Annotated in this window: 427 protein-coding genes, 18 tRNA genes, 3 rRNA genes, 1 other RNA gene, 6 riboswitches and 2 other annotated features (2 of these 457 running past the window's edge); of the genes, 96 read left to right on the top strand and 353 right to left on the bottom strand. The window is 36.4% G+C overall.

Going from position 1 to position 461,373, the window contains the following annotated elements:
* From ACZ41W_RS03360 to ACZ41W_RS03330, 7 genes are all read left to right on the top strand, one after another.
* Positions 1-149: the final stretch of a Ppx/GppA phosphatase family protein gene (locus ACZ41W_RS03360; protein ID WP_464313471.1), read on the top strand. 1,312 nt of this gene lie to the left of the window's left edge; the window shows 149 of its 1,461 coding nt (coding positions 1,313-1,461); its start codon lies beyond the left edge, outside the window; it ends in the stop codon at positions 147-149.
* Positions 150-158: 9 nt separating this feature from the next.
* Positions 159-2,222, top strand: a complete 2,064-nt coding sequence (gene ppk1 / locus ACZ41W_RS03355) for a polyphosphate kinase 1 (protein ID WP_464313470.1) — start codon at positions 159-161, stop codon at positions 2,220-2,222.
* Positions 2,188-3,756 (top strand): Ppx/GppA phosphatase family protein, encoded by a 1,569-nt coding sequence (locus tag ACZ41W_RS03350; RefSeq protein ID WP_464313469.1) that lies wholly within the window; start codon positions 2,188-2,190, stop codon positions 3,754-3,756. Before ppk1 ends, ACZ41W_RS03350 begins: the two co-directional genes overlap by 35 nt.
* Positions 3,757-3,889: 133 nt before the next feature.
* A complete protein-coding gene (helD, locus tag ACZ41W_RS03345; RefSeq protein WP_464313468.1) occupies positions 3,890-6,163 on the top strand; it encodes an RNA polymerase recycling motor HelD in 2,274 nt (757 codons plus the stop codon).
* Positions 6,164-6,391: 228 nt separating this feature from the next.
* Positions 6,392-7,105, top strand: coding sequence for a hypothetical protein (locus ACZ41W_RS03340; RefSeq protein ID WP_464313467.1), 714 nt, complete (start codon positions 6,392-6,394; stop codon positions 7,103-7,105).
* A 33-nt stretch (positions 7,106-7,138) separates the two neighbouring features.
* Complete coding sequence (locus ACZ41W_RS03335; protein ID WP_464313466.1) at positions 7,139-8,221, top strand: HD-GYP domain-containing protein; 1,083 nt, start codon at positions 7,139-7,141, stop codon at positions 8,219-8,221.
* A gap of 55 nt (positions 8,222-8,276) precedes the next feature.
* Positions 8,277-9,077, top strand: a complete 801-nt coding sequence (locus tag ACZ41W_RS03330; protein WP_464313465.1) for a class I SAM-dependent methyltransferase — start codon at positions 8,277-8,279, stop codon at positions 9,075-9,077.
* Positions 9,078-9,088: 11 nt separating this feature from the next.
* On the opposite strand, the gene pdxR is transcribed toward ACZ41W_RS03330, so the two are convergent.
* Positions 9,089-10,483: a MocR-like pyridoxine biosynthesis transcription factor PdxR gene (gene pdxR, locus ACZ41W_RS03325; protein ID WP_464313464.1), complete on the bottom strand. Its 1,395-nt coding sequence runs from the start codon at positions 10,481-10,483 to the stop codon at positions 9,089-9,091.
* A 154-nt stretch (positions 10,484-10,637) separates the two neighbouring features.
* Between pdxR and pdxS the strand changes: the two genes are divergently transcribed.
* Together pdxS and pdxT are read left to right on the top strand one after the other, a co-directional pair.
* Complete coding sequence (pdxS, locus tag ACZ41W_RS03320; RefSeq protein WP_464313463.1) at positions 10,638-11,510, top strand: pyridoxal 5'-phosphate synthase lyase subunit PdxS; 873 nt, start codon at positions 10,638-10,640, stop codon at positions 11,508-11,510.
* Positions 11,510-12,082 carry a pyridoxal 5'-phosphate synthase glutaminase subunit PdxT gene (gene pdxT / locus ACZ41W_RS03315; RefSeq protein ID WP_464313462.1) on the top strand — a complete coding sequence of 191 codons (573 nt, stop codon included), beginning with the start codon at positions 11,510-11,512 and terminating at the stop codon, positions 12,080-12,082. The genes pdxS and pdxT overlap by 1 nt, the downstream gene beginning before the upstream one ends.
* A gap of 107 nt (positions 12,083-12,189) precedes the next feature.
* Here the strand turns inward: pdxT and ACZ41W_RS03310 are convergent, their stop codons facing one another.
* The 3 genes from ACZ41W_RS03310 to ACZ41W_RS03300 form a co-directional block, all read right to left on the bottom strand.
* Complete coding sequence (locus ACZ41W_RS03310) at positions 12,190-14,037, bottom strand: sensor domain-containing diguanylate cyclase (protein ID WP_464313461.1); 1,848 nt, start codon at positions 14,035-14,037, stop codon at positions 12,190-12,192.
* A gap of 10 nt (positions 14,038-14,047) precedes the next feature.
* Positions 14,048-14,683, bottom strand: coding sequence for a hypothetical protein (locus ACZ41W_RS03305; protein ID WP_464313460.1), 636 nt, complete (start codon positions 14,681-14,683; stop codon positions 14,048-14,050).
* Positions 14,684-14,924: 241 nt separating this feature from the next.
* Entirely contained in the window at positions 14,925-16,541 is a 1,617-nt protein-coding gene (locus tag ACZ41W_RS03300; protein WP_464313459.1) for a Na/Pi cotransporter family protein, read from the bottom strand.
* A 300-nt stretch (positions 16,542-16,841) separates the two neighbouring features.
* Between ACZ41W_RS03300 and ACZ41W_RS03295 the strand changes: the two genes are divergently transcribed.
* From ACZ41W_RS03295 to ACZ41W_RS03145, 31 genes are all read left to right on the top strand, one after another.
* Complete coding sequence (locus ACZ41W_RS03295; RefSeq protein ID WP_464313458.1) at positions 16,842-17,471, top strand: methyltransferase family protein; 630 nt, start codon at positions 16,842-16,844, stop codon at positions 17,469-17,471.
* A gap of 26 nt (positions 17,472-17,497) precedes the next feature.
* The gene (locus ACZ41W_RS03290) at positions 17,498-18,979 is read left to right on the top strand and encodes a methyl-accepting chemotaxis protein (protein ID WP_464313457.1); all 1,482 of its coding nucleotides are present in this window, start codon (positions 17,498-17,500) and stop codon (positions 18,977-18,979) included.
* A gap of 98 nt (positions 18,980-19,077) precedes the next feature.
* Positions 19,078-19,953 (top strand): ABC transporter ATP-binding protein, encoded by an 876-nt coding sequence (locus ACZ41W_RS03285; protein WP_464313456.1) that lies wholly within the window; start codon positions 19,078-19,080, stop codon positions 19,951-19,953.
* Positions 19,954-19,965: 12 nt separating this feature from the next.
* Positions 19,966-20,772 (top strand): ABC transporter permease subunit, encoded by an 807-nt coding sequence (locus ACZ41W_RS03280; RefSeq protein WP_464313455.1) that lies wholly within the window; start codon positions 19,966-19,968, stop codon positions 20,770-20,772.
* 9 nt (positions 20,773-20,781) lie between these two features.
* Complete coding sequence (locus ACZ41W_RS03275) at positions 20,782-21,579, top strand: ABC transporter permease subunit (protein ID WP_464313454.1); 798 nt, start codon at positions 20,782-20,784, stop codon at positions 21,577-21,579.
* 18 nt (positions 21,580-21,597) lie between these two features.
* Positions 21,598-22,530, top strand: coding sequence for a hypothetical protein (locus ACZ41W_RS03270; protein ID WP_464313453.1), 933 nt, complete (start codon positions 21,598-21,600; stop codon positions 22,528-22,530).
* Positions 22,527-23,462, top strand: a complete 936-nt coding sequence (locus ACZ41W_RS03265; protein WP_464313452.1) for a DUF2156 domain-containing protein — start codon at positions 22,527-22,529, stop codon at positions 23,460-23,462. The genes ACZ41W_RS03270 and ACZ41W_RS03265 overlap by 4 nt, the downstream gene beginning before the upstream one ends.
* 70 nt (positions 23,463-23,532) lie before the next feature.
* Positions 23,533-23,636, top strand: a riboswitch (TPP riboswitch).
* Positions 23,637-23,681: 45 nt separating this feature from the next.
* Complete coding sequence (locus tag ACZ41W_RS03260; protein ID WP_464313451.1) at positions 23,682-24,620, top strand: hydroxyethylthiazole kinase; 939 nt, start codon at positions 23,682-23,684, stop codon at positions 24,618-24,620.
* A gap of 45 nt (positions 24,621-24,665) precedes the next feature.
* A complete protein-coding gene (gene thiD / locus ACZ41W_RS03255; RefSeq protein ID WP_464313450.1) occupies positions 24,666-26,129 on the top strand; it encodes a bifunctional hydroxymethylpyrimidine kinase/phosphomethylpyrimidine kinase in 1,464 nt (487 codons plus the stop codon).
* A 32-nt stretch (positions 26,130-26,161) separates the two neighbouring features.
* Positions 26,162-27,892 carry a glycerophosphodiester phosphodiesterase family protein gene (locus tag ACZ41W_RS03250; protein WP_464313449.1) on the top strand — a complete coding sequence of 577 codons (1,731 nt, stop codon included), beginning with the start codon at positions 26,162-26,164 and terminating at the stop codon, positions 27,890-27,892.
* Positions 27,893-28,052: 160 nt separating this feature from the next.
* A riboswitch (cobalamin riboswitch) is annotated at positions 28,053-28,236 on the top strand.
* Positions 28,237-28,381: 145 nt separating this feature from the next.
* Positions 28,382-28,747 (top strand): sirohydrochlorin chelatase, encoded by a 366-nt coding sequence (locus ACZ41W_RS03245; RefSeq protein ID WP_464313448.1) that lies wholly within the window; start codon positions 28,382-28,384, stop codon positions 28,745-28,747.
* On the top strand, positions 28,744-29,376 hold the full coding sequence (locus tag ACZ41W_RS03240; protein WP_464313447.1) for a precorrin-8X methylmutase: 633 nt from the start codon (positions 28,744-28,746) through the stop codon (positions 29,374-29,376). Before ACZ41W_RS03245 ends, ACZ41W_RS03240 begins: the two co-directional genes overlap by 4 nt.
* A 51-nt stretch (positions 29,377-29,427) precedes the next feature.
* Positions 29,428-30,597: a cobalt-precorrin-5B (C(1))-methyltransferase CbiD gene (cbiD, locus tag ACZ41W_RS03235; RefSeq protein WP_464313446.1), complete on the top strand. Its 1,170-nt coding sequence runs from the start codon at positions 29,428-29,430 to the stop codon at positions 30,595-30,597.
* Complete coding sequence (gene cbiE / locus ACZ41W_RS03230; RefSeq protein WP_464313445.1) at positions 30,594-31,211, top strand: precorrin-6y C5,15-methyltransferase (decarboxylating) subunit CbiE; 618 nt, start codon at positions 30,594-30,596, stop codon at positions 31,209-31,211. The genes cbiD and cbiE overlap by 4 nt, the downstream gene beginning before the upstream one ends.
* A 25-nt stretch (positions 31,212-31,236) precedes the next feature.
* On the top strand, positions 31,237-31,782 hold the full coding sequence (cbiT, locus tag ACZ41W_RS03225) for a precorrin-6Y C5,15-methyltransferase (decarboxylating) subunit CbiT (RefSeq protein WP_464313444.1): 546 nt from the start codon (positions 31,237-31,239) through the stop codon (positions 31,780-31,782).
* Positions 31,775-32,491 (top strand): precorrin-2 C(20)-methyltransferase, encoded by a 717-nt coding sequence (cobI, locus tag ACZ41W_RS03220; RefSeq protein ID WP_464313443.1) that lies wholly within the window; start codon positions 31,775-31,777, stop codon positions 32,489-32,491. The genes cbiT and cobI overlap by 8 nt, the downstream gene beginning before the upstream one ends.
* Positions 32,473-33,222, top strand: coding sequence for a precorrin-4 C(11)-methyltransferase (cobM, locus tag ACZ41W_RS03215; RefSeq protein WP_464313442.1), 750 nt, complete (start codon positions 32,473-32,475; stop codon positions 33,220-33,222). The genes cobI and cobM overlap by 19 nt, the downstream gene beginning before the upstream one ends.
* A 1-nt stretch (position 33,223) precedes the next feature.
* Positions 33,224-34,321, top strand: a complete 1,098-nt coding sequence (locus ACZ41W_RS03210; protein ID WP_464313441.1) for a cobalt-precorrin 5A hydrolase — start codon at positions 33,224-33,226, stop codon at positions 34,319-34,321.
* A complete protein-coding gene (gene cobJ / locus ACZ41W_RS03205; protein WP_464313440.1) occupies positions 34,318-35,034 on the top strand; it encodes a precorrin-3B C(17)-methyltransferase in 717 nt (238 codons plus the stop codon). The genes ACZ41W_RS03210 and cobJ overlap by 4 nt, the downstream gene beginning before the upstream one ends.
* Positions 35,031-35,822 carry a precorrin-6A/cobalt-precorrin-6A reductase gene (locus ACZ41W_RS03200; protein ID WP_464313439.1) on the top strand — a complete coding sequence of 264 codons (792 nt, stop codon included), beginning with the start codon at positions 35,031-35,033 and terminating at the stop codon, positions 35,820-35,822. The genes cobJ and ACZ41W_RS03200 overlap by 4 nt, the downstream gene beginning before the upstream one ends.
* Positions 35,819-36,511, top strand: coding sequence for an energy-coupling factor ABC transporter permease (locus tag ACZ41W_RS03195; RefSeq protein ID WP_464313438.1), 693 nt, complete (start codon positions 35,819-35,821; stop codon positions 36,509-36,511). The genes ACZ41W_RS03200 and ACZ41W_RS03195 overlap by 4 nt, the downstream gene beginning before the upstream one ends.
* On the top strand, positions 36,511-36,780 hold the full coding sequence (locus tag ACZ41W_RS03190; RefSeq protein WP_464313437.1) for an energy-coupling factor ABC transporter substrate-binding protein: 270 nt from the start codon (positions 36,511-36,513) through the stop codon (positions 36,778-36,780). Before ACZ41W_RS03195 ends, ACZ41W_RS03190 begins: the two co-directional genes overlap by 1 nt.
* Positions 36,777-37,451 carry an energy-coupling factor transporter transmembrane component T family protein gene (locus ACZ41W_RS03185; RefSeq protein ID WP_464313436.1) on the top strand — a complete coding sequence of 225 codons (675 nt, stop codon included), beginning with the start codon at positions 36,777-36,779 and terminating at the stop codon, positions 37,449-37,451. Before ACZ41W_RS03190 ends, ACZ41W_RS03185 begins: the two co-directional genes overlap by 4 nt.
* 19 nt (positions 37,452-37,470) lie before the next feature.
* Positions 37,471-38,265, top strand: coding sequence for an energy-coupling factor ABC transporter ATP-binding protein (locus tag ACZ41W_RS03180; protein WP_464313435.1), 795 nt, complete (start codon positions 37,471-37,473; stop codon positions 38,263-38,265).
* 49 nt (positions 38,266-38,314) lie between these two features.
* Complete coding sequence (gene hemA, locus ACZ41W_RS03175; protein WP_464313434.1) at positions 38,315-39,571, top strand: glutamyl-tRNA reductase; 1,257 nt, start codon at positions 38,315-38,317, stop codon at positions 39,569-39,571.
* Positions 39,564-40,058, top strand: a complete 495-nt coding sequence (locus ACZ41W_RS03170) for an NAD(P)-dependent oxidoreductase (RefSeq protein ID WP_464313433.1) — start codon at positions 39,564-39,566, stop codon at positions 40,056-40,058. Before hemA ends, ACZ41W_RS03170 begins: the two co-directional genes overlap by 8 nt.
* Before the next feature lie 4 nt (positions 40,059-40,062).
* Positions 40,063-42,456 carry a hydroxymethylbilane synthase gene (hemC, locus tag ACZ41W_RS03165; protein WP_464313432.1) on the top strand — a complete coding sequence of 798 codons (2,394 nt, stop codon included), beginning with the start codon at positions 40,063-40,065 and terminating at the stop codon, positions 42,454-42,456.
* A gap of 14 nt (positions 42,457-42,470) precedes the next feature.
* Entirely contained in the window at positions 42,471-43,466 is a 996-nt protein-coding gene (gene hemB / locus ACZ41W_RS03160; protein ID WP_464313431.1) for a porphobilinogen synthase, read from the top strand.
* The gene (gene hemL, locus ACZ41W_RS03155) at positions 43,450-44,802 is read left to right on the top strand and encodes a glutamate-1-semialdehyde 2,1-aminomutase (RefSeq protein ID WP_464313430.1); all 1,353 of its coding nucleotides are present in this window, start codon (positions 43,450-43,452) and stop codon (positions 44,800-44,802) included. Before hemB ends, hemL begins: the two co-directional genes overlap by 17 nt.
* Positions 44,803-44,853: 51 nt before the next feature.
* Positions 44,854-45,186: RNase P RNA component class A (gene rnpB, locus ACZ41W_RS03150), an RNA gene on the top strand.
* 145 nt (positions 45,187-45,331) lie between these two features.
* Entirely contained in the window at positions 45,332-45,748 is a 417-nt protein-coding gene (locus ACZ41W_RS03145) for a VOC family protein (protein WP_464313429.1), read from the top strand.
* Between the two features lie 178 nt (positions 45,749-45,926).
* Here the strand turns inward: ACZ41W_RS03145 and ACZ41W_RS03140 are convergent, their stop codons facing one another.
* Positions 45,927-46,283 (bottom strand): cupin domain-containing protein, encoded by a 357-nt coding sequence (locus ACZ41W_RS03140; RefSeq protein WP_464313428.1) that lies wholly within the window; start codon positions 46,281-46,283, stop codon positions 45,927-45,929.
* 266 nt (positions 46,284-46,549) lie between these two features.
* On the opposite strand from ACZ41W_RS03140, the gene ACZ41W_RS03135 reads away from it, so the two are divergent.
* From ACZ41W_RS03135 to ACZ41W_RS03085, 11 genes are all read left to right on the top strand, one after another.
* Complete coding sequence (locus ACZ41W_RS03135) at positions 46,550-46,888, top strand: arsenate reductase family protein (RefSeq protein ID WP_464313427.1); 339 nt, start codon at positions 46,550-46,552, stop codon at positions 46,886-46,888.
* Positions 46,889-46,917: 29 nt separating this feature from the next.
* On the top strand, positions 46,918-47,946 hold the full coding sequence (locus ACZ41W_RS03130) for a GNAT family N-acetyltransferase (protein WP_464313426.1): 1,029 nt from the start codon (positions 46,918-46,920) through the stop codon (positions 47,944-47,946).
* Positions 47,947-48,016: 70 nt separating this feature from the next.
* The gene (locus ACZ41W_RS03125) at positions 48,017-48,445 is read left to right on the top strand and encodes a hypothetical protein (protein ID WP_464313425.1); all 429 of its coding nucleotides are present in this window, start codon (positions 48,017-48,019) and stop codon (positions 48,443-48,445) included.
* 142 nt (positions 48,446-48,587) lie between these two features.
* A complete protein-coding gene (locus ACZ41W_RS03120; protein WP_464313424.1) occupies positions 48,588-49,844 on the top strand; it encodes a DNA polymerase Y family protein in 1,257 nt (418 codons plus the stop codon).
* Positions 49,845-49,942: 98 nt separating this feature from the next.
* On the top strand, positions 49,943-50,206 hold the full coding sequence (locus ACZ41W_RS03115; RefSeq protein ID WP_464313423.1) for a hypothetical protein: 264 nt from the start codon (positions 49,943-49,945) through the stop codon (positions 50,204-50,206).
* Positions 50,207-50,340: 134 nt separating this feature from the next.
* A complete protein-coding gene (locus ACZ41W_RS03110; protein WP_464313422.1) occupies positions 50,341-51,585 on the top strand; it encodes an HlyC/CorC family transporter in 1,245 nt (414 codons plus the stop codon).
* A gap of 61 nt (positions 51,586-51,646) precedes the next feature.
* Complete coding sequence (locus ACZ41W_RS03105) at positions 51,647-52,441, top strand: tRNA threonylcarbamoyladenosine dehydratase (RefSeq protein ID WP_464313421.1); 795 nt, start codon at positions 51,647-51,649, stop codon at positions 52,439-52,441.
* A gap of 111 nt (positions 52,442-52,552) precedes the next feature.
* Positions 52,553-53,545 (top strand): ABC transporter permease, encoded by a 993-nt coding sequence (locus ACZ41W_RS03100; RefSeq protein WP_464313420.1) that lies wholly within the window; start codon positions 52,553-52,555, stop codon positions 53,543-53,545.
* 11 nt (positions 53,546-53,556) lie between these two features.
* Positions 53,557-54,492, top strand: coding sequence for an ABC transporter permease (locus tag ACZ41W_RS03095; protein WP_464313419.1), 936 nt, complete (start codon positions 53,557-53,559; stop codon positions 54,490-54,492).
* Between the two features lie 134 nt (positions 54,493-54,626).
* Complete coding sequence (locus ACZ41W_RS03090) at positions 54,627-55,199, top strand: hypothetical protein (protein WP_464313418.1); 573 nt, start codon at positions 54,627-54,629, stop codon at positions 55,197-55,199.
* A gap of 53 nt (positions 55,200-55,252) precedes the next feature.
* Positions 55,253-56,026 (top strand): MBL fold metallo-hydrolase, encoded by a 774-nt coding sequence (locus ACZ41W_RS03085; RefSeq protein ID WP_464313417.1) that lies wholly within the window; start codon positions 55,253-55,255, stop codon positions 56,024-56,026.
* A gap of 192 nt (positions 56,027-56,218) precedes the next feature.
* On the opposite strand, the gene ACZ41W_RS03080 is transcribed toward ACZ41W_RS03085, so the two are convergent.
* Complete coding sequence (locus ACZ41W_RS03080) at positions 56,219-56,668, bottom strand: Lrp/AsnC family transcriptional regulator (protein ID WP_464313416.1); 450 nt, start codon at positions 56,666-56,668, stop codon at positions 56,219-56,221.
* 145 nt (positions 56,669-56,813) lie between these two features.
* On the opposite strand from ACZ41W_RS03080, the gene ACZ41W_RS03075 reads away from it, so the two are divergent.
* From ACZ41W_RS03075 to ACZ41W_RS02995, 17 genes are all read left to right on the top strand, one after another.
* Positions 56,814-58,211 (top strand): oxaloacetate decarboxylase subunit alpha, encoded by a 1,398-nt coding sequence (locus ACZ41W_RS03075; RefSeq protein ID WP_464313415.1) that lies wholly within the window; start codon positions 56,814-56,816, stop codon positions 58,209-58,211.
* A gap of 19 nt (positions 58,212-58,230) precedes the next feature.
* Positions 58,231-58,593 (top strand): hypothetical protein, encoded by a 363-nt coding sequence (locus ACZ41W_RS03070; RefSeq protein ID WP_464313414.1) that lies wholly within the window; start codon positions 58,231-58,233, stop codon positions 58,591-58,593.
* 221 nt (positions 58,594-58,814) lie between these two features.
* Positions 58,815-59,597, top strand: coding sequence for a hypothetical protein (locus ACZ41W_RS03065; protein WP_464313413.1), 783 nt, complete (start codon positions 58,815-58,817; stop codon positions 59,595-59,597).
* A 2-nt stretch (positions 59,598-59,599) separates the two neighbouring features.
* Positions 59,600-60,772 (top strand): CpaF family protein, encoded by a 1,173-nt coding sequence (locus tag ACZ41W_RS03060; RefSeq protein ID WP_464313412.1) that lies wholly within the window; start codon positions 59,600-59,602, stop codon positions 60,770-60,772.
* A complete protein-coding gene (locus ACZ41W_RS03055; protein ID WP_464313411.1) occupies positions 60,769-61,539 on the top strand; it encodes a type II secretion system F family protein in 771 nt (256 codons plus the stop codon). Before ACZ41W_RS03060 ends, ACZ41W_RS03055 begins: the two co-directional genes overlap by 4 nt.
* 14 nt (positions 61,540-61,553) lie before the next feature.
* The gene (locus ACZ41W_RS03050; protein ID WP_464313410.1) at positions 61,554-62,042 is read left to right on the top strand and encodes a type II secretion system F family protein; all 489 of its coding nucleotides are present in this window, start codon (positions 61,554-61,556) and stop codon (positions 62,040-62,042) included.
* 33 nt (positions 62,043-62,075) lie between these two features.
* Positions 62,076-62,285, top strand: a complete 210-nt coding sequence (locus ACZ41W_RS03045; RefSeq protein WP_464313409.1) for a Flp1 family type IVb pilin — start codon at positions 62,076-62,078, stop codon at positions 62,283-62,285.
* A 12-nt stretch (positions 62,286-62,297) separates the two neighbouring features.
* A complete protein-coding gene (locus ACZ41W_RS03040) occupies positions 62,298-63,230 on the top strand; it encodes an FHA domain-containing protein (RefSeq protein ID WP_464313408.1) in 933 nt (310 codons plus the stop codon).
* 48 nt (positions 63,231-63,278) lie between these two features.
* Entirely contained in the window at positions 63,279-63,818 is a 540-nt protein-coding gene (gene hpt / locus ACZ41W_RS03035; RefSeq protein ID WP_464313407.1) for a hypoxanthine phosphoribosyltransferase, read from the top strand.
* Positions 63,819-63,948: 130 nt separating this feature from the next.
* Positions 63,949-64,617: a deoxyribose-phosphate aldolase gene (deoC, locus tag ACZ41W_RS03030; protein WP_464313406.1), complete on the top strand. Its 669-nt coding sequence runs from the start codon at positions 63,949-63,951 to the stop codon at positions 64,615-64,617.
* A 221-nt stretch (positions 64,618-64,838) separates the two neighbouring features.
* Positions 64,839-65,990, top strand: coding sequence for an AI-2E family transporter (locus ACZ41W_RS03025; RefSeq protein ID WP_464313405.1), 1,152 nt, complete (start codon positions 64,839-64,841; stop codon positions 65,988-65,990).
* 28 nt (positions 65,991-66,018) lie between these two features.
* Positions 66,019-66,834 carry a response regulator gene (locus ACZ41W_RS03020; RefSeq protein ID WP_464313404.1) on the top strand — a complete coding sequence of 272 codons (816 nt, stop codon included), beginning with the start codon at positions 66,019-66,021 and terminating at the stop codon, positions 66,832-66,834.
* A gap of 184 nt (positions 66,835-67,018) precedes the next feature.
* Positions 67,019-71,245, top strand: coding sequence for an acyl-CoA dehydratase activase-related protein (locus tag ACZ41W_RS03015; RefSeq protein WP_464313403.1), 4,227 nt, complete (start codon positions 67,019-67,021; stop codon positions 71,243-71,245).
* A 155-nt stretch (positions 71,246-71,400) separates the two neighbouring features.
* Positions 71,401-72,108: a purine-nucleoside phosphorylase gene (gene deoD, locus ACZ41W_RS03010; protein ID WP_464313402.1), complete on the top strand. Its 708-nt coding sequence runs from the start codon at positions 71,401-71,403 to the stop codon at positions 72,106-72,108.
* Between the two features lie 89 nt (positions 72,109-72,197).
* On the top strand, positions 72,198-73,847 hold the full coding sequence (locus tag ACZ41W_RS03005) for a putative manganese-dependent inorganic diphosphatase (protein ID WP_464313401.1): 1,650 nt from the start codon (positions 72,198-72,200) through the stop codon (positions 73,845-73,847).
* 30 nt (positions 73,848-73,877) lie between these two features.
* Positions 73,878-75,170, top strand: coding sequence for a methionine gamma-lyase family protein (locus ACZ41W_RS03000; protein ID WP_464313400.1), 1,293 nt, complete (start codon positions 73,878-73,880; stop codon positions 75,168-75,170).
* Positions 75,171-75,190: 20 nt separating this feature from the next.
* Entirely contained in the window at positions 75,191-76,366 is a 1,176-nt protein-coding gene (locus ACZ41W_RS02995; protein ID WP_464313399.1) for an NAD(P)-dependent malic enzyme, read from the top strand.
* A 159-nt stretch (positions 76,367-76,525) separates the two neighbouring features.
* On the opposite strand, the gene lexA is transcribed toward ACZ41W_RS02995, so the two are convergent.
* The gene (gene lexA / locus ACZ41W_RS02990; protein ID WP_464313398.1) at positions 76,526-77,155 is read right to left on the bottom strand and encodes a transcriptional repressor LexA; all 630 of its coding nucleotides are present in this window, start codon (positions 77,153-77,155) and stop codon (positions 76,526-76,528) included.
* Between the two features lie 179 nt (positions 77,156-77,334).
* Between lexA and ACZ41W_RS02985 the strand changes: the two genes are divergently transcribed.
* Positions 77,335-77,700, top strand: coding sequence for a LysM peptidoglycan-binding domain-containing protein (locus ACZ41W_RS02985; RefSeq protein WP_464313397.1), 366 nt, complete (start codon positions 77,335-77,337; stop codon positions 77,698-77,700).
* A 16-nt stretch (positions 77,701-77,716) separates the two neighbouring features.
* On the opposite strand, the gene ACZ41W_RS02980 is transcribed toward ACZ41W_RS02985, so the two are convergent.
* The 96 genes from ACZ41W_RS02980 to ACZ41W_RS02505 all read right to left on the bottom strand — a co-directional run bounded on the left by ACZ41W_RS02980 (position 77,717) and on the right by ACZ41W_RS02505 (position 176,351).
* Positions 77,717-78,883 (bottom strand): tyrosine-type recombinase/integrase, encoded by a 1,167-nt coding sequence (locus tag ACZ41W_RS02980; RefSeq protein ID WP_464313396.1) that lies wholly within the window; start codon positions 78,881-78,883, stop codon positions 77,717-77,719.
* Positions 78,884-79,249: 366 nt separating this feature from the next.
* Positions 79,250-79,747: a QueT transporter family protein gene (locus ACZ41W_RS02975; protein ID WP_464313395.1), complete on the bottom strand. Its 498-nt coding sequence runs from the start codon at positions 79,745-79,747 to the stop codon at positions 79,250-79,252.
* Positions 79,748-80,261: 514 nt separating this feature from the next.
* Positions 80,262-81,026, bottom strand: a complete 765-nt coding sequence (locus ACZ41W_RS02970; RefSeq protein WP_464313394.1) for a hypothetical protein — start codon at positions 81,024-81,026, stop codon at positions 80,262-80,264.
* 141 nt (positions 81,027-81,167) lie between these two features.
* The gene (gene purB / locus ACZ41W_RS02965) at positions 81,168-82,598 is read right to left on the bottom strand and encodes an adenylosuccinate lyase (RefSeq protein ID WP_464313393.1); all 1,431 of its coding nucleotides are present in this window, start codon (positions 82,596-82,598) and stop codon (positions 81,168-81,170) included.
* 314 nt (positions 82,599-82,912) lie between these two features.
* On the bottom strand, positions 82,913-83,173 hold the full coding sequence (locus ACZ41W_RS02960) for a stage V sporulation protein S (protein WP_464313392.1): 261 nt from the start codon (positions 83,171-83,173) through the stop codon (positions 82,913-82,915).
* Between the two features lie 20 nt (positions 83,174-83,193).
* Positions 83,194-83,454 (bottom strand): stage V sporulation protein S, encoded by a 261-nt coding sequence (locus ACZ41W_RS02955; RefSeq protein ID WP_464313391.1) that lies wholly within the window; start codon positions 83,452-83,454, stop codon positions 83,194-83,196.
* 310 nt (positions 83,455-83,764) lie between these two features.
* Complete coding sequence (rny, locus tag ACZ41W_RS02950; protein WP_464313390.1) at positions 83,765-85,306, bottom strand: ribonuclease Y; 1,542 nt, start codon at positions 85,304-85,306, stop codon at positions 83,765-83,767.
* A gap of 277 nt (positions 85,307-85,583) precedes the next feature.
* Entirely contained in the window at positions 85,584-86,594 is a 1,011-nt protein-coding gene (recA, locus tag ACZ41W_RS02945) for a recombinase RecA (protein ID WP_464313389.1), read from the bottom strand.
* A 215-nt stretch (positions 86,595-86,809) separates the two neighbouring features.
* Entirely contained in the window at positions 86,810-88,045 is a 1,236-nt protein-coding gene (locus ACZ41W_RS02940) for a competence/damage-inducible protein A (protein WP_464313388.1), read from the bottom strand.
* Between the two features lie 73 nt (positions 88,046-88,118).
* Entirely contained in the window at positions 88,119-88,646 is a 528-nt protein-coding gene (gene pgsA, locus ACZ41W_RS02935) for a CDP-diacylglycerol--glycerol-3-phosphate 3-phosphatidyltransferase (protein WP_464314265.1), read from the bottom strand.
* A 5-nt stretch (positions 88,647-88,651) separates the two neighbouring features.
* Positions 88,652-89,986, bottom strand: a complete 1,335-nt coding sequence (rimO, locus tag ACZ41W_RS02930) for a 30S ribosomal protein S12 methylthiotransferase RimO (protein ID WP_464313387.1) — start codon at positions 89,984-89,986, stop codon at positions 88,652-88,654.
* A gap of 26 nt (positions 89,987-90,012) precedes the next feature.
* Positions 90,013-92,832, bottom strand: coding sequence for an FtsK/SpoIIIE family DNA translocase (locus tag ACZ41W_RS02925; RefSeq protein WP_464313386.1), 2,820 nt, complete (start codon positions 92,830-92,832; stop codon positions 90,013-90,015).
* Positions 92,833-92,842: 10 nt separating this feature from the next.
* Positions 92,843-93,274, bottom strand: coding sequence for a dUTP diphosphatase (gene dut, locus ACZ41W_RS02920; RefSeq protein ID WP_464313385.1), 432 nt, complete (start codon positions 93,272-93,274; stop codon positions 92,843-92,845).
* Positions 93,275-93,311: 37 nt separating this feature from the next.
* Positions 93,312-94,592 carry a M16 family metallopeptidase gene (locus ACZ41W_RS02915; RefSeq protein ID WP_464313384.1) on the bottom strand — a complete coding sequence of 427 codons (1,281 nt, stop codon included), beginning with the start codon at positions 94,590-94,592 and terminating at the stop codon, positions 93,312-93,314.
* Between the two features lie 95 nt (positions 94,593-94,687).
* Positions 94,688-96,817, bottom strand: coding sequence for a polyribonucleotide nucleotidyltransferase (locus ACZ41W_RS02910; RefSeq protein WP_464313383.1), 2,130 nt, complete (start codon positions 96,815-96,817; stop codon positions 94,688-94,690).
* A 307-nt stretch (positions 96,818-97,124) separates the two neighbouring features.
* Positions 97,125-97,391 (bottom strand): 30S ribosomal protein S15, encoded by a 267-nt coding sequence (gene rpsO / locus ACZ41W_RS02905; protein WP_464313382.1) that lies wholly within the window; start codon positions 97,389-97,391, stop codon positions 97,125-97,127.
* 125 nt (positions 97,392-97,516) lie between these two features.
* Positions 97,517-98,443 (bottom strand): bifunctional riboflavin kinase/FAD synthetase, encoded by a 927-nt coding sequence (locus ACZ41W_RS02900; protein WP_464313381.1) that lies wholly within the window; start codon positions 98,441-98,443, stop codon positions 97,517-97,519.
* 11 nt (positions 98,444-98,454) lie between these two features.
* Positions 98,455-100,335: a tRNA pseudouridine(55) synthase TruB gene (truB, locus tag ACZ41W_RS02895; RefSeq protein ID WP_464313380.1), complete on the bottom strand. Its 1,881-nt coding sequence runs from the start codon at positions 100,333-100,335 to the stop codon at positions 98,455-98,457.
* A 65-nt stretch (positions 100,336-100,400) separates the two neighbouring features.
* A complete protein-coding gene (gene rbfA, locus ACZ41W_RS02890) occupies positions 100,401-100,850 on the bottom strand; it encodes a 30S ribosome-binding factor RbfA (RefSeq protein ID WP_464313379.1) in 450 nt (149 codons plus the stop codon).
* A 98-nt stretch (positions 100,851-100,948) separates the two neighbouring features.
* Positions 100,949-104,128 carry a translation initiation factor IF-2 gene (gene infB / locus ACZ41W_RS02885; RefSeq protein ID WP_464313378.1) on the bottom strand — a complete coding sequence of 1,060 codons (3,180 nt, stop codon included), beginning with the start codon at positions 104,126-104,128 and terminating at the stop codon, positions 100,949-100,951.
* Positions 104,101-104,445 (bottom strand): L7Ae/L30e/S12e/Gadd45 family ribosomal protein, encoded by a 345-nt coding sequence (locus tag ACZ41W_RS02880; RefSeq protein WP_464313377.1) that lies wholly within the window; start codon positions 104,443-104,445, stop codon positions 104,101-104,103. Before ACZ41W_RS02880 ends, infB begins: the two co-directional genes overlap by 28 nt.
* Entirely contained in the window at positions 104,438-104,707 is a 270-nt protein-coding gene (gene rnpM / locus ACZ41W_RS02875; RefSeq protein ID WP_464314264.1) for an RNase P modulator RnpM, read from the bottom strand. Before rnpM ends, ACZ41W_RS02880 begins: the two co-directional genes overlap by 8 nt.
* Positions 104,704-105,789: a transcription termination factor NusA gene (nusA, locus tag ACZ41W_RS02870; RefSeq protein ID WP_464313376.1), complete on the bottom strand. Its 1,086-nt coding sequence runs from the start codon at positions 105,787-105,789 to the stop codon at positions 104,704-104,706. The genes rnpM and nusA overlap by 4 nt, the downstream gene beginning before the upstream one ends.
* Positions 105,790-105,800: 11 nt before the next feature.
* Positions 105,801-106,268 (bottom strand): ribosome maturation factor RimP, encoded by a 468-nt coding sequence (locus ACZ41W_RS02865; protein WP_464313375.1) that lies wholly within the window; start codon positions 106,266-106,268, stop codon positions 105,801-105,803.
* A gap of 149 nt (positions 106,269-106,417) precedes the next feature.
* Positions 106,418-111,034 (bottom strand): PolC-type DNA polymerase III, encoded by a 4,617-nt coding sequence (locus tag ACZ41W_RS02860; RefSeq protein WP_464313374.1) that lies wholly within the window; start codon positions 111,032-111,034, stop codon positions 106,418-106,420.
* Positions 111,035-111,047: 13 nt separating this feature from the next.
* Positions 111,048-112,091, bottom strand: coding sequence for a flavodoxin-dependent (E)-4-hydroxy-3-methylbut-2-enyl-diphosphate synthase (ispG, locus tag ACZ41W_RS02855; RefSeq protein ID WP_464313373.1), 1,044 nt, complete (start codon positions 112,089-112,091; stop codon positions 111,048-111,050).
* A gap of 9 nt (positions 112,092-112,100) precedes the next feature.
* Entirely contained in the window at positions 112,101-113,096 is a 996-nt protein-coding gene (gene rseP / locus ACZ41W_RS02850) for an RIP metalloprotease RseP (protein ID WP_464313372.1), read from the bottom strand.
* Positions 113,090-114,277, bottom strand: a complete 1,188-nt coding sequence (locus tag ACZ41W_RS02845) for a 1-deoxy-D-xylulose-5-phosphate reductoisomerase (RefSeq protein ID WP_464313371.1) — start codon at positions 114,275-114,277, stop codon at positions 113,090-113,092. Before ACZ41W_RS02845 ends, rseP begins: the two co-directional genes overlap by 7 nt.
* Positions 114,278-114,345: 68 nt before the next feature.
* Positions 114,346-115,140 carry a phosphatidate cytidylyltransferase gene (locus ACZ41W_RS02840; protein WP_464313370.1) on the bottom strand — a complete coding sequence of 265 codons (795 nt, stop codon included), beginning with the start codon at positions 115,138-115,140 and terminating at the stop codon, positions 114,346-114,348.
* A 9-nt stretch (positions 115,141-115,149) separates the two neighbouring features.
* Positions 115,150-115,884, bottom strand: coding sequence for an isoprenyl transferase (locus ACZ41W_RS02835; RefSeq protein ID WP_464313369.1), 735 nt, complete (start codon positions 115,882-115,884; stop codon positions 115,150-115,152).
* Positions 115,885-115,964: 80 nt separating this feature from the next.
* The gene (frr, locus tag ACZ41W_RS02830) at positions 115,965-116,522 is read right to left on the bottom strand and encodes a ribosome recycling factor (protein ID WP_464313368.1); all 558 of its coding nucleotides are present in this window, start codon (positions 116,520-116,522) and stop codon (positions 115,965-115,967) included.
* Between the two features lie 65 nt (positions 116,523-116,587).
* On the bottom strand, positions 116,588-117,298 hold the full coding sequence (gene pyrH, locus ACZ41W_RS02825) for a UMP kinase (protein WP_464313367.1): 711 nt from the start codon (positions 117,296-117,298) through the stop codon (positions 116,588-116,590).
* A gap of 109 nt (positions 117,299-117,407) precedes the next feature.
* Positions 117,408-118,055, bottom strand: a complete 648-nt coding sequence (tsf, locus tag ACZ41W_RS02820) for a translation elongation factor Ts (RefSeq protein WP_464313366.1) — start codon at positions 118,053-118,055, stop codon at positions 117,408-117,410.
* 81 nt (positions 118,056-118,136) lie between these two features.
* Complete coding sequence (rpsB, locus tag ACZ41W_RS02815) at positions 118,137-118,859, bottom strand: 30S ribosomal protein S2 (RefSeq protein ID WP_464313365.1); 723 nt, start codon at positions 118,857-118,859, stop codon at positions 118,137-118,139.
* Positions 118,860-119,000: 141 nt separating this feature from the next.
* The gene (locus tag ACZ41W_RS02810; protein ID WP_464313364.1) at positions 119,001-119,516 is read right to left on the bottom strand and encodes a DUF6115 domain-containing protein; all 516 of its coding nucleotides are present in this window, start codon (positions 119,514-119,516) and stop codon (positions 119,001-119,003) included.
* A 98-nt stretch (positions 119,517-119,614) separates the two neighbouring features.
* Entirely contained in the window at positions 119,615-119,980 is a 366-nt protein-coding gene (locus ACZ41W_RS02805) for a hypothetical protein (protein ID WP_464313363.1), read from the bottom strand.
* Positions 119,981-119,997: 17 nt separating this feature from the next.
* Entirely contained in the window at positions 119,998-121,377 is a 1,380-nt protein-coding gene (locus tag ACZ41W_RS02800; RefSeq protein ID WP_464313362.1) for a DUF342 domain-containing protein, read from the bottom strand.
* Positions 121,378-121,525: 148 nt separating this feature from the next.
* Complete coding sequence (locus ACZ41W_RS02795) at positions 121,526-122,260, bottom strand: sigma-70 family RNA polymerase sigma factor (RefSeq protein WP_464313361.1); 735 nt, start codon at positions 122,258-122,260, stop codon at positions 121,526-121,528.
* A 16-nt stretch (positions 122,261-122,276) separates the two neighbouring features.
* Entirely contained in the window at positions 122,277-122,762 is a 486-nt protein-coding gene (locus tag ACZ41W_RS02790; protein ID WP_464313360.1) for a chemotaxis protein CheD, read from the bottom strand.
* A complete protein-coding gene (locus ACZ41W_RS02785; RefSeq protein ID WP_464313359.1) occupies positions 122,759-123,379 on the bottom strand; it encodes a chemotaxis protein CheC in 621 nt (206 codons plus the stop codon). Before ACZ41W_RS02785 ends, ACZ41W_RS02790 begins: the two co-directional genes overlap by 4 nt.
* A gap of 9 nt (positions 123,380-123,388) precedes the next feature.
* Complete coding sequence (locus ACZ41W_RS02780) at positions 123,389-123,826, bottom strand: chemotaxis protein CheW (protein ID WP_464313358.1); 438 nt, start codon at positions 123,824-123,826, stop codon at positions 123,389-123,391.
* 15 nt (positions 123,827-123,841) lie between these two features.
* Positions 123,842-125,944: a chemotaxis protein CheW gene (locus ACZ41W_RS02775; protein WP_464313357.1), complete on the bottom strand. Its 2,103-nt coding sequence runs from the start codon at positions 125,942-125,944 to the stop codon at positions 123,842-123,844.
* Positions 125,945-125,949: 5 nt separating this feature from the next.
* Complete coding sequence (locus ACZ41W_RS02770) at positions 125,950-127,017, bottom strand: protein-glutamate methylesterase/protein-glutamine glutaminase (protein ID WP_464313356.1); 1,068 nt, start codon at positions 127,015-127,017, stop codon at positions 125,950-125,952.
* The gene (locus tag ACZ41W_RS02765; protein ID WP_464313355.1) at positions 127,018-127,752 is read right to left on the bottom strand and encodes a flagellar brake protein; all 735 of its coding nucleotides are present in this window, start codon (positions 127,750-127,752) and stop codon (positions 127,018-127,020) included.
* 40 nt (positions 127,753-127,792) lie between these two features.
* Positions 127,793-128,662 (bottom strand): MinD/ParA family protein, encoded by an 870-nt coding sequence (locus tag ACZ41W_RS02760; protein WP_464313354.1) that lies wholly within the window; start codon positions 128,660-128,662, stop codon positions 127,793-127,795.
* Positions 128,663-128,673: 11 nt separating this feature from the next.
* Positions 128,674-129,960 carry a flagellar biosynthesis protein FlhF gene (gene flhF, locus ACZ41W_RS02755; RefSeq protein ID WP_464313353.1) on the bottom strand — a complete coding sequence of 429 codons (1,287 nt, stop codon included), beginning with the start codon at positions 129,958-129,960 and terminating at the stop codon, positions 128,674-128,676.
* Entirely contained in the window at positions 129,960-131,996 is a 2,037-nt protein-coding gene (gene flhA / locus ACZ41W_RS02750; protein ID WP_464313352.1) for a flagellar biosynthesis protein FlhA, read from the bottom strand. The genes flhF and flhA overlap by 1 nt, the downstream gene beginning before the upstream one ends.
* An 11-nt stretch (positions 131,997-132,007) precedes the next feature.
* Positions 132,008-133,093 carry a flagellar biosynthesis protein FlhB gene (gene flhB / locus ACZ41W_RS02745; RefSeq protein ID WP_464313351.1) on the bottom strand — a complete coding sequence of 362 codons (1,086 nt, stop codon included), beginning with the start codon at positions 133,091-133,093 and terminating at the stop codon, positions 132,008-132,010.
* A gap of 96 nt (positions 133,094-133,189) precedes the next feature.
* Complete coding sequence (gene fliR, locus ACZ41W_RS02740) at positions 133,190-133,954, bottom strand: flagellar biosynthetic protein FliR (RefSeq protein WP_464313350.1); 765 nt, start codon at positions 133,952-133,954, stop codon at positions 133,190-133,192.
* Between the two features lie 7 nt (positions 133,955-133,961).
* A complete protein-coding gene (gene fliQ, locus ACZ41W_RS02735) occupies positions 133,962-134,231 on the bottom strand; it encodes a flagellar biosynthesis protein FliQ (protein WP_464313349.1) in 270 nt (89 codons plus the stop codon).
* Positions 134,232-134,240: 9 nt separating this feature from the next.
* Positions 134,241-135,014 carry a flagellar type III secretion system pore protein FliP gene (fliP, locus tag ACZ41W_RS02730; RefSeq protein ID WP_464313348.1) on the bottom strand — a complete coding sequence of 258 codons (774 nt, stop codon included), beginning with the start codon at positions 135,012-135,014 and terminating at the stop codon, positions 134,241-134,243.
* A complete protein-coding gene (locus ACZ41W_RS02725) occupies positions 135,007-135,345 on the bottom strand; it encodes a flagellar biosynthetic protein FliO (RefSeq protein ID WP_464313347.1) in 339 nt (112 codons plus the stop codon). The genes fliP and ACZ41W_RS02725 overlap by 8 nt, the downstream gene beginning before the upstream one ends.
* A gap of 104 nt (positions 135,346-135,449) precedes the next feature.
* Positions 135,450-135,812: a response regulator gene (locus tag ACZ41W_RS02720; RefSeq protein WP_464313346.1), complete on the bottom strand. Its 363-nt coding sequence runs from the start codon at positions 135,810-135,812 to the stop codon at positions 135,450-135,452.
* A 17-nt stretch (positions 135,813-135,829) separates the two neighbouring features.
* Positions 135,830-136,963, bottom strand: coding sequence for a flagellar motor switch phosphatase FliY (gene fliY / locus ACZ41W_RS02715; protein ID WP_464313345.1), 1,134 nt, complete (start codon positions 136,961-136,963; stop codon positions 135,830-135,832).
* Positions 136,947-137,954 (bottom strand): flagellar motor switch protein FliM, encoded by a 1,008-nt coding sequence (fliM, locus tag ACZ41W_RS02710; protein ID WP_464313344.1) that lies wholly within the window; start codon positions 137,952-137,954, stop codon positions 136,947-136,949. The genes fliY and fliM overlap by 17 nt, the downstream gene beginning before the upstream one ends.
* Before the next feature lie 80 nt (positions 137,955-138,034).
* Positions 138,035-138,454 carry a flagellar basal body-associated FliL family protein gene (locus tag ACZ41W_RS02705; protein ID WP_464313343.1) on the bottom strand — a complete coding sequence of 140 codons (420 nt, stop codon included), beginning with the start codon at positions 138,452-138,454 and terminating at the stop codon, positions 138,035-138,037.
* A gap of 1 nt (position 138,455) precedes the next feature.
* On the bottom strand, positions 138,456-139,244 hold the full coding sequence (locus ACZ41W_RS02700; protein WP_464313342.1) for an OmpA/MotB family protein: 789 nt from the start codon (positions 139,242-139,244) through the stop codon (positions 138,456-138,458).
* Positions 139,237-140,016 carry a motility protein A gene (locus ACZ41W_RS02695; RefSeq protein WP_464314263.1) on the bottom strand — a complete coding sequence of 260 codons (780 nt, stop codon included), beginning with the start codon at positions 140,014-140,016 and terminating at the stop codon, positions 139,237-139,239. Before ACZ41W_RS02695 ends, ACZ41W_RS02700 begins: the two co-directional genes overlap by 8 nt.
* A gap of 52 nt (positions 140,017-140,068) precedes the next feature.
* Positions 140,069-140,269, bottom strand: a complete 201-nt coding sequence (locus tag ACZ41W_RS02690) for a flagellar FlbD family protein (protein ID WP_464313341.1) — start codon at positions 140,267-140,269, stop codon at positions 140,069-140,071.
* Positions 140,270-140,336: 67 nt separating this feature from the next.
* On the bottom strand, positions 140,337-141,689 hold the full coding sequence (locus ACZ41W_RS02685; protein WP_464313340.1) for a flagellar hook protein FlgE: 1,353 nt from the start codon (positions 141,687-141,689) through the stop codon (positions 140,337-140,339).
* 70 nt (positions 141,690-141,759) lie between these two features.
* Positions 141,760-142,155 (bottom strand): TIGR02530 family flagellar biosynthesis protein, encoded by a 396-nt coding sequence (locus ACZ41W_RS02680; RefSeq protein ID WP_464313339.1) that lies wholly within the window; start codon positions 142,153-142,155, stop codon positions 141,760-141,762.
* A 15-nt stretch (positions 142,156-142,170) separates the two neighbouring features.
* Complete coding sequence (locus ACZ41W_RS02675) at positions 142,171-142,665, bottom strand: flagellar hook capping FlgD N-terminal domain-containing protein (protein WP_464313338.1); 495 nt, start codon at positions 142,663-142,665, stop codon at positions 142,171-142,173.
* Between the two features lie 11 nt (positions 142,666-142,676).
* Positions 142,677-144,320: a flagellar hook-length control protein FliK gene (locus tag ACZ41W_RS02670; RefSeq protein WP_464313337.1), complete on the bottom strand. Its 1,644-nt coding sequence runs from the start codon at positions 144,318-144,320 to the stop codon at positions 142,677-142,679.
* Positions 144,321-144,332: 12 nt separating this feature from the next.
* Entirely contained in the window at positions 144,333-145,601 is a 1,269-nt protein-coding gene (locus ACZ41W_RS02665) for a hypothetical protein (protein ID WP_464313336.1), read from the bottom strand.
* A gap of 2 nt (positions 145,602-145,603) precedes the next feature.
* Positions 145,604-146,053, bottom strand: coding sequence for a flagellar export protein FliJ (gene fliJ / locus ACZ41W_RS02660; protein WP_464313335.1), 450 nt, complete (start codon positions 146,051-146,053; stop codon positions 145,604-145,606).
* Entirely contained in the window at positions 146,050-147,351 is a 1,302-nt protein-coding gene (gene fliI / locus ACZ41W_RS02655; RefSeq protein ID WP_464313334.1) for a flagellar protein export ATPase FliI, read from the bottom strand. The genes fliJ and fliI overlap by 4 nt, the downstream gene beginning before the upstream one ends.
* Position 147,352: 1 nt before the next feature.
* Positions 147,353-148,132 carry a FliH/SctL family protein gene (locus ACZ41W_RS02650; protein WP_464313333.1) on the bottom strand — a complete coding sequence of 260 codons (780 nt, stop codon included), beginning with the start codon at positions 148,130-148,132 and terminating at the stop codon, positions 147,353-147,355.
* Entirely contained in the window at positions 148,125-149,138 is a 1,014-nt protein-coding gene (gene fliG / locus ACZ41W_RS02645; RefSeq protein ID WP_464313332.1) for a flagellar motor switch protein FliG, read from the bottom strand. The genes ACZ41W_RS02650 and fliG overlap by 8 nt, the downstream gene beginning before the upstream one ends.
* Positions 149,139-149,146: 8 nt before the next feature.
* Positions 149,147-150,697 (bottom strand): flagellar basal-body MS-ring/collar protein FliF, encoded by a 1,551-nt coding sequence (fliF, locus tag ACZ41W_RS02640; RefSeq protein WP_464313331.1) that lies wholly within the window; start codon positions 150,695-150,697, stop codon positions 149,147-149,149.
* 36 nt (positions 150,698-150,733) lie between these two features.
* The gene (gene fliE, locus ACZ41W_RS02635) at positions 150,734-151,036 is read right to left on the bottom strand and encodes a flagellar hook-basal body complex protein FliE (protein WP_464313330.1); all 303 of its coding nucleotides are present in this window, start codon (positions 151,034-151,036) and stop codon (positions 150,734-150,736) included.
* A gap of 113 nt (positions 151,037-151,149) precedes the next feature.
* A complete protein-coding gene (flgC, locus tag ACZ41W_RS02630; RefSeq protein ID WP_464313329.1) occupies positions 151,150-151,593 on the bottom strand; it encodes a flagellar basal body rod protein FlgC in 444 nt (147 codons plus the stop codon).
* A 16-nt stretch (positions 151,594-151,609) separates the two neighbouring features.
* Positions 151,610-152,008, bottom strand: a complete 399-nt coding sequence (flgB, locus tag ACZ41W_RS02625) for a flagellar basal body rod protein FlgB (protein WP_464313328.1) — start codon at positions 152,006-152,008, stop codon at positions 151,610-151,612.
* A gap of 397 nt (positions 152,009-152,405) precedes the next feature.
* The gene (gene codY, locus ACZ41W_RS02620; RefSeq protein WP_464314262.1) at positions 152,406-153,158 is read right to left on the bottom strand and encodes a GTP-sensing pleiotropic transcriptional regulator CodY; all 753 of its coding nucleotides are present in this window, start codon (positions 153,156-153,158) and stop codon (positions 152,406-152,408) included.
* Between the two features lie 33 nt (positions 153,159-153,191).
* A complete protein-coding gene (gene topA, locus ACZ41W_RS02615) occupies positions 153,192-155,252 on the bottom strand; it encodes a type I DNA topoisomerase (protein ID WP_464313327.1) in 2,061 nt (686 codons plus the stop codon).
* Between the two features lie 83 nt (positions 155,253-155,335).
* Entirely contained in the window at positions 155,336-156,430 is a 1,095-nt protein-coding gene (gene dprA / locus ACZ41W_RS02610) for a DNA-processing protein DprA (RefSeq protein WP_464313326.1), read from the bottom strand.
* A gap of 10 nt (positions 156,431-156,440) precedes the next feature.
* On the bottom strand, positions 156,441-158,006 hold the full coding sequence (locus tag ACZ41W_RS02605; protein WP_464313325.1) for a YifB family Mg chelatase-like AAA ATPase: 1,566 nt from the start codon (positions 158,004-158,006) through the stop codon (positions 156,441-156,443).
* Between the two features lie 71 nt (positions 158,007-158,077).
* Positions 158,078-158,485: a YraN family protein gene (locus ACZ41W_RS02600; protein WP_464313324.1), complete on the bottom strand. Its 408-nt coding sequence runs from the start codon at positions 158,483-158,485 to the stop codon at positions 158,078-158,080.
* A gap of 20 nt (positions 158,486-158,505) precedes the next feature.
* Complete coding sequence (locus ACZ41W_RS02595) at positions 158,506-158,838, bottom strand: EscU/YscU/HrcU family type III secretion system export apparatus switch protein (RefSeq protein ID WP_464313323.1); 333 nt, start codon at positions 158,836-158,838, stop codon at positions 158,506-158,508.
* 28 nt (positions 158,839-158,866) lie between these two features.
* Positions 158,867-160,474, bottom strand: a complete 1,608-nt coding sequence (locus ACZ41W_RS02590) for a hypothetical protein (protein ID WP_464313322.1) — start codon at positions 160,472-160,474, stop codon at positions 158,867-158,869.
* Between the two features lie 87 nt (positions 160,475-160,561).
* Positions 160,562-161,431 (bottom strand): ribonuclease HII, encoded by an 870-nt coding sequence (locus ACZ41W_RS02585; RefSeq protein WP_464313321.1) that lies wholly within the window; start codon positions 161,429-161,431, stop codon positions 160,562-160,564.
* A complete protein-coding gene (ylqF, locus tag ACZ41W_RS02580; protein WP_464313320.1) occupies positions 161,431-162,462 on the bottom strand; it encodes a ribosome biogenesis GTPase YlqF in 1,032 nt (343 codons plus the stop codon). Before ylqF ends, ACZ41W_RS02585 begins: the two co-directional genes overlap by 1 nt.
* Positions 162,463-162,589: 127 nt before the next feature.
* On the bottom strand, positions 162,590-162,943 hold the full coding sequence (gene rplS, locus ACZ41W_RS02575) for a 50S ribosomal protein L19 (RefSeq protein ID WP_464313319.1): 354 nt from the start codon (positions 162,941-162,943) through the stop codon (positions 162,590-162,592).
* Positions 162,944-163,038: 95 nt separating this feature from the next.
* Positions 163,039-163,767, bottom strand: a complete 729-nt coding sequence (gene trmD / locus ACZ41W_RS02570; protein WP_464313318.1) for a tRNA (guanosine(37)-N1)-methyltransferase TrmD — start codon at positions 163,765-163,767, stop codon at positions 163,039-163,041.
* The gene (gene rimM / locus ACZ41W_RS02565; RefSeq protein WP_464313317.1) at positions 163,764-164,270 is read right to left on the bottom strand and encodes a ribosome maturation factor RimM; all 507 of its coding nucleotides are present in this window, start codon (positions 164,268-164,270) and stop codon (positions 163,764-163,766) included. Before rimM ends, trmD begins: the two co-directional genes overlap by 4 nt.
* A gap of 72 nt (positions 164,271-164,342) precedes the next feature.
* The gene (locus ACZ41W_RS02560) at positions 164,343-164,573 is read right to left on the bottom strand and encodes a KH domain-containing protein (protein WP_464313316.1); all 231 of its coding nucleotides are present in this window, start codon (positions 164,571-164,573) and stop codon (positions 164,343-164,345) included.
* Positions 164,574-164,592: 19 nt separating this feature from the next.
* A complete protein-coding gene (gene rpsP / locus ACZ41W_RS02555) occupies positions 164,593-164,844 on the bottom strand; it encodes a 30S ribosomal protein S16 (protein ID WP_464313315.1) in 252 nt (83 codons plus the stop codon).
* Between the two features lie 57 nt (positions 164,845-164,901).
* A complete protein-coding gene (gene ffh / locus ACZ41W_RS02550) occupies positions 164,902-166,242 on the bottom strand; it encodes a signal recognition particle protein (protein WP_464313314.1) in 1,341 nt (446 codons plus the stop codon).
* 28 nt (positions 166,243-166,270) lie between these two features.
* Positions 166,271-166,621 carry a YlxM family DNA-binding protein gene (ylxM, locus tag ACZ41W_RS02545; RefSeq protein ID WP_464313313.1) on the bottom strand — a complete coding sequence of 117 codons (351 nt, stop codon included), beginning with the start codon at positions 166,619-166,621 and terminating at the stop codon, positions 166,271-166,273.
* A 65-nt stretch (positions 166,622-166,686) separates the two neighbouring features.
* Positions 166,687-167,604: a signal recognition particle-docking protein FtsY gene (gene ftsY, locus ACZ41W_RS02540; protein WP_464313312.1), complete on the bottom strand. Its 918-nt coding sequence runs from the start codon at positions 167,602-167,604 to the stop codon at positions 166,687-166,689.
* An 89-nt stretch (positions 167,605-167,693) separates the two neighbouring features.
* Positions 167,694-171,251: a chromosome segregation protein SMC gene (gene smc / locus ACZ41W_RS02535; RefSeq protein WP_464313311.1), complete on the bottom strand. Its 3,558-nt coding sequence runs from the start codon at positions 171,249-171,251 to the stop codon at positions 167,694-167,696.
* A gap of 2 nt (positions 171,252-171,253) precedes the next feature.
* Positions 171,254-172,333 (bottom strand): elongator complex protein 3, encoded by a 1,080-nt coding sequence (locus tag ACZ41W_RS02530; RefSeq protein WP_464313310.1) that lies wholly within the window; start codon positions 172,331-172,333, stop codon positions 171,254-171,256.
* A complete protein-coding gene (gene rnc, locus ACZ41W_RS02525) occupies positions 172,320-173,021 on the bottom strand; it encodes a ribonuclease III (RefSeq protein WP_464313309.1) in 702 nt (233 codons plus the stop codon). Before rnc ends, ACZ41W_RS02530 begins: the two co-directional genes overlap by 14 nt.
* Before the next feature lie 189 nt (positions 173,022-173,210).
* A complete protein-coding gene (gene plsX / locus ACZ41W_RS02520) occupies positions 173,211-174,248 on the bottom strand; it encodes a phosphate acyltransferase PlsX (RefSeq protein ID WP_464313308.1) in 1,038 nt (345 codons plus the stop codon).
* 157 nt (positions 174,249-174,405) lie between these two features.
* Positions 174,406-174,576 (bottom strand): 50S ribosomal protein L32, encoded by a 171-nt coding sequence (rpmF, locus tag ACZ41W_RS02515; RefSeq protein ID WP_464313307.1) that lies wholly within the window; start codon positions 174,574-174,576, stop codon positions 174,406-174,408.
* A 19-nt stretch (positions 174,577-174,595) separates the two neighbouring features.
* Positions 174,596-175,093: a YceD family protein gene (locus ACZ41W_RS02510; protein ID WP_464313306.1), complete on the bottom strand. Its 498-nt coding sequence runs from the start codon at positions 175,091-175,093 to the stop codon at positions 174,596-174,598.
* Between the two features lie 64 nt (positions 175,094-175,157).
* The gene (locus tag ACZ41W_RS02505; protein ID WP_464313305.1) at positions 175,158-176,351 is read right to left on the bottom strand and encodes an acetate/propionate family kinase; all 1,194 of its coding nucleotides are present in this window, start codon (positions 176,349-176,351) and stop codon (positions 175,158-175,160) included.
* 114 nt (positions 176,352-176,465) lie between these two features.
* On the opposite strand from ACZ41W_RS02505, the gene ACZ41W_RS02500 reads away from it, so the two are divergent.
* On the top strand, positions 176,466-177,683 hold the full coding sequence (locus ACZ41W_RS02500) for a nucleotidyltransferase (RefSeq protein WP_464313304.1): 1,218 nt from the start codon (positions 176,466-176,468) through the stop codon (positions 177,681-177,683).
* 169 nt (positions 177,684-177,852) lie between these two features.
* Here ACZ41W_RS02500 and ACZ41W_RS02495 read toward each other — a convergent pair whose 3' ends face one another.
* The 6 genes from ACZ41W_RS02495 to ACZ41W_RS02470 all read right to left on the bottom strand — a co-directional run bounded on the left by ACZ41W_RS02495 (position 177,853) and on the right by ACZ41W_RS02470 (position 183,723).
* Positions 177,853-178,395, bottom strand: coding sequence for a hypothetical protein (locus tag ACZ41W_RS02495; protein WP_464313303.1), 543 nt, complete (start codon positions 178,393-178,395; stop codon positions 177,853-177,855).
* A complete protein-coding gene (gene coaD / locus ACZ41W_RS02490; protein ID WP_464313302.1) occupies positions 178,388-178,876 on the bottom strand; it encodes a pantetheine-phosphate adenylyltransferase in 489 nt (162 codons plus the stop codon). Before coaD ends, ACZ41W_RS02495 begins: the two co-directional genes overlap by 8 nt.
* On the bottom strand, positions 178,873-179,424 hold the full coding sequence (rsmD, locus tag ACZ41W_RS02485; protein WP_464313301.1) for a 16S rRNA (guanine(966)-N(2))-methyltransferase RsmD: 552 nt from the start codon (positions 179,422-179,424) through the stop codon (positions 178,873-178,875). The genes coaD and rsmD overlap by 4 nt, the downstream gene beginning before the upstream one ends.
* Before the next feature lie 22 nt (positions 179,425-179,446).
* Positions 179,447-181,471 carry an ATP-dependent DNA helicase RecG gene (recG, locus tag ACZ41W_RS02480; protein ID WP_464313300.1) on the bottom strand — a complete coding sequence of 675 codons (2,025 nt, stop codon included), beginning with the start codon at positions 181,469-181,471 and terminating at the stop codon, positions 179,447-179,449.
* A gap of 210 nt (positions 181,472-181,681) precedes the next feature.
* A complete protein-coding gene (locus tag ACZ41W_RS02475; protein ID WP_464313299.1) occupies positions 181,682-183,343 on the bottom strand; it encodes a DAK2 domain-containing protein in 1,662 nt (553 codons plus the stop codon).
* Between the two features lie 17 nt (positions 183,344-183,360).
* Positions 183,361-183,723: an Asp23/Gls24 family envelope stress response protein gene (locus tag ACZ41W_RS02470; protein WP_464313298.1), complete on the bottom strand. Its 363-nt coding sequence runs from the start codon at positions 183,721-183,723 to the stop codon at positions 183,361-183,363.
* A 203-nt stretch (positions 183,724-183,926) separates the two neighbouring features.
* Between ACZ41W_RS02470 and rpmB the strand changes: the two genes are divergently transcribed.
* Positions 183,927-184,118, top strand: a complete 192-nt coding sequence (rpmB, locus tag ACZ41W_RS02465; RefSeq protein ID WP_464313297.1) for a 50S ribosomal protein L28 — start codon at positions 183,927-183,929, stop codon at positions 184,116-184,118.
* A 100-nt stretch (positions 184,119-184,218) separates the two neighbouring features.
* Here rpmB and ACZ41W_RS02460 read toward each other — a convergent pair whose 3' ends face one another.
* The 15 genes from ACZ41W_RS02460 to ACZ41W_RS02390 all read right to left on the bottom strand — a co-directional run bounded on the left by ACZ41W_RS02460 (position 184,219) and on the right by ACZ41W_RS02390 (position 200,390).
* Positions 184,219-186,153: an ATP-binding protein gene (locus tag ACZ41W_RS02460; RefSeq protein ID WP_464313296.1), complete on the bottom strand. Its 1,935-nt coding sequence runs from the start codon at positions 186,151-186,153 to the stop codon at positions 184,219-184,221.
* Between the two features lie 111 nt (positions 186,154-186,264).
* Complete coding sequence (locus ACZ41W_RS02455) at positions 186,265-186,951, bottom strand: thiamine diphosphokinase (RefSeq protein WP_464313295.1); 687 nt, start codon at positions 186,949-186,951, stop codon at positions 186,265-186,267.
* The gene (gene rpe, locus ACZ41W_RS02450) at positions 186,948-187,598 is read right to left on the bottom strand and encodes a ribulose-phosphate 3-epimerase (protein ID WP_464313294.1); all 651 of its coding nucleotides are present in this window, start codon (positions 187,596-187,598) and stop codon (positions 186,948-186,950) included. Before rpe ends, ACZ41W_RS02455 begins: the two co-directional genes overlap by 4 nt.
* Positions 187,592-188,479 (bottom strand): ribosome small subunit-dependent GTPase A, encoded by an 888-nt coding sequence (gene rsgA / locus ACZ41W_RS02445; protein ID WP_464313293.1) that lies wholly within the window; start codon positions 188,477-188,479, stop codon positions 187,592-187,594. The genes rpe and rsgA overlap by 7 nt, the downstream gene beginning before the upstream one ends.
* 12 nt (positions 188,480-188,491) lie before the next feature.
* Entirely contained in the window at positions 188,492-190,492 is a 2,001-nt protein-coding gene (gene pknB, locus ACZ41W_RS02440) for a Stk1 family PASTA domain-containing Ser/Thr kinase (protein ID WP_464313292.1), read from the bottom strand.
* 10 nt (positions 190,493-190,502) lie between these two features.
* Positions 190,503-191,207 (bottom strand): Stp1/IreP family PP2C-type Ser/Thr phosphatase, encoded by a 705-nt coding sequence (locus ACZ41W_RS02435; RefSeq protein ID WP_464313291.1) that lies wholly within the window; start codon positions 191,205-191,207, stop codon positions 190,503-190,505.
* Positions 191,208-191,218: 11 nt separating this feature from the next.
* Complete coding sequence (gene rsmB / locus ACZ41W_RS02430; protein ID WP_464313290.1) at positions 191,219-192,535, bottom strand: 16S rRNA (cytosine(967)-C(5))-methyltransferase RsmB; 1,317 nt, start codon at positions 192,533-192,535, stop codon at positions 191,219-191,221.
* Positions 192,536-192,719: 184 nt separating this feature from the next.
* Positions 192,720-193,394 carry a zinc metallopeptidase gene (locus ACZ41W_RS02425; protein ID WP_464313289.1) on the bottom strand — a complete coding sequence of 225 codons (675 nt, stop codon included), beginning with the start codon at positions 193,392-193,394 and terminating at the stop codon, positions 192,720-192,722.
* 13 nt (positions 193,395-193,407) lie between these two features.
* On the bottom strand, positions 193,408-194,358 hold the full coding sequence (gene fmt, locus ACZ41W_RS02420; protein ID WP_464313288.1) for a methionyl-tRNA formyltransferase: 951 nt from the start codon (positions 194,356-194,358) through the stop codon (positions 193,408-193,410).
* 69 nt (positions 194,359-194,427) lie between these two features.
* Positions 194,428-194,892: a peptide deformylase gene (def, locus tag ACZ41W_RS02415; RefSeq protein WP_464313287.1), complete on the bottom strand. Its 465-nt coding sequence runs from the start codon at positions 194,890-194,892 to the stop codon at positions 194,428-194,430.
* Between the two features lie 34 nt (positions 194,893-194,926).
* The gene (gene priA / locus ACZ41W_RS02410; RefSeq protein WP_464313286.1) at positions 194,927-197,368 is read right to left on the bottom strand and encodes a replication restart helicase PriA; all 2,442 of its coding nucleotides are present in this window, start codon (positions 197,366-197,368) and stop codon (positions 194,927-194,929) included.
* 61 nt (positions 197,369-197,429) lie between these two features.
* The gene (gene coaBC, locus ACZ41W_RS02405; protein ID WP_464313285.1) at positions 197,430-198,632 is read right to left on the bottom strand and encodes a bifunctional phosphopantothenoylcysteine decarboxylase/phosphopantothenate--cysteine ligase CoaBC; all 1,203 of its coding nucleotides are present in this window, start codon (positions 198,630-198,632) and stop codon (positions 197,430-197,432) included.
* A 34-nt stretch (positions 198,633-198,666) separates the two neighbouring features.
* Positions 198,667-198,879 carry a DNA-directed RNA polymerase subunit omega gene (gene rpoZ / locus ACZ41W_RS02400; RefSeq protein WP_464313284.1) on the bottom strand — a complete coding sequence of 71 codons (213 nt, stop codon included), beginning with the start codon at positions 198,877-198,879 and terminating at the stop codon, positions 198,667-198,669.
* On the bottom strand, positions 198,880-199,494 hold the full coding sequence (gmk, locus tag ACZ41W_RS02395; protein ID WP_464313283.1) for a guanylate kinase: 615 nt from the start codon (positions 199,492-199,494) through the stop codon (positions 198,880-198,882).
* A gap of 11 nt (positions 199,495-199,505) precedes the next feature.
* Positions 199,506-200,390 carry a YicC/YloC family endoribonuclease gene (locus ACZ41W_RS02390; protein ID WP_464313282.1) on the bottom strand — a complete coding sequence of 295 codons (885 nt, stop codon included), beginning with the start codon at positions 200,388-200,390 and terminating at the stop codon, positions 199,506-199,508.
* A gap of 132 nt (positions 200,391-200,522) precedes the next feature.
* On the opposite strand from ACZ41W_RS02390, the gene ACZ41W_RS02385 reads away from it, so the two are divergent.
* From ACZ41W_RS02385 to ACZ41W_RS02375, 3 genes are all read left to right on the top strand, one after another.
* Positions 200,523-202,262, top strand: a complete 1,740-nt coding sequence (locus tag ACZ41W_RS02385) for an Rqc2 family fibronectin-binding protein (RefSeq protein ID WP_464313281.1) — start codon at positions 200,523-200,525, stop codon at positions 202,260-202,262.
* Between the two features lie 12 nt (positions 202,263-202,274).
* The gene (locus ACZ41W_RS02380) at positions 202,275-203,066 is read left to right on the top strand and encodes a hypothetical protein (protein ID WP_464313280.1); all 792 of its coding nucleotides are present in this window, start codon (positions 202,275-202,277) and stop codon (positions 203,064-203,066) included.
* 109 nt (positions 203,067-203,175) lie between these two features.
* A complete protein-coding gene (locus tag ACZ41W_RS02375) occupies positions 203,176-203,805 on the top strand; it encodes a DUF308 domain-containing protein (RefSeq protein WP_464313279.1) in 630 nt (209 codons plus the stop codon).
* A 75-nt stretch (positions 203,806-203,880) separates the two neighbouring features.
* Here the strand turns inward: ACZ41W_RS02375 and pyrR are convergent, their stop codons facing one another.
* On the bottom strand, positions 203,881-204,417 hold the full coding sequence (gene pyrR, locus ACZ41W_RS02370; protein WP_464313278.1) for a bifunctional pyr operon transcriptional regulator/uracil phosphoribosyltransferase PyrR: 537 nt from the start codon (positions 204,415-204,417) through the stop codon (positions 203,881-203,883).
* Between the two features lie 9 nt (positions 204,418-204,426).
* A complete protein-coding gene (locus ACZ41W_RS02365) occupies positions 204,427-205,359 on the bottom strand; it encodes an RluA family pseudouridine synthase (protein ID WP_464313277.1) in 933 nt (310 codons plus the stop codon).
* Positions 205,360-205,648: 289 nt separating this feature from the next.
* On the opposite strand from ACZ41W_RS02365, the gene ACZ41W_RS02360 reads away from it, so the two are divergent.
* Both ACZ41W_RS02360 and ACZ41W_RS02355 read left to right on the top strand, forming a co-directional pair.
* Positions 205,649-206,425, top strand: a complete 777-nt coding sequence (locus ACZ41W_RS02360; protein WP_464313276.1) for a threonine/serine exporter family protein — start codon at positions 205,649-205,651, stop codon at positions 206,423-206,425.
* 20 nt (positions 206,426-206,445) lie between these two features.
* The gene (locus ACZ41W_RS02355) at positions 206,446-206,892 is read left to right on the top strand and encodes a threonine/serine exporter family protein (protein ID WP_464313275.1); all 447 of its coding nucleotides are present in this window, start codon (positions 206,446-206,448) and stop codon (positions 206,890-206,892) included.
* A 127-nt stretch (positions 206,893-207,019) separates the two neighbouring features.
* On the opposite strand, the gene ACZ41W_RS02350 is transcribed toward ACZ41W_RS02355, so the two are convergent.
* The gene (locus ACZ41W_RS02350; RefSeq protein ID WP_464313274.1) at positions 207,020-207,433 is read right to left on the bottom strand and encodes a MaoC family dehydratase; all 414 of its coding nucleotides are present in this window, start codon (positions 207,431-207,433) and stop codon (positions 207,020-207,022) included.
* Between the two features lie 9 nt (positions 207,434-207,442).
* A complete protein-coding gene (locus ACZ41W_RS02345; RefSeq protein ID WP_464313273.1) occupies positions 207,443-208,165 on the bottom strand; it encodes a beta-ketoacyl-ACP reductase in 723 nt (240 codons plus the stop codon).
* 158 nt (positions 208,166-208,323) lie between these two features.
* Between ACZ41W_RS02345 and ACZ41W_RS02340 the strand changes: the two genes are divergently transcribed.
* Positions 208,324-208,656, top strand: coding sequence for a hypothetical protein (locus tag ACZ41W_RS02340; protein ID WP_464313272.1), 333 nt, complete (start codon positions 208,324-208,326; stop codon positions 208,654-208,656).
* Between the two features lie 111 nt (positions 208,657-208,767).
* Here the strand turns inward: ACZ41W_RS02340 and ACZ41W_RS02335 are convergent, their stop codons facing one another.
* From ACZ41W_RS02335 to yfmF, 30 genes are all read right to left on the bottom strand, one after another.
* On the bottom strand, positions 208,768-210,111 hold the full coding sequence (locus tag ACZ41W_RS02335) for a Sapep family Mn(2+)-dependent dipeptidase (protein WP_464313271.1): 1,344 nt from the start codon (positions 210,109-210,111) through the stop codon (positions 208,768-208,770).
* 140 nt (positions 210,112-210,251) lie between these two features.
* The gene (gene ileS / locus ACZ41W_RS02330; RefSeq protein ID WP_464313270.1) at positions 210,252-213,347 is read right to left on the bottom strand and encodes an isoleucine--tRNA ligase; all 3,096 of its coding nucleotides are present in this window, start codon (positions 213,345-213,347) and stop codon (positions 210,252-210,254) included.
* Between the two features lie 52 nt (positions 213,348-213,399).
* Positions 213,400-213,616, bottom strand: a binding site (T-box leader).
* A 77-nt stretch (positions 213,617-213,693) separates the two neighbouring features.
* Positions 213,694-214,143: a DivIVA domain-containing protein gene (locus ACZ41W_RS02325; RefSeq protein WP_464313269.1), complete on the bottom strand. Its 450-nt coding sequence runs from the start codon at positions 214,141-214,143 to the stop codon at positions 213,694-213,696.
* A gap of 10 nt (positions 214,144-214,153) precedes the next feature.
* Positions 214,154-214,945, bottom strand: coding sequence for a YlmH family RNA-binding protein (locus ACZ41W_RS02320; RefSeq protein WP_464313268.1), 792 nt, complete (start codon positions 214,943-214,945; stop codon positions 214,154-214,156).
* Positions 214,946-215,212, bottom strand: coding sequence for a YggT family protein (locus ACZ41W_RS02315; RefSeq protein WP_464313267.1), 267 nt, complete (start codon positions 215,210-215,212; stop codon positions 214,946-214,948).
* Positions 215,213-215,275: 63 nt separating this feature from the next.
* Positions 215,276-215,782, bottom strand: a complete 507-nt coding sequence (locus tag ACZ41W_RS02310) for a cell division protein SepF (protein WP_464313266.1) — start codon at positions 215,780-215,782, stop codon at positions 215,276-215,278.
* A gap of 23 nt (positions 215,783-215,805) precedes the next feature.
* On the bottom strand, positions 215,806-216,501 hold the full coding sequence (locus tag ACZ41W_RS02305) for a YggS family pyridoxal phosphate-dependent enzyme (RefSeq protein WP_464313265.1): 696 nt from the start codon (positions 216,499-216,501) through the stop codon (positions 215,806-215,808).
* A gap of 14 nt (positions 216,502-216,515) precedes the next feature.
* Complete coding sequence (locus ACZ41W_RS02300; RefSeq protein ID WP_464313264.1) at positions 216,516-217,748, bottom strand: biotin/lipoyl attachment domain-containing protein; 1,233 nt, start codon at positions 217,746-217,748, stop codon at positions 216,516-216,518.
* Positions 217,749-217,819: 71 nt separating this feature from the next.
* Positions 217,820-218,848 (bottom strand): NAD(P)H-dependent glycerol-3-phosphate dehydrogenase, encoded by a 1,029-nt coding sequence (locus tag ACZ41W_RS02295; protein WP_464313263.1) that lies wholly within the window; start codon positions 218,846-218,848, stop codon positions 217,820-217,822.
* Positions 218,849-218,925: 77 nt separating this feature from the next.
* The gene (locus tag ACZ41W_RS02290) at positions 218,926-219,180 is read right to left on the bottom strand and encodes a hypothetical protein (RefSeq protein ID WP_464313262.1); all 255 of its coding nucleotides are present in this window, start codon (positions 219,178-219,180) and stop codon (positions 218,926-218,928) included.
* Between the two features lie 18 nt (positions 219,181-219,198).
* Positions 219,199-220,518, bottom strand: coding sequence for a ribosome biogenesis GTPase Der (der, locus tag ACZ41W_RS02285; protein ID WP_464313261.1), 1,320 nt, complete (start codon positions 220,516-220,518; stop codon positions 219,199-219,201).
* Positions 220,518-221,843: a DUF512 domain-containing protein gene (locus ACZ41W_RS02280; RefSeq protein ID WP_464314261.1), complete on the bottom strand. Its 1,326-nt coding sequence runs from the start codon at positions 221,841-221,843 to the stop codon at positions 220,518-220,520. Before ACZ41W_RS02280 ends, der begins: the two co-directional genes overlap by 1 nt.
* Positions 221,844-221,958: 115 nt before the next feature.
* A complete protein-coding gene (pgeF, locus tag ACZ41W_RS02275; protein WP_464313260.1) occupies positions 221,959-222,765 on the bottom strand; it encodes a peptidoglycan editing factor PgeF in 807 nt (268 codons plus the stop codon).
* 46 nt (positions 222,766-222,811) lie between these two features.
* Complete coding sequence (gene nrdR / locus ACZ41W_RS02270) at positions 222,812-223,276, bottom strand: transcriptional regulator NrdR (RefSeq protein WP_464313259.1); 465 nt, start codon at positions 223,274-223,276, stop codon at positions 222,812-222,814.
* 68 nt (positions 223,277-223,344) lie between these two features.
* On the bottom strand, positions 223,345-224,433 hold the full coding sequence (gene ftsZ / locus ACZ41W_RS02265) for a cell division protein FtsZ (protein WP_464313258.1): 1,089 nt from the start codon (positions 224,431-224,433) through the stop codon (positions 223,345-223,347).
* A gap of 272 nt (positions 224,434-224,705) precedes the next feature.
* A complete protein-coding gene (locus tag ACZ41W_RS02260; RefSeq protein ID WP_464314260.1) occupies positions 224,706-225,044 on the bottom strand; it encodes a small basic family protein in 339 nt (112 codons plus the stop codon).
* 59 nt (positions 225,045-225,103) lie between these two features.
* Positions 225,104-225,814 carry a DUF881 domain-containing protein gene (locus tag ACZ41W_RS02255; RefSeq protein WP_464313257.1) on the bottom strand — a complete coding sequence of 237 codons (711 nt, stop codon included), beginning with the start codon at positions 225,812-225,814 and terminating at the stop codon, positions 225,104-225,106.
* Complete coding sequence (locus ACZ41W_RS02250; RefSeq protein WP_464313256.1) at positions 225,815-226,525, bottom strand: DUF881 domain-containing protein; 711 nt, start codon at positions 226,523-226,525, stop codon at positions 225,815-225,817.
* A gap of 7 nt (positions 226,526-226,532) precedes the next feature.
* Entirely contained in the window at positions 226,533-227,252 is a 720-nt protein-coding gene (locus tag ACZ41W_RS02245) for a cell division protein FtsQ/DivIB (RefSeq protein WP_464313255.1), read from the bottom strand.
* Between the two features lie 13 nt (positions 227,253-227,265).
* Entirely contained in the window at positions 227,266-228,369 is a 1,104-nt protein-coding gene (gene murG / locus ACZ41W_RS02240) for an undecaprenyldiphospho-muramoylpentapeptide beta-N-acetylglucosaminyltransferase (protein WP_464313254.1), read from the bottom strand.
* Positions 228,366-229,484: a putative lipid II flippase FtsW gene (gene ftsW, locus ACZ41W_RS02235; RefSeq protein WP_464313253.1), complete on the bottom strand. Its 1,119-nt coding sequence runs from the start codon at positions 229,482-229,484 to the stop codon at positions 228,366-228,368. The genes murG and ftsW overlap by 4 nt, the downstream gene beginning before the upstream one ends.
* 25 nt (positions 229,485-229,509) lie before the next feature.
* A complete protein-coding gene (murD, locus tag ACZ41W_RS02230; protein ID WP_464313252.1) occupies positions 229,510-230,880 on the bottom strand; it encodes a UDP-N-acetylmuramoyl-L-alanine--D-glutamate ligase in 1,371 nt (456 codons plus the stop codon).
* 31 nt (positions 230,881-230,911) lie between these two features.
* A complete protein-coding gene (gene mraY, locus ACZ41W_RS02225; protein ID WP_464313251.1) occupies positions 230,912-231,883 on the bottom strand; it encodes a phospho-N-acetylmuramoyl-pentapeptide-transferase in 972 nt (323 codons plus the stop codon).
* Between the two features lie 100 nt (positions 231,884-231,983).
* Entirely contained in the window at positions 231,984-233,924 is a 1,941-nt protein-coding gene (locus ACZ41W_RS02220; RefSeq protein WP_464313250.1) for a peptidoglycan D,D-transpeptidase FtsI family protein, read from the bottom strand.
* Positions 233,925-234,072: 148 nt separating this feature from the next.
* Positions 234,073-234,579, bottom strand: a complete 507-nt coding sequence (locus ACZ41W_RS02215; protein ID WP_464313249.1) for a hypothetical protein — start codon at positions 234,577-234,579, stop codon at positions 234,073-234,075.
* A gap of 13 nt (positions 234,580-234,592) precedes the next feature.
* On the bottom strand, positions 234,593-235,525 hold the full coding sequence (rsmH, locus tag ACZ41W_RS02210) for a 16S rRNA (cytosine(1402)-N(4))-methyltransferase RsmH (protein ID WP_464313248.1): 933 nt from the start codon (positions 235,523-235,525) through the stop codon (positions 234,593-234,595).
* A gap of 11 nt (positions 235,526-235,536) precedes the next feature.
* A complete protein-coding gene (mraZ, locus tag ACZ41W_RS02205) occupies positions 235,537-235,974 on the bottom strand; it encodes a division/cell wall cluster transcriptional repressor MraZ (protein WP_464313247.1) in 438 nt (145 codons plus the stop codon).
* A 190-nt stretch (positions 235,975-236,164) separates the two neighbouring features.
* Positions 236,165-236,944, bottom strand: coding sequence for a prolipoprotein diacylglyceryl transferase (gene lgt / locus ACZ41W_RS02200; protein WP_464313246.1), 780 nt, complete (start codon positions 236,942-236,944; stop codon positions 236,165-236,167).
* Between the two features lie 67 nt (positions 236,945-237,011).
* Positions 237,012-238,304 carry an EF-P 5-aminopentanol modification-associated protein YfmH gene (gene yfmH, locus ACZ41W_RS02195; protein WP_464313245.1) on the bottom strand — a complete coding sequence of 431 codons (1,293 nt, stop codon included), beginning with the start codon at positions 238,302-238,304 and terminating at the stop codon, positions 237,012-237,014.
* Positions 238,301-239,575 carry an EF-P 5-aminopentanol modification-associated protein YfmF gene (gene yfmF / locus ACZ41W_RS02190; protein ID WP_464313244.1) on the bottom strand — a complete coding sequence of 425 codons (1,275 nt, stop codon included), beginning with the start codon at positions 239,573-239,575 and terminating at the stop codon, positions 238,301-238,303. Before yfmF ends, yfmH begins: the two co-directional genes overlap by 4 nt.
* Positions 239,576-239,713: 138 nt before the next feature.
* Here yfmF and ychF point away from each other — a divergent pair, with 138 nt between their 5' ends.
* A complete protein-coding gene (ychF, locus tag ACZ41W_RS02185; RefSeq protein ID WP_464313243.1) occupies positions 239,714-240,805 on the top strand; it encodes a redox-regulated ATPase YchF in 1,092 nt (363 codons plus the stop codon).
* A gap of 124 nt (positions 240,806-240,929) precedes the next feature.
* On the opposite strand, the gene ACZ41W_RS02180 is transcribed toward ychF, so the two are convergent.
* The 6 genes from ACZ41W_RS02180 to ACZ41W_RS02155 all read right to left on the bottom strand — a co-directional run bounded on the left by ACZ41W_RS02180 (position 240,930) and on the right by ACZ41W_RS02155 (position 248,361).
* A complete protein-coding gene (locus tag ACZ41W_RS02180; protein ID WP_464313242.1) occupies positions 240,930-241,790 on the bottom strand; it encodes a DMT family transporter in 861 nt (286 codons plus the stop codon).
* Between the two features lie 62 nt (positions 241,791-241,852).
* Complete coding sequence (locus tag ACZ41W_RS02175) at positions 241,853-243,112, bottom strand: ABC transporter permease subunit (protein ID WP_464313241.1); 1,260 nt, start codon at positions 243,110-243,112, stop codon at positions 241,853-241,855.
* Positions 243,112-244,152, bottom strand: coding sequence for an ABC transporter permease subunit (locus tag ACZ41W_RS02170; protein ID WP_464313240.1), 1,041 nt, complete (start codon positions 244,150-244,152; stop codon positions 243,112-243,114). The genes ACZ41W_RS02175 and ACZ41W_RS02170 overlap by 1 nt, the downstream gene beginning before the upstream one ends.
* The gene (locus ACZ41W_RS02165; protein WP_464313239.1) at positions 244,152-245,747 is read right to left on the bottom strand and encodes a sugar ABC transporter ATP-binding protein; all 1,596 of its coding nucleotides are present in this window, start codon (positions 245,745-245,747) and stop codon (positions 244,152-244,154) included. The genes ACZ41W_RS02170 and ACZ41W_RS02165 overlap by 1 nt, the downstream gene beginning before the upstream one ends.
* A gap of 90 nt (positions 245,748-245,837) precedes the next feature.
* The gene (locus ACZ41W_RS02160; RefSeq protein WP_464313238.1) at positions 245,838-246,974 is read right to left on the bottom strand and encodes a DUF3798 domain-containing protein; all 1,137 of its coding nucleotides are present in this window, start codon (positions 246,972-246,974) and stop codon (positions 245,838-245,840) included.
* A 421-nt stretch (positions 246,975-247,395) separates the two neighbouring features.
* The gene (locus ACZ41W_RS02155) at positions 247,396-248,361 is read right to left on the bottom strand and encodes a DUF4003 family protein (RefSeq protein WP_464313237.1); all 966 of its coding nucleotides are present in this window, start codon (positions 248,359-248,361) and stop codon (positions 247,396-247,398) included.
* 326 nt (positions 248,362-248,687) lie between these two features.
* On the opposite strand from ACZ41W_RS02155, the gene ACZ41W_RS02150 reads away from it, so the two are divergent.
* Together ACZ41W_RS02150 and ACZ41W_RS02145 are read left to right on the top strand one after the other, a co-directional pair.
* Positions 248,688-248,954: a hypothetical protein gene (locus ACZ41W_RS02150; RefSeq protein WP_464313236.1), complete on the top strand. Its 267-nt coding sequence runs from the start codon at positions 248,688-248,690 to the stop codon at positions 248,952-248,954.
* A complete protein-coding gene (locus tag ACZ41W_RS02145) occupies positions 248,951-250,570 on the top strand; it encodes a M23 family metallopeptidase (protein ID WP_464313235.1) in 1,620 nt (539 codons plus the stop codon). The genes ACZ41W_RS02150 and ACZ41W_RS02145 overlap by 4 nt, the downstream gene beginning before the upstream one ends.
* A 180-nt stretch (positions 250,571-250,750) precedes the next feature.
* Here ACZ41W_RS02145 and ACZ41W_RS02140 read toward each other — a convergent pair whose 3' ends face one another.
* Together ACZ41W_RS02140 and mnmA are read right to left on the bottom strand one after the other, a co-directional pair.
* Positions 250,751-251,458 (bottom strand): deoxynucleoside kinase, encoded by a 708-nt coding sequence (locus ACZ41W_RS02140; RefSeq protein ID WP_464313234.1) that lies wholly within the window; start codon positions 251,456-251,458, stop codon positions 250,751-250,753.
* 97 nt (positions 251,459-251,555) lie between these two features.
* A complete protein-coding gene (gene mnmA / locus ACZ41W_RS02135) occupies positions 251,556-252,626 on the bottom strand; it encodes a tRNA 2-thiouridine(34) synthase MnmA (RefSeq protein ID WP_464313233.1) in 1,071 nt (356 codons plus the stop codon).
* Between the two features lie 461 nt (positions 252,627-253,087).
* Here mnmA and ACZ41W_RS02130 point away from each other — a divergent pair, with 461 nt between their 5' ends.
* Together ACZ41W_RS02130 and ACZ41W_RS02125 are read left to right on the top strand one after the other, a co-directional pair.
* Positions 253,088-254,248, top strand: a complete 1,161-nt coding sequence (locus tag ACZ41W_RS02130) for a hypothetical protein (RefSeq protein WP_464313232.1) — start codon at positions 253,088-253,090, stop codon at positions 254,246-254,248.
* A 175-nt stretch (positions 254,249-254,423) separates the two neighbouring features.
* Positions 254,424-254,726 carry a hypothetical protein gene (locus tag ACZ41W_RS02125; protein WP_464313231.1) on the top strand — a complete coding sequence of 101 codons (303 nt, stop codon included), beginning with the start codon at positions 254,424-254,426 and terminating at the stop codon, positions 254,724-254,726.
* A 162-nt stretch (positions 254,727-254,888) separates the two neighbouring features.
* Here the strand turns inward: ACZ41W_RS02125 and ACZ41W_RS02120 are convergent, their stop codons facing one another.
* On the bottom strand, positions 254,889-255,767 hold the full coding sequence (locus ACZ41W_RS02120) for a YitT family protein (protein WP_464313230.1): 879 nt from the start codon (positions 255,765-255,767) through the stop codon (positions 254,889-254,891).
* A 260-nt stretch (positions 255,768-256,027) separates the two neighbouring features.
* Here ACZ41W_RS02120 and ACZ41W_RS02115 point away from each other — a divergent pair, with 260 nt between their 5' ends.
* Positions 256,028-256,900 (top strand): LCP family protein, encoded by an 873-nt coding sequence (locus ACZ41W_RS02115; RefSeq protein ID WP_464313229.1) that lies wholly within the window; start codon positions 256,028-256,030, stop codon positions 256,898-256,900.
* A gap of 22 nt (positions 256,901-256,922) precedes the next feature.
* Here the strand turns inward: ACZ41W_RS02115 and ACZ41W_RS02110 are convergent, their stop codons facing one another.
* Positions 256,923-257,372, bottom strand: a complete 450-nt coding sequence (locus tag ACZ41W_RS02110; protein WP_464313228.1) for a DUF6557 family protein — start codon at positions 257,370-257,372, stop codon at positions 256,923-256,925.
* Positions 257,373-257,505: 133 nt separating this feature from the next.
* Here ACZ41W_RS02110 and proC point away from each other — a divergent pair, with 133 nt between their 5' ends.
* On the top strand, positions 257,506-258,312 hold the full coding sequence (gene proC, locus ACZ41W_RS02105; protein ID WP_464313227.1) for a pyrroline-5-carboxylate reductase: 807 nt from the start codon (positions 257,506-257,508) through the stop codon (positions 258,310-258,312).
* On the opposite strand, the gene ACZ41W_RS02100 is transcribed toward proC, so the two are convergent.
* The 21 genes from ACZ41W_RS02100 to ACZ41W_RS02000 all read right to left on the bottom strand — a co-directional run bounded on the left by ACZ41W_RS02100 (position 258,313) and on the right by ACZ41W_RS02000 (position 286,398).
* Positions 258,313-259,005 carry a YkgJ family cysteine cluster protein gene (locus ACZ41W_RS02100; protein ID WP_464313226.1) on the bottom strand — a complete coding sequence of 231 codons (693 nt, stop codon included), beginning with the start codon at positions 259,003-259,005 and terminating at the stop codon, positions 258,313-258,315.
* Positions 259,006-259,022: 17 nt separating this feature from the next.
* Positions 259,023-259,883 (bottom strand): phosphatase PAP2 family protein, encoded by an 861-nt coding sequence (locus ACZ41W_RS02095; protein WP_464313225.1) that lies wholly within the window; start codon positions 259,881-259,883, stop codon positions 259,023-259,025.
* A gap of 147 nt (positions 259,884-260,030) precedes the next feature.
* Positions 260,031-260,270, bottom strand: a complete 240-nt coding sequence (locus ACZ41W_RS02090) for a TIGR03905 family TSCPD domain-containing protein (RefSeq protein ID WP_464313224.1) — start codon at positions 260,268-260,270, stop codon at positions 260,031-260,033.
* A 69-nt stretch (positions 260,271-260,339) separates the two neighbouring features.
* The gene (locus ACZ41W_RS02085; RefSeq protein ID WP_464313223.1) at positions 260,340-262,448 is read right to left on the bottom strand and encodes a sensor domain-containing diguanylate cyclase; all 2,109 of its coding nucleotides are present in this window, start codon (positions 262,446-262,448) and stop codon (positions 260,340-260,342) included.
* Between the two features lie 82 nt (positions 262,449-262,530).
* Positions 262,531-263,304, bottom strand: a complete 774-nt coding sequence (locus ACZ41W_RS02080; protein ID WP_464313222.1) for a hypothetical protein — start codon at positions 263,302-263,304, stop codon at positions 262,531-262,533.
* Complete coding sequence (locus ACZ41W_RS02075) at positions 263,288-263,998, bottom strand: ABC transporter ATP-binding protein (RefSeq protein WP_464313221.1); 711 nt, start codon at positions 263,996-263,998, stop codon at positions 263,288-263,290. Before ACZ41W_RS02075 ends, ACZ41W_RS02080 begins: the two co-directional genes overlap by 17 nt.
* Entirely contained in the window at positions 263,995-264,357 is a 363-nt protein-coding gene (locus ACZ41W_RS02070; RefSeq protein WP_464313220.1) for a GntR family transcriptional regulator, read from the bottom strand. Before ACZ41W_RS02070 ends, ACZ41W_RS02075 begins: the two co-directional genes overlap by 4 nt.
* A gap of 107 nt (positions 264,358-264,464) precedes the next feature.
* On the bottom strand, positions 264,465-265,169 hold the full coding sequence (locus tag ACZ41W_RS02065; protein ID WP_464313219.1) for a 4Fe-4S cluster-binding domain-containing protein: 705 nt from the start codon (positions 265,167-265,169) through the stop codon (positions 264,465-264,467).
* The gene (gene pflB, locus ACZ41W_RS02060; RefSeq protein ID WP_464313218.1) at positions 265,170-267,551 is read right to left on the bottom strand and encodes a formate C-acetyltransferase; all 2,382 of its coding nucleotides are present in this window, start codon (positions 267,549-267,551) and stop codon (positions 265,170-265,172) included. It lies immediately after the preceding gene.
* A 67-nt stretch (positions 267,552-267,618) separates the two neighbouring features.
* Positions 267,619-267,703, bottom strand: a riboswitch (ZMP/ZTP riboswitch).
* Between the two features lie 127 nt (positions 267,704-267,830).
* Positions 267,831-269,792, bottom strand: a complete 1,962-nt coding sequence (tkt, locus tag ACZ41W_RS02055) for a transketolase (protein ID WP_464313217.1) — start codon at positions 269,790-269,792, stop codon at positions 267,831-267,833.
* 193 nt (positions 269,793-269,985) lie between these two features.
* Positions 269,986-270,207 carry an RNA chaperone Hfq gene (hfq, locus tag ACZ41W_RS02050; RefSeq protein ID WP_464313216.1) on the bottom strand — a complete coding sequence of 74 codons (222 nt, stop codon included), beginning with the start codon at positions 270,205-270,207 and terminating at the stop codon, positions 269,986-269,988.
* Positions 270,208-270,245: 38 nt separating this feature from the next.
* On the bottom strand, positions 270,246-271,166 hold the full coding sequence (gene miaA, locus ACZ41W_RS02045) for a tRNA (adenosine(37)-N6)-dimethylallyltransferase MiaA (protein ID WP_464313215.1): 921 nt from the start codon (positions 271,164-271,166) through the stop codon (positions 270,246-270,248).
* Between the two features lie 133 nt (positions 271,167-271,299).
* On the bottom strand, positions 271,300-273,264 hold the full coding sequence (gene mutL / locus ACZ41W_RS02040; RefSeq protein WP_464313214.1) for a DNA mismatch repair endonuclease MutL: 1,965 nt from the start codon (positions 273,262-273,264) through the stop codon (positions 271,300-271,302).
* Positions 273,261-275,942, bottom strand: a complete 2,682-nt coding sequence (mutS, locus tag ACZ41W_RS02035; protein WP_464314259.1) for a DNA mismatch repair protein MutS — start codon at positions 275,940-275,942, stop codon at positions 273,261-273,263. The genes mutL and mutS overlap by 4 nt, the downstream gene beginning before the upstream one ends.
* A 54-nt stretch (positions 275,943-275,996) precedes the next feature.
* On the bottom strand, positions 275,997-277,340 hold the full coding sequence (gene miaB / locus ACZ41W_RS02030; RefSeq protein ID WP_464314258.1) for a tRNA (N6-isopentenyl adenosine(37)-C2)-methylthiotransferase MiaB: 1,344 nt from the start codon (positions 277,338-277,340) through the stop codon (positions 275,997-275,999).
* A 284-nt stretch (positions 277,341-277,624) separates the two neighbouring features.
* A complete protein-coding gene (locus ACZ41W_RS02025) occupies positions 277,625-278,815 on the bottom strand; it encodes a pyridoxal phosphate-dependent aminotransferase (RefSeq protein ID WP_464313213.1) in 1,191 nt (396 codons plus the stop codon).
* 158 nt (positions 278,816-278,973) lie between these two features.
* Positions 278,974-279,576 carry a histidine phosphatase family protein gene (locus ACZ41W_RS02020; protein ID WP_464313212.1) on the bottom strand — a complete coding sequence of 201 codons (603 nt, stop codon included), beginning with the start codon at positions 279,574-279,576 and terminating at the stop codon, positions 278,974-278,976.
* Between the two features lie 133 nt (positions 279,577-279,709).
* Positions 279,710-280,795: an HD-GYP domain-containing protein gene (locus ACZ41W_RS02015; RefSeq protein WP_464313211.1), complete on the bottom strand. Its 1,086-nt coding sequence runs from the start codon at positions 280,793-280,795 to the stop codon at positions 279,710-279,712.
* Positions 280,796-280,928: 133 nt separating this feature from the next.
* Entirely contained in the window at positions 280,929-282,392 is a 1,464-nt protein-coding gene (locus ACZ41W_RS02010; RefSeq protein WP_464313210.1) for a helicase HerA-like domain-containing protein, read from the bottom strand.
* A 250-nt stretch (positions 282,393-282,642) separates the two neighbouring features.
* A complete protein-coding gene (locus tag ACZ41W_RS02005; protein ID WP_464313209.1) occupies positions 282,643-285,009 on the bottom strand; it encodes an Ig-like domain-containing protein in 2,367 nt (788 codons plus the stop codon).
* Between the two features lie 201 nt (positions 285,010-285,210).
* On the bottom strand, positions 285,211-286,398 hold the full coding sequence (locus ACZ41W_RS02000) for an MFS transporter (RefSeq protein WP_464313208.1): 1,188 nt from the start codon (positions 286,396-286,398) through the stop codon (positions 285,211-285,213).
* Between the two features lie 228 nt (positions 286,399-286,626).
* Between ACZ41W_RS02000 and pepF the strand changes: the two genes are divergently transcribed.
* Entirely contained in the window at positions 286,627-288,429 is a 1,803-nt protein-coding gene (gene pepF / locus ACZ41W_RS01995; RefSeq protein WP_464313207.1) for an oligoendopeptidase F, read from the top strand.
* A gap of 162 nt (positions 288,430-288,591) precedes the next feature.
* On the opposite strand, the gene ACZ41W_RS01990 is transcribed toward pepF, so the two are convergent.
* The 50 genes from ACZ41W_RS01990 to ACZ41W_RS01745 all read right to left on the bottom strand — a co-directional run bounded on the left by ACZ41W_RS01990 (position 288,592) and on the right by ACZ41W_RS01745 (position 332,815).
* A complete protein-coding gene (locus tag ACZ41W_RS01990; RefSeq protein ID WP_464313206.1) occupies positions 288,592-289,362 on the bottom strand; it encodes a CheR family methyltransferase in 771 nt (256 codons plus the stop codon).
* An 88-nt stretch (positions 289,363-289,450) separates the two neighbouring features.
* Entirely contained in the window at positions 289,451-290,566 is a 1,116-nt protein-coding gene (gene rpsA, locus ACZ41W_RS01985) for a 30S ribosomal protein S1 (RefSeq protein WP_464313205.1), read from the bottom strand.
* Positions 290,566-291,417: a 4-hydroxy-3-methylbut-2-enyl diphosphate reductase gene (ispH, locus tag ACZ41W_RS01980; protein WP_464313204.1), complete on the bottom strand. Its 852-nt coding sequence runs from the start codon at positions 291,415-291,417 to the stop codon at positions 290,566-290,568. The genes rpsA and ispH overlap by 1 nt, the downstream gene beginning before the upstream one ends.
* A 66-nt stretch (positions 291,418-291,483) precedes the next feature.
* Entirely contained in the window at positions 291,484-292,038 is a 555-nt protein-coding gene (locus ACZ41W_RS01975) for a lysophospholipid acyltransferase family protein (RefSeq protein ID WP_464313203.1), read from the bottom strand.
* A gap of 52 nt (positions 292,039-292,090) precedes the next feature.
* Positions 292,091-292,747, bottom strand: a complete 657-nt coding sequence (cmk, locus tag ACZ41W_RS01970) for a (d)CMP kinase (protein ID WP_464313202.1) — start codon at positions 292,745-292,747, stop codon at positions 292,091-292,093.
* Between the two features lie 93 nt (positions 292,748-292,840).
* Complete coding sequence (locus ACZ41W_RS01965; RefSeq protein WP_464313201.1) at positions 292,841-293,692, bottom strand: MurR/RpiR family transcriptional regulator; 852 nt, start codon at positions 293,690-293,692, stop codon at positions 292,841-292,843.
* 45 nt (positions 293,693-293,737) lie between these two features.
* Positions 293,738-294,277, bottom strand: a complete 540-nt coding sequence (locus tag ACZ41W_RS01960; RefSeq protein WP_464313200.1) for a 2-oxoacid:acceptor oxidoreductase family protein — start codon at positions 294,275-294,277, stop codon at positions 293,738-293,740.
* A gap of 18 nt (positions 294,278-294,295) precedes the next feature.
* Positions 294,296-295,111 (bottom strand): 2-oxoacid:ferredoxin oxidoreductase subunit beta, encoded by an 816-nt coding sequence (locus ACZ41W_RS01955; protein ID WP_464313199.1) that lies wholly within the window; start codon positions 295,109-295,111, stop codon positions 294,296-294,298.
* Complete coding sequence (locus tag ACZ41W_RS01950) at positions 295,111-296,244, bottom strand: 2-oxoacid:acceptor oxidoreductase subunit alpha (RefSeq protein WP_464313198.1); 1,134 nt, start codon at positions 296,242-296,244, stop codon at positions 295,111-295,113. The genes ACZ41W_RS01955 and ACZ41W_RS01950 overlap by 1 nt, the downstream gene beginning before the upstream one ends.
* Positions 296,244-296,453, bottom strand: coding sequence for a 4Fe-4S dicluster domain-containing protein (locus ACZ41W_RS01945; RefSeq protein ID WP_464313197.1), 210 nt, complete (start codon positions 296,451-296,453; stop codon positions 296,244-296,246). The genes ACZ41W_RS01950 and ACZ41W_RS01945 overlap by 1 nt, the downstream gene beginning before the upstream one ends.
* A gap of 143 nt (positions 296,454-296,596) precedes the next feature.
* Positions 296,597-297,070 (bottom strand): GNAT family N-acetyltransferase, encoded by a 474-nt coding sequence (locus tag ACZ41W_RS01940; protein ID WP_464313196.1) that lies wholly within the window; start codon positions 297,068-297,070, stop codon positions 296,597-296,599.
* The gene (gene scpB, locus ACZ41W_RS01935; RefSeq protein ID WP_464313195.1) at positions 297,057-297,782 is read right to left on the bottom strand and encodes an SMC-Scp complex subunit ScpB; all 726 of its coding nucleotides are present in this window, start codon (positions 297,780-297,782) and stop codon (positions 297,057-297,059) included. The genes ACZ41W_RS01940 and scpB overlap by 14 nt, the downstream gene beginning before the upstream one ends.
* Before the next feature lie 54 nt (positions 297,783-297,836).
* Entirely contained in the window at positions 297,837-298,643 is an 807-nt protein-coding gene (locus ACZ41W_RS01930; RefSeq protein WP_464313194.1) for a segregation and condensation protein A, read from the bottom strand.
* Positions 298,627-300,072, bottom strand: a complete 1,446-nt coding sequence (locus ACZ41W_RS01925) for a tRNA nucleotidyltransferase/poly(A) polymerase family protein (protein ID WP_464313193.1) — start codon at positions 300,070-300,072, stop codon at positions 298,627-298,629. Before ACZ41W_RS01925 ends, ACZ41W_RS01930 begins: the two co-directional genes overlap by 17 nt.
* A gap of 164 nt (positions 300,073-300,236) precedes the next feature.
* A complete protein-coding gene (locus ACZ41W_RS01920; RefSeq protein ID WP_464313192.1) occupies positions 300,237-301,538 on the bottom strand; it encodes a pyrimidine-nucleoside phosphorylase in 1,302 nt (433 codons plus the stop codon).
* Positions 301,539-301,556: 18 nt separating this feature from the next.
* Entirely contained in the window at positions 301,557-302,378 is an 822-nt protein-coding gene (locus ACZ41W_RS01915; protein ID WP_464313191.1) for a purine-nucleoside phosphorylase, read from the bottom strand.
* A 24-nt stretch (positions 302,379-302,402) separates the two neighbouring features.
* Entirely contained in the window at positions 302,403-303,578 is a 1,176-nt protein-coding gene (locus ACZ41W_RS01910) for a phosphopentomutase (protein WP_464313190.1), read from the bottom strand.
* Between the two features lie 50 nt (positions 303,579-303,628).
* Positions 303,629-304,519, bottom strand: coding sequence for a site-specific tyrosine recombinase XerD (xerD, locus tag ACZ41W_RS01905; protein ID WP_464313189.1), 891 nt, complete (start codon positions 304,517-304,519; stop codon positions 303,629-303,631).
* A 65-nt stretch (positions 304,520-304,584) separates the two neighbouring features.
* Positions 304,585-305,781 (bottom strand): GGDEF domain-containing protein, encoded by a 1,197-nt coding sequence (locus tag ACZ41W_RS01900; protein ID WP_464313188.1) that lies wholly within the window; start codon positions 305,779-305,781, stop codon positions 304,585-304,587.
* Between the two features lie 14 nt (positions 305,782-305,795).
* Complete coding sequence (recN, locus tag ACZ41W_RS01895) at positions 305,796-307,472, bottom strand: DNA repair protein RecN (protein ID WP_464313187.1); 1,677 nt, start codon at positions 307,470-307,472, stop codon at positions 305,796-305,798.
* Between the two features lie 54 nt (positions 307,473-307,526).
* Positions 307,527-307,976, bottom strand: coding sequence for an arginine repressor (locus ACZ41W_RS01890; RefSeq protein WP_464313186.1), 450 nt, complete (start codon positions 307,974-307,976; stop codon positions 307,527-307,529).
* Positions 307,977-308,036: 60 nt separating this feature from the next.
* Positions 308,037-308,588 (bottom strand): chromate transporter, encoded by a 552-nt coding sequence (locus ACZ41W_RS01885; protein ID WP_464313185.1) that lies wholly within the window; start codon positions 308,586-308,588, stop codon positions 308,037-308,039.
* The gene (locus tag ACZ41W_RS01880; RefSeq protein ID WP_464313184.1) at positions 308,585-309,133 is read right to left on the bottom strand and encodes a chromate transporter; all 549 of its coding nucleotides are present in this window, start codon (positions 309,131-309,133) and stop codon (positions 308,585-308,587) included. The genes ACZ41W_RS01885 and ACZ41W_RS01880 overlap by 4 nt, the downstream gene beginning before the upstream one ends.
* 14 nt (positions 309,134-309,147) lie before the next feature.
* The gene (locus ACZ41W_RS01875) at positions 309,148-310,026 is read right to left on the bottom strand and encodes a TlyA family RNA methyltransferase (protein ID WP_464313183.1); all 879 of its coding nucleotides are present in this window, start codon (positions 310,024-310,026) and stop codon (positions 309,148-309,150) included.
* On the bottom strand, positions 310,007-311,869 hold the full coding sequence (gene dxs, locus ACZ41W_RS01870) for a 1-deoxy-D-xylulose-5-phosphate synthase (RefSeq protein ID WP_464313182.1): 1,863 nt from the start codon (positions 311,867-311,869) through the stop codon (positions 310,007-310,009). Before dxs ends, ACZ41W_RS01875 begins: the two co-directional genes overlap by 20 nt.
* Before the next feature lie 42 nt (positions 311,870-311,911).
* Positions 311,912-312,838, bottom strand: a complete 927-nt coding sequence (locus tag ACZ41W_RS01865; protein ID WP_464313181.1) for a polyprenyl synthetase family protein — start codon at positions 312,836-312,838, stop codon at positions 311,912-311,914.
* The gene (gene xseB / locus ACZ41W_RS01860; protein ID WP_464313180.1) at positions 312,825-313,037 is read right to left on the bottom strand and encodes an exodeoxyribonuclease VII small subunit; all 213 of its coding nucleotides are present in this window, start codon (positions 313,035-313,037) and stop codon (positions 312,825-312,827) included. The genes ACZ41W_RS01865 and xseB overlap by 14 nt, the downstream gene beginning before the upstream one ends.
* Before the next feature lie 60 nt (positions 313,038-313,097).
* Entirely contained in the window at positions 313,098-314,306 is a 1,209-nt protein-coding gene (gene xseA, locus ACZ41W_RS01855) for an exodeoxyribonuclease VII large subunit (protein ID WP_464313179.1), read from the bottom strand.
* Positions 314,299-315,243 (bottom strand): Kae1-like domain-containing protein, encoded by a 945-nt coding sequence (locus tag ACZ41W_RS01850; RefSeq protein ID WP_464313178.1) that lies wholly within the window; start codon positions 315,241-315,243, stop codon positions 314,299-314,301. The genes xseA and ACZ41W_RS01850 overlap by 8 nt, the downstream gene beginning before the upstream one ends.
* Positions 315,244-315,245: 2 nt before the next feature.
* Positions 315,246-315,632 (bottom strand): transcription antitermination factor NusB, encoded by a 387-nt coding sequence (nusB, locus tag ACZ41W_RS01845; RefSeq protein ID WP_464313177.1) that lies wholly within the window; start codon positions 315,630-315,632, stop codon positions 315,246-315,248.
* A 66-nt stretch (positions 315,633-315,698) separates the two neighbouring features.
* Positions 315,699-316,067 carry an Asp23/Gls24 family envelope stress response protein gene (locus tag ACZ41W_RS01840; protein WP_464313176.1) on the bottom strand — a complete coding sequence of 123 codons (369 nt, stop codon included), beginning with the start codon at positions 316,065-316,067 and terminating at the stop codon, positions 315,699-315,701.
* A gap of 149 nt (positions 316,068-316,216) precedes the next feature.
* Positions 316,217-316,675, bottom strand: a complete 459-nt coding sequence (locus ACZ41W_RS01835; protein WP_464313175.1) for a CD1247 N-terminal domain-containing protein — start codon at positions 316,673-316,675, stop codon at positions 316,217-316,219.
* A 55-nt stretch (positions 316,676-316,730) separates the two neighbouring features.
* A complete protein-coding gene (gene efp / locus ACZ41W_RS01830) occupies positions 316,731-317,288 on the bottom strand; it encodes an elongation factor P (RefSeq protein ID WP_464313174.1) in 558 nt (185 codons plus the stop codon).
* 139 nt (positions 317,289-317,427) lie between these two features.
* Complete coding sequence (locus ACZ41W_RS01825; RefSeq protein ID WP_464313173.1) at positions 317,428-317,928, bottom strand: shikimate kinase; 501 nt, start codon at positions 317,926-317,928, stop codon at positions 317,428-317,430.
* Between the two features lie 14 nt (positions 317,929-317,942).
* A complete protein-coding gene (locus ACZ41W_RS01820; RefSeq protein ID WP_464313172.1) occupies positions 317,943-318,998 on the bottom strand; it encodes a type IV pilus twitching motility protein PilT in 1,056 nt (351 codons plus the stop codon).
* A 26-nt stretch (positions 318,999-319,024) separates the two neighbouring features.
* Positions 319,025-319,489, bottom strand: coding sequence for a methylglyoxal synthase (locus ACZ41W_RS01815; RefSeq protein ID WP_464313171.1), 465 nt, complete (start codon positions 319,487-319,489; stop codon positions 319,025-319,027).
* A gap of 73 nt (positions 319,490-319,562) precedes the next feature.
* Positions 319,563-320,189, bottom strand: a complete 627-nt coding sequence (gene udk / locus ACZ41W_RS01810; protein WP_464313170.1) for a uridine kinase — start codon at positions 320,187-320,189, stop codon at positions 319,563-319,565.
* Positions 320,190-320,217: 28 nt separating this feature from the next.
* The gene (locus tag ACZ41W_RS01805) at positions 320,218-321,456 is read right to left on the bottom strand and encodes a peptidase U32 family protein (RefSeq protein WP_464313169.1); all 1,239 of its coding nucleotides are present in this window, start codon (positions 321,454-321,456) and stop codon (positions 320,218-320,220) included.
* Positions 321,453-322,118, bottom strand: a complete 666-nt coding sequence (locus ACZ41W_RS01800; protein ID WP_464313168.1) for an O-methyltransferase — start codon at positions 322,116-322,118, stop codon at positions 321,453-321,455. Before ACZ41W_RS01800 ends, ACZ41W_RS01805 begins: the two co-directional genes overlap by 4 nt.
* 1 nt (position 322,119) lies before the next feature.
* Positions 322,120-323,130, bottom strand: coding sequence for an endolytic transglycosylase MltG (mltG, locus tag ACZ41W_RS01795; protein WP_464313167.1), 1,011 nt, complete (start codon positions 323,128-323,130; stop codon positions 322,120-322,122).
* Between the two features lie 27 nt (positions 323,131-323,157).
* Positions 323,158-324,987 carry a ribonuclease J gene (locus ACZ41W_RS01790; RefSeq protein ID WP_464314257.1) on the bottom strand — a complete coding sequence of 610 codons (1,830 nt, stop codon included), beginning with the start codon at positions 324,985-324,987 and terminating at the stop codon, positions 323,158-323,160.
* A 163-nt stretch (positions 324,988-325,150) separates the two neighbouring features.
* Positions 325,151-325,594, bottom strand: coding sequence for a Fur family transcriptional regulator (locus ACZ41W_RS01785; protein WP_464313166.1), 444 nt, complete (start codon positions 325,592-325,594; stop codon positions 325,151-325,153).
* 56 nt (positions 325,595-325,650) lie between these two features.
* Positions 325,651-325,953 carry a DUF1292 domain-containing protein gene (locus ACZ41W_RS01780; RefSeq protein WP_464313165.1) on the bottom strand — a complete coding sequence of 101 codons (303 nt, stop codon included), beginning with the start codon at positions 325,951-325,953 and terminating at the stop codon, positions 325,651-325,653.
* Positions 325,954-325,979: 26 nt separating this feature from the next.
* Positions 325,980-326,420, bottom strand: coding sequence for a Holliday junction resolvase RuvX (ruvX, locus tag ACZ41W_RS01775; RefSeq protein ID WP_464313164.1), 441 nt, complete (start codon positions 326,418-326,420; stop codon positions 325,980-325,982).
* A gap of 47 nt (positions 326,421-326,467) precedes the next feature.
* Positions 326,468-327,418, bottom strand: a complete 951-nt coding sequence (locus ACZ41W_RS01770) for an aldo/keto reductase (RefSeq protein ID WP_464313163.1) — start codon at positions 327,416-327,418, stop codon at positions 326,468-326,470.
* A complete protein-coding gene (locus tag ACZ41W_RS01765; protein WP_464313162.1) occupies positions 327,415-327,669 on the bottom strand; it encodes an IreB family regulatory phosphoprotein in 255 nt (84 codons plus the stop codon). The genes ACZ41W_RS01770 and ACZ41W_RS01765 overlap by 4 nt, the downstream gene beginning before the upstream one ends.
* 51 nt (positions 327,670-327,720) lie before the next feature.
* Positions 327,721-330,345, bottom strand: coding sequence for an alanine--tRNA ligase (gene alaS / locus ACZ41W_RS01760; RefSeq protein ID WP_464313161.1), 2,625 nt, complete (start codon positions 330,343-330,345; stop codon positions 327,721-327,723).
* 47 nt (positions 330,346-330,392) lie between these two features.
* Positions 330,393-330,595 (bottom strand) — a binding site (T-box leader).
* 61 nt (positions 330,596-330,656) lie between these two features.
* Complete coding sequence (gene nifU / locus ACZ41W_RS01755; protein WP_464313160.1) at positions 330,657-331,100, bottom strand: Fe-S cluster assembly scaffold protein NifU; 444 nt, start codon at positions 331,098-331,100, stop codon at positions 330,657-330,659.
* On the bottom strand, positions 331,100-332,278 hold the full coding sequence (gene nifS / locus ACZ41W_RS01750) for a cysteine desulfurase NifS (protein ID WP_464313159.1): 1,179 nt from the start codon (positions 332,276-332,278) through the stop codon (positions 331,100-331,102). The genes nifU and nifS overlap by 1 nt, the downstream gene beginning before the upstream one ends.
* Positions 332,279-332,353: 75 nt before the next feature.
* Positions 332,354-332,815 carry an RrF2 family transcriptional regulator gene (locus ACZ41W_RS01745; RefSeq protein WP_464313158.1) on the bottom strand — a complete coding sequence of 154 codons (462 nt, stop codon included), beginning with the start codon at positions 332,813-332,815 and terminating at the stop codon, positions 332,354-332,356.
* A 171-nt stretch (positions 332,816-332,986) separates the two neighbouring features.
* On the opposite strand from ACZ41W_RS01745, the gene ACZ41W_RS01740 reads away from it, so the two are divergent.
* Positions 332,987-333,841 (top strand): hypothetical protein, encoded by an 855-nt coding sequence (locus ACZ41W_RS01740; protein ID WP_464313157.1) that lies wholly within the window; start codon positions 332,987-332,989, stop codon positions 333,839-333,841.
* Positions 333,842-333,932: 91 nt separating this feature from the next.
* Here ACZ41W_RS01740 and ACZ41W_RS01735 read toward each other — a convergent pair whose 3' ends face one another.
* Entirely contained in the window at positions 333,933-336,617 is a 2,685-nt protein-coding gene (locus ACZ41W_RS01735) for an FAD-dependent oxidoreductase (protein ID WP_464313156.1), read from the bottom strand.
* Positions 336,618-336,656: 39 nt separating this feature from the next.
* A complete protein-coding gene (locus ACZ41W_RS01730) occupies positions 336,657-337,484 on the bottom strand; it encodes a hypothetical protein (protein ID WP_464313155.1) in 828 nt (275 codons plus the stop codon).
* Between the two features lie 229 nt (positions 337,485-337,713).
* Between ACZ41W_RS01730 and ACZ41W_RS01725 the strand changes: the two genes are divergently transcribed.
* Positions 337,714-338,676, top strand: a complete 963-nt coding sequence (locus tag ACZ41W_RS01725; RefSeq protein WP_464313154.1) for a helix-turn-helix transcriptional regulator — start codon at positions 337,714-337,716, stop codon at positions 338,674-338,676.
* Between the two features lie 78 nt (positions 338,677-338,754).
* On the opposite strand, the gene ACZ41W_RS01720 is transcribed toward ACZ41W_RS01725, so the two are convergent.
* From ACZ41W_RS01720 to ACZ41W_RS01470, 51 genes are all read right to left on the bottom strand, one after another.
* On the bottom strand, positions 338,755-339,309 hold the full coding sequence (locus ACZ41W_RS01720) for a DJ-1 family glyoxalase III (protein ID WP_464313153.1): 555 nt from the start codon (positions 339,307-339,309) through the stop codon (positions 338,755-338,757).
* A 9-nt stretch (positions 339,310-339,318) separates the two neighbouring features.
* Positions 339,319-340,119 carry a transglutaminase-like domain-containing protein gene (locus ACZ41W_RS01715; RefSeq protein ID WP_464313152.1) on the bottom strand — a complete coding sequence of 267 codons (801 nt, stop codon included), beginning with the start codon at positions 340,117-340,119 and terminating at the stop codon, positions 339,319-339,321.
* 13 nt (positions 340,120-340,132) lie between these two features.
* Entirely contained in the window at positions 340,133-341,197 is a 1,065-nt protein-coding gene (locus ACZ41W_RS01710; protein ID WP_464313151.1) for a type IV pilus twitching motility protein PilT, read from the bottom strand.
* Complete coding sequence (locus tag ACZ41W_RS01705; protein ID WP_464313150.1) at positions 341,198-341,785, bottom strand: hypothetical protein; 588 nt, start codon at positions 341,783-341,785, stop codon at positions 341,198-341,200.
* Positions 341,757-342,209, bottom strand: a complete 453-nt coding sequence (locus ACZ41W_RS01700) for a type IV pilus modification PilV family protein (RefSeq protein WP_464313149.1) — start codon at positions 342,207-342,209, stop codon at positions 341,757-341,759. The genes ACZ41W_RS01705 and ACZ41W_RS01700 overlap by 29 nt, the downstream gene beginning before the upstream one ends.
* Positions 342,210-342,229: 20 nt before the next feature.
* Entirely contained in the window at positions 342,230-342,736 is a 507-nt protein-coding gene (locus ACZ41W_RS01695; protein WP_464313148.1) for a DUF4860 domain-containing protein, read from the bottom strand.
* A 7-nt stretch (positions 342,737-342,743) separates the two neighbouring features.
* A complete protein-coding gene (locus tag ACZ41W_RS01690; protein WP_464313147.1) occupies positions 342,744-343,046 on the bottom strand; it encodes a hypothetical protein in 303 nt (100 codons plus the stop codon).
* 36 nt (positions 343,047-343,082) lie between these two features.
* Positions 343,083-344,138, bottom strand: a complete 1,056-nt coding sequence (locus ACZ41W_RS01685; protein ID WP_464313146.1) for a type II secretion system F family protein — start codon at positions 344,136-344,138, stop codon at positions 343,083-343,085.
* 88 nt (positions 344,139-344,226) lie between these two features.
* A complete protein-coding gene (locus ACZ41W_RS01680) occupies positions 344,227-345,558 on the bottom strand; it encodes a replication-associated recombination protein A (protein ID WP_464313145.1) in 1,332 nt (443 codons plus the stop codon).
* 10 nt (positions 345,559-345,568) lie between these two features.
* Complete coding sequence (locus ACZ41W_RS01675) at positions 345,569-346,195, bottom strand: FadR/GntR family transcriptional regulator (protein ID WP_464313144.1); 627 nt, start codon at positions 346,193-346,195, stop codon at positions 345,569-345,571.
* A gap of 88 nt (positions 346,196-346,283) precedes the next feature.
* Entirely contained in the window at positions 346,284-347,387 is a 1,104-nt protein-coding gene (locus tag ACZ41W_RS01670) for a response regulator (RefSeq protein ID WP_464313143.1), read from the bottom strand.
* A 10-nt stretch (positions 347,388-347,397) separates the two neighbouring features.
* Positions 347,398-348,558 carry an HDOD domain-containing protein gene (locus ACZ41W_RS01665; RefSeq protein ID WP_464313142.1) on the bottom strand — a complete coding sequence of 387 codons (1,161 nt, stop codon included), beginning with the start codon at positions 348,556-348,558 and terminating at the stop codon, positions 347,398-347,400.
* A 169-nt stretch (positions 348,559-348,727) separates the two neighbouring features.
* Positions 348,728-349,786, bottom strand: a complete 1,059-nt coding sequence (gene orr / locus ACZ41W_RS01660; protein ID WP_464313141.1) for an ornithine racemase Orr — start codon at positions 349,784-349,786, stop codon at positions 348,728-348,730.
* A gap of 9 nt (positions 349,787-349,795) precedes the next feature.
* Positions 349,796-351,169, bottom strand: coding sequence for a GlmL-related ornithine degradation protein (locus tag ACZ41W_RS01655; RefSeq protein ID WP_464313140.1), 1,374 nt, complete (start codon positions 351,167-351,169; stop codon positions 349,796-349,798).
* A gap of 91 nt (positions 351,170-351,260) precedes the next feature.
* Complete coding sequence (oraE, locus tag ACZ41W_RS01650) at positions 351,261-353,483, bottom strand: D-ornithine 4,5-aminomutase subunit OraE (RefSeq protein ID WP_464313139.1); 2,223 nt, start codon at positions 353,481-353,483, stop codon at positions 351,261-351,263.
* Positions 353,483-353,860: an ornithine aminomutase subunit alpha gene (locus ACZ41W_RS01645; RefSeq protein ID WP_464313138.1), complete on the bottom strand. Its 378-nt coding sequence runs from the start codon at positions 353,858-353,860 to the stop codon at positions 353,483-353,485. Before ACZ41W_RS01645 ends, oraE begins: the two co-directional genes overlap by 1 nt.
* Positions 353,861-353,973: 113 nt before the next feature.
* Positions 353,974-355,389, bottom strand: coding sequence for a 2-amino-4-oxopentanoate thiolase subunit OrtB (gene ortB / locus ACZ41W_RS01640; RefSeq protein ID WP_464313137.1), 1,416 nt, complete (start codon positions 355,387-355,389; stop codon positions 353,974-353,976).
* Positions 355,379-355,690: a 2-amino-4-oxopentanoate thiolase subunit OrtA gene (gene ortA, locus ACZ41W_RS01635; protein WP_464313136.1), complete on the bottom strand. Its 312-nt coding sequence runs from the start codon at positions 355,688-355,690 to the stop codon at positions 355,379-355,381. Before ortA ends, ortB begins: the two co-directional genes overlap by 11 nt.
* A 19-nt stretch (positions 355,691-355,709) precedes the next feature.
* Complete coding sequence (ord, locus tag ACZ41W_RS01630; RefSeq protein ID WP_464313135.1) at positions 355,710-356,759, bottom strand: 2,4-diaminopentanoate dehydrogenase; 1,050 nt, start codon at positions 356,757-356,759, stop codon at positions 355,710-355,712.
* 345 nt (positions 356,760-357,104) lie between these two features.
* Entirely contained in the window at positions 357,105-358,502 is a 1,398-nt protein-coding gene (locus ACZ41W_RS01625) for a sigma-54 interaction domain-containing protein (protein ID WP_464313134.1), read from the bottom strand.
* A 43-nt stretch (positions 358,503-358,545) separates the two neighbouring features.
* On the bottom strand, positions 358,546-358,983 hold the full coding sequence (locus tag ACZ41W_RS01620; RefSeq protein ID WP_464313133.1) for a SoxR reducing system RseC family protein: 438 nt from the start codon (positions 358,981-358,983) through the stop codon (positions 358,546-358,548).
* A gap of 63 nt (positions 358,984-359,046) precedes the next feature.
* Positions 359,047-360,831 (bottom strand): aspartate--tRNA ligase, encoded by a 1,785-nt coding sequence (gene aspS, locus ACZ41W_RS01615; protein ID WP_464313132.1) that lies wholly within the window; start codon positions 360,829-360,831, stop codon positions 359,047-359,049.
* Positions 360,832-360,982: 151 nt separating this feature from the next.
* On the bottom strand, positions 360,983-362,425 hold the full coding sequence (gene hemZ, locus ACZ41W_RS01610; protein ID WP_464313131.1) for a coproporphyrinogen dehydrogenase HemZ: 1,443 nt from the start codon (positions 362,423-362,425) through the stop codon (positions 360,983-360,985).
* Between the two features lie 4 nt (positions 362,426-362,429).
* Positions 362,430-363,059 (bottom strand): MBL fold metallo-hydrolase, encoded by a 630-nt coding sequence (locus ACZ41W_RS01605; protein ID WP_464313130.1) that lies wholly within the window; start codon positions 363,057-363,059, stop codon positions 362,430-362,432.
* Between the two features lie 139 nt (positions 363,060-363,198).
* A complete protein-coding gene (gene dtd / locus ACZ41W_RS01600) occupies positions 363,199-363,648 on the bottom strand; it encodes a D-aminoacyl-tRNA deacylase (RefSeq protein ID WP_464313129.1) in 450 nt (149 codons plus the stop codon).
* Positions 363,649-363,742: 94 nt separating this feature from the next.
* Positions 363,743-365,917, bottom strand: coding sequence for a RelA/SpoT family protein (locus ACZ41W_RS01595; RefSeq protein ID WP_464313128.1), 2,175 nt, complete (start codon positions 365,915-365,917; stop codon positions 363,743-363,745).
* Positions 365,918-366,048: 131 nt separating this feature from the next.
* Positions 366,049-366,567 (bottom strand): adenine phosphoribosyltransferase, encoded by a 519-nt coding sequence (locus ACZ41W_RS01590; protein WP_464313127.1) that lies wholly within the window; start codon positions 366,565-366,567, stop codon positions 366,049-366,051.
* A gap of 124 nt (positions 366,568-366,691) precedes the next feature.
* Positions 366,692-369,004: a single-stranded-DNA-specific exonuclease RecJ gene (gene recJ / locus ACZ41W_RS01585; protein WP_464313126.1), complete on the bottom strand. Its 2,313-nt coding sequence runs from the start codon at positions 369,002-369,004 to the stop codon at positions 366,692-366,694.
* A 43-nt stretch (positions 369,005-369,047) separates the two neighbouring features.
* A complete protein-coding gene (locus ACZ41W_RS01580; RefSeq protein ID WP_464313125.1) occupies positions 369,048-369,404 on the bottom strand; it encodes a LapA family protein in 357 nt (118 codons plus the stop codon).
* 388 nt (positions 369,405-369,792) lie between these two features.
* Positions 369,793-370,689: a protein translocase subunit SecF gene (secF, locus tag ACZ41W_RS01575; protein ID WP_464313124.1), complete on the bottom strand. Its 897-nt coding sequence runs from the start codon at positions 370,687-370,689 to the stop codon at positions 369,793-369,795.
* A 5-nt stretch (positions 370,690-370,694) separates the two neighbouring features.
* Positions 370,695-371,990 (bottom strand): protein translocase subunit SecD, encoded by a 1,296-nt coding sequence (secD, locus tag ACZ41W_RS01570; RefSeq protein ID WP_464313123.1) that lies wholly within the window; start codon positions 371,988-371,990, stop codon positions 370,695-370,697.
* 12 nt (positions 371,991-372,002) lie between these two features.
* Complete coding sequence (locus ACZ41W_RS01565; protein ID WP_464313122.1) at positions 372,003-372,509, bottom strand: gamma carbonic anhydrase family protein; 507 nt, start codon at positions 372,507-372,509, stop codon at positions 372,003-372,005.
* 8 nt (positions 372,510-372,517) lie between these two features.
* Positions 372,518-373,876 carry a thioether cross-link-forming SCIFF peptide maturase gene (gene scfB, locus ACZ41W_RS01560; protein ID WP_464313121.1) on the bottom strand — a complete coding sequence of 453 codons (1,359 nt, stop codon included), beginning with the start codon at positions 373,874-373,876 and terminating at the stop codon, positions 372,518-372,520.
* A gap of 86 nt (positions 373,877-373,962) precedes the next feature.
* Positions 373,963-374,109 (bottom strand): six-cysteine ranthipeptide SCIFF, encoded by a 147-nt coding sequence (gene scfA / locus ACZ41W_RS01555; RefSeq protein WP_464313120.1) that lies wholly within the window; start codon positions 374,107-374,109, stop codon positions 373,963-373,965.
* 130 nt (positions 374,110-374,239) lie between these two features.
* Positions 374,240-374,557, bottom strand: a complete 318-nt coding sequence (gene yajC / locus ACZ41W_RS01550) for a preprotein translocase subunit YajC (protein WP_464313119.1) — start codon at positions 374,555-374,557, stop codon at positions 374,240-374,242.
* A gap of 80 nt (positions 374,558-374,637) precedes the next feature.
* Positions 374,638-375,753, bottom strand: coding sequence for a tRNA guanosine(34) transglycosylase Tgt (tgt, locus tag ACZ41W_RS01545; RefSeq protein WP_464313118.1), 1,116 nt, complete (start codon positions 375,751-375,753; stop codon positions 374,638-374,640).
* A 13-nt stretch (positions 375,754-375,766) separates the two neighbouring features.
* Positions 375,767-376,789, bottom strand: a complete 1,023-nt coding sequence (queA, locus tag ACZ41W_RS01540) for a tRNA preQ1(34) S-adenosylmethionine ribosyltransferase-isomerase QueA (RefSeq protein WP_464313117.1) — start codon at positions 376,787-376,789, stop codon at positions 375,767-375,769.
* A gap of 57 nt (positions 376,790-376,846) precedes the next feature.
* Positions 376,847-378,613 (bottom strand): SpoIID/LytB domain-containing protein, encoded by a 1,767-nt coding sequence (locus ACZ41W_RS01535; protein WP_464313116.1) that lies wholly within the window; start codon positions 378,611-378,613, stop codon positions 376,847-376,849.
* A 4-nt stretch (positions 378,614-378,617) separates the two neighbouring features.
* On the bottom strand, positions 378,618-379,661 hold the full coding sequence (gene ruvB, locus ACZ41W_RS01530; RefSeq protein ID WP_464313115.1) for a Holliday junction branch migration DNA helicase RuvB: 1,044 nt from the start codon (positions 379,659-379,661) through the stop codon (positions 378,618-378,620).
* 137 nt (positions 379,662-379,798) lie between these two features.
* Complete coding sequence (ruvA, locus tag ACZ41W_RS01525; protein ID WP_464313114.1) at positions 379,799-380,389, bottom strand: Holliday junction branch migration protein RuvA; 591 nt, start codon at positions 380,387-380,389, stop codon at positions 379,799-379,801.
* Positions 380,390-380,455: 66 nt separating this feature from the next.
* Positions 380,456-381,835 carry an MATE family efflux transporter gene (locus ACZ41W_RS01520; protein WP_464313113.1) on the bottom strand — a complete coding sequence of 460 codons (1,380 nt, stop codon included), beginning with the start codon at positions 381,833-381,835 and terminating at the stop codon, positions 380,456-380,458.
* A gap of 120 nt (positions 381,836-381,955) precedes the next feature.
* Positions 381,956-382,207 carry a PspC domain-containing protein gene (locus tag ACZ41W_RS01515; RefSeq protein ID WP_464313112.1) on the bottom strand — a complete coding sequence of 84 codons (252 nt, stop codon included), beginning with the start codon at positions 382,205-382,207 and terminating at the stop codon, positions 381,956-381,958.
* A 132-nt stretch (positions 382,208-382,339) separates the two neighbouring features.
* Positions 382,340-384,811, bottom strand: coding sequence for a homocysteine S-methyltransferase family protein (locus ACZ41W_RS01510; protein ID WP_464313111.1), 2,472 nt, complete (start codon positions 384,809-384,811; stop codon positions 382,340-382,342).
* A complete protein-coding gene (locus tag ACZ41W_RS01505; RefSeq protein ID WP_464313110.1) occupies positions 384,804-385,535 on the bottom strand; it encodes a hypothetical protein in 732 nt (243 codons plus the stop codon). Before ACZ41W_RS01505 ends, ACZ41W_RS01510 begins: the two co-directional genes overlap by 8 nt.
* 19 nt (positions 385,536-385,554) lie before the next feature.
* The gene (metF, locus tag ACZ41W_RS01500) at positions 385,555-386,457 is read right to left on the bottom strand and encodes a methylenetetrahydrofolate reductase [NAD(P)H] (RefSeq protein WP_464313109.1); all 903 of its coding nucleotides are present in this window, start codon (positions 386,455-386,457) and stop codon (positions 385,555-385,557) included.
* A gap of 98 nt (positions 386,458-386,555) precedes the next feature.
* Positions 386,556-386,664, bottom strand: a riboswitch (SAM riboswitch).
* A gap of 91 nt (positions 386,665-386,755) precedes the next feature.
* The gene (locus ACZ41W_RS01495) at positions 386,756-388,615 is read right to left on the bottom strand and encodes an ABC transporter ATP-binding protein (protein ID WP_464313108.1); all 1,860 of its coding nucleotides are present in this window, start codon (positions 388,613-388,615) and stop codon (positions 386,756-386,758) included.
* Positions 388,616-388,657: 42 nt separating this feature from the next.
* Positions 388,658-390,400, bottom strand: coding sequence for an ABC transporter ATP-binding protein (locus ACZ41W_RS01490; RefSeq protein ID WP_464313107.1), 1,743 nt, complete (start codon positions 390,398-390,400; stop codon positions 388,658-388,660).
* Between the two features lie 425 nt (positions 390,401-390,825).
* Positions 390,826-391,479 carry a class II aldolase/adducin family protein gene (locus ACZ41W_RS01485; RefSeq protein WP_464313106.1) on the bottom strand — a complete coding sequence of 218 codons (654 nt, stop codon included), beginning with the start codon at positions 391,477-391,479 and terminating at the stop codon, positions 390,826-390,828.
* Between the two features lie 41 nt (positions 391,480-391,520).
* Positions 391,521-392,309, bottom strand: coding sequence for an S-methyl-5'-thioinosine phosphorylase (locus tag ACZ41W_RS01480; protein ID WP_464313105.1), 789 nt, complete (start codon positions 392,307-392,309; stop codon positions 391,521-391,523).
* Positions 392,310-392,365: 56 nt separating this feature from the next.
* Entirely contained in the window at positions 392,366-393,397 is a 1,032-nt protein-coding gene (mtnA, locus tag ACZ41W_RS01475; protein WP_464313104.1) for an S-methyl-5-thioribose-1-phosphate isomerase, read from the bottom strand.
* 40 nt (positions 393,398-393,437) lie between these two features.
* Positions 393,438-394,736 (bottom strand): amidohydrolase, encoded by a 1,299-nt coding sequence (locus ACZ41W_RS01470; RefSeq protein ID WP_464313103.1) that lies wholly within the window; start codon positions 394,734-394,736, stop codon positions 393,438-393,440.
* Positions 394,737-394,937: 201 nt separating this feature from the next.
* On the opposite strand from ACZ41W_RS01470, the gene ACZ41W_RS01465 reads away from it, so the two are divergent.
* Genes ACZ41W_RS01465 through ACZ41W_RS01455 form a run of 3 tightly spaced genes read left to right on the top strand, consistent with a single transcriptional unit; the run spans position 394,938 to position 396,324 of the window.
* Positions 394,938-395,129: a DUF1858 domain-containing protein gene (locus tag ACZ41W_RS01465; RefSeq protein ID WP_464313102.1), complete on the top strand. Its 192-nt coding sequence runs from the start codon at positions 394,938-394,940 to the stop codon at positions 395,127-395,129.
* A gap of 11 nt (positions 395,130-395,140) precedes the next feature.
* The gene (locus tag ACZ41W_RS01460) at positions 395,141-395,770 is read left to right on the top strand and encodes a hypothetical protein (RefSeq protein ID WP_464313101.1); all 630 of its coding nucleotides are present in this window, start codon (positions 395,141-395,143) and stop codon (positions 395,768-395,770) included.
* Positions 395,767-396,324 (top strand): hemerythrin domain-containing protein, encoded by a 558-nt coding sequence (locus tag ACZ41W_RS01455; protein ID WP_464313100.1) that lies wholly within the window; start codon positions 395,767-395,769, stop codon positions 396,322-396,324. Before ACZ41W_RS01460 ends, ACZ41W_RS01455 begins: the two co-directional genes overlap by 4 nt.
* Here ACZ41W_RS01455 and ACZ41W_RS01450 read toward each other — a convergent pair.
* From ACZ41W_RS01450 to ACZ41W_RS01435, 4 genes are all read right to left on the bottom strand, one after another.
* Entirely contained in the window at positions 396,299-397,009 is a 711-nt protein-coding gene (locus ACZ41W_RS01450) for a lysophospholipid acyltransferase family protein (protein WP_464313099.1), read from the bottom strand. The genes ACZ41W_RS01455 and ACZ41W_RS01450 overlap by 26 nt on opposite strands.
* A gap of 12 nt (positions 397,010-397,021) precedes the next feature.
* On the bottom strand, positions 397,022-398,308 hold the full coding sequence (locus ACZ41W_RS01445; protein WP_464313098.1) for an ATP-binding protein: 1,287 nt from the start codon (positions 398,306-398,308) through the stop codon (positions 397,022-397,024).
* 74 nt (positions 398,309-398,382) lie between these two features.
* A complete protein-coding gene (gene fliB, locus ACZ41W_RS01440) occupies positions 398,383-399,498 on the bottom strand; it encodes a flagellin lysine-N-methylase (RefSeq protein WP_464313097.1) in 1,116 nt (371 codons plus the stop codon).
* Between the two features lie 39 nt (positions 399,499-399,537).
* Positions 399,538-400,455: a polysaccharide deacetylase family protein gene (locus ACZ41W_RS01435; RefSeq protein ID WP_464313096.1), complete on the bottom strand. Its 918-nt coding sequence runs from the start codon at positions 400,453-400,455 to the stop codon at positions 399,538-399,540.
* 123 nt (positions 400,456-400,578) lie between these two features.
* Between ACZ41W_RS01435 and ACZ41W_RS01430 the strand changes: the two genes are divergently transcribed.
* Positions 400,579-401,280, top strand: a complete 702-nt coding sequence (locus ACZ41W_RS01430) for a stalk domain-containing protein (protein WP_464313095.1) — start codon at positions 400,579-400,581, stop codon at positions 401,278-401,280.
* 66 nt (positions 401,281-401,346) lie between these two features.
* On the opposite strand, the gene ACZ41W_RS01425 is transcribed toward ACZ41W_RS01430, so the two are convergent.
* The 4 genes from ACZ41W_RS01425 to hflX all read right to left on the bottom strand — a co-directional run bounded on the left by ACZ41W_RS01425 (position 401,347) and on the right by hflX (position 404,895).
* Positions 401,347-402,063 (bottom strand): YebC/PmpR family DNA-binding transcriptional regulator, encoded by a 717-nt coding sequence (locus ACZ41W_RS01425; protein WP_464313094.1) that lies wholly within the window; start codon positions 402,061-402,063, stop codon positions 401,347-401,349.
* Between the two features lie 67 nt (positions 402,064-402,130).
* A complete protein-coding gene (gene nadE / locus ACZ41W_RS01420; protein WP_464313093.1) occupies positions 402,131-402,874 on the bottom strand; it encodes an NAD(+) synthase in 744 nt (247 codons plus the stop codon).
* 42 nt (positions 402,875-402,916) lie between these two features.
* Entirely contained in the window at positions 402,917-403,606 is a 690-nt protein-coding gene (locus ACZ41W_RS01415; protein WP_464313092.1) for a YigZ family protein, read from the bottom strand.
* Positions 403,603-404,895, bottom strand: coding sequence for a GTPase HflX (gene hflX, locus ACZ41W_RS01410; RefSeq protein ID WP_464313091.1), 1,293 nt, complete (start codon positions 404,893-404,895; stop codon positions 403,603-403,605). Before hflX ends, ACZ41W_RS01415 begins: the two co-directional genes overlap by 4 nt.
* Positions 404,896-405,113: 218 nt before the next feature.
* Here hflX and ACZ41W_RS01405 point away from each other — a divergent pair, with 218 nt between their 5' ends.
* A complete protein-coding gene (locus ACZ41W_RS01405) occupies positions 405,114-408,497 on the top strand; it encodes a transglycosylase domain-containing protein (protein ID WP_464313090.1) in 3,384 nt (1,127 codons plus the stop codon).
* A gap of 89 nt (positions 408,498-408,586) precedes the next feature.
* On the opposite strand, the gene thiI is transcribed toward ACZ41W_RS01405, so the two are convergent.
* Both thiI and ACZ41W_RS01395 read right to left on the bottom strand, forming a co-directional pair.
* Positions 408,587-409,771: a tRNA uracil 4-sulfurtransferase ThiI gene (gene thiI, locus ACZ41W_RS01400; RefSeq protein ID WP_464313089.1), complete on the bottom strand. Its 1,185-nt coding sequence runs from the start codon at positions 409,769-409,771 to the stop codon at positions 408,587-408,589.
* A 33-nt stretch (positions 409,772-409,804) separates the two neighbouring features.
* Positions 409,805-411,064 carry a cysteine desulfurase family protein gene (locus ACZ41W_RS01395; RefSeq protein WP_464313088.1) on the bottom strand — a complete coding sequence of 420 codons (1,260 nt, stop codon included), beginning with the start codon at positions 411,062-411,064 and terminating at the stop codon, positions 409,805-409,807.
* Positions 411,065-411,180: 116 nt separating this feature from the next.
* Here ACZ41W_RS01395 and ACZ41W_RS01390 point away from each other — a divergent pair, with 116 nt between their 5' ends.
* Positions 411,181-412,173: an asparaginase gene (locus ACZ41W_RS01390; protein ID WP_464313087.1), complete on the top strand. Its 993-nt coding sequence runs from the start codon at positions 411,181-411,183 to the stop codon at positions 412,171-412,173.
* A 157-nt stretch (positions 412,174-412,330) separates the two neighbouring features.
* On the opposite strand, the gene ACZ41W_RS01385 is transcribed toward ACZ41W_RS01390, so the two are convergent.
* The 3 genes from ACZ41W_RS01385 to ACZ41W_RS01375 form a co-directional block, all read right to left on the bottom strand.
* Positions 412,331-413,401 (bottom strand): HD-GYP domain-containing protein, encoded by a 1,071-nt coding sequence (locus ACZ41W_RS01385; protein WP_464313086.1) that lies wholly within the window; start codon positions 413,399-413,401, stop codon positions 412,331-412,333.
* Between the two features lie 220 nt (positions 413,402-413,621).
* Positions 413,622-414,071, bottom strand: coding sequence for a nucleoside recognition domain-containing protein (locus ACZ41W_RS01380; RefSeq protein ID WP_464313085.1), 450 nt, complete (start codon positions 414,069-414,071; stop codon positions 413,622-413,624).
* Between the two features lie 10 nt (positions 414,072-414,081).
* Positions 414,082-414,501 (bottom strand): nucleoside recognition domain-containing protein, encoded by a 420-nt coding sequence (locus ACZ41W_RS01375; protein ID WP_464313084.1) that lies wholly within the window; start codon positions 414,499-414,501, stop codon positions 414,082-414,084.
* 349 nt (positions 414,502-414,850) lie between these two features.
* On the opposite strand from ACZ41W_RS01375, the gene ACZ41W_RS01370 reads away from it, so the two are divergent.
* Entirely contained in the window at positions 414,851-415,813 is a 963-nt protein-coding gene (locus ACZ41W_RS01370) for a ribonuclease H-like domain-containing protein (protein ID WP_464313083.1), read from the top strand.
* A 180-nt stretch (positions 415,814-415,993) separates the two neighbouring features.
* On the opposite strand, the gene ACZ41W_RS01365 is transcribed toward ACZ41W_RS01370, so the two are convergent.
* The 26 genes from ACZ41W_RS01365 to ACZ41W_RS01240 all read right to left on the bottom strand — a co-directional run bounded on the left by ACZ41W_RS01365 (position 415,994) and on the right by ACZ41W_RS01240 (position 430,256).
* Positions 415,994-416,069: transfer RNA gene (locus ACZ41W_RS01365), tRNA-Phe, on the bottom strand.
* A 28-nt stretch (positions 416,070-416,097) separates the two neighbouring features.
* A tRNA-Ile gene (locus tag ACZ41W_RS01360) sits at positions 416,098-416,174 on the bottom strand.
* Positions 416,175-416,183: 9 nt separating this feature from the next.
* Positions 416,184-416,260, bottom strand: a tRNA-Pro gene (locus tag ACZ41W_RS01355).
* Positions 416,261-416,286: 26 nt separating this feature from the next.
* Positions 416,287-416,362: transfer RNA gene (locus ACZ41W_RS01350), tRNA-Trp, on the bottom strand.
* Positions 416,363-416,369: 7 nt separating this feature from the next.
* Positions 416,370-416,446: transfer RNA gene (locus tag ACZ41W_RS01345), tRNA-Ile, on the bottom strand.
* Between the two features lie 14 nt (positions 416,447-416,460).
* Positions 416,461-416,552: transfer RNA gene (locus ACZ41W_RS01340), tRNA-Ser, on the bottom strand.
* 10 nt (positions 416,553-416,562) lie between these two features.
* A tRNA-Ser gene (locus tag ACZ41W_RS01335) sits at positions 416,563-416,651 on the bottom strand.
* A 17-nt stretch (positions 416,652-416,668) separates the two neighbouring features.
* Positions 416,669-416,744: transfer RNA gene (locus ACZ41W_RS01330), tRNA-Lys, on the bottom strand.
* Positions 416,745-416,752: 8 nt separating this feature from the next.
* A tRNA-Gln gene (locus tag ACZ41W_RS01325) sits at positions 416,753-416,827 on the bottom strand.
* A gap of 8 nt (positions 416,828-416,835) precedes the next feature.
* Positions 416,836-416,909, bottom strand: a tRNA-Gly gene (locus ACZ41W_RS01320).
* Positions 416,910-417,034: 125 nt separating this feature from the next.
* Positions 417,035-417,119: transfer RNA gene (locus ACZ41W_RS01315), tRNA-Tyr, on the bottom strand.
* Positions 417,120-417,129: 10 nt separating this feature from the next.
* Positions 417,130-417,205, bottom strand: a tRNA-Thr gene (locus ACZ41W_RS01310).
* Positions 417,206-417,210: 5 nt separating this feature from the next.
* Positions 417,211-417,287 (bottom strand) — tRNA-Asp (locus tag ACZ41W_RS01305).
* A gap of 95 nt (positions 417,288-417,382) precedes the next feature.
* Positions 417,383-417,458, bottom strand: a tRNA-Val gene (locus ACZ41W_RS01300).
* Positions 417,459-417,576: 118 nt separating this feature from the next.
* Positions 417,577-417,651: transfer RNA gene (locus ACZ41W_RS01295), tRNA-Glu, on the bottom strand.
* Positions 417,652-417,664: 13 nt separating this feature from the next.
* Positions 417,665-417,739: transfer RNA gene (locus ACZ41W_RS01290), tRNA-Met, on the bottom strand.
* Positions 417,740-417,755: 16 nt separating this feature from the next.
* A tRNA-Leu gene (locus ACZ41W_RS01285) sits at positions 417,756-417,842 on the bottom strand.
* Positions 417,843-417,852: 10 nt separating this feature from the next.
* A tRNA-Asn gene (locus ACZ41W_RS01280) sits at positions 417,853-417,927 on the bottom strand.
* Positions 417,928-418,043: 116 nt separating this feature from the next.
* Positions 418,044-418,160 (bottom strand): 5S ribosomal RNA (rrf, locus tag ACZ41W_RS01275).
* Between the two features lie 183 nt (positions 418,161-418,343).
* Positions 418,344-421,259, bottom strand: a 23S ribosomal RNA gene (locus ACZ41W_RS01270).
* Between the two features lie 347 nt (positions 421,260-421,606).
* A 16S ribosomal RNA gene (locus ACZ41W_RS01265) occupies positions 421,607-423,141 on the bottom strand.
* Together the 16S, 23S and 5S rRNA genes with 18 tRNA genes alongside form the textbook arrangement of a ribosomal RNA operon.
* A 652-nt stretch (positions 423,142-423,793) precedes the next feature.
* Positions 423,794-424,201, bottom strand: coding sequence for a hypothetical protein (locus ACZ41W_RS01260; RefSeq protein WP_464313082.1), 408 nt, complete (start codon positions 424,199-424,201; stop codon positions 423,794-423,796).
* A gap of 100 nt (positions 424,202-424,301) precedes the next feature.
* Positions 424,302-426,494 carry a DNA gyrase subunit A gene (locus tag ACZ41W_RS01255; RefSeq protein WP_464313081.1) on the bottom strand — a complete coding sequence of 731 codons (2,193 nt, stop codon included), beginning with the start codon at positions 426,492-426,494 and terminating at the stop codon, positions 424,302-424,304.
* 27 nt (positions 426,495-426,521) lie between these two features.
* A complete protein-coding gene (locus tag ACZ41W_RS01250; protein ID WP_464313080.1) occupies positions 426,522-428,498 on the bottom strand; it encodes a DNA gyrase/topoisomerase IV subunit B in 1,977 nt (658 codons plus the stop codon).
* Between the two features lie 159 nt (positions 428,499-428,657).
* Positions 428,658-429,716 carry an HD-GYP domain-containing protein gene (locus ACZ41W_RS01245; protein WP_464313079.1) on the bottom strand — a complete coding sequence of 353 codons (1,059 nt, stop codon included), beginning with the start codon at positions 429,714-429,716 and terminating at the stop codon, positions 428,658-428,660.
* Positions 429,717-429,875: 159 nt separating this feature from the next.
* Entirely contained in the window at positions 429,876-430,256 is a 381-nt protein-coding gene (locus ACZ41W_RS01240; RefSeq protein ID WP_464313078.1) for a single-stranded DNA-binding protein, read from the bottom strand.
* A gap of 286 nt (positions 430,257-430,542) precedes the next feature.
* Between ACZ41W_RS01240 and ACZ41W_RS01235 the strand changes: the two genes are divergently transcribed.
* The gene (locus ACZ41W_RS01235; protein ID WP_464313077.1) at positions 430,543-431,895 is read left to right on the top strand and encodes an MFS transporter; all 1,353 of its coding nucleotides are present in this window, start codon (positions 430,543-430,545) and stop codon (positions 431,893-431,895) included.
* A gap of 48 nt (positions 431,896-431,943) precedes the next feature.
* On the opposite strand, the gene ACZ41W_RS01230 is transcribed toward ACZ41W_RS01235, so the two are convergent.
* The 17 genes from ACZ41W_RS01230 to ACZ41W_RS01150 form a co-directional block, all read right to left on the bottom strand.
* The gene (locus ACZ41W_RS01230) at positions 431,944-434,763 is read right to left on the bottom strand and encodes a PAS domain S-box protein (protein ID WP_464313076.1); all 2,820 of its coding nucleotides are present in this window, start codon (positions 434,761-434,763) and stop codon (positions 431,944-431,946) included.
* Positions 434,764-434,770: 7 nt separating this feature from the next.
* Positions 434,771-435,835 carry an HD-GYP domain-containing protein gene (locus ACZ41W_RS01225; RefSeq protein WP_464313075.1) on the bottom strand — a complete coding sequence of 355 codons (1,065 nt, stop codon included), beginning with the start codon at positions 435,833-435,835 and terminating at the stop codon, positions 434,771-434,773.
* A 42-nt stretch (positions 435,836-435,877) separates the two neighbouring features.
* Positions 435,878-436,531 carry a prepilin peptidase gene (locus ACZ41W_RS01220; RefSeq protein ID WP_464313074.1) on the bottom strand — a complete coding sequence of 218 codons (654 nt, stop codon included), beginning with the start codon at positions 436,529-436,531 and terminating at the stop codon, positions 435,878-435,880.
* Positions 436,532-436,592: 61 nt separating this feature from the next.
* The gene (locus tag ACZ41W_RS01215) at positions 436,593-438,116 is read right to left on the bottom strand and encodes an S-layer homology domain-containing protein (RefSeq protein WP_464313073.1); all 1,524 of its coding nucleotides are present in this window, start codon (positions 438,114-438,116) and stop codon (positions 436,593-436,595) included.
* 9 nt (positions 438,117-438,125) lie between these two features.
* Positions 438,126-439,367, bottom strand: a complete 1,242-nt coding sequence (locus ACZ41W_RS01210) for a hypothetical protein (protein ID WP_464313072.1) — start codon at positions 439,365-439,367, stop codon at positions 438,126-438,128.
* Positions 439,357-439,917 carry a PilN domain-containing protein gene (locus ACZ41W_RS01205; RefSeq protein WP_464313071.1) on the bottom strand — a complete coding sequence of 187 codons (561 nt, stop codon included), beginning with the start codon at positions 439,915-439,917 and terminating at the stop codon, positions 439,357-439,359. The genes ACZ41W_RS01210 and ACZ41W_RS01205 overlap by 11 nt, the downstream gene beginning before the upstream one ends.
* Before the next feature lie 11 nt (positions 439,918-439,928).
* Positions 439,929-441,005 carry a type IV pilus assembly protein PilM gene (gene pilM / locus ACZ41W_RS01200; RefSeq protein WP_464313070.1) on the bottom strand — a complete coding sequence of 359 codons (1,077 nt, stop codon included), beginning with the start codon at positions 441,003-441,005 and terminating at the stop codon, positions 439,929-439,931.
* Positions 441,006-441,016: 11 nt separating this feature from the next.
* Positions 441,017-442,069, bottom strand: coding sequence for a type IV pilus twitching motility protein PilT (locus ACZ41W_RS01195; RefSeq protein WP_464313069.1), 1,053 nt, complete (start codon positions 442,067-442,069; stop codon positions 441,017-441,019).
* 140 nt (positions 442,070-442,209) lie between these two features.
* Positions 442,210-444,786, bottom strand: a complete 2,577-nt coding sequence (locus ACZ41W_RS01190; protein ID WP_464313068.1) for an Ig-like domain-containing protein — start codon at positions 444,784-444,786, stop codon at positions 442,210-442,212.
* A gap of 12 nt (positions 444,787-444,798) precedes the next feature.
* Positions 444,799-446,460, bottom strand: a complete 1,662-nt coding sequence (locus ACZ41W_RS01185) for a prepilin-type N-terminal cleavage/methylation domain-containing protein (RefSeq protein WP_464313067.1) — start codon at positions 446,458-446,460, stop codon at positions 444,799-444,801.
* Between the two features lie 11 nt (positions 446,461-446,471).
* Positions 446,472-446,942, bottom strand: a complete 471-nt coding sequence (locus ACZ41W_RS01180; RefSeq protein WP_464313066.1) for a hypothetical protein — start codon at positions 446,940-446,942, stop codon at positions 446,472-446,474.
* A 184-nt stretch (positions 446,943-447,126) separates the two neighbouring features.
* Positions 447,127-447,209, bottom strand: a riboswitch (cyclic di-GMP riboswitch).
* A 124-nt stretch (positions 447,210-447,333) separates the two neighbouring features.
* Positions 447,334-449,133, bottom strand: coding sequence for an O-antigen ligase family protein (locus ACZ41W_RS01175; protein WP_464313065.1), 1,800 nt, complete (start codon positions 449,131-449,133; stop codon positions 447,334-447,336).
* Positions 449,134-449,241: 108 nt separating this feature from the next.
* Positions 449,242-449,604, bottom strand: a complete 363-nt coding sequence (locus tag ACZ41W_RS01170) for a type II secretion system protein (RefSeq protein ID WP_464313064.1) — start codon at positions 449,602-449,604, stop codon at positions 449,242-449,244.
* 69 nt (positions 449,605-449,673) lie between these two features.
* Positions 449,674-450,891, bottom strand: a complete 1,218-nt coding sequence (locus ACZ41W_RS01165) for a type II secretion system F family protein (protein ID WP_464313063.1) — start codon at positions 450,889-450,891, stop codon at positions 449,674-449,676.
* A gap of 14 nt (positions 450,892-450,905) precedes the next feature.
* A complete protein-coding gene (locus tag ACZ41W_RS01160; RefSeq protein ID WP_464313062.1) occupies positions 450,906-451,964 on the bottom strand; it encodes a type IV pilus twitching motility protein PilT in 1,059 nt (352 codons plus the stop codon).
* A 92-nt stretch (positions 451,965-452,056) separates the two neighbouring features.
* The gene (locus tag ACZ41W_RS01155) at positions 452,057-453,742 is read right to left on the bottom strand and encodes a GspE/PulE family protein (protein WP_464313061.1); all 1,686 of its coding nucleotides are present in this window, start codon (positions 453,740-453,742) and stop codon (positions 452,057-452,059) included.
* Positions 453,743-453,885: 143 nt separating this feature from the next.
* A riboswitch (cyclic di-GMP riboswitch) is annotated at positions 453,886-453,969 on the bottom strand.
* 62 nt (positions 453,970-454,031) lie between these two features.
* A complete protein-coding gene (locus ACZ41W_RS01150) occupies positions 454,032-454,817 on the bottom strand; it encodes a prepilin peptidase (RefSeq protein ID WP_464313060.1) in 786 nt (261 codons plus the stop codon).
* 407 nt (positions 454,818-455,224) lie between these two features.
* On the opposite strand from ACZ41W_RS01150, the gene ACZ41W_RS01145 reads away from it, so the two are divergent.
* Complete coding sequence (locus tag ACZ41W_RS01145) at positions 455,225-456,151, top strand: hypothetical protein (protein ID WP_464313059.1); 927 nt, start codon at positions 455,225-455,227, stop codon at positions 456,149-456,151.
* An 81-nt stretch (positions 456,152-456,232) separates the two neighbouring features.
* Here the strand turns inward: ACZ41W_RS01145 and ACZ41W_RS01140 are convergent, their stop codons facing one another.
* The 5 genes from ACZ41W_RS01140 to lpdA all read right to left on the bottom strand — a co-directional run.
* Positions 456,233-457,243: an aromatic acid exporter family protein gene (locus ACZ41W_RS01140; RefSeq protein ID WP_464313058.1), complete on the bottom strand. Its 1,011-nt coding sequence runs from the start codon at positions 457,241-457,243 to the stop codon at positions 456,233-456,235.
* Positions 457,243-458,463: an aldo/keto reductase gene (locus tag ACZ41W_RS01135; RefSeq protein ID WP_464313057.1), complete on the bottom strand. Its 1,221-nt coding sequence runs from the start codon at positions 458,461-458,463 to the stop codon at positions 457,243-457,245. Before ACZ41W_RS01135 ends, ACZ41W_RS01140 begins: the two co-directional genes overlap by 1 nt.
* 253 nt (positions 458,464-458,716) lie before the next feature.
* Positions 458,717-459,640: a PH domain-containing protein gene (locus ACZ41W_RS01130; protein WP_464313056.1), complete on the bottom strand. Its 924-nt coding sequence runs from the start codon at positions 459,638-459,640 to the stop codon at positions 458,717-458,719.
* 246 nt (positions 459,641-459,886) lie between these two features.
* Positions 459,887-461,122, bottom strand: coding sequence for a serine hydroxymethyltransferase (gene glyA / locus ACZ41W_RS01125; RefSeq protein WP_464313055.1), 1,236 nt, complete (start codon positions 461,120-461,122; stop codon positions 459,887-459,889).
* A 199-nt stretch (positions 461,123-461,321) separates the two neighbouring features.
* On the bottom strand, positions 461,322-461,373 hold the 3' portion of the coding sequence (gene lpdA, locus ACZ41W_RS01120; protein WP_464313054.1) for a dihydrolipoyl dehydrogenase. It continues 1,355 nt past the right edge of the window; the window shows 52 of its 1,407 coding nt (coding positions 1,356-1,407); the start codon falls outside the window, past its right edge; its stop codon occupies positions 461,322-461,324.

Here is a 461,373-nt window from a genome sequence, read left to right as displayed (position 1 = left end):
ATATCGTGGATGTAGATGTCACTGATGAAAGTTTAGTAATCACCATTCAAACAAAAGAAGATATTATACTAGAAGAATGGCAATTTGAATTGAATCAAAATCAATTTTCAAATACATTCGGAATCATCCCACTACTTAAAATAGAATAGGAGCATTTCATGTTACTTAATCGAGAACTTAGCTGGTTAGAATTTAATAAACGCGTACTGATGGAAATGGTTGATGAAACCGTGCCACTCATGGAAAAATTAAAATTTAGCTCAATCTTTTCATCCAATCTAGATGAATTTTTTATGATTCGTGTTGCCGCAATAAAAAATCAACTCAGTTCTGGGTATGATGCTCTTGATCCTTCAGGTTTATCCGTAACAGAAAAATATCGTCTAATCAACTTAAAAGTTAGTGAACTCGTCAAATTGCAATATGATTTGACAGAGAAAACGTTGTTACAATTAAAGCGTGAAGGGATTGTGATATTGGATAAAACCGAGTTACAACCCTCGCATATCAAGCTCCTCGCAACAAAATTCAGTTCTGAGATTTATCCGGTTTTAACACCAATGGCTGTAGATTTTACACGCCGTTTTCCATTAATTGCAAATAAACAAATTTACATTGCAGTTAAATTACTAATTGGGACAGAATCTAAACTTGCAATAGTACAAGTGCCGAGTGTTTTGGACCGACTAATTTGTGTTGAATCTACACCTGAAAAAACTAAATATGTTTTATTGGAAGATATCATAGAACTTTTTATCGACAAGCTTTTTGTTGGACATGAAATATTATCCACTTGTCAATTTCGAGCAACTCGAAACGGTGACTTAACCATTATAGAAGACGAGGCAGAGGATCTGCTTTCAGTCATAGAAGAAGCTGTCAAACAACGAAAATGGGGGGCAACTGTTCGTTTGGAAATTTCAGCATCTGTTGATCAATGGCTTTTAAAAATCCTACAAGATGCACTCAATCTTTCAACGGATGAGATGAACTTTATCGAAGGTAAGATGGATTTAACATTTTTATCGCGCATCAAGACGCCTAAAGATGCTAGTAAACTCTCTCGAACTTCCTATAAACCAAAGCGTTTTCCAATGATTGATAAGAAAAATATATTTAAAACCATTCGAGAGGGCGATGTTTTTTTACATCATCCGTATGAGTCGTTTGATACTGTAATAGAATTTATCAAACAAGCGAGTAAAGATCCACATGTCCTTGCTATCAAGCAGACACTCTATCGTGTCAGTGGCGATTCACAGATCATTAAAGCACTTTCAGATGCAGCCGATAAGGGAAAACAAGTCACAGTACTTGTTGAATTGAAAGCCCGATTCGATGAAGAGAATAACATTCAATGGGCAAAAAAACTCGAACAAAGAGGCGTTCATGTCATCTATGGAATGGCTGGATTGAAGACGCATTCAAAAATCACACTCGTTGTAAGAAAGGAAAAGAACAAAATTAAGCGATATATTCACTTAAGCACTGGAAATTATAACGATCAGACGTCTAAACTCTATACAGATATGGGACTTCTCACTTGTAAAGAACATTTCGGATCAGACGCTTCCATATTTTTTAACATGGTTTCTGGATATGCAACTTCTGTAAATACGAATATCATGAGTATTGCGCCTTTTAAACTCAGAAAAAAATTTATCGAATTAATTGATCGTGAAATCGCACATGTTAAAGCCGGTCATGAAGGACTTATTATAGCTAAAATGAATGCTTTAGTGGATGTAGATATCGTCAATAAGCTCTATGAAGCATCACAAGCCGGTGTTCAAATCCATTTGATTATTCGCGGCATTTGCGTACTTGTTCCTGGAGTAAAAGGGTTAAGCGAAACAATCAAAGTCACAAGTGTGATTGGCGAATTTTTGGAGCATAGTCGTATTTTTTACTTTGAAAATCATCGCAAATCCGAAGTTTATCTTTCAAGTGCAGATTGGATGACGCGTAATCTCAACAGAAGAGTAGAACTCTTATTTCCAGTTGAAGATCCAGTGATAGCGGAACGCATTCGTCTTATTCTAAAACTCTACTCATTAGATAATGAAAAATCATGGCAGCTAAACTGCGATGGTTCATATGAAAAAACGAAAAGGGAACCGAAATCTAAAAAAATTCGTGCTCAAGATACATTGAAAGAACTTGAGTACACTTCAAATAAAGAGTTTAATGACAAACTCAGACCAATCGTGGAAGGTAAGTGATAGAATGGATGTCTTTAAAAAAGCAAAAAAATCTATAGCCATTATTGATTTAGGCTCAAACTCCATCCGTATGAATATTTTCAAAGTCAATGCACGCGGTGGCTACAGTGTAATCGAACAGGCAAGTGAAATGGTTCGATTAAGTGAAGGGATGAATGATGGTTTAACTTTAAAAGAAAAACCGATTGAGCGCACTATACAAGCTCTGCATTACTTTAACAAGCTCATGCAAGTCAATGAAGTCAATACAACCTATGCACTTGCAACAGCTGCGGTCAGGATGTCTACAAATCAAAAGAGCTTTTTAAAAAGAGTTAAAGATGAAACTTTCATTGATTTCAGAGTTTTAACAGGCCAAGAAGAAGCGTATTATGATTTTCTTGGAGTGGTCAATTCAATGCCTCATGAAAATGCACTTCTCATGGATATTGGGGGTGGCAGCACAGAACTCATCTTAATGCAAAATAGAACCTTTGCATATGCCATCAGCTTACCGATTGGCTCGGTTACGCTAACTGAAAAGTTTAGCTCTATTAAATCCAAACAAAAGCGCATTGATGAGGCTTCAAAATCAATTCAGTCGCTTTTTGATCATATCCCATGGCTGGATAAAGCCAAAGGACTACCGATTATTGGGCTTGGTGGTGTGATCCGGACACTAGGTAAAATCGATCGCGCACTCAATGGCTATCCACTTGAAAATATGCATCATTATAGAATGCATGAACAAGAAGTTGAACGCATCTGCAAAATGATTCTGAATTCTGACGAGAAAGATCTTGATAAAATCCCTGGACTCAGTAAAAAAAGACTCGATATTATTACACTTGGCATCTTGCCGTTTAAATGTCTATTTGACCGTATTCAATCCGAGCAAATTTTTATCAGTGGAAACGGCTTAAGAGAAGGTTATTTTTACGAAGCATTGTTTCAAGATTCCCAGTTGCCTTCAATTGTGGAAGATGTTTTAGAACACAGTGTTGAGAACATGCTCAAGAGATTCAATGTCAATATTCCACACGCTCAACATGTTGAAAGACTCACGCTTAAGTTGTTTGATGCGTTAAAAAAAACGGGGAACTTCACAGAAAATGATCGTAAACTCATTCATACTGCTGCATTGTTACACGACATAGGAATGCACATTGAATATTATGATCATCATATTCACGGATTTTATCTCATTTTATACGGTCGTATCAACGGTCTTTCCAATCAAGAGCGAATGGCTGTTGCATATCTAGTTGGCAGTCATAGGGAAGAGAGCATTAAAAGCCGTATGGATCATTACGAATCTTTGTTATCAAAGTCAGAGATGCAGCGTCTAGGTCGTCTAGTCGTACTACTCAATATTGCGGAACAATTAGATCGCTCAGAAAATGCATCTATTCTCGATTTGCAAGTTAAAATTACCGATCAAAAGGTTGAAATTGAAACGATTACCACCGAAAATGTCAGCCTAGAAATCGCTTCTGCTCAAAAATTTATGGAACGGTTTGAGAAACAGTTTAGCCTTACTTTATCCATTTCCTAAATCAAGGTGCTCATGTATTTTTTAACCTGATTGTAACTTGAATCCTCCATCATAATTTGATATTATGAGTAAGTTCCTTTTTTCTCAGAGGATAGTTGAAAATGCTATCCTTTTTTTATTTGTGGAGGTACTGATGAGACAACCAGATTATGAAATTGAATCCAAACGACTCGACGAGACGAAAACACACATTGAACACACCATTCGTGCCGTAGAGAATTATCGTAAAAAATTCAGTTCTAACATTAAAGAAGCCATGAGTAACTTAGATACACAAGAAAGTTCATCCAATTATATCGATGCAATGATCAACACACAATTTGTCGAAATCGCAGAAAAAAATTATGATCAGATGGTGAGAGCCCATAAAAAACCCTATTTTGCGCGAATTGATTTTAGACAAAAAGACAAAGACGAAATTGAGAAACTCTATATCGGTAAGACTTCAATATTACGTGATGGCGAATTTACACCACTTGTGATTGACTGGCGTGCCCCCATAGCGACACTCTATTATGAGGGTCGATTAGGAGAGAATACATATGAATCCGAAGGGGATTTTTATGAAGGCGAACTGAGTTTAAAAAGGCAAATTAACATTGAAGACGGTAAATTAATCGATTATATTGATGTAGATATCACTACAACTGATGCGTTTTTACAAGCTTCACTTGAAGCAAGTGCGGATGAACGCTTAAAGGACATCGCATCCACGATTCAAGCGGAACAAAATCGAGTTATTCGAGCGAGCATGAGAAAGCCGCTCATTGTTCAAGGTGTTGCGGGAAGTGGTAAGACGACAATCGCACTTCACAGAATTGCCTATTTTATCTACACCTACGAAAAAAGCTTTAAGCCTGAAAATTTTATGATTTTGGCACCCAATCGACTCTTTATTAATTATATTTCTTCTGTACTACCAGAACTCGGAGTAGAGCGCGTTAAACAGACGACATATATCGACTTTATAGAAGAACTCTTAGGTAAGAAAATTAAACTCATGGATAAAAATAAAAAACTCATTGATATTTTATCCAATCCTTCTGAAGATACAAAAAAATCCATCATCTGGCATGCAAAATTCAAAGGTTCAATGAACTATGCACTTGGTATAGAGCAGCATCTTAAAACAATTGAAAAGCACTTTACGCCAAACGAACATTTTACTTTTGATGATGAAATCTTAGCAAAACGTGGGGAAATTCGATCTCTATTTTTAGAGAACTATCATTATTTGCCCTATCAAAAACGCGTCAATGAAATCAAAAAAATATTAACGCATCGTTTAAAAATCACCTATAAGGCAAAACTGGAGCAGACGACAGAACGTTATAACGCAAAAATCGATTCCATTCTTGCGCGTGAAGAAGCAGGGGATGAGCGCAGGACAAAAGTCGTCACTTTAATGGACGAACGCGATGCGCGACTTGTAAAACTCAAACACGAACAACTTCATGCGGTAAAAAATTATATGAGTCTCTTTCCAAAATACCATTTTGAAACGATTTATCAAGAACTCATTCGTTCACAAGAATTGATTTCAAAGTACTGGCAAGAACACCTATCAGCATCTCAAATAAGCTATTTTTTATCACATGCGAACACGATTGTTCATACAGGACAATACGAACTTGAGGATTTAGCAGCGCTATTATATATCAAATACAAAGTGCACGGATTTGATGAAGCCCCTGAAGTATCTACATTAGTAATCGACGAAGCTCAAGACTTCAGTCCATTTCAATTCTACGTGCTTAAGCAAGTCCTTAAAACGACGCGATTTACCATACTTGGTGATACGTCTCAAGGAATTCACGCATACAGAGGTATCGATCATTGGAATGAAGTGCTAGAGGGTGTATTTGAAGGGGACGAACCCCAATATATGAACCTCGTACAAAGCTATCGAACAACAGTGGAAATTATGAATCAAGCCAACGCTGTCCTTGAGCGATTAGGCGATCCAAATACGGTACTAGCAAAACCTGTTATAAGACATGGTGAATTGCCACAAAATACATGGTTTGAACATGAAGAAGAGCTATTTAATACACTGCATAAGCGCATAGAAACATTAAAAGGCAAAGGGTATAAATCCATTGCCATCATCGGTAAAACACTCCAAGAATGCAAAAAAATCAAAAAGATACTGGATATCAAATATCAACAACACGCTAAAATTCTTGATGATAAAGAAGATCATTATGAAGCAGGTCTTATCATCGTACCCTCATATTTTGCAAAAGGACTTGAATTTGATGCCGTTCTCATTGTCACAATTGATGAAGATTATCACGAACATCCACTGGACATTAAACTTTTATATGTTGCAATGACACGTGCACTTCATCATTTAGACTCCTTGACACTATCCCCAAGACTTCAGATTCTCAAAGATACACTGTAATTCAATTAGCCCCATTTAAAGCCTCATTCATGAGGCTTTTTTTTGTTTAGACTTTCATCAAAACACCCACATTTTCAACTACAGGACTATTTTCAAAATATTCTGATTGAAAATTGTGAGCTTTTAGTGGTAAAATAGAAAAGTCAACTGGCTCAATTCGTTGAAAAAGCAAGTATTCACATTTTTTTATTAGATTAAAAATAATTTTTATATAATTTAGGGGATTGTATGAAACGAACACTTTGGAAAAAAATCGGACTCATTTTAATACTTTTGATCGTCGTGCTCTTTCTAATTGCACGGTTTTATCCAGTTTCACATTTTGATACCGTTATTGAGGGGTGGCAACCGATTCAAGACGATGCATTAGCGATAAAATATCAGCCTCAGATTTACGCTGATGAAGCATATGGTTTACCAACTGAAATTCGTTATAGAGCAGCCAAAGATAACGATGGAAACGTACATATTGCCTATCACATCTTCTGGGATAGTGAACAAAATCCTAATGATGGTTTCTACCCGTGGTTGAATCGGATGATTTATACCGGTGGATTAAGTTTACAAAAGATGATGTTTGGTAAAGGGGATATTGAAGTCATTGAAATCGCGATTAATCCTAATGGAACTGTCATTCAGTGCCAATATGAAACGGCTAAGTCATATGATGAGACGGCCTTTAGTGTTTCACATGAATGGGTTCGTGCGGATCATCACATCAATATGGGATTTGAAGTCATTTCGTGGAACCATTTATTTAACATGAGTCCTCAAACTGACCTCGATCAAAATCATTCGCTTATCAAGACGAATCTTAAAATTTCTTATTTTGATGATGAAACATGGAAAGCTTTTGAAATGTTTAAAGAAACTAATACATTTTTAAAGAAAAATAGAGCTCATTTTGAATATGAACGGGTGAGTGCAGAGCAAGAACAATAATATTGCTCTAGATTGTTATACCAAGGAGGATGTATGAAGCGCTATTCCATAGATGAACTAAAGCCCGGCATGATCATCAATCAACCGATTTACGATCAGCATTACACACTTCTTGTCAATAAGGGGACGCCACTCAATTTAAAATTAATAGAGTCAATTCAATTTTATGGTTACAAATCCGTCTATATCCATGATCAAGCACAGCTTGAAACGGTTGAGTATGCCATACCACTAGAAACTATGCACGCACTCATTAAACTCATAAAAAAAACACAAAAGGAGTTTGAAATTTATATAAAACACAGTAAAAACTCTAATTTTATCGCGAACTATAAAAAATTCATTGTGTACCGAGATACGATGCTCTTTCAACTTAATCGAATTGCTGATGACATCATCATTCACCTAATAAAAAACAAAGTTTCAACTTATAAACTGCTCGAATCAAAGTCGATGCATTTATATCCCATTCAACATGCCATCCAAACTTCGATGTTATCTGTTTTAATGGGGATAAAGCGGGGACTCGCGATGAATGAGTTAAGAGCTTTATTCATTGCAGGTATTATGATTGAATTAAGCAATGTCATTGTACCAAAAGAAATCTTGAATAAAAATGGCCCGCTTACATCCGAAGAATTTGATATTCTGAAAGAACATACTCAATTCTGTCATCAATATTTTTCAGACTGTCAACACTTAAACGTAATGGTAAAAGTCATTACTCAGCAGCATCATGAAAAATATGATGGGGCCGGCTATCCGAAAAGATTAAAAGGGAAACAAATTCACCCGTTGGCACAATTACTTTCAGTAGCAGATGCATTTGATGCATTAATTAGTGATAGAAGTCAGCGAGATGCCTATCAACTTTCAGAAGCTTATCATATTTTAAAAGCTCAGACAGATGAATCCTATCCAGTTGAATGGTTACAATTACTTGAAAAAATAATCATTCCTTACGAGATTGGTGAAACCCTCGCATTAAATGTAGGCCCTGGAATCGTATCTGGTTATGACGAGTCTTTTAATCCTATCGTTGAATTATTACTCATCAACAAACACATCGTTTTATCTGAAAACAGTCAAATTCGCATCTTAAATCCAAATGGTTGATGCGTTGACAATTTCTTAGAGTTTCTGTATAATGCTTGTTGACATGGAGGTACAGATGCAATCAGAATTACATCGAAACGAACCGAATAACGCTAACGAAAAGGCCTGGAATACCAATGCATATGAAGCATGGATCAATCGCTTTGGCACGCCTGAAATCGCCGCAAAACGCGTCAAAGAATTTCCGGAGAAATCCGTTTCGCATATCTATCAATATATGGGCTGCGTCAAAAACAAAAAGATCCTCAACTTAATGGGATCAAACGGCATGAAAGCAGCTGCATTAGCAGTTTTAGGTGCAGATGTCACCGTAGTAGATTTTTCAGAGGATAATCAAAGATATGCATTAGAATTGGCTCAATCGCTGAATGTATCCATTCGTTACTATTTACAAGATGTTATGCAGCTAAAATTAGATGAAACTTATGACATTATATTTGCTGAAATGGGCATTTTACATTATTTTACGGACTTAAGACCTTTTTTCAATATGATCTATCGCCACTTATCACCAGGAGGCATCGTCATTATACGGGATTTTCATCCAATCTCCACAAAACTCATTAGTTCGCGTGGCAGTACCGCCAACGTGCGTAAACATAAAGTTACAGGGGACTATTTTTCTAAAGAACTAGTCGAAAAAGACGTCGCATATTCTAAATATACTGAGAATGGAACTGAAAAAGAAGCGTCGCAAAAAGTCTATTTACGTTTATGGACTTTAGGTGAAATCATCACACAGATGGCCTCTGAAGGTTTATATATAAACGTTTTAGACGAAGAACCCAACCTTTCGTCAGATCAATATGACAAAGGTATTCCTAAAACGTTTACAATCGTCGCACAAACTAAATAATTAATGATTCATTATTTTATTAGATTCCAACTTTTCGCCAGCTGGTTGATTCCAGTTGGAATCTGATTGATTTCAACGGATGCATAACCGAGTAGCACGATTGGGCGACTCGGTTTTTTTTCATCAAAATAAAATCTCGAAATTCCTTGTATTTCAACACCAGCACTCATTGCCCTAGAAATCAGTTCAGTTTCATCGAACTCGGTATCAACCTCAACCAAAATATGTAGACCCGCATCAGCTCCTAAGATGCGCATCCATTCTCTAAAAGGCGATAAACTCCGAATGAGTACATCAAGTTTGGCTTTGTACAATCGCCTCATTCGATTCAAATGTCGTTCAAATCCACCTATATGTATAAATCTCGCCAAGACTTTTTGTTCTAGAACTGGCACTGGACACTTTATATACGATAGCTGCTTTTCAAATCGATTCATAAGGTGGAGTGGTAAAATCATGTAACTTACTCGAAGTGCAGGGGAGAGTGATTTCGAAAATGACCCCATATAAATGACTTTCTCACTATTTCCCATTCCTTTTAACGCAGGTAAATATGAACCTGTATATCTAAACTCACCATCATAGTCATCTTCAATTAAGTATCTTTCATCATTCTCAAGTGCCCAATTCAGCAATTGCTCACGCCTTTTTAATCCCATTACAGCACCTGTAGGAAACTGATGTGCAGGTGTCACGCAGACAATACTCACATTCTGATTTTTAACGGATTCTAATACAACGCCTTCATCGTCAACATCTAAATAACTGTATCTACAGGAATTGTTTTTTAATACTTCATTTAATTTTTCAAACCCCGGATTTTCTATACCATAATGCGCATGACTTCCCAAAAGCTGAATGAGAATTTGCATAAGATACTCAGTCCCAGCACTTACAACAATTTGATCTGGCGTGCATTTAACGCCTCGTGAAGCATATATATAATGCGCAATACTTTCTCTTAATTCCATATTGCCTTTATACTCACCGGGTAATAACAAAGAAATATCATATTCATCGAGTGCATCTTGGTAAAGTTTTCGCCATTGCTTAAAAGGAAAAGAACCGACATCGACACCTTGATAGGTGAAACGATAAAGGATGCGCTCATGAATCGTACTCTGATTTTCTTTTGAAACATGAATTTTGATTATATTTTGAGTATCTGCAACAAAAAAACCCTTTCTTTCAGCAGATTCAATATATCCCTCGCACTCGAGTTGTGCATATGCATTTTGAACAGTATTGACACTCAAACCACAATAATCGGCCAATCCACGCTTTGATGGAAGTTTTGTACCCACCGAGATATTTCCACTGAGTATTTCATGCTTCAAATACTCATATAACTGCAAATAGATTGCTTGATCCACTTGATTGTTTGGAGAAAATGCGCAAAAATTCATCGATCTACCTCTTTCATTTCAATCTGGTACCATTGTTTTGTCATAAACTGATTCTTTTAATCGGGACAGTTCTCTTTTATAGTAACGATAGACAAAGCACCTGTACATGGTCAGTACGAGGTTATTTTTAGACAAAACAGACTAGGAGATGAATATGAGCAAACAATATGGATTAAATAAAAACTTAGCACAAATGTTAAAAGGCGGCGTAATCATGGATGTAACCACGCCAGAACAAGCCAGAATTGCAGAGAAGGCAGGTGCATGTGCAGTCATGGCACTCGAACGTATTCCCGCTGATATTCGCACAGCAGGTGGAGTATCCAGAATGAGCGATCCAAAAATGATTAAAAGTATTCAAGACGCCGTGTCAATTCCGGTAATGGCTAAAGTCCGAATAGGTCATTTTGCAGAAGCTCAAATACTTGAAGCAATCGAAATTGACTTTATTGATGAAAGTGAAGTTTTATCTCCTGCGGATGATACATACCACATTCATAAACGCGATTTTAAAGTTCCATTTGTCTGTGGTGCAAAGGATTTAGGGGAAGCACTTAGAAGAATTGAGGAAGGCGCTTCAATGATTCGGACAAAAGGAGAGCCGGGTACAGGTGATGTCGTTCAAGCAGTTCGACATATGCGAATGATTCAGCAGCAAATTAGGCATATTCAATCATTGAGAATTGATGAACTTTATCATGCAGCAAAAGAGCTCAGAGTCAGTTATGAACTGGTACAGTTTGTTCATCTCAATGGCAAATTACCGGTTGTCAATTTTGCAGCAGGCGGAATTGCGACACCAGCAGATGCTGCTCTAATGATGCAACTTGGAGCAGAAGGTCTTTTTGTAGGGTCGGGGATTTTTAAATCTGGGGATCCTGAGAAAAGGGCGCAAGCTATTGTTAAAGCGTGTACGAACTTCCATGACGCAAAACTGATTGCTGAATTATCAGCAGATTTAGGAGAAGCTATGGTCGGCATCAACGAGCAAGAAATTGAACTCATTATGGCACAAAGAGGGAATTAATGAAAAAGAATATCGGCGTATTAGCCGTTCAAGGCGCTTTTATTGAACATATCAACATGCTTAATCAATTGGATGTTCACTGTGTAGAAATAAGAAACAAATCCGATTTAAAAAAATGCCCACTAGATGGATTGGTGCTTCCAGGTGGTGAAAGCACTGCAATGAGCAAGATTATGCATGACTTAGATTTATTTCAAGAAATTAAGTCGCTCATTTTATCTGGAACGCCTGCATTAGGAACTTGTGCGGGTATGATACTCCTGTCTAAAAGAATCATCGGCGAATCCACTGTACATCTTGGAGTAACAGACACACTCGTCAAACGAAATGCATATGGTAGGCAGCTTGGGAGTTTTTCAATCAATGGCTATTTTAAGGGCATTGGGAATATTCCGATGGTTTTTATCAGAGCACCATATATCGAAAGTATCAGTGGAAATGTGGAAATTCTTGCAACACATGATGATAAAATCGTAGCAGCACGTCAAGACAATATCATTATGACCGCTTTCCATCCTGAACTGACCGAAGACACTCGCATTCACCAATTTTTCCTCTCACTTATAAAGTAACTATTCCCAAAAAAAGCTCTATGGAAATCCATAGAGCCTTTTTTGTTTCTTTTATGTGTTTTACTTATTGATTGTCTTATTTTTTATCTGTCTTATTTTTGGAAGTGCTAGGGAAGCCTCTCATACATACAGCTTTTATTTCTTCCGTTCTCTTTACCTCGATAGAGCGCTTTGTCCGCATAATCAATACACATATCAACGGTCATCTTATCCGTATACTTACATAGACCTACAGTGACCGTGATAGGGAACATAATACATGAATATTTATGACTTGCTAGTCTCGCTCTTAAAGCATCAATTCGTTTAAGCGCGATATCCTGATGATCATAGTAAAGCAATATCAAAAATTCTTCGCCACCCCAACGTCCAACAAATCCTTCATCTTTAATTTCAGCGACTAACAGATCTGAAAGTTCTTTCAGAATCATATCACCACAATCATGACCATACGTATCATTTACCGTTTTAAAATGATCAATGTCGACGATTCCAACAAAAAAAGGTTTTCTATTGGCAATTATTTCATTAATCGTCTCAATGGTATGACGTCTATTCGGCAATTTTGTCAAGTAATCTGTCTTTGAAAGGTGATCTAACTCATCCAGAGCCTTTTTTAAGTCTGCAGTTCGCTCGTCCACTAAAAACTCAAGATTGCTATTGACGTGTTTTAAATCTTCAAGAATCTGAGAATTTTCATTTGAAAGATTTTCAATACTTGAAAATGCTAAAGAAAACTTTGATGCCAGCATATACGCTTGAGTCAACACGAAAATAGAGAGTGCAAACGGAATCATCGAAGGCGTATTGGATATCGTCAACTCATAGTAGTAATCATTTGCAAAACCTAATATTAAACAAATAAAACCAACTATAACTTCTCCAGTATAGGGAACGCCCTTAATAAATCCTTTAAAGATCATAATTAATGCATAAAAAAGTAAAATAAATCCAAATACAATATAGTAAAAAATCGTTGTGTCGATAATTTTAAAAGGACTCACCAAAGTAATTAATGTAATGATGATTCCAGATCCAATACTCAGTTTAAAAAACATGTCACTGAGCAACTCTTTGAAAGAATAATACAAGTACCCACAAAGTCCTGTAAACCCAAAATAAACAGTTAAATAGGAGAGACGTCCATAAATCTCAAAATTCATCTCGTAATGCGATGGTAAAAAACGTGCGCCTACAATGAGCATTCTAAATGCAAACATAAGATTGAATATCCCAAAATAGAGTGAGGTTCGATCCTTTGTTCGCATAACGAATAGACCAATATGATAAATTCCCATGATCACGAGCATTCCAAATAGAAAGAAATCTCTACTGAGCTTCATCGTCGATGATGACGCAATTTGACTTGCTAAACCAATTTTAGGAGTGGTAATCGCTGAATCTTCATAGTGAAAATCAGATGTGTGAATCACAATATCGACAATCGCCGAATCCGCACTAAAATAACTGTTAACGAGTTTGTAATACGGATCAGAAGTTTCACTTGAAGTTCCAACATGACCAACTTCCTCAAAAAATTTACCATTGATAAATAATTTATAGGAACTTAAAACAATATCGGTTGTGAGTCCATAATTTTCGCTATTTGAAGGGAGTTTTACTCTCAAATATAAAGTTCCATAGTACTTGTCACTTTCAAATGGCTTAACAAGATTCATGCTATCATTGGTACTCGGTATTTGAATTTGACTTGCGTTATTCACTTCGTTCTCAGCAAATTTCTCAGGATCGATAAACTCATTGAAATAAAACTTCCATTCGCCAGAAAGGTCAACCGGACCATCGTTTTCAAAAGACCACTCGCTTAAGTCTAAGTATCCATTGACTGGTTGTGGGGAAGTATTCGTTTTGTGATCTGAATAAATTCCAGAAAAGATGAGCATGCACACAAATGCTAAAATGAGTGATATGCCAATCCAATTTTTAGTCTTCATAAGAATCCTTTCACTTAAATCTAGCACCATCGTAATAGAAAAAAGCTCTCGTATAAGGTAAGTTTGTTGTTTCATCAAAATCTTTCGGGCAATAGCCATTTGAAACATAAGTTGTTGCCAAGTAGCCTAATGCCATTAGCGTCTCTGCAGTTAATTGGCTACAAAATACTTTTGTGGGATCTGTAGAAGGGGTGTTGTGAATTTTTCCTTCTGTGAACCATTTTAACATTTCTTTATCCGATGGAAATGATTTTGAATGTAGTTGCTGAATCGTCTCTTTGAGGAGTTTCTTTGTTTCAGAATCCATGGGTTGACTCAGGTACTTCACTTTGAAATGTGTATCATAATGATTATCAACATCTACTTTTATGCGATCTTTAAGTGCGACGAGCATTGGCCCATCAGCTTTAGGTTGATTCAACAGCACATCGATAATCCCATCTGAAGAAGAAGTAGATTCCCAAAATAAAGGTTCCGATCCTTCAAGGCCCATATCGACTGGCATCACAACCATACCAATATGAGACCAAAACGACCATTCAATTACTTCGATTGCAAGTGAAGAGGGTTCTGCACCATGAAACAATATCAAGTCACCCGTTTTTAATGACTTTGAAATATCTGTAAAATTAATTTCTCTAATCAAGTTAACCTCCAAAAGTATGAATATATGCCTTCAAATCAAATGAATACACACTTCCATTTTATAGGATGTGAAAACACTTGTAAATTAATAGTTTTCAAAATTATCACAACTCAAAAAAACTTTAAAAAAATTAAAAAAAATGCCACAATCAAATCATGATTGTGGCATAAATTCATTAAGTTACACTGTTCATAATCACGCGTAAATCGATATCATTACCGATTCGTCTGGATGTATATCATTAAGCAATCACTACCGTATCTGCAACAGCTCTTACTAAGTTAGTCGATAAATCAGAGATTCTTTCTAAATTATTGACGATCTCAAGGTAGTAAACGCCAGACTCTGTGCTACATTCGTGACTATTCAAACGTTCAAAGTGATCGATTCTCGCTTTTTTCTGTAAATCATCCATTTCTTTTTCAAGCGCAATAACTTCGTCAATCAATGCACGATTTGGCTCTTTTAACACGCTAATGGCTTTTTCATAAGTAGCACGCGTCTTATTGTACATCACCATAAGCGCATTTTTTGAATTAGGAGAGAAGACAATTTTATTATCATTTAAAGTGATGATCAACTCAGCGATATTATCTGCATGATCGCCAATTCTCTCAATGTCATTGATGCTATTGAATAGTCCGTCAATATAACGTCTATCGGAATCCATGATGTCACAGTTTGAAAGTTTCACAAGATAATCGGTTATGAGCTTTTCAAGTTGATTAATATCTTTTTCAAGCACAAAGGTCTTTTTAACTTTATCCATTTGATCTTCAAAAAATCCATCAAGGGCATTTTTCATACTGTCATAAGCCACTTCGCTCATATTGATTGTTTCATTAATAACGCTTCTAACTGCAATTGTAGGAGTTTCAAGTAAACGTTCGTCAATGTATTTTGTCAATTTAACTTCTTTTTCATCTTCGCCTTCTGGAATAACCCACATCGCAATTTTAATTAGGAAGAATGCAAATGGGAATTGAAGAATCACGTTTGTAATATTGAAAATCGTATGTGCATTTGCAATTTGACGACCAACATCCGTTGGATCTAATTGAGTGACAATTCTTGTAATCGGATTTGTCAATAACACAACGAATAAAATTGTACCCACGGTATTAAATGCTAAGTGAATAATTGCAGCGCGTTTCGCATTTTTACTTGCACCAATACTCGAAATGAGTGCTGTTGTACAAGTTCCAATGTTATCTCCATATAAAATAGGGAGTGCTGCTTCAAGCGGAAGTGCTCCTTTTGCTGCCAATGCGATAAGCATGGCAATTGACGCAGAAGAACTTTGAACTATAAAGGTCAAACCAAAACCAACCAATACACCCAACAAAGGATTGTGACTAAGTGATAACATTAAATCATTAAACGCTTGCATACCTCGAAGTGGTTTTAATGCATCTCCTAAAAATTCCATACCAATAAAGAGAATACCTAAACCAATTAAAATTTCTGCTAGATTTTTATAGCTATCCTTTTTCATCGTCATCCATAAAATTACACCAATACCAACCGCAATTGGAGCGATCTCGCCAATTGAAAGCGAAACTATCTGTCCCGTAACAGTGGTACCGATGTTCGCACCGAAAATGACCCCCACAGCTTGTGATAATTTCATGATGCCGGCATTTACAAAGCCTACTACCATGACAGTTGTTGCACTAGAGCTCTGAATAATCCCCGTAACAACCACTCCGACTAAAACCCCCATAAAGCGATTTGTCGTTAAAACTTCAATAATTCTTTCTAGTTTTTTACCTGCAGCTTTTTGTAGTCCATTTCCCATTAGCTGCATACCATAAAGGAAAAGACCTAAACCACCCAATATGCCAATTGCTATCGACATCAAATGCCTCCTAAATACTTATTATTCTTTTTGATGAAATCTTATATTAAATCCTTGTTAATTCTAACAGAAAAAAGACTTTACATTGTTAAATCCATGTAAAGTTGATGTAATTTTCATGTTAGTTTTGTTTACCCAATCCTGACAAAAATACACAACCTGATTTCTAATGTGATTAATCTCCAAAATTCAACAGAATTTACGTGCATTTTACATGGTAAATTATAGGTTATTTCAATTTCGTAAAATCTACTTATATGTTATAATTTTACATGTAAAATTATGAAAGGGGGATGCAAAATGCTATATGAAAGTGGGCTTATCACATTATACGTTCTGCTCACGAATCAACCACATAAAGTACTCACGTTATTAATGATCATTTCGTATTGGCTTTCAACTTTCACACTAATGGACAAACAACTTTTTAAAACTCGAATAAAATGGCGTCCCATCATTCACAATAAAGAACATTTATTTACCTTTATGATCAAATATATAGCGCCTTTATGTGTTTGTTTTATCCTAATAATTGAACATAATACCACAAGTAATGCCGCTCTAATTTCTTACTACTCACTTTTAGGAAAATCACTATTATTCATTGGCGCTTCATTGTATCTTTGGGTCTTAGCATCAAACCCGTATTATGTCATGACGATGTCACTACAATATGAACTTGGACATACCGTTATTAATAATGGTCCTTATACTTGGATCAGGCATCCAGGATATTTAGCCTCTATCATCTCCATTTCTAGTATCCCGTTCATCACAAAATCACTATTTACAATTCCACTTTGTATTTTATGGATTTTGGGGTATTTATTACGAACATATATTGAAGATCAAATGCTCATGCGACACTTTAAGGGATATTACGATTATTCCCAAAAAACGAAATATAAACTCGTGCCATATATTTGGTAAAAATGATTCATAATTAGGAGGATTTTATGTTACAAACGATTGTTTTTATTTTAATTAGCCTATTGATAGGGTATACAATTGGAACGTTTATTTCTAGTTTGAAGGCAAAAAAGCGAATTCAACAACTCAATCATGCTTTAAAATCACTTTCACAAGGTGATTATCGCGTCGTAGTTGACATCCAATCAGGCTTATTAAGTGAAACTAAGTCTTTACTCGAATCACTATGTGCCTATTATGAAGCAACTTTCGAAGAACTTGTGATAACATCCCTTCAAACCAACGAACTCTCTGAACAACTGGATCAATTTATGACTACCAATAGTCAAAGAATGGAAGACATCATACGCAATATCCACGTTTTATCGGATAACTCAAATAAATATGTCCATTCCATCAATACGACAGAAGATCAAGTTCAAGAGATGGTTCATTTTATTCAAGAAATGAATCAATCGATTATTGGAGCTAAGGAAGCCTCTAAAAAATCTCATGAGTTATCCACTGCCTCTAATAGTGAAATTGGTCATACCATCCGAATTGTCGACGAAATGGAATCAAAAACAACTCATTTTAAAGAAAGTATTGATGAACTCATTGTCACTGCCAGTTCAATTGAAACATTTTCAACCACGATTGAAAAAATTGCAGAAAATACGAATTTACTCGCATTAAATGCAAGTATTGAAGCGGCAAGAGCAGGTGAGGCGGGAAGAGGATTTGCAGTTGTTGCAGATGAAATTAGAAAATTATCACAAAGCACTTCAGAATCACTTGAACTCATCGTCACAAGTGCAAAATCCATTATGCATGCACTGAGCGAAGCCAATATCGCTACGGATGAAAATGTTGAAATCAGTCACGAGATGAAGACTCAAGTTTTAAAATCAAGTGAAATCTATCACAGCATAGCGAAGGATTCAAGTTTGACAGAGTCAAAAGTAGAGGATGCATTTAGAGCCATCCAAAAACTTGAATCTGCTATTCATCACGTTCATCATCAAATGGATTCACTTTCTGATAATACCGCGGAAAACAATCAATACGTACAGATGACGACATCCGTTACACAAGAACTTGGCAAGGATATTCGATCTCTCAAATCTTCAACTGACTTCATGCGTACGATTAACGAAAAATTCTATCGTACAATATCAGAAAAAAGTATTGATACCATCTTGAAAAACCAAGTTCAAATTTTAGTAAAAGCACTTAAAGATACACCAATAGGGTTAAATTATGAGGTTTTTGCAAAAGAAAACCACATAACGAACTTCCAAACCCTCAATTCACAAGGTATTATCACTCAATCCACTGAAAAAGGAAGCCTCGGATTGAATCTATTTGATATTTATCCACCATACAAAGACTATTTTAACAACCCTAGACGCGAAAATATCCTTTTAACACCAATTGTTAAACGTCTTGATGGCTACTATGCAAAATTTGCTGCCACACGATTTAATGAATCTTTAATAATTGTTGAATATTTATTTAATATCAAATAGTTACCATTAACTTGAAACCCGTACATGATTAAGCGAATGCATACATTTTATGACATTCGCTTTTTTTTTGATAAAACGTTGTTAAAGGGGAGGTTCTTATGAATCCAGTTATTGAATTATCACATTTGACTAAATTTTATGGCAAAGCAAGAGGGATTGAGGATGTAACACTTACAGTAAACGAAGGGGAAATATTTGGATTTATAGGACCAAATGGCGCTGGAAAATCCACTACCATTCGAACGATGATGGGGCTGATTTTTCCAACAAGTGGAGAAGCAAAAATCTTTGGTAAGAATTGTGTCAAAGAAGGGCCAAGTATAAGAGAATCCATCGGTTATTTGCCTTCTGAAGTATTTTACTATGATAAAATGAAAGTCATCGATTTGCTCAATTATTCAGCTGGGTTTTATAAAAAAGACTGCAATAGTAGGATGCTTGAACTTGCTGAACTTATGGAACTTAATCTCAACAAGAGAATCGAAGATTTGTCCTATGGTAACAAAAAGAAAGTAGGGATTGTTCAAGGATTATTGCACTCTCCTAAGCTCATTGTCTTAGACGAACCAACCAGTGGTCTTGACCCTCTGATGCAAAAGAAATTTTTTGATATTATCGAAGGGGAAAATAAAAAAGGGGCAACCATTTTCTTTTCTTCTCATATTCTATCTGAAGTCCAAGCACTCTGTAATCGAGTTGCCATTATTAAAGATGGTCATATCATTAAAGTTGATGATATCAAATCCATGCGTGAAGATAATTACAAAAAACTTACCGTTAAAGCGGCTGGAATTCACTCAGATCTATTTAATATTCCAGGAGTGACCAACCTTTCAAATGGAGATGATGAAATGAGATTCTTTTATAAAGGGGATATTAATCAGATGTTGAAGATTCTCTCTAGCCATGCATTAAAGGACGTTCTAATTGAAGAACCTACATTAGAAGAAGTCTTTATGCATTATTACAAATAAGTGGGGGACCTTATGTTAAATATTTTTAAATACGAGTTTAAGATGAACATAAAATCCATTTTAATTTGGTCGATTGCATTGATTTGTGTGACTTTTATGCTAATGGTTTTCTATCCAGCATTCAGTAGTGATATGACGCTTCTAGATAAGATGATGGAAAATTACCCAAAAGAATTACTAAAAGCATTTGGAATGGCAGGAAGTTTATCGCTCGCAGATGTTCTGGGGTATTTTGCATTCATTTTCACTTTCTTACAGTTAATGCTCGCTATACAAGCTTCAAACTATGGATTTTCAATCCTTTCAATTGAGGAAAGAGAGTTTACAGCCGACTTTCTGATGTCAAAACCAGTTTCACGAACGCGCATTGTGACTGCTAAATTTTTAGCGGCATTTTTCTCTCTGACGATTTGCAATATGGTGACATGGGCAGCATCATTTAGTGCCATTGAACTTTTTAAAGATGGGCATTCTTATGAACTTAAACCCATTTTGATTTTGCTCTCGAGCATCGTGCTGTTTCAGCTATTTTTTCTAACACTGGGAATGGTGATTTCCGTTCTTGTTAAACGCGTTCGTAATGTCCTTTCATTTTCTTTAGGTCTTTCTTTTGGCATGTATATTCTCAATACCATTCGCGCCATAGTAGGAGGGGAAATTCTCGGAATATTGACTCCTTTTTATCATTTAGAACCCAACTATATCCTCGAACACGCTCACTACCAATTTCCGCTTGCTATGATACCAGTTGCAGTTATTATAGGTTCGATTCTCGTGACGTATAGTCTCTATACCAAACGCGATATCGACTCCCTTTAGGAGGTTTATATGATACACATCATGAAATGGGAGTTTAAAGCACAATTAAAATCACTTATAATTTGGTCGTTGATCTTTATCGTATTTTTAGCTATGATGACCTCTGAGTTTTCAGCGTATTATAACAATCCTGAGATGCTCGATGTTATGGAGTTGATGCCAGAACCCTTATTGAATGCTTTTTCAATGAATAACGCGAACTTGACCACACCTGAAGGGTATATGAGCATCGCGTCAGTTTATTTTGGATTGATGTTTGGACTATTTTCTGTCTTACTCGGCAGCGCGATCATTTCCAAAGAAGAACGAGATAAAACCGCTGAATATCTCATGACTATGCCCGTTTCGAGAGAAAAGATCCTTGCAGCGAAATTCGCGACGTCACTCATTCTCATCGTTTTGCTTCTTGCGGTATTTACAATTTCTGTTTTTGCTTGTATGATCCCTTTTGAAATTACCGGATCGTTTGTGTCATTTGTAAAACTGATGTCCTGCTCATTATTTCTCATATCCATCTATTTTTTGGCCATCGGCATGTTTTTAGCTAGTATTCTTAAACGCTATAAGAGTTCGGGAAAAATATCCGCTGTAGTGATTATGGTGTTATATTTTATCAGCATTCTCGTGTCACTTTCAGATAAAATTGACTTTTTTAAGTACATCACGCCATTTAAGTATTTTGAAGCCAATTCCTACCTTCATCTAGGTCATCTTGAAATTAAATACGTAATACTTACATTAATTGTTTTCATTATGGGAATTGTTGGTACATTTATAGTATATCCTAGAAGAGATTTGCATATTTAAGCATCAATTGGAGGCAGTATGCTCGTTCGATATGCTACCACAAACGATTTAAGCACATGGCAAAATATGATCAATAAGTTAACGGACGACCAACAAGATTCGAATGCAGAGATCATGTTGCCTTATATGACGCATAAAATTGAAAATGGAGAAGCACTTGTGTCATACGACATGGTCATCAATACGTGCATGGGCTTTCTTGCATTTTCAAAAAAAGAAAATCGGATTTCCTGGCTAGGCATCTACCCGAATTTTAGAAAGTTAGGTGTTGCAACGGCACTCGTTGAAAAAGCATTATCGCTACTGGATCCTACAGAGGTAATCACCGTACGATTGTATTTGCATTCATTAGAGATGTGTCACGCTATAGAAGCGCTATTTAGGAAATATCATTTTGTAACGCTTAGTAAAGGCGACAATTCAGAAGCTAATTTTTACGAGCTATTAATGACACTGAAGCCTATTGAAATTACAAATGGACCAGTTTTAAGCGAAATACGCTCAAGTGACTTTGGATTACCTTGCATTGCTGAAGAAAGTGATCGGGAGATATTGCACGCAATCCGAGCGATTATTCGCAATTCCGCTGACGAAATTGCACTCCTTTATATAAAAAAAGACCATTACTATAAACTGCCTGGCATTCCGTATGATACAAATATTCAAGCGATTGAATCATCTTTATACCAACAATTTCATTTTCGAACGCTGCTTCAGCGCGTCGTGGGAAATATCATGGAATATCGAGATGCATTGGATGAAGTCCAGATGACATGCGGGATAGAGTTTAAACTTGTGGAAAGCGAAAGCACAGAGGCATCAGACATGTATGATGTCTTATGGGTACCAGTAGAATCGGCAATCATGCTTATTGACAGCAATTCTAGTGATAAATACATGGCAAAATACGTTTCCAAACGGGACGACATATTTTTAAGGAGCTTATTATGAACCCATTAGATGGACTTAAACCATTTACAATTGAAAGTTATGATAGTCTAAAACCTTACTACGAAAACTATCTAAGTGAAATTCACGATCTTAATTTAACCAATTTAACAATTTGGCGACATAAACATCGCCTGCACTATATTGAAATTAAAGGGTACGTTTGGTATCAATACCACTCGACAGAATCAAGTGAAATAAGTTTTTCAGAACCAGTAGGAGATTACTCCAATACACAAGCACTCCTCGAATCGACTAAAGCGTGGATTCATTATGCACATACGCATCACTTTCCTTTAAAACTGAGACATATTGGTACATTTTTTCAAAATTTCTTAGAGAATAACGGCTTTATTATAGAATCCGAGGCAATCGAAGCGGACTTTGACTACCTATATGAATCACAGAATCTCGCTCAACTCTCCGGAAATCGATACCATAAAAAGAAAAATCATGTTAATCAGTTCAAAAAAAATTATGCACATGCAATGAAGAGTGAATCCATAACACCGGTTAATGCACTGGAAGCTCTCAAAGCTGCAAAAAACTGGTGTATTGCAAATGGTTGCAAAGATTCGATGGATTTATGTCACGAGTTTAACGGCATCAAAGAACTCTTTACGCAATGGGATTTATTTTCGAGAAGAGGCGTAGAGGGAATTGTTCTAACCATCGACGAAAAACCCATCTCTTTTAGTATCGGTGAACCACTCAATAAAACGACTTATCTCGTTCACATTGAAAAGGCAGACTCAGATTATCAAGGCGCATATGCGATGATCAATCAATCTATGGCTGAAAGTGCAAGCACTCAATATGAATTTTTAAATCGAGAACAAGACATGGGCATCGAAGGCATCCGAAAAGCGAAACAGTCCTATCATCCACATCATCTCGTGGAAAAATACGATGTGACCCTTCAAATGCCTCTATAAGAGTTCAATTCACTCTATGAAGATTCATATGTGTGTGATATACTCAACATATGATATTCGTTCATTACAATTAAATACTATCGGGAGCTCATATATGGGCTGAGAGGAAACTGTGAGTTTCGACCGTACCTGATTTGGATAATGCCAACGTAGGGAATGACCATATGAATGAAGGTTGCTCTCGGCAACCTTTTTTTATTGCGCAAAAGGAGACCAATTATGACACACTTGAATATTGAGTTACTGTCAAAAATTAAAGCGACAAAGCCGCTGATTCACAACATTACCAACTATGTAACTGCCAATGATTGTGCCAATATTTTACTTGGAGTAGGGGCATCACCCATCATGGCAGATGACATCACAGAAGTAGAAGAAATTACAGCTTTGTGCAACGCCCTCGTCATCAACATAGGTACACTCAATCATCGCACCATTGAATCTATGCATCTTGCGGGAAACACCGCCAATCAGCTGAAACTTCCTATATTACTCGATCCAGTCGGCATAAGCGTTTCAAAATTGAGAACGCACACGGCTCTCGAATTGATTCGCAAACTAAAACCAACCATTATTAAAGGCAATTTAACTGAAATCAAAGCATTGCATGCGCTTATGTGTCCCAAACCGATAGAAAACACAAGTGATCAGGCACACTCAAATGGTTCAGAATTATCCAAACAAACCAACATTCACGAGTCATCATCTAGAGGTGTCGATGCTCTGGAATCTGACTGTATCACGGATACAACACAAAAACATTACATTAAAATTGTCCGCGAACTTTCCACGTACTTTGATGGGACTGTGATCGTCGCTACAGGAAGTGTCGATTTAGTCTCAACCGAAAAGATAACTTATCTTGTCTATAATGGTCACAAATCAATGAATTCAGTAACTGGAACAGGTTGCATGCTTTCAAGTTTAATGGGCGCTTTTAGCGCTATGGCAAATCAGCAACTTGAAGCGGCACTCATGGCAACTGTTATGATGGGAGTTGCTGGTGAAATAGCGTTTGAGACATGTCAAAGCGCTCAATTAGGAACAGGTTCTCTTCGCGTTTTTATTCACGATGCCATCAGTCAAATGACGCCTGAAATCCTCGAACAACGTGCTAAAGTTCATGCCTTTAAACCAGAGTTTGAACATATACTTTAATGAATCACATCAATGAAAAGACATCAATAGAAGGGAGACAGTCGTATGCAATTTACTAAAAAAATTCAAAACTATCAATTCACGCTTTACGGAATTACAGATACTTCAGATGAAACGCTTGAATCAAAAGTGACTGAAGCGATTTTAGGAGGTATCACGATTTTACAACTTCGGGACAAAACGTTATCACAAGAAGCGCTCATCAAAGTCGCGCGCAGGATCAAACCGATTACGGATGCTCATAATATTCCGCTCATTATCAATGATTATGTTGAAGTAGCTAGAGTCGTTAACGCTTCTGGGGTTCATCTTGGACAAGATGACCTTTCGATTGAACAGGCGAGACAGATTCTTGGGAAAGATGCCATCATCGGAGTTTCTGCACATACAGTTCAAGAAGCCATTCATGCACAAAAATGTGGAGCAGATTATATCGGTGTCGGCGCATTGTTTCCGACCCATACCAAACTCGATGCACAACCAACAGATTTTACGATACTCAAACAAATTACACGTATCGTGACGATCCCAGTAGTGGGTATCGGTGGAATTGACATGTCTAATGTCGAACAACTACAAAATACGGGATTAAGTGGCATCGCTGTGGTTTCAGCTATTTTTTCTAAACCTCATATTAGAGAAGCAACTCAAGCGTTATTTAAAAAGGCTTCTATGACCTTTCAAAATTACACCTTAGAGATTCCAAAAGTTCTGACGATTGCAGGATCGGATTCTAGTGGAGGTGCAGGTATTCAAGCAGATTTGAAGACCATCTCAGCATATGGACTCTATGGAATGAGTGTAATCACTGCACTAACTGCTCAAAATACATGCGAAGTCACGGGCATCTTTGAATCGTCTCCAGAATTTGTTCAAGAACAACTCCATGCGGTATTTTCGGACATACAACCAAATGCCATTAAAATAGGCATGGTTTCCAATCCCGAAATCATTGAAGTCATCGCTTCGTTTTTATCAAAACACGTCTCAGCGGATACACATATCGTGTTGGACCCCGTAATGGTCTCGACAAGTGGCAACGCACTTTTGAAATCCGAAGCGGTTAATATGCTAAAACATACCTTGATGCCACTCGCGACTATCATTACACCGAATATTCCAGAAGCTGAGATTTTATCAGGTATGAACATTCACACAAAAGACGACATGATTCGTGCTGCAAAGAGCATTTCACACGCATACTCTGGATATATCCTCATAAAAGGCGGGCATTTAACTCAATGCTGCGATGATCTTTTATTTTATCGCGATAGGAGTTATTGGTATTCGCACGCACGTATTGAAACGACAAATACACACGGAACAGGATGTACGCTCTCAAGTGCTATTGCTTGTGGACTCGCACAAAATTTAGAGCTTACAGATGCCATCAAGGAAGCAAAGTCGTATGTCACCGGTGCACTTTTGTCAGGACTTAATATCGGAAAGGGAAACGGCCCACTCAATCATCAATGGTTTCAAATTCCAACATATAGTGGTATCATATGAGTATAATACTCCTATAAAGGTTGGCATAATTCATGAAAGTTTTTAGACAAACCGTTCAACATCTTAAAAATAATTTTACTCAATATTTTATCTTAGAAGCGATTGTCATGGCGCTTTCTTCAAGTTTCATTATGCCTCAAATACTGAGATTTTATAACTGGGCCATGATTCAGGCTGGAACACCTTATGTTCTTAACGTATCGCTTATTCAACCAGAGCTTTTTTCAGTCCGATTTTGGATGACTCTACTTGGAATTATGGTATTTGCCATTTTACTCTTGATCCAATATTTGGTTCTAATGGTCTTAATCGAATCCAACATTCAAAACCGTCCAGTTACAATAGGCGGTAGTTTTTGGATTACGCTTAAAAATTTAAAACGCCTCATTTTTCCAGGATTTATTCAAATTGTTACGATGGGTATTGTCTTTGTACCTTTCGTATTTAGTACCACTCAATTGACCTTGATGAATATTCCCATTACATTTATCGAATGGTTTCAAAAAATAGGTAAGCTCGATTCATATTGGATCATACTCCTGATTCTATGGCTCTATATCCACATCCATTCTCTTTACTTAATGTACTACATGCTCATTCATCAACTTTCAACGCGAGAAGCTTTCAAAAGAAGCTTTAAAATGATTCGAAGACATCAGTTAAAAACACTCATTCATTGGGTTCCAGTGCTATTGATCGTCTTACTTGTTTGGCTTTTTTTAGGCATATGGATGCAGACGATTGCAGAATGGATGAATGTACTCATTCGTTTTGTCGCACTCAAAAAATTAGTCATCTATTTGCTCAGTATTATCGCCTATAGTATACTACTCCTCAGTTTTCCTTTTATCATTACGTATTTGATGTTTTTATTTAGAGCCGTTATGGAAAAAGACCGCGAAGAAATTCCCGTATTCCAATTTCGTTCGAGAAAAGTCAAATGGCCAAAATGGGTTCATGCACTTCATAAAATTACAGGCCTTATTTTGACAATCACGATTATTGTGACTTTTGGAATCAATTATTTATGGATTGAATCCTTTAAAAAATCCGATGTAAAAATTGCCGCTCACAGAGGGAATTCAAGTGACGCACCAGAAAATACTTTATCGAGTGTTCAATCGGCTATTGCCAAGCAAATAGACTACGTTGAAATCGATATTATGCTCACAGAGGATGGAACACTCGTGTTGCACCACGATAAAACATTAAGTCGAACTGCAGGTGCCAATATCGCGATATCAGATTTTCCTTATAGTGTTATTTCATCCTATGATGTTGGATCACATTTTTCGAAAAAGTTTACCGGTGAAAATATTCCAAAACTCGAAGATGTTTTAAAAGCATGCAAAGGACAAATTAAAGTAATCATCGACATAAAAGCAGAAGATCGACTCAATATTCTCATACCCAAACTGATATTTCTCATTGATGCTCTCGATATGGAAAACGAAGTCTACGTTCAGTCGTTTAATACAAAAATACTTGTGATGATTCGCTCCATCAATCCCAACATCAAAATCGGACAAATTCTCTATTATTTTTCGGGGAATTTAGCTGCTCTCGATGTGGATTTTTACACCATTCGTGCAAACATGCTCACGACGGATTTTGTCAAGCGAGCACATTCGCTTGACCGAAAAGTATGGGTATGGACTGTGAATACAGTCGTTGGTCTCAACGAAGTGATGCGATATAACATAGACGGCATCATCACAGATTTCCCTGAGCGTGCTGAAAACGTCAGGAGTTTAGTGAAGTAGAGATTGCGACTCTGCATTTGGCTAAAATCAAAAAATTATCCTTGGCTTTCGAGTAAAACTCCGCCTTGGTTAATAAAAATTGATCAACTTTGAAAAAACTTTGAAAAAACTTTCAGAAAAGAGACTTTTCAAAATAAATTCATTATGATATGATACTTTTAATTGAATATCAGATTATCGGTCCTTTCGATCATACGAAAGGTTAATAGGGAATGAGGTGAAAAACCTCAGCAGCCCCCGCTACTGTAAAGAAGAACGAAATCTCACATGCCACTGATTATTGGGAAGGCGAGAGAGTAGGATGATATCTAAGCCAGGAGACCTGCCATAATTTTTGCAACAAACAAACTTCGGTGGGAGGTTTAATGTAAGATATATTTTTCAAGTATGTAAAATATGATAAGTATATAACTAAACACAACCATCAGGTTGTGTTTTTTTTATGCCATTATTTTTAAACAACAAAATAATTCATTAATGAGGTGAACGATGAATCCATCCGCAATTTTAATACTCGCACACGGAAGTAAAGTTGAAAAAACAAATGAAACCATGGAACAATACATGGATGCTTTAAAAAAATATTCCGGAGAAGTTTTACTTGAAAAAGCCTACCTTCAATTAATGGAACCTTCCATGGAGACAGCTATTGAAACGTTATATCAAAATGGCGTCCGCCAACTAACCATTTTTCCTTTCTTTTTATTTCAAGGGAACCATATTCTTGAAGATATTCCGTCAGTCATTGAAAGTGAAAAACTTAAATATCCAGATTTGAGCATCCAATTTCTATCAAATATAGGGTTTGATGAAACAATTGTGAAACTCATTGCTACAAGAGTTGGTTTGATATGAGTTATATCAAAGATCCGATGAAAATAGAGTCCACTAGCTTTGAAATCATTGAAAACATTATGAAAGATCATGCATGGACATATCCTAATTCACATCATCATATATACAAAAGAGTCATCCATACTTCTGCTGATTTTGATTACCTAGAGAATTTAAAAGTAGATTCATCATTTGTCGAGCAGCTCATAGCACTCACGGGTGAAACTGTGACACTTTACACCGATACACAAATGGCTTTATCAGGTATCAATAAAAAAGCCCTAAACAAATCAAATTGGCAGGTCAAATGCTTTGTTTCATCGGAGGAAGCCCAAGTGATTGCCTCTAGCAAAGGCATTACAAGATCAATGGCTGCGATTGAAATGGCTTTAACTGAACCAGGAAAGAAAGTATTTGTCATTGGAAATGCGCCTACTGCTATTTTTCAACTACTCGAACACTCAAATTTATCAAAATTTGATGTCATCGGAGTCATAGGTGTTCCGGTTGGTTTTGTTGGTGCTGCTGAATCAAAACAGGCACTGTACGAAAGTACGCTACCTTCGATTGTAGCACTTGGTAGAAAAGGTGGTAGCAATGTTGCAGCAGCCATTGTTAACGCTATATTATACGATGCAGTTGGTAGATAAACTTATGTTATAATCCATTAATTTCATCGAAGATATCGAGGTGCATCTGAAGTGGCAAAACAAAACACAATACAAGAAGTCAATCAAAAGCATAATCAATCTCTAAATTTATATGAATTATCTGACCAAGCGGTTAAATTGCGAAAGGGTTTCACAACTGGAAGCTGCGCGACTGCGGCATCGAAAGCGGCTCTCATCATGTTAAGCCAAACAAAGGTGTCTACAATTGATGCGATTGATATCGAGCTCCCAGACGCATCCAAACTTACTGTACCGGTTGCAAAGATTACGCGCAATGATGATGGTTCAGTCACATGTACGATTGTTAAAGATGCCGGTGATGATCACGATGTCACCAATCAACTTGAAATAGAGGCCATAGTGGAATGGACACACACAATGGGCGATATTGATATTCGTGGCGGTAAAGGTGTCGGAATTGTTACAAAATCAGGGCTACAAATACCTATTGGTCATGCGGCAATCAATCCAATTCCGCTGAAGATGATTCGACATAACTTACGCCCATTGCTCGATGGTAAGCAAAGAGTTCGCGTGACTATCTGTGTGCCAAAAGGGGAAGAAATAGCGTTAAAAACATTTAATCCTCGTTTAGGAATAGAAGGAGGCATCTCAATTATTGGCACAACAGGAATTGTTCGTCCAATGAGTGAAGATGCGTTTAAAAGCACTATTTACACAGAATTGTCACAAAAAAAATCACTAGGTGTTCTCGATGTTGTTCTGGTTCCTGGCCAACATGGAGAAAAATATGCTATTGAACATCAACATATTTCGATTCATCAGATTGTACACGTTGGAAATTTTGTAGGATTTGGATTATCCGCAGCACAGGAATTAGGGTTTCATTCCATCTATTTAGTCGGTCATATTGGAAAATATGTCAAACTTGCTGGCGGTATCTTTAACACACATAGCAAAGTTGCCGATGCAAAATCACATATCATTATTACTTATTTTGCAATGACTGGCGCACCTACTTGGAAGATGAAAGAGATTTTTCTAGCAAATACAACAGATGAAATATCGGACAGAGTGCACCAGTGGGGCGATGAGGGAATATTTCAAGACATAGCAAACGCTGCAAAAACCTATTGCACTGACTACATTTTAGGGAAATGTGCTGTTGATATATTGATGTACGATATGAAAGGCCGTTGTTTGTGCAATACCAAACTTAAACCACAGGAGGAATCATGATTGTTGTGATCGGTATTGGTCCAGGAAATGCCAGCTTGCTCACGAGCGAAGTCATCGATTTTATTACTTCATGTAAATGTCTCATTGGAACAGAACGACAACTTCAAACGGTACAGCAGATCCCAACTCAAGCAGATCGTCAGATTTATAATGGTAAACTCGAAGTCCTTTTTGAGTACATCCGACAATCGCTTGATGTATATGGCGAAGTGGGCATTTTAGCTTCTGGAGACCCCAGTTTTTACGGGATCACTGAGTGGGTTAAACGCTCATTTTCTCAAACGCCACTAAAAAGTCTTATGGGAATATCCAGTGCTCAAGCTCTGTTCAATGCGCTGAAAATGCCAATGCACGATGTGTTTTTTACAAGCGTTCACGGACGTGATCCTAATTGGGATTTGATGAAACACCTTGAAAAAATATGCATGCTGACCGACTCTGCATGGTCCCCAAACAAGATTGCAGAAAAATATCTCGCCATGGGTCTTAATCCGATGTTCCATATTGGTGAAAACCTAACCTATGCAGATGAGTGTATCACTAGTTGTCGAGCAAGCGACTTACCTGATAAAAACTATAAAATGAGTGTTGTGGTGATTGAAAATGAGAGATGAAGCTTTTGTAAGGGGATCAAATCCCATGACTAAAATGGAAATTAGAAATACCATTATCAGTTATTTAGATCTTAAAGACGGACAAAACATATTGGATATTGGAGCAGGGACGGGCTCGGTAATCATTCAGGCTAAAAAAACATGTCCAAATATTGAAGCATATGCTCTCGAAAAGACAGAATCCGGATGTACATTAATTGATGAAAATGCGCAACTTCACAAATTAGATATTCATATCATTCACAATCAAGCACCTGATTATACGTTTGATCCACATGTGAAATTTGATCGAGTTTATGTCGGTGGTACAGGACATCAATTAAAAGAAATCATGAACTGGTTAGAAACGCGTCATTTGAAAACATCCGCAATCATTGTCTTTTCGGCCATTACCATAGAGAGTCAACAAGAAATTTTCAATTATCTTAATAATCCAGCCCATTCATATACTGAGGTTGAAGCGAGTCTGATACAAGCAAGTCGATTAGAACGATTATCAGATTATCATTATTTCAAACCACTCAATCCTTGTATGGTCATTAAATGTATTTACGGAGGCATAAATGGCTAATTTTTATGGCATTGGCGTTGGCCCAGGCGATCCTGATTTACTCACAATTAAAGCCGTGGCAACTCTACAAAATCTAGATATTCTCATTGTTCCCGCTGGTAACAAAAATGGAGATAGCGAAGCACTCAACATTGTTAAAAATCATCTTCCACAAAATATTCAAATATTTCATAGGCATTTTCCAATGACGTATGATCAAGACAAGAAGTCAGTCATCTGGGATACTATCTCTGATGAAATTTGCGTCTTAGTTCGCAATGGTAAAAATGTTGGTTTTATAACCCTTGGCGATCCCATGCTATATAGCACATATGGATACTTGATTAAGCGCTTATATCATCAAATTCACGTCATTACAGTTCCCGGTGTTTCAGCATACGCTTCAATTGCTTCAGGTTATAATCACGTGCTCGTTGAAGGAGATACGCCACTTGTCATCTATCCTTGTGTGGATCATTTTGAGGCAATCGAACAAACGATACAATCTTACGACAGCATCGTATTGATGAAGGTCTATAAGTCTTTCGAAAAGATTAAAGAGATTATCATCAAACACAATTTAGAACCATATTCTTTAATCGTCTCTGATTATGGCAAGGAAAATGAAATCCATTACAAAGACATTCACCACGTAAATAAAGATCAAATAAGTTATTTTACTACGATTCTTATCAATAAAAGGGGGATATCATGTCAATCAAATTCGTAGGGGCAGGGCCTGGTGATCCTGAACTGATTACGTTAAAAGGGTATAAAGCACTCGCAAATGCTGATATCGTCATTTATGCAGGATCACTTGTGAATCCAGCATTATTAGATTATTGTCAACCTGAATGTAAGATTTATGACAGTGCTTACATGACACTTGAAGAAATTATAACCGTATGTGACGAAGGCGTTCAACATGGACAAAATGTCGTTCGACTGCACACTGGTGATTTTTCGATCTACGGGTCATTGAGGGAGCAAATAGAAGCCCTTTCTGCTATTGGACATCCCTATGAACTCATTCCAGGCGTGAGTAGTTTTTTAGGTGCAGCATCTTCTCTTCAAATCGAATACACTGTGCCTGAAATTTCTCAAAGCCTGATTATTACCCGAAAAGAAGGACGGACACCGGTCCCTGAACTCGAAGATTTAAAACACTTTGCCGCACATCAAACATCCATGGCTATTTTTCTATCATCAGGCATGATCGATGGCGTCGCTAAAGACTTAGTTGAGGGGGGGTATCCACCAGAAACGCCAGTTGCAATCGTATACAAAGCAACTTGGCCAGATGAAAAAATAATAAGAGGATCACTCGATAACATTGCTACTTTAGCTGCTCAAGAGAACATCCACAAAACAGCATTGATCATTGTTGGAAAGTGTTTGGGAGAATCATTTAACCATTCAAAATTATATGATAAGGCTTTTTCACATGAATTTAGGTTTTAATATGAATAGGTGTTTTTATTTAATTGCATTTACAAAATCGGGTCATACAATCATCGAAACCTTAGCATGCCATCTAAGTCCAACACATTCTATCAAAATATATGACAAAAACACGAATGATTCACTTCAGGCATTTATTCAGGATATATTTATTCAGAATTCATTTTGTCAGAATCAAGTCCGTGTCGATTCTCAATTGACACTCACTCAGCCTTGCATCATTATCGTTGGGGCAACAGGCATCGCGGTTAGACTTATCGCCCCGTATATTAAGGACAAACTCACAGATCCAGCCGTTATCGTCATTGATGACATGGGGCAATTTGTTATCAGTTTGTTATCAGGTCATCTTGGTGGTGCCAATCACATCGCTAAAGAGATTTCTCTTTTATTGATGGATCACCAATATACTGCAATACCCGTTATTACCACCGCGACAGATAGTAGAGGGTTAGAAGGTTTTGAAACTATTCTTCAAAATTATATGATCCCATTGCAGCCTGTGAGAGATGCAATCAAACGGCTCAATCAGCATATTGCTGAGGGCGGAACCATCCATCTTGAAGTAGATCCTTTGCTCGGTCGTCATCATACTGAATCAGAGGTCATACGATCATATGCCGATACAGATGAACGATCCCTTCATGTCGCAATTTGTTTACGTGATCCAAAATACTGGCGAGAAGCTTCATCTGATATAGCCTTTGATTACCTATTTGTAAGCAAATCTTTAGTCTTAGGGACGGGATGTAAAAGAGATTTACCTGCAGAAAACTATCTGAAAATGATAAAAATTCTACTTGAATCTCAAAACTTTATGTCAGATTCACTACGCACAATCAGTAGCATCACACTCAAAAAAAATGAAACGTGTATTCAACACGCTGCAAAATGGTATCAAACAGACCTTATTTTTCTGGACACTGAACAACTAAAATCAGTTGTTACGTTATATGAGCCCTCGGATTTTGTCATGAATCAAGTTGGCATCGGAGCGGTTGCAGGTCCTTGTGCGTATCAAATAACTCAAGACTCAAACGCACTCACTGTCTTTAAAAAAACAGGATGCACGTTTTCCATAGGGAGGTTGTTAAGATGATATATGTCATTGGCATTGGTCCTGGAAGTGAAAAATTAATGACCTTTGAAGCTCGAGAAGCTTTGATTCAGTCAGAAATTATCATCGGTTATAAAACCTATATTGATCTCATCAAAACGATGATTGAAGGAAAGACCATTATAACCAACGGTATGAGAGGTGAAATCGATAGATGCCAACAAGCCGTTGATTGGTCAAATAAAGGCAAATCTGTTGCTGTTATCAGCAGTGGGGATTCAGGTGTGTATGGCATGGCAGGATTGATCTACGAACTTGTGGATGATGTGGATTCTGTCAAAGTCATCCCTGGTATAACGGCTTCGACTGCAGGTGCCGCTTTATTAGGAGCGCCGTTGATGCATGATTATTGCCATGTTAGTTTAAGTGATTTACTCACACCAATAGAGGTGATCTTTCATCGAATTCAAGCTGCTGCACAAGCAAATTTTGTAATTTGTTTGTATAATCCTCGAAGTCACAGTCGACCGGATTATTTAAAACAGGCCCTTGAACAGATTATGAATATTCAAGGTCAGGATATATGGGTCGGACTTGCCAAGGATATTGGACGAATTGATGAAATAACTCATATTATGCCCATATCACAAGTGAACTTTGACCTCGTGGACATGACGACGCTTGTCGTTGTAGGAAATCGAAGTACCTACTTAAAAGGGAACAAACTAATCACACCAAGAGGCTACCAATTATGATTTTGATATTGGGTGGTACCCACGAGGGAAGAGAAGTTGCAGAAGCACTTTCAAAAGCCAATATTCAGTACTTTTTAACGGTGACGACTTCGCTTGGTAAAAAAACGTATTCAGACTTACAATGTGAGGTTCACGTTTGTAAATTTGATGTCCTGTCACTTGTTGATTTCATCCAACAGCATGCCATTCAACTCGTAATAGACACAACTCATCCGCATGCTCTTGAGATAAAAAAAGTCGCGAATTCAGCATGTGAAAAATGTAACATTCCATGCTGGAGATATTCACGTCAACTCGATATCAACTTTAAACAAATCACCAATGATGTTTCATATTTTGAATCCATGGAAGAATTGGTATTCGCATTAAAAAAGGAAACGACCATTGGCAATTTATTCATCACAGGTACAAAACATATCGGATTATTTTATCAGCATTTTTCAAAATCTAATTGTTACTTTCGTGTAATGCCGAGTCTCTTTTCAATCGAGCAATGTGAAAAATGGGAAGTACCACTATCTCATATCATCGGAATTAAAGCACCGTGTTCTGTTGCACTCAATCAAGCTTTATTTTCGGCTTATGAAATCACACACTTTATTTTTAAAGCGAGTGGAGCTGGGAGTGGTTTTAATAACAATTTAGATTCTCTTAAAGGGACTCATATAAGAGGATTCGTTCTTAAATCCCCCCAAATTGAACCATCAGATTTCGAATATTTTTATCATGATGTTGAGGCACTATGCCTTGCAATAAAAAATTTCAATAATGAGGAGGTCAAAAAATGATTCAAAATTTATTAAGTGGAAGTCGCTTCACATATGCCATGCATATCGCAGAAGGCTTTTTACCAAAACAGTGGTCTTTAGTTTGGTTTGTTCTATTTACACCTTTACTGATTCTAAGTATCAAAAAACTCACGGTTCTCTTTAAAGAAGAATCCTCAAACAAGTTATTATTTTCACTAATGGCTGCATTTGCTTTTACACTTTCATCACTTAAAATTCCTTCAATTGTAGGAAGCTGCTCGCATCCTACGGGAATGGGGTTAGGTGCGATATTACTTGGACCTCTTCCGATGGTAGCAGTAGGAACCATCGTGTTATTGCTTCAAGCGCTTTTAATCGCTCATGGCGGCATTACTACTTTAGGTGCAAATGCCTTCTCCATGGCAGTTGTAGGACCATTCGTTTCATTTGGAATTTATACGATTCTTAAAAAAATGAATGTGAACAAAAAATTAACGGTCTTCTTAGCAGCTACTATTGGCAGTTTAAGTACTTACTTTATCACCAGTCTTCAATTAGGTTTAGCATTTGCAAATGGAAATTTCTTGTTATCTGCTGCTAAATTTTTAGGTGTGTTTATGTTCACGCAATTGCCAATCTCCATCGCTGAAGGGTTATTAACCGTTGTCGTTTACAATTTATTGAGTCAATCCAATCAATTCCCAGTTCTTGTTGGAGGTAAAAAATAATGAAAAAACAAAATCTCATCTTAATCGTGATCTTTGCATTACTGGTTATTGTGCCGCTTGTCCTCAATCCTTCTGCTGAATACGGCGGTTCAGATGGAAACGCAGAAGCGATGATCAATAAAATTCAACCAACTTATGAACCATGGTTTGAGCCATTATGGGAACCACCAAGTGGAGAAATCGAAAGTTTAATGTTTACTTTACTTGCAGTAACAGGCGCGTCAATTATTGGCTTTTATCTTGGAACTCTTAAAGGTAAAAAAGCGTGATACACATTGATGCAATTGCCTGTCAGAGCAGATATTCACAAATATATACAAAAGAAAGAATCACATTTATACTGGCTTGTCTGATTGGAAGTGTCCTACTGAACAATCCAGTGGTATATCTCATTTTGTTTGTGATATCACTGCTATATATTTTAACTACATCCAGGCAAAAACTAGGCACCCTCATGAAAATTATGCGGGTGCCACTGCTATTTGTTTGGCTTTCATGTGTGTTAATTGCCATTACATTTTCATTTAAAGATACTCCGAATGCTCTTTTTCAAATAAAATTTTCAACTGTTTTTATTGCACTCACAAAAGACTCTTTATCTCTTGCTTTGGAAGTATTCATTCGCTCAGTTTCAACAATTCTTCAAGTGTTTTCAATCAGTTTGACCATCCCTATGGCACAAGTAATTCAATGGATGAATTGGTTGCGCCTTCCAAAATCATTTGTTCAGCTATTTACCATGAGCTATCGCATGATATTTATTGTTTATGAATCTGCACAAGAACTTTCAACGTCACAAACATTGAGATTTGGTTTTTTGTCTCCAATACGTTCCTTTAAAACAGTGATTGCTATAAGCAAAGCTTTATTTATGACGACCTTTGATAAAATGAACGATATGGACGTCGCGCTGAAATTAAGATGTTTTGACGAAGATTAATTTAACAAGAGGAGGCGTTATGTTGACGTGTCATAATCTCACATATAGTTATAATCACAGTGATAAAGGCATTTGTGATGTGAATTTTTCAACAGATAAAGGGCAAATCATTGGTGTTATTGGCGAAAATGGTGCTGGAAAATCCACCTTGTTTAGATGTCTTTTAGGTTTACTTAAACCTACAGAAGGTTCAATCTATTTCAAAAATCAACCAATGGATTATTCTAAAAAGTCATTAGTTGAAGTTCGAAAGCATATTAACATGGTACTCCAAGATCCCGAGAGACAGATTTTCTATAATACTGTTGCTGAAGAAGTCGCAATGGGCCCTAAAAATCTAGGTCTAAATAGCGAAAAAATCAATCAAATAACTGCTCGATGTATTGAAGCCGTTGACGCACAGTCTTTCAAAGAAGTTCCTATTCAATATTTAAGCTTTGGGCAAAAGAAAAGAGTTGCCATTGCAGGTATTCTAGCTCTAAATTGCGAAATCATTTTAATGGATGAACCTGAAACTGGATTGGATCCTAAAATGAGAAATGAACTCGTTCGTTTAATTCAGCAGTTATCTCAAGAAGGGAAAATTATCATTATTTCCAGCCACAATATGGATTTAATCCATCATTTGTGCGACTACGTTTACGTGTTTCATGAAGGGCGCGTTCTCGCCGAAGGGCATCCAAGCAATGTCATGAATGATGCTGAAACCATGCAGCGCGCACACTTGCAAGTGCCAATCATTTTACAGATTTCTCAAAAGTTCGGCATTGAATTGGAACTTATGAATCATCATTTTTCACAAACAGGCTATTAAAAGATAAGGAGGGTCGCAAGCAGTACAATTAACTTATAATGTGGACTACTTGCTTAGAGATATGATATTAGGTGTCATTGGATTAAATCACGAAACAGCCAACATTTCACAAAGAGAGCGTCTTGCAACCTTCGATGTGATTCCTGTACTTAAAGTATGGTTAGCAGAAGATCAGGGCATAGAAGAGGCGACTGTTTTATCTACATGCAATCGTTATGAAATATATTTTGTTGCTCATAAAGTGCTTTATCATCAAGCTAAAAATCAAATATTGACTATTTTGCACGAACAATTATTGAGCAATGAGGATACGCTTCTTTATCATTTCGATGGTATAAATGCCGTAGAGCATTTGTATAGTGTGACTTGTGGACTGAACTCGCTGATCATAGGCGAAGATCAAATACTTGGGCAAGTCAAAAATTGCATCAGTGAAGCTCAAAGTGAAAAGATAAGCGGTAAAATTTTAAATAAATTATTTAGAGAAGCTATTTCCTTTGCAAAATCGGCTAAAACAGAATTTAAAATCTCTGAAAACCCACTTTCATTGAGCTATATTGCTATTAAAAAAGCCATTGAATCAGGTTATTTAAAGAAAGATGCCATTGTCACGATGGTAGGACTAGGAAAAATGGGAATGCTTGCCATTCAATATATACTTGAACAACCCATTCAAGTTGTTAAAATTGCAGTTCGTTCGCCTGAAAAATTACCTCAACATATCTTGGATCATCCAAAAGTGCGCATCGCTTCTTTTGAAGATCGATATCAATGTATTGCGGATAGCGATGTGATTATCTCGTCTACATCTGCACCTCACTCGGTTTTAAGACATGAAAATTTGCAAGGCTACCGAGAAAATTCTCTATGGATTGACTTATCCATGCCAAGGGATATTGACACAAACATCGAAACAAACTGTTCGGTTCAAATTTGGCCAATTGATTACTTCAAAGATATATCAAATGCCAACAATAAAAGAAGAGTTGAGTTAATGGAACTTATCAAGGACATGATGGCAGAAAATATTGCCTCTTATCAAAGATGGTTAGAAGCAATTGAAGTCGACGACTTATTAAAACACTGGCAGTTATCCATTCAAAATTTGGTTCAAGAAGGCCTGAATATCGCTGAAAACAAAAGGCTCATCAGCCACCCAGACCAAAATGAAAAATGGGCACTCGTCTTTGAAAGCGTACTTAAAAAAATGATCAAGCCGCCATTAGTCAACTTAAAATCCATTCAAGATAAAGCTGAGCGAGATTTGTATGTCAAAATCCTGAAGGAGCTTTATAACTATGAGTAACTTCATGACTCAGTTTAAGCCCATTGCAATTTGTGGCCCGAAGGTAAATGTTTTAATTGTTGGGTATGGTTCTATAGGAAAAAAGAAATACGCGATGTATATAGGTACTGGAGCAAATGTGGTTTCTGTCGACCCAAAACTAGAAGCAAATGCAACTTATAAAATGACATTTGATGAATTTATTCGCAAACACTTGGATATTTTTATCAAACAACATTTAATTATCATTGCCACTGAACAATCTTCTGTAAACGAAGTGATAGAAACACACTGTTCTGCACACTATAAACTTTTTAATCGTACAGATAAAAGTGAAAATAGTCTTTTTCATGACTTAGCAGTGGCTTATGAAGATATGTATTATCTAGCAGTTGGAAGTGGAGGGCTTTCACCGCAAATTGGCCCTTATGTATTAAACAGCATTCAGATGCAAACACCCATTGATGGATTTCATATTCAAGAACTAATAACGAATCGGAGAAAGTAGATATATGAATACTATAATCAAGGTAGGAACTCGTGGCAGTCGATTGGCATTAACACAAACCAACTGGATCATCCATGAACTGTCTACCAAACATCCAAACCTCACATTTGAGAGCGTCATAATTAAGACAAAGGGCGATCTTGTAACAGATGTCTCACTCGATAAAATTGGTGACAAAGGGCTTTTTACACGTGAAATTGAGTCTCAACTTAAAGAAGGTGTCATCGATTTTGCCGTGCACAGCTTAAAAGATTTACCAAGTGAGATGGATTGCTGTTTTTCACTGTCAGTAGTACCCAAGAGAGAAGATCCACGTGATGTTCTTATTTTAAAAAATAAAATAAACATTCTCGATGACTTACCATATGGTGCTAGGATTGGAACAGGTAGTAAAAGACGACTATTTCAGCTACAAGAGTTGCGCCCTGATATTATTGCAATACCTATTCGCGGGAATGTTGAAACGCGCATTGAAAAAATTTACTCTGAAAATCTTGATGGTGTTATCTTGGCAGCAGCTGGACTTCATCGGCTTGATTTAAAGGATCAAATTAGTATCTATCTGCCAATTGATCAGATGATACCTGCGCCTGCTCAAGGTGCACTTGCGCTTCAATATCGAACTGATGATATTCATATAAAGGAACTTCTATCCTCTATCAAGGATGAAAAGTCTGATATTTGTGTACGTGCTGAACGAAGCTTTTTAAAACACATTGAAGGCAGTTGTCATATCCCAATAGGGTGCCATGCTTCTATAGAAAACGATACCCTGACGCTGAGATCCGTTTTTGGAGATGAAAATGGCCACAAACTCTATCGTCAACACCTTGTTGGTGATGCATCCTCCCCAGAGCAACTAGGTGAAAAGGCTGCAAATGCAACAATTCAAAATCAATATCAAGATACCTTGGTTTCGCTGGTGGGTGCTGGACCTGGCGATCCTGATCTCATCACTATAAAAGCCATGGAGCGCATTAGAAATTGCGATGTCATCGTTTATGATCGATTAGCATCTCCTGCATTATTAAAGGAAGTTCCTGAACATGCTCAAAAAATATATGTGGGAAAAGCTGCAAGTAATCATGCAATGTCACAAGAAGACATTCATGCAACGCTAGTTAAGCTCAGCAGAAAGCATCGCAGAATTGTCCGGTTAAAAGGCGGAGATCCTTATGTTTTTGGTCGTGGCGGGGAAGAAGCATTGGTTCTCAAAGAACACCAAATTCCGTTTGAAATCATTCCAGGTATCACCTCATCAATTGCAGGCCTTGCCTATGCAGGCATTCCCATAACGCATCGAGGTATTGCTTCATCATTTCACGTCTTCACTGGACATCACCAATCAGATGAACACCAACTTGATTTCAAGACGCTGTCAAAATTAGAAGGAACAATGGTCTTCTTAATGAGTCTTTCAAGTTACAAAGACATTTGTTTTCAGTTAATGCAGCATGGAAAATCCGCTCAGACACCAGTTGCCCTGATCTCTAATGCCACAACAGGACAACAAGTCATTAAAACAGCTACACTTGAAACAATTCACGAATTAGAAAATGTCCCTTCTCCTGCATTTCTTGCAGTAGGCGAAGTACTTAAATTAAGACCTGAACTCAATTGGTATGAAGAACTTCCTTTATTTGGAAAACGGATTATTGTCACACGCACCAAACACCAAAGCAGTACTTTTTCTCAAAAACTAAGACAACTAGGTGCAATTCCTCTAGAAGTTCCATCAATTGAAAGAGTTGATAAACCGATGATCTACGATGTTGAGTTTCCCGAAAAACTTCGTCAGTATACACATTTATGGTTTACGAGTGAGCATGCCGTCAAATTATTTTTTAGTAAGCTTCAGCTGCATCATTTAGATACCAGGTCACTTGGACACTTAAAAATCCTTTCAATTGGTTCAATGACGACAAAATCACTCAAGACGTATGGAATTGTTCCAGATTTTGAACCAAAAGAATTTACACAAGAAGGCATCGTAACGCTCATTAAGCAACACTTATCCGCGAATGATTACGTGCTCATTCCATCTGCAGAAGATGCTAGAGTCTATTTAAAAGAAGAAATATCAAAAATATGTCGCGTCACAAGTGAGATACTTTATCAAACAGTTCTTTCAACCGATAACTCCAATCACATTGATGAATTGATTGAAAAAGCTGATTTTATCACCTTTACAAGTGCATCTTCAGCTTACAATTTCTCAAAAATACTCAAAGAAAAATCACTCGTACTACCAGGTTCTGTTAAGTGTGTTTCAATTGGACCCATTACTTCTCAAGCGTTAGAAGAAGTGGGGTTATCGCCCGATATAACTGCGTCTACTCACACGATAGAAGGCATCATCCATGCAGTCATTGAGCATGGCAAAGCATTAGTTGTTTAGGAGGTATTCGTTTAGTGGAAAGATTTAGAAGATTAAGATCAAACGATCGCATTCGTCGTATGGTAAGTGAATTTACATTACAATTGGACGATTTTATAACACCTATTTTTGTTACAGAAGGATTGGACGTCAAAACCAACACAAAAGCAATGCCTGACTTTTATACCTACTCATTGGATCGATTACACGAAGAATTGGATGAGCTAGCCTCTCTTGGTTTAAAACAAATCATTTTATTTGGTGTTCCTAGTCAAAAGGATTCTATGGGCACGCAAGCGTATGATCCCCATGGTATTGTTCAAAAAGCTGTGAAATTCATCAAATCCTATGATTCCGATTTTTATGTGATAACGGATGTCTGTTTATGTCAATATACCGATCACGGTCATTGTGGTATTTTAGACGATTCTGGCACTCTATTAAACGATCAAACCGTCTCATTGTTATCCAAAATCGCCCTTAGTCACGTTCAAGCTGGAGCCGATATGGTTGCGCCTTCGGATATGATGGATGGAAGAATCGCTGGAATTCGACAAATTTTAGACGAAAATGGTTATGAGTACACACCTATTTTAGCTTATTCTCTCAAATACTGCTCAAATTACTATGGTCCTTTTAGAGCAATTGCTGATTCGAGCCCAAAATTCGGTTCTAGAAATAGCTATCAAATGGATTATCACAATTCAAAAGAAGCCATCCATATTGCACAGACGGATATTCAACAAGGGGCCGATTTAATTATGGTAAAACCTGCCATGATGTATTTAGATATCGTTAAATCTGTAAGTGATCACATTGCCAAACCAGTTGTCGTCTATCAAGTCAGTGGGGAATACGCATTATTAGATCAAGGGATTAAAAGTGGATTCGTCTCCGATCATATTCTGTACGAAACCATGATTGGGTTTAAACGCGCAGGCGCTAAACTCATTATTACGTATTTTTCTAAGGTTCTTGCAAGGCAATTACAACAATTGGAGAGGGGCAATTCACATGAACACGTCAAATAAATCAGCTCAAAATAATCCATCGAAAGATCTCAATCATACCAATCATAATAGGGCGCGATCAAATGCACTGTACTCTCGTGCTATTGAGGTTATTCCCGGGGGCGTAAACAGTCCGGTTCGGGCGTTTAAATCTGTTGGAATGACCCCGATTTTCATCGAAAGTGCGCAAGGTGCTCGATTGACAGATGTCGATGGCAATACTTATATCGACTTTATCGGTTCATGGGGCCCTATGATTCTCGGTCATACGCCTCCTTTTCTCACTGAAAATATCCAAGAAATTTTTAGTCGTGGCGTCAGTTACGGTGTTCCAGGTAAGCTAGAAGTCGAAATGGCCGAAAAATTAGTCAATGCGTATAATGGTCTAGATATGGTTCGAATGGTTAACTCGGGAACAGAAGCGACGATGAGTGCCATTCGAGTTGCACGAGGGTATACCGGAAAAAATAAAATTTTAAAATTTGAGGGTTGTTATCACGGACATTCAGATGCATTGTTGGTAAAATCTGGCTCAGGTACATTGACCTATGGTGTTCCTACCTCGCTTGGTGTGGCAGAAGAGGTGGTAAAAGATACTTTGGTCAGTCGATATAACGACGTGAATCAAGTAACTGAAATCTTTCAACAAAACGGACATGAAATCGCATGTGTCATAATAGAGCCAGTGGCTGGAAATATGGGTGTAGTACCTTCAACACCTGAATTTATCAAGTGTTTAAGAGATTGTTGTGACCTTTACGGCGCAGTACTCATCTTCGATGAAGTAATTTCTGGTTTTCGACTCGCCTATGGCGGCGCCGCAGAGCTCTACCAAGTAACACCTGATATGGTTTGTTTTGGCAAAATTATCGGTGGTGGTTTACCCGTTGGGGCTTATGGTGGAAAAAAAGAAATCATGTCCATCGTTTCGCCACTAGGCGGCGTCTATCAAGCGGGAACATTATCTGGCAATCCACTTGCTATGCATTTTGGTATTCAAATGCTGAACTATTTAGAACAGCATCCTGAAATATATGCACAATTAGAGTCCTATGCAAAATTAATTGAGACGACGCTCAATCATTTTTTTCACACGTATCAATTGCCATTAGTAGTTCAGAGATTTAAGTCTATGCCCTGTTTGTTCTTTAAAGAAGGATTGAATTTCAGCTATGACGATGTCAAATATTGTGACACTGAATCATATGCTCGATATTTTAAAGGCATGCTCGACAGAGGATTTTTGTTACCACCTGCACAGTTTGAAGGTCTCTTTTTATCAACAGCACACACACTTGACGATATTCAGGCAATGATCAATGCCTCTAAAGACGTTTTAAGTGACATGTACTTATAATTGTAATAAATCAATGGTTTACATTTTAATACTTTTCACTTATACTAGTTGAGAGTAAATCAGATGATCGCGTGCCTCGGCACGAGGAAAGTCCGGGCTCCATAGAGCAGGGTGCTGGGTAATCCCCAGTGGAGGTGACTCCAAGGAAAGTGCAACAGAAATAGACCGCCTCGCAAGAGGTAAGGATGGAAAGGTGGGGTAAGAGCCCACCAGCGCATAGGTGACTATGTGGCTCTGTAAACCCCATCTGGAGCAAGACCAAGTAGGGTGTAAAAAGAGGCTGCTCGTCTCTCCCAGTGGTAGGTCGCTTGAGCGTTCCGGTAACGGTCCGCCTAGATAGATGATCGTCTAATACAGAACCCGGCTTATAGATTTACTCAATAAAGAACCCGCTATCTTTTTTAGATTAGCGGGTTTTTTGTTTGTGTAGCGTTATTTTATTTAAACGAGTTTATTTATACGAGTTTATTTTCTTAAATAGGGTATAATTGAAATGTGTTCTCATTTACAATCAATTAAGGAGGTCTACATGAAAGTCATACCGTATCTTTCGTTTAATGGTACTTGTGAAGAAGCTGTTCTTTTTTATCAATCTATTTTAGGCGGAACCATCACTAATATCAAATTTAAAGACATGCCTGCAGTAGATAATATGCCTATGAATGATTCCATGCTTGAAAAAATCATGCACAGCGCATTAACTTTTGAAGATGGAAATGTCCTTTATTTTAGCGACACATGGGAAAATGCACCTGTAAAACACGGTGATTATGCAACCATTCACTTAGTGGTAAATTCTGAAAAAGATGTCTATGATTTTGTTGAAAAACTATCTGCTGGCGGTGAAATACTGATGCCTGCAGAGAGAACCTTTTGGAATTCCGTTTATGGAAGTCTCAAAGATCAGTATGGAATCAGTTGGGGAATTGAATTTGAATTGAAATAAGCAATCGATAGTCCCATAATTAAATTTCCACAAATAAAATGGATCGTTACGCATAAAAAGGATCGTTACGCATCGAAATTATGATATGTAACGACCCTTTTTCATTTTTACTTCAAATACTGCGCCTTAAATTCGTAGTGCTCTCATAAAAAATAACCCTATTAACAAATGTGCATTATTAGAAGTTTACCACTTCTGCAGGTTTAAATACAACAATTAAGATCATTTTAAAAGGTTCTTTAGCAAGTAATGCGTGTGGAATATTGGCAGGCATAACAATTGTTTCACCTTTTACAACGGTGTAAACATTCTCGCCAACGGTAATTTGAGCAGTTCCGTCTAAAATAGTGACCATCGCATCACCTGAAGATGCATGTGAACTAATTTCTTCGTTTTGATCAAAAGCAAACACCGTCATATTCATGTGTTTGTTTTGTGCCAAAGTGCGGCTTACAACTTGTCCAGCTTGATATGAAACTAATTGCTCTAATTCTAAGGGTTTTTCAAATTCAATATTTTTAATCATTGGGTTCATAACGCCTCCTCAAACTCTTGTTTTTTTAAATCATTTCACAACTTTCTATTCTGTTATAATTTTAACTCAACTCTTCTTATTTAATCGTAACATAAGTTACATTTAATCCCTATAAAAAATAAAAATCAATGATAGTATCTCTTGGCGCATTTCTTTGTACAAATGTAAGTTTTATTTGATTTTATCACCATAATATTTTATGATTAATCCTAAGTAGTTTTAATTCACAATCAACTGATGACAGCGTCCGCAGAAGGGAGAATCTGATGAATATTCAAATCTTTGGAAAGAAAAAGTGCTTTGAAACTCAAAAGGCAGAACGTTATTTTAAAGAGCGTCGCATTTCGTTTCAATCGATTGATCTCCTTAGCAAGGGAATGAGCAAAGGCGAATTTGAAAATGTTGCAAGGGCAGTTGGACTTAAAAATTTAATTGATACCAATCATCCACTATACCAATCGAAAAACTTAGATCGAATTTCGACACCCAACTTGATTCAAGAAATATTACTTGAAAATCCATCACTCATAAAAACACCGGTTGTCCGAAATGGAAGACAAGCAACGATTGGATTTGTACCAGATGTTTGGAAAGAGTGGACATAATTATTCACTGACTGAGAAGGAGAGACACTATGATACCTATACTAAAGAACGAACAGATTCTATTAAGGCCATTTAAACAATCTGACGCGCACCAAGTCACAGAAATGGCAAGCGATTACGCACTTTATCGCACAACACTCAACTTACCACATCCTTATACTTTTAACGATGCTGTTGATTGGATTCAAGCACATCCTGCCTATGTTATGGAACATGGTTTTTATACATGGGCAATTGTTCGACCAAGCGATGATACCCTTGTAGGGTGTTTTTCACTCAGTCAAAATCTTAAACATAAAACAGCTGAAGTGGGCTATTGGATTGGAAAAGCGTATTGGGGGAATGGATACGGAACGCACGCTACTAAAATTGCCATGGATTATGCCTTTGATTTTCTAAAAATCAACAAACTCATTGGTCGATATTTCTGTGTCAATCCCGCATCTGGAAGAATCATGGAAAAATGTGGCATGAAGTTTGAAGGTATTTTGAAAGAGTCGATCTACAAGGACGATACATATCATGATATTGGATTTTATGGACTTTTGCGTTCTGAATGGCTCAAATTTCCAAATCATATAAATCGAATCACACTTGATATTAAGCAAATAGACAAATCGCAAGCATCGGCACTACAATATATTCAAGAGCGTGCATTTGCAGAAGATATCGAAAGATATGGCAACCGCGCCGATTGTCCAGCAAATGAATCGCTTGAACGACTCATGACTAAAATCGAACAGTATGAATATTATGGAATATACGAAAATTCAAAACTCATTGGCGGAGCGGATATTCGATATAACGAAGCAGAACAAACATGCCGTCTTGCGAGAATTTATATCGATCCGAGGTATCAAAATTTAAAAATTGGAAAAATCGTTCTAAATCATTTGGAGTCACTCTATCCAGAGGCTGTTACATGGACTTTAGATACACCTTACAAAAATTTTAGAAATCAGCATTTTTATGAGAGTATCGGGTATAAACGCAATGGAATCAATGTCTTAGACGATGTTTTGACATTGATAGAATATGAAAAGAAACGATCTCTCTAAGTTATAAGGTTCACAAAGTTTAATTTATTTTGTATAATGTAGTAAAGATGTACAATTATTGGAGGGACACATGCTTAAAAAATGTGAACAATGCGGTCGTTTTTTTGGAGATGGTGATCAGTATACCTTATGCTCCTCATGTCGCTTATCAACTAAAACATTTAAAAGTTCTGGAGATGCAGAAAGAGATAAATTTGTCTTAACACGCGATTTGGTTTATGATAATCCAGATATTTCACCACAAGGCATTATCGAGATTCTCGCTGAAATGGGCGTTGAAATTACTTTGAGAGAAATTATGAAGTATGTCGATGAAGGCCGTCTTGTTTTGAATACAGTCAAAGAAGGAAACCACTGCTTAAGCTGTGGAACCAAAATCGGCTTTGGAAAATATTGCGACCGCTGTCGATTAAAGAAAGAACAACAAAAAGCCACAGAATCTTCTCAAAACCAACCACAGTCAGGTATGAGAATGTTTACAGCAGATAAGAAAAAATAAAAAAATAGAACTCACTAAAACCGTTACGTTATCCACGTAGCGGTTTTTTTCGAATAATTTCTATTTACACTCGAACACATGTTCTATATAATATAATTAGAACATGTGTTCTTTTTATTGTAAATTGGATTGAGGGGATGTCATGGATAAAATTATTTTTCACATAGATGTCAATAGTGCTTATTTATCTTGGGAAGCAGTATATCGTTTGCAAAGAGGGGATACACTTGATTTAAGGGATATTCCTTCCGCTGTAGGCGGGGATCCAATCAAACGACATGGTATTATCCTCGCAAAGAGTATTCCAGCAAAAGCCTATAAAATTCAAACTGGCGAAAGTCTTATGGCGGCTTATCAAAAATGTCCCCATTTGACAGTGGTTCCACCGCATTATGAACTTTACTTAAAATCAAGTAACGCACTTATGGATCTCATTAGCGACTATTCACCTCATATTCAGCGGTATAGCATCGATGAGTGCTTTGTGGATTGTACGGAATCCGTTCAATTGTTTGGAGATCCCATGACAATCGCCACCTGCATTAAGGAACGTGTCAAAAAAGAACTGGGATTCACCGTAAGCATTGGCATTTCAAATAATAAATTACTTGCGAAGATTGCCAGTGATATCAAAAAACCCGACGCCATCACCACGTTATTCCCCGATGAAATCCCCCTTAAAATGTGGCCCTTACCCATAGGTGATCTTTTTATGGCAGGGCGCGCCACCGTTTCAAAATTAGGCCTTCTAGGGATTGAAACGATAGGTGATTTGGCACAATATGATGTTCAAATTTTACGCGAAATTCTCAAATCGCACGGACAACTCATCTGGAATTACGCCAATGGAATAGAAACTTCTGACGTCAAAAAAAGCAATCGCTTGATTGTCAAAAGTATTGGAAATTCATCGACAATTGCTTTTGATATCGTGTCGCGTTCCGAAGCACATCTGATGCTCCTTAGTCTCACAGAGATGGTGGCATCACGATTAAGAGACAGTGAGTATCTTGCTCGATTGGTTTCTATTAGCTATAAAAACAGTGATTTTGAATCCTTTAGTCATCAGAGAAAATTTGAAATGCCTACTGATAGCACACTTGAGATATATGACGTTGCCAAAACACTTTTTGATGAACTTTGGAATGAGAATCCCATTCGTCATCTGGGCGTCCGTGTGAGTGAATTTTGTGAAAATGATTTTATACAGCTTCATTTGCTCAACACTGCAAACGATGAAAAAAATCATAAACTCGATGTCGTAATTGATACTTTGAGAGATCGATTTGAGCCAACCATTATTATGAGAGGGTGTTTTGTCAATAGTGGGATCAAACCACTCACTGGCGGCGTAGGGGATAGTGAAGAGGAGTTTCCGTTGATGAGTAGTCTGTTATAGAAGAATCGAAGGCTGTTTATATGCTGTTTATATGCTATGTTTATGTTGTTTGATTGTTAATTATATCGGTTTAGTGTTTAAAAGAAGGTTGTGGTGGTATGAAAGTAGTCAGAAAGGACATTGATGTACTTTGCTGGTTTGATCAAAATGGCTATCCAAATCCCATTCGTTTTAGAATGGAAGACGAATTTGGTATGCATTTGGTCGTAAAAATTGAAAAAGTAATCACTCGAGAGTACGAACGGCTCGCTGGCAACCGCATGTATGTGTTTACGTGTCAATGCGTGTTTCAAGGTCTTTCAAAAACAATTGTCATCAAATACGAACTCGATCATTGTAAGTGGATCTTATTTAAGCTCTAGTTGTTACGGATTCTATTGCAGAGATGAGAATAATTATGATATAATTGTATCGTATATTACAAACGTCTGATTAAAATCTATCAATTAATTAATCAGATGAATACTATTTTAAATTATTAGGAGTGTGGTTTTTTTTGGAAGCAGGCGCGAGTTGGCAGATCTTGATACTATTCTTATTGATTGGGATGTCCGCATTCTTCTCAGCATCAGAAACAGCATTAATGTCACTCAGTAAAATCAGGATTAGGCATTTGGTTGATGAAAAAGTTCGCCGTGCCGAGATCGTTCAAAAACTTGTTGAAAATCCAAACAAGTTATTGGGATCTATATTAGTGGGAAATAACGTCGTAAATATTGGTGCTTCTGCACTAGCAACGTCTCTGGCAATTCAACATTTTGGAGATGCAGGCGTTGGTATTTCAACTGGTATTATGACATTGTTAGTTCTCATATTTGGTGAAATTACACCAAAATCACTTGCAGCGCAGCATTCAGAGTTTATTTCTTTGAGAATTGCAAGGATTATTAGTTTTTTCGTTTATATTTTAAATCCAATCGTATCATTGTTACTGATCGTAACGAACTTTTTCATTAAACTATTCGGTGGAAAATCAGGAATCGCTCAGCCGTTTATTACGGAAGATGAACTGAAAACCATGGTTTCCGTGAGTCATGAAGAAGGTGTTCTCGAAGGTGAAGAAAAACAGATGATTTACAATGTATTTGAATTTGGCGATACACAAGTAAAAGATGTCATGACACCTCGTACGGATATGATTGCGCTAGAAATTGGCGTCACATATGAAAAGATACTCGAAACTTTTAAATCAGAGCAGTTTTCAAGAATTCCTATTTATCAAGAAACACCTGATACCATTGTAGGTGTACTCTATATTAAAGATTTAATTTTTAAAGCTTCAGCAAATGAGCTCTTTGACATTCACGATTACATTCGTGAACCATATTTCACTTTTGAGTTCAAGAAAACGACCGAATTATTTAAAGAACTAAGAGCTAAACGTGTACCAATGGCAGTCGTATTAGATGAATACGGTGGTACTGCAGGTATCGTTACTATTGAAGACTTGATCGAAGAAATCGTCGGAGATATTCGCGATGAATACGATGATCACGAAAAAGATATTGAAGTCGTAAAAGAAGATGAATACATCGTAGAAGGCGCAACGCGTATTGATGAACTCAATGATTTAATTGGCGTTAATATCGAATCAGAAGATTTTGACACCATTGGTGGATTTATCGTCGGTGAGTTTGGGCATATCCCCGAAGTCAACGAAGTCATTGAATACCACGGAATTAAATTTGTCGTTGAAGAAGTCGATCGTAACCGAATCGAAAAACTTCGTATTCACACATAAAATATATAATGATAAACATTAAGAATCCTCGCGCAGAGGATTCTTTTTTTAGGAGGCAACATTGAGCAATCGATTATCTAGAACAAAAATGATTATTGGTAGCGAAGGAATTGACGCGTTACAAGGTTCGTGTGTCGCTATTTTTGGAATTGGTGGAGTTGGATCATTTGTCACAGAAGCACTTGCGCGCGCTGGTGTCGAAAAAATTCATCTGTTTGATCACGATACCATCGTAGAATCCAACATCAATCGCCAAATTATCGCCTTACACAGTACGCTTGGACGTTACAAAGTTGACGTTATGAAAGAGCGCATACTGGATATCAATCCAGACGCAGACGTCATAGTACATCCCATATTTTTTGATGAAAAAACCGTTGATATGGACTTATTTCAAACATTTGACTATATTGTGGACGCTATTGATACAGTTACCTCGAAACTATTACTCGTTGTCACTGCACAATCATTAAATATCCCCATTATTAGCAGTATGGGAACTGGGAATAAACTTGATCCGACTCAATTCGAAATTTCAGATATTTCTAAAACTTCAGTTTGTCCGCTGGCAAAGGTCATGAGAAAGGAACTTAAGAATCGGGGAATTGTACATTTAAAAGTCCTATACTCGAAAGAACAAGTCATAAAGCCTAGCGAAGAAGAATTTCAACAGATGGATAATCAAGAAGAGGCGGAAACACACTCTCAACTAAGTGAACAAGTTCCTCCAGTTCGTATTAGAAAACGCCAGACTCCAGGTAGTATCTCTTTTGTGCCTTCAGTTGCAGGTCTTATCATTGCAGGCGAAGTTATCAAAGATCTCATGAAGATTAAAAGCAAGCAACCCAAACAATGAACAGAACAGATCTGAAATGAATTGAATTGATATAATGAATACATGATACGACCATCACATCCAGAGAACCATCTCATCAAGAAAAATAGCACATCATTATCGGGGGGTAATATGCTAAAATTTATCATCAAACGGATTCTACATGCCATTCCACTCATTATTGCAGTAACACTCGTGGTATTTTTCTTATTAGATGCCATGCAAGGAGATGAACTTACCGCTTATCTAAGTTCAATTCCCGAGGGAACACCAAAACCGACACCCGTTCAAATAGAACAAATGCGCAAAAACTTAGGACTTGATCAACCGTTCCACGTTCGCTATTTTGAATGGCTCTCAAAGGCAATTCGAGGCGATTTTGGTAACTCATTGGAATATAGAAAACCTGCGATTGAAGTAGTCAACATCTTAATTTGGCGTACATTTCTGATCAATGGCATCGCGATGTTTTTTACTTTTTTACTTGCAATTCCAATAGGGGTTCATTCCGCTGCCAAGAAAAATGGATTTTTTGATAAAACAGTTTCTACTGCAACGCTTATTTTGATTTCACTGCCATCATTTTTCGTTGGACTGTATTTAATGAAATTATTTTCTGTGAAATTAGGACTTTTACCAGCTACGGGTATGCATTCCGTCATTTCGTTAGTAAAGGGATATGCCTCTAAAACAGATGAAATAAAAGATGTCGCTTTACACATGATTCTTCCTGTGATGACATTGACACTTGTCGGAGTCGGTAGCGTCTCACGCTATGTTCGAAATGCCGTAATAGAAGTGATTAACCAAGATTACATTAGAACCGCTCGATCGAAAGGCTTAAAAGAACGTGTAGTCGTTTATAAACACGCATTTAGAAATGCATGGATTCCCATCATATCATTAGTAGGCGTGACGATCCCAACTTTATTCGTTGGAAATATCTTTATTGAGGCTATTTTTGTATGGCCAGGTATTGGCTTAGAATTTTTATATGCTGTTTTTAGACGAGATAAGGCGATGCTTCAAATCATCATACTCTTTTTCTCAATTGCTTCAATTCTCGGCAACTTGCTTGCAGATATTCTGTACGGTATAGCAGATCCGAGAATAAAAGTAGAATAAGGAGGTCTCAGATGATTCGGAAAAAATTAATGACTAACATGGCAACTGAAAATCAAAAGCAATTAAGCAACCAATCTGAAGGGCCCTGGAAATTGGCGTTTAGGCGTTTAATTAAGAATAAAATTGCAGTCATCGGGGGAATTGTACTCCTTTTTATTGTTGCATTTACTTATATTGGTCCATTTCTTTCGCCACATGAAATTAACACCATTGATGTCAAGCTGAGATTTAGCGAACCTTCATTTTCACACCCATTTGGAACGGATATGTTAGGACAAGATTTAATGACCCGTTTGATGTTAGGTGGACAAATTTCAATTGCATTATCTGCACTTTCTGCAGTTGTTACAATTGTGATGGGGACAATCATTGGTGCCGTAGCAGGATATTACGGTGGAAAAACAGATCGTTTCTTAATGCGAATTGCTGAATTTATCTATATCTTGCCTTTGCTTCCAATGATAATAGCGTTTTCAGCTGCCTTTGCATTTAGATACTCAGATATCGTCAGAATGACCTATACTATGGTTATTTTTGGAATCTTGAGCTTTCCAGTTTTAGCTCGAATGGTAAGAGGCGAAGTATTATCACTTAGAGAAGCCGAATACATGAAAGCTGCAAGTTTACTTGGAATTTCTAAACGTGCTCAAATTTTCAAACACATTATCCCCAACTTAATCGGTGTGATCATCGCATCGTCAGCTTCTATTATTGCAAATGCCATTTTGCTAGAACTTACTTTATCGTTTGTTGGTATGGGATTTCAACCACCTACGCCAACCTGGGGAAACTTAATTCCAAATATTCGAGGCGACAATATGGTATCATCGGGTAATTACTGGTTATGGTTTTATCCTGTAAGCTTTATATCGATTACCATTATCAGTATTAACTTGCTTGGAGAAGGACTCAGAGACGCCCTAGACCCAAAAGGTGAGGGAAAATAGTGTTACATCTATGTTAAATCATTTTGACGATTTATTCTTTACCATTTTTATATGTTACACTGAAAGTGTCCTAAACAACATTCTTTCGAATTGTATGCTTGTTAAACATATTTAAGGTAAAAGGAGTGAGTCATATGTGGCTTTTTAAAGATAAAAAAACAACCGTCATCTCGATTTGCATCCTAATCATTTCGATCATAGTCGTATCTGGTTATATGTATTATCAAAACAATCTGATCCAAGAACTCAAAGCGACAAAACTCAATCAAATGCAGGCAATTACGCTTAAACAAGAAGAAGTCAATCGACTCATTCAAGAAAAAGAAGTTTTAGTGGCCGATAAAGCTAAAACGATTGCTTCATATGATTTGCAAATTCAAGAAAAAGACGCCATCATTAAAGAGCAACAAAAACAAGTGGATTCTAGTTACATGCTTTCAGAATATACACTCGATTTTTTAAGCGCGCATGCTTCTTCACCTCAGAAATTGATAGAGGATTTATTGAAGCAGAGTGAACTCATTCCTAAAAAGGGCATATTGGGTGGTACCATGTATTGGATTGAAAATACTGCCGTTGTATTAAACAATCGATTTGTCTTTTGTAGTTATGAAGATGGACACATAATGGGGCATGCATTACTCTCATATGAGTTCGATCAAGATCAGGAAATAAAATGGACTGTAGATGCATTTTTCAATGAATAAATCTATTTATGAGCAAAAAAATCATCAACAAATGCAGTTATAGGAGAGCAGATATGGAAATCATCACATTAATCGATAATGTCGTATATGGAGAAGGACTTTTAGGGGAACACAGTTCTTGTTATTTAATCAAAAGTCATGGAAAAAAAATACTGTTCGACATTGGTCAGACCAACGCCTTTTTGTCAAATGCTGAATATTTAGGCGAAGAGTTATTCGACGTTGATTGCGTGATATTAAGTCATAAAATTGATTCACACAATAGAGGGTTAATCGCATTTTTAGAATTAAATCCAACTGCAACCCTCTATTTTAAACCCATGGCACTACGTATGGAACACAGTTTTATCGAAAACTACAATAATCCAGTGGTGTTTGTCGAAGACGATATCGAAATTGTCCCTGGAATCACAATTCACGCAGAGATTCAAACGTTTACAAGTCCCATCAATCAGACGTGTTCGTTTGTAATGGAAGAGGGGAATCGACAGCTTCAAGATCCGTTTGCAGATGAATTGTTTTTATCGATACAAGAGGGCAATCAAAGATTTCTTTTTACTGGGTGCGCGCACAAAGGCATCATCAACATCCTAAAAACAGCATATGAAAAAAATCAACAAAAACCCATTCAATACGTATTTGGAGGCATGCATTTTAGTGGCGAACTATTGAGCCACATTGATGATTATCTCAAACAGTTTATGTGCTTTGGCATCAAGCAGTTGTACGTCAGTCATTGTACAGGAATTGATGGCTATATGCGCATGAAAATAAAATACCCAGAAAAAGTAATTTACACTTTTACTGGGTTTCATGTTGAAATATAAATTGAAATATAAACTGCACGTCACATAAGAAATTTTTCAAGAATTATTTCAAGAAATTTTTAATTTATTTACAAATTAATGTGTGTAAAATTAAAAAGCAAGGGTATATTATCAATAGACTTGGGAAGTCGATTTCTTCATAGTCTATTATATTTCCCCCCTATTTCCTCTAGTATAGCTAGAGGTTTTTTTTTAGATATCTTCAGCGTTTGGTGGAACAATTGGTTTTCGTTTAAGTGGCGTGGAGAGTATAATGGCTGTTCTCGTATCTCCAATAGCTTGAATTTTATCTAGAATCTCTTCCAATCGGTGAGTTGTCTCGCAGACCACTTTTACAGTCATACAATCTTCACCCGTAACGTGATAACATTCAATAATTTCTCGTTCTTCAGCTGCCATTTTTTTAAAACGTTTATGTGCACTTACTTTCATTGCGACATGTACAATCGCTTCGACATGTAAATTCAGTTTTTTAGGATTTATCACGGCAGTGTAACCTTCAATAACGCCACTTTCTTCAAGGCGTTTAATCCGTTCAGAAACAGCAGGTGACGTTAAGTTAACTCGAGCACCTAGTTCTTTCATCGAAATTCTCGCTTCTTGCTGTAAAATTTTTAGTATTCTAATATCTGTAATGTCCATAAAATCTCCCTAATAAAATAAAGTAATTTGGAAAATATATTTATTTAATTAACTAAGGTTAGTGTATCACTTTTGCATCGTTCTGTACAGAAATATGTACAAATGTTAGAATTTGTGTGAACGAATAGACAGTAGGAGGTTAGCGATGTCCGCTATTAAAATTACTGAAACAATATTAAGAGATGCTCATCAATCATTAATTGCAACTCGTATGAAAACTGAAGAGATGGTTCCTATATTAGAAACTTTAGATTCTGTAGGGTATCACGCACTAGAGTGTTGGGGCGGTGCAACTTTTGATTCATCCCTTCGCTATTTAAGTGAAAATCCTTGGGAAAGATTACGTACCATTCGTAAAAATGTTAAAAATACAAAACTTCAAATGCTCTTAAGAGGACAGAATTTGTTGGGTTACAAGCATTATCCAGATGATGTCGTAGAAGAATTTATCAAACGTTCCATTGGAAACGGCATCGATATCATTCGAATTTTTGATGCACTCAATGACATTCGAAACATTGAAACTGCTATTAAAGCGACAAAAAAAGAAGGCGCACATGCGCAAGCTGCCATTTCATACACGATTAGTCCAGTCCATACGATTGAAAACTATGTAAAACTCGCAAAAGATATGGAATCCATGGGAGCAGATTCGATCTGTATTAAAGATATGTCAGGATTACTAACGCCTTATGAAACAGAGAAACTCGTTAAAGCATTAAAATCTAATGTTAAAGTACCACTTGAAATTCACTCACATTATACAAGTGGTTTAGCAAGTATGTCCTATTTAAAAGCGATTGAAGCTGGAATTGATATCATTGACACTGCCATTTCTCCATTTGCACTCGGAACTTCTCAACCTGCAACGGAGCCAATGGTTGCTGCACTTGAAAATACAGAATATAGCACGGGAATTAACTTAAGAGAACTCGACAAAATCACTGAGTACTTTGCTCCAATTAGAGAAAAAGCCATTGAGTCTGGATTATTAGATGTTAAAATGCTTGGAGTCGATATCAATACGTTGGTCTATCAAGTTCCTGGTGGCATGCTTTCAAATTTAGTCTCACAACTCAAAGCACAAAATGCTCTTGATAAATACGAAGAAGTTTTAAAAGAAGTTCCACGAGTGCGTGAAGATCTTGGTTTTCCGCCACTTGTAACGCCAACAAGCCAAATTGTCGGAACACAAGCTGTACTCAATGTTGTCATGGGCGAGCGATATAAAATGATTCCAAAAGAGATCAAAGAATATGTAAAAGGCATGTACGGAAAATCACCTGCACCGATTAAACCTGAAATTATTGAAAAGGTCATTGGAACTCAAGAAGTGATTACATGTCGTCCAGCTGACCTCCTTACACCACAATTAGCACTTGAAAGAGACAAGATAAAAGAGTATATTGAAGAAGAAGAAGATGTGCTCTCATATATATTATTCCCTAATGTTGCAGAGGATTACTTTAAATTTAGACAAGCTCAAAAATATAAAGTGGATTCTGATTTAGTTAATAAAGAGGAGAAAACACATCCAGTATAATGATATACCGGAGGAATGAATGCAAAAAAAAGTAAAATTGACAGCAGAAGAGAAAAAAGAACTCAAACGATTAGCTGCACTTGAAAATGAAAGAGCCATCACTGAAGGTTGGGCTGATAACAGCAATATGGGAAAAAATAAGTATGCTTTGCGATTTGGCTTACTGACTTGGGGATTGCCGACATTTGTTCTATATTCAGTTATTATGCTCATTCTGAATTTATTTGTTAAGTCGGGCATGAAATACGATTTAATTCAGGCTTCGTTTGCACTTGTCTTTTTCTGTGTATTCGGCATCTTTTATGGAAGAAGTTTGTGGAAGAAAAATGAGAAAATTTACAGAAATAAATATCCATATGGTAAAAAAGCGACAAAAAAGTAAGTTGTACTTCAAATTAATCGATTAAATCAAATTAGCTAATGCTTGAAAATTAAAGGCATTAGCTATTTTTATGTCCGCCGTTGGTATATATTTACATTTTTGTATTTACATTTCCATATTTTGGGAGTATAATTCAATTACCATAATTTGGTAATTGCTAGTAACTAAACACTATTCAATTGTGATTTAATTAATAAATCTGATAGTAGAGAAGGGGTTCAATGTTTTACGTACAAGAAACGGAATATTTTAAAAAGCTAATACCTAAATTAAAAGGGATTCAGTATCAATTTATTGATATATACACAGAAGCGTTAAATCTGACACCCATTCATTCAGAAAGTGATTGTCTGCTTATTGAAATGAGTCACGATAAAACGTTTGAAATGCTCACGAGTTGTATCATAAAAAATCAAAATCGCTTTCATAGATTGTTTTTATTTTATTCAGATCACATAGACAGCAGAGACGATCTTCAAGTTGAAACCATACACAAATATCAAAGTTACAAACAGATTCAGTCACTATTACTAAACGAAAATCACGAAATCATCTTATTGACAAATGGATCGCAAACGCAGCTAAAAGAATCAACGATCAGTGAGTTTCAACGCATTTATTCATTCGACTATCTACTTTCTTTAGATTTTGAACCGCAATCAAAATTTACGCTCTTTCAATATGCTGAACAACACACACTTACTTCATCTAATTCTGAGGTTGTGTTTGAAAAACGAAAAGTAAACGCAATCATTACTAATATAAATGACTACTTGAATCCACCTGAAAATGATATTTTGCAGATGATACACAGTTTACAGCTGAAAGGGTCACTCGCCATTATCATTTCAAACATAAAACATGCGTTTGACCTTAAGGTACTCCAAAAATGTCATCGCGTCGTTATTGCATCTGAAAACTTTCAAGAAAATTCGATTTTCCTTGAAGCACTCAAACAACACTATCATTGGCTAATATACGAAACCATTAACTGCATGGAGTGAATATGATAACTTACAACGACATTGAAGCAATTCGTAAAGAGATCTTACAACAAATCGACGTCTTTGATGAAACAATTATAAAAAATAGACTCATTGACTATATTTCAAATTTATCTTCATATGGAACACTTGAAAAAAAAGCGCTATTCTCACAAAGTTGTGATGCTATTTTTGGATACGGAATTATCCAGCCACTACTAAACGATGCAGAAATCACTGAGATTATGATCAATGGACCAGATACGATTTTTGTGGAAAAGAAAGGGCAATTAATACGATCTGAGATTACATATGAAAGTAAAGATCAGCTCATGCAACTGATACACAAAATATGTGCTGAAATTGGAAGGGAGGTTAATCTAGGTTCACCGCTACTTGATGCCAGATTATCAGACGGTTCACGCGTCAATATATTGCTAGATCCAATTGCACTCAATGGACCGATGATTACCATACGTAAATTCAAAAAAGCCCTCATTCGTACACAAGATTTGATGGAACACGGTATGTTTTCATCAGAAATTAATCAGTTATTTGAACTTCTGATACACTCAAAATTCAACTTATTCATCTGTGGCAGTACAGGGTCTGGCAAAACAACTTTACTCAATTGTCTTTCTTCCTATATTCCTAAAAATGAACGAATTATCACGATTGAAGATGCTGCTGAAATATCATTAGCGTCACATGAGAACATCGTTTCACTAGAAACACGAAAATCGCATCAAAGTACCAATGAAATCAATATGAGTATGCTCATAAAGAACGCACTTCGAATGCGACCAGATCGGATCATTGTAGGAGAAGTTCGGGGAGAAGAAGTCATCGATATGCTTCAAGCCATGAATACGGGACACGATGGTTCTTTATCAACAGGTCATAGTAATTCCGCACTTGATATGTTGACCCGACTAGAAGTCATCGCTAGTAGCTATAGCGAAATCAATCATTTGCTCATTCGAAAGCAAATCATATCCGCAATTGATTTTTTAATCTTTGTTGAAAAGTTAAGCGATGGGAGTAGAAAAGTCACTCAAATCGTCGAGGTGATTAAACAGACAATGGATTATCAACTCAATACACTGTTTTCATGGGATGATGCCATTCAATATCGTCTAGACGATATGAAAAAAAAGATTCATAATCAATCAAAATTAAGGCGGTATCAAGTATGAAATTTGTTAAAAACAACGTTTTTGCGAAGTGTTCGAATTTCAATTTATCTTTTATAAAAACTTATAGTTCAAAAATCGATTGGCTTAAATTTCTCTCAGATATGACGTTTATGGCATTATCTGGTGTGTGCTTTTATTCAAATCTATTCGTTTCATTGATTTTAATGGGTTTTGTCCTTCTATTAGCAGGTAAAACAAATCGTTATCATAAGAGTTTAGAGAGATTTTACCTCAATCATTTTGTCGATTTTTTAAATCAGATTAATTCAAATTTGTGCATTGGAATGGGGTTTGATGCATCTATCACAACATCTGCAGCACTCTTAAACGCAGATACCAGTTATTCCTCTCAAGCTATTCATCAACTCAACAATGCGATTAAGATGGGAATCAAATCGTCAGAGCTATTCAATAAAATTCAAGACCTTTTCCCAATTTCTGAAGCAATTTTGTTTTGTAATATGATGCAATCCAGCAAAGAGACCGGAGCAAGCCCATCTGAAATTACAGGCATTACCATTGATAAATTATACCTAAAATTTAAAATAAACGATGAAATCGAGACGATTTTATATCAGAAAAAACTTGAACAATCCATCCTTTGTCTTGCACCTATGTTTATCATCTTATTTATTAAACTTTCATCACCAAAATACTTGGATGCTATGTATCAAACAGTATTTGGTACGATTTGGATGTCTATTTCATTTATGTTAATCGCTGTTATGAAAGTTGTGTCGGAACACATCGTACAATTAAAAATCTAATGGAGGATTTCTCTTTGAAGCAATTGGATGAACTTAACCAAAAATTAGAAAATTGGCTCTATGCAAAAAAACTCATTCGGCCCAAGAAAATTGTTCCTTATTTTGAAAGCCATATGGGGGATTATATACAAGAATTTTTGCTCAATCATGGATCTGGTATGCCACTAGAAAAAGCACTTAGAAAGACGAGGACAAAAGATGCCATTTTACTGAAAGAATTATCTGTGTGTCAAAATGCAGTGGAAGCTTTTAATCGGTTTGCTGTACTGGTGGAACGAAAAGAAGTGTGGCGTTTTGTGAGATTGATTAATCAGCTTCATTACTCGGGGAGTAAAAGCTCGTTAGAAGCGCTCGAACGTTTTCATGATGAACTTTGGCATTCTAAACTTTCTCGTGCTAAGAAAAAATCCGAAAAAATTTCAGTACAATTGACATTCTTACTGATGTTTTCCCTAATTAGCGTCATTATCGTCGTAATTGCTCCAGTTATGATGATATTATAAACAAAAAAATACATTTTATAAGGAAGGTAATCTATGAGACTACAATATTTTATGCTTTGGATGAATGCGCAATATCGAAAATTTACTAAAAACGAAGAGGGTATGGGTACTATTGAAATCGTCATCATCATTGCTGTTTTAATTGGATTGGCATTTTTATTTAGAACTTTTGTCACAGACTTTTTTAGTGAATTAACAAAGGGCATCAAGGACAACAATAAAATTGATGATTTATTTAAGTAGTGTCTAACCGATATGAATCCACTCATTATTGGCTCCCATACCGTTCAACAGTTTGAATATAACATGATCTCTCATTCTCATAACGATTTTTTTTATCCTCTTACAATCAATGAAATAGAGAACAGTCCGTTTAGCGAGTTGAATTATTTTGTGCCTATATCATGCAAATCTTTGCAAGATGTGTTATTATTAGAACCCTTGTCACTGAACAAAATCAAGCAATTTATGAGTCAATTCATTCAATTAAGGGATTATTGCGACGAACATTTGCTTGATTTTGATAAAGTAGATTTCCATCCAAGTAACATTTATTTTGATGAGATTTCACTCAGGTTAAAATGGCGTTATGTGCCTTCAACAAAGGTTATATTATTTTTTAGTCTGGGTGATCTCCTCAATAGGATGTTTATCGAATCCTCATTAAACAAATCATTAACACTTGAGAGCATGGTGAATATTGAGAATCGATTGGAAATTTTTCTAAATGACTTGAGCATTACACCGATTCAAAACAGTGCTCTGAAATCTCCAGATATTAAAAAAACGTGGTTGCGTCATCTTTTCAATCGTCATAAATCCTCTAAATCTAAACCGCAAAAAACAAATAGTCATTCACTTGAGAAATTAGCACACGAGTTAAGAAAAACACATCAAATCGGTCAATACCCGATGCTCATCGATAAGCTCAACCCAACACAGCATTACAAACTTTATTACGATACCACGATCATTGGTCGCGATGAGACCTCTACGATTGTCGTAAGCGATATATCGATCAGCAAAAAACACGCTATTTTAGTCAAACGCAACCATCAAATTTTTCTATCAGATTGCCATTCAACCAATGGCATTTTGTTGAATAACTACAAAATAGAGTGTGAAACGATACTGTCAAATGGTGATAATATACAAATAGGTAACAAACATTTCATTTTTGTTCGCTAGATTTTATGATATTATATTTAAGTAAAATAATGCCACAAGGAGAATGAAATGAAAAATGATATAAAATCTGTTCTATATTCTGAACAAGAATTACAGAATAAAGTGATTGAACTCGCTGATCAAATCACGCACGATTACGAAGGCAAGGATCTTCTATTGATTGGCGTTCTTAAAGGTGCGAATGTGTTCATGTGTGACTTGATGAGGCGAATCACGTTTCCAATTCAAATTGATTTTATTGCTGCATCAAGTTATGGCCATTCAACTGAAAGTTCAGGTGTCGTTAAAATTTTGAAAGATCTTGATTATAGTATCGAAGGTAAAGATGTCATTATCGTTGAAGACATTATAGACACTGGACTCACTTTAAAATACTTAATTGAAAATTTTAAATCTAGAGGTCCAAGAAGTCTAGAGATTTGTACGCTTTTAGATAAACCGGAGCGAAGAATCGCTTCATTGTCTGTAAAATATCGAGGATTTGAGATACCAGATGAATTTATTGTCGGTTATGGAATTGATTATGCCGAACGTTATAGAAATTTACCATATATCGCAACACTGAAAGAATCTGTATACCAGAAATAGTCAAATTCTCAAAAAATCTTATTGTAAAATATTTATAAAAACTTGCTAACATATTTGACGTATGGGTATCTATCATATATGATTGAGTTGATTAAATTTTGCAACGAAAATATTGATATGAGGTGAAAATATGAATGTAGCTAAAATGATCGATCATACGATCTTAAAACCAAATGTAACCGATGCAGATGTCATTAAAGTTTGTGATGAAGCTAAAGAATATGGTTTTTTCTCAGTGTGTGTAAATCCGTATTTTGTTAAACTCGTAGCAGATCAACTAAAAGGTTCAGATGTAAAAGTAACATCTGTTATTGGCTTTCCTTTAGGAGCAAGTACAACTTTTATTAAAGCTGCTGAAGCAAAAAAAGCTGTAGAAGATGGCGCTAATGAAATCGACATGGTGATTAATGTATCCGCATTAAAAGATAAAAAATATGATTTTGTTCGCGAAGATATTGCAGCAGTTGTAGACGCTATTCGTGGAAAAGCAATTTTAAAAGTCATTCTTGAAACTTGCTTACTAACTAAAGACGAAATTGTAAAAGCATGTGAACTTTCTAAAGAAGCAGGCGCACAATTCGTAAAAACATCTACTGGATTTAGTACTGGTGGGGCTACTCCTGAAGATGTAAAATTAATGAAAGATACTGTTGGTGATGCTCTAGAAGTGAAAGCATCAGGCGGCGTTCGTGATTATGAAACAGCAATGAAAGTCATTGAAGCGGGAGCAACTAGAATAGGTGCATCCTCATCCATTGATATCGCATTAAAATCAAATACAAGTAATTCAGATTATTAAAATTAAAAGAATTATATAGATTTAAGTTAAAAAGATTTAAGTTAGATTGATCATGATTGATTATGATTGTTCAAAATTTCATGTACTGGTAGACATAATTTATTTATGTCTACCAGTTTTATTTTTAAGAAAATTTGTCACATTTTTCTGACTATATTATTTGAAGAAAGTCTATTATAATAAAAATATCACAGATGAAATCATTAAATCAGGAGGACGTCATGAATCTCAAAGAGCTTCGCATATCGACATTAGCAAAAATAATCTTTGTCAGCACCTTATTGATTTTGATATTAACCAAAACACCTATTTGGAGCTATTTGAAATCTGGATTGATGCCCATGATTGTTGCATTTGTTGTCGCTTATATTTTAGATTATTCCGTTAGATTATTTGAATTAAGGTTAAAACTGAGTAGGGGATTTTCAATTTTTATATCCGTGATTTTATTCCTTACACTGATTGGTATACTTGGCGTAGTCATTGTGCCAAAAATAATCAGCACCGTGACGTCTCTTATCGTGACTATTAGCTCAGTAAATCTGAAGTTTAACTTTGACTTCATTGAACACATTAATTTTGAAAATGTTGCGCTAAAACAAATTCAAGAATCATTGATTAATACCATCACGCCAATACTGCAAAAATTGACGAATTTCACAGGAACAGCTGTCCTTTTTTTAGTCGGAGGTATTCAAAAAATCACTTCCGGCCTTATTTCATTCATGATTTCCTTTGTGATAGCAATCTATATCCTCGTAGAAAAAATGGACCTTCTCGCACGTGCGAAGCGATTGGTTTATGCATATTTAACTGATACACAAGCAAAAAAACTTTATTATGTCTTACAACTGTCTGATAAACTTTTTAGAGACTTTGTCATTGGCAAATTGATTGATAGTACAATCATTGGTTTTTTAACATATTTTCTATTATTATTATTTTCATTTGAGTATGCTGTGATAATTGCTCTATTTGTGGGTATTACTAATATGATTCCATATTTTGGTCCGTTTATCGGTTCTATACCCGCTGCAATAATTACTTTAATTGCAAATCCAGACCAACCGATACAAGTCGTTTATATTTTATTATTAATCTTAGCTATTCAACAATTAGATGGTCTCGTTATTGGTCCTTTCATTCTTGGAGACTCAGTTGGTGTATCCGCATTTTGGATTATCACTGCAGTTACTGTGGGAGGAGCAACTTTTGGTGTTCTTGGTATGTTTTTAGGTGTACCAGCCTGTGTGCTTATCAAGACCCTAATTGAAGAAGATGTAGAACGAAAACTCAACGGTAAAGGCTATGAGAATTTTGAAATCAACCACATTAAAGTAAAGAAGACTCAGAAATTTATGCGCCATAAATAATACCTCAATTGATGCTGAGGAGGCAACTATGACAAATATTTTGGTGATTGATATTAATGCAACAACCGTTTATCGAATCAAGAAATTATTAGAACACATGGCCGTAGAAGTCTATGGCGCATCGACTTTTATGGAGGCAATTAATAAAGTCAATAGCATGCAAGATGATTTGGATATCGTCATCGTGGATATAAATCTTGGATCAGAAGATGGTTTTGAGCTCATTACAAAAATTAAAGATACCATTCCCAATATAGTCACGATCATCATGACGAGCATTAATACGCGTAAATCTTTTATAAAAGCAATTCGAGCAGGCGTTATCGATTATATTTTAAAACCTTACGAAGATGACTATTTGAAATTAAAACTCATGACACACCTCAAACTGATTGAGCAGTCAAAATCCATACCAAACTCTACACATCATAGCGCTGACGCTTCACTTTATGTCTCAATTAAAAAAGCAGTACGTGAAAATTATGAACTACTGATAGGCTTAATCTTGGTATACAACAAGAAAAACCCCACACAGTCTTCATCTAATATTCGAGATATCACCTTGTTAAAAATGTTTCATACGGAATTGCAAAGCGATTTAGCACATGAAGATGAAGTGATTCCATTTGGGAATAATGGATTCTTGTTAGTTCTCAACCGTAAATCTCTTCAAACAAAACCCATTGTACATGATTATTATAGAGCTTTTTGTAAACATTTTTTTGAAGAGAGATCCATTGATGATTTTGCATACGAAATTGAATTCGTCAATTTGCCTCATGAGATTGATCCAAAGCAAAGTGCAATTGAAGTTTTAACACATAAAATTGAAAAAAGACTTTGAAGATGAACCTATGGTGAAACAACCATAGGTTTTGTCATATCAGAATCCTATGAAATGTTCATAATTTTTCTATTTATTAATTTTAAAAAAAGAATATAATATATATTAGTTTGTGATTCAAGGTTTATAGAATTGACTAATTTTTTCGTGAATGATCGCGATACAATCAGAAGAGGTATTCAAAATGAAAACTTACAACGTTGGTGTTGACGTCGGTTCAACTACCGTTAAAATGGTAATTTTAGATGAAAATGAACATATCGTTTTTAAAGATTATAGACGACATTTTTCAGATGTAAAAAATACAGTCAATACATTGTTTGAAGATGCTAAAAGTATCTTAACTACTGCAAAAATAAAAATGATGATCACAGGTTCAGCTGGTCTTAGTCTTGCTGAAAGCCTTGGCGTTGATTTTGTTCAAGAGGTGGTCGCATGTTCTAAAGCCATAAAAAAATATGCGCCTCAAACAGATGTCGCGATTGAATTAGGTGGAGAAGATGCCAAAATCATGTATTTTGGAACGACTGTGGAACAAAGAATGAATGGAACGTGTGCAGGTGGTACCGGTTCATTTATCGATCAGATGTCCTCACTTTTAAAAACAGATGCAGATGGTCTCAATAGGTTAGCCCAGAACTACAAAGAAATTTATCCAATTGCTTCTCGTTGCGGTGTATTTGCAAAAACAGACATTCAGCCTCTTCTAAATGAAGGTGCCTTAAAAGAAGATATTGCTGCATCCGTTCTCCAAGCAGTGGTCAATCAAACGATTAGTGGCCTTGCATGTGGAAAACCAATACGAGGTAAAGTTGCTTTTCTTGGAGGACCTTTAACTTTTTTACCAGAACTCAGATTTCGATTTGAGCAAACACTCAATTTGCAAGAGCATGACAAGGTAAAGCTGGAAAATACTCAATACTTTGTTGCAATTGGTGCTGCAATCTCATCAAATCATGTTGAATCATTAGAACCTCATTGTATATACGACCGTATGCCAACTATTTATTGCGAAAACAAAGAATCCGACTTAAATCTCAATCAACTGTTTGAATCTGATGCGGATTATGAAGCATTTATACACAGACATAGCTTGCATTCAGTCAAAAAAGGGGACATTCACTCAGCTCAAGGTAATTTATTTTTAGGAATAGACGCTGGCTCAACCACAACAAAAATAGCCGTTATTGACGAAGAAAATCGACTGGTGTTTTCACATTATGGATCAAATGAAGGCAGTCCTCTTAACACCACAATAAGCGCTTTAAAAAAATTATTAGCAGAAATGCATCCAAATGCTCGAATTGCATATAGTACGGTTACTGGATATGGAGAAAGTTTAATCAAAGCAGCTTTAATGATTGATCATGGTGAAATTGAAACTGTCGCGCACTACAAAGGTGCTGATTATTTTCTCCCTGGTGTTGATTCAATCATCGACATTGGCGGTCAAGACATGAAAAGCCTTAAAATTCAAGATGGTGTTATCAACTCCATTATGTTAAATGAAGCGTGTTCTTCGGGTTGCGGTTCTTTTATTGAAACATTTGCAAATTCTGTGAACCACACGGTTCAAGATTTTTCAAAACTCGGTCTAATGGCTGAAAAGCCAGTTGATTTAGGAACTCGATGTACAGTTTTTATGAATTCTCGTGTGAAGCAAGCCCAAAAAGAAGGGGCAACAGTGGGAGATATCTCTGCTGGAATTTCTATTTCTGTTATCAAAAATGCCCTTTTCAAAGTGATTCGTATGCGCTCAATTGAAGATTTAGGAGAAAAAATTGTCGTACAAGGTGGAACTTTTTATAACAACGCCGTTTTAAGAGCGCTTGAACTTATTTCGGGAAGAGAAGTTGTCAGACCTGATATTGCTGGGATTATGGGTGCATTTGGATCTGCAATTATTTCAAAAGAACGGTTTATGTCTGGTGAAAAATCCTCCATGTTGAGTGCTAATGACATAGACGCATTTAACAGCCATACCGAAACAAAAAGATGTACGTTATGTGGTAACCATTGTCAATTGACCATTAATTATTTTCCGGACAATCGCCATTATGTCACAGGGAATCGTTGCGAACGCGGTGCAGGAGTCGAAATCACCAATACGGAAATTCCAAATCTATACGCTTATAAATATAAACGTGTTTTTGATTATCCAGTACTTAGCCGTAAAGATGCGAAAAGAGGCACTATTGGAATTCCACGTGTGCTCAATATTTATGAAGATTATCCATTTTGGGCGACATTTTTTACAGAACTGGGATACCGCGTCGAATTATCTACGCGTTCTTCACGTAAAATATATGAGCTCGGTATGGAGACAATTCCTTCTGAAAGTGTTTGTTATCCAGCAAAACTTGTCCATGGGCACATAGAAGACTTAATCAATCGAAAAGTGGATAAGATTTTTTATCCATGTATCCCTTATAATATCAAAGAAGATGATCAAGCGAACAATCACTATAATTGTCCAGTTGTCACATCTTATCCTGAAACTATCAATGTCAATATAGATCATATCAAAAATCGTGCTGTTCAGTATTATCACCCATTTTTACCTATTTTTTCCCCGGATCATATGAAAAAGAGACTTTTTGAAACCATTGGATCATGGGGACTATCAAAAAATGAAATTAACCGAGCAGCAGATTTAGCCTATCAAGCCTTAGAACAATATAAGTCTTATGTCAGACAAGAAGGTGAACGTGCATTAAAATACATTGAGGAAAAGGGAATCAAGGGAATCGTATTAGCGGGTCGTCCTTATCATGTCGATCCTGAAATTCATCACGGAATTCCCGAACTGATTAATTCCTACGGTTATGCATTGATCTCTGAAGATGCAATCGCACACCTTTCAAAGGTTGTTAGACCCATTCGTGTTGTCGATCAGTGGATGTACCATACAAGACTCTATTCAGCAGCATCCTATGTGAGTGGTCAAAAAAATCTTGAACTCGTACAACTCAATTCGTTTGGATGCGGACTTGATGCTGTAACTTCCGATCAAGTTCGAGAATTACTAGAGAATACTGGTAAAATTAGCACACTGATTAAAATAGATGAAATTAACAATTTAGGCGCTGTTCGAATTCGAGTTCGTTCACTCATTGCAGCCATCAACGAGCGAGATAAACGTTGCTTTGTACCGGATGCGTTTACACCGCCAGCTGAACGTATTGTTTTTACTGAAGAAATGAGAAAAGACTACACGATTTTGGCACCACAGATGTCTCCGATTCATTTTCAATTTGTAGAGTCCACATTGAAATCAGAAGGTTACCACGTAGAAGTATTGCCATCCATTGATTCTGACGCAATTGACGAAGGATTAAAATATGTCAATAATGATGCATGTTATCCATCTATCTTAGTTGTTGGACAAATGATGAAAGCATTGAATTCAGGTAAATATGATTTGAATAAAACCGCACTCATTATCAGCCAAACAGGCGGTGGATGTCGAGCAACGAATTACATCGCATTTATCAGACAGGCCTTAAAAAGTGCCAAATTAGAGCATATTCCGGTTATCAGTCTCAATGCCCTTGGCCTTGAATCCAATCCCGGTTTTAAACTCACTCGTAAACTTGTAGAAAAAATGATTCAAGGTTTATTGTATGGTGATTTACTCATGAGAGTTCTTTACAAAACAAGACCGTACGAAGCAGTTGTTGGTTCTGCGAATCAACTGTATGAATCATGGGTTGAAACGTGTAAAAAATCGCTCATCGTTGGCGATCGAAAATCTTTTAAAGATAATTGCAAAGGCATCGTAGAATCCTTTGATACGCTTGAATTAAAAGACATCAAAAAACCGAAAGTAGGACTCGTCGGTGAGATTTTGGTAAAGTTCCACCCAACTGCAAACAACAATGTAGTTGAACTGCTTGAAAATGAAGGCGCTGAAGCTGTAATGCCGGATTTAACCGATTTCTTTACGTATACTGCATATAATAGCGTCATTAAACACAAATATCTTGCAGGCTCAGTTAAGTCCAGAGTTATTAGTGAAATGGTGGTTGAATTTTTAGAATTTTATCGCAAGCCAATGGTTAAAGCTCTCAACCAAAGCAAGCGTTTTGAGGCACCAAAACACATCAAAGAACTTGGCAAACTCGCAGAACCTCATCTTTCATTATGTAATCAGACGGGAGAAGGCTGGTTCTTAACTGCTGAAATGATTGAACTTATCCATAGTGGTGTCGACAATATTGTGTGTATGCAGCCATTTGCATGTTTACCAAATCACATCACTGGAAAAGGCATGATCAAAGAATTAAAATCGACCTATCCAGCGTCTAACATTGTGGCCATCGATTATGATCCTGGTGCTAGTGAAGTCAATCAAATTAACCGTATTAAGTTGATGTTATCTTCTGCACATGAAAAGATCGTCGAAGCATAATGTCCAAATGAAAAATCTCCTTACTTATAGGAGATTTTTATAATTTTACTTGGGTATAATCCATATCAGATGCTAGTGTGTCTGTGTTAAGATAACATGGCATTTCTAATAGTCATCTGATATAATATACATGAAAACTAACGGAGGTGTACACATTGAGCACACATATTAACGCAAATTTAGGTGATATTGCTGAAATCGTATTATTACCAGGAGATCCATTAAGAGCAAAATATATTGCTGAAACTTTCTTAGAGAATCCCGTATGTTACAACCAAGTAAGAGGGATGTACGGATTTACTGGAACTTATAAAGGTGTTCGAGTTTCTGTTCAAGGAACAGGTATGGGCATGCCATCATTATCCATTTATGTCAACGAATTGTTACGTTTTTACGGCGTTAAAACATTAATTCGAGTTGGATCATGTGGCGCTATGCAAGAAAACGTTAAAATCAGAGATGTCATTTTAGCTCAGGCAGCAACAAATACAACGAACATGAACAACAGAAGATTTCCTGGCATCAACTTTGCGCCAATTTCAGATTTCGAACTTTTACACAACACATACATGACTGCCCTTGAAAATGGCATAAAAGTGCATGTAGGAAATATTCTATCTGAAGATAGTTTCTATGAAGACTACAACAGCAATAGAAATGCAAGATTAGTGGATTACAATATTTTAGCCGTTGAAATGGAAGCAGCCGAATTATATACATTAGCAGCTAAACATCAAGCAAAAGCTTTATGTGTTCTGACAGTAAGTGATTCTTTAGTCACTCAAGAAGAAACAACTGCAGAAGAGCGTGAAAAAACATTTGGCGAGATGATCAAACTTGTTTTAGATACCGTTTCAAAATAAAGAAATCAAATATTTCAACGATTGAGGATGCTTCGGCATCCTTTTTTATGTTATAATGTGAGATGAAGAAATTTTGGGGTGGAGAGACTATGGAAGAGAGAAGAGAAGCAAAAGCAGACGACAAAATACTGATTTTTGGTCATAAAAATCCTGATACAGACAGCGTTACATCGGCAATTGCATTATCCCATTTAAAAAATCAACTAGGCTATCATACTCAGCCATGTATTTTAGGTGAAATTACAAAAGAAACTGAGTTTGTCTTAAATTACTTTAAATTTGATAAACCGACTTTAATTGATAATGTAAAAATTCAACTTAAAGATTTAGATTATGATAAAATTATGCCTCTTGAACCATCTAATTCAATATTAAAAGCCTATACACATATGAATTTCTATAAAATTAGAACACTGCCAATTGTCGATGATGCAGGAAAACTGATTGGTATCGTGACAATGAAAGATATTGCGATGAATGCAATTAATGGAGATTATCATCAGCTCAATACAACATTTGATAATGTACGGCAAGATTTAAATGCCGATATTCTAAATTACGCTCATAGCGAAATCAATGGACGCGTAATCATCACTGCATTTCACGATTCAACAATCATTAAACAACATCGCATTGAACCTTCTTCAATCGTCATCACAGGCGATCGATTTGATATCATTGAACATGCAATTTCAAATAAAGTACAACTCATTATTATCACAGGAGATTTACAAATACCTGAAATTCTTACCAACAAAGCAAAAGTATCTGGTGTCAACATCTTAAGGACACACTACGATACTTACTCTACATCAAAACTTATTACTCAGACCAACTACGTTAGTACCATTATGAATACCGATCGACTCATGAAATTTCATGTTGATGAGTATTTGGAAAATTGCAAAGAAATCATCCAAACCTCAAAACACTCGAAATTCCCAATTGTTGATTCAGAAGGTCGGTATCTTGGCATCATTGGTCGTACACATTTTTTAAACCCAAGTAAAAAGAATGTAATTTTGGTGGATCATAATGAGTATTCACAATCTGCAGACGGACTGCTTGAAGCTGAAGTGTTAGAAATAATCGATCATCATAAACTTGGAGATATCAACACAGCTTTACCGATATCATTTCGAAATATGCCTGTAGGAAGTACCAATACGATTATTTTTCAACTCTATAAAGAAAATGGAATTGAAATTCCAAAAGAAATTGCAGGATTAATGCTTTCGGGCATTGTCTCTGATACGTTACTTCTGAAATCACCAACAACAACCTATTTTGATGAACATGCTATTGAAGTACTTAAAAAAATCGCTGAAGTTGATATCACTCAATACGCACATGAAATGTTTAAAAACGGCACTTCATTAGAAGGCAAAAGCGATACGGATGTCTTCTATACGGATTTTAAAGAGTTTGTGATAGAAGGCTATAAACTCGGAATATCACAAGTCTTTACGCTTGATTATGATGAAATTGCTAAAAAAGAAAGTCAATATCTCAATCTAATACATCATATTCATGAATCAAAAGACCATTACTTGACCTTGATGGTTGTCACTGATATCGTAAAAGAGGGGTCTTACATTTACTATGAGTCTAAACAAGAAACGCTGTTAAATATTGCATTTAACAAAACAATTACACAAGGATCGTTTGTTCACTCTATTGTATCGAGAAAAAAACAAATCATTCCTATGGTGATTCAAGCTATCAACATCATTAAATAATCGCTTAAAATGCGCACTTTAGGAGGATACATGTTAAACAAGCAAAATTACTACGAACGATTAGGTGTGAATTTAAATGTCCTTAATTACGTAGAAGATTGTGAAAATCAAATAACCAATCAATTTAAAGCGATTGATGACATAGCGGAGTATAATCAATTAAAGGTATTACACGCTATGCAGATCAATAAACTTTCAGATATCCATTTCAATTGGAATACGGGGTATGGATATGATGACATTGGTAGGGAAGCCGTTGAAAATGTCTATAAGACCATATTTAATACGGAAGATGCTATTGTTCGTCCAATTATAGTTTCTGGAACACATGCACTCACTTTAATGTTGACGGGAATTCTAAGACCGAATCAAAGAATGCTCAGCATCACAGGAAGACCATATGATACCCTTGAAAAAGTCATAGGTCTATCAAAATCCAATGCATTGAGCTTAATTGATATCGGGGTTCAATATGATGAAATCCATTTAAAACCCGATGGATCTTTTGATCAACTTGCAATTAAACAAGCTTTACAAGAGAAAACGCACGTGGTCTATATTCAACGTTCTGCAGGTTATTCGTGGAGACGTGGTATGACAATTAAAGAGATGAAAGACGTCATACAACTAGTCAAATCAATTGATGCCAATATCGTCGTTATGGTGGATAACTGCTATGGTGAATTTTTAGAATACCTCGAACCCACAGATGTCGGCGCTGATTTAATGGCGGGAAGTTTAATAAAAAATCCTGGCGGCGGATTGGCATTAAGCGGTGGGTATATCGTCGGTAAAGAATATCTAATTGATCAAATAGCCGGACGTATGACATCTCCCGGAATAGGTAAAGAATGCGGTCTCACATTTGGACAAACTCGACCAATCTTGCAAGGGTTATTTAACGCACCAAAAGTAGTTTCTGGCGCGCTTAAAGGTGCCATTTTATGTTCTGAAGTATATTCGTCGCTAGGCTATCGCGTTAATCCGTCAAGCAATGACCATAGAAGTGATATTATCCAAGCAATTGAATTTTTAGATGCAGACAAAGTCATCGCATTTTGTCAAGGCATTCAATCCGCATCACCTATTGATAGTTTTGTAACGCCTGTACCTTGGGCAATGCCTGGTTACTCTAGCGATGTGATCATGGCTGCAGGCGCATTTGTACAGGGATCTTCTATTGAATTAAGTGCAGATGCACCACTTAGACCGCCTTATATCGCATACTTCCAAGGTGGACTGACATATGAGCACTCTAAATTTGGTGTCATTAAATCATTAAATACATTGATTGAAAAACAATTAATTCACTTAAATAAATGATTCAAGAGGAGGCTGTGACAATGGATTACAACAAAAAAGCACTTGAACTACACGAAACATTTAAAGGAAAAATTGAGGTAACTAGCAAAGTCCATCTAGAATCTCGCGACGATTTATCGACTGCTTATACTCCTGGTGTAGCCGAACCATGTCGCAAGATTGCACAAAATCCTGATGATGTCTATAAATACACTGCAAAGGGAAATTTAGTCGCTGTTGTTTCGGATGGATCTGCTGTATTAGGACTTGGAAATATTGGCGCAAAAGCAGCAATTCCAGTTATGGAAGGTAAGTCAATTCTGTTTAAAGAGTTCGCAAATGTCGATGCATTTCCAATCTGTATCGAGTCACAAGAAGTTGATTGTATCGTTGAAACAGTTTGTCAAATTGCACCTGTTTTTGGAGGCATTAATTTAGAAGATATCTCATCGCCAAGATGTGTCGAAGTGGAACGTGCACTAAAAAAACGTTTAGACATTCCGGTATTTCATGACGATCAACACGGAACAGCCATTGTCGTGTGTGCAGCTTTAACAAATGCGCTAAAAATAGTTCAGAAAAATATGGATACAATCACCATTGTCATCAACGGAGCTGGATCCGCAGGTAATGCAATTGCGAGAATGCTCGTCGATTTAGGTGCAAAAAATATTTTATCATGTGATCGAAAAGGAATCATAAGTCGCAATACACCTCAAAAAAACTGGGTTCAAGATGAAATTGCCCTAATCACAAATCCTAATTGTAAAGAAGGGACACTCGCTGACGCAATGGTTCATGCAGATGTTTTTATTGGGGTTTCATCAAAAGACGCTGTCAATCAAGATATGATAAAATCTATGAATTCTGACGCAATTGTTTTTGCCATGGCAAATCCAGACCCAGAAATCATGCCTCAAGATGCTTTAGATGCTGGCGCTAGAATTGTTGGAACGGGTAGATCAGACTTCCCAAACCAAATCAATAATGTGCTCGCTTTTCCAGGAATTTTCAGAGGCGCTCTTGATGCCAAAGCGTCCGATATTAACGAAGCAATGAAAGTGGCAGCTGTCTATGCTATCGCAAATATGGTTTCGTCAGACGAGTTGCATGAAGGATATATCATTCCTTCAGCATTGAATCGCATGATTGGAGAAAAGGTTTCAAAAGCGGTTTATGACGCTGCAATTAGTTCAGGTGTTTCAAAACTCATTTGATTACTATTGAAAAAAATGTAATCAAATATTGATGAAAATGCATACTTACATTGAAGGAAATCCATACTAGTACAAATGAAGAGACATTTTTCCTTTGTTCTTTTAACACATAAAAAACTCGCTCATCTTAAAGATAGCGAGTTTTTTTTATGAAATAGATTACATCTTTCGATAAACACCCTTTACTTGACCTAATATTTGCACGTCATCAACATAAATAGGTGACATAGATGAATTTTCTGGTTGTAATCGAATTCTAGAATTTTCTTTATAAAAAGTTTTTACTGTAGCACTATCGTCTATTAAGGCAACGACAATATCACCATTTTTTGCATTTTCTTGTTTGCGTACTAGAACTAAATCTTTGTTAAAAATACCAGCTTCAATCATGCTATCACCTTTAACTTTTAACATAAAATAAATACCTTCGTCCACAAAATCAGACGGAATAGGGAACGTTTCTTCAATTGATTCAACTGCCAAAATAGGTTGTCCAGCAGTAATCTCTCCAATAATCGGTATAAACTTAGTATCTCTTGCTAAATGAACTACATTTTGAACAGGTTCATGCTCCATATCATAAATTTCAATTGCTCTAGGCTTTGTCGGATCTCTTCGAATCATACCAAGTTCTTCTAATCGCGTCAAATGTGTATGTACAGTAGATGTAGACTTAAGTCCAACAGCTAAACATATTTCTCTTACTGAAGGCGGATATCCTTTTTTTGCAACTTCTTCTTTTAAAAAATCTAATATCATTTGTTGTTTTTTAGAAATAGAGTTTCCCATAACAACCCCCTAAGCCTTATTTTTCAATCTTTACAGCGATTATAACATATACATCACAAAAAATCAAACATTAGTTCTATTTTTTTCTTTACAAAGAACACGCGTTCGGTTATAATCTTAATATAGAACATACGTTTCTTCAAACGTACCATTTAGTATTTGAAAGGGGAGTATTTTATATGAAAGAGTTATCTAACCAAGTTGCCATCGATTCTCGTAGACGTCCAGCTATAAAAAAAAGAAAAAGACTATACATTGTTAATCGAACACGTTTCATATTAATGAGTCTATTAACTTTGATTCTACTCACTACATTTATTTCATATTTATCTGGTATATTTATGTCGGAAGCGACAACACAGTTCGATGAAATTCAAATTGTAATTGCGCCTGGCGACACATTATGGCAACTAGCAGGGCAATATAATTATTACGATGAAGATATACGAGATGTTATTTATAGAATTAAAAAAGTAAATCACTTAGAAAGTAGTAGTTTGATCGTTGGAGATTCACTGATTATTCCAGTTTCTTATAAACATTAATTTGATTTGCATTTTTTTACAACTTACGATTCATTTTATGAGCCTTCTGATGCTCATCAAGTAACTCATATTGATTAATGACTTCGCGTTTAGCATTTTTACGATGAGCAGAGTAGAGTTGTGTAGTCGTGACATTATCATGATCTAATAAATTTTGAACATCATAAATCGAAAAGCCATATTGTATCAGTGAAGAAGCAGCTGTTGCTCTCAATTTATGTGGGCTATATCCCTTATCACGAGAAGTTTTCATTGCGATTGAAGTATATTTTTTTACCAATTCGCGAATGGTTCTTACTGTCATTCGCGTTCCTTGAAGTGAAATGAACAATGGATCATCGCTATCCAAGCAATTGGGCCTTTCTAAATTTATATAATCATTTAGCACAGTAATTGCAGATCTATTAAGAGGCATATTTACTTCTTTGCCACGTTTTCTGTAAATTTTAAACTCTTCACGATTATAATTGATTGAACTCAAATTCAATTGTTGAATTTCACTGACACGCAGTCCATAAGTCGTGAATAGAATCAACATAGCTTTATCACGAAGTTTTGTTTTTTCCCAATACTGTTTTTCTTTTTCAGTTAAACCAGCACCAGTTTCAACACAGTGAATCATATCTGAAACTTCCTCAATTTCAAGTCTTTTTATAGCATCAGGTTGTGGTTTGGGCAATTTAATTGGATTAAATCCCTCCGTTATATTTTTAGACATCTTCTCATCACGATAGAAGAACTTAAACATAACACTTAACGAGGAGCGTTTTCTCGCAAGAGATCTCGAATGATTTTCCATAATATAGTCTGCATTTTCAGTTTCTACAATGTATCGTGTACAATAATCCGCAAGAAAAATATTGATATCTTTTGCAGTTAAGTTCATGAAATCTGATTCTAATATTTCTTTAGGTGTATTGGCATGACTAAAGTTTAGTTCATTGACGAGATAGTTACAAAAAAACAAGATGTCTCTCAAATAGGCTAAACGTGAATTTAATGATATTGCATTTTTAAGATATAAAAAATAATCATACATAAACTCAGGTAGTTGTTTTTCAATTTCTTGGCACAATACAATCGTTTCATTTTGTTTTTCAATAATATTCAGGGGCACATCGGATTTATTATGAATGATCCGTTTTTTTGTAGCAACTTGATTTGTAAGTTTTGATTTAGCCATATTTAAATCTCCTATTCCAACTATTCCCTAAATATACATTTGAGGAATAGTTTTATATCTTTAATATACCATATATCCGAGCTGTTATCCACCGTTTTCTTATAGTGTGACTGTACTTTTTAATGATTATTTCAAAGCGCGATCCAGTTACGATTATTTTGTTTTAGTCTTAAACGTACATCATGAAATTTCAAAAAATAAAAAAAGCAAACATCTATCGTCTATCTGTTTGCTTTTTCTCATTTAATCATAATGATCTAGCTGTGCTTTAAATTATAAATTATTAGGTTCTAATTCTTGTTTGAATTTAGGTTTGATTTCTTATTAAATTTCAGGTTTAACTTTTGATTTGATTTCAATTTTACTTTAATCTGCAATATATTTTTTGAATGGTTTTAATGCGTTTAATAGAATCATACCAATTCCATATACTGCGATTACTTCACCAACAAATACTGTTCCCATTAAAAATAACAATCCACCTTCTAAACCATAAGCATATTGTAGTAAGATACCAACAACAACTGTATTCATTACAATTGGTGGAATTGGTACTAACCATGATTTACGTCTCAATTTATAAGACAAAAATGCAGCAATTAAAGTTGCTAGACTTCCAAAAACAATATCCCATATCACGGCACCACCAATTATATTGCCCAATAAACAGCCAATAAAAACTCCTGGTATAGCTGCTGGGGTAAAAAAAGGTAAAATAGTAAGTGCTTCGGCAATTCTCACCTGAAATACGCTGAAACTAATAGGTGCAAATAGAACCACTAATACCACATAAATCGCTGCAATTAAACTTGCTTTCACTAAAAACTGAACTTTGTCTACTGATTTTTTTTCATTTTTAATCATCTTATCCTCCATAGTTTTGTTTTTTGACAGGATGGTTACGAACTGTCATCACTCCAACATAAATATTTCCAATAAAAAACCCCAAAAGAATCAAACTCTTGGGGTAACTACAATTTTCTTTCCAAAACAAAGTTCTTAGCTTGTGATCAATAGATTTTGATCAATTACTATATAATATGTTTACGAATGAATTATAGACTTTCATACCCCTTGATTTTTTTAGTGGGTTCCAAGGAAACACTTTATCGACCTCAATCATTATAACATATCCATTTGGAATGTAAAATGAAATATCATTCTTTGTAAATAATCTACAACCATCAAATTATTTCTTATCTTTTGGTAGTCTTCCGAATTTTTTAAATACTTTTAGAGTTTGATAAGTTAGAATTCCAGTCCATTCATGTTTTGCAGATTGCCATGATTCGGCCTGTTCATCCCCCCAGTTCCAACTTGGCAAGTGACATCCATTTTCGTTAAACTGATCCACTAAATAATCAAGATTTAAATGAATTTACTCATCAGATATAGCAAGTATATTGTCATCAATGTACTCAATGAATTTTACAGGATATGGAACATATTGATTCCATTGCTCTATGTTTAAGTTAACCGTTTTCTCATATAGTACAAGTAATTTGGCTTTAAAATCTTTTTGTATGATGTCTGTCATGTTAGGACATTTCTTTTTGAGCGATTTTTCGTTCATTGATTGATAAAACTGCATGTAATTTAGCATTTCATGAAATTCAATTTCATCTTTATTGCAAAAAACATCAATATATTCTAGTGCAATTGTTTCAAATTCTGCTATCCAGTCATTTTCGCAATACTTCATAATATATCCAATTAATTCAATAGATGGATTACCATTATATTTCACAGGATTCACTTTGTAAGACCACCATGATGCGTGAGGATACATATCAACTTCTTTTGTTACACTCTCCCACCCTTTTAGAGTTTCTTGGTATGAGTCTTTTAAATAGTGAAGTGCCTTTACCATCTGCTCTTGCGTAGATTCAGAAGCGTTGAGTTTGTCGAGTATTCTCAACGCATACAGTGTTGCTTGAGCGGTAGAAGTTGGCAATCTAAAATCAGGTTCTAATGCATTTCCATACCCTCCGTCATCATTTTGATACAATGCCAATGTTCTTATTATCTTATCTTCACATGGTTTGATAAATGTATTTTCAAATAGATACTTTTCTAATTGACGTGCATTGTTGAGGATATAATTTGATGCGCTATCAAAACTTATGCTGTGAACTCTTTTCATTTAATACCTCCATATTCATTCTTATGAATATTATAACCTTAATTACTTTAAATAATCATTTATATAATTAAAATACAATGAATTATAAGAGCCATCAGTACAAAATAAACACTGATGGCTCTAAATAAATCAATTCTAACATTATACTTTTAAGGTTACTTCTTTCCCTAATATTTGAGAAAAACGCATACGAATAGGCTCAACTTCTGATTCAATAAACGACACAACTTGTTCTGGGCTTCTACCAATATAATCTTGTGCGTTTAATAGTTGTTGAATATCATCTTGTGACAGATTGAATATGGGATCATTTTGTATTCTATCAAGCAAATCATTCTCTTTTCCTTCGATTTTAACCTGTTTTCCCGCTTCCATAGAATGTACTCGAATGGCTTCGTGTAATTCTTGGCGATCTCCACCCTTTTTAACCGCTTCCATTATGATATTTTCGGTTGCCATAAAAGGCAATTCTGATTGTACATGCTTTTCTATCACTTTTTCATATACAACAATTCCAGACGCAACGTTATTAGCAATGTCAAGACATGCATCAATTGCTAAAAACGCCTCCGACACAGCGAGTCGTTTATTTGCACTGTCATCTAACGTTCTTTCAAACCATTGAGTCGATGCAACTAACTGAGGACTTAAATTTAACGACATCACATATTTACATAGTGAAGAAATTCGCTCGCTTCTCATTGGATTTCGTTTATAAGCCATAGCAGATGAACCAATTTGTTTTGATTCAAACGGTTCTTCCAATTCTTTCAAAGACTGAAGCATTCTTAAATCATTCGTCATCTTATGAAGAGATAATGCAATTCCATTTATTACATTAAGAACTTTCGCATCTATTTTTCGCGTATACGTTTGACCCGTAACAGGAAGTGATTTCTCAAAACCCATTTTTTGTGCAACCATTTGATCTAGAGCTTCAACTTTATTGTGATCTCCATCGAACAAACTTAAAAATGATGCTTGTGTTCCAGTGGTTCCCTTTACTCCGCGCATCTTTAGTTGCGATAACATCACATCGATATCTTCAAAATCCATAACGAGGTCCATCAACCAAAGTGTTGCTCGCTTTCCAACAGTTGTAAGCTGCGCTGGTTGAAAATGTGTATATCCAAGCGTTGCAATATGTTTTGTATCATTTGCAAATTTAGCTAATTTATCAATTAAAATCGCCATTTTTTCTTGTATCAGTTGCAAGCCTTCTCGCATAACAATTAAATCTGTGTTGTCGCCAACATAGGCACTAGTAGCACCTAAATGAATGATCGGTTTTGCTAAAGGACATTGTTCGCCGAAAGCATGAACATGTGCCATGACATCATGTCTTACTTCTTTTTCAATTTGTGCCGCTCTTTCAAAATCAATATCATAGATATGCGCTTTCATTTCTTCAATTTGAACAGTTGTAATATTTAGACCAAGATCTCTTTCAGACTCAGCTAGTGCTATCCATAATTTTCTCCAGTTTGAAAATTTATTGATTGGAGAAAATATCTGAAGCATTTCAGAGCTGGAATATCTTTCGATCAAAGGGTTTTGATACAATGTATGCATTTTTGCCTCCTGAATTGTGTTTTTAAAGACTAAAAGTGAATTTCACGCAAAATAGACACCAACAATCACGAACATTAATTGCGCAATTTTTCAAAATATCCATATTTATTATAAACTATTTTTTACTTAAGTACAATTAAAAAGCAAACATCAAGCATTAAAAAACCTTAATGTACCGTAATTTTCCATGTAAACATAACACAGTCAATTATATACATTAAGGTTCCATAATTATCATTACTATTTAAATTAACACTGTAAACTGTTACCATATTCTAAAATCAACATGTAAATCTCAGTGATCTTTATTGATCTTACCTAGGTTGAACAATTAATTTAATTGCTGTTCTTTCTTCGCCATCAATAACGATATCAGAAAATGCTGGAATACATACTAAATCAATCCCAGAAGGTGATACAAAGCCTCTTGCAATTGCAACGGCCTTAATCGATTGATTAATTGCACCTGCTCCAACGGCTTGGATTTCAGCGCTTCCATGTTCTCTTATAACACCAGCTAAAGCGCCTGCTACAGAATTAGGGTTTGATTTTGAAGATACTTTTAAAATTTCCATATTGAGTCCTCCATTCAATTTTAAAACTTTTGTACAATTAACTTAATTGCTGTGCGGGTCTCTCCATTAATATTTACTTCTGTGAACGCTGGAATAAAATACAAATCAACTCCACCTGGTGCTAAAAAACCTCTTGCGATTGCTATTGCTTTTATTGATTGATTTAATGCACCTGCTCCTACGGCCTGAATTTCAGCATGCCCATGCTCTCTTACGATTCCTGCTAGTGCACCTGCTACTGAATTCGGATTTGAACTCGTTGCTACTTTTAAAACTTCCATCTTTATGGTCCCCCTTACTACATTTGTTTTAGAGAGTATTTGATAAAGATATACCCGATACAAAAAAGCTTAAACAGATTATTTACATCCTCATAAATTAAAGAATGAAGAATACCAACTCGATTAACACATATGTATTAAATTTAAATTAGTATTGAAGCAATGAATTATTAATTTAAGGATTTAATGAATAGTGGATTTAGCAGATTATTGATTAGCAGATTATTGATTAGCGAATTCTAATATGTACTCAATTAAAAAGAAGAATTCATTTCTGAATTCTTCTAATCTTCTTAATAGCTCTATTTTATTATTTTGCGAAATCAGTTACCCTAGATTCTCTAATCACATTAACTTTGATTTGACCAGGATAATCTAAATCTGACTCAATTTTCTTGCTTATTTCTCTTGCAAGTAAGAACATATCATCATCGCTGATTTTCTCAGGGATCACTACGACACGAACTTCTCTACCCGCCTGAATTGCAAATGATTTTTCAACACCATCATAACCGTTAGCAATGCTTTCTAAAGCTTCTAAACGCTTGATATATGTGTCAAGAGTTTCTCTTCTTGCACCAGGACGTGCTGCAGACAATGCATCTGCTGCTGTAACTAAAATTGCTTCAATAGATTCAGGTTCATAATCACCATGATGAGTACTCATAGCATGAATAACTGCTTTTGATTCGCGATATTTACGAAGTATTTGCATACCTAATTCGATATGTGTACCTTCTTGATCATGATCAACCGCTTTACCAATATCGTGTAATAAACCTGCACGTTTTGCAACTTTTACATCTGCACCAATTTCAGCAGCCATTAAACCAGCAAGGTGAGCTACTTCGATCGAATGTTTTAAAACATTTTGACCATAACTCGTTCTGTATTTTAATCTGCCCACTAACTTAATAAGTTCAGGATGTAAATTGTGAATACCTACCTCAAAAGTAGCGTTTTCACCTTCTGTCTTGATAATTTGATCAACTTCTTTTTTAGATTTTTCAACCATCTCTTCAATACGAGCTGGATGAATTCTACCGTCGATAATCAATTTTTCAAGCGCCATTCTAGCTATTTCTCTTCTTATTGGATCAAAAGATGAAAGAATAACCGCTTCCGGTGTATCATCAATAATTAAATCTACACCTGTTAGAGTTTCAAGTGCTCTAATGTTTCTACCTTCTCTACCAATAATTCTACCTTTCATTTCATCGTTCGGTAAATTTACTAGTGATACAGTACTTTCAGCAACATAATCAGCGGCACATTTTTGGATTGCATAAGCCAAAATATCTTTCGCTTTCTTATTTGCTTCTTCTTTTGCTTTGCCTTCAATGTCCTTAATCAATAAAACAGTATCGTGTTTTACGTCTTTTTCAACATCTGCAAGCAGTTGGTTTTTAGCCTCTTCAATTGTCAATTCTGAGATGCGTTCGAGTTCTTTAATTTGTTGCGAGTAAAGGTCGTTCGCTTCTTGCTCTTTCTCTTCAACTTGTTTTAACTTTTGAGCCAATTTTTCTTCTTTAGTCTCAAGTGTTAATACTTTTTTATCAAGAGCTTCTTCTTTTTGTAAGTATCTTCTTTCTAATTTTTGAAGTTCTGCTCTTCGATCTTTTGTTTCTCTGTCAATTTCTTTACGAATTTGCAAAGCTTCTTCTTTAGCTTCTAATACTTTTTCTTTTTTAACAGACTCCGCAGCTTTAGCAGCTTCAGCAATAATTTCTTTTGCTTTAAATTCTGCGCTTAGGATTTCTTTTTCAGCAATGCTCTTTCTCACAAAATATCCTACGACAAATGTGATCCCTGCAAATGCTAGTAAAATTAATATCTGTACAATAATAGGCAAGTCTATGTCATTCACCCCCTTACGTAAATTTTAAGACCAGTATCCCTGGTCTTATAGTCATGTATATTCTAAAATACAATCATACACTTAATTGTATAATTTTTATATAAAATTGTCAAGCCTCATCACCTTGAATCGAGCGCTTTACAACAAGGAGATGAGGCTCTTAATAAAAATATATCTTCTAGAAATATAAATGATTCACTTTTCTACGCATAGTCGAGAGTTTTATTTATTATCAATCAACAAAAAAAGTTCCGTTTATCTATTTAACTATTTAAGCTTTGGTTTCAGGATTATTCAACAAATTAAAATGTCTTCTAACACTCATCTCAATCTCATTACAAAGTTCAGGATTTTGAATTAAATACTCTTTAGCATTTTCTCTACCCTGTCCAATTTTATTGCCTTCATAGCTATACCAAGATCCTGATTTTTTAATAATATCGGCTTCACTTGCACAGTCTAAAATACTACCTTCTTTGGAAATGCCTTCACCATACATAATATCAAACTCAGCTTGTTTAAATGGTGGAGCTACTTTATTCTTTACAACCTTAACACGCGTTCTATTTCCAACGACATCTGCATCTTTTTTAATCGAATCAATTTTTCGAACATCTAAACGAACAGAAGCATAAAACTTAAGCGCGTTTCCTCCGGTTGTCGTTTCAGGATTTCCAAACATAACACCAATCTTCATACGTAATTGATTGATAAAAATAACAGAACAATTGGATTTATTAATGATTGCTGTGAGTTTTCTCAAAGCTTGAGACATCAAACGAGCTTGTAAACCCATGTGTGAGTCTCCCATTTCACCTGTAATCTCTGCCTTTGGAACCAAAGCTGCAACTGAGTCTACAACGACAATATCTACAGCGCCACTACGTACAAGCGCATCTACAATCTCAAGTGCTTGTTCGCCTGTATCTGGCTGTGAAACAACCAATTGATCAATATCTACACCAATTGCCTTTGCATAGACTGGATCCAATGCATGTTCAGCATCAATAAAGGCTGCTGTTCCACCTCTTTTTTGAACTTCTGCAATCATGTGAAGTGTTACTGTGGTTTTACCTGATGACTCAGGTCCATATATCTCAATAATACGTCCTTTTGGAATACCGCCTATACCTAATGCAATATCTAAATCAATTGAACCTGTTGGAATACTTTCAACGTTCATTCTCGCTGATTCGTCCCCTAATTTCATAATGGAACCTTTTCCGTATTGTTTTTCTATTTGTCCAAGGACATGATCTAAAGCCTTTTGTCTCTCACTCATACATGCACTCTCACTTTCATTATTAGAACGTTTGTTCTGTTTTATTATAACATAGCATTCATAAGATGCAAACACCTATTATATAAAAAGTATAAATATTTATTTTGAATTTGTCAATATTTTCCAATCGAGGAAATTGTTGTAATTTCGCTGCAGTTGTTAAAAAGTAGCTCAATTAATAAAAGTAATCAAAAATGATTAAGAAGCAACTAGGTTTATTGAAGCAAATCATATAAAAGCTTTAATGACTTAATGACTGCACGATTTTGAATGACTTCTCTTGAGCCAATAAATCTGTTTTCGAATGTATAAATCTCATTGTTAATGTTGATGCCTATATAGACAAGTCCAACTGGTTTTTCATCGGTGCCGCCAGTAGGGCCAGCAATTCCAGTGATGCTGATTCCAATATCAGCGCCGGTTTGATCAACAATCCCTTTTGCCATTTCATAGCACGTTTGATGACTCACTGCGCCGTAAAGCTGAAGCGTCTCTGGTTTTACTGATAATTCATTGATCTTTGATCGATTTGAGTACGTAATTATACCTGAATCAACAACATCAGATGCACCACCATATTTAATAAATGTGCTTGCTAATTTACCGCCTGTACAGGACTCTGCAAAGGCAATTTTCAGCATTTTTTCCTTTAGCATTTGCATAATAACAGATTCAATATCTTCACCTTTATCAGATACGATGAATTTTCCAATTCGAGATTTTATGATTTCAACCATTTGTTGAACCAACTGCTCGTTTTCGCTTTGATTTACGCCAGATGCAGTAATTCTAAGGAGTACTTTTCCATCACCCGCATAAGTCGCAAGTGTTGGGTTTGTTTGCATTTCAATTAAATCCATTAGAACTTCTTCAACAGCAGATTCTCCTAGATCATAAATACTTAAATATTTCGAAATCATTTTAATTTCATTTTTATTTTCCAAGTAGGATTTAATATATTTATCGTAGAGATAATGAAGCTCTCGAGGTGGTCCTGGCAATACCACTATAGCCTTGTTTGTTTCTTGAATTTCTAAGATACAAGCAGGCGCAGTTCCTTGCTCATTATCTAATATAATCGCTCCATCCGGAAAATACGCTTGTCGAATATTATTTTCTGGCATAGATCTATTAAATGAATGAAATCGCTCCTTTATAAGGGTAAGACTTCTTGTGTCCATGATCATTTCAAGCCCTAAAGCATCTGCTATCACTTCTTTCGTAATATCGTCTAAGGTTGGGCCTAACCCGCCAGTTGTGAAGATAATATCACAACTTTCAATTAAGTCATTAAGTGCTTTTTTAATGCGTTCTGCATTATCTCCCACGGTATACTGATAGTACACGCCAATTCCAATCTCAGATAATTTTTTACTTAAATAACTTGCGTTCGTGTTCACGGTTTGTCCCATGAGAAGTTCTGTACCAATTGCTAATATTCCCGCTTTCATTCTTACCTCCAGATGTCGTTTTTCATACAAATACAAAATGGTTGACATAATATTATTACGTCAACCATCCGAGTTAGTCTTTCAAAACTTGCTTATTTTTTACGATATAATCATATCCAGAAACAACCGTTAAAATGGTAGCCAGATAAATGAGGACCTGGTCAACTGGTAAATGTATCAGTTCAAATGGGTAGTTATTAAGCAATAAAACAATTACCATGATCATTTGACTAATTGTCTTTGACTTTCCCCACCAACTTGCTGCAATGACAATGCCTTCAGCAGCAGCAATGGCTCTAAATATACTCACAATAAATTCACGTGATAAAATGATGATTACCACCCATGCGTTCAGCATGCCAAGTTGAACAAAACATACCAATGCAGAAGTAACCAATAATTTATCAGCCAAAGGATCCATAAATTTACCAAAATTCGTGACTAAATTGTATTTTCTTGCTAAATATCCATCTAAAAAATCTGTCGATGAAGCAACTGCAAACATTATAAGTGCCCAAACAGAATATCCTTCTAAAAGTAAATAGATAAACACTGGAATCATAGCAATTCTTAAAATCGTTAACTTATTTGCAATATTCATTTTACTCATACAATTACTCCTATTAAGTCATATTCTAAAGCATCCGTAATTTTAACCTGAATGAATGTTCCAAAATCAATATCTTGATCTGTATGAACATATACGACGCCATCAATTTCTGGAGCGTCAAAAGCAGTTCTACCTACGAGAATTTTTCCAGAGTCTGCAATTTCCTCAATGACAACTTCATATGTTCTTCCAATTTTTGAGTAAGATAACGCTTCTGAAATATACATTTGTTTTTCCATTAAAATGTTCTTTCGTTCTAACGCGATTTCCTCAGCTACTTTATTTGGTAATTTCATTGCTGGTGTATCTTCTTCATCCGAATAGACAAATGCACCTAATCTATCAAATTTCATTCTTTGAATAAAATCTAAAAGCGTTTCAAAATCCTCTTCTGTTTCGCCTGGAAAACCAATGATGACAGTTGTTCTTATTACCGCTAGAGGATCTTTTTGTCGAATCTTGGTAACAATCCCTTCAATATCACTTTGACTCGTCTTACGGTTCATGAGTTTTAGAATTTTGTCACTGGCATGTTGAATTGGAATATCAAAATAATTGACCACTTTATCATTTCTGAAAAATGCATCTAACAATCGATCATCTAGCACATCTGGATAAGAATAATGTACGCGAATCCATTTGATTTTTTCGATTTTAGATAACTCATCAAGCAGAACATCTAACTTCGTCTCACCATACAAATCCATGCCATATCGCGTAGTATCTTGCGCGATTATCATGAATTCACTAACGCCCATATCAGCTAAATCACTTGCTTCTGCAACAATATCTTCAATTTTTCTCGAGCGATACTTACCTCTCAATTTCGGAATAATGCAGTACGTACAGCGATTATCACAACCTTCTGATATCTTAAGGTATGCATAGTGGGCAGGTGTTGTTAAAATTCTCGGTAAATTTTCTGGAATTTCTAAATCTACCGACTTCATAAAGATTTTCTGATTTTGAGCTTGCTCTGAATAGAGCGTTTTGATGACTTGATCAATCTCATAAAAGTTGCTTGTTCCAATGATGGCATCAATTTCTGGAATTTCTTCTATAAGCGTTTCTGGATATCTTTGTGATAAACATCCCGTTACAATGAGTTTTTCACAATTTCCATCTTCTTTTTGCTTGGCTAAATCCAGTATCATTTGAATAGATTCTTCTCTTGCGTCATGAATAAACGAACACGTGTTTAAAACAATAATTTCTGCTTCAGATAATTCATCGCAAAGATGATACTGTTCGTCATCCAATATTCCCAACATGATTTCACTATCCGTCAGGTTTTTAGAGCACCCTAGTGTCTCTATATATACTTTTTTCATCTTACCTCACCATTTCTAAAACTCATTTATACCTCGTCTTGATACTCATCTTCACTGTTAAAAGATGTGTCATAGTGATCATAATCTGTCGATTCTATCTGTGTATCATCCAAATCATTAGAAGCGACTAATGATTTATATTCGTCAGACGATATCAACACTTCTCGCGGTTTGCTGCCACGATTTGGTCCAATAATCCCTCTTTCTTCCATAGAATCTATCAATCGCGCTGCTCGATTATACCCTACGCGAAATCTACGTTGCATCAAAGAGGCTGATGCTTGTCCTGTGTCAATTACAAATGCAATAGCATCTTCTAAATATTCATCCACATCATCACTGTTCATATTGACACTCTGAACATCATCTAAAATTTCTTCATTATATGTCACTTCGTGATTTTGATTCTTAATGTAGTTTACTAGAGCTTCAACTTCTTCATCCGACATGAATGCACCTTGAGCACGTTTTGGTTTAGAAGCACCCACCGGATAATAAAGCATATCGCCTCTTCCCAATAGCTTTTCAGCGCCGCCCATGTCGATGATGGTACGCGAATCAATTGAAGATGACACAGAAAATGCAATTCGTGAAGGAATATTCGCTTTAATTAATCCCGTAATAACGTCTACTGATGGTCTTTGTGTTGCAACAATCAAATGGATTCCTGCAGCACGTGCCATTTGAGCTAAACGACAAATCGCATCTTCTACAACATTTGGTGCAACCATCATCAAATCTGCTAGTTCATCGATGATGACCACGATTTGTGGTAAAATTTCTAATCCAGCAAGCTCTGCTTTTTTATTATAACTCTTCATGTCTCTTACAACTTGTTCGGCAAATAATTTGTAACGTCTTGTCATTTCATTCACTGCCCAGTTCAGAGCAATAGATGCTTTCTTAGCATCCGTAACAACAGGCAAAATCAAATGCGGAATACCATTGTAGTTACTTAATTCAACAACCTTTGGATCTATCATTAAAAATTTAACTTCATCTGGTTTCGCATTAAATAAAATACTTGAGATAATGGTATTTACACAGACAGATTTACCTGAACCAGTAGCACCTGCAATAAGTAAATGCGGCATATTTGCCAAGTCGCCAATAATTGGATTCCCGGAAATATCCTTACCTAGACCTATTGTCAGTTTTGATTTTTGCTTTTTAAAATCAGGTGAAGAAATAACTTCTCTAATCGTTACCATTGAAGTTGTTTTATTTGGAACCTCTATTCCAATTGCTGCCTTTCCGGGAATTGGTGCAATTCTTACCTGAGTGGTTGCTAAATTGAGAGAAATATCTTCACTCAATCCGACAATTTTACTTACTTTAACCCCTGGACTAGGTTGAACTTCAAACATCGTGATTGAAGGGCCTCTTTTAACAGATACAACTTTAGCATCCACATTAAAATTATTCAATGTTTCTTCTAACAATTTTGCCATTTCGATATACTCTGATTTATCTTCAACCACTTGAGCAGATTGATCTTCGTTTAATAATTCGATTGGCGGTAATCGATAATCTTCAATAACTTTAGTCGTACCGATTCGAATTTCATCATTCACGTGCTGACGCGTCTGAGCGTCAATATCTGACGCTTTAATTTTATCTGGCTGAGAGGGAACAACTGCTGCATGATCGTGAAAATCAATTGAAGCAGAACTTTCTTTTGAAGGTTCGCTCTCGTTTATACTCTTAGGTGCTTTGCTAATTGCAATTTTTTCAATAGAATTCTTTGTTTTCACAACCTTATTCTTGCCGTCATCTCGCTCGCTAACTGATTTCGTTTTTCCTTCGTTTACGAGTTCGATATTCATCTCATACTCGTGAACATCGTCAGATTGTACCGTAATAGACTCTTGACATTCTTGAGAAATCTCAGCACTTTGGATGTTAAGGTTTGAAATATCAGAAGTTGATTTATCCACATCATCCATTTCATAATAATCAGAATCAAACACCTTTAAATCTTTCTTTTTAGAGGCTCTTCTCATCAAATCAAACTCATCTAATAATCCCATTTCAGAAGAATCAAATGTATCTTTAGGCTTGTTCAGTTGAATTTTTTTAGTCTGATTTTGAAGCTTATTTTGAATGATTTCGGCTTCAATTTCTGATTCAATTGCGCGCTCCTGCTGTCTGATCGCTCTTCTTTCTTCCGAGTGTTTTTTCTTATAATCCCAAAGATCTTGAATCGAAATTTTAGTAAAGATTATAAATCCGGCAATAAACGTGACAATAATCAGTATATAAGTTCCAATTATGCCAATTAGCTTAACAGAAGATATCGTTATAATATCTCCAAAGACGCCACCACCAAGCAAAGACTTTCCTGATTCATACGATAATTGAATCTGTTTTATGCTCAAATAATGATCTCGAAGGGCTAATTTTTGTCGCTCTATGCCATCATAGGCAATCAAGGTAGAAAGACACAATGCCCCTATTAATATAAATACTAATGCAATCGCGATTCTTCCCTTGGCTGGTTTAAAATTGGGATTCAAATATACAAAAAATAAGACAAATGCCAACACTGGTATCAAATAGCCAACATATGAAAAGGTTCCGAGAAAGACATTTGAAATAAAGTGTCCTACATTCCCAACCGCTTTTGTATATAGGCTCAGCATAATAAACACAGTTATTGCAATCAAGGCGATTAACTTAAGCTCATATTTAATTTTATAATTCCGTTCAACATCTTGACGATTAACTGTTCTGTTGTTAGACGTCTTACTTGTTCCTTTGCCTTTTGGAGATGACGACTTTTTCACAGCAGGTGTCGATTTTGTAGTTGAACGCGTATTTTTTTTGCTTGTACTTGACTTCGCCAAATTTCACCTCTTATACACCTGTTGAACCAAACCCACCTATACCACGATCTGTTTCTTCAACGGAATCTACGGTCTCCCAGTCAATTCTTTCATATCTTGAGATAATCAACTGAGCGATTCTATCACCTTTGTTTATTTCAAATGCCTCATCACTTAAATTAATGACAGGAATTTTAAGTTCTCCTCTATAATCACTATCAATAGTTCCAACACAATTTACAAGTGTAATACCATTTTTAATTGAAAGTCCACTTCTCGCTCGAACTTGTCCTTCATAACCCAACGGGATTTCTACAAAAAGGCCAGTTGGAACGAGCGTTCTTTCCATCGGTCTTATTACAATAGGTGTATCGTTATTAGCGAGTAAATCCATACCAGAAGCGCCAAGTGTCTTATACTCTGGAAGTGGATTGGATGATTGATTTACGATTTTTATTTTCATATATTCCCCTTCGATGTTTAATTTTAGCGTATACTTATTATTTTTTTAATTGATCGCAAAATTGATGGTATATTTCTTGTGTTTCTTTTAGATCAATATCGCCTACTATCGCCATTGCAACCTGATTTGGACTAAAACATGCATCGATCAATTGAGTCACACCTTCGAGCTGAATATTGTTGATTTTATCAAGCATATCATCGACATTTTTTTCTCGATGTGCAAAGAGTTCAATTCGTCCAATCATGTCCATAAAATTGTCACTGCCTTCGAGATTTAAGAAAAAACTGCCTCTTAGATGATTTTTAGCATGATCAAGTGCTTCCTGAGTAATGAGGTGTTCGCGCATTAAGTTAATTTCATCCGTAACCAAACTCAATGTTTCTTCCAAATTTTCTCTAGAAACGCCAAACGATATACATAAAGTTCCAAGTGCATCGTAAAAATTAGGTTCTGAAAATACAGAATATACCAATCCTCGATCTTCTCGAATGCTTTGAAATAACCTTGAACTATTGGTACCACCTAAGATATTGCTCATCACCATCATCTCATAACTTAGCTCATGGTCAAAACGAATCCCCGGAAAACTAATAGCCACTTGTATTTGCTCAAAATCTTTTTTTCGAGAATCGAATCCCCAATTACAAACCGGTGGCGTAATCGCCAAACACTCAACTTTTTCACCTTGTCTGATGTCTTGAAAATAATGAGAAACACGATCGATGAGTACCGCTTCATCAAAATCACCAGCAATTGATAACACCATATTTTCCGCACAATAGTAGGTATCAAAATAAGAAAGAATTTTGTCGCGAGTAATACTTGTAACGGAATCTTTTGTGCCTAAAATTGGGAGTGCTAATGGATGTCCTTTAAAAGTAATTTCGTTCAAAACGTCAATCACCATTTCCTCAGCAGAATCCTCATACATGATAATTTCATCAAGTATAACAGTCTTCTCAACTTCAATATGCTCGTCTAAAAAAGTAGGACATTTGACCATATCAGATAAAATATCTAGAGCGACATCAAAATCTAAACTGAGTGTTTTGGTATAAAAGCACGTACATTCTTTCGCGGTATATGCATTGATCTCACCACCGATTCCATCTATGACACTGGCGATTTCCTTCGCAGTACGTCGGAGAGTTCCTTTAAAGAGCATGTGTTCAATAAAATGAGAAATTCCGTTATTCTCGTGTGTTTCATAAGCAGATCCGGTCTTAACCCAAATACCGATCGAAACAGATTTATAACCTTCCAACTTTTGATATACGACTGTTAATCCATTTTTCAACTGCATTTTTTTATGCAAACTTTCACCTCTATGTTAATGACAAGACACATCAAACCCCAGGCAATTAGCGATAAGCAAAAAACCTAGGGTTATCCATGTATTTATTCATTCATCTATTTGTTCTCTTCCATCATCACTTTTCTTGAAACGTTGATTCTTCCTTGATCATCAATTTCAATAATCTTAACAGTGATTTCATCGCCTATATTGACAACATCTTCAACTTTGGCAATTCTCTTCGCATCTAATTGAGAAATATGGCAAAGACCTTCTTTTCCATGTCCCAATTCAACAAACGCACCAAATTTGAGAATACGCGTTACTTTACCCGTATAAACTTGACCTACTTCAGGAACTTTTACAATTCCTTGAATTTCAGCAAGGGCTTTTTCACCGCCAATGCCATCATTCGCAGTAATTAATACCGATCCATCGTCAGAAATATCAATCTTAACGTTGTATGCAGCAGTAATTCTTGTGATGACTTTTCCACCTGGTCCAATGACGTCTCTGATTTTATCAGGATTGATCTTAATTTGGAACACTCTTGGTGCATATGGTGACATTTCAGCTCTTGGAGCGCTGATGACTTCATTCATTTTACCTAAAATGTGTAATCTGCCTATTTTAGCTTGCTCTAAAGCTCTTTCTAATAGTGCTTTATCAAGTCCATCTACTTTAATATCCATTTGAAGTGCCGTGATACCGTCTTTTGTACCAGCAACTTTAAAGTCCATATCTCCTAAAGCATCTTCCATACCTTGAATATCACTTAAGATTTCAATTTTGCCATCTTCTTGGATAAGTCCCATCGCAATACCTGCAACTGAATCTTTGATTGGTACACCTGCATCTAAAAGACTCAATGTGCTACCGCAAATACTCGCTTGTGAACTTGATCCATTACAAGTCACAACTTCTGAAACCAAACGGATTGTATATGGAAACTCAGTTTCTGATGGAATAACCGGAACAAGGGCACGTTCACCTAAAGCACCGTGACCAACTGCACGTCTATTCACTCTACTCATCCCAACTTCGCCAACAGAAAATGGTGGGAAGTTATAATGATGCATATATCGTTTTGTATCTTCTAAATCTAAGCCATCGATTCTTTGTGACTCACCGAGCGCACCTAAAGTCGTAATCGTCAAAGCTTGAGTTAATCCTCTTGTAAATAACCCTGAACCATGCGTTCTAGGCAATAAACTAACTTCACAAGAAATCGGACGGATTTCTGTTGCAGTACGTCCATCAGGTCGAACGCCTTCATGAATAATCATTTGTCTCATCATTGTACGTTCAATCGATTTAAACTGACCTTTTAAATAATCTGCACTATTTGGATATTCAACTAAGAAATGTTCCATCATCTCAGTTTCAAGATCTTCAAGAGCTTCATTTCTTTCGTGTTTTCCTGTGATGCGTACGATTTGATTCATTTTATCTGATAAGAAATTTTTAATTGCTGCATCAAATGCTGCATCCACTTCTGGTAAAATGATTTCAAATTTTTGTTTGCCAATTTCAGCTGAAATCGAGTTGATAAATGCACAGATTTCTTTAATTGCATCATGTCCAAACATAATAGCGCCAAGAACTACATCTTCTGGAAGAATATCGGCTCCAGCTTCAACCATAACGACAGCTTCATCAGTACCTGCTACAACTAAATTCAATTTTGATAGCTCTTTTTCAGCAACCGTTGGATTTAAGATATATTTTCCATCAATATATCCAACTGTTACAGCGCCAGCTGGGCCGTTAAAAGGAATATCCGAAATTCCAAGTGCTATTGAAGCACCATTCATTGCAACTGTATCAGGTGTACAATCTTGATCCACTGACAAAACAGTTGCTACAACTTGAACTTCGTTTTTCATTCCGTCTGGGAAAAGTGGACGAATTGGTCTATCAATTAAACGAGATGTTAATATTGCTCTTTCAGAAGGTCTACCTTCTCTTTTGATAAATCCACCTGGAATTTTACCAACTGAGTATAATTTTTCTTCAAATTCAACTGTTAATGGGAAAAAATCAATACCTGGTTTTGGTTTTCTAGTTGCTACTGCCGTTACTAATACGACAGTTTCTCCATAAGAAATCACAGCAGAACCATTTGCAAGATTAGCTAACTTACCTACTTCTACTTTGAACGGTCTACCTGCTATTGTCGTTTCAAATACTTTTACTTCTTTTAATGTGTCGCCACCCAATAATTGGCAACCAGATTGTTGACTCATAAGGCCTCCTATTTTTATCAATACGCCTTAGGGAATTTATCCTACTTATTTCAAGTCAGCATCAAGTTCATCAACTTAAAACACACTCACTTCAAATAAGTAGGATATTAAGATAAATTCCGCAAAAGTGCAATTGTTTAATCCCTTTTATTATACTAAATTTACGCTTGAATATAAAGACTATTTTACCATCGTCTTGCGTTTATTAAAGGATTCTGTGTTTTTTTATTATGAAATCATTCTTAATAGACGTTTAATGAAAAAAAAGCTCCAAAGACGAATCTTTGAAGCTTTCATTATCGTGATATTATTTTCTTAATCCTAACTCAGCAACTAATGCTCTGTATTTCTCAAGGTTATTATCTCTTAAGTAGTTAAGTAAGTTTCTTCTTTTACCAACCATTTTTAAAAGACCTCTTCTTGAGTGGTGATCTTTTTTGTGAGCTAATAAGTGCTCGTTCAATTCGTTGATTCTGAATGTTAATAATGCGATTTGAACTTCTGGAGAACCAGTATCCGTTGGATGTGTTTTAAATTTCTCGATAACTTCCGTTTTTCTTTCTTTACTAATCATGTGTTTCCTCCTAAAATTTAATTATATACGCCATATGCCTAGTAAATCGTTGGAGACTCGATAGACAAAGCAATGGTAAGCAATACGAGAATTATACCATCAAAAGTATGCATTGTAAAGTAAAATCAAAGTTTAAAATACAGTTTCGTTAGTTCTAAATCGTGGTTCATTTGTTCGACGAGTGCATCAAGATTCTCAAACTTAATTTCATCGCGAATTCTTTTGATAAAATGAACTTCAATCACTTCTCCATAAAGTTCTTGATGAACACCCAATATATGAGTTTCCAAATGAATCCCTGTATTTTCAAATGAAGGATTAAACCCAACATTCGTCACACTTGGATATACGACACCTTTAAGAACAGTTTCAGTGATATACACTCCCGGTTTAATCGTACTAATGTGCTCTTTAATCCTCAAATTTGCAGTAGCAAATCCCAGCTGATGACCAAGTCCTTTCCCTTTTACGACGAAGCCTTTCACAAAATGATGTCGACCAAGATAGAAATTTGCCTCTTCAATTTTACCTTCTAACAATAAACTTCGAATGAGCGAAGAAGAAACTCTGACTTCATTTTTCATGATTGGCGGAATAATTTCACATGTATATCCATAAACTTCAGACAAAGCTTGAAGTAAAGCGACATTTCCTGTCGCATTTTTTCCAAATCTATAGTCATACCCAACTGTTAAATGCTTCATATTCAAACGTTCAATTAAAACTTCTTTAACAAATACTTCCGGTTCAAATTGAATCTGTGTTTCATCAAACTTAACCATGGCCAGATAATCAATACTTAGCTTTGTAAAAATCTGTACTTTTTCGTCGATATCCATGATTTTGGGTGGTACTTGATCAGGAGTTAAAAACTCTTTTGGATGATTTGAAAAGGTATATACAAATGTCTTTAGCCCCTTCTCCTCAGCTGCTTTTTTAGTATAATTCAGAACTTCAACATGACCAATGTGAAGACCATCAAAAGTTCCAAGCGCTACTGCTGTTGGTTCAATTGAGCAATCAATTTCATCTAAATCAAAAAAAATCTTCATAATATTTACCACTAATCTTTCATGATTTTTCTCATCAAAAACCCTTCTGGACACATTTCTGCAATTCCCCAAAATAGATTATTAATATACATTCGATAAAAACCTTCCGAATACTCATGTTTTTTTACAAACCGTCTCAAATCGACTTTAACGCCATTTTCAATGAGCTTTTCCATTTTTTCATCCACTTGTATGACAACAGACTCCATGAAATCCAAAGCGCTTTCTGTAGAAATGAGATGCTGATGAATGTTATCAAGCGAAATCTCCTCAATAGTTACTGCTTGTTCAATTGAAAAAGGTTCAGAACTCAACCTTACAAGCGATGTCATATGCGCAAAGCATCCAAGTTTCAATCCAATATCGTGACATAAAGTTCTTATATAAGTTCCTTTAGAACATGTCACATCAAATGAAATTGTATGATGTCTGATATCTATATTGTCGATTGAATATATGGTTCTTACCCTTGATTCTCGCTCAATTTCAATTCCTTGTCGTGCAAGATCAACGAGTTTTTCGCCATTAATTTTTAAGGCACTATACATCGGTGGTATTTGATCAATATCTCCAATAAAACTTTGAATGATTCTCATGATTTCGATGTCAGAAATATCAAGGCACTCTTTTGTTTCAACGACACTCCCCCAGCAATCCTGTGTATCTGTGGCACTTCCAAGTTTCATTTCACAGCGATAAGTTTTTTTACACCCCATTAGAAAATCTACAATTTTAGTCGATTTTCCAATACATATTGGGAGTACGCCTGTCGCCATTGGATCTAAAGTACCTGTATGACCAATTTTTCGCGTCCGCAATTTTTTTCGTAGAATTGCAACCACATCATGCGATGTCATATGTTGTGGTTTATGAATCACAATCACTCCATTAATCTCTGGAACGACATTCAATTCGGACGCTTGGTTAAAAAAATATTCAACTTCTCCGATTAGCTGAGCTTCAATTTCATCTATAGACAGAGTCGTTTTAAAACCAGCTGCCTTCGTATGTCCGCCGCCATTAAACTTTTGAGCAATCACACTGACATCTGCATTATGCTTCGCACGCATTGAAACCTTGTGCGCGCCTCCACCGATATATCTTATAAAAGCAACGATTTCAATTCCCTTAATGTCGCGTACAAATTCAACGATTCCATCGGTATCATATTCAGAGAGATTCAGATTTTCAATTAATTCTTGCGACATCTTCACAACACCGAATTTGCCATTAGCGTGAATCTTTAAAGTATCAAAAACTTTATTTAATAATAACAATTTCTCATACGTCTTATTTTGAAATATTTCAACGTTAAGACGATTGAAATCAAAACCAGTTTCTTGTAATGTTTTACAAATACTAAAGGTCAAAGGTCTAGTATTTGAATATCTAAAGCTTCCTGTATCGGTTACAATGGCTGCATATAATGCTTCACCTATCTTGCTATTAATAGGTGCACGAAGATTATCGAAGATGGTATAAACAAGTTCTCCTGTCGATGATGCCTGTGCATCTACTATATTCAGATCTCCATAAAATGAATTTGTTTTATGATGATCGATATTTATACGATATTTGGCTCGATTATAAAGATCAAATCGATCTTCAAAAAGCTTTACTTCACCGCAATCAACGGCAATCGCAACATCAAATGTAACATTTTGAACTTCTTCCTTTTTATAGCATTTAACCGATTCAAATAGGAATAATAAATTTGAAGGTATAACGTCATCTAAGACGATATACCCCTTTTTTTGATAATATTTAGTTAAATGATACACAGCCAAACACGACCCTAATGTGTCGCCATCTGGCATATTATGAGGAATAATTAAAATGTTCTCATTTGAAACATCCGACAGTATATCTTTAAGTTGTTTCAGAGATTCCATAATATTGCCTCTCATTACTTTTCATTTTTTATCACAGTTACAGATAGACACGATCTTTCATTAGACTATTCATCTTCAGACTCATCATTGCTATCGAAATCCTGATCTTCATCGTCTAAATTCTTATCTTCATCATCATGTTCAGAAGAAGGCTCATCGACTTCATCATGTTTAATGTCAAGTGTACTGAGGATTTCGTTAATATGCATCCCGTGCTCAATTGAATGATCCGGTTTAAAAATAGGTTCTGGTGTATAATGCAACTTGAGTTTTTTTCCAATTTCTTTACGAACAAATCCCTTTGCACTATTTAAACCTTCAATATGTGTTTCTACATTGTGTTTTGGATCAAATACACTAATGTAAATTGTTGCATATCTCAAATCATTTGTCACTTCAACATGTGTGACTGATGATAAATTTGAAACTCTTGGATCTTTAATTTCAAATAGCATAAGATGGCTAACAATCTTTTTAATCTCTTCTGAGATTTTTCTATTTCTCGCTGCTGACATAACTGCACCACCTTTCTTTATAAGTGAATAGCGCTAAACATAATATTTAGCGCCCACTTGTTTATTTAACCATGTTACTATTCCACTAGTTATTACGCTTAGCGTTTTACTTCTTCCATGAAGAATGCTTCAATCTCATCATCTTCTTTTAAGTCGTTGAATTTCTCAACACCAAGACCACACTCGTATCCTTGAGCGACTTCTTTTACGTCGTCTTTAAATCGTTTAAGTGAATTTAATTTTCCTTCAAAGATTACGATGCCTTCTCGAATAACACGCACTTGTGCATTTCTCTGAACTTTTCCTGACGTGATATATGCACCTGCAATAACACCTGAAGGTATTTTAAAGGTTTGTCTAACTTGAGCTCTACCAAGTATAACTTCTTTATAGAGTGGATCAAGCATCCCCTTCATAGCAGTCTCAACATCATTAATTGCATTGTAAATAATTTGGTAAGTTCTGATATCAACGCCTTCTTGTTCAGCTATCATGGATACATTGGCTGACGGTCTAACATTGAATCCGATGATGATTGCACTGGATGCAGACGCAAGAATTACATCTGATTCAGAGATAGCTCCAACATCTGCTCGAATTACACTAACGCGTACTTCGTCATTGGATATTTTTTGAAGTGATTGCTTAATTGCTTCAACCGATCCATGAACATCTGCTTTAACAATGATATTAAGCTCTTTCATTGCGCCATCTTTAATTCTTGAGAAGATATCCTCAAGTGTAACACCTGGATTTTTATTAAGTGTTTTCTCACGAAGAGTTACCGCGTGTCTTTCCGCAATTGTTCTCGCCACTTTTTCATCTGGAGTTACATATATTTTTTCACCTGCTTGAGGGACTTCATTGAGTCCATCAATTTCAACAGTAGTCGATGGTCCAATTTGTTTTACTTTTTTCTCTTTATTGTTATACATCGCTTTAACTTTACCAAAAGCTGTTCCAGCAACAATTGGATCACCAACTGACATTGTACCCTTTTCAAGGATAATGCTTGCAACAGTACCTCTACCTTTAACAACTTTTGCTTCGATAACTGTACCGATTCCTGGACGATTTGGATTTGCTTTAAGCTCTAACACTTCTGATACGAGTAAAACCATCTCAAGAAGTTTATCTAAACCTTCGCCTGTTTTTGCAGATACAGGAACGGCAATTACATCGCCACCCCACTCTTCAATAATCAAACCACGATCTGATAATTCTTGTTTAACTCTATCTGGATTTGCATTTGGTTTATCCATTTTATTGATTGCAACAATAATTGGAACTTTTGCAGCTTTACTATGGTCAATAGCTTCAATCGTTTGTGGCATCACACCATCATCTGCAGCTACGACTAAGATCGCAATGTCTGTAACCTTAGCACCACGTGCTCTTAAAGAGGTAAATGCCTCATGACCAGGTGTATCTAAAAATAAGATTTTCTCACCATTATGCATAACTTCTGAAGCGCCGATATGCTGAGTGATTCCACCTGCTTCTCCACTTGCAACACCTGTATTACGAATTGCATCTAGAAGAGATGTTTTACCATGGTCAACGTGACCCATTACAGTTACTACTGGTGCTCTTTTCTTAAGATCTTTTGGATCATCTTCAAAATTCAAATCAAATGCTTGGAATTGGTTCACTTCTTGCACTTCTTCAACTTCGAGTTCGATATCATAATCAATTGCGATCATTGCTGCAGTTTCAAAGTCTAAAATTTTATTAAGTGTTGCCATATTGCCCATAGCAATTAACTTAAGAATAATATCGTTCACAGGTTTATTAATAACTTCAGCATATTCTTTCACTGTCATTTCAGCTGGAACAAATACTTTTTCTTTTGTTAAGATTTCATTGAGTTTATCTGATCTTTCCTCATCGCGTTTTTCTTTGTATTTACCACTTTTTTGTTTTACTTTCTTTCCAAAGTCAAACTCTCTTCTTGGATCTACTTCGCTCACAATAATTTCTTCTTTGAGCAATTTTTTTGCTTTCTTTGACTTAGTTTCTAAGCGGTCTGTATCAAAGGTTACAACGATTTTATCTTTTTTCTGTTTTTTCTTCTTAGGATTTTTTTCAGCTATTTCACTTGCTGGGAAAGCATTTTTTGAAGAAGAATCCGATTTTCTACTTGGACCAGAATAATCTTTGTCCTTATCTTTGTTAAATCCGCCTGAGCCAAATCCGCCACTTGGTTTATTGTAACCGCCTGCTGGCTTTGGTCTATTTGGATCATACGGTCTTTTTTCATATGGTCTATCTGACTGTGGTCTATTTGGATCATATGGTCTTTTTTCATATGGTCTATCTGACTGTGGTCTATTTGGATCATATGGTCTTTTTTCATATGGTCTATCAGGTTTTGGTCTATTTGGATCATATGGTCTTTTTTCATATGGTCTGTCTGACTGTGGTCTATTTGGATCATACGGTCTTTTTTCATATGGTCTGTCTGACTGTGGTCTATTTGGATCATATGGTCTTTTTTCATATGGTCTATCTGACTGTGGTCTATTAGGATCATACGGTCTTTTTTCATATGGTCTATCTGACTGCGGTCTATTTGGATCATAAGGTCTTTTTTCATATGGTCTATCCGATTGTTGTCGGTTTGGATCATAAGGTCTTTTTTCATATGGTCTATCTGATTGTGGTCTGTCTGATTGCGGTCTGTCTGATTGCGGTCTATCCGAAGGTCTTCTCGTATCAGTTGTTGAACCTTCTTTATTTACAATTCTTGTATCCTCAGTCTTCGACTCATAAGGTTTTTTATAATCATTTTTTTGATAATTAGGATTATAAGGTTTTCTTTCACCGCTTTGTCTGTTATCCGATCCAGCATTACGATTATCATAACTTCTATTATCGTTATTTCTGTTGTAATTCTTATTATCGTGTGAAGATCTATTCTGTGCACGTCTGTTCTCTTCTTCACGAATTTCTTTTGTACGATCATAAATGATTTTATGATGTTTCTCACCAGCAGGTTTTTCCCCAGCAGGTTTTACTTCTGACACTTCAGAAGACTTTACCTCTGCAGGTTTGTTTTCAACTTTTGGTGTTTGTGCTGAATTTTTTTCAGCAGGTTTTGTTTCAACTGTATCTGAAGCTTTCTTCATAAATCTCCCTTTGAGTTTGCTAATTTCACCTTCTTCAAGTGTGCTCATGTGATTTTTCACGTCATATCCTAAAGAATGTGCTGAATCGATCAAATCCTTTGTTGTTATGTTTAATTCTTTTGCTAATTCATGGATTCGGGTTTTTGACATTGCTTCACCTCCGGTATTTGAGCGTCAATTTTTTCAATTATTGCTCTTGAAAATTTTTTGTTTGTTACGCCGAACAATCCATAATTATCCTTGCCAATTGCGGATGACAATTCTAATTTATTTGAATAAATTCTATATGTTACACCTTCGGATTCACATAATCTCACCATTTTATTTCTTGTCGACTCGTTCATATCTTCTGCTATGATGAGTAAAGAGATTTTTTTGCTTTTTATTCCTTGTTCGCAAAGCGTTTCACCAGGTACTAAATGTCCTGCTTTCCTTGCAAATCCTATCAGTGATAAAACATTATTCATTTTTTACTAACCTTTCCTTTAACTTCTCATAAACTTCATCATCTATCTTTGTTTCTAATGCGCGATTAAAGGCATTTTTCTTGATTGCAAGTTCAAAGCATTTCACATCATTGCAGATGTAAGCCCCTCTGCCATTTGCTTTACCTGTGAAATCTACATCAACGACATTTTCGTTATTCTTTACCACCCTGATCAATTCTTTCTTTGGTTTTTGCTCACCACAGGCTATACATTTTCTCATGGGTATCTTTTTCATAACTATTCTTCATCTCCATAAACTTCGTCATACTCACCAATTTCACGTAAATATGCTTTATATTGTGTTTCGCTTTTAATATCGATTTTCCATCCAGTTAATTTTGCAGCCAATCTTGCATTTTGGCCTTCTTTACCAATGGCAAGTGATAATTGATAATCTGGTACGACAACTAATGCCGTATTATCATCTTCATCTACTTCAACTCTCATGACTTTAGATGGACTTAATGCATTGGAAATTAAAATTGCTGGATTCTCATTCCATTCAATTACATCGATTTTTTCACCTTGAAGTTCATCCACAATGTTCTGTACACGATGACCTTTTTGACCAACACATGCACCCACTGGATCTAAATCTGGATTCGGTGAATAAACTGCAATCTTAGTTCGTGATCCTGGTTCGCGCGAAATGTTTTTAATTTCAACCTCACCATCATGAATCTCAGGTACTTCAATTTCAAAAAGTCGTTTCACAAGAGCAGGATGTGTTCTTGAAACGAAAATTTGAGGACCTTTTGTCGAATTTTTAACTTCTGTAATGACTGTACGAATATGAGCACCTTGAATATAGTCTTCCGAAGCAATTTGTTCATTTGGTTGCATAGTTGCTTCAGTTCGACCTAAATTGATATATACGATGCCTTTTGAAACTCTATGAATAACGCCATTTACAATTTCTGTCTCACGTGAAGCATATTCATCATAAATAACGCCGCGTTCAGCTTCTCTGATTTTTTGTACAACAACTTGCTTAGCAGATTGTGCTGCAATTCTGCCAAAATCACGAGGGGTAACTTTTTCTCGAACGATGTCACCGCTTTCAAATTGAGGGTTAATTTTTCTTGCTTCATCAATTGAAATTTGAGTAATTTCATCAATCACTTCATCTGCTACAATTCTCACTGAGTAAACGACAATTTCTCCCGTTTCTCTGTTTAATTGAACTTCTACGTTGTGTGTTGCGCCAAAATTATTTTTATACGCTTTCACCATAGCATCTTCAATTACGTCAAATAGCATATTCAGTTCAAGACCTTTTTCTTTTTCCAATTGTTCAAGTGCAAGTAATAATTCTGTTTTCACGTTATCCCCTCCTATTCAAATTCAACGACTAATTTCGTCAAAGATACTTTGCTCTTAGGCATTTCAACTTTACCCATTTGTTCAGTTTCAACTACGATACAGTCGTTGATTAAACCTACCAATGTGCCGTTAATCACTTTTTGACCTTCATAAGGTTGAAATAATTTTAATTGAACTAAATGTCCTGCAAATTTTTCAAACTCCTTATCTTTTTTCAAAACGCGTTCAACTCCAGGTGAAGACACCTCTAAGAAATATTGTTCCTCTATTGGATCAAGCGAATCCAATTTTCCATTTAAAAATTGGCTCACTAATTGACAATCATCTAATGTTACAGGTTCTTCCTTGTCGATTATTACTCGTAAGTAACGATATGGACCTTCTTTTACAAACTCAATATCGACGATTTCCATTGCATTTGTCTGCATAAATGGCGTTAATATCTCCTCAACGACATCTACCACTCTTTTCTTTTTCATAATACACCTACCTTATCTATTTATACCAAGTGCCGATTCACTTAAAGCTCATTTTTGTGAGAAACTTATCCCACTCAATAACAAAGAGTGGGAAATCCCACTCTTGCTGTCAAACGTCTATTTACTCGTTAATTATATCATAAAAATTTCTATAGTGCAAATGAGAATAACGACAATTGGTTATCTTCAGGCATATCGTCAAAGCACCCATGAACTTTCATTGCTTCAATCACGGTCTTCGAAACCTTCGTAATAGACTGAAAATCTTCTATCGACATAAATTCTCCATGTTCGTTCCTTGCTTGTGCAATGCTTATAGCTGCTGTCGCACCAACGCCTTGTAACGCTAAAAATGGCGGTAAAATCTTACCATCTACTATTTTAAACTGCTCTGCATCAGATAACATCAGGTTTACCTTCATAAATCCAAATCCTCGACTGTACATTTCATCGACAATTTCTAAGATAGATTGTAAATCTTGTTCTTTTTTTGAAGGTTTTTCTAACCCTTCTATTTCTTTTGCTTTTGCTCGAACCGCATCAATGCCTTTACAAATCAGTTCTGCGTCAAAGTCATCTACTTTTGTGGAAAAATAAGTTGCATAAAACGCAAGTGGTTGATGGACTTTAAAATAAGCAATTCTCACAGACATCATGACATATGCAACAGCATGTGCTTTTGGAAACATGTACTGAATCGTCTGACACGAACTGATATACCAATCCGGAACATCGTGAGATTTCATAATTTCGATTTCTTTATCTGTTAACCCCTTACCTTTACGTACATTTTCCATCGTTTTAAATGCTTGAAGCGGCTCAAGTTTCATTTGCAATAGGTAGTTCATGATGTCATCACGTGTTGCAATAACTTCTTTAATCGTCACTGTATTGTTTCGAACCAAATCCTGTGCGTTGTTGACCCATACATCAGTCCCGTGTGAAAGGCCTGAAATACGGACTAAATCCGAAAATGTTTGCGGATTTGTATCCCGTAACATTTGACGGACGAATTTTGTACCAAACTCTGGAATACCCAAACTACCAATATCAAGACTATAAGAAGAATCCTTAATTCCAAGTGCCTGAGCCGATGTAAAGATGCTCATCGTCGCTGCATCATCCAGTGGAATATCAAAGACATTTAATCCTGTTAACTCTTCTAAGTACTTAATAATGGTCGGAACGTCGTGTCCAAGGATATCAAGTTTTAGCAAACGCCCACTAATAGAATGATAATCAAAGTGTGTGGTGATGACATCAGATGATGTATCATTTGCGGGATATTGAATTGGGCAAAATTCGTGAATATCACGATCTGCTGGCACAACCATAATCCCGCCTGGATGTTGTCCAGATGTCCTTTTAACACCTGTTAATCCTTGAGATAAACGTTCAATTTCATATCGATGAATGTCCAGCTCTCGTTCTTCAAAGTATTTTTTTACATACCCATATGCCGTCTTATCTGCAATCGTACCAATGGTTCCTGCTTTAAACGTCTTTCCTTTACCAAATAAAACTTCACAATACTTGTGTGCATTCGCTTGATAAATACCAGCGAAGTTCAAATCGATATCGGGCTCTTTATCGCCATCAAATCCTAAGAACGTCTCAAAAGGAATGTCAAATCCATCCTTAAAATACTTTGTTCCACAATTAGGACAGATTTTATCCGGCATATCCACCCCTGCACTATATGAGCCATCCGTGATAAACTCCGAATGTTTGCAGTTCTTACAAATATAATGAGGTGGAAGTGGATTAACCTCTGTAATATCACTCATCGTAGCTGCAAATGAAGATCCAACAGAACCTCTTGAGCCAACTAAGAATCCATCATCCAAAGATTTTTTTACCAATTTTTGCGCAATGATATACATAACTGCATATCCATTTCCTATGATTGAATTCAGTTCTCTAAGAATTCTCTTTTCCACAATTTCAGGAAGAGGATTTCCATAAATTCTTTCGGCTTTTTCCATACACATCGTTCTAAATTCATCATCTGCGCCATCGATTACAGGTGGAAACGTTCCATTTGGAACAGGTAAAACATTTTCACAACTATCTGTAATCCGTCTTGGATTGTCAATAACAACTTCTTTTGCACGCTCACTCAAGTACGAAAATTCTTCTAACATTTCGTTAGTTGTTCTGAAATACAGTGGTGCTTGATTATCCGCATCTGAAAAACCATTCCCCGCCATCAAAATTCTTCGATAAATCTCGTCCTCTGGATTTAAAAAGTGAACATCTCCAGTTGCAACGGTTAATTTACCTAGTTGATCGCCAAGTTTAAGAATTTCTCGATTGACACTTCGAATTTCTTCTATATTTTTAATTTTTCCTGAATCCAGCATAAAAGCATTATTGTCCACAGGTTGAATCTCAAGATAGTCATAAAAATCGGCTATTTCCAAGATTCTACTTTTTGGAAGGTTATTCATAAACCCTCTATAAAGTTCTCCCGCTTCACATGCACTACCAATAAGCAGTCCTTCTCTTTTACTTCTAAGAAGGCTCTTCGGAATTCTCGGACGTCTATAATACGTATTTAGATTTGAATGAGATACCAATTCATAAAGATTTTTTAGCCCTGCTTGAGTTTTCGTTAAAATAATGACATGGTAAGTTTCTAGCTGCGAATAATCATAATTTGCAACGGCATATCGATTGACCTCTCTAAGGGTAAAAACTTCTTTTTCTTTTAACAGTTCAATAAAGTGTGTAAATACACGCCCAGTCGCTTCAGCATCCGCAACCGCTCTATGATGGTCATTTAATACGATTTTCAAATGCTTTGTGATGGCTTTTAGATTGTGTTTTTTAATCGTCGTTAATAGTAAGCGGCTCAAAGCCAAAGTATCAATAATTAGATTGTTAAACGGTAACTGATATTGCTGGCAATAATACCTTAAAAATGAACAGTCAAACGTCGCGTTATGTGCCACAACTGGCGCATCGCCGACAAAAGCCATGAATTTAGGTAAAACTTCATCAAGTGAAGGCTGGTCCGCAACCATTTCATCGCTAATTCCAGTAAGCTCTGTAATGTGTGCTGGAATAGATCGTTTAGGATGAATGAGTTGACTAAACTGTTCAATAACAGCCCCTTTAGAAATTTTAACAGCACCTATTTCAATAATCGTATCTTTACTATATGAAAAACCCGTCGTTTCTATATCAAATACGACATACGTGTCATCAAGTGAATAATCCGTTGCATTTTGAATCAGATCAATTTCATCATCAATCAAATACCCTTCAAGGCCATAAATGACTTTGATTTTATCGCCTGCAGCATGAGCGGCATCCGGGAAAGCTTGTAAAACGCCATGATCCGTAATTGCAATTGCTGGATGTCCCCATTCAATAGCCGTTTGAATCACTTTTTTAACAGGTGTCATGCCGTCCATTTCGCTCATATTGGTATGCAAATGGAGCTCAACTCGTTTTTCGTCCGCCTGATCAACTCTAGGAATTTCAACTTTTCCTTCGTTAATGGCACTGAATGTCAATACTTTTTCTTTATCAAATTGATCATATCGATTGACACCTTCGACGATATACCATTTTCCTTTTTTTAAACAAGGTTCTAGCTTTTCAACTTCTTCCTTTTTTAAGAATTGCTTACATGCAATGGCATTTGATAAATCAGATAAAAACAACTTAATTAACGATTTGCCGTTCTTTAATTCTCTTGTTTCATAATTGATCAACTTACCTTCAATTGCATATGTCTCTTCTTCTGTGTTAATATCAATAATCTTAGTGAGATTTCTTCTGATTTTATTGCGGTAGATGACTTCAGGTGCATCTGATTTTACCGATTTCATCGGATCGTTACTTTTACCTGATCCGTTTCGATAAAAAGATTTTTCGCCATCGGGCTTAGCAGATTGCGTCTTAGCGCTCGCTGCTTGACGGATTGCCTCTTCACTAAATCCGTTGGTAGAAGCTGCAACAATGGATTCAATAGCTTGACTTTGTTCTTTTTCAAACTCTTCAAGACCTTCAATCTCGTCTTTTATCGCCTCAGTTGTAATTTGATACGTACAGTTTAAATTCTGATGGCAAATTTTTTCAATCATTTCATCCGTTTTAAATCGGAAAAATGTATTTTCAAGTCCTTTGTCATCAAAAACAATATGGATTTTACCATGGTTAAATTGAATCTCTGAACGTCTTAAAATACTCGCAACAGCTGGATTGTTACGCTTGACAACACCTAAAATCTTAGGCCAATTCTCCTGAATAAGATGCTTGTTCATCTCTTCATTGTCGATATTTGCTGTGGTATTTATTTTAGCTTTATCTGGTTGATCTTCCAAATTAGCGTCAGATTCAATCAACTTACTTTCAGTTTCACTCAACTTACTTTCAGTTTCACTCAACTTACTTTCAGTTTCACTCAACTTACTTTCAGATTCAATCAATTGGAGATCAGACTCGATCAACCTGCTTTCTGATTCAATCAACTGGCACTCAGACTCCGCATTTTCTTGAACAGGTGCGCTCGAAATAGACGCCACTTTCTCAAATAAACGATTCTCCTCAACTTGTATATCAAACGTTGCAATAAAGCTCAACTTTTGTTTTAAAGTATGATGCAAATGGTCGATTCGATCTTTAGGAATCTCACTTAAAGAAGCCAAAAGAATATTGAGAACATCCGCTTCTTTCACATATTCAATTTTCTTTATTTCAACATCATCAATTTTGAGGATGTCATTAATCAATTGATTAAAAGGTTTATTTTCCACTTAATCACCTTTCTTACTCCATTTTTTCAATTTCATCAAGGACAGCTTGAACAACTTCGTCTTGTTTTATCTTCTTGATAATTTCACCTTTTTTAAACAAAAGAAATTCATTTTTCCCACCAGCAATGCCTAAATCCGCTTCTTTTGCTTCACCAGGACCATTTACCGCACATCCCATGACAGCTAGTGTCAGGTTTTTGGGAATATTTTTTGTTTTTTCTTCAAGTATTTTAGCGATTTGTACCAAATCCACTTCTGTTCGACCACACGTCGGACATGAAATGAGTTTGATGCCAAAATGACGTAATTCCATTACTTCAAGAATTTTTCTTGCTGCTTCAATTTCTTTAATCGGATCATCTGTCAAGGATACACGTATTGTACTTCCAATTCCATCATAAAGTAAAATTCCTAGACCAATTGCAGATTTTATCGTTCCGGTATACAGCGTTCCAGCTTCGGTAATCCCAAGATGCAACGGATAATCTACTTGCTGACTCAACAAACGGTAGGACTCTACGGTGAGTCGTATATCAGAAGCTTTCAGTGAAATGATGATATCTGAAAAATTTAATTGATCTAAAATCGAAGCATGCATCAACGCACTCTCAACAAGAGCTTGTGACGTCACGCCCCCATGTTTAAGGTACATCTCTTTATCTAATGAACCGCCATTCACGCCTATTCGTATTGGAATACCACGATCCTTTGCAATCTCAACTACCTGTTTAACACGTTCTTGATTGCCAATATTACCAGGATTCAATCGAATCTTATCAACACCATTCTTCATCGATTCGATGGCTAGACGATAGTCAAAGTGTATATCAGCAACTAATGGGATGTGAATCTGTGATTTAATCGCTTTAATCGCCTCTGCAGCTTCCATTGTTGGAACCGCTACACGGACGATTTCACACCCTGCAGCCTCAAGATCCAGTATTTGTTTCACAGTCGCTTCAACATTTTCAGTTTTCGTATTACACATAGACTGAATCGCAATCGGGAATCCACCGCCTATATATGTGTTGCCAATTTTTACTACTTTTTCTCTCATAAAAGACTCCTATCTTAAATTGGAGATATCATTAAATACCAAGTACACCATCAATCCCATCAAAATTGCAAATCCGATAAAATGCACAAAGCCTTCTTTTTCTCTATTGACAGGGCGTCCCATAATCATCTCAATCAGAACAAAGATGATTCTACCACCATCTAATGCTGGAAATGGCAATAGATTAATAATGCCTAAATTAATCGATATATAGGCAGCTAAGAATAATAAATTTAAAATCCCTTGTTGTGAAGCATCGCCAATGACTTTGACAAGTCCAACGGGGCCAACGATTTGAGCTTCTTCTGTCTTACTTCCTAAAGTTGAAAAGAACTTAAATATATCTGTAAAAAACATCCCAAATCTTTGAGTTGCATGAACAAAAGCTTGATCGACATCTTTCATCATCTTAGTTTGTATTCCTAGTTGGTAAGTTTTAGCTTCTGACAAAACAGGTATCACATCGAAAGATAATGTCTCAGTACCGCGTTTTACAATGATTGTAAGCTGTTCACCTTGACTATTGCCAATTTTAGCTGTCACGTATTCCCATTCACTTACAGGTTCGCCATTAATCACAATGATTTGATCATTCGCCATAATACCTGCTAACGCAGCTGGTTTATCCATCACAACGCTTTCAAGCGTCGTGGAAGGTGCCCCCAATGAAAACATCACGATAATAAGTAAAATGTATGCTAACACAAAGTTCATCAATGCCCCTGCAGCTAGAATAATCAAACGCTGCCACGGTTTTTTTCTAGAAAAACTTCTTGGGTCCTCAGACTCCCCATCTTCGCCTTCCATTTTTACATATCCGCCTATTGGAAAAGCACGAAGAGCATATAAGGTTTCACCCTTTTGCTTTTTGAAAATTGCTGGGCCCATGCCTAATGAAAATTCATGAATATGAACACCACTCATCTTTGCCGTAACAAAGTGACCTAATTCATGTACAAATACGATGAGTCCAAATACAAATATAAAACTGATTGCTGTTAACATGCTGACTGCCTCTCTTTCAGTAGTTCTCTAATATACTGTCTCGTTTCTTGATCCACCTTGAGAATATTCTCAATACTGAGTTCTCTGTCGGTTTGTAAAATATCCATGGCTTTTTCAATATAGCTTGATATGTCGTAAAATCCAATTTCATCATTTAAATATGCAGCGACAAGGACTTCATTTGCAGCATTCATAATCGTCGGGGTCAATCCACCTCTTTTTAATGCTTCAATCGCTAATCGTAAGCATGGAAATCTTTCTAAATCCGGACGCATAAAACTCAATTCAGCTACTTCGAACAAATCAAGTGGTTTCACGTTGTTAGGATATCTGTTTGGATAATCTAATGCATAAATGATGGGAACGCGCATATCTGGCACACCAAGTTGTGCCATAATGCTATGATCTGTAAATTGAACCATTGAATGAATAATGCTTTGAGGATGCACCACCACTTCAATTTGATTAATGGACACATCAAACAACCATTTTGCTTCAATGAACTCGAGTCCCTTATTCATCAATGTCGCTGAATCAATGGTAATTTTTCTTCCCATTGACCAATTAGGGTGTTTTAAAGCACTACTTGCCTTTTGCACAGCGATTTCATCTTTGGATAAGTTTCGAAATGCGCCACCTGATGCAGTCAATAAAATTTTATCGATCGATTGTGTGTTTTCGCCATTTAGACACTGAAAAATTGCACTATGTTCTGAGTCAACAGGTAAAATCGTACTGCCATATTTTTTTGCCATTGGCATAATAAGTTCACCAGCTGTCACCAGCGTTTCTTTATTTGCCAGTGCAATTGTTTTCCCTGCTTTAATAGCTGCTACGGTTGGCTCAAGCCCAATGTTGCCAACGACTGATGTCAGTACAATATCAACTTGAGAATCCGAGCTCACTCTCAAGAGACCCTCCATCCCAGTTAAGACAGTCGTTTTAATCTCCTTTAAAGCATCTACTAAAGATTGGACGTGTTGTTCATCATAAATGACAACATATTTGGGTAAAAATTTCTTTGCCTGTTCAGCGATGAGCTCCCATTGGCTATTACACGTTAATGCAAAAATTTGATACCGCTGACTTTCTTCAATTATGCTCAACGCCTGAGTTCCTATGGATCCAGTTGAGCCCAATATCGTAATCCATGGTTGTTTTGTATTCGTATTTTCAATCATTTACTTATTCTCCATATAAAAATAAGCATATTTCTATGCTTATTTTTTCATCTTTATGAATGTTGATCCTAGTTTATTTTATCACTTACATAATAAAATAATACCATAAAATAGTAAACAAGTGGTAAAGTTATAATCAAACTGTCAAATCTATCTAATACACCACCATGCCCAGGCATAATTTTACCAAAGTCTTTAATATCAAATATGCGCTTGATTTTAGACGCAATTAAGTCGCCCACTTGTGATAAAATACTGCCGATAAGACCTAATAAAATTGCATAAAATTCAAACTCAGGCATAAAAAAATGCGCATATGCAAATGAAAAGACTAAGCACATGATGATCCCACCCAAAGAGCCTTCAACTGTTTTATTTGGACTCACATTAGGAATAAGCTTTGTTTTACCCATTAATTTCCCTGTAAAATAAGCAAATGTATCCGTTGAAAATGCTATGATAAATGGGTACCAGATAAAAAAGTTGCTATCTTTGTCTGAAATCATGACAAGATGTGACAGTGAAAATGACACATAGAAAAATCCTAAAAATGTCACCATTGCGCTTTCAATGGATAGTTTTGTAAAGACCACCAAAGATAAAAGTACAAACATCACAATAGTTACTAATAATGAAAAGTAGTCTTTTGGAAATTGAGCAATAACGCCTAAGAACAGCATCACTGTTGCTGAATACCCTACCCATTTAACACTTGAGTATTTTTTTGAAAAAGCTCTATAGAATTCAAATAAACCGATTAAACTGATCAAAAGTGTTGCTAATTGAAGGGGTAAACCACCTTTTATCATAAGAACGATCAAAATTGGCAATGCAACAATTGCCGACAATATTCTTGTTTTCATATTTTTCTCCTAAACCGCACCGTAACGGCGATTCCTAGTTTGATAGTCTGCCAATGCTTTTCTGTAGATTTCTTCATTAAAGTCTGGCCAAAAAATATCTAGAAACTTCATTTCTGAATAAGCTAGCTGCCATAACATAAAGTTACTTAGACGAATTTCACCACTTGTTCTAATGAGCAAATCCGGATCTGGCATATCGGCCGTATAGAGATTTTTACTAATGATATTTTCATTGATATCCTCAATGGAAAGGCTACCATTTTGTATATTTTCAGCGATACGCTTAGTCGCCCTTACAATTTCATCTCGACTTCCATAATTAAGTGCAATATTAAAATGCATCCCTTGATTGTCTTTTGTCTTATCTAGTGCATATTCTACTTGTGTTCTTGCATAATTTGGCAGACGCGAAATATCACCTAAAATACTGATCTTAACTTGATTTTCATGAATTTCGTCAATTTCAGACTTCAGAAATTTCACTAGAATGTCCATAAGACCGTTAACTTCTTCACTTGGTCGTTTCCAGTTTTCAGTTGAGAAAGCGTAAAACGTAATATATTCTACACCTAATCGCTGACTTTCTTTAACGATTTTTTTCAAAGTTTCTGTGCCGGCATTATGACCAACTAGCCTCGGCATACCACGTTTTTTAGCCCATCTTCCGTTGCCATCCATAATAAACGCAACATGACGTGGAATATTATTTAGGTCAACTTCTGTTTTAACCCGTTTAAAAAACATATACTACCTCTTTATATTAGACCTCATTAAGAGCGAATGTTCCAACCAAATAGTTACCCTCCATAAAGGAGGGCACTTTTCTATACTTCCATGATTTCTTCACTTTTTTTGTTAACGACTTGATCGATTAAAGTCACTTGTTCGTCAATCATCTTTTGAACTTCTTTTTCAGCAGTTGCTAAATCATCTTCTGAAATTTCTTTTGCTTTTTCCATTTTTTTCAGATGGTCGATTGCATCACGTCGTTCATTTCTAAGAGCAACTTTTGCATCTTCTCCAAGTTTTTTGATTGTTTTTTGTAAGTCTTTTCTTCTTTCTTCTGTTAGCATCGGAATGACCATGCGAATTACTTTACCATCGTTTGTTGGATTTATTCCTAAATCTGCAATTTGAATGGCTTTTTCTATTTCTCTTAAAACAGATGCATCATAAGGTTGAATTTGTAAAATTCTTGGTTCTGGTACTGAGATACTTGCAAGTTGTTTAATTGGTGTATCTGTTCCATAGTATTCAATGCGCACTTTATCTAAAATTAATGGATTTGCTCTTCCAGCTCGAATGTGATTTAATTCTTCTTTAAGAACATTGAACGTCTTCTCCATTTTCTGTCCTAATGCTTCGTGGATATGATTTCTCATAATAACCTCCTACAATGATCAAATTTCGTTATTCTTGATTTTAAATGCAAAATGAACCTTTTTCATTAATTACCCGATACAATGGTTCCTGTATTAATCCCTTCACAGGCTCTCATAATATTTTCAGGATCTCTTAAGTCAAATACTGCAATTGGAATTTGATTGTCCATACAAAGTGTAATTGCGGTAAAATCCATTACACCTAGTTTTTGAGCAAGCACTTCACTATATGAAAGTGTCGAATATTTCTTTGCATTTGGATTAATAGCTGGGTCACTATCGTATACACCGTCTATTCTTTTCGCAAGCAATATCAGTTCTGCGTCTATTTCTGCAGCTCGTAGTGCTGCAGCTGTATCTGTTGAAAAGAATGGACTACCTGTCCCCGCAGAAAAAATAACAACGTCACCTTGATCTAAATAGTTCAAAGCTGCTTCTCGGTTATAATTTTCAGATAGCTGAGTCATAGAAATTGCACTCATCACATGATTTTTAACGCCTAAATACTTGAGTGCGTCTCCCATAGCAAGTGAGTTCATAACCGTTCCCATCATCCCCATATAATCAGCGGTAGCTCGTTCCATTCTTTTATTACTTCTTCCTCGCCAAAAATTGCCCGCTCCAATTACGATGCCTACTTGAACACTTGCATCAACTAATTTTTTAATGTAACCGGCAATTTCAGCAACAACATCATCATCTACTCCGAATCCTTTTTGTCCCGCTAATACTTCTCCGCTTAATTTTAAAATTACTCTTTTGTACTTTATGTTCATTTAAGCATCCTCCATTCAAATCTATTTTATCTTATTATGATTTTTCATTCAATAAAAAAACCTTAAAAAAGAGAACACAAGCTGTGTTCTCTTCATCATTTGATAATGATTAACCTTGAAGTTGTTTTGCCACTTCTTCAGCAAAGTTTTCTTGTTTTTTCTCTAAACCTTCACCCACTTCAAAACGAGCGAATCTTCTGATTGAAAGGTTTTCACCAATAACAGCGATTTTTTCTTTTAATAATTGATCAACTGTTTTGTCTGGGTCTTTGATAAATGGTTGCTCAAGTAAACAAACTTCTTTGTAGTATTTAGCAATTCTGCCTTCTACCATTTTATCAACGATTTGTGCTGGTTTACCTTCGTTAAGCGCTTGATTTCTTAAGATTTCTCTTTCTTTATCAATCGCTTCAGTTGGAACGTCTTCAATTCTAACGTATAAAGGATTTGCAGCAGCAACTTGCATTGCAATGTCTTTTCCGAATTCTTGGAAATCAGCATTTTTAGCAACGAAGTCTGTTTCACTGTTTATTTCAACGATAACACCAATTCTTCCACCGTGAATATAAGAAGAAATGATACCTTCAGATGCGATACGATCCATTTTTTTAGCAGCTTTAGCAATACCTTTTTCTCTTAAGTATTTTACAGCTTCTTCAATATTTCCATTCACTTCAATAAGTGCTTTTTTGCAATCCATCATGCCAGCACCTGTAGTTTCTCTCAATTCTTTTACCATTGAAGCAGTAATTTCCATAGTGTTCCTCCTTATTTACTTATAATTTCTAATAAAGTTCTTAAAAAAAGGTAAGAGTCTGACTCTTACCTCTATATTTGATTATTCTTCAGTTGTAACTTCTGATGCACTTACAAATTCTTCGCCTTGTCTAGCTTCGATAATTGCATCTGCCATTTTACCAGCAATTAATTTAACTGCACGAATTGCATCGTCATTACCAGGAATTACATAATCAACTTCATCTGGATCACAGTTTGTATCAACGATAGCAACAACTGGGATACCTAATGTCTTAGCTTCTTTAATTGCAATTCTTTCTTTCTTAGGGTCTACAACGAATAAAGCGCTAGGGATTTTATTCATATCTTTAATTCCGCCTAAGAATTTTTCTAATTTTTCTTTTTCAGCTCTTAATTTGATAACTTCTTTTTTAGGAAGCGCTTCGAAAGTACCATCAGATTCCATTTTTTCAAGTTTGAATAATAAATCAATTCTTTTCTTGATTGTTTTATAGTTAGTTAACATACCACCTAACCATCTTTGGTTAACGAAGTACATACCTGATCTTCTTGCTTCAGATTCAATTGCTTCTTGAGCTTGTTTTTTAGTACCTACAAATAAAACTGTACCATTGTCATCAACGATGCTTTTGATAAATGCATAAGCATCTTCAACTTTACCAACAGTTTTTTGTAAGTCAATAATGTAAATACCATTTCTTTCTGTGAAGATGTATTCAGCCATTTTAGGGTTCCATCTTCTTGTTTGGTGACCAAAGTGTACACCAGCTTCTAGTAATTCTTTCATTGAAATTACAGACATATTAATCCTCCTCGTTTGTTTACCTCCTTGCTTTTCATCTACCTCTAGGACTTTTCAGCAACTCTAGTTGTATTGAAGCAAGTGTGATTTATAATTACCTTTGATATTATAGCACAATGAATCTCATTTCACAATATAATTTTACTTTTTTAATTGAATTAACAATTGAACTTCTCCCATTCCAATTCCAAGTTCCTTTGCGATTTGATTGAGTGATAGGCCTTGGCTTCTCATAGTGGTAATTTTCTCAATCAGCGCACTTTCATCCCGTGACTGAACGCTTGCTTGATTAGTTGTTGCAGTTTGAACAATCTCATCATTTTTCTTGTACATTTCCTTTGACTGTGTCATTCGTTTAAGATGATCTGTAATATTCTGAGTTGTATCCGCACTTTGTTGATTCGTTTCGCCCACTTTTATATAGGATGTTTCAGTGTTTGAATTTGGCAGTTTTGTCAGCGCATTATTTTTTTTGATGAGATCCAGTACTTGCGCTTGTAAAAGCTGAAGTTCTTTTTCATGAACGCTATATTTTCCTTCTAGATCACCAGAAATTTCATAAAATGCTTGATTCATACTATCTATCGATGTTTGTAAGGTTTCAAGAATGTCAAATAAGTCATCTTTCTTGTAAAATGCTGCTTGTTCTAACAACATGCTTTGAGATCTGACTGCTCGATTAAATTCTTTCCTTATTAAAAAAAGGGAACTGATTATAATAATCAGCCCTAAAGTTATGCTTACTAAATACATTTTTACACCTTCATATCAAATCGTGATCCAATTGAGCTTACATTTCGTCTTGACGCCTTTGCATCGGATTGTTTACCCTTAATTGATTTTCCTGATGACGCTTCTTTTTTGGTTGAGTCATCATTTTCTTGCTTTTTCTGACGTTTTTTATTTCTTTGTCGTTCATCTTCATCGTCGTTCTTTACACGTTTAAGTTCTGAGCGTTCAGTTTGATTAACTGTTTGTTGTTTTTTTAATGAGATGTCTTTATTTTCCTTTTGAGCCTGCACTAATTCATTATCCAATTTGCTCACAACGGTTTGTTTTGCCGGATGTATATCTTGATTTTTCTGAACTACAAGTTGCATATCAACAGGCCTAATCGACATCTAAATCACCTCACAAATTAATAACCAATTGCTACAATCTCGCCTCTATCTTTTGTAATGATCGTGTGAATTAATTCGTTTTTAACGTAGTAACTTGTACTTCCAATTTTTACTCTTGTCCCTGGATATATAGTTCTAGCCTTGAGTTTAGCTCCTCGAATGTTATTCACAAGTTCATTTAACATCTTAAGTCTGAGTCTTTTTTCTTCAAGTTTTTCTGTCATTTCTTTGAAGGTAGTTGAGTATTTACCTAACATGAACTTTGAACGCTCATCTTCGGGATTCTGCTCAACTTTAATTTTAAGTACTTTGATTGATTTATCCAACTTGTCATGATTCTCTAAAAGTTCCTTAACTTCAGCAGATAAAGCTTTCAGTTCATCAATAATTTCGATGTCCACTCCAATTTTTATAGATGTAATAATACCCATTTCAGAACCAACAACAATAGCTTCTATATCACTTTTACTGGTGACTTCACCACCAACAATTAGTCCTTTTTTACCTTTAACAGTAATTTTACCGTCTGACTTTACATTACTATTCATAATAGCGCCAGTTTCAATATCCCCTTTACAATAAACAGTTGCGCTATTTATAAAGTTACTAGTTAATTGTCCGCCACAATAAATATTAGCACTATCGTGACCTTGAACGCCTCTAGATATGACGATGTTTGCATTAGATTTAATTTGAGCACCTTCAACGACGCCATTAATCACTAAATCGCCATCACAACTTACAGAATATCCACTTGTGACATTGCCATGTACGATAACTTGTCCGCTGAAGTCAATATTACCTGTTTCAACGCCAACATCGCCTTTAATTTCTAACATTTGAATAACTGAAATTTTATCATTTTCAGAAACAATCGTTCCATCCACTTCAGAAACCGCAGTTAATCCATCGGGCAAAATTTTGACATTTTTTCCAATTTTAAAGACAACCTCTTTTCCGTTCTTCGCTCTAATTATTTTACCAGTAACAGTTGTACCATTTTTTCCTACTGTTGCTGGAATTTTTCTCGCTAATACATCGCCCGCTTTCACCGATTCAACAAAGCCCATGTTTTTAAAATCAACACGACCATCTTCTAAAATCTGTGGCTTTGCTTTATGTTCTTTACTAAACGAATATTCAATAGTGGCATCTGTTCCATTTTCGTGAGGAATCCCCTCGGCAACAACTTCATTAAATACAGTCTCGACCTTTTTACAAATGTCTTCAATAACATTGTACTTAAGTCCAAAAATAATGTTTTTGTCTTTAAGTATTTTGACGAGTTCTTCGGGTTTGATTACAACCTCTTTCGAATTAAATTCAATTGATAAAAAAGCCTTATAATAATCATCGGATATTCTAACTGCAATATCAAATTTCTTATCCTCGCCCATTTAAATCCCCCTAAACTATAATTAAATGTACACTACCTACTTAAATGATTATCGGCATGTTTATTACTTATTTTTACTCATTATAACATATTATTTTACATAACAAAATCACAGATTCAAAATCGTCTCTGTGATTCATAAAAAACAACTAATTATAGAGTTCTTCTAGTGCTATTTTAAGTTTAGCGATTGCCTTCGTGTGAATCTGAGACACACGTGATTCAGAGATTGAGAGCACTTCAGCAATCTCTTTATAAGTTAACTCTGAATAATAATAAAGCTGCATCACTTTTTTCTCTTTTTCTGGTAAAGCATCAATTGTATCTGCTAAGATTCGTTTAACTTCGCGTTCTGCAAAACGATCTTCTGGTTGAAAATCAATTGAACTTGAGGCGATATCAAAATTAGAATTGTCCTCTAGTTTTTCTTCTAAAGACACAATTGAATATGTCGTAACTTCACCCACTAATTTCGCATACTCTTCTAAGGTCATTTCCAACTCAGCTGCTATATGTTCATCAGACAAATCATTGCCATGTATTTTTTGTAGTTTAGCAATTGCTTCTTCGATTTTCTTGTACTTTTGTCTTGTGCTTCTTGGAATCCAGTCCATATGTCTTATCTGATCAATGATTGCACCACGAATTCGGATATTTGCATAAGTTTCAAACTTAATCTGCTTTTTATAATCAAATTTTTCAATCGCATCAATTAAGCCAATAATCCCATAACCAAGCAAATCGTCAAACTCAACATGTGCATTATAACTTGAATACAATCTCCCAGCAATAATCTTAACCAATGCAACATAATGGACGATCAGCGCATCTTTCGCTTCTTTGTTATTCTGTTCTTTATAACTTATCCAAAGTTGCTCAGTCATTCAAACACCTTCACAATTAGACTTCCTTAATACCCTTTCCTGCTGTTTTTATGATTAATTTTCCATCTTCACTGAAAAACTCAATTGTCCGACCAAAGTTACCGCCTGTATCATCCGATCGAATTGGAATACCGTAATGAGCTAAAATTTCTCTAACGGCATCCGCATTTCTCTCGCCGATTTTCATCGTATCACTTTGAGAGGAAAAGGCAAACATCTGCGCGCCTCCAGCGATTTTCGCAATGAAGCGTGATTTTCTTGCACCAAGTTTTTCCATTTGTAAAATTAGTTCATCAATTGCAGTGTCGGCAAACTTCGCAATATTTTCATTTTTGCGAATTGCTTTACTGGATGGCAGCATTATATGTGCCATCCCAGTAATTTTTGTTGTTGAATCATAAAGGCAAATTCCCACGCATGACCCTAATCCCAACGTAGTAAGAGCATCAGGATACGTGACAACTTTTAAATCTGCCATGCCAACTTTTACCATGGTGCTCATAGTGTCACTCCCAAGCTTCCTAATAAAATTTCGTATGAATCCATATCAGGGATGAGGAAAAAGTATCCATCGACACTTTTAGCTTCCATAATTTCTATAAATTCATTTTGAATAATTAATACACTATCACTCATTTGACCAAAATGGATTGCTGGAACACTTAAAATTGCTCCAGCCATATCAATTGCAAGTGCAGGAATAGAGATTTTGATTTTTAAATTTGTTAATCCCGATAATGAGGCAATATAAGATCCTGCAAGTATGTTGCCGATTTCCTTTAATGCAGATGCTGTAAACTCGTCAAACTCTACGTTCTCTCTTGGCATCAATAAATCAACCAAATTAACAGCAGATTTCTGATCAAGGACAAACATAATACTGCCTGTCATATCCCCTTCAATCTTGAAGAAAATGCCACAAACAACATTTTCTGGACCGCCAAGAAGTTCAGGTACCTGTGAAAAGTCAAGTAATTTGACAATGGGTACTTTCATATCTATTTTTTTGTCAATCATTTTAGCTAATGATGTAGCTGCATTTCCAGCACCAATGTTCCCGATTTCTCTTAATACGTCCAATACGATGCCATTGTTCATATTATCAAATTGAAAGCTCATTTACGACTCCTATTCAATATGCTCGATATTAAGCACTTTGTGTAAATCTATCAACATAATAATTCTACCGTTTTTCTTGCCAATATTTTTAATAAATTCATTGTTATTCTCTCTTCTAATATTGGGAGATGCATCAATGTCATCTGATGAAATTTGAAGAACTTCAGATGAAGAATCAACTAAAAGTCCTATTTTATTCTCTTCTAAATTGACGATGATAATACGAGAATCATCTGTATAAGGCTTTTTATCAAGCCCAAATCGAGCTCTTAAATCCACAACCGGAACGATAATTCCTCTCAGATTCACTACGCCTTTAATATAATTCATCGTGTGTGGAATTCTAGTGATTGGTAGTACTTTTTCAATATTTTCAACGTTTTGAATATTAATACCATAATATTCTTCGTTAAGTCTAAACGTTACAAATTCTCTAATTTCACTCATAACTCTCACCCCTCACTAAAATAGTTGATTTGGATCAACAATTAATGCGACACTACCATTACCAAGTATTGTTGCACCCGCAATTGCTTTAATTCCAGTCAAGTACTTGCCAAGGGATTTGATTACTATTTCTTGTTGTCCGATTAAACTATCCACAACAAGACCTGCTTCAATATCGCCTTTTTTAACAATAACAACAATTAACTCACTTATGTCTTGTGGTTCATGCTCAATATCTAATACTTCTTTCATTCTAATAATTGGAAGCGTTTTGTTTCTATATAGTACAACTTCTTGATCTTGAACCATTGTAATTTTACTTGTTTCAATCGTTGTAATTTCTTTAATATTGTTAAGAGGAATCGCAAATTTTTCTTCATTAAGATTAACCATTAATGCTTGAATAATTGCAAGTGTCAATGGTAAACGGATTACAAATTTGCTACCTTGACCTAAAGTTGAGATCACTTCAACAGTTCCATTAATTGCTTCAATTTTAGATTTTACAACATCTAGACCGACACCTCTTCCAGATAAGTCCGTTACTTTATCCGCTGTACTAAAACCAGCTCTGAAAAGAAGATTGATAATTTCTTTATCAGGCATTAATTCGCCTTCATCTCGTGAAATAATACCTTTTTCAATCGCCTTACGTTTAATCACGTCAGGATTAATACCTTTACCATCGTCCTCAACTTCAATAACAACTGTATTGCCATCAGGATATGCTCTCAATGCAACAAAACCAGTTTCATCTTTGCCAGCTTTAATTCTCTCTTCTGGAGATTCAATGCCATGATCAAGTGAGTTACGAATTAAGTGAATGAGCGGATCGCCAATTTCATCAATAACAGTTCTATCCACTTCAGTTTCTTCACCAGACATAAACAATTTGATATTTTTACCTAAATCTCTAGATAAATCACGTACTAAACGTGGGAAACGATTAAATGTTCTCTCAACTGGAACCATTCTTACTTTCATTACAGCGTCATGTAAGCTTGTTGTAATTCTTTCAAGATATTCAATAGCTTCGTTCATGTTGCTTTTATTTGACTGATCCGTCACTTTAGATTGTGTTGTTTCAAAATCCTCAAGTCTTGTTTTAATGATGATTAACTCACTTACAAGGTTCATTAAATTATCTAATCTTCCAATTTCAACACGAACTGTTTTAGATGTTTTACCTTTATCGCCTTTACCTTGTGAATCTTCTTTTGATTTACTATCAGCTTCTTTGACTTCTACTTTTTCTAAATCCACTTCAACGTCAGGTTTCTTTTCTTCAGTAGGAACTTGTACGTCTGCAAGTGATTGGATATGAACCTCTGCTATTTCAGAAATTCTAAGCAATTCCGTCTTTGTGTAAGTTTCATCTAACTTAGAGAAATATAAAATTTCAAATGACTCTTCGAATCTTTCATCTTCAATTTCTTCTGCAAGTGGATAAGATTTTAAAATCTCACCGAATCGTTCTAATGTATTAAACACAATAAAAGCTCTAGCGGCTTTTAGCATACAGCCTGCATCTAATGTTACTTTAATCAAATATGGTTTTACTCCAAGTTCAACCGCTTTTTGAATAATGCTATCAATATCGTTTAATGAAATATGAAACTCGGTTTCAACAGTGTCGTTCTTCGCTGGAGCTTCTGATTTAGATTCAGGAGCAGCTTCAGATTTTGACTCTGTTTTAAATGCGCCTTTAGGAGATTTATTTGAACCCGACATACTTTTTGTTTCTGCAATTTGAATAAGTTTTTTGACGAGTTCAGACGAGTCTAAATCGCCTTCTTTACCCGTTTTTTCTAAGTTCTCAATATATTCTTCAAGTGCATCAAAACACTCAAATAATATATCAACAATAGAGCTGTTTACTTTCAACACACCATTACGCACTAAATCCAAAACGTTTTCCATTTTGTGTGTTAAGTCTGCTACTTTTGTGAAACCCATTGTTCCAGACATACCTTTTAAGGTATGTGCAATTCTGAAAATTTCTCCTAAGTGCGCTAAATTTTCAACATCACCTTCCAAAACAAGTAGTATCTCATTCATCGTTTGCAGATGTTCTTTTGATTCATCGATAAATATTTCTAAATATTGACTCATATCCATATGCGCTACACCTCCATGGCTTTTACTATTTCACTTGCTATATGCGTAAGGCTCACAACCTTATCTACAACACCGAGCTTTATGGTTGATTTTGGCATTCCAAACACCACGCAACTTTCTTCATCTTGAGCAATGACATATCCTTTTGCTTCTTTCACTTTTTTAAGTCCTTCAGCGCCATCTGCACCCATGCCCGTCATAATGACACCGATTACATTTGATTCATTTAAATTTGCGATTGAATACATCATTGCATCCACAGAAGGTTTATGTCCACTAACGCGCTCGCCATTATCTAATTTTATCACATATTGACCTGATTGTTTAGTAACTTTTATATGGCTATCACCAGGTGCTAAATATGCACATCCAGCTCTCATGATGTCACCATCTTCTGCTTCTTTCACCGTGATTTGACTCATGTGGTCCAAACGTTCTGCGAGCGATTTGGTAAACCCCGGAGGCATGTGCTGCACAATTAAGATACCCGCATCAATGTCCTTTGGTATAAAAGGAACAACATCTTGTAACGCCCTCGGTCCACCAGTTGAAGTTCCTATAGCGATTATTTTCTTAAACTTTGTCTTTCCAGTAGGTGCCTCTGTTTTTTCCGTTCGAGGTGTTATTGGTATCGATGGTCTAGGTTTTACCACACTTTGTGAAGGTGTTTTTACCTTAGTTCGACTCGCAATTTTAATCATGTTGATTAATTCATCTCGAATCTCAGGAGTTGAAACTTTAATCAGAGAAGTTGGCTTCGTGATAAAATCAAACGCACCATAGTCCAATGCCTTTAATGTTTCTACTGCGCCATTAGTTGTTAAACTGCTTAACATAATCACTGGCATTGGATTGACTTCCATGATCTGTTTAAGCGCCGTCAGTCCATCCATTTTAGGCATCTCAACATCCATCGTGACAACATCAGGTTTGAATTTAACAATCATTTGTAATGCTTCTTCTCCATTTTTTGCAACACCTACAACTTCCAGGGTTTCGTCACTGGAAATCATGTCTGCAATCACTTTTCGCATAAAAGCGGAATCATCCACAACTAGTACTTTGATTTTCATCTACATCAGACCCTTTTTAATTAGATTTCTTTCAATCTCAAAAACATAAGCAACTATCTTAGATTGCATATTTGAATCTAGTTCTACAAATTTAATACCCACTTCAAAGCGTTTATCATCTTTTTTCTCTATTCGAGTGATTTCTCCTTTAAATTTTATCATAAAATGATTAATTGGAAATTCACCCATTACAGTTTCGCCTAATTCAAACTCTGTTGAGGACTCTACACTCAAACCACCGCCACTTAAATTTTTAGTATCAAATGGTTTTCTTTCAAGTACATAATCGTTATCCAAAATATCTAAACTGTTCGTTAGTTTTGTTCCCTTTGTCTTAATCGCTTTAAATTTTTCTTCTTGAGTCATTTCTCTCTTAAATAAAAAATTTCCTTTTGTAAAAAATGACACGCGATAGAATTTTCTACGCTGGACTCTCTTTATATCAGATTCAAGCCGCACTTTAACACTTGGTAAATTATCGTAAGAAAAGCGTTCTAATACGATTCCTTTAAACAAATACATGCCGTTATTTTCAATATAAAATCGAAAATAATACGTATATTGTCTTTCCATAGGATATAAGATACCCTCTGAAATAGGATTTGATAATATCATCAGTTCATTGTCAATTATATCGTATACACTTGCATTTAGCGTAATCGATTGATTATTGTTCTTAAAAATCATAATATCTACCGTATCTGCGATATTAAGATATTTTAGGAATCCTTCCATAGCTCACCTTCACTTGTCAAATTTAATAACCTGATCCAATTTAAATCTTTTTCATAAGTCGACTGATAAACGATTTAAAACTATTATCTGTCTTTAAATACTTTTGGTTATTAAGCAAATTATATGCGATATTCTCAATTCCTTTACTTGCAATTGCTCTTGGATATGCTTCTAATAAAGGAACTTGTTTCCGTACAGATCGTTTAATGTTGCTATCTTCAAAGATATACCCCATATTTTCAACTTCACGATTTAAAAATCGATTCACAGCTTGTTGTAATTTTCCAAAGACCTCATCGCCTTCTTCATTTGATTCAATTCGATTAATGATTAACTTAATTGCTTTCGTTTCATCTTTAACGATATTTTTTATAAGAGCATAAGCATCTGTAATAGATGTTGGATCTGGTGTTATGACAAGCATAACATCTGAAGCGGCATCGACAAATGAAAGTACGGATTTGCTAATGCCTGCACCTGTATCAATGAGAATATAATCTGAGATGGAATTGAAATGGCTCAAGATTCCAATTAATTTGTCTAGTTGATCTGAGCTCAAATCAATTAAATCCATAATTCCAGAACCACCAGAAATGATGTTAATATTATAAGGTCCCTTCACAATAATCTCTTGAACAGGCACTTCATCTTTTAAAACATTTGACAAATTGTACTTTGTCACAATTCCAAATAAGACATCTACATTAGCAAGACCTAAATCTGCATCTATTATAGTCACTCTTTTACCCAATTTTGCTAGTGCAATACCAAGATTTACAGTAAAATTTGTTTTTCCAACACCACCTTTTCCACTGGCGATGGTGATAATCTTTGAATCCATGGTTTCATTCATATCTACATCAGAAACTGTATCGTTAATAATGTCCCTTAACTTTTGCGCTTGGTCCATTTTCTCCCCCATTAGATGTTCTGATCAAAAATATACTTAAGTATTTTTTCTTTATCAGCCACTTCGATATCATCGGGAACACTTTGACCCATTGTAAAATAGGATAAAGATTTCCCTGTTAATACTTTCATATTGAGTATATTTCCATAAGATGTTGCTTCATCAAGTTTTGTGAACAACAATCGATACTCACTTAAAAAGCTATAAGACTCAATAATGCTTTTTAAATCTTTCAAACTAGTGGTCATACTTAAAACCAGATACACTTTTACGTCATCTAAAAACGATACGATTTCATCATAATCGGACTTGAGTTCTTTACTTTTGTGGCTCCGGCCTGCTGTATCAATTAAAACATAATCTTTGTCTTTAAAGTGCTCAAGTGCTTCCTTTAGTTCATTTGCTTCATAAATAACTTCAAGTGGAATGCCTAAAATTTCACTATACGTCTTTAATTGCTCTACTGCAGCAATTCTATACGTATCTGCAGTGATTAAACCCACTTTCTTATTTTCTACTAATGACAATCTAGCAGCAATTTTTGCAAGTGTGGTGGTTTTTCCAACACCTGTTGGTCCTAAAAACATATAAATATTAGGACCTTTTTTGGGATCAGTGTCGATGGTCTTTACATCACCTAAATACTCTCTTGCAATTACTTTAATTGCGTTCATCACTGCATCGTGATTCTGATCATTAATATTAATTTGTCTTTGAAGAATTTCAATGATTTTTTTGGAAATGGATTCTTGAATTCCTAAATTTTTTAATAACTCAATGTACTTATCCTCAGTTTTAATTTCTTGTTGAGGAATCATGTGTTCAAACGAATCTACTTTTGCCATTAAATGGCTCATCATTTTTTTCAGCTCTGCCAACTCACCATTAGGATTAGAGACCTGTTCAGTCATCGTTTTTAAAGATTCATTTTTCATGGAATCATTTGTTGTGGAATCATTTTTTACGAAATCATTTTTATCAGAATGAAATGGTGTAGAAGTTGATGCAGCTGATGCACGTGACTCAACTGATAAAACTGCATTTTCTTCATATTTTTTCTCAGTTGAGGCTACTTTTTCATTTTCAACTGCTCTTGTTGCTCTTTTTAGTGTTTCTTGCTGAGAGGGTTGATCGTCCACAGCTGCAACAACTTCAATCAAAGGCTTTTTGAAAAAATTGAAAAAACCACTCTTTTTGAGGCGACGTGTGTTGAGAATCACGGCATCAATGCCTAACTCGTTTTTAATTTTAATCATCGCCTCATTCATATCTTCAACAATATATCTTTTAACTTTCATTAAATAGTCACCATCCCTGCAGACTGTATATCAATATCAGATTCAATTTCATTATAAGATAAAACGATTAAATCTGGTATCGCCTGTAAAGATATCCTTTTAAAGTATAGTCTAACGATCGGAGCTGTTACTACGATTGGGAGCTCACCCATTTGCATCAATTTTCTAACTTCACTTGCTAGGCTTGCTAGTATGCTTTGAGTTTGCATTGGATCGATTGCTAAATAAGTTCCATTCTCATTTTGATCGATTGCTTCCATCAACATATTTTCAAGACTTTGGTCTAACGTAACCACTTTTGCTTGACCAAAAGGAAAATACGCCTTTGACAGTTGCTTTGAAAGTTTTTGTCGTGCATACTCAGTTAAAATATTGATATCTCGTGTACTTCTAGCATGATCTGCTAACGCTTCAAGTATAGAGACTAGGTTTCGAATCGAAACGTTTTCACTTAGTAGATTCGCTAAAACTTTCTGAATATCTCCAATTCCCATCATACTTGGAACAAGCTCTTCAATAAGAGACGGATTGTTTTCTCTTACATTTTCGATCAATTGTTTCACATCTTCACGACTTAATAACTCAAAGCTAAACTTCTTAATCACCTCAGTCAAGTGAGTAGAGATGACTGATGATGGATCTACAACAGTATATCCAAGGAGCTCAGCTTTTTCTCGAAGATCAGATCGAATCCATTTTGCCGGTAATCCAAAAGCTGGTTCAATCGTGTCAATTCCCTCAATTTCACCTTCTACAGATCCAGGACTCATTGCCAAATAATGATCAAATACAATATTCCCCTTCGCCGTATCATTTCCCTTTATTTTAATCAAATATTGATTGGAATCTAACTGTATGTTATCTCTTAATCGAATAATTGGGACAATTAATCCTAATTCAAGTGCAATTTGCCTACGGATCATTACCAAGCGATCAAATAAATCGCCCCCTTGATTCGGATCTGCTAATGGAATAATGCCATATCCAAATTCAAGTTCAATTGGATCGACTTGTAAGAGTGGCATGATATTTTCCGGTCTTCTAAGCTCATCTTTAGAAGTATCCTGTACCTCTTCTTCAGCTTCTAACACTTGCGACTCTTTCTTTTTATTTTGCATTGAATAGTATCCTGCTAACAAGACGAGTGCACCAATTGAAAGAAACGGAAAGTTTGGTAAAGGTGTCACTGCACCGAGTAAAATAACAACTACACCTACAATAAAAAGGACTTTGCTTTGTGCAAAGAGTTGAGTTACGACATCCGTACCCAAATTTGATTCAGACGCGGCACGCGTTACGATGATACCTGTGCCAACTGAAATCATAAGAGCTGGTAACTGGCTTACAAGACCATCTCCAACAGTTAATAAAGTGAACTTTGATAAAGACTCTTGAATGGTTAACCCCATTGTAAGAGCTCCTAATGCAAACCCTGCTAGAATATTAATCACTGTAATGATAATCCCCGCAATGGCATCGCCTTTTACGAATTTACTCGCACCATCCATCGCGCCATAAAAATCTGCTTCACGTTGAATCTTTTTTCTTCTAACTTTAGCGTCTGTTTCTGTAATTAAACCCGAGTTTAGATCGGCATCAATGGCCATTTGCTTTCCTGGCATTGCATCTAATGTAAATCGAGCTGCAACCTCAGAAACCCTTTCAGAACCCTTTGTAATAACTAAAAACTGAATTAATACAATGATTAAGAATATAATAAAACCAACCACTGCATTTCCACCGATTACAAACGATCCAAACGATGCAATGACTTCGCCCGCATCGCCAGTTGACAAGATAGCCATTGTCGTCCGAATATTAAGTGCGAGTCGAAAGAGCGTCGTGACCAGAAGGATTGATGGAAACACGCTAAATTCAAGCGGTTCTTTAACAAACATAGACAATATTAAAATTGTCATAGATAGAGAAATATTTAGCGCTAAGAAAAAATCCAGCAAACCCAATGGCACTGGTACAATCATCAGTACGATAATTGTTACGACTAAGAGCGCGACAATTATATCACTAAAGCGCATATATTTTCCTCCTATTTAGTATTTTTTAACGAATAGACATATGCCAGAACTTCTGCAACTGCTTCATATAAGTCTGGAGGAATAAAATTTCCTATCTGTACCGTCTTATATAAAGTTTGTGCTAATGGCTTGTTCTCAACAATAGGAACATTATTTTCCGTCCCAATTCTCTTAATATTTTGCGCAACCAAATCTTGCCCCTTTGCCACAACAAGAGGTGCGTCACCAGCATTTGTATCATATTTTAGAGCAACTGCAAAATGCGTAGGATTTGTTATGATGACATCTGCTTTTGGAACTTCTTGCATCATTCGGCTAATTGCAAGTGATCGTTGTTTTTCTTTGATTTTTGCCTTTAACTGCGGATCACCTTCACTCTGCTTGTATTCATCTTTTACTTCTTGTTTTGACATCATGAGTTCTTTGCGATTCTTCCAGCGCTTATATGCGTAATCAAATACTGCAAGAACAAATAGTACAATCGAGCATCTTAAAACAACGCCAAATGTGATATCCCACATGATTTTCATGATAGAGTTAAAGTCCAGTACAAGTGTTTTTAATATATCAGACATATGATCCTGAATATATGTAAATGATATATAAAGAATCAGTACTGCTTTTAAAATTGATTTTAATAACTCAACTACTGCTCGTGATGAAAAAAGATTTTTCATTCCCTTGATAGGATTAATCTTCTCAAGTTTAGGTTTAAGTGTTTCCGTTGTAAATAAAAAACCGACTTGTACATAAATCATAAAAACGCCACTTACTAAAGCAACAACAAGTAATGGTAATGAAAGCTTGAGTATAAACAATAATGTTTCACTAATAAATTGATTGATTCCATTCGTGGTGAAAAGTGAGGCAGTATCCACCGTCAGATTCATCACAAAGTGATAATAGCCAATCATTTCATCAATTAAAAAGCCGCTAAAAGCTGATAATCCCACAAAGACTAAGAGTAATGATACTGCACTACTTAAATCTTTCGATTGAACGACTTGTCCTTTTCGTCTGGCATCATACATTTTTTTCGCGGTAGGCTGTTCTGTTTTCTCTTCCGAAAAAAGTTGTAAGTCAAAGTAATTCAACATAAGATGCCCTCATTTGGCGATTTTTACCGTTCTCTATTTTAAAATCAGCCATTAAAATGTAAGTTAATAGAACACATCATAACTTGAAGATTTAAACTAGTAATAATTGATATACTCTTTTACATAATAAAACACTGAATCTAAAATCTCAGAAAACACTTCAAATAAATACGGTATAAGAATAATAAACAAAAGTAAGCCAAAGAAAATTTTAAATGGCATCCCCAGTACAAAGATGTTCATTCCTGGCATAGCTTTTGACAAGAGCCCTAAAACGATATCCGCAATTAAAATGGTAATCATAAATGGCGCTGCGATTTGTAATCCGATAATGAACGATTGATTCACAACGTCAATAAAAACATTTAATGACTCTGCCGCTTTCATAAATGAACCAAGTTCTATCTTTGAAAATGAAACGACAAGAGCGGTAATCAGTTCATGGTGTAAATTCAAATTCAAAAAAATCAAAGTTGACAATACATAAAAAATATTCGATGTAATTGGTATCTGCGATTCATCAAGTGGATTGATGACAGATACCATTGAAAAGCCGAGTTGATGGTCAATAATATCACCTGCAAAATACATGAAGTTAAAAAATACAGATATCAATAACCCAATAAATATACCGATGATCAACTCATTCATCAATAATAATGCAAATGCCCAAAACGACGACACATCGTAAGTGACAGTTGAATTGACATATGGATAAATAAGAAGTGTTGTAAAAAAAACAAATCCAATTTTTATCGGTATCGGGTAATTTCTACTTCCCAAAATAGGGGCTGTAAAGATCAATCCTGCCATTCGACCTGCAACCAGTAAAATATCCAATAACGGTATTGAAATCGCCATAGGTCACCTACTGTATTAAGACGTCAATGAGATTCAACACATAGGTTGTATACTCAACTAAAGAATTGATCAACCATGATCCAGTCATTAACATCACTAAAAAAACGACAATTATCTTAGGGACAAAAGCGAGTGTTGCTTCTTGAATTTGAGTGGTTGCCTGAAATATCGCAATTAACAAACCGATCAGTAGTCCACTAATTAGCATCGGTGCGGATAATATCAGTATCATTTTTACAGACTCAGTAAAGAGGTCGATGATCATTTGCTCTGTCATTTCTTCCTCCTACCTGATGCTCAGGATTAATTTTTCAATAATAAGATGCCATCCATCCACCATAATGAATAATAGAATTTTTATTGGTAAAGATATCATAACAGGCGGAAGCATCATCATCCCTAATGCCATTAATGTTGAGGCGACAATCATATCTACAACGATGAAAGGCATAAATATCAAAAATCCGATTTCAAAACTCAGTTTTAGTTCGCTGAGTATAAAAGCAGGGATAATGACAGTCATTGGAATATCATCATTTGTATTGACTTCTTCAACATTTGCAATATTCAAAAAAAGCGCTAAATCCTTAGAACGCACTTGTTCTAGCATAAATTCTTTAAATGGATCTGATGCTAAATCAACCGCTTCTTCTAAGGTCACAGTGCCCTCTTGAAGTGGTACATATGCAGTTTCATAAACTTCTGTAAAAACGGGAGACATCACAAAAAAAGTCAAGAAAAGCGCCATTCCAATCAAAGTTTGATTTGGTGGCGTTGCTTGAAGAGACAGCGCACGACGAACAAAACCCAATACGATGATAAAACGTGTGAATGACGTCATCATAATGAGAATTGAAGGCGCTAACGAAAGAATAGTCAGCAAGATGATTATCTGTATTCCATTGGCAACGGGAACATCCCCATCTTCGCTGTTTATTGACACATTGATGTCAGGTAGCTGTATTTCAGTACCGGCAAAACTTACTTGCATCGCAGCAAGCATCAAAATGGCAATCACCATCACTAATATAACTTTTTTAATTCCCCCGAATTTATTCATTGATATTTTCCTTAGTTTTTTTTTCAGGCGCTTCTTGTGCCTTATTTTCTCTCTTTATAATGGATGACTTGAGTTGCTCAAAAAAAGCACCTGTTTGAGGTTCAATTGATTTTGAAGTCTCAATATTAAGATGCTCCCGCTTGTCGATAACAGTCATCCCACTTTTATCGCTTCCAATTAAATAAAAGATTTGATCCAATTCAACTAAATAGATAAATTTGTCATTCGAAATTGCAATACGTTCAACAACTTTGATATTCGTATTTCTTTTTATCACACCATGTTGTTTGGTCACCCATTTTGATAACCACCATAATAATAACAAAAACACCGTGGCCACAATTATATATTTAATTGTGAACAAAGTGTTATTTGTATCATTATATTTAATTGAAGCTTGGATAAAAGAGGTGAATATGTTCATCACATAATCACCTATCCTAATACTTTTTTGACAGCTTCAATAACACGATCAGCTTGGAAAGGTTTTACGATAAAATCTCTCGCTCCAGCTTGAATCGATTCAATAACCATTGCTTGCTGACCCATTGCTGAACACATAACAACCTTAGCGCTTGGATCAAACGACTTAATTTCCTTAACTGCTTGAATTCCATCTACTTCAGGCATTGTAATATCCATAATAACAAGCTCTGGTTTTAACTCTTTATATTTTTCAATTGCTTTTTGACCATTTTCAGCCTCACCAACAACGTCATAGCCGTTTTTTGTCAAAACATCTTTGATCATCATCCTCATAAATGCTGCGTCATCGACTACTAAAATTGTATTAGCCATAGTATTCCTCCTTAAAATTATTCAACGACTCTTCTCGGTATGATAATATCTGTTATTCTGATACCGTAATTTTCATCAACTACCACTACTTCACCCTTGGCAATACGTTTGCCATTTGCTAGTACGTCAAGCGGTTCTCCAACTAGTCGATTAAGCTCAATAACTGTACCTACACCAAAATCGAGTATTTCATTAATTTTCTTTCCAGTTTTTCCTAATTCAACTGTGATTTCTAGTGGCACATCTCTGATTAAATCTATATCATTATTATAATACATTTGAGAAGAATTACTATCAAAATTTTCAAATTGTAACGGAACCGCGCTAACTTTTTCATTAGAAAGGTTCGAAGTCCCCTTTTCTTCTTCATAATAATATTGATTTTTTTGTGTTTCTGCCTTTTTAGCCACTTTCTCATCCGCCGGCGCTGGAGCTGCAGATTTATTTGCAGCAGGTGCCGGAGCAGCCGCAGACTGTTTGGGATTAATCATCGTCGAAACCATTTGTTTTGCTACTGCTAAAGGCAATACTTGCATGATCTCACTGTCAATTAAATCACCAACCGTCATCCTAAAAGCAATCTTAACTACCTGGTCTTGTCTTGAAACACCAAATTGTGTATAATCCAGTTCGCTTATGCGATCATGATATGCTTCAGGAGGCGAAATGTCTATTTTATTACCAAGCATCTCAGAGAGAGAAGTTGACGATGAACCAATCATTTGATTCATTGCTTCACTTATTGCGCTTAAATGCAAATCATTTAACTCGCTTGATATATTTGTACCATCTCCACCCATCATTAAATCAGTTATAATTTTAACATCATCTTCATGTAGTATTAGAAAATTGACACCTTCAATACCAACTCTATAAGTAATATTAATAAGTACTGAAGGATCTCTAAACTCTTCAGCCAGATTCTCCATGGTTGTTTCTGATACTTTTGGAGTTGTTATGGTTACTTTTTTATTGAGCAAGGTAAATAGTGTCGTTGCAGCTGTTCCCATGCTTATATTCCCGATTTCACCAATTGCGTCTGCTTCTTCTGGTGTTAAGCCTGGACCACCTGATGCGGATTTTGAAGAATCGCCACCACCTAGTAATGCGTCTATTTCTTCTTGAGAAAGCATATCACTCATCCATTTCATCCCCTTCCTCTATGACTTCAGTAATCATTACTGCTACATTTTTCTTTTTAATTCCCGGTTTTCCTTTGAATTTCAATTTATCTTCTACGTAAATGTCAAGTGAATCATCAACTGACTTGTTTAATAAAATGATATCTCCGCGTTGTAAGTTCATAAGTTCAGATACCGTAATAGTCGATCCACCTACAATTGTGGTCATGTTAATTTTCGATTGACTAATACCAGATTCAAGTGCACCGCGTTCTTCATCAGTCACTTCGCGTTTGTTGCTTGTTGCAAACCAGAGCCTAGAGCTTAAGCTCGGCAAAATTGGTTCAATAACAAAGTGAGGAATACAGATGTTTACCATACCTTCATTGTCACCTATGTGTAAATTGAAAGTAATTAAAGCGACTGATTCAGAGGGAGATACAATTTGAGCAAACTGACCATTTGTTTCAATCGTTTCAAGTTTTGGTCTAAGTTCAACAATATTCCCCCACGGTTCTTTTAATAAGTTGATAAATTTAATAAAAATATTTCGGAGTAATGTCATCTCAATTTCAGTGAGTGTCCGATTTTCTTTAGTGGCAGAACCTGATTTCCCAGTACCGCCAAGTACGCGTTCGATCATTGCATTGGCAATATCTGATGACATATCTATAATAATTTGTCCGTCAAATGGAGCAAAATCGACAATACCTAAAATAGCTGGATTCGAAATAGAGTTACTAAACTCTGTATAAATTAAACTTTGAACAGAAATAACATCCACTTCGATATAGGTTCTTAAATAACCAGACAAAAAGTTATTTAATAGTCTTGAAAAGTTCTCATGAATAATTTCCAAAGTTCTGAGTTGATCTTTTGCAAATTTATCCGGACGACTAAAGTCGTATTTTCGAACTTTCTTTTCCTTTTTCTCTTCTTCTATATCGCTGACGTCTACCTCTCCTGTACTAAGGGCTGCAAGTAGTTCGTCTATCTCGTTTTGGGACAATACATCAGGCACGATTTCACCCCCTTATCTTGAAAATATACACTCTATATTGCATATAACTACAAAGTATATCGGCTATATAGCGTATTTACTTAACCCTGAATTACGAAAGGTTGTAAATAAATATTGGTTATCACTTCTTCATCCGATTCGAGTGTCTCAATTACCATATCCTTGATACGGTCGCGAAGTCTTTGTTTACCATTTGTCTTTTCAATTTCTTCTGAAGTTGTTGCACGCATGATTTCATCGATGTTATTGCTAATTTTTGTTTTATTTGTCGTAAGAATTTCTAACATTGCTTCGTCAGTATATTCAACGGTCACTTTATATTTCACAATTTTTTGACTATCAGAATCCGCTAAGTTTGAATATTCTTCATCAAAAATGAATTCATAATAGACAATAGGTTCTTCTTTAGGTGGTCGAGTTAATAGAAAAACTGCAACTACTGCGCCAATTATGACCACTAATACAACAGCTAATATGATGATTAATATTTTTTTGTTCACTTTAATTACCTCCAGATTCAGAATTTTCTTCTGTTGTTTCTTCTGTAGAATCAGGTGTTGCATTGGCTGGGTCTTTGATTACAACAATATCCACTCGTCGATTCGCAGAACGACCTTCTGCAGTATCATTTGAGGCTATAGGATGGTATTCACTATATCCTGCAGCAGAAAGTCTAAGTGGCACAAAGCCTCTATTCTCTATAAAGTACTTTACGACGTTTGTTGCCCTCGCAGTAGATAACTCCCAGTTCGTTGGATATATCTTTGAGATGTTTGGAACGTTATCTGTATGACCCTCAACTCGGATTTGTTCATTAATCAATTCCTCAGAGGTTAATAGACCACTTAAAAAATTCAAAATATCATATGAAGTCGTTTTTATTGTTGCGCTTCCCGAATCAAATAAGACGTTATCTTTAAATCGAATAACAAGACCCTTCGCTTCAAGCTCAATTTCAACTACACTTTCCATATTGTTTTCTTCAAGGTATTCCTCAACTTCTTGCTTTAACTTTTCAAGTTTATCCATTTCAACCGTTTGTTCAGTCGAAGTTTGATCTTCAGGCATACCATCAAACACATAAGGTGCTTCAGATAAAGCGGTACCACCTGTTAAGATTCCTGCCGAACCTTGAAAGGATTGCATAACAGCTTCAAATTTTTGAGCATCAATGCTCGAGAACGCAAATAATAAAACGAAAAAGCACATCAACAGGGTAACTAAGTCCCCATATGTGTTCATCCATTCAGGGGCACCTTTTTTACATTCTGGACACTTATCTTTAGCCATTGTCTGATTTCGCCTCCTGAGTTCCTACTTTTTTACGATCCGTAGGAGAAAGGAATACTTTTAACTTTTCTTCAATAATTCTTGGATTTTCACCAGCTTGAATGGACAACAACCCTTCTATCATAACATTTCGAATGAGCACCTCTTCTGAGCTCTTAAGTCCTAACTTAGCAGCCATTGGTGCAAATATTAAGTTTGCCATTACAGAACCATAAAATGTCGTGATTAAAGCGATTCCCATCGCTGGACCGATAGAAGATGGGTCATCTAATTTTTGAAGCATGGCAATTAATCCGATGAGTGTACCAATCATCCCCCACGCAGGTCCCATAGATGCCCATGTTTCAAACATAGACTTACCTTTGTTATGTCTCTCTGACAAATTATCAATTTCTGTTTCTAGTATGTTTTTTACTAGTTCTGGATCTGTACCATCCACGATAAGCATGACTCCTTTTTGCAAAAACTCATCTTTAATTTCAGATACAGCTTCTTCAAGTGCTAAAAGGCCTTCTCTTCTCGCGACATTGGCAAGCTCGATAATTTTAGTAATAATTTGTTCTACATCAAACTCACTATTTTTAATCGTTTTACCAAAGATTTTTCCAAACTTCAAAACTTCTTTTAATTGAAACGAAATAAGAAAACTTGCAAATGTACCCCCAACTACTACAACGACAGATGGTGCATCGAAATACCAACCAAGTTGTCCACCCAATAAAATAGACCAAATGATAAAGCCAGCACCTAAAACAACCCCTAGAATCGTCATTATATCCAAATCCAACACCTCTTTAGCTTAAAATATTTAATCTTTGACTATGTTAATTAGAATTTTCTTTCCTACTATTTATTTTAGCATTAAATTCAATAATTTTATCTATAACATACTCAATATTTTCAATAATAATCACCTTTTTTCCAGTTGTCAATGTGATAATGGTATCTGGTGTTGCTTCAATAAATTCAATCAGTGCAGAATTTAGATAAATTGGCTCGCCATTTAATCTGGTTACTTTTATCATATTGAGCATCCTTTCTCATTTTAGTCACCAAAACTACCCATAGCTAGGCTATGGGTAGTTAAAATTATTATCTTTTCAGATTAACAAGTTCTTGTAAAATTTCATCGCTTGTTGTAATAACACGCGAGTTTGCTTGAAAACCTCTTTGAGTCGTAATCATGTCAGTGAATTGAGCTGCTAAATCCACATTACTCATCTCAAGTGCACCAGGAGTTATTGCACCAAAACTTCCAGTTGATGGTGAACCATACTTTGGTGTTCCTGAGTTCGGTGTATTTTGGAATAAGTTACTCCCAATTTTTTCAAGACCAGCTGGATTATCAAAATCTACAAGGCCAAGAGTTTGTAATACTTTTCTTTCTCCATTTGTATAAATCCCAATTATTTCACCTTTTGAAGAAATGTTAAAGGTATCAATAGAACCCGCGGAATTACCGTGTAATTGAACGCCTTTCGCATCTGATGCTTTCGATACTTGTGTGAATACTCTCTCACCAGCAGTATCGCCATTTGAGAAGAAAATTGAGCGATCAATTGGTAATTTAATATCTGCTGCGCCAGGAACCGTCATGACTAACTGTCCACCTGCCAATGGTGTATCAGCTGAATTTGCATCCCCTGGAGTTGCTAGAGTCACAATATTCACAATTTCACCTGATTCATTGAATTTTGCATACCAATGAGTTCCGGCAGCTGGAACCACTTGAGTACCAGTACTATCCGTAATATTAAATTCTTTGTAGCTATAATTGTAAGTTGCCCCTGTATTTGCTGGATCATATTTAGGATCAAGCGGATCTACCGTTTTCTTTGTAGTCGTCATTAAAGGGGTGCCTTTAAAGTTAAAGTTAATGGTATGAATGTCTCCAAGAGAATCATATAAGTCGACAGTTGTCGTATAATCGCCAGCTGTTACATTGATATTTCCATTGATGACAAGTTTGTCAGTAGCAGTTGCGTTTTTTGTATCTGACATATTGACTTGAATCGGTTTAAAATTTTTATCGAGTACTTTTAAACCCTCAGTTGTAACTAAAAATCCAAGTTCGTCCATTGAAAAGTTTCCTGCACGTGTATAAAACTTATTTTGAGCATTCTCGTCATTTGTGACGATAAAAAATCCCGAACCATCAATCATTAAATCTGTTGCAACATCGGTTCTTTGAATGGAACCTTTTGAGTGATTAACAGAAATTGACGAAGTGTTTGTTCCAAGTCCTACTTGCATTGGATTGGTACCACCACGCGATGGTGTTGAAGAACTTGCGCCTGCAAGAGTTTGACTATACATTTCTGCAAATGTAACATTAGATGCTTTAAATCCAACAGTGTTGACATTTGCGATGTTATTACCAATAACATCCATTCTTAACTGGTGTGCTTTAAGTGAAGACACGCCAGAAAACATTGATCTCATCATAAAAATAACCTCCTAGTTGCAGCGAATCCCATCAATCGGATGTGATTCTATAGCCTCCTGTTAGGTCCAGCTATACGATTACTGCGCCATCTATATTAGTAAAAACACTTTCCTTTAACTGTTCGTCTATTGCCGCTGTAATAATGGTCTTGTTTGACACACTTGCGATAAAGACTTTGTTATCCATCATAATCAAAGCTTCACGAACACCTTTATTTTTTGCTTTATCCATGCCTGAATTAATGCGGTTCATCTCTTGATCTGTTAGTTCAATGTTTCTTGAATTTAATCGATCAAGTGCATGTTTTGAAAATTTTATACCTTCACTGGATTTGATCTTACTTAAAATATCTCCAAAGGTCGGGTGATTTAAATTTTCTTGTGGAGGTGTTGGTGTATTAACTTGTGAATTGACCTGTGAACGACGAATGACATAATCGTTATTCATATTTTTCATGTTATTCATGTGATCACCAACTCACTATAAACCTAAAGCTGAATAAACATCTTCATTAGTGACTTTATTTGTATTTGAGTTACTACCAACATAGCTTGAAAGTAAAGCGTTCATTTTAACAAGTTCTGCTAAAACTTTTGAATTCTGTTCAATGATTTCCTTTTGAGTCTTGACTACCTCATCAGATGTCGTTGAACTTGTTGACTTTTTCAACATTGTGTTAAGTTCTTCAATTTGCTTAGATATCAATGCACTCATTTGATTATTTGACTCTTGTGACTTTGCAATATTGGATAATTGTTCAACAGAAGAAAATTGAGCCATTTGATTCATATATTCTGTATTATCTGTTGGATTTAAGGGATTTTGATTTTGTAATTGCACCATCATGAGTTTTAAAAAAGCGTCTTTATCTAATACCTGACTTTTTTTTCTCGTCTCATTTGCAGCATCATTTGAAATTGCATTCAATTTTTTAATTTGATCTTCGGTAAACGATCCACTTACTGAAAATGCCATTGTACACCTCCTTATCCGTAGTAATTAATTACAGATCCTTCAACTTCATCATCGTATCGATATTTAACAGATGATTCAATCGAAGAAATTTCTTCTACAGCTTCAGTTTCTTTTTTATTTTCATTACGTTGACGATTTTGATTAAATTCAAAGGCTTCTTGTCGTTCTTTTTTCCCACTATCCACATTGACATTAATTTGATCTACTGAATAGCCTTTGTTACTCAATGATTGTTTTAAATCATCTAAATTTGATTCAATCGCTGCTTTAACGATTTCGTTCTCTACCTTAATTTCAGCTAAGACAACACCTTTTTGAATATTAAGTTTTAATTCAACATTTCCTAGTTGTTCTGGTTGTAGTTTAACAATTAGCGAACTTCCGTGATCCACTAACTTCATTTGACCTTTAATCGCATCTAAAAACTGAGTCATAATTTCTTGTTTCATCTGCGAATTCTGGATGGTATTTTGCATTACAACTGAATTTGACTGTTTCATCGCCGTTTGATGAAAGACCACATTCATTTTTACATCAGGATCTACTTCAACTTCGATATTTTTTGAATCCGTTGTGAGCGTTTGTTGAACGGGAGTTTCTGACTGTTGAGCTAAATTTTGCGAACTTGATTTACTCATATCAGAACCATTCGTTTGAACTTCAATCGTTTTAGCAGATTCAACACCCATAGAACTTTGATTTGATTGCGTCTCTCCAGCGTTCGTATCTAAAGTTTTTGTCAGCAAAGGATTGCTAGCTGTCTCGTTTGTTAAAATGCTTTTAATGACTTTCATCACATCAGCAGGATTTTGAAGTTCTGCAGTTTCGTTTTGAAGTAAAGAAATCACTGGTTTTAATGCTTCTGCGAGTTTTGCTTCGAATGCCATTCCTTTTTCAAGTGCAACATTAGAACTTTTTTCATTGAAATTTATTGCATTTTCTAGCTTTTGTACAATTTTTTCAAGTGATTTTGTTATAGCTTCAACGTCTGATTTGCTCATTTTTTGTTCAAGAGCCATGTCAATTTCAAGCGTCTGCAAAATTTGACTAATCTCTTTAAGAGCACTTACCAACATATCTGGATTTTCAACGATCTGTTTCAAATCTTGCAGAGATACATTCATCATTGCCATGAGTTTTTCAAGTTCTTCATCGCCTATTTTAAGGGCTTTTTTGAGTTTATCTTTTAACTCATCAACGGTCTCATTTTGTATAGAATCTTTTTTTGTTTCTGATGATTCGCTCACTTCATCTGTTTTTTGAGATGCTTCAGATGGTTCTTTAGTTTCAACTGCATCTTTGGCTTTCTCATTCACTTGATCCGTTTTAACAGGTGAGTCATAACTACTTGGTTTTGCGGTTTCGATTTTCAGCTGCTGGTCATCACGGTTTGACTCAGCGACAACTACTTTCGTTAACATAGGATTTTTTGTTGAAAATTGACTTGCATAATCTGGTGATTTCAGGATTTCATCTGAGTTTGAAGTCTTATTGAATGAAGTCGTATTTGGGGTTGAATTTCCTTTTGAAGCTTCATTTGATTTTTGACTAAATAACTCTGTAAATCCATCCCACGCAATATATTGCGTATTTTTCTTAGCTTTTAAACTCGGGGAGAGAGAATTCACAATTCCTTGTAAATCTCTAACTTCCATACACACCTCCTGTTAGTTTTTAGGCAATGCTAATTTCCGAGTTAATTCAGAGGATAATGTTTGATCCAGCGAAGATAAGATTGTAGCAATTTTATCTTGTGGGAAACTTTTCAAAATTTGTAAAATCAAATCTTCATCTGATATCGTAATCATTTCTCCATTATCAAGATCATAAACTTGTGATGGTGATGCATTTAACAACATGTTCTTGACAATCTGGATGACTTTTGAAGTATCCATATTGGAGTACACCTCAATCAACTCACTAACATTATCGTCAAACTCTCGATATATCTTTAGTGATTTTAAAACATCTGGTGTCAATAAATCTTCTTTTCCTTCTAACGTTTCATTGGCTTTTAATTTTGCTACTAAATCAAAGACAAATGTTTCATCATCTGATTTCGCTAATACTTGTCCTGCTTTTTTTGCACCGAGATTTTTATAAATAATGGCTAGGTCTTCCATTGAATACGTTGTCACGTTTCCAATTATTTCTATCAGCTTATCTGGATCCTCAGAGCTATAAACATCTGAAATTTGCTCAAGATCCGAAATTCTTCTTTGCTGATTATTATACATCGTACGAATACTCGAAGCTTTTTTCTCAGTCATTTGTTCTAAGATTCGCTCACGATCGAGTTTATCTAATTGATATAAAATAGATACTGCGATTCGATCTTCAATATATTCGAATACAGCTGCTGTATTTTTATATCCATTGATACTTTCGTTGATCATCGTATTGACTTCTTCAACTGCAACATCTACAGGTAATCCCATCAGATAATCTGCTTTTTCTTTCAGCACGGATTTTTCTTCTTCTGTAATGCCTGCGACAGTATTACTGAGCGCATCTTTATTAACTGTTGCCAATCTCAATGCATCGAGGATGCTCTTTGTCTTATTCGGGTTCACTCGTAGCATATCTTTAATGACTTCATCATAGGCATCAGAATCGTCTTTTTGTAGTATCAATAACTTGTCTACCGCCCTCGCTTCATCCAAACTCAAAATAAAATCTGAAACGGTGCGTATTTTTTGTTTTTCTTCTTCTCGCGTCGGAAATTTCCCAAAATACTCACCTAATGGTCCTGGTACGTTGGTCATGATGCTATTCACACTCATTTTAAAATCTTTATTTAACAAGTAAATACCGCCTAACACTAATAGAGGCGTCAAAAAAAGAATGAGCAAAACGATTAGGCAACCGCTTTTGCCTTTAGACTTTTTCTCGTTTTCATTTGTTTTACCAGCATCTACAGCTTTTTCTGCGGCCATGTCTACTCTCCATTCTTCTTATTGTTTGAATAATTGACGACTTCTTCAATTAATTTCTCATCTGCAACATTAATGGCTTCAACAAACTCTTGGAAAGCTTTTTCCTTTAATTTGTCCATAATCTTTCGTTCTTTCATAGCCTCAACGAGCTTCGTTTGAACCGCCTGAATGTCCTTTTCAACAGTCTGTATTTTCATTTTTAAAATGTCACGGTGATCTTTATAGTATTTTTTCCCTTGAGTAAATGACTGCCTCTCGCACATAACATCTCCCTCAAGTAAAACGGATTCAATATGAGCATCATACTGCAATGAACGAAGTTCGAGGTCTTCAAGTTGATCAAGAAAACTTTGTCTTTTTGCAATCAACTTAGCTAACTCATTTTTAATTTTATCTTCGTAATCCATACGCATCTTCAAGACGCTCTCATATCGAAACTTAAATTTCTTCATCTAACCAAATCCTTTAACTGGTGAATTGCAGAATCGAACTCAGTACTATCATTCGTTCTTTGTTTTAAGAAAGCGTTAAAATGATCTATCTTTGAAATGGCCAAATCAATATGTGGATTCGTGCCTTTTGCATATGCCCCAATATTGATTAAATCTTCCGAATTTTTATAAGTTGCTAAAATCTCTTTGAAACGAATCGCAGCGAGTAGATGTTCTTCGTCGATGATATTTGGCATGACACGGCTTGCGCTATCAAGCACATCAATCGCCGGATAATGGCCCAACGCAGCAAGTTTCCGAGTCAGAATAATATGTCCATCTAAAATACCTCTTACGGCATCTGAAATCGGTTCATTAAAATCGTCCCCGTCAACCAATACTGTATATAGTCCTGTAATCGAACCTTTAGATGAGTTGCCTGCTCGTTCTAGCAGTCTTGGTAAAACGGCAAAAACAGAAGGCGTATATCCTCTCGTAACAGGCGGTTCTCCTATTGCTAGTCCTATTTCTCTTTGTGCCATGGAAAAACGAGTCACCGAATCCATCATGAGAATGACATTTTTTCCTTTATCTCGAAAATATTCAGCGATAGACGTTGCAATCAAAGCAGCTTTAACCCTTACTAGTGCAGGTTTGTCCGATGTCGCAACAACCACTACAGAGCGCTTCAAGCCTTCTTCGCCTAAATCGTTTTCTATAAACTCTCTGACCTCACGCCCTCTTTCTCCAACGAGCGCTATCACGTTGACATCTGCTTTTGTATATTTGGCAATCATTCCTAACAAAGTACTTTTTCCGACGCCAGATCCAGCAAAGATACCTATACGTTGCCCTCTTCCACACGTCAACAAGGCATCCAAAGTTCGTATGCCTAGTGGGATGGGTTCTTCAATTTTATCTCTAAACAAAGGATTCGGCGGATCATTGTTGGCTGGATATCGCTTGTCAACACTTGGTTTTCCCAACTCATCAATTGGATTTCCAAGTCCATCTAAAATTCTGCCAAGAAGTTCTTCTGAAACATCTACTTGTAAAGCGTGTCCAGTTGCAATAACGCGACTGCCTGGTCCAATTCCAGACATATCACCAAGAGGCATAATCAAAACTTTATCTTGATTAAACCCTACAACTTCACCTTTTAAAGGATGATTTTTCTTAATTGGATAAATATCACACACTTCACCTATTTCAACAGCGGGGCCTATGGATTCAATCATTAATCCAATAATTTTAGAGACTCTCCCACTGTATTTAAGTGTTGAGGTTTCGCGTAATGCTTCACGGTATTTTTCAAGCATTTTAATCACCTTTTAGCAATGCGTCAAACACTGCTTTTATTTGATCGAGTTGAACGCTTATGCTACTATCAATACTCCCTGCATCTGTATCTATCATACAGGATCCATTATCAAGAGTCGGATCTCTTCTTATTTCAATATCCTCAATTTTTTCGCTCGTCGCCAAAATCATTGGTTTTATTGAAAGTGCATGATTATAATCATCGTTAGAAACGCGAATAGAGACTTGATGTGATTTTGTAACCCGACTAATTCCTTGTCTAATTAAGGATTCAATCAAAGTTTGATCAGTCTCTATCTTGTACTCCAAAACTTTTTCAATTGATTCAATAACGAGTTGAATCATTTCCGCCTCAGATTCATATAATAATTTTTCTTTATTTTTAATGTTTTCCATTTTAATTTCTAGAGCTTGCTCAATGATTTGACTTGCTTCAGTTTGACTGTCTATGAGCGCTCTATTATAACCATCTTGATAACCTTCAGCTTTTGCTTGTTCTAAAATTCCTTTTGCTTGATCATATGCATCTGCAATAATGGAGTCGCTGCTATTTTGAGCATCTAATAATTTCTTTTCATACTCTCTGTCAGCTGACTCAAGAATTTTATCAGCTTCTAGCCTAGCAGATTCTATTATTTGATGGGCTGCCTCAGAAGGTGATATGCCTTCTATGACAGCCTCTTCAATTAACTCTGATTGCATTGTATCATGTAATTTTGTAGAAAGAACAAATGCTTTGTCATCCAATATGATTCTTGAAGATTTAAAAACCTTAGACAATTAACTCATCTCCTCCGCCTCTAGCAATGATAATTTCATTTGCTTCTTCAAGTTTTCTTATGATATTAACAATTTTTTGCTGTGCTTCTTCAACATCACGCAATCTGACAGGTCCCATAAAATCCATATCTTCTCTGAGCATCTCTGCCATACGTTTTGACATATTGGCAAATATCATCTCTTTAACTTCCTCAGTAGCACCTTTCAATGCAACAGCTAAGTCACTATTATCCACTTCACGAATAAATCTTTGAATACCCACGCTGTCGAGATTGACGATATCTTCAAATACAAACATTTTCTTACGAATTTCTTCAACAAGTTCTGCATTTTGAATTTCAAGTGTTTCAAGAATGTATTTTTCAGTTCCTCGATCGACAGAGTTCAAGATATCAACAATACACTGAATACCGCCAGTTGCAGAGTAATCCTGCGTAACCATAGATGATAATTTTCTTTCAAGAACCAATTCGACCTCTTTAATAATTTCAGGAGATGTACTTCCCATCGTCGCGATTCTCTGAGCAACGTCTGCTTGTTTCTCTTGCGGCAAAGCAGATAATACTTGCGCAGATTGATTTGGATTCAAATAAGATAATATTAATGCTAGGGTCTGAGGATGCTCATTTTGTATAAAGTTAAGCAATTGATTCGCATCCGTTTTCTTAACGAAGTCAAATGGCTTAACCTGCAATGAAGACGTCAATTTATTAATAATTTCAAGTGCTTTTTGTGATCCCATAGCTTTTTCAAGAACTTCTTTCGCGTAGTTAATACCACCTTCAGAAATAAATTCTTGAGCGAGACATACTTGATAAAACTCCTCCAAAACGCTTTCGCGCTCTTCTGGAGAAATTCGACTCACATTGGCAATTTCAAGCGTTAACTCTTCTATCTCATCGTCATGCATATGACTAAATAACGATGCTGAGCGCTCTGGTCCTAATGCAATTAAAAGAATAGCTGCCTTCGTCTTGCCGGACATTTTCCCTTTTTTAGCTGCCATTGTGCCTCCTAATTATCATTCAACCAAGCCCTTAAAAGTGCAGCTGCAGCTTCTGGGTTTTGATCAACAAATTTTTCGATATGGTATTTCGGACTACCCGTATCATCACGTGCTTCGATTTCTTCCAGTAATTGTTTTTCATGCTCTTCTTCAATTTGAGCCATTTTTTCTGCTTCTTCACGTTTTTTCTTTTTGTTCGTCATAATCAACATGACAACGACAACCGCTACGACTGTGAGCAATACAACAATTATGATAACAAAAACTGGAATTCCAAATAAAGTTGCACCCGCTTCTTGACCTGTATAAGTATCATAGTACTCCATAGGATCAGGAAATTCTTGAACAAAAACTTGAATATTGGCTTTGTCAGTTCCTGCTGACATAGCAATCAAATTGACGAGTTCTGTCTTATGCTCTTCAGTTAATTCTCCATCCACAAGTGCTTTTGAATTTAATAAAACACCTATGCTCATGGATTTAATATCCCCTTGCGATTTTACAATTTCACGATAGATTTCGTTGAGTTCATAATTTAAGGTCTCGCTAGCTTTTTTGTATGATGCATTTTCTGTATCCGATTCAACAACAGATGTCGTTTCTCCAGTATTGGAATCCGTACCTGGAACGCCAGTAGCCCCACCATTGACAACGTCTTCAGTAATGGTCGTTGCACTTCTGACCATACCATTAATTTCACCTTCAATTGGAGGGCTAAAAATTTTCTGTGTTTCAGATTCTTGATTAAAGTCCATAACAATGTTGGGCTTAATTTCCACATTATTGATTCCGTAAACGGTTTCTAAAAATGTCGTTAAGTCCTCTTGAAGTTGATTTTGAACACGTTGTTGTAAGTCAAATTGTGTATTTGCACTGAGTGCATTGCTATTATCAGGGTCATTTAACTGAAGTCCCGAAGTATCTAAAACAGTAATATTTGCAGGTTCTAATTTATCGACAGAACTTGCTATCAGATTGACAATTCCATTTACCTGTTCTTCGTTTAATGTGCGACCCTTTTTTAACTGTAAAACGATTGAAGCTTTAGATTCTATTTCATCTTTAATAAAGTAATTGCTTTCTTTTGGTAGCTGCAAAATCACCGTTGCATCTTCAACAGCATCAATTGTTTCGATAGACTCTTCGACTTCAGCAGCCTTCGCTTGAATAATCATTTGCTCTCTTGTTTGAGACGTCATCGTGATCGATTCGTTATTTAGAACGTCTTCCCAACTAATCGACCCTGTATCCAATGAAACAGCCAGCTCCATTCTTGCTTTTGAAACATCTGATTCAGCCACAGAAATTTGAGATGTATCGTTGCTATCTTTCCATTCAATACCAAGTTCATCTAATTTAGTTGTGATAACTTGGGCATCAGCCGGTGTAAGTCCTTGGGCGATGACAACATATTCTGTTTTTGTTAATTGTAAAATGACAATGGTTAGAACGAGAATACCTGTCGCCACGCCACCGATTAACATGATTCTTTTATTTCTACTAAGACCACTAAAAAAATTGGTCACTTGTTCGCGAATTTTGTTGATAAAATCCCCCATCTATTACACCTCTTAATTGATTGAAAAACTCTTTTATTATAGTTGAAGTCTCATGATTTCAGTATAAGCTGATAATAATTTATTGGTCACTTCAACAGCTAAATTAATGGATAAATCCGCTTTCATAGCAGCAATTGTAACATCTGAAACATTATCAATAGCACCTATCGAAAACAAGGTGTCCATTTTTTCTGCATAAAGCTGATCGTCATTTACTTTCTTTAATGATTGCTCTAAAAGCTCAGAAAAATTAACGCCCTCAGTTTTGGATGCTTTGTTGAGATCCGCTAATTTGGTGTCTTTTACGAGCATTGAATTTTGTAATTGATCTATTTTCATAGAAACTCCTCATATTGCAACTTAACATTTGAGATAAGCGCATGAATACTTGAATAAAATGTCACTTATATACTTATGTTATTATACCGGATTTATAATAAATAACCAGCAGACTATTTTCCTATTTCAAGTGCTTTCATCGCCATAGTTTTAGTGGTATTTACAACCGTAATATTAGCTTCATACGCTCTAGATGCTGAAATTAAGTTAATCATCTCATTAACCACCTCGACATTTGGTAAACTTACATAGCCTTCGGAATCAGCGTCAGGATGGTTTGGATTGTATTCCTTTTTAAATGGTGATTGATCTTCTATAATGCCTGCGACTTCCACGCCATTTCCAGTTGATTTAATGCCTGTAGCAGCATTCAAGATTTGTTCAAACGAATTCCCTTGTTGTTCTCTAAAAACAGCGACCTTGCGGCGATAAGGTGTTCCACTCGGTGTTCTAGTTACATTTGCGTTGGCAATGTTTTCTGAAATTAAATCCATTCTTAATCTTTCTGCTGTTAAACCAGATGCACTTACATTAATAGAATTAAAAAAACTCATCATTTCACCTCATCTCTCATTACTTGTTAATCTTAAACGTCGCTTTTAAACGTGCGAACTGACCGTTAACTTCATTTACCAAAGTATTATAGTAAATCGTATTTTTTGCCATTTCTGCATTTTCTACATCGACATCGACATTGTTGTCGTCTACTCGATAGCTCGTGTCGGACTGCATCTCGACTTGAGGCTCTGTCACGCCTGCAGTTGCAATGTGTTTTGAATTTGTTACTTTCATTGAAACAGATCCAGAAAGTCCCACTTTTTCTTGAAGGACACTTTCAAAATTCACAACTTGTCTTTTATAACCTGGCGTGTTGACATTTGCAATGTTGTTAGAAATCGCGCTGTTTTTAAGCCAAGCGCCACCTAGTGCGGTTTGCATTAAATCTATATTTTTAAAAGAACTCTTTAACATGGAAATCGCCTCCAATTTCAGTTTCATAAAATACATATCGGCATTATCGCATTATTTTTTGATTGTTCATCTTTAGAAATTGCATAATTACCCTAAGCATCAAAATCATTTGTCTCACAATTTAAAATAGCTTAAACACGCCATTTTAACGATGGAGATGTTTATAACTTTAAATTTGCAACTTTCTAATCTATATAAAATTCAACATACTACATATACTTTTCTACACTATATTTTAAACTATATATTGTAGAAAATAAAGACTTTTTCCTTGTTTGTTTTGCATTTGTGACATTATGATCGCTTTTTCCTATATAAATATAAAAAAACCTTGTAAAATAATACTATTTTACAAGGTAGTCTTTTGTATTCTATAAGTTATTCGAGAGAAATTTCATTAATTTTTCATTTTGTTGAGTTCGTCAATAAGGTGTTCGTTGAGAACTTTAATATAAGTTCCTTTCATTCCTAATGAACGCGTCTCAATGACAGCTGCACTTTCAAATTTTCTAAGTGCATTAACGATTACCGATCTCGTAATACCGGCCTTATCTGCAATTTTACTAGCAACAAGAAGACCTTCTTCGCCATTTAATTCCTCAAATATATTGATTACTGCTTCAAATTCAGAATAAGAGAGTGTGCTAATTGCCATTTGTACAACCGCTTTCTTACGACTTACTTCTTCTTGTTCATCACTTTTTGCACGAATGATTTCAAGTCCAATAATCGTTGCAGCATATTCAGCTAAAATCAAATCTTCTTCTAGATAGTTTTTATCTCTTCTCGCGATAATAAATGTACCTAGGCGTGTTGCATTACCAATAACTGGAACGATTGTTACAAATTTCGAGTAACTACTTACATCATTTTTAAAAACTTCAAGTAATTTATCTTCTGTTAAATTGAAAAGCGTTTCATTAATTTTCATCAATTTTTCTTGTTCTTCTGGTGAGAAAAAATGCTCGCCACTATCCGTTAATACAACTGCGCTATCTTCTGAATCATATAAACTAACGCCCAAAATTTTTCCTTTTTTGCTGACAACATACACATTTGAGTCTAGTATGTTCATCATTGTTGAACAAAGATCTTTAAATGATAAATGTGTTGCACCCGATGTTTGTAGAATTGAATTCAAATTTCTCATTTTTAACAAAATATTGCTTTCCAAAATTTCCTCCTAATTTTGCTCAACGTATTTACACGTTGAACTATGACACTTAATCAGCTCTTGTTTTTTTGTTTTCTTTAGCACTAACATATCTCCGCATTCTGGACATGTTCTTCCTATCGGTTGATCCCATGAGACAAAATTACATTTAGGAAACTCTGAACAACCATAAAAAACTTTCAGTTTTTTAGACTTTCGTTCAATAATTTCACCAGTTTCACACAGTGGACACTTAATACCTAACTTTTTCAATATCGGCTTTGTATTATCACAATTTGGATAATCAGAACATGCTAAAAATTTGCCGTATCGCCCTTGTCGAATCAACATTTTTTTGCCACATTTCTCACAATCAATATCTGTTTCTTCTGTCAAATCTACTTTTTCGATTTCAGAATCTGCTTTTGAAATCAGTTCGACAAATGGTTGGTAAAAACTGCGAATAATGGCTTTCCAGACTTCTTCACCTGCTTCAATCTTATCAAATCGAGTTTCCATATCCGCTGTAAAATCCACTTCAACAATGGTAGAAAAATAATCTGACATAATTTCATCAATAATAAAGCCAAGTTCAGTTGGTTTAAGACTCTTCTTTTCTTTTTCAACGTATCCACGACTCAAAATCGTCGTAATCGTTGGTGCGTAAGTACTCGGTCTACCAATTCCCTTTTCTTCCATCTCTTTTACTAAAGAGGCTTCAGTAAATCGTGCAGGTGGTTGTGTAAAATGCTGCTCAGGAGCGTATTGCTCAACTTCAAAAGTATAGCCTTCTTTGAGATCTGGAATCAAGCGATCTGATTGTTGAGCGGACTGGTAAACTTTTGTAAAACCATCAAAGATCATTCTACTTCCTGTCGCTCTAAAAATATAATCGCCGACAACAACATCCATTCCGTGTGATTCGTATTCAGCTGGTGCCATCTGACTGGCAATAAATCTAGACCAAATCAAATCGTAGAGCTTATATTGTTCTTTTGTCAAGGAATCTTCTATTTCGCTTGGAGAAAATTCAATCGTTGTAGGTCGAATTGCCTCATGTGCATCTTGTGCATTTTTTGATGCTTTTTGCTTTTTTTCGTCTTTTGAAAGATACTGTTCACCGTACATTTGGTTAATGAACAATCTACACATCTCTTTTGCTGAATCAGAAATTCGCGTTGAATCCGTTCTCATATAAGTGATAAGACCGATAGTACCTTGGCCTTTTATCGCAATTCCCTCATAGAGTTGTTGTGCGATCATCATCGTTTTCTTCGTTGTGAATCCAAACTTATTAGAAGCTTCTTGCTGAAGTGAACTCGTAATAAAGGGTGGATTTGGATTACGCATTTTTTTCTTTTTCTCAACTGATGCCACTTTTGCAGTTAAACCTGACAATGCTTTTAAGATTTGATCCACTTGTTCTTTCGAATCAATTGCAATCTTTCCATTCGCATCACTATTGAGTTCCATTGTAAGCTCAGCTTGGTTTTCTACTTTTGCATGTGCGTCAATTGTCCAATACTCTTTTGGCTCAAATGAAATAATTTCACGTTCACGATCACAAATTAATTTTGTTGCAACCGATTGTACACGTCCCGCACTTAAGCCTTTTTTGACTTTTCTCCATAAAATAGGACTAATTGAATATCCAACTAGTCTATCTAATACGCGTCGTGCCTGTTGAGCATCTACTAAATTAAGATCAATCGGTCGTGGTGATTTAACAGCTGATTTTATTGCATCTTTGGTAATTTCATGAAACGTTACTCGACACTCAGATGTGGCATCAATGCCTAAAATATGAGCTAAATGCCAAGCAATTGCTTCGCCTTCTCGGTCAGGGTCAGTTGCAAGGTAAACTTTGTCCGCCTTTTTAGCTTGTGATTTAAGGGCCTTAATCAAATCACCTTTACCACGAATATTGATGTATTTAGGTTCGAAATCGTTTTCGACATCGACACCCATTGTGCTTTTTGGCAAATCTCTAATATGACCAATAGAGGCAACTACTTTGTAGTTTTTTCCCAAAAATTTTTCTATTGTTTTCGCTTTTGCAGGCGATTCAACTATTACTAAAATATTTGACATTTAAACACTCCAATTCATTTTGCACGTACCCTAAAGTGTACTTAATAAATTTATATATAAAAAAACCTCTTGTCAAGACTTTTTTATAACAAACGAATTTCGTTTAAACTCATATATTCACACAAATCCTCTAAAATCAATTCGCCTACCGCAATATTAATTTCAGAATATTCACAATTGAACCTAAGCTGTATCTCGTTAAAATCCAACTGTTTTTCTTGGCATAAACATTGATAAAATTTTGAAGCTAAGTCTGTTAACGGAGGTAATTTTTTTATTGAACTTTCGCTATTAGTAAAATTCATACCAAAGCATTCTAGCACATGTGAAAAATGTATCAATGGAGTTGCACCATCATAAATAAGTCGATTAGAGCCACTTGATTGAGGCGATAAAATACTCCCTGGTAAAGAAAACACTGTTTTGCCTTGATCTAATGCATGCATCGCAGTAATCAAAGAACCGCTTTTCTCTCCAGCTTCAATGATAATCACAACATCTGACAATGCGCTGATGATTCTATTGCGAAGAGGAAAATGATATTTTGCAGGTGCTTCATCTAAAAATTGTTCGGATAAAATCAAACCATTTTCTTCAATTATATGTGTGTAGAGTTTTTCGTTGGTATTTGGATAAATGTAATTGACTCCTGATGCTAAGACTGCAATCGTCTTCCCATTCGCGTCTAGAGCGCCCTTATGTGCAAGTGCATCGATTCCGAGTGCCATCCCACTGACAATACAAATCCCATGGGATGCTAGATAATAAGCTAAATCATACGCAATTTTTCTGCCATATGCAGTTGGTTTTCGACTCCCTACAATTGAAACTCGGTGGTGTTCCCGACTGAGAAGTTGACGATTTCCTTTTGCAAATAATGCCTTAACTGCCGGTTTATAATTTTGAAGCGTCTCAGGATAATAAATGCTTGTATCAAAAATTGTTTCAACCTGCTCACGATGTAATTGATTGAGAATTGTCTGACATTTCTCATTGATTTCATAGCTACGCTCTAAATTAGTGGATAAATCTATTTTAAAAAAAGCTTTATTATCATGAATATACTTCCAGTTGATTTGTTCATATGTGTTAAATTGTGATAGTATCATTTTTTTTGATTGTGCTTCCAAAGGATAAATTTTTTCCAATAATATATAGTTTTTAAGTCCATTTTCCATGAGCAATCCCCTATTCATAAAACCGTTTAATTTGTGTTGCTGTGTGATATTTAAATGCTTCTAGCACATGGTGTTTTTCAACCAATAAATGTTCGTCTAAATCTGCAATCGTACGCGATATCGCCTTTAGCTTCCCAAATGAACGCATGGACATGCGATATTTATCATATAATTTTGCGAAGGTTTTTTGTGCATCTTCAGAGATAGAAGCATCTATATTATGAGCGTGATGATTGATGTGAGTTTTTGAAACCGTCTCACGATTTACTTTTAAACCAGCTTGATGTTCACGTTGTTGTCTGAATCGATGTGTTTTTTGAATTTTTTCTCTCAGCACGCATGATGAGATGACATTTTTACCATAGTTCACAATGGATTCTAAGTCTTCTACGCGTTCCATGTACAGCGTCATATCCATTCGATCTAAGATTGGCCAAGAAAGTTTTCCCATATATCGTTTAATTTCTTGATGTGAGCAAGTACATTGTTCTTGTTTTGACAAATAATTGCCACAAGGACACGGGTTCATCGTTGCAACTAGCATGAAATCGGCAGGGTAAATGAGTGATTTTCCCGATTTTGTTAAATGAATTGATTTTGACGATAAGGGTTCACGAAGTGACTCAATGGCATCTGTTTTAAACTCTCCAATTTCATCAAGATATAAAATGCCATTATGGGCTTTTGATATTTCACCAGGCAATATATGCGTGCCCCCACCTACGAGGCCAATTCGACTAATGGTATGATGAGGTGAACGAATTGGCCGCTGATGAATGAGTCCATTTAGCCGTTCTCCTTCACTAATACTATATATTTTTGTAACATCTATTTTTTCTTTTAAAGTCATTTCCGGTAGAATTGTCACAAGTCTTTCAGCAATCATGCTCTTACCACATCCAGGTGGACCAATGATTAAAACATTATGAAAGCCCGCGACAGCAATCTCAATTGCTCGAATTGCATCATGCTGTCCTATAACTTCGCTAAAATCCACATTAAAATCCACATTGAAATCGTACGCACCATTCTGCTTTTCATCATTCTCAAGTCCACGCACAAGAGTGAGTTGTTCAAAGTCACATAACAGTTGATTCATATGATCATACGGAAAAATCTCCACTGATTCTAGATATTTCGCTTCATCGAAATTCCCTCTTGGAATGATGATTTTATGTATCCCCTCTCTTGCCATTCCATCTATTAAACTTAAAATCCCACTCACTGCCTGAATTTTGCCATCTAACGAAAGTTCACCTAGAAAACCATACTCAGCCATCCGTTCATTTAACGTTTCATTTAGACAGCACACAATCCCCATTGCAATGGGCAAATCTAACTGTGATCCTTCTTTCTTAATATTGGCAGGATACAGATTTTGTATAATTCTATCATCGGGAAACTTGAAGTTTATAGATTTGAGTGCTGACTTTACGCGTTCCTTGGATTCTTTGATAATTGTACTTGGTAAACCTACAATAATATGATTTGGTAAGCCTCTAAGTATATTCGTTTCGATTTCAACAGCATATCCATCAATTCCCCAGTTTACGGCTGTTCTAATTTTACTGTACATATACACCTCAATTGGATTTTATTTATATATTATCCAATATTTGGTAATTTGTCAAAAAAATAAAAAGCACTTTAACTTAAAATATTCTCGATAAAATCAAACTCAAAGTGATGATCTGTCTTAACAATCCCAACAAATGCTAAATTAAATGACTGATAACCATTCATACTCTTGATATAATACAGAGCGGATGCTTTCATATGTCTCAATTTTGTAGGTGTAATCGCATCTCTAGGTGTTCCATATGAGGTAGAACCTCTATACTTGATTTCGACAAAATAAAGTGTCTTATCTCTATTTACAATGAGGTCTATTTCGCCATATGGAGTGTAAACATTTTGAGCGACAAACTCATAATTTAATCGACTCAAATACTCTCGTGCAAGGGTTTCATATTGCTTACCAACGTCACGTTTATTCATCATTTTCCTACTTTCTACAGTCCACAACGACTTCAACTTGATTTCTAAGATGAACATCCCTGATGCTCCTGAACATACTATTTCTTAGTTTGATCGACACCACCTATAAAAATAAGCACTTCAGCTACGACTTCGTAGAGTTCATAGGGAATTTGATCTCCTATTTCCAATTGCTTGAGTTGATTGGACAATTTTTCATCCACATAAACTGGAATATCATGCTCTTTTGCCTTTTTAATAATATTATCCGCGACAAGTCCCATCCCTTTGGCAATGAGTTGTGGCGCTGCATCTACTTCAGGGTTGAATCTCAAAGCATTGGCGATTTTCACAGTCTCTGAATTTGAACTTTTGGAATCATGTTCACCGTTTGACTGAGAAGCTTCTTTTAATAGGTCATTTGAACGCATATTTCACCTCATGAAAGATTTAATCTGGTTACACTTTTAAATCTAATCCCATCGAATGCACGGACTGCATGTGTGAAGGGTCATTTAAATTGTCAAAATCCTCTGATTGGCTGACGCTAAATTGTACGACAAATATTTTGTCAGGTTGTTGTTCAAGTCGTTCAATCAACTCATGCTTATAGGTTTCAAAATATGCCATCGTTGCATCATCTTTAAATCTGAAACTTAAGTTATATTGATTCTCGAGTTTATGAACCACACATCGAACTTCGCCAAAATGGTGTGTATTTAGCGCTACCAATAATGTTAAATCATCTGGATTGGGCTTTTTTCCCTTCTTCTTGTAATACAGTGCGACAGATTCTAATTGCTGATTGATTGGCAATGGTAATTGCATATACATCATTTGATCATTTAGAGATTTGTTTAGAACAACACTTTCTTTAATAACTGCCAATTCTTTTTCAATGTTTGATTTTGTAACGGATTCAGGCAATTCACGTTCTATCGCCTCGTAAATTTTTGATAGCTTTTCGGTCGAATCTCCTTCAGATTGAAGGTGTTTTAATATATCTTTCGTCAGCTCTGGTGATATCTCAGCGCTTTCAAGTTGTTGAATGAGCTGAATAAATCTTTGTGAAATACCTGAATTTTCATTTAGAGCATCATAAGCCAAAAAGATGTTTTTAATCGACATCGGTAAAGCGTTTTTAAGAATTAAACTTCCATTTTGATAATTGAAATTCTCTAGTAATGATTGAACTGCTTCCAAATGGCTTCCACTAAATGCTTCTTGTATCGCCTTCAAAATAGATCCATTGATTTTTGTCTGTGTTTCACCTGGTTGACTCATTCTATCTGTTTCCGCTTGCTTCGTGGATATGATCGGATTTTGTAAATCATCCAAAGGGGTGACAGTATGTGAACTCGTTAACAAAGTGTCGTCAGCGTCTAAAGGCGTCATCATAGACGGATTCTGCTCTAGTGTTGAACTAGATGCTGATATGATTTGTTGCTGAAACTGAGCATTTTGAATCTGAGATAGTACGCTTTGTGACTGAGGTGACACGACTTGTGGCTGAGATGGTGAGCCTTGAGTTTGAGAAGATTGAGTCTGCTGGATCCATTTAATGGCAAGCGATTTAAGGGGTAAATCAATTTCCCCATCAAATAGGGTTGGATTTCCCTCTAATGATGAAGCCGACATTTCACTGATTAATATTTTAACTTCACTCATGGCTTGTTTCATCGCTTTAATCGTATCTTGTTGAATCGGTAAATCAGCCTTTTTAAGCGCTTCTAGTATCGCAATATTTTCTGTGGTATCCGTCATTCCAAGCTTTGAAAAAATGGCATCAAGAGCTGATGTCCCGTTAGTTTGAGGCATCATTTTTGTCAAAAGTGTGCCATCTTTAACTTCTAAGACTTTTAAATCAATCCATTGATTATTTTGTAAATTGGCACCACTGATATCGACAGTTAGTTGACCTTTAGCCGTCAATAAAGTCGCTGTTTGATTACTTTGAATATCTACAATTTGTCCTGTCAACACCTTACCAACAAGCGCTTTTAAATCACTTTGTGTATGGAGGGATTGAATCATTTGATTGGATAGAACATTTTGAGTTATTCTCATAGTAATCACCTCTTCTCATGTCATTTTTTGCATACATGTCGCCAATTATGATGCTCCATTTTATTTTGAGTTTCGCACACTCTCTATTTAGGATTCAAATGAAAAATTTTTCAAAAAGCTTCTTCTGTGTTCGTTTAAAATACCGTATTGTTTAATCGCCTCATAGTGTTTAGGTGTTCCATAACCTTTGTGTTGATCAAATCCATATTGAGGATAAACTTCGTGCAATTCATCTATCAATCGGTCTCTTGTGACTTTGGCTAAAATTGAAGCGGCTGCAATGGAAGCGCTTTTTTGATCGCCTTTTATGATACTTTTTTGTACAATTTCCATTTCATTTAATTTTACCGCATCAATTAATAAGTAATCCGGTGAACAGTGCATGGATTCAATCGCGCGTTTCATAGCTAGTTTTGTTGCATTTAAAATATTGATTGCATCAATTTCTTCATGAGATGCGATTCCAACACCATAGGCGATTGAATTTGCTATAATTTCTTCATAAAGTTGATCACGCTGCTGTGCTGTTAATTTTTTTGAATCGTTGATATTTCGCCATGGATAATTTGAATCTAAAATAACGGCTGCTGCTACTACAGGTCCTACTAAAGGTCCTCTTCCAGCTTCATCAAGACCAGCAACAAACACATATTGGTCTGAATTTGCCTCACGTTCAAACTCAAACATCTTAAACATGCGCTCAGACTCTTTATGATAATTTTGAATTTTTTTCTCCATACGCGTTGCGATATTTTGACAAGCGACTCTACTGTCCGATTTGAGTTCTGACAACAGGTTGCTGATCATTTCGAAGTCTGTTTGTGTATACTGCAAAGTATCGTCAAAAATTGAAGAAAAGTCCGCAGTGATTTCTTTCATACTTAATTTGGACGATTTTCCTTCACTATATTTATCCAAAAAAGACCTCAGAATAGTTGTATCAAATTTCTGAATCATTACAAGCCTCCAACCACTGGAACTTCAAGTGTAATCTTACCAATTAATCCCTTTCTAAAATCATCTACGATTAATCGACTTGATTTTTCTAAGTCTACTTCATTGCCTTTAATGAGACATCCGCGTTTTCTGCCCACTTGATTCATAATTTCAACAATATATTCAGAAGTGAACATTGGATCTTCAATGACATCCAGTGTGATATCTAACGAGTTCGTACTATTATGTTGATCAAATTCATTTGATTCATTTGATTCGTCAAACTCATCACAATTTTCTCGGTCATTGTTTAAATCACCAGCTTGATAATCACCGTATTCTTCAATTGCCGTTAGAATATCTGATTCTTCAAGTTTATAACGTTCAAAAAAGAGCGTTTTATAGTCCTTAAGAAGGAGTTTTATTAATTGAAATGCAATATCTTCTATATTTAGGACTTCATCCTTGATTGCTCCAGAACAAGCAAGTTTTATCCCCATTAAATCTTCTTCAATTTTAGGCCATAATATACCCGGTGTATCAAACAGTTCTATTTCACTGTTTAATCGAATCCATTGCTTTCCTTTTGTAACACCCGGCTTGTTTCCGGTTTTTGCAGCTGTTTTACCCGCTAATTTGTTAATGAGTGAAGATTTGCCAACATTGGGAATTCCCACAATCATCGCTCGAATCGGTCGAACCAAACGTCCTTGGCGCTGTGCTTTTTCAAAAACGTCTGTTGCAGATGCTTTCACTTCATTAATCAAATCTTGGATACCGTCTCCATTTAATGAGTTAATGGGGATGGCTTTGATATTTTTTTTAGCATAGTACTGTATCCATGCACGTGTGCGACTCGGATCCGCTAAATCGTATTTATTAAGCGCGACTATTCTCTTTTTTCGACCAACAAGTTGATCAAATTGTGGATTTCGGCTACTAATAGGGATTCTGGCATCAAGCAACTCTATCACCACATCAACCAGCTTTAGATTTGCTTCAATTAAATCCTTTGTTTTTTTCATATGACCAGGGTACCAATTTATACTCATGTACACTCCTACTTTACTCAACTATTTTAGTTTTTTCATCTATGATTCTATTTTACCACAAAATTAACTTTGCTTATATAAATCTAAAGGGACCTGTAACAGGTCCCTTTGACTTTAGCATTCGCTATTAGAATTTTTTCTTTTCTTTTACTTTAGCAGATTTACCCAATCTGTCTCTTAAGTAATTTAATTTAGCTCTTCTTACGCTACCTTCTCTAACGATCTCGATTTTATCGATAAGTGGAGAATGTACTGGTAAAGTTTTTTCAACACCAACACCGTAAGAAATTTTTCTTACTGTGAAAGTTTCAGAAACACCACCATTTTGCTTTTTAAGAATTACGCCTTCGAAAATCTGAATTCTTTCTCTTTTACCCTCTTTAACTTTCAAGTGAACTTTTACTGAATCACCAACGTTAAGTTGTGGTAAATCTGTTCTTAACTGTTCATTCTCGATAGTTTTAATGATATTTTGGTTCATATAACTACCTCCTTCCCTCGTAGATGTTCTTGGCCAGTTTACCAGAGGACCATCCGTATTACAACAAGATGTATTATATCATCGTTGCAGCTGAATTACAATATTTTTTTAATTATCTGAATCGTTTTTTTATCATGAGTTTGCTTGATAAATTGATCAAATAGTTCTGGTCGTCTTTCCTTTGTGATTTTAAGTGACATCTCCAATCGCCATTTGGCGATTTCTGCGTGATTGCCAGATAATAGAACCTCAGGAACATTTAAACCATCAACTACTGGTGGTCGTGTATAATGCGGATATTCAAGCAATCCATTAGAAAAGCTTTCTTCTTCAGCGGATGCTTGGTTCTTTAAAACAGATTCCACCATTCGACTGACGCTATCCATCACGACCATCGCAGCCAGTTCTCCACCGGTTAATACGTAATCACCGATTGAAATTTCTTCATCTACATACTGATCGATGAAACGTTGATCCACACCTTCATAATGACCGCAAACCAACACCAACTCATCAAACGAAGACAATTCTACAACTTTTTCATGCGTTAATGTCGTACCACGCGGCGATAGATAGAGGACTTTACAATTATCCAGACGTGGTTTTGACAAGAGTGCATCTCTTAATGGCTGAACACTCATCACCATTCCTGCGCCGCCACCAAAAGGTGCATCGTCCACTTTTTTATGTTTATCGGTTGAATACTCTCGAATTTGATCGACTTCAATTTTGATGTGCTCTCTTTCAACCGCTCTACCAATAATACTCGTGTTGACAAAGCCTTCAAATTGCTCTGGAAAAAGTGTTAGAACTCGAAACTTCATTCTATCATCCCTTCAATCAAATGAACCACGATTTTTTTTGCATGAATATCTATATGTTTAACAAATTCGTCAACAACAGGCAAGTAGAAGAGTTTGCCATCTACAGCACGTTTGATTTCATATAAATCTTGTGCTGTATTTTGCAAAACATCCATCAATTTTCCTAAATACTCTCCTTGATCGTCATAAATATCACATCCAACCAAATCGACTATATAATGACCTTCACTTCCATCATCGGCGTCTGATCTTTCAATGTAAACGTTCTTATTGATAAATTCTAAGACTTTATTAATATCTTGATATCCTTCGAATGTCAATAAAACCATATTTTTGTGCACACGAGTGGATTCAATTCGGAACTTTTTCTTTCCATAACCTTCTACATATAAGTACTCAAACTCTTCAAATTTATCCAAATCATCTGTATACGGGTAAAGTTTCATCTCGCCTCTTACACCATGTGTATTGACGATTTTCCCCATATTAAAACAGCCTTCCATAAAGCCTCCATTTGCCTTTCAGTTATGAAAATAGCTATTTCAAGTTTTTACACAGAAATAGCTACCTCTACATTATTGAATAATTTCAACAACAACTCTTTTATTTTCTTTTGTTGCAGCTGCTTTAACAACCGTACGGATTGCTTTTGCAATTCTGCCTTGTTTGCCGATTACTTTGCCCATATCTTCTGGAGCAACTTTGAGCTCGATGATAATAGATTGAGATCCTTCAACCTCTTTCACTTCTACTTGCTCAGGATAATCAACTAATGATGCTGCAATGATTCTTACCAATTCGCTCATTCACTCACCTCGTATACTATTACTTCGCTTCGTAAACGCCGTTTTTCTTGAAAAGAGCTTTTACAGTATCTGTAGGTTGTGCACCAGTGCTTAACCAGTGTCTTGCTTTTTCAGTATCTAATTTAACTTGCTCACCTTCTAATAATGGATTGAAGTAACCGATTTGATCGATGAATTTACCATCTCTAGGTGATCTAGAATCTGCAACAACAACTCTATAGAAAGGTTTTTTATTAGAACCCATTCTTGTCAATCTGATTTTAACTGCCATTTTTTCACCTCCTTATTTGTTTTATCTTATCATTAATTTAATTATGAAAAGCATTTATTAAAAGAAAGGAAATTTAAATCCCCCACCTTTTTTCATTTTTTTCTCCATACCACCAAATTGTTTCATCATTTTCTTCGTTTGATCAAACTGTTTGAGCAGTCGATTGACTTCGGAAACATGAACACCACAACCTGCAGCGATACGTTTTTTTCTTGAACCATTGATAATATCTGGATCTTGTCTCTCTTTCGGCGTCATAGATTGAATAATCGCCTTCGTACGAACTAAATCCTTATCATTGACCTCAATGCCTTTAAGTGCTTTATTATTCATACCTGGAAGCATCTTCATAATGTCGCCAATTGGTCCCATATTTTGAAGTTGTTCTAATTGATCTAAGAAGTCTTCAAGGTCAAATGATGCAGTTTTCATTTTCTTTTCAAGTTTTTTTGCTTTTTCTTCATCGAAGTTTTCTTGTGCTTTCTCAATTAAAGAAAGAACATCGCCCATACCTAGAATTCTAGAGGCCATTCGATCTGGATAAAACTCTTCAATATCCGTTAATTTTTCACCAATACAAGCAAATTTAATTGGCTTTCCAGTAACAGCTCTTACAGAAAGTGCTGCACCACCACGGGTATCGCCATCTAGTTTGGTTAAAATGACACCATTGATTTCGAGTTGACTATTGAAATGTTCTGCGACATTGACAGCATCTTGACCCGTCATAGAATCCAGAACCAATAAGATTTCTTTAGGTGAAACGGTTTCTTTGATTTTAATCAGCTCTTGCATGAGATTCTCATCAATGTGCAATCGACCTGCTGTATCTAGGATCACCACATCGTTGTTAAAATGAATCGCATGTGCAACCCCAGCTTTTGCAATTTCAACAGGATTTACTTGATTCCCCATTTCAAAAACTGGAACGCCGACTTTCTCACCAACTACTTTTAATTGTTGAATGGCAGCTGGTCGATAGATATCACAAGCGACCAACAAAGGTCGTTTGCCTTGTTTTTTGAGTAAACTACCGAGTTTTCCACAAGTGGTTGTTTTACCAGCACCTTGTAGACCTGCCATCATAATCACGGTTGGTGGTTGTGATGAATATTCAAGTTTACTTTGTGTCTTACCCATCAAATTCGTCAATTCTTCATTCACAATTTTAATGACTTGTTGTCCCGGTGTAAGACTTTGCATAACCGACTCACCGATAGCGCGTTCAGTTACTGTATTAATAAAATCTTTTACGACTTTAAAGTTAACGTCCGCCTCGAGCAATGCAAGTTTTACTTCTCTCATTGCTTCTTTGACATCTTTCTCGTTTAACTTACCTTTGCCTCTAAGTTGGTTAAAGGCGTTTTGTAGTTTATCTGCTAAGCCTTCAAATGCCACCGTGTGCCCTCCTATACGAGCCGTTCATCTATTCTAATTCACGTGTTGCGATTATTTTTATTTCGTTGATAAGATCCATTGCATTTTCATTCTTCAATGTTTCTATCTGATTTGAAATGTCTAAAATACGTTCAAATGCAGTTTGTTTTTCTTGAAATTTATCATATAGCTTTAACTGACTTTCGTAGTTTTCAAGTGTTTTTTCAGTCCGCTTAATGGTATCGTGAACTGCTTGTCGACTGATGCCACAGATCTCTGAGATTTCGCCAAGTGAATAATCCATTTCACAATATAAACTCATAATCTCATTTTGCTTTTCTGTCAGCATTTTTCCATAAAACTCGTACAAATCATCTAGTCTCACTTTTTTTTCAAACATAGCATCCTCACAAATTATAATTCAAATCACATAGGGTGTCAAGCATTTTCACTTTACATCTAAAATTAATTAAAAAGTGCTTCTACAAAGTCATGTGGATCAAAGTTTTGTAAGTCATCGATGCCTTCACCTACACCAATTAATTTCACCGGTATATTGAGTTCTGAATTAATGGCCATTACAACTCCGCCTTTTGCAGTACCATCGAGTTTTGTCAAAACAATACCCGATATTTGAGCCGCTTCGTTAAACACTTTAGCTTGCTGTATTGCATTTTGACCGGTTGTCGCGTCAAGTACAAGTAGAACTTCTCGTTTTGCGTCAGGATATTCTCGTTCAATCACCCTAAACACTTTTGCAAGCTCGTTCATCAGATTCACTTTGTTATGCAATCTACCTGCCGTATCACAAATCAATACATCGACTTTTTTCGCTTTAGCGGATTGAACAGCATCAAACACTACAGCAGCAGGGTCTGAGCCTTCAGACTGATGAATCACATTAACGCCTACGCGATCGCCCCAAACTTTTAATTGATCAATTGCAGCAGCTCTAAACGTATCTGCAGCAGCGATTAGAACAGATTTCCCTTGAGATTTTAAGTGATGTGCAATTTTGCCAATTGAAGTCGTTTTACCAACACCATTAACGCCAATTACCATAATGATGGTCGGTACATCTCCAGCATCAAATGGTACACTGTTGTTCTCTCTAAGCATCATCTCTACAACCTCTTTAAAGACGCCTTTCACTTCACTTGCGTCTTTCACTTTTCTCAACTTCAATTCAGCTCTTAAGCGTTCAATTAATTTATGTGTCGTTGGAATTCCAACATCTGCGATAATTAATATTTCCTCAAGCTCATCGAATAATTCGTCATCAATTTCACCGTAATTGTTAAATAGGTCATCCAATTTATCTGTGATGCCTTTTCTCGTTTTGTCCAAACCTTCTTTTAACTTATTAAAAAATCCAAATGCCATATTGCCTCCTCTATACTGATCTTCTTATATATTGTCTGATGCGATATCATGCCTTGTTAAAATATCACATTTTATATTTCACAAACACATTAATCCAGCTGTGCCGCAATATCTTCAAGTTTGACACTGAGCACTTTTGAAATTCCGTACTCTTCCATGGTCACACCATATAGTGTATCTGCAACTTCCATCGTGCCTTTACGATGCGTAATCACCACAAATTGCGAATTACTTGCATATTCTTTAATAAAATCTGCAAAGCGGTAAACATTTACATCGTCAAGTGCTGCTTCGATCTCATCTAATATACAAAACGGTGTCGGTTTTGTCGATAAAATAGCAAACAATAATGCAATTGCTGTCAATGCTTTCTCACCACCTGATAACAGGTTAATGCTCTGCAGTTTTTTACCGGGTGGTTGTGCAATGATTTCCACATCGCAATCCAAAATATTATCATAATCGGATAGCAAGAGTTCCGCATCTCCGCCGTTAAATAACGATTTAAATGTGCCTTTAAAGTGAGAATTAATCACTTCAAAATTTTCTTTGAACATCTCAATCATTTTCTTCTCAAGCTCAGAAATAATTTTCTCAAGTTGATGAATGGCATCTAGCAAATCCTTCTTCTGTTCCGATAAAAATGTATATCTTGTAGAAACCTCTTCATACTCTTTTATGGCATTGACATTCACCGTTCCGAGTAGTTTAAGTTCGTATCGAAGTTGCTTCATCTCCGATTTTTGATAAGGCACTTCTTCAACTTGTAGCGCTTCTGCAATACTCATCTCGTATTTTTCCCAAAGTTCAGTGGTAACTGTATCTTTTTCAACTTCAAGTTTAACTTTCTTCACTTCAAGTTTGTGAATGTTTTCTTTAGCCGCATCATGTTTTGCATTTAACTGTTCAATTTCAGATGTCATACCATTTAGAGAACGATACGCTTCTTGCTTAATCAGCGTCTTTGAATCAATATCTTTTTTGCATGCTATAGCATCTTGTTTGATTTGTTCAATTTTATCATTGAGCAGTTGAAGTTGATCGTCAAAAATTTCTGTATGATCGCTAAAATCAACCATTTGTTTTTTGCGCATTTCACATTTTTGACTCAAAATATCTAAATCGTCTTGCGCGCGCAATACTTCGCGTTCTTTAAAGGCTACCATCTGTTCAAATGACGCGAGTTTGATCTTGACAGCTGTATACTCGTCATTGATTTTCTGAACGACTTCATCCATCTTTTCAATTTCAGAATTTGCCTGATTTAACTCTTGTTCAATCTTATCGACGAGTTCTTTTGTCGATAAGATATCTGTCTGATTTAAATCTATTCTTTGAACCGTTTCTTCATATTCTGTTTTTAACGTTTGATAATCCGATTGATATTTTGCCAGTACTTCACTTGAATTTCCCACTGTAACTAAATGGTTTTCAAGTGTATTCTCTAACCGAACAATCTCTAATCTCAATGCATCGAGTTCAGATCTTAGTTGCTTAATCACTGAATCTTGCTCCGTCAGTGTCATAGAAAACTGTTCTACTTCCGTTTTTTTCACTTCGCACGAGGTTTCGAGCGACTTAATCTTGGCTTCAAGTTCACTAATAATTCTCTTTCTGCTCAAAATATTGGAAACTTTTGACTTAAATGAACCACCTGTAATCGCACCACCCGGTACCAAAATATCGCCTTCTAGCGTTATAACTTTGTATTTTAAGTTCTTAATCTTGATCATTCGACTTGCCGTATCAAAATCTTCTGCAATGATAATCCTACCGAGTAAGAATTCTCCAAGTTTTTGATATTTTGATTCAATGGAAATCAAATCACTGGCAATGCCAACAAATCCTTTTTCATTTTTTGCTTGTTCTAGAGGCTCTGACTGATGACCTTTATCTTCTAAGTTTTCAAGAGGCAAGAATGTCACTCGACCTAAATCGCGTCTACGTAAAAATTCAATCGACCGCTTTGCATCCGATATTTTTTCACATACGATGTTTTGAATTGCCTTTCCAAGAGCAACTTCTATAGCGACTTCATATTTTTTGGGTACCTCAATAATCGATGCAACAATCCCGATAATCCCCGATTGATCTTCGAGACTCATGAGAATATCTTTGACACCTTTATCATATCCGTCATATTCTTCTTCAAGTGTTTTTAGTAATTTGCATTCCGTTTGACATTTCGCCTTGTCAGACGTCATACTTTCTAATTCTTTGCTTGACTCGGATAGTTTCTTTTTGTTGAATTCAGTAAACTGAATGGCTTGAGCTAGCTTTGAGTTCAATGCATCTCGATTTGCTTGATGCGCTTTCAATTGCGTTTCTACGAGCTCTTTATCTTGATGAGATTGCTGAATCGCTGCAGTTTGCTGAGCAACTTGTTGTTCAATTTGATTTAATTTTTCATTCAAAGAAACGCTTAATCTGCTGAGCGTTTCAATTTCCTGTTTCTTCATTTCAATTTGATTGAGCTGATCAATCACATCTTTTTTACTGGTTTCATTATAGTGTTTCGCGTCACCTAATCGTTCTCTTTCGGCATCGAGTTTTTCAGAAAGTTCCAGTAAAAGCGCTTCAAGTTGTTGCCATTCTTCGTGGAGTTTGGTTTTTTCTTCAACGAGACCATCATATTGTTGGCTTAGAGACTTGCGCTCATTTTCAATTTCATTAAGCTCAGTTTCTACTCGTTTGATATTCAATGACGTATTCGCTTTTTTTTCTGTTAATAAATCTCGCTCGCCAATTGTCTTGCTTTCATAATTTTGCAGTTCGTGGTATTGAGCTTCAAGCGCTCGAATGTCACGGTTAATCTGAATCATTTGCTCATCTTGAGTGGAATACTCTCGCTTTAAATCTAAATGACGTTCATCAATGGCTTTAATTTGATCTTCAAATTCACGCATTTGACTCAGAACATCCAGTAAACTTTGTTCAATTTCCATATATCGTTTAGAAAAGTAATTTAATTCAATATTCTTCAGCGCTTCAGTCAAGTCGATATACTGCTTAGCGCGTTCACTTTCAAGTCTTAAGGGTTCAACGCGATCTTCAATCTCAGAAATAATGTCTTGGATTCTCAAAAGATTATCAGATGTCGTTTGCAATTTTTTCTCAGATTCGATTTTTCGAGTTTTATATTTTAAGATTCCAGCAGCCTCTTCAAACAAAAGACGTCTTTCTTCTTTGTTATTACTCAAAATTTCATCAATTCGACCTTGTCCAATGATAGAATATCCTTCTCGCCCAATCCCAGTATCCATAAATAGTTCACGAACATCTTTTAACCTACAAGGCATCTGATTAATTAAGTACTCACTATCCCCTGAACGATGTACACGTCTTACTACTGAAATTTCATCATACTCCAGCGGAAAAAAATGGTCTGTATTGTCAAAAGTGAGTTTTACCTCTGCTAACCCCAATGCCTTTCTATGCTTTGTACCGTTGAATATAACATCTTCCATTTTGTTTCCGCGTAACGTCTTCACACGTTGCTCACCAAGAACCCATCTAACTGCGTCCGTTATATTACTTTTCCCGCTGCCATTAGGACCGACAACACATGTCACGCCATCTTTAAATTCAACAACCGTTCTATCTGCAAAGGATTTAAATCCCCTCATTTCAACTTGTTTTAAATACACTTTTACACCTCAAAATATAGGATAGATTGCTTTATCGTCATGTCTTCACATGTGATTTGTATCATATTATACTCAACCTCAACATGTGGCTGAATGGTTAAATGACACAAATCATCCGTCTCACGGACAATTTCTTGAAACTTGATTAAGTTAATCTGTTTTTGGCCAATTGCCATGGAGATCTGTTTTGGATTCACATAAACCTGTATGGACCGTTTTATTTTTTGAATGGACAACAGTTGATTTAAGCTGTGACAGATGGCGCGTTTAAATAATTCTGACTGAACCAACTCCCCAAATGCAGGATGAAACGGTCCAGCTACTACTTCTCCATCAAAATCAATCAGATCTGTTTTTTGTAGCCCCATTCGAATGACATTCATTTCATTGCGTTCAAAAATACCATATGCATCTGCGCACCACTCGACTGCCGTTTGTAGACTGATTGGCTTGAACTTTCCGGCATGAAAAGATTCGTTTAACTCCGTTTCCTTTATCACAAGTGCTGGATATAGCCGAATGCATGTAGGTCGAAGTCGCCTTGTTTGTTCAACTGAATCCATAAAACACTCATAAGTATCCCCGGGCAAACCAAGCATCAATTGAATCCCAAAGGGAATTTTGTTTTCTTTAAGGCGTTTTACCGCTTCAAAAATCGCTGCTCTACTATGGCCTCGCTTTGACAAAGATAACACGTCATCATCAAACGACTGACATCCCAGTTCAACTAAATCAACAGAGTACTTTTTGAGTCTTTCCACCACGGATGCATCTATATAATCAGGCCTGGTTGAGAGTCTAATTTTATGAATTTTTCCCTGTCGTTTAAGTGCATATGCCACTGATAGATAGGCTTCTTGCAAGGAAACATCAATTCCAGTAAAGCTTCCACCGAAAAAAGCGAGCTCGACTTGATCTCGCTTCATTGTTGCTAGATATTCTGCCACATAGTCATATATTTCATTTGGCTTAAGAGCTTCTGTAGAACCATTAATTTTCCTTTGATTACAAAATATACAGTCGTTAGGGCATCCCATATGCGATACAAAAATAGGAATAATACCTACACTATTTTTCAGCATGCTCAAGCCTCTTTAATCCTTCTCGCGCTGCCTCTTGTTCAGATTCTTTTTTACTTCTACCCGAACCAACTCCAATGAGTTCGTCGTTTAATTTTACTTCAGTAAAAAACAATTTTGCATGATCGGGTCCTTCTTCACGCACGATTTCATACTTAATTCGATTGTTTTTATGCACTTGGATCACTTCTTGTAAACGCGTCTTATAATCGACAAACAGTTTTCCCTGAACAGCATCTGCGATGACAGGTTGAAGTTGTTTAAGAACAAAATCTCTTGCCACCTCCATGCCACCATCTAGAAAAATAGAGGCAATGACAGCTTCAAATGCATCTGATAAAATAGAAGTTCTTTCTCGTCCGCCAGTGAGCTCCTCACCTCTGCCAAACAGCATAAATTCCCCTAATTTTAGCGCTTTCGCCGCTCCACAAAGCGAAGATTCACACACAATTTTTGCACGAATTTTGGTCAACTGACCTTCTTCTAACGTCGTATAATGGCTAAAGAGATATTCGCTGATAATTAGCCCTAAAACTGAATCTCCTAAAAATTCTAATCGCTCATTGTTTTTTAATTTTTCTTTCTTGTTTTCATTTGAATACGAACTATGGGTTAACGCTCTTAACAAAAGTTGTGAATCTTTGTACCGATATCCCATGGTAGTTTCTAAATTGCTTAGTGATCCATGCATATTGATTCCTCTCTTTCTAGAAAGGACACTTAAATATACTATTACAACTGAAATTCCACTGTTAAGTCATAATATATTTAAACGACCTTTTATTGGGCACACATTCTATTTTATAGTTTTAGGAGCTAAAACACAATGCTTATATTAAAAAATGAGACGTTTGAATCAACGTCTCATCTCATGATTTCTTTATGCTTCATCGGTTTCTTCTGCCGTTTCCGTTTCATTCACTAATTTTGGAAAACTGGACACTTTTTGTTTGATTTCATCGACCAATCCTGATTTAGCAGCAACTTCAGCATATTTGATTGCATTTTTAAACGCCTTTGAATTGGAAGAACCATGCCCTTTAACCACAAGTCCATTGACTCCAAGAAGCGGCGCACCACCATATTCCGTATAATCAAGTACTTTTTTAAAGTCCGAAAGATTTTTTTTAACTAATAATCCTCCAATTTTTCCAATGGTATTTTTAACAATTTGCTTTTTAAGTCCACCAACCAATTGAATGGCAACGCCCTCCGTCAATTTTAAAATGATATTTCCAGTAAAACCATCGGCTACGATGACATCTACTTTACCACTTGGGATATCTCTCGCTTCAACATTTCCAATAAAATTGAGATCCGTTTCTTTTAAAAGCTGATGCGATTCAATATAAAGCGGCGTTCCTTTTGTCTCTTCAGCTCCAATGTTCACAAGACCCACTTTAGGGTTTTGAATTCCAACTACTTTTTCCGCATACAAACTTCCCATATATGCAAATTCAAGCAAGTTTCGAGATTTACATTCTGCATTTGCGCCTGCATCTACAAGTACTGACGCTCCATGCATCGTTGGATAAATCGTGCATAATGCAGGTCGATTGATGCCTTTAATTCTGCCAACTTTTAATAGACCTCCAGCAAGTAATGCCCCTGTATTTCCCGCTGAGACAAATGCATCGATATCGCCTTTTCTCAATGCTTTTAACCCGACTACCATGGATGAGTCACTTTTTGTTTTAATCGCTTTAACTGGTTTATCATCATTTTCAATCACTTCAGTTGTAGCGACAATACTGATTCGTGCTGTGTCATAGGAATACTTTGACAACTCGCTTTTCAGCTGTTTTTCGTCTCCGTAGATGACGATGCTTCCTTGAATCAGAGTTAATGCTTCAACTGCACCTTTTACGGTCTCTATTGGGCCGTGATCTCCGCCCATTCCATCAAATCCAATTTTCATCTTGACCTCACTATAAGATGTTCATCTGTTATTACTCATATGAAATTACTCATCTTTATATTTTATTTCTTATATTTCACTTATTATCATACGTAAAAACAATATAAAAGGCAATAGTCGATTGACTATTGCCTTTTTGGTAGGAGTCTTCTCCTAATTATTTAGCGTCTCTGCTGTGGTAATAGCCACACTCAGCACATTCTCTGTGTGATACATTTGCCGCTTTACATTTTGGACATTCGATAATGTTTGGAGCAGTCATTTTGATGTTAGCCGCTCTTCTTTTATCTCTTCTCGCTTTACCTATTTTACGCTTAGGTACTGCCATATCTTAACACCTCCTTAATCTAAGTGAATAAATTCTTAAGTGCCTCAAGTCTCGGGTCAATTTTCGTTTCATTACACTCACACATACCATTGTTAAGATCTTTTCCACATTGAGGACAAAGTCCCTTACAATCTTCATGACACAGTATTTGTAGTGGTAAATTCAATGTTATATCTTCTTCTAACACAGTTGCTAACTTAAGAACACCATCTTCCAGAAGAATCCATTCTTCATCTACTTCTTCTTCTAAAGTTGTAATTAAAACGCGTTCTACTGTATTCTTGAGGCTTATGGTAACTTCTTTTAAGCACCTGTGGCATTCGAAAATTAAATCTCCAGAATAAGAGAGGGTTAATTCATAGCGTCTACCCATCTTTTTGACAGTGCCAAAAAGCTTGATATCCGATGCTTTCACACACTCAATTGACTCTAAAAAAGACTTTTCCAATGCAAGATCAAATTCAAAATCTGCTTGATTTTGAAGTCCTTTTACAACCTTTGATAAATCAAGGTTCATATTAATCACCTCTTCAATGCAACATTAATATTATAAATATTACAACGAGGTTTGTCAAGTAAAACTACTTAACTAATTCTAAAGTATCTCTAGCAATCATTAACTCCTCATTTGTAGGAACTACCATGATTTTTACTTTTGAATTGTCAGTATTGACAAATGCTTCTTTACCTCTTACTCTATTTCTTTCAGGATCTAACTCAGCACCCATAAATTCAAGATTTTTACAAATCTCTTCTCTACTTTCAGAACCGTTTTCACCTAAACCTGCTGTAAATACGATTGCATCCACTCTACCTAAAACAGCAGCGTATGCAGCAATATATTTTCGAACATTTGTATGGTAAATATCAAGAGCAAGAATCGCTCTTTCATTGCCATCAGCAGCTGCGTTTTCAACATCTCTAAAATCGCTGCTCACACCAGAAATACCAAGTACACCTGATTTTTTATTCATAATATCATTCATTTGCTCAAGGGTTAATTTTTCTTTACCCATAATGTAAGTCACGATTTGTGGATCGATATCGCCACATCTCGTTCCCATTACAAGACCTTCAAGTGGCGTAAATCCCATAGAAGTGTCGATTGATTTGCCTCCATCAATAGCAGCAAGTGATGCGCCATTTCCTAAGTGGCATGTGATGATTTTTGTTTCAGAAAGTGGTTTGCCGAGCATTTCTGCAGTTCTTTGAGAAACATATCTATGGCTTGTTCCGTGGAATCCATATCTTCTCACGTGATCTCTTTCATAATACTCATATGGCAATGCATAGACATATGACGTTTTAGGCATTGTTTGGTGGAACGCCGTGTCAAATACAGCCACATTTTTGATACCAGGAAGTAAGTCTTCCATTGCTTTGATACCGATGATATTTGGTGGGTTGTGAAGTGGAGCAAGTTCAATACATTCTTCAAGTGCTACCATGACAGAATCATCAACAACAACCGATGCGCTATATTTTTCACCAGCATGTACAACACGGTGACCTACGGCATTAATTTCTTTAAGTGAAGCAATTGCTCCATGTTCAGCGTGCACGATTGCATCAAGTACTTGTGCGAGTGCGTCCTTATGGTCTTTCATAGGAACTTCAATCGTTTTTTTGTCCTTTCCTTCTACTTCGTGCTTTAATCTAGAACCTTCGATACCAATTCTCTCTACAAGTCCCTTTGCTAATACGCGTTCATCAGTCATATCAAATAGTTGATACTTTAATGAAGAACTCCCGCAATTGATTACTAAAATATTCATTAGATGCCCTCCTCGATATATCTCAAATAAAGATACGAAATTAATGGTGCTTTAAATCATACATATATATTATAATGTAAATAGATGAATTTTCAATACCATTGGAGGATATTAATGAAAATTATTGGCATTGTATCAGAATATAATCCATTTCACAGTGGACATGCCTATCAAATCGAAACATCTAAAAAAAACTTAGCCGCCGATGGTGTAGTGGCAATCATGAGTGGAAATTTTGTTCAACGTGGTTTCCCAGCCATCTATGATAAATGGTTTCGCGCAGAATTAGCTGTTCGATCAGGAGCGAATTTAGTCATTGAACTTCCCACTTACTATGCAACAGCAAGCGCTGAGTCTTTTGCAAGGGGCGCCATTGAACTGCTAGATGCTACAGGCGTTATTAGCCATTTGTCATTTGGTTCAGAGTCCAATCAGTTAAATTTACTCGATGAAATTGCTTCCGTATTGTTAAGTCCAAGTGCAAAGTTTCAAGAACACCTACGCTATGGTCTGGACCAAGGGCTTTCTTTTCCCGCAGCACGTTCTCACGCTCTTTTAAATGAGCTTCCACACCTTAACTCAAGTATCAACCTCAATCAAAGCAATATCATCCTAGGAATTGAATACTTAAAAGCGCTCAAAGCAATCGAAAGCAAAATTGAGCCCTATATCGTCAAAAGGATCGGCAATGATTATCATGAATCGGAGTTAAGCCAGACATATGCAAGTGCAACTGCCATTAGAAAAGCGATTCTTACGAGCGATGAAACCTTAAAAGAACCAGAACATCTTCCTCTTGGAAGTTTAGATCGAATCCGCCAACATCCATATCCCGCGATGACGATGACTCAGTTTGAAACTGCACTTCTTTATCAAATTCGAAAATCAAGACCTGAAGGACTCTCACATTATAGAGATGTCTCAGAAGGACTGGAAAATAAAATATATCGCGCCGCAATCGAATCGACAGATTATGATCAACTGGTGAATCAATTAAAATCAAAACGTTACGCTTTGACTCGCATCAACCGCATTCTACTAAATATTTTACTCGAAATCAAAGCCGACTCAAAAGCTTATGACATCCGCACAAATGGATACATCCGCGTACTTGCATTTGATGAAATCGGTCAAAAGATTATTCGAAAAATGAAAAAGGAATCCTCGATTCCCATCATTACCAATCTCAATAAATTTAAAGACTTTTATTCAAATAACGAGTTGCTACTTTTAGACATCAAAGCAAGTGATTTATATCAACTGGGATTTCCTGCTTCACATCGCCAAGGTGGACGTGATTTTTTAGAAAAACCCTTTCACTTTAAACTTTAAGGGGAACATCTTAAGCAAAAACAAAATAAAACGAGTCTCATCATCTTCTTCCAAAGTGATCGACTCGTTATTTATTTCCAAACAAGAGCAACTCTAAATCAAATTCATTCACTTGTCATCTATTAAATATTTACTATTTAATCTGCTTGCTCTGCTAAATTAACTAAAACTACTTGAACTCCTCTAATTCTTCAATATTCTCTTTCACGGTATGAAGAATTTTGGACATGTTTAACTCTACTCGTTTCATAACGTCTTCTGCATACTCATACGAACCTTGACGAATGCCTTCAGCCTTTTCTTCTGCATCTCGCATAATTTCCTGTGCTTTATTTTGTGCATGACGAACAACTTCATGTTCATTAATGAGTTCCTTTGCACGATTTGAAGCACTAATTAAAATCTCCGCTTCTTTCGCCTTAGCATTTTCAATGATTCTAAGTTCTTCATGGCGCGCATTTTTTACAAGTTCATCTGCGATACTGTTCGCTTCTTCTAGAATCGAATCTTTTTGAGCCTTGATAAATCGAACTTGTTGATATTCTTCTGGGAGCATAATTTGAATGTCTTTGATGATGCTTAAAAATTCTTGGCGATCCACTAAAATTTTACCTGTTAAAGGGACAGTTGATGCACCCTCAAGCTTATCTTCAAACTCTTCAAGCAACTCTAATACGCGTAATTCTAACTCTTGTTTCTTATTATTACTCATTATTTCCTCCCATTTTTGATGCGATTGCCAATTGGACATTTTCTGTTACAAAATTGGATATATCGCCATTAAAACTTGCCACTTCTTTGACAATGCTCGAACTCAAATACATGTATTCCGTACGAGTCATGATAAATACCGTTTCAATTTTATGACATAACTTCTGATTCACACTTGCCATTTGAAATTCAGCTTCAAAATCTGATATTGCACGAAGACCTTTTACAATAATAAACACTTCTTTGCTTTTTAAATAATCAATTAGTAATCCTTCGTGACAATCTACAACGACATTTTTCAAATGCTTTGTGGCATCCTTAATTAACTGCACTCTTTCTTCGACTGTAAACATCGGACTTTTACTTTTATTATACATCACCGTTACAATGACTTGATCGAATATTTCACATGACCGTTCAATGATATCTAAATGACCTAAAGTAACTGGATCAAAACTTCCTGGATATACAGCAACTTTCATATCTGCCTCCTAAACACTGTCACACCAATTTTACCATATTTTTTTGTTTTTAACGACTCAAAATATTCTGAGTGCGACAAAATTTCAGTGTCTGTAATATCGTGTTCAATCACCATCAATCCATTCTCTGATAACAACTGAAGCGATTCAACACAATCTAAGCATTTCTTTACATGCCCTTTCAGATAGGGCGGATCCATGATAATAATCTGAAATTGATTTCCTTTTAACTGATTTAAAGTCTGGTAAACATCACTTGTGTAAAGTTTTGCTTGTTTTTCCAAATTCGCCCTTTTTAAATTCCCTTCAATAATGGACTTGAGTGCGCGATTGCTTTCAACAAACGTCACTTGACTCGCGCCTCTGCTTAAAAGCTCAATTCCCAAAGCACCGGAACCAGAAAACAAATCCAATGCGTTAGATTGGTAAATGTCGTTCTGTATCATACTAAAAATCGCACCTTTTACTTTATCAGTTGTAGGACGAGTTTCCAAGCCTTCAAGCGTATCCAATTTAATGCCTCTTGCACTTCCTGATATGATTCTCATCTAGAACTCCTATGAAATAAACTTACAATGTAAACCATTTCTCGATATTAATATTTTGTTTGTTTATAAACTCAACAAATTCCCTATTATCCATTCGGTATTCATCTAACATCATTTTAATATGCTTTTGAACTTGCTCCAAAATATCTTTATGTTTAGATAAATTTGCCAAGCGAAGTTCAGGAATACCGTGCTGTCTTAGACCAAATACTTCACCGGGGCCTCTCAGCTCAAGATCTTTTTCTGCAACTACGAATCCATCACTAGAATTTACCATTGTCTCTATTCTTTGCTTCGCTGTTGCAGATAATTTGTCGCTTAATAAAAAACAATACGACTGTTCTTCGCCTCTACCAACTCGGCCGCGCAACTGATGAAGCTGAGATAATCCAAATCTTTCAGTATTCATAATAACCATCGTGGAAGCATTGGCAACATGAATTCCCACTTCGATCACGGTTGTTGAAACAAGTACGGATATTTCACCTGACTTAAACGCTTTCATAATGATATCTTTATCATCTGCCTTCATTTTACCATGAATCAAACCAACTTTAAACGGATGATAACGTTTTGTTAAATCGACAAAAACAGTTTCTACATCATGTAAGTCATTCACTTCTGAAGCCTCAATTAAAGGACATACGACGTAAACCTGTCGACCTTCCGTCAATTTTTCTTTGATAAAGTCATGCATTTCGGATACTTTTTTCGTATTGACAAAGTGCGTTTTAATGGGTTTTCTTCCTATAGGCATCTGTGAAATTACTGAAATGTCCATATCTCCATAAAGTATGAGAGAGAGTGTTCTTGGAATTGGCGTTGCAGACATAATGAGCGCATGTGGTTTTTCAGATTTTTGGAGTGCTGCGAGCCTTTGTCGGATTCCAAATCGGTGCTGTTCGTCTGTTATGACGACGCCTAACTTTTGGAAAACAACATCATCTTGTAAAATAGCATGCGTACCAATCAGTATTTGAATGCCTGAAGTTTGTAGTTGCTCTTTAATCTTCTTCTTTTCAGATGCAGATTGATTTGAAGTCAGCAACGCACAGGGAATTGAGGGATACATTTTAACAAAATTCTCATAGTGCTGCTCCGCTAACAAAGTTGTAGGTGCTAATAAAATACCTTGCATACTATTATTGACTGCATGTAGTAACGTTAAAAACGCGATAATTGTTTTACCGGACCCCACATCTCCCTGTACCAATCGGTTCATGCTGTAACCGCTTTTCATATCACGAATAATGTCATCTAAAACATTCCTCTGAGAGTCCGTCAAATTAAATGGCAATTTTTCAATTTCACTTTCTAACCAACTCGTATTGCTAAATGCAATGGCATTGGGCTTATGATAATTATTTTTTAATAAAATGAGTCTCAACTGCAAGAAAAATAACTCATCGTATACGAGACGCTGTTTTGCTTTTAAATATCGCTCTTTAGAGGTCGGAAAATGAATTTCTTTTAACGATTCTGATAATGGCATGACATTTGAAAGTGCGACAATTGATGGCGGGAGTGTTTCTTCAATTTGACCATTTAAATATTGAAGAACTTGTTTATGAACAGAAATTAGTTCTAATTGAGACAACCCTAAAGTCGCGCTATAGACAGGAATAATTCCGAGAAAGTTTTTATTCCCGATATCATCAAACTCTGGTTGAATCATTTTAAATGTAGGTCCATTCTTTTCAAGTTTTCCATAAAAGAAATACTGTTTTCCCTCAAAGAAACGATCTACTAAGTATTTACTAGAAAAAAAGACAACTTCACCTGTATAATATCCTTCACTTACTTCAAGAATCAACATTTCTTTTTTTGTCTTACTTATATATTTAGTCCGTTTTCTCACTACCTTTGCTTGAATAACACCATAATCATTGGTTTCAATATCTGCGACGTGCTTGATCATCCTTCTATCAACATATCGAAAAGGAAATTGATAGAGTACGTCTTCAAAAGTAGACAATCCAATTTTTTTAAATTTTTCTGCTTTTTTTTCCCCAATTCCCTTTAATATTGTCAAAGGTTGATTATACACGCATTCACCTCATAAGTAATATAAGTAATATAAGTAATATAAGTAATATAAGTAATATAAGTAATATAAATCATATAATTCATATAATTCATATAATTCATATAATTCATTCAAATCACAAAAACATTAAGATACAAATTACATGTTCTTATCTACCTCTTATAATAAAAAACAAGGCAGACATCATGTGTTTGCCTTGTTTCAAATAGTTTATTCAATAGAAAAAACGTAGTAATAAATTGGCTGTCCGCCTGAATACATATCGATTTCAAGGGAAGGATATTCTGCTTGAATTTTTTCTATGATTTCAGTTGCTGCCTCTTCAGTCACATCAGCACCATAATACATCGTCACAATTTCCGAATCCTCATTCATAGTATTTCGAATGGATTCTAAAATAACTGACTCAATTTCTTTACCTACGCCTTTTATTTCTCCATCTGAAACCGCTAAATAGTCATCTTTTTCTATTTCTAAATCATTAAATGTTGTATTACGCACAGAATAAGTGATTTGAATTGTTTTAACGGTGCTTAAACTTGCTTTCATCGCTTCAAAATTCTCTTCAGGCGATTGATCACGGTCAAATTTCAACATAGCAGTGATACACTGTGGCATTGTTTTAGTTGGAATGACAAACACATTTTTATCACTTAACTCTTTTGCTTGATTAGCAGCCATGATGATATTGCTATTATTCGGAAATAAAAAGATGCAATCCGATGGGCACTTCTCTATTTCATTCATAAAATCTTCTGTACTTGGATTCATGGTTTGACCACCTACGATATTTCCATAAATCCCTAAGTCTTTAAAAATATTGACGAATCCATCGCCCATTGCTACACCAATAAATCCATAATCAGATTCATAAGGTGATTCTTCTTCAACAACAGGTTCTTGATATGAAGTCGCTACAGAAGTTTCATTTGCACCATCTACAATATTACTATGCTGTTCTCTCATATTTTCGATTTTAACTTTTTTGAGTTCGCCATACTTAAGTGCTTCTTCAAGTGCAACGCCAGGGTTATTGGTATGGATATGCACTTTTACGAGTTCTTCGTCTTGCACAAATACCATACTGTCGCCTAATGTTTCAATAAAGCTTTTTAATTGATGTCCATCAATAGATTGACCCTCAATGATAAATTCTGTACAATATGCAAAAATAATGTCTTCTGTATTCATAACGCTTTGAGCAACCGAATGTTCACTACCGTGTTTGATAGAATCCACTTCCATTTCAAGTTCTTTCCCTTGCATTGCATCAAAGAATCCATTTAATATATGCATCAAGCCTTTGCCGCCTGCATCAACAACACCTGCTTGTTTTAAAACAGGTAAATATTCAGGTGTTTTTAGTAGCGTCTCATCTCCACGTTTAATAAGCACGTGCATGAGTTCTAATAAATCAAGTTCTTCACTCATATATTCTGTACATTTTTCACCAATTGATCGAATAACCGTAAGAATGGTTCCTTCAACAGGCTTAAGTACCGCACTATACGCTGTATCCGATGCCTCTTTAAACGCTAAGCATAAGTCTTTTGAAGTCATTTCAGTTTTGCCTTTACAACTTTTAGCAAAGCCTCTGAAAATCTGGGACAAAATAACTCCCGAATTACCACGTGCGCCCATTAAAGAGCCTTTAGATACCGCTTTAGCAACATCGTCAACCGTATCAAATGTCTGATTTCTCAAAATTTCGGTTGCAGAATTCATCGTTAAAGACATGTTTGTACCCGTATCGCCATCTGGAACTGGAAACACATTGAGTGCATCCACTTCGACTTTATTATTGTTAAGCTCAGTTGTTCCTCTTCTAAACATTTTAGAGAGCAACTCAGCATTAATGGTTTTTAATTCCACTTTTATTATCCTCCTTGTTACTCTCTCACTTTTACGCCTTCGATGTTCAAATTGACATCCATTACATTTAGGCCAGTTTGCATTTCAACTGAGTATTTAACTTTTTCAATGATGTTTTCTGCAACGACTGACAATTTTGTTCCAAATTGAACGATAACGTATAAGTCGATGTGAATTCCACCAGTTTCTTCATCGGTTGTCACTTCAACACCTTTTGATAAGTGCTCACCTTTTAAAAGTTTAGCAAGGCCATTTTTAGCCGATTTATAGGTCATACCAACAAGACCATAACATTCCATAGCTGAAACTGCTGCAATCGTCGCAACAACTTCATTTTTAATTGTAATTTCTCCCAATTCATTATTTATCTTAATGGACATTTTTACCTCCTTCAGTGAAAGATTCTATCATGCTACATTCCATTTTAATAGAATATTCGTCCAATATCAAGTTATTAAGAGAGATTCGAGCGATAATTACAAAAAAAATACATCTGATACTTTTTTTTGCTTGAAATACCAGTCCTTCTCTGTTAAAATAAGTATGTTATGTTACGAGTAATCACTCGAAGGAGGTGTAATAAATGGGTAGATCGTGCGAAATTTGTGGCAAAGGTAAAATTACAGGAAACAATGTCAGCCACGCTAACAACCATAATAGAACAACTTGGTCGCCAAACTTAAGAAGTGTTAAAGCTTCTGTAAACGGTGGTACTAAGAGAATTAAAGTTTGTAGCAGATGCTTACGTTCAGGTAAGGTTGAAAGAGCTTTATAATTCATGAACTATTAACGAAAAAAACAAGAGGGAGTCTCAATGAGATTACCCTCTTTTTTCGTGGAGATTTACTTCTTTCACGAATTCAGTTTTAATCAAATTACGACTCAGATAGGTTCTTAAACTCTTCAAACTCAATAATCACGCTAAATCCAGTCTCAACGCTAGGGTTCATTTTGATCGAACCATGAAGCGTTTGAGTGATCAAATTAAATACCATATGAAGTCCAAGCCCAACATATCCTTTGTTCTTTTTAGTACTTACAAATGGATTAAACACTTTTCCAATGATTTCCTTTGCTAACCCCTTTCCATTATCTGTATAGATCATTCGAATCAATCCACGATGTGCGGTAACTTGAATGATAATTTCTCTATCGCGTAATCCTTCAAAACCATGATTTAAACTGTTATCAATGAGTTGATTGATCACATGACCTATGATTGCTGGTGATGAAATAACTGTTAATCGCTCATCGCCTTCAATTTTTATTTGATGATTGGACACAGAAAGAACTTCTTCATAGTTTTTTGCAAGAGTTCTTAAATAATCAATCAATACAAACTTTTGAATATCAATTAGTTGCTCCGGTTGCGTCATCAGCTTAAAATGTTGTACTAAATCTGATATTTTAATTAGAGTCTTTTGAGAGAGTTCAAAGGCTTCAGTAAGGCGTGTAATAAATTCGATTAAATCACTGGATTTTAAATTTGGTTGTTCCGCTTGTAACTTAATTTCATCTAGTTGCTCTTTCGCATAACTATTAAGTAAAATTGCGTTCCCAACAGGTGTATTGAGTTCGTGAGAAATGCCAGCAACCAACTCGCCAAGAGAAGCTAATTTTTCGGTTTCAATTAATCTATCTTGCATCTCATTTTGTATTTGAATAGACTCTTCCAGTTGATTATTCAACACCAATAATTCTGCCTGCTTGTTCTCAAGTTCCGCTACGGTTTCTTCAAGATAACTATTTGTGTCGGTTAACTGTTGAGTACGCTCTTCCACTAATTTTTCTAACGAAGTTGTTCTCATAATCAGCCTATATACATAGTTGCTAAACAAAAATGCGAGTCCCGTTATAACTGTAGAAACCATCAAATTAATTTTCAAAAGTGTCGATGTGGTTTCGTTAAAGCTCAAAAATGCCTCTTCCTCAGTTAACGTAACAATCACGGTCCAATCATTCCTGAGCCTCATGAATCCTAAAACTTTTTGAACACCTTCTAATTGATAGTGTACTGTTCCGTTCTTGCGTTCAAACATCATTTCACTTATTTCATACAATGCACCTTCATCAATCGTGTCCAATCGATCATTTAACGTATACTGCGGATGCACCATAAAAGCATGATCGCGGTCAATGAGCACAACTTTTCCGGCCCCTTTATGAGCGTCTGCAATTTTTTTTAGCGTGACAAAATCAACATCCATGCCAACAATTCCTATTGTCACGTTATCAATAATTATAGGGGCAACATATGAAACCATGTAAGTTCGAATATTTGCATTATAGTAAGGTTTCATCCAATCTCCCTTGGTAAATGTCATCGGTTCGTAAAACCATCCAACGTGTTCACGATCAGAAGGACTGTACATCGAAATATCTGTAGGTGGTTGAAATTCTAAAAGATTATCACCATTTATATCAGCATGAAACACACCCGCTGTTCCAGATGATCGTTTTGGATCAAATCTAATGTAAAACGAAGTGGCATTAATAACATTATCATCAAATTTTGTTGCAATACCCTCTAACATCATTTGAATTTCATTATAATAGGCTGGACTTTCAATACGCGTTGGATCAATAACAACTTCAAGGTTTTCAGTTACTGTATTAACAGCTGTTTCAATCCCAAAAATGATTTCATTGAGCTCAAATCCATAAGATATAGCGCTTTCAGTGAGCTGTCTTTCTGTGGTATTTTTAAACTGGTGTGAGCTATAAACATATGAAATACCACTAGCCGTTACTGTCGCTAACAGAGTAAATACAACAAACAGTACCACATATCGACTTGTTATCGGCCTCATATTGCCTCCTAAAATACTTCTTTCACTAATTATACCCACATTAAAAAAAACTAATAATAGGAAAACTAATAATTTTTCAATAAAGCGCAAAAAAACTGACAAAAACCATATTTAATCATGATTTTTGTCAGTTTTTTTTATATCACTACTACGCACTAAAAATCCTCTTCCCGACTCTATGGATATAACCGCGTGGTCTTCAATAATCTCATTACTAATCCCGATTGTCTGAGAAAGTTTTATAACCGCATGATTTAACGGGTATTTGAATCCAGTTAAAGTAATGTTAGTTAACGCATCTGGAAAAGGAATAAGTGACATATATTTTAAAGGTTCTTTAAACCGTTCAAGAGTCTTATAATATGGGCATTCAATCGTTTCAATGATATTTTGCTCATCTATAAGAATCACATTTTTGTATCTAGAGGCCAAATGTAAAATGCTCATCATATGATCTGCTCTGCCACCTAATCCACCTATTACAATGATTCTGTCTAGTTCCTTCACTTTATAAATCTCTTCAAATGCAATTTCAGCATCTGTAAAATCTTTTTCAGAAGGAAATGTTTGAACTTTTGCTTCTTTCCACAACGATTGATAATGTTGCAAATTTTCAATCGAATCAAAATCACCTATGAGAATATCCGGTGCGATATCCATTCTCATGAGCAACTTACAACCGCCATCAACTCCCATAATGTAATCAAATGGATCATTTCCCATAACTACTTGGAGATGGTTTCTAATTTGATTCACATCGAAAAATGATCCGTTAAGTGAAATTAAGCCCGTTTTCATATCAGTTCTCTAAAAGAAGCCACTGTTCTAGAAATGTCGTCCGTATTAAAGATCGCGGACCCCGCAACAATGACATTAGCGCCTGCGTCAACAACTTCTTTTACATTCTTTAAATTGATTCCGCCATCCACTTCAATATCACAGCTTAAGCCTCTTTGATCTATCATTTCTTTTAATCTCTTTATTTTATCCGTTGAGCTTCCAATATAACTTTGACCACCAAATCCCGGATTAACAGACATCAAAAGTACCATATCGAGTTCAGGTAAAATTTCTTCAATTGTCGATAATGGTGTTCCTGGGTTTAATGTTACTGCCGCTTTTACGCCATAACTTTTAATTAATTGTATGGTTCTATGAACGTGGCGTGTCGCTTCAATATGAACATTAATCAAATCCGCACCAGCATCAACAAAATCACCAATATAATTGTCCGGATTTTCAATCATCAAATGAACATCCATAAAAAGATTGGTCTTTCCTTTTAGAGATTTTAAAATGGGTGCTCCAAATGAAATATTTGGAACAAAATGACCATCCATTACATCCACATGTAAATATTCAACGCCTGCCGCTTCAACTTCTTTAACGTGTTCTAATAATCGAGCAAAATCTGCCGAGAGAATTGACGGTGCTAATTTTACCATTTTTTGTTTTTCCTCCTCTGTTCAACTATTTCATTATACAAATACAAATACGCATCATATCTTACTTTTGTTATTTTGCCATCTGCTAATGCAGTTTTAACACCGCACTCAGGTTCGTTGATATGGAGACAATTGTCAAAACGACACGCATTAGAAGGCTCTCTGAACTCTGCAAAGTATGCTCCAAGTCTATCGCCTTCAATATCACTCACAGATAAAGAAGTAAAACCTGGTGTATCCACGATCACTCCGCCGTTGCTAATTTCAAATAATTCCGAATGACGTGTGGTATGTTTTCCACGCTTAATTTTTTCACTGAGCTCTCCCGTTTCCACTGCAAAATCTTCAATTGCATTTAACAATGAAGATTTTCCAACTCCAGAGGGTCCCGAAAATACGTTGATCTTGTCTTTTAGCAAATCAACTAAAGCATCTACACCTTCACCCGTTAACGCGCAGGTATTTAATACCTTATAATTGGCCTCAGAATATATTTTTTGATACGTTTGAAAATCAAAAGCAACATCTAGATCGGATTTATTAAAACAAATCACCACATCTAATCCTGAATGCTCTGCCAATACAATCATTTTATCTAAAAGTAACATGTTCGGCATTGGATTCTTGATTGAAAATACAATGATCGCCTGATCGATATTGGCAACAGCAGGTCGAATCAACATCGTTTTTCGTTCTTTTATTGCTTCTATGACACCCAATTTATTGGCTTCATCATAAATAGAAATTTCGACGTAATCTCCCACCATTGGAGTTACTTTATCGTTCTTAAATTTACCTCTTGCTTTGCATTCATAAAGCGTTTGGCCGCTCTTAACATAGTAAAAGCCGCCAATCCCTTTGAATATAATTCCATCTGTCATCAAAAACGCTCCTTAAAACTGGACATCGTGTTCTAATCTAACTATCTCACCATAATATACGAGTATTTTTGCAGTTCCAGATCCTTTAATTTTACTTTGAATGATGACTTCATTTCCCTCTGATTTTGAATGAACTTTTTCATATACAGTCGTTCTTACACCATTTTGAACCATTTCAATACGAATGGTTTCTGTATCTTGTGTAAACAAAGTTGTATCAATTGTGACCGTTAATTGTTGTTCGCTTGTAACCTCTTCGCCACTAGCTTGTGTCGATTCAGTCGTTGGTTCATTTCCTTTGCTAACAACAATATCAACAAAACTACCTTTTTCAACTTCTTTACCGACTTTACTATTACTGATAACTTGACCCTCTGTGACTTCTTCGCTTGATTCATATGTTACATCGCCAAGTTTTAGTCCAATTAAAAACAATGTTTCTTCCGCTTCTTTGATGCTCTTTGTTACAAGCGATGGTACTAGAACCATATCCGACTCACCTGCTTGACTGATGACAAGATCCACTTTTGTTCCTTGATCCATTTTCTTACCACCTTTAGGAGATTGCGTAATAACCATCCCTTCAGGTAAGTCATTGTCTTCATAAGTGATTTCTCCTACTTCAAAACCACTGTTTTCTATCATAATAATAGCTTCTGATTCCATTTGTTGTAACACATTTGGAATAATAGATTCAACACCACCACTGCTTACGACAAGCTTAATTGTGTATCCTTCTTTCACTTTTTGTCCTTCTTCTATGGATTGAGAAATGATATAGCCAGCTTCAATATCATTATGCATTCTCTGTTCTGTAATATCTGCCACTAATCCTAAATCAGACAAAGTTCTTACCGCTTCATCAGATGACATGCCTTCAACACTTGGAACTTCAACTGTAGCAATTGATAATGTCCCATTTGGACGCGTTAAAATAATCGCACCAAAAATGACAGCTGCTAAGACAAATGCCAATAAAATTGCCAAAGTCATGTTCAATTTATTTTTATTTGAAGTTTTGAGTTCTTTATTAACCGTTTGTTTTGAAACTCCTTCTCGAGTGCCCATTTCGTTCACTTTGTCTCTTTTTTGAGTTTGATGTGCCATGATTTCATCCTCTGTAAGTTTAGGTATAATCGTCGTTTCTTGACCAAGAAAAGCCTGATTTTCAACGATAAAATGTTTATCTGTTCTAAGTCTTTTCAAGTCTTCAATGAGCTCAACGATCGTTTGATAGCGTTCATTTGGAGATTTTTCAGTACATTTATGGATAATTGAAGCGAGACCATCTGATAATTCAGGATTAAAACGCTTTGGATTTGGCATTTCATCTTTAATATGCTTTAAAGCGATTGTTACCGGTGAATCCCCTTCAAATGGTAGCGTTTTTGTTGCAAGCTCAAACAACAAAATACCCAATGAATATATATCGCTTCTTGCATCGACAAATCCACCCCTTGCTTGCTCAGGCGAAGTATAGTGTACTGAGCCCATGACTTCCTTCGTATTGACAAGAGTCGTTGATGTTGCAGCTCTTGCGATTCCAAAATCCGCAACTTTTACACTCCCTTGTTCATTGATCAATATGTTCTGTGATTTTATGTCGCGATGTACAATATCATTTTGATGCGCTTGTGAAAGCGCTGAAGCAATTTGTAAGCCGATATTAATGATGGCTTCTTCTTTCATAAAGCCCATCATATTATTGATAAAATCTTTTAAAGTATTCCCACTTACGAGTTCCATTACGATGTAATGGACATTATCACTATAACCAACATCAAAAACATTGACGATATTTGGATGTGATAAACTTGCTGCAGCTTGTGATTCTTTTTGAAATTTTTTAACAAAATCTTCATCTGAATTAAATTCATGCTTTAAGACTTTTATCGCAACTAAACGGTTAAGAACGGTATCTTTTCCTTTGTATACAACAGCCATTCCGCCTGTTCCAATTATCTCAATGATTTCATATCGATTGCCTAACGTACTTCCAATTAAATGTGTCATCAGTGCCTCCTTATAGTTCTATGCAAATCACAGTGATATTGTCTCTACCACCATGCTCATTTGCTAAATCGACTAAAGCCTTTGGAATTTGTTCAAACGACACCTCTTGAATTGTGTGTGCAAGTTCTTTCGAACTAATCATACTTGAAAGCCCATCAGAACATAATATAATGTGACTAAATTGATTTTTATCATATTGATTGATGTAAATATCAAATTCACGATCAACGCCTAATGCACTGGTCACGATATTTCGATCTGGGTGTGTTTCAGCCTCTTCAGCACTTATACTCCCCATTTTTACCAGTTCTGCAACGAGTGAATGATCTTCAGAAAGTTGAGTCACTTCTCCACCTTTATATCCGTAACAACGACTATCACCCACATTTGAAACCCAAATAGTCGTATCGTCAATCATCACAACGATTGCAGTTGTTCCCATCCCCTTGCAGTCAGGATTAGATTGAACATGTTGTTGAATCGATTCATTGGCGTTTTTTAGTAATGATCTTATTTCCGCATCGAAATGAACAAGTCTCTTTTCTTCAAATTGTTGCATGATAGAGCGAGCCGCAATTTCAGCTGCAATTTCTCCAGCTTGATATCCACCCATACCATCGGTTACTATAAACACCTTTTGTTGTTCATTAAACAAGTAAAAATCTTCATTGTTTTCTCTTTTAATCCCTACATCTGTTAGTGCAACAGCTCTCATTTGAATACCTCTTATCGTCTTCTTATTAATTTTGCAATAAAAAATCCGTCAGTTTGATGCTTATTTGGAAATAGCTGTATCGATTGCGACTCATTGATGAAAACTTGTTCAAAATCCGTTTCACATTCTAAAAGCCAATCGACAGCTGCTTGATTTTCAGCATGATTGATGGTGCAAGTGCTATACATTAATGTCCCACCTGGTTTTACGTATCGAGCTGCATTTTTCAAAATGGATTTTTGAATTTCAGTCAGTGACATTAAACTTTCTTCAGATTTATTATACTTAATATCAGGCTTTCTTCGAATAATACCAAGTCCAGAACAAGGTGCATCGACTAATACAAGATCTGCTTTAGCATCCAGTTCTTCATTATAAATCAGTGCATCCCCTTGTAAAACTTCCACATTTTCAAGTCTTAAGCGTTTAACATTTTCTTCAATCAATGGCAGTTTAGATACTTGGTTATCATAAGCGTACACTTTTCCAGTTCCCTCTAGAAGTTGAGCAACATGAGTGGCTTTTCCACCAGGAGCTGCACATAAATCAATGACGATTTGATCTTTTTTAACGTCTGAATAATGACCTACACACATAGAACTAATATCTTGAACAGCAAAATAGCCTTCGTCATACCCAGGCAATGACGTCAATGAAAAGCGATTCATTTCTTCTATAATCACGCCTATTGGCACAAGTTTTGATCGCGTCACAACTAACCCATTGTCTGTTAGCAGTTTTTCAAACGCCTCCACCGAAATTCTATTTGTGTTCACTCTCAAAGAGAGTTTTGGAGTCGAATTGCTCGCTGCTAAAAGGTCTTCTGTAAATGGAATTCCGTAATCCTCAATCCACATCTTCACAAGCCACTCAGGAAATGAATATCGGACACTCAAATGTGTCACCGGGTGACGCTTACGATCTGGCAACTCAATTTGCTTGCCTTGCCTGATAAAACTTCTTAAAACACCGTTGACAAACTTGCTGTCTTTTAGCGAAATAAGTTTAGCGAGTTCAACTGATTCATCAACTGCCGCTGATTCAGGTACTTTAGTCATAAAGAGAATTTGATAAAGCCCCATTCTCAAAAGGTTAACAGTCGACGGATGAATTCTTGAGAATCTTTCTGCAGACAGTTTTCGAATATAGAAATCTAGTAAAAGTTTATTTTCTAAAACACCTAATACAATATGTGAAATAAATCGTCTATCGGATGATTCGATTTCATATCGTTGAAAAGTCTGATTTAGTAGTATATGTGAAAATTCGTGGGTGTTTTCGATTTCGTCTAAAATACGTAACGCAAGTTTTCTAGCATTTATTTTCATTCAATTAATCTCCTTGTTATCTGAACTATTATATCAAATTTAACGTCTCATTTTAAGCGAAATCCACTAAATAACACATTTTTTTAACTAAACATAATAAATGCCGCTGACACTTCAATCTCAATAGTGCATTTGAAGTGTCCGCAGCATCTCATCATCGATTACTGACATGTAATTAGATTCCTTAGTCATTTCCTCTGATTAATAACATTCTTAATAATTGCGCGATTGCGATTGCTGCAGCAGCAACATAAGTTAAAGCAGCAGCGCCTAATACTTTTCGTGCATATTGATTTTCTTCAGCGCTTAAAATATCACCAGCTTCCATCATTTCAATTGCTCGAGAACTTGCATTGAACTCTACTGGCAATGTAATCACTTGAAATAACACTGAAAATGAGAAGAAGATAATTCCAACATTAATCAGTGAAGGCATCGATAAAATAATACCTAAAAAGAACATTGGCCACAAAGCTTGAGATCCGATTTGAGCAAGTGGAAACAAAGTCGTTCTAAATTGTAGCGGTGCATATCCTTTTGCATGTTGAACTGCATGGCCCGCTTCATGGCATGCAACACTGACAGATGCAATGGATGGATTGTCGTATACCGGTTCAGAAAGTCGAATGACCTTAGCACGTGGATCGTAATGATCCGATAAAAATCCTCTAACACGCTCTACTGTAACATCGGTAATGCCATTTGCTCTAAGCATCCATTCTGCTGCTTGCGCTCCGGTCATATTTCGTGTATTTCGAACTCTATGATATTTCTTAAACGTTGATTTAACATGTAAACTTGCTACAGATGCTAATAAAAATAAAACAATTAAAATTACGTAACTCATTGCATAACTCATTCTCATTACCTCCTTATAATAATTTTGTCCCTATTGAAATCGTATTTCCCAGTAGAAAAGCTTGTGAAAGCATTCTTTTGTTGCTCCCTAGTTGTAATTCGTCAATTCTCAGGATACCCTTTCCAGTTAAAACATAGATGCCACTCTTATCAATAAATACAACACATCCAGCTGTAAATTCTTCAGCATTAAAATTAAACGAGAGGTCATCTACTACAAACGGGGTTGATCGATATATTTTGAGCATTTGCTGATCATAAGTTGTATGGGCAATTGGCCAAGGATTAAATCCTCTCACACGGTTATGAATTTCAACTGCGCTTAAATTCCAATCAATTCGCGAACTCTCTTTGGAAAGCATAGAAGCATAACAAGAACTCGCGTCATCTTGTTTTGTTTTGACGATGGTTCCATCTTCAATTTTCCTAAGGGTTTCTGTTAACAACGCTGCACCTTCACTAGCTAAAATATCATGTAACTCTTGTGCAGTCATCTGATTGTCAATGGGAACCTCACATGTTAATAGCATATCGCCTGTATCAAGTCCTTTATCCATTTGCATAGTCGTTACTCCAGAAACTGTTTCTCCATTTGCTATGGCCCAATTAATGGGAGCTGCACCTCTATACTTAGGAAGCAACGAGGCGTGGACATTGATACAACCATATTGGGGAATATCCAATATCTCTTGCGAAAGAATCTGTCCATATGCCACGACGACAATCACATCGGGTTTCATCGCGCGAATTTGGTCTGGCCATGTATCTTTTCGAATTTTTTCAGGTTGATAAACGGGAATATCGTGATTCAGCGCAACTACTTTCACTTCAGAAGGCGTGAGTTTATTCCCTCTCCCCTTTGGTTTATCCGGTTGCGTGAAGACGCCTATCACGTCGTGATGTTCAATACATTTTTCAAGTGTTTTTACTGCAAATTCAGGTGTTCCCATAAAAATTATTTTCATGTATGCCTCGTTTCTTTTTGATAATCTCAGTTAAATTTTGATGATCTCTGTTGAATTTGAACGATACATCTATCCTAACTCAGATTCACCTGTCATTTGACGATCGATATATAAAATCCCTTCCAAATGATCGAGTTCGTGACAAAGTGCACGAGCTAAAAGTTCTTCACCTTCAATTTCATAAGTTGTACCATCGACATCTTGAAATTGAACTTTTACAGATAGCGGTCTTTTCACAGTTCCATGTTTTCCCGGTAAACTTAAACAGCCTTCTTCTCCAATTTGAACGCCATTTTGTTCAATCATAACGGGATTTATCAGCGCAATCGGGCCTTCACCATCATAAATATCCACAACAACAACGCGCTTTAATACGCCTATTTGAGGAGCTGCAAGACCAACACCATCAGCATCATGCATGGTTTCTATCATATCGTCCACTAGTAATTGCAATTTATCATCAAATACCGTAACTTCTTTCGATTTTTTTCTAAGAATAGGATCTTCATCTACTCTAATTGTTCTTATAGCCATATTGCCTCCTCATTACACTCATAAACTCATTATATTATAATACATTTGTTGCGTCTAAATCTATATTTATTTTACAAGTTTTAATTTCAGTAAATTTGCTTTCAAGATCTCGAATAAGATCTTTTAGTGGTTCGTAAGCTTCTGGTTTGCACTTAATGATGATTTGCCATCTATATTGATTATCTAACTTCTTTAATAATGCCGGATTTGCAGGATAGATTTCCACCAAATTTTGTAAATCTTTTTTTAATAGATTGTTGCGCAAAAAATCAAAACTTTTTTGTGCATATTTTCCCGCAACTTCAGATGTTTGTGCGGTAAAAACAAGATTAATCAACCTATAAAAAGGTGGATATTTCAGAGCTTGTCGATATCGAATTTCATTTTGATAAAATTGTTCAAAATTTGGTTGATTAATGGCATAATGATCCGGATTATATGTCTGAAGAATGACTTCACCTGAAACGCTACCACGACCAGCACGTCCTGCTACTTGCGTAAACAATTGATATGCGCGTTCTGAAGCTTGGTATTGTGGTAAATTTAAAATCAAGTCAGCAGACAAAATTCCAATCAACGTAACATGTTTAAAATCCAACCCTTTTGCAACCATTTGTGTCCCAATCAAGATGTCAATTTCTTCAGCCTCAACCTCAGAAATAATTTGTTCAATACTTCCTTTTTTTGATGTCGTGGTCTTATCCATCCTTGCAATTCTAGCGGTAGGAAACAACCGCCCCAGCTCTTCTTCAACTTTTTCAGTTCCCACTCCAAAATACTTAAAATATTGACTTTCACACTTAGGACATTTTTTCGGAACGTAGGTTTCATATTGACAATAATTGCATTTAACGGATTTTTCCCCTTTAAAATAGGTCAAAGTCACATCGCAGTTTGGACACGCTAAAGTAAATCCGCAAGAACGACACGAGACAAATGTCGAATGCCCTTTTCTATTGAGAAAAACGATTACCTGCTCTTTCTTTTCAAGTCGCTCGACAATTCCTTGATACAACGCATGACTCAAAATAGATTTATTGCCGTTGATCAATTCTTGACGCATATCCACTATTTGAACTTCAGGTAGTTGCATTAAGTTGTGTCGTTTTTGGAGTTTATATAGCTTGCGTTTTCCCGTTTGAGTTTCATAGTAATCTGTAATATTAGGTGTGGCTGAACCGGAAATCAATAGTCCCTCTAGTAAATTCATTCTGAGCTTTGCAACATCATAGGTTTGATACTTAGGGCGTTTTTCAGAACGATAGGAATTCTCATGACATTCATCAATAATAATGATTCCAATATCATCACTTGGTGCAAATACCGCAGAGCGAGCACCAATAATGATGTCATAATCGCCTCGGCGGATGCCTTTCCACTGATCATATCGCTCACCTTGGCTGATTTTAGAATGAATCAGTGCAATTTTTTCATCTCCAAATCGACTCGCAAAACGCGCTGTAATTTGAGGTGTCAAAGAAATTTCTGGTACGACAAGAACCGCTTTCTTACCTTTTTTTATGACATACTGAATGAGTTCAGCATATAATTCCGTTTTTCCACTTCCAGTAATTCCATGAACTAAAAAATCTCGACCTTCACCGGATTCATATTGTCTGATGATATCTGAAAATACGATTTGCTGTTCATCATTTAAGACAACTTGGCTTTTATCTTCATGACTCTTCATGAAAATTGGCATTCTCAATTCATCTTTTTCGACGATTTCAATTAATTGTCGCTCGACGAGTCGATCGATTAAAGACTTAGAAATCTTAAGTTGTTCTTGTATACTCAAACGTTTATGTACAGGGTTTTCAATAAGAAAATCTAAAAGTTTTAATTCTGCTGTATTTCGTTTTGGAATTGTCTCTCGATAAGTCAAAAGGTCTCCAATAACATGAACCCATGTGACTGTCCGATCTTTTACATTTTGCTCATAGGAATAAGTTAAATCAATATACCCCAATGCAAGTAAACGATTAATCGCAATATTTTTAACACTATCTTTTAAATCTATACAGAGTTCTTCATATTTAAGCGCCCCTTCTGACAAGGCTTTCAGAACATTCGCTTCATTTTTTTTTACATTTGACACTTCTATAGCTGCCGAAGGATTCAGCTGATACGTCTTAATTTGCTTAATCATTGTATTAAACGGCAAAAATAGCTGCACTGCTTCGCTATAAGAACAGAGTGTATCCTCTTTAATTTTTAGCGCACAAAGGACGTCTTTTGACGTTAAATAGATGCCATCATTAAATACGTAATGTATGGCCTTTATTTTAATTTCCGATTCTAAAGACGTCTCAGATAATAACGATACAATTACCGCCTCAAGATATCCAGACGCACCAAAAGGTACCAGAACTCTCGAACCGATTTCAACACGATTTCCAAAGTTTTCTGGTACCGAATACGTAAATAATCGATCAATATTTTGAGCGTTTCTAAGTACTACAACTTCTGCAAACATTTGAGCTCCTAAAAATAAAGCCTCATACTGTCATCACTTTATACAGTCTGAGGCGAATCTGCTATAACAGTTCAACAATCCGATCTAATATCACTTTTGCAACTTCAGTTTTTTTCATACATTCATAAGAATATTTTTGTCCATTTTTATCAAAAATCGTGATGATGTTTGTATCAATATTAAAGCCAGCGCCTTCTGCCGATACATCGTTAGCCACAATTAAATCCAAGTTCTTTTCCTTGAGTTTTTTCATCGCATAGCTCTCTAAATTCTGAGTTTCAGCAGCAAAGCCGACTAAAATTTGATCCGTTTTTAATTCGCCAACTTTTTTTAATATATCTGGATTTTTACTGAATTCAATGGTCATTGTTTCATCGTTCTTTTTGATTTTTTCTTTAGAATATTGAATCGGTTTATAATCAGCCGGTGCAGCTGCTTTTATAACGATATCCACATCTAAATGAGACATCACTGCTTGATACATCTCTTCAGTGGATTCAACTTGTATCACACTTGCGCCCTTTGGAGGTGTAAGTTGCGTTGGTCCCGTTACTAAAATGACTTCCGCACCTTCACAAATTGCCTGTTCTGCGATTGCATACCCCATTTTTCCACTGGACTGATTGGTCATATATCGAACAGGGTCAATGGCTTCACGTGTAGGACCCGCCGTAATGAGCACGCGTTTACCACTCAATCTTTTTTCCTGATGAAAATAGTCAAGAACGCATTCAACGATGCGCTCGGGATCCGCAAGTTTCCCAGAGCCAATATCACCACAAGCAAGTCTTCCGGAATCAGGCAAAATAAATTGATATCCATATGATTCTAATAGTTTGACATTATTTTGCAAAATCGGATTTTCATACATTTTTGTGTTCATTGCAAGTGCAAAATAAACAGGCGCAACCGTTGCCATGATAGTGGTCGATAACATATCGTCTGCAATACCGTGTGCAACTTTGCCGACAATATTAGCAGTTGCAGGTGCAACGAGAAATAAATCGGCCCTTTTCGCCAGTGCAATATGTTCAACATCCCATGTTTTAGGATCTTCGAACATATCAGTCACGACGTAATTTTGTGACAGAGATTGAAACGTCAAAGGCTGAATAAACTGTGTGCTACTTTCAGTCATAATCACATAAACCTGAGCGCCTAATTTTTTGAGTCGGCTCACGATATCCGCCGCTTTATAAGCTGCAATGCCACCAGTAACTCCTAAAACTATATTTTTATTGTCCAATCTTCTGTCCGTTATCATAGGTCTTCCTCTTCACTTCGTCTTAATCACTTAACTAAATTCTATCTTGTGGAGGTTCAGGAATCTCAACAGTAACTTCGCCATCCATGATTTCTTGAATCGCAATTGATAATGGTTTTTCGATATCAAAATCAATTGAATCGTCATCGCCATTAATAATATAACGTGCACGTTTTGCTGCTACGATACAAAGCGCATATCGGTTTCCTACTTTTTCAATCAACTCGTCTATTGATGGTTTTAACATTTATTTTTCCTCCTTAAATTTACGCACGATATCAGCGATATCGGCATTTACTCTACATTTTTCAGCAGTGATAATAGACTGTAATACGTCCGTTGCGTGACATACGGTATCATTGATTATAAAATAATCATAGTTCTTAATGAGTTCTATTTCTCCAAAAGCAGAAGACATTCGTTTTTCTAAACTTTCAGGTGTTTCTGAACCTCTTCCCACTATACGTTCTCTTAGTTCCGTCATAGACGGTGGGAGCACAAAAACAAAAATACCTTCAGGATACTTCTTTCTCACTTGAAGTGCGCCTTGTATATCTATTTCTAACAAGACATTTCGGCCTTGAGAAATTTTTTCAAGAACAAAATCCTTTGGTGTACCATAATAGTTATCATATACACAAGCATGTTCTAAAAATCCATTTTGTTCGATAAGAGATTTAAAATCTTCTCTCTCCATAAAATGATAACTAATGCCATCCACTTCGCCTTCACGTGGTTTTCGAGTTGTAGCGGATACTGAAACTTCAATACTCTTATCCCTGTTGATTAGCTCTTTACAAATAGTTCCTTTTCCTGCACCTGATGGGCCAGAAACGATAATCAATAATCCCTTTTGAATCATGTATGCACCTTCTACTCAATATTCTGAATTTGTTCGCGAATTTGTTCAATATCGCTTTTGAGACCTATAACAAGATTAGAAATATCAATATCTGGTGATTTAGAGCCGATTGTATTGATTTCACGATTTAATTCTTGTACGAGGAAGTCCAGTTTTCTTCCCACGGGTTCAGCTGCTTCTAAAATTTGTCCAATTTGCTCTAAGTGTGAGTAAATTCTAACGATTTCTTCGTTAATATTCGTTTTGTCTGCATAGATTGCAATTTCATTTGCCAATCGAATTTCGTCGATTTCTGCATTCATATCCGCTAAAAGATCTGCAATACGATCACGCGTTTTTAAGCGATAATTTTCGACGATTTTAGGTGCATATACTTCAATTTGCGATAAAGTTGAACGAATATTGGCCACTTTTGACAATATATCATTTTTAAGTTGTTGGCCTTCTTGAGCTCTCATCTGTTCAATTCTCTCAAGTGCAATGTCAAGAGCAGGTTCAAGCGCCTTCCAATATTCTTCCTCTCCTCGTTCAAGATAAGACACATCAATTCCCTCTTGAATACGTGTGAGCATCGATAAGTTCAGTTCATCTCTCATACCATATCGAGCTTGAATATCTTTATAAACTTTCACATATTTATCTAAAATATCAAAGTTAGGTGTGACTTCATAATTGTCGTATTCGCTTTCATCCAAATTAATGTAGACATCGATTCTACCACGTGATAATTTAGCTTTAATTTTATTTTTAATGCGATCTTCAAAAGCATTTAGCTTTTTTGGCATCTTAATAATGATATCACAATACCTGTTATTAACTGATTTGATTTCAAGTGTTACATTGAATGACTCATTATTAAACTCGCCTCTTCCGAAGCCCGTCATACTATAAACCATGTCTACCTCCATTACTTTACATCATTAGATTATAACATATTCTTAGCGTGGTATTCAAGCGAATTGATGAATCTATCATTTAATGCTATACTTTGAAATATGAAGCTAAAAAACTAACACAAGGAGCTTAACATGTCATTTGATGGATTGTTCATGCACCATATTATTCACGAAATCTCTCCGCTAATCATTGGCGGTCGAATTGATAAAGTCTTTCAACCTGAACGCGATGAGTTATCGCTTGGAATTCGAGGTTTAAATCAAAATTACCATTTATTTATTTCAGCAGATGCATCTATGCCTTACTTCACTTTAATTTCTGAGAAAAAAGAAAATCCTCAAGAACCGCCAATGTTTTGCATGCTTTTAAGAAAGCACCTCACTGGAGGTAAAATTTTATCCATGAAGCAAGTTGGATTTGAAAGAGTTGTCGTGATTGAAATTGAATCTAAAAACGATTTTGGCGACTTGGAATCAAAAAAACTGATGATCGAAATCATGGGAAAACATTCTAACATCATTTTAACAAAGGAAAATGATATTATTATCGATAGTATCAAACGTATAACGCCTGATATGAGCCGTGTGCGAACTTTACTTCCTGGACTTAAATACGAATTTTTACCTACTGACAAAATAGACTTTAATCTGAGTTCCGCCCAAGTTGTATCGGAACTTCTAAGTCGCGCAACAGAACAATCCTTGTTTAAAGGATTATATGGCAATATTCAAGGATTTAGTCCACTGATATCGTCATGGATTTGTAGAGAACTTCAGATATCTAAAGACGCACTTATTTCTGAACTTCAACCCAATCAACAGTTACATCTTGAGACTTTATTTGACAAAATCAAGAGAACTACCACACTTGGAACCATCTATATGGACGCACAAAACCATCCACAAATTGCCTATTTTCTGGAAACTCTCGATCAGACACTTGAACAAAAGTCTTATTCATCTTTAATTAAAATGATTGAAGAATTTTATACTAAAAGCAATAAAGATCTCAAAATGCATCAAAGAACCACAGCTTTAAAAAAGAATCTTTCACAGCGAATTGAACGATATACAAGTAAACTCAAAAAACAAGAACTTGAACTTATTGATGCCGAAAATGCCGATGAATCTCGTAAAATCGGTGAGCTTATCACCGCAAATAATTATCTTATTGAAAAAGGCATGAACCGCGTGGAGGTGCTAGATTACTACGTTGATCCCCCAGTAATGAGAGAAATTCTATTGGATACACGATTAGAACCTATTGAAAACGCACAAGTTCATTTTAGAAAATATAACAAACTCAAAAAAGCAGTGTCAGAACTTCAATTGCATATTGTAGAGACGAAAGCAGATATTCTCTATCTAGAAAATGTTTTAACCTATTTAAATAACAGTGAAGACACGAAAATTATCGACGAAATTCGAGAAGAGTTAGTCATTCAAGGTTATATAAAAGGAAAGCTTAAGAAAAAAACGGCAAAGCAATCAAAACCAACTTTTAAGCAATTTCTCTCAAGTGACGGTTATGAAATTCTCGTTGGTAAAAGTAGTTTGCAAAATGATCAATTAACCACAAAAATTGCTTCCAACAAAGATATATGGTTGCATACAAAAGATATTCCGGGTTCACATGTCATTATTCGAACAAAAGGTGAAGTGCCCTCTGAAACAGCCCTTTATGAAGCTGCTATGATCGCAGCTTACTACTCGAAAGCAAAGGATTCGAGTAATGTTCCTGTCGATTATACTCATGTGAAAAATGTTTCTAAACCCAGCGGCGCTAAACCGGGAATGGTCATATATGTACAACAAAAGACGCTATATGTGACACCTGATTATGCATTCATTCAACAATTGGAAAAAAATTAAGAGGAACGCTTTATGAAAAAACAAGTTGTGATTTTAGGAATCGTCATAATAATTTGCACCGCATTTGCATTAATACTCAATTTTCTATTTGCTCTTCAAGAGAAAAATATATTTAAAATTGGCATCACCTCTACGACTTCTCTTCAATTTCGCAATAATGACGCAATTGAAGAAGTTGTTGGCATTCCCGTAAAGCTAATCATTTATCCATCTGAGGCAGATCTCATAAAAAATTTGAGGTCGGATCAACTCGACGCTTATACCATGAATTCTTTTACTTTCATAGAAAATTTTGCTTCCACCGAGGGGGATCGAGCCATTTTAGGAGTACCTAATGATTACTTTTTAGTGACGTTGAACACGACTGAACTTATTGAAATGCCTAAAATTGGATTGATCGATGAACACATGAGTTCACTGTTAATATCAAACATGACACCCGGTCATACAACAAAAGATTTTTCAGATCCTCACGATGGTTTACGAGCGCTTAACGATGCCCAAATTACCCATCTCGTAATTCCCGAAGCACTCTACGATAAAAAAAATCATAGAATCGTAGAGAAGTTGAGTTTTTTAGGATACACAGAAGAACTTCTTATTCTAACTAAATACTGGCAGGACTTCGATTTTGAAAATGATTATCCTTTGTTACAAGCGATCAACGAATCACTTAAAGAGGATTTATCTGCGCCCAATACAGATCAGTTGATGAATGCCATGACCTATCTATTTAATCTTGATAAACTCAATACTCGATACTATTATGAGGATTTAGTTCATCAAGAAGAACTTGTTCACTGATTTAGATAAGTTTATATGCTATTTGTTTATACTTTATTCATATTTATACGTTATACTCAGAATATCAAAATTAAGTTATTTTTAACGATTGAAATAGGTTGGTGAACACATGAAATTAATAAAAAAATTAAATCCCATACAAATAACTGGGTTAATCATATCGATTCTCGGATTATTCTTCATTGGATTTCCAACGGTTATAGGAATCGCAGCGATAAAAATTATCACCTTTTTATTTGTTGTCTTAAGTTTTTATTCATTGATTTTTTCTGCATTTATAAAAAGTCGAATTTCAACAATTATCAGCATGATTATTGTCGGTGTAAGCTTATACGCCTTCATTAATCCCGAGTATGTGTTGATACTGATCGGAATAAGCTGTTTATTTAGTGGGTTAAATGGAGTTGTTTTGACCCTTTCAAAATTCAAAGAGTCGACTGAACGCAATTTAATTACCTCCATTATTTTTATTTTGTTAGGCGTCTTTGCCATAATCAATTCGGAAGCGGCGCTTTCAACAATTGTTCTTATTATGGGAATCATGGTTGTGATTTTAGGAATAGTGATATTCGCAGTAGGTGCAACAAGTACACGACCATTCTTTTCATTTACAATGATGTCGCATGCACATACAACCCCACCTCAATATCATGCATCTCATCAAACCAAATCATCAAGAGTCTATATCAATATTGACGATGATGAGATTGAGGAAATTGATTTTAAAGATGTCGAATAGTATCAAAATAGATAAAAGCGATTTATAAATCTGATTTTCTAGCTTGAAACATCAGATTCATAAATCGCTTTTTTATTATCTTTGAAAAATGACAACTTCGCTTGCGTCGTCAACTTCTTCGAGTTTCACCTTGACGATTTCCTTGCTGGATGTTGGAATATTTTTTCCAACGTAATCTGGACGAATTGGCAATTCTCTATGTCCACGATCCACCAATACCGCAAGTTGAATTGCACTAGGTCTTCCAAAATCAATCACAGCATCCATTGCTGCACGCACAGTTCTACCTGTATAAATAACATCATCCACTAAAATGACAATTTTACCGTCAATTTGAAAATCCACATCAAGACCTTTAACATCTGGTTCATAACTTTTAAGAGATAAATCATCGCGATAAAGTGTGATATCCAATTTGCCGACAGGAATAGATTTACCTTCAATTTGGCTGATTTTATCTGCTAATCGATAAGCCAAAGGCACACCTCGGGATTTAATTCCAACTAGAACAACATTGTCAACACCACGATTTTTTTCAATAATTTCATGTGCAAGTCTGGTCATAGAGCGATCAATCATCTTGTCATCTAATAATTTTGCTTTAAATTCCATTGCTTCCTCCTAATTAAGTCCTTTACATTTTTTAATCAGTTCTAAAAAATACTCTGGATAATCTGATTCGAAAATCATGAGTTCACCTGTCGTTGGATGCATAAAACCTAATTTTTTAGCGTGTAACGCTTGACCATGGTGCTTCACTTTTTCACTTTTATTACCATAGACTGGATCGCCTAAAATTGGATATCCAATGGATGTCATATGCACACGTATCTGGTGCGTTCTTCCTGTTTCGAGCTTCAATCGAACGAGTGTGTGATATTTATACCGTTCGATTACTTCATAATGCGTAACTGCATGTCGACCGGTTGACAGAATCGCCATTTTCTTTCGATCTTGCGGATGTCTACCAAGTGGTGCATCTATGGTTCCATTGTCTTTTGAAATCACGCCATTTACAATCGCTACGTATTCTCGAATCGTGGTTTTGTCTTTTAGCTGCGCTGCTAAACTTTCGTGAGCAGCATCGTTTTTCGCGATCATTAATAACCCTGAAGTATCTTTATCAATGCGGTGCACGATGCCAGGCCGAATGACACCGTTGATGGAAGATAACCTTTCTGCCAAATACATCAGCGCATTTACAAGTGTTCCCGAGTAATTTCCCGGAGCTGGATGGACAACCATCCCTTGGGGTTTGTTAATAATTATCACATCCCCATCTTCGTAGACGATATCTAGCGGTATGTTCTCTGCAACGATACTCAGAATTTCTGGGTCTGGGATATCAATCTCAATTTCATCTTCAACTTTTAAAAGAATTTTTTTTGATGTCGTTTGGACTTTGTTTATTTTAACATGTCCATTGGCTATCAATTTTTGTATATAATTACGAGATAAGTCATCCATTTCTTGACTTAAATATTGATCCACTCGAATATTTTCTTGTTCGCATATCAATTGAATGCTATGATTTCCTACTTTGGTCTCGCTCATTTAATCACTTATCTCCCTTAAAAATCTAATCCGACACGTATTCGTCTTTATATTATAACGATTCTAAATCATTTAGGCAAATTTATCCATGCACTTTCCTGTAAATTTGATATAATAATCTGTGAAATTTGCATCAAATCCGTTTTCGATATAAAATACACTTTATATAATCACATCCATTTACATGATAACAGTACGCAATCTTTCATGATAACAGTTCACGATCGTTCATCATAACGGTTCACACACCGATAGAACGATCATTTCATGCAAAAATTTAGGAGGCTCAATGAATAAAACTGAAATAAAGCGCATCATTAAAATAGCGACACAAACTGGAAAAATTATGCTCAGTAACGGAGCAGAAACCTATCGAGTTGAAGATACTGTACAGCGTATGGCTGAATCTCGGGGATTAGAAGACGTCAACGTGTTTGTCATTACTACGGGCATCTTATTTAGTGCAACCCACGAGGGTGAAACCATCACCATACTTGAGCGAGTAAATTCTCAAAGTATCGATCTAGAAAGTATTGATCGTGCAAATGAATTTTCTAGAAGTTTTACACTTGGCAAACTCTCCCTAGAAGAATCAGAAATACAGGTTAAACAACTTCAAAATCCGCCAAAATTTTCAAAGATTATACGGATCTTGGGAAGTGGAATGGGCGGCGGTTTTTTCGTCCTTCTCTTCAATGGTACTTTTTACGAATTCTTGCTTGCATACATTGCCTCGGCGTTGACTGTTTATTTAACAGATTCATTAGAATCAAAGCATTTTAATTTTTTTATCAAAAATATCATCGGTGGATTTTTATCCGCACTGTTTGGTGTCGTCTTCGTACTGATGATTCGACAGTTTGGAATGCAAGCCTCAATCAACACCGTCATCATCGGACCTCTAATGACACTTGTTCCAGGCGTTTCTCTGACAAATGGCATTCGCGACTTGATATCCGGCGAATTAATTGCGGGAAGTGCAAAAATAATGGAAGCACTTTTCATTGCAATTGCACTGGCATTTGGTGTCGGTATAGTCCTTCAGTTTAGTATGAAATTTTTATAATATTCCAGAGTGAGGTTGATATGACGATTTTAACACAAGCAATTTTTTCATTTTTAAGTGTTGTTGGTTTTTCTATTTTATTTAATTTACCGCGAAAGCTCATCATACCCGCAAGTATCTCAGGCATGATTGGCTGGCTCATATATCTTGCAGTTCAAGATCCATCCACAAATTTTATCATCCCTGCTTTTCTTGGATCGATTGCCGTTGGAATCGTTGGAGAAGTGTTTGCCGTTTTTATGAAACACCCAGCGACGATTTTTACAATCCCGGGAATTATCCCTTTTGTTCCAGGATACGGGATCTACTACACGATGTTTCACTTAGTTGAGATGGATTTTGAAGGTGCCATGACATCCGGTACCGAATCATTATTTATTGCTATCTCCATCGCTTGTGGCATCGTCATGGCGACGACATTTGTTCGCATCATACGACCAACCATTGAAAAAGTTTTCCATCTTTAATAAAATATGTAAAAATTATGTAATAAAATATGCATTAAAATATGCATTTATAAATTGGAATCTAAAAAGCGCTCCTTGCGGCATAACTCGCAAAGAACGCTTTTTCTAATTATTATTAATCAAACTATTATTTTGGAGGCATGACCATCGCTTTTCCGTCAATGACGATTTCGCCATGTTGATTCGTGCATGTCGTTCTTAATATTAAACGATTTTTTTCTTCAATTCTTTCAATGACTTCAACTTTTGCTTCTATGGTATCGCCAAATTTAACCGGTTTCTTAAAGCTCAATTCTTGTGATAAATAGATGGTTCCAGGACCTGGTAACTGTGTTCCTAGAACAGTTGAGATCAAACTTGCAGTTAGCATGCCGTGAGCGATGCGTTCTTTAAACATCCCTTTTTCGGCTTCTACAGCATTGACATGTGCTGGATTAAAATCTCCGCTAATTCCTGCATACATATAAACATCTGATTCTGAAATCGTCTTACTAAATGTAGCAAAATCTCCCATTTTAATGGTATCCATTGTTCTAAGCATGATGTCCTCCTATAATCTTAAACCACCATTTACTGAAAGTGTATGTCCTGTAATAAATGATGATTCATCACTTGCTAAGAACAATACTGCATTTGCAATTTCTTGAGGTTCGCCTAATCTTCCTAACATCGTTTTTTCACGAATTGGATCAAGCACTTTATCTGGAACTGTTTTCATCATATCCGTATTAACATAACCCGGTGCCACAGCATTAACACGAACAGCTTCTCCTTTTCTAGAGAATTCTTTCGCCCATGTTTTAGCAAGTGCAATAACCCCTGCTTTAGTTGCAGCGTAATTCGATTGACCAATATTACCATATTCGCCAACAACTGAAGATATATTGATGATAGAACCTTTCTTCTGTTCAATCATGAGTGGTGCAATTGCTTGAGTCAAATTAAATACGCCTTTCAAATTTACATCGATAACCAAATCCCACATTTCTTCCGTCATTTTTTGAATAAGTGCATCTCTTGTGATTCCTGCATTATTTACTAAAATATCAATATGGCCATATTTTTCAATTGCATCTTGAACAAAACCTTCAATTTCAACTCTCTTTGTCACGTTTAACTTGTATCCTGTAACATTTTCGCAAGTATAGCTCATGTCTGACATATCCACTGCAATAACTTGTGCACCTTCTCTTGCAAATGTTTCACAGATACATCTTCCAATACCTTGCGCACCGCCTGTAACAACTGCTACTTTTCCTTCTAGTCTTTTCATTTCAAGCCTCCTATGTCCCTTTGAAATTTGTGATTTTATTATCTTTCTCTATCATCACATGTCCATTTCAACAAATTTCACATTTTTTAAAATTCATCTGTTCATTTTGTTGAGATACGGTTACAATACTATTATAACAAATCTTTGAGGAGGGTAAAATGTCTAACGCAATTAAAAATGAAAAAACGACTGCTTTTTTAGATTATTTTAACAATACACAGAATTCATATGTTGAACTACTAGTAGAAGGAATAGGTTGGTTAATCGTTTTAAAAGATAGTATCGAGATTGTTTCAGATAACTGGTTTGCCTCTACGAAATACCTTTCATCTAAATGTGATGTGGCTTCTGAAGGTGCATCATGCTTAATTCACTTAAAAAATGTCTATCAAAAAAACTCAACATTTATCGACAATGCCAACAACATGAAATACAATATGATTTTTGATGAACTCAATATCTTTGCAGATAAAATTGTGGCATTCTTCTAAATGCTTTTAACCAAATGCAAATAAGACTTTCAACAGACTTTAAATAAAAAAACAGTTTATCGTCAATACGCCTTGTATTGAAAATAAACTGTTTTTATTTCTGTACGGTACTTATTCTAGTTTCAACAGCTGCTCAACGGCCTTTGCATAAATCTGTGTGCATTTTACTAGCGAGTTGATTTCAATATATTCATCCGTTTGATGTGCGACTTTCTCTTGTCCTGGAAAAAGTGGCCCAAATGCGACTATATTTGGCATTGAACGTGCGTATGTTGCACCGCCCGTCGCGATTGGTTCTGAATCAAGCCCAGTCTCCTCTTCATAAACAGATGTCAATACTTGAATTAAAGGGGATTGTTTGTCAATGTATAATGGTTTCATAGAATCAATTTCTTCGTATTTTAATCCGTATTTTTCAGCGACGCGCTTAATCGCATTGACGAGAAATTTTTTATCAAAAGTTACCGGATAACGCATATCGATTCCAATAGACTCTCCATAAGTACTTAAATCAATTTGATTAACAGACATTGTCAATTCTCCAGACGGCTCATCGCTGCAGCTTCCATATATCAGTTCGCCATGATGGGTAAATCCGATTTTTTCAGTGATAAATCGAATTACAGGCGTTTCAACACCAATCTGACGAAGTGCTTCCGCCATTCGCACGATGGAATTGATTCCAGCTTGTGGTTTTGCAGCATGTGCACTTTTTCCAATGACATAGACTTCTTCATTTTCAAGATCATGATCAAATCCGAGTCGTTTCAGTTGTTTTTCTAATTTATACATATGATCGCCATGATATACAGTAGACTCTGGAACGGCATTAAGCGCTGTTCCCCCTTTCACTCTGACATCACATTTTTTATCTGATTTTAAACGAAACTGCAATAGTCCCTTTTCTGCATAAACGAGTGGAAAACTTGAATCAGGTGTAAATCCCATGGATGGAAGTTCCTGCTCTTTTACATATCGACAGATCCCACGCCAACTGTTTTCTTCATCCGTTCCAAAAATGATGCGAATCCGTTTATTCAAAACAACCCCTGCATCCATTAAGGCTTTAACGCCATAAATTGCAGCAATTAATGGACCTTTATCGTCTATCGTTCCTCTACCATAGAGTTTTCCTCCTGATAAGTGTCCTTCATAAGGATGAAATTTCCAATTTTCAGCATCGCCTTCTGGAACAACATCTAAATGACCCAAAATAGCAATCATCGTGTCACCTTGTCCCACTTCAGCATATCCATAATATCCTTTCGGATCATAAAAAGTCCTAAAACCCAGTTTCTCGCATATCTCAAGTGCTTTTATCAATGCCTTGTCAATCTGATTTCCAAACGGTCTTTCTTCGTATGTTTCATCAAGGACACTTGGAATTTTAATGAGTTCAATCAAATCGTGAATCATATCTGCTTGATTCGCTAGAACATTACTCCTTATTTGCATACTTATTCCCCCTTCACACTCATGACTGCGACTTTAATGTATATATAACCTCAAAACTCAAGATAAATCAACTATTTCATAAAATGGAACATTATCCTAAAAAAACTCGGTAGATTTCACCACCGAGTTTTTGAGTTATACTATTTTCTTTCAAGGAATAAACCGACATTATGACCATTTAATTGATGTTCTTCATAAGGTTTTTCTTGATTTTCTATGATTTCAACTGCAAGCGTTTCAGACTTGATATACTCTAAGTGCATTTGAACAGCACTAGAAAACTCAACTGGAGCAGTGTAATAAATCACAATTTGATCCATCATATCGTAGTCGTTGGCTTTTCTCATCTGTTGAACTCTTGAAATAAGCTCTCTTGCATAGCCTTCATTAATCAGATCATCCGATAAGTGTGTATCTAAAATGATAAAACGATTGTTTTCCATTTTAACAGTAAAACCTTCTTTGGCATTGATATTGATAAGTACATGTTCAGATGTCGTCTCAAGAACTTGATCCGCATACTCTAAACGAACACTTTCACCTGCTTCGAACTTCATTGCATAAACCTGTGGATCGAGCTCAGCGAGTGCTTTTGAAAACTCACCCATGCTTTTGCCCACTACTGGACCCAATACTTTGAAGTTTGGTTTGAGTTGGAAGTTCATATAATCTGGCAAATTATGTGTAAATTCAACGTGTTTAACATTTAACTCTTCCATGATAAGTGGCACTAAATCTCCGATTAAAGCTTCGTACTTACCATCTACAATGACTTCTTGAATTGGTTGACGCACTTTGATCTTAACAGACTCTCTAGCTGCTCTACCAAGCGTTACAAGCTCTCTAACCAAGTCCATTCTCTCTTCAACGCGTTTATCAATTAAAGATTCTTGTACTGTAGGATATTTGCTTACGTGTACTGAAACTTCGCCTGTTAAATTGCGATAAATTTCTTCCGTTAAAAACGGTGCAAATGGTGCAGCGAGTTGACATACTGCAATTAAAACTTCATTGGTAGTATTGTACACAGACATCTTATCCTCTGTCAGTTCAGAACCCCAGAATCGACGACGTGAACGTCTAATATACCAATTTGATAAATCTTCACTAACAAACTCTTGAATTTTACGAACTGCTTTTGTCATATCAAATACAGTTATGTCTTCAGTTACAGATTGAATTAATGAGTTTAACTTCGATAAAATCCAGCGATCAAGTTCAGGACGATTTTCAGGTTTCACATAGAAGCTATTGACGTCAATTTTATCCGTATTTGCATACAAGGTAAAGAAATTATAAACGTTTTTAATCGTTCCAAAGAATTTTGAATTGACTTCAATGAGGCCTTCTTCGTCAAACTTCGTCGGAGTCCATGCTGGTGACACATAGTACAAATACCATCTTACAACATCTGCGCCGTATTTTTCTAAAAGTTCAAACGCATCAACGCCATTGCCTCTAGACTTCGACATTTTTTTGCCGAATTTATCGAGTACAAGATCGTTTACAAGGACATTTTTGTAAGGCGCTTTTCCCATAACAAATGTACTGATTGCAATGAGTGAATAGAACCAACCTCTCGTTTGATCAATCCCCTCACAGATGAAATCTGCAGGAAATAAGCTATCGAAGATTTCTTTATTTTCAAATGGATAATGATGCTGTGCAAAAGGCATAGATCCACTATCAAACCAGCAATCGATAACATCAGGTACACGGTTCATTGTGCCACCACAATGATCACATTTGATATGAACATCATCTACGTATGGTCGATGAAGTTCAATTGACGCATCAATGTCCTCCATCGCACGGTCTGCTAATTCTTGTCTCGAACCAACCGATGTCAAATGACCACAGTCGCATCTCCAAATATTGAGTGGTGTTCCCCAATAACGACTTCTTGAAATTGCCCAGTCGTTGAGGTTTTCAAGCCAATTGCCAAAACGCTTTTCACCGACATAATCTGGGTACCAGTTCACCGATTGATTGTTTTCGATCAGTTGATCTTTCAGTTTTGTCATTTCGATATACCAGCTTGGTTTTGCATAGTATAAGAGTGGTGTTCTACATCTCCAACAATGCGGATAGTTATGATCCATTCTTTGCTTTTTAAATAATTTGCCATTTTCTGCTAACCAATTGACAATTTCAGGATCCGCATCCATTACAAATTGACCGACCCAAGGGGTTTCTGTATATTTTCCTTCTTCATTTACAGGTTGAATTACAGGTAATCCATATCTAGCACCTGTTTGGTAGTCGTCCTCACCAAAAGCTGGTGCTGTATGAACGATTCCAGTTCCGTCTTCAACAGTAACGTAATCCGCACAGGTAACAAAGAACGCCTTTTTATCCGTCTTAATAAATGGCATAATTTGTTCATATTCCATGAACTCTAAATCTTTACCTTTGTACTCTTCAAGAACTTCAAATTCTCCATCCAGTACTTTCGGCGCTAGATTTTTTTCAACAAACAAGACTTCATTGTTAAATCTAACTTTTACATATGTTTCATTTGGATTGACTGTTAAAGCAACGTTAGAAGCTAACGTCCACGGAGTTGTCGTCCACACTAAGAAATATTCATCATGGTCTTTTCTCTTAAATTTCACGTAGACAGTGACTGTTTTGATTTCTTGGTAGCCTTGTGCAACCTCATGTGAAGCGAGTCCTGTTCCACATCTTGGACAATATGGTAAAATTTTATGGCCTTCATAGATATAACCTTCTTTAAAAAACTTATCTAAAATCCACCATTCCGTTTCGATATAATCATTTTCAAGTGTGATGTATGGATGGTCTAAGTCGATCAAATAAGCCATTTTTTTGGTCATTTCTCTCCATGCATCTTCATATTCAAAGACTGAATCGCGACATTGTTTGTTGAAATTTTCAATACCAAAAGCTTCGATTGCGGATTTATCATTTAAATTGAGGCGCTTTTCAACTTCAATTTCAACAGGTAAACCATGTGTATCCCAACCTGCTTTTCTTTTTACCTGATATCCCTGCATTGTCTTGATACGGCAAACTGAGTCTTTCAATGCACGCGCTAATACGTGATGAATTCCTGGTCGACCATTGGCAGTTGGTGGTCCTTCATAAAAAATAAACGCTGGATCGCCTTCTCTTGAGTCAAGGCTCAATTTTAATAAATCAATATTTTCCCAATAATCTCTCACTTCTTTTTCATTTAGAGACACTGCATTTTTTTCAAGTTCTTTATATCCCATTTTCTCCATCCTTTCATTCATGATTCAAAAAAATAAAAGCCCCATAGCAATGCTATGGGACGAATTAACCGTGGTACCACCCAAATTATATACACAATCGTATATCACTCTTCCATTTTAACGGGTTCGAACCGATTTTAACTACTCTGCATAAACATTTCGAAAAAATAACTATGGGTGATATTCAACATACAGTCACGTATCGATTTGCACCAACCATCGACTCTCTGTACGATAGCATGTCTACTCGTCCCAATCAAAGTTTTTATATATGATTCATTTCATTATAGCGGATGTTGTTGCTGTCGTCAATTGCAATCGATTCATTTTTGATGAACTTTTAATTCTACTCTTGTCGGATTGCTTCATCTAACGTTTTTAACTGCGTCTCCACTAAGGACTTGAACTTCATATTAAATGTCTGGAGTGCATGTTTAGCCTCTTCATGCTTCTTTAAAACCGATAAAACTTCAGCGTTTGCACCACTAATGATAGATTTTGCCTGTTCTTCTGCTTTCTCAACGATAAAAGTCGCTTTATCTGAAGCATTGCGAATCATATCTTCTGATGTTCTTTGTGCAAGAATCATCGCTTCGTTAATGGTCTTTTCCATGGCCTTATAGCGTTCTAATTGCTTTTCACAGTCACTCAATTTAGCAGTCGTGTCGATGTTGATTTGAATTAAATCTTCCATACTTCTAACGATTAATGCAAGAAATTCCTCCACTTCAACTTCATTAAATCCGCGTATGCTTTTGGTAAAATGCTTATTTTGTATATCTAATGGTGTGAGCATTCTTTCCTCCTTAGCCACCGATTATAGAGAGTTTTACTCTCAACCGATCTTTTTTTGTCAGACCTATAACTTCATCAAGTGTAAATCGACCATATCCTCTTACAGAAATTAAATCATTTTCTTTTGGTTCAATGTCAACTTGATCCTTGACACTGTAATTCAATTTAACGCGTTCTGCGCGTATTAAATCTTGAGCAGTTGCTCTTGATATTGAAAAAGCCAATGCAAGAATACTATCTAACCGAATGGATTTTACTGTACCAGAAACAGTTTTTTTAAGAATATCATGATTTCTTGCATGATCAAGTGGAATTTCACTTAAAACAACCCCTGATCGACCAATTTTTTCAATTTGAAACAAGAAATACTCTAATAAACTTTTATCAACGGCTATTTGAAAACCACCATCAAATACGCATATATCTCCTAATTTGCTTCTCTTAATCCCAAGTGACATAAGTGCTCCTAAAGCATCACGATGGGAGAGCTCCACAAATTTTTGATTGTATTTGACTTCGATCAAAGACACATAATCCTCTGGAATCACTGTCTCATAGCCTTGATAAAATAGGCATTTTTGCCGCTCAGCGTCTTTAAAAACACCAATCGTCATCCATTTCAAATCTGTATACAGATTGACAATTTCGCAAAGTACAAAGATTAGATCCGGTGTTAAGAATTCGGTCACTTGAATATCAAAGTGTTTTTCTGCGTGTATTAACTGATCTAGTGACTTAATCAACAAGCCTTCTTCATCAATAAACTGTTCATATCGTTTTAACAGATACGGTTTATCAATCATTTATAACAAGCCTACTACTACCAATTGCATCAACATTTGTATCAGCAATATCGCCACCAACGGACTGAAATCGACCATATTTCCACCGATATTAAATCTGTAAAGAAGTTTTCGAATTGGCGATAAAATAGGTTCTGTCAACATGAGCATAATATGCATAATCGGATTGCGCTCATCCCTAATAAACCAAGTCAACAATGCACGCACAATAATTAACCAGGATAATACATCGAAAAATAAAATCATTACTTGTCTTAAAAATATCATACTTGCCTCACAATCTCATGAAGAGCACGTCTAAATTCTGGCTCTAATCTCTCTATATTTTAACTACTCGCGAAGCCATGTATTCAATGTCGATTCACTTTTAGCCATAACATCACCAGTGATATCCACATTTTGTGGCGCTAAAATGAAAATGCCTTTTGAAACTTGTTGGATGTGTCCATCAAGCGCATATAAAGCACCTGAGCAAAAATCAAAAATCTTTCTACCCAAATCTTTATCAAGTTCCGAGATGTTCATAACAACAGGTTTTCTATTTTTTAAAGTATCTACAATGTGAGTTGTTTCATCGAAGTTTTTCGGACTGAATAAAACCACGTTCATATTAGCATTTGAATGAATATTGAGTATTTTATTCGACGTTTTGATGGTACTTGACGGTTTCTGATTTAAATCAGCACCATTGTTACTAGAAGGCATCATATAATTATCCTCAGTTTCCAAATCTGTACGCTTCATATCTTCATAAAAGTCTTCTGTACGATCTGTTTCTTCTTCTTGAGAATCTACTCCCCAAAAAAACTTAATTCTGTCAATAAATCTATCACCCATGATATGTGACCTCCTTTAAGGATTTAATTTCTCTTGCCATATATTTTCGTTCCGATCCTAATCATGTTAGAACCTTCTTCGATAGCAACTTTGTAATCATTTGACATGCCCATTGAAAGATAAATCATTTCCACGTTATCAAGCTGTTGACTTTGTACTGAGTCAAACAACCGTTTCATCGTTTTAAAATCCTCTCTCAAACACTCAACATTATCCACTAAAGGTGCAATATTCATTAGTCCACAAATCTTGATATTGGATAATTTTGATATGTCAGCAATGAGTTTCGGCGCTTCGTCAACAGAAACTCCATACTTTTGACTTTCATCAGCGACATTCACTTGAATTAAAATATTCTGCACTTTGTTTATTTTAGAAGCTCGTAATGAAATTTCCTCAGCTAATTTTAAACTATCTACAGAATGTATCAATTCTACTTTATCAATTATATATTTAACCTTATTCGTTTGTAAATGACCAATCAAGTGCCAACGTACATCTTTTTTGACATCATCGTACTTTCGAATAATTTCTTGAACGCGATTTTCAGCAATATCTGTGATTCCATAATCAATAGATGCATTGATTATATCTGCTTCATAAGTCTTTGTTACACCTAAAAGTGTCACTGCATCATCCGAAAGACCCATTTGATCCGTTAACTGTTTGATATCCGATTTCACTTCATCAATTTGCGTTTTTAAATACAAATAGGACATAAATCCTCCTAAAATTAATCGATCCTGTCGCCCTCTTTATAACGGCTTGCATTCCTTACAATTTCTTGATTGAGTTTAATGCTTCTCACAAGATTTTCACCGTCGTAAAACTGTTCATTGTAGACGATTGCAAATTCATCGTCATAAGCAATGGTTTTCACTGGAACAAATCGTAATTTTCTTTCTTTATCCACGACATAAACGCCAATTTTATCATCGACATTTGTAATAGAGTCCATATATACTTTTAGACCGCGATAATTTTCGCAAGTAATGCTACATTGAATGAGACGCCTATTAAAAAAGCTGTCAAATCCTTCTCTTAGCTGTATAATTGCCACAGCATTTTGTTTATTTGTAAATACGTCAAAGACTTCTCCAACATATTTCTTCCCATCGATGTTAACTGACAATTGTTTGACATTTTTATAAGTTTGAATTTCATCATTCGTCACAATCGCAGCAATATAGTAATTCGCATGATCTACTATTTTAAACAACTTATCTTTGGGTGATACGACATCTTTAATAAACGATGTCTCTTGAAAAACTTGTGTTTTGATTTCATCAAAATTGATGTTGTAGACATTATCAATGGTTAAAAACTCTTCATAACCATCGCTTTTATACGTAATAACCCCTGAAACAGGTGCGTATATCGCTTGTTTTTGTCCTTCCATCAAATTGCCTTCCCCAATGGTCTTTTCACTGTACGAAGCCGTTCGATTGGACAAAAACTTATTATCGCCTTGTAGCTTACTTAATCTTTCCAAGTTATTGTCAAGTTGCTCCTTTAACGCAGGAATCAACTCGTAATTGCCATTGGACATATTAAACAAAATTTCATTTTTAATCGTGGTGATATCATACTCAAGTAAATTATAATCGTACTCGATCTTTTTACGATTGAGTTCTTTCTCATCTTCCGTTTCTTGTGCTGTCTGGGTGCCATCATTGAATATTTCAGCAATTTGACTGTTCTTTTCGACAACTTCTCCTTCGCTTGCAAAATACGTGATTTTACCATTGAGGTTTGTGTCAACGATCAATTCGTTTCTCAGAACAAGCGCTTCATACTGATTCTCAATATTGAGATTACCAACTGAAACGAGATACGTGAGTTGTTCTTTATAAAAGAGCTCAATGCCCAGGTTGACAATCATATAGATGATCAATCCTAAAAAAGCGAAGCTCATGATGATGCGTCCATACTTTGGTCTTTTCTTTTTTCGACTAGTCTTCGCCATAGGAATCCCTTTCTAAGAGTGATCGCTTGTCGAATACAATGAATGTAAGCAAGTCTTCGACTATAACTGTTTTACTGCCAATTCTCAAGATTAGTCGCGTAATCATCTAATTCATTCTTTTTCTGTCTAGTCATTAAATGACCCACTGCTTCTTTAGCATTTTTATTTTCATATAGTACTCTGTATAATTCTGTTGTGATTGGCATATCCATATCATACTTTTTCTTTAGCTCATAAGCAGATTTAATGGTATAAGCACCTTCTACTACCATTCCAATTTCTCGAATTGCATCTTCAAGTGTATGACCCTGACCTAACAAAATACCACAGCGTCTATTTCGGCTATGCATACTCGTACAAGTAACGATCAAATCACCAACACCTGCTAACCCTTTAAAAGTTTCAGGATTACAGCCCATTGCCAATCCCAACGATGCAATTTCTTTAATACCTCGCGTAATCAATGCAGCTTTTGCATTGTCACCATAACCGAGTCCATCACTAACACCTGCGCCTAACGCAATAATATTCTTTAATGCGCCGCTAATCTCTACTCCAACGACATCTGGATTTGTATAAACTCTCATGTAGTCATTTGAAAACATTTCTTGTATCAATTCTGCAGCTTTTCGTGATTTAGATGCAGACACAAGTGCAGTAGGGAGTTTAAGAGCAACCTCTTCTGCATGAGAGGGTCCAGACAATACGACAAATGTTGAATTTGGCACAATTCGAGTTGTGATTTGTGAAATGGTCTCGAGTGTATCCATATCAATTCCCTTAGAAACATTCACCAAAATTGCCTCTTTAGGAAAATAATCACAAGCAGCAAAATCTGTTAATACATGACGGTATTGCTGTGAAGGAGCAGAAAATAATAAAATCTCAGCGTTTTCAATGGCATATTTTTTATCAGAAGTAAATTCAATTCCATCGGGAATTGTAACTTCTGGAAGATACTTCGCATTTTTTCTCGTGCGATTAATCTCATCAATTTGTTCTTGACCGCGCGCCCATACTTTTACAGTATGTCCATTTTCATTTAAAACCATTGCTAATGCAGTTCCCCAGCTTCCAGCTGCTATTACAGTAACTTTCAAGTTCAAACGCCTCCTACCATATACTTATATCGATTTAATGGGTTATGTCAAAGATAATTGGATGTCTTCACTCTTGCTTAAAAAAGCAACAACGGATTCAACAACTCGTCTAACTCGCTTTTGAAGTCACCCTCATCATCGTCATCGTCGTCATCTTCTTCATCATTTTCTTCGCTGTCGTCATTAAAATCATCGTCATCATCATCTAAAAAATCGTCATCATCATAGAAATCATCATCGTCATCGTCGTCATAGTCATCTTCAATTTCTTTGTCGATGTTGTCATCAAATGGATCATCTTCCCCTGGATCTCTTCCAATTTCAATTTTCATATGGCCTCCGTCACAAAATTATTCATCGCCTCTAGCTTTTACTTTAAAGACGATTGGCGTACCCTCATAATTAAAATTCTTACGGATTTGGTTTTCTAAATATCTTACATACGAAAAATGCGCAAGTTCAGTCACATTGACGAACAATACAAACGTCGGAGGTTTAACCGAAATTTGTGTCGCATAATAAATTTTTAAACGTTTCCCCTTATCAGAAGGTACTTGATTTAATGCAATCGCTTCATTGATGATATCATTTAGAACACCTGTTGAAATTCTAAGCGCGTGATTGTTTGACACATAAACGGCTTGATCAATTAATTGCATCACTCTTTGACCTGTGACAGCTGAAACAAACATCACTGGAGCGTATGACATAAATGGAAACTCTTCGCGGATGCGTTTTTTAAACTCATTAAAGGTATCGTTGTCCTTTTGAATTAGGTCCCACTTGTTCACGACAAAAATAGATGCTTTTCCTGCTTCATGCGCATATCCAGCTACTTTTTTATCCTGATCCGTAATACCTTCTGCTGCATCGATCATAATAAAGCAAACATCTGAACGCTCAATGGCTGTCAATGTCCGAATGACACTGTACTTTTCAATGGATTCATTTATTTTGGACTTACGTCTAATTCCAGCTGTATCAATCAGAACAAATTTCTGTTCATTATAAGTAAACGGCGTATCAATTGCATCACGAGTCGTTCCCGCAATATCAGATACAATAACACGTTTCTCACCAATGATTTTATTAATCATAGAGGATTTCCCTACATTTGGTTTTCCAATAAAGCAAATTTTGATGGCATCTTCTTCTTCAAGTGCTTCACTTGGTGGAAATAATGCGACGATTTCATCTAAAAGATCGCCCAATCCCATTGCATTTACAGAAGATATCATAACTGGTTCGCCAAGTCCCAATGTATAATAATCATAAAAGTGATCCGGTTTTTTATATTGATCTATCTTATTTAAAACCAGCACGACAGGTTTTTTTGATTTTCTGAGCATTTGAGCAATTTCTTCATCTGCTGTGGTATACGTGTGTTTTCCATCACATACAAAGACAATGACATCCGCTGTATCAATGGCAATTTGAGCTTGATCTCTCATTTGTGATAAAATAACATCGTTTGATGAGGGTTCAATTCCCCCAGTATCAATCATTACGAATTTATGCGTGAGCCATTCGCAATCTGCATATACTCGATCACGCGTTACGCCCGGAGTATCTTCCACAATCGAGATTCTCGAACCCGCTATTCTATTAAAAAACGTTGATTTACCTACATTAGGCCTTCCAACTACAGCAACAATCGGTTTTCTAAACATTACTTACCTCCATAAAATATGTGCCACAATAACGCTTCTCCCGTATTGTTTACACGCAGTACCGGTCTACTAAAAAATTGTCTTAAATTTTCAATGCTTACATCATCAAGTAACACATCATCTTGGGCTCTAAACATGGCTTCAGGCATCAAAATTACATCGGAAGCATCTAAAATATGTGCTTGTTCAACAGATTGTTCCATAATGTCTTTTCCCGTCACAAGACCTGCTACCGTTATCTTTTCTCCAAAGAATCTATTGTCAATCTTAAGAACTCCTATTTGAATCTTCGGATCATGTGACTGAATCATCTGTGCAATTTGCTCTAAATATGGAGCAGCAGCGACACCTGTTACAAGCACAACTTTTCTTGGAACCTCCGACTGATAGTTATCTTGAAGAAGCGCTTTATTCACTTCTGTCATCAATTTACGAATCATGCCAACACCATCTTCATGTTGAATGTAATTTTCATATTCCGCATCAGTGGGAAACTCCTCTTGTGCCAAAATATAAAATTCATCTGCTAAAAACGCAAATCGAGTTTTGAGTTTTTTTAAAGCTTGGCGTTGAAATTCATGTACAAGATCAATCGTCGATTTTGCCGATTGGGCATCAAACCCTTTCATCTCAATAAGGTGTTCTCTATGTTTCGTTAAACCAATCGGTACAATCGCCACGCTATTAAGCTGTGGAGACAAACTCATTAAATCCATCAATGTTCTTTTAAGTTCTTCTCCATCATTATAACCAGGACATAGAACAATTTGAGCATTGACAGTAATGCCACCTTCTGTCAGCCTTTTTAATCGTTCCATTATGTGTCCAGCGAATCGATTACCGAGCATTTTTACGCGGAGTTCTGGATTTGTTGTGTGCACAGAAACATTAATCGGACTAATTCGATAGCGAATAATTCGATCAATATCTGTATCCTTTAAATTGGTAAGTGTCACAAAATTTCCTTGTAAAAAAGACAATCTAGAGTCATCGTCTTTAAAATACAAAGAAGATCTCATGTTTTTTGGCAATTGATCGATAAAACAAAACAAACACTTATTTGAGCAACGTTTTGCATCGTCAATAATTGGATTCTCAAATTCTATCCCAAGTGGTTCGTCATAGTCTTTTTCAATTTCTAAAACCCAACGTTCACCATCTGCTTTTTCAATTTCAACTTCAATTTCTTCGTCATTCGTCAGAAACATATAATCAATGATATCCACTACAGGTTGCCCATTAATGTTAATCAACTGGTCTCCAACTTCAATTTCCAATTCTTCTGCAATAGAACCCGGTTCTATAGCTTTTATATTATTCATTATAAACCCTTTCTAACTCGACAAAAATGGCGCATTTGTCCCATTATTAAAATAACTCGACATATAATTTTAATATACCATGCACACAAATTCAACCTACAATTTTGTCATGAACGTTTTAAGGTGTTTGAATAAAAGCACTTAACGAACCTCGAGGATACCCCGTTCGTCTATGTGAATGATACTTATCCGGTTGACAGATCGTACAATCTTTGTGAATCTCAATTGAATCTTCACGTATATTGAGATTTATCAACTGGATTTTATTCGCTAGTTTCAAATCTAACCAATAGTGATTTTTATCCTTTCGGTTAAATATCTGTTCCATTTCTGCTTGGGTGTATTGTTCATCGAATGCATCATACACTTTTTGATCCACTTCATAACAACATACACTGGCACAAGGACCAATGGCAATTTTTAAATGATTGATTTCAGCACCTACTTCAGCGAATGTTCGAATCGCTTCTGTTGCCATGAAATTGGCAGTTCCCTTCCACCCGCTGTGAACAGTTCCTACCCACCCGTTAAGAGGATCGTGAAATAAAAGCGGTACACAATCAGCGTAGAAGGTCATTAAGACAACGTCTGATCGTTTCGTGATGAGTCCATCCGTTTCTTTAACAATATAAAGCTGATAGTCTTCAAGAGCTGTTCCGCTCAAGTCAACGGAAATAAATGGGTCAAATCGTGTCATTTCATCAATGATACAAATGGTGTTTGAATGTACCTGTTGTGTAGCAATAATAATCTTTGCATCACATTTTATGGCATCTAACACCCTCTTAATATTTTTAAAAACAGCATGACGTTCATCGTCACCAAAAAAACTCGTATTCATGGTGCTGTATACACCTAAACTCACTCCGCCATGCCGAGTAGTAAATCCATGATGCGCAGAAATATTAGAAAATCTCTCTATCATAGCTGACGACTCCTTCGTAATATGCAAAAAAGCAGTTTACACTGCTTTATGAATTAGATTTTTCACGTAGTAATTTAGTTAATTCATTTATGAACGTGTTAATATCTTTAAACTGTCTATAAACAGAAGCAAATCTAACGTAAGCAACCTCATCTAAATCTTTGAGTCCAGACATTACAAGTTCACCTATGAGTTCAGAAGGAATTTCCTTCTCCATTGAACTATGCATTCTCGTCTCAATTGCATCAATTAAATGTTCCATCTGTTCCATAGAAACCGGACGTTTTTCACAAGCTCGAATAATGCCATTAAGGACTTTCATTCTGTTATAGGATTCTCTAGTGCCGTCTTTTTTGACAATTATAATTGGAATTTCTTCAATTTTTTCATATGTTGTAAATCTTTGCGTGCAATTGATACATTCTCGTCTTCTACGAATCACATGTCCATCGTCTGTTGGACGTGAATCAATTACTTTAGATTCTAAACTACTACAAAAAGGACACTTCATAAATTCACCTCAACCCAAGTCATTTGATATTCGAACACTTTGTAAAAAAAACCTTGCTAGAAGCAAGGTTATCTTTTCTTTCTTAAAAACGTCGGGATGTCAAAAGTATCTTCATCTGCCGAATCCGCTTCTGTAGGTTGAACTCGAACAGTTTCATTTTTAGTTGGTATCGTTACCTTAGGTTCTGGTTTTACCTCTGGTTTATAAGTTTCAAAACCAGTTGCAATCACAGTAACAGTAATCTCATCTTTTAACGATTCATCAATCACAGCACCCATGATGATGTTTGCTTCAGGATCCGCTTCTTTATAGACTAAATCTGCAGCTTGTTGAATCTCCATCATCCCCAATGACTTGCCACCACGAATGTTTAATAGAATTCCTTTTGAGCCTTTAATAGAAGTTTCCAAAAGTGGACTATGAATCGCCTGATTTGTCGCATCTATCGCACGATCGTCACCACTTGAAGAACCGATTCCCATATGTGCTAAACCTTGCTCGTACATAATTGTTTTAACGTCAGCGAAGTCAACATTGATAAGACCCGTTTCTGTAATTGTATTTGAAATACCTTGTACCCCTTGACGTAACACGTCATCGGCAATAGTAAATGCATCTAAAATAGACGTTCTTTTTTCAACGATTTCTAGTAAGCGATCATTTGGAATCGTAATCAAAGTATCGACTCTTTTCTTGAGTTCTTCAATTCCTTCTTCAGCGTGTTTCATTCTTCTTTTGCCTTCAAAAGAAAATGGCTTTGTTACAACGCCTACAGTTAAAATTCCCATTTCTTTCGCGATTTCAGCAACAATTGGCGCAGCACCTGTTCCTGTTCCACCGCCCATACCAGCAGTGATAAATACCATATCCGCACCTTGAAGAGCTTGGAAAATATCATCACGGCTTTCTTCAGCCGCTTTCTTACCAACTTCAGGATTTGCACCGGCACCTAGTCCACGTGTTAATTTTTCCCCAATTTGCAACTTATATTCAGCCGCCGAACTATAAAGCGCTTGTTTGTCTGTATTAATCGCTATAAATTGTACGCCTTTCAAGTTTGACTTAATCATTCTGTTAACAGCGTTATTTCCCCCGCCACCAACACCAATTACTTTAAGCTGGGCAAATTCTTCAACAGCAACATCAAATTCTAACATGAAAATCCTCCTTATCCCGCAAAGTAATAATTCTCAGGTGTTTATAAACTCTAGTCTATTTAAACAAAATACTATAACTTTTACGAAATTATTGTTTATTATAACTCTCCCCTGAAACTCTATAAAAACAGGTTTTCATTCGCAACATATATTGCCAAAACAACCTAGTTTTCCACTACATATAGTATATACTGTTTTTAAATTTTTTGGAATATTTTTTTTTCAAAATTTGTTAAAATGACACTAATTTCAACGAGATTAGTGCTTTATGCCTATTTTCCTCTATATCGGTCAATGGTATGTCTTCGAATAATACCAATATTGTTAAAAAGTCTCGTTCCAAATACAAAAATTGCCGCATAATAGATTGGAACACCTAATTTATCTCCTAAAAAGGACAGTGCGACAGCTAAGATTGCGTTTACAAAAAAACCACTTATAAAAATGACTCCATCAAATTTCCCTTCAATGCTGGCACGAAGCGCACCAACGATTGAGTCAATTGCCGCCAAAATGCCAACAGAGATGTACAATGAAGAGATTGTCGAAAACTCAAACGGGATATACAACCCCACAAGAACACCTATTAAAATACCAAAAATCGCTATAATCATAACTCTACACCTTTCTCATGGATCTATTGTGCTCAAGGTAATCCGACGAACGGCCCCTAATTGACATACTCATAATCGACAAATCCTTCATACGCTGGAATGGTGACACTGATAGAAGTATTAACTTCCACAAAAACACCAAAACTTCTTAAATCTTCACTAAAACTTCCAGGCGCGTTTATGGCAGATTCAAGAAATTTACGATCACCTATAGCTTCAATTACATAAGGTGGTGCAAATACTTGATCATTGATCTTAATTGTTGGCCCAGTACATTGAATGTTGGATTTATTAAATACAACGCGCTGTCCGTTTATAGCGATTGCCTCTGCACCAGCGTTTCTTAAATCATCCACCATTGCACGTATATCCAAATCGTGAACAAGCAAATTATTTGGATTTTCATCCTCAATCAACTCTCTTGTTGCATCAGATACCAGAATGACAACTCCGGGACCTTCAACTTTTGTCAGACCTGAAATCATCTTAATATTGAGAATTTCGTTTTTCAAAAATTGCTCATAATCAATTTCTTCATCCTCTTTAGCGGACTTATAAGCTGATATTTCTGCTTTCAATTCTTCAACTTTGTCATTTAGAATCACAATTTCTGACTTTTGACTTTCAAGCTCAATACTTTGTGTGTACATTTCTTTAATTGACAAGTATTTCACTCCAGATTCTAACGTTCTGAATTGTAAAGCTACAAATGTCCCCAATAATAGCATGAGAAAAAAGATTTCCTTTTTCTTCGTTTGCCATTTCATCTACTTCACCGTATTTGCATATCTAAACTTGATACTACCATTATATGCACCAATTTCAATGGTATCGACTTTTCTAACTTCTACATAATAACCGGTTTCTTGAATATTTTGCACAATTCCAAATCGTTGATTAAGCGCGCTGTCTAATGTACTTGAATTTCCAATTGCCTTAATAACATATGGCGGACTAATTGGAATCGTGTTTACATTCACCTGATTTCCCGCCAATCGAACTTCGGTATTGTTGACCATACGTTGCTCATTAATGGAAATTGCTTCTGCACCCGCTGAATTGAGTTCGTTAATCAATTCAAGAATCAACTTATAGTCATAGGCAATATTTTTTTCAGTACTATTATTGATATCGCTCGGCGGATTGTCAATGGTAATGATAATCCCAGTTCCATCGACCTTAGTCATACCTGCAAACGCCTTATATCGATTAAGTTCATCTGTCAAGTTCTTTACAATGGCGCTCTCATTGGAAGCAGAATCTTGAATTTCATCCAGTTGCTTTTCTAATCGTTCAATTTCTTCAACAAGTGATTCCTTTTCAGATTTCACAGCATTTAACTCATTCAAAATTTCAGTCGTCTTTTGAGTTGGACTTGATCCATTTAGATAAGTTCCTTGTATGAATTTCATCTGAAAGGCAATAAATACACCTAAAATGATACATGCCATCCCAATCCAAATACTATCTTTTTTCATAGGTCTCCTACTCTCCAAATGGTCTATAAACAGGCAATCCATCTGAACTCACATCGATAACACCTGTTGTAATCCCTTGAGATTTTAGCGTTTCATAAATATTTGCAAATGCATTAAACTTATCAACAATACGTTCGCCAACACCAAATTTGACTTGGATTTCATCAATTGTCATCACAATATGTCGAGATTCAAATCGTATGAGTGTTGAGATATTAAACTGACTTTGCTGAATCAAATCAATTAAATCCACAATGTTTTCAAGAACATAGAGCTGATGAACATCGATGATACTTCCAGTGGAAAAGCTATCAAACGCAAAGCCTTCAACAGTAAATCCGTCATTTTCAACTGCCAACACTTCCAAAACATGTAGTTGGTCATCTAACGACAGTACCATATCCGAATATTTTATGTTGAAACAATGTTCTCGATACTCAATCTTCAACTGAAGGGTATTAGGGAATTTTTTAGAAGCATTCACGCTTTTAATATACGGATGCGCCATGAGACTCTCTTCTACTTTATCTAAGTTTACTTCAAAATAAGGCGTTCCAATTTTAACACCTGAATACCTTTGAATATCATATAAATCCACATGTTCATTTTTATTAAATTCAAAATGCGTGATATGGACGAGATCTGTATAAAAATAGAGATACACCCCTCCGCCGATTAAACCTATTATAAACAAAAAAATAAACAATCGCTTAAAGAATTTTCTCAAGATCAACTCTCCGTTAACTCGTTAGTTTTCTAACTACCGCAACAATAGATTCCATCGTTTTACTCAAATCCATTTTTTCACAGTTGCTTCTCATAATATCCAGTTTTGTTCTGTCTTTGTAAAAATCCATTATCGTGTGCGTTATTAGTTCTTCATTGAGATCTATTTCTTTCATCACGACACCCATGCCATACTTATCCATTAACTGCGCATTTAAGAGCTGATGGTCATTGGCAACATTTGGAGATGGAATAATAACAGATGGTGCCTTTGATGCAATTATTTCGTTGATCGTAGATGCCCCAGCACGAGAGACGACTAAATCAGCCGCTGCTAAATAATTTGGCATATCTTTTAAATAACCTAATATCGTTACATTTTCACCAACTTCGTAAATACCTTTTTCGATATCTTCCATGACGTATGGATAATAGCGATTGCCCGATTGATGGATAAAACGAATATTAGGGACATCCGCAAATTGATGATAACACGACAACATCATATGATTGAGTTTCATCGCACCATTACTGCCACCTACTGTTAATACCATCATTTCATCCGGTGATAATCCTAGTTTTTGGCGAGCGGCTTCTCGCGTTGTCTGAAAGTACGATTCAAGAATTGGCATCCCAGTATATATAATGCGTTCTTTATGCTTAAAATGTATTTTTGAATCTTCAAAAGACACCATAATGGCATCGACGAATCGACTTAACCATCGATTGGTCATCCCAGGATAAGCATTTTGTTCGTGTATCGCGGTTGGAACTCCACGTAGTGCTCCCATGAAAACAAGCGATCCAGCAACATAACCACCAGTACCAATAATAATGTCCGGCTTGAATCGCTTAATCAGTCGATTGGATTGCCAAAGGCTTTTAAACAGTGTCCCAACTGCTTTAATCGTTTTCCAAGAAAACTTTTTGTTAAGAGGTGCTGCATCTATTCCGATGAATTGAAAACCACGCTTTGGAACAATGTCGTTTTCCATACCATCTTTTGAACCAACATAGATAATCTCAATTGGTCTAAATTCCCGTTTTAATCGTTCTGCAATTGCAAGCGCTGGATAAATGTGTCCACCAGTGCCACCGCCTGTTACTAATATTTTCATAAGTCATCTCCGGATTCTGTATCATTGGCACGTTTCATCGTATGTCTTGAAATATTGAGCATAATGCCAATACACCCTAGCATAATTAAAGTACTTGTTCCACCGTAACTAATAAATGGCAATGTCACCCCTGTCGCCGGCATGGACGATGTAGCAACTGCATAGTTCATTAAAAATTGAAGTCCTAGCATCGCCGATATTCCTGTTGCGAGCATCGTCGAAAAGATATCGGGTGCATTCATAGCAATTTTAACACATCGGTATAGTAATATCAAAAATAATATTAGAAGTCCTGCAGTACCTAATAAACCTAATTCTTCGCCAATAGTCGCAAGAATAAAGTCATTTTGAGGTTCTGGGATATATAATTTATTTTGAGTACTCATTCCTAACCCAACACCAGAGATGCCGCCTGTGCCAAGTGCATAGAGTGCATTGACAACTTGCCATGATTCATCATTTTTATATTTGATTGGATCTAAAAATGCAAGCAATCGATCCAATCGATAAGAGGCTTTTAATATGAGGGCAATTCCGACAGCGACTGCACCTGCTCCTCCTAAAAGAACATAACGCCAGTACAATCCCGCTGAGAAGAGCATAATCGAAAGAACGCCTGCAATGATAACAGCAGTACTCATATTGGGCTGTTTCATGATGAGAAAAACTGTCACAATCATGATAACAAGATAAACACTTAATACTTTTATTCGATTTAAATGTTGATGATTTCTCTCTATGCTAAGAGCAAAGAACATGATTAATCCAATCTTCGCTACTTCTGCTGGTTGAAAACCAAAGCTGCCAAAATAGATCCAGCGTCTCGCATTGTTTACGACCTTTCCTGCAAACAAAACGTAGACCAATAATATAACGCCAGCAATTGCAAGCGGAATGGCAATTTTTTTATAAACCTTATAATTTACCATGGATGCAAACAACATGACGAATACGCCGAGCACATTCCATTTTAAATCTTTGATAAAAAATAGCGTTTTATCTTGCATCTTATCCATCGCATAGTAATAACTCGAACTAAATACCATCAAGAGTCCAAAACAAATGAGTATAAGAGTCGTAATAAGCAAAGGATAATCAATTTTTTTTTGATTCATCGTTCCCCCATGATTTTATCACTGATCACCTTTCAGTCATCTTCGATTTTAATTGAGCTACACACGATTTGAAATGATGTCCTCTTTGTTCAAAATTATCGTACATCCCCCAACTTGCGCAAGCTGGAGAAAGCAATATAACATCACCTGGTTCAGAATTTGCATAAGCTTGATTAACAGCCGTTTCCATATCTTCGACCAATTCATAGTGATTAAACTGTCTTGAATTTGCAATATCCACAAGCTGAGGAGCGGTTGCCCCCATGAGATACAGCTGCTTGATCTTATTTTCAAACACATCAAAAATAGGAGATAAATCGATTTTTTTATCATATCCTCCTGCAATTAAATGAGTTGGTTGTACCATAGATTGAATCGCGCAAACTGTCGAATCGGGATTCGTCCCCTTTGAATCATTGTAAAATTTTCGTCCATGAATCTCATCGACAAACTCAATTCGGTGTTCAACGCCTTTAAACGCCACTAATGCTTTACCAATTACCTCTGGTGAGATTCCAGCTAATTGACACGCCAAAGTGGCAGCAAGTGCGTTTTCAACATTGTGTCTTCCAAAAATCTTCATTTCATCAACCATGCAAACCATAGATTCTAGGCCACCTACTCGCGTCCAAATCGCGCCGTCTTTTAAGTAAGCACTCTGCTTATTTACTTCTTTTTGACTAAAATAATGGACATTTCCCTTGGCTGATTGAGCGAGATCTCTCACCAATATATCGTCATAATTTAAGATTAAATCATCATTTTCTAACTGATTTTCAAAAATTCTTGCCTTTGCAGCTTTATACCCCTCCATATCTCCGTGTCGATCAAGATGATCAGGGGTTAAATTCATAATAATGGCAATTTTGGCTCTAAATGTACGAATCGTTTCAAGTTGAAAGCTACTTAACTCAGTAATCATCGTTGTATCTTCAGTCGCTTCTAATGCCTTGGATACAGCAGGGACACCAATATTTCCAACTACAAAGTTTGGTCGTTGTGCCATTTCAAAAATAGCGCCAATTAGAGCAGTCGTTGTTGTTTTACCATTTGTGCCAGTAATACCTAAAAAGTTTCCTTTGCATAGTAAGTAAGCCAACTCGATTTCACCAATTAATGGAATTCCAGCACTAACGATTTGTTTCACAAAAGGCGCGTACAAAGGGACTCCTGGGCTAATAACTGCCAGTTCGTACTCAGATAAATTCACAGGATGATTTCCAAGATAATGCAAATCAATATAGGGCTTAATTTCACATAAAATATCTTCTAACTGTTGTTCGGTTTTCATGTCAGTTACAGTTACACGAGCACCTAACGAGTTTAATACTTTAATCACTGAAACACCGGATTTTGCTAATCCAACAACGATTATTTTTTGATTATTAAAATTCATTGAAACCTCCAGGTATAAATACTTACTTTTTTTAAACGATGAAATAGCTCACGATGCACGTGATTAAAGTAATAGTAGAGAAAACTGCAACAATTTTTACTTCTTTCCACCCAAGCGCTTCAAAATGATGATGGATTGGCGCCATTTTAAAAACACGTTTTTTTGTTTTTTTATACACGCCGACTTGAATCATAACAGAAAGTGTCTCAATAAAATAGATAAGTCCAAAAATCGGGATAAATAAAGGCATTTTTAACAAAATAGCCATTGCACCTACATATCCACCGAGTGCCAACGACCCCGTATCCCCCATAAATACTTTTGCTGGATACCAATTGTATTTTAAATATGCCAACAACCCACCACTCATTGCTGCTGAAAGACTAATGACAATTGGATTTTGTTGCTTAAATCCCATCATTAGAAAGAATAACGATACTACCAAAGTAACGGACCCTGACAATCCATCTAAACCATCGGTTAAATTAACGGCATTGTCCACTGCGACAAACATAATCAACATCAACGGGAAGAAGAACCATCCTAATTCAACTGTTTGACTTAAAAACGGAACATGTGTATCTGTTCCAAATTTCATAGCAAAGAACGCAAAACAAATACTTAAAGAGAGTTGTAAAACAAATTTCTGCTTCGATTTAAGGCCTTCATTATGTTTTTTAACCACTTTCAAATAATCATCAATAAAGCCTATTGCTCCAAAACCAAAAGTTGCTAAAATCACAAAAGCAACTTCTAACTGTTCAAATATCAAAGTCAAAGCGATTGGAATCATAAATGCAATGAGAAAAATAAATCCCCCCATGGTCGGTGTTCCCGTTTTTTGCAAATGCGACTGTGGGCCTTCTTCTCTAATCGCCTGACCAAATTTAAGTTTTTTAAGGCGCGGAATCACAATAGGACCTAGCGCAAGCCCCGATATAAGTGCAATGGCAAAAAATACAATTCCATTTAGGTGCGTTTCATTCATTAAACTCTCGTACATGATTATTCTCCTTGTGTAAAGTTTTCATTCTGCTTCATCTTACGCATTTAGTTCAATTCGCATTTTTATTCATAACGCATTCTGTTCATTATGCATTTTATTAATCTTCAACAGACAAAATAACAATTGCATTGCTATCCACTTGAGTTCCTGCTGCTGGATATTGATTGTTTACGATCAAAGTCGTATCTTCTACTTCTAAAGGTGTCGTTGTCGATTCAATGCCTAAACCGATTAAGATATCTTGTGCTTCTTTTAAAGTTTTACCTTTTAATTCTGGGATCGTTATGGTTTTGCTTGCTTTTACGTCTGGCACAATATTTTTATATCTAAAGATATCTAACATAATATCTTTAACAATTGGCGCTGCTACAAGACTTCCTAGGAACTCATCTTTGGGTTCATCAACCATGACAAAAACCAGATACTCTGGATCATCCATCGGTGCAATCCCAACAAACGAAACGGCAACAACACTACTATCGTATCCGTTTTCAGTCATTTTTTGACTGGTTCCAGATTTACCCCCTACCTTGATCCCTTCAATGTAGGCAATTTTACCACCGCCATGTTCTACTGCTGATTGAAATAAAAATCGCAATTGATCCGATGTCGCTTTTGAAATGATTTGTTCTGCAACAGGTGTTTGAAAGTTTTCAAGGACATTTCCAAATTCATCAGTAGAAGCTTTTACGATTTGAGGTGTTATTAAGTAGCCTCCATTTACGAGCGCAGATACAGCTCTTGCCATCTGCATCATCGTTAAATTCACACTATGACCATAAGACAACGTTGCAAGTTCCACAGGCCCAATTTTTTCTTCTGGCAGAGAAATCGAGCTAGCTTCCGCAGGCAATTGAATTCCAGTCTTTTGAAACAAACCAAACTTTTCCATGTAATCATATAATCGATTTACACCAAGTTTTTGTCCAACTTCTATAAACGTCGGATTACAGGAATTGACAAAGGCTTGTACAAAGGTTTCAACTCCATGTCCTACTGGAAAGCTGACGCAATGTAAAATAACACCGCTGACTTCTTTAAATCCAACGCATTTAAACGTGCTATCCAAGCTGATTATTTTCTCTTCAAGAGCGGCAGCAGCTACCACCGATTTAAAAGTAGAACCAGGTTCATACGTGTTTGTAATCACCCTATTTTTCCACATTTCACTCCAGTAATTCATTTTTTCTTCATCTGTCATTTTATCCCAAACGGCGTCTTCAACTCCAACATGGGTTCTTGGATTATTGAGGTCAAAATCGGGTTTTGATGCCATAGCAATTATTTCCCCATTTTTGGGATTCATGACAATAGCAGATATTGATTTGGGTTGATGTTTAATCATCGCTTCTTCAAGTCGATCTTCAACAAAATATTGAATGCTATTGTCGATGGTTAACATGATATTTTGACCGTCAATTGGCGCTTGTAAATTGCTCTCGCCATACGCAAGTTGTCTGCCATAAACATCGGTTGTTACATCATATAACCCCGATTGCCCCTTTAACAAATCATTAAAATAGAGCTCAACACCTAAAAAACCATCTCCATCCATATTCACATTTCCAATTAGATGAGAAGCCAGATTGTTATATGGATACATACGTTCTGTATCTTCCGTTATAGAAATTCCCGATATCCCCATCCCACGAATGAGATCAGATTCACTTTTTGATATGTTGCTGACTACTTTGACAAATGTGGACTTCGCCGATAAAAGTTTATCCACAATTGGTTTTGAATCAATATCCAGAGCAGTTGCAATCAAATCAGCTGTCTCATTGGGCTTTTTAATCGTTTTAGCTTCAGCCCAAACAGAATACGTCTTAATGCTGAAGGCTAATTTTTCGCCATTTCGATCCATAATGATGCCACGCTTTGCAGGTATGACAATGCTTTTATCTTGCACTTTTTTTGCTTCAATTGTTAGTTCGTCATTCCAAATGGTATGAATATAAATTAATCGACCAATCAAAGCACCTGCCAAAATACTCAGAATGATATAGACATATAAAATTCTTCTTCTAAATAAAGTCATTAACGCCTCCAATAAGTCGCTATTTCTATTATAACCCAAGCATGAAATTATTCAATTAAAATACAAATCAATTAAAAAAGAAAACCCTAGTTCTGTTAGATTCACTTCAACTAGGGTTCATTCTATTTATTTAGATAATTGTAAATTGTTAATCATTTCCGTTTTCTGATTCCGACTCGCCGTTTGCACTTACGACCGTGTTGACTGCTTGTACTGAAATCGCAGTTTTACCCGAATCTCCTGACAATGCAAATTCATACTTAGGCGTTACATATACAATTTGTCCCGAAACTGGATATTGCATCCCAAGCGTTTCAACAGCGAGCTTTTCAATATTCTTCAGTTCTGTTTGACTCTCAATTTTAGCAGTTAATTCTTCTCTCTCAGCATTTGCAGACTTAATGGTTTCCTTAAGGTTATAAATTTCATATTTAGCTTCATTCACAAGAGAATTTTTATAAATATAGAGACTAAATAGACCAGCAACGAATAAAACTAAGGCAATTGAAAACAATGCGTTTTTAAAACTTTCAAACGCTAATTTTTTTGCCTTTTCTTTTTCGAGTCTTTTTTGTCGAATATTGATAATTTTTGCACTTTGCGAATGATTAAATGCTTTTATTTCCTCTTCTTCCATTAAATACTGAGCTGTCATCGTTACCCCTCACTTACTTCTTTTCTGCGACTCTTAATTTTGCACTTCGCGCTCTAGGATTGTTTTCGATTTCTTCATCAGATGGCAACACAGGTTTTTTGGTAATAATCTTCACTTTTGCTTTTCCACCGCATACGCAGACTGGAAATTCAGGTGGACATGTGCATCCTTGCGCCAACTTTTTATATGCATTCTTGACGATTCGATCTTCCAACGAATGAAAGGCTATAATGGCGATCCTGCCACCTTTGTTCATTCGTTCAACCGCATCGTTTATTGTTTTTTCAATAATATGGAGTTCGTTATTCACTTCTATTCGTATCGCTTGAAATGTGCGCTTCGCTGGATGTGGTCCGTCTTTTCTCGCACTTGCAGGAATAGCTTTTTTTATCACATCCACCAGTTCAAACGTCGTTTCAATTGGTTTCGTCTTTCGTTCCTCTACAATAAATTTAGCAATGCGATTCGCCCAGTTTTCTTCACCATACTCGGAAATCATCTCCGTCAGTTTTCTTTCGTCATAGGTGTTTACTACGTCATAGGCTGTGAATGTATCACTTTGATTCATTCTCATATCGAGCTTTCCATCATTCATATATGAAAAACCACGTTCAGCTTCATCAAGTTGAAATGATGAAACACCCAAATCTAATAGCAAACCGTCAATTTTTTCTATTTCAAGTTGATCCAATACATCCTTTATATTCGAAAAATTACTATGAAATGGAGTGAATTTATTTTCGAAAATCTTTAAGCGTGCCGTTGCAGCGTTTAAAGCGTCTGTATCTTGATCAACACCGATCAATCTGCCTTTATCTAACAGCTGCAAAATTTTGAAAGAATGACCACCACCACCCAAAGTTCCATCTACATAGATGCCATTTGATTTGATGTTAAGTCCTTCAATACACTCATTTAACAATACACTCACATGATTAAAACTCATAATTTCTCCTTTTAGAATCGAATACCTAACGCTTCCATATCTTCTGCAAGATCATCCATATTCGATGTCATAAAGTCGTTGTATGATTCCCAAGTAGCAGCATCCCAAACTTCTATTCTGGAACCTGCGCCATTGACATAAACCTCTTTTTCGATATTCGCGTGTTGTTTCAGTGTTTGTGGTATCAGAATTCTTCCCTGTTTATCAACTTCACATTCGCTTGCACCTGCAAAAAACGATCGAGCAAATGCTCTAGCATTTTTATTAGAAAGCGGGAGTGCTTTGAGTTTCGATTCAAAATCAGCCCATTCTTCTAAAGAAAAAATGAAAAGACAATGATCTAATCCTTTGGTAATATAAAAGGTTTCACCAAGTTTATCCCTAAATTTTGAGGGAATACTCAACCTATTTTTGGCATCAACTACATGCTTGTATTCACCAGTAAACATATCCCTCACACTCATTTTCGAAATAATTATGGTCTTTCTACCCACTTTTTAACACTTTATACCACTGATTAACTTAATTTTAATATTTTTTCTAAGAAATTGCAATAAAAAAAAGGAAAAAACTTTCTTTTTTCAAAAGTTTTTTCCTTTTATTTTTTAATTGTTTAGAATCTTATAGATTTTGATTTTTCTAGTTTTCGTCATGATTGACTTCTTCATCATGACTCATTTTATTTATGCTCCACCAACCTTTTTTACGCGCAATTACAATAAAGGCAGTTCCAAGGATAATCGCTACTAAACTAAAGACTTGAGCGATTCGTAAAGGTCCTAACATCAAACTATCCGTTCTAAGCCCTTCAATAAAAAATCTGCCTATCGAATAAAGCACTAAATACTTGATAAAATTCTCTCCGTAAAACTTTCTCTTTTTAAATGTCCAAATTAAAACAGCGAAAACGCCTAAATTCCAGATAGACTCATATAAAAATGTTGGATGATATTTTACGCCATCAATCATAATGCCCCATGGCAAGTCTGTTGGCCCGCCATGCGCTTCTTGATTGATATAATTCCCCCAACGTCCAATGGCTTGTCCTAAAATCAATGGAAGGGACACTAAATCCGCTAAGTCTCCAAAATTTAATTTCTTAACTTTACATACGATAAAGCCACCCAAAAGCCCTCCGATAATTCCACCATGGATCGCTAAACCTCCATTTCTAAAAGCAAGAATCATATCGGGGTTGGCGCGATAATAATCCCATTCAAAAGCGACATAATAAATTCGAGCAAAAATAATCGCCATTGGCAAGACAACAATTGCCAAATCGATTAGATCATCCTCTTTGTAACCGTATTTTTTTCCCACTTTCAATAGAAGCATCACGCCAATAAGCATTGCACTGGCAATGATAATGCCGTACCAAGCTACTGATATACCAAAAATCTCAAAAGCTACCTTGTCCATATAATCTCCCATATTCCTATATTAGATTGATCTTGTAATTTATCATCTTAATTATTATTTTATCATCTTACTCGTCTTTTTTGACAATTTTCGAAACCGAAACCTTGCTTAGATCATAAAATGCTTTCACGCATTGATTGACTTCATCCAGCGAAATGTCTTTATAACTTTCAAGTTGTTCAAATAAATTGCTATTTCGCATGATTAAATGCGTGTAGTTGTTTGCAATAGATTGAAGTGAATTAAAAGACGCCACTGTTCTTCCCATAATTTTTCTTTTCATTCGAACAAAATCAGCTTCTTCAAATCCATTCTTCTGATAATAAGAAATCGTATCTAGAATGCCTTCAACAATTTGTTGTTGATGGTCGGTTTCATTGCCAATAACAGCCATGGCATATCCGTCTCCAACCTGGATATCAAAATCAAATCCTTCAAAAACAATCCCAGCATCGTATGATGTTTTAAAAAAATGACTACTTCTTCCAAACATCAGATCGTTTGCAATTTTAAGCGCTCCTAACTTTCTGTAACGATTCTCATTAAAATATGAAACATTTCCCTTAAAGCCTACCATCACCATTCCCAAGGATACATCTTTGACCATAGTTTTTTCAAGATACCCTATTTGAGATGTCTCTTCGGGCAATATCAATGTTGGCTTCACTTGTTTTACACATTGCACGCATGAAAATTCATGTTCGAAAAGCTTTTCAGTTAATGCATATATCTGCTCCAGGTCAAAATCACCATACAAAAAGAGCGACATATTGGATGGTTGGTAAAAATGCTCATAACATCTGATAATTTCATCTTTTGTGGTATTTTGAACAGATTCAACGGTTCCTGCGATATCTTCTTTAATTGGATGTTGTTGATAGAGTCCATTCATGAGATTGGTATTTAGATCCCATTCTGGCTCATCCATGTACATTTTGATTTCTTGGATGATAATGCCTCTCTCTTTTTCAACACTTTCATCCGTAATATGAATATTAAAAACCATATCCACAAGCATTTTTAGGCAAGTTTCATAATTTTCAGTAGTGTCAAAGTGATAAACAGTAGACGTAGAGCTTGTATAGGCATTTAAACTTGCTCCAAGTGCTTCAAATTTTTCAAAGTGACTTTTTCCTTGTGATTCAAAAATTTGATGTTCCAAAAAGTGCGCAACACCTTTAGACGCTTCAAATCTCTCACCATCGTATTCATATTGGTGATAAAACCCTCCAAACTGTGTACTTAGAAATGCATATTTTTTTGAAAAATACGGCTTACTCATCAAATAAACGGTTAAACCGCATTTGAGTTGTCTAACGTGAACGTTCTCTCCAAAAAAAGAATGGACTATAGGTGTCATGAAACCTCCTGTGTTAATCGAACCACTGAATCTAATTGAATCTCCTCAAATGCTTTGCAAACCATATCACTCGTTACCGCTTCAATACGTTTAATATACTGCTCCACATCCACTTCCCCTTCAGTGATCATCATGTTGTAATAAAAATTCATATACGAATTTGGATAATCCGATAACGACTGGAGATTCGAGATAAATATTTTTTTGGCAGACTCCAGTTCATCTGAATCAAACATGCCTCTCCGAATCGCATCCACTTGTTCGGTCACTAATACTTCCACTCGATCAAACTTATCAAAATCTACACCTGCATTAACCATCAAAACGGAAACATGTTTCTCTATATGCGAATAAATACTGTAGCATAGACTCTCTTTTTCCCGTATATTTTTAAATAGCTTTGAGCTTCCTCCACCACCCAACACAATATTCCCTACAACTGCGGCAATATATAAAGGTGATTCATAAGGAACATTCAGGCGATACCCCATGCAAATTTTTCCTTGAGCGATGTCGTGAGGTTCGTCAATTCGACGTACTTTTAAAGGATTTACCATGACCTTTTCTCTCTGAATTGCCTCGATTTGACCTCTTTTAAATTCAAATGATTCTAAAATATCGCCACGCATCTTCTCATCGCCAAAATCTCCGATGACGCATATATCAATTTCTGACTCAGTCCAAACTTTAAGAAGGTGTTCCATCAGCTGTTTAGGATTAATTGCCTCCACCATCTCCACCGTTCCAAGTTCATGAATGGCGTAAGGTTCTCCCTCAAACATCGCTTCAATACAACGCGTCATGACCCAGCTATTTTTTTGATCTTTACGTTGCTTTATTTCAGCTATCAACGCTTCTTGTTCACGTCTAAATAAATCTGGATCAAATCCATTTTCAATCATACGCGGATGATTGATCATATCATTCAAAAGCTGAAATACATTTCGATACACTAGAGGATCTTCTACATACTCCATACCAGGAATCTGTGCTTTTATTTGAATCATCTGTTTTTCTCCATACTTATGAACATCCGACACAATGAGCGTACCAAAATTCATCTCTAAAGCTTGACTAATCGCCTGAGAATCTTGATAATGAGCCGTTGACTGATCGATGACTCTTGATAAAAGCGCATTGAGAGCCACCTCTTCAGTGCGAAGTGGTCGTTTAATATAGAGACCAAAAAGGATGGTCTTAAATTTTTTTGAATGCACCATATGCAGCTTAATGCCCTCTGCAATGGTTTCCTTCGTTGTATGATTAATCATATTGTCTCCCATCTTGTTGTGTTTGACACAGTATAAGGACATTATAACTTATTTACAACCCCTTGTTAATACGTTATAATATTTTGATGTGACGACACTGTAAATCAATCGTAAGATTAAATATAAGGATGGTAAAAAATGAAATTAGGAATCGTTGGCTTGCCAAATGTTGGAAAAAGTACACTTTTCAACGCAATTACAAAAGCGGGTGCTGAAAGTGCAAACTATCCATTTTGCACAATCGAACCAAATGTCGGCGTTGTATCTGTTCCAGATAAACGTTTAGAAGTGTTAAGAGACATGTATGATTCAAAAAAAATCGTCAATACAGCAATTGAGTTTTATGACATTGCAGGACTTGTAAGAGGTGCATCAAAGGGAGAAGGTCTTGGAAACCAGTTTTTAAGCCACATTCGCGAAGTTGCTGCCATTGTTCACGTCGTAAGATGTTTTGAAGATGAAAACGTCGTACACGTAGAAGGAAAAATCGGGCCATTAAACGATATTGAAACCATTAATTTAGAACTTATTTTATCAGATTCTGAGATCTTAGAAAGACGCATTGCGAAAACATCTAAACAAGCTAAAGGCGATAAAACTTTAGGCTCAGAAATTGAAATGTTAGAGCGCGTAAAAAAAGTTCTAGACGATGGTCTCTCAGTAAGAACGATGGATTTAACTGAAGATGAACGCGATTTTGTCAAGTCATTGAACCTTCTTTCATTTAAACCGATCATCTATTGTGCAAATGTTTCTGAGGAAGATGTCGTTGCAGGCATTGAAAATGATCATGTGAAAGCAGTTAAAAAATTCGCTGAATCTGAAAATGCGGAAGTTGTGGTCATTTGCGGTAAAGTTGAGCAAGAAATTGCCGAACTTGAAGATGAAGACAGACAAGCCTTTTTAGAAGAGCTCGGGTTAAAAGAATCTGGTCTTGATCAATTAATTCGTTCAAGCTACCATTTACTTGACCTCATCAGCTTTTTAACAGCAGGTCCACAAGAAGTAAGAGCTTGGGACATTCGCAGAGGAACAAAAGCGCCTCAAGCTGGTGGAAAAATTCACTCAGACATTGAACGTGGCTTTATTCGTGCAGAAACCATTGCATTTAATGATTTAGTGACATACGGTTCAATGGCTGCCGCTAAGGATAACGGGAAAGTTCGTCTTGAAGGGAAAGAATACGTTATTCAAGATGGCGATGTGATCCATTTTAGATTCAACGTGTAAACAGTCACAATAAATAAAGCTACATGAGTTTGTACACCACCAACGATACGTGTACACTCATGTAGCTTTTTATTATGGGTTATGTGGATTCAAAGAAGATATTTGACCTTACTATGTTTAATACTTACTGATCTATTTCTGCAGCTCCTGTAGACATCTGACTATGGGCAATGACCGCGACTAAAACAACAGCCCCTCCAATCAATGCGTACATCGTAGGAAGTTCTCCTGTCCCAAGATATACCCAAACCGGATTTAAAAGTGGTTCAAACACTGGCAGTAAAATGGCTTCTAGTGCAGTGACACCTGCAATTCCCTTTGTGAAAAATACATATGAAAAACCCAATTGAAAAACGCCTAGAAGAACAATGCCGATGATGCTGGACGATGTCCACACAATGCCACCATACGAAGGTATGGAAACAAAAAACGTCACTAAATTTCCCCAAAAAACAATTTCAAGAGGAGAATGATTTTTAACGCGTTTTAAAGAAAATACCAAAAGCGCCATGCCCAATCCACTTAAAATCGACAAGATATTTCCAAACATGCCACCCGCTTCGATATCTCCCATGAAGAAAAGTGCCATCCCTAAAAATACAACAATGACTGCAATTAAATCTTTTCGGTAAAATTTTTCTTTAAAAAAGAGCACACCCACAATTAAGATCCATGCAGGAGAAGTGAACTGCAAGAGGATTGCATTTGCTGCAGTGGTTAACTTATTTGCACTCACAAATAAAAAGACCAAAACAACATAATTGATTGACGCTACGACTACGTATTTATCAGGTTTTTTCGGCTGTTTTTTTTCTAAAAGCAGAATAAAAACATATAAAACGATGCTGGTAATGCCACTTCGTATGCCTGCAATTGCTATCGGATTCCAGTCGATCATTTTAATCAGCAAGCCAGCTGTACTCCAAAGCATTGCTGCAAATATTACAAATATTACCGAGGTACTTCTCTTTAAAGGTGTATTCATCACTTGCCTCCGTATTAAAAAAGGGGCATTCTATCGAATGCTCCCTTTTATTATACAGTTATTTATTCATCTAAATCAATTTTATCTTTGCTTTGTTTTGCTGCAAATGTTTTCCACGCGTGTAAGCCTAATGATAAGCCGATGACGCCATACGCGATAAACGTTCTAAAATACTCCCCTACTTGTGCATTACCAAACAGGTTTTTCCCTGCCATTGGAGAAACGATGAACAGTGTATGAAAGAGCACGACACCGACTAAAGCTTGCCCCACCGTTGCACGCGTAACAGAAGCACCACCGATCAAAATAGCAGCAATGGCAAATGTACTGATTTGAACGTGAGAGCCATAGGTGTTGAGCGTTCCAAGATTTTGTAAGAAGATGATTTGACCCCATGCTGCGAGTACAGTTGAGATTACAATCGAGAGGATACGTCTCTTTTCAACATTGATTCCGGATACATGGGCAATATGCATATCTTGGCCAACCGTCCTAAAATCGTGTCCCATCTTAGTTTTAAAAATGAGTACATTAAACACCGCAATTAAAGTAATAAAGAACGCTGTTATAACAGGAATGTCAAAATTTTTGTATAAGTTGTTAGTAAATTGGATAATCAATCCCATTGCGACAAATGCTAAGCACATTCCCAATCTCATGTAAAAATGATTATTTTGTACTTTCGTAAAGATTTTTTTGCTTCTAAAGTGAAGAATGGACAAAATAATCGCAAAAGTAGTGCCGAACAAAATCAACGTCAATGGAAGTTTCATCGAGAAAAGTCCATCTACTGCATACATTAAATTGCCTTTTAAGTCGATGGTATTGACGATTCCAATGCCTCCAGGAATTAAGAAATCTTTATTCCCAATTGGCAACATCGTTCCTACCATAAATAAGAATAGCAGCTGATACAAACCATTTGCAAAGAATCCAAGAATCATAGAGGTAATCATCTCTTGACCCATTGTTTTATTGAGAACAACCCCTGTTAAATATCCAAAAAGTGCTGCAATTGGTGTAGAAAGTGCAATACAGAGCATAACGCCACCAAAACCAGTAGCACCATAACTGATGGCAAAAATCATGACGATTTGAGCGGCCATTGCGCCTATAGTGATACCAAAGTTAAGTCCCATACCGGCAATAACAGGAATAATTAATGCTAATACTAAGAATGAATTTCTACCAACGCGTGTAATCAACTCTTTTGCAATAAAAGGTAGCGGTTGCTGAGATGCCCATATTCCTAAAATACATAAAATAGTAAATACAATGGTAACGATATTTTTGATCAGCAGGTCTTTAATTTTTCTATTCATTAGTGTCCACCCCCTGCTTTAGTTAATGCATATAAGATAATGCCATACTGTACAACTACGCGCATAACTTCAGATAAATTTCCTTCTGGGAAAATCACGTTAGCTACCGGTAATGCTGCAAGCAAAAGACCTTGGAAGATAAATACCCCAAAGATAACATGAACAATCCGAGCCGAATGCGCCGATGCGCCACCAAGTAAAATAGCCGCTACAGCTGCAAATCCCATCATGAGTGGTGCAGTATAAAGCTGGAAGAATCCATAACTTTGTGCATATACTAAGATACCGATTGCACCGAGCATCGTCGAAATAACAGTTGAAATTAAGCGACTTTTGTCGACGTTGATTCCAGATGCTTTAGCAAATTTATTGTTACTACCTACTGCAATCATCGCCAAGCCTGTCTTGCTTTTGAAAAACAGCCAAACTAAGAAACACATTGCAAAGAAGAATAAGAGTAACCCCGTAGGTACTTTTACACCTAACACTTTAAAAGCGAGAAGTTTATTCAGCACTTTATCATAGTAATCTGTTAAGGCTATCGTCGTTCTTAATCCATCTCCAATTGGCCATCTAATCGAGTCTGAAGTAAATGGAAGGACGAGCCAAGCAATACACATCAGCGATACTACAGAAAAGCCCACATAGGTCCCTACCATCATCTCTGACCCTTTCACTCTATTCAGCAAGAGACCATAAAAATAACCTGCTAAAATTGCAAGTGGAATGGAGATGATCATCGCTACAAACAATCCAAACAATCCCGTTAGCTGAAGTTCAATACTAATGAGTCCACCCAAAATACCACAAATAATACCAAGTGGCAAACCAAAGTTGAGCCCTGTTCCAGATAAAATTCCCGGAACCATTGCAAGTACTAAAATACCATTCATTCCCATTCTTACTAAGTTATCTGAGAATAAAGATGGCACATTTAAATCCAACACATACGCGGCAATGTAGACAATAATCAAAAGTGCAATAATCGTTAATCTTGGAATGCCAATAGTTTTAAGAATATGCATGAATTTTGCTTTCATTATTGGACCTCCCCTGGAATATCTGTTTTTCCTGACATAAAAAGACCAAACTTCGCATCAGAGTCTTCTGGATTTAGAACGCCAACCAATTTTCCCTCAGAGATAATCGCAATTCGGTCACAGATTGAACGCAATTCACCTAACTCACTCGAAGTCATGATAATGGTCATTTTTTTATTTCGATTTAAATCAATGAGTGTATCTAAAACAAGTTTTTTCGCTCCGATATCGATTCCTCTCGTCGGTTCTGATACCAACAATATTTCAGGTTCTAGCGTAATTGCTCTCGCGAGACATACTTTCTGCTGGTTTCCGCCACTTAACCTTTGTGTTCTTTGGTTAATTCCTGTGCAGCGAATATCAAAGAGTCTTACCATCTCAGACGCATGTTTGGTCATTTTAGCCGTATCCACTTGAGAAAACAAACCATATTTCTTTAAGAAATTATTGTTTACTTGCATAGCAGTAATGGCAATATTGACGTCGATTGGCTCATTGAGCAATAGTCCCACGCCTTTGCGATCTTCTGATACAAATGCCAATTTACGTTTTAATGAGGCCATCGGATTATTGAGAATCAGTGGTTCACCGTTAAAAAGCACTTCACCTTTCGCTGGATAAAGACCCATCAATCCATTTGCAATACCGATTTTTCCTTGTCCTGCAAGTCCGCCAATTCCAATTATTTCACCACGACGCACCTGCAAATCCATTCCTTTAACCATTTCGCCAGGCATACCGACTTTAAAATTTTTCAAAGACAAAATAATATCTTGATCACTCAGATTTCGATGATCTTCCTGAGGAACCATCTTTTCAATTTTTCTTCCTACCATCAATTCTGCAAGTTCAATTGCATTGGTATTTTTAGTCGGTTTATAGGATACTAAACCACCATCTCTTAAGATGACCACATGATTTGAACATGCAATTACTTCGTCTAGCCTGTGAGTGATAAAGATAATTCCTATCCCCTTAGCAGCGAGTGATTTCATGGCTTTGATAAGATTATCTGCTTCGCTTTCTGTTAATACTGCAGTTGGTTCATCAAAAACGAGCATTTTGATGTTCTTTTTATCTATTTCACGAGCAATTTCAATGAATTGCATATAGCCTACTGGAAGACCTTCAACTTTAGCGTATTCATCAATTCCAATCTCTAAAGTATCAAGTGCTTTTCTCGCATCCTCGTTCATTTTCTTCGTATCAAGTGTACGATAATCTTTACCAAAGAGCATGCTTACGGGATTTTGCTTTGTTATTTCCCTATTTAATTTAATATTTTCTGCTACTGTGTAACCAGGAATCAACATAAATTCTTGATGCACCATGCCGATACCCGCTTCCATCGCTTTTTCAGGTGTATCAATTACCAAAGGATTGCCTTCTAAAAGCACTTGACCAGAAAATCCACCTGTCGTGTGGATCACTGGCATACCAAATAAAATATTCATTAAAGTCGATTTTCCAGCACCATTTTCACCTAATAAACATAGAATTTCACCTTTTTCGAGCGAGAAACTTACGTTATTCAGCACTTGATTTTCCCCATAGGATTTGGAGATTTCTTTAAGTTCTAAAAGTGCGTTACTCAAGATATTCACCCCTCATTTCTTATAAAAAGGTTGTCCGAAATGATATCGAACAACCTTTTCAAACTTTGGTTGTATTAGAACGTTATCTCACTAGAACGTTATATAATCTGATAAAAGAAGTAAGAAGTTATCATAAGTAGTTCCGCCTTCTTCAAGAACGTTTAACTTAACTTCTGTTTTTGCAAAATCTGAGAATACTTTTTCTAAATAAGCTTTATCTACTTTACCTTCAGTTTTGCCTTGTGCCCAAGCGATACCGTACTCAACGCCTGATTCAACGAACATCATATTAACTGGAACTGGCCAAGTTGCAAATCTACCAGTACCACCTTTTTCAGCCACTTTTGCTGTAATCTGTTCAACGATGTATGCAACATCACCTTGTTTATCTTCAGGTACATCGATTCCAAGTGCTCCTGGATATCCATGGTAAGGAGATGGACAACATTGTTGAGCAACAATACCACCTTGTTCAAGAGAAGTCTTGATCAATGGCTCTTGCATTGCGCAGTTTGTTGAGAAGAAGCAAGTATCTTTGCCATATTCTTCGATTTTTCTTGGAATATCTTCAAGAATAAATTGTTGAGCGCCTGGTACGCCTGCATCTCCAGTTGGATCTGGTGCAGTTGCATCTACAAACTCAATACCATTTGCTTCACATTGTTCTTTAAAGATGTCTCTTCTAGCAGCTAAAAGAGGATATGACATATGTCTTGGGAATGAGTAATGAACAAATGTTTTAGCACCCATTTTTTTAGCTTGCTCGATAATTGTATAACCCATACCTAATTCATCGCCTTGCATTACAAGGTCTGCTTTAGGTGAGATTGTATCAGGAGCTTCGCCAGGAACAGCTGCGATAATAAGAATATCATCTCTGATTTCTCTTACTTTATCGATAGCTGCTGATGTACCAGGAACAGCTTGACAAATCACGATAACTTTTACGTCAGCGTCATTTGCGATACTTAAAATATTCGAAATTGTTGTTTCTTGCTCATCCATAAATTTATCAGGATAAGTTTGTAAAATAACTTGATCGCCGTATTTAGCTTTTACTGCTTCAGCAGCTCTGTACTCTTCTTCACCTTGTGAAACAGTACCTGTTACTACGCCTACTTTGAATCCTAGATCGATTCCTGATGTTCCAAGATCTGCTTTTTTTCCACAGCCAGTCACTGGAAAAATCATGATCATAATCATCAAAAATGCAAATAACTTTTTCATTGAATGATCCCCCTTAAGTTTTGTTAAGGACTTTTGTCCTTGAATGAGATAATTCTACATTTGTTTGAATATTCCTTTTTTTCTGAATAATTAAAATGTCGAAACATTTCGGTGTTTTGATTAACATAACTTCGTTATATAGTTGAAACCTTACAACAAGATTGTAGTGATATGCATAATTCGAGATGCTGCATCCATATATTTTGAATATTATTTACAAATTGAAAGATTTTATAAAAATAACCATATAGTAAATTTTATATGAATCTTCCCCCGATAACATTCCGATAACAGATCATTGATCAAAAAAAGCGACTCATCATTCACACAAATTGTGCAAAAATCGAGTCGCTTTTATCAGTTTATGATCGGTTTATAATCGCTTTATAATCGATTTATAATCGATTTATTAAAAAATGAATCAAGTTGTCGTCGTTGAAATTACCACTGCTGTCGTAGTGGCCATCATGATCGCAGCCATTTGTGCAGCTATGATAGATTCAATAGCGGTGGTTGCAACCACTGCATTTAAATGATCGTCTTGTAACCATATATCACTAACTAAAAAGGATGCCAACAGCATGACGAAATCACGGTCAATCCATTTGTAGATCTTTTGTCCCTTCATCATTTGAATCGCCTCAATCCACTTGTTTTCAATTGAAGGATCTTCTAGTGAAATCAGCGATACAATTCCATATACAGAATACTTACCAGAATATGTGTTCAATTTATTGGCTTTAACGGCTTCTTTAAGTGCTAAACATCGGTTGACAACTTCGTACATGGTTCGATCGCTAAAAGATAAAATATGTGATAATGCTTGAAGTTCGTTTGATTTTGAAAAACCGACTTGGGTCAATTGTTGATAAATGGTTTCGCATTTTTCTAACGGAATATTAGAATACGCAATCATAATTGACATGGAGTAATCATCTGTATTCGTCAGCCATGGATGATTGGTTTGCATTTCCTTATACAGACGAAATGCCTTTTGAGAGAGTTCTACAATATCTGCATGTTCACTGCATCTATATAGCGCAAATGATGCAAATATCAAATTTTGGCTATTTTTAAATCCTGCCGCCTTAAGGACGCCTTCACATCTTTGAATTTCGTGAAAAACGGATTCAACTGTATTCGATTCTAGAGAAATCAACGCACTTAGAATATAATTGTGTGCTCGCATTTCTGAAAAAACACCCGTTTCATTTTTAATGACTTGTTGAGCTTGTTTAATTCTTTCAACATCAATGGATCGATTTTTTTGCATGGCTACGAGCGCAATGAAATGATGATATAATCCCTGTTCCCACTTAAAGGCTTTTTGTAATATATGATAATGATTCTCGACTAGTTTTAGTTTTTCTACTAATTGTAATTGCATCACGACCTCCTATATTTGATTTTCAGCATTTTAAGTTTACTTTGCGAAAGTTTCTATCTTAATTTTAGTATACGGATTTATTCCTATTTTTGTATTAAAAAGTTTAGAAAATTGCATAATTCTTATTTGTGAGAATCTCAATTTTTGAAATGGCGTGATTGAGCCATTTTAATTTTTCAACACATGATTTTCACACCGAAAAGGTAATTATGCAATTTCCACAGTTATTAATTATAGATAAAACATCCATTAAACCATCAATAAACTAGACGCATAATCCATAAATAAGGTAAAATAAATAGAGACAAACAATCAGGAGGAATTAAATGAGTATTTTTGAAATTATCATGTTATTATGCTTTGGTGCCGCATGGCCCTTTTCAATTTACAAGTCTTGGAAATCTCAGTCTACTCAGGGAAAAAGCGTGTTATTTCTCGTTATTTTGATGGTTGGATACGTTTCTGGGATATTAAACAAGCTCTTTTACCACTATGATGGTGTGATTTATCTGTATATTTTGAATTTATGTATGGTATCTACGGATACACTCCTGTATTTTAGAAACAAGCGATTATCTGGTGAGAACTCATGAATCTGATCAAGCGATTGATCATGATATTTACTGTACTATCTATGATGATCTTCGCATTTTATCATTTGACCTCACAAAGTTTTAACCAATTAAGCGTGATAGAGATTTCAATTCAATCGGATAGCGAGCAAACGTGGACTCAGTTATCCTTAAATAGCGATGAGAAATCGATTTTTTTAGAAGAACTTCACTCAAAAAAGCAAATCGCTCAGCCTTCTGAAGAAATCCTTAAAACGTATCAGTTAACCGTTAAAAATTTTTGGCAACACACCGTAAAATACGAAGTTCTCTATTTAAACTCAGGAAAAATCATCATAAATAATTTGCAAGATTACCACTATTACGTAGTTGAGGAACCTCATTTTTTTGCGACGTATTCTTTTTTTGATGCCATCTATCACCCACTTTCGCCTCCAATGGTTCAACTCAAGCAAAACGGTGCTCAGTCATTACTTCCGAGTGAATCGATCAACTGGCAAATTCGAAAATGGGATCGCAATTGGTACGACTGGGAAGCATCGTCACAAACACTCGCGAAACCATCTACATATAAAGTCTCATCTAATCATGATACGATTGAATGGCTCGCAGATAAATCCATCCAAACCGCTTCTTTAATCATTCGCTCAAAAGATACTGGAAATACAGTTTGGGAAAATGATATAACGTCCGCTCAACTCCCAATATGGAATGAAAATGGTTCGTTTGAATATGAGTTATCACTCAATTGGAATGCTGAAACAGAAGGATACAAAGGAGCTGCGGTTTACCGATTTGACGTTGAGATCGCTATCCCTGCGGGATTTACCATCAGTAAAACAACTGTTTATCAAGGCGAACTCATTTATTTAAGTGCCTTTTATATTGATTCTGTCGATTCTTATGAAGTCGTTCAAGATCTCAATCCCTTTTTTAAATGGTACGGCGATTATCCAAATTATCGAGCTTATTTGCCCACTAGCTATATAACGGATCCCGGATTACGCAATATCGAGATTACACACCCATCCACAGGAGAAAGCCAACATTTTACCGTTGAAGTTCTCCCTCGCGACTTCAAAGTACAAAGGCTCGTAGTGGACACCTCCATTGAAGAAGACACTCAAACGGATGATGCTTATGCTGAATATCGACAAGTATTCAATCCAGCTAGAAGAACAAGTCATGATGAACGTTATTACACAGAACCTTTTATTTTGCCAATTGCAAGTGGTCACCTGAATACAGAACTTGGAGAAAAACGCACGATTAATGGAGCGCCTACTTCTTATCGACACCAAGGAATCGATATTGGGGCAAAACAAGGAACCCCTGTCTTTGCTTCAAATGCAGGAAAAGTCGTATTAGCCTATCATCTTGTCTTGACTGGAAATACTGTGATTCTCGATCACGGTGAAGGTATTTTTACCGTATATGAACACATGAACTCCCTTACTGTTACACTTGGTGAACTCGTTAAGCGAGGTCAAACTATTGGAACTGTAGGTTCTACAGGTTTTTCAACTGGTCCGCACTTACATTTTATGATTTCTTACTACAACATTAATTTAGAACCTGGCTATTTTTGGTATCACGAAGCACTCACTAAAGAGACTCATTATCAATTAGAGCCATAGCATCTACTCTCAAAAAATAAAAGCCTATTTAGTAACCTGTCACTTAATATAAGTGAACCGTTCTAAATAGGCTTATTTTTTACTAGTTGTTCAGATTAATCCGATTAATGAGTTTGTTCAGGTTAATTAGTTTGTTCAGGTTAATTAGTTTGTTCAGGTTAATTAGTTTGTTCAGATTCATTATGATTCGCAATGAATAAATGGACGAATTTGATCCAAAATTTCATTTTTAACCGACTCTTTTACACAACCATTTTCATCTAAAGCAGAATCGTTTAGATCGATTCTTACTTTTGGACATAAGTTAAAAGACTCATACCAAAGTTCATAATTGCGTTTCAAATCTTCCATATAATCTCTTGGAATTAAGTCACCTTCAGTTGAGCGTGCGCGACGATTGATTCTTTCCATAGCCGTATCAACCGTTACATCGATATAGACCAAAACTTGAGGCGGTTGAATGTGTTCTAACATATTGTGGAGTAAATCTCTATAAATTTTGAACTCATCTGCAGTCATTTGTCCACGTTCGTGAATCGTTTTGGCAAAAATCTCATCTCCATAAATCGATCGGTCTAAAACTGCATTGTTTCCATCTGCTTCAATTCTTTTTAAATCCTTAAAACGGTCGTTTAAAAACATGACTTGTATGATTGCGCTCCATCTTGTTTGATCCGCATAAAATAAGTCTAACATGCGTTGCGCTAATGAATCTTTTCCATCATCCTTTAATTCTTCAAATAGAGGAACATTTAAAGAATCGCTGATAAATTTTCCAATGGTGCTTTTTCCTGCTCCTATGATGCCATCAATTACTATTGCCATGTTTTTGTCGACTCCTTTATTTAAATATATTTCACGATTGGTACTGATAAACTGCTTAAACATGAAAACTCCTTACATGATCCATTTCTTTTTTAGATGATACAGTTATTCTTGCATAATCCATTGCTTCTTGCATAATCCATTGCTTTGAATGATCTAATTATTTTCTCATGATAATGCCGCCGCCCACAAGTCGATTTCCTTGATAAAACACAACGGATTGACCCGGTGTAATTGCGCGCTGAGGTTCGTCAAATTCTACGTACAACTCATCGCCAATTGATTCAATGGTGCATGTTGCTGGTTTTGCACTATATCGAATTTTCGCTTCACATTTCATCGGTCCTTCAAGCTTATCAAATAAAATAAAATTCACATCTCTTGCCCATAATGATTTTTTAAACACCGATTGATTATCCCCTAAAACAACACCATTTGATGTTGGATTGATATCAACGACATACATCGGTTTACCAAAAGTGAGCCCAAGTCCTTTTCTTTGACCTACTGTATAGTGAATGATGCCTTTATGCTTTCCAAGTACCTGTCCATCAATGTCATAAAATGCTCCAGTGGTATCTTTTAAATTCCCATAACGCTCTAAAAATGGAATATATTGATCATCTGGTATAAAACAGATTTCTTGACTATCCGATTTTGAAGACATCCGAACATCCACTTCAGAAATAATTTTCCGGACTTCTTCCTTTGATTGAAAATCAGATAACGGCATAAGAACATGTTGTAACTGTTCTTGTTTGAGCGTATAAATCGCATATGTTTGATCTTTTTCTCTAGCACTGGCCATCTCAATCACATATCGCTTAATCGCTTCATCATAGTAAACAGACGAGTAATGGCCCGTTGCAATGTAATAGGCACCCAGTTCATGTGCTTTATCTAATAATGCACCAAACTTAATCAACCGATTACATACAACACATGGATTGGGCGTTTCTCCATTTTTATAGCAAGTGATAAAATCATCTACCACCGTCTCTCTAAATAAGGATTCAAAATCCACGACATGAAAAGGGATTCCTAGTTGTTCACAGACGCGACGCGCATCTTCTTCAGCAGAGTTATTACGGGCAACAGACGACTTATCATCTTTCCAAAGCCGCATGTTAACACCAATAACTTCATATCCCATTTGCTTTAATTTATATGCCGCTACGGTGCTATCCACTCCGCCACTCATTCCGACAACTACTTTATTTTTATTTAACATTTGACAGTCCTTTCTAACAAATACCCAACTATTATAGCATATCCAATGACGAAATACAGTTAAAACTCATGCTTTAAAGCATAAACAAAAAAGAAAAAAAGGATACTGGCGAGGTATCCTTCTTTCATAGAGGTATCAATTAAGCTTGCGTTTTGGAGTATCTGCTTCTTCATGGGTAATAAAGAAGACAATTATGCTTATGAGTATAAGGAGTATACTAAGTATGAAACGTTCATTATGCCATCTCTTGTTGAGAATGATTATCAATTTCATATCTTGATATTAATATACCACCTCTTGATTCACTTGTAAATAGTTTTTTTAAAATTTTTTTGAATGCGAACTAGACTTCACTATGCTAATATATAGATTAGGAAATAAATAATTACTGGTAACTGATAGATGAATACCAATTGGTGATAAAGAAACTTCCATAGATGACTATACGATTTGGGGAATATATGAACGAACTTAGCACGTTAATTGAGACATTAAAAAGATATATCATCTTATCTGCATTGGATATTCAAAATATTAAAAATACGATTTCTAATCGATTTATGCATTTGAGTGAACTTGATAGAGCCAATCTGCTTTCTAAGGCAATTCATTTGCACTTTGATAAACATCTCAATGGTGTTGATGATGCCAATAAATCCCTCATAAAAATTCAATTAATCGAAAGCACCTTAGCGCGTCATCAATATACCATTACAAAAAACGATGTATTCGAAGCCATTTATAGTTTAGATCTCGAACCTACTTTAAAACTCAATTTAGCCGATTCATGGTTACGCGAGTCCACTCAAATCACTGTCAATAGAGATGCTCTTGAAACTTATTTTTTAAGTGAATTTGCCTTTAGCACAGCATTATCTGAAGCAATCGAACCCCCACTCTTTCAGACAAGTACATCAGAGAACGATTCAAAAGACATCACCTATGACAATACTTATTGGAATCTGCCAGTTGAACCTTTAACATATGAGCATCAAGATGCGCATTATTATGCAAAGTTAAATACGTTTTTTGCTCGACATTTTTTAAAGCTTGCAACTGGATTACTTATTTTGATCATCCTCTCATTTACATCGAGAGTGTACCATTCATTTTATCCAAAAACTTCACCAAGTTCTGACTTGATACAAACCGATTTCGTGGATCGCCACTACCTTGAGGCTTATCCATTTGAACAAGTCTTTGGACATACGAATTTAAACATTCCCGTTATCGATAACACACCTGATCGGCATTATGACTACACTTACTTTGATAAAATTACACACTTTTACTATGCACCCTTTGATTATTTTGCAGTTAAAAATTATATATTGAATACAAGAAATGGTGCGATCGGTTCACCTGAACAGTTTAATTTAATTATTCAAAAAGCCTATGCAAACGATATCGATCCTCTGCTCCTTTTCGCGATTATTGGGCAAGAACAGGCCTTTGTTCCCAAAGATTCTTCAAGCATGAATCAGATGATCAACAATCCATTTAATGTGTTTCACAGCTGGCAAGAGTTTAATACCACCCTTGAGGATAGTACTCAAATTGCCATTCATACCATTGAAAATAGGCTGAGTTACAAGCCTCTAGAGGCATCCCCTTTTAAATGACTCAATGCCATTTACGCCGAGGATGAAAAATGGTATATAGGTGTTCGATCATTCTATATCTACCTTGTCACACTTGGTCGATTAAACTAGATATGTATACATTATGCAACGGTTATTCACACTTTTATTGGGTATGTAGTCAATAAGTTTTATTCTTACAAAGGAGTGTGATAGAATGCCTTATAGAGGAACAAATTCTAAACGTCAAGTGGTTCACGACAAAAGTAGAGGCACCATCAAAAGCGGTTCCAGAGATCATTTTCTAAATGAAAAAAAAGAACATGAACACGAACTATCCTTAGCTAAAGAAAACATCGCAAAATTTCATAACGATGGATTCAGATATCATAGAAGAGAAGATCATGAAAATAAAATTAGGATTGTTTTTGTCAATGATCAAAAGGAAGAGAAAGAGCTCATGTTCTTATTTCCAGATAATGTGGATACATTAAAAGAATACTTTTCCAATTTGCATTAATATCAGCAAATATAAATGTATACCAATTGTATCTTGGCGCTATTTTAAGTTAATGGCTCAATATTATGGAAATTAAAGGTTTAATCAATTTAAAAGCTGCAAACAAATCTATTTCTGTAGATTTGTTTGCACCTTTATTAATTTCTCATCTAAATAAATGGATCAATCTTCATCCACGAGTCGACTGAACCCGGTCCCCTCGCCCCATACGGTATTGACTGGTAAAACTGAAACAAATGCTTTGTGATCCACTGATGCAATTTTATCACGAATGAGAATAGACTCTCTAGGCGAGCATAGAACGACGAGTTTTGTTCGATTGAGATTGGTGTAGCCACCTAGAATATTATATTTTGTAATGCCTCTTCCTAAGTCCTTCAAAATATATTGTTCAATATCTGATTCTTTTTCACTGATTATCTCGAGTTTAACCACTTTTGATGAAAAACCATATAGAACCGTATCGACGGATTTCATCACCACAATTTGTGTTAAAAGTGCATAAAGCGCAATTCTCGTATCAAAGACAAATGCCGCACAAGCAATAATCATCATATCGAGTACTGCGATGATCGCAGATAAACTCATAAATCTAAAGAGTTTGCGATTGATAATTTTTGCTATGGTGTCTGTCCCACCAGAAGAAAATCCGCCTTTCAAAATGAGTCCTGTTGCAACGCCTGCCATTACGCCATAATAGATGGAAGCAAGAAATAAGTCGTTCTGCGTCATATTAAAACTAAATCGACTAAATACCATGAGAATCAACGGAAAAAATAGTGAAAATACGACAATTTTCTTCGCTTCTTTTTTTCCTAAAGTCAACCAAGTCATTCCCAACACAACAATGGACAGAATATAATACAAAATTGTATAGTCAATTTTGATGACGCGTTCAAGCACAAGGGATAAACCCGTGATGCCACCAGTGATAATACCATTTGGCTTTAATATCGATGAAATTGCCACTGCTAAAATCACCGATCCCAACAATACATAAAAAATATCTTTGACCTTTTTCATTTTTCCCTTATCTTTCATCTCGAACTTCCTCATTTCAGACCGATTTTTCATTGCTGATACCACCTCATATATACCCAGTTTTTAAAGTACCCCTATTATATCATTTTTATATTTTCTTTCCATAGGTAAAATGTTATGAAAACCCTTCAAATGATTCAACTTATGTTAAATACATATAGCATATTTCACTATTTTAACTTGACTTGTCCTCTGTAGGTTTTATAATGACTTAGGAACATAAAATTATGCATCTAATAGTGAGAAATGGAAGGTTATCTATGGAAAATTTCGAAAATGACATTCCTTTGAAGAAGTCGAAACTTCGGGGATTACTTAAGTTTATTGTATTATTACTCATCATTTCGATTATCGGCGTCTTTGCAATTGGCTATTTTTCAAATGAACGCGTCAACATCGTCTTAATGGGAGTTGAAGGCACTCGAACAGATACCATGATTTTCATGTCGATTGACACGAAAACAAATAAAGTGGATGCAATCTCAATTCCAAGAGATACCTATCATCCAACCCCTGGAAAGACAGGTCAAGGTCAAGCTAAACTCAACGCCGTATACGGATTTAGAGAAATTGGCGGTCCTGAAGGCGTCAAAAATGCGATATCAGAACTCTTAAATGTACCTGTGGATTATTACGTACAAGTCGATTACAAAGCGGTAAAAGAAATTGTCGATTTAATTGGCGGCGTAAAAGTAAATGTCCCTTTTGCTATGAAATATGACGATCCCTACTCAAAACCACCGCTTCATATTGATTTCCAACCAGGCGAACAAATCATCAATGGCGATCAAGCAATGGCTTATTTACGCTTTAGAAAAAACAATGATGGGTCACATAGCGGCGGAGATGTTAAACGCATGGAACGTCAACAAGAGTTCATGAAAAGCGCAGCTAAATCTGCTATGCAAATTAAACTTCCCTATATCGTTGCAAGAGGACTCTCTTATGTAGAAACCGATATGCCTATGCACAAAGCGCTTATTCTTGCTACTGCAATGCTCGGTACGGATATGAAAGATGTGAATATCCAAACCATCCCATCTGCTGGCACAGGCACCGGTAAAGACGGATTAAGTTACTTCTACCACGATCCTGAGGCGACACAGTTATTACTTGATCAAATCATGAATTAATAAAAAAAGAAGGCGTTAGCTTCTAGTGAAGCATAACGCCTTTTTCAAATTCATCAAACTCTTTTGCAATTTCATCTTGATCAAATCCATAAAAAGTCATTTCATACAGACAAATGGCAATCAGCTCATCTGGATTGATTTCAAGATCTTCTTGAATGACAAATTGCGCATTGGACCATTCTTCCCATCTAGTAAACCCTAACGCAAAATGCAAATCTTCCTTCATAGAATATCCAGAGATACTCAAATAGGCTTCTTCGTCAATATCTTCCTCATACATCTCATCTTCTGAAGGATCAATGATTCCCACCATAATCACAAACTCATCAAATGATTTTTCTGGTGTCTCATCGATAAACTTTAAGACTTCCTCATAACTTCTTTTATCCCCTAAGCATTCTGGATAGGCGAGCAATAGTTCGTCCAAAACTGCTTCATGTGTTGTGTTTTTTAACATCTGCTTTATTGTCATTTTATGCCTTCTCTCTTTTAAACTTTTAACAAATTCCTCCACTATCGTATAGCATATTCATCGTTTTTTCAAATCAAATTTATGTTACAATATTCTCAGCATCATTTGAATCAATTACCCCTAGGAGGACTATATGCGACATAAAATCGGGTTTATCGGTGGCGGAAACATGGCAAGTGCAATCATTAAAGGTCTAATTGCTAAATCTGTTTATCAACCTTCTGAAATCATTGCAAGTGCTTCATCGGAAAAAAGTGTGAATCGACTCACTTCACAATTTCAAATTCATTCAACCACTTCAAATCTCGATATTGTACAAACAAGTGATGTCGTGATTTTGGCAGTGAAGCCTTATATGATCTCAAAGGTACTTGATGAAATAAAAAACCACCTGACAGAACGACAAGTGGTCATATCAATTGCTTCTGGCATCACACTTCATCAACTGACTCAGCAGATGCCAAATCAAAAAGTGATTCGCGCAATGCCCAATACTCCAGCTGCAGTCAATATGGGAATGACGTCACTTTCATCACATCTTGACGCCTCAGACGCTGCCTGCACTACTGCCACCATGATCTTTGAAAGCATTGGAAAAACTGCTTGGATTCCAGAAAATCTCATGCACGCTGCCATTGCGGTTCACGGTTCCTCACCTGCATATGCCTTTATCATGATAGAAGCCATGGCAGATGCCGCAGTTCTCGATGGTATGCCTCGTGATAAAGCCTATTTAATGGCTGCTCAAAGCTTATTAGGCGCAGCTCAGATGGTTTTAGAATCCGGATTACACCCAGCACAATTAAAAGATCAAGTGACATCGCCAGGAGGCAATACCATCGCTGCTATTGCCGTTTTAGAAGAAGATGGCTTTAGGTCGTCCATTATTCGTGCGATGCGTGCAGCTGCGGATAAATCCAGAGAAATGGAAAAAGAATAACTACTTTTGAACTGACTTGAGACATGCTACTTTTAAATCAAAGAGCATGTCTTTATTAATATGCGGATGTCCATCTAGTAACACGGTTAGATAAAAATCCACTAAATCTCCATTTAACCAGTTTTCATCCATAATTCCCTTAAAATATAACTGACTATCTAAATGAATCAATTGACTATAAAGCGCACCCACTTTATTTTCAGTCAAAAATTTTTCTGGAATAAACGATTCACAAAAATCGATTTTTCTTCTGACGACTGCTCTTGGCATTTTAAAGCCATAATGCGTTTGAATACTTGCTGCGACGCCACCATTTTGTTTTTGTATGAGCGTATAATTTGCTTCATAATCCTTTTGTTTCAAAGTACCAAACAGTCGGCACGGAAGCGGTCTTACAGCATAAATGAGGCACCGATTATTGCCATCTAGAAATGGACATTTCATCGGCTTCACCCACTGGAGCATATAAAAAGCCATCATTCGTTGGTCTAGGTTATTTTTTTCTTCATCTGTCAGCAACTCAACACCATTTTTCATGATATGAGCAAATTCTAAAAAACTGACATTGACAGATTCGGAGCAACAATTGGTACATCCACTACACGAACCAGACGGTACTTTATGATAGACTGCCGATAAGGACGGCGTCTTTTGTATCACCTCTAAATGGTTAATTGCTTGTTTTAAAGTCATTTTTTTATTTTTCTCCACTACTTATTCACTTCTTCTTTCCCAGATAATTTAAGTCGTTGAAATAACCATGGCACACCTGCTGTTACAAGTAGCAGTGTCACGAAATACCGAAGCATTTTGAATCCGCTTCCCGCTGGCAATCCAATTTTCAAGCCTTCAAATACTCCAAGCGTAATTACAATTGCTACAATAAATTTAAGTACTTGCTGCTTCCAGCTGCCTTTTGTATTAAATTGAATCCACAAACTCTCGATAAAATACCCCATCATAAAGCCAGTAAATGCACCTACCGCTTTTAGATAGGTTTCAGAATGTAGCACAGTCAAACTTGCTAGCGCCATCGCGACCAAGGTGAGATAAATCTTATGAACCAGATCCATATTCGAAATTTTAGATAGTTGATACATAAAAACGATAGATAATATGCCTAATAGAATACCTCCAACAACATCTTTCGGCCAATGAACGCCCAAATAAACGCGCGAAATCCCCACAGATAAGATGATAACGACTGCTAATATCCATCCCCACAATTTATTAATCTTATGAGCGAGTGCACCATAAAATACAGTTACAGTCTGCGTATGACCACTTGGAAAAGAGCTCCCTCCAGCTGTTTCAGTTCGAAGTGCTCGTACATTTTCCACCATAAAAGGTCTTGAGCTATTTACGATTTCTTTTAGTGCAGCGTTTAGAACGCCAGAGAAGGTCATCAGTAAGACGAAATAGCGAACGGTATGCTTATCGACGCACCAATAAAAGAATCCTAAAACTAAAATATAAAAAGTTTCTTCACCTAGCATCGTGATCAAGATAAATAACTGGTCTAATAAAGGCGTGTGAAAACTTTGTATCCAATGAATTATATCGAGTTCCATAGTAGCCTCCCTACTGTTTAATTTTACAAATCCTACACGTATTCCGAATAAAAAAGGTGTCTTTCATGAGACACCTGTGGAAATTACATCATTACCTTTTAAGTGCAAAAATCATGTATTATTGCAATGTAGTATTAAAATGGATTCTTACAAATGTGCTTCTAATGCCATTGCAAGCTGAGCTGGACAAGATGTATCCTTAAACCCACATTTAACATCTCGTAATTTCTCAACGACTTCTTTAACTGGAACGCCTTCCACCATTCGGCTAAGTCCGATGGCATTTCCAGGGCAACCACCCACAAATTCAACACTTTTTAAAATACCATTTTCTACTTCAAAGATAATTTCACTTGAGCACACACCAGATGTTCTAATCTTAAACATGACTTCCTCCGCTTTATAATATCCTATACGGTTCTATTATAATCGAAACAGCCTTTATAAAAAAGATTTTTATAAAACTACTTTTCGGTACGTATTTTTCCCTTCATTTTTTGAGATATACAAAGCGTTATCTGCATAGTTGATGAAACTATTTAATGAAATGTCCTTACAATCGCCATTTTCAACGAAAATCGCGCCTATGGACGCTGTAATAATCAATGTAGGACTCATCGTATAGAAATTAGCCGATTTTTCGATGATTTCATATAAAAGTCTTTCCACGACATCTAAATCTATTCCAACAAATAAAATGCTAAACTCATCTCCACCATAGCGATAAATATGCCCCAAATCTCCAATAATCGCCTTGAGTAAATTTGCAAAAGTAGCCAAACATTCATCGCCTTTTTGATGCCCAAACTGATCATTTAAATTTTTAAAATTATCGAGATCGATCATGGCAAATACCATATGTGATTTCATTTCAATGGCTTGTTCATAGAGTTGTGGCAAATACTCATTAAGTGCTTGACGGTTGTAGATATTCGTCAAACTATCAATATACGATAGACGATTCAACCTTTCAACTGCATCGCTGAGTTCTGCCTTTTGGCGATAGTTTTCAATGGCGATGGCCATGTGAGCAGCAATCATTTCAATCAACTCATAATCAAATGTCGAATAGGCATCTGCGTCCATTGCTTGTAAATTAATGAGTCCAATATTTCTACTTTCAATGAGCAAAGGCCAAATCACAAGTGACTTTGACGCATTTCCGATCTGTATATAATCATCAACTGAGTTTTTTACATAATTATATTCGGAATTGATTGCATTTAAATCCTCAGAATTTTTAATAATCAAAGGTTTTTTATTTTCATAAACCCATACACTTAACGACTTATCTTGATCGTATCCTACACTCTTAGGGCCTAGCGATACGCCATTTTCATATCTCGACACATAATCGATCTTATGCTCTGCATCATTATACAAAGCAATTCCAAACGTATCTATTTTGAAAAGTGCGTTGAGGGCATCATATAAAATGCGAATCAGTGATACCATATCATCTGATATATTGATCTGCCTTAAAATATAATTTACCGTTTTGAGTTTAAGCACGGAATCCGATAGCATCTGATTTTCTACGCGGACCTGTAAAACTTTTTCTTGAATCTTCATGACATTGTGATTTTGTTTTTCCCGTACTTTCTTATTGTCTTCTTCAATTTCAAAATATCGATTCATCGCTTGAGTTGCTTCATCCCACATACGGAGCGCAACATAACATTTTGAGAGCAATCGATAGTAATCACTGACTTCTTTATGCCACTGATGAATTTCTGCTTTTTTCAGCGCATCCATTATATGTGGAATTGCCAGCTCATATTTATTTCTCTTAAGCAGAAATTGAATATAATCCAGCGAAATTTGTCTAAAATAATAGAGGCTCTGCTCTTCTGTTTGAAGTGCCAAAGCGCGTTCATAAAACAACTGCGCATCATAATAATTTTGAGTCAGTTCAAAATACTTCGCTTTATAATAATGAATCATGTTCACAATCACAAGATACTTGGATTTAACCGCATACTCTTCACAAAGTAAAATCGCCTCATAAGCTTTTTCAAACTGATTGAGCTCAAGTAAAGTTTGTGATAAAGAGCCATAATAAACCGCGCGATCCTCATCGTTATCTTCGGGGAGATGTGCCTTTGCTTTTTCGAGTACTTCCATCGCTTCTGCAGGCTGATGAATACTCAAATAAGCATCTGCTATATTGAGATAAAGCGACGACAATAAGCTCTCTTTTTTATGCGTTTCAAAAATCATCGCTAGTGCCGAATTGAAATTTTCAATGGCTTCATTATAATCACGTGTCACGAGTAATAAGGTCCCGATATTGTTGAGCAGTACGGGTTTTTCATACTTAGTTTTCTCTGAATCCGTATAAGACATCGCAATGAGAAAATGCTCCATGGCTTCATTGGTATTGCCTTGATCCGATTGAATGATTCCAAGTAAGTTATGTGATTTATATAAACCATAGGTATCTTTATGTTTTATAGACAAAAAAAGGAGGTGTTCTGCTAAACAACTCGCTTCTTCGTAGTCGCTGAACAATACCGCCTCACATTTTTCAACTAAATCTCGTATCGTCTCTTTAGATGAGTTCATAATGGCCTCCCAATGAATTCTCATCTTTATTATACCCACGAAACTTAATTAATGACACTGTTTTTTGAAAATCATACTAAAATTATAAATTTATTTTATTTTCTAATAAATACCCAGTCCCGATAAACAGTAGAACTACTGAAATAGCGCCCATCAATAGACCGTTATTTAATGCAATGCTTACTGCATCTATCGTTGAGTTTTCATTGAAAATCGTCTTCATTTCCGATTCAAATGGTAATATTTTTAAAATCACCTGTTGAATCTTTACGATACCATAGTTAATCACAAGAAAAATACCAAAAGTAATGAGTCCTTTAAATCTTTGATTTGAGAATAGACTTTTGAAAAGTGCAAATGACAAATACACGATAAGAGCAAATTGCATGAGTCCAAACATGATGGTCATTAACATTTTAATCACAACCCAAGTTTCTTTCATTGTAAACTGATCTACGATAAAATTTATGCTACCAATATCCATAATTTTTATATTAACGAGCAACACAACAAAGTAAATTCCAAAAATCATAATACCTTCAAGAAGCGCAAATAAAAGTTTTGAGCTAAGCAATTTATAACCACTATTCGGCGTCATAAAAAGCATGTATCCTTCTTGCTTAAACAAGTCTTCTCTAAAAAGAAAAATAATATCGATGAGATACAATAATGAAAATGATACTAGTAAGATACCCGAATAGATTCCAAAGATATCATCGCCAATAAAGTCTCTTACATTTCCGCCTAGTTCAAAATATTTAAACAATGCAAACGCTTCTGCAATTACCAATAATACCAATGAAATGAGATACATTGTTTTCTTTCTTGAAAATTCAAATTTAATGAGTTTCAACATTGCCGTATACCTCCCTGTAGATTTCTTCTAATGATTTCCCCTTTTGAATACGAAGCGCTTCCGTTTCCCCTTGAAGCACCACTTCGCCATTACCGATAAAGATTACTTCATCGAGTATTTGCTCTATTTCGTTAACGAGATGTGTTGAAATTAACATTACGCCTTCTTGCTGATATTGTTCAATAATACAGTCCTTAATCTTATTTCTCGAAATAGGATCCAGTCCATTTAAAGGTTCATCTAACATGTAAATTTTTGCTTTTCTTGAGATCACAAGTGTGATTTTGAGACGCTCTCTTTGTCCTGTTGAAAGACTCGATACTTTTTGTTTTGGATCCAGTTCCATAAAATGCATCAAACGAACGGCTTTTTCATAATCAAAATCGGCATACATATCACGATAAAACTCGATCGCTTGGCTAACTTTCATCCAACCATACACAAAATTTTCAGTTGGCATATATGCCACAAAAGATCTGGTTTTATGCGACGGTTTCTCACCACAAACGAGTATTTCTCCAGCACTCTCTTTATGTAAATCGGCAATGATCTTCATCAATGTCGTTTTACCGCTCCCATTAGGTCCAAGAATGCCGTAAATTTTGCCTTCTTCAAACTTTAAATTGATATTTCTTAATGCTTTTTTGCTCATATAATTCTTGTGCAAGTTCACACAACTAATTAATGTACTCATTGTTTTCCCTCCTCAATCATTCGTAATCTCTCAATTATATCAGCAATGGTGAACTCTAATTTATCCATTTGACTGACAAACCTTCCGATATGGAACTGAGCTAAGTCTTCTCTCATTTTCTTCACAGTATCATCTGATTCTGTGACGAAAGTTCCCGTTCCACGCTTTGTAAAACACACTTGTTCCATCTCAAGTTCTCGATACACTCTTTGGATCGTGTTCGGATTCACTTGTAACTCCATTGCAAGTTCTCTCGTCGATGGCAACTGATCTCCTTTTTTAATTTTGCCAGTTGCGATATCTGCTTTTATCATGTCCATGATTTGCAGGTAAATTGGTAAATCGTTTATAAACTCCATAAGTCACCTCACTCTAATACGATTGCGTTACTGTACTATATACACAGTACACCACTACACAAATACAGTCAATACTTTTTTTCATTTTTATTTTATTCATTTTTATCTTATTCATTTTGATCATTTTCAATCATCTCAACTAGCCTCAACATCGTCGCTGAATCAGGTGGCTGATAATTTATATGATACTGTTCATTCTCACAAGTCCATTTTTCTTCCCCCAGTGTATGGTACTGGAGTAGTTCAACCTTCTCTCGACTCTTAGCATACGTCTGATTAAGCAACGAGCGAATTTGCCTGTCTGTATCATTGATATCTTTTAAAATCACCTGCCGAATCCAATACGGAATTGTATGTTCTTTCAAGTACAAGAGGCACTCTTGCTGTTTCGCACCACTTACATCGGAGTCATCGATAAAAAATGATTTTACATCCAGTATCACAAGATCTACAGACTGAAACAGTTTCATTTCAGTTTCGGCAAATGGATATCCAGAAGTTTCAATCGCGACGTGAATGAATGCTTCTTGGAGCATTTGACATAAAGTCGTCAATTCCTGTGATTGCAATAAAGGTTCACCTCCTGAAAATGTCACACCACCACATTCACCAAAATAGACTTTATAGCGCATGATTTGATGATAGAGTGTCTCGATAGAAACTTCAAATCCGCCTTCAAGATCCCAAGTGTCTGCATTATGACAATACCCACAGCGCATGTGACATCCTTGAAGAAATATCACCATTCTAACGCCTGGACCATCTAAAGTACTAAAACTTTCAATTTTATGGATGCGAAGATTTTTTCCCATTTATAGTACCTCATGATAGGTTCTCTGAAGAATTTCCTCTTGTTGTTCTCTGCTAAGCCGATGAAAATTCACGGCATAACCAGAAACTCTAATGGTCAAATTCGGATATTTTTCAGGGCAGTCCATCGCATCGCGCAGGCACTCTCGACTGATTACATTCACATTGAGATGATGGCCACTTTGCTTGAAATAGCCGTTTAACAGATGTTTTAAGGCATCAATTTGATTCTCTTCAACTTTTCCAAGCATCTGAGGCACCACTGAAAATGTATTTGATATCCCGTCTTTACAATGACTATACGGTATTTTCGCAACTGAATTGAGGGCAGCTAAAGCGCCATTTTCTTCACGGTGATGCATGGGATTCGCGCCAGGCGCAAAGGGTTCACCTGCATTTCGACCATCTGGTGTTGCCCCAGTTTTCTTTCCATATACGACATTGGATGTAATGGTTAATACCGAAAGTGTATGTTCCGCTTGCCTGTACGTGTCGTGTTTTTTCAACTTTTCACTAAATTTCGCCACGATTTCCACTGCGAGTTGGTCCACTCGATCATCGTCATTTCCATATTTAGGATAGTCCCCTGAAATCTGAAAAGCGGTGGTGATTCCATGTTCGTTGCGAATCGGAGTGACAGATGCATATTTAATCGCAGAAAGGGAATCCGCGATAACACTTAATCCGGCAATTCCAAAGGCCATATAACGGTGTACATGCGTATCATGAAGAGCCATTTGAGTTTTTTCGTATGCGTATTTATCGTGCATAAAATGAATCACATTCATGGTATGAACATATTGCTCACAAATCCAATCCAGCACGGTGTCAAATTTTAACATCACTTCATCGTAATTGAGTCGCGCGCCAAACTGAAGTATCTGATTTTGATGTTGAGTTTGCCTATCTAGAGCATTGTACAACACATTATTCGGAACGATACGATCACCGGTTAATTCATCATGCCCCTCATTTAATGCAAGTAGAAGTGTTTTTGCAAGATTGCATCGCGCGCCAAAAAACTGCATTTCTTTTCCGAGTTTCATGGCTGAAACACAACAAGCAATGGCATAGTCATCGCCATAGATCGGTCTCATCACATCATCGTTTTCATACTGGATGGAATCTGTTAATATGGATAATTTAGAGCAGTATCGCTTAAAAGACTCTGGTAACTTATCTGACCATAAAACCGTCATATTGGGTTCAGGAGATGAGCCCAAATGGATTAATGTATTTAGAAAGCGATAGCTCGTTTTAGTTGTAAGCGTTCTTCCGTCGTCACTCATACCGCCAATGCTTTCTGTAATCCACATGGGGTCACCAGCAAAGAGTTGATTATATTCTGGGGTTCTCAGTTGTCTTGCAAGTCGTAATTTGATGACGAAATCATCTATCAATTCTTGCGCAAGCGTTTCGTCGAGGGTGCCTTCCATGAGGTCTCTTTCAATATAGATGTCTATAAACGTACTGACTCTTCCAAGTGACATAGCCGCACCATTTTGTTCTTTGATTGCACCTAAATACCCATAGTAAAGCCACTGAATTGCTTCTCGTGCAGATGTTGCAGGTTTTGAAATGTCATCCCCATAACTTTTTGCCATGACTTTTAGTTGATTTAAGAAATCCATTTGTCTAGAGACTTCTTCAATCAGTTGAATGGTCTCGGCTGTCATCGTTTGACTAAACAGATGCTCTTGATCTTGTTTCTTTTGATGCATAAGAAAATCGATCCCATAAAGCGCCACACGACGATAGTCACCTATAATTCGTCCTCTGCCATAGGCATCGGGTAATCCTGTTAAAATGCCTGCAGATCGAAGCTTTTTCATATCCTCTGAGTAAGCTCGAAAGACCCCTTCATTGTGAGTGGTTTTATACTGAAAATGATTTTCAACTGTATCTGATAACTGATATCCATAGGCTTCGCACGCTTGTCTTGCCATCCTAATTCCACCAAAAGGATTGACACCTCTTTTTAGTGGCTGATCGGTTTGAAGCCCCTTGATGATTTCAAGGGATGCATCCACATAACCAGGTTCATATGAAAGCAATGACGAAACACGTTCGGTATCAATATCATGTACACCTCCACGCTCATATTCTTCTTGCAATAAGGTATCTACTTGTTTCATCAATTGCTGTGTTCGCTTAGTTGCTTCGCACAAAAAGGCATCGTCTCCAATATATGGCTTCCAATTGTCCATAATAAATCTGCGCACGTCTACATGTTCTTGCCACTGAGTGCCATTAAAACCTCTCCATGGATTTACAGATTTCAGATTTGATCTCAGATCTAATTGCTTCTCTGATTGATATTTTGATTGATTCTCTAGTTGATTCTCTGTGTGCTTTTTGGGTTGTTCTTTCATCGTAAATTTCATTTTTGCTCCTCCTGATCGTCCTAGTCGGTCGGGCAAAAAATATAAAAGCCGACACGTCCTAGGCAAAATTGATTGCCCAGGCGGTCGGCTGAATGTCTGATTCTCAATCCCTCGTGGTAATCTCCACTTTTCCGCCAGTTTTGAGTCGACTTTTATTAAGTTACAAACATCATATCACAAATACACCTCTATTCAAAGAGAAGAAAACGATCTCCCGCAAAAATGATGGATGCTTTATGGTATACGCTTGATGGTACACGATTGATGATTAAATCCCTATTACTTATTTAATAATTTATTTGCACGATTTACAACATTTTCAACGGTAAATCCAAATGCTTCAAACAATCTTTCTGCTGGTGCAGATAAACCAAAATCGTCATGTCCAATTACGTCACATGCATATTTATGCCATCCGAATGTTGAACCTGCTTCAATTGCTAATCTTGGAACATTGCCAAGCACTTCTGCTTTATATGCATCTGACTGACCATTGAATAATTCTTGACATGGCATCGAAACAACACGTGCATCTACACCTTGTGCTTTTAAAGCAGTTTGAGCTTCAATTGCCAATGAAACTTCTGAACCAGTTGCAATTAATACCACATCAGCTTTTGCAGATTCTTTTGAAACAACATAAGCGCCTTTTAAAGCTTCTTTTGAAGATCCTGCAAGCTCTGGTAAGTTTTGACGAGACAACACGAGCGCTGTAGGCGTTTTAGTAGATGTCATGGCAGTATACCAAGCTGCACTTACTTCTCTTGCATCTGCAGGACGAATCACGTTTAAATTTGGAATAGCACGTAACATCGCCAATTGATCAATTGGTTGATGTGTTGGACCATCTTCGCCTACACCAATACTATCGTGCGTTAAAATATACGTCACAGGTAAATTCATAAGAGCAGCTAAACGCATCGCCGGTTTCATATAATCAGAGAATACAAAGAAAGTTGCTCCGTATGCTTTTAATCCGCCATGTGCCTGAAGACCATTTAAGATTGCGCCCATTGCATGCTCACGAATACCAAAATGAACATTTGAGCCCGTTGGTTCTTCACTTGAAAAATAAGCTCTCTTTTTCATATCAGAGTTATTCGAAGGTGCTAAATCTGCCGAACCGCCAAATAAGTTTGGAATTTGCTCAGCAATATTATTTAACACTTTTCCAGATGAACTTCTTGAAGCTGTTGTTTCTGAGTAATTCCAGAATTCATCTGATTCTAAATAGTTCATTGGTGCATTTCCAGAGAACCAAGCAGTATATTCAGCAGCAAGTTCTGGGAATGCTTTTGCATACGCTTCAAAGTTTGCTTTCCACTCAGTTTCAGCTGATGCCAATCCAGATACAACAGTATTCATATGTGCTTTTACATCTGAAGTGACTTCAAACTGTGCACGATCTTGAAGTCCTAAGAATTCTGCCATTTCAGCGATGCCATCTTGTCCAAGTGGTGAACCATGAACTTTGTGTGATCCTTGTTTAGAAGGACATCCATATCCGATGATTGTTTTAACGACGATTAAAGACGGCTTTTCAGTTTCTGCTTTTGCAGATTGGATAGCTGCTTGAATTGCAGCGACATCATTTCCATCTTCTACAGTAAGAACTTGCCAGTGCATCGCTTCAAATCTCGCCTGAACATCTTCAGTGAATGCTATTGAAGTGTCGCCTTCGATTGTAATCTTATTTGAGTCATAAAGTAAAACGAGTTTTCCAAGTTTTAAAGTACCTGCCAATGAAGCTGCTTCGTATGAAATACCTTCCATCAAACAGCCATCGCCAGAAACTGCATACGTATAGTGATCCACAACTGGGAATCCAGGACGATTAAATTTAGCTGCCAAGTGTTTTTCTGCCATAGCAAAACCAACGGCATTTGCAATCCCTTGTCCTAATGGACCAGTTGAAATTTCAACACCTTTTGTGTGACCATACTCTGGATGACCTGGTGTTCTGCTGTCAAATTGTCTAAAGTTTTTAATCTCATCCATTGATAATCCATATTCAAACAAATGTAACAACGAATAGATAAGCATCGAACCATGTCCTGCTGATAATACAAATCGATCTCTGTTATCCCACTCAGGATTGTGTGGATTGTGTTTCATTTCTTTTGCCCAAAGCGTATAAGCCATAGGTGCAGCACCTAAAGGTAAACCCGGGTGACCTGAATTTGCTTTCTGAATTGCTTCAGCAGATAACAATCTGATCGTATTAATTGCTCTTTGTTCCATCTTATAACCAACCTTTCTTATTTTGAGGCAAATTGCCTTTATAGCAAAGTATACTATTTCATTATAGCGATTACTGGTTTGAATAACAACATTTTGATGCAATATTTGTAAGTTTGCACAAAAAAATAGGCACCATTAATAATCTCAAGCATTACTAAGGTCCCTATTTATTTCGTCGTCTCTTTTCTACTAACTAGCCTTGAAAATTCACTGTTTTTGCAGGAATAATCGTCGAAATTGCATGCTTATAAATCATTTGTTGTTTGCCTTCACTATCCAAGACGATTGTATAACTATCAAAACCTCTTACCAAACCTCTAATCTGATAGCCACTCACTAAAAAAATAGTAATAGGTGTTTGATCTTTTCTACATTGATTCAAAAATACGTCTTGAAGATTCATCGTAGTTTTCATGTGTCCCCCTCCTAACTCTCTATTTTTATTGAAATTTCTTATAAGATTGACAGAATTTCATCTAGTGCCATTTGTGTCGTTTTTTCTTGAAGATCGAGCCAATACATATCTGGATAGCGTTTGAACCAAGTCAATTGTCGCTTTGCATAATGACGGCTTCCCTTTTGGATCTCGTCTACCATGGTTTCATATGTGACTTTTCCATCTAAATACTCGAGAACTTCCTTGTAACCTATACCCTGCATTGACTGATAACTATCATCTAAACCAGATTTTTTTAATTTTTTTACTTCTTCTAGCAAACCATTATTGAGCATAATTTCCACGCGTTTATTAATTCTATCATAGAGGATATCGCGTGGTCTTGTCAAACCAATTAAAATGACCTCGTACTCCGAATTTTTTTTCGGATCTACTGAAAAATCCTCAGCTGACTTGCCAGTTATTTGATTGATCTCCAAAGCGCGAATGACACGTCTTACATTGTTCGGATGAATTCTTTGTGCCGCTTTTGGATCGATTTCTTGGAGTTTTTCATACACTGAAAGATTGCCCTTTTCACTTGCAAGTCTTTCCATTTCACTTCGAAATACCTCGTCCACTTGCGAAGTACCAAAATTCATATCATAAATTAAACTATTGATATACAACCCTGTTCCACCTGAAATAATGGGAATTTTGTCTTTACCATGAAGTTCGTGAATTTTTTCTTTCGCCATTTTTTCAAAATCACTCACAGAAAATGCATCTTTAGGATCGACAAAATCCAGTAAGTGATGGGGAATTCCCTGCATTTCATCAACAGTAGGTTTTGCAGATCCGATATTTAGCTGTTGATAAATTTGCACTGAATCCGCAGATATAATTTCTGTGTGGAGTACTTTTGCGAGTTCAATGGACAAATCTGTTTTTCCCACTGCCGTTGGTCCGGCAATTACGATAATTTTATTCATAACCATCATCTACTTCTTTCATCATATATTTTGTCAAATTGGTTTGATTGACTCAATCATCACTTGATTTATTTCAATTTTTGATTGTATTTCAATTTTTTATTGTATTTCAGTTGTTGATGCTCAAAATCAACCGTCACTAGAGGATGCGTTTAAACTTCTTTTCGATTTCACTTAATGAAAAACGAATGATAATCGGACGACCATGGGGACAAGTATAAGGAGATTTTAAACGTTTCAACTGATCTACAAGTGATAATTGCTCCCGAAAATCCATCGCATCATGTGCTTTAATAGCTGCTTTACATGCTTTTTCAGCAATTTGATGATGGAGTTTTTCTTCAATGAGATGATGTGATTCTTCCATAACAGATGTCACCAACTCCTTAGCAGCTGACAAACTCAGCATACTTGGAATTTCTCGAACCACCACACTTCTCTCGCCAAAGAGCTCCACCTGAAAACCAAGTTCTTGAAACAACAATTCAAACTCTTGAAACTGTTCAACTTCTTTACTCTCAAGTTCAATCACTTCTGGAATTAACAAAAGTTGAGACTGAATCGCATGTTGTTGATAGGCTTCCATAAAAGCCTCATAAAGGACTTTTTCATGTGCAGCATGTTGGTCAACCAAATACAGTTCTTGATTTTTCTCATAAATTAGATAGGTTTTATTAAATGCACCAATGAACTGAAGATCGTCATATATCGTCCCTTCCATCGGTGTTAAAGTTTCTTTTGCGAACTCAGTAAGCGGTGTAAAATCTATACTTGAAAAATCCATTTTTGGCGTTTCAGGCCTATACAAATGTGTATTATTTTCTAGGCGCTTAGGACGTTGTTCATTGGAATCTGTAGATTCTTCGCGATGACGATGATCATCATCGTTACTAGTTTCTGTATGATGACTATGTTCATCCCGTACCACAGGTCTATCAGACGCGGATTGCTCTTTGGAGTTCATTTGAGGCGTTTTTACAAAAGTTTCCTTAACGACCGTTTCAGCGACTGGTACTTCGCGTTCTAAATAGGCTGCTTTTTCGTCAGACTTCACCACTGTATTCACTGAGAAAACTTCTTTCTCGGTAAAAGTAACCTGTGGAACTTGATCATATAAGTTAAATGCCTTTTTTAAAGCGCTATACACGAACTGCTTCACAAGACCATCATCGTGAAACTTCACCTCTGTTTTAGCAGGATGGATATTCACATCAATTTCATTTGGTGGAATCTCAAGAAATAAAATACAGACAGGATAGCGATTATTCATCATGTAAGGGCGGTACGCCATTTGAATGGCTTCTTTAATTAAATCACTTTTTACATATCTTCCGTTGATAAAGACGAGCTGATATGCACGCGTTCCTTTTGTGTAGTCAAATTTTGAAATAAATCCACTAATGCGAATATTGGCTTGTGCATCGCTGATTTCATAAAGTCCTTTGAGCATACTACTTTCAAAAACTGAAAATATAGCATTTTTTAAACTACCCTTGCCTTGCGTATGAAAAATAGATTTTCCATCATTTAGATATTTAATGGAGACTTCTGGATGTGATAAAGCCAAATACCCCATTAACTCAGAGATGGAGCGTCCTTCTGTCTGATCGGATTTTAAGAATTTCAGACGCGCTGGTGTATTAAAAAACAGATCCTTTACGATAATCGTTGTGCCGACTACCGTGCCAATGTCGGTGATTTTTTGAATCTTACCGCCTGCAGCGATGACTTTCTTCCCATTCTTTTCAGTTTCCCGCATGGTAATCAACTCGACATTTGAAACGGCACAAATACTGGCAAGTGCCTCTCCTCTAAATCCTAGAGAGTGTGTATTATAAAGGTCTTCAATACTTCTAATTTTACTTGTGGCATGACGTTCAAACACAAGTGGAATATCTTCATAATGAATCCCCGATCCATTATCTGAAACGCGAATCATCTGCTTGCCACCCTTGTCAATTTCCACCGTAATCTCAGTTGCACCTGCATCAATTGCATTTTCAACTAACTCTTTAACCACCATGGCAGGACGTTCAACGACTTCACCTGCAGCAATTTTGCTGGCTGTTCGCTCATCTAGTTTTAGAATTCTTTGTGTCATCATCTAGACCCCTTATTTTTCCATTCGTTGAACTGATTGACAATAGTAAACAGAGCGTTCATGCTCTCAATTGGCGTCATTTGTTCGACTTCAATTTTATCTAAATAGGCATATAAACCTTCCGATATATTATACTCGGATTTCATATGCTGATAGCCTTCCTCAGCATTGCCAAGAGTGTTTCGAGCATCTACGCGAGAATCATCAGGACTTTGAAGTGACTGTAAATTTTGAATGTTGTTGTTAATATCATTGATTTCAAGTCTCGACAAAATGACTTTTGCACGGTCGATGACCGCTTGCGGCACGCCAGCGAGTTTGGCTACTTGAATACCAAAACTCTGATTCGCACCACCGCGTTCAATTTTACGCAAGAACACAATATCATCTTTCGTCTCTTTTACGGATATTCTAAAGTTGCATACCCCGTCAATCTTACCTTCGAGTTCAGTTAATTCGTGATAATGTGTCGCAAATAGCGTTTTCGGGTGAATTCCAGATGTCTGACTTAGGTATTCAACGACGCTCCACGCGATGCTCAGTCCATCATACGTACTGGTTCCTCTTCCAATTTCATCAAGAATAATCAGCGATTTAGGGGTTGCGTTGTTTAGAATATTCGCGAGTTCGTTCATCTCAACCATAAACGTACTTTGTCCCTGTGACAAATCATCCGAGGCACCCACCCGAGTAAAGATTCGATCGACAATGCCTACTTCAGCCTTTTCTGCAGGAACAAAACACCCGATTTGAGCAATCAGTGTGATGAGCGCGACTTGTCTTAAATAGGTAGATTTACCCGCCATATTCGGCCCAGTAATAATGTAGAATTTATGCGATTTTTGATCCAGCAAAGTATCATTTGGCACAAATGGTGTTTCATTAAAAATTCTCTCAATTACTGGATGACGTCCATTTTTTATGGACACACTCTCTTTATTTGTAATCTTAGGTTTTGTATACCCATAGCGATAACTACAATCTGCAAACGATAAAAGTGCATCTAAAGACGATATCGCCACTGCAGTCGATTGAATTCTGGCTACGTGAACCATTATTTTTTGCTTGAGCTCATTATACAGTTCTTGCTCCAGTCGAATACTCTTCTCCTCAGCACCAAGAATCGTTTCCTCTAAAGTTTTCAGTTCAGGAGTGATAAAACGCTCTGCATTTGCAAGGGTTTGCTTCCTGATGTAATACTCGGGTGCGCTTTTTGCACTTCCTTTAGAAATTTCAATATAATACCCAAAGACTTTATTGAACCCTACTTTTAGCGTTTTAATTCCCGTGGATTCTCTTTCACGCTGTTCGACGTCTAGAATCCACGTTTTACCATTTGAAATGGCATCTCTATACTGACTTAAATCCGGATGACATTCTGTCTTTATCACGCCACCGTCTTTAATCGAAATCGGTGGCTCTTCAATGATGGTTTCATCAATGAGCTGATAAATATCTTTCAGTTCGTCTATATCTGCATCAAGCGTTTGAAATGCCCCTTCATCCAGGCCTTGAATACACGCTTTAATTTCTGGTAAGACAAATAACGACTGCTTAAGTGCTATCAAATCTCTAGGATGAATACTTCCATACACGAGTTTAGATGTCAGTCGTTCCAAATCATAGATCTGTCTCAAATGAGTTCTTAAGTCACTTCTTAAAAGCAGATCGTCCACTAAAACTTCCACTGTATTAAGTCTTTTTTGAATTTCCTCAATATCCAGCAATGGCTCTTCAATCCATGCTTTTATACGACGGGCTCCCATCGCTGTGCATGTTTTGTCTAAGACCCATAGAAGACTCCCTTTTTTATCTTTTGTTCTCATGGTTTCCACAAGTTCTAGGTTTCGTCTTGTAAATTTATCGAGTACCATGTATTTAGAATGATGATAAATTTCCACAGTAGAAAAGTGATTTAAAGGAACTTTTGCCGTCTCTTCAACATATGCGATTAACGCGCCAGTTGCGATCAACATATGTGTAGATTCTGAAAATCCAAGACTTTCAACAGAAAATACATTTAACACGCGTTCGATGATTTTTTTTGCTGCATGTTCTTGAAAGGCATGCTCTAAAAATGGTGTGATGACAATCCCCATTTCCTCGAAAGCTTTAATCATATTTGGTTTAAGTTCCGTTTTATCTGAGATGATCAATTCGCTTGGCTCAATTTTAAGAATCTCATCCATGACATGCTCATCAGATTCTAGCCTTGTCGTCTTAAGCACACCTGTCGTTATATCACAATAGGCAATCGCATAAGTTGAACCGTCTAAGATAAGAGACGCAATATAATTGTAATTGCCTTCATCAAGCATCTCAGGATCTGTAATCGTTCCTGGTGTAATGATTCGAACAACTTCTCTTTTTACAAGACCTTTGGCAAGTGCAGGATCTTCCGTCTGCTCACAAATGGCGATTTTGATGCCCTTATCCACAAGCTTTTTAATATAGCCTTCTACAGCATGATACGGTACACCACAAAGGGGCGCCTTTTCTTCAAGACCACAATTTCGTGCGGTCAAAGTGATTTCTAATTCCCTTGATGCAGTTATGGCATCGTCAAAAAACATCTCATAAAAATCGCCTAAACGATAAAACAAAATGTAATCCATATAATTTTCTTTAATTTCAAAATACTGCTTCATCATCGGCGTTAATTTGGATTGATCTATTGCCATCATGTTGTTCACATTCCTTATGTTTGGATTTAATTCTATCAAATGCTGCGAATCTTATCGAATGATCTGAGTCACTTCACCATGTAGCGAAAATCGCTTCGTCTGAGTAATCGTTACATTGACGAGTTTTCCGATAAGACTTTCGTCCCCTTCAAACGTCACGGTCAAGTTGTTGCGAGTACGTCCCATCATCACTTGATTTGAACCTTTTGAAACGTCTTCAACCAACACTTCATATACCTTACCTAAGTGCTGAGTCAATTTTTGTTCGATTCCAGGATTAAGTACTTCAAGAAGTCGCGTCATGCGTTCGTGTTTTACCTCTTCATCCACTTGTTCTTCATATTTTGCAGCAGGTGTTCCTGTTCGGATGGAATACAGATACGTAAATGCACTATCATATTGAACTGTTTTAAGAATATCAAGCGTCTCCATAAAATCACTTTCGGTTTCTCCTGGAAAACCTAAGATAATATCTGTTGAAAGTCCCACTTCAGGCATCAACTTTTTAGCATATTCAATCGTCTCAAGATATTGCTCTCTCGTATATTTTCGGTTCATGCGCTTTAAAATCGCATTACTTCCCGATTGAATTGGCAGATGTAGATACTCACAAATCTTTTCCCCTTCTGCCATGACTTCTAATAGTTTTGGAGAAATATCTTTAGGGTGTGATGTCATAAAACGAATACGTTCTAATCCCTCAATTTCATTCACCATTTTCATGAGCTCGGCAAATTCAACTTGTTGTTCAAGATTTTTACCGTAGGAGTTGACATTTTGTCCTAACAACATGACTTCTTTCGTGCCATTTTGGACGAGCATTTTGATTTCATCGATAATATCCTTCGGTTCACGACTTCTTTCTCGCCCACGCGTATACGGTACGATGCAGTAGGAGCAAAAATTGTCACAACCAAATGTAATGTTGACATAGGCTTTTATCGTCTTCTTGCGCATGCTCGCAAGTCCTTCAATGACTTCGCCTTCAGAATCCCACACCTGAATAATCTGTTGATTAGAAGTGAGCGCTTCGTTTAATAATACGGGGAAGTTATGAAGATTATGCGTCCCAAATACTAAATCGACATAGCGATATTTTTTCTTGATTTCTTCAACAACGGTCGGTTGCTGCATCATACAGCCACATACAGCCAATATCAAATCAGGTTTTGTTTCCTTCACTTTTTTGACATGTCCTAAGTTGCCGTATACTTTGAATTCTGCATTTTCTCTTACACAACACGTATTAAAGATAACGAGGTCTGCGTCCGCTATTTTTTTTGTGAATTCATATCCCATATCGACGATCATGGAACTTAATTTTTCAGAGTCATGTTCATTCATCTGACAACCATAAGTCAGCACAATCGCCTTCTTGCGGTGTCCCGTTTCCATAAATGTTTGATCCGTAATGGTTTTAATGCTTCTAATCATTTCATCATTTCTATTTAAAATCGTATCGACTGATTCTGCATGATTTGCATCTAAATGTAATACTTCTCTTTTTGACATGTTTTCCTCCTTGTGCTTATCCCATCTATTATATCAGATTCTGTTTGACTTTTTAAGTGAGGACTGATGAAAAAAAAAAGCACAACTCGGTTGAATCGAATTGTGCTTTTATTTATTCATATTAATCTCTATTTTTGTCCACTAGTTCTGTTTTTTAGTTCTTCTTTTTAGTTTTGTTCGCAGAATTGATGGAGTCTTCTTAAGCCTTCTTCAATATTGGCCATGCTCGTTGCATACGACAATCGAATATAATCATCTACGCCAAATGCAATGCCCGGAATTACAGCGATATTCGCAGCGTCGATGAGAACTGCTGCCAAATCCAATGATCCTTCAATTGTCACGCCATTAATTGTTTTACCTTTGAAATAAGATATATCTACCATCACGTAAAATGCACCTTTTGGTTCAACACAACTAATATGAGGCATTTGTTGAATGGTTTTTACCATATAATCTTTTCTTTCTTCAAATGCAACGCGCATCTCTTCAATTGGAGATTGATCTCCCATTAAAGCTTCGATTCCGGCATATTGTGCGATGGTATTTGGATTAGATGTCGCATGCGATTGAATATTGCTCATAATTTTTGCGATTTCAAGCGAACTTGCTGTATAGCCAATTCTCCATCCTGTCATTGCATAGGCTTTACTTAATCCATTGACAACAATCGTACGGTCGTAGATTTCCTTAGAAAGACTCGCAATGCTAACGTGTTTTTCTCCATAAATAAGTTTTTCATAGATTTCATCTGAAATAATATAGAGGTCATGTTTAACGGCAAACTCACCTATTTGTCTGAGCTCTTGTTCTGTATAAACTGCGCCAGTTGGATTATTTGGGCTGTTGATTAATATCGCCTTTGTATTTGAAGTGACAGCAGCTTCAAGTTGCTCAAGTGTCACTTTAAAAGAATTACTTGCTTCTGCGAGTACAAGGATTGGTTCAGCATCTGCCATTTTTGTGAGCTCATAGTAACTTACCCAATATGGAGAAGGAATGATCACTTCATCGCCAGGATTACAAATCGCTTGTAATGCATTGAATAAACTATGCTTTGCACCAGATGATACGACGATTTGTTTAGGTTGATACTCTAAATGATTGTCGTGTTTCAATTTTTCACAGATTGCCGTTTTAAGTTCAATAAGTCCTGATGCTGCTGTGTAGCCATTACCGCCTTTTTCGATTCTTGCAACTGCGCAATCTCTAATATATTTAGGTGTATTGAAATCGGGCTCTCCTGCCCCAAAACTAACGATATTCACGCCACTTTCTTTTAGTTGTTTCGCTTTAGCAGTAATCGCTAAAGTCATTGATTCTTCAATACCTAAGTTTTTTCTCGATAATGGTTTCATGTGATCCTCCAATAATCATTTTCTTCATTGCTAATAGTATAGCAAGAAAGCTGAAAAAAATGTAGAAATTAAATCAATACTTTTCCAAATTTTACTTATCAAAATAAAGTATATACTCAATTCAGTTAAAATCATTAACTTTTGTGTATACACCTTCTTCATATACATTTTGTATATACACCTTCTTCATATACATAATGATGAAGCTGAGTATTCTTTGAAACCGAATATCGACTGATCTCTGAAATTGGCATTTGATCGAAAATCAACTGAAACATCATCAATGTCACGCCATGTGTCACTATGAGAACGTTATAGTCGTCTACCATTTCTTGATGCATATAATCTTCTACTAAATCTTTTAAAAATGCCTTTACGCGATTTTCAATGTCATAGTATGTTTCTGCATCTTGCAACTCAAAACTCTCTGGTTGATTATAAAAAGCTTCCACCTGTTCTGGGTAGAGTGCTTCTACTTGTTCATGTTTCAGCCCTTGCCACGGACCCAATCCGATTTCTCTGATTCGTTCGTCCAAAACAACATCATGAGTGTCGCCTTCAAGTGCGTAAGTCATCGTTTGAACAGCGCGATCGCTTGGTGAAACGTACTTTCGATGTAAGTTAATCTTTTTCAGTATTGGGGCGAGCTCCTTAGCGCTTTGTACCCCTTGTTCTGTCAAAGGCGAATTGAGCCAGCCTTGAAATCTTCTTTCAACATTCCATTCAGTTTGACCATGTCTGACGATATATAGATTGAGCATTTTTCCTCCGAAAAGAAAGGGATTCTCTAATGGCACATCCTACGATGCGATTAGCAATCCCCTTATCTTAATCATTCATTTATGTGTGCATATAACCATTGCAATTAGAGGTCTATTTCACCTATCGTATTCTTTAGAAAGTATCCGTAATATACCACTTTCGACTATCTGAAAGATCTAAGTCAACATATTTAAACTTTGATCTTTGCTCTTTCGGAATGAATATTCGAACAATAGGACTTTCAGGATATAGCCTATTTTGTTCAAGTACAATTCCTCTGTGGCCAGAGTTTAAGATCACACCAGTTCCCGTTGGATACAAATTGATGTGCTTGGCAAATGTCTCCATGATTTCACGATCGAAATGTCGATTTCCTAAGTGCGTGATTTCCCTGAAAACCTTGTCAGGTTTTGATTTACGCTGATACACGCGGTCATTTGACATCGCATCATAGACGTCAGCTACAGCGACAATTCGTGCAAATAGTGGAATTTGAGTTCCCAGTAAATTGCCATTATATCCAGATCCATCATATTTTTCATGATGATGCAAGGCGATGAGAGCTGCCTCTTCAGAAATATTTGTCTGCTTTAAAATATCATAACCATACTCCGTATGCTTTTTAACTTCTGTAAATTCTTCACTTGTTAACTTGGCAGGCTTCTTTAAAATATCTTCAGAAATCATAATTTTACCAATATCATGAAGCATCGCACCTGTCCCTAACGTTAACAAAGACTCTCTATTGATGCCTAAATCGAGTCCAATAATCAACGCTAACACGCCCACATTCACTGAATGCTGGTAGGTGTAATCATCAACAGACCTCAGCTGAGAAAGCGCAAAAACAAAATCTTTTTTCTCCAAGATTTGCTCAATCATCTCTTCCACTAATTGCGAAATCTTCTGAATATCAGAATTACTCACCGTCTTAAACTTTTCGATGGTTTTCTTAATCTGACTTTGCGCATGTGTTCGAGTTTTGTCATGAATGACATCTTGGATATTTAAAGATTGTCGAATTTGGTTGACAGATTCGGGTGATAAACTGCCGTCATCTTCTATAAATATTTCTTGTACGCCAGCATCGACAAACCTAGAAATGTAATGTTCCCGAAAGACACTACCTTTCTTAATTAGTAGTATCCCATCAGAATCATAGACATCACGGGCAATAATCGAGCCTGGAATAATTCCCCCAATGAATAGTTTCTGCATCTTCTCACCATATAGTATATTTTGACCATTTGTATATATTTTCGGCACTATATATGCTATACTTTATTCCAATTTCAGTAAAAATGCAACTTTTTTTATATAATTATTAATTTTTTTGCACTTTTTATGCAGACTATGACATTTTTTTCAAAACGCCCATCAAACCACGTGCCAAACTCGAGCCAAGGGATCTTGCAATTGATGACATAAATGATTTTCCAACTTTCTCAAGTGGACTATCAGCTGGTCGCCCTTTTTTCTTAGGAGGCTGAACAATCACGTCTTTTGACTGACTATGTTGACTCGTCATTTTAGTTTTTTCCGGTTCAAATATCAACGCTTTCTGACTAAGCAATTCAAATGCGGATTCGCGATCAAGTGCCGTTTGATATTTCTGTGTAAGTCCATCGTGATTCAATACTTGAATATCCTCTACATGTCCAAACTGACTTTTCGGACATAAAATATCCACTTTTTCACTGATGCCTGGCGTCCCTTCAGCATCTAAAAAAGAAACCACGGCTTCACCTACCCCTAGCGACAAAATCACTTGTTCAAGATCAAGTTTAGGGTTTAACCGAAATCCTTGAACCGCTAGTTTGAGTGATTTAATCTCTTTCGCTGTATAAGCGCGAAGTGCATGTTGTATGCGATTGCCTAGTTGACTAAGTACAGAATCTGGTAAATCATTTGGGGTTTGCGTAATGAAGTATATGCCAATACCCTTTGATCGAATGAGTCTCACGACTTGTTCAATTTGGTCCAATAGAACAGCGGGAATTTTGTCGAAAATCAGATGTGCTTCATCAAAGAAAAAGACCATTTTAGGTTGATCACAATCTCCAACTTCTTCGAACTGCTCATAAAGTTCTGACAGCAGCCAAAGTAAAAAAGTCGAATAGAGTTTTGGACTTGAATAGAGTTTTGTGGCACTCAGTAAATTGATGACACCTTTTGATCCTTCCACCATACAAAAATCTTTTACATCTAAAGCTCTTTCTCCGAAAATAAGGTCTGCTCTTTGTTGTTCAAACGTAGTCACTTGTCTGAGGATTGCCCCAAGGGAATTTTTATTCATTCCGGCATATTCCGATGGCAAATCACTTAAGTTTTCATAAATGGTCTCAAGTACAGCTCGAAAATCCTTAAAATCTAGTAGCAGTAGACCCTGATCATCTGCAAATTTAAACACGGTGTGCATGATGCCCGTCTGTGTTTCATTCAAATCTAAAAGTCTTGAGATGAGCAAAGGCCCCATATCCGAGATTGTCGTTCTAATAGGCAATCCATTTTCACCAAACAAATCCCAATAATGCACAGGAAATGATTGAAAATCCGGCAGTGTCTCTCTCATTTTTTCCATACGTTGAGCGAGCTTCTCACTTTCAGCACCATTTCGTTCAAATCCATTTAAATCGCCCTTGATATCGACTAGAAAAGTCGGAACACCTTGCTCGCTTAATTGTTCTACCCACAATTTCAAAGTAACAGTTTTACCTGTACCTGTAGCACCGGTAATGATTCCATGGCGATTCATCATATTCAGCATCGGTCCATGGTAATTTCCTTGACTGTCTTTTCCAAGTTTAAGTTGCATATAGCTCCCCCTTTGTGTTTTGATTCATTCGAGTGAATCTTTCTAAATTTAAATTAAAAATTTGCATAATTCTTATTTGTGAGAATCGAGTTCTAATTTATTAGAATCGAGTTCTGATTTATTAGAATCTCAATTTTTGAAATGGCGTGATTGAGCCATTTTAATTTTATCAACACTTGATTTTCACACCGAAAAGGTAATTATGCAATTTCCACAACGATCTATTTTTATGACCTATTATGGATTATCCTCATGGATTTGGCTGAATATACTTCCCAGTTTTATCCCCTAAAATAAGGCGAATAAATTCCTGAACAACGGCATCATTCGAAGCCGTTGCGATTTTATTTCCCAGTACACATAATTTACCGTACTTATTTTGAATCAATTGATTGCCCTGAAAATCTGGCCATTCACTTGCATCCATAGACAAATGAATGAGTGCGCTTTTTGCTAAGTATAATGTATTATCTATTATTTGAACGCCATTATTTATGTTAGGTTTATCCCAAAATGTAATGGCATTACCTAGATAATTTTCATCACCCCAAGTAAAATCATAATGCGGGTCGCAACTCCAACCATAACCGCTATACAAAATCAAGTTTCGTGCAACGAGAACATCTCCAAAACCGGCAGGTTTTTGACGATTCTCGTCATGACTTACAATTAAAACTCCTGACATACAGCGCTCGATAATATTGTCTTGGATCACTTGATGACTTACATAATATGGGAAATCTACTCGCAACTCACTGATAATTCCCCCATCAAAGCAGTCATGAACATAACAATTTTGAGCGGTGTTATAACTCCCCTCAATACCAATTCCCTCACCAGACACTGGGATATACCCACTTAAGTTGATTTCATGTGTCCCGCCACCAATCCAAGCCACTTCACAATTTTGAATAAGCACATGCGAAGCTTCATGTGTCGCAATCCCTCTACTTACACCATATCTTACGCTTAAGTTATCAATTACACAGTCATTTGCAGCTTTAATAATCCCAGCATATCCTGCTTCTTTTTTAGGCGCCGTTTGAAATTCAATCGATTGAAAAATCGTTCCCGGATTTCCAGCATCGCAGCGGAGATAAAGCGGTCCTGTTGAATCTTCATTATATACATAGATTGGTAAGGTTCTATTTTGAACATCAAAAGTTGAATAAAATTGTAAATCGTACTTTAACCCATCAACAGGGTTAAAGAGTTGACTGTGATTATCTGTATATGTGTACATTTTTCCATTCCAATATGAAAACACTCTATTTGCATGCGACTTACCGTCATTAAACACGATGCCACCACAATCATAAATATCTTTGTGATATTTCCAGATTTTTTTGCCAGTTGGATCTTCAAACCACAATGTCCATTTTTGTGCATCTGCACCATTTTCCTGCGATCCATAAAATCTCGGTTTATCACCAACACCAAAGGATGAATAGGTCACGCCTTCTTCACATTGCAGCTCTTCTCTCCAAATATCACCACATTTGAAGAAGACGGCATCTCCTTTTTGTAAATGATTGGACAACCGCGAAATGTTAGCCCACGCTTGTTCAGGTGATTTTCCGTCATTATTGTCATTTCCATCATTTGAAATATAATATGCCGTTCCAGTATAAGTTTTGCCTGGAATCATTTGATCGCTTTTTTGTATGTCTGAAGAATACGTCATGATGCGACTTAACTGCGCCTTATACTCATTCATAAAAAGCGCATCCCAAGTAGACGGAATTCTTTCGACTGGTACAAATTTAGTCGTACTTTCATATAACCGAGCTGCAGCACAGATGGCAGCTTCTCTTGTAAACGGCTTATTGATATTCATCGTATAATTTTTTTCATCGTAATCAAATAATATTTTTCCACTAACATTTGAGTATTGACCCATACAGAAGAAATACGCATTTGTGACCAAATTTCCATTGAAAAGTTTCGTATTTTGATCCCATTTTGGAATAAGTGGATACTTCCAAGAGAATTGATTCCATGCCTTTTCACCACAAAGCTGATGTAGATACTGCCAGTTTCCATTTGTAAACTCTTCTTCACTCGTTCCAAATCCTAATGCAAGCGCTGCTACATATGTTAAGAGCATCCCATCATCTCGCTTCATGAGTGTATTGGATTTCTGAGCCAAAGAAACCTTCTGATTCCAATTATTCAATGCAGATGGCTGATATTTTTGAATCATCTGCTTTAATAAATTAGAGTATTGAGCGTAAGTGATGGTTGAAGTCAAGTTATTCTGTAACTCTTTCGGCACAAAACCATATGAAATTGCACTTTTGACTTCAGATGGCAATGCGATAACTGTAAGTTTTAAATTGACAATTTTTGAATACCCTATCACACTTCCTTTATATGTAAATGTACCGACTTTTTTTGTACTTACGCTTGCTGGATTCCATTTAACAGCTACTTTTTGTGTCGTTTTATCCGTCATAACGGCATCTACTTTTGCTGGTAATTGATACGATTGATCCACATAAACAGTCACAACTAAATCCTTGATTGAAGCGATTTTACTGGTACTCCCATACGCCAATGGTTGTAAAAAGGAGCAACATAATAATAAAACGATCAAAATACCTATTCGCCTATTCATACTTATACGACCTCCCTATAATGCCTAAATGCTTACTTTTCTATATTTTTTACACTTTTCAAGTCACACTATTTAATAATAGACGAATCATACGGGTAAAATGCAACCTGAAATGGTCTGAATCAGATAAAAAAGAGATAGTCTATTCATAAATAGCCTATCTCAACTTAAAATATTCACACTTATTATAATGATTATATTTTATTCAATATCCACTTTAAAAGCAACATATAAATTTATAAATGACAGACCCGCTGCGAGGAAAAAGATATATTGAGGTCCCCATACCGTCCAGACAATCCCACCTAGATACGCGCAAATGATGGAAACAAAATGATCCATGCTTTGCCCTAAAGTTAAAGTAGGTGTCACATCTTCTGGAACAACAGCAATTTTTCTTAAGTAAACAGTTCTCACGATTCCCATCTGAGTGGACATACGATCAATAATGAAGATAATATATGCTAACAAAGCGCCAAAACCTACTGTTTTGAGTGAGCCATCTACATATCCCATGCTGAGTAATCCATAAATAAAATAAACCCCGATAAAAGACAGTGCGTCAAAGTAAAGCATTTTTTTAACGCCGTATTTATCCATAAGTTTTCCAACTGCAGGAATAAAGAAAATCCCAATGAAAGATCCAATCACCGTCAACATAGAGATGGTATCCGCTTTTTTACTCAGCAAATCAATCAAAACCCAAGGTCCATATACCATCATAATTTGTTTTTGAACACCAAACAGAATGACAAGTGTATAATAGTATTTATAATCTTTTCTAAAAACAAAACTTTTTTGCTTAATATGCGGACGATTCACTCGGACCATTCTGTCGAGAGATACGAGAAGAATTGCTATGACAATAAACATCGCTCCAGCTAATATGAAAGGCGTCTTAATTGGTTGTTCAAAAGACATGACACCCGTTTTAAATCCGATGAAAACCACAATTGATGCGACCATTTGAACGCCGGTAAAGAACCCTTTAAACTGTCCTAAGCGCTTTCCAATATTGTTTTTCTCAGCCAAATCTAATCCAATACTGTCTTGTAAAGGAAAAAACATATGCATCCCTAGTGAATTAATAAAAATAAAGATGACCATCACGTTAAAACTTGGTGTACTAAATCCCAAAACGGTAATACCTACCACACTCAATAGCTGTGCAATTACCGAGATTCGAATATCACTTAAAAATGAAAATGCCGCTATAACGAGTACGCTAAAAATTCCAGGTAGTTCCCTAGGAAATTCTAAAACACCTCTTTCATATGCTGTTACTTCATAAGCATCTTTAAAGAAGTTTGAAATAATATTATTCGTCAAACCTAGTGCAAATGCCGTTAAAGCAATAATGACGAAGTAGATTTTCAGTTCTTTTTTCATTGTGCCCCCATATGTTGATAAATATTTGTAGAGTCAAGGATTCTCATTATTACTTGTAGAACAACAAATGGTTCAATGTCCCACCTCAATATTCTATCATATGCATGTGAATTTGTGTGATTGGGTATGATTATACTCCGTATAATTTTTTTTATATGGATTCTTGTACACTTTTCTGTGCAATATGGTATAATATTAAGGGTAACGAAACATTAAGAGGAGGCAATTATGAATCAAAATATCTTATTACGTTCAGAAGTTTCTATTGAAACAACATGGAACTTAGATGATCTGTATATGAGCCGCGAACAATGGCGTGAACAATTAACTCAAGTAGAAAACCAAATGAACGAACTCGTTCAATATCAAGGTCGTTTAAATCATGCACCATCCCTATTCGAATGTTTACAAAAATACGAAAAAGCTTATGAAGAACTTGTAAAACTCGGTACATATGTTAGTTTGAAGCAATCGGAAGATGGGTCAAATCCCACAAGTCAAGAAGACAGTATGTATTTTGGTGCCATTGCAACTCAAGTAGAGACAAAGCTTGCATTTATTCAATCAGAAATCACCGATTTAACAAAAGATGCCTATGATGCTCTTTTCCCTGATTTATCCATCTACAAATTGTTCTTAGATGACATTTATAACGAAAAACCACATAAACTCTCTATTGAAACAGAAATCGCTCTCGCAAGTTTAGGTGAGTTGAGTGATTCTCCATATAGAACTTATAATGTCGCAAAAGCTGCAGATATGAAATTTGAAGATTTTACTCTGGAAGACGGAACACGTCATCCCAACTCATTTGGACTTTACGAGACCAAATATGAGTATCACCCGAATCACGAAATTCGTAAGGAAGCTTATAAAAGTTTCAACAAAACCCTTAATCAATATAAAAATATCTTTGCTTCCATTTATGCTGCTGAGGTAAAAAAGCAAGTGGCACTCAGTCAAGTTAGACATTACCACTCTGTAACTGATATGCTTCTAGAACCACATAAAGTAAGCGAAGAGATGTATCATCGTCAAATTGATATTATTTATCAACAATTGGCACCTCATATGCGTAAACTCGCGCGAATCAAGAAAGAACAGTTGGGACTTGAAACAATCTCTTATTTTGATTTAAAAGCACCCCTTGATTTTGAATTCAATCCGCCAGCTTCGTATCATGAAATCAAACAGACCATTATTGACGCAACTTCTATACTTGGAGATGAGTACGCACATATTATGAAACGGGCGTTTGATGAGCGTTGGATTGATTATGCCAATAATGCGGGTAAAGCAACTGGCGCATTTTGCGCTTCGCCATATGGATCACACTCTTATATTTTAATTAGCTATCAAGACTCTATGCGATCTGCGTTTACTTTAGCTCACGAATTAGGTCACGCAGGACATTTTACGTACGCAAACGCAAATCAACGCATCTTTGATACGCGCCCTTCAACTTTTTTTGTTGAAGCACCTTCAACCATGAATGAGATTTTATTGGCGCATCATCTCATGGAAAAAGACTCTAATCCAAGAATGAAAAGATGGGTCATTCTTCAATTACTTGGAACATACTACCACAACTTTGTCACTCACCTATTGGAAGCAGAATTCCAACGTCGCGTATATGCACACGCTGAAAAAGGTGGTTCATTAACAGCGAAAACGCTCTGTTCGTTCAAACTCGATGTGATTAAAACGTTCTGGGGTGATGACGTTGAGGTCGATGAAGATGCGGGATTAACTTGGATGAGACAACCGCATTATTACATGGGCTTGTATCCTTATACCTACTCTGCTGGTCTTACTGCGTCCACTGCAATCGCAAAAAAAATATTTACAGAAGGACAACCTGCAATTGATCAGTGGATTAAAACGCTAAAAGCAGGTGGTACATTGCCGCCAGAAGGATTGCTCCAATTGTCTGGACTTGACATTTCAACAGCAAAACCTATCGAAAGCGCTGTTGCTTATGTCGGAGAATTGATTAATGAACTTGAAAGCTTATTTCAATTGAACGACTGATTTTGAGTTTATTTTTAAATGATTTATAAATACGAAAAAAGTGCAGTTGTTTGTCAAATGATTGACGAGCAACTGCACTTTATTTATTTAAGAATCTAATTCAATTGATTAACTGATTCAATTGATAAACTGAAATTTGATATACTTATTTATCTGACAATCTTATTTTTTGTGATAGAAAAACGTCTTACTTGATTCGAAATTGTATCTTTGCGGTTGAATAATTTGCTCAGTGCTACCAACAAAAAAATAACCACCATTATTTAATGATGCATAGAACTTTTTGTACATTTCATCTTTTGCTTCTTCAGTGAAGTAAATCATGACATTGCGACAAACGATTAAGTCAAAGCCCTTTGGATATTCATCCAATAAGAGGTTCATCTTTTTAAATTCAACGCAGTTTTTAACCTCATCTTTAATCTTAAATCCTTTACCGATTGGCTCAAAATATTTAGCAACATATTGAGGTGGCACATTTTTAATACTTTTATCAGAGTACATCCCAATTTTCGCTTTATTAAGTGCCTCAGAGTCAAAATCAACCGCTGTAATTTTAATGTCCTTAAGTGGCAAAAATTCGCTTAAACACATCACAAGGGAATAAGGTTCTTCTCCCGTTGAACATGCTGCAGACCAAATTTTCGGTTTCTTATTGACTTTTAAAATTGCCGGTATGATATCTTCTCGTAACGAATCCCATTGAGCAGGATTGCGATAAAACTCAGATACGTTAATGGTTAAATAATTGATAAATTCATCAAATACATCTTTGTTGGTATCTAGTAGTTTAAAATAACCTTCAAAATCTGACAATCCGTGGCGTGTAATCAGTGATTCAATACGGCGTTTCATCTGTCTCTCTTTATATAGAGACAAATCTAATTTCGTTTTTGCAAAGACCTTTTCCTTAAATCGTTCATATCCTTCCATCGAATACCCCCAATATGACAGATTTTTTCATCATATTCATTTAATCGTTGTAATAAAAAAGCCGATATAATCGGCTTTTATTATCATCTTATGCTTCAGTCTCTGTTGCTTCCACAACAGCTTCTTCAACAACTGGCTCGTGTACCGCTTTCATAGAAAGTTTTACTTTTTTCTCTTCTGGAACGTATTCAAGAATTCTCACTTCGACTGTTTGGTTCACTCTCAATACGTCAGCAGGTTTTTCAACGTGCTCTTTAGCGATGTGTGATACGTGTACTAAACCTTCAATACCTGGTTCAAGTTCAACAAACGCACCAAAATCCGTTAAGTTTACAACTTTACCATTGTAAATGCCGTTCACTTCGTATTTTTGATCGAATTTTGCCCATGGTTCTTCAGATAATTGTTTGATACTTAAAGAGATTTTGTTTTCATCTTTATTTGCATCAATAATTTTCACATCTACCATTTGACCAACTGTCACGAACTCATTTGCTGGTTTAATTCTTCCCCAGCTCATTTCTGTTACGTGAACAAGTCCATCCATACCGCCGATATCAACGAATGCGCCGAAGTTAGTGATTCTTTTCACTTCACCTTTAACCACTTGACCCACTTTGATATTTGACCAGAAGCTTTCTTTAGCTGCTTCTTTTTCAATCATTGCAAATTCTTTATGAGAGAATACTGCTCTTCTTTTTTGTTTGTTGATTTCAATTACTCTTACTTTTAACTCTTGACCAATAAATGGTTTTAAGTTTTTAACAAAGCGATCTGATAACTGCGATGCAGGCACAAATCCTCTGATTTCTTTGAAGAATGCAATTAATCCACCATTTACCGCTTCAGACACTTTTACCAAAATTGGTTCGTCTTTTTCGTGAATAGCTTCTAATTCTTCCCAGTCTTTGTCAGCATTTACTTTACGTAGTGATAATAAGATATTACCCTCTCCGTTGTCATGACTAACAACAAAAACATCCAATTGATCGCCTTCTTTAAAGTTTTTTTGCAAATCAAAGTTTGGATCTGCAGAAACTTCATTTCTAGGGATTACACCGTCAGATTTATAGCCAATGTTAACTATGATAACATTAGCATTAACTTGAATTATGCTTCCTTTAACAATTGACCCTCTTCTTGGAATTTTCAATGATTCTTCGATTTGCTCCATCATTTCAGCCATTGAATTGTGATTATCCATTAAAAAATTACCTCGCCTTCGTTTTCTATTTTAAGAATGACCGATTGCACTATCCAATCAGGTGTTGATGCACCCGCAGTAATCCCAATTGTTTCAGCATTACTTAGCGCAGCAACCTCAAAGTCATCCTTAGTTTCAATGTGTATGGTACTCACGATCTGGCTACAAAGTTGTGCCAATTTAATCGTGTTGGAACTATGTTTGCCTCCTATGACAATCATATAGTCCACTTTTTTTGCAAGTTCAATACTCGCTTTCTGTCGTTCTTCAGTTGCTAGACAGATTGTATTGAAAATTACAAGGTCTTGATATTTTTGCTTAAATGCCTCTGTGATGTCTTCCCACAAGGAGATATTAAAAGTCGTTTGCGCGACAACACAGACAGGTTTACCATCATTTTCAAGCTCTTCAACCTGTTGTAAGGTATCCACAATAAAGGCTTTATTATCACACCAGCCATTAATACCGACGACTTCAGGATGCGCCTTATTTCCTACAATGATTATATTATACCCTTTTGAGGCATAACTTGAAACTGTATTTTGAATTTTTTTTACATAAGGGCATGTTGCATCATGAATTTTGATGTGTTTTTCCTCAGCCATTTTATAAATTGACTTTGGCGCGCCATGCGAACGAATCACCAAAACACTCTCACGTTCTATTATATCAGATAAATCATCAATCACAATTACCCCTTTTTCTCCATAAAAGTCAGTCACTTGCTGATTATGGATAATGGGACCTAATGTATAGATCATCTTTTCTTCGTCTATGAGACTCTCTAAAATTTGAATCGCGCGTTTGACACCATAACAATATCCAGAATGCTCTGCAATTTGAATCTTCATACAAACCTCGTCATTATATCACATACTTAATAGAAAGTCTATCTCACTAATATGAACAAAACTTTGCTACTTTCTGTATTTCATTTGAGCATAAATTTGTTTCATAATTTCTGTAGATACTTGTTCATACACAACTGAATCTGGTAGATCTTCTTTATTTTCAACAACGACAGGCGCATGGAAGACAACTCGAAGATGTTTACCAATTTTATAGTTTGTGTCAATCGTAATCGGTAAAATAGGTGTGTTCGTTTTATAAGCAAGCATGACAGTTCCGGGTTTCACCTCAAGTGGTATGACACCTTTGTTTCGCGTTCCTTCTGGGAATATCAACAAATTTTCATGATTTTTCAAATAGGTTAGAGACAATTTGATGGCTTTTAAATCATTTGCTGATCGATCCACTGGAAAAGCTCCAATTTTCTTCAAAAAAGCTGCAACAATTCGATACTTAAACAATTCTTTTTTCGCCATAAACTTAGAACCAACAGGTAAGGCACCACTTAGCACAACAGGATCCTGCCAGTTAATATGATTTGCACAAATTAAATAATTCTGAGAAAAATCAATGGACTCTCGACCTTCAATCTCCATTTTATAAAATAGATGATAATAAATCATAGCGCCTCGTCGGCAAAATCTGTAAAGCCAGTTCATATGGACCACCTTTTATTTAGGATATCGTATTGACTGTCGAAATAATTTTTTGAATCACTTCTTCAATGGTAAGCGATGTGGTATCAATTTCAATTGCATCTTCTGCTTTTTTAAGCGGCGAAACTGCTCTATTTGAATCCAATTGATCTCTTTCGATGATTTCTTTTGCTAAAGCTTCAACCGTTGTTTCAAATCCTTTTGCTTTTAAATCAACAAGTCTACGCTTCGCACGTTCTACTGGATCGGCAATTAAGAAAAATTTGTATGTCGCATGCGGCAAAACTACTGTCCCAATGTCGCGGCCATCCATAATGACCGATTTATCACCTGCAATACGCCTTTGCATCGTTACCATTTGAGCGCGTACATATGCATCCATGGAAATTACTGAGACATTGCGTGTAACTTCAGGTGTTCGAATGGCTTCTGAAATATCAACGCCATCTAGAAAAATGGATTCCGGCGTAATATCGAGGTTCATAGTATCAACAAGCGCTTTCAGCTGTAATGCGTCTTCTAATGATGTATTACTTTTCAGTGCAGCATATGTGACAGCTCGATACATTGCGCCAGTATCTAAATAAGTAATATTTAAACGTTTAGCGATTTCTTTCGCCACTGTACTTTTTCCAGAACCTGCTGGTCCATCTACTGCAATTTGAATATTATGCATATTTTACCTCTCAAGTTAAAAATAAACACCACCTTATCGGTGGTGTCATCTCAATTATAACTTAATTTTATGCTTTAATCAAACAAGAAAACTTTATTTTATTCCGTAAATCCCGTATTCATCCCAAATTTTTTCGAGTTTCTCTAGATTCTTTTCTACGCCTTCTTTTTTATGACTCACACCTACAATGATGGCATTGATCAAACTCATCGGTGCGACGAAGCTATCAATAAATGTGTTCATGCTGTATTTAGCTGTTAAGCAAAATTTAGCCTTTTCAAAAAGAGGCGAATTAAGACCATCGGTAATCCCCAATATTGTCGTATGATTTTTAATCGCATAATCAACGCAATCATACGTCCTTTTTGAATATCTCGGGAAAGACAGAACAATCATCGCATCCTGATCTGAGAGGTTTAAAAGCTGATCATAGACATCTTGAGCAGTCTCTTGAATGATGTGAATATCTGGTAAAATAAAGTTTAAATAGAACCCTAAATAATTTGCAAGGACAGACGAACTTCTCAAACCTAAAATATATACTTTTTTTGCCTTGATTATTTCGTTGATAAACTGCTCAAGAATCATCATATCCATCTGATCAATTGATTGGCGAATACTATCGATATCACTCAACATAATCTTCGTTAAGTATTCCGTTTCAGAATGATCTTTTGACATTTCAAATCGCTGAACTGTCGTTAATTTTGTCTTGATGGTTTCTTGAAGTTCTTTTTGTAATTCAGGATAGCCCTCGTATCCAATAGAACCCGCAAAACGCACAACGGTTGACTCGCTAATATTGACATTTTTCCCTAGAGTGGAAGCTGTCATAAAGGCAACCTTGTCATAATTTGATAATATATAATCTGCTATTCTTTTATGGCTTTTGCTTAAAAACAAATATTGTTGTCTGATTCTACTTAATAAATCCGTGCTACCCATTTAATCACTCCAAAAAATTAATCATCAGTTTAAATCATACAACTATTATAATTTTTTTGCAAGTTCATACCCTTTTTCTAGCGCTAATCGATTTAAATCTTCGGTTCCCTTAGGAATTCTCAACATAATAGCGGCTTCAAGGCTTTCTCTTGTTACAATCTCAGTTAAACCAACAATTAAGCCTAAAAGAACAATATTTGCAACGATTTCTTTACCCACTTCATTGATGGCAGTTTTGATGATCGGTACACGATAAATGTGTTGCGCTTTCATGCCTTCAGGCAATACGATCGATTCATCAATAATTACAGTACCGTCTTCTGAAATATCCGAAATATATTTATCACTTGCAATTTGAGTCAACGCAACTGTCATATTTGGCATCGTTACTTTTGGGAAATCAATTGCAGCTTCACTTATGATGACTTCTGCTTTACTTGCACCCCCGCGCGCTTCTGGACCATAACTTTGCGTTTGAATGGCATTCTTGTTATCTTTAATTGCTGCTTCTGCTAAAATAATTCCGGCCGTGATCAAACCTTGTCCACCTGAACCGGATAATCTCAACTCTAATTGTTTACTCATATCACATACGCCTCCGGTCTATTTTTTTAAACGCTCGATGATTTTGTCGTATTCTTCAGTGTATTCAGGAGCAGAAATATTATAAAATTCTCCCATGAGGTATTTACCTGCTTTTTTGTCTTCTGGTAACTTTTCAGCTACTTTAATATCGACAAAACTATCTTTAAGCCAGTTCATCATGTCGACAACTGTGCCTTTTTTATTTTTTCGACCATAATAAGTTGGGCAAATTGAAATCGCTTCAACTAGCGAGAATCCTTTATGGCGAATTGCAGATTCGATCAGTTTATCCATTTGTTGTACATGGAAAACAGTTGTTTTTGCTGCATACGTCGCACCTGCTCCAATTGCGAGTTGTGTGATATCAAAAGGTTTATCAATGTTACCATACGGTGCCGTTGTTCCTTTTTCAGCTGTAGGCGTCGTTGGAGAATATTGTCCACCAGTCATACCATAAATATTGTTATTAAAACAAATAGTGGTAATGCCGATATTTCTTCTAGCTGAGTGAATTAAATGATTTCCTCCAATGGCTGATAAATCGCCGTCTCCTGCAATTACAATTACTTCAAGTTCAGGGTTTGCTAATTTTACACCCGTAGCAAATGCAAGTGCTCTACCGTGTGTCGTATGAAGCGTATTATAATCCATATACCCTGGTGCTCTAGAAGAACAACCAATTCCCGATACGATACATACTTTATCTTTATCTAATCCACATTTTTCAATTGCGCGTGCAATGGAAGCCATGATGATTCCATGACCGCAGCCTGGACACCAAATATGTGGAAATTTTTCCATTCTAAATGCCGATTCAACTAAAGGATGATTCATTATAATACCTCCTTAAATTTTTGGATCAATTCCTCAGGCGTTAACACTTCACCATTAGCTTTACCACAAAATCTAATTGGGCAATTGCCTTTTGTCACGCGTTCAACTTCGAGTTTCATTTGTCCATAGTTTAATTCAGCCACTATAATGTCTTTCACTTTTTTACTTAATTCCAACATTCTCTCTTCAGGAAATGGCCAAACAGTTATCGGTCTAAACAAACCTACTTTTATACCTTCAGCTCTAAGTGTTTTAATTGCCGCTTTTGCCGTTCTAGCAGTTCCGCCGTAAGACACAATTAAATACTCCGCATCTTCTACTTCAAGTTCTTCAAAATCGATAATGTCATCTTTATGATCTTCTACTTTCGCCATTAAACGATCCATCAAAACGCCTGCATTTTTTGTGCTATTGCTAGGGAAACCTGTTTCGTCATGCATCAGTCCAGTTACATGGTATCTAAAACCAGAACCAAAATCAGCCATTTTAGGTACGATATCCCCTTCACACACTTTGTAGGCTTTGTATGTTTCACCTACTTGTGGTTTAACTCTATCAATCACTTCGATTTCAGATGCATCTGGAATCTCGATTTTTTCTCTCATATGGCCTGTAATTTCATCGGTTAACAAAATGACAGGTGTTCTATATTTTTCAGCTAAATTAAATGCACGAATCGTTAAATCAAATGTCTCTTTTACAGAATCTGGAGTTAAGCAAATCACTGGATGATCCCCATGTGTTCCCCACATAGCTTGCATCAAATCCCCTTGTCCAGGCGCTGTTGGAAGTCCTGTACTTGGACCACCACGTTGTACATTAACAATAACGAGCGGAATTTCAGTTAAAGCTGCATAGCCTATATTTTCTTGTTTTAGTGAAAATCCCGGACCAGAAGTTGCCGTCATGGATTTTGCACCCGTTAACGAAGCACCAATTGCCGCTGCAATACCAGCGATTTCATCTTCCATTTGAATAAATTTACCACCAATACGTGGGAGCTTTTCTGCAGATAATTCCGCAATTTCTGTTGATGGAGTTATTGGATAACCCGAATAGAATGTCATCCCTGCCATTAAAGCGCCTTCAACTATCGCTTCATTGCCTTGAAGAAATTTAACTTTTCTCGCCATTATTCCTTACCTCCTAAAAAAATTGCAAAATCTGGGCATCTCATTTGGCACATGCCACATTTGATACAATTCTCTCTGTCTAACATTGAAACTTTACCATTTTCATTGAAACCAAGAACTTTTTTAGGACAAAATGCGATACAAATACCGCAACCTTTACACCATGCTTCATTAATATGAATTGTTAAATTTTCCTTCTGATCAGCCATTGAAAATCCTCCTTTTACTCTCATATCAATCATAACATAGCGACACTATTTTGCAAGTATTATTTCATTTTTTGAACAAAATGTGATTTTTTGCAATTTTTCATTCAAACTGTATGATTGACTTTTAGTATCACTGTATACAATTACGCTTTATGTCCTTTGCATGGTTTGCTAAAAAAGGCTTGAATAGATTCTAAAAAGGCAAATTGATCCTGTTTAGAACAAATTCCCTTATCCCAAATGCCCTCTGATACTCGAGTGGATCTCTTTGATATCAGATCTAACCCTTCATGAAGGTAAAATGCAATTTCATTTTCACATCCACAACATATCACATGACTTCCACCATTTAGTTCAATGCTGTTAAGTGTTGCACGAAACAGCCCATCCCCTAACTTGTACTTGCGTTCAGATTCATTTAAATAAATCGCTTGAATACAGGCTATATGTGGTTCAAGCCAATCATACACACACGCGCCAATGATTTGTCCACCATCCTCAACTAAAAAACACTTTGTTTCTTCATTTAAATTGACAAAATTCTCTATCCCTAATTCTGTCAATATGTTCATCATTGGCACATCTTTTTGTTGATTGTATGGTCTAAAATGAATCATTTTGTGCCTCCGATTCTTGTGTCTCTGATTCTTGTGTCTCTGATTCTTGTGTCTCTGATTCTTGTGTCTCTGATTCTTGTGTCTCTGATTCTTGTGTCTCTGATTCTTGTGCCTCTGATTCTTCTTGCACAGATTCTTCTTCCTGAGCAGATAATTTTGACATCATGATGGTTGAAAATTCATCTATTTGCGGGAGTTCCTCAATGGATTTAAATCCAAAACTTTTTAAAAATACGTCGGTTGTTCCATATATTTGCGGTCGCCCAATCTTCTCGAGTTTTCCTTTGACTTCAACGAGTTCTCTATCTATTAAACTTTGTAACGGGCCTTCTGAGCTGACGCCTCTGATTTGCTCAATATCCAGTTTAGTGATTGGTTGTTTATAAGCAATGACCGCTAGAACTTCTAAAGCCGAATTTGAAAGACCTTTACTTTTTGCAGTTGCACACAATTGTTCCACATAGATATAATTGTCCTTCAATGTGCTTAATTGATAGTGTTTATTTGCTTCAATGATCTGAATCCCTCGATGGTTTTGTCGATAATCATGATGCATTTCTTCGATCATTTCTTCTACAATATTGGGCTTGAGATTGAGTATTTTGGCAATTTTATAAAGACTAAGTGGCTCTGCCCATGCAAATAACAAGGATTCAATAATTGATTTATGTTTAGCACGAGTCTCGTCAACTTGGCTCATGTGTTCATTCATTTGTAATTCCCCTTTTCTCAGTGGTCTGTATTTTGATTGTTTTAAATTTCACCATCATAAAAGTTCTTCTTCAAATTCTACTTCAGATTCTTCTTCAGGCTCTACTTCAGGCTCTACATAATGTCTTTTTTGAATATATATTTCACCAAATAAAGCTTCTTGAGTGATATTGATCTCCTTTAACTTTAATAGCTCTAAAAGCGCTAAGAAAGTCACGACAACTTCTTCTTTTGTAATATATTCATCAAAGAGCATATTAAATTCAAAAGAATCTTCAAACTCTAGTCGACCTCTCACGCGAGAAATTTTATCTTCAACTGTAAATAGATCTCTCTTAATGCCTTTAAAATACTTTTGTCTGGCTTCATCAAATCGATTCATTTTTTGAACAAGACGCTTCATCGCCTCAATCAATAGGCTTTGATCCATTGACTGATTGAGTATTTCCGTTGGAACATTTCGCACATAAACACTCAAATCATCCTGTTCTCTAAAAATGACTTCGTCTAGTATTCCCTCTTTTTCTCTCAGCAAATTGGCCATATCTTTGAACTTTTTGTATTCCACAAGGCGCTTAACCAGTTCTTGTCTTGGGTCGTCAACCACATAATCGAACTGATCCATTTCTTGTTTTTCAGGTAACAACATTTTAGACTTGATCTCTAAAAGCGTCGCAGCCATCAAGATGAACTCTGTGGCAAAATCCATATCCATTTGATCAATATCTTTGATAATTTCAAGGTATTGATGTGTAATACTGACAATTGGAATATCATAAATATCCACTTCATCTTTTGAAATCAGATGCAATAGTAAATCTAAAGGTCCTTCAAATGCTTCTAGTTTAATCTCTATACTCATCTTTAACACTCTCAATCCATTTTATTTCGTCTTCTTTTTCCCAGATTAATTGATGATTTATCTTATGTTGTAACAAACGTTTCAATAACTCACCTATGATCCTGCCTTCCGCAATTCCCAGTGACAACAAATCTTTTCCTGTGATGTGAAGCGTTCTATATATTTGATTTTTATGATAATTTTCTATCAATTTTTTAGTTTTTTCGGTAAATCCATTCATATATTGGATGAGCAATCGTTCGACATCATCGAGTTCGCCAATTGTGCTATAGAGGATCCAGTCGTTTAGCTGGGCGTCTTCACCACCATTTCGATTGCAGGCACATGCCAACTTCGAATCTTGAAAGTTAGATTTATCTGGATAAACGCCATAATCACGTGAATTTTCGAAAAGATGATTCAATTGGTTTTGTAAAAAAATCATCCTTCTTGCATAATGTGCAAGTTCTTTCCCCTTCTCAGTGCCCAAATCCGTCGTCCATAACTCCAATGATTCTTCGTAGAGGAGCAAGATTGCCATTAATCGTATATCTAATGTATCGAATATATCTAATGTTTCTAATATAACTAATGATTCTAATTTCTGTGCAGTATGTTTTAGATCCTCTAATATCGATTCTGATTGTTCAGTCATTCGCAACGCTCTTGGTAACAAGTTGGACGTTTCAAACAGAGTGAATCCCTCTTCTTTTATCAAATTGTCCGCTTCTGTCAATCGTTCTCTAAACAGTCTAAGAAACTCCCATCCATTGTCACTATAAACATATTGAAGAAACAAGTGTTTAAATCTGACTTCTGAATATCTACCTAAACTTCCATTTTGAATAGCCAAATTCATATACTTATCTGTATTTTCTTCAAAATGCATCTCATGCGTCACAGAATAATAAATTCCCCGCAAAATTCTCGATGCATCATCACTAAATGACTGTTCGTGCAGCACGCGCAATCTTCTAGCCTTTAAATCTTCATAAAAAAGGGCATGGTGTGCAAAAAGCTGTAAAGAATCTCGATGAGTGACATCAAACATCGCGATAACCGTCTGCTCGGTTAAAGTCGCATACCCAGTATTAACAGTAAAATCTCGACGCATCAAATCGGATTGAAGATCTCCTTTTGTCACGCTAGGAAGTCCATTATTCGATTGATACAGTTCTCGTCTAAATGGGACGATATCTATTGAATACTCCCCCAGATCAAGCTTTAAAGATCCTAACGACGAACGCTTGAACGAAAATTCAGGTATATGTTCTAGGCAGTATGTAAACAGCTCATCTAAATCGCCGTCGAGAGACAAATCAAAATCAAAACTAAGCTGATTCCAAAAATAATTTCTGACACATCCGCCCACAAAATAAAGTTGAATTGAAAGAGCAGATTGAGCTTCTATTAATTTATTTAATACGCTCATAACACGCGTTTTATCCATACCCGATCCGTCTCCTGTTCATTTTCCTTTCTATTATACCTTTTGACATTGCAGATTACAACATTTGCCAGTTTGAATGCACTTCGTATGTAAAAAAGCTATCTCAGTCCAGAAATGTTTCATTCTATTAACCGAGATAGCTCTTAAATTATAGGGGATTGGGATTATTCAATAATCTCATAAATATATTTAACTTCTTCAGGTTGCTTAGCACCTACAAAGAATGCCGATCTCACGACTTTTTCTGCATCATCTGTTTTTTCTAAGTTTGTATGGAGTACACACAATACGTCACCCATATTGACATGATCTCCCAATTTTTTCTTGAGGGTAATACCTGCTGAGTAATCAATGCTGTCTTCTTTCTTTCGTCTTCCTGCACCAAGCATCATCGCAGAAATTCCCACTTTTTCAGAATCAAATCCCGAAATGTAACCTTCCATATCAGATTTAACTTCAATGTGGTATTGAGCTTGTGGCAACTTCTCTGGATGTGCAATAACATCAGGATTTCCGCCTTGAATCTCAACAAACTTTTTAAGAATTTCAATCGCTTCACCAGAAGCAATCATTTTTTCGAAATGTGCACGTGCTTCTTCAATCGTCTTAAATGCACCGCCTAAAACTGCCATATAAGAAGAAATCGTCAATGCAACTTCTGTTTCATCTTCAGCGCCGTGGCCACTTAAAACTTCAATGGCTTCTCTAATTTCATTTGCATTCCCTACTTCATGACCTAAAGGTTGATCCATATTTGTAATAACCGCAACAGTGCGTCTGTTGAGTGAATTACCGATTTCAACCATTGTTTTCGCAAGTTCGCGTGCATCGTCAAGTGATTTCATAAATGCGCCAGAGCCCACTTTAACATCTAAAACGATGGCATCCGTACCAGCTGCTATTTTTTTACTCATGATAGAACTTGCAATGAGTGGAATGCTATCAATTGTTCCAGTAACATCTCTCAATGCGTATAATTTTTTATCTGCTGGTGTTAAATTACCCGATTGACCAACAATTGCCATTTTGTATTTATTGACATTTTCGATGAAATCATCATTTGATAATTCAACTTTAAAGCCTTCAATCGATTCGAGTTTGTCAATAGTTCCACCCGTATGACCAAGACCTCTACCAGACATCTTTGCAACAGGAACGCCAACAGAAGCTACTAATGGAATGACGATTAAACTGATTTTATCACCTACACCACCTGTTGAATGCTTGTCCACTTTAATGCCTTCGATTCGGCTTAAATCAACAGTATCTCCAGAATGTACCATTGCATTGGTCAAATCTGCGATTTCTCTTGCTTCCATTCCTTTAAAGTAGATTGCCATCAATAATGCAGATACTTGATAATCTGGCAATTCTCCTTTTGTATATCCTTCAATAAAAAAGTCAATCTCTTCTTTTGTTAAGCTTTCTCCGTGTTTCTTTTTATTGATTAAGTCAACTATACGCATGAAATCCTCCTAATATGCTTATGCAATTTCGATAATTCTGTTTACTAATTTGATAAAAGTACTTTGAACTCGATTTGCAGTTTCAACAACTTCTTGATGATTTAAAGCCGTTTTTTGAATACCTGCAGCCATATTTGTAATACATGAAATACCCGTTACTTTCATGCCCATGTGAGCTGCAACTAATGCTTCAGGAGCAGTTGACATACCGACAGCATCGCCACCAAGGGTTTTAACCAATCTGATTTCAGCAGGTGTTTCATATGAAGGACCTGTGAAATAGAAATAAACGCCTTGTTTTAAATCAATATTCATTTGATTTGCTTCGCTTAAAATTTGTGTATTAAATTCAGGACAATAAATGCTAGAAGCATCTGGGAATCTAGGTCCTAATTCTTCTTCGTTTTTACCAATCAATGGGCTTACTCCCATAATATTGATATGATCTGTGATGAGCATTAATGTACCACCTGTAAATGACTCATTTACACCACCAGCAGCATTCGTTAAAATAATATGTTCCACACCAATTGCTTTTAAAACTCTTACTGGGAATGTGATTTCTTGCATTGAATACCCTTCGTAATAGTGAAAACGCCCTTGCATTGCAATCACTGTTTTACCTTGAAGTGATCCAACAACAAATTGACCTTCATGCCCTTCAACTGTTGAAATTGGGAAATGTGGAATATCACTATATTTGATTTTAACAGCGTTTTCGATTTCATCTGCTAAAACACCTAATCCAGATCCAAGGATCAAACCGATTTGTGGTACTACATCCAATTTTGACTCAATAAATTGCTTTGCTTCGTTGATTTTACTCATTAAATTTGTCATACATCCTCCACGCATTCTCATTCATTATTTATTTAAAATCTCACCTTTAAAGCTAGTTCCATATGGTGTAGACGGAATTTCTAAGATATCCGAAACTGTCGCCGCAATATCAGCAAATGTTTTTCTCGTACCAATATTCACGCCTGGTTTTACACCTTCTCCATAAATTACAATTGGAATGTACTCACGCGTATGGTCAGAACCTATATAAGCAGGGTCGTTTCCATGATCGGCCAACAATACGAGCATATCTGTTGGTTTCATCGCCGCCATAATTTCTGGTAATCTCGCATCGACTTCTTCAATTGCTTGTCTATAACCATCGACATCGCGTCTATGTCCAAATTTCGCATCAAAATCCACTAAATTTGTAAATAAAATGCCTTTGAAGTCCTCTTGTAAATAATGAATCGTTTGATCCACGCCATCCATATTGTCTTTAGTATGAACGTCGTCTGTAATGCCTTCGCCATCATAGATGTCAACGATTTTGCCAACTGCTTTAACTTTAAGTCCAGCTTCTTTCGCATAATCTAAGACTGTTTTATCATAAGGTTTAATACTATAATCTCTTCTGTTTGAAGTTCTTTGGAAATTGCCAACTTCGCCTTTGAACGGTCTTGCAATAACCCTCGCTACTTGATCTTCTCCCATGAGCATGTCTCTTGCAATTTGACACATTCTGTAAAGTTCATCAAGAGGAATCACATCTTCATGAGCTGCTATTTGGAACACACTATCAGCGGATGTATAGACAATTGGATTGCCTGTTTTGACATGTTCTTCTCCAAGTTCATCTAAAACAACCGTTCCAGATGCTGGCTTATTACAGAGTACTTTTCTTCCTGTTTTCGCTTCAAATTCATCAATGATGTGTTTTGGGAATCCATCCGGATAGGTTTTAAATGGCTGTTCAATATATAGTCCTGCAATTTCCCAGTGACCAGTTGTCGTATCTTTTCCATTTGATGCCTCAAGAGAACGACCAAAAGCACCAATTGGATTTTCTGCTTTTTCAATGTAATCAATGCCATCGATGTGACCCAATCCAAGTTTTACTAAATTTGGAATTTTAAAATTTGTTGTAGATTTCGCAATATTTCCTAGAGTATTTACGCCAATATCACCAAATTTTTCTGAATCTGGTAATGCGCCAATGCCAACACTATCGAGTACGAATAAAATCACTCTGTTTACCATAACAACCTCCTAAAATCATATTGAATTCATTAAAAAAAATTAGAGCCTAATTAGGCTCTAGGATGTGTCTTTTCATAGATATCTCTCAGCTTGGAATTCGACATGTCAAGATAGATTTGGGTAGATGCGACATCAGAATGTCCCATCATCTCTTGAACAGCTTTTATATCCGCTCCATTTTGAACTAAATGAAATGCAAATGAATGTCTAAGTGTATGTGGCGTAATGGATTTTTCAATACCAATTTCTTCCGAATAACGCTTCATAACCTTCCAGAAACCTTGACGTGTCAATTGTTTTCCATAATAATTTACAAATAAAGCTTCTTCGTCACTATTTACAAGGTAGTTTCTACCGTCTTTTAAATAACTGTCAATTGCTTTTGAAGCCATAGTCCCTAGAGGAATCACTCTATTTTTGTGACTACTCTTGCATTTTATATAGCCCATCGTTGTATTGACATCAGATAACGTTAGAGATACCAGTTCAGAGACGCGAATTCCAGTGGCATAGAGTAGCTCAATCATAGCTTTATCCCGTTTGCCTATTGCAGTTCTTAAATCAGGTTTTGCTAGCAAACTCTCCACTTCATTTAATGTCAAAATACGAGGCATTTTCCGCTCAGTTTTTGGCGTTTCAACTTCAATGGAAGGGTTCATTTTTACATAACCATTTTGTTGTAAATAAGAATAGTACGTACGAATTGATGCAATACTTCTTGAAATAGAAGCATTTGCTTTACCGCTCTTCTTTAAATGAATGATATACGTCATGATATCGACATGTGAAACATCCAAAAAATTTAAAATCCCAATCGACTCCAAATAAAGTCCAAAGTATTTTAAATCACGTTTATAAGATTGTAACGTATTGTCACTTAATTTCTTATGCTCTCTTAAGAATGTCTCGTATTCGTTTATATACCCATTCATTTTATCCATATATACCCCTATTTTATCGAAAATGCAATTTTTTGAAAGCTAATTTATCATCTTTTGTATAAACACTACAATCTTGCAGCTTTAATTGACTTTTTCTGAAGATACATTTCCCCGTCCGCTTCATGAACAAAACTCATTAAATTTGTATGTTTCAAAGAGTTAAATTGTGTGATTCCAGCACTTGCACTTATTTTGAATTGATAGTGACCTTCCATGTTCACCCTTAAAAATTCATCTGTTATTCTTCTCCAAACGCGTTGGGCTTGTGCTTTATTGCATCGCGTAAAAACGATTAAAAATTCATCTCCACCGAGTCGTGCAACGATATCGAATTCACGGAGTGTTGACTGAATAATATCTGAAATCCCCTTGATCAGTTTATCGCCTTCCTTATGCCCCCAACGGTCATTGACCAACTTAAGATCATTGACATCTACATACGCAATCGTTAAATCAGTTTTGTATGCAACCGCGCGTGACATTTCAGATTTTAAATGTGTTAGACCCGCCTCTCGGCTGAGAACCCCCGTCATGACATCCGTTTCTGCTTTTATTTTATAACGCTCTAGACTCTTATCGACAATAAAGATGCGATTGATCAAAATAATAAGGACTAAAGACATCAGCGATATAAACGAATACGTTAATAGAAAGTAACTCGTATAGGCATTTGCTCCCGTTCCCAATGAACGAAGTAATCCCTGACTAGAAAACTCAATCATATTTGAAAAGGTCAATCTTTGATACGAGATCACCAGCGTGAACAGTATAATATTCGCAAGCACCATCACCATATCTACTTTTGCGGAAGAACCTGCTGTCTTTTTGAAAAGTTTAACGATAAATTGATAATACTTAAGTAATGCAAAGATCATGAAAAAGTACACTAAATTCGCATTAAAATTACCAGAGGCAAATATTGCTCGATAATCAATTTTTGAACTCAGTAAAATAACACTGATATTTGCTGAAATCATCGAGGCAAGAAGTGTGATGATATACATAAACACCGTTGACATCGACGCTACAAACGAACTGATATTATAGACGACTTTCAAGTATAAAATGATGACCAAATAGAATAAAAGCGTATGCCAAATACTGGTGATATTATACAGCGTCATATAAATGCTGATAATTCCCACCAATACAAAGTGCTTATTTCTATTTTCTTTTTTCAATTTAGGAATCAGCCTCATCAAAATCAAACAATCTAAAGAGGCACTCACAAGGCTAAATAAAAATCTCAAAAGTAAATCCATAACATTATCCTATATTATTTCATATTCTTTGCTTCTTTTAACATCTCTCTTGCGTGTTGAATCGTGGAATCTGTCATAGTTACGCCGCCCACTAAGCGGCTAATTTCCCTTTCGATGTCAACATCCTTTAGCTTAAATATTTCAGTCTGAGTGCTATCATCCATTTCGGTCTTTTCAATTAAAAAGTGATGGTCTGCAAATACAGCAATCTGCGGTAGATGTGTGATACAAAGTATTTGACAGTTTTCTGACAACCGCTTGAGTTTTTCTCCCACAATATTCGCTGTAACACCACTAATTCCAGCATCTACTTCATCAAATACAAGTGTCGGCACTTCATCTAATTGCCCTAAGACCACCTTGACACCCAACATGATTCTGGATAATTCACCGCCAGAAACCACCTTTTTAAGTGGTTTAAAAGGTTGCCCAACATTTGTAGAAATCACAAATTCAACTGCATCTTTACCCGTTACAAACCAATGCTGTGCAGGCTCAATCGACACTTTAAACTGAGCCGTTCTCATATTGAGTTCTGTTAGTTCTTGTTGTAATACTTTTTCAAATGACTCAGCCGCATGATGTCTTAAATCTGTCAACTCTTCGGCAGATTCAAGGTAGGATTTTTGCTTTAACTCAAACTCATTTGATTTCTGCGCCAGTAAGGCTTCAATATGTTCAAGTTCATCTCTTTCAGTTTTCATTCGCTCAAGTTGAAGGAGAATCTCTTCAATGCTTTGACCGTACTTTAACTTTAAGGTGTTAATCTCATCTAGCCGAACTTCCAACTGGTTTAATTTTTCTGGATCCGCCTCTAATTTTTCATATAAATGATGCGACTCTTTTGAAAGATCTTCCATAAAAAAGTAGAGCTCTTTCATTTTTTCTGATAACTGATCGAGACGATTCTCAAATCCTTCTATTTTCTTAAGCTGCGTATTCAAATGTGAAACAACAGAAAGAGATCCACTTTCATAATCACCAGAGAACCATTCGGTTACACTAGACAATGTATTTTTAATTTGAGTTAAGTGTGAAAAATACTCAAAAGACTTTTCAAGCTCAGTATCTTCTCCAATCACTGGTTTGATTCGCTCAATTTCATCAATCTGGTAAGTGAGAAAATCTAACTGTTTGTTTCGTGAAACGCTTTTTTCTTGTAGAGATGCCAGTTCTTTTTTTACGCTCTGTATCGCTTGAAATCGTTCTTTAACCAGCTCTTTAACGCGATTCACAGGTTCGCCACCATATGCATCTAGCAATAGCAGTTGATGGTCTGTCTCAAGCAATTTTTGATGTTCGTTTTGCCCATGTATACTAATGAGTAAATCCGTAATTTCCTTTAATTGACCCAATGTGACTATCTGCCCGTTAATTCTTGAAAAGCTTTTTCCCTTTGCCTGAATTTCACGTGAAATGACAATAATTTCAGCATCAACAGGTAGATCGTATCGCATCAAACACGCATTGACGGTCTCCGATGTGAAAAAGCTTCCTCGAATAAATGCTTTTTCTGCGCCTAATCTGACACTTTCTTTATTCGCTTGTCCCCCGAGAATCATATTCACAGCACCTAAAATCATGGATTTACCAGCGCCTGTTTCACCCGTTAAAACATTAAATCCCTCATCAAATTGAATGTTCACTTCTTTGATTAGTATAAAATCTTTTATGCTTAGTTCAAATATCATATGACCTCCGATGGAAGATTATTCACCTATGACGAAAGCTTATGTCCGCTATGGTTAAATTAACAACTCTCGAAATTGTCTCAGGAGTTCTTGTACGGCAGATTCTTCTTTTACCAACAAGAAAATCGTATCATCTCCGGCAATACATCCGACAATTTGTTTTAAGTTAAGAGCATCAATCGATACCGCTGCAGCACTAGCCGATCCCACAAGCGTTTTGATAACGATGATATTGCCGGCAAAATCCAGTCCGGTAACAGAATTTCTAAATATTTTCAAAAAACGATCATTTACGACGCCTTCTTTTTCGCGAATAGATGCATACTTATACCGACCATCCTTTGTAAGAACTTTGATAAGTCTCATTTCTTTAATATCTCGCGAAACTGTTGCTTGAGTCACCTGAAAACCTGCATTTCTAAGCTCATACGCCAATTCGTCTTGAGTTTCAATGTCATTATTTTCGATGATTTCTAATATTTTTGAGTGCCTAGAATATTTCATAATTATTCCCCCAATAGAAATATTTTAACCTATTGTTAAAAATATGTAAAACATTATTTGTTACCAGATGAAAATACTTAATATTCCAAAACCTAAAATGTAAATAATTGGATGTTTTTGGGTTTTTCGAATCAAAAGATACGAACCTACTAATAGAAACAGTGATTTGATATCAACACCCCTCCAAAACGCTTGAATTTGGCCGATGTTTTCTCCATAAAGCGACACGAGTGCTACTTGTACTATAGATGTGGCAATCAGACCGATGATTGTAGCCTTTAGGCCAACAAATGCTGCCACAACATAGGGATTTTTTTTATGTTTGTTTAAAAGTTCCGATAATATGACAGCCATTAAAAATGCAGGTAAAATCAAAACAAACGAAGCCATAATAGAACCTAAAACACCATACTCACGATATCCAATGTAAGTTGCCATATTAATGGCAATTGGACCTGGCGTTGATTGTGAAATTGCGATTAAATCTGCAAATTGCAAATCTGTCAACCAGTGATGATTTACGGCGATGTCTCTTAATAGCGGAATCATCGCAAGTCCGCCACCATAGGTAAATAAACCAATCTTAAAGAACTCTATAAGCATGCGGATCATGATTTCACCCGCTCTCTATAAATGTACGAGCCAAGTAATGCACCCCCAAAAATAACAAAAATGGGATTGACCAAACTAAATAGTACCAATACAAATGAAATAATGGCAATCACAAGGGTTTTTTTATCGAAAATAGCCACTTTTACAAGTCGCGTCAACGAATCAAAGAGTAAAGCGAGTACGACAATTCGAATCCCTTTAAAAGCACTTTGAACAATTTCTAAATGCTCAATTTTTTTAAAGATTGCAGCGATGAAAATAATGATGATAATCGAAGGTGTAATGACACCTAAAACTGCAGCAATCGCGCCTTTTAATCGTCCCAATTTATAGCCTATTAGCGCAGCTGCATTAGATGCAATGACACCTGGTAACGTTTGAGCCAATGTGTAATTCTCTACGACTTCTTCCATAGAAAGCATGTTCGTTGATTTAACTAGTTCTTGTTCGATTATTGGCAGCATTGCATACCCACCACCTATTGTAAATAAGCCCACTTTAAAGAAAGCGACAAATAGATGAATGAGTTTTTTAAAAGATTCCATTTTGATGACCTCATTTATTCTTCGATTAATGATTGATGCGCTTCTGTCACTATTGTAACAATATCATATTTCAAGTGCGTCTGTCCGTGATTTTTTTCGGTTGAGGAAGTTAAATTTTCATTTTCTGAGGCAATCTCTTGGAACGCTTCAGATTGATTAATGCTTTTAGAGGCATATGCCAAAAATTCGATATTTCCTTTCGGCCCTTTAATCGGCGAGTATGTGACATAAGAAATATCAAAACCTAATTGCTCAGCAAAAGGCAATATGGACTCAAGCACCTGTATATGCACTTTCGCATCTCGAATGACACCACTTTTTTTAACCTGTTCTCTACCCGCTTCAAATTGTGGTTTGATTAAGAAGATCAAACTTCCCGTTTCGCTTAAAAGTTGATAAGCAACTGGCAATACGAGTTTTAAAGAAATAAAAGAAACATCAATACTTAATAAATCAATAGGATCTCCAATTTGCTCAAGCGTCACATATCGGATGTTCGTTCGTTCCATGTTCGTTACACGTTCATCATTTCTTAACTTCCAATCCAGCTGCCCATATCCAACATCCACGGCGTGAACATGACTTGCTCCATGTTGAAGCATACAATCCGTAAATCCACCTGTAGACGCGCCAATATCCATACACCGTTTTCCTGTTAAATCTAAATTAAGTGTTTTAATCGCTTTCTCAAGTTTCAGTCCCCCTCGACTTACGTAGGGAATTGGATTGCCTTTAACTACAATTTCCGATTCAACGTCTATTTTAGTCCCAGGTTTATCAATTCTTTCTCCATTGACAAAAACAAGACCTGCCATAATGGTTTTTTGTGCCCGTTCTCTCGATTCACTTAAATTTTTCTCCACTAAAAGAATATCAATTCTCTCTTTGGCCATTCAACACCTCTTTAATTTTTCTTACAACGCCTTCACAATCCAATCCAATAGACTTCATCAAAACTTCGGTATCCCCTTGCTCTACAAAGCCTTCGATTCCCATGTGAATCACGTCTCTTTTGATTCCATGTTTAACCAATGTTCTCAGAACCATTTCGCCCATGCCACCTGCAATAGCATGATCTTCTAAAGTCAAGATGGTTTGATATGAAATGATATTTTCAAGTAGTTCCTTCTCGTCAATTGGCTTAATTCGTCTTAAGTTTACAACGCCAATTTCCTCTGATTCAAATCGCTCTGCTGCATCAAGAGCTACTTTTACCATTTTTCCAGTTGCCACAATAACCACTTCGTTTCCCTCAGTTAAAACTTCTGGTAGAAGTGAGTTCGGTTTTGTCGATACCAATCTTTCGGCATTTCCTCTAGGATAGCGAATCGCAATCGGACCAGAGGTGTCATTTGCAGCGTACGTCATCATAAATTCAAGATCATTTGCATCTTTGGGCGATAGTATCGTCATATTGGGAATATGGGATAAAAATGAAATATCAAAAATACCGTGATGTGTTTCCCCATCGTTGCCGACGAGACCTGCCCGATCAATACAAAAAACAACGGGACATTTCTGTATACAAACATCGTGTACAATTTGATCATACGCACGCTGTAAAAAAGTTGAGTAAATCGCCACAAATGGCTTAATACCTTGCAGCGACATTGCAGCCGCCATTGTAACAGCATGTTGTTCAGCAATTGCAACATCAAAAGTTCGTTCTGGATATTCACAAGAAAATCTTGAGAGTCCTGTTCCTTCAATCATCGCAGCACTGATGGCTACAACGTTTGGATGGGTTCTCCCCAGTTTAGTGAGATGCTCACCAAAGACTTTTGAATAATCAATCTTAGATGAATCCGCAATAGGTTCAAGTAAATCAAACTTCCCTACGCCATGATACTTGTTTGGCGCATCTTCTGCAAATTTATAACCTCTCCCTTTTTGCGTCATAACATGTAGTACGACTGGGCCATCCACTTGCTTCATCATTTCCATGTGTTTCATCAAACTCTTCATATCGTGACCGTTAATGGGTCCGATATAAGTCAATCCAATTTCTTCAAAGAATACACCACCATCGACGATGAAATACTTGAAACTCTCTTTCATTTTACTGATCATGTCAATCATGGGTTGTCCTAAAGAAGGCACTTTTGACAATTTACTTTTCGTTTTATTTTTAAGGGCATTATAAGGTTTCGCCGTTCTAAGTTCATTTAATGCGATTGATACACCACCGACATTAGGTGAAATTGACATTTCATTGTCATTTAAAATGACTTTCATATTGGTTTTACAATGTCCTAAATAATTCAGTGCTTCAAATGCCATTCCACCCGTAAGTGCACCATCTCCAATAATTGAGATGACATCGAAGTTTTCTTTCTGAATATCCCTTGCAAGTGCCATTCCAACGCCAGCAGAAATAGACGTGCTACTGTGTCCCGTATCAAAATGGTCGTGTTCAGATTCATGGCGTTTTGGGAATCCACTTAATCCTCCAAATTGTCTCAATCCAGCAAATTCATGCATCCTTCCCGTGAGAAGTTTATGAACATACACTTGATGTCCAACATCCCAAATCATTTTATCTTTGGGACTATTAAAAACGCTGTGAAGAGCAATCGTTAATTCCACAACTCCAAGATTTGACGCAAGATGTCCGCCAGTCTTAGAAATTGATTCAATTAAAAAGCTTCTAATTTCATATGCTAACACCATTTTTTCATCATGTGTTAATCGTTTTACATCTTCAGGCGATTGAATGCCTTTTAGCAGTTTGTACATACATGTTTCCTTTCGTTTTAGAGAAGCCCTATTAACACTTCATTAATATTCTCTCTCCGCTAAAAACTGTATTAACCCGTTCAAAAATGTCGGCTCAATAGACAATTCTTCAATTTGATTCATCAATTTATTTTTAATGGATTCGATCACAACTCGAGTGTCATCAACACCCAATATAGCAGGGTATGTCAACTTGTTGTTTTTCTCATCAATTTGTGTGCGTTTTCCAATTTTTTGAACATCTCCAACAACATCCAATAAATCATCGACAATTTGAAATAAATACCCGATGTTTTTGCCTACTTCTCTCAATTTCTCGATTTCAGAATCTGTCGCGTTGCCCAAATACGCGCCTGCCAATAATGCTGCAGTTAAAAGTTTTCCAGTTTTATGCTCATTAATATAATCGAGCGCTTCAAGCGCTTCACCTTTTGAACGAAATGACATGTGCTCGTGATATTTAATATCCGCCACTTGTCCTAATATCATACCACTTGCACCCGATCCATTCAATATTTCACGCATGGCACATAGTGAGCGTTTTGTATCAGGATGTGTTATACAAGCATTTGTCATAATCTCTGCTGCACAGTTGAGTAGAGCATCACCTGCAAGCGTTGCAATATCCTCACCATAAACCATATGATTGGTTGGTTTTCCACGTCTTAAATCATCATCATCCATACAAGGCAGATCATCGTGAATCAGCGAATAGGTATGAATCATCTCGATGGCAAGTGCAAATGGTTGCGCACAATCCAAATCAGCACCATACGCTTGTGCCATCTCATAAACAAGCGTTGGCCTGATACGTTTGCCACCAGCGTTTAAACTATAAAGTACAGCATCTTTCATAAGTTGAACTGCTGGAGTTTCTCTATGAAATGGATTGACGCATTGTTCGATTGCCAAAGAGAAGCCCATTTCAATTTCTTTGATCTTCATTTCAACTTGGCTAGAACGTTTCATTTTTATCTGCCTCCTCTACGAGGATTGTTTCTATCTTTGACTCTGTTTCGCTGAGAATCTGATGACACTCTCGGTATAGCTTGATGCCTTCTTCATAGACTTTTAAAAGCATCTCTAAAGGCACTTCACCTTTTTCAAGAATTTGGGTTATTTCATCTAATCGTTCCATCTTTTTTTCAAAAGTTGATTTACTTGCCATTTTATCCTCCGTTTAAGTTCATCTCATAATGATTATCAAAATGATGGCCTTTCCATAAAATCAAGTTTCAGGATTGACTGCATGGACGTTCACATCCAAATGACCATCTTTGAATTGTATATTTAGTGCATCTCCCACATGTACTTGGGTAATAGATGTCACCCATTGTCCATCCTTTTTAGCGACCGAATATCCACGATTTAATACGGCAAGCGGGCTTAATGATTCAAGTTTTGCACCATATACATTTAAATTTTTAAACTCTTTTGCAACGAGCGAACGTGCTTGATCTCGAAAAATTCTTTGTTGATAATTCAGATGTTGTTTCGATTGAGAAAGGAATTTCTTGATCCGGCTTTCAAACATTTCGGGTGTATAACGCATCAAATGCGTCGATTCACGTTCAATTCTTCGTTTGACAGTTAAAGATAACTTTTGTAAGGACTGATTCAATTCTAATATGAGTTCGGTTTTTGATTTAATGGCTATTTCAGCTGCTGCCGAAGGGGTTGCAGCTCGATAATCCGCTACAAAATCACTAATGGTAAAATCTGTTTCATGACCAATACCCGTGATGATGGGAATTTCTGATTGATAGATGGCTCGTGCAACGACTTCTTCGTTAAAAGCCCACAGTTCTTCAATAGATCCGCCTCCACGAGCAAGGATGATCAAATCCACATGATGGTGCTTGTTAAAATACTCGATTGCGGATATAATTTCATTTTTTGCAAACTCACCTTGTACTCGAACAGGGTAAATATGAAGTTGACTAAAATTAGATCGTCTTGATGCAACTGAGATAATATCCTGTATTGCAGCGCCTGTCGGCGACGTAATCACCCCGACATTTTCTGGTAATTTTGGGAGTGCTTTTTTATGTGAAGGGTCAAATAACCCTTGTTCTCTTAATTGATTTTTTAACTTTTCGAATTGGAGATGCAAATCCCCAAGTCCAATATTTTCAAGCGAAACTGCAGTCAATTGATACTTGCCATCTCGCTCATATACTGAAATTTGACCTCTAACTTGTACGCGGTCACCATTTCTAGGAAGTGCCGCTAACAGCTCAATATACTGAGAAAACATGACGCAGGTCAATTTACTTTGTTCATCCTTCAATGTAAAATACGCATGTCCACTTGAGTGACGAACAAAATTAGAGATTTCTCCAACGATGACAACTTGGTTTAATATTGGATCTGTAGAAAGCATTCTTTTAATGTATCGATTGATCTCAGTTACGCTAAACGCTTTCATTTTAAGCATGCTGTGTCACCTCAATGAATTTTAATCGACCTATTTCTGCAACACCATAAGCATTATCTCTCGAATACTCCGGCATAGCAAAATAGAGTGATCTATGTTTAAGTCGTTTTTTAAGCGCTTGTTTGACAATTGAATTTGACGCTACACCACCTGATAATACAACGGGTTTATCCGGATTTAACTGCATCATAATTTGTTCTAGTACATATGCGATCGTATTAAATACATGACGACAAATGACAGCCTCAGGCATTGTTCCTACTAGTTTCGCATATTGATTTTCAAGACCAGACAAGTTAAACGACAATGAATTGTTGATTTTGACTTTAAAATATTCATCATGACTGACAGTTTGAGCCATTTGGTCCATTTCTTTTCCGCATGGAAAGGAAAGTCCCATCATGACGCCGATCCGATCAATCAATTGACCAAAATTCAAATCTAAAGTTCCACCAATTATTTCGATATCAAATCCCGTTCTTAAAGCACATACATTTAACAGTTCTGTGGTGCCTCCAGATAAGTGCATTCCGATGAAAGTTTCAGGAATTTGAGACACTTCTGAGGTTTTTAACGCCGCCATCAAGTGTCCTTCTTGATGAGACGTTGTAAACAATGGAACTTTTAATGTGTTCGCTAGATTTTTACAAAACAAAAGACCAGCATGAAACACTGGCATATATGAATTCTCTATCGGTCGTGGTTGAGTCGATACAGATACGGCCTGTATTTTAAGCGGGTCAATCTGATCGCTGATCCATTGATATATTTCAGTTAATTGATTTACATGTTGAAAAAAGCCATCGGATTGACGCAGTCCACGCTCTCCTGGCTTTACTTTAAGATTTTTATTCAGCTCTGTCACTATTTTTCCAGAAACGACATCGATCACACACATGGATGTCGTGTAACAACTCGTATCAACTGCCAGTAACATAATTATTCCTTATCTGCGAAATGACTCAATACACCATTGATAAATTTACCCGACTTGTCGTCTACGTATTTTTTAGCGATATTCACTGCTTCGTTTATACTCACTTTAACCGGTATAGATTCATCATATAAAATCTCCGTAATTCCCAATCTCAAAATCGCCAAGTCAATCTTAGCAATACGGTCGAGTTTCCATCCTTTAAGGTGTTCTGTGATTTTTGCTTCTATGTCATCCTTATGTTCAATCCACAGTTCGATAATTTGTCGAATATACGAATCATCTAATGTTTCTTCATAAAAACTCAAAAACTTGTCTGCGTCATATTCTTTATGGATTTCCATTTGATACATGACTTCCATCGCGACTTCGCGACTTCTAATACGATTCATGCGCCCTCCTAACATGAAAATGACTAACTTCATCGAAGCCAGTCTTTTCTAACGCGTCTTTACTCATTAAGAAATTACTTTTGTGTTGATTCCTTCCACTAAAACATTTACTGCAGTTACCTTAAATCCTGTCATGGATTCAATAGCGAGTTTTACATTTTCTTGTACTTTCACTGCAACTTCGTGGATTTTTGCACCATAGTCGACGATTACACTGAGTTCAACCGTTACAGCGTCTTCAATGATTTCAACTTTAATGCCTTTATTAAAACTTTTCTTACCGACCATTGCCATCATTTCTTCAGAAAATGTGCCACTTAAAGATTTAATACCTTCTATTTCAGCAGCAGCAATAGAACCAATGACACCAATGACATCATCTGCAATATTTACTTTTCCGTGTTTATATGCATCAATCGTTACATTTTCAGCCATGTTACGCCTCCTAAATAATTAAAGCTATAATCTATTATAGCAAATAAGACATATCAATACAAATAAAACGTATTTCAGGTGATCTGACTCACATAAAAAGGAGTACCCCAGTATGTTTGAGATACTCCTTAACTTATCTGTTGCCAGAATTATTTGCAGTCACAACCGCAACCACAAGTTGAATCTTCTTCACAATCACAGTCATCATCGCAACAGCAATCACATTCATCAGTCAATTCAATGATCACACCACAGCTTGGGCACTCAATGTCTTCACCTTTATCTAATAAGTTGCCGTCTACAAAGAATGATTCTCCACAATCAGGACATTCAATTTCTTCAAAATCATCATCATCTTCATCGAGTTCATAATAATCATCTTCTAAATCTGCAAGATCTTCATCAATCGTCTCGATGTAATCATCGATTTCAATAATTGCATCATTTAGATCGTCAAGTTCATCGTAAACACCGTCTACTTCGTCAGCAAAATCCTCTAAAACTTCGATAATTTGAAGTAATAATTTGCCTTCTTTGCTTTCCTTGTCAATCTCCATACCTTCTGCTAATCCTTGAAGATAAGCCACTTTTTCATGCATATAGCTCATTTGAATCCCTCCTTTAGTGGGTTTTATAATAAACAGTTACACTGTTTATATCTGATTATGCTCTTGATAAATATTCACCAGTACGTGTATCGATTTTAATTTTATCGCCTTCATTTACAAAACCTGGAACTTGAATCTCTGCGCCAGTTTCAACTTTTGCTTTTTTAGTTGAGTTTGTAGCAGTATCGCCTTTTACACCTGGTTCTGCTTCAACAACTTCAAGTACAACAAAGTTAGGTGGTTCCACTAAGAAACATTTTCCTTTGTAGAATTTAAGCGTTGCATTATCGTTTTCTTTGATATAAAGAATTGCATCTTCAACTTGTTCAGCTGATAAAGGAATTTGATCATACGATTCATTATCCATGAAGTAGTATAAATCGCCTTCTTGATATAAGTATTGCATTTCTTTTGTCTCAATGTGCGCTCTTGGGAATTTTTCAGATGGATTAAATGCTTGCTCTCTGATTGCGCCATTCAGTAAGCTTTTGTATTTAGTTCTAACAAACGCAGCGCCTTTTCCTGGCTTAACGTGTTGAAAATCCACTATAACAAAAGGTTCATTGTTTATTTCAAATGTAACACCTTTTCTAAAATCACTTGCAGCTATCATGATATAACCTCCAAAAATAAATTCAATTTCAGACCAACATTTATTATAACTAAATTACCCATAAAATGTCAACAAAAGTCCACTTTATGATTTTATCAAATAAAACTTAAGAGTGCAACGTCTTTGAATCAGCATTTTCTTAAAACTCATCACATTTTTTTAATACACTTGTCACGATCTCTTCGACAGATTTTTGATCAATGTCAATTGTCCAATCCGCAGCCTGTTCATACAGGCTATTTCGCACCATTAAAATGGCATCAAGTGAATGTGTCTTAAGCAATGGTCGAGTATCTTCACTGCCTTGTAGGTTTTTTTCCAGTTGTTCAACTGAGCCTTTTAAATAGACAATTTTTCCCATTGATTTTAACTTTCGAACATTTTCAGGATTTAAAATAATTCCGCCGCCTGTTGATATGACAACCGAATTTAAAGAGATGATCTTATCAATCACTAAACTTTCAAGTTCTCTAAACTTCGTTTCCCCAGCTGTTTTAAAAATATCATTAATTGAAAACCCATTCATCGAGACAATTAAATCGTCTGTATCCAAATGTTTATAATGCATTTTATCAGCTAATACTTTGCCAATGGTGGTTTTGCCACTTCCCATCATTCCGATTAAAATGATATTTTTCATCCATATCCTCGATTCTATTTCGCAAGACGCTTTACAAACTCAATGTCTTGACAATATTGATGTAAAGTTTCTTTTGAAATATCTCCCGCTTGATAGCGTTCAAACAAATGCATATCCATGCTCATCATACCTTGTTTTTTTCCTGAGTTAAGCGTATTTCTCAACTCATCAAATAACTTTTGCTGTATTTGTGACCGAGTCGTCGCATTGGACAAAAGCATTTCATATACAAGCACGCGGTTGGTTTCAGAAATTCCCGGAACTAACTGTTGTGATAAGATCGCAATTAAGTTAGACGCCAACTTCAACTTTCGATTATCTGCACGTTCTACACCTGCTGACGCAATAATGGATTCAATCGTCGAAATTGAATTTAGAGAAGAATATCCTGCAAGGACGAGTTTGCCCGATTCTGCAATTTGTAGTGCCAGCTCCAAGGACGCATCGTCATTGACATTCGAAATCATTACGACATCTGGATCGTGTACCATGGCACTTTTAATGCCTTCAATAAGCGATGGACAATCAGTCCCCACATCACGTTGAAGCACCAATGATTCTCCGTGTTTAAACAGATACTCAATTGGCGACTCAACGGTCACAATGTTGAGTGCTTTGCGTTCATTCAAATATTGAATCAGCGCAGCAATTGTCGTTGATCGTCCTGAACTCGATACGCCACTGATTAAAATAAGTCCCCTTTTAAGCGCCACCAAATCAAAGAGTGATTCAGGTAATCCAAGTGAATCCCAAGATGGAATATTTCGCTTAAACAGACGAACTGAAATGCTATAGGTTCCTCGTTGTTTAATAATGTTCACTCGAAAGCGGCCATGTTCAGCAATAGAAAAACTAAAATTGACCTCCCCAAATTCCTCTAAATGTGACAGTTGTTCTTGAGTACACAGTTGTTTAACGTCTTGATAAACTTCATCGTTGGTTAAAACCGGACTGTCTGAAAAAGGGACTAGTTGGCCATTAATGCGCAACATTGGTTTTGCATAAGGTGCAATGTGAACATCAGATGCATTTTTATCAATTGCTAATTCAATCAGTTCGCGATGTCTCATACTTCGTCACCTCTTTACCTTAGGCTTTAAATATCTCTCTTTAAATAATTATCAAAATTGATAATGGCACGTTGATACGTATGATCCATATAAGGGCTTGTTAATAAAAAGTCTGCTGTTGAACGATTCATGGCTATTGGAATATTGTATAAAGTTGCAATTCTCAAAAGTGCTTTTACATCTGGATCATGTGGATGCATGCTCATTGGATCCCAAAAAAAGATCATAAAATCAATATGCCCCTCAACTATCATACTTCCAATTTGTTGATCGCCTCCTAATGGGCCACTTTTCAAACCTTTTACTGGAAGCGATAAAGCTTCAGAAATCAATTTTGCCGTAGTGCCCGTACCAAATAAAAAGTGCTTATTCAGCTGTTCTTTATGCTCACCACACCATTCAATCATATCATTTTTTCTTGAATCATGAGCAACAAGCGCAATACGCTTTGTTGGTTCAGTTTCAATTATATCTATAATTTCGTGTTTCATATTTTCCCCTTATCTGAAAATCATTTCAAAATGATTTGAAGTGTTACCAAATGGTATTTGGTAAATTTCCTTTTTATTGTTTTTCTTTGATAATAGCCATCACTTTAGTTGACATTAAATCGATGGCAACTTTATTGTAGCCGCCTTCTGGAATAATAATGTCCGCATACTTCTTCATCGGTTCAATAAACTGTTCATGTGCAGGTTTAACAGTTGTTAAATACTGATCAATCACAGAATCTAACGTTCTTCCACGCTCATTGATATCGCGTGTGATTCTGCGGATAATTCTAACATCAGCATCTGTATCGACAAAAATCTTAATATCCATAAGATTTCTCAAACGTTCATCTTCTAGAATCATAATACCTTCAATGATGATAATATCTCTGGACTCAACGGTAATCGTTCTTTCTTCTCTATTGTGAATAGAAAAATTGTAAACTGGTTTTTCAATGGTTTTTCCTTCGCAAAGCATCCCGATATGCTTAATTAACAAATCCGTATCAAATGCGAGTGGGTGATCATAATTTGTCTTAACACGTTCTTCATACGACATGGTACTTTGGTCTCTATAGTAAGCATCTTGCTCGATAATCAAAATATTTTCCGCAGGCAATGATTTAAAAATTGCCTTTGCCACGGTACTCTTCCCCGATCCTGTTCCACCGCATACACCGATTACTACGGGCTTGTTCATATTGCTCCTCCTCTATCTTTAGATGCCTCTATTTTTCATTTTCATCCAGCTCAACTCTGAGCATATAATAAGGTTCTAGCTTAGTCTTTATTGGCATTTTGACGATTTGTTTCGCATGTGGCGCTGTTTCAATCGACTCGCCTTGTTCATTATACATCACGTCGATTACATGCTCACAGTAAAAATAATCAGGTCCAATAATTTCAATTTTATCCCCTATTTTCATATGATTTCTCTGTTCAATCGTCGCCATTTGCGTTATTTCGTCGTAAGAAAGCACGACACCCAGAAAATCATAATTTCTAACATAGGAACTCGTCGTATAGAGTTGATCGTCACTTGTTGGCTTCTTATCGTAAAAACCCGTTGTAAATTCTCTGTGAGATACTTTTTGAAGTTCGCTATACCATTCTGGATGATACACAAAATGCTCTGGATCTTTATAATACGTATCAATCGCTTGACGATAGGCTCTTACAATCGAGGCCACATAATAAATCGTCTTCATACGACCTTCTATTTTCAAGCTATCCAAACCAGACTGAATGAGTTCTGGAATTGCATGTATCATACAAAGGTCTTTTGAATTAAAGAAGAACGTCCCCTCTTCGGTTTCTTCCACTGGAAAATACTCTCCCGGTCGTGTACTTTCGACTAAATTGTACTCCCATCGACAGGGTTGAGCACATGCACCTCTATTGGCATCTCGCCCTGCCATGTAGTTGCTGAGGAGGCATCTTCCCGAATAGGAAATACACATTGCACCATGTACAAACGACTCAATTTCAAGCGTCATAGGTGTTTTTTGTCTAATTTCTGAGATTTCATCGAAAGACAATTCTCTTGCCAAGATGACGCGCTTAACCCCTTGTTCATGCCAAAATCGAGCACTCATATAATTGGTATTATTCGCTTGTGTACTTAAATGAACTTCTAAATTTGGTGCATGTTGCTTCACAAACATAAAAGTTCCCGGATCTGATAAAATCACAGCATCTAAACCAATTTCTTTAATATCATCAATGTACTGCTCCAAATAGTGAATATCTTCATTATGCGGAATAATATTTAATGTTAAAAAAACGCGTTTTCCACGTTCGTGTGCAAATCGAATGCCCTCTTTCATATCTTCAAGAGAAAAATTCTTTGCTGCCGCTCTTAAACCAAAAACCTGACCGCCTATATACACTGCATCCGCACCATATATAATGGCGTATTTTAACTTCTCTAAATCGCCAGCAGGCGCTAGCAATTCAACACGCTTCATGCGTTTCCTCCTTTTTTATAACTAATTGCAAGTCCATCTCCCATGGGTACTATCGTTGTTTCTAGCTCCGGATGGTGTGCAATATAATCTAAATAATCACGCATGCGACGAATAATAGTTACCTTGCGTTTGACGGCATACTCATCGGTTGCAATCATGCCTTTATATAAGACATTATCCGACACAATAATACCGCCTTCTTTTAATTTTGGATAACACAAATCAAAAAATGCCTTATAATGCCCTTTTGCGGCATCAATAAAAATCAGATCAAACTGCTTGTCTAAATTTTGAATGACTTCCATTGCATCCCCAAGATGCTGCGTAACTTGAACATCTGGAACATATTGTCTGAGATTTTCAAATGTTGTTTGAGCATATTCATACATCGCTTCATTTAATTCAACGGTATCAATGGTACCACTTTTCATCTCAAAGGCGAACAATGAACCTGAGTATCCAATAGCCGTTCCAATTTCTAGAATTGCTTTAGGTTGATGAATGGAAAAAAGGACTTTCAGATATTGTGCAATCTCAGGTTGAATAATCGGTACATGATGTTCATCTGCATAGACTTCAAGTGCCGATAAATGTGCGTTATTTTGGCATAGCAACTTTTTGATATAAGCTTCTACATAGGGATCGACAATTTTGCTTTCCATACTACTTACCTTTCTTAATGGATTCTTCGTGACCCTGAAGTGTTTCATTAAAATAATGCGATCCATCACCTTTTTCAGTCGTTACAAAGTAAAGATAGTTCGTATCCTCTGGGTAAAGTGCAGATTGAATTGCAAGCGCTCCAGGTGATGCAATTGGCGATGGTGTTAATCCACTGTAAATGTACGTATTATACGGGTTGTCTATTTCGATATCCGCATACAGCAAAACTTCTTTTCGCTCTTTTAAAATAAACTGAACTGTCGCGCATGACTGTAGTTTCATATCAATTGCAAGACGATTGTGAAAAACACTTGAGACAATTGGAAATTCTTCTTCAAGTTTTGCTTCACGTTCAATAATTGACGCGAGCGTCACCACTTGATCCGTCGTCATTCCAAGCTCATTCGCTCTTTTTTCATATTCATCGGTAAATACTTCATCAAATCTCTGAAGCATTCTTTCGACTATTGCCACTTCATCTGAACCCGCTTTCAGAGTATACGTATCTGGAAATAGATACCCTTCAAGCAAATAACTTCTATCAACACCTTCGAGAAAATCATAATCAAAAGGATGATTTTGTAGAACGTCTAAAAATGTTTCTCGATCAATAAGGCCTTCCGACTCTAATGTATCCACAATTTGTCTGACTTCATATCCCTCGGGGATTGTAAAAGTAAACGTTTCAACATAGGTTTCGCCATTCACCATTTTGTTGATAATGTCCTCAGTAGACATAGACTTTGACAACATATAGTCACCAGCTTTCATCAGACCATCTGCTTCTATTTCTTTTGCCTTTGATTTAAACGCATTTGCGTTTTGAATGAGACCACTTTCTTCAAGTGATTTACCAATACTTGAAGTTGTCGCTCCAGAAGGTACAGTGAATAACACTTCTTCTGTACTTTCTGGATCAACTGGTGTATTGTATTTTTCTAAAAATTGAGCACATCCTGTTAGGAGTACAATCAGTAATAAAAGTCCTACTAAGAGTACTTGTTTTTTCATATCTGCCTCCATTAAGTCGATGATTGATTATACTTCCATAAATACTGGCAATATCATAGGAGAACGTTTTGTGCTTTGGTAAATATATTGACTTAAAGCATCTCTTACTGCCGTTTTCAAAGTTGCCCAGTCTTTAATATTCTTAGCGTAACATTTTTTAAGTTCTTCTTCGACTACTGCTTTAGCGCCATCCATCAGCACTTCTGACTCTCTCACGTATACAAAACCTCTAGAAATGAGATCAGGTCCACTAACCATTTCACCTGTTGCACTAGAAATCGCAGCTACGATGATAATCAATCCGTCTTCTGAAAGATGTTTTCGATCTCTAAGGACGATATTTCCAACATCCCCCACTCCTAGACCGTCTATAAACACGCGACCCGCTTGAACTGGTTTACCAAGTTTTGCACCTTCAGCATTGAATTCAAGCACACTGCCATTATTGAGAATGAAAATGTTCTTGTCGTGCATACCCATGGACATTGCAAGTTGCTTATGCGTATCCAAGTGAACTTGCTCGCCATGGACAGGAATAAAGTATTTCGGTTTTACGAGTGCTTGCATGAGCTTTAATTCTTCTTGTTTCGCATGACCAGAAACATGAACGTCTGCAAGTGATTCGTAAATAACTTGTGCACCTTTTTTAATCAACTGATTGATGATTTTGTATACAGATTTCTCGTTGCCAGGAATTGGTGATGAAGAAAAAATCACCAAATCTCCCGGTGTGATTTCCATGTTTCTATGTTCAGAATTTGCCATACGAGCAAGCGCGCTTAATGGTTCACCTTGAGATCCTGTAGTAATGACTACGAGTTCATTTTCAGGATATCGATCAATATCTTTTATATCAATGACCATATCTGGATCAGGTAACTTCAAGTATCCTAATTCCAGAGCAACATTGGATACATTTACCATACTTCTTCCTGAAAATGCAACTTTACGATCATATGAGTACGCTGCATTGATGATTTGTTGCACGCGGTGTACATTGGAAGCAAATGATGCCACAATAATTCTCGTCGTCGCATGTCTAAAAATCTCTTCAAACGTATCACCCACAGAGCTTTCAGACATTGTATAACCTTCTCTTACGACATTTGTACTATCGGATAAGAGCGCTAATACACCTTGTGAACCCAGTTGAGCAAATCGATGTAAATCCGTTTTTTGTCCGTCAATCGGCGTAAAGTCAATTTTAAAATCACCCGTCTGAACCACTACACCAAGAGGCGTTTCAATGGCAAATGCCACTGAATCTGCAATACTATGGCATACGCGAATTGGTTCAACTGTAAAGACTCCAACCTTAATGAGTTGACCAGGAACGATTGTAATCAGTTTTGGATTGAGTTTATGTTCCTTTAATTTGTTTTCAATTAAACCAAGAGTCAATCTCGTTCCATAAATAGGCACTTCAAGTTCTCTTAAAAAATATGGTAACGCGCCAATATGATCTTCGTGACCATGTGTAATGAACATCGCCTTGATTTTACTTGCATTTTTTTTAAGATACGTAATATCAGGAATCACGACATCAATTCCTAAAAGTTCATCTTCCGGAAACGCCATCCCGCAATCTACAATGATGATATCATCTTCATATTGATAGACCGTCATGTTTTTTCCGATTTCTTCTAAACCGCCCAAAGGAATAATTTTAAGTGTTTGAGCTGCATTATTTGCAGGTTTATTTTTATTTGTTTTCTCTTGCTGTTGACCTTTATCTTGATTTTGATTGTTATTTTGATTGTTATTTTGATTGCTGTTTTGATTACTGTTTTGATTACTATTTTGTTTATTTTTTGACTTGTCTTGTGGTTTTTTATTATTTTTTACCGAATCCACCATAGTTGGAGCTTTATCTTTTTGAGCAACATCATTCGTTGCTTTTGTGTTATTTGTATTGTTTGTCATATTTCACCTCATTTTCTAAACACAGTCTTTTCCGACCAGACTGCTATTGCTGTGATTTTACGACAAAGAAACGCTTGTTCAAGAAAAAAACCCTGTACTAAACAAGGTTTTTACATTTACTACATATACCATAGAATTTAAGTTTATGATCCAGTATTTTAAAATCATATTCCTTTTCAATTTTCATCTCAAGCGAATCAAGTAAATCGCCCTCCACCTCTATAACAGATCCGCAATTTGAGCAGATTAAGTGGTGGTGATTGTGATGACCGTTATCGTATAATTCGTAACGGACGCAGCCATCTTCTAAATTTAATGATGACACAACTTCTAATTCTTCTAATAATTGTAGCGTTCTATAAACCGTAGCTAATCCCATTTCAGGGTTTCTTTGACGTACCAAATCATAAATTTCTTCAGTATTCAGGTGTTTGCCCTTATTCATCTCAATGGCATCCAATATAGCTATTCTCTGTGGTGTTAATTTATAACCCGCTTCCTTTAACTTTTTTCTATATCCATCTTTTTCCGAACTCATCATACACCTCAACACTTATATTTTGTTGTTATCTAATCGTTAGTGTAATTGACTAACGCTTAAGCTTCGTCTTCTTCTTCAAGTAATTCATTGTATGCGTCAATAACCGCATTTAACTCATCTTCATCTTCAATTGTCTCAAAAACAAACTCTTCGTTTTCTTCAGTTACTTTGAAGATTAGGACTTCTTCTTCATCTTCTACGTTTGAAAGAATTGCATACTCTTGCTCATCAAGTTCCAATGTCGCAATAATATTAAAGAGTGTTTTTTCGCCATTCTCATCTAATAATTCAACAACATCTGAATGGTCGTGATCGTGTTCGTTTTCTAATACATCAAATAATTGATCTTCTTTTTTCATACTGTTCACCTCGTTATTTTTTTTATTTAAACCGTTCTGTTTTTATCTAAGTAACCTTGTAAAATAAGTGTTGCAGCAAGCTTGTCGACTACATCTTTTCGCTTCTCTCTGCGTACATCTGCTTCGATTAATAAACGCGTCGCGCTTAATGTTGTCAATCGCTCATCCCAAAACTCAATTTCAATTTTTCCTTTAATACGATCAGAATAAGTCAGTTTCTTTTCAAGTTTATCCATAAATTGCTGTGTTTTTTCGCCTTGTGGACCTAACGATCCGTTCATATTGTAAGGCATTCCAGCGACAATTTTTGTAACTTCATACTCATTGATTAAATCCACCAATCGATCAATATCTTGCTTAAGCGATTGTCTAAAGATGGTTTCTTTTCCTTGTGCTGTAATTAACAATGCATCGCTGATAGCAACACCAATGGTTCTATCGCCTACATCTAGTCCCATAATTCTCATTTTATCATATCCTCCAGTATACTCCATTTAAAGAAATTATACAATAATCAATATACTTTAATACAGAATTCAGGACATACCGCTGCGCAATAACCACATAAAACACATCGTGCTCGATCTACAGTTGCTTTTCCATTCTCTATTTTTAATGCATGATGATCACACTTGTTGACACAAGCGCCACACCCCATACACCAATCTGCAATTTGTAATTTTTTATCGTTTTTTGAAACTCTTTGACGTAACTCTTCTGAAATGGGAAGCCCCATTATACGTTTGACATTGAAATCAATTTCATCTGTCGATTGTAGTCCAAATGCAATTGAGTCTAAATACTCTTGATTCAAGATGTAATCAAAACAGGCTTCAACACTGTGGAGCAAATTGCCACCACCGAGTGGTTTCATGCCAAATATGCCACCGCCATTTGCTTTAAAAGCTTTGAGCGCATGCTCCATTTCGTCTCGCGTGCCGTCCTGAATACCCAACCCACTGATATTTAAAATTGGATGAACCACTTCAATTTCAGGATACTTAAGTGCTGCCTTTACACCTGAAACATAATGTGTCGAGATGCCAAATGCTCGTATCTTGCCTTGCTCCTTCATTTTCAGAAAATACTCAATGGCTTCATAATGTCCTCTTACGGTGTTAATATCCACTTGTTCGTGTAGCATAAACACGTCCACATAATCGGTATCCATTTCTCTTAAGGCTTTTTCAAGACTTGCCTGAGCAGTTTCGGTTGAATACGCATAGCATTTACTCGCAATCACATACTTCTCACGAGGAATGCGTTTCATCGCTTCTCTAATGTGAGCATAATTCTCATATAGTTCAGCGGTATCTAAGAAATTGACGCCTTGTTGATAGGCATACTCAATTAAAGAGGCCCCTTCAAAAGCGCTCAAATTGCGTTGAAGCGGCCCCATTGTTAAACTACCAAAACATAATTTTGAAACTTTTATACCAGTATTTCCTAAAGATTGATAAATCATTTTTTAATACTTTCTACGTAGTGATTAATGAGCATCTCTAAAATATCATCGCGCTCTACTTTTTTAATCATGGTTCTAGCGTCATTGTAAGTTGTAATATAGGTTGGATCACCTGAGATTAAGTACCCAACGAGTTGATTCACTGGGTTATAGCCCTTTTCTTCAAGCGCATTGTATACATAAAGTAGTACATCCTTGTTTTCTGCATTTTCTAAATATTCTTCTACACTGAACTTCATTGTGTTTTTCATCGTAATCCCCCCTCATCTTTATAAAAACACCTTAATGACATTATACCCTTTTTAGCCTAATAAAGCATAAACTTTTTGTAAAGCTTCTTGAACTTTTTCTGGGTTTTTTCCACCTGCTTGAGCCATATTAGGTTTTCCACCGCCACCACCGCCAGCGATTTTAGCAACTTCTCTGATAATATTACCAGCGTGTGCTCCTTTTTTAATCGCTGCTTCTGATGCCATCGCTAAAAGTTCAACTTTATCGCCAGAAACATTCGCCATTACCACCACGCTATTTTCGAATCTATCTTTAATTTGATCCCCAAGATTTCTCATCGTATTCATATCGACATCATCAAATCTTGCTGTAACAACTTGATAGCCATTCACTTCTTGCATTTGTGATAGTATTTCCGATAGAGCACCTTTTGCCAGTTTGTTTTTAAGCGCTTCATTTTCTCTTTGTAGATTTTTTAAATCCGCTAAAACTTGTTCCGCTTTGTACTCGACATCGTGCGTGCTTGATTTAAGAACTTCTGCAACTTTATGCAATTTTTGTTCGTTTATTAGTAAATATCTATAAACATTTTCCCCTGTAATCGCTTCAATACGTCTGACACCAGCTGCAACACCTGTTTCACTTACAATTTTAAACAATCCAATTTCAGAAGTGTTTTTCAGATGTGTACCACCGCATAATTCGATACTAAAGTCACCCATAGTCACTACGCGAACTTTGTCGCCGTATTTTTCACCAAACAGTGCCATTGCACCTTTTTCTTTCGCTTTTGCAATCTCCATCTCTTCTGTTTGAATCGATAAAGCTGCTAAAATCTGCTCATTCACTTTTTTCTCTATTAACAATAAATCTTCTGCTGAAATCGCTTCAAAGTGAGAAAAGTCAAATCGCAGTCTTTCAGGATTTACCATGGATCCCGCTTGCTCAACATGTGTACCAATAACGGTTCTGAGGACTTTGTGTAACAAGTGTGTTGCAGAGTGGTTACGAGCAGTCGCCATACGATTTTCTACATTGACACTTGCAGTAACTGAAGCCCCTACCTTAATGTGACCTTTTGTCACTTTCACGTGATGGCTGATGATTCTTCCCACACTTTTCTTTGTTTCAATAACTTCAGCCATAAAAGTCTCAGTGTGAATATGACCAATATCGCCTACTTGTCCACCACCTTCAGGATAAAATGGTGTTTCATCTAATACAAGAGTCACTTCCATGCCTTCAAATGCTTCTTCTAAGACTTCATCACTTACAACTGCCACGAGTTTAGCCGTTTGACTGAGCGCATGATAGCCATTAAACGTCGATACGATCTCTTTAGGTAATTGTGACACGGCTTCGCTTGCCCAGCCTAATTCATCGCCACTGCCTCTAGCCGTTCTCGCACGTTCTTTTTGCGCTTCCATTTGTTTTTTGAAATCTTCTTCATTGACATGTAGATGTTTTTCTTCGAGAATTTCCATGGTAAGCTCAATTGGAAATCCATACGTATCATACAATTTAAATGCATTTTCTCCTGAAAGTTCAGTTTGATTTGAAGCAATTAACTGATCAATATAGTCATTTAAAATACTTAGACCTTGATCAATCGTCGCTTGAAAACGCTCTTCTTCAATGGAAATGATGCGTTTAATATACTCTTGTCTTTCAACTAAGTTGGTATAATTTTCACCATAAGCAGAGATGACAACATCCACTAGTTCAGTTAATACATTACCTGTCATTCCAAGTTTTTTCGCATGACGAGCAGCACGACGTAAAAGTCTTCTTAAAACATATCCACGACCTTCATTGTTTGGCATGATTCCATCGCCTACCATAAAAGTCACTGCCTTCACGTGATCTGTCACGATGCGAACAGAAATATCTGTTGATTTATCCACGCCATAAGTTACGCCAGACATTGAAATAACCGCATCTCTGATCATTCGAATCGTATCTACTTCAAAAATAGTGTCTACATCTTGCATGATGCAAGCGATGCGTTCAAGTCCCATTCCCGTATCGATATTTTTCTTTTCAAGTTCGTTGTAATTGCCTTGTTCATCTCGATCATATTGAGTAAAAACATGATTCCAAAACTCTAAGAAACGCTCGCATTCACATCCTGGACGACAGTTTGGATCCCCACAGCCATACGCTTCTCCACGGTCAAAGTAAATCTCCGAACACGGTCCACATGGTCCTGTACCTATTTCCCAAAAATTATCCGCTTTTCCAAGTCGTGTAATTTTCTCTTCTGGGATACCGATCACATCTCTCCAAATGTTAAATGCCTCATCATCTTCAAGATACACAGATGGCCATAGCTTCTCTACTGGAAGTTCAAGTACTTCTGTGATAAACTCCCATCCATATTTTATAGAACCTTCTTTAAAATAATCCCCAAACGAGAAATTGCCTAACATCTCAAAAAAAGTCGCATGTCTTGCAGTCTTTCCAACATTGTCGATGTCGCCTGTACGAATACATTTTTGACAAGTTGCCATCGTTGAATTTGGAGGAACTTCCACTCCTGTAAAATAATTTTTAAGTGGCTGCATTCCGGCATTTACCACCAACAAACTTTTATCATTCATAGGCACTAATGAATAACTCGATGTTACATAATGACCTTTCGATTCATAAAACTCTAAAAATGCTTTTCTAATTTCGTTTAACCCCATCTTTTTCATGAATGGCCTCCTTCATATTTTTATATACAAAAAAACCTTCAAAGAACTGCAGGGACGACTTATCGCGGTACCACCCTGCTTATCGGAATCATCCGATCACTTTGAAGGTTATGCAGTCTAACGTTTGCAAAACGCATATTCTTACTCAATTCAGAACATGGGCTCAAAAGCTGCTTCAATCACTTGCGTCGCTTTCACCAACGGACGCTCTCTAAAGGTGCGATCTACTCCTCTTTTTCTCAGCCGATATAAATATTCTTAAAGTATTCTAACACAAAATTTATCAACTAAAAAGACTTTTTTAATTCTTTTTAGAATTCAATGTCCACAACATCGTGATGATCATGATCATCATTTGGATCAAATCCCTCTAAACCCTCATAAACTTTGTTATTTTTAGTGGCATAATCATAAATTGCCGCCTTTAAAGCTTGCTCAGCCAATACAGAGCAGTGTACTTTAACCGGTGGGAGTCCACCTAAAGCATCCACCACTTGCTTATTTGTCACTTTAAGCGCTTCTTCAACAGTTAAACCTTTAATTAACTCAGTTGCCATAGAAGATGCAGCAATTGCCGAACCACAACCAAATGTTTTAAACTTGATATCTTCAATCACTTCGCCATTGACTTTGATATAGATTCTCATGATGTCGCCGCATTTAACATTGCCAACTTCACCCATTCCATCTGCATTCTCAATCTCGCCAACGTTTCTAGGATTCATAAAATGATCCATTACTTTCTCAGTATACATTAATTTTGTCCTCCCTTTACTCTGTCATACAATGGTGACATCATTCTCAATTTTTGAACGACTTCTTTAAGTGCTTCAACTGTGTAATCAACATCTTCTTCCGTTGTAAAATCGCCAATAGTCAACCTAAGTGATCCATGTGCAATTTCATGAGGAAGTCCAATGGCCAATAAAACATGTGATGGATCTAAAGAACCAGAGGTACATGCCGATCCACTTGAACCTGAAATTCCCTTCGCATTTAAACTGAGTAAAAGTGCTTCGCCTTCGATGAACTCAAAACACACATTGACATTACCCGGATGCCTTTGTGTTGGATGACCATTATATCGAACATAGTCAATTGAGGATAAAATCCCCTTCACCAAACGATCTCTTAATGCCACCAAATGTTCTGTATGTGCCTGCAAATTTTGATCCGCGAGCTCAGCCGCTTTTGCAAATCCTATAATACCTGGTATATTTTCAGTACCAGCTCTTCTTTTTCTTTCTTGCGCGCCGCCTTCAATGAGATTTTCCATTCTCAAACCTTTTCTTGCGTATAAGGCACCAACACCTTTTGGTCCATAAATCTTATGGCTTGAAATACTCATTAAGTCAATGCCAAGCTCTTTCACATCAATTTTCACATTGCCATAGGCTTGAACAGCATCTGTATGAAACAGTACCTTGTGGTCGTGTGCAATTTTTGATATTGCTTCAATGGACTGCATGGTACCAATTTCATTGTTAATAAACATAATTGATATGAGAACCGTATCCGGTCTAATTGCTTTTTCAAGCTCATCCAAACTAATAAGGCCTTGTGAGTCCACATCTAAGTATGTCACTTCATAGCCTTCTTTTTCTAGTGCTTCACAAGTGTGCAAAATAGCGTGATGCTCAATTTTACTCGTGATAAGATGTTTTCCTTTTTCTTTATATGCGTGCATAATGCCTTTTAACGCCCAGTTATCCGCTTCAGATCCGCCTGCTGTAAAATAAACAGTGTCCGGAGTGGTATTCAGCGTTTTCGCCACACGCTCTCTTGCTGACTCTAAAAATTTTTTCGCCTCTTGTCCATAACTATGGATGCTGGATGCATTTCCAAAATGCTCTGTAAAATAAGGTAGCATTTCATTTACAACTTCTTGTTTTACAGGTGTTGTTGCCGAATAATCTAAATAGATTCTTTTCAACTGATACCTCCATTATTATCAAACGCTCAATGACGCCTTATATTTCAATCGTTACACAACCATTACTAACAAACATTACTTGCATTCACATATACTGCTAATGACAGTGCTTTTTTGATTTTTTTCAAAATCATCAATCATATGTTGAAGCGTAATTGAATTGACAACACTTAAAATGCTGTCGTAAATCTTTTCATAAATAACTTTCGTCACACAATACTTGTTGTGATCACACGGTTCGTCTCCCGCATCGATCAACACACAATCAGTAGGTGCCAATGGACCTTCAAGAGTGGTCAATATAACACCAACGGTGATTTCGCTCGGATTCTTAGCCAACATATATCCACCTTGTGCGCCACGAACGCTCTTGACTAAATTTGCTTTTCTAAGCGGTGAGATCAATTGTTCTAAATAATTGACTGATATCGCCTGTCTTTCTGCTATACTTGTTAGAGAAATGGGGCCATCACCATAATATAAAGCCAAATCAAACATGGCTTTAAGTCCGTATCTTCCACGTGTTGATAATTTCAAAATCACACACTCCTTTTCAATCCCTAGTTAATTACTATGGAATCATCCTCATTATAATATATCCGATTAAATACGTCAACTTTAATCCCGACTTTTATTATGAAGATTTTGTTAACGATTTTGTGTATAATACCGATATAATGAATGTAAAGATCATAGATGAGGTGGAAAATGTCTGAAAGAATGAACGAACTTTTTACATTGACTCAAAAAGCCCGAAAAATGGAGCTTATAAACGAAGAAATTGCACTTGGCATTTATTTGGAAATTTTTGAAAACTATACCCCAAAGATCTCTAAAACGTATGAAAGCGCCATCCGATTATTGGAAAAAAGACAACGTTTTCAGGAAGCACTCAATATTTGCGATAAAGCTATTGAACTATTAAAAGCAAATGAAATATCAGGTACCGTTGATAAATTTGAAACGACACATTCAAGATTAGAAAAAAAGATTCTCGAACTCAATCCAGTGGATGAACAAACGAAAAAGGGCTTTAAACTCAATAAATATCATCTCATTTTCCTCGCGATTTTCGTACTTATCGGGTATCTGATTCTTCATTACACAACGCCATTTTCTGACCTCAATGTCAATTTAGAAGGAAAGGGATCCATCGAAAATGGCGATAACATCTTTAGAGAATCTGAAGAAGAACCGGAAATGGAATTTCCAATTACAGATGATATGATCCAAATCGCGACCTCTTCTTTACTGAAAAATACCGACGTCATCGATGCGGATATTATACCGCAAGAATTAACACTCGGTATTGCCATTATCATAGCTCCCGGAACTGATAAAAATCGTGCAGAAGAACTTGCCGAACTTTATGTTGAAGCATTGGCTGGAGCGGCATCAGCAACCTATAAAGAGCTCAAATCTCCCGATGAAGAATATCTTGGAGAATTATATGACTATTATGATCTTGTCATCACTGCTGGAACCTCAACTAAAGCGGAAGATATCGTCGCTAAAGGCACGCTAAAAAAAGGGGCAAGCAGTATTTATTGGAGAACTGAATAACTTAATTTTTCAATCGTTATTTCACTACACATGATAAACAAATAAAAACGCATCAGCGCTTATACAGACTGATGCGTTTTTTAATTGAGTTTTACTGTTTAAATAAACTTTTTCGAACTTTTCTAGCTGCGATGCGGACTTTTCTCTTAACCACATGTTTCACGACAATTGGCTTAAGATCAGGAAAATCTACACCTTTTTCATCACGTGTTTTTACCAGTTTAATGGCGTCGAATTTACATCGTGTTGTACATGCGCCACAACCGACACACATAAATTCATCCACTACTGAAATACCACAGCTTAAGCAACGAGAGGTTTCCTTTTTAACTTGTTCTTCAGTCAAAATGCCTCTTGGATCTGTAAAATCTCCAACTAAAGCTTCTAAATGTCGCACATTTGAGCGTTCTCGCTTAATTTGATCGTAGCCTGTAAACGCCACTTGATGTTTATCAAAGATAACATATGCGTGTCTTTTTCTACCATATATCAAGCTTTGACCACGTTGTACAAATCGATGAATCGAAATAGAAGCCTCTTTTCCAGCTGCAATCGCGTCAATAGCATAACGCGGCCCAGTAACAACATCCCCACCAGCAAAAATATCACTTACTGACGTTTGAAGCGTGATTTCATCCACTTTTAACGTGTTATTAGGGCGAAGTTCAGCCTTCATATCTCCCATTAAACCGCCCCAATTGATCGATTGTCCTACTGCGATTAAAACATGTTCCACTTGAACCTCATAAGTGTCTGACTCATCAAATCGTGGATTAAACCGCCCATTTGCATCCAAAGTAGAGATACATTTTTTAAATCGCACAGCTTTCACGCGACCATCTTCAACAACCAATTCAAATGGACCATAGCCATTGGTAATTTGAATTTTTTCTTCTAATGCTTCATGAATTTCATCTTCTAACGCAGGCATCTTCTCTCTAGATTCGAGGCAAACCATTTCTACATGATCACTACCCATTCTTATTGCAGTTCTTGCGACGTCAATGGCAACATTTCCACCGCCTATTACAACTGTTCGTCCCTGCAATTGAGGCTGTTGACCAAGCGCGCTCTTTCTTAAGAACTCTACTCCAGTCTGCACGTTATCAGCAGTTTCATTTTCAAGTCCGAGTTTTCTTCCATTTTGAGCACCTATTGCAATGTAAAATGCCTTATAGCCCTCTTTTCTCAATGACTCAATTGAGACATCTTTACCGACTTCTACCCCTAGAACAAATTGTACACCCATTGCTTTTAGCACATCAATTTCAGCTTGAATGACATCTTTTTGAAGTCTAAATGCTGGAATGCCAAATTGCAACATGCCGCCTAAAATAGGTTGTTTTTCATATACAGTGACGGAATATCCCTCTTCAGCAAGATAGTATGCACACGATAACCCAGAAGGTCCAGCACCTATTACAGCTATTTTTTGTGTATAACGATGCTTAATTTCTGGAATATAACGCTCTTTGTCATTTAAATCCATTTCAGCAATGAACTTTTTAATGTCATCAATAGCAATTGCATCATCTAACTCACCACGTGTACAATCGTTCTCACATAGTGCAGGGCAAATTCTGCCACAAACTGCAGGAAATGGATTTTCTTTTTTGATCATTTGTAAGGCTTCACGATATCGCCCTTGAGATGCCAACTTGATATAACCCGGAATCGAAATATGTGCTGGGCAGTTAGACTTACAAGGTGATGTTCCTGTATCAAGCGTTTCTTTTCTGTTGATTCTATAATCGACGTTCCATTTATCCGGTCCCCACTCAGAATTAAACGGTACATCCGTATGAATCGGTTTTTGCTCTTCGACAGATCCGCACAATTTTTGACCTAAACGAATGGCATTCGTCGGACAAACTTCCACACATTCTCCACATCCAACACATTTTTCTGGATCCACTGTCGATGTGAAATTGGAGCGTACCATATCCGGATTATTATACATACCAGCAGCACGCATTGCATAACAGGAGCATCCACAGCAATTACAGATTGCATGCGTATGACCATCACCTTCTGTGTTTGGAATCTGATGCATCAATCCATCGCGTTCAGCACGTCTAATGATGTCATAAGCCTCTTCTTTGTCGATTTCTCGTCCACGACCTGTTCGAATGTAATACTCTGCTGCATCATCAAGTTGAATACACATATCTTCTTTTAAGTGTCCGCAGCCTTGACCCATTTCTTCACGTGACGTTCTACAAGAACAGTTCGAAACAGATAGACGATTTGATTTTTCAATATATCCAAATACTTCTTCTGAAGATGCTGCTCTTGAGTCGCCATCTAAAGCTGATTGAATCGGAATAACGCGCATGAGTCCTTTTCCAATAGGAATATTGCCAGCTGCAACTGGATTTCTCAGCAATCCATAATCATCAAACGCTTTCGCAATTTGCGGATATTTTGCAACATTTTCTTTATGGTTCACAACCATTTCAAAAATGCCTGGAACCCATGTTTCATACCAAAATTTATCGACGCCCATCTCATTTTTCACCGTTGAGACACCCGCCATGGTGAGTGCCCACAATAAATCGTAGGTTTCTTTCACTGGCTTTTTACAAATTGCTGCAATTTCTTCAACGGTTTGATGTTTTCTGTATTCAAGTGCAAGCGCGACTTCAGCCATTTCTTCAGTGACGATTTTTTCGAGCAACATAAATCTCGGATCATCTTCGAGGATCCCTTTTTTACTGCCCATCTTCGTCATTGATACTTTATTGACAAACTCCAATAGTTTGACTTGTTTTGTCATACGTTCCCCCATTTATTGCTTAATTTGAACTCACTTATATTAAAACCCATATGATGCTTCCGAGTGCTTAATTTGATAGTCCTTCCCTCGATACTTAAACATCCATACTCCTAAGTATGCAATGTGCATTCCTAAATTAATCATTCCCCAAGTTTTTAATGCGACTGGACTAAACCACGCAGTGGAATCCATGACAGGCGTAAAAATATCATAAGATGCGCGAATTAAAATATGAATCGCAAGTGTATAAATTCGACCCATTAACCACAAATCTGTTCGTTTTCGCACGAGCATCCAAATTTCTGGCGCGATCAAGATACAAAGACTAGACGCGAAGAACGTTGGATTTTCCCCATAAACAAACGCAGCATTCCATGTAACATACAGAAGACACCATACGAGCGGAAAGTCTGCTATCAGTTCTGCAAAGGTATTTTTGCCATCATTTTTACCAATTCTCCAATGCTTAATAGGTAGTGGCGTGGTAATACAGAGAATGACGCCACTCCATGCATTGAACATATTTCCTGCTCTAAAATCTGTAAGTGTTGCTTCGGCGATGTTTAACAAGAAAACGAAATAAAGGACCCACATCGGCCATTTTTTCCTTAAAAATCCCATCACTTTTTCGTGTTTGCCGTCATTGGCAATACGAACAAACGAAACAAAACAAATTGGTATTAATACACTAATGGTTTTTGCCCATCTGAACCATGAATGTAAATTAATAAACCACAACGGTATACTAAAGAGTGCGAAAATAAAGAACCATTTGTAGAACTTTTGTTTTTCGCGAGTCATTTCTAGAAAAAGCACTAGAAATAGCGTATACACTAACATGGATACGACATAACTTAAAATTGACATACCTGCCTCCTTCATATTGTACTACCTTGAGCGTACTCATTTTTAAGGATAAATACAATGGTTTCAGACTGTTTTTGTGTAGCAAGGTTGTCATATATTATGTCTTTTTCGAAATGTTTGTAGCAAGATTGTCATATATTGATAAAATGTAGTCTCTTCATCTTCACGGTATGTTATAATGCACACAGTATGTTATAATGTTAACAAAGACCTTACAAGGGAGCACACCATGAACAACGATTTCATCGATGTTTTTCAAGCATATGAATTACCGTTTAAAACTTATTTTGCAACCTGCATTGACCATCCAAATGAAATTCATGAGGAGATGGAACTCATTTGGCTCATTAGAGGCAATGCGATCATTCAATGTGAGGGGAAAGAATTTTTTCTAACCGATCAAAGTGTTTTTATGATTTTCATGTTTCGAAAACACTCGATAAAAACTTCTGAAGGCTCAATGTTAATCTCTTACCGTTTTAAAAAAGAACATCTTAAGCAGAATAATCTATTGTTCGAAACGATTCCATTTGTTCATAAGGTTTATACATTTAAAGAACTGAGTCATATCTATCATCAAGTACCTCTGATGATTGCTCAAATACAAAAGTTACTGATTTCACAGACACCACCACCGATGATTCGCTATAAAATTATTGGCTATTATAATCTATTTCTTTATGAACTTTACAATATGATGCTTAAAGAAAAATATTTAGATGTTAAGAAACGAAATTATGACCTTTACCTCGTTCGCGTACATGTTTTAATCGAAACCATCTATCAACATGCACATGAAAAAATCTCTTTGGAAATGCTTGCTGAAACAGTTCATCTTTCTACGTTTCGTCTATCTCATTTTATCAAAGAGTCACTTGGAATTTCATTTAGTGAATTCCTCCAGAATACGCGATTTGAGTATGCGCTCAAACTTCTTAAAGAAACGGATCTCCCGATTATTGAAATCGCCAAAATTTCGGGATTTAGCGATGTGAAGTACCTCAATCAAATGATGCGCAGGCGCTTCAACGTAACGGCATTAAAATACCGAAAATTACTAAAAAACAAACCTGTCATTGGGTACTCTACTGAGGAAATACAAGATTTCGTCGAAGAACTTAAAATCTGTCTCAGTCAAATTGAGTCCGATCAAGACTTCAACGATACGTATGGGTATTATCAAAACATATAAAAATTTCCAAATAAAAAAAGTGCAATTAGCCATTGATCTAATCGTCAGTGGTTAATTGCACTTATTCATATGCCTTTGTTATAAGGTGGCTTTATAAAATTGCATTGCCATCCCCAAATGTTCACTTACCTTATGACCTTTTAAAATTTCAACAAGTTTAAGTGAAAAAGCCATCGCTGTTCCTGGTCCATTTGCAGTGATTAACTTCCCATCTTGAACGACTGGCAAATGATCATACACCATATCTTTCATTTCTTTTTCAAAACCTGGATAACAAGTTATGTGGCGTCCTTTAATGAGATTGTGCTGCGAGAGAACCGTTGGAGCCGCACATATTGCTGCGAGATAAATTTCCGTATCATACGCTTCAGTCAAAAGATTCTTAAGGGCATTACTTTCTGCCAAGTGTTTTGTCCCCGGCATTCCACCAGGTAATACAAGCATTCTCGTATCCACGAGCGAATGAATTTCATTGATCACAATATCGCACTGTACGGTAATCCCATGCGCCCCTGTTACTGTTTTACTCGATACGCCCACCATCTGTGTGCGGACATCGGCGCGTCTTAAAACATCGACTATGGTTAGAGCTTCAATTTCTTCAAATCCATCTGCAAGAAAAACATAAACCATAATTGCCTCCTAATAATCATTGACTTTCGTGTAATCTTTCGAGCTCTTAAACATTGTCAACCCTGATTTTGAACCTTTCCAAGTGTTGTCCACAGTATTATCAATAATTACCCATTTTCCATCAATAAAAACTTCATTCCAAGCATGATAGCCATCTACATATTTTGAATAGCCTTTTACAAGCCTTGTTGGTATTCCGTGATATCTTTGAATACTAGCAAATAGGGCAGAATAATCATAGCAAATTCCTTTCATATCCTGATAGGTTTGCTCAACACTTGGCACATAATCCGAAGTCAATTTTGAAATCTTGTCGTAATCATAGGACATATTTTTTACTAGTTGATTATAAAGCGCTTTCACCTTTGCATCGGTAGTTTTTTCTTTCGATAATAGTGTTTTTCCATATTCGATTGCCTTCATATCTTCAGTATAATAAACATTTTGCACAGAATTTAAATAGACAATATTCGGATCTGAAAGTGATAGTGTGACAGTTTTTTGAGTCACATATACATACTTTGTACCAGATACATTTTTCAATAGTCCAACACTGTATTGACCATTTCCAAGCTGTAAAGGAAAACTCGCCGCTTGACCATTGGCGAAAAACGGATACGATATTTTTTGATCCCCTTTTGTAATGAGAACTTTATATTTGACTGCATCATCTGATTTGTATGTTAACGTCACAATCCCCTTTGATAGAAGATCCGTATTTATAACCTCTTCATTTGCAGCAAATCCGATAGAATTGAACGCAACTAGGAGTATCAGTCCTATCACGCCTATCCAATAAATTTGTCTCATGACGCTCCCTCCTTTACTCAACTTCGCCTAAATAACGCTTGATCGTATCATAATTGATGCAATGTAAAACGGCATCCTCTTTACTAATATGTCCCTCATTAAATAGATCAGCTAAACTCGAATCCATACTGAGCATCCCCACGCTTTTTCCAGAATGTATTGCCGCTTCAATTTGTGGAATTTTACCATCTCGAATCATATTACGAATTGCATGGTTCATGGACATAATCTCAAATGCCGGTACCCTTCCAAGCGTTTCAGAATGAATTAGCTGTTGAGAAACCACACCTTGTAATACCGTTGATAACTGAATGCGTACTTGTTGTTGTTGATTTGGCGGAAATACATCGATGATACGGTCGATTGTCTTAGCTGCACCGATTGTATGTAGCGTCGAAAGTACAAGATGTCCCGTTTCAGCAGCTGTCAAAGCGATAGAAATGGTTTCATAGTCTCTCATCTCACCAATTAAAATAACATCTGGTGCTTGTCTTAGCGCGGAGCGTAGGCCATCGGCATAACTTTTGGTATCAACCCCTATTTCACGTTGATCGACGATGCTCTTATCATGCTTGTGAATGTATTCAATTGGATCTTCAAGTGTTAAGATATGACAAGAACGCTCTTTGTTAATCAAATCAATCAAACATGATAAGGTCGTCGATTTTCCGCTTCCCGTCGGTCCTGTAATGAGTACCAGACCCTTTGTTTTTTTTCTAAGTTCTAAAACTGAATCCGGAATTCGCAATTGATCAATATCGAGCTTATCAAATTTAAGCACTCGTATTGCAGCAGCATGTGAACCACGTTGTGTATAAGCATCCACTCTAAAGCGTCCCACATTGCTCAAAGAGTAGGAAAAGTCTTTTTCCCCATTTTCTAAAAATTCCATATAATGCTCGTGCTTTTTAAATAACTGTTTTACCAACACTTCCGTATCGTCAGGTTTCAGTCGCTCTTCTCCAATTGGGATCAATTGACCATGTATTTTCAGTGTCGGTGCAACGCCTACTGTTATAAAAAGATCCGAAGCATCCTGTTGAATCGCTCGTTCTAACAACTCTTCTAATGTAAACATTTATAATCCCTCCGGATCTTGAAAGTTTAATTCGCCTTCTTCTTCAAAAACAACGGGTATCTCTCGCCACTCAATAATTGAGTAGCCATGATTTTTATCCATTTGAATGATACAAGAGAATTGTCGATTGGTCCTTTGATCTTGTATCGTCAACTGAAGTGTTGGAATATAGGTTTCACTTGAAAGTAAAATCTCATCTTGTGATTTAAAATTGCAACTCTCAATTTGAGGATTGATCACTTCGTTTTGCTGACACAAATCAAAGAGTTTTAGCAACATCATTTCACTGGATTTTACATCCTGATTTTCAATGTTACTTGACTTAGCTGCATCATACTCTCCATTCGCTTGTTTAAAAATCGCGGAAAACTCTGCAACGGATTTTTGGGCTAAACTTTCCAGTGCATAAAAATCTTTCGTCCACTCTGCATTTTTTCTCGCCATTTTCAAATTGGAATAAGATGACATCATCGTGAGAACACCAAAAGAGATTAAAAGCAACATAATCATAATGACCAATACAGAAGAACTGCCTCTTTCATCTCGAATATCTATGGATTTAATAGTAGTCGTCCATTTGAATTTCATATATAATCTCCATCTCACTATTTTCAAGTAATCGTTCTATCGTAACAGTGTATTTGACACTTTTATATGGCTTGGTTTCTAAATCGTCAGCCATGAGCAACAACACATAGGCAGTTAGATTTTCATCATTAACAGGTTTCCAATTTTCATCTAAAAGTACACGGCATTCAACGTCACTTTTGTTTTTACTAATTTCGGCGAATTTAAACAATGTGGAATTAAAGACGGATGTCAATGAACGATCCTCTTGAATCATCTCAAATACACTCTCGCTAATGATTATACTTTGATCTAAATCTTTGGCTTTCGTATTGAGATCATCTGATTTAATAAACATCTGAATGACATATATACATAATATCGATAGCACGGCAATCGATAAAATCATTTCAACCAAAGAAACACCTTTCGCTTTACGCAGCATACGAACATTCATCCTTTTCATTATTTTACCAGTCCAACATTAGATTTGAGAGTTACAACGACATCAGAGGCATCTGAATCGCCTTTGACAAGCGACATTTTTACCGTTTTCTCATTGACAGAAATTTTAAATGAATCCAGTTTGACGATCTCGAAGCTTCGATCAAACTCTATGGTCTCACCTTCAAGGATCGTCAACTCTCTCAACGAACCATCCGAAAGATAAATCCACGTTTGATACGTATCGCCAAGCAGTTCTTCGCAAATCACGATTGCATCACTTTCTTCTATCGTTCGATAATCAACTGTAATTGCATCTGCTCGATCATTTTGTCTAAATTTTGTGACGAGATATGACGTTGCGATACGGACGTCTTCAGTATCTGTCTTCTCATCAACGAGTCTTTCATACGTAGTTGAAGTTGTCGATGCCAATAAAAATATGCCTAAACTAAACAACAACAAAAGCATCATAACAATTGCCGTTTCAATAAGACTATACCCTTGTTCAGAATGTAATTTTCTCATCACGTCCCTACCATTTCTTATAAACTGCAATGACTGGTTTAATATTCGATGCAATGAACTCATAGTGATAATAATAAGCATCCAAGTTGACGATTAAACCATAATGCTCCACTAAATAGTCAAAAGGTGGATAGCTTCCTTCAATGGCATAACATTGTATCGCAGCCTTTTGAATCGCGTCTTCAACCGTTTTCACCCGTTCAAATTCTGCAGATGCTGAAAAATTGCCAAGACCTTCATTGGACAACCATAAAAACGCAATCAAGATTATTAATAAAACTAAGGATGGTTTTTTCACCCATTTTCTCATATACTCACCTTTTTACTAGGGAAACTTTCCTATTATTTATCCAATAGATGCCATAATGTTAATGAGCGGCATCATCACAAGTAGTAAAATAGCGCCCACGACTAACGAAAGCACAATGACAAGTGTGGGTTCAATGGATACAGTCAAACGATTTAATGATCGATTGAGTTCCTGGTCATAAATTGAAGAAATCTTCTCTAAAGTTGTGTCCAGATCACCTGTTTTATTCCCCAATGCCAGCATTTTAATAAACAACTCTGGGAACAATTTTGTTGATCTAAGCGCATTTTCAAGTGATTCACCAGATTCAATTTGTTGAATCGCACTTTCTAATTTCAGTTTAACCATGCGATTATCTAACATCGGCTGTACCATATCTAAACTCGTCTGAATGGATAAACCACTCTTAATCAAGATGGCAAATGCACGTGCAAATTTAACTAAAATCATCTTTTTGTAGAGTTTGTTGACCACTGGAAAATTTAAAAGAAAATGTTCTCTATGCCCTTTAAATATGTGCGTTTTAAATACAATGACAAAATAGAAAATACTTAAAACAATGAACCCGATAATGACAAGTAAAATACTTTGTAACACTTGACTAAACTCTAAAACAAACTGTGTTGCAGAAGGAACACTGCCTCCGACAGATAATAATATCTCATGGAAAATAGGAAGCACTTTTACGATGAGCATCACCAGAACAACAGCCATTAATCCAATGAGAACAAACGGATAGGTCAATGCATTTTTTATTTTTTGTCTCAACTGATCTTGATGATCATAATATGCTGACAACTGTTCAAAGACTTCTCCGAGTTTCCCGGTATTTTCTGCGATTCTCAACATGGATACCATATATTCAGGAAAACTCCCTTGTTTTTCGAATGCTTCACACAACAAACTGCCTTTTTCAGCTGAAGAAACAATCTCTTGTGCAATCCCTTTTAAATTCTTTTCAAAAACATCCTCTGCTAGAAGTCTAAGGCCTTCAAGATAGGGAAGTCCCGCTTTAAAGACGATAGAAAACTGATAACAAAAAACTGACAGTTCTGCAGAAGATAGCACTTTTGTGATTTTCTTTTCACTCATAATGAATCCACCTTATCATTAAACTTAAATTAGTTATACCCAAAATTGCGAATTTTAAACTTATGCAATTATTTATTTCACCATATCATTATTCTTTAAATTTTGTTCTCCTTAAATATTCTGATATCTGCTTTTCATAGCCCAAATCCGTTGGTTGATAATATCGTTTGCCTTTAATTTCAGAAGGTAAATACTGTTGTTTGACATAATGTCCTTCAAAATCATGCGGATATTGATATTTACCTCCTGTTTCTGATTTTGCATATTTCCTTTCTATTGCAAGAGAAGTCCCGTCTTTCAAATAATATGGAATACTACCCGTATCTTCATTTTCTAAGTCATAAAGAACTTGATTAATGCCCATATAAGATGCATTGGATTTAGGAGCACTTGCAATATACGTTACCGCTTGGGCCAAAATAATTCGCCCCTCAGGCATGCCTATGAAATCCACCGCTTGTGCCGCATTGTTGGCAACGACAAGTGCCATTGGATCTGCATTTCCAACATCTTCACAGGCGCAAATGACAATGCGTCTCGCGATAAATCTTGGATCTTCCCCACCTAAGATCATCTTTCCTAAATAGTATAATGCGGCATCCGGATCTGAACCTCGCATACTTTTAATAAATGCTGAAACGATGTCATAATGATTGTCACCATTTTTATCATAATCCAGTGCTTTCATCTGAATACAATTTTCAATGTCCTCAAGTGTAATGATGATTTCGTCAGATAGGTCATTTTTAATATTCACTGCTAATTCGATGATATTCAGCGCGCGTCTCGCATCACCTGCAGAAATATCTGCGATATAATTCAAAATACTTGGTTCAATCTGGATCGGGTACATTCCTAGGCCACGTTTTTGATCCTTTAATGCACGATTTAAAATTTCTACAATATGTGCACTGGTAAGTTTCACGAGACGATACACTGTCGATCTAGAAATCAAAGCGCTATTTACTTCAAAATAGGGATTTTCAGTCGTTGCACCAACTAATACAAATGTACCATCTTCTACATAAGGCAGAAGGGCATCTTGTTGACTTTTATTAAAGCGATGAATTTCATCGATAAACAACACGCTTTTCCGTTGATACAATGATGCATTTTCTTTCGCGATCTCTACAGCTTCTCTAATATCTTTGACACCTGAAGTCACTGCATTCATGCTAATAAAATGGGACTCGGTTGTTTTTGCAATGACTTTTGCCAAGGATGTTTTTCCACTTCCCGGTGGGCCATATAAAATAATTGAAGTCAAGCGATCGCTCTTAATTAACACGGGAAGTAACTTGCCTTCTCCCATAATCGATTCTTGACCGATAAAATCATCTAGAGTTTCAGGTTTCATTCGTTCTGCAAGAGGCATGGTAGAAAACTTATTTTGTTGAGACATCAAATCAAATAAATCCACGAGTACCTCCTTATGAAAGCAGTAGTTTTTTAAGTAAATCCGGATACTGATCAATTGACTCGTTCTTTTTTAACGCCTCCACAAGCTGAATAAAGTCTTCCGTCCAGATAAGATTCGGATCGTTCGACAAAATCTGCTTAAAAGCTTCGTGGGTCATACAAATCAATTGATGTTTAAACGTCGACTGCTTGTAAAGCGCAATCGACTCTACCATGGAAAATAGTGCATCTAGTTGAAGTTTCCAGTTAGATGTTTCAACCATCAACCCTTCAAGTAGCTTTTGCTTCATCGGTTGATTGAGGTGCTCAAAAGACAGAAGTTCATCTCGATCTAACATCCAAAGAAGCTCCAATATTTCATGACTTTGTGTTTGAAGGTTCATCATTTCAAACGATCTATTTTTCGTTGAAAACCCAGGTGACTGAGATACAAACGTCCCAATTCCTCTTCTCACTTCCAATATATTTTGACTGACAAGTATTTTAATCGCCTCTCTCAAGGTTGCTCGCGATACCTTAAGTTCTTCTGCTAACTGCATTTCATTGGGCATTTGATCGCCCATTTTATAAAATCCACTATGAATTGCTTGAATGATACTTTCAGCAACTTTTTCTGACAACAACATTTTTTGATACATATCATTCACCTCTCAACATAAACCTACTATTATCATCATATTAACATGAATTTGACTTAGAATAAAGACAAAGAAAAAAGAGCCTATTTCAGCTCCCTATTGTTGTATCGATTTTTTCACTTTTCTTAATCACTTGAAGGTCCAACTCAACGATGATTTGCCCAGCCTCCTCTGTACGCTTTAATTTACCACCGACAATTTGTACGATCATTTCAACAAATCGATAATGGTTTGACAACGTCTCTTCTAATTTTTTAGTTAAGCGACTGTGTATTTTAACCTGAAGCAAATCGACATCGATGGATTTTGTCTCATAACACGCCATCTCAACTGCATCAATTCCAGGTCCATTGAATTGTATAAGCTCCATCAAGTCCACCAGCATATTCAAAAACATCTTATAATTATCATGATAGATCGTTGTTGGATCTTTGAGGTTCGTTTTAACCTTTATGCTATGCGCGCCGATTTTATCGAGTTTTCTCTCTAAACTCTCCTTAAACTCCTGCATATCAAACAATTTAAGTGTATATCGACTCATCTCAAACACTTTGTTTAGATAATGGACGCGATCATTCATCAAATGAATCACTTGACCAAGCTCGCTCACATCATCCACATCCTTAAGCGCCTGCACGGTGAAGAGATGGTGTTGATTAATTGCTTTTATAAGTTCCTCGTACAATCTAAATAAATAGTCCACTTTTTCATAACTATCGACTAACATTTTATTATATAAATAATTTTTCTTTTCAACTGTCACCACATGCGTGGAGGCATCCGTAAGGGATTCATACTGATCTAACGCCTCTTTTATATACACCTTAAGTTCCGATTCTAAATCCCAAGGTTTTGTAATAAACTTAAAAATATCCACTGTATTGACTGTTGTTAAAATCTGCGGCAATTGCGTATAGCCTGTCAATACAATTTTAACTGTATTGGGACTAATCTCGTCGACGGATTTTAATAGTTCAAGTCCCGTCATACCAGGCATTCTCATGTCTGTGATAATGACACTAAATGAGCCTTCTTCTTCAAAATACTCAAGCGCTTGTTTGCCACTAGAAGCAAAATAAGTACTGTATGACTCCTTGTAAAGACCTCTTTTTAATGCTTTCAGTATTTCAATTTCATCATCCACAATTAAGACTTTATGTCTTGAATAGTCCTTATCTAAATGATCACCCATAAAACAGCTCCTAAGTGAGTTTATATTTTTCTACAATATCTTTTAAAAAGTCTACTTCAATATTTAGTATTCCAAGGGAATGTTGATAATTTGGGTTTAACAATTCATGCTCTTTGCTCTCAATTTGTGATGCTATACACATCATGGCAACTAGTTTTTTATTTGAAATAAACGGATCCTCTGGCGTATGGTGAAATAATGTCACTTCAATCAAATCCATTGGAAATGCCCACCAATTTAAGAAATAGCCTCCAATTAGTGCATGATCAAGTCCAAATAATTCTCGTTCTCTTTCTAACAGCATATCATCTTTATACGGATTTGCTAACACATCTTTGAAATATTGATCGCCATAAATTTGTAGCATAATGATCTTACCAATATCGTGTACGATTCCAGCAGCACTAATAATGGGCGGTACTTTTGCATTAAAGTACTTGGTATATATATCTTGAAAAATGAGATTGGTTCGATTAGAATGCGTCCAAATAAATTCACATTTATCGCTTACTTGCACTTTCATCTGAGAGATTTCATAGGATAAGACAATCTGCTTGAGATTATTCAGACCGATATACATAATTGCTTGCTGAATATTGCCTGTTTTTGCTGCATAGAATGCAGAATTGGCAATTCTTAATATATTGGATGTAATCGCTGGATCTTGCTCGATGATACCAGTAATATCCTCAATACTCTTATCCCTTTGGATTGCATAATTCAACTCATTAAACATTTTTGGAAGCGTTTTGATGCTATCGAATTGCTGTACTGCTTCAAAAAGATGAGAATCTTTTAGTTTATCTTCTAGGGCAAACATCTTATTGATGCCATCGATAAATTCATCATTGTTCCAAGGTTTATAAAAATACTGTTTTGCTAAATTCTTGCTAACTGCTTCCGTAATGCTCGAAGCCGAAGCATAACCTGTTAATGCAACCCTTATGGTATCTGGACTCGCTTCTTTAAATAGCTTTAGAAGTCGAATACCATCAAAATACGGCATCTTGATATCCGTCACGAGCATATCTAAACTATCCATTTTCATGAATATTTCGATTGCTTCTTTAATGCCATTGGCATAATAACAGTCGTATTCCAAGTTTCTAAAGGCTCTATTTAAAGCTCTTAATATGTTGCTTTCATCATCTACAAATAGAATTGTTCTCATAAGTTGCCTCACTTTTACAGATTATGATATAATTTCTTTGCTATTATACCCACGGAGTAAACCAAATAACAGCAATCATAAAAAACGAAGAGAGAATCTATTTTCTTCTCTCTTCGTTAATAAATTATGATTCAAATTATATTTAACAACTCAGAAAAATTGTTTCTACCTAAAGATACATTTTGTTAACATATTCTGATGTAAAGAGTTTTAACATGGCGCCGTACTCCATTTTGAATCGAACAATATCACCCATCTGATATTCATTTTCTGCTGCAGTAAAATCGAGAATCATATGGTCGCTAGACGCACCGAGTATTTCAAGTCTGCTATCTACTGGAAATAGTGCAGTATGGTCCACGTCTTGTCGACCTATGCCCACTATGCCTCTTTTCATAATGCCCTTATCGGTAAAAACAGGTTTGTTTCCAAATGCATCCATTCCAATAAGCCCTTTAGGCAGTGAATTCTTCGTTTTGTATTCAACGATTTGTGCTTCTAAAATAAAAGCATCGTCGTAAGTACCTTCAATTTGCTCGCCATAAGCGGATTCTCTACCGAGAACGATTGCCTCTCCCACTCGTAAATTGTTGATTCCTTGCGGGATTGTGCCATTTTGCAGGAGATAAATACTGCTTGAATTGCCGCCAGAAATCCATTTTAATTTCAGTGGGTAAATACTTTCAATGTGTTTTGCCAATCGAACGAGTTCTCCTAAGTTATCTGGAGTTGGAATCACACCGCCATAGCAAGTTAAATTTACACCAATTCCCTCAATTTGGATATGTTTAAGTTCTAAAATTTGAGGCATCACTTGATCGACCTCTTCTGGTAAAAATCCTTCTCTTAAGTCGCCAAGGTCAAACATCACGACAATTCGATGTTTACGTCCTAATTTGGCTGCTTCTGCATCGAGAAGACGAATGGTACTTAGCTCAGAGTTAAAGCTGATATCCGCATATTTCACCACTTCAGCTACTTCCGAATGCATAGGAAGTCTTAAAAGGATTTTTTCACAAGGCAGGTCTTTCAGTTTGATGAGATTCTCAATACGAGAGTCTGCGATTCCATGTGCGCCTGCACTTAAGCTGACCTTTGCACACTCTAAGTCTCCAGAATGAACTTTTGTAACGACATGTACATCAATTCCATAAGGCTTAGCCAACTCTACGATTTTTTTCGTATTTTCAAAAAGTTTATTCTTATCAATGACGAGACGTGGATACATAGTGACCTCCTATTCAATTTTTAATGATTTTTTGAGTAGCAATAAAGCGGATTCTTCGTGTTCTTTTGATAAAACCCCCAATGAAGCCATAATATAATCATTGTCGATGAGAATTTTTGCTTCATTGTTCGGTAAAAGTTTGTCTCCAAGTAAATTGTAGGTGATTTCTCTTAATAGTGCAAGTCGATTCGGTAGACGTGTACATGCGCCACCTGTTCCAATGATATACTTAACACTCGTCAAATCCTTACCTTCAGCATAGGTCTTTTTACCGCCACCACCAAAGAGCGTTCTAAATCCACCTGCATGACGATGCGCCGATACAACAATGGCTTCTTTCGTCAATCTTTCAACGAACTTAAATTGCAATTCGGTCTGAGGAATAGGGATGTGATTTTCAATCATGCTATTTAATGTCACTTCATCTACTTGAAGGTCTTTTTGTAGCACATCAGTTCCTATCAGTTCTACAATATTTCGCATATTGACATAGACGCCTAAATCGCCTTCAACTGTCCTTTTAGCAACGGGTTCTGGACTTATTAGTACGCGGGATACTTCTTCGCTTCCCTCAGTAACAGAGTGTATATCCGTCGTTGCTCCGCCAACATCCACCGTCATAAGGTCGCCAAGTTCTTTTTTCAAAAGTTTAGATGCTTCCATAACAGCGCCTGGCGTCGGAATAATCGTTCCAGATACCATTTCACGGATGTGTTCCATACCTGGTGCATGAATGATATGTTCTTCAAAGATATCCTGAATGACTTTTCGAGCTGGTTCCACATTTAAAAGATCTATTTTGGGATACACATTCTCAACAAGATATAAAAATTTTGCTTTCCCTGCTTCTTCAAAGATCAAGCGAATTTCCTCTTGGTTTTGAATATTTCCAGCATAGAGAACGGGTACGTCAAATGGTAATTTCGCGATGATTTCAGCATTATAAAGTGCTGTATCTATTTCACCATAATCAACGCCGCCTGCAATCATAATGATGTTCGGACGGATTTCTTCAATCTTTTTGATGTCTGTTCTTCTGAGTTTTCCAGCAGTCACCATGTGAATATTGGCACCCGCACCTAAAGCTGCTTCTTTTGCAGCTTTTGCAGTCATATCATAAACGAGGCCATGAACTGTCATTTTAAGCCCACCAGCTGCACTACTGGTCGCTAAAAGCTTTTCATATAAAACATCATCCCATTTCATTTGCTGTCTGAGATCATCAATCGCTTCGTGTAATCCTATGGTAACGCTCCCTTTCGAAATACTCGTTGGTGCTTGTCCTTGACCAATAAACTCGGGATTTGATGTATCTATTCCAGAAAAAGCATTTACGACCGTTGTTGTGCTGCCAATCTCTGCGACCAATAGATCAACTTTCATTTCACCCTCCTAAAATAAAAACTTAGCGCGAAAAGATATAGAGCATCTTAACACGCTAAGCTTATGCTCACGCATGATTTAATTTAGCAGATTATTCTCCACGTAACTCTCTGCGTTTTTTAACGATAAAGGTTGCGACATTAACCCCTCTATCATATCTTCCGAAACCTTCATCCATGCCGTTTTCACGTGCGATTTCAGGTGTAACTTGCGTTCCGCCTGCGCAGATGATAAAGCGATCTCTAACGCCTTTTTCTACTGCATATTCGTGGATGCGTTTCATATTTTTGTAGTGTACATCATCATGAGAAATAATTGTGGATGCTAAGATAACATCTGCATTGATCTCAATTGCAGCATCTACTAATTTTTCAATTGGTACTGATGTTCCAAGATATTCAACTTCACAACCGAATTTCTCAATACCGCCGTGTTTGATGTCGATAACTTCTCTCAAACCAACTGAGTGTTCATCTTCGCCAACAGTACCTGCAACGATTTTAACAGGGTGAATATCAAACTCGCCTCTGATTTCATCGTCGCTCATGACTTCTGGTTCTGGTGGAATGACTAATTGAGTTACATCAAGATCAAAGTCAAGAACACCTTTAAGTTGAACTCGAGTGCCTTCAACTGGATGCATTTGTTCAATATGAATCACTTCAACATCTTTCAAATTCATTTTCTTAGCAAATTCGATTGCTGCAAATTGAGCTGTTCTAAGAGACGTTGGAAGTAAAATTTCCACTTGAACCACGCCATCACCCAACCATTGAACTTCTGGTTTGATATAGTTTGATTCTCCGTGTTCGCCTCTATATTTTTCAGTTTCAGCCATACGAACATTTACGTTGTCATTTTCATCAAGTTCATCTACAAAGATGATTTTCTCTGGATTTTCAAATGTACAACCATCAATTAAAGCTGCTGGATTATTTACTGCAGACGGATCATATTGAGCAACGTTATTGTAACCGTAGTGAGCTGTAACAGGTGCTAAATAGTCAGCTGCTCTTTCAAAAACAGTTCCTGCACCAACACCACCGTCTATTTTACGGCCGATACCATCGCCATTTCTTTCAGGATACATACCTGAGTCAACGAAGAATCCTTCTTCAACTGCATTGAAGTAACCACCCGCTTGGATAATTTCTTCTACATACATCACTGCGCGTTCTTGAAGTTCTCTTACTTTTTCTCTTAAGAAACCTTCTGATTTAAGTTCAACCATTTCCATAAGTCCATCAAGACCTGCAAATGTTTGTTTAGCAGTATCACAAGCTTCAATGTTGTACATATGCCAAGGAACATTTCTACCTTCATCTGGTGTAATCGTCGATTGGATATCTGCTGATGTCAATCTTGAAATCATCATGTTCATAACATGCGTTACAGTTGCTTCTCTAGAAGATGATGTGATATATTTTGTATTCATTTGCGCACGCATTTTATATTCAGTAAAGAATTCACGAAGCGCAACTGCATAAGGTAAGTCAAATTTCAAACATGGAGCAGGTGCCGATGTTGGAGGCACTGTCGAAAGACAAATATTTTCTTTAGGCATGCCTACTTTTGCAGAATAAAGTGCATTGATTGCATGTTGTACCATGAGTTCAGGCATAACTTTCCATGCATCTCTAGCAGTAGCATTGGCATTATGTGCACCGTCGATTTGAGCCATTTTTGCCCAAGTCATCACTTTTTTAGATTCCGCTGCATCGACAAACGAACGAACCATATTGATGTTTCTGTAAAGTACGTTGTACTGTGGATCTTGATGTGCGCCATTTACGCCTTCTTCAGCAAGCATAACTGCAACGTCTGGACCAGCAACACCTGATACGTATGAATGGTAGTTAATTGGTCTACCTACTTCTTCTTCAATTAAGTCAAGCGCTTTTCTGTGAGCTCTAACTTGTTTTCTTGAAATTGGAACCCCACCAATACCTTGTGGTGTACCTTCGATGAGGCCATCAAAGTGTGATTGACCCGCTGTACGAATAACCATGATATGGTCAGCGCCATGCCATGCAGCCATTCTCATACGACGAATATCGTCTTCAAATCTACCTGATGCGATTTCAGTTGTAATCGTGTTGTATGGTTGTGGATCGATGTTGTTAAAATAACGAGCAGCTGGTCCACCAATGTAGTTTTTAAGTGGTGTTGACATGTCTTGATACTCAAATGGTCCATAAACTTGCTTTTCACTTCTTTCTCTCCAAGTCCAACCTCTTCTTTTAGGAGTATAGCTCTTAAGATCTTGTAAAATTTCTTTTACGTCAATTTTTTTGTTGATATCTAATTGAGTCATTATTTGTTACCTCCTTTGAAGATTTGAACCGCATCATCCCAGTGTTTTCCTTCGATGAGTTCAAGGCCAGCTGTTCTAATGTCTAAGTTTTTCTCTTTTGCAATTTTATAAACCACATGACCAACGCCATGTCCAATTAAACCTCTGTCAATTGCTTGATCTACTAGCGGTTTCGCTTCTAAACTTGAGAATCCCATTCTCAAAAGAACCGAACGCTCAACTGCTGGTGATGTATTGTTTTTTGCTAAGTCTAACAGTGGATCTACAATTTGCTCCACCAAACTCCAAAATCTTTCTTTAAGCTGCTCATCTGTTAGACCGGCTAAATGTTCATGTCTAGCTAGATAATCATCTTCTCTTTTAACAAAACCTTTCATCTAATGATCCTCCTTATTTTTTATTCCGCATCTATTGTTTGAATGTGTCCATCTATCGTAAAAATGTGTCCACCTATTCTGATATAGATTGTCTCCATCCAATTGTATGATATTTAATACGCTACTTCTAACTCGTCTAACGTCGATTTGACAAACGAAAGATCCGTTTTTGTCTCCATGACTAAAAATTCAAGATCTTCTTGACTGAGTTTTTCAGCCGTTTTAGCAGAAACTGCGTTTTTAATCAGTGATTTTCTGAGTTTTTCCATATCTAAATCCACTGCTTTTAGTAAACTTGGATGTTTTGGTAAAATGATATTTTTTCCTGGTACTTGATCCACTGGGTTGCCAAAGAATATCTCAATTCCATTGCTTCTTGCAAATGACAACTGTGGTTGAATATGCTTTCCAGCACCAGTATACTCAGTTTCTTGTACCACTAAGATTTGATCTTGATCCAATTCTTGAGCGATGCTGAAAGCAGCTGCAAGTGCAGTATTCCCAGCTGGTCCTTTTTCAAGACCTTCAAGTTGTGCAAGTGCTTCAGTCATATAAAAAACTTCACCTTGAGTCACAGTTACATAACGATCCATGTAACGCATTGGACGCGCAGCAGAACGCGGAACATCCGAACGGTCAGGAACTGTTGAGAACGGTACACCGAACCCTGTGTGACCTGTGGTAAATGATTTTTTGTTAAACTGTTGATCACTTGCCATATGAAGTCCCGACAAATCTACTGAAGCGCCGATAATTTTCGTATCAAATGCGCCTGCTTTATTGAGGCCTCTTGCTGTTCCAGTCAGATTCCCACCACCTGCATTGGTGCAGACCACTACATCGGGATCCTTGCCGTAACGCTCTCTACATTGCATAGAAAGTTCATAACCAAGTGTTTCAACGCCTGCTATTCCAAATGGTGTATAAAGTGATGCATTAAAATATCCCGTTTCTTCAAGTAAAAGCAAGAATTCGTAGAATAACTCTGGTCCAACCGAAAGTTGAATCACTTCTGCGCCATATGCTTCACATTTTCTGGCCTTTTCAACGATTTCAGGTTGACCGACTCCATTTGAATCATACGTTTCTTGAACGATGATACATTTAAGCCCCTGCATCGCTGCCTGTGAAGCAACTGCAGCACCATAATTGCCACTCGTCGCTGCGATAACGCCTTTATAACCGAGTTTTTTCGCATGATAGACAGCATTTGCTGCACGTCTTGCTTTAAAACTTCCAGAAGGGTTGCTGGCTTCATCCTTAATAAAGATGCGGGCACCTTTGCCTGGAGCGGCCATTTTTCGAGCGAGTGCCGTCATATTTTTAAGTTCAAGAAGGGGCGTATTACCTACGCCTGTGCTTCCTTGAATGGTTTGCATTTCTTCAAGTGTATATCCAGTTTCGCGCATCATTCTTTCGTAGTCAAATGCAATCCCTTCCCCTTCAAACGCTTGATAATCGATGCCAATAGCACTTTTCATAATTTCATTTTTCCGACTCATTACAGCAGAGTACGAATTATCTTTCATCGCCATCACCTCCAAAGAGTATGTCCTTTAGTTGTATGCCGATTTGTAAAATCTCAGGAACAAATTGTCCAAATGAATGTGAAAATGTTGGATCTGTTTCAACGATGGTACCTCGTTCTTTTCTGCCAGTCATAGTAATCACTTCAACCTCATCACCAAGTTGAGCATCGCTTTCACAAAATCCCTTTACCCACATCTCTAAAGGCACTTTTTTCGTATCATCAGGTACTTGTGGCGCTCTTTGTTCTGGAGTAAAAATAACACGATGTATTTTTACCCAGTCTCCTTTTTTAACTTCCACTAAAAAACACCTCTTTCCACTACTTTACAAATTTTCTCATATCTCCCATGATTGCTCTTGGCACTGGTAAATCTAACATTGTTTTTAAACCTGGATCTGCATTGATAACTTGAGGAATCATGTTAACGCACATAGCAATCGTTCCAAGACCACCTTCAACTTCAGGCTTAATGTTCATATTCACTTCTGGTGATCCTTTTAATGTAATGTAATCTCCTGTGAATGTGCCTTCCATTTCAGGTTCAATTTGTTGTGGGTGAATCATATTGATTTTTACTTGACCATCAACAAAACCTTGACCAGTCATATTAACGCCTGCTACATTTCCAGCAGCTGCAAATCCATGAGGTGATTTTCTATCTACAGTTGTCACGATTGGTTTCATTTGTGTTTCAATTTTATCGACATCCCAGCCAATTGCATCTGCAATCATGTTGATTGATTCAGCAAATCCAACGTGACCCGCTAAAGAGCCATCTGCAACGCCTGCATTAAACTCATCTACAGTGATGCCTACGCCTTGCTCTTCCATTACAGCCTTACCAAATGGTGATAAGCTGTTTACGCGTTTTGCTTCAATGTCAGTTACATTTGTCATACAACCTGTTAAAACTACAACTAATAAGTCCATGATTAAACCTGGGTTGATTCCTGTACCTAAAATTGAAACGCCATTTTCTTTTGCAATTCTATCTAATTCAGCTGCAAGTTCTGGGCTTTGTGCTTTTGGATAAGCCATTTCTTCAGCTGTTGAAATAACGTTGATTTTTTTCTCAAGAACGTGTTTTAATCTTGGGAATGCTTTTGATGTAAATGAATCTGTTGCACATAAACAGATATCGCAAGATTTTTCGCTAATCACTTCGTCGATGTTTTCATTTACGATAACATCTGCACGATTGCCTCTTTCAATGCCTAGAATTTCAAAAATACTCTTTCCAACTCTTTGTGGATTTCTGTCGCAAACGCCTACAATTTCAACGCCTGTTTTTGATAATAGCATCTCTGCCATACCGCTACCCATTGCTCCAAATCCCCATATTGCAACTTTAATATTTTCTGATCTCATATTGACACCTCCGAATAATTTGCCTTTTGGCTTATACTGTAAGTATACGCAAAAGTCGTGCCAAAATGTATAAACCTCGTCACTAAACCTTTGAAAGCATTGTAAAAAGCCACTGTTTTAATATTCATCCAATGAATAAACAGAATTTTTCAGATATTACATCGGTTCTTTCTTTCAAAAGCATCTCTTAAATTCACAATATGCAAAATATTTTGCATATTTACACGCAAAATATTTTGCATTTGCGTCATAAGAGCAAATTTTTTTGCACATCTTTTGCCATCATGCCCTCACTTATCAAAAAATAAAGAATGCACACTATTTAATAGGTGCATTCATCTGATCTCATTCAGAAAATATTTTAATTTTATACTGCAAGTTTTGTCTAGAAATATTCAAGTGCTTAGCAGCTTTGCTGATATTATTTTGATAAAGTTTCATCGTGTCTTCAATAATGGTTTTTTCAATGTGTAACAGATGTGCGTTCAAATCTAGAATGTCCGTTTTTTCGGGTTGCATATATTCTTTCTTCTTCATCAAAACTTCGGAAACATGCGATGGCATATGCTCTTTTCCAATGACATGTTCATCTGTGACAAGATTCATAGCAGATTCAATAAAATTTTTCAATTCCCGTATGTTTCCAGCCCAGTTATAATTTTTAAACGCCTCTAAAATTTCACTTGAAACCATCCAAACATCTTTATTTAATAGTTCATTATATTCTCTTATAAAATAATCCACTAATAGAGGGATATCATCTGCACGTTCATTTAAACTCGGTATTTTAAGATTGATGACATTGAGCCGATAATACAAATCCTTTCTAAACTGTCCTGTCTCAATTAAGTGCATTGGATCTTCATTTGTCGCAGCAATAATCCTTACATTCACTGGAATGTCTCTGTTCCCACCGACACGTCTCACATAGTTTTCTTGTAACACCCTCAGAATTTTAGCTTGTAGTGGTGAACTCATACTGTTGACTTCATCTAAAAATAAAGTCCCACCATCTGCCTGTTCAAACAATCCTGGTCGATCTTGTGCGCCTGTAAATGAGCCTTTAGAAGTTCCAAAAAGTAAACTTTCAAGCAGCGTTTCAGGTATCGCAGCACAGTTTTGAGCGATAAATGGATGATCTTTTCGATCACTTCCAAAATGAATACTTTGCGCAAATAATTCTTTACCCGTTCCCGTATCCCCATAAATCAATACACTTGAAATCGACTTCGCGGCACGTTTTGCAATTTTTATGGCTTCTAGATACTTGGTATTCTTCCCAATCAATTGATCAAAATGATATTGGCGTATGCCCGTTTCTTTTTTCAAAGGTTTAATCAATTTTTGCTGTAACTCGATAATCTGTTCGGACATGTCATTTACTGTGGTAATATTTTTAGAAATTTCCACAGCACCCACTAATGTGTCTCCGTCAAATATTGGCAGGGTCGTATTAATTGTTTTAATATTCTTTCCTTTGAAATTTAGATAACTTTGTTCTCGATTGACGATGGGCTTACCAGAAGATAGAACCGTCAATAAGGTACTATTTTCCTTTGTCCAGTCTGGAAACAAATCCAGCAAATGCTTTCCAATGACTTGCTTTTGTGACAATCCTTCAATTTCTTCAATAGCGCGGTTATATAGGATTGTCTTGCCCGATTGGTCAACAATATGAATCCCCTCTTCGATTGAATTAAAGATGTCTTTACTTGCGAAATTTAAAATATCCAAAAGAGTCATTAGCCATCACCTCTATTTTTACGTCTGCATCACCTTTTTCATCTTATTCTAAAGGGATGATATTTTCACAATCCTTTTGTATAATGCGAATGACATGAGCAATATATTTATCATTTTTAAGAAATTTTTTGTCGTTGAGTTTGATGATTAAAAAAGCGATGCTCATCACAACAAGTCCTGAAAATGCTGTTATCAAATCATTGCCACCAAACAAGCTATTTCCTGCAAGCAGTCCAGTTAACAGTCCAACTAAAGGAATCACATACATAATAAAGGCTGCACTTAAAACGCCATTTGTTGCCATTTCAACCTCAACTAAATCGCCTTTATGTGCATTTGCATCATTTTTAGCGATGAGTGTTATGTCTTTTTGTTCATCCCCCAAATGGCAAGCACCACAACTTCCACAGGCTGTATGTCTCATAAGTCTAAGTTTTAAATATGAGCCCATTTCTTCAATTACGATACCATTTCTATCCATTTTTTACCTCTCATCTGATAATGGCGCATGCCAACAAGACATGCGCCACTGAATGTGTTTTGACTATTTATCTGCTGGAATCAAACTTAAGTACAGTTCGTTTAATTGTTTTTGTTCAGCTTCTCCAGGCGCATTGGTTAACAGACATTTCGCATCTTGAGTTTTAGGGAATGCAATGACATCTCGAATATTATCCGTACCTGTAATCAGCATTGTTACGCGGTCAAGTCCATAAGCAATTCCACCATGAGGAGGTGCGCCAAACTTAAATGCGTCGATGAAGAAGCCAAATTTTTCTCTTGCTTCTTCTTCTGAAAAACCAAGTGCTTTAAACATACGCTCTTGAACTGCTGAATCGTGAATTCGAATCGATCCACCACCAATTTCATATCCATTAAGAACGATGTCATAAGCTTTTGCCCGGCAGTTTGCTGGGTCTGACTCTAATTTGTCGATATCTTCATCTTTTGGTGATGTAAATGGATGGTGTTTTGCAACGTATCGATGATCTTCTTCATCGTATTCAAATAATGGGAAATCCGTTACCCATAAGAATTTGTAATCTTTTGGATCTAAGATGCCAAGTTGTTTCGCAATTTCACATCTTAAAGCGCCTAATGAATCAAATACAACTGAAGGTTTATCCGATACAATGAGAATCATATCGCCATCTTTTGCATAAAAAATAGATTTCAATGTTTCAATTGAAGTTTCATTCAAAAACTTAGTAATAGAGGATTGAACTTCACCTTGATTAAATTTAATCCAAGCAAGTCCTTTAGCACCATATGTTTTTGCGAACTCTTCTAGTTTTGTGATGTCCTTTCTAGAAAAACGATCTCCAAATCCATTGATATTAATGCCTCGGATATCTCCACCTGATGCAAGCGCATCGCTAAACACTTTAAATTCTGTGTCTTTAAATACTTCGTTTAGACTCTTGAGTTCAAATCCAAAACGAATATCTGGTTTATCAGAACCAAAACGCGTCATGGCTTCATTATAAGGAAGTTTTAAAAGTGGTAATTCAACATCCACATCTGCAACTTCTTTAAAAATATGTTTGAGCAATTGTTCGTTAATTGCGCGAACGTCCTCCTCGTCAACAAATGACATCTCCACATCGATTTGAGTAAACTCTGGTTGACGATCTGCTCTTAAGTCTTCATCTCTAAAACATTTTGTGATTTGATAATAACGATCAAAACCAGATACCATTAATAATTGTTTAAACAACTGAGGTGACTGCGGGAGTGCATAGAATTTATTTAAATTAACACGGCTTGGTACGAGATAATCTCTTGCACCTTCTGGTGTTGGTTTCGTCAGCATTGGAGTTTCAACATCGACAAATCCGTGCGCATCAAAGAAACGTCTCGTTGCAGACGCAATGCGATGTCTTGTAAATAAGAAATTTTGCATTTTAGGTTTTCTTAAATCTAAGTAACGATATTTAAGTCTCAATCTTTCATTTGCATCATCATTGTCATCGACGTGAATTGGCGGCACATCAGCTTCACAAAGAATTTTTAAGCTATCTGCAAATACTTCAATTTGACCAGTTGCAATATTGTTGTTAACAGACTCCCTCTTTCTTACTGAGCCCGTAATTGCGATGACATACTCATTTCGAATCGTGTTTGCTTTTTCAAATGCGGCTTCCGATACTGCACTGTCAAATACGATTTGACAAATTCCCGTTCTATCTCTTAAATCTACAAAGATTAAGCTTCCTAAGTTTCGTCTTTTTTGAACCCATCCCATCAAGGTTACTGTTTCATCAATATTCGCTTCTCTTAATTCACCACAATACTGTGATCTTTTTAATCCGTTTAATGCTTCACCCATATGGCGCCTCCTATTATTCCTATTGCTTTATTTTATCATCGTTTAACGAAGAATGCATTAGTCTCTTGCATTTAATTCGATCTTGTTGCTTCATTTATTCAAAATCCCCATGTTCAAATCCGCTTATCCAAATCCGTTAGTTCAACTCACTTTACTTGAGCAAAGTCTTTTTCTCAAGAATTTCATCAAATCGATTGAGATAATCCTCTAAACCTTTAAAATTGGCAACGCGTTCAAAACGATTCTCAGAGGCTTCACAAATCTTCGATACCGCTCCTGCACCGCAAGCAACGATAGAATGTTTTTCTTCCATGATGCGCATATTATACAAAGACTCGTATCCTTCAAGAGCATATCCGACATTTTCAAGATGTCCAATCATTTTCTTCTGTCGATACATATAATAAGGTTGATATTTATGTTCTCGTAAAACGACGTTGGTATCTTCAAGCATCTCTTCAACAATTGCATCATGGGTCAACTCATGCCGTTCAATTTCCTCATGTAGCTTGGAGGCTCTCTTTACTGCCAGTGTATGAACCGTGATATTTTCAGGCTTTAGCTCAACTATTTGCTTGATTGTACGCTCTGCATCTGTTGTTGTTTCTCCTGGAAGTCCCAAAATCACATCCATGTTAATGCTGCGAAATCCAATATCACGAGCCATTTTCATGACGGTGATGATCTCTTCAGTCTGATGATGACGCCCAATTTTGACAAGCGTTTCTTGATTCATTGACTGTGGATTGATGCAAATTCGATCAACACCATAAGATTTCATCACTTTCAACTTCTGCTCTGTAATGGTATCAGGTCTGCCCGCCTCAATAGTAAACTCACGTAGCAGTGTCATGTCTAGTTTGTTAGAAATGGTTATGAGAAGCTGTTCGAGTTGTTTTTCATTCATACTAGTAGGCGTTCCGCCACCAATATAGATGCAATCTACGCGTTTTTTCAAACTATGAATATGATCAATTGCCGTTTCAATCTCAATATTTAACTTATCCAAGTAGGTTTGAAGCAATTTTCCCTTGCTCTTTAAATCATTTGAAGGAAACGAACAATAGAGACATCGCGTTGGGCAAAAAGGAATACAGATGTACAGAGAGATGGCGTCGGGATCGTTTGGTACGAGATAGGGCCGTTCTCTATACGCAACATCCATCATAAGATCAATTTTTTCCGGATGTATATGATAGACCTCTTTTAAATTCATACGAATTAAATCTTCAGTCATCCACTCATCTAACATCTCATGAACGATTTTAACAGGGCGAATGCCCACTAAAATCCCCCATTTTGAATGCGATCTAAACTGCTGACTTAAGATTTCATAGACGACTTTTTTTACAGGTACCTTTTGATTGATTGCCGTATACGGACTCATCTCGTTTCGATAATAATACTGTATCACGACCTCATCTATACCCTGGATCACTTCCAGTCCTGTTTCGCCTTGTTCCATTTGCTCATAAAAATCTGCTTGCCGTTCGACAAAGTGAATATTGTTTTTCATAAAAAAGAGTTCATAAATATATTCTAATTCATGAAAGGAACTGAGATTTTCATGCCGTATCCATATTCTTTCATTCATAAAATTATCCTTGTAAAAATGGATTTTTCCTTCTCTCAAAACCAATGGTCGTACCAGAACCATGACCACAGTGTACAGCGACATCATCATCTAGAACCATTATTTTTGTCTGGATGGATTGAATGAGCTGCTTGGTATTCCCACCGGGTAAATCCGTTCGACCGACAGATTGATAAAATAAAGTGTCTCCAACAAATATTTCTCCTGCTTCTTTAAAGTAAAGACAAATGCCACCTTGTGTATGGCCTGGTGTATGAAGGACTTGAGCTTTATATTGTCCAACTTCAATTATATCTCGATCTCCAATGGTTAGATCTGGTGTGACGTGAAAGCCCCCTGCAACCATGTCTATTGAGTGATTTAATTCAGGATTCAAAATCATTTCTTCGTCCAAATGATGTACTAAAATAGGTGCGCCTGTTGCTTTTTTCAATGCTTCAGCCGCTCCAATATGATCAAAATGTCCATGAGTCAAGACAATCTTTTCCACTTTATACTCTAAAAATTCTATTCTTTTGAGAATTGCATTGGCATCGCTCCCCGGATCAATCACAATGGCTTTCTTCGCGTCATTATCTGCGACAATAAAACAATTTACCGCTAGCTTTCCTACAATTATGCGTTCTACATGCATAGTATCCTCCGTGGTTTTATGACATCTATCAATTTATTGAATTCGTTGCACGATTCGGTTCCATCGTTAATTTACATTTATAAATTTACATGAATTAGAATCAATAAAAAAATCTAAGCTTCTGCATACTGCAAAATACCTAGAAATTTTTTTTACTGTCAATCATGAGCGTTACTGGCCCATCATTTTGTATATCTACCATCATTTCAGCTTGAAAGACGCCTGTTTTGACTGGCACTCCTAATAATTTAACTTTTTCAACAAACTGCTCATAGAGTGTATTGGCAATGTCTGGTTTCGCTGCACTCATAAAATTGGGGCGTCTTCCTTTTCGGCAATCTCCCATTAAGGTAAATTGTGAAATACATAACATTTCGCCACCTATATCCATAAGAGATAAGTTCATCTTTTGATCTTGATCTTCAAATATTCTTAAATTGGCAATTTTATCCGCCATGTATTCAACATCAGATAACGTATCGCCTTCTTCAACGCCTAAAAGGACGTTTAAACCTTTATCAATTTTCCCTACAACTTCTTGATCTACCACCACTGAGGAAAAATTAACTCTCTGAACAACTGCTCTCACTTAGCCTCCATAAATCCTTTTTTAAACATGCTTATTCTATACAAATCTGCTCCGTTTAGAAGAAACTGGTTCCTGTTTTCTACAAACCCAGTTCCTACGAACTAATTCTCTTAACTTCAATCACTTCATCTAAGTTGCGTAACTTTCGCATCAGTTTATTGAGTTCTTCAATATCAGATATTTCAAGTGAAATATTTACAATAGCAATGCCATTTTTATCAATTTTCGCATTGATACCCGACATAATCATGTCCTGTTCATGCATCATCATCGTAATCTCTGATAATAAACCTTTACGATCCAAAGAAACCACTTGAATACTCGCCGAATAGGAAGTCGACATGGTATTCGCCCATGCAACCTCTATAAATCGGTTTTCACTGTCATCCGTTTTCTCAAAGTTTTCACAATCACTTCTATGAATAGTAACACCTCTGCCTCGTGTAATATATCCGATGATATCATCGCCCGGAACTGGCATACAGCACTTTGCAAAACGAACCAGAATATCGTCAATTCCCTTCACGACAATTCCCGTGTCATTCTTTTTAATTTCTTTTTTCTTATTAACTTCTTCAAACTTATCTGTCTCATAACGCGCTTTTGATTGTTCTTCTTTTTGTTCTTTGTAATACTTTTCTTTAATTCTTGGAACAACCTGACTGGTTAAAATCCCCCCATATCCTATGGCGTTATACATGTCTTCCATAGATTTTAAACTTAATCGTTTTAAAATTGCCTCAAGGTATTCTTCGTTTAAAACGACCTTGGTCGGAACATTTTGACGTTTAAGTTCAGCAACCAACATCTCTTGGCCTTTTTCAACATTCTCATCACGACGTTCTTTCTTAAACCACTGCTTAATTCTTTGTTTTGCTTGTGTGCTTTTTACAAATTTAAGCCAGTCCCTAGAAGGGCCCTGTGCCGTTTTGGTGGTCATGATTTCAATGCGCTGTCCATTTTGAAGTTGATAATTAAGCGGAACAATTCTTCCGTTAACTTTTGCACCGATACATTTATTTCCAACTTCTGAGTGAATTTTATAAGCAAAGTCCACCGGTGTACTGCCAACTGGTAAATCAACCACTTGCCCATTTGGTGTAAAAACAAAAACTTCTGTATTAAACAAATCGAGACGCAATGAATTCATAAATTCACTTGGATCTTTTAAGTCGCTTTGCCATTCCATCATTTGTCTAAACCACTGAATTTTATCTTCCATGGCATCCGAAGTTGAGCGAGCACCTTCTTTATATTTCCAGTGTGCCGCAATACCCACTTCAGCAATATCGTGCATTTCTCTCGTACGAATTTGAATCTCAAATGGTTCTCCATTTCCCATCAAAGTCGTATGAAGCGATTGGTATAGATTGGGTTTAGGCATTGCAATGTAATCTTTAAAACGCCCAGGAATTGGCTTCCAAAGCGTATGTACCGCACCTAAAGCACTATAACAGTCCTTCACATCTTCGCAGATAATTCGAATGGCTGTTAAATCGTATATTTCATCAAATTCTTTATGCTGATACTTCATTTTTTTATATATACTGTAAAAATTCTTAGGTCTTCCGTAAATTTCAAAAGGAACACCTAAGTCTGTTAAAGCTTTTGAAATTTGGTGGATATAGTCATTAATAATAGACTCTCTCTCCGTACGTTTTTTATCCACTTTGCGTACAAGATCTTTATATCCTTCTGGATCCAGATATTTAAGGCTTAAGTCTTCGAGTTCCCATTTGATTTTAAAGATACCAAGGCGATGAGCAATCGGCGCAAAAATATCGATTGTCTCTTCAGCTTTCTCTCTTTGTTTTTCTGGGGTCATGGCTGCAAGGGTACGAATATTATGTAGACGATCTGCTAATTTAATCAGAATGACACGAATATCACTCGACATAGCCAGAAACATCTTTCGTAAATTTTCAACTTGTCGTTCTTGTTTGGTTTCATAGTTAATGACCGCCAGTTTCGTCACACCATCTACAAGCGCAGCAACATCTTTGCCAAAGAGTTTTTCAACTTCTGCCAAAGTCACGTCTGTATCTTCTACAGTATCATGTAAGAGCGCCGCAATAATGGTGTCTTCATCCATTTCGAGTTCCGCTAATATAAGTGAAACACTTACTGGATGATTAAAAAAAGCCGTCCCATCTTTTCTCAGTTGACCGCTATGTGCCTTTTCGCCAAATGTATATGCAGCCTCAATACGCTCTATATTAAGATAGGGCGCATAGTGCTTAATTTTGCCTAAATATCCCTCTAAGTTCATAGCCTCACCATCTGAAGTACATATTTTGATATAAAAAAAATCTGTAATTATTAAGAATAGTCCGGTCAATGTCTTGAACGAACTATTTCTCTTATATTTTACAGATATATTGAGTGTTTTACAACTCTTTTTTAAGACTCGTAACGAATGGCTGTGTACACATCATATTCACCAAGAACTTCTCTTCCATCTAAGAAGTCGAGTTCCATCAAGAATACAAGTCCTGCAACCGTTCCACCAAGTTTTTCTATTAATTTACATACTGCTTTTGCGGTACCACCTGTTGCAAGTAAATCATCTGCAACAAGAACGCGCATGCCAGGTTTGATTGCATCTTTATGCACTTCAAGTACATCTGTACCATATTCTAATTCATACTCGTGTTGAATCGTTTCATATGGTAATTTTCCAGGCTTACGAATCGGAACAAATCCTTTTTTTTCAATGACAGCCAGTGGCGCACCAATCAAAAATCCTCTTGCTTCAGGTCCGACAACTACATCGTATTCCACGTCTTTTAATAATTCAATGCACTCAGAAATGGCTTGATGATAAGCTTCTCCATCTGCTAATAATGTCGTTACATCTTTAAAACTGATTCCTTTTTTAGGAAAATCTTCTACTACTCTAATTTTCGATTTTAAATCCATACTAACCTCCATATCAAAGACGATTCGTCTTATTTACTTTTTTCACACTTATTGACTTTCTTCATACTTATTGACTTTTTTCATACTTATTGACTTTTTTCATACTTATTTGACTTTCTACATCTTATTTCCAATTGGTTGTCATATTCTTATAAAAATCAATTTGATCTAAATCTACCTTTTGGTCTGGTTTTGGAAGCCAAGTTAAAAGAATTTTTCCACAACATTCTTCGTATTGGCACAAGTTCATATCACTCAACAACCTTAAACAAATTTTAGATTTTGCAAGACTAAATTGACCTTTTAATGTGCATTCACTTCGATTGAGTTGGCTTTTATTTTGAATGAGTTTATAGTAATATGCCAAGTCGTTTCGATCGGGAATATACTCTTTTAACTCGATTTTTGAAGTCGTTTGACCGACTGTATATGCCCTATCACCATCAAAATCAATCGGCATGAAAATAACATCTACATACCCTTGACGACTTTCAAGAGGATTGATTTGATTATAATGAACTGTGTAGTGCGTGATATTCATTGCTAACACATAATCTCTAAACTTCATCAAATCCGACAAACTAAAAATTAACAGTAGATTCTTCTGAGGAACAGAAAATATTATATCAAAGGAGTCACTATTTGTAAATTTAACATTTTCATCGAGTGGTTTTGATTGAATCAAATACTGATAAATCGCATTCTGAATTGCATCATCCACTGTGTTTGAAAGTGGCATTCTCTCTTTAATCATGTCTTTAATCATAAACTGTACGGTTTCAACGCCCATGAAATTGTTTTTTTCAAGTGTAATGAGTAAATTCACCTTTTCATTTTTTCGCACAAACTTCGCATATTCAGCATGATTGAAAGCGAGTGCATCATAAACACGGCTTCCATCATTTACCACAAGTTTAAAGTGATTTTGAATTTTTCCGATGACTTTACAATCTTCGACAAATAAATCGGTGAAGACAAACTGTGGCTTGGGATTGCCAATACCAAATGGTTTCAGTTGCTCAATCCGCTCTACAAGCTCATGTGTTACACTACTTGGTTTTAGCATTCCATCTGCGCGTTCTTTAGATATCAGCATATATTGACGAATATGTTCTTTGCTATATGCCATTAAACCTTGCTTTAAGAGCGGAATATTTTCAGCAGGCAAACTCAAACCAGCTGCTTGTTCATGTCCACCAAATTTCTCGTATAGATGCTTAAAATGACTCAATACCTCATAGATACTTATGCCATCAACGCTACGAGCAGAACCTTTTGCATGAACGCCATCACTATTTAAAATCACAGTCGGCCGTCTGTATTTATCGGACAATTTAGATGCAACAATTCCAATAATGCCCGTATGCCAATTATTGCCTACGACTAATAAGATTTTCTCTTTTGCTAAATCCACCTGCTGATCAATATAGGCTTCAGCCGATTCCATAATTTCTTTTTCTTGCGATTGCCGATCCGCATTGAGTTGACTCAAATCTCGAGCAGTGGTTTGCGCGTTACTTTCATTTGATTCCAAGAGCATTTTAACCGAAATTGAAGGATTTCCAATTCTTCCAGATGCATTAATTCTCGGTGCAATAACAAATCCAATATGTCCAGGATTGATTTCTTTACCAATCAATTGTGCTTCTGAAAGAAGTGCTCGAATTCCGAGATTATTGGTTTGTTCCATCTGTTTCAAACCTACACTCGTAATAATTCTATTTTCATCAATTAATGGCACGATATCGGCTACAGTTCCTAGAGCCGCTAAATCAATTAAATCGTTCACACATTCACTAAACTGTTCACCAGAAATCGCTTGAACCAACTTTAACGCCACACCACACCCTGCAAGGAATTTAAAAGGATAATTTCCCCTCTTAGGATTAATCACTGCAACCGCATTTGGTAGTTCACCTTCAAACTCATGATGATCAGTCACAATAACATCTAAGCCATGATCTTGTGCATATTGCACCTGTTCAATGGCTGTGATTCCACAGTCTACTGTAATTAGAAGCTTTGCGCCTTGTTCAATAATCGAATCTACACCGACAAAACTAATCCCATAGCCTTCATCATGACGATCCGGTATATAAAAATGCGTTTCAACACCGATAGATTGAAAATACTTTGATAAAATTGATATGCTGGTAATGCCATCTACGTCGTAATCACCATAAATCCAAATACTTTCCTTATTATCAATTGCTTTGCGAATACGCGTCACTGCTTGATCCATATCATCTAATAAAAATGGATCTCGAAGTCTTGAAATATCAGGATTTAAAAATGCCTCCACTTCCTCGACTGTGGTAAACCCTCGGTCGAGAAGTAATTTTGTTATGAGAGGATCTTGCTTAAATAATCGACTGTAATGCTCGATCTGTTCTTGATTTTGATCTGAAAATTTCCATACTGCATTTTGAAATATCATTTATTCACCTTAACTATCATATTATATACACAGCTCTCTACCTCTATGCGTTTGGAGATTCAGTTTCTGTGGATTTCTTTAGATTTCGAATCATTTCATCTTTTTGTAAAATCGTCATGTCTCTTTGTTTCAAAGCTTCTTCTTTGATTTTCATCTGTTTTTCTAGGTCTTCAATTTTTCTATTTGCAGCTTTAAAGTCTTTCGCATTTTTATACTTTCGAACAGTATCAATGACCGCAATCATCATTGCGCCAATTAACATGGATACAATAATAATCAAAGCTAATGAAATTTCTAAATCTGTCACAAATAAATTGACCTTCACTGGTGCTGCGTTAAAAATCGTGAAAATGGTCACTAAAATCGCAAAAATCAAACCCAAAATAATACTAAGTTTCATGAAAACCTCCTTGCTACTTTGATTAAAGGAACATAGTCTATTATAGTCTATTCTTCATTCTCTGTCGAATTTATTCTCTTCATTATGTATTAAGTATTGCTGTTCGTGTTGAAATAAGTATTGCTGTTCGTGTTGAAATAAGTGTTATTGTTCGTGAGATAATACATTCTGTTGTTCTTGTTGTAATACGTTCTCTTGTTCGTGTTGTAATCATTGGTTGTCATTTATCTATGGATCAAAAATCTTAATTCTATGTATCTGGTGATTGATGGAGCTTTGCCTAATTTGAAAAGGAAAATTTGTGCACATTTGTATAGAATATGAGAGCTGAAAAAGTCTAAGACCTTTTCAGCTCAATTGAAATTACTCTTTTTATTTTAAAAATCAATTATTTATTACCGTAAGCACCTTTTTTGCCAATATAATTTCTTGCAATTGCCCAAACTGGACTTGCAATGAACATTGACGAATACGTACCAACAGCTATACCCACAAATAATGGGAATGCAAATTCTTTGATAGAAGTTGCACCAAATGCAATTAATGCACCAATTACCAATAACGTCGTCAATGACGTGTTCAGTGTTCTTGTGAGCGTCTGTGTAATTGAAGTATCAATTATCGCAGCGTGATCCTTTGTTTTTTCACGTTTAACATTTTCACGAACACGGTCGAATACTACGATGGTATCGTTGATCGAATAACCGACAATCGTCAAAATTGCAGCAATAAACGATGAGTTCACTGTAATGCCAAAGATCGCGTAAATTGAAATAACAAATAACACGTCATGCGCAAGAGCTGTGATTGCAGCTACACCAAATACAAGCTCAAATCTAAATGCAATATAAACAAGCATTGCAGCTGAAGCAATTAAAACAGAAATCAATGCTTTTTGACTAATTTCTTTACCCATCGCTGGACCAAATTGCTCTGAACTCGCATTTTTCATGTTCTCCTCTGAGATTGAAAAAGTCGCTTGTAATTTATCGAATACCAATTGACGATTTTCGTTATTAAGGGATTCTTTCGTTTTAATTACGACACCTGTTTTATCTTCACCCGTGTGAACGATATCAGCATTCAATTTAAACTCGCTGATTGCATCTTTAATATCATTTACCGATACTGTTTTTCCAATTTCAATTTGCATCATGGTTCCACCAGTAAAATCGATACCAAGATTCAAACCATTAAATAGCATCATTACAATCCCTGCAATGATGACAATTCCTGAAAAAGCAAAGAAGAACTTGTAGTTTTTCATAACTTTAATGTCTCTCATCTTCCTTACCCCCTTGATCCGTATAGTTTTTTACGATCTGTAAAACCAAGAGATAATTTAAGCAGCGATTTTGTTACAACAACTGCAGTAAACATACTTGACAAGATACCGATCATTAAAGTCACTGCAAAACCTTTGATTGGGCCTTCACCAAATGCAAATAGCACAATTGCAGCAATCATCGTCGTTACGTTTGAATCAATAATGGTGCTCATCGCTCTATGGAAACCACTATCGATAGATGCTCTAAGTGATTTGCCTGCTTTCATCTCTTCTTTTAATCTTTCAAAGATAATAACATTTGCGTCAACGGCCATACCAAGGGAAATAACGATACCTGCAATACCTGGAAGTGTTAAAGTTGCATTAAATCCGATCATGATAGATACAACAATAATTGCATATAACACTAAAGCAATTGCAGAGATAATGCCCGGAATACGGTAGAACACAATCATAAATGCCATAACCAACAAAATACCCACAAGAGCAGCCTTTACAGCAGAGTTAAATGAGTTAAGTCCAAGTGTCGGACCAACAACACTTGTTTGTTGTTCAATCAGTTTAACTGGAAGTGCACCACCACGAATGAGCATTGCAAGTTCATTCGCTGTATCATAAGTAAAATTACCTTGAATAATAGCAGATCCATCGGTAATTTCTTGATCTGCAGTAGGTGCTGAAATCACTTCGCTATCTAATAAGATGGCAATTTGTCCTGCGCCAGATGGCATTGCAGCGGATTTTTTAGTCCCTTCTCTAAATAAGTCAGTTCCTGTTGCGTCAAAACTCAATGCAACTACAGGTTGATTATACTCATTCTTAGATACAAAAGCATCTTTAATATTCATACCTGTTAAGATGGATTCATATTGAAAATCAGTTGCTTTCATGCCAGTTTCAGCTTTCACATCACCTGTCACTAAAACAAATTCTAACATCGCAGTTTTACCAATTGTCTCAATTGCTTCTTCAGCATTTGAAACCCCTGGAAGTTCAATTCTTAGTCTTTTATCACCTTGTAAGGTAATAACTGGCTCAGTTAAACCAAGTTCGTTGATTCTTTTGCCGATAATTTGCTTTGTTTGTTCCATTGTTCTCGTTAAGTCGTCACCTTTTTCATCTGTATCAGCTTCATATACAACGACTACACCACCTTCAATATCAAGACCAAGTTTTAATTGAGCTTTGACAGGTGAAATGGAAAATTTACCGATTGTTAATCCGTTAATTGCTACAAATGCAGCCCCTGCAATAAGTGCGACTATCAGGAAAAACAAAAATGTGTTTTTTCCTTTCATTTCGAATGCCTCCTATTTTGATTTATAGTGCTTTGATAATTCCACATATCCTCTTGCAGATTGCATAATATGCTCAATCTCTTCATCTGTCAGGGACCGTACGACTTTTGCCGGCGAGCCCATCACCAAAGAGTTGGATGGAATTCTTTTATTAGGTGGTACTAAAGAGCCTGCTCCTATGATGACATTGGATTCAATATAAACGCCATCTAAAAGAATCGATCCCATGCCAATCAAAACATTGTCTTCGATTTGACAGCCATGGCAGATTGCACGATGTCCAACGGTTACGTTATTTCCAATGACAGCTGGATATCCGTGACTTGTATGAATCATTGATAAGTCTTGAATATTCGTGTTTTCACCAATTTGTATAGGTTCTACGTCACCCCTAACTATTGTATTATACCAAATGTTCGCATTTCGTTCTACAATAACTTGTCCGATCACTTGTGCGGTATCAGCGATAAATGACTCATCGTCAATTTTGGGATGAAACCCTTTCACTTGAGAAACCATAATCCCTCCTATTTATCTTGATGGTTTAATTTACCATAAATATAAATGGAACTTTCAATTCTCTTTCTTTCGAGTTCACAACCAATTTCATAAGGGACAAAAATGTCGTGATTGAAGTTGTACGCATTGGCATGGCAACCACCACTACAATAGAATTTTGCCCAACACGAACGGCATTTTTCTTTATTATAGACATGCGCATTTTTAAATTGATTGGAGAGACCAAAATCCAATATCCCCGCCATAACATTTCCCATTTTAAAATGCTCATCTCCAACAAACTGGTGACATGGGTACACATCTCCTTCAGGTGTAATGGCAAGGTATTCAGAACCCGCACCACATCCTGAAAGACGTTTCACAACGCATGGGCCTTGATTCATATCTATTGCAAAATGGAAAAACTTGAAAGCTTTATCCGTTCCATTTCGTAAAACAATCTCTTCTGCAAGACGCTCATATTCCGCTTTTAGGACATCAAGATCTGCTTCAGTAATGGCATAACTATCCGTTGGTTTTGCTACGACTGGTTCTACCGACGTACTTTCAAATCCTAAATCCGCTAGATGAATAACGTCTTTTGAAAAATCAAGGTTATTTTTGGTGAACGTTCCTCTTACATAGTAAGATTTTCCGTCGCGCTTCTCGACCATCTTCTTAAATTTTTCTACGATAATATCATAAGTTCCGCCTCCAGATATTGTATATCTCATGCGGTCGTTGACTTCCTTACGTCCATCGATACTTAAAACAACATTGGACATGTTTTCGTTGATGTAGTCCATATTTTCGTCATTTAAAAGAACGCCATTTGTGGTAATGGTGAATCTGAAATTCTTATTATAAATCGGTTCCAAACTACGTCCATAGTCTACCAATTGTTTAACGACTTCAAAATTCATGAGGGGTTCCCCACCAAAGAAATCCACTTCTAAATTTCTTCTATTACCTGAATTCATCACGAGCATGTCGAGAGCCTTCTTACCAACTTCATATGACATCAGTGAACGATCACCCTTAAAATCTCCTTGTGATGCGAAACAATACGCACAGCGAATATTGCAATCATGAGCTACATGTAAGCACATGGCTTTCACCACTGGCGCACGATTATTGAATTCTGCAGAACTGATGTATTGATCATCTGTAAATAACATGTCATTTTCAATTAAATAATCAATTTCATCAATGGTTTCTTTTATGCTGTCTTCCGCATATTTTCCCATGAGTTCTCTTATGACAGTAATGGCATTTTGTTGTGGGTAGAATTCAAGTACATCAAAAACAATTTCATCGATGACATGTACTGCGCCACTGTTCACATCAAGCACGAAAAACATATCACCTTGTTTAAACTTGTGAATCATTGAAACCTCCTAATTTCATTGCAAGAAGAAAAGCAGCTAAAGGCTGCTCTAATGTGTAAAACTATTCATATTCAATCTGAAGCTTTTTATTTTTTTTCTCTTTCGCACTCTTGATTTCCTACTGTACAAGATGTTTTGCAAGCAGATTGGCAAGAAGTTTGACACTCACCACAGCCACCATGTGCTGCTGAGCTTTTTAAAGTTCCTTTATTTAATGTTTTTATGTGTTTCATATGAGATGCCTCCTTATAAAATTAAATACAAGCTATTATATCACGATATAATAGCCATGAAAAGACTTAATTCCGTCAAATAAAAAAGTGAAGTCAACAGTCATCGTTGAATTCACTTCATTTTAGCCAATTACTCTTCGTCAGCTGCATCCTCGTATTCAACCTCAACAGCTGAATTACTTGCTTTATCGACAGTTGAAATTGCCCATTTTTTAAACTGTAATTTTGTTTTAGCAGAGCCCACTTCAAGAGTGAATTCTTCTTCTTTTACTTTTGTCACTTTACCTACAATACCACCAATTGTGGTTACATAATCGCCTGCACGCACGCTGTTTCTAAGATCAGCTGCTTGTTTGCTTTTTTTCTTTTGTGGTCTGATGATGAGAAAATACATCAAAGCAAAGAAAAATGCCATATAAAGAATTAAACCAACTGCGCTATTACCCATTCGTATTCTCCTCAAAGAAAATTTGCCTTACGGCTTACTCTCTCATTATATCAGATTTTTAGGTCAATACAAATTGAAAATTACTCACCATAATATTTTGCAAAAAATTCGTTTCTAAAATCCATCAATCGGTCTTCCATAATCGCTTCACGGACTTGTTTCATCAAATTGAGTAAAAAGTGTAAATTGTGCGTCGACATCAATCTCGCCGATAAAATTTCATCCGCTTTATAGAGATGTCTTAAATAAGCACGCGTATAATTTCTACAACAATAACAATCACAATTTGGATCGAGTGGCGTAAAATCATGGATGTATTTAGCATTTTTAATCGCGACTTTTCCTTCAGACGTCATCGCAGTGCCATTGCGTGCAATTCGAGTAGGAAGTACGCAGTCGAACATGTCGATGCCTCTAATCGTCCCTTCTATTAACGCATCTGGACTACCGACACCCATTAAATATCTCGGTTTGTCTTTTGGTAGGAGTGGCGTCGTATAATCAAGGACTTCATACATGATGTCTTTAGGTTCACCCACGCTCAAACCACCAATTGAATAACCTGGAAAGTCCATCTCTACCATTTCTTTAACGCTATGCTCTCTGAGATCTCTGTAAACCCCACCTTGAATAATGCCAAACAGCGCTTGATTTTCAGTATTTGTATGAGCTGTTTTGCAGCGTGCTGCCCAGCGAATGGTTCGATCAAGTGAATTTTTAACGTATTGATAATCTGCTGGATACGGTGCACATTCATCAAAACACATGATGATATCCGCGCCAAGTGCATTTTCAATTTCCATGACCTTTTCAGGAGATAAAAAGTGTTTGCTTCCATCGAGATGCGATTGAAATTCAACACCTTCCTCTGTAATTTTTCTGAGATCTCCTAAGCTGAACACTTGAAATCCCCCACTATCCGTTAGAATTGGTCGATCCCAATTCATGAATTTATGAAGTCCACCTGCTTCTTTAACGAGTTCGTGACCCGGACGTAAATATAAGTGGTATGTGTTGGATAAGATAATTTGTGCATTCATTTCTTTTAACTCTTCTGGCGTCATCGCCTTTACAGTTGCCTGTGTGCCCACTGGCATAAAAATCGGCGTCTCAATGACACCATGAGGTGTGTGAAGACGACCTAATCTCGCTCCAGTTTGTTTACATTCTTTTATCAGTTCATATCTTATTGCCATGGTGAGCTCCCTTCTAATCAATCATCATCGCATCGCCAAAACTAAAGAAGCGATACGAATCTTCCACTGCGATTTTATAAGCATCTAAAATGGTTTCTCGATCAACTAATGCACTCACTAACATGATCAGTGTCGACTCTGGTAAATGAAAATTTGTAATGAGTCCATCGACCACTTTAAATTGGTAACCAGGATAGATAAAAATCTCCGTCCATCCACTTTGTGCTCTTAGTAAACCGTTTGAATCGGCTATCGTTTCAATGGTTCGCGTAGACGTTGTACCCACTGAAATTACGCGACCACCTGCCGCTTTACAGTCGTTGATGATCTTTGCATTTTCTTCATCGAGCATATAGTATTCAGAATGCATTTTATGATGGTTCACATCATCTACTTTTACTGGTCTAAATGTACCCAATCCTACATGCAATGTAACATAGGCAATTTTAACGCCTTTATCGATTGCCTTTTGTAAGAGTTCTTCGGTAAAATGTAATCCCGCTGTAGGTGCAGCTGCTGAACCATCGTGTTTTGCAAATACAGTGTTATATCGCTTCGCATCTTCTAGTTTAGCTGTAATATATGGCGGCAATGGCATTGAACCAAGCTCATCTAGGATTGCTTCAAAAACACCTTCATATGAAAATTCTATAATTCTCGAACCTTCATCACCTACTGCAATGACTTCACAAGTCAGCTTGCCATCACCAAAGCTGAACTGTGTACCGACTTTCGCTTTTTTTCCAGGTTTTACGAGCGTTTCCCATTGGTTGGCGCTTAAGCGCTTTAAAAGCAAAAACTCAACGACTGCGCCTGTATCTTTTGTACCAAATAACCTCGCTGGAATCACTTTTGTATTGTTTAAAACGAGACAATCGCCTGAATGCAATCTGTCTATAACATCATAAAATCTCTTATGCTCAATTTGATGAGTGTCACGGTTAATCACCATTAACCGCGAACTCGAACGATCCTCTAAAGGGGTTTGAGCAATAAGAGATTCAGGTAAATCAAAATAAAAATCACTTGTTTTCATTGTGCACCTTTCACTTTTATAAATTTATAATTAGAATTCACATGAATTCACTGTAGATTAATACTGTATCAAAGCTGTGTCTTTATAATAGAAAGAAAGTATTTCAACAAAGGACTTTCCTTGTTCAGCCATTGCTTTTGCTCCAAACTGACTCATCCCAAGACCGTGTCCATACCCGTGTCCATAAAATACCACACTTCCACCGGTCGTGTCAAATATTTCAGTATTATTATACAGATAGGGTTTAAATGATGTCAAACTTGTAGAGTAAATATCCGTTGCAGATAAAAGAGCAGACTTATCCATCGTGACGATTTGTTCAATGCCGTTGATCACAACACGAAGTCGGTTGGTATCAATAAACTCTGCACTAGCGCCTGCATTGGTTCGAACGACACTTGGTACCATCAGTGGATTGGTTTCTTGATTTTGTACACTTGGCGTGGCATTTGTTCCTGCTGCAGCCTGAAGAATTGCCTCTTTATTGGTCACGGCCGTTGAAGGATCAAAACTAAATAATAAACTTTTGATAATTGATCCACCTAATACAAGGCGAATTTTATCTTTTTTAAGCGTCACATTTCCGCTCGTACCTACAAACTCCATAGAAAGTACATGTCCACCCTCTGTGCGTTCGAGAATTTTGAGCTGCAATAAGTCTCCAATTGCATAACCACTTACCGATAACCGCTGAATAATTTCTGCTTTGCTCACTGAAATCGTCCAGTCGGTATTGGGATATCCAAACGAATAAGGGTCAAATGTTTGTTTGATGTAAGGAAGCGATTCTGTCCAAACGTTTTCAGAATTATTCGTCATCCCGCCACTATGAGAATGATAATAAAGAGGGATCATCGCACCATTATATGAAAGCGCCATTCCAGACACTTCATTCACTGCTTGATTGCTATTAGGATGCTCCGCACTATATCCACCATAGACTTGACTGACTGTGGTGTTGCACACATCAAATCCAAATGAAGCATATCGTTTGCTCGCCGTTAAAACAAAATTTTTAGCTGCAATTGCCTGAGCCTTTAATGCCTCAATTGGCCAGCCACCGCTCATTTCTTTTGGCACTACACCATAAAGATATTCATCTAAACCAAGTCGATTGATAAAAGTCAAATCGCTATTAGGATTTCTTTTGACAATGAAAGAATCTCGATATTTGATTTTATTGAGTTCAAAAAGATTGGTTTTAAAAAATAAATTTGGCTCGCCACTGTCATAAGCAAAAATAAGTTGATCACCCGATGCAACAATCACGCGTCCGTAGTTCACTTCAGCCAGTGTGAATATTTGAGCAGGAAATTGTAATTTCATTGACTCTAAAGCGACATTTGATTCTACCGAATCATTGTAACTCCCCGTAAAAACTCGCCAGCCATTGTCATAGACTAAAAATGTGCCTGGTATACTAGGGGATATTTCCATATATTTTGCAAACGCTTCAGGATAAGTCGCGTAAAAATCTCCCACCTGAATATGGAATGGACCTTTTACATTGCCATTGAGGTAGAAACTCATAGCGCCTGTAGAGAGTTGATTCCCTGCCTTATCATAAAATCCATCTTTATAAAAGGTCAATGTCGGATAAATGGACAAATCTAATATTGGCATCCAGCTTCCTTCAATCTCTTGACCAAATACAAAGCCAGTTTCGCTTGAAACTGTGATGGGTTTTTCCGTATTACCACCAAAGATTAAACCGATATTCACGCGTTTAATTTCCTGTGCAAAGTTTGCATTTCCAAGATAAACAGCAAAAAACATTACCAAAGCTGTTAAAATTATGCTTTTGTTTAAACGTCTCTGTTTCATCTCTTTACTCCTCTTCTTCATTACCAAAACCTTCAAAATAAATTTGATCTGCATTGAGTACGCAATCATACCCTAAATGCATTCTCCCCTTGTTTGTAATGACGCGTCCCCTTGGTGTTCGACTGATAAATCCAATTTGCATCAGATAGGGCTCATAAACGTCTTCAATGGTCGTTGCTTCTTCACCCGTTGATGCAGCAAGCGTCTCTAAGCCAACTGGCCCTCCGTCAAAATTTTCTACTATACAAGATAAGACCTTTCGATCGACTGCATCAAGTCCCAAGGCATCTATTTCGAGTAAATCTAGTGCATTTTTAGCAATTTCAGCTGTCACATACCCATCGCCTTTTACCATGGCATAATCTCTTACGCGTTTTAAAAGTCTGTTGACAATTCGAGGCGTTCCTCGACTTCTCATGGCCATCTCTACCACGGCTTCATCTGCCATTGGCACGTTTAAAACCATTGCTGATCGTCTGATGATATCCGAAAGTTCTTCAGTATTATAAAGATCTAGTTTACAAATAACGCCAAAGCGGTCTCTTAATGGCGCTGTCAATTGCCCTGCTCGAGTGGTCGCACCAACTAAGGTAAAATGCGGGAGTTCTAACCTAACAGAACGCGCACCAGGTCCTTTTCCGATAACAATATCGATTGCAAAGTCCTCCATGGCCGGATATAACACCTCTTCTACTTGGCGACTTAGCCTATGGATCTCATCTATAAACAAAATATCTCGCTCTTTTAAACTCGTTAAAATAGCTGCCAAATCTCCCGGTCTTTCTATCGCAGGACCTGAAGTCACTTTAATATCCACTTGCATCTCTTCTGCGATGATATGGGATAAGGTCGTTTTTCCAAGTCCAGGAGGTCCATAAAGTAGTACGTGATCCAATGATTCATCACGCATCTTGGCTGCCTTCATAAATATATTCAATTTTTCCTTAGTCTTCTCTTGTCCAACATATTCATTGATAAGTCTAGGACGAATGGTATGCTCACTGTGATGATCTTCTTCGGTTAATTTAGGTGTTACAAATCTTTCCATTTATCCTCCAAATAAGGCTATGACTCGTCTATTTTAGCATATGTGTAAAGTATATATTTATAATACACGACGATAACATCCATTTATTATATATTGCCATCATATTTGTCTATTATATATGTTTTTAATAGTCACTTCTAAAACATCAATTTTTTAAGGGATGCTTTAATGATTTCTTCAACTGTCAGGTTATCAGTTACAATTTGTTTTAATACACCTTGAGCTTCCCCCCTTGTATATCCAAGGGATAAAAGTGCATCGAGTGCATCGTTGTGTGTTGCATCATTCACAACATGTTTTGTATCACGCGCACTCAACGTCATCGTCTGAGGTACTTTGTCCTTTAACTCTAGAACAATTCTCTCAGCAGTTTTTTTCCCCACTCCTTGTGCAGCGGTCAACGCTTTTACGTCTTCTGATGCAATTAAAAGCGCCACTGTTCCATAAGGAATAGATGATAAAATACCAATTCCCACTTTGGTACCTACGCCACTAACAGACGTCAATAAGTGGAACATATCGAGTTCCTCTCGAGTTGAAAATCCCACAAGCGAAATCGCATCTTCACGTACAATCATCTCTGTATAGACAACAACTTCTTCTCCAGGAGTTGAAAAATCACTCACTGACCCAGACGAAGTCGCAATTTTATATCCAATTCCTTGATTTTCTATAACGACTGTATCTAAACCCGCATGCACGAGTTTTCCTTTTATATAATCAATCATAAAGCCTCCATTTACTTATAGCTTATTATAAAACTTTCAAATTCAAATTACCATTACAATACCATGTCAATACCGAATCGTCATCCATTTGCCTTTTTTGTAATAGATTAGAACAATTAGCATATCGACGAATTCGCTGAGCACCGACGCAATTAAGAGCCCTGTAAAACCAGCGCGAAGTCCATAAGTTGCCGCAAGGCCAATTGGAATGAGAACAAGCCATCGGGAAATCATACTCGCCGTTAGAAATGGGGTGTTGTATCCCGACCCAGAAAATGCAGTTCCGTACCCAAACATCACGGATAAAAATAGCATCGAAGGTACCAACCATTTAATAATGATGGTTCCAATTCGAATCACTTCTGGATCTTTCGTAAACAGTCTGACCATTGGCTCTGCAAACACATATGACAGCCCTGTTACCAACACTAACACGATAACGCCTAATATTGCTGTTGCATGAATGGTTTTAAACACGCGATCCATTTTATTCGCGCCTAAATTCTGTCCGACAATGGTACTTCCACCCATATTTAATCCCAGCAAAGGCATAAAACACAAATCAATTAGCCGTATGACAATTCCGTAAGCAGCGACATATGACGTGCCATAAAATGCAATCATCTTAAACAAAATAAAATTGGCGATGTTGCGATTAAAGCCTTCTGCGCCACTTGGAAGTCCAATCGTAATGAGTTTTTTATCAATTTCCTTATCTAAAACAAATAGACGCTTCAAACTAATTTTGATATAGGTTCTACCTGATAACAACATCCAAAAGGCAATTAGAAATGCCACTAAAGAACTTACAACTGTTGCAAGTGCTGCGCCAAAAACACCCATTCCAAAGCCTTTTATCGGATGACCAAAAAAAGTGATATACGGAATCGTATCAAACATAAAGAGTGGATCGAGTACAATATTTAATATTGCCACGACGATCATCAAATAAAGTGGCTTTTTTGAATCTCCAATACAGCGCATTGCCGTATTGACCGTATAAGAAGAAAACATAATGGGTAAGAAAAACGTTCGAATATAGCCATAGTCCATAGCTGCCTGAAATGTCACTGCATCTTCGGTAAAAAAACCAACCAACGGCTTTAGAAAAATCAACATAAAGGCACCTGCTAAAAGTGCGATAAGCCCTTTAAATGTAATTGTCTGTTCAATGACTTTGGCCGTTTTATCCAAATCACCCTGACCATAACTTTGTGAAATCATCGATATGGAACTCGTGCCAATAATGTCATTAAAAACATACAAAATAACCGAAATCGTGCTATAAATCGTCACCCCAGCTACTGCTTCTGGTGAAATCATTCCGACAAAAATCATATCAACGACATTAAATAGCGTTTGAGCAAAAAAGCCAAGCATCGTTGGAAGTGCCATATAAACTAAATTTCCATAAATGTTTCCCTGTGTTAAGTCTTGCTGTTTCATTGTCCCTCCCAAAATGATGGTCTCCAATTATTATACCCCAAATGACAAAAAAACGCACCTATGTTCTGTTTTTCAAAACATAGGTGCGTAATTGAATTTCATTTACTTATTCTTATTTACTTATTTGTATCGATCTTCTGTGTCATATTCGTCTCTTTCATCGACTTCTTCAAAATCCACTTCGTTAGGATCATATTCTGGCATCACAATCGCCATAATGATGTAAATTAATATAGGTGAGCCAATTCCTAAAAACACCGCCAACAACCAGATGATACGAATCAGTGTAACGTCTATATTAAAATATCTCGCTAAACCTGCACATACACCAGAAATCTTTCCTTCTTTTTCGATTTTACATAATTTTTTCATCTATCGTTCCTCCTAATTTGCATAACCGCTCTATATATTCAATATAGGACAACTAGAAGAACAAATCAAGTATTCTAGCGGATTCTAAACCGATTCTAATCATATCCTAACTTTTGATTCGCCTATCGATATTCACTCTTTAGCAAAAAATGTTTCTGCTATACGAATCATATCACTTGCATCTTTGGCATATGCATCTGCGCCGATTGACTGGCAAACTTCTTCAGATAATACAGCACCTCCTACAACAACCGTCACTCGATCTAAACTGGATTTCAGTAATTCAACAGTTTCTTGCATGGAAACAACTGTCGTCGTCATAAGCGCACTCAATCCGACCAAATGAATATCATTTTTTTGACAAACCTCTAAAATACGTTCAGGTGCAACGTCTTTTCCCAAATCATATATTTGATATCCATAATTCTCTAATACGACTTTAACGATATTTTTTCCGATGTCATGAATGTCGTTTTTAACCGTTGCCAATAGGATTTTCCCCCGATTTAAGGTCGCTTGTCCAGATTGACTCATCGCTTCTTTAATAATAACAAACATATTTTGAACAGTTTCTGCCGACTGTATCAATTGAGGTAAAAACAAACGTCCAGCCTCATATTGGAGACCGACTTTATTTAAACTCGGAATAATGATTTTTTCCACAATTTCAAGGGGTTCAATTTGCGATAATGCTTCACGCGTCAAAGTCACGGCTTCCATTTTTAACCCTTTTTCAATTGCAGTTTCAAGTTGTGTTAAAAGAGTATCTGATGCTGTTTGACCGATTTGAAGAGTTTGACTGGTTTGAAGAGTTTGACCGGTTTGAATCGATTGATCTGCATTTACAGTTTTTTTATCATTTATTGCATATTTTTCAATATACTTTGTCGCATTGACATCTTGATAACTCAACACTTCGTAAGCCGCTATTGCAGCCATCATTTCACTATTGTCAGGATTGATAATAGGTGCTTTTAACCCTGCATACAAAGCCATAGTTAAATACGCTAAATTGATAATAGAACGTTGTGGAAGACCGAAGGATACATTACTAACGCCAAGCACCGTCTGAACACCGAGTTCTTTCGTCACGCGTTCTATGGCCTTTAATGATTCGAAAACTTCAGCCTGTTGCGCGCTCGCAGTCAAAGCCAAACAATCAATGAGAATATTTTCTCTTGGAATTCCCAATTTTTCTGCATCGTCAATAATGCGTCTTGCGATTTGAACACGCCCTTCTGCGGTAGGTGGAATGCCATCATCATCAAGCGTCAGTCCTAACACACAAGCACCGTATTTCTTTGCAATTGGCAAGATGGCCTCTAGCGACTCTCTTTTTCCATTGACTGAATTTATCAAGGGTTTTCCATTGTAATACCTGACTGCTTGTTCTAAACACGTCACACTTGAAGAATCCAATTGAAGAGGAACAGAAGAAATACTTTGAATGGATTGCATCAAGCGCGTCATCACTTCAGCTTCGTTAATTCCCGGAACGCCCACATTGAGATCTAAAATTGCAGCGCCTTGTTCCACTTGAATCAATGCTTCTCTAATCACATAGTCATCATTTTCGTTGAGTAACGCCTCTTTGAGGAGTTTTTTTCCAGTTGGATTGAGACGCTCACCAATAACCGTAATGTCTTCACCAATCGTAACGGTTTGTGCATATGAGCAGATTCTCGTTTTCGGCTTAAATTGCTTCACGCGTTTTTCAACATCAAATGTTTCCACTAGCTTGCGAATGAGTTTTATATGTTCCGCATCAGTTCCGCAACATCCACCTAGTAAGGAAACGCCAAGTGTCAAATACGTTTGAACTGCTGATTCAAACTTTTCATAATTTTTGTCAAAAACAGTCACCGAATGAATCAACTGCGGAAGTCCTGCATTGGGCTGAACCATTAAAGGCAGACGCGTTTCCTTGACAGCAACTTCAATTAAAGGAATCATTTCCTGCGCTCCAAAAGAGCAATTAAATCCAATGGCACTTACACCCAAACCTTCAAGAGTCGTCACCATGCTGATGACATCCGTCCCAAGAAATGTTCGCCCAGACGATTCGAAACTCATGGTACACAGAACGGGGACATTTGAATGCTCAACTGCAGCTAAAACGGCACATTTTGCTTCGTAAAGATCAGTAATCGTTTCAATTAAAATAAAATCACATCCGGCTTCAACGCCTGCGATGACCTGTTCTTTAAACAGTTCATACGCATCGTCAAACGACAACGACCCTGAAGGTTTTAACAAGGCACCTAAGGGACCAATATCTAGTGCAATATATCTCGGTTGCACCTCTCCAAAGCGTTCGTAGTACATCTTTCTTGCACTTTTTGCAATGTTTATCGCTTGTTCTATGGTTTCAGAAACATTGCTTACTTTCAGAGCATTTGCACCAAATGTATTGGTCGTGATCACATCACAACCCGACATTAAATAATTGAGATGAATCTTTTGTATCACCTCAGGATGTGTGTGATTATATGTTTCAGGAGCGACTCCAGGTGGCAAATGTTGTTCCTGTAGCGCCGTCCCCATTGCACCGTCAAATACTAGATTTTGTTTCGTAATGATGGATTGAAAATATTCTCTATTCATGATGAATCCTCCGATAATGACATGTTTTTAATAGACACTGACTACAGTCATTGCCACAAGTTCTGACAACGCTGTTGATTGGAACCTCTGATTCTCCCATGACAAATATCACAGATTTTTCAGGAACGAGCTGATAAGCATTCGTTATGAAGACACCCATACTTTTTTCCAGTCCTAAATATTCCCCAAGGATCTTTTGAGCGGATAACTTCAAATCTCCATACCCGGGACTATATCTTTGACTTGTATAACGTCCATTTTCACGTGAGACAGTCGCAATTTGATCTTGACACCAATCACAATAGGCATCTACAATAACGGATGCGCATGCATCTGCAACAACGCCAACAGATGGCGACAAATGCATTTGTGCTTGTATCCACTGTGAAATGTCTTTTCCAATCGTAACTGCGACCATGTAAAGGCTATCTGATGGAGTAATTGTCCTCGCTAAATCACTGGAAACAATAGAATCTACCGCCACTCCTTCTGAACTTAGTAGTGTAAGTTCATCCTCTTTGATTGATATATCACATTTAACGATCTGGTGTTTAAAATTTGCACGCTTTAAGCATTCACGTACACCTGTTTGAATAAACGCCAGTTGTTCTTCATTTGCAGAATCCCCTTTAAAATGAAGGTACCTTAGAATCGTTTCACTGGAAATATAAGGTTGAATCATCTCTTTGATAGATTCATGAGCATTCAATTGAATCGTTCTCATATTCACCGCCACAATCGATCTATTTTTGTACCAATTGGCACGTATCAGATGTCGTTAATTTTAAAATGGAACCTAAATTTTGGACAATCCTCTTTGCAACTTCAGGCTTATTCATCACATATAAGTGAATCCCATCAACACCATTTGAAAGCAGTTCCACGATTTGATCACATGCATATGAGATTCCCGCATCCTTTAATGCTTCAGGATGATTTTCGTACTTGTTTAAAATGCGTTTAAATTTATCCGGTAATGTCGCACCACTTAGCTGAACCATTCGCTCAATTTGAACTTTGTTTAGAGCCGGCATGATTCCCACCGTTATCGGCACATTGATGTCCAAACTTCTCGCTTCATGTTCGAAAGACGTGTACTTTGAGTTGTCAAAAAATAATTGCGTCACCAAAAAATCCACACCACATGTCACTTTTTCTTTTAAGTGAATCAAGTCAGTTGTAAGGCTTCTCGCTTCAATATGCCCTTCTGGATAACAAGCTGCTCCAATGCCAAAATCCCCAATACTTTTGATATACGCAATCAAATCGGATGCATATAAAAAATCACCTTTAGATGCATTGAGTTCTGGTTGAATATCTCCTCGCAATGCTAAAATATTCTCGAGGTTTTTAGCTTCAAACTGTTTTAAAATAGCTTGAATATCTGATTTTGAAGCATTTACACTGGTTAGATGCGCAAGTGCTTCGATTTGATAATCGTTTTTAATCTTCGCAGCAATTTCCACTGTATTCATCTGGCGTTCAGTTCCAGCTGCGCCATATGTCACACTGATATAATCTGGACTTAAGAGTGCGAGTTCATCGATCGTCCGATACAGACTTTTCACATCACCTTCGCGCTTGGGCGGAAAAATTTCAAAAGATAGAACCGGTCGGCTTTGACCAAATAAATGGCTAATTTTCATCAAGTACTCCTTTTTTGAATGATTTACCTTTCCAAAGAGCGAATTTAACGTTCAAAAAAACGTCGCTTGGGAAAGCGACGTTTATAAGATCTTTCACTCTCTCATCTTTCATTTCTTACGAAATGCAGGAATTGGCACCTTGCATCAAATGGGATGCAGGTTGCTGGGCGTCATGGAGCCTGGTCTCTCGGCCTCTCTGGATAAGGAATTTATTCAATTGTATTGTATCATTCACTAGAACGATTGTTGATATGTTAGCACAATTTTTTTTAAGATGCAATACCTTCAACTAAATTTTTTATGCACTTACACGTTCACTAGAGGATTTAGAAGATTCTTTTTTATTGAGAATTTCCATTTCACCTTCTTCAATAAACTGATTCGAGTAGAGTTCATAGTAATGCCCACGTCTATTCATCAGTTCTGCGTGATTGCCTTTTTCGATTACCTGACCTTTTTCAATGACTAAGATAACATCCGCATTGCGAATTGTCGACAGACGGTGTGCAATGATAAAGCTCGTTCGATTCGAAAGTACGCGATCAATAGCATGTTGAATTTTTGCTTCAGTTTCCGTATCAATGGATGAAGTTGCTTCATCGAGGAAGAATAAACTCGGTTTCGCAATAATTGCTCTTGCGAATGAAATCAGTTGTTTCTCACCAGTTGATAACATTGCTCCACTTTCACCAACTTCAGTATCATATCCTTTTTCAAGTTTCATAATAAAATCATGTGCATTGACTGTAATCGCTGCTTCAACAATTTCATCATCTGTTGCATCCAGTTTACCGTATCGAATGTTCTCGCGAATGGTTCCACTAAATAGATGTGGCGCTTGTAGTACGTAACCTATATTAGAATGCAACCAGCTTTGCGAACGTTCTTTATAATCTTTTCCATCAATGAGGATTTGGCCAGCTGTCGGCTCATAGAAACGACACGCCAAATTGACAATAGTACTCTTACCCGAGCCCGTCTCTCCAACTAAAGCAACGGTTTGACCTTTTCTTACTTTTAAGTTAAAGTCTTTTAAAATATACTCGCCTTCTTTATACCAGAAGTCGACATTTTTAAACTCTACTTCACCATAGATAGATTCCCAGTTTTCAGTCTTTAAATGGTAATGATCCCCATAAATTTTTTGTACAAAATCACTTTCCGTAATCTCTTCTGGCTCGTTGATGAGCGACATCACTCTTTCCGCTGCTGCTTGTGCGCTGATCATCTCTGTATAAATTCTAGATAGTTCTAAAACTGGATCAAAGAATTGACGTGCATAGGTAATGAAGAGCATCAATGTCCCATAAGTAATCACTGAATTCATGACAAACTTACTTCCAAAGTATAATGTCAGTACAGTCCCAATCGCCGAAATAAATAACGCCATTGGCATGTACCCTGCAGAAAGTGTACCCGCTCTGACAGAAGTACGTTTCATATCTCGAGTAACCTCTCCAAACTCTTCGCGATTGAGTTCTTCTCTTACAAGCGTCTTCGTCGTTTTTGCGCCTACGATGCCATCATTGTATAACCCTGTAATCTTTGAGTTGATTTTGCGAACATTTCGGTAAGAAACGAGCATTTTCTTCTCAAAGAACACGCTGATAAATGCAAGGAGCGGCAATGTTACTAATGTCACAACTGCCAGTTTCCAGTTAACAACTAACATTACCACTGAAACACCTGCCATCATGGCAATTCCCCAAACGAGGTCAACAAGCCCCCATGCAAGAGTTTCAGAGATTTTGGTTGAATCAGATGTCGTCCTTGCGATCATCCAACCTACTGCATTTTTATCATAATAACTAAATGACAACTTCTGTAATTTTTCAAAACTGTCTTTGCGCATTTTATAGAGCATTTTCATCTCAATTTTACCTGCGTGACGTATAAATAAGAAAACATCTAATCCAAGTAAACATGTCAAAATGAAATACGCAACGCCTACAAACCAAAGTCCATCTAAGTTTCTTGGTTCAACGTAATGATCAATCGCATACTGTGTCACAAGTGGAAATAGAACATCCAGTGCTGCAAGTGAAATCATATACGTACATAAAATTAAAAAATCTTTCTTAAAACTTCTGAAATACACAAACATCTGTTTCCAAATGGTCTTATCGTATTTCAATTTCATTTCTTTTGTATTTTCCACGAAAATCCCTCCTTAAATTTGAACGATTCAAACTTTAGAGTTTTATATAACCATTTTTTGTAAATCCCAAATTCGTTTATATAAGCCTTCTTGTTTGTGCAATTCGTCATGTGTCCCAATTTGAATGATTTTTCCCTCATCCATAACTAAAATCAAATCTGCTTCTGCCAAAGTTGTAATTCTATGGCTAATAATTAATGTTGTAATATCTTTGCTACGTTTTTTTAGTGCACGTCGAATTCTCATATCGGTTTCAGTATCCACCGCACTTAAAGAATCATCAAATACCAAAATGCGCTTGTCCGCATCAATAATAGTTCTTGATATTGCAACACGTTGTTTTTGACCACCTGATAATGACACACCTTTTTCGCCAATAATGGTTTCATACCCATCTTTAAACTCAATAATGTTATCATGAATCGATGCCATACGTGCTGCACCTATAATATCTTGTTCATCATACTTTCTATCGATAATTCCGATATTTTCTTTGACTGTTTTTGCATACAAATACGGTTCTTGTAGAATCAAACCAATTTTACGTCTAATCCAAGACTTTTTAATGGTTTTAAGTTCATGCCCATCAATTTGAATGCTACCTTCGTACTCATAAAGTCTTTGTAACAAATGCACCATCGTCGATTTACCAGAACCTGTCGATCCTAAAATCCCCAAAGTTTTACCTTTTTCAAGTGTAAAGCTAATATCCTTAAGGGCAACTTTTCCATCTGGATAAGCGAAGTTAACATGTTCGAATTTAATTGCACCTTGAATGTCAGGTTCAATTTCATCTGGTAACTCTTCTTCTATGATTTCATTCATAATTTCATTGATCCTACCGATTGCAACCGTTGTCTTACCAAACTCACTCAGAAGTCTTCCGGACTGCTTAACTGGCCATAGGAGCATCGATTCATAAGTGATAAACGCCATCAAAGTACCAATGGTTACTTCGCCGGTAATGACCATTCTTGAACCAACCACCAACACAATTCCACTTTGAAACAGTGTCAGTAAATCTGACGAAGACCAAAAAGTGGCGAGAATTTCAATCAATCTATAATTTTTATTGCTATGACCACTGTTAACTTCTTCAAATTTATCAATCTCGTATTTTTCTCTACCAAAAGCTCTTACCACACGAACACCTGATAAATTTTCTTGAAGCACTGTTGTTAACTTGCCTTCTGCTTCATCCACTTTAGTAAAAGTTGATTGAACTTTCGTAAAAAATATATACGAAAAGAAGAACAGAACAGGAATTAATACAACTGCATATAGCGTCAATTTCGCATTTAAAGACAACATAATTCCTACAGATAAAACAATCATAAAGATAATGCGTCCTAAGTCGACAATTTGCACGCCGAGAAATCTTCGAACCGTTTCAACATCTGATGTACAACGCTGAATCATGTCACCGGTTTCTTTTTTAGTGTGTTGCTCATACGTCATATATTGAATCTGCTTATACAGTGAATTTCTGATATTTTGTGCGATGTTTTCTGCAGCATAACTGGAAAGTACGCCTTTAAAAAATAGAAATAACCCTCTAATAAAACTAATTGCAACGATGATCCAAACGACACTTAGTAAATTTTTACCAAATAAGTCAATAATAAATTGTAAACTACCAGCTGGTTCTTCACCAACAACAGAATCCACAGCGAATTTAATTAAAATTGGCGTAGCGAGTTGTGCAGCAGTTGCGATGATGATTGAAAGAATCGCGAGTGAAAAAGCCAATCGATATCCCTTCAAATACTTAAATATACTCTTCATTTCTAAAACTACCTCCTTTAAAATCGTCTGTGTTTTTCTAAATAAAAAAACCACGCAAGCGTGGTTTTTTTCAGATGGATGGACGTCAGACTCCGAGAGTCTATTCCCCTGATAAAAATAAAAAACCACAGACATTTGCCTGTGGTCAAATTGATTAATTGATGTGTATCAAACTAATTAAAATGATTTCCGCAGGCTATAAACTTAAAATTAGACACAGCGATAGCGTTCACTTGTGCGTTGACTGATGCGAATTGTAAACCAAATACTCTAACTTTGCTCATGTTTATAACCTCCTTTTCTTAAAAATAGTGTGAACTTCGATAATCGAAGTATTGCCTAAAAACAGAATACTCTATTCAACCAGTATGGTCAACTTTTTTTTACACTTGTCATCTAATTGTAATACAAAATGAATTTTTCGACTATTTTTGACCGTATTTATTGAGGTAGAAATCCCTCATAACAGCACAATCTTCTGGACTCAATTCAACTGCGCCACCCACATTTGCTGCAAGCAGAGTCGCTTGAGCGGATTTTTCACAGATAAACGCGATTTTCATCGTTTCTTTTAGCGTCGGACCTGCTGCAAGCATCCCGTGATTTGCCATTAAAACCGCATAACGATCTCTCAACGCGTCAACAACCACTTTACCCAAATCAACTGAACCCGGTAAACGATAATCTGAAACGCGAACATTTCCTCCGACGATTTGAACCATATCTTCGCATGTCGCTGGAATTGGTTTTCTTGCAATTGCAAGCGCAGTGCAATGTACTGAATGCGTATGGACAATTGCATGAATATCGTCTCTATTTTTATAAATTTCAAGATGCAGTGGTAACTCAATAGATGGTTTCATATTTCCATCGATTAAGTTCCCCTCTAAATCTACAATTGGAATATTTTCTGGTAATAATTTTTCATAATCTACTCCAGATGGCGTAATCGCTACTAAATCTTCACCTGGAATTCGTACACTGATGTTTCCCCATGTGCCAATAACCAACGCGGATTTCAAAATCATCACGCCTGCATCAATAATTTCTTTACGCGCCATTTGATGTTTTAATGACATAATTTCCTCCATATGTTGTTCGAATACTCTCGAACAAATGACTATAATCTCAGCAGTGCGTTTTGACAATTGCAGTTTGACGCATTCATGTCTGTGGATGCTTTGGCATTCTGGATAAATATATCCACAAACATTTTGGTTAACTCCGATTTGTTCAACTCCATTGCCTCACTAATTTGGTGGCCTGTAATGGCCTTTCCTTCGATGCCTGTACACCAATTGGTAATGACACCTATGGCAGAATAACACATCCCCAATTCTTTTGCAAGTACACATTCAGGAACATTGGTCATCCCAACGACATCGCCACCAATCATTTGATAAAATTTAATTTCAGCTGCAGTTTCAAATCTAGGTCCTTCAGTACATACATAAACACCTGATCCGCGATAATCAATTTTATAATTGCACACCGCATTGAGAAAATAATTACGTAGTTTATTGCAGTAAGGAGATGTCATTTCAACATGCGCAACCTGTCCATCGTCTCCTTCATAATACGTCTGAACTCTCCCTTTAGTAAAATCTAAAAAATCGTGTATTAATACAACCTGTCCTGGCTCAAATTGGTCATTTAACGAACCAACAGCACAGGTGGCATATATTTCATCAACACCTAAAATTTGTAACGCCTTCATATTTGCTCGATAATTAATCTTATGCGGGGGCGTTTGATGAGCGCTTCCATGACGTGCAAGGAACACAAAATCAACACCTTGAATTTCCACAAGATCAACTGCCACTTTGCCATATTCAGTTTCAATCACTTCGCGTCTCGCATGTTCAAAAGCGCTATAAACGCCTGTTCCTCCAATAATTGCCTTTCTCATACTTCCGCTCCAAATTTGTTTTTATTCATCGTAAGATATTAGTCGCTCATAAGATACTAGATTTTTAGCTTCGGAATATTTTCGCAATAAGGGGGAAATACTACGCCCTTTTCAGTGATAATCGCCGTGATATTTTCATTTGGCGTCACATCAAAGGCAGGATTATATACTGGCATTCCCTCAGGCGCGATACGAATACCATTTATATGAGTCACTTCCTCAGCATCGCGTTCTTCAATCTCAATTTCAGCACCCGTTGCCATATTAAAATCAATAGTCGTCGTCGGTGCAGCGATATAAAATGGTACTTGATACACTTTTGCAAGAGCAGATAACATAAACGTTCCAATTTTATTAGCTGTATCACCATTACTAGCGATTCGATCTGCACCCACTATAATGCGATTGATTTTTCCATCTCGAATCAAAGTGGCTGCAACGCTATCTGGAATAAGTGTCGCTGGAATCCCTTCTTCTTTGAGTTCCCACGCAGTCAGTTTTGCGCCTTGAAGTCTTGGTCTTGTTTCATCTGCATACACTTTTATATTTTTACCTGAAGCATGAGCTTCTCGAATAACTCCCAGTGCCGTTCCATATGCAACTGTTGCCAATGCCCCCGTATTACAATGCGTTAAAATAGTATCGCCATACATAATCAGTGTATTTCCATGCTCTGCCATTGCTTTGCAACTAATGGCATCTTCCTCGAAAATAGCATGTGCTTCACATTCAATACAAGTTCTCATTGCTTCAGAATCCGCACTCTCTAATAAAGCTACGGCACAAACAATTCTTTCTGTCGCCCACATTAAATTGACAGCAGTGGGTCTACTTGCATCCAATTTTCTTTTGACTTCTTTCATTGCTTCAAGGGTTAAATTCGCTCCTAACTCATTTGCAGCAATAAGCATGCCATAACCGGCAGTTGCACCAATTGCTGGCGCGCCTCTAACAATCATATCTTTTATTGCAAATATCACATCATCAAGCGTCTGACAAGTTACATATGCTTTTTCATTTAGTAAAATTCTTTGATCAATTAATACGAGTGCCCCATTTACATATTCAACTGCTTTAAACGAACTCATTTAAGTTTCCCCACTTTAATTTATTTTTGCGTTCTCTCTATTATTTTTGCGTTCTTTCTATTAATTTTGAAGATAACATCTGTACTTTTTGAAGGATTTCTCGTTCGGGAATGGTTTTGATTTGATATGACTCCATCAGAATTTCACCATTACAGATGACATGACTCACATCTGAAGCACTCGCAGAATACACGACCATTGCCACTAAATCATGAACAGGTGTAAGATGAGGTTTATTTAAATCAAATAGAATGATATCCGCCTTTTTACCCGTCTCTATCGTTCCAGTATAAGCATCAATCCCCAATGCTTTAGCGCCATTAATCGTCGCAATTTCCAACATCTTATACGCAGGTAAAACCGTAGGATTCGCTTCAACTCCCTTGTTCACTAGTGCGCCCAAATGAAGTTCTTCCAACATATTCACATTATTATTGGACGATGCGCCATCTGTTCCCAATGCAACGTTGATGCCTTCTGCAACTAATCTTGTAATGGGTGCAAATCCATTTCCAAGCTTTAAATTACTCGACGGATTATACAATACACTAACTTGTTTTTCCTTGAGGATCGGAAAATCGCAGGATTTCAAATGCACGCAATGTGCGCCGCTTACCTGTGCATCCAAGACGCCCAATGCATTCATATGTTCAATTGGCGTTTCACCATGCTGTTCCAATGACTGATTCACTTCAAATATACTTTCTGATAAGTGAATATGAAGAGGTGTATTCAATTCTTTAGCAAGTGCAGTTGACTTTACTAAATAATCATCTGAACACGTATAAGGTGCATGTGGTGCCACTTCAATTCGAATACGTCCGTTAGATTGATTGTGCCACTTGTCATATAACGCTCTGACTTCACCAAATCGTTTTTCATCTGGATCTGCTACACCAACCATTCCAAGACCAAGATTTGCACGCAATCCACTTAATTCAGTTGCTCTGGCTACGTCTTCCATAAAGAAATACATATCTCTAAACGTCGTACATCCAGACCTGATAAGTTCAATCATACTTAAGAGTGACCCATAATAAACATCCTCAGCGGTTAAATTGGCTTCAATTGGCCAAATTTTATTGTTTAACCATTCCATCAATGGCATATCATCCGCATAATTTCTGAATAAAGACATTCCCATATGCGTGTGTGCATTAATCAATCCTGGCATCGCTAAATGATTCGATCCATCTATGATTTGATCAGCGACAAAATTCTCAGGAACCTCTCCCAAGGCAAAAATTCGATCATCTTCAATACATATCGAACCTTTAAAAACGCCTTCTTCAATACTTCTCATGGTCAGGATATTGACATTTGAAATTAATAGTCTCATCTTAAATCCCCACTCCTCATTCAGTCATTTATCTCCATTTATATGATATCGATTCAATTATTTGCTTATCTTTCATTATACTTTAATTGCAAATGTGAAATCAACCTTCGTATGCGCAATTTTTGTTACACATGTTACGGAATCAACCGGATTCATCTGGTAAACTCAGTTTATAAAATACAAAACATAAGGAGAATGAATATGGCAATCTTAAAAGAAATGAAAATAGGCGAAATTGTTAGAACTTATCCTAAATCGGTTGAAATTCTATATCAATTTGGAATGGGATGCGTTGGCTGTCCATCTGCACAAGCAGAAAGTTTAGAGGAAGCGGCTCACGTACACGGTCTCAATTTAGACGAATTAATTGACACATTAAACCAAAACATTTAAGGAGGACTCAAATGAGTGCATTTTTAGGCCCTATCCACCATTGGTTATACAACAAAGTGCTTTGGCACGAGACACTTCTCGAACAAATCGTTCAATCTTTTAATATCAGTGAAAGCGAAAAAGTAACATTCACAACTGAGCTCAATCAACTATATGGTGCGCCAGAAACAAACCCACTTGAAGAAATTGTAGAACTAACCAATATTCATGGGTGGTTACAAATGAAAATAGAAAGTCTCGAAAAAAGAATCGCTTCAACAATTAATCAAGGATTAGTCAACAATTGGACTCATCTTCAATCATTAGAAGCACTTTATTATGAAAATGGCAAACAAGCGATTACAGCTGTTGCCACTCAGATCCATTCGCCTTCAGATTTATTTAAGACGATGAATGATTATCTCTTAGATGGTATGCCTTGTGATCGCGTGAACGCTCTTTTAGAATCCGACGATAGTGCTGTGACATGGCAGCGTAACCAATGTGTTCATCAGCCTTTATGGGATGCAGTTAATGCAGACATCCACATATTCTATCACCTACGCCACCATTGGCTTCATGCATTTGCGACTCATTCTGGTTCTTTTGAATATAAGGCTGTCAATCCAACGACTTATTCATTTTTAAGGAGCTCATTATGATCAGTATCGATTTAATGGTAGAGGAACATCGACATATAAAAAACATGCTGAACGTAATGCGCTCAGCATGTTATCAACTTATGATAAATCAACTCTTTGTTCCAGAAGATTTTAAACTTATGATTGATTTCGTACGTCAATATGCAGATGCACATCACCATGGCAAAGAAGAACACCTCTTTTTTAATCGAATGGTAGATGAATTAGGACCTGCTGCCGAGAAGCTCGTCACACATGGCATGCTCGTTGAACATGATCTTGGAAGACTTTTTATTCAAAATTTAGAAGAAAGTATCAGGCGGTTTTGTGAAGGTCATGAGTCATCTAAGCTGGATATTATTGCCCACGCAATTGGATATACACATCTTTTACAACGTCATATTGATAAAGAAGATCGTGTAGTCTATCCTTTTGCAGAAAAACACTTTAGTCAAGAAACTCTTCAATCTATTGAAACCGCTTTTATCCAATATGAACATGAAGCTGTAACTTCGCAACATTATTTGAATATTCTTGAACAATTACAAATTAAATATCCAAAGATTGCTGAATAATCGCTTTTACCTCTTCAGAAAGTTTAACGGTTTCACGATTCATCTCATCGGTTATTTCAATTGGATCTGAAACAATAATGGTGACATGGGCTGGTTTAATTTTAAACGAGCCTTTTTTCATTAAATCCATTGAGCGATTGATTGTAACAGGCACAATCATTGCACCTGATTTCGTTGCGAGCTTCATCCCACCTGGTTTGAACTCTCCTAACGATCCATCGTGACTTCGTGTACCTTCGGGAAAGATTACCATGGAATGTCCTGATTTTAAAATATTGACACCTTCTGTAATGGTTTTTACTTGTTGTCTGATATCATCGCGATCCATAAAAACACAATTCATATAACGCATCCAATCACGAATCATCGGAAGTTTTAAAGTCTCAATTTTAGCGACAAATCCTTTTTTACCGGGAAGTTGAGTAATCATCAGTGGAATATCAAAATTACTTTGGTGGTTACACACATATAAAACCGCACGATCTTTAGGTATTTTATCCGCACCAATCACAGTGGTTTTACACCCAGCAAGTTTTAATAATGCTCCCATCCATTCTCTCGCTTTTTGATCAGCGTAAATGCTTCTTTCCTCTAAATTGGTAATTTTTTTTGCTTTAAAATAGGCTGGAATATATAGGACTAATTTAATCCAGAAAAAGAGAAACCATACAATTGTTCTTAACATTTTGCCTCCTAATTATTCATTTTCTTCATGCTCATACGGCAACGATAACGTAAATGTCGTTCCATTTCCCATATGACTATCTACATCAATTTTTCCTCTATGTTTATCGACAATTATATTGTGTGAAATACTTAATCCTAAACCCGTTCCTTGACCCACAGGTTTGGTTGTAAAAAACGGATCAAATATCTTACTTTTATTTTCGTCATTGATACCGGGGCCATTGTCTTCAATTTTAATGATACAATAATCTTTTTCTGGAATGGTTTCTATCTTAATACAGCCTTGAATCGTGTCATTAGCGCCCTTAATAGCTTGTGCAGCGTTGACAATTAAATTGACTAGTACTTGTTCAATTTGTCCTTTATTGCACATTACCTGAGGACATGGCAACAAGTTTAGTTCAACATTTGCGATGTACTTCACTTCATTATTTACAACTACAAGAACTTCTTCGATGAGCTCACCAATATTAACATATTCAAAGTAATTCTCATCAGATAACCTAGCAAAATTTCTCATACTACTCACGATTTTAGCCACGCGATCCAAACCTTTTTGAGAGTCTTTAATTAACTCTGGAAAATCGTCAAAAACAAATTCCATATCCCGTTCAGTCCATTCAAATTGAACATATTGCTTTAATTCATCCAAAGTTGTACCATCCGTATTCATCTTTTGAATGCACGAATTGATAAAAGTTTGAACATTGCTCACGTACTGTTTTATATTTGTAAAGTTGCTAATCACAAACGCTAACGGATTGTTAATTTCATGAGCAATTCCTGCTGCTAGCTCGCCAATCGCCACTAACTTTTCCTTTTGAACCAAATGAAACTGTGCTTGCTTAAGGGATTCATTCACTGCTATCAATTGATTATTTTGAGCTTCAATCAAAATCGCTTTTTGTTTCAAAATTTGTTCATTTTCGATATCGCGTATCGTCGTTTTCACACGAGCAACAAAGTCCATTTCTTCAAATGGTTTCTTAATATAATCGGATGCACCATAATCAAAACACGCTTTTAATGTATTGGTATCGCTAATGGTCGTTAACATAATGATCTTAGGTGGATTTTCAAATTTTGCTTGGTAGAGTTGTTCAAGTACCTGAAGTCCTGTCATCCTAGGCATAATAATATCTAGTAAGACCAAATCAACAGTATGAGTATAGATATGTTCAAGCGCTTCTTCTCCATCCATGGCAAATTCAATCACATCTGCAATGCTGTACTTAATGAGCGTATCTCTTGCAATTAACTGATTAATTTTACTATCTTCCACTATTAATATTTTCATACAACCCTCCGCAAATGAACCATCACTTACAACTGTCATTGAATATACCCAAAATACATCATCCTAAAAAATTTCTATAATATCGCTTCTATTATATTTTTAGTTTTATATTTTTTCTGTTTTAATAGTGCAACAATATGTGTTTCAAAGTATTTATGATGTTCAATTACTTTAGAAAACGATTGTAAATACTGAATCACAATGTGTTTACTAAGCTCAATTTCATTTACAGCTAAAGCCATTAAATGCCTTTTAACAACAACAAAACGACATAACATGAGCCAAAGTGCTTCTTCTATTGAATCGCCTTCTGAAAATGGAAATAAATTCTTATAGATATGATTGAGTGCCCAGTTTCTTAAAATATATGGATAGGTGTTTTGAAACGTCAAATACTTGCTATAACCAAGTTCAATCTGTGTCAAATAGAGGGTTTCATGGAACTGGACAAATCGTGTGGAATCATTTATTCCCAAATCCACCAAGTTGTCTAAAACCCACTTGGAGAATTCTTTGAACTCATCACTTACGGAGTTTATGCTATTACGATTGAGTAATTTTGACACATCAAGAGTTTGCTTGTGCATTTTTTCATGTATAAAAGCTGCCATCTGCATCAATTGATACTCAAACTGCTGATCATTTTGAAAATAGGACATACACTGATTGCGAATATTCGTTAAATCACGGACCAAAGGATCTGAATTTTTTTTATCCTGAGTATTTACTGAGTACGTTAATAGTTTAATAGCTTCAGGCGTTTTGATGGTCACGAGATCCATCGCATGTTCATTTTCAAATAACAATCGTGCAATTTCAGGACAAGATGGCGTTGCAGAACGTTCATATATTCCATCAATTTTATGAGTCATACGCGGATGATCTGAGCAAACATTTGAAAGATAGTCTTCTCCAAGGTGCTTTTGTATCATACAAAAACCATCCGCATTTAAAAATGAACATCTCTTTTCTTCCGTCAATGTAATAAAAGCATAGTTGATATCCTCGTTGTCTACATACTCATTTTTCTTGCAATACTTGATGAGTTCATTCTTCATCCGTGGATTTTTTACTTGCTGATACTTTTTATAAGTTTTTTTATCGACATCTACATCCCAGCCAATACAGCAATTGTCTTCACATTGCCCGCCAATGCATTTGAAATGTTGTAAATACTTTGGAATTTGCATCACAATAACTCCTCGATTTTTAACAGACTTCTATAAATACTAAAATTGTATCGAAAAACCAGAGGCATCCAATTTATCAAATCGATATCCTTTTGCCAAGTAATATTCAATTACACCTGGTAAAGCTTTAACTGTCGTCATTTTTGCATCCGTATCATGAAATAAAACGACGACTTTCTTTTTCTTTTGTAACTGATTCGCAACTGTATTTTGAATACTTTCAGACGATGCGCCATTGCTTTTAGCATCCCCAGAATCCACATTCCAATCAATATACTGAATATGCCGTTCAATCAACTGAGCATTAATGTCGTCGACAAATTTTTGACCATTTAAATTAACAGCGGTATTAGAACCACCAGGGAATCTAAATAGTTCAGGGTAAATGCCAATTGTATTAAATACAACTTCTTGGCAGCTATCAAAATCATTCCAAAATGCTTCACTTGAGGCATAAATGCCATTGTAACTATGTGAATATGAATGATTGCCAATTGCATGTCCAGACTTGACTATTTTTTTTAAGATATCTGGATACTTTGATACATTACGACCTTGAACAAAAAATGTTGCCTTTATGCCATATTGATCTAAAATATTCAAGATTTCAGTTGTTGCTTTTTTAGAAGGTCCATCATCAAAAGTTAAGTAAACGACTTTGTCCGTTAATTTTTGGTTCTGAGCCTTCACAGCTTCATACTGTGCATTTAAGCGATCTACATCGCAGTTTAACTCTTCTATTAATTGAATTTTTTCTTCTATCAAAAGATCTCGATCTTTAATTTCTTTTTCATATTGACTCAAATACTGAATTTTATCATTCTGTATTCGAATCATTTCTTCATACTCGGCTAATTGAGATTTCTGATCACTATTAATCTGAATTGCTTTGAAGCCTGATGTAAACATCAAAACAGCCAATAAAATAATGAGTACTTTGGTAAATTGTCTTTTCATTGTAACATATCCTCAAATCAAAATATGATATAATTAAGGAGAGCAGAATAATCTGAATATTCTGAAATAGTGTCGTTTTTCCTTTGAATAATCGCGTCAAACATTTAAAAATAGGAGGTCATTATGCAAAAGAAATTTTTATTACTGGTATTGTTAATTCTGATTTTGGCTTTTTACAGCATTTCATCAGGTACTACGGTCATCACACAAATCATTGCCGCTTTCAACGAAGACTTAAAAATCGTCTTAAACGGTCAACCATTTGTTACGTATGATGAAAATGGAAAAGAGTTAAAACCTATTATTTATGACGGAAGAACTTATTTGCCGATTAAATCCCTTGCTAAAGCCTTAAATGCAACCGTTGATTGGGTACCTGAGAAGAATACCATTACAATCACACATGGTGATTCAACGTTAGGCATTCCTTACAAAGACGATGAAGATGATGACAAAAAAGGCGATGACGATTCAAAAAAATCGACAAGTCCTTCTACGGCAACTTATGTTGTTCCAGTTGTTACTGCAAAAGTAGAGAATGGTAAAATCATCGTTTCTTGGAATAAAATTTCAGCTTCAACTTTTGAAGGTTACAAAGTGGTCGCATCTATTAAAAATAGCAAACCAGCATATCCTGCTGATGGTTATGCTGCTTATATCACCGATGATAGCACAACCACATTTGAAATTTCGAATTCTACTTACTACAATAATGGTGACTTAGGTGGAAAATTTGTCAGTGGCCAAAAGTACTATATTAGCGTAACGGCTCTCTATCACGACAAAAAAATTCCAGGTAATGTAGTTGAAATCACGATGCCTTAGTCAGTAAATTACCTTAGTTCATAAAATTGAAGCCTCCAGGCGCTCATCAAGCTTGGAGGCTTTTAATTATTCTTCCCAGTTATGGTAAACAGTTTGAATATCGTCGTTGTCTTCCAATAAATCTATGAGTTTTTGCATATATTTGATGTCTTCTTCATCAGAAAGTTTCGTCATCGTTTGTGGTAAATAGCGAAGTTCAGCCATTGAAAACTCATATCCTTGAGCAGATAGTGCATCACGAACACCTGCAAAATCAGATATATCTGTATAGACTTCATAATGATCTTCTTCAATTGAAAAATCTTCAGCTCCAGCTTCAATAACAGCCATTTCAACTTCTTCATCGTTCATTTTATCTATTTTATCAATAACGAGAACACCTTTTCTGTCAAACATAAAACTTACGCAGCCATTTGTTCCTAGATTCCCTTTGCCTTTTACAAAATAACTTCTCACATCAGCTGCTGTTCTATTTGTGTTATCCGTTAAACACTCAACTAAAACAGCGACGCCACCTGGTCCGTATCCTTCGTATGTCAACTCAGTAAAAATCGCGCCGTCATTTTCGCCAGCACCTTTTTTAATTGCACGATCAATGTTATCATTTGGCATGTTCGCTGCTTTTGCTTTTTCAATGGCACTCATTAGAGCTGCATTATAAGCTGGATCAGCGCCACCTTCGCGTGCAGCAACCATAATATATCTACCTAATTTTGTAAATTCTTTTGCTTTTTTTGCATCTTGCTTGCCTTTTCTTTGGATGATTGTACCTATTCTTCCCACGGGTTTTTCACTCCTGTTCTTATACTTTAATTTGCTTCACTATTATAACATACAACCTAACCAGTGACTAGAATTTTGGCGGCACTGGTGCTAGCTTTCTTTTATGTTCTGTCGAGCGATTTAATTTTTCTATTATGAGTCGATCTTTTTCAGGTATGCTCTTTCCTAGCAGATAGTCATCAATGTAATCGTAGGTAGTTCCCATTTCACTTTCATCTGTTTGCCCTTCCCAAAGACCTGCAGAAGGTTGTCGTTCCAATATACTTTGTGGGACGCCTAGTGCTTTTGCCCATTGAAACACTTCACGTTTTAATAAATTTCCAATTGGTACGATATCGACACCACCGTCACCATATTTAGTAAAATATCCCGTTAAGATTTCAGCTGCATTGTCCGTTCCTGCTACTAAATATCCCAAAGAATTTGCAATTGCATAGATTGACGACATTCTTAATCTCGCTCTCAAATTTGCATCTGCCAATCTTGCATTTTTTACATCATACCCTGATAATTGTTCTTCCACTTTTTCATAAATAAAACCATGAGCATCTGATAAATCAATTTTTACAAAAGGGATGTCAATTGCCTTTGCAAGTTCAGTTGCATCTAATTCATCTTTTGGGCTACTTTTGCAGGGTAAGATCACACCCATCGATTGATCTGGGAATGCTTTTTTTAATAAACATGCAACGACCGCTGAATCAATACCACCTGATAATCCAACAATAACACCATTTGTTTTAGAATCACGAACTTGTTCTCTAATCCATTCAACTGTAAGTTCAATTTTTTCTTCCATTGTTTTGTTCATTTGAAAGCCTCTCTTTATGATTTTTATCTTGTAATAATTCATTCAATACTTCATATCTAAATTTGTAGGTGAGTCATAGAAATTGGTTTCTAACACCTTGCCATCTTTAACGGTGATATAACAATCCTCTTTTTTATGAATCTCTATTTGATTTGCAGTCATTTCAATCAACTGATTTAAAACTTCTATTTCTATACTTGGTTCGTAATAAATCGAGATTGAAACTGTATCCGAAAACTGCGTATCTCGAATGATGATTCCTTCATGATGGAGCAAGTAATTTTGAATTTTTCCATGATGATGATACTCAAAACTGAGCTCAACTTCACATACTAATTGACGCTCGACAATCCAAGCCTCTTCAAGTGCTAATTTTGCAGTTTCAGTATATGCTCTTACAAGTCCACCCGTTCCTAATTTGACACCACCAAAATAACGTGTGACAACTACACAGGCATTGGTAATCCCTTCTTTTTTTAACATATCAAGGATTGGAACACCTGCAGTACCAGAAAGTTCACCATCATCCGAATACCTTTGCACTGAAAAAGTCTCCCCGAGAACATATACCGGTACGTTATGAGTGGCATCCCAATGCTTTTTTTTGATTTTCTCGATAAATAGGATTGCTTCATTCTCTGTTTGTACTGGACAAGCATACCCAATAAATCTAGATTTACTGATGATATGTTCTACGGATGCATCTTTATAAATTGTACGATGATTTCTCATAGGGCATATTTTTGATAACGATTAAAGTCTGCAATGGACACTTCTGCACAAATCATCGTTCCTTCTTCTTGGTATTCAAGTTCAATCACTTTATAGGTTTCACAAAGATAAGATGAGATGGTTCCTTCTGTATAAGGAATTAAAAACTTTGCGAGCTTGTGGTCTTTAAAAATCATTTGTTTAATTTTCGATACTAACAGCTCAATATTTTCCCCTGTTTTTGCAGAAATAAATACGGCGTCTTGATCGAAATTAGCAACAGAATGACCTTTATCTATTTTATTATATACCGTAATCATTGGGATAGACTGTGCTTTAAGCTCTTCCAAAACTTGATGAGTTACTTCCATTTGCATGGCATAACTATCATTGTTTGCATCGACAACATGCAACAATAAATCGGCATTCAAAGTTTCTTCTAATGTTGCCTTAAATGCACTGACTAAACTGTGAGGGAGCTTTGAAACAAACCCTACTGTATCCGTCAAAATGAACTCTTTTTTGTCCTCCAACACAATCCTTCTATTATACGTGTCGAGTGTGGCAAAAAGCATATCTTTTTCAAATACATGTCTTTCTACATCTAATTCAGTTGATTGACCGATGAGACAATTCATTAATGATGATTTTCCTGCATTTGTATATCCCACTAGAGCTACAACTGGAACTTCGTTCTTTTCACGAAGTTGTCTTTGTACAATTCTATTTTTATCTGCTTCTTGAATTTGTCTCTTAATTTCATCAATTCGATCTTGAATTTTACGACGATCTAATTCGAGTTTTTGCTCTCCAGGTCCTCTAGTTCCAATTCCGCCACCCGTTCTAGACAAATTTGCATTGATGCCTATCAACCTTGGTAAACGATATTTTAACTGCGCTAACTCGACCTGAAGTTTTGCAATCTTTGTCTGTGCTCGTAATGCAAAAATGTCCAAAATTAGTGCTGTACGGTCCACTACTGTCACGCCAATGAGTTCTTCTAAATTCCTCATTTGAGCTCCCGACAATTCATCATTGAAAATAACGATATCTGCTTCTGTGTCCATTACAGACATTTTAACTTCTTCAACTTTTCCAGATCCAATATAAGTTGGCGCTTCAATTTTTGACTTATTTTGTATAATTATATCCACAACTTCCGCATCTGCAGCCATCGCGAGTTCAGCTAACTCATTCATTGAATCTTCAATGCAAAACTCATTTTTTAGGCCTTGAAATAATCCCACTAAAACAGCTTTCTGCTTTTTATCACTAACCGATTCTATTAAATTCACGTCTTTTTCAGCCATTTTACCCTCCGTACACGCCTCATATACATCCAATTATACTACATCCTTATCTATAATCACACTCAAAATCAAAAGAGTCCCTGATAAAAATATTAAGAATTCATTATAATACTTTAAAAATTGGGACTCAGGTTATTTATTTATGATATAATACGTTGTAACATTTTTTGTGTCAATACTATCGCATCCATGCGATAAATCAGCCTCAGGAGGTTTAAATGGAAAGCACAAGAAAAGCAACTCCCAACCACAAAAGTACACCACCGGGAAAGCCGAGTCAAAAAACAAAAAAACCTAAAAAATCACTTATGAATATACTCAAAATAGCATTGATTGCCATGATTATTCTCGGTATCACAGGTGTGACTGTTGTATACCTATACGTGATGGTTGTTCTGAAAGGCATCGAACCGATTGATCCAGACCAAATTTCGGCAGCACTTTCTGAAAACTCTGTTATCGTAGATAGTGAAGGTCGCGTTTTGGAGCATATCCAAAATGAAGGACTCCGAACCGTTATTCATTATGACGATATGAGCAAAGATTTAATTAACGCGTTTGTAGCGGTTGAAGATAAGACCTTTTTCACGCACAATGGATTCAACTTTATTCGCTTGTTTGGTGCTGTAAAAGATACACTCGTGACAGGCAAACGACTTGGTGGTACAAGTACCATCACTCAACAGCTTGCGCGTAATGTCTACTTATATGAAACGAAAAGTAAGAGGGATTTAGACCGTAAAATTAAAGAAGCTTATTATGCAATTGAACTTGAAAAATATTTGACAAAAGAACAAATCATTGAAGGCTATCTCAATTTAGTCTATCTAGGTGCCAATACCAATGGTGTAGAAGCAGCTGCAAAAACTTACTTTTCTAAAAGCGCTTCTGAACTGGACTATATTGAATCAGCGTTACTCGCAGGTATTGTAAAATCACCATCGTATTATACGCCAATGATTACGAAAAAGAAAGTGGATGTGACACCTGAAGATTTTGTATTAGAAGATAGCGATCCACTTTATACACTCGTGTTTAATCCAAACTGCGTTGACCGCTATTTAACTTCTATTTACTTAATGCATGAAAACAATAAAATTACCGATGCAGAATATGAGTATGCTAAGACAGTTGATCTAAAAACGGTTATCAAACCTGGAAAAACATCTCAATCAGAGATTTCATCGTTCTTTGCTGATATGGTAAAAGACGATGTCATTAAAGACTTAAAAGCTGAGTATGGTTACACTACAGCAGAAGCAAATAATTTGCTATACACTGGTGGCCTAGTTATTGAGTCCACTATTGATTTTGATATGCAAAAGACTTTAGAAAGTCACTATGCTAAAGAAAATTTCACAACATATTATGGTGAATCCACTGCTGTAGCTGTCCGCACGTTCCAAAAAAACAATGGACTCACTGTAGATGGTGTTTGTGGTAAAAATACCATTGCAAAAATTGGCGAACTAACTGGCATGGATACTTCAACATTTACGCAAGAAGTCTATAAAAAAGGCTCTAATAATGAAGAAGTCATTTTGTTGAAGAAGACATTATTTGATTTGGGATATCTGATTAACAACGAAAATTTCCCTAAAGTAACCGTCATTCTCGATGGAAATGGAAATATCATCAGTGAAGAAAGTAAAAAAATCATCATTTATAAACAATCTAACTTGATTGATGAAAATAAAAACTTAGTCATTCCATCAAGCGATTACACGTTTGATGCAGATGGCAATCTTGTTTTATTAAAAGGAAAGCGACTTTATTTTTATCCACATTATCAGGACGATAAACTTGTGAGTATTCAAGTAGTTGTAAAAGAAACGTTCACTTACAATGAAAATAGTGAAGAAAACGAAAAACTCGCAGGAGGAAAATACAATCTTTCAGAACTCTACACACACGAAGGAAAAGATGTATTGATTCCAAATGAATATAAATCATTTGATGAAAATAACAACGTGGTCATTGACAAAAAGTTTTTAGTGGAACATTCTGATTTCTTCGCGATTGATAGCGAACAAAATCTTCGTGTTGCCCACGCTAATTATGTCATTAACGAAGCTGGTACGATTCAACCACAATCTGCGATGGTTATCATTGATTATCACAACGGCGAACTCAAAGCCATCGTTGGTGGACGAAACATTTCAGGACAACGCGTATACAATCGTGCAACAAATCCAAGACAACCGGGATCAGCAATAAAACCAATTTCAGTGTTTACACCTGCTATTGATAGCAAGAAGTTCACGACTGCTTCTGTCCTCGATGACCGCCCTGTATACCTTATGGGAGATGAAACACGTTGGCCACTCAATTGGTACGAAGCTTACAGCAATTATGCTAAACATTGGGGTCTTGTCACTATAAGAGAATCCGTACAACAATCCATCAACGTTACTGCAGCACTTTTAGCAAAAGAGTTAGGGGTTCAAACTTGCCTCGATTATTTAGATAAATTTGGCATCAGCACCCTCGTTAAAGAAGGCGAAACGAATGATGCCAATATAGCTGCAGTTGCGCTCGGTGGTATGACAAAGGGCATTACCCCACTCGATCTGACTTCTGCATATGGCGCTATTGCAAACAAAGGTGTGCGTAATAGCGTAACGACCTATAAAACTGTAAAAAATTCTAAAGGTGACATATTACTAAAAAATGAAACAAAACAAACGTATATTGTGGACGAAAATGTCGCATATATTGTACAAGACTTAATGAAAACAAGCGTTGACTCAGGTGTTGCAACAGCTGCTAAATTGTCTCCTAACAACGACATCATGCAAGTTTCAGGTAAAACTGGTACAACTTCGAGCAATATTGACGCTTGGTTTGTTGGCTATACACCATACTATGTAGGCGGTGTTTGGTTCGGAAATGACTATAATATTCCGTTAGATCAAGGCTCTCGAATCGCAGCTCAATTTTGGAAAACTGTCATGGCAGATATTCATGTTGATTTGGAACCAAAGCAATTTGAAGTACCATCCGGTATTGAAACAGCTCAAGTTGATATCATTTCAGGAAAACTACCTAGTGATTTGTCCGCCAAAGATCCACGCGGAACCATTCGCACGGAAATTTTCTTAAAAGGAACCGTTCCAACAGAAGTAGATGATATCCATGTTACTGCCGATATCTGTACTGAAAGTGGTAAATTGGCTGGTCCAAATTGTCCAACGACACTTATTGAATCTCGTGTTTTTGTCAAGCGACCAGAACCGTACATTCCAGCAGATCATTTAGACGATAAAGGCAACCCAATTATCCTAAGAGACTCCGCTTATGACTTGCCACTCGATACTTGCGATGTGCATACTGAAAGCACAACTCAGCCAACAACAGAAACACCAACTGAAGATTCTAATTTAGGAATCGAACCGCTGGTTACGATGGCAGATGGTTCCATCATGATTCAAAGATCATATCCTATTGAACTCACTGATGGCAGAATTATACTCCTTCCAAAAGGAACAAAAATCTTGCCTGATAACTCCATTCTTTATGAAGATGGATCGACAATTGCAGCAACTGATATTAAGATGATTCCAAACTATACAAAAGAAGAACTGGATATTCTCTACCCATGATGTCCGAAGCGATTCATTAAAACAAACCATTCAGAATGAACAAACACAAAAAGGTACAAGTGATTTATCTAGTCACTTGTACCTTTTATCTATTGTCTTCTTTTTCCTTCAACGACAATAATCGTTTCTTTATTGGAAATCGCCTCTTTGACGAGCGCATCTACATCTAACAAACTCAATGACTGTTGTATTTTATCTAACCGTGGCTTTGTCACTACACGATCTGGCAAGAAAACTGTACAGCAATCTTCAAACGGTAAGATAGACGTTTCAAAAGTATCAATTCGCTTTGCAACTTCTATGATCTGTACTTTATCATATGCGATAAGAGGTCTAAAAACTGGAAGCTCTACCATGCTATTGGTCACCGTCATACCTTCAATTGTCTGACTTGCTACTTGTCCAAGATTTTCGCCTGTTATTAAGCCCTTACATTCAAATTGATTTGCAATTTGCTCAGCCAATTTCATCATGAAACATCTTGATAAAATAGTCATTTCTTCAGACGGACATTTTTCATTAATTGCCTTTTGAATCTCTAGAATATTGATACTATGAATTTTGAGATTTCTTGTATATTTCGTCAGTTTTGCAGCTAAATCAACGACCTTTTCTAATGCTCTTTCACTTGTGAATGGGTATGAATGAAAATGAATTGCTTCAAGCTCAAGTCCACGCTTCGCCATCATATATCCAGCCACAGGACTATCAATTCCACCTGAAAGTAAAAGTAATCCTTTTCCAGCGCTTCCATAAGGCATACCTCCTACACCTGGATATCTCTTACTAAATATATACACCTGATCTCGAATCTCAACAGTTAAAAGTAAATCCGGATGATGCACATCTACTTTTAAATGGTCTGTATTTATTAACAAATGCGCTCCCACCGTGCGATTAATTTCAGGCGTATTTAGCGGAAACCCCTTATCAGCTCTATTTGTTTCAATTTTAAACGTCTTTATCGGCATTTCTTGACTCAACTTGAGCGCAAGCTCTAAGCAGGTCTTTTTAATGACTTCAATGTCCTTTACAACCCTCGTTGCTGGACTTACCGATACCACTCCAAAAACGTTCGTAACAGCCTCAATAATTTCGTCCATGTATTCTTCATTGTACTCAACAATAACACGTCCATGTTTATCTAGCACAACCGTTTCTGGAAATTTGGCTAATGCCTTTTTGATATTGGTCACAAACTTTTTCTCAAAAGTGCGGATATTCTTTCCTTTCAAACCAATTTCACCATATCTTACAAGTAGTAGTTCTCTCATATTCACCTCAAATTAATTAACATATAAACAACACTATTTTTTCTTTTTTGGCTTAAACATAATACGTCTTAGTTCATCAGCCGCCCGCGCTACAATTTTACCAGTTTCATAAACTTCTTCAGTGTCTAAATCCGGATGAAAACTTAATCTGACACTCCCCTCCAGACGATTCTCATCACTTGTCAACGCCTGAATGACATGGGAGTATGCTTTTTTCTTGGATGAACAAGCTGACCCTGTAGAAATATAAATATCTTTTGACTCAAGAGTGTGAAGCAATACTTCCCCTTTAACGCCAATAAAACTTAAATTCAGGATATAAGGTGAAACCTGATTGACTAAACTGCCATTTACACTCACGTAATTCTCAATATGTTTTATATGAGTGTTAATCCAATCTTCCGCATGATCATGGTCCAATTGATCCATTGGTTGCTGCTCAAAATTCAAATTATCAAAATAATAAGATAGCAATCCCAGTAAAAATGCGTTCTTAATTTTCAATACCTGATCTAATTGCTGATAACGATCTGTGCAATCCTTCACGGCTTGTTCAAATGCTAAAATGCCTAATAAATTCTCGGTTCCAGGTCTTGCTCCACCTTCTTGCTGACCACCATAAAAAAGTGGCTTCATGTGAAGTCCAGAACGAACATACAGTGCACCTACACCTTTTAAACCATTAATTTTATGAGAACTTATGCTCATAAGATCAATGTGAGAGCGTTTGACGTCTATTTTCATTTTCCCAAATGATTGAACTGCATCTACATGAAATCGAATTGAAGTTCGATGTTCCTTATTGAATTGATGAATACATTCTCCTATCGCCTGTACCGGCTGTATTGATCCAACTTCGTTATTAACGTGCATAATGCTAACTAGAACCGTATTCGTCGTTAAAGCGTTATTTAGATCCTCAACACGCACAAGTCCGTCTTTATCAACTGGTAAAACAACCGTCTCAAATCCACGTTTTGATAAATGTTCCATCGTATTATAAACAGATGGATGTTCAATGCAACTTGTTATAAATCGACCAGAACTTCTATGATCAACCGATCCCAAAATGGCTAAATTATTGGATTCCGTACCCCCAGAAGTGAAAATCAATTCCCTTTCGCCAACCTTCAAATGATCACATATCGTTTTTCTTGCACACTTCAGTTTACGTTCCGATGCAACACCTAACGTATGAAGTGAAGAAGGATTACCATAACATTCTATCATCTGATCAACGACTTCCTTGACAGATATTGAAATCGGTGAAGTCGCTGCATAATCTAAGTACATGAATATATCTCCTTTACATTTCCGTAATGCTTCTTTTAATATCTATCACATTATTATATAATAATTTTGGATTAAATAAAATTTATTTGTAAAATTTTACTTCATCGGAGGATTCTATGAAAAAACGAATCGCTGTAATTTTCACTGGCGGAACAATTTCAATGAAAGTTGACGAAAGATTAGCAGCTGCTATACCTGCACTCTCAAGCGAAGAAATCATGTCAATGGTAACCAATATTGATCGAATTGCAGATATTGAAATTATTACATTTGGCAGTTATCCTGGCCCACACATGACACCAGATCTAATTTGGTCGTTATCAACTCTTGTGAAAGAAACAATTTCACGTGCAGATATTGATGGTGTCGTAATTACTCACGGAACGGATTCGCTCGAAGAGACTGCTTACTTCTTAGACTTAAATATCAATTGCCAAAAACCAATCGTATTTGTGGCTGCAATGCGAAATGGATCTGAGCTTGGCTACGATGGTCCAAGCAATCTATCAGCAGCGATTTGTACTGCAACTTCTGATGATGCACAGAACAGAGGTGTGCTCATCGTTCTCAACAATGAAGTCAATTCAGCTCGTGAAACGACTAAATCCCATACACTCTCCCTAGATACTTTCAAATCTTTGGAATTTGGCCCACTAGGAATTGTAGACAATGATGAAGTTATTTTTTATCGAAACATCATAAAGCATGATCACATTGAAACCACACGATACGAAAAAGAAGTAGAACTCATTAAAGCATGCGTTGGTTATGATTCTAAGTACATGAATTTCGCCATTGACAATGGTACGAAGGGATTTGTAATAGAAGCAATGGGGCGAGGCAACGTTCCACCAGGCATGATTGATGGCATTAAACGCGCAATATCACTCAACATTCCTGTTGTCATCGTTACACGTTGTCCGATGGGACGAGTTTTAGACTCCTATGGATACACCGGAGGTGGTAAGGATATTCGAAATCATGGCGCAATATTTGGTGGTAATCTTAATGGTCAAAAAGCACGTATTAAACTAATGCTTGCATTAGGCAAAACACAAGACTATCAAGACATAAAAGCTATTTTTGAAATGGGTGTTTACAGCAAGTAAATAAAATGAGTGCATCATAAGATAAACTACAAATAGTAAGGCTATAATATGTTTAAATATTATAGCCTTAATTAATTATTATTCAACTTATCCTCAAATAACCACCCAGTAATCTATTGACTAAAAGATGAATTATCATAATAAGCAAACCACTTCATTACATATGATGAAGTAATACTTCCTCAATATCAAGCGAATAATCACTTGATAAATCTACGTACTCATTTCCAGTTTTAATAAGTGGTCTGTTCAACGCAAACTTATTAATATAAATAACTTCGCCCACTCGACCATCATTTAATTTCACTTTATTATTAATAAAATATTTAGCAATGTTGGTCATGAAAACGTCCGTAATCACAGGATCTAACCCTCTGAAACTTTCATCTTTCATAATATTAAATGCCTGAAAGGATGAAATTCCCTTTTTATAAACACGATCAGACGTAATAGCGTCAAAAACATCCACAACGCCTATAATTCGAGCTAAATACGGAGTCTGCTCTTCTTTAAGTCCGCTTGGATATCCAGTACCATCGCTTCGTTCATGATGAAATAAAATTGCAGCTAATACTTCTTTAGGTATGGATAAATTATTTTTTAAAAGTTCATATCCGAGTCTAGAATGATCTTGCAATGCGCCTTTCTCAATTTCACTCAAAGTCCCCATTTTTAACAACAGTTCTTGCGGAACGGCTGTCTTTCCCAAATCATGTAACAAACCAGCCATACCAATCATGTAAATACTACTTTTGCCAAGTCCTAACCATTTTCCTAACATGGCTCCAAGCATGGATACATTTACAGCATGAGTGAAATTATAGCTTTCTCTAAACGAAAGTAAACGCATTGTACCAAGCACATCATTATCAGCCAATAGCGTGTCAATTAAAGGTTTGATATCATCCTCTACTGTCTTAACATCAAAATCAAAATCTTTATTTTGAACTTGATAATAGATTTTCTTAAAACGATCAAGAACAACTGCATAATTATTATTAATTTCACGGTACTTAGTTTCTAAAGAAATATTTTTATAAGCGAAAGATTTTTCGTCTTGACCATCTTCTGAAACAAAAACGTGAGTAATATTATGATTTTTAAAATAATCTACATGTCGTGATTGAAATTCAGTCCCTTGAGATAATATAATATTCCCCAAATCATTATAAATATCTTTAGACAATCTCATGCCAATTTGCAAATCATCTATTGAAATCTCCTTCATTACGATCCCCCTATCTTAACAAATTATCTCATCATGCTTTATTTATATATTAAAGTTAAATCGGATTAACGCTAGATCTGATTTTCATTTAACTTAACTGTTTCTTCATTTGACAGTTACATCATTTGACAGTTACATCATTTGACAGTTACTTCATTTGGCTGTTACTTCATTCGATTATTGTTAAATTAAACTATCATTTAATCCTTAATCCAAAAAATTACATTTTCTTCTTAGTCATGTATAATGATGAGAAATAAGTAAGAAAAAATGCACTTATAAGTCTAACCGATACAATAATGATTCCACTCGCTCCAACGGCAACAAACAGTAATGTATCCTCTACAATTGCATGACAAGCAGCTAAAAATATAGATACAAGAAGCACACTTTTTGTATCTAACTCATCTTCATTCATGGATTGTATTAAAACACCTGCTCCATATGAAATACCAAAGAACAATCCTACCGCTAACGGAAAAGCTGACCTGTTACTCATTCCTAAAAATTTCGAAATGGGTGAAAATAATTTCGAAACCCCATCAAGAATTTTTAAATCTTTCGCAATTTCCATAAAAATCATGAGTGGGATAACAATAACAGCAATCCCATAAATAGATTTAATACTGCCTATGATTCCAATTTCATAAAACTCGATTAGATAACTCATAATTTCCTCTTTATAAAAAGACATTTAGCAAAATACCACTGATTATTGACAAACTCAAACGCAACAATACAACGAATACTGTATTTACTTTTAATTTGTTAAATATTGCCGTTTCAACAATTAATGAATGTGAAAAGGCTAGCATCACAGCAAGTATGGTAATCTGTTTCACAGAAAGCGTTAGCGATGCAATCGCACCTAAAGCTGCATATAGATTCAAAACATTCCCTAAAACTAAAACAATAGCTGCTTCGCCGGGTAATCCAAACCAAATCATTAATGGCTTGAAAACAACTGCTATTCCATCAATTAACGGTGTCATTCTTATCACAGTAACAATTAAATAAACAGGTATTAAAACTCTAGATAAGATCCACAATGTTTTTAGTCCATTTACCATACCACGCTTGAACGTATCTAATGTAATCATTTAATCCTACCATTCTATATTCGAAATATTATCGCTTATATATTAACATAAATTCATAAGATTAGCTAGTGATTATTCCGTTTTGTTAATCTACTTAATGTAGTACAACTATAAATCAGATACATACCGAAACATCACATTTGTCAATTTGATTCAACTAAAATACAAGAATTTCATCTTGACGAATTAACCTACTTAATCTTCTACAGATTTGACTTCTTTAGAATTAAGTCACAATATCAATTGACGTAGGTCATATTAATCATTAAACTTAGAAATATAGATTCCCCTTATCGCTCTACAATATCTAAATATTTAACAGACTCACATTTGTATTTCGGAGGACACCATGGAAATAGTAAAAAATACAACTTCACTTCAAATAAATGATCTTTTCAAAAATAACAACATACTTGTAATAGACATAGAAACAGACGGCTTAAGTCATAAAAATACGATTGTAATCATTGGTTTGATAATTTTGATTCCCAATCAAATGCCTACAGTCATTCAATTATTCAATGACGATTATCACTCTGAATATGATCTTTTAATAGAACTAAAAAAAATTATTGAAGAACATGAAATTGATTACTTTATCAGTTTCAATGGTGATTCTTTTGATTTTCCATTTATTAATGCTAGGTTTCAGCACCACCACATCCATTATTTAATTCCAAAATTGATTAACATAGATTTACTGCGGATTGCAAAAAAAAATAAAGATAGGTATCCCCTTGATAATTATAAGTTAAAGACCATAGAACAAAGCTTAGGAATTAACAGAACTGACACAATTAGTGGAAAAGACAGCATCGTACTCTATCAAGCATATTTAGAATCAAAGGATCAAAAACTCAAGCAAATCATTTTACTACACAACTACGATGATATTCTAAATATGATTCCCTTAACTAAGTTACTAACGCTTACGAATTATTCATTTCCAAGTATCATTAAAATTGATGACAAAAAAATTTACATTTTACAAACTCAAATTAATAATGAAACTCTAAAAGCAACTATCTATCTCTCTATACCACGTTTACACAACGAAATCACTAAACATACAAACTATTGTTCATTTCACTTAAGTAACCAACAAGGCGAAATTAACATGGATCTTGTCCACTTTAAAGACTCAAATCAGTCTCAATATGTATTTATTAACCCTAAAGTTATAAATCTTGGAGAAATATATGAGTTAGAAGATTCAAAAAAAGAATCATTGCTCATTCGATTCAATGATACAGTAATTTATGAAAATATTAATCAGATAATCCATGAATTTCTAAAAATGGTACTCATATAGTAGTATCATTTTTTTTATCCTATTTCATAATCAACTTTACTCAAATTAGATTTTTGATTGATTTAATGATCAATATTCTGGTTCATATTCTAATCAATTTTCTTTTGCGAAGAAATTTTGAATTTCTATAAAAAAAAGTGGGGATTAATATTCCCCACTTGCTTTTGCAATATAAAAAAATGGTGCCCAGAGGCGGAATCGAACCACCGACACGGGGATTTTCAGTCCCCTGCTCTACCGACTGAGCTATCTGGGCAAATAAGAAGTTACCTTCTTAGTAATCATGGTGGGCATAAGTGGACTCGAACCACCGACCTCACGCTTATCAGGCGTGCGCTCTAACCAGCTGAGCTATACGCCCATGATTTAATGGTCGGGGTGGCAGGATTTGAACCCGCGGCCCTCTGGTCCCAAACCAGATGCGCTACCAAACTGCGCTACACCCCGATAAAAAATATTAAATTGAAAAGAAATGGCAGGGGTGACAGGCTTCGAACCCACGACACGCGGTTTTGGAGACCGCTGCTCTACCAGCTGAGCTACACCCCTATATATTTGGTGGGCCATCAGGGACTCGAACCCCGGACCATCCGGTTATGAGCCGGGTGCTCTAACCAACTGAGCTAATGGCCCAATACATTTAAAATTGGCGGAGAAGGAGGGATTTGAACCCTCGCGCCCCTTGTCGAGACCTACTCCCTTAGCAGGGGAGCCTCTTCAGCCACTTGAGTACTTCTCCAATTTTAAAATGGCGGAGAGGGTGGGATTCGAACCCACGTGGGCTTGCACCCTAACGGTTTTCAAGACCGCCCCGTTATGACCGCTTCGGTACCTCTCCAAATTTGTTAATTAAAATGGTGATCCATCCGCGATTCGAACGCGGGACACCCTGATTAAAAGTCAGGTGCTCTACCGACTGAGCTAATGGACCATGAAAATTGGCTGGGGATACAGGATTTGAACCTGTGAATGACGGAGTCAAAGTCCGTTGCCTTACCGCTTGGCGAATCCCCAATGAAAATTGGAGCGGGTGAAGAGAATCGAACTCTCACAACCAGCTTGGAAGGCTGGGGCTCTACCATTGAGCTACACCCGCACGATACTGGAAAGAAATTCTTATCAACTCAAGCCTTATTCCACACAAGTATCAACAGCTTTTTTACTCTATTCACAAATTGTGTAACACCAGTTGAATGATTCATAACAAATCATATAATTAAATGGTGGAGGGAGAAGGATTCGAACCTTCGAAATCGTCGATAACGGATTTACAGTCCGCCCCCTTTGGCCACTCGGGAACCCCTCCAGTCATAAAATGGAGCCGGTGATGGGACTCGAACCCGCGACCTACTGATTACAAGTCAGTTGCTCTACCAATTGAGCTACACCGGCATAAATGGCGATCCAGAAGGGACTCGAACCCTCGACCTCTAGCGTGACAGGCTAGCGTTCTAACCAACTGAACTACTGGACCGCAATAATGATTACTCGCACATCATTTGATGTACAAATTCCCTTCTAGCAACTAAGTTGCATACGTCGGGCAGTTTTGAAATACAAAACTGAAAATGGTGGAAGTTATAGGGATCGAACCTATGACCCTCTGCTTGTAAGGCAGATGCTCTCCCAGCTGAGCTAAACTTCCATGTGAAAAAAACTTTCGTTTTCTTCAAATTGTCAACGGAACATTGACTGTTTTACTTCGTTAGTCTCCTAAAATTCTTCGAATTTAACGTCGACTGTTTTACTTCGTAAAACATAAATGGTGACCCCTAGGGGAATCGAACCCCTGTTACCGCCGTGAAAGGGCGGTGTCTTGACCGCTTGACCAAGGGGCCATGCAAAATAACATGGTTGCGGAGGCAGGATTCGAACCTACGGCCTTTGGGTTATGAGCCCAACGAGCTGCCACTGCTCCACTCCGCGATAATAAATATAAAATTGGTGCCGAGGACCGGAATCGAACCGGTACGGTGTCGCCACCGCAGGATTTTAAGTCCTGTGCGTCTGCCAGTTCCGCCACCACGGCACGTTTAAAATGGCTCCAAGGGAGGGATTCGAACCCTCAGCCTATCGGTTAACAGCCGAGTGCTCCACCGTTGAGCTACCTTGGAATACTTTTAAAAGCATTGCATATTCTTTGGTGTAACAATCACTTATAAACATCACATTTCGCTTTGCTCCATGATTGTTGAGCTACCTTGGAATACTTTTTAGTTCTTAAAGAACAAACTAGCGACGTTCTACTCTCCCAGGCAGCTACCCGCCAAGTACCATCGACGCTGGAGGACTTTACTTCTGTGTTCGGTATGGGAACAGGTGTTTCCCCTCCGCCATCATCACTAGATATGAAATTGTTTACAATTTCAGCCGTAGGTCGGTTTGCGAAGCAAATTGACTAGGCACGTAGTAAAATTTGCCGTAGGTCGGTTTTTCGTATAAAAACTGACTAGGCACAAGGTTATTATACCCTAGGTCATCAGACCCTGAAAATCACATATAGAGGTTCATTCAAAAGTGTTTGGATCGTTAGGTCAAGTCCTCGATCTATTAGTACCTGTCAGCTGAATGCATTACTGCACTTACACCTCAGGCCTATTACCACATTATCTTCATGGGATCTTACTCCATTTCTGGATGGGAAATCTCATCTTGAGGGGGGCTTCGCGCTTAGATGCCTTCAGCGCTTATCCCGTCCGAACTTAGCTACTCAGCTGTGCCATTGGCATGACAACTGATCCACCAGCGGTTCGTCCATCCCGGTCCTCTCGTACTAAGGACAGCTCCTCTCAAATTTCCTACGCCCACAGCAGATAGGGACCGAACTGTCTCACGACGTTCTGAACCCAGCTCGCGTGCCTCTTTAATGGGCGAACAGCCCAACCCTTGGGACCTACTTCAGCCCCAGGATGAGACGAGCCGACATCGAGGTGCCAAACCTCCCCGTCGATGTGGACTCTTGGGGGAGATAAGCCTGTTATCCCCGGGGTAGCTTTTATCCGTTGAGCGATGGCCCTTCCATGCGGTGCCACCGGATCACTAAGCTCTACTTTCGTACCTGCTCGAAATGTCTCTCTCGCAGTCAAGCTCCCTTTTGCCTTTACACTCTTCGCGCGATTTCCAACCGCGCTGAGGGAACCTTTAGGCGCCTCCGTTACTCTTTAGGAGGCGACCGCCCCAGTCAAACTGCCCACCTGACATTGTCCTAAACCAGGGTAACTGGTCATAGTTAGAATAACGTTATATCAAGAGTGGTATCCCAACGGCGACTCCGCTAAGACTAGCGTCCTAACTTCTCAGTCTCCCACCTATCCTGTACATGATATACCATTATCCAGTGCCAAGCTGCAGTAAAGCTCCACGGGGTCTTTCCGTCTAGCTGCGGGTAACCGGCATCTTTACCGGTACTACAATTTCACCGAGTCTATTGTTGAGACAGCGTCCAAATCGTTACGCCTTTCGTGCGGGTCGGAACTTACCCGACAAGGAATTTCGCTACCTTAGGACCGTTATAGTTACGGCCGCCGTTTACTGGGGCTTCAGTTCTGTGCTTCGATTGCTCTAACACTTCCCCTTAACCTTCCAGCACCGGGCAGGCGTCAGCCCCTATACATCATCTTTCGATTTAGCAGAGACCTGTGTTTTTGGTAAACAGTCGCTTGGACCTATCCTCTGCGGCCGACTCTAGCTCTGAACCTGAGTCGGCACCCCTTCTCCCGAAGTTACGGGGTCATTTTGCCGAGTTCCTTAACAATAGTTTTCTCGCTCGCCTTAGTATTTTCTACTCTCCCACCTGTGTCGGTTTACGGTACAGGCACCTGCTCCCTCGATAGAAACTTTTCTTGACAGTGTGATATCTGCTACTTCGCTACTATTTTCACTCCCCATCACAACTCACCCTTACAAGAGGCGGATTTGCCTACCTCTCAGACTCGTTGCTTGGACGCACTCAACCAATCGTGCGCTTAGCATAACCTCCTGTGTCATTCCCTCTCTCAAACGGTTCTCGGTGGTACAGGAATCTTTACCTGTTGTCCATCGCCTACGACTTTCGTCCTCGGCTTAGGCCCTGACTTACCCTGAGCGGACGAACCTTCCTCAGGAAACCTTGGGTTTTCGGCGGACGGGATTCTCACCCGTCTCTCGTTACTCATGCCAACATTCTCTCTTCTATACAGTCCACAAGTCCTTACGATCTTGCTTCGCCCCATATACAATGCTCCTCTACCAATTGCCTAAGCAATTCCATAGCTTCGGTAGTAAGTTTTAGCCCCGGTAATCTTCGGCGCAGAATCACTCGACTAGTGAGCTATTACGCACTCTTTAAATGTATGGCTGCTTCTAAGCCAACATCCTAGTTGTCTGTGCAATTCCACATCCTTTTCCACTTAACTTACATTTTGGGACCTTAGCTGATGGTCTGGGCTGTTTCCCTTTTGACTATGAATCTTATCACACACAGTCTGACTCCTGAGTATAAGATATCGGTATTCGGAGTTTGATAGACTTCGGTAGCCGGTGAAAGCCCCTAGGTCATTCAGTGCTCTACCCCCGTATCTCTTTACCTCAAGGCTAGCCCTAAAGCTATTTCGAGGAGAACCAGCTATCTCCGGGTTCGATTGGAATTTCTCCGCTATCCACATGTCATCCCAACCTTTTTCAACAGATATGGGTTCGGGCCTCCAAGAGGTTTTACCCTCGCTTCACCCTGCACATGGATAGGTCACCCGGTTTCGGGTCTACGCCATACAACTATTTCGCCCTTTTCAGACTCGCTTTCGCTGCGGCTCCGTTCCTGAAGAACTTAACCTTGCTGCATAACGTAACTCGTTGGCCCGTTCTACAAAAAGTACATGGTCGTTCTTTAACGAACTTCCATTGCTTGTAAACATAAGGTTTCAGGTTCTTTTCACTCCCCTCTCGGGGTTCTTTTCACCTTTCCCTCACGGTACTATTCTCTATCGGTCACTAGGTAGTATTTAGCCTTGGCAGATGGTCCTGCCTGCTTCCCACAAAATTTCTCGTGTTTCGTGGTACTCCGGATCAGTCTCGCATACCTTCTCTTTTCGCTTACGTGGCTCTCACACTCTTCGGCCTACTTTCCCAAGTAGTTCTGCTAAGATACAGCTTTGCTTTATTGACTGTCCACACCCCTTCGTCCGAAGACTCAGGTTTGGGCTCTTTCCATTTCGCTCGCCACTACTCTGGAAATCACTTTTGTTTTCTCTTCCTTCGGGTACTTAGATGTTTCAGTTCCCCGAGTTCCCTTCCTATAGCCTATGTATTCAGCTATGGATGACTGGACATTACTCCAGCCGGGTTTCCCCATTCGGACATCTACGGATCTACACTTGCTTGCAGCTCCCCGTAGCTTTTCGCAGCTTACCACGTCCTTCTTCGGCTCCTAGTGCCAAGGCATTCGCCCTATGCTCTTATTAACTTGACCTACATGTGGCACGTAGTGTCATCATGCGCTCGTGAGAAACGTTAGTTTCTAGAGCGTTGTGACTTACTGTGTCATCATTCGATCTTTTTTTTACACTTTTTTCATGTCTTCTCTATATGCAATTTTCAAGGTACGATTAAACTTAACGAAGTTAAGTTTTAAAAAGCGAAGCTTTTAGCGATGAAATCGCCGTAACTTGTAACGAACGAATTTTCAAGGAAAATTCGGGCGGTTACTTGCTTGATGTTTCCATCTAGCAGTTACTTACTTTGCTTTCTTCTTTTGAAGTTCCTGTATCTCTACAAGACCCTCAAAATTGAACAGCGCAAATGTCTATTTCTCCTTAGAAAGGAGGTGATCCAGCCGCACCTTCCGATACGGCTACCTTGTTACGACTTCACCCCAGTCATTGATTTCACCTTCGACAGCTTCCTCCCTTACGGGTTGGACCACTGGCTTCGGGCGCCCCCAACTTCCATGGTGTGACGGGCGGTGTGTACAAGACCCGGGAACGCATTCACCGCGACATTCTGATTCGCGATTACTAGCAACTCCAACTTCATGTGGGCGAGTTTCAGCCCACAATCCGAACTGGGATCGGCTTTTTAGGATTCGCTCCAGATTGCTCTTTCGCTGCCCGTTGTACCGACCATTGTAGCACGTGTGTAGCCCAGATCATAAGGGGCATGATGATTTGACGTCATCCCCACCTTCCTCCGTGTTATCCACGGCAGTCTGTTTAGAGTGCACAGCTTAACCTGTTTGCAACTAAACACAAGGGTTGCGCTCGTTGCGGGACTTAACCCAACATCTCACGACACGAGCTGACGACAACCATGCACCACCTGTCTTCTCTGTCCCGAAGGAAAGATCCGGCTAAGGATCGGTCAGAGAGATGTCAAGATCTGGTAAGGTTCTTCGCGTTGCTTCGAATTAAACCACATGCTCCGCTGCTTGTGCGGGTCCCCGTCAATTCCTTTGAGTTTCACACTTGCGTGCGTACTCCCCAGGCGGAATACTTAATGCGTTTGCTGCGGCACCGAGCTTTGACACCCGACACCTAGTATTCATCGTTTACGGCGTGGACTACCAGGGTATCTAATCCTGTTCGCTACCCACGCTTTCGTGCCTCAGTGTCAGTTACAGTCCAGTAAGTCGCCTTCGCCACTGGTGTTCCTCCTAATATCTACGAATTTCACCTCTACACTAGGAATTCCACTTACCTCTCCTGCACTCAAGCTAATCAGTTCCAAAGGCTTACATTGGTTGAGCCAATGCCTTTCACCTCTGGCTTGATAAGCCACCTACGCACCCTTTACGCCCAGTGATTCCGGATAACGCTTGCCCCCTACGTATTACCGCGGCTGCTGGCACGTAGTTAGCCGGGGCTTCCTCCTATGGTACCGTCATTTGTTTCTTCCCATAGGACAGAGTTTTACAACCCGAAGGCCTTCTTCACTCACGCGGCGTTGCTGCATCAGGCTTGCGCCCATTGTGCAATATTCCCCACTGCTGCCTCCCGTAGGAGTCTGGACCGTGTCTCAGTTCCAGTGTGGCCGATCACCCTCTCAGGTCGGCTACTGATCGTCGCCTTGGTGAGCCGTTACCTCACCAACTAGCTAATCAGACGCGGGCCCATCCCATACCGATAAATCTTTGTCGACTGCATCATGCGATGCTACCGACTTATAAGGTATTAATCACCGTTTCCAGTGGCTATCCCTTTTGTATGGGGCAGGTTGCCCACGCGTTACTCACCCGTCCGCCGCTTTCATAAGCTTCACTTGGACCGAAGTCCTCACTCCACTTAATCTCGCTCGACTTGCATGTGTTAGGCACGCCGCCAGCGTTCATCCTGAGCCAGGATCAAACTCTTAAAATTAATTTTAAAGTTTGCCTGTTATCTCATAAATGAGCTAACTTGCTTTTTTGTATAAACTTTTTGCAAAGTTTATCCGGAAACAACTGTTTAGTTGTTTTTATACTTTTCTTTGGAGCGTCTCATTAAATTGCTTTAACTCGACTCTTCAAAAGAATTGCGTTTTTGGTTTTTTTCATTTGCGCTATTCAATTTTCAAGGTCCTGGTTGATGACCGCACACTCTACAATTACTTGTTAATCGTCTTGTGTGACAGCTATTTGATTATATCAAACTCATTTTTACTTGTCAATACCAATTTTGTTTTTTTTAAAACATATTTATTTATCAACAAATGTTCGTTTCTGTTGAGTCATCCGAAATACTACTTTTATTCAACAATATCTCGAAAGGACTTGCTAATAATACCACTAATAAACCTCTACTGTCAATACGTTTTAAATAGTTTTTTTTAAAAATCTAAAAGAAAATCAATTCTTAATTTTCAGATAAGTATGTCTAAAAAAAACCTTCTATATATATGCCTGAATATACGCCTAATACTCACGACATCCAATATAGAAGGTTTCTGATTAATTACATTTATTACATCCTTAATTATGGCATGAAAACACTTTCGTTTAAAAAATCCAGTCCGACTATTTAATCAATTTGCTTATATTACGTCAAAAATTTCTCTTGTTGTGACTTCAAAAAACAAATATCGATTAAAGTAATTCCGTTTTGTAATTAAAACCTCGTATCCTTCTTTTTCGAAGATCATCCCTCTTCCGTAATGTTTAACAAAATTCCAATTCATCTGTGTCATTTTTTCCATAAATTCTGGTTCAGAACCCGAATAGCCAATAAACGATAAAGTCTTCATCGAAATATTTTGGATTTTCTTATTTTTGCTCGTTTCTAATTTGAGAATTCCACTAAGAACATCCAACCATTTAAGTTCATAACTTACTTTAATAATTGCTAATAGAGTAAGTAATATGATGGTCAACTTGATTAACTTCTTTACTACACCGCTGTTTTGAAACAAACATTTTTCCGAATTCTTGTTATCACAGCACATAAAAATTCACCTTTGCTTTAGATAAAGCATCCTTTCTTATAAAATAGTAAAACGACGAAACACAGTATTCAAGTAATTTAAGTTGTTATTGCTGTTATAATTACAATGGATTCCATTGACTTCTAGTCAAATTTTCAAAAGGATCTAATTCTTCACCTGATTTTGGAACATCTGTAATACGATATTTTTCATTATCTCTAAACGGATGCATGTCAGTTTTAAAGACAACTGTCATTACGCTTCCTTTTTTCATTCTGAAAACTTGCACGCCTCGCGTATTTTTGGTTATTTTTTCATTGATTAAGCTTGTATTAAATACAATTGCTCTAGTTTCTTTACTTGAATCTCTAATTGCGGTCAAATCGCCATCAGTTTCAAAGTAATGAATCCCTATGAGTTTGGCCTCATCAGAGTATGCTTTAACCAATTTTTTCCTGTTCGTCTTAGTTCTGTATGCTTCAAGAGGTACTTTGGCAACTTTACCATTTTCAAATCCAAATATCATATACCCTTTAAAATCATTTGTAACAACACAATATAATACTTCTTCATTCAATTCAAGTTCGAGGATGTTTGGTAAATAAACACCCAAACTACTTGCTTTGTGATCATCAATTTCATGTAGTCTTAATTTATAAGCGTTGCTTTTGTTTGTAAAAAATATGATTTCATCTTTATTGCTACCGTCTATTTCTTGTAAAATTTCGTCTTCTTCTTTAATTTTATGATCTCCACTTGCACGCAACGAGACTAAGGAAATTTTCTTTAAATAATTGTGAGCCGTAAAGAAAATTTTCAAGTTATAGTCTTCAATATGTTCTTCAGTAACATGTTGAATAACATCCGCTGGAGCAACAATTCTTGTCTTTCTGTCCTGCCCATAATGCTTGGATATATTTGTGAGTTCTTTTACAATTACTTTGTCAATTTTTTTATCATTATTTAGAAGTTCATTCAATTTTTTTAGTTCATTTTCCAATGACTCAATTTCATTCACTCTATTCAAAATGTATTCTTTATTGATATTTCTTAAACGAATATCAGCAACATAATTTGATTGAATTTCATCGATTGAGAATGCAGAGGATAAATTTGGTATAACATCTTTGTCGCGTTCTGTTTCTCGAATGATTCGAATTGCTAAATCAATATCTAATAAAACCTTTTGTAAACCGTATAATAGATGTAGTTTTTCTTGCAATTTATCAATATCAAATAACGTACTTCTCTTGATACAGTTTCGACGGAACATGAGCCATTCTTGAAGAATTGCTTTGACACCTAGAACGCGAGGTCTTCCATTAATAAGTAAATTCATATTACACGGAAAGCTATCTTCTAGGGTTGTAAATTTAAAGAGTTTAGCAATCAATTTATCTGGTTCTGTACCACGTTTTAAGTCAATTGCAATTTTTAAGCCTTTTAAATCCGTTTCATCACGAACATCATTGATTTCTTTAATTCTTCCTGCTTTGATGAGTTCTACAATTTTTTCTATGATTTGTTCAACTGTTGTTGTATAGGGAATTTCAGTAATTTCAAGCATATTTTCAGACTTGTTATAGTCTATTTTACCACGCACTCGAAATGAGCCTACCCCAGAATCATATATTTTCTGCATGTCAAACTCATTGTAAAGGATCTCTCCTCCTGTAGGGAAATCTGGAGCAGGCATAATTTTTATCAAATCTACTCCTGGATTTTCAATAAATGCGATGGTTGCATCACACAGTTCCTTCAAATTAAAACTTGGAAAATTACTTGCCATTCCAACAGCAATTCCTTTATTTGGGTTTGCAAGAATATTGGGAAATGTTGTGGGTAGCAGAGTTGGTTCAAGCATTGTACCGTCATAATTATCTACAAAATCAACGGTATTTTTATCAATATCTTTGAAGATTTCTTCGCAAACATCTTCTAATTTGACTTCAGTATATCTCGGAGCTGCAAATTTCATGTCTCTTGATGTGATTTTACCAAAGTTTCCTTTTGAGTCAACATAAGGTAATAGTAAAGCTTCGTTTCCTCTAGCAAGTCTTACCATTGTCGCATATATCGCCTGATCTCCATGTGGATTCAATTTCATCGTTTGACCAACAACATTGGCTGATTTTGTTTTTGTTCCTTTAAGCAACTTCATTTTGTACATTGTATATAATATTTTTCGATGAGATGGCTTAAATCCGTCAATTTCTGGAATTGCACGTGATACGATTACGCTCATAGCGTAAGGCATAAAATTCTTTTCAAGCGTCTCGGTTATCGGTTCATCTATAAATAATTGTTTTTCCATTTTTCACCCCATGAATTTTTTGGTAAACTAACTTAAGTCCAATAATTCTAAATAACGTTCACCATTATCTTCAATGAATTCTTTACGACCATCTAAGTCATCACCAAGAAGGATTTCAAACATCCTTTGAGTTTCAAATACATCATCTGGTTTGACACGAATAAGTCTTCTTGTATCAGGACACATTGTCGTATGCCACATCATATCAGGATCATTTTCACCTAATCCTTTCGATCGCTGTATAGTATGTTTTTTACTTCCTAACTTTTTGACATAGTCATTTTTTTCGCGCTCTGTATATGCAAAATAACTTTTTTGATCGGATGTGGTAATTTCAAACAATGGTGATTCTGCAATATAGACATTTCCTTCGTCGATTAATGTTGGGATCAATCGATAAAGCATGGTTAATACCATCGTTCTAATGTGATAGCCATCTACGTCAGCATCTGTACAAATGATGATTTTATCCCATTTTAAATTTTCATAACTGAACGTGTCTAAGTCTTTGTTATGCCTTGTTTTAATCTCTACGCCACACCCTAAGACTTTAATTAAATCTATAATAATTTCTGATTGAAAAATTTTCTCATAATCCGCTTTTAAACAATTTAAAATTTTGCCTCTAATAGGCATCAGTGCTTGAAATTCACTATCTCTAGCAAGTTTACATGAACCGAGTGCCGAATCTCCTTCTAAGATATAAACTTCACGTCTTTTGGTATCCTTCGTTCGGCAATCAACGAATTTTTTAACGCGATTTGTGACATCCATTTTTGAACCTAACGTCTTCTTTAAGTTCAAACGCGTTGTCTCAGCTTTTTCTCTTGAACGCTTATTGATGAGAACTTGATCGACTATTTTTTCTGCAAACTCTTTATTTTCAATGAAGTAAATTTCAAGATTTTTGCGAATCATCTCTGTCATAAAATCTTGTACGAACTTATTGGTTATTGATTTTTTAGTTTGATTTTCATAACTTGTTATTGTTGAAAAACTTGTTGAAACTAAGATTAAACTGTCTTGAACATCTACGAATGAGATTTTCTTTTCATTTTTAGTGTATTTATTAAGTTGTTTAATAAACTTATCTAATTCATTTACAAATGCATTTCTAACTGCTTTATCAGGTGAACCTCCGTGCTCTAGAAAACTTGAATTATGAAAATACTCCAGAATATTTATTTCATTGTTAAAAGTAAAGGCTATTTGTGCCTTTACTTTATACTCTGGCATGTCTTCTCGATCTTTACCTCTTCCTTCGTCTTCAAAATAAACAACGTCTGTAAAGCTCTTATCTTCAGAAATTTCGTTGACATAGTCCAAAATACCATTTTCGTACTTATATTCAAATACTAAATCAAGTGATTCATCTTTTAATATAAAATTAATTCCTGGATTGACAATTGACTGTTTTCTCATGACATCTTGGAAAAATGATAATGGTATATCAATTTCTTTAAATACTTCAAGATCTGGCCTCCATCTAATGGATGTACCTGTCTTTTTGGATTTTGTTTCTACTCTCTGATAACCATCTGGAGCGATTTCTCCCTTTTTAAAGCTCAATGTGTACTCAAATCCATCACGGATTATTTTGACATTCATATATTCTGAACTATACTGCGTAGCACACAAACCCAAACCATTTAAGCCTAAGCTGTATTCATAAACATTAGAATCATTATTATTATACTTTCCGCCTGCGTATAATTCTGTAAAAATCAGTTCCCAATTATAGCGTTCCTCTTTGGGATTATAATCCACGGGAATGCCTCTTGCTTCGTCAACAACTGAAATTGAGAGGTCACTATGTCTGATTACAGTAATTTCCTTACCGTAACCGCCTCGCGCTTCATCAATTGAGTTTGAAAGAATTTCAAAGAATGAATGTTGACATCCTTCTAACCCGTCTGAACCAAAAATAACAGATGGTCTTTTTCTCACTCGATCTGCACCTTTTAGCGATGTTATACTTTCATTATTATAAGTATGCTTACTCATTTGTCACCTCTATACTTTTACTATCAATCCTTATCATATCAATAGTCTTAACGCATTGCAAGTCTTTTAAGCAGAACAAATGTTCTTTGCGAAAAAGCCTGCACATCTGATATAGAGTGTACAGGCTTTTAAAATTTGTAATATGTGTTTACTTTAAACTTAATCGCATTCTGTCATCGACACAATCTCAATATCCATATGTCGTCTTAAATCGTAGTACTCTTCTCCAACTCTTACTAATGGTCTTGCTGGGTCATCTTTATAGGTTAAAATAATTTCTCCAATCAGATCGTTGCTAAGTTGAACTTTACTTCCGATGTAAAAATGGGAAACATTCCCTAAAAATGTCTTTGAAATTGAAAAATCTAATGCACTATGGCATTTCTCTAAAATAAAACTCATCGCTTCAAATGGGTGCATGGCTTTCTTATAAACGCGATCTTGTGTCATCGCACAATACACATCTGCAACAGCAACTACTTTTGCAATATAATTGATATTGTCTCCTAAGAGTCCTTCTGGATAACCAGTTCCATCTAAACGTTCATGATGTTGTAAGACACCCATCAAAACATCTGTTGTCAAGTTTTTGATATCTTTGACTAAAATGTATCCCAAAACAGCATGTGTCTTCATTACTTTAAACTCTTCTACTGTTAACTTATCAGGCTTATTTAGTATTTGATCCGGAATGTTACATTTTCCAATATCGTGCAAAAGTCCAGCTAATGCAGCTTCTTTAATTTTATCTTTTGATAATTTACACCATTTAGCAATTAATCCACTTATCATTGATACGCGTACAGAATGGTCAAACGTATAATCATCATAAGCATGAATTTGCCACATTTTTCTTGTAAACTGGTCATCTCCTAGGATCGACTCATACATTGGATCAATGGCATCTTCAATTTCTTGATATACTGGTACTTTGCCAAGTTTGAATTCGGTGTATATGTTTTTAAATCGATTGATCGTATTGTTGTATTTCTCTTCAACGTCCGTCTCAAGATGTGACCGATCAAAAACAGGCGGTTTTCTGTCTTGTTGAACCTGGTCTTCAACGGTAATTTCAAATATATCATATCGCTTTATAAAATCAATATGATATTGCGTTAGTTCAGTTCCCCCAGAAACGAGTAAAATGCCATTTTCATCGAAAACATCATCTGTTAATATCATTCCAATCTGAACGTCATTTAAATATAATCTTGGCATTTAGTCACCTATAAGTCATTTTCTTACTCATATTATAATCTCTACACTATGAAAATTCCAGCAAATTCTGCTTTGAAATGTTGAATTTTCAGAATATGAGACTATTAACCTATATAGTTTCAATTTTAACATTACTTCGTTCCTTGGTTTGAACTTGAATTATGCTTCTATATCTTTTGATTCAATTTTTCGATGTTCAGAGCCAGAGGGTTCTAAGAACCGAATTTTCTCGCCTACAATTTCTGTTAAATAAACATTTTCTCCATCGGCATTCTCAAACGTCGCAGTTAATACTCTTCCTGAAACACTTACCATTGCACCTTTCACGAGGTATTTACAACAATTCTCTGCTTGTTTTCCCCAAACGGTAATTCGAGGAAAATCCGCTGTAGCTTTACCCTCATTCTTCTTTTCTTCTTTTTGCGCCTGTGCTAAATAGCGATCAATCGCAATATTAAATTTTGTCACACAATTGCCGTCTTGAAGTTCTTTTAGTTCCGGTGTTTGGACAACTCTTCCCACTAAACTTACTTGATTCATATAACCCTCCTAAATTTGGAATTATTTACCATATTTTGATAATATCCATATTTTTCCATTTTGTCAATTGATTAATTGTGAAATTTGCATCATTACTTTTTTAATGCGGAAATCATGTACTATTAAATTTAAAATGACTCAATTACGCCATTACAAAATTGGAGATTTTTACAAATTAGAATTATGCACTTTTCTTAATTATTTATCCTGTGATTTTTCTTGTATTTACACTTAAATCGTTTATAATAAAAATGTATTTCGAATGGCGAAATGAATAGGAGGAACCATGCCAGAGCACCTATCTAATGAAGATGAGATATTACAGACTCAAATTAAACCAAAGAGTTCTGGGCATAAAAAAAATCATCGACGACACTCCCATATTTCAAATAAACTTAGAGAGTTTTTCACGATGGAATCGAATGTCAATGTCAATATTTTTAATGGCATTGCACTCGCAATTTCTACGAATCTTGTGAACCCATATTTCGCAAAATTTGCCGAAAGATTGGGCGCTACGGATTATCAAATTGCTTATTTAAATTCATTGCCAGCATTCATCAGTTTGTTTGCACTGATACCAGGTGCGATTTTGATTGATGTTTTGGGAAATAAACTCAATACGACTAAATGGATTATGTTGATCAATAAGTTTTTCTATTTAATCATCGCGTTTGTACCTTTCATTCATTTTGTCTCAAAACCATGGTTATTTGTTATCTTAATCGCTCTGATGAATTTACCTGGATCGGTTTATTCTATGGGGTATCAATCGAGTATCGGTGATATTTTTAAGCCTTCAGAACGCGGTCTTGCCATGAGCTTAAGAAACAAATATTCAGATTTAATTAGGCTCTTGATTACTTTTATTTCTGGATTATTGCTTTCTTTGCCTAAAACTGAGCACGATGTAATTTTGCTTTATCAAATCTTGTTTATTGTTTCATTTTTCATTGGCTTATGGGAAGTGCATACCTTCTCAAAATTTACTGTTGAAACTACAGTTTCAGACAGAGCTTCCGATCAATTTAAACGAATTATTCATGCATTTACCGATAGCCTAAAGTTTATTGTAAAAGATTCTTCATTTAAACGTTTTCTATTTGCTTCTTTGCTCTTCTACTTTGGTTGGCAAATGGGATGGCCACTTTTCAATATCTATACGATTAACAAACTTGGCGCAAATGAGATGTGGTTGTCTATCATCTCTATTGCAGGTGGAATTGCATCCATTTTAACCGCTACACATTGGGCTAAATTTGCAGATAAAAGAGGCAATACATTAACCGCTTTTATTGCGACATTCGGAATGAGTATCACACCGTTTTTATATGTTTTAAGCGATTCTTTATTTGTTTTAGTTCTTTTCAATTTGCTAATTGGTTTTTCCATTACTGGTACAGTTTTAGTATTGTTTAATTTATTGCTGGAGACTACACCTGCAACCAATAGAACAACCATTATTTCAATATACAATACATTAATTGCACTTTCAGCGACAATTGCGCCGATTGTAGGTGTTTACGTAATGGAAATTACAAATTTAGACATTTCTTTAATGATTACAGGTGGTTTGAGGTTTGTGGGATGTTTTGCTTTCTTGTGGATGTCAACAAAACACATAAGATCCACCGAATAAAAAAATGGGTTATTGTCATCTATCATTGATAGAGCAATAACCCATTTTTTATAACATTAATAATAAATTTTCTTTGCTGTCTACTGGTACGGATTCATAATCAACTTCAATGTTGAGTATTCTTCCGAGACTATGTTTATCTGCATCTTGCATCATGTTTGCAGTGAACTTGAGTGAGTACTGATTCAATCGAACAACCATACTAAGAGATTTTTGTAATTTTTTTGTCAGTTTTCCAATTGTCAGTTCATCAAATTTTTCAACGTCAAAGTCGTCGATTTTGGACATTAAGTGCTGTTTCAAATCTTCGACATTTAGAATGCTATTTTCTAAGATTTCTAAATGTTGTAATGCCACTTGATTGATTTTTTCAATTCGATGATCACTTGTAATTACGACAATCCCGAGTGGTACTTGTTCGACGACATGCTCTAGTAATGTCCTGGATTCTTCAATTCGTTTTCGAGATAACATACGTTCAGTTACATCTGCAATACTTCCAATCGCATAAATCGGAACATTTTCATCATCTCGGTATACTTGACCAATTAAGTTGACAAACTTAACTTTCCCTTTATTATGCATTCTAAAAATTAAATCTAACGATTCATTCTGCCAAATAAATCGATTAAACTTCTCTTCGAAATACGTGAAATCCACAGGAAAAATGTTTTCAACAAAATTTTGATAGTAGATTTCAGTCATTTCATTTGAATTTAAAAAGAGTGGACCAAAAGTTTTTGAAACACTGAATACATTTTTAGCAACATAATACTTCCAGTGTGCCATATTTGCAATTCTCTCAGATTCATTTAAAATCATCATATGTTCATCTAAACGATTACTGATTTGTTTAATTTCACTAATATTTTGATTGATGATGAAAATAGAGGCGCCTTCATCTGAAGCAACATATTTGCCAAAAGCACTGTACCATTGCCATTTTCCGTCTTTGAAGAATCGATATTCAAACGCATAGTTCGTTCTTTTTTCAGCTGTTATGACATCAATTGCTTCGTAAACAATGGATCGATCTTGATCGTGGATTTCATTGAGCCACTGTAAAAAGCTCTTCTCATAACCAATAAGTCCCTTCTCTAAATCAAATTCTTTAAATACGCTCACTAATTTATCCGGTAGTTGAATCTCCAAAATGCTTTCTTGTATCGAATCAAAAATCTGAGCATATCGTGATTTCGACTCCATTTTACGTTGCTTATACGCAAATCGATCCGACGTGTCTGTTACCAAGAGAACATAGAGTCCCGCGTGAACACTTCCTAGATTCATTGCAATTACTTCACATGAGATTTTCATTTTGTCTTTCGCTTCATAGATTCTTTCGAAATGTAATGACTGATGCTCGTCTATCATTTCTAAATTTCTCACGATCATATCTCGCGTAAGTCCACTGCTAATAGAACTGATATTAAGCGCAAGCATTTCATCTATAGAATACCCCAATATTCTACAAATCATATCATTTGCAAATTGAATTTTACCTTCACGGTCGATGATGAGAATGCCTTCTTTAATGTGAGGCATAATCGTTGAGCCAATGACATTGGAATTAACCAATGATTTATCCGGATTTAAAAACTTAATGAGAATTCCAATCCAATGTCCTGTTGTTGCTAAAATGGGTTTTTCTACATAGAATTGATAATGTTCCTTGAAAGTAATGGTTTTAGGATAAAACGTTCTGTTCTGTTCAAGCATATCCATGAAATACAATCGGTCTTCATAATCAAGTCCATTTACAAAAACAGAAATTGAAGATAAATTACTTTTAATATATCCCACTATTTGTTCTTTAAATAAAAAATCATAATGAATTAAGTCTGCAACAATGTAATGTGAATGTTGATGCGCTGTGTCTGAATTATGAATACATGCATATGCGTTTTTCATAAGTTCTACATGATAATTTTCAGTGACATCCACAGCAGTCGTTAAAATTTGACGATTCCCTTCAAATGAGAACAGAAGTTCCTCATAGGAAAAATACCCACACGAACCTAATGGATATGTGAACTTCAATATGCCTTTTTGTATTTCAACTTCAGATGAAATGAGCTGTTTATGAATTTCCATATGGTGATCTGCTTCAATGGTGGTATTATATACATTTTGAAACTGTCGCCCTAGTAAATTATGACGATTCTTATGAAAAAAAGATGCGAATGCCTCATTAACAAAAGAAATTCTACCATCCAAATGCCTCAGCATAACAAGGTTCGGTGCATTTTCCCAATTTTTTAACAGTTCCATATTGCCTGTTTTATTCTTTTCAAGTGCCAACTCACTTTCTGTTACGTCAAAAATATTGATAAGTCCATATTTTTTCCCAATTGAATTCGCACGACATCTGATAATTCTCTTTTCATTGTTGAAATCAATAACTTCAATTACTTTGTCTTCATTCATATCTAAAATGGATTGAGCAATGTCTTTCGCAGTTACAAAGGATTTTTGATCTCCCAAAATCTCTCGATAAGCAGAATTCATGAGCTCTACTTTATACGTATCTAATCTAACAAGCGCAACGCCTTCTTTAAGATTATTGATGACGTCTGAGTCGAATAAATCCTTTGCTTTTGTCATACTTAAAAGTCCTTTGGTAGACTTTTTATCAATGGAAATATCAAGCAACAAATAGAGCAATAAAAAGAACACAGAAAGTTGACAGACTGTGTTCTTGGGTAGTGAATTTTCAATCATTCTATTCAAATCAACTAGCAGTATAAAGGATACTGCAAACAGCAACAATAAATTCTTTTCATATTTATAAACGATGGTGAGCTTAATTAATTTAACAAAAACAATAACCGCTAATACGAATTTGATATAAAAAAAGATCGTTGCCATATTCACCTCAAATTTCAATGGTTTTTTCAATAAATAATGTCAAATAATCCATGAGGTCAATCTTTTCACACAGTTTTTTCTGCCTAACAACCTGAACAAGTGGTCGCGTCTGTGCTTCAGGGTTTTCTTTAATGACAATTGCTACTTCTCCGTTGGATAATTGTACCAAGGTGCCAGGAGGATAAATGTTAATCACTCTTAAAAGATGATAATAGATGTTGCGATCAAGTTCATAAACTGCTTCAGCACGAATAATTTCAAGGGCTTCATCCGCATTCACGCGTGCTCGGTAGGCACGATTAGACGATATCGCATTAAAAATATCGCAAAGTGTCACGATTCTAACGTGTATAGGTATTTGATCGCCTTTCATTTGATACGGGTACCCAGCACCATTGAGTTTTTCGTGATGCAAATGTACGATTTGACGTGAAATAGGTGAAATAGCTGAATTATCTTTTAACAGCTCATATCCAGTTCGAACGTGTTCTCTTAGAGTCACTATTTCTTCTAGTGAGAGCGGATCAGGTTTATTAAGCAAGTCCCCTGAAATGGCCATTTTACCAATATCATGTAAAATTGCTCCCATTCCAATTTTTTTGATGAATTTTTCATTAAAATTCATATTTTTTGCGACAAGCATCGATAAAATTGCAACTTCTGCGCAGTGATTATAGGTGTACATGTCAGTTCCCATAAGCTCAGCCATACAATAAAGAGTGCCATGATTATCATAAATAACTGCTAGCATTTCATCAATGATGTCCGTTATTTGCTCAACACTCTTTATAATATAATTTGAATTTTTTCTCACCGCTAAATCTTTAAAGGCGTTCTTTACTACCGAAACCGATTTGATCTTTAATTCATCGGAAACAATGGATTTCGCTTCAAGACCTTCAGACAAATCATCTTCAATATAAACACATTGAATATCTGAATGAATTAATCGATCAATATATTTTTGAGTCAGCAAAGTGTCTTTACTAAGCAATAATTGGCACTTATTGTCGTATACAGGTTTTGCTAACACATCACCTACTTCTACGCGTTCTAAGCTTTTAAGTCTCAAATGGGGCCTCCGTTAAAATGATACTCCTATTGTAACAAAATTTTACACTGACATAAAGAGTTCAGCATATAATTTTATTAACTCCATACTAAAGAGCGATACAATCCAGGCTGAGATTGACATAAAAGGTGCAAATGCAACTTCCATTTTTCTGTTTAATTTTTTTTTGAAAACTAGCTGAATTAGAATTCCGACTACTGCAATATAAAAAGTCAAAAGTGCAGCTATCAAGCTATCATAACCGCCGATAAATGCGCCGATTAACCCCATAAATATAACATCACCAAATCCAAATGCCTCTCTTTTATATATGACTTTTGCAAGTAAATATATAATGAGATAGGCTCCAAACCCAAGTGCACCACCAATAATCATTGCAGTTATGGGGTGATGATAGAATCCCAATGCCACTATGGATATCATACCTAAAATAATGGTGATCCAAACAAAAATGCTATGAGTCAATTGATCAATAACACCTGTTATGATAATAAAAACGCCAAATAATACTTGAGGTATAAAAAAATCAGAGTATATTTCTGCTGTAACAAGCATTATGAAATATAATATAAATAAAATCAAGTGGACTTTCTTATTCAATTTTTGTTCTATCAGCAATTGCGTTACATAAGTTGATGCAACCATTAACAAGAAACTTGCGATTCCATATATTAACCACTTTAAGGCAACTGTCATGTATTACTCCAAAATCAAGTGAGGTGCCTAAGCAAAGATCTAGACACCTCAAATTTATTATTTACTTAAAAAGCGTATATAATGCATACGCTACTTCTGCCTTTGTCATTAAAGCAGATTTCTTTGTTAACCCTTCTGATTCTTTATATTTCTCAGTCTTCATCTTGTTTGCAATTTCATCCCAGCTAAAAGTTCTAGTGAACATCATACTCAACATCGATTCAAATTGCGTATATGTCACATTTGACTTCATGTTAAAAGCAGCTTTTGAGTCCAGCTTCATGTAACCTTTTCCAACCATGTACTCAATAGCTGGTTTATAACTTCCAAAACTCGCACTATCTGAAATATAAGGCACTGCGGAGTTTAGCGGATCCGCAGAACTTCTCATGTTATACACCATTTGAGCCAATTGAGCACGTGTAATTTTTGAATTTGGAGAGAATAACTGATCATCAGAAATTACATTTCTTCGAATTAAAGAATAAATTTCTTTGTATGCCCAATTAAAATTGATATCCTTCACCAATTTATAATTGTTATCAATAAAAATTGCGTACTCCCCACCTTTAAATACACCAGCGGGAATCTCGATTGAAAGACTATTGTCAGTCTGGGTGGTATACTGATACACCCACTTATTATTCTGCCATTGATAAACGCCGGCTCTCTCTGAACCATAATATTCGAATGTTAACACTAACGGTTTTAATAGCTCAATAGAGTGACGATCATTCCAAACTGCAACAGTATATTTTCCGCTTACAGGTTGATACTCATAATTATTTGCATTGAAGCTATTTTGAATTTCAAACACAGCAATATAAGTGGGTTCATAAATTGCTGCTTTTGGTACGGTGAGCGTCATAGGTGTTCTGATTTCTGCCGCCATTGATCCCAATGTAAAATTGATGTATTCTTCACTAAAGTCAATTACCGCTTCATTCTTAGAGATTAATTTTGCATTTTTATTTCGTATTTCAAGATCTAAATTTCTATTTTGGTAGGTGTCAATATAACTGTCCATAAACGCATCCCTAAAAGCTGATTTAAACATTTCACGATAGGTTGTGTTTTCTCTTGTCAAGAAATAGCGCGCGTCTAAACTGCCTTCTGAGATATAGGCATTAAACGCACGGTTCCAGTCATCGGAAACACCCTTAGTAATATCAATCATTGCAGAGACCTGACCTTGAACATTACCGGCAGTTGTTCCGTGCGTCGATGCGTTTTCAATTGGTTTAATATAAACTTGCATATTCGCTTCTCTAAACGCTGAGCTATAAGCTAACTGAAATGCTAATTTGTATGAAGTTATATATGCATTTCGATATGTGTAAGAAGAGACCTTAGAAATACGATTTGCAATCACACTATCAGCAGGTAACACTTTTAAATAATCTTCCACTTTGTTTGCAGCTTGATCTGCTTTTCCAGCTTCAGTACCATCCATTCTTCCAGCGAGCTCGCCGTGTGTTGTCCCCAATGCCTTTGCTTCTTCATCTGGTGTTGCTGCAAATGTAAATGTTGGCGAAATCATCACAAGGATTAACGCCCAAACCAATAATAATTTAAGTTTTCTCATGATTCCCCCCTAGTTTACTGGATATGACACTTGTAACTGGTCAAATAGATATTTACCAGTTAATTTTTGCTCATAGCCAATGCCTTCAACATATACTCTCTGTATCATACATGGATAAGTGATTTCAACAGGCATTGCTGCTTCAAGTTCTTTCCATTGTGTCCAATCAATACTTTTTGCTAGAGGTACTTTAAACTCTTTACCTTTTGAATCGATGACAACAATTCCAACACCGTGATTTGAAGCTTCATATGCATATACCCAAAGTCCGATAAAATCTGCTTGCTTGTTGATCATAATTGGAGTTGAATCAAATACGATATTGGCTTCACTATAATCTCTGCCTGCTGCGAAGTCAATTGTGAGTTCTGCAGAATATCCACCAGCGACTTTTGTTTTACTTCTGCTAAGCATCCCTGAAATATCCGAATTATTCGCAACAAAGAAGTTGCTACCGTCTTCAAAACCGTAAATTTGTGTTTTAGGTCGATAATTCTCATAATCTACTTCAGTTGTTTCTTCATAAGGAAACTCTGGGAAAGTATCCGTCATTTCAGTAGCGACTTCAGTTGTTAACTCAAATCCAATGAAAGGAACAAATGGACCTGAAAGTAAATCTCTTGAGTTTACTTGTGCAGTTACTAATTTGTTAGCTGGTGACGCATATGCTGCTGTTGAAGGAATTGCATTAAACTCAAGTAATAGATGACCTTGTAATGGATAAATTTCAGATTCATCTACTACTTCTCCACCTGCGCCTCCAGTTCCCTTTATATTATTCGTCACGACCACTTCTCGAATTAATATCTTTCGAGTGTTATTTCGAACATTTCGAATATAGGCTAAAAGCGAATCATAATCACCTGAATACTCGACATTTGCTGTGTATTTAATTGAATCTGGTATTTGACTCAAATTATCCGAAAAATTCATTGTATCAAAACTGATTGAAAGACCTTCTGTGTATTGAGTAATCGTTGCTAACATATCTTCCTGACTGATTTCGGAATAATATCTGCCAGCAGTTTCTGATATGACTGCTTCTAGATCTTCAATATTACGATCTAAATTCTTTTCTGAAGCAATTTTCATTTGAATGGTCGTTTGAATCGCTTCTTTTTCAACTAATGTGGTTTCAAGTTCTTTAATTTTCTTTTCTTGAGGAACCATAACGAAAAAATAGAACGCTGCGAGTAACATTACGACTAAAAGAAAGGCTAACAAAATTTTGTCTTTTCTGCTAATTTTCATTGCTTGCCTCCTTCGTTACGATTGCTGTGACAGTGAATAAATAATTGCCATCCACTTCAGAAATATTTGGAATGAGTATATTATCTAAACCACCACTTTGATTAAGATTAAAGGCAAATTGCGCAATGTTGGCGTACTCTGTCGAATAGCCTTTCACTGTCATTGTGGACCCCAACATACTCACTTCAGACAAGAATGAGTTTTCTGGAAGTTGTGCATTCACTTGCTCAAATAACATATCATCAAGTAAATCTGAACTTTCAATTTCAGCTGTGACATTTACGAGACTTGTTAATGTTGCCTGCAAGCCTTCAAGGATTATTTGCTTATTCTCAACATCCGCTACTTTTTGAAGTGTTTTGCTTGAATTCAAATAATCATCAATGTCTTCAATATCTGCTTCTAATTCATTGGTCTTAGAGATTAAAATGATTTGATAAGTTGCTACTAGTGCAATTACAATCACTCCAAGTATGATGAATAAAACCAGATTCGATTTTGGTTTTGTTTGTATTTTCAGATACGGATCAAAAAAGTTAAAATCTCTCAAGTTCTTCCCCCCTACTTGCGAATCAATGCGCCAACAGCATTTACGTAAATTGGCAACTCATCGACTAATTTTTTTGTTGCAATTTCTATGCCGCTATAACTACTAACGATTTGCGTATCTATCTCAAATTTTTCTCTAAATATCATACTTAAATCTTTAAGCTGTGCGCCCCCACCTGTCAAATAAATCGTGTCGATAAAATGCTCAGGCCCTCTTGATGTATAGTACTTAAACACTTTATCTACTTCATTTAAACAGTCATCTAGACAACCTAAAATTTCTGTTGCTAATTCTAAATTTTGCTGATTTCCATCTGAATGACTCATCTCTTTCAAAGCAGACAATCTCGTCATTGTCTTTTTGTGAAAAATTTCTTCATTTGGTAAGTTTAAATGATTCATCATAATGCGATCAAAATCAGCTGCGCCCATCTTAAGAAGACGATTAAACTTATATTGACCTTTTTCAAAGATAGAAATGTCAATCAGTCTATGTCCAATTTCAACAAATGCAATTGTCTTAGTGCTTGCAATTGAATCAAGTCCAAATTCAACGAATTTTTCAAGTGAGTTGCTGTGTACGTCCATGTAGACTGGATTTAATCCACAGTCTGTAATAAAATCAAACAATGTTTTAACCACATCTTTTGGTATAGCTCCTAATAAAATCTTGAGTTTAATGGCATTATCTTCTTCAATCTCTTCAATTTCCTTATACTGCAAAATGTAATTTTCAATGTCTATAGGAAGATACTGACTGACTTCATAAGTAATGAGCTCTAGCTGGTCTTGATTATCCACTTTGGGTACTACCAAATCCCTCTTGATAATATCATGTCCTTCATAGGTAATAGCAACGTCTTTTTGTTTAATATGATGATCTCTAATCAACCCTTGAATAATCGTTTTAAGTGTCAATGGATCCTGGATGCGTCCATTTTCATACACGCCTTCAGGCAATTCTTTTTTGGCTAAAGCAGTTAATTTAATCCGATCTCCTGTTTTTTGCCCAGCAGCAATTTTGACACTATAACTCCCGATATCAATGGACAGCAAATTGGTATTAACAACACCACGTTTCTTTTTCATGAGCTTCCCCCTTACCCAATAAATTTGAACACCGAATCTTTATCAGTGACGTTTTCATTTAGAATTTCTCTTTCTATAAAGCCATTCTTATATAATCCAACTAAATAGTCATCCATAGTATGCATCCCACTTTTTTGTCCAGTTTGCATAAAACTATACAGTTGATGGATCTTGTTTTCACGAACTAAATTACGAATAGCAGGCGTTACTACTAGACTTTCAAGAGCTGCAATTCTTCCAAATCCACGCTTCCTCGGGAGCAATCTCTGAGAAAACACAGCCATAAGAGTATTGGCTAGCTGAATTCGTATCTGTTGTTGATGTGACCCTGGAAAAACATCGATGATTCTTTCTATGGTTTGATGCGCGTTGCGAGTATGAAGCGTCGCCAATACAAGATGTCCGGTTTCTGCTGCCGTGAGAGCAGTTGTGATAGTTTCAAGATCGCGCATCTCCCCTACCATGATAACATCTGGGTCTTGTCTTAAACCCGCTCTAAGTGCATCTGCAAAATTGTTGCAATCGCGACCTACTTCACGTTGTGTAATGATACTTTTATCATTTTTGTGAATATACTCAATTGGATCTTCAATTGTAAGGATATGACAATTCTTCTTTTTGTTAATTGAATCAATAATCGTCGCAATCGTCGTTGACTTTCCACACCCCGTAGGACCTGTTACTAGTACAAGACCTGAATTATACTCGGATACCTTTTCAATGTTTTCTGGTAAATCCAGCTCTTTAGCTGTTGGAATATGCTCACTAATGATTCGACATGCCAGACCAATTTTATCGCTATATCTAAAAACATTGATTCGATACACATTTTTCTGAGGAATTCGATACGCCATATCCACTTGCCCAAAATTCATAAGCACTGCATATTGTTCATCGGATAGGATTTCTTTTGCATAACTCAGATTATCATTTTCAGTTAATACGCGTTTGTCAAGTGGCTGCAGTTCACCGTCAATCCTTGCAATTGGAGGATTCCCCACTGCCAAATGGACATCAGATGCGCCTAGTTGGGCTGCTGAAACCAATATTTCTGTCATCGTCATATCGATACCTCAATTTTCTATCTTGATAAAACCTGTCGTTTAGTTCAAGTTCTGTGAACATTACATAATTACCCTATATGCTCAAAACATGCTTCTTTTGCTTGGTACTATTTAATTTTGAAATGATTAAACACGCTTATTTATGGCAAAATTCGCACATAATCAATTCCGAACGAGCCGCTATTAACATCTGTAGTTGGATCAATACGGAGTTGTGTTAATGTACCCGTCCAATACACATTTGAACCCATTAAAATGAGATAATCAGTATAGCCACTATTAGGCTTAATCTCAAAATCAACATGCTTAGCTTCATTCCAGCCAGTTGATTGTGTAGTTGTGAAATAAATCTGTGCCTTTGTTGAAGTGGTGTTATTTCTAAGTCTAAGCAATATATACTTATTGGCATCTACGTTTTGTGAAAAGATTGGCGAGGTCACAAATGGATCATTCCCTGATAATGTACCCGTTATAAATCCAGATGAAGCACCAAATCCAGACACATTTCCACCACTTGTCCAACTTTCTGTACTCGAATTAAAATTCCAAGTTTTAACTGGTGCCGTGAACCATTTTTTATTCATATACTGTTCAACAACAGCTCTTTCTGTATCTATAAGTGCTCTGTCAAATACAATTACTTCTGCGATATCGCCACTCAGGTGATCATTACTCCCTTCAGCTGAAGCTCCAATAACAACAGCTCTGTTTTGTACACCTGCATTACCGATATTATTGTGTGCAGTTTTTTCAACCCCATTCAACCAATACTGATGCATCGTACCAGTCCAAGTTGAAGAATGTATGTTGAAATTATTATTCCCAGTACTTCTATTAGTAGAATTACCTCTAATTGTATGTGTGAATAGAGTCGTATTCCCTAATCCAAAATTATACGTTGCACTAGTAGTCCAACCGTTAGATTTACTGATAAAGGTTGAATATTCAGTACTTCTAGTTGAAGCTTTTCCAACGATGAACATCGAAAACTGATTGGAACTGCCGCACAGTAGATTCTCCTTATCAATACCATTCAATAAAAACGCATCGTTGTTTAATGTTAAATACTCATCAGAATTTGGATTAAAGGTAATTGTCGGAAATCCATTTAGTCCCACATCGTTTCTACCTGGTTGATTGGAGCTATTTGTTTGATAAAAATGATTATTGTGTCCACTTTGATCATTCCATCGATTGATCCAAATACCACTTGAATACTCGAGACCTATTGAAGCGTCTAATTTTGCCACCATATCACTTGGCCATAAATACGGTTGAATAGCCGGAGGTAACGCTGTAACTGTAATCAAACACGTATCTGACTTTCTACCATCTCCTGATGTTGCAGTAATGGTCGCACTGCCTACAGAGATTGCAGTAACCAAACCGTTAGCATCTACGGTAGCGATATCTGGTCGATTGCTTTCCCAACTAACAGTCGTATGTGTCACATTAGCCGGTAGAACAGCCGCAGATAATGATTGTGTTTGACCCACATAAAGTGAAGCTGTCTCCGGCGTCAACGTTAGGCTTGTTGCGTACACTGTATCAACTGTATCAATTGTAAAGGTTCCTTTTGGATGATCATTACTCCAAATACTGATATAACCATATGTTTCAGATGCTATAGCACCCTTAATCAGTTCATTTCCACTAATTGAAGACGTACTGCTAATCGGATTTTCGAATTCCAAAATCATGATTTTCGAGTCCGTTGTTGAACGTGTTGCACTTACTAAGTTCCCTAAAGAAGCATTTGTTTGAATTAAATCTTTGTTCATAGTCTGTGAAATATTTGATTTAAATACGACTTCAACTTGTTTGTTGTTAGTACCAAAATAAGCTCGGTCAATCTCAATTCTAGGTGCTCTAATATAAACTGCATTACTTAGATCTTCTTTACCTATACGACCACTAATCGCATAGGGTGTTACAGAATAATACAAGTAGCGATTTCCGAAGCGATTAATAAGCGCTTCATTTGACAACGACAACCCCGTTACTACTTCACTAAATTTAAACCGTTCATAGTCCGTTCCAAGGGTAGTATCTGTTTGATTATTTGGTGTTATATGCAAGGTTTCTGATTCAGCATATGATACCAACCCTCTTGCAGCATTCCACTCTTTTATAACGGCATAATTATCTAAAGTCGCTATACTTGTAATATTTTGTTCTGATGAGACAAACCACTTATAGACACTCATCAGATGAATAAGCGGATCATCCACTTTGTATTTGCGATAATCTACATAAAAAACAGCTGGGTTTAAATTGCCTGATCCATCAAACATATTTATTTCTGCAGGAGTCGGTGATGTCCCTACAACAGTCATTAGGACATCTGGATTTCCAGCATGTCCATTTGCAATAATTTCAGGAACATCATAGGGGGTTGTTTCAGGCGGTTGAAATACTGTGATTTGACCATGTCCTGAAATATTCTCAGTTATTAAATGGCCGGTGACACTAACACCAAAGACTTGAATTGTTTGACTTCCAACACCTGTTGGTTCACTTCTCTTTTGTTCAAGAATTTTCTCTACATCCTGTTGAGATGCATATGAATCTATGACAAATTTCTCAGAGTCAACTAAGTGTCGAAAAGTAAACGCCATTGCAGGAATAAATATTGCTGCAATAATACCGAAAATTGCGATTGAAACAATTATTTCAACTAAGGTAAATCCACTTTGTGTATGTTTATTCACTTTCATGTTTTACCTCCTTTAGTTTGGTCCACCGATATGCCATAAGGCATCACTTATTTGAAATTTAATTTCTTCCAAAACTGCATTTAGTGCCGCACCTGTATCTGCTACGTAATACTTATAAGCGCCAGTTCCATTTGTTCCATCTGTAGCTTTTGTTGCATTTGCAATGGCTTGAAGTCCAGAAGAACTTGCACCACTCGTAAATCCGATAACAAAAGTGCGAACTTTGTAATCGGGAAAAGTCTCGGTATTGCCTGTACCTGGATATTTTAACGACCCGTTGAATTGATTTACAACCGTCTGAATGTAATCGTCGTTGCTAGCACCAATGGCTATTCCACCTGAATAATATGCGTTAGAGTATCCGGATGAATAATAACTGCCAATGTTTTGATCATTGGTAACATATGTTTTTCCCAAATCTCCATCATACGTATAATAAAAATTATTATAGTTGTTCCAGCCTGTATATCTAACTGCTAAACCATCATAAGTTGAATTATGCGCATATGGATTATCCCATTTATAATGCACTGCACCCGTTTGATCATAATAAGTAAATCTTACACGCCACCCACTATTCCATATCCAGTCCCAACGATTATACGTATACGTATTTGTTCCACTTGTATAAGTGTGTGCCAACGGTGCATTAAACGTATAGTTTCTAAAACTAATATACTGATGAATACTTTCTACATTGGTGTCTCCATCTACCAGTATAATCATAAAATTCTTTGTTATTTTGCTGGCATTTGTTGGATCGTTATTAAATGCTTCAATCGAACGTAATCCGCGTCTCATGCCATCACCTGTATTCGTACCACCATTAGCTGTCAAGTTTGTGATGATGCCACTCGTTCCAATAAATGTATTTACATTAGGTTGCAATTTAATCATTACATTCTTATTATCTCCAAGTGTACTGTTCGCATTATACGAAAATGGCGATACACTTAAAAAAATGTTTTCATTATCCGCTAATCCTTGGACCATTTTTGTAGCTTCCTGCTTTAATACGTTGAGTCTCGTACTTGCTCCTAAAGAGTAATCCATACTACCTGAACGGTCGATGACAAATGAAACTGAGGCTTGTGCAACTGCAACGTCAGTGAGTCTTGGATCTGAACGATATGCAAGCGTATTTGCCACATTTCCGTATGAACGATCAATGACCTGTAGGGTATTGACACTTTCAAGTTCGGAACTAACAGTTCTTGTTTTGCCATTGACATTTACGGCTAATGAAAACTTCAACAGTCGATCAACGTCCGGCGCATTATCTTTATCAAAAGTTAAATCAAAAGTTACTCCTGGTTCAGCTGTTGCAAGCACTCTTTGAACATGTTGCGTACCATCCCAAACCCACTCAACAAGTTGAGTTTTATTGGAATTGATCATTAAGTAGTTCCATTCATCCGAAAAATAGTCTGCTATGTTTGTTGAAGGCGTTGGATAATCTTTCGCCAATACAAAAACACCCGATGAATCTCTAATGATGTTATTAATTGTTTTGCTTACAATTCTTACATTATGCTGTATATCTGCTTCAACAATTACCATTTCATGGCTTTTATTTGCAAAAATGAACATGTTAAACCCCACGGCTAATACAGTTCCAATTAGTGCGATAACAACAATCAATTCAATTAAAGTAAATCCTTTTATTCTTGTCATTTAAATCACTCCTAATTATTTTTCCAAACTTTCTTGCTCACATCTGCAGGATCAAAATACATGATTCGAGTATATGTTTCTCCTGTATCGTTCATTGTAGCAATTGAAGTGATTTTTATCCAATCGACAAATCCGGAATCAGTTGATTTTATAGCACTCACATCAATTGTACCATTGCCTAAAGCGATATCGTTCTCTGTATAAGATGAAACTGTATTGTTTTTTAAACGATTCATTAATTCAAACGAATTATTAATTAAAGCAGCATATGCCATCTCAGCGCCTGAATATGCTAAATAGTACGTTTCAACATCTTCTTCTTGCGACTTTGCTTGATTTAAGTTGCCGACAAAAACAGCTTGAATAGCAGCAAGTAATATTCCGACTACCATTAAAATCATCAAAATAAATACTAAAGTACCGCCTTTAGACTCGTTTAAAAATATTTGAATCCTCTTATACTTGCTTAACATACGATTCAAAAGGACCTCCCGAATATTTGTGTTCAATCATATCTCGTGAATATGAACTTACATGGGTGAAATCTTTCTAACGTGAAATTTTCACTACATTATTACTCATTATTATATCCAAATAATCAATACTTACGCAGACTTTGCTTGAATTGTCATTGACAATCCAAAATAAAAAAGGCCGCAGTTTACAAACTGCAGCCGAACCGTCATAGATAACTCCTTAGACTTCAAACTTTGCGTCCTATTTTTTCAAATAGTTTGCCAAATATATAGTGTTGAATAGGCTGATATTGTAAGCCTTTTTAAATTGTTTATATATTCATTATTATATCGTATCCGTGTAAAATTGTCTACATGTTCTCATTTCAAGCTGTTCTTATTTTCATATTTTGCAATTTTAAAGACATTTACACTTCATTAATCTATGAGATGCAAATCCAATTCCTAATAAGATCCAAAATATCGGAGCTACAGAAACAACACTATCATTAAATATTGCAGCGATAAGATAACCAATTACAGCGGCAAAGATTCCCACTACATATGCATAGAAATCATTCATATTGGACTGACAACGTTGAGTAAAATTACATGTGTATAATTGCATAAACGTTTTTAAAATATAAGATAAAAACAAAATCAACATAGTGATCAGCGAAATTAATCCCGTATTAATAAGTAACTGTAAGTAATAGCTATGTGGCTTATCTACAACCATACTAAGGGTTCTAAAATAATTGGCTTTCCCCACAAAATCTTCTTGAGGAAAGTACATTCCAAACGTGTCTGGTCCTGTACCTAACCAAAGGTTATTCTTAATTAGCGGAAATGATCTCGACCATATATACCCACGACCCGACGCAAAAGTTTCTCTACCTTCAAATCCCCATTTTTCAGGTTCATATACACTTGTATGAAATTCGCCTAATTTTCCACCTAATTGTATAACATCCTCTTTAATATACCAATTGAGTTTTATGTTATCCAAAGTAGTAATAAGAATTGTTTTTTTTGACGAAACAATTTCTTGTACTTTTAGGGTTTCAGTATCATCAATATGAATTAAATACGAATCCTCGTTGATGTGTTCTTTCGCATATTGCACATTATTATCGTTGTAAAAATGAACATATCCCTTATTGACTGAAAAAGCAATTGTATAGTGATTGGTTTTTATTTTACCGAAATTATCATTTAATTCAAATGACTTAACCATTAAACGATCATCACTTGTCTTTTCAATGTCAGGGTTGAAACTCTTGATTTTTCCGAATAATGAACCATCTGAAAACGTGTTCATCATCAATGCGATACAAATCATTGGAATAATAATGAATATTTTAAATTTGTCACGACAAATTTGTTTTCTCATGAATAGAATTATAATTAACAACGCAATCATGCCACCTAGCATCCCCGCTCTAGATTTGCATCCAATCCACACAGCAAAAAACAACAACAACAGAACAGAAAATAATCCTGTTTTTAAGCGGCTTTTTATCCCGAAGTATAATGCTGTCGCTAGAGGAAATACCATCGCCATATAGCTTCCAACATAATTCGAATTGCCCATGGTTGCAATAATTTCTTTTCCCACATTAACAATGGTTTTTGAATCAGCAATATAATGATATTGAAAAGGATAAATTAATCGTCTGCCAATCCATGTATTTAAATAATCTTTACCAAAAAACTGAAAAAATCCAAGTAAACAGATCATAAAGGCTGAAATCAATAAAGATCCTATAATGATTTTAATCGCTTTTTCAGAAGTCACTTGCTGATAGGCTAAAACAAACATAATCAAATAGGATATAAGAACAAGAATACCTTCGCCATGGTGAACATATCCATGCAATGAAATAAACGAATAATCAGATAACAGGCTAGAAACAATCATTGTTAAGCCAACCAACACAACCCATATCAGCGCAGAATCCCAAACTAAATGAAACCGATCAAAAACAACTCTTAGCAAAAGTAAAATGGTACCAACAACAGAGAGTGTTATGATAAATAATGATTTGTAATACGAAAAATAATCATTTTCAATATATGCACCCGTCCAACATTCAAACCACTCTCCCTCTAGTATAATTACGCGAAATCTCAAAATAAGTGGAACAACCGCGATTAATAATATTAGTGGCATGATGTAAATTATTTCTTTTGCATTTTGCTCATTAATTTTTTTCATAATCACCTTTCAACACAACGACAGATAAAAGGATTGCAAGTACTTAATACATGCAATCCTTGGATCATTAATAATAGTCTGTTGTTATCATTAATAGAATACGATTAATTAGTTTTTAACTGCTGCTGCTGTTCCATTTGTGTAGGTTACAGTATATCCTTTAACAGTATACACAAAACTATCTGCGTCTGTTACTGTTAAAGCAGTTCCGTTTAAAGGACCTGTTAAATCAAGTAAAGATGTAGATGTCAAACCAATTCCTGAAACAGATCCATTACTTGCTTGTAATGCTACTAATGATGTGTAAATAGTTTTAGCTTCTGCTAATGCAGCTTTTTCATTAGCATTATCTGTAAATCCACCCAATCTTGGAATAGCGATTGCAGCTAAAATACCTAAGATTACGATAACTACGATTAACTCGATAAGAGTAAATCCGCCTGCTCTTTTCTTTTTCAATGCTTTCATCATGTGTTTCTTCCTCCTTAACATTTATGTTTTATTAGGCTTTCGCCCTATATGTTTAATGCTATTTCTTTACTATTTCACTGTTTTGAGCATGTCAAACATTGGCAACAGCATAGAAATAACAATAAAACCAACCACTACCGCCATGACGATGATCATCAATGGCTCCAGCATACTGATCATCTTTGAAATCGCTGCATCCAGCTCTTCATCGTAATAGTCTGCCGTCTTATCAAGCATTTCCTCAAGCGAACCAGATTCTTCACCGATGCTTACCATGGAAATCACCATCGGCGGAAAGACGCCTACTTTTTTTAGAAGCGAACTGAGCGCTATCCCTTTTTTCATATCTTCAGTAACTACTGCAATGCCATCGATTACCACTTGATTACCCGTGACATTTCCAGAGGTTTCAAGCGCTTGGATGATAGGGATTCCACTTGCCAATAGTGTCGACATGGTTCGTGTAAATCGAGATGTTGCAATTTTGGCAATTTGCACTTTCATGACGGGTATGCTGAGTTTCACTCTGTCGAAAAATCGTCTCCCACCAACTGTACGCTTAACTTGCTTTATACCCATAATAATGGCGATGATACCTGCTAAAAATAAATACCAATACACTTTTATCGCATCACTGAGTCCCATTAAAAATCGAGTTGGACCAGGTAATTCGGTCCCAGAAGCTGTAAACATCTCAGTAAATCTTGGCAAGATAAACGTCAACATAAAAATAACAACACCTACAACTAATATACTTAAAATCATCGGGTACATCATCGCCCCTTTGATTTTACTATTGATTTTATTTTCTTTCGTGTAATGTTCTGACATTTTCATGAGAACATTGTCCAAATTACCTGTTAACTCCCCTGCTTCGACCATGTTTACAAGCAGTGAAGGAAATATTTTAGGATGTTGCCTCATGGCTACAGAGAGAATATCTCCTTTTTGTACTTGAGTGGCCATTTTTTTGATTACCCCTGCAAGCCGTTTATTATCTGTCTGTGCACTCAAAACATCCAGACACGTTAGTAGCGGCATCCCTGCATTGAGCATGGTATGAAGCTGTTTACAGAACATAGCGATATCATTGACTTTTACGCGTTTCTGAAAGATTTCAAGTTGTGAAATATCCTGTCCTTTTTCTTCTTCAATCGTAATCGACACCGGTCGATGACCCTTTGCTCGAATCATACGCATAGTTTCATCGCGAGATTCTGAACGATAGACGGTTTCAATGACATGTCCCTTCAAATCTATTTCTTTACATCTATAAACATGTACCATGTTAGCCCCCCAATTTACATATAGCCAATTTGTTTCATGACCATATCTAAGTCTACTGCGTACTTACGCAATGTTTGTTGATCAATTTGATGTTTTTTGTATAAGTCAATCAATGAGGCATCCATTGTAATCATCCCCTGATTTATACCTGTTTGTATCACTGTTTGCATTTGATGCGTTTTGCCTTCGCGGATCAGATTTCGAATCGCGGTATTGGCAACCATGATCTCAAAAGCAACGACACGTCCCGTGCCATCTGCCTTTGGTAATATTTGCTGCGATATAACCGCTTCGAGTACAGATGCCAATTGAATACGCACTTGTTGCTGTTGATGAGGTGGAAATACATCGATCACGCGGTCAATGGTTTTAGCTGCACCGATCGTATGGAGTGTTGACAATACTAAGTGACCTGTTTCTGCAGCAGTAATCGCTGTGGATATCGTTTCTAAGTCTCGCATCTCTCCAACGAGTATAATGTCAGGATCTTGTCTCAAAGCCGCCCTTAATGCATTTGCAAACGTCCTTGAATCATTTCCGATCTCACGTTGATTGATGATGCTCTTATCATGTTTATGAAGATACTCAATGGGATCTTCAATGGTCATGATATGTTCATTTCTTTCATGATTCATATAGTCAATCATAGAGGCTAACGTCGTGGATTTACCGCTACCTGTTGGTCCAGTCACCAGAATTAGACCACGCTGTTTTCCTGCAAGTTCTTTAAGTACTTGCGGTAATTTCAATTGTTCCATAGTTGGAATACTCAATGCGACAACACGAAGAGCAATACTGTAACTACCACGTTGTTTATAAGCATTGACCCTAAAACGACCCAAACTTGGATATGAATAAGAAAAATCGAGTTCGCCTCTTTTTTCTAAATCATCGGCTTGTTCTGCAGTCAATATTTCTCGAACAATCCGGTACGTATCGTCCGGCATCAACCTTTGCTCTGTCATGCGAATTAAGCTTCCGTTAACCCGCATAATTGGAGGCGATGCAACTGTGATATGAACGTCAGATGCTTTATGCTCTATGGCGATTTCAAGATATTTGTGTAATTCCATACACCCTCCATTTTAATTGGACTCAACAATTATTAATAGATTTCAAGTGTTGATAGATTTCAACTATGATGCAGTTTAGTCACATATTCTCATTATTCATCAAAGCTAAATGTCATTCTGTTCATCTCATCAAGAGTCGTAACGCCCTTTTTCACAAGTTCTCTACAAGTTGCGTTTAAGGTTGTCAGTCCTTTTTCAACCGCTCTTTTTTTGATGTCGTCAATACTTTGACTTGTACTGATGAGATTTCTAATTTCTCTGTCCACTACAAGCACTTCATGTATCGCAGTTCTTCCAGAATATCCGGTATGATTACACGAATTACAGCCTGTTCCTACAAATATCTCTAGTTCTGTATCATGTGGCAAACTTAACAAATCCAACTCGTCATAGCTTGCTAAATGCCCCACTTTACATTTATTACATACCTTCTTTACAAGACGCTGAGCGATAATGCCCACCACAGACGAACTCACCAAGTAGTTTTCAATGCCCATATCCTCAAGTCTTGAAATGGTGCTAACCGTATCATTTGTATGGATAGTGGACAGTACAATATGTCCTGTTATAGCGGCTCTTACTGCAATTTCAGCAGTTTCTGCATCACGAATTTCTCCTACCATGATAATATCTGGATCTTGTCGTAATATGGATCTTAATCCACTTGCAAAAGTGAGACCTGCTTTCACGTTTACTTGCACTTGATTAATGCCTTCTAATCGATATTCAACAGGGTCTTCAACCGTAATGATGTTTTTAGTTTCTTTATTTAGCTCTTTTAAAAGTGAATACAAGGTTGTGGTCTTTCCGCTTCCAGTTGGACCTGTTACCAAGATAATTCCCTCAGGAACTTTCATGATTTTTTCAAGCATGTCTAAATTATGATCTGTAAAACCGAGATCTTCTTTTTGAACCACTAAACTATTACGATCAAGTAAACGAATAACGATTTTCTCACCATACACAGTTGGTAAAATTGAGATCCGCATATCAATTGGAATGCCTTCGATAATCGTTTCTACACGCCCGTCTTGAGGAATTCTCTTTTCAGAGATATTCATTTTTCCTAATATTTTGATTCTCGTTACAATTGCAGAGTGTGTCGCTTTAGCAGGAGTCATCATTTCTCGAAGCTCACCATCTATACGATACCGAATACGGACTGTTCTCTCATAAGGTTCAATATGAATATCACTTGCTTTGCTCTTAACCGCTTGCGAAATGATTGTATTCACCAATCGAACCATCGGTGAATTGGTAACATCCGCGTCTTCAGTTTCTTCATCTTCTTCAGTAAATCCAATTTGTGATTTAAAGTCTTCAACTGCCTTTTCTGCTTTTTCAGAGGCATCGTAATAGCGATTAATGGCTTTTGCAATATCCGATTGTGAACAGATTACAGGATTAATATCCATCGCAGTAATCAAGCGAATATCGTCCTTTGCAATCATATCAAGTGGATCAACCATGGCAATGGTAATCACATTATTTTCTAATCGAATCGGAATGACCATGTGCTTACGTGCTAGACTTTCACTAATTAATTTAGGCACTTTCGGATCTATATAAATATTGTTAATGTCTACATAGGGGATTTGATACTGTTCCTCCAACACCTTAAACAATTGATCTTCAGTAATCCAACCTTGTGTAATCAGTGTAACACCTAGCTTTTGACCAGTTGATTTTTGCAAATCTAACGCTTTAAATAATTTATCTTCATCGATGACACCATTTTTCACTAAAATGTCACCAAGACGCATTTTTTGAGCTGCCATCGAATGTACTCCTATTCTTACTTCGAAATTATTACGTTTTCTCAATATTTATTATACACTTATACTAGGCATCTGCTCAAGCCTTTAAATGGCTTGTCATTGACAATATACCCAAATAAAATAAAAAAACTGCAGTTTAAAAAAACTGCAGTTGAACGATCATAGCATTATGCCTTAGACTTCTAACTTTGCGTCCTGTATTTTCATACAGTTTGCCGATATTTTCATTATAAATCTATCAACATTATACATGTATTTCGTGAAATTGTAAACGTTTAATTCATGTAAATTATCCAGTTACAATTGCTAGCAACTCTGTACCATATAAAATTGTGATTAAGCACGAAACAACAATGAAAGGAGCAAACGGAATTGTCTCCATTTTGTCTTTCTTCAAACCAATCAGCCAATAAATTCCAAAAAATCCACCCAATACAAAAGATAACCATATGACCATAAGAGCAAACTTCCAACCTAGAAAAAGACCTATGGGTGCAAACACTTTGATATCCCCCATTCCAATTCCAGAACGCTTTGCAATGACAAATGACAACAGTGCAATAAGTATCATGACGCCAACCGGTACAAGTGCTGCTAAAAGCGGCGTTAACCAACTTGTCACATGATAGATTGAGTACAAATGGATATAGCTCATAACAACTGGAATCGTCCCTACAATTAACCCAAAGATGACAATAGAATTTGGAATCATCTTATGATCATAATCTATAAAAAATATAACCGTCAACAACGCAATAAAAATCCACAAAATCAACGTGTCATAACTCAAACCAAACTTGATGTAAATCGCTAAAAACAATAGACCTTCTAGTAATTCCACAAATGGATATCGAAATGAAATCTTTGATTGGCAGGTTCTGCATTTGCCACGCAAAAAAATCCAGCTAAATAAAGGGATCATATCAATTGCTGTTAATACTTTACCACAGCTTCCACATCGAGACCTTGGTTTTACGATACTTAAACCTACTGGAATTCGATAAATACAAACATTTAAAAAGGACCCTATAATCATGCCAAATAAAGTGACCAAGGACATCAAATATATCGTCAAAACAACCTCCTACAGGATTCTACACATTTTGAACTAACGGTAACTGAACAATTCAAGTTTAACATATTTAAGTTAACAAATTTAAGCTTTACAATTTCAATCATTTATATCACCATCATAACATAATACGATAGAAAGAAACAATGCTTCACTCCAATTTATTATTTGTTCATTTTCGCATTCAAAGCAACAGATTCACAACAGTTGATCCATAACAGTTGATTCACAACAGTTGATTCATAACAGTTGATTCATAACAGTTGATTCATAACAATAGATTTAATTCTTTATTAATAAATTTTATGTTCATTTTTCATTTCATTGGGGTATACTAATAAAAGTACAAGCAAAAGTTGACATACGTATTTTGCGACTGTCATATTTAGAAGTGAATTAAGGAGAAAGCGATGGAAGATTTTAGTCGCTTGGACGAACTGTCCAAGATTATGGCAAATAGAGCTTACATGATCAACAAAAGAAAAAAATTGGTAGACGAGCTTGCGAAGCTTTCTCAAGAAGAAATTCGTTTGCAATCTAGCCTAAAAAAAGAGACCGAAGACTATCATGCTATGGAGAAACTTTCCATAAAAAAACTCATCGCACTGTTTTCAAATCATTACGAAGAAATGCTGGATCGAGAGTTTAGAGAAATGAAAATGGCACAATATAAGTACGATAATTTGCTCGAAACGCTCACACAATATCAAGTAGAAATCAAAGGTATTACAGATGCCTTAAAAAAGACAGAATATCTTGAACAAGAGTACACAACCTTATTAAATGCAAAAATTGCTTGGGTCAATCAGCAAGGAAATCAAGAAATTATGGATTTCGATCAAAAGATACGCAATTGCGAAAGTAAGAAAAAGGAAATTGAAGAAGCCATACAAGCATCTAAAAAGCTCATTTCAGTCTTAAGAAGCACCGCAGAAGAGCTCTCAACTTCAAAAGGTTGGGGAACGTGGGATATCTTTGGAGGAGGCATGTTGACTAGCCTCGTAAAACACGATCATCTCAATCGAGCTTCACAACTTATCAAAGATTCACAAGATAAAGCAAACGCGCTGACTCAAGAACTTTCAGACTTAAACTACTATTTTGATTTTGATCTTTTGGATTTAGACTCACTTACAGTTGCATTTGATACTTTTTTTGATAATATCTTCTCAGATTTATCTGTCCAATCTCAAATTGCTAAGGCAAGCGATAATATTCATCTTAATCTTGAAAAAGCTGAGAGACTGCTTGAAAAGTTAGAAGTATTATTAGTTGAATGTCAAAGTACCATCCAAGAACTCACTCAAAAAAGAAATGAAGCCATCTTACGACTATAAGATGGCTTTTTTCATTCTTTATGTTAAAGTTTGAAATATTATAGTGTGAAATACTAATTTAACTGTTTACTACATAATCTCCTACAAATTGCGATTCACCGTTAAATAGCATTTAGCAGCGCTTGTCACAGTGCTATGCATAGTTTCCAAATAGCTATTTTCAGTGATATTAAGGGCCATTACAGCTTCATATTGTGCTTTGAGTTCTTCACAATTGTCACAGTTATTCTCAAGTGTCTTTTGAAGGGTTTTGAGTAAATTTCTAAATGCTTTTAACATCTCTAAATCAGCCATCCCTACATCATGTCTCATACGATACATAATCACATCTAAAAAATAATGTGTAAAATCTCTTAATTCAGAAAGCATGCACTTATATCGTTCATAAGATCCATCATTCTTTTTAACACGCTTAATTTCAGTTACATAACTCGTAATTTGATCAATATCACCAAATAAACTGGTAATATTGCTCTTTAATGCAACTAAATCTCCACTTTTTTCTTCTCGTAAGTACGTATCCAAATTTTGGTCAAGACTTTCTACAATATAAATAACACGTTTTCTCAACATGCGATTATGAAATATAAGTGAAAATAAATAATTATATAAAATAGCAACACCAATACCTGAACCTAGCGCTAACAATCTCAATCTAAGCGTAATCCACATACTCGGATTGCCAAGGGCATCTAATTGAATATATTGAGTCATATAAATTGCTGTAAAAATTGCAACAGGCGATACAAATCTCCAATTATGTTTAAGTGCAAAATACATCGTTGCTGCTACGCCTAGAGGAATTGTAATCACATTGACGCCAAATAAAGCAACAAGTGCCGCTGTCACTACTCCACCTAAGATTGAAAACTTAATCTGGTCAAATCCAGCCTTGATCCCGATAATATTTACAGGTTCCAGCGTCAACATCATACCAAACAATAGCGATATCATATCTTTTCCCATAATCGGATGATTATGAAACAATATGTACGCGGTAAAAACGCTTAAAAACCCTTTCAACACGTATAAATACGAATCAAAAAGCATCGCTTGTCGGCTCAATTTGATCTTATCAAACAAAAATCTCATTATTTACGTACTCCTCTGAATTTTCTCTTCACAGTGGTATATATTTTAATTCCATTTGAAGCAATGCGAATTAAAGGTTTCATGTACGGTTTTTCCATATCTTTTGCGACTTCATTTAATCGATTAGGAATATCAATGGACTGTGGACAATGTTCTAAACACTTGCCACAACGTTTACATAGCGAAGCGTAGCTCGCTTTACCATTCATGCCTCCCATTTGCATCCAATAAAACGTTCCTACTTTTTGATTCAATAAATACTTAGAGTTATATAAATCAAAACATCTAGGAATATCAACGCCAAAAGGACACGGTAAGCAATACTGGCAACCTGTACACGGCACTTTTTGAAGTTCTAAGTAGATACGTCTCGCTTCACTCAAAGCTTCAAGTTCTTCATTCGAAAGACTTTCAGGCATCATACCATTTGCATAACGTATATTCTGCTCGATATGAGCATCCTCCGTCATTCCAGATAAAACCATGGTCACTTCTTTATGGTTCCAAATCCATTTAAGTGCCCATTCCGCTGGTGTCCATTCAGGCTGAGTCTCTTGATAACGCAGACGCACCTTTTCAGGCAACTTGTTCGCTAAAGTCCCTCCGCGTAAGGGTTCCATGACAAACACTGCAATATTTTTCGAAGCAGCATACTCCAAACCTTCTTTACCCGCTTGATTATACTCATCTAAAATATTGTATTGAATCTGACAAAAATCCCATGGATACGCGTCGATAACCGACTTAAATAGCGTGCGATCTCCATGAAAGGAAAATCCCACATGACGCACTTTTCCAGTACGTTTAACCTTATCCAAAAATTCAAAAATATTGAGTTTTAAAAACTTTTCCCAATTTTCTTCATTTAAGGCATGTAACAAATAGTAATCGATAACCTCAACTTGTAATCGATTGAGTTGTTCATTGAATATGACATCAAAATCACTTGAATTATGGACGAGCCACGGAGGCATTTTGGTCGCAATATTCACTTTCTCACGATACCCATCTTTCAGAGCACGTCCGATAAAAGTTTCGCTTTGACCACCATGATAAAAATAAGCTGTATCTACATAATTCACACCCTGATCAATGGCTGATCTTAATTGCTTCAACGCTTTCTTTTCATCAATTCTTCCATTATTCGTAGGAAATCTCATGCCACCATATCCTAAAATAGAAAGTTTCTCACCAGATGAAGCAACTTGTCTGTACTCCATAACGCCTCCTATTTGAACATCTTAATCAATATCAAGCAAAAAATATATACCCCACAGAGAGATTTTATATTAACTTATTGATGTTCGCAATTTTTTTATAAATATTCTACAAATAAAAAATCAAGAGTAAATCCTAAACGACTCCTCTTGATTCATAATTATAGTACTTTTAATCGGTTGACACAATTGAATTGTTTGATGGATTTCAAAAAAATGTGTAAATTGGGCAATTTTTTGTAAAGCGGGATAGCATTTATAAATTATCTACTAATTTTCTGAACATTTCTTCAGTTTCACTTAAATTTTTCATGTTAAAAATGACGGGTTTAACTTCTTTGTGATTTTCTTTTGACTGTATATATTTTTTTGGGACGATCACAATAACCGACTTGTTTTCATTAAATACTGATACTTCGCAGTTACCAAATTCTGATACATAAAAAATACCTCTACGATACAAAGGCGTTGCTGATCCAACAACTTTCGTTCCTATTCTCACATCCTCAGTCATATAGATGGTTTCTATTGTATCAAATGATATTGTTGCCTTTTCCATCGTACTTTTTATTGTGATACTATCATCAGTAATTGTTACTTTGGGCGCAATAAAATCATCCATCAATAATGCGATTGGTAACATGACACAACATAGCACCAATATGACAATCGTGAATAACATGAAGATTTTGCCACCCTTAGTGCCGAGATTCACGTTAGAGCTGCCCATATGATTAAATACTAGCATTTTGGGATTGTTTGGATTGTTATAAAACAATGCCCATTTCCAGTAATTCTCTTCATCATCGCGAACTGAGTCGTACCAACCTCTTTGTCGTTTAATGATCTTAAGTTGTTCACTTGCTTTACCGATAATATAAAGTTTTCCACCTATTACAAATCCTAGCCAAATGAATAAAAACAACAGCACAATTGACATGTAAGGTGTATCTATTAACATAAGAAAGTTGGTTATAATGGACATTATAATCCATATTCGATTATTTCGTCTATACTGTGTGATGACTTCTGTGATGGCATCATCATTCAGTCGCTCATTTGGTATATACACTCCAAATAATCTACCACGAGATGGTTTCGCCATTCCATAATTGGCTCCTAGCAAAATCAAAAATGTCATTAAGTTACAGGCGAACATAAAATATGAAAAAACTCTCACTTCTAACCTCCCATATTAACACAGAAAACAGTGTATCTATGTTTAATGATATCCTAGACTTATTAAAAATCTCTTAATAGATTATTAATCTGTGAATATTGCAATTTTCTAAACCTGACATCATCAATTTTAGTAGGATTCTGCAAAGAAAAATGGCTCTTGATTTTCATCGAGAGCCACCTTTCTTGTGGGGTTGGAATGCCGAGGTTGTGCTCGACAAGCTATTGATTATTCCCGATATACGGATTACTCTCTATATAATGGGAAACGATCACAAAGCGCTTTTACTCTTGCACGTGCAGGTTCGAGGTCTGCATCGCGGTTATCAATCGTCCAGCTAATGATATCTGCGATTTCTAACATTTCTTCTTTACCGAACCCTCTTGTTGTTGAAGCTGGTGTACCTATACGGATACCACTCGTTACAAATGGGCTTGCTGTTTCATTTGGCACAGTGTTTTTATTCGTCGTAATGCCGATTTCATCAAGTAACTTCTCTGCAGCTTTACCTGTGATATCTTTATTTCTAAGGTCAACAAGCATCAAGTGGTTATCAGTACCGCCCGATACAATTTTGAATCCTTTTGACATAAGTGCTTCTGAAAGTGTCTTTGCATTTTCAACAACACGTGTTTGATATGATTTAAACTCTTCCGACATCGCTTCTTTAAAACAAACTGCTTTAGCAGCGATAATATGCATAAGCGGTCCGCCTTGAATACCAGGGAAGATCGTCTTGTCAATATCTTTAGCGTATTGTTCCTTACAAAGAATTGCGCCACCTCTTGGACCACGTAAAGTCTTATGAGTCGTCGTCGTTACAAAATCAGCATAAGGCACTGGACTTGGATGTAATCCTGTAGCAATAAGGCCTGCGATATGAGCCATATCTACCATCATGTATGCGCCAACTTCGTCACAGATTTCTCTGATTCTAGGGAAATCAATCGTTCTAGAGTAAGCACTTGCACCTGCTACGATCATCTTTGGTTTTTCAGCAATTGCCATCAATCTAAGTGCATCATAATCAATAAAGCCATTTTCGTCTACGCCGTAAGAAACAAAGTTATAGAGCTTTCCTGAGAAGTTCACTGGGCTTCCATGAGTTAAGTGACCACCATCTGATAAGTTCATTCCAAGAATTTTATCTCCTGGTGTTAAAACCGCCATATAAACACCCATATTTGCTTGTGATCCTGAATGCGGCTGAACGTTTGCGTGATCTGCACCAAATAATTCTTTCATTCTATTTCTTGCTAAATCTTCAGTAATATCCACATACTCACAACCACCGTAGTAGCGTTTATTTGGATACCCTTCAGCGTATTTGTTTGTTAAATGCGAGCCCATTGCTTCCATTACTGTTAAACTTGTAAAGTTTTCAGATGCAATAAGTTCGATATTGCTCGATTGTCTTTTAAGCTCAAGCTCCATTGATTCATAAAGCTCCGGATCGTTCTTTTTAATCAAATCTAAATTCATCACTTATTCTCCTCAATTTGTCATTCTTAAGCTATTACCATAACATACACTTCATGAAACATCATGAACGATTCAGCCATGAACGATTCAGCCATGAATGATTCAGCCATGAACGATTCATTCATGAACGATTCATTCATGTACTTTTTCATTCACGAAATATTTAATTCACATACTCTGTATGGAACACTTGATAATTTTATTTTTTGACTTTCATCGGCGCCATGTGAATGGCTTCATTACGAACACCT

The organism is Fusibacter fontis (assembly GCF_055378735.1).
This window is presented reverse-complemented; position numbering and strand designations above follow the sequence as displayed.

Bases quoted from the DNA above. Each gene is read 5' to 3' on its own strand.
- ppk1 (WP_464313470.1), top strand. From the start codon at position 159: ATGTTACTTAATCGAGAACTTAGCTGGTTAGAATTTAATAAACGCGTA.
- ACZ41W_RS03350 (WP_464313469.1), top strand. From the start codon at position 2,188: ATGACAAACTCAGACCAATCGTGGAAGGTAAGTGATAGAATGGATGTC.
- helD (WP_464313468.1), top strand. From the start codon at position 3,890: ATGAGACAACCAGATTATGAAATTGAATCCAAACGACTCGACGAGACG.
- ACZ41W_RS03340 (WP_464313467.1), top strand. From the start codon at position 6,392: ATGAAACGAACACTTTGGAAAAAAATCGGACTCATTTTAATACTTTTG.
- ACZ41W_RS03335 (WP_464313466.1), top strand. From the start codon at position 7,139: ATGAAGCGCTATTCCATAGATGAACTAAAGCCCGGCATGATCATCAAT.
- ACZ41W_RS03330 (WP_464313465.1), top strand. From the start codon at position 8,277: ATGCAATCAGAATTACATCGAAACGAACCGAATAACGCTAACGAAAAG.
- pdxR (WP_464313464.1), bottom strand. From the start codon at position 10,483: ATGAATTTTTGCGCATTTTCTCCAAACAATCAAGTGGATCAAGCAATC.
- pdxS (WP_464313463.1), top strand. From the start codon at position 10,638: ATGAGCAAACAATATGGATTAAATAAAAACTTAGCACAAATGTTAAAA.
- pdxT (WP_464313462.1), top strand. From the start codon at position 11,510: ATGAAAAAGAATATCGGCGTATTAGCCGTTCAAGGCGCTTTTATTGAA.
- ACZ41W_RS03310 (WP_464313461.1), bottom strand. From the start codon at position 14,037: ATGAAGACTAAAAATTGGATTGGCATATCACTCATTTTAGCATTTGTG.
- ACZ41W_RS03300 (WP_464313459.1), bottom strand. From the start codon at position 16,541: ATGTCGATAGCAATTGGCATATTGGGTGGTTTAGGTCTTTTCCTTTAT.
- ACZ41W_RS03295 (WP_464313458.1), top strand. From the start codon at position 16,842: ATGCTATATGAAAGTGGGCTTATCACATTATACGTTCTGCTCACGAAT.
- ACZ41W_RS03290 (WP_464313457.1), top strand. From the start codon at position 17,498: ATGTTACAAACGATTGTTTTTATTTTAATTAGCCTATTGATAGGGTAT.
- ACZ41W_RS03285 (WP_464313456.1), top strand. From the start codon at position 19,078: ATGAATCCAGTTATTGAATTATCACATTTGACTAAATTTTATGGCAAA.
- ACZ41W_RS03280 (WP_464313455.1), top strand. From the start codon at position 19,966: ATGTTAAATATTTTTAAATACGAGTTTAAGATGAACATAAAATCCATT.
- ACZ41W_RS03275 (WP_464313454.1), top strand. From the start codon at position 20,782: ATGATACACATCATGAAATGGGAGTTTAAAGCACAATTAAAATCACTT.
- ACZ41W_RS03270 (WP_464313453.1), top strand. From the start codon at position 21,598: ATGCTCGTTCGATATGCTACCACAAACGATTTAAGCACATGGCAAAAT.
- ACZ41W_RS03265 (WP_464313452.1), top strand. From the start codon at position 22,527: ATGAACCCATTAGATGGACTTAAACCATTTACAATTGAAAGTTATGAT.
- ACZ41W_RS03260 (WP_464313451.1), top strand. From the start codon at position 23,682: ATGACACACTTGAATATTGAGTTACTGTCAAAAATTAAAGCGACAAAG.
- thiD (WP_464313450.1), top strand. From the start codon at position 24,666: ATGCAATTTACTAAAAAAATTCAAAACTATCAATTCACGCTTTACGGA.
- ACZ41W_RS03250 (WP_464313449.1), top strand. From the start codon at position 26,162: ATGAAAGTTTTTAGACAAACCGTTCAACATCTTAAAAATAATTTTACT.
- ACZ41W_RS03245 (WP_464313448.1), top strand. From the start codon at position 28,382: ATGAATCCATCCGCAATTTTAATACTCGCACACGGAAGTAAAGTTGAA.
- ACZ41W_RS03240 (WP_464313447.1), top strand. From the start codon at position 28,744: ATGAGTTATATCAAAGATCCGATGAAAATAGAGTCCACTAGCTTTGAA.
- cbiE (WP_464313445.1), top strand. From the start codon at position 30,594: ATGATTGTTGTGATCGGTATTGGTCCAGGAAATGCCAGCTTGCTCACG.
- cbiT (WP_464313444.1), top strand. From the start codon at position 31,237: ATGACTAAAATGGAAATTAGAAATACCATTATCAGTTATTTAGATCTT.
- cobI (WP_464313443.1), top strand. From the start codon at position 31,775: ATGGCTAATTTTTATGGCATTGGCGTTGGCCCAGGCGATCCTGATTTA.
- cobM (WP_464313442.1), top strand. From the start codon at position 32,473: ATGTCAATCAAATTCGTAGGGGCAGGGCCTGGTGATCCTGAACTGATT.
- ACZ41W_RS03210 (WP_464313441.1), top strand. From the start codon at position 33,224: ATGAATAGGTGTTTTTATTTAATTGCATTTACAAAATCGGGTCATACA.
- cobJ (WP_464313440.1), top strand. From the start codon at position 34,318: ATGATATATGTCATTGGCATTGGTCCTGGAAGTGAAAAATTAATGACC.
- ACZ41W_RS03200 (WP_464313439.1), top strand. From the start codon at position 35,031: ATGATTTTGATATTGGGTGGTACCCACGAGGGAAGAGAAGTTGCAGAA.
- ACZ41W_RS03195 (WP_464313438.1), top strand. From the start codon at position 35,819: ATGATTCAAAATTTATTAAGTGGAAGTCGCTTCACATATGCCATGCAT.
- ACZ41W_RS03190 (WP_464313437.1), top strand. From the start codon at position 36,511: ATGAAAAAACAAAATCTCATCTTAATCGTGATCTTTGCATTACTGGTT.
- ACZ41W_RS03180 (WP_464313435.1), top strand. From the start codon at position 37,471: ATGTTGACGTGTCATAATCTCACATATAGTTATAATCACAGTGATAAA.
- ACZ41W_RS03170 (WP_464313433.1), top strand. From the start codon at position 39,564: ATGAGTAACTTCATGACTCAGTTTAAGCCCATTGCAATTTGTGGCCCG.
- hemC (WP_464313432.1), top strand. From the start codon at position 40,063: ATGAATACTATAATCAAGGTAGGAACTCGTGGCAGTCGATTGGCATTA.
- hemL (WP_464313430.1), top strand. From the start codon at position 43,450: ATGAACACGTCAAATAAATCAGCTCAAAATAATCCATCGAAAGATCTC.
- ACZ41W_RS03145 (WP_464313429.1), top strand. From the start codon at position 45,332: ATGAAAGTCATACCGTATCTTTCGTTTAATGGTACTTGTGAAGAAGCT.
- ACZ41W_RS03140 (WP_464313428.1), bottom strand. From the start codon at position 46,283: ATGAACCCAATGATTAAAAATATTGAATTTGAAAAACCCTTAGAATTA.
- ACZ41W_RS03135 (WP_464313427.1), top strand. From the start codon at position 46,550: ATGAATATTCAAATCTTTGGAAAGAAAAAGTGCTTTGAAACTCAAAAG.
- ACZ41W_RS03130 (WP_464313426.1), top strand. From the start codon at position 46,918: ATGATACCTATACTAAAGAACGAACAGATTCTATTAAGGCCATTTAAA.
- ACZ41W_RS03125 (WP_464313425.1), top strand. From the start codon at position 48,017: ATGCTTAAAAAATGTGAACAATGCGGTCGTTTTTTTGGAGATGGTGAT.
- ACZ41W_RS03120 (WP_464313424.1), top strand. From the start codon at position 48,588: ATGGATAAAATTATTTTTCACATAGATGTCAATAGTGCTTATTTATCT.
- ACZ41W_RS03115 (WP_464313423.1), top strand. From the start codon at position 49,943: ATGAAAGTAGTCAGAAAGGACATTGATGTACTTTGCTGGTTTGATCAA.
- ACZ41W_RS03100 (WP_464313420.1), top strand. From the start codon at position 52,553: ATGCTAAAATTTATCATCAAACGGATTCTACATGCCATTCCACTCATT.
- ACZ41W_RS03095 (WP_464313419.1), top strand. From the start codon at position 53,557: ATGATTCGGAAAAAATTAATGACTAACATGGCAACTGAAAATCAAAAG.
- ACZ41W_RS03090 (WP_464313418.1), top strand. From the start codon at position 54,627: ATGTGGCTTTTTAAAGATAAAAAAACAACCGTCATCTCGATTTGCATC.
- ACZ41W_RS03085 (WP_464313417.1), top strand. From the start codon at position 55,253: ATGGAAATCATCACATTAATCGATAATGTCGTATATGGAGAAGGACTT.
- ACZ41W_RS03080 (WP_464313416.1), bottom strand. From the start codon at position 56,668: ATGGACATTACAGATATTAGAATACTAAAAATTTTACAGCAAGAAGCG.
- ACZ41W_RS03075 (WP_464313415.1), top strand. From the start codon at position 56,814: ATGTCCGCTATTAAAATTACTGAAACAATATTAAGAGATGCTCATCAA.
- ACZ41W_RS03070 (WP_464313414.1), top strand. From the start codon at position 58,231: ATGCAAAAAAAAGTAAAATTGACAGCAGAAGAGAAAAAAGAACTCAAA.
- ACZ41W_RS03065 (WP_464313413.1), top strand. From the start codon at position 58,815: ATGTTTTACGTACAAGAAACGGAATATTTTAAAAAGCTAATACCTAAA.
- ACZ41W_RS03060 (WP_464313412.1), top strand. From the start codon at position 59,600: ATGATAACTTACAACGACATTGAAGCAATTCGTAAAGAGATCTTACAA.
- ACZ41W_RS03055 (WP_464313411.1), top strand. From the start codon at position 60,769: ATGAAATTTGTTAAAAACAACGTTTTTGCGAAGTGTTCGAATTTCAAT.
- ACZ41W_RS03045 (WP_464313409.1), top strand. From the start codon at position 62,076: ATGAGACTACAATATTTTATGCTTTGGATGAATGCGCAATATCGAAAA.
- ACZ41W_RS03040 (WP_464313408.1), top strand. From the start codon at position 62,298: ATGAATCCACTCATTATTGGCTCCCATACCGTTCAACAGTTTGAATAT.
- hpt (WP_464313407.1), top strand. From the start codon at position 63,279: ATGAAAAATGATATAAAATCTGTTCTATATTCTGAACAAGAATTACAG.
- deoC (WP_464313406.1), top strand. From the start codon at position 63,949: ATGAATGTAGCTAAAATGATCGATCATACGATCTTAAAACCAAATGTA.
- ACZ41W_RS03025 (WP_464313405.1), top strand. From the start codon at position 64,839: ATGAATCTCAAAGAGCTTCGCATATCGACATTAGCAAAAATAATCTTT.
- ACZ41W_RS03020 (WP_464313404.1), top strand. From the start codon at position 66,019: ATGACAAATATTTTGGTGATTGATATTAATGCAACAACCGTTTATCGA.
- ACZ41W_RS03015 (WP_464313403.1), top strand. From the start codon at position 67,019: ATGAAAACTTACAACGTTGGTGTTGACGTCGGTTCAACTACCGTTAAA.
- ACZ41W_RS03005 (WP_464313401.1), top strand. From the start codon at position 72,198: ATGGAAGAGAGAAGAGAAGCAAAAGCAGACGACAAAATACTGATTTTT.
- ACZ41W_RS03000 (WP_464313400.1), top strand. From the start codon at position 73,878: ATGTTAAACAAGCAAAATTACTACGAACGATTAGGTGTGAATTTAAAT.
- ACZ41W_RS02995 (WP_464313399.1), top strand. From the start codon at position 75,191: ATGGATTACAACAAAAAAGCACTTGAACTACACGAAACATTTAAAGGA.
- lexA (WP_464313398.1), bottom strand. From the start codon at position 77,155: ATGGGAAACTCTATTTCTAAAAAACAACAAATGATATTAGATTTTTTA.
- ACZ41W_RS02985 (WP_464313397.1), top strand. From the start codon at position 77,335: ATGAAAGAGTTATCTAACCAAGTTGCCATCGATTCTCGTAGACGTCCA.
- ACZ41W_RS02980 (WP_464313396.1), bottom strand. From the start codon at position 78,883: ATGGCTAAATCAAAACTTACAAATCAAGTTGCTACAAAAAAACGGATC.
- ACZ41W_RS02975 (WP_464313395.1), bottom strand. From the start codon at position 79,747: ATGATTAAAAATGAAAAAAAATCAGTAGACAAAGTTCAGTTTTTAGTG.
- ACZ41W_RS02970 (WP_464313394.1), bottom strand. From the start codon at position 81,026: ATGAAAAGAGTTCACAGCATAAGTTTTGATAGCGCATCAAATTATATC.
- purB (WP_464313393.1), bottom strand. From the start codon at position 82,598: ATGCATACATTGTATCAAAACCCTTTGATCGAAAGATATTCCAGCTCT.
- ACZ41W_RS02960 (WP_464313392.1), bottom strand. From the start codon at position 83,173: ATGGAAATTTTAAAAGTATCTTCAAAATCAAACCCTAATTCTGTAGCA.
- ACZ41W_RS02955 (WP_464313391.1), bottom strand. From the start codon at position 83,454: ATGGAAGTTTTAAAAGTAGCAACGAGTTCAAATCCGAATTCAGTAGCA.
- recA (WP_464313389.1), bottom strand. From the start codon at position 86,594: ATGAGTGAGAGACAAAAGGCTTTAGATCATGTCCTTGGACAAATAGAA.
- ACZ41W_RS02940 (WP_464313388.1), bottom strand. From the start codon at position 88,045: ATGAAAGCGGGAATATTAGCAATTGGTACAGAACTTCTCATGGGACAA.
- pgsA (WP_464314265.1), bottom strand. From the start codon at position 88,646: ATGAATATTGCAAATAAGTTAACGATTTTAAGAATTGCTATGATTCCA.
- rimO (WP_464313387.1), bottom strand. From the start codon at position 89,986: ATGAAAAAAGTATATATAGAGACACTAGGGTGCTCTAAAAACCTGACG.
- dut (WP_464313385.1), bottom strand. From the start codon at position 93,274: ATGAAAATAAAAATCGTAAATCAATCATCCAATCCACTTCCAGAGTAT.
- ACZ41W_RS02910 (WP_464313383.1), bottom strand. From the start codon at position 96,817: ATGAGTCAACAATCTGGTTGCCAATTATTGGGTGGCGACACATTAAAA.
- rpsO (WP_464313382.1), bottom strand. From the start codon at position 97,391: ATGATTAGTAAAGAAAGAAAAACGGAAGTTATCGAGAAATTTAAAACA.
- ACZ41W_RS02900 (WP_464313381.1), bottom strand. From the start codon at position 98,443: ATGAAGATTTTTTTTGATTTAGATGAAATTGATTGCTCAATTGAACCA.
- truB (WP_464313380.1), bottom strand. From the start codon at position 100,335: ATGGAATCTCTGAAACAACTTAAAGATATACTGTCGGATGTTTCAAAT.
- rbfA (WP_464313379.1), bottom strand. From the start codon at position 100,850: ATGTCAGCAGCGAGAAATAGAAAAATCTCAGAAGAGATTAAAAAGATT.
- infB (WP_464313378.1), bottom strand. From the start codon at position 104,128: ATGTCAAAAACCCGAATCCATGAATTAGCAAAAGAATTAAACATAACA.
- ACZ41W_RS02880 (WP_464313377.1), bottom strand. From the start codon at position 104,445: ATGAATAATGTTTTATCACTGATAGGATTTGCAAGGAAAGCAGGACAT.
- ACZ41W_RS02865 (WP_464313375.1), bottom strand. From the start codon at position 106,268: ATGAAAAAGAAAAGAGTGGTAGATGTCGTTGAGGAGATATTAACGCCA.
- ispG (WP_464313373.1), bottom strand. From the start codon at position 112,091: ATGAGAGAAAAAGTAGTAAAAATTGGCAACACATATATAGGCGGTGGA.
- rseP (WP_464313372.1), bottom strand. From the start codon at position 113,096: ATGTTAACAGCAATCAGTTTTATATTTGTATTTGGACTCATCGTATTT.
- ACZ41W_RS02845 (WP_464313371.1), bottom strand. From the start codon at position 114,277: ATGATTGAAAATACGAATACAAAACAACCATGGATTACGATATTGGGC.
- ACZ41W_RS02840 (WP_464313370.1), bottom strand. From the start codon at position 115,140: ATGAAAACAAGAATATTGTCGGCAATTGTTGCATTGCCAATTTTGATC.
- ACZ41W_RS02835 (WP_464313369.1), bottom strand. From the start codon at position 115,884: ATGTTTTTTAAACGGGTTAAAACAGAAGTTGACCTAAATAATATTCCA.
- frr (WP_464313368.1), bottom strand. From the start codon at position 116,522: ATGAGAAATCATATCCACGAAGCATTAGGACAGAAAATGGAGAAGACG.
- pyrH (WP_464313367.1), bottom strand. From the start codon at position 117,298: ATGAACATAAAGTACAAAAGAGTAATTTTAAAATTAAGCGGAGAAGTA.
- tsf (WP_464313366.1), bottom strand. From the start codon at position 118,055: ATGGAAATTACTGCTTCAATGGTAAAAGAATTGAGAGAAACTACAGGT.
- rpsB (WP_464313365.1), bottom strand. From the start codon at position 118,859: ATGTCTGTAATTTCAATGAAAGAATTACTAGAAGCTGGTGTACACTTT.
- ACZ41W_RS02810 (WP_464313364.1), bottom strand. From the start codon at position 119,516: ATGTTGTTAGAACAAGCAGCATTTTACAAGAAAGATGACTTATTTGAC.
- ACZ41W_RS02805 (WP_464313363.1), bottom strand. From the start codon at position 119,980: ATGTCGATTAGGCCTGTTGATATGCAACTTGTAGTTCAGAAAAATCAA.
- ACZ41W_RS02800 (WP_464313362.1), bottom strand. From the start codon at position 121,377: ATGGGCGAGGATAAGAAATTTGATATTGCAGTTAGAATATCCGATGAT.
- ACZ41W_RS02795 (WP_464313361.1), bottom strand. From the start codon at position 122,260: ATGACTGAGCAACTTTGGATAAGTTATAAAGAACAGAATAACAAAGAA.
- ACZ41W_RS02790 (WP_464313360.1), bottom strand. From the start codon at position 122,762: ATGAGCACCATGGTAAAAGTTGGCATGGCAGATTTAAAAGTTGTCACG.
- ACZ41W_RS02785 (WP_464313359.1), bottom strand. From the start codon at position 123,379: ATGAGCTTTCAATTTGATAATATGAACAATGGCATCGTATTGGACGTA.
- ACZ41W_RS02780 (WP_464313358.1), bottom strand. From the start codon at position 123,826: ATGAGTGAAATTAGAGAATTTGTAACGTTTAGACTTAACGAAGAATAT.
- ACZ41W_RS02775 (WP_464313357.1), bottom strand. From the start codon at position 125,944: ATGGATATGAGTCAATATTTAGAAATATTTATCGATGAATCAAAAGAA.
- ACZ41W_RS02770 (WP_464313356.1), bottom strand. From the start codon at position 127,017: ATGAAAATCAAAGTACTAGTTGTGGATGATTCCGCTTTTATGCGAAAA.
- ACZ41W_RS02765 (WP_464313355.1), bottom strand. From the start codon at position 127,752: ATGGAAGGATTCCTAAAATATCTTAATATCGCAGATACGGTAGATATT.
- ACZ41W_RS02760 (WP_464313354.1), bottom strand. From the start codon at position 128,662: ATGGACCAAGCGCAAAAGTTAAGGGACATTATTAACGATACAGTTTCT.
- flhF (WP_464313353.1), bottom strand. From the start codon at position 129,960: ATGAAAGTTAAAAGATATATTGTTGAAGATATGAATGAGGCGATGATT.
- flhA (WP_464313352.1), bottom strand. From the start codon at position 131,996: ATGCGCTTTAGTGATATAATTGTCGCGCTCTTAGTCGTAACAATTATC.
- flhB (WP_464313351.1), bottom strand. From the start codon at position 133,093: ATGTTGAATTACTTTGACTTACAACTTTTTTCGGAAGAGAAAACAGAA.
- fliR (WP_464313350.1), bottom strand. From the start codon at position 133,954: ATGGCGATTTCAATACCGTTATTGGATATTTTACTGGTTGCAGGTCGA.
- fliQ (WP_464313349.1), bottom strand. From the start codon at position 134,231: ATGACAGAGCAAATGATCATCGACCTCTTTACTGAGTCTGTAAAAATG.
- fliP (WP_464313348.1), bottom strand. From the start codon at position 135,014: ATGAATAAATTCGGGGGAATTAAAAAAGTTATATTAGTGATGGTGATT.
- ACZ41W_RS02720 (WP_464313346.1), bottom strand. From the start codon at position 135,812: ATGGCTAATACAATTTTAGTAGTCGATGACGCAGCATTTATGAGGATG.
- fliY (WP_464313345.1), bottom strand. From the start codon at position 136,963: ATGAAATGGATGAGTGATATGCTTTCTCAAGAAGAAATAGACGCATTA.
- ACZ41W_RS02700 (WP_464313342.1), bottom strand. From the start codon at position 139,244: ATGGCTAAAGATAAGTGTCCAGAATGTAAAAAAGGTGCCCCTGAATGG.
- ACZ41W_RS02695 (WP_464314263.1), bottom strand. From the start codon at position 140,016: ATGACGATTCTAGGGGTTGTTTTAGGTGCTGGCTTTATCATTTGGTCT.
- ACZ41W_RS02690 (WP_464313341.1), bottom strand. From the start codon at position 140,269: ATGATAAAAGTAACCAGATTAAATGGCGAGCCAATTTATCTAAATTCT.
- ACZ41W_RS02685 (WP_464313340.1), bottom strand. From the start codon at position 141,689: ATGATGAGATCAATGTTTTCTGGCGTGTCTTCACTTAAAGCACACCAG.
- ACZ41W_RS02680 (WP_464313339.1), bottom strand. From the start codon at position 142,155: ATGAATAACATGAAAAATATGAATAACGATTATGTCATTCGTCGTTCA.
- ACZ41W_RS02675 (WP_464313338.1), bottom strand. From the start codon at position 142,665: ATGGCATTTTCAGTAAGTGGATCGTTTACCGAAGATCAAATTAAAAAA.
- ACZ41W_RS02670 (WP_464313337.1), bottom strand. From the start codon at position 144,320: ATGGAAGTTAGAGATTTACAAGGAATTGTGAATTCTCTCTCCCCGAGT.
- ACZ41W_RS02665 (WP_464313336.1), bottom strand. From the start codon at position 145,601: ATGGCCGCAGAAAAAGCTGTAGATGCTGGTAAAACAAATGAAAACGAG.
- fliJ (WP_464313335.1), bottom strand. From the start codon at position 146,053: ATGAAGAAATTTAAGTTTCGATATGAGAGCGTCTTGAAGATGCGTATG.
- fliI (WP_464313334.1), bottom strand. From the start codon at position 147,351: ATGCTTGAAAAATACCGTGAAGCATTACGCGAAACCTCAACACTTAAA.
- fliG (WP_464313332.1), bottom strand. From the start codon at position 149,138: ATGGCAGCTAAAAAAGGGAAAATGTCCGGCAAGACGAAGGCAGCTATT.
- fliF (WP_464313331.1), bottom strand. From the start codon at position 150,697: ATGGGGGATTTTATCAACAAAATTCGCGAACAAGTGACCAATTTTTTT.
- fliE (WP_464313330.1), bottom strand. From the start codon at position 151,036: ATGAAAATAGATCAATTACAAAATTCAATGCTCGTAAAAGACACCAAA.
- flgC (WP_464313329.1), bottom strand. From the start codon at position 151,593: ATGATGAGTTTTTTTAATTCTATTAATGTAAGTGCATCTGGTTTAACA.
- flgB (WP_464313328.1), bottom strand. From the start codon at position 152,008: ATGTTAAAGAGTTCTTTTAAAAATATAGATTTAATGCAAACCGCACTA.
- codY (WP_464314262.1), bottom strand. From the start codon at position 153,158: ATGAGAAATTTGAATTCAATTCTACAAACATCGGGTGCAACACATTTA.
- topA (WP_464313327.1), bottom strand. From the start codon at position 155,252: ATGTCAAATATTTTAGTAATAGTTGAATCGCCTGCAAAAGCGAAAACA.
- dprA (WP_464313326.1), bottom strand. From the start codon at position 156,430: ATGGAAAATGGACTTAAAAACTATATATTATTGGAAAAAATTTATCCT.
- ACZ41W_RS02605 (WP_464313325.1), bottom strand. From the start codon at position 158,006: ATGTACAGTAAAATTAGAACAGCCGTAAACTGGGGAATTGATGGATAT.
- ACZ41W_RS02600 (WP_464313324.1), bottom strand. From the start codon at position 158,485: ATGTTCATCTTAGAAATCAAGTTGAAGTCGTTGTGGACTGTAGAAAGT.
- ACZ41W_RS02595 (WP_464313323.1), bottom strand. From the start codon at position 158,838: ATGCGTTCAAATGACCTATTAAAAGAAGCTTCTCAGTCAAACGGTGAA.
- ACZ41W_RS02590 (WP_464313322.1), bottom strand. From the start codon at position 160,474: ATGAGAATAACTCAAAATGTTCTATCCAATCAAATGATTCAATCCCTC.
- ACZ41W_RS02585 (WP_464313321.1), bottom strand. From the start codon at position 161,431: ATGATTCAGAAATTTGATACAACTATTCTGAGGTCTTTTTTGGATAAA.
- ylqF (WP_464313320.1), bottom strand. From the start codon at position 162,462: ATGAGTATAAATTGGTACCCTGGTCATATGAAAAAAACAAAGGATTTA.
- rplS (WP_464313319.1), bottom strand. From the start codon at position 162,943: ATGAACCAAAATATCATTAAAACTATCGAGAATGAACAGTTAAGAACA.
- trmD (WP_464313318.1), bottom strand. From the start codon at position 163,767: ATGAAGTTTCGAGTTCTAACACTTTTTCCAGAGCAATTTGAAGGCTTT.
- rimM (WP_464313317.1), bottom strand. From the start codon at position 164,270: ATGGAAGGCTGTTTTAATATGGGGAAAATCGTCAATACACATGGTGTA.
- ACZ41W_RS02560 (WP_464313316.1), bottom strand. From the start codon at position 164,573: ATGAGCGAATTGGTAAGAATCATTGCAGCATCATTAGTTGATTATCCT.
- rpsP (WP_464313315.1), bottom strand. From the start codon at position 164,844: ATGGCAGTTAAAATCAGATTGACAAGAATGGGTTCTAATAAAAAACCT.
- ylxM (WP_464313313.1), bottom strand. From the start codon at position 166,621: ATGTTTGAAAAAAAAGTGAGACTAGATGATTTGTACGAGTTTTATGGA.
- ftsY (WP_464313312.1), bottom strand. From the start codon at position 167,604: ATGGCATTTGGATTTTTTAATAAGTTAAAAGAAGGTTTGGACAAAACG.
- ACZ41W_RS02530 (WP_464313310.1), bottom strand. From the start codon at position 172,333: ATGCTGAAAAATAGTGTAGGTATTATTCCTATTTTTGTATCGCATATG.
- rnc (WP_464313309.1), bottom strand. From the start codon at position 173,021: ATGCATGGATCACTAAGCAATTTAGAAACTACCATGGGATATCGGTAC.
- plsX (WP_464313308.1), bottom strand. From the start codon at position 174,248: ATGAAAATTGGATTTGATGGAATGGGCGGAGATCACGGCCCAATAGAG.
- rpmF (WP_464313307.1), bottom strand. From the start codon at position 174,576: ATGGCAGTACCTAAGCGTAAAATAGGTAAAGCGAGAAGAGATAAAAGA.
- ACZ41W_RS02510 (WP_464313306.1), bottom strand. From the start codon at position 175,093: ATGAACCTTGATTTATCAAAGGTTGTAAAAGGACTTCAAAATCAAGCA.
- ACZ41W_RS02505 (WP_464313305.1), bottom strand. From the start codon at position 176,351: ATGAATATTTTAGTAATCAATTGCGGGAGTTCTTCATTAAAGTATCAA.
- ACZ41W_RS02500 (WP_464313304.1), top strand. From the start codon at position 176,466: ATGAAAATTATTGGCATTGTATCAGAATATAATCCATTTCACAGTGGA.
- ACZ41W_RS02495 (WP_464313303.1), bottom strand. From the start codon at position 178,395: ATGAGTAATAATAAGAAACAAGAGTTAGAATTACGCGTATTAGAGTTG.
- coaD (WP_464313302.1), bottom strand. From the start codon at position 178,876: ATGAAAGTTGCTGTATATCCAGGAAGTTTTGATCCAGTTACTTTAGGT.
- rsmD (WP_464313301.1), bottom strand. From the start codon at position 179,424: ATGAGAATCATATCAGGAAGTGCAAGAGGCATTAAATTGGATACGCTT.
- ACZ41W_RS02470 (WP_464313298.1), bottom strand. From the start codon at position 183,723: ATGTCCATTAAGATAAATAATGAATTGGGAGAAATTACAATTAAAAAT.
- rpmB (WP_464313297.1), top strand. From the start codon at position 183,927: ATGGGTAGATCGTGCGAAATTTGTGGCAAAGGTAAAATTACAGGAAAC.
- ACZ41W_RS02460 (WP_464313296.1), bottom strand. From the start codon at position 186,153: ATGAGGCCGATAACAAGTCGATATGTGGTACTGTTTGTTGTATTTACT.
- ACZ41W_RS02455 (WP_464313295.1), bottom strand. From the start codon at position 186,951: ATGAAAACGGGCTTAATTTCACTTAACGGATCATTTTTCGATGTGAAT.
- rpe (WP_464313294.1), bottom strand. From the start codon at position 187,598: ATGGTAAAATTAGCACCGTCAATTCTCTCGGCAGATTTTGCTCGATTA.
- rsgA (WP_464313293.1), bottom strand. From the start codon at position 188,479: ATGACAGATGGAATTATATTCAAAGGGATTGGCGGCTTTTACTATGTT.
- pknB (WP_464313292.1), bottom strand. From the start codon at position 190,492: ATGACACATTTAATTGGAAGTACGTTAGGCAATCGATATGAAATCATT.
- ACZ41W_RS02435 (WP_464313291.1), bottom strand. From the start codon at position 191,207: ATGAGAGCTGTTGCACTAACAGATGTAGGGATTAAAAGAGAAAACAAT.
- rsmB (WP_464313290.1), bottom strand. From the start codon at position 192,535: ATGAAAATAAATGCTAGAAAACTTGCGTTACGTATTTTAGACGAAATC.
- ACZ41W_RS02425 (WP_464313289.1), bottom strand. From the start codon at position 193,394: ATGAGTTATGCAATGAGTTACGTAATTTTAATTGTTTTATTTTTATTA.
- fmt (WP_464313288.1), bottom strand. From the start codon at position 194,358: ATGAAAATAATTTTTATGGGAACACCTGAATTTGCAGTAAAAACACTT.
- def (WP_464313287.1), bottom strand. From the start codon at position 194,892: ATGGCTATAAGAACAATTAGAGTAGATGAAGATCCTATTCTTAGAAAA.
- priA (WP_464313286.1), bottom strand. From the start codon at position 197,368: ATGTTTGCAGAAGTTGTAGTACTTAGAAACGCTCAAAATATTGATCGA.
- coaBC (WP_464313285.1), bottom strand. From the start codon at position 198,632: ATGATAACGGACAGAAGATTGGACAATAAAAATATAGTTTTAGGAGTT.
- rpoZ (WP_464313284.1), bottom strand. From the start codon at position 198,879: ATGTTAAAACCATCAATAGACGAGTTGATTGAAAAAGTAGGAAACCGA.
- gmk (WP_464313283.1), bottom strand. From the start codon at position 199,494: ATGATTCAAAAGGGATTATTGATTATCGTTTCTGGCCCATCAGGTGCA.
- ACZ41W_RS02390 (WP_464313282.1), bottom strand. From the start codon at position 200,390: ATGGTTTATAGTATGACGGGCTTCGGAAGAGGCGAGTTTAATAATGAG.
- ACZ41W_RS02385 (WP_464313281.1), top strand. From the start codon at position 200,523: ATGTCATTTGATGGATTGTTCATGCACCATATTATTCACGAAATCTCT.
- ACZ41W_RS02380 (WP_464313280.1), top strand. From the start codon at position 202,275: ATGAAAAAACAAGTTGTGATTTTAGGAATCGTCATAATAATTTGCACC.
- ACZ41W_RS02375 (WP_464313279.1), top strand. From the start codon at position 203,176: ATGAAATTAATAAAAAAATTAAATCCCATACAAATAACTGGGTTAATC.
- pyrR (WP_464313278.1), bottom strand. From the start codon at position 204,417: ATGGAATTTAAAGCAAAATTATTAGATGACAAGATGATTGATCGCTCT.
- ACZ41W_RS02365 (WP_464313277.1), bottom strand. From the start codon at position 205,359: ATGAGCGAGACCAAAGTAGGAAATCATAGCATTCAATTGATATGCGAA.
- ACZ41W_RS02360 (WP_464313276.1), top strand. From the start codon at position 205,649: ATGAATAAAACTGAAATAAAGCGCATCATTAAAATAGCGACACAAACT.
- ACZ41W_RS02355 (WP_464313275.1), top strand. From the start codon at position 206,446: ATGACGATTTTAACACAAGCAATTTTTTCATTTTTAAGTGTTGTTGGT.
- ACZ41W_RS02350 (WP_464313274.1), bottom strand. From the start codon at position 207,433: ATGCTTAGAACAATGGATACCATTAAAATGGGAGATTTTGCTACATTT.
- ACZ41W_RS02345 (WP_464313273.1), bottom strand. From the start codon at position 208,165: ATGAAAAGACTAGAAGGAAAAGTAGCAGTTGTTACAGGCGGTGCGCAA.
- ACZ41W_RS02340 (WP_464313272.1), top strand. From the start codon at position 208,324: ATGTCTAACGCAATTAAAAATGAAAAAACGACTGCTTTTTTAGATTAT.
- ACZ41W_RS02335 (WP_464313271.1), bottom strand. From the start codon at position 210,111: ATGCAAATAAGGAGTAATGTTCTAGCGAATCAAGCAGATATGATTCAC.
- ileS (WP_464313270.1), bottom strand. From the start codon at position 213,347: ATGGGATATAAAGAACTTGAAAAAAATGCAGTGTCTCTAAATGAAAAA.
- ACZ41W_RS02325 (WP_464313269.1), bottom strand. From the start codon at position 214,143: ATGCTCACACCATTAGATATACAAAATAAGCATTTTACCAAAAGCATA.
- ACZ41W_RS02320 (WP_464313268.1), bottom strand. From the start codon at position 214,945: ATGATTGATAAACCGTATCTGTTAAAACGATATGAACAGTTTATTGAT.
- ACZ41W_RS02315 (WP_464313267.1), bottom strand. From the start codon at position 215,212: ATGATATTTTTAAGACAAGTAATGATTTTATTTTTCGATGTATTATCC.
- ACZ41W_RS02310 (WP_464313266.1), bottom strand. From the start codon at position 215,782: ATGGGTGATAGATTTATTGACAGAATTAAGTTTTTTTGGGGAGTAGAT.
- ACZ41W_RS02305 (WP_464313265.1), bottom strand. From the start codon at position 216,501: ATGTCCTATTTGTATTTAAAAACGCAAATTGATGAAGTGAAATCGGAT.
- ACZ41W_RS02300 (WP_464313264.1), bottom strand. From the start codon at position 217,748: ATGGCGAAGACTAGTCGAAAAAAGAAAAGACCAAAGTATGGACGCATC.
- ACZ41W_RS02290 (WP_464313262.1), bottom strand. From the start codon at position 219,180: ATGAAAATTGAAATTGGAAGAGATCCAGGGGAAGATGATCCATTTGAT.
- der (WP_464313261.1), bottom strand. From the start codon at position 220,518: ATGTTTAGAAAACCGATTGTTGCTGTAGTTGGAAGGCCTAATGTAGGT.
- pgeF (WP_464313260.1), bottom strand. From the start codon at position 222,765: ATGATAGAGAGATTTTCTAATATTTCTGCGCATCATGGATTTACTACT.
- nrdR (WP_464313259.1), bottom strand. From the start codon at position 223,276: ATGAAGTGTCCTTTTTGTAGTAGTTTAGAATCTAAAGTAATTGATTCA.
- ftsZ (WP_464313258.1), bottom strand. From the start codon at position 224,433: ATGTTAGAATTTGATGTTGCTGTTGAAGAATTTGCCCAGCTTAAAGTA.
- ACZ41W_RS02255 (WP_464313257.1), bottom strand. From the start codon at position 225,814: ATGAAATGGCAAACGAAGAAAAAGGAAATCTTTTTTCTCATGCTATTA.
- ACZ41W_RS02250 (WP_464313256.1), bottom strand. From the start codon at position 226,525: ATGAAAAAAGATAGTATTTGGATTGGGATGGCATGTATCATTTTAGGT.
- murG (WP_464313254.1), bottom strand. From the start codon at position 228,369: ATGAAAATATTAGTAACAGGCGGTGGCACTGGTGGACACATTTATCCA.
- ftsW (WP_464313253.1), bottom strand. From the start codon at position 229,484: ATGAATCAAAAAAAAATTGATTATCCTTTGCTTATTACGACTCTTATA.
- murD (WP_464313252.1), bottom strand. From the start codon at position 230,880: ATGAATTTTAATAATCAAAAAATAATCGTTGTTGGATTAGCAAAATCC.
- mraY (WP_464313251.1), bottom strand. From the start codon at position 231,883: ATGTACGAGAGTTTAATGAATGAAACGCACCTAAATGGAATTGTATTT.
- ACZ41W_RS02220 (WP_464313250.1), bottom strand. From the start codon at position 233,924: ATGACTTTATTTAGAAGAAGAATTTTATATGTCTATATCATTCTGAGT.
- ACZ41W_RS02215 (WP_464313249.1), bottom strand. From the start codon at position 234,579: ATGACAGCTCAGTATTTAATGGAAGAAGAGGAAATAAAAGCATTTAAT.
- rsmH (WP_464313248.1), bottom strand. From the start codon at position 235,525: ATGAGTTTTAATCATGTGAGTGTATTGTTAAATGAGTGTATTGAAGGA.
- mraZ (WP_464313247.1), bottom strand. From the start codon at position 235,974: ATGTTTACTGGTGAATACAAGCATGTAGTTGATGCCAAAAATAGGTTG.
- lgt (WP_464313246.1), bottom strand. From the start codon at position 236,944: ATGGACAAGGTAGCTTTTGAGATTTTTGGTATATCAGTAGCTTGGTAC.
- yfmH (WP_464313245.1), bottom strand. From the start codon at position 238,304: ATGACACCTATAGTCCATTCTTTTTTTGGAGAGAACGTTCACGTTAGA.
- yfmF (WP_464313244.1), bottom strand. From the start codon at position 239,575: ATGATTAATCATACAACGAAGGAAACCATTGCAGAGGGCATTAAGCTG.
- ychF (WP_464313243.1), top strand. From the start codon at position 239,714: ATGAAATTAGGAATCGTTGGCTTGCCAAATGTTGGAAAAAGTACACTT.
- ACZ41W_RS02180 (WP_464313242.1), bottom strand. From the start codon at position 241,790: ATGAATACACCTTTAAAGAGAAGTACCTCGGTAATATTTGTAATATTT.
- ACZ41W_RS02175 (WP_464313241.1), bottom strand. From the start codon at position 243,112: ATGAATAGAAAAATTAAAGACCTGCTGATCAAAAATATCGTTACCATT.
- ACZ41W_RS02170 (WP_464313240.1), bottom strand. From the start codon at position 244,152: ATGAAAGCAAAATTCATGCATATTCTTAAAACTATTGGCATTCCAAGA.
- ACZ41W_RS02160 (WP_464313238.1), bottom strand. From the start codon at position 246,974: ATGAAAAAGTTATTTGCATTTTTGATGATTATGATCATGATTTTTCCA.
- ACZ41W_RS02155 (WP_464313237.1), bottom strand. From the start codon at position 248,361: ATGCAATTACAATTAGTAGAAAAACTAAAACTAGTCGAGAATCATTAT.
- ACZ41W_RS02150 (WP_464313236.1), top strand. From the start codon at position 248,688: ATGAGTATTTTTGAAATTATCATGTTATTATGCTTTGGTGCCGCATGG.
- ACZ41W_RS02145 (WP_464313235.1), top strand. From the start codon at position 248,951: ATGAATCTGATCAAGCGATTGATCATGATATTTACTGTACTATCTATG.
- ACZ41W_RS02140 (WP_464313234.1), bottom strand. From the start codon at position 251,458: ATGTTTAAGCAGTTTATCAGTACCAATCGTGAAATATATTTAAATAAA.
- mnmA (WP_464313233.1), bottom strand. From the start codon at position 252,626: ATGTTAAATAAAAATAAAGTAGTTGTCGGAATGAGTGGCGGAGTGGAT.
- ACZ41W_RS02130 (WP_464313232.1), top strand. From the start codon at position 253,088: ATGAACGAACTTAGCACGTTAATTGAGACATTAAAAAGATATATCATC.
- ACZ41W_RS02125 (WP_464313231.1), top strand. From the start codon at position 254,424: ATGCCTTATAGAGGAACAAATTCTAAACGTCAAGTGGTTCACGACAAA.
- ACZ41W_RS02120 (WP_464313230.1), bottom strand. From the start codon at position 255,767: ATGAAAGATAAGGGAAAAATGAAAAAGGTCAAAGATATTTTTTATGTA.
- ACZ41W_RS02115 (WP_464313229.1), top strand. From the start codon at position 256,028: ATGGAAAATTTCGAAAATGACATTCCTTTGAAGAAGTCGAAACTTCGG.
- ACZ41W_RS02110 (WP_464313228.1), bottom strand. From the start codon at position 257,372: ATGACAATAAAGCAGATGTTAAAAAACACAACACATGAAGCAGTTTTG.
- proC (WP_464313227.1), top strand. From the start codon at position 257,506: ATGCGACATAAAATCGGGTTTATCGGTGGCGGAAACATGGCAAGTGCA.
- ACZ41W_RS02100 (WP_464313226.1), bottom strand. From the start codon at position 259,005: ATGACTTTAAAACAAGCAATTAACCATTTAGAGGTGATACAAAAGACG.
- ACZ41W_RS02095 (WP_464313225.1), bottom strand. From the start codon at position 259,883: ATGGAACTCGATATAATTCATTGGATACAAAGTTTTCACACGCCTTTA.
- ACZ41W_RS02090 (WP_464313224.1), bottom strand. From the start codon at position 260,270: ATGTTTAAGATTAGAACATCTGGTGTGTGCTCAAGTGAAATTATCTTT.
- ACZ41W_RS02085 (WP_464313223.1), bottom strand. From the start codon at position 262,448: ATGAACTCATCTAAAGAGACGATACGAGATTTAGTTGAAAAATGTGAG.
- ACZ41W_RS02080 (WP_464313222.1), bottom strand. From the start codon at position 263,304: ATGTTGAAACTCATTAAATTTGAATTTTCAAGAAAGAAAACAATGTAT.
- ACZ41W_RS02075 (WP_464313221.1), bottom strand. From the start codon at position 263,998: ATGAGTACATTAATTAGTTGTGTGAACTTGCACAAGAATTATATGAGC.
- ACZ41W_RS02070 (WP_464313220.1), bottom strand. From the start codon at position 264,357: ATGGAGTTTATAAACGATTTACCAATTTACCTGCAAATCATGGACATG.
- ACZ41W_RS02065 (WP_464313219.1), bottom strand. From the start codon at position 265,169: ATGGGAAAAAATCTTCGCATCCATAAAATTGAAAGTTTTAGTACTTTA.
- pflB (WP_464313218.1), bottom strand. From the start codon at position 267,551: ATGAAATTTACGATGAAAGAACAACCCAAAAAGCACACAGAGAATCAA.
- tkt (WP_464313217.1), bottom strand. From the start codon at position 269,792: ATGGAACAAAGAGCAATTAATACGATCAGATTGTTATCTGCTGAAGCA.
- hfq (WP_464313216.1), bottom strand. From the start codon at position 270,207: ATGAAAACTACGATGAATCTTCAAGACGTATTTTTGAATCAATGTAGA.
- miaA (WP_464313215.1), bottom strand. From the start codon at position 271,166: ATGGTTATGAATAAAATTATCGTAATTGCCGGACCAACGGCAGTGGGA.
- mutL (WP_464313214.1), bottom strand. From the start codon at position 273,264: ATGATGACACAAAGAATTCTAAAACTAGATGAGCGAACAGCCAGCAAA.
- mutS (WP_464314259.1), bottom strand. From the start codon at position 275,942: ATGGCAATAGATCAATCCAAATTAACGCCGATGATGAAGCAGTATTTT.
- miaB (WP_464314258.1), bottom strand. From the start codon at position 277,340: ATGGAAACGGGACACCGCAAGAAGGCGATTGTGCTGACTTATGGTTGT.
- ACZ41W_RS02025 (WP_464313213.1), bottom strand. From the start codon at position 278,815: ATGAAACCATTATCGAGAAAAAACTTAGGTATTGAAGAATCAATGACT.
- ACZ41W_RS02020 (WP_464313212.1), bottom strand. From the start codon at position 279,576: ATGCTCAATCTATATATCGTCAGACATGGTCAAACTGAATGGAATGTT.
- ACZ41W_RS02015 (WP_464313211.1), bottom strand. From the start codon at position 280,795: ATGCAGAAACTATTCATTGGGGGAATTATTCCAGGCTCGATTATTGCC.
- ACZ41W_RS02010 (WP_464313210.1), bottom strand. From the start codon at position 282,392: ATGCAACTTAAACTTGGAAAAGACAGTCAAGGAAATTACCATGGACCG.
- ACZ41W_RS02005 (WP_464313209.1), bottom strand. From the start codon at position 285,009: ATGAATAGGCGAATAGGTATTTTGATCGTTTTATTATTATGTTGCTCC.
- ACZ41W_RS02000 (WP_464313208.1), bottom strand. From the start codon at position 286,398: ATGAAAAAAGAACTGAAAATCTACTTCGTCATTATTGCTTTAACGGCA.
- pepF (WP_464313207.1), top strand. From the start codon at position 286,627: ATGAATCAAAATATCTTATTACGTTCAGAAGTTTCTATTGAAACAACA.
- ACZ41W_RS01990 (WP_464313206.1), bottom strand. From the start codon at position 289,362: ATGGAAGGATATGAACGATTTAAGGAAAAGGTCTTTGCAAAAACGAAA.
- rpsA (WP_464313205.1), bottom strand. From the start codon at position 290,566: ATGGATAATCACAATTCAATGGCTGAAATGATGGAGCAAATCGAAGAA.
- ispH (WP_464313204.1), bottom strand. From the start codon at position 291,417: ATGAAGATTCAAATTGCAGAGCATTCTGGATATTGTTATGGTGTCAAA.
- ACZ41W_RS01975 (WP_464313203.1), bottom strand. From the start codon at position 292,038: ATGATTTATTATCATCTATTTTATAAAATGGAGATTGAAGGTCGAGAG.
- cmk (WP_464313202.1), bottom strand. From the start codon at position 292,747: ATGCATAATATTCAAATTGCAGTAGATGGACCAGCAGGTTCTGGAAAA.
- ACZ41W_RS01965 (WP_464313201.1), bottom strand. From the start codon at position 293,692: ATGGGTAGCACGGATTTATTAAGTAGAATCAGACAACAATATTTGTTT.
- ACZ41W_RS01960 (WP_464313200.1), bottom strand. From the start codon at position 294,277: ATGAGTAAACAATTAGAGTTGAGATTATCCGGTTCAGGTGGACAAGGT.
- ACZ41W_RS01955 (WP_464313199.1), bottom strand. From the start codon at position 295,111: ATGAATCATCCTTTAGTTGAATCGGCATTTAGAATGGAAAAATTTCCA.
- ACZ41W_RS01950 (WP_464313198.1), bottom strand. From the start codon at position 296,244: ATGGCGAGAAAAGTTAAATTTCTTCAAGGCAATGAAGCGATAGTTGAA.
- ACZ41W_RS01945 (WP_464313197.1), bottom strand. From the start codon at position 296,453: ATGGCTGATCAGAAGGAAAATTTAACAATTCATATTAATGAAGCATGG.
- ACZ41W_RS01940 (WP_464313196.1), bottom strand. From the start codon at position 297,070: ATGATTCATTTTAGACCATACAATCAACAAAAAGATGTGCCAATGATG.
- scpB (WP_464313195.1), bottom strand. From the start codon at position 297,782: ATGAATGAACACATGAGCCAAGTTGACGAGACTCGTGCTAAACATAAA.
- ACZ41W_RS01930 (WP_464313194.1), bottom strand. From the start codon at position 298,643: ATGAGTATAGAGATTAAACTAGAAGCATTTGAAGGACCTTTAGATTTA.
- ACZ41W_RS01925 (WP_464313193.1), bottom strand. From the start codon at position 300,072: ATGGATAAAACGCGTGTTATGAGCGTATTAAATAAATTAATAGAAGCT.
- ACZ41W_RS01920 (WP_464313192.1), bottom strand. From the start codon at position 301,538: ATGCGTATAGTTGACTTAATCAATAAAAAGAAACACGGAGAAAGCTTA.
- ACZ41W_RS01915 (WP_464313191.1), bottom strand. From the start codon at position 302,378: ATGACAAATTTAATGAGTAAAATCAACGAAGCAAAGCAATTTATTGAG.
- ACZ41W_RS01910 (WP_464313190.1), bottom strand. From the start codon at position 303,578: ATGGTAAACAGAGTGATTTTATTCGTACTCGATAGTGTTGGCATTGGC.
- xerD (WP_464313189.1), bottom strand. From the start codon at position 304,519: ATGGATAAAATGAATGGGTATATAAACGAATACGAGACATTCTTAAGA.
- ACZ41W_RS01900 (WP_464313188.1), bottom strand. From the start codon at position 305,781: ATGGATTTACTTTTGAGATTTTTATTTAGCCTTGTGAGTGCCTCTTTA.
- recN (WP_464313187.1), bottom strand. From the start codon at position 307,472: ATGATATTTGAACTAAGCATAAAAGATTTTATACTAATCAAAGAAGTG.
- ACZ41W_RS01890 (WP_464313186.1), bottom strand. From the start codon at position 307,976: ATGAAATATTCTAGGCACTCAAAAATATTAGAAATCATCGAAAATAAT.
- ACZ41W_RS01885 (WP_464313185.1), bottom strand. From the start codon at position 308,588: ATGATCCGCATGCTTATAGAGTTCTTTAAGATTGGTTTATTTACCTAT.
- ACZ41W_RS01880 (WP_464313184.1), bottom strand. From the start codon at position 309,133: ATGGAATCTTTTAAAAAACTCATTCATCTATTTGTCGCTTTCTTTAAA.
- ACZ41W_RS01875 (WP_464313183.1), bottom strand. From the start codon at position 310,026: ATGGCCAAAGAGAGAATTGATATTCTTTTAGTGGAGAAAAATTTAAGT.
- dxs (WP_464313182.1), bottom strand. From the start codon at position 311,869: ATGTACAAACTGCTAAAAGGCATTCAATCGCCTGAAGATGTAAAACGA.
- ACZ41W_RS01865 (WP_464313181.1), bottom strand. From the start codon at position 312,838: ATGAAACGTTCTAGCCAAGTTGAAATGAAGATCAAAGAAATTGAAATG.
- xseB (WP_464313180.1), bottom strand. From the start codon at position 313,037: ATGGCAAGTAAATCAACTTTTGAAAAAAAGATGGAACGATTAGATGAA.
- xseA (WP_464313179.1), bottom strand. From the start codon at position 314,306: ATGCTTAAAATGAAAGCGTTTAGCGTAACTGAGATCAATCGATACATT.
- ACZ41W_RS01850 (WP_464313178.1), bottom strand. From the start codon at position 315,243: ATGTTACTGGCAGTTGATACGAGTTGTTACACGACATCCATGTGTGTG.
- nusB (WP_464313177.1), bottom strand. From the start codon at position 315,632: ATGAATCGTATTAGAAGTCGCGAAGTCGCGATGGAAGTCATGTATCAA.
- ACZ41W_RS01840 (WP_464313176.1), bottom strand. From the start codon at position 316,067: ATGGCTGAAAATGTAACGATTGATGCATATAAACACGGAAAAGTAAAT.
- ACZ41W_RS01835 (WP_464313175.1), bottom strand. From the start codon at position 316,675: ATGAGCTATATGCATGAAAAAGTGGCTTATCTTCAAGGATTAGCAGAA.
- efp (WP_464313174.1), bottom strand. From the start codon at position 317,288: ATGATAGCTGCAAGTGATTTTAGAAAAGGTGTTACATTTGAAATAAAC.
- ACZ41W_RS01825 (WP_464313173.1), bottom strand. From the start codon at position 317,928: ATGAAAAATATCATTTTAATCGGAATGATGGGAAGTGGCAAAACCACC.
- ACZ41W_RS01820 (WP_464313172.1), bottom strand. From the start codon at position 318,998: ATGAGACATCGCGAACTGATTGAATTAGCAATTGATAAAAATGCATCT.
- ACZ41W_RS01815 (WP_464313171.1), bottom strand. From the start codon at position 319,489: ATGAAACACGAAATTATAGATATAATTGAAACTGAACCAACAAAGCGT.
- udk (WP_464313170.1), bottom strand. From the start codon at position 320,189: ATGAACAAGCCCGTAGTAATCGGTGTATGCGGTGGAACAGGATCGGGG.
- ACZ41W_RS01805 (WP_464313169.1), bottom strand. From the start codon at position 321,456: ATGAAGCGTGTTGAATTGCTAGCGCCTGCTGGCGATTTAGAGAAGTTA.
- ACZ41W_RS01800 (WP_464313168.1), bottom strand. From the start codon at position 322,118: ATGGAAAGCAAAATTGTCGATCCCTATGTAGAAGCTTATATCAAAAAG.
- mltG (WP_464313167.1), bottom strand. From the start codon at position 323,130: ATGAAAAAACAAGTACTCTTAGTAGGACTTTTATTACTGATTGTACTC.
- ACZ41W_RS01790 (WP_464314257.1), bottom strand. From the start codon at position 324,987: ATGGTGGATTCGGTAAAAAATAATAAAAAACCACAAGACAAGTCAAAA.
- ACZ41W_RS01785 (WP_464313166.1), bottom strand. From the start codon at position 325,594: ATGATGAGTTCGGAAAAAGATGGATATAGAAAAAAGTTAAAGGAAGCG.
- ACZ41W_RS01780 (WP_464313165.1), bottom strand. From the start codon at position 325,953: ATGAAAAAAGAAGATCAATTATTTGATGTATTAGAAAACGAACACGAT.
- ruvX (WP_464313164.1), bottom strand. From the start codon at position 326,420: ATGAGAATTATGGGACTAGATGTAGGCGATAGAACCATTGGTGTTGCT.
- ACZ41W_RS01770 (WP_464313163.1), bottom strand. From the start codon at position 327,418: ATGATTTATCAATCTTTAGGAAATACTGGTATAAAAGTTTCAAAATTA.
- ACZ41W_RS01765 (WP_464313162.1), bottom strand. From the start codon at position 327,669: ATGAAAAACACAATGAAGTTCAGTGTAGAAGAATATTTAGAAAATGCA.
- alaS (WP_464313161.1), bottom strand. From the start codon at position 330,345: ATGAAAAAGATGGGGTTAAACGAAATTAGAAAAGCATTTTTAGAGTTT.
- nifU (WP_464313160.1), bottom strand. From the start codon at position 331,100: ATGTATACTGAGAAAGTAATGGATCATTTTATGAATCCTAGAAACGTT.
- ACZ41W_RS01740 (WP_464313157.1), top strand. From the start codon at position 332,987: ATGTCTGAAAGAATGAACGAACTTTTTACATTGACTCAAAAAGCCCGA.
- ACZ41W_RS01735 (WP_464313156.1), bottom strand. From the start codon at position 336,617: ATGACAAAACAAGTCAAACTATTGGAGTTTGTCAATAAAGTATCAATG.
- ACZ41W_RS01730 (WP_464313155.1), bottom strand. From the start codon at position 337,484: ATGTCAATTTTAAGTTATGTCGTATCCATGTTAGTGTATACGCTATTT.
- ACZ41W_RS01725 (WP_464313154.1), top strand. From the start codon at position 337,714: ATGAACAACGATTTCATCGATGTTTTTCAAGCATATGAATTACCGTTT.
- ACZ41W_RS01720 (WP_464313153.1), bottom strand. From the start codon at position 339,309: ATGGTTTATGTTTTTCTTGCAGATGGATTTGAAGAAATTGAAGCTCTA.
- ACZ41W_RS01715 (WP_464313152.1), bottom strand. From the start codon at position 340,119: ATGAGACAAATTTATTGGATAGGCGTGATAGGACTGATACTCCTAGTT.
- ACZ41W_RS01710 (WP_464313151.1), bottom strand. From the start codon at position 341,197: ATGTTTACATTAGAAGAGTTGTTAGAACGAGCGATTCAACAGGATGCT.
- ACZ41W_RS01705 (WP_464313150.1), bottom strand. From the start codon at position 341,785: ATGAAATTCAAATGGACGACTACTATTAAATCCATAGATATTCGAGAT.
- ACZ41W_RS01700 (WP_464313149.1), bottom strand. From the start codon at position 342,209: ATGCTGCGTAAAGCGAAAGGTGTTTCTTTGGTTGAAATGATTTTATCG.
- ACZ41W_RS01695 (WP_464313148.1), bottom strand. From the start codon at position 342,736: ATGAGAAAATTACATTCTGAACAAGGGTATAGTCTTATTGAAACGGCA.
- ACZ41W_RS01690 (WP_464313147.1), bottom strand. From the start codon at position 343,046: ATGAGAAAATGGGTGAAAAAACCATCCTTAGTTTTATTAATAATCTTG.
- ACZ41W_RS01685 (WP_464313146.1), bottom strand. From the start codon at position 344,138: ATGAGTGAAAAGAAAATCACAAAAGTGCTATCTTCTGCAGAACTGTCA.
- ACZ41W_RS01675 (WP_464313144.1), bottom strand. From the start codon at position 346,195: ATGTATCAAAAAATGTTGTTGTCAGAAAAAGTTGCTGAAAGTATCATT.
- ACZ41W_RS01670 (WP_464313143.1), bottom strand. From the start codon at position 347,387: ATGGGTGATCATTTAGATAAGGACTATTCAAGACATAAAGTCTTAATT.
- ACZ41W_RS01665 (WP_464313142.1), bottom strand. From the start codon at position 348,558: ATGAGAACAATTCTATTTGTAGATGATGAAAGCAACATATTAAGAGCT.
- orr (WP_464313141.1), bottom strand. From the start codon at position 349,786: ATGTATCCACGTCTCGTCATTGATAAGAATAAACTTTTTGAAAATACG.
- ACZ41W_RS01655 (WP_464313140.1), bottom strand. From the start codon at position 351,169: ATGAAAGTTGATCTATTGGTCGCAGAGATTGGCAGCACAACAACGGTC.
- oraE (WP_464313139.1), bottom strand. From the start codon at position 353,483: ATGACTCAATTAGATATCAACAAAAAAATTGACGTAAAAGAAATTTTA.
- ACZ41W_RS01645 (WP_464313138.1), bottom strand. From the start codon at position 353,860: ATGAAAGGTTTTGTTAAAAGAGAAGATGATTATCTAGCTAGACATGAA.
- ortB (WP_464313137.1), bottom strand. From the start codon at position 355,389: ATGAAAGATAATTCGTACTCTGCTGTAATGAGTCGGAAAAATGAAATT.
- ord (WP_464313135.1), bottom strand. From the start codon at position 356,759: ATGAGATCAGAAAATATTAAAGTTGCAATATGGGGATTTGGAGCAATG.
- ACZ41W_RS01625 (WP_464313134.1), bottom strand. From the start codon at position 358,502: ATGACTCTTTTGGATATTTTAAATTTCGCAAGTAAAGACATCTTTAAT.
- ACZ41W_RS01620 (WP_464313133.1), bottom strand. From the start codon at position 358,983: ATGGATAGAAATGGTATCGTAATTGAAGAAATGGGCTCATATTTAAAA.
- aspS (WP_464313132.1), bottom strand. From the start codon at position 360,831: ATGGGTGAAGCATTAAACGGATTAAAAAGATCACAGTATTGTGGTGAA.
- hemZ (WP_464313131.1), bottom strand. From the start codon at position 362,425: ATGAATGAAAGAATATGGATACGGCATGAAAATCTCAGTTCCTTTCAT.
- ACZ41W_RS01605 (WP_464313130.1), bottom strand. From the start codon at position 363,059: ATGCATGTAGAACGCATAATTGTAGGAAAGCTAGCGGTAAATTGTTTT.
- ACZ41W_RS01595 (WP_464313128.1), bottom strand. From the start codon at position 365,917: ATGAACTTAGAGGGATATTTAGGCAAAATTAAGCACTATGCGCCCTAT.
- ACZ41W_RS01590 (WP_464313127.1), bottom strand. From the start codon at position 366,567: ATGGATTTAAAATCGAAAATTAGAGTAGTAGAAGATTTTCCTAAAAAA.
- recJ (WP_464313126.1), bottom strand. From the start codon at position 369,004: ATGATATTTCAAAATGCAGTATGGAAATTTTCAGATCAAAATCAAGAA.
- ACZ41W_RS01580 (WP_464313125.1), bottom strand. From the start codon at position 369,404: ATGAAACTTAGTATTATTTTGGGTTTGATTTTTGCGATTTTAGTGACC.
- secF (WP_464313124.1), bottom strand. From the start codon at position 370,689: ATGAGAGACATTAAAGTTATGAAAAACTACAAGTTCTTCTTTGCTTTT.
- secD (WP_464313123.1), bottom strand. From the start codon at position 371,990: ATGAAAGGAAAAAACACATTTTTGTTTTTCCTGATAGTCGCACTTATT.
- ACZ41W_RS01565 (WP_464313122.1), bottom strand. From the start codon at position 372,509: ATGGTTTCTCAAGTGAAAGGGTTTCATCCCAAAATTGACGATGAGTCA.
- scfB (WP_464313121.1), bottom strand. From the start codon at position 373,876: ATGATTCACAAGTTTAAACAAGGTGATATGTTTTTCGTGCTTGATGTG.
- scfA (WP_464313120.1), bottom strand. From the start codon at position 374,109: ATGAAACACATAAAAACATTAAATAAAGGAACTTTAAAAAGCTCAGCA.
- yajC (WP_464313119.1), bottom strand. From the start codon at position 374,557: ATGGGTAATAGCGCAGTTGGTTTAATTCTTTATATGGCATTTTTCTTT.
- tgt (WP_464313118.1), bottom strand. From the start codon at position 375,753: ATGGCAATAAGATATGAACTGATAAAAGAATGTAAACAAACTGGAGCG.
- queA (WP_464313117.1), bottom strand. From the start codon at position 376,789: ATGAAAACAAGTGATTTTTATTTTGATTTACCTGAATCTCTTATTGCT.
- ACZ41W_RS01535 (WP_464313116.1), bottom strand. From the start codon at position 378,613: ATGAAACAGAGACGTTTAAACAAAAGCATAATTTTAACAGCTTTGGTA.
- ruvB (WP_464313115.1), bottom strand. From the start codon at position 379,661: ATGGAAAGATTTGTAACACCTAAATTAACCGAAGAAGATCATCACAGT.
- ruvA (WP_464313114.1), bottom strand. From the start codon at position 380,389: ATGATTGATTATATAAAAGGAAAACTCGTGCATGCGGGTTTAGATACA.
- ACZ41W_RS01520 (WP_464313113.1), bottom strand. From the start codon at position 381,835: ATGAAACAGCAAGACTTAACACAGGGAAACATTTATGGAAATTTAGTT.
- ACZ41W_RS01515 (WP_464313112.1), bottom strand. From the start codon at position 382,207: ATGAAAAAATTATGTAAAATCGAAAAAGAAGGAAAGATTTCTGGTGTA.
- ACZ41W_RS01510 (WP_464313111.1), bottom strand. From the start codon at position 384,811: ATGAATAGAGAATATTTTCAATCCATCATTACGAAACAAAATCTAGTA.
- ACZ41W_RS01505 (WP_464313110.1), bottom strand. From the start codon at position 385,535: ATGAGAACGATTCAATTGAATGCTCATGAATCTATCAAAGAGATGATT.
- metF (WP_464313109.1), bottom strand. From the start codon at position 386,457: ATGAAAATTAGCCATTTATTTGGTCAAAGCCGACCGGTTCTATCTTTT.
- ACZ41W_RS01490 (WP_464313107.1), bottom strand. From the start codon at position 390,400: ATGAAGAGTATATTTAAGTATTTGAAGGGATATCGATTGGCTTTTTCA.
- ACZ41W_RS01485 (WP_464313106.1), bottom strand. From the start codon at position 391,479: ATGTCATTAAAACATCAAATGGCGCGTAAAGAAATTATTGATGCAGGC.
- ACZ41W_RS01480 (WP_464313105.1), bottom strand. From the start codon at position 392,309: ATGAGAAAGGCAATTATTGGAGGAACAGGCGTTTATAGCGCTTTTGAA.
- mtnA (WP_464313104.1), bottom strand. From the start codon at position 393,397: ATGAGTTCGTTTAAAGCAGTTGAATATGTAAATGGGGCACTCGTATTA.
- ACZ41W_RS01470 (WP_464313103.1), bottom strand. From the start codon at position 394,736: ATGAGACTATTAATTTCAAATGTCAATATCCTGACCATGAGAAGTATT.
- ACZ41W_RS01465 (WP_464313102.1), top strand. From the start codon at position 394,938: ATGGCAATCTTAAAAGAAATGAAAATAGGCGAAATTGTTAGAACTTAT.
- ACZ41W_RS01460 (WP_464313101.1), top strand. From the start codon at position 395,141: ATGAGTGCATTTTTAGGCCCTATCCACCATTGGTTATACAACAAAGTG.
- ACZ41W_RS01455 (WP_464313100.1), top strand. From the start codon at position 395,767: ATGATCAGTATCGATTTAATGGTAGAGGAACATCGACATATAAAAAAC.
- ACZ41W_RS01450 (WP_464313099.1), bottom strand. From the start codon at position 397,009: ATGTTAAGAACAATTGTATGGTTTCTCTTTTTCTGGATTAAATTAGTC.
- ACZ41W_RS01445 (WP_464313098.1), bottom strand. From the start codon at position 398,308: ATGAAAATATTAATAGTGGAAGATAGTAAAATTAATCAGTTAATTGCA.
- fliB (WP_464313097.1), bottom strand. From the start codon at position 399,498: ATGCAAATTCCAAAGTATTTACAACATTTCAAATGCATTGGCGGGCAA.
- ACZ41W_RS01435 (WP_464313096.1), bottom strand. From the start codon at position 400,455: ATGAAAAGACAATTTACCAAAGTACTCATTATTTTATTGGCTGTTTTG.
- ACZ41W_RS01430 (WP_464313095.1), top strand. From the start codon at position 400,579: ATGCAAAAGAAATTTTTATTACTGGTATTGTTAATTCTGATTTTGGCT.
- nadE (WP_464313093.1), bottom strand. From the start codon at position 402,874: ATGAACAAAACAATGGAAGAAAAAATTGAACTTACAGTTGAATGGATT.
- ACZ41W_RS01415 (WP_464313092.1), bottom strand. From the start codon at position 403,606: ATGAGAAATCATCGTACAATTTATAAAGATGCATCCGTAGAACATATC.
- hflX (WP_464313091.1), bottom strand. From the start codon at position 404,895: ATGGCTGAAAAAGACGTGAATTTAATAGAATCGGTTAGTGATAAAAAG.
- ACZ41W_RS01405 (WP_464313090.1), top strand. From the start codon at position 405,114: ATGGAAAGCACAAGAAAAGCAACTCCCAACCACAAAAGTACACCACCG.
- thiI (WP_464313089.1), bottom strand. From the start codon at position 409,771: ATGAGAGAACTACTACTTGTAAGATATGGTGAAATTGGTTTGAAAGGA.
- ACZ41W_RS01395 (WP_464313088.1), bottom strand. From the start codon at position 411,064: ATGTACTTAGATTATGCAGCGACTTCACCGATTTCAATATCTGTCAAG.
- ACZ41W_RS01390 (WP_464313087.1), top strand. From the start codon at position 411,181: ATGAAAAAACGAATCGCTGTAATTTTCACTGGCGGAACAATTTCAATG.
- ACZ41W_RS01385 (WP_464313086.1), bottom strand. From the start codon at position 413,401: ATGAAGGAGATTTCAATAGATGATTTGCAAATTGGCATGAGATTGTCT.
- ACZ41W_RS01380 (WP_464313085.1), bottom strand. From the start codon at position 414,071: ATGAGTTATCTAATCGAGTTTTATGAAATTGGAATCATAGGCAGTATT.
- ACZ41W_RS01375 (WP_464313084.1), bottom strand. From the start codon at position 414,501: ATGATTACATTAGATACGTTCAAGCGTGGTATGGTAAATGGACTAAAA.
- ACZ41W_RS01370 (WP_464313083.1), top strand. From the start codon at position 414,851: ATGGAAATAGTAAAAAATACAACTTCACTTCAAATAAATGATCTTTTC.
- ACZ41W_RS01260 (WP_464313082.1), bottom strand. From the start codon at position 424,201: ATGTGCTGTGATAACAAGAATTCGGAAAAATGTTTGTTTCAAAACAGC.
- ACZ41W_RS01255 (WP_464313081.1), bottom strand. From the start codon at position 426,494: ATGGAAAAACAATTATTTATAGATGAACCGATAACCGAGACGCTTGAA.
- ACZ41W_RS01250 (WP_464313080.1), bottom strand. From the start codon at position 428,498: ATGAGTAAGCATACTTATAATAATGAAAGTATAACATCGCTAAAAGGT.
- ACZ41W_RS01245 (WP_464313079.1), bottom strand. From the start codon at position 429,716: ATGCCAAGATTATATTTAAATGACGTTCAGATTGGAATGATATTAACA.
- ACZ41W_RS01240 (WP_464313078.1), bottom strand. From the start codon at position 430,256: ATGAATCAAGTAAGTTTAGTGGGAAGAGTTGTCCAAACACCGGAACTA.
- ACZ41W_RS01235 (WP_464313077.1), top strand. From the start codon at position 430,543: ATGCCAGAGCACCTATCTAATGAAGATGAGATATTACAGACTCAAATT.
- ACZ41W_RS01230 (WP_464313076.1), bottom strand. From the start codon at position 434,763: ATGGCAACGATCTTTTTTTATATCAAATTCGTATTAGCGGTTATTGTT.
- ACZ41W_RS01220 (WP_464313074.1), bottom strand. From the start codon at position 436,531: ATGACAGTTGCCTTAAAGTGGTTAATATATGGAATCGCAAGTTTCTTG.
- ACZ41W_RS01215 (WP_464313073.1), bottom strand. From the start codon at position 438,116: ATGAGAAAACTTAAATTATTATTGGTTTGGGCGTTAATCCTTGTGATG.
- ACZ41W_RS01210 (WP_464313072.1), bottom strand. From the start codon at position 439,367: ATGAAAATTAGCAGAAAAGACAAAATTTTGTTAGCCTTTCTTTTAGTC.
- pilM (WP_464313070.1), bottom strand. From the start codon at position 441,005: ATGAAAAAGAAACGTGGTGTTGTTAATACCAATTTGCTGTCCATTGAT.
- ACZ41W_RS01195 (WP_464313069.1), bottom strand. From the start codon at position 442,069: ATGACGATGACAGAAATATTGGTTTCAGCAGCCCAACTAGGCGCATCT.
- ACZ41W_RS01190 (WP_464313068.1), bottom strand. From the start codon at position 444,786: ATGAAAGTGAATAAACATACACAAAGTGGATTTACCTTAGTTGAAATA.
- ACZ41W_RS01185 (WP_464313067.1), bottom strand. From the start codon at position 446,460: ATGACAAGAATAAAAGGATTTACTTTAATTGAATTGATTGTTGTTATC.
- ACZ41W_RS01175 (WP_464313065.1), bottom strand. From the start codon at position 449,133: ATGAAAAAAATTAATGAGCAAAATGCAAAAGAAATAATTTACATCATG.
- ACZ41W_RS01170 (WP_464313064.1), bottom strand. From the start codon at position 449,604: ATGATGAAAGCATTGAAAAAGAAAAGAGCAGGCGGATTTACTCTTATC.
- ACZ41W_RS01165 (WP_464313063.1), bottom strand. From the start codon at position 450,891: ATGGTACATGTTTATAGATGTAAAGAAATAGATTTGAAGGGACATGTC.
- ACZ41W_RS01160 (WP_464313062.1), bottom strand. From the start codon at position 451,964: ATGGAATTACACAAATATCTTGAAATCGCCATAGAGCATAAAGCATCT.
- ACZ41W_RS01155 (WP_464313061.1), bottom strand. From the start codon at position 453,742: ATGGCAGCTCAAAAAATGCGTCTTGGTGACATTTTAGTGAAAAATGGT.
- ACZ41W_RS01145 (WP_464313059.1), top strand. From the start codon at position 455,225: ATGGAAGATTTTAGTCGCTTGGACGAACTGTCCAAGATTATGGCAAAT.
- ACZ41W_RS01140 (WP_464313058.1), bottom strand. From the start codon at position 457,243: ATGAGATTTTTGTTTGATAAGATCAAATTGAGCCGACAAGCGATGCTT.
- ACZ41W_RS01135 (WP_464313057.1), bottom strand. From the start codon at position 458,463: ATGGAGTACAGACAAGTTGCTTCATCTGGTGAGAAACTTTCTATTTTA.
- glyA (WP_464313055.1), bottom strand. From the start codon at position 461,122: ATGAATTTAGATTTGATTAAAAAGAACGATCCGGAGCTTTATGAATCA.